The organism is Lacisediminihabitans sp. FW035 (assembly GCF_054880895.1).
The window spans coordinates 2,090,914-2,550,459 of the sequence record NZ_CM142187.1 but is presented as its reverse complement, the minus strand read 5'-3'; the positions used below and the strand labels follow the sequence as shown (position 1 = coordinate 2,550,459).

Below are 459,546 nucleotides of genomic sequence, written 5' to 3'. Positions count from 1 at the left end.
CGGGCGCCGCGGGCATCCCGGCGGAGGGCGAGCAACTCGACCTTCTCGAACCGCTCACGAAGTGGCTCGTGCTGCGAGGACGGCAGGTGTCGGCCCGGGAGCTGTCGAGTGCGCTCGGTGCTCTCGTCGAGTTCGAGCGATCGATCATCCGCCAGTTTCGGCGGTTCGATGCGGTCGTCACCCCGGCGCTCGCGATGACGCCGCGTCCGGTGGGGTGGTACGACGCGGAGGACGCCGAGCGCAACTTCGCCCAGCAGGTGCAGTACACGCCGTTCACGTCGTTCGCGAACGTGACCGGTCTTCCGGCCATCACGCTGCCGGTCGCGCAGACCGCGGAGGGGCTACCCATGGGAGTGCAGCTGGTCGGGCGCCCGGGCGGAGAGCACGTGCTGTTGGCGATCGGGGCACAGCTCGAGCGTCGGTTGCAGTGGCAGCGGCGGCATCCGCCCCAGTGGTGACGGATGCGCCGCGACACCGGTCAGGCGGACTGCGCGTTTCTTGCCCGGGACCCGCGACTTCCCTATCGTTGGCGCATCACGGAGAACCCAGCCGGCGCACCCAGAGGGCCCGATCCGGCACAGATCGCCAGAGAGCAGCTCGAGGCGGGGCATCCGGGGACAGGCAACGACCATGAGAGTTTCACTTCGTACTGCCGCCGCCGCGGCGCTGGCGGTCACCGCCGTCATCCTCGGCGCCGGTCTGGCCCACTCCGCACAGGCGGCGACGGTGGCCCTTCCGCCGGTCAACGGCCAGTTCGACTACCAGATCGGTGGCTCCTACACGCCGTCGTCATCCGTGTCGATCGTCGACCGCGACCGCGGTGCGAGCCCGGTGACCGGCAAGTACAACATCTGTTACGTCAACGCGTTCCAGACCCAACCCGATGAGGCCTCGTTCTGGACCTCGAACCACAGCAACCTGCTCGTGAAGCGTGCCAACGGCACCAACCTGACGGATCCGGACTGGCCGGGCGAGTTCATCCTCGACACCTCGACCGCCGCGAAGCGCTCGAGCATCGCGACGATCGTCAACGGCTGGATAGACGGCTGCAAGACGAAGGGGTTCCAGGCCGTCGAGCCGGACAACCTCGACTCGTGGACGCGGTCGTTGAACAAGCTGACCAAGGCGAACAACGTGGCCTATGCGACGCTGCTCGCCACCCATGCCCATTCCATCGGTCTTGCCATCGCACAGAAGAACACGTCAGAGCTCGGGTCGACGGGCAAGACGTCCATCGGCTTCGATTTCGCGATCGCCGAGGAATGCCAGGTCTACTCCGAGTGCGGAAGCTACACGGGTCCGTACGGCAACAACGTCATCGAGATCGAGTACACGGACAATGCCCGCAGCGCCTACACGAAGGCCTGCGCGACGCAGGGTAAATCCATCTCGGTGATCCTGCGCGACCGCGACGTTGTGGCGAAGGGGCAGTCGGCCTACCGCTACGAGTACTGCTAGCGCGCGATTCCCGTGGGCGCCCCGCGACGGGTGCCAAGGGGCATCCGGGCGATGGTCCGGGATCAGGCGAAGAGCTCCAGGTCGGTCTCGAGCAACGCGTACCTCCATCGGCCAGGGGAGAACGCGTAGACCGGCTTGTAGAGGTCGTCGTTCGGGTCGGTGAACTGCTCTCCGCCGCCGGGAAGGGGGGAGGCGATCCAGCCGAGCTCGACGAGCGCCGCCTTCTCCACGGCCGCCTGGGCGTCGGTGATCGGTGAGGAGGCCAAGTCGTACACCACATCGGAATTCGGATGCCCCCATTCGCAGGCGATACCGCCCAGCTCGATGAAGCGGTAGAGGTCGCTTCCCGGCGCGCGCATCCGTTTCGTGAACTCGGGCACGAACTCGTTGGGGGCCGTGGTGAGACGGGTGAGTGCTGCAGGGGTGACGATGTTCTCGCAGGTGTCGGCCGGGCGCGCGGCAGGCGTCATGCTCGCAGAATTCGTCGGCCAGGGGGTCGGCGGGGTCGTGCGTGCGGGGCGGGTGTTGCCGTTCGTGGTGCAGCCCGCGACCAGCAACACACCGACGACGAGGAGCGAGACTCGAGCGAGTGGAAGCATTTCTTCACCCTATTGGGCCGCGATTCGAGACAAGGTCACATTATGGGAACGGCGGCCCGGCGCGAAAGGTGCTCAGGACGGCAGCCCGACCATCGTGGCACTCCGCTCCCACAGCTGCCGACAGAGCTCGGCGTCGGAGGCGGCCTTCCGCTGCCGACCGTCCGGCTTGAGCCCGTCGAAGTAAGTGCCGCTCGGTGGCACGATGTCCCGGTCGGCGGCGAGGTGGATGAGAGGGGCGGCGCCCTGTTCCGGGCTGATTCCGAGGGACCCGCGACTGACGAACTGCCCCAGTTTGAGCAGGGCGGAGTCGGCTCCGAAACCGGTCGCGACGAAACCCGGGTGGAAGGAGAACGCGTCGACCCCGGTCCCGGCCGTGCGCCGAGCGAGCTCTCGGATGAACATGATCGTCTCGAGCTTGCTCGTGCCGTAGGGCAGCCAGCCGCCGGCATAGGCACGGCTCTTCCAGTCGAGGTCGTCGAGGTCAAGCCGCGAGAACATGTTGGCGCCGCTCGCCGTGGAGATCACCCGGCCCGCGCTCTGGGTGAGCCGCTCGAGCAGCAGGTTCGTGAGCAGGAAGGGCGCCAGGTGGTTGTGCTGGAAGGTGCGCTCGTGGCCATCGGCCGATTCACCGCGGGCGCTCACGAGCCCTCCCGCATTGTTAGCAAGCACATCGATGCGCGGATAGCTCGCCAGCAGTTCCTCGGAGAGAGCGCGCACCGCGGCGAGACTGTCGAAATCCGCGATGAAGGGGAACCCGCCGACCTGATCGGCGACGGCCCGCGTGCGTGCGGGGTTGCGGCCGACCACGGCGACCGTTGCGCCGCGGGTCGTGAGTGCGATCGCGGCGGCCCGACCGAGCCCCGAACTCGCTCCGGTGATGACGATGACCCGTCCGCTCAATTCTGCGCTGGCTCCGCTCATCGGTAGCCCCCTTTCTCTAGTCCTGCTTCTACTTCGAACCGGTTGAGTTCTGCGACGGGTCCCGCGGCGACATAGAGCGGGATGAAGGAGAGACCGTAGTGCTTCCACTGGGCGCGGTGCACCGCCTCGTGCTGCAGGACCGCCGGTGAATCGTTGTCGGCGGTGAGGTAGACCGCCCCGATCGTGGTGCCGCCGCGACCGAAGGCCCAGCGCGGGCAGTGCCGCGCGACGATAAGGCCACCCCTCCGTCGGAGCCGGCCCCGACTGAGGATGCCGCCCCACGCCAATCCGGAGAGGCTCGCGAACCAATAGCCCGGGCGCGCGATCACGGGGCTCAGCATCACGGGGCGTAAGCCGGGCATCGCCCGGCCCACTCTGACCACGACGATCATGGCGCGCTGCAGCGCGGTGGTCGTGGTGGGCATGTGTAGTTTCTACACCGTCTCACCCAGCGGTCGCGCGGCCAACGCCCCTACAGTGTCACTATGACGGGCACACCGAACCGGGTCGCGCTCGTGTCGATGCATACGTCTCCCGCAGCGCTCGCCGGCAGTGGGGACTCCGGCGGCATGAACGTCTCGCTCCTGGCCACTGCCACCGAGCTGGCGCTGAGGGGCGTCGAGGTGGACCTCATCACCCGGGCGACCGGGGATGCCGCGGTCACTGCGCTCGCCGAGGGAGTGGAACTCCACGAGCTCGCGGCCGGCCCGCGCGGAATCCTCCCCAAGGAGCACCTCGGGGAGGTAGCCGATGAGTTCGGCGAAGCCGTCGCGCAGCTCACCGGGCGCCAGGCGGCGCGCTACGACGTCATCCACGCCCATTACTGGCTGAGCGGACTCGCCACCCTTCCGGTCGCCCTGGAACTCGGACTGCCGTTCGTGCAGAGCTTCCACACCCTCGCCGCGATGAAGAACGCTGCCCTTGCCCCGGGGCAGGAGCCGGAGCCCGAGAGACGGCTGCGCACCGAGATGTATCTCGCCAACCAGGCGAGCGCGGTCGTCGCCGGTTCGTCCGCCGAAGTGACGAGCCTCATCGACGACGTGCGGGCGCCTGCCGATCGGGTCTGGGTCATCCCCCCGGGAGTGGATGTAAACCTCTTCACCCCGGCGCGCGCGGGTGCCGCGGATGCCCGCGTCCGAAGCGAGCTCGGGATCGCTCTCGGGCGCCCGATCATCGCGATCGTCGGACGCGTGCAGCCCCTCAAGGACCAGGAGCTCGCGATCCGGGTGCTCGCCGAACTCCATGGGCTGCGGGGGGCGGCGCCGGTACTTGTCGTGGCGGGGGAGGCGACTCCGGGAGAGGACGGCTACGCGTCCTCGCTCCACTCGATCGCCGCCGAACTCGGGGTGCTCGCTGAGGTACGCTTCGCCGGTGCGCTCTCGCGGGAGCGACTCGCCGACCTTCTCGCCATCGCCACGGTGACCCTCGTGCCGTCGCACTCGGAGACCTTCGGCCTTGTGGCACTCGAGTCGGCCGCCAGCGGCACTCCGGTGATCGCTTTCCGCGGCGGAGGGCTGGTGGAGTCGGTCTCGGCCGGGGTATCGGGCCTCCTGGTCGACTCCCGGGATCCCCGGGCGTGGGCGCAGGCCACCGTGTCGCTGCTCGACGACGGCGCCGGGCTGCAACGGTTGTCCGGATTCGCCCGGCACTACGCCGAGGGGTTCACCTGGGCGGCGACGGCGACCGCGCTCATCGGGGTCTACGCGAGCCTCGGCTGAGCGCGCACGACCGGTGCCCGCTCAGGGGCGACCGTAGGTCTCGAGGAGCCGCAACCAGATCTCGTTCAAAGTGGGGTAGGCGGGCACCGCGTGCCACAGGCGATCGAGCGGGACCTCGCCGACGATAGCGGTCGTGGCGGCGTGCAGCAGCTCCGAGACATCCTGCCCCACGAAGGTGACGCCGAGGATGACCTTGCGCTTCTCGTCGACCACCATTCGCGCCTGACCCTCGTAGTCATCGGCCTGCACCGACGCGCCGGCGACCCAGCCGAGGTTGTAGTCGACGACGCGGATGTCGTACCCGGCCTTCTCGGCCGCCGCGGCCGTGAGACCCACCGAGGCGACCTCGGGGTCGCTGAAGGTCACCTGCGGCACCATCTCGTGGTCGGCCGTCGCCGCGTGTTTTCCGAATCGATTGTCGTGCACCCCGGTGCCGAGGGCGCGCGCTGCGATCACGTCGCCGGCTGCCCGCGCCTGGTATTTGCCCTGGTGGGTGAGCAGAGCGCGGTGGTTCACGTCCCCGCAGGCGTAGAGCCAGTCGAAGCCCTTGACCAGCATCGTGTCGTCGACGTCGAGCCAGTCGCCCGGGGTGAGGCCGATGGTCTCGAAACCGATGTCCCCGGTGCGGGGAACCCGCCCGATGGCGACCAGCACCTCGTCGGCCACGACGCTGGAGCCGTCGTCCAGCTGGAGGGTCACTCCGGTGTCGTCACGGCTGACCGAGGTGGTTTCCACGCCGCGAAGCACCGTCACCCCGAATTTCTCGAGCGACGCCGTCACGAGCTCACCCGCGAACGGCTCCTGGGTGCCGAGAAGCCCGGTCCGGGCGATGATCGTGACCTGGGTGCCGAAACTCTGGTACGCGGTTGCCATCTCGACGCCGACGACGCCGCCGCCGATGATCGCCAGCCGTTTCGGCGCCACTTCCGCACTCGTCGCGTCCCGGCTGGTCCAGGGCGAGACACCCGCGAGCCCGGGGATGTCGGGCAGCAGGGGATCCGATCCCACACTCACCGCGACCGCGTGCCGCGCCGTGTAGACGGTGCCATCGACGGTGACCTGCTTCTCGCCCGTGAGACGGGCGTGGCCGCGGACGAGGGCGATGCCTGCCCCCTCGACCCATTTCACCTGGCCGGCGTCGTCCCAGTTGCTCGTGAGCCCGTCGCGGCGGGCGAAGGTGGCGGCGACGTCCAGCTCCCCGGTCAGGGCCTCGCGTGCCCCGCCGACCGCCTTTGCGGCCCGCAGCACGATGCCGCTGCGCAGCAGTGCCTTCGAGGGCATGCACGCCCAGTACGAGCACTCGCCGCCTACCAGTTCGCTCTCGATGAGCAGTGCGGTGAGCCCGTCCTGTACCGCACGGTCGGCGATGTTCTCGCCGACGGCGCCTGCGCCGAGCACGATGAGGTCGTAGGTGGTGGCGATCATGTTGTGCACTCCAAGCGATCGGGTGGTTTTGTCAGGCGGATCCGAGCCAGGCGGCCACTTCGGCCGCATGGTTCTGGGGATCGTCTACCGGGAAGAAGACCTTCTCGATGGTCGACCCGTTCGCGATGATCGTCAAGCGCCTGTAGAAAGTCTGCCCGTCGGCCTCGAAGGTCGGCAGATCGAGCGCTTCGGCGAGCAGAAGCCCGGGATCGGCCAGCATCGCGAAGGGGAGGCGGAGCCGCTCGACGGCCTCGGACTGGTAGTCGGAATCCTGGCTGGACACCCCGAACACCCTGGTGGCTCCCGCCGCGCGGAGCTCCGCGAAGCGATCGCGGAACGAGCAGGCCTCCGGCGTGCAGCCGCGCGCGCCAGGGATCACATCCCAGCCGGCCGGAGAATCGACGCCGGGTCGACCGGTACGCGGGTACAGGTAGAGGACGGTCCGCCCGCTGAGCGCCGCGAGATCGACGTTCGACCCGAAGGTGGCGCGCAGGGTCACGGAGGGGAGGCGGGTGAGCTCCCTCACCGGCCGACGAATTCCGCCGTCGTGCGTGTGACGAACGCCGTCATGCCGATGGCGGCATCCTCGCTCTGCACCAGCCGCACGAGTTCGGGCTGGAGTGCGGCTGCGGCCGCTGCATCCCCCTCGCGGATCGCCAGTCGCGCGTTGGCGAGGGCAGCCTGTACGGCGAGCGGAGCCTGGGCGGCGATGCGGTGCGCAAGCTCCCGACCGCGGTCGTACTGGGTGCCGTCCGGCACGACCTCCTGGACGAGGCCGATACGGTGCGCCTCCGCCGCGTCGAATAGGTCGCCGGTGAGGATCCAGCGCATCGCGTTTCCCCAGCCGACCGCGCGAGGGAAGCGGAAGGTGGCGCCTCCGAACGGCAGGATGCCCCGGGCGACCTCGATCTGCCCGAAACGCGTCGATGCGGCAGCGACCGCGATGTCGCTCGCGAGCATGAGCTCGATGCCGAGGGTGAGGCAGGTGCCCTGCACCGCCATCACGACCGGCTTGCTGAGCTGGGGCCCGGTGACCTGCCAGGGGTCTAGGCCCCCGTCGGGCACGGCGTCTAGGCCGTCCGCTCCGATCCTCGGGGCGACGTCGGCGAGGTCGAGGCCTCCGGTGAAGTGGTCGCCGTGCGCGAAGACGAATCCGGCTCGAAGCTCCGGATCCCGCTCGAGCTCCCCGTAGGCGAGAGCAAGCTCCTGGAGCAACGCGAAGTCTGCGGCGTTGCGCTTGTCCGGCCGGTTGAAGCCGATGAGCAGCACGTGTCCGTCGCGTTCGACCGTGATTCGGGGGGATGTCTCGGCAGTGGTGTCGGTCAACGCTGGCCTTTCGAGTGCCTGGGCGGCTGCAATCGAGCCGTGCGTCAATGCTAGGCGCTGGTGATGCCGGCGATCCCAGCCTGCTGCTCCCTTCCCCCTTCCGTTTTTGCGATCAGCTCCCGGTCTGCACACGGTGGTGGTCGCAAAAACGAGGGGTGGATGCCGCGGGTGGGGCCCGGGTCAGCCGGCGAGCGCCCCGATGATGCGCAGGATGGTGCCGAGATCGTCGGCCGCGCCATCCGGGGAGGCAGGGGCGAACTCGGTGACCGCGGCTCCGGCGAGGGGCAACGCGGCCTTGGCCGCGGCGATCACTGCAAGGAGGGACGCGAGAGTCACGCCGAACGGCTCGGGATAGCCGGTCGAGCCGAACTCGGCGGGGTCGAGCACGTCGAGGTCCACGTGCACGTACACCGAGGTGGCGCCGCTCGTGGCAAGGGCGGCGGTCAGCGAATCGGGAGTGAGCTCATCCGGTGCGAGCGTGCGGATGCCAGCAGTCTCGATATACGCGAGCTCGGCGTCGTCGAGAGCCCGCGTGCCCGCGAGGATGACGCGCCCGGCGGGAAGGGCGTTCGCCACAAGGGACGGTGGACCGTCGCCGAGGAGGGTGCGAAGCACCATCCCGTGGAAGGCGCGCGATGGCGATTCCTCCGGTGTGTTCAGGTCGGCGTGGGCATCGATCCAGACGAGGGCCATGTCATCGTTGTGCGCGGCCGCGTGCTGCACGGAGGCGAGGTCCGCCCCGCAGTCCCCACCGATGGTTATCGTGAGGCCGGGGATGGACTCGAGCGCCGCGGACTGAGCCTCGCGCACCTGGCGGAGCGCGCTCAGCCGCAGCACGTCACTGCCCTCGTCCGTGCCGGCCTCCGACGGCACCTCCACCGAGCGGGTGGCCGAGACGGGCAGGTCGCCCCGGATCGCCTCAGCCCCCTCTGCGAGCCTCATCGCCCGGGACGAGCCCGAGCCTTGCCATTGGGGGACAACGAGAAAAGTGGCGGCCACCTGTCAAGTATGGCCGCCACCGCGGGGTTGTGTGCCGGTCAGGCGGCTCAGACGACTCGCGTGCCCTCCGCGAGCTTCGCTGTGATCTCGGCGACATCGCCCTTTGCGCCGTAAGCGGCCCGGTCGCGATCGACGCGCCAGCTCTCGGAGAGCGGCCCGACGTTCACGGTGTCGAAGCCGAATTCGTCATAGAGCTTTGTCACGAAGGCCGCGGCGTCCTCGAAGTCCGATGCGGTCACGAGCGCCCGACGCCCGGGATCCCCGGCGGGTAGGGAGTCCTCGGTGATGAGCGGGGCCTGGATGGCGTTGAACGCCTTCGCGACGCGCGAGGTGGGCAGGTGCTTCTGCAGCATCCCGGACACGGTGTCCGTGCCCTCGTCGAGTTCGGCGATGTGACCGTCGCGCTCGAAATAGTAGTTGTTGGTGTCGATCACGATCTTGCCGGCGAGAGGCTCGACCGGTACGTCGCGGAAGGCCTTGAACGGCACGGTCACGACGGCGACGTCCGCTGCCTCGGCAGCCTGCACCGCGGTGCCGGCCGTCGCCTTGGGGCCGAGCTCCGCGACGAGGTCCGCGAGGGTCTCCGGTCCGCGTGAGTTGCTGATCACGACGTCGTATCCGGTCTCGACCGCCTTGCGCGCGATCTGGCTGCCGATGTTTCCTGCTCCGATGATTCCGATAGTTGTCATGCGACAAGTAACGGTGATCGTACGGAAATTGTTCCCGATGGATCCGCTCCGGGCGATTGTTCTCTCGCGTAAGGTCTGTGCCCGCGCGACGAGGACCACAGCTGAAGAAAGGGAACAATCCGCCCGAAACGGAGACGACCTACTGCTCGATAGCCGACGGGGTGGGGGTACCGGCCTTCAGCGCGGCGAGACGCGCATCGAGCTCGACGGAATCGTCCGAGGCATCCAGCTGCTCGAACTGCGCATCGAGACTCGAGGCGGCGAGTTCCTGGCGCCCGAGGACGGTCGCCTCCTGGCGGCGGATCTTGTCTTCGAACCGGCTGATCTCACTCGTGGGATCGGTGAGGTCGATCGATTTGACCGCATCCTGCACCTGCGTCTGGGCCTCGACGGTCTTCGAGCGGGCGATGAGCTCGTCGCGCTTCGACGACAGCTGGCTGAGCTTGGTGCGCATAGCGTCGAGACCGCGCTTCAGCTGGTCGACCACTGCAGTCTGCGAGGCGATGGTCGGCTCGGCATCCTTGGCCTCCTTCTCGGAGGCCATCTGGCGACCGAGAGCCACCTTCGCGAGGTTGTCGAACTTGTCGGCATCCGCCGCGTTGCCTGCGGCGCGCAGTTCGTCGCCCTTCTTGCTCGCCGCCAGTGCCTTGCGGCCCCAGTCGGCGGCATTGTCGATGTCTTCGGCGTGGTCCTGCTCGAGCAGGCGGAGGTTGCCGATGGTCTGCGCCACCGCACTCTCGGCTTCGGAGATGCTGCTCGTGTAATCCCGCACCATCTGGTCCAGCATCATCTTCGGGTCTTCGGCCGAGTCGAGGAGCGCGTTGATATTCGCCTTCGCCATCTGCGCGATGCGACCGAGAATTGACTGTTTTGCCATTGTGTTTCCCTTCGTTGTGTCACTGTGAAATACGGATGTCGCGAAAAACTGCCTGCCTCGTTGTGGCGGAACCACTAGAAACGCCCTCCGCTGGAGCGTCCGCCACCGCCACCGCCGCCGAACGAGCCGCCGGAATTGCGGGAACTTCCACCGAACCCGCCGCCGCCGAACCCGCCCCCACCGAAACCGCCGCCGCCGAACATTCCGCCGCCGTTTCCGCGTCCGCCGCCGCTCAGCATGCCGCCGATGAGGCCCCCGAGGATGGCGCCGCCGAGTCCGCTGCCGAAGCTGCCGCCCTGGCCACCGCCGGATCCTCCCATGCCGGCCGAATCGACGTCGTTCTGGGCGAGGGAGAGGGCCTGGGCGGCGAGGGATTGCGCGGCGGTCGCCTCTGCCAGCGCCGTGACGGGGTCGGTGGGCGCGAGTCCGACGGCGGTTTCGAGGTGACGGATGGCTTCGGACACCCGGGTGCGGGCGGTGCTTCCGACCCCGCCGCGGCGGGTGGTGATGAAGTCGTTCGCCGCCGAGATCTGGCTGGATGCCGCGCTCATCGCGGTCGACAGCTGCGCCGTTGCCGACCGCAGCTTCTGCTGCTCATCGCGCACGGTGTCGAGCACGCGGTCGAGCGCGGCATTCGCCGTGCTGAGCGAGGCGAGGCTCGCCAGCGGATCGGCCGGGCCGCCGCCCGTCGTCGCCGCAGTCAGCGCGGCCTGCGCCGCAGCGGCTTCGGTGGCGAGAGCGCCAGATGTGGCGGTGGGGAGCGCGCGGGCAGTCGCGAGGTCCTGCTTGGTATCGGCGACGGCTGCGGCGAGTTTGCTCCGCGCATCCGCGAGCCCCGCGGCCAGGGTGTCGATCGAGTCGAGCAGCTGGGTGGTCTGGCCGATGCTGGCCTGAGCCGCACGCACGTTGATCGCCGCGACACCGGGATCGCCGCTCGCGATCGCGGCCCGGGCGGTCGAGCCGGCCGTGCCGACGAACTCCAGCAGGGTGTCGACCTGATCGGGGTTGCCGGCGATCGCGGAGAGCGCCGCCGGGGAGTACGTCGCCGTCAGGCTCTCGAGGGTGGCGCGCGCGGACGCGAGTCTCGACTTCACTGCTTCGGCATCCGTCACAACGGACGCGAGGGCCTGCGGCGCGTTCTGTTCCAGCTTTCGCAGGTCGTCGAAGGCGTCCGCCTGGGCATCGAGTTCCGTATCGGCGGCCTCGCAGAGCTCGATGATGCGCGTGGTCATCGCGCGCTTCTCCGCTGGAGTCTCCGGCACCGAATCGTCCAGCTTCTGGCGCAGCGTGAAGGCCTCGGCCACCTGCGACTTCGCTGTGGAGAGGGTCGCGCTGAAGGGGGTCGTGACCTCCGACCCGAACTGCGCGACGGCGAATCCGAGCTCTTGTTCGCTGGTCTTCAGCGAGTCGTCGAGCTGCACGAGAAGGCTGCCGGCTCTCTGGTCGAGCTGCTCTTGGGTCGGACCAGAGGGGGTCGGACGGGAGGGCGAGGCCGTGCCGCCGATGCCGCGCCGGCGTCGTGAGCGTACGAAGAACACGATCCCGAGCACGATGAGAGCAAGCAGGACTAGCACGACTACGACCGGTAGCGAAGAGCCACCGCCGGATGCCGCGGGGGTGCCGGGCACGGGCGTCTCCGCCCCGCCCCCGGTGTTGCCGCTGCTGACACCGGCGTAGCCGTCAGCCGCGGCGACGGCCGCCCCGACCCAGTCGCTCTTCTTCAGCGCCGGGACGATGTCATCGGTCTCCACCGGGTCTGTGATGGACGCATCGGGTGCGGACGCGCCGTAGTAGATCGAATAGTTGCGATCCACCGTCGCTACCGCGAGGAGGATGTCGTTGTCGCCGAGCCCGTTCTTCTTCGCGACGCTCGAGGCCCACGCGGTCTTGTCGGAGACTCCGGTGAAACTGTCGACGTAGACCACGAATAGCTGGAGCTTGGTTGCGGAATAGAGGGCATCCGTCGCCGCCGTGATCTCCGATGCCCGTGAGCCGACGGCATTCACGGTATCGACGACGTAGGCGCCGCCGAGATCGACCGGGGATTGGGCTTGGGCGGTCGCCGGTACCGCGACCACCGCAAGAAGGGCAAGCGCCAGCGCGGCGACGAGCCGAGACAATCGAGCCATGACGGTGACGCGAATGACAAGCTCCTTCGACCGGGGGGCTCACCCCGGGAGGACCAAGGGCAGGCGCCTGCGATTCTACTGAATCACCCTCAGCGAGTGGAGGGTGGCTACCGCAAGTTCACCTCGGAGACGGGCCCCGCCACGAGGTCTGTGCTGAGAAACGAGCCATCCGAGTTTTCGCGGCTGAGGTCGATGGCGGCCGAGACCTGGTAGTCACCGGCGGCGACATGGGGCAGGTCATCCCGGAAACTGTCGGCAGTGTCGTCTTCGATCGCGCAGGTCACCGGCTGGAATGAGGCCTGGTAGGTCAGCGAAGCCCCGGGTGCAAGGTCCACGAGCGCGGCCATCGCGATCATCGCCCCATTGCTGTGCCAGAGCACGGTGCCGTCCTTCGAGAGGGTGATGGCGGGCGTGGCCGCCGTGGTTCCCACGATGTGCTCGGAGCCCGTGTTCGTGAGGGTCACCGTGCCCGAGACCCGCTCGGCCGAGGCATCCGCGGTGGGAAAGCTCGTGCTGAGCACTAGCCCGTCCGGGTTCGGGGCGACATCGGCGAGAGTGCCTCCACACAGGTTGATCTTCTCCGCAGGCGCGCGTTTCTGCCCACCGTCGGTGGCCAGGCCGCCGCTCGATGACGTGTCGCCTTTGGTCTCCGGCGCCGCAGCGGTGGAAGCTGCCCCGGTGGTGAACGAGGGGCCGAGGCCGCGGATGCCGGTGAACCCGGCGACACCGATGCCAGCCACGGCGAGCGTCGTGGCACCGCCGACCGCCACCTGCTGAGCGACGCGGCGCCGGGAGCTCCGTCGCAGCACCCGGGAGAGGTCGACCGTGCCGAGCGCGGGGCCGGCCTCGCCGAACATGCGCTTGAGGTCAGATTCTGTGGACATGGATCGCTCCCTGTGGGTCGGTGGTCGGTGAGTTCGGCGATGACGGTTCTTCGGTGAGAGCGACGGCCATCTTGGCGAGACCGTCGCTGAGGTAGCGTTTGACGGCTCCGGAGGAGATCCCGAGCCACTCCGCGATGTCGTCGACCTTGAGGTCCTCGTAGTAGCGCAGCACGATGCAGGCACGCTCTCGCGGCGTGAGTTTCGCAAGCTCCGCCGTGAGGTCGAGTCGACTGTCGGTGGCTGGCGCGCTGGATTCCTGGGCGTCCGGCACGGCCGTCAGATGCGCGATGCGACGCCAGCGCGAGGTGTGACGGCCACCATCGAGCCAGGTGTTGAGGATGGCACGGCGCACGTAGGCCTCCGCGCTGACGACGGTGAACCCGTTGCGCAGTCGGCCGAAGGTCTTGACCAGCGCGTCCTGCACGAGGTCGGCGGCGTCGTCCGCATCGCCGCTGATCAGCCACGCGTAGCGCGTGAGCGCATCGCCGCGCTCTGCGACGAGCGTCGCGACGACTGATTGCCAGCCGCCATAGGCGGTCTGGTCTTGTGGTGCGGCTGCGGCCATCCGGTTCCCCTCGCGCGTCTGGAATGAACGCGTCTTCGTGTAGAAGAGTGTCTACCTTCTGAGACGCACGAGGGGGCCGAAACGTTGGGTCGAGCCTGCAGATCAGTTTTCGATGGACAACTTGAGGCGACGGCGGATGTCGGTGAGCTGGGTCGTGAGGCTAGGCGGCAGCCGATCGCCGAAGGTCGCGAAGAACTGCTCGGTCGCGTCGAGCTCGGCGAACCAGGCCTCCGGATCGACCTCGAAGAGCTGGCTGAGGTCGCTGCGGGTCACGTCGAGCCCGTCGAGATTGAGGCCGCCGTCGACCGGCTTCCAGCCGAGCGGGGTGTCGAGCGCCGGGGCCCGGCCGTCGACGCGCTCGAGGATCCACTCGAGCACCCGGGAGTTCTCGGCGAAGCCGGGCCAGAGGAACGAGCCGTCAGCCCCCTTACGGAACCAGTTGACCGAGAAGATCTTCGGCGCCTTCGCTCCGAGCTTCTGGCCGATCTCGAGCCAGTGCGACCAGTGGTCCGCCATGTTGTAGCCGCAGAACGGCATCATGGCGAAGGGATCGCGGCGCAACTCACCGACGGTGCCCTCGGCCGCTGCGGTGCGCTCAGATGAGACGGTGGCTCCGACGAACACGCCGTGCTCCCAGGTGCGGGCCTCGGTCACCAGCGGCACATTCTTGGCGCGCCGACCTCCGAAGATGATCGCGTCGATGACGACTCCCTCCGGGTCGTCCCAGTCGTCGGCGATCGCGGGGCACTGGGCTGCTGCGACCGTGAAGCGGGAGTTGGGATGGGCGGCGGGGGACCCGGATGCCGGGCTCCAGGCATTGCCCTGCCAGTCGAGCAGGTTCGCGGGGGCCTTGTCGCTCAACCCTTCCCACCACACATCGCCGTCGTCGCGTAACGCGACGTTGGTGAAGATGGTGTTGCCCCAGAGGGTGTCGATGGCGGTCGCGTTGGTGGAGGGACCGGTGCCTGGAGCCACGCCGAAGAATCCGGCTTCGGGGTTGATCGCCCGGAGGCGACCGTCGGCACCGGGACGCAGCCACGCGATGTCGTCTCCGATCGTCTCGACCTTCCAGCCGGGGATCGACGGCCGCAGCATCGCGAGGTTGGTCTTGCCGCACGCGGAAGGGAAGGCGGCGACCACGTGGAAGGCTTTGCCGCGCGGGTTCGTCACCTTGAGGATGAGCATGTGCTCCGCCAGCCAGCCTTCGTCGCGGGCCTGCACCGACGCGATGCGCAGCGCGAAGGACTTCTTGGCGAGGAGCGCGTTGCCCCCGTAGGCCGATCCGAACGACCAGATCTCGCGGGTCTCGGGGAAGTGGGAGATGTATTTCGTCTTGTTGCACGGCCACGGCACGTCCTTCGCCCCGTCGACGAGGGGCGCACCGACGCTGTGCACGGCGGGCACCCACTCGGTGTCCGGGCCGATGAGGGCCAGGGCATCCGCTCCCATGCGCGTCATGATGCGGGTGCTGACCACGACGTAGGGGGAGTCGGTGACCTGCACGCCGAGTTTGGCAAGCGGGCTGCCGAGCGGGCCCATGGAGAAGGGCACGACGTACAGGGTGCGACCACGCATGCTGCCGGCGAACAGGCCCGAGAGCGTCGCGCGCATCTCGGCGGGTTCGCGCCAGTTGTTGGTGGGGCCGGCGGCATCCTCTGATTCGGAGCAGATGAAGGTGCGGGCCTCGACGCGGGCGACATCGCTCGGATCGCTGCGAGCAAGGAAACTGTTGGGGCGGTGCTCGGCGTTGAGGCGCACCAGCGTGCCGGAGTCGACCATCAGGTGGGTGAGGCGGTCGTTCTCGGCGAGGGACCCATCGCACCACTCGACGGCGTCCGGGGTAGTGAGCGCGGCGATCGAGGCCACCCACTCGACGACGCGGGAGTCGGCGTTCAGCGGGGCCGCGCCCGCAGTGACAGGTGCGGGAGAACTGGTGGTCGGTCGGGCTGAGGTGATGGTCATGTCTCGTCCGTTTCATCTGGATCAGGCGGGAGGCTGAGGAAGGGGTGTCGAGCCGCGCGGGCCGCAAATTCCGGCCTTGAATAAAGATTGCGCGCCTTTCTGCGTCATTTCCCAACATCCAGCTGGTAAGAATGGACAATCTTTCACTAGTGTCAATTGCATGACCGATCTCGCGACGCTGGGCCAGCGCATCCGCCACTTCCGCAACGAGGCCGGGCTCACTCTCGACCAGCTCGGTGAGCGCGTCGGCATCGCCGGCAGCCAACTCTCACTGATGGAGAACGGGCGACGGGAGCCGCGCCTGTCGTTGCTGCAGGGAATCGCGGGCACCGTCGGCATCGCGGTGTCGGAACTGCTCGACGATGCTCCGCCGACGCCGCGGGCAGCCCTGGAGATCGAACTGGACCGGATGCAGAAGGCGGCGGTGTACCAGGGACTCGGCCTGCCGGCCATCCGTCCGTCCCGCACGATGCCGGAGGAGACTCTCGAATCGCTCGTCGGCCTGCACCGGGAACTTGCGCGTCGGGCACGAGAGGCGATCGCGACGCCCGAGGAAGCCCGGCGCGCCAACACCGAACTGCGCCAGTACATGCGCACCAAAGACAACTACATGCCGGAGATCGAGGACCTGGCCGAAGAAGCGGTGCGCGGCGTGGGGTACGTCGGCGGCGCACTCACCCACCGGGCGGTGAACCTGATGGCGAAGAAGCTCGGCTTCGAACTCATCTTCGTCAATGACCTTCCCCATTCGACACGGTCGGTGACCGATCTCGAGAACGGGCGCATCTACCTGCCGCCCGCGTCCATCCCGGGCGGCCACGGCCTCCGCTCGATGGCACTACAGGCGCTCGCGCACCGGCTGCTCGAGCACCATGAGCCGGAGAGTTACGCGGAATTCCTGCGACAGAGGCTGGAGATCAACTATTTCGCGGCGGCCTGCCTCATGCCGCTCACGCAGTCCGTGGAGTTCCTCAACCGGGCGAAGTCGGAGCGCAATCTCGCTGTCGAGGACTTCCGCGACGCCTTCGGAGTCACCCACGAAGCGGCGGCGCTCCGCTTCACCAACCTCGCGACCTCGCACCTCGGGATGCCCGTGCACTTCCTCCGGGTCGGCGAGGACGGTGCTCTCTACAAGGGCTACGAGAACGACGGGTTGCAACTGCCGACGGATGTCACCGGCTCGACCGAAGGCCAGCTGGTGTGTCGGCACTGGAGTGCACGCACCGCGTTCTGGCGGCCGAACCGCACGAACGAGTTCTACCAGTACACCGACACCCCCACCGGGACCTACTGGTGTTCGACCCAGACCGGCACCTCGAGCAACGAGGAGTTCTCGATCACCTTCGGGGTCCCCTTCGCCGATGCCAAGTGGTTCCGCGGGCGTGACACGACCAACCGGGTCGCCTCCCGCTGCCCGGATGCGAACTGCTGCCGGCGGCCGACCACCGAGCTGTCGAAGCGCTGGGCTCACAAGGCGTGGCCGAGCGCGAAGCTGCACGCCCACATCCTTGCTCCGCTGCCCTCGGGAACCTTCCCCGGTGTGGACGACACCGAGCTCTACGCCTTCCTCGAGGCGCACTCGGGGGAGTAGGCACGACCGGAGGAGACCGCGGTCGCGGCCGCGGCACCGGCGGCTCGCAGCCAGCGCACCGGATCGGCCATGGCAGCCTCGGCCGAGCCTGCGAGATCGGCGAGCCCGGAGGCCCACAGCGGCGCGCCGTCCGAGCCGAGCGGCGGCACGGCAAGCTGCCCCGCGATCACGGCGACCGGTACCCCGTGCCCGCCCGCGAGCGCGATGAGTGTGCCGACGAGCTTCCCGGTGCCGGATGTCGCGTCGAAGCGTCCCTCGCCGGTGATGAGCAGATCGGCGGTGGCAATGGCGTCCGGCACCCCGGTGAGGGCGCACAGGTAGTCGGCTCCCGGTTCGATTCGCGCGCCCCAGGCCGCCGCGAATCCACAGGCCGCACCGCCGGCCGCGCCGGTGCCGGGCAGGGAGGGGTCGGCACCGAGCAGTCCAGAGAAATGGGCGAGGCCGGCGTCGAGCAGTGCGACCTCCGCGGGCGACGCTCCCTTCTGCGGGCCGAACACCGCGGCGGCGCCGGCGGGTCCGAGCAGGGGGGCCGAGACATCCGTCAGCAGAGTGACACCGCCAGGCGGCGGGGCGAGGAGCCCGGAGCGGTCGAGCGACCCGAGGGCAGCGAGGGATCCTCCGCCCGTGGTGAGAGAACCTTCCGCGCGCAGGCCGAGGGCGGCGAGGGCGCCGGCCGCGCCATCCGTCGAGGCCGAGCCGCCAAGCCCGATGACGAGACGGGAGGCGCCGGAGGCGAGGGCGAGACGGATCACCTCTCCGAGCCCGACCGTCGACGCGCCGAGGGGATCGAGACGGCCCATCAGCGGTATCCCCGCCATCTGGGCGAGTTCGACCACGGCCGTGCCATCAGGCAGCGCGAGCCAGCTTCCGGGGGTCGGCCGCCCGTCGGGACCGGTGACAGGACCGGCGTCGCGCCGAACCGCGCCGGGCACGGAGGCCTCGACGGCGTCGAGGGTGCCCTCGCCACCATCGGCCTGCGGGATGAGCGTGAGTGAATCGCCGTGGCGCACCGAGGCCCAGCCCTCAGCGATCGCCCGCGCCACCTCGAGGGCGCCGAGGGAGCCCTTGAACGAGTCGGGGGCGATGACGATTGTGGAGGGAGGGATGCTCGAAGTCACGCCCCGATGCTAATCGGTGCGCTCCCGCGTCGCTCTCGCGTCACTCGGCGAGCTGGCCGTCCAGCGTCGCGAAGGCCGCCGACAGGGCGGATCGCGCCGACTCCGTGACGGTCGGGTCCGCCCCGGCCGCCTCGAGCGTGAGTAGGGCCGCGCCGACGATAGGGCGATCACGCACGAGGGTGATGCCGGCTCGCGGGCTGCGTCGTCCGAGCTTCTCTTCGATGGAGGCGAGGAACCTCGGGCTGGCGGCGGCGAGCACACCGCCGCCGAGCACCACGGGAAGCGCGGTATCACTGAGGTGCAGCCGGTCGATGGCGGCTCCGGCGAGCGCGACGATCTCCTCGGCCTGCCGATCTATCAGCTCCGTAGCGACGGAGTCTCCTGATTCCGCGGCGGCGAACACCACCGGGGACAGGGTCGCAAGCGCCGAGAAACCGAGGCGTCCGAAGTGCAGCGCCTCGGTGACCGCGGCGACGTGGGGGAGTGAGAAATGGGCGGGAACGAGTTCGGTGAAGGCCGTGGGACGGCCGCGGCCGTCCACGGCGCGCGCGGCGTGCCAGAGCGCCTGCTCGCCGAGCTGGTAGCCGCCTCCCCAGTCGCCGGAGATCGCGCCGAGGGCGGCAAAACGAGCGGTGTCGCCGTCGTGCCGCACCCCGACGCAGTTGATTCCGGTGCCGCAGACGACGGCGACCGCGTCGGGCGCCACGGTGCCGGTTCGAAGCAGCGCGAACATGTCGTTGTCGACGAGGGATGCCCCGGCCGAGGCCCACGGACGGTGCGCGACAGCCTCGCGGAAGGTCTCGATCTCGATCTCGAGGTCGAGGCCGGAGAGGAATACGCCGCTCGCGAGAAGGGGAAGGGCGGCGCTCCCGACGAGCTCCGTCACCAGAGAGTCGACCACCTCGACCGCACGCTCGATGCCCTGGGTCTGGGGGTTGGTCGCGGGCCCACGACGATGGGCGAGGAGGCGCCCGTCGAGGCTCACGGCCACGGCATCCGTCTTCGATCCTCCGCCGTCCACGGCCACGATCATGCCCGTGGGAGCCGAGCCGCTCGCGCTCATCGGGCCCACGCGAGATGCGGACTGTTCTCGGCGATGAGCAGGTCGGTCAGTTTCTCGGCACGGTCGAACTGGCGCACGAGCGGATGGGCGACCATCGCCCGGAGCACGCGGTCGCGGCCGCCGTACAGGGCGGCATCGAGGGCGAGCCGTTCGTAGCCCGCGACGTCCGCGATGAGGCCGGCGAGGTCATCCGGAAGCGGGGCGATCGGGAGGGCCGTGAGCCCTGCGACGCCAATCGTCGCCGGCACTTCGATCACGTGGTCGTCGGGCAGGAAGGGCAGCGCTCCGTCGTTGCGGATGTTCACCACCTGCACGTCGCGCCGGTCCGAGACCAGGGACGCGATGAGGTCTACCGCGGCCTCGGAGTAGTACGCCCCACCCCGTTTCTCGAGGATTGCCGGCTTGGTGTCCACGTGCGGGTCGGCGTAGAGCCGAAGCAGCTCGGCTTCGACCTCCATCACGGCCTGGGCGCGGGTGGGCGAGCCGAGCTGTTCGCGCAGCACCTGGTCGTGGCTGTAGAAGTACCGCAGGTAGTACGAGGGCACCGATCCGAGAAGCGAGAGCAGCTCCGGCGCCAGTTCGACCTCTTCCGCGAGGTCACCGAGGCGGGAGGCGAGCAGCTCCGGCAGGGCATCGCGCCCGTCGACGGTGACCCCGCGCTCCCACGTGAGGTGGTTGAGACCGACGTGGTCGAGCTGCACATCCCGGAAGTCCACGTCGAGCATCGCGGCGAACCGGCGCTGGAATCCGATGGCCACGTTGCAGAGCCCGACGGCCCGATGCCCGGCGCCGACGAGGGCGCGGGTGACGATGCCGACCGGATTGGTGAAGTCGATGATCCAGGCATCCGGCTTCGCGTGAGCGCGAACCTGCTCCGCGATCTCGAGCACGACGGGCACCGTGCGCAGTGCCTTGGCGAACCCTCCCGGCCCGGTGGTCTCCTGGCCGATGACCCCGGCCTCGTGCGGCCAGGTCTCGTCCCCGTGACGGGCGGCCTGGCCGCCGATTCGCAGTTGCAGCAGCACGACATCGGCATCCTGCACCCCGGCGACGACATCCGAGGTCGCGTGGATGATGCCCGGATGCCCCGCGCGGGCGAACATGCGCCGCGATACCCCGGAGACGAGTTCCAGTCGGTGGGCGTCCGGATCCACCAACCACAGTTCCTCGATCGGCAGCACCTCCCGGAGGCGCGCGAATCCGTCGATGAGTTCGGGCGTGTAGGTGGAGCCGCCGCCGATGACAGTGAGTTTCATACCGTGTTCCTTAGCCTTTGACGCCGGTGAGCGTGATGCCCTCGACGAAGATCTTTTGTGCGAAGAAGAAGATGACGACCACCGGCACCATCACGAGGATGGTCATGGTCATCGTGATGCTCCAGTCGGTGCCGTGCACGCTGCGGAAGCTCGCCAGCCCGTAGGCCACCGGCCAGGCCGCGGAGTTTTCCGAGGTGTAGAGCAGTGGTCCGTAGTAGTCGTTCCACGAGTTGAAGAACATGAAGAGCCCGGCCGCGGCGATTCCCGGGCGCGCCATCGGGATGATCACCCGCAGCAGCACGGCCCATTCGCTGCAACCGTCGATGCGCGCGGCATCCGCGTACTCCTTCGGGATCGTCAGGAAGAACTGGCGCAGCAGGAAGATCGAGAACGCGTCCCCGAGCAGGTTCGGCAGGATGAGGGGCCAGAGGGTTCCGGTGAGATGCAGTTGCGACCACATCACGTAGATCGGGATCGCGGTCACCTGGGGCGGTAACAGCATCGCCACGATGATGCAGAGGAAGAGCGCACCGGATCCGCGGAATCGGATGCGCGCGAGCGCGTACGCGGCCGGAACCGAGGAGACCAGCATGAATGCCGTCGCGAGCACGGCGTACAGTGCCGAATTGCCGAACCACTGCACGAGCGGCACCGTCTGGAACACGCGCAGGTAGTTCTCCCAGTGCCAGGTGGTGGGGATGAGCGACGCGGTGAGCGCCTGCTTGTCCGACATCAGCGAGGTCAGGAAGACGAACGCGATCGGGGCAATGAACAGCACGCCGATGGCGACGAGGATGGCGTGCTCGCCGATCCAGCCGAGTACCCGGCGGCGGGCGCGGGGTACGGTGACGACAGTCATGACGCCTCCTCCGGGGTGAACGCCCTCACTCGGCGCAGCAGAACGAGCAGCACGACGCTCGCGACCACGAACAGCACCACGGCCAGCGCGGAGGCGTAGCCGAGCTGGTAATTGCTGAAGCCGCGCACGTAGAGCCACTCCGTGTAGGTGAGCAGCGAGTTGTCGGGATAGCCGATGGTGGCCCCGCCACCTTCGCCGACAGTCGCCCGGCCGGAGGCGACGCTCGACGCGACCGCCGCCTCGGTGAAGTACTGAAGGGCCGCAATGACCCCGGTGACCACGGAGAACACCAGCACCGGCACGATCGCGGGGAGGGTCACGTACCAGCCTTTCTGCCAACTCTTCGCGCCATCCAGCGAGGCCGCCTCGTAGAGCTCCTGCGGCACGTCGAGAAGAGAAGCGAGGAAGATGATCATCACGTCGCCCATCACCCACACGCCGAGAAGCAGCAGCGAGGGTTTGGACCACGCCGGATCGTTGAACCAGAGCGGGCCGTGGATACCGATGGCCTTGAGGATCAGGTTGACCGGCCCGGTGCCCGGGTTGAACAGGAACACGAAAGCCACGACGGCGGCCACCGGTGGCACCAGCGCGGGCAGGTAGAACAGGGTGCGCCAGAAACCGGATGCCCGTTTCGCCCGCACAAGGAGCCAGGCCACCCCGAGGGCGGTCAGGATGCGTACCGGCACCAGGATCCCCACGAACCAGAGCGTGTTCCCGGCCGCCTGCCACACATTCGGGTCCTGGGTGAACAGATAGATGTAGTTGCGCAGGCCTATCCACTGCGGCGGCGACACCAGGTCGAAGCGCGTGAACGAGTAATACACGGAGGCGATGAGCGGGTACACGAAGAAGATGAGCAGCCCGAGGATGGCGGGCGCCAGCATCCCGAGCACGGCCCAGCGGCGCGGGCGCCGGCGTTGGAGCACAGAGCCCGCCGTGGTGGTGGCCGTCACGCTACGGTCCGGTGGTCAGGGCGATGGAGGCGTCGATATCCTTGTCGACCTTGGCGAGCCCCGCGGCCAGGCCAGTGCCCGATCCCGACTGGTACTTGTGCCAGTAGTCCTCGAACGATTGCTGGTAGCCGGCACCGACGGGGCTCGGGGGAGTCGTGCCTGAGTTCTTGTTCGCCACGATGTCGAGGAAGGTCTGGAATTGCGGGGTGACCTCGAGGTCGGGGGAGGAGAGGGCGGCCGTCGTCGTCGGCACGTTCTTGAGGCCGTTGGAGAGCTTCACGATCGCCCCGGTGTCGGTGGTGAGGTACTTGAGCAGCGCCCAGGCGGCTTCGGGGTTCTTCGCGCCCTTGGAGATGCCGGCGATGTTACCGGTGATGTAGCCGCCGCCGTAGAGGTCGGTGTGGTCATCCGCGGTCGGCATCGGCGCCGTGCCGTAGTCCAGGTCTGGAGTCTGGTCGTCGATGAACGCCGTGCGGTACTCGCCGTCGAGGTTCATGGCCACCTGGCCGGTCTGGAACGCGTTGTCGGCCGAGAATTCCTGGCCGAGCCCGGAGGTGAAGGCGTTGACCTTGTCGTACCCGATCGCATCGATGAAGCCCTTCTGCCATTTCATCAGCTCGGTCCAGGCCGGGTCCCCTCCGATCGCCGAGTTGCCGTTCTTCTTCAGCCAGGTCGCTCCGGCGAGCGGGCCGAAGTGGGAGGCGGCGTTCTCGTAGAAACCCATCATCGGGTTGAACCCGAGGGTCTTGATCGAGCCGTCGGCGTTGTAGGTCGTAAGCGCGAGCGCCATCGTCTTGAGCTCGCCGAGGGTCTGGGGCGGCTCGGTGAAGCCCCCAGCCGCGAGCAGCTTCTTGTTGTAGTACAGCCCGTAGTCGTCCGCGAGAACCGGCATGCTGCAGCGGGTGCCCTTGTATTCCGTGTAGCTGCGGACCGTGTCGCTGAACTGGCTGAGATCGACCTTGTCACGGGTGATGTACGGCCCGAGGTCGCGGAAGGCGCCGCTGCTGCAGAAGTTGCCGACGATGTCGGTGGAATAGGAGAGTCCGAGGTCGACGGAGTTGCCGGCTGCGATGGCCTTCTGCAGCTTCTCGTCGTCCTGCCCGCTGTGCACGTCGACCTTCACGCCGGGGTTCGCCTTCTCGAAGTCGTCGACGACCGACTGCACGACCTTCGCCTCCCGGTCGGAGAAGAAGTGCCAGAAGCTCACCGTCCCCGTGAGTTTCGCCGGCGCGGTGGCATCGATCGCGGTGTTCGTCGCGGCGGCGGAACAGCCGGAGGCGACGAGTGTGACGGTCGCCGCAAGGGCGAGGAAGGATGCGACGCGGCGTCGCGGAGATGGACGGTTCATGTTCGTGACCTCACTGTGGGCGGACTCTGTAGCGGGATGGATGGATGGATGGACGGATCAGGGCAGGGTGTTCAATTCTGTGAAAAGGCGTTCTCGCACCTGCTTCACGAGGGTGTGCCGGGCGCCACGCAGTACTGGATCGCCCGAGACCGCGGAGGCGCGGATGCGCGGTCGCCACGGCTGGTCGCGTTCGATCTGAGATCGCACGAGGGTCGCGAGCTGGTCGCCGCCGGCGATGCCGATGGGCCCGCCGATCACGACGACCTCCGGATCGAGGATCGCGAGCACCGGCACGATGCCGAGGGCGATGCGGGGAGCCATCTCGGCGAAGACCGCGCCACGCCGGGGGTGGTCGGTGAGGGCGAGAGCGATGCTGCGGGCATCCGTCCCCTCCACTCCATGTCGCCTCGCGATCTCGATGATCGCCGGCCCACCGATGAGGTCCTGGAGATCAGTGGCGTCGGGATCGATATCGGCGGCCACGCGGGGCACGGGCAGATAGCCGATCTCGCCGGCACCTCCCGCGCTGCCTCGGTGGACAGTGCCGTCGAGGTCGACGGCGAGACCGAGCCCGTCGTCCATCCACAGAAGCGCGAAGCTGGAGGCCCCGGCGCCAGCACCCTCCGACCGTTCGGCGATCGCGGCGAGGTTGACGTCGTTCTCGATGTGCACGGTTCGTCCAAGGAAGGCCTCGAGCTGTCGTCGCACGCCGGTGCGGGGCCAGCCCGGCAGCGTGTCGATGAACGACAGCTCGTCGGTGCGCGGGTTGACCGACCCCTGCACTCCCACGCAGACAAGGCGCACCGTCGAGGTGCTCGTCGCACTGGCGAGACTCGCGGCATCGATCGCGCCGCGGATGTCGGCGACCGCGGACCGGTCGTCATTGCCGGAGAGACGGGTCTCGACCACCGGGTGTTCGGTGCCTTGGGCATCGACCACCGTCGACCGGATGACCGATTCGTTGATATCGATCGCCACGCCGAGTACGCGGTCTGGCCGCACCCCGTAGCTCACGGCGTTCGGTCCCCGTCCGCCGGAGATCTCGCCGACCACCTGGATGAGACCTGCGCTCTCGAGCCGGGAGACGATCTGCGAGGCTGTGGGCTTCGACAGGCCCGAAAGCTGCCCGATGGCGTTGCGAGTGAGAGTCCCGTGCTGCAACAGCAAAGAGAGCGCGGTGCGGTCGTTGGTCTCGCGCAGCCATGCCGGGGTTCCCGGGACGGTTGTCGACATCGGCTCTCCTGAGTTCGACGCGAATCATTGATTCACGAGTGCGCCGAATATATCAGTAAAGTTTCCTAACAGTAAAGAGGGTCCGCGCAATACTGGGGGAATGCGGCTCAGAAATGTGCCTCGCAGCGCCGGACGGCCAGCACGGTCAGCGCCCGGGCCACCGCCACCAGTTCGGTGATGGCCACCTGCTCACGCGGCGCGTGGGCGAACCTGACGTCTCCCGGACCGAAGTGGAGGGTCGGGATTCCGCCGACTCCCGAATACAGCCGCAGGTCGCTTCCGTAGGGGGCGGCGGTGCGCTCCGGAACCCGGCCGGTCAGGCTCGAGATGGCGCCCGACACCTCCCCGATGAACTCGTGGTCGTCATCGATCCGACCACTCGAGAACTGTCCGCCTGGCCAGGTCACGGTCACCGGGTTATCCCGCAGCCAGGGGTCGGCGATGCTCGCGGTCGTGATCGCCTCCTCGAATGCCGCGCGGGCATCGGCCGGCTCCTCGTCGAGGATCACACCGAGTCGGCCCTCGGCGACCAAGAGGTCGGGAACACTCGAGGCCCAATCGCCGGCCCGCACGCGGCCGATGGAGATCGGGTAGGGCAACGTCGTCGTGAGAAATCGCGGGTCGGGCCGCGCATTCCGCTCAGCCTCCAGCGCGCCGATCGCCACGGCGATGGGCAGGAAGGCGTCGAAAGCACTCCTCCCCTCGAGCCGGGTGCTGCCGTGCGCTGCGCGCCCCGGCACGGAGATCGCGAACGTGAGGGCCCCGGCGCAGGCCGTGACGATGCGATTGCTGGTCGGTTCGGTGAGCACGGCCGCGTCGCCGCCGTGGCCGCGCAGCATCGTGCCGAAAGCGCCGACGCCACCGTCTTCCTCGCTGATGACGGAGTGCACCGCCAGTGGGCGTTCGAGCGTTGCCCCGGATGCCCGGATCGCCCGGAGCACGGCGAGGTTCGCCACCACTCCCGCCTTCATGTCGCAGGCACCACGCCCGTGAACTACGCCGGCACTGATCGAGCCGCTGAACGGATCGCCGTCGTGCCATCGGTCGAGATCGCCGGTGGGCACCACGTCCACGTGCCCCTGAAGCACGAGCGCCGGGTATCCGGGACCGGTCATGCCGACGACTCCGTAGCCTTCGGTGCGACCGGTCTCCTCTCCGGGAAATCTCGGGTCGGCGCGCAGGGCCGGCATATCGAACTTCCAGGTATCGACCTCGAGGCCCGCATCGCCGAGTATTTTCGCGTGTGTGTGCTGGAGGTCGGATTCGGCATCCGTCCCGGTGATGCTCGGCACCCGGATGAATGCGACGAGGCTCTTCACGAGCAGCTCTTCGTCGAGGTGCTCGAGTACTCGGGATTCGATGGTGGTGAGGCTCATGCACACACTGTGCCACGGTCGAGAACATCTCCGTTTCCTTTCGAACTTCACGGTCGACGCCGGATAACATCGATGGATGGTTGACGGCGACGGTGGCACTCGCGTCACCGGCACCCTCACCTCGTGGAACGACAATCGCGGATTCGGGTTCCTCACCACGGATGTCGGCGACCGGCGCGTCTTCGTGCACATCTCCGCCTTCCCACGGTCGTCGGTGCGACCGCTGCTCGGCGAACCTGTCAGTTTCGAGATCGAGACGGCTTCCGACGGCCGGTCGGTGGCTCGAAGAGTCACTGTCGAGAGGATGGCGCAGGCTCCGCCACCGGAGGCGGCTCCGCTGCCCCGCACTACCGCCGTGCAACGGATGCTGCGGGGTCGACGCCCGGCATCGTTCGACTATCTGGCGATTGTGGCGTTCTTCATGGTGTACGTATTCGTGAGCGTCGTCTGGCCGATGCCACCCTGGGTACTCGGGGTGTACCTCGTCACGAGCATCCTCTCCTTCGTCGTCTACGCGGTCGACAAGAGGGCGGCCACGAGCGGTGGATGGCGTATTTCCGAAAGTTCACTGCTCGCGCTCGGCATCATCGGCGGGTGGCCTGGGGCGATCATCGGCCAACAGGCATTCCGCCACAAGACGCGCAAAGCCGGGTTCCGGTCGGCTTTCTGGGGCACGGTGCTGCTGAACGTGCTCGCCTTCGTGACCTTCAGCGCAGTGCTCTCCGAGCGTCTTCATGGCGCCAACTGACACCTATTCGCAGGCTCTGGCGAGTATTATTCTGTCGACCACGGAAGATCTCTCCTTTCACTCTTCCGGCTGAGGACGGTTCACGATGACGACCAAAGAAGAAATGCAGGACACCAGCGTCGGCGAAAAGCTGCAAGACGCGGTCGACCGGGCCGGCGAGCTCTACCAGGCTGGTCCCAACACCCTCAATCGCAAGATCAACGAAGTAGACACCGTGCTCGGCGCGGCCGTCGAGGCCATCCAGGAGCTCGACGAGCGCACGTCCTGACCGGCTCTTTTGCAACTCCTTCTCGCGGCCTCGTTCAGGCCGGGAAGTCGACCGAAGAGAGCCCTACCGAATGGCCGACGGGCCACTGAGTGAGCTCCACACGGTAGCCGTCCGGATCGACGGCCCACGATGTTTGCGGACCATGATCCCCGCCGGGGAGCTTGAGCATGGTGAGCGAGCCGTCGATATGTGTCACTCGCACGCCTGGATGAAGGGTTCGCATGCATCTCCACTCGCACCGTGTGGAGGACTCGGATCAGTCGCCTCAGCTCATCGGATGCCGAACACGACCAGTGCGCCGGCGCCCGCCACACACATCATCCCAACGATCGATGCCGCCACAAAGAGCATGCGCTCCTTCATCTTCACTCTGCCTTCTTGTCGTGCCCGAGTGAGGCGGCTCTGGCTGCCCCTTCCGCCACGCTGCACAGGTCAATTTCGAGGAAGGCACAACACGATTGCCGGGTGCTCATGTTGTGCCTTCCCGCGCGAGCATCGGGTCACTCGCGCAGCGAACACCGGCACAGGGCACCCGGGCGCCTTTCGGGGTGCGTCAGGGAAGCGATCTGCGGGTGGACCTTATCCCGTCGAAGGGGTTCGACGGGATGAACCCAACCTAGGTCGAGTCCCCCAAAAAGGGGACCCCTTGACAAAACGGCTAGTCCGCGACATGCCTTTGCCCAAGTCGGGTCGAAGGGCTCTGTTGAGGAATGCGGCCGCGGTGAAGTTGTGTGTTAGGTCCGGGGCTTGCTCGTCAGCATCCGGGGCTCACCGGGCCGATTGAGGCGCGCCGTCAGATCGGCCTTCACGGCGGAGAGACACCACTCCGCGCCCGGAAGGTGCAGTGTGTCCGTAGGCCAGCTCGAAGGGTTGCGCGGCGCGCTTGTCAGCGGCCATTGATGGAGGGCGGCGACGTGAGTCTCCGGTACATCGGGCTATCGCTCTACCAGCCCACCACTGTCTACCGGCCGCACCTCGACTCCGCCGCGGCCGTTCCGCACCGCCGGATTGGTAGCAGCGATTGCCAGCGCGGCATCAAGGTCCGGCGCTTCGATGACATAGAAACCGGCGATGATCTCCTTGGAGTCCACAAACGGACCCTCGGTGATACCACTGGCGCGAATAGACCTCGCCATGATGCGGGGTGTGAGGGCATAGGCCAGGAGCATCGAGCCGGATCCCGCCAGTTGATCGGCATGCTGGTCGTTGTCTTCCCGCTCCATTGACTCTGAGCCCGGCACGTGCGCCGAGTCGGCACCATAAATGAGAACGGCGTAGTGCGCCATTGATTTGTCCCTTCCGCTAGTGCTGTATTCCTACACCTCTACGTCGAACAATGTCAGCAAAATCGACGGCAGTAAGAAACTCTCGTGAGGCGAACGACATGCGTCGGCCCCGGAGGTTCAACCCCCGGTTATTTCGAGGATCGTCTTGATGGCCACCACTCGTCCGTCTCGGATGGTGAGGATATCGAGGCCACGAGCGACTGGTTGATCGGCCGGGCCGAGTGTCCAAGAGAGTGCCGCCGTGTCGCCGCCCAGGTATTTGGGCCCGGCCTCCTGAAACGAGAAGTCGGTGGGAACGCGTGCCAACAGGGATTCGGCGGCTTTCCCGACTGCATCCCACCCTGTCTGTGTTCCCTCGGGATCGGTGAACACGACATCTTCGGCGTAGAAGTTCTCGATAGCCGCCCGTCGCCGATCAGGGTTTCGCTCGTTGAACACGTCGTACAGGTTGGCGTGAAGCAGCTCACTTGGAGTTGGCATCATTTCTCCTTCGTCGGTGGTGTGGCTGATTTATTTGAGGTGAGGATTCAACAGAACTGTCGGCCGTTCTCAGCGATGCTTCCGCCGTGCGCCGCCTGCGCAGTCTCCTTCGTATCAGGAGCAGTGAGCCGATTGCAACGGCGATGACGAGCGTGGTGGAAGCGGGTCGGGTCGGCGGGCATTGGGAACTCGACCACGACAACGCGTCTGAGGAGCGATTCGACGGACAAGTCGGATGATTTTTCTCCTTAAGTAGCGGCCCGAGACCGGGCCGCACTACGTCGGGACGTCAATTCTTGAGGGCATGCACTATGACTCCGAGGTCACTCGTACACCGCGTTAGACCTTCGAGTGTCTGATCCGCGCGGGGCTCACTACTTACGAGATGACCGCCTTGCTTACGGATCCTCTCACGCCATGCCGCGACGATTTCCTAGAGCCGACTGGGCGGGCGCATCCTTCAGGGGTGAAGCGTGCCAGCCGCTCCACCGAGACGAGACCTCGCCGTGAGTCGGACGATCAACGGGCGGTATTTCTCGGCGGCGCAATGGCACGTCCGAGACCACTTTTCGACCGGATCGGCCGCCCGTAAGTGGAACGACCGGTGAAGCGCAGCTCTGCGCGGTCACGCTTATTCACTGCGTTATCCCGGTGCAGTTTTCCTGACCCGCCCGCCACTCTGGAGGCCAAATGGTGCGAGAGGTCAGACGAGGGTGGGCAGTTGCTCCCCGTCGAGACCGTGTTGATCGAAGCGGCCCCTCACGACGAAGACATTGGGCCCCTTCCGTTCACACACTTCACTGCGGCGAGGGTGGCGGTGTCGACTCGGAGGGCAAGGTCTTCCTTACGAACGCCCTGCTCGTGCGGGTGTCGCGGATGGGGTGACCAATCCGGTGGGCGGATGAGTAGCTCTGTGAAGGGGTCATTGCATGGTTTAGCTCTTGGCGAGTCGCTGGGAGTCCGTGTCGGCGGTCGGCGCGCCCGCTTGTGGGTGGGTGGCGAGGGAACCGGCGGCAATGAATGCGACCGCCAGTAGCACCACGACAAGCCAGAACGAGTTGAGGAGGCCAACAGCTTCCGACAGGTTGCCGATGATGGGTGGGCCGGCCAAGTTGGCGAGGTAGCCAATTGAGGCGACTGCGCTGACTCTCGCGGCCCCGTTCGGGCCACTCTCGGCTGCCGCCGACATTCCGAGGGGAAATCCCATGGAGACACCCACCGCCCACAGCACTACCCCGATCAACACCAACCACACAGGGCCGCCAACTATGAAGATCACCAGGCCGGCAACCCCGATGGCTGTCGTCAGCCGAATGGTCGCGACCCGGCCGATTCGATCGACGACAGGACCGCCGGCAACCCGGGCGGCCGTTTCGGAGATCGCGAAGACGGTGAAGAACAATGCTGCGATCGTCTCGGTTTGCCCGTGACCGTCGCTGGCTGAGAGTGACAGCCAACTGTTCGCGGTGCCCTCGCCGAGTTCCGCGCCGAGCATGACGAGGCCGATCAAAAGAAGACGCGGGTCAAGGAGACGCCGCACCGATTGTCTCAGGCGCACCCACCATGAGGTGCCGGCTGAGAGGTCGGTCGGCACCGCCTCTGCAGCAGGGACGTGCAGGTACCGGGTGGCGGCAAGGCCCGCGATGGCAATCAAGGCAGCCTCGGCGAGGAACTGCCACACGAAGTCGATGCCCAGGGCTGCCGAGGCGGCGCCGATCCCGGACCCGACGACTGCTCCAGCGGACCAGGCGGCGTGAAGGAGAGGCATGAGGGTCTTTTCGGCGGCCTTTTCCACCGCAGCACCTTGAACGTTGATCATGACGTCGAAGCTTCCGACGCCAACGCCCACGACGATGAACCCGACGGTAGTGGCAGGCACCGACGCGGCGAATCCCGCACCAGAACCCACGATGGCGATCCCGGTGGCGATGAGAACCGCAGCGCTTCCGATAGCCCTCTTCGGACCCAGACGCGCCAGAGCGTGCGACGACAATCCGACACCAGTGATCGAACCGATCGTGACTCCCGCTAAGGCGAGACCGACGAGGCCGTCCCCGATGCTCAGGGAGTCTCGAATGCTCAGCAGACGAGGTCCCCATGTCGCCAGCGCGACACCGCCCAGGGCGAAGAGCACCATGACCGCATTTCGCCACGAAGGAACGCCTCGAAAGGAGACGGGAGGGTGGTTGGTGTGGTTGCCGTGAACGTTCACGGTTAGGACGTTATCAGAGTGGACAGGGGGCGTCCAGCCGAATGGGGCTCGGACTTAGAGGCGTTTCGCAATCGCTTAGCCGGAGTGCCGCAGAGTGAGCGTAAGAGGAACGGCGCTGAGGGTGGACGACGTTCCTTGAGGAATGTCGTCGTATAGGGCGCTAGCCAGAGCGGTCAGTGCAGACGAGGCGAGAAGCGATTTGTTGATGGAGAGGGTGCTCAGCTCCGGGGTGACGGCACGCCCCATGGCCAACCCGTCGATTCCGATGACGGCGATGTCGCTCGGTACGTTCTTGCCCGCTGCGGCGAGGGCTTTCAGGGCACCTATGGCCATGATGTCGTTATAGACCAGGAGTGCGTCGACGCCGGGCCAGCCTGCCAGCACGTCGCGGGCTGCTCGGGCGCCTCCGTCCAGAGACTCCTCGCCCGCGAACTCGGGTCGGTCAAGGCGTGGAAGCCCCATCGTCTCGACGAGATGGCGATAGAGGTTCAGCCTGTCGCGGGGACCTTCTGTGGAGTTGATGAATGCAATGTTCCTCCGCCCGGTCGCGTGCAGGTGGTGGAGGGCATCGGCCATCGCGGGGGCGAGGTCCAGCACGACACGAGCGTCAATGCGTGGGTGTTCGGGTCCGTCCAGCATGACGATCGGCATTCGAAGCCCGGCGCCCTCTAAAACGTCTTCGGGAAGAAGGGACAGGGTGTCGCTGCGGCACCCGGTGAGTACGACCGCGTCGACTCCCTGCACCATTGAGGCCACTTGTTCGCGGCCCCGAATCGGGTCTGAGCCGACGTCGCAGAGCAGCAAACTCCAGTCCCGCTCAGCGGCCTGGCGAGAAAGGATTGACGCCAGCTCCGCGAAGTAGGGGTTGCTGAGGTCATCGATGATCAGCCCCACGGTCGTCCGGCGTCCCTGGACCAGACTTTGCGCCGCCCGGTTGGGACGGTAGTTCAAGGTTCGGGCGGCCGCGATGACCCGCTCTTTCGTGGAGGGTTTCACGTCGGCGAGATCGTTCAGTGCACGAGTCACCGTCTGGCGAGAGACCCCCGCAAGCTCGGCCACGTCGATGATCGTGGCCCGAGCAGACGAGGAAGACATACGGCGAGGCTAGTTCCCCTTAGAGATCACCGCTCGCTCCACAGCTTTTATCACGACTCCGCAGCGCTACAGCCCACCCCGGCGGGTGATCGTTGGTATCCGAAAGCCAACCTGTAAACCGCCGCGACTGGGATCAGCGTTGCCGGCGCTGATGACACGGTGGGTATCGAGCGGCTAGAGCTTCTTGACCATTTCACATTCGTTCTTGCTGGAGTCGAGGTTGTACGGGACGGTGTGACCCGTGGCCACGAAACCTCGGCGTTCTTAGGCTTTTCCTGCGCGAGAGTTCTCTTCGTGCACATGGAGAGTCGACTGGTCACGCTCGGTGCGTGCCCAATCATCGATGGCCGCGAGCAGTGCATCAGTCAGTCCTGACTCGCTTGCAGGAAAATCGGGGGCTACATTAACGCCCACGAGAAGGGGACCGGTGTCGTGATCTGGTCGAATCCGGCCATGGTCCCACCCAGCGCCCAGATTCGGCGATTGCAGCGATCGCGATGCCATGATCGCTTGCGCCGCGCCGCCCGCGCATCCTCCACTCAGCCTCGTCGTGGCTCAGCGCTTCCTCAAGCGATTCAGCAAATGCCGTCGGGGTATCGCGAATCATTTCCAAGCGCAGATGACGAACCTCACGTCAGTCAGCATTGGTTGTTGATCGGATCGAGAATGGGTGTGTGCTCACCGCAGTGAGCCTAACTCAGGGCGCGGAGCGCGGTCCGAGGAGGAAGCTTTAGAGGGCTGAGTCTCCCGTTGGAACCTCGCGGATACTCGAGTCCGGTGCGCTGGGTTCACGGGCGGGCCACGTCACGAGCAGGAACGCTGCGAACGGACCCAGGAACAGTGTCAGCAGAAACCACGTCCAAGCAGATCGACTGCGCGTGCGAGCGTATCCGCCGGCGAGAATCGCGACGGTCAACCAGACGAGTCCGACGGCAGAATTGTCCCAAGTCATGCGGCGACGCTAGCACGAGGATTCTTCACCGGATTTTGCGAGATATTGCCAGACCGAATGCCCGCAAGCCGGACGATCACCGGACGGGATTTCGCCGGGTTCCTCGAGGCCGATTCCGGGGCGTATTTCGCCATTTTGGGTGCCCGCAAGCGGAACGCTCTACGGACGCCCGGCGATTCTTCGTCAGGAACGCCGAAGCTGGACCTTCCTACGCGCGAATTGCAATGAGAAATACAACGATCCGGATCACCAATTCTCCGAGCAGACCGCCAATGGCTTTGCGTCAAAGGAGGATCCGATGAGCCCGATGAATACGATTCCATTGACCACTGCTGGCCGCCGACTAGTCGATCGGTGAAGGAGCCAACGAACCGACGGCAGAAAGCCCACGACTTTGCGTTCAGCCCTGCGGGTATATCCGTTTGTAGCAGTTGGCCGCGTCGATATGGGCCTGTTGAAGCTGCTCGTACCGAGCTTCTTCCGTTTTCTTCGGTGTGATTCCCTTTTCGTTTAGGCACACGCCGTATGACTTGGCCTGGTTTGATGTGTCTTCTCGGCTAGCCTGCCACACCCCATCCACCCACTGGAACTCTTTCGTGTAACACGAGTCGTTGAGTTTGCCGGCTGCAGCTGGAACACCGTACTGGATGACCTCATTCACAGCGTCGTTTTCCATCACTACGAATCCACCTTTGGCAAGGCAGGCGGAGAATCGGCGGAATGACGCCTGATACTCGTCATTGGTGACGGTGCCGTCTGCGAGCACGCCACGCTGAGCCGATGAGATTGGGGCGTTTTGAGGGACCGTAATTCCCCAGAGTGGCTGCTCCGATCGTGGCAGCGCGGTCGAATTTGCACAACCGGCGAGCGTCATGATCGCGGCGAGCATTATAGGCACCGCTACCCTCTTCACCCAAGTGACGCTAGCACCGCCTAAGGACAAATCATGTCCTCATTAAGGCCGTCTTTCGCACGCAGGATATTCGGAATGGTCTCCGGCTCATATATTCACTAAAAAAGAAAGGGAGACTCAATGAAGCGTCGAACACAGCGGTTGATTGCCATGGCATCGACGGGGATAGTCGGACTGGCGCTCGTCGTCGGGGTGGCGGGACCTGCCAGTGCAGCACTCGTGAGCCAGCAGCACCCTAGTTGCGCAGCCTCGGGTACCTACTATGCGAAGCTGTTTACAGATCACTCGGAATCCGTGCGCGACTCGATAGGCGGATGTGGCACGTACTACGCCGCTATGACCTAACTACTACAACGGGATCAAGTACTGGACCGGATATGCCTCCAGCACCACTGACGCGATTCAGAATCCTCCGTACTCGCCAGGGTCGAACAGTAGGCACAAGACATCGGCGTCGACGGTGGTGATATCGCTTCCCTAGGTACCGTAAACCGGTCCGGTCGCCCAATGAAGTATGCCGTTTCTGCAATCGTGACCGGGCCGTTCGGCGGCGAGCAATATTGAGATCGGATGTCTGTGCGGACCCCAAGGATGCTCGCCGATGTTAGATTTCTGACGCGATGAGGATGTCAAAGGGTGATTCCGCGAGCGGGCGACCGCGGAGTGGGATTGCGTTCGTGCTTCCACTGGTGGCGCTGTGGGTCGTTCCAGTGCTACTTTTCGTTGCCTTAGTGCCATTCTCGCAATCCATGGAGTCCACTGCTCTTGCAGCGCGCGCGCCGGTAACCGTGGCGGTTGGATCCCGACTCGATGCTTCACGACAGGCCGTTGACGTTACCGCGGTAACCTCGGCCTCCTCGCAGGTGAAGTCGGCAATATCGGGTCTTGTAACTGCCGTCAGGGTTGCACCAAATTCGCCGATGGTGAACGGAACTCCACTCATCGATGTCAGTGGCACCACGATCCGCGCGTATATTGAACCGTCCCCGCTGTTCCGGGACCTGAGCGTCGGAGCGAAGGGTGACGACGTAAGCCAGCTCGGGAGTTTCCTTGCGTCGCTGGGTCTACTCCCGGCTGCTTCGGTCTCGTCGACATACGGGCGCTCCCTGGCCGCAGCAGCCTCTGCCTACGCGAAATCCATCGGTGTCACGCCGAACGGGGTCTTCAGCGCGGCCAACGTGGCTTGGGTCCCCGCCGACTCAACTTCGGTCGGAGTTGTGAAGGTGCGAGTTGGCGACACCGTTGGTGCCGGTGATGTCCTTATCGAAAGCGCCGGAGTGCCGACCTCAGTGAAATTCGTCGTGTCCGGAGGAGGTAGCCAAAAACCAACCGTTCCGACGGGCACGCTCAGACTGACGTCTGGCTCCGCTCACGTCGATATCGAGTCTCTATCGCTCACACCGGCAGAGAGCTCCAGTGTGCTGGGCTTGCTTGTGGCGGCCACGACATCAGGCACCGTCAGCGCTACCACCCAGGGCAGTCAAACGATATATTCAGGCGCCGTGCTGTCCGTCGCATCGCCAGCGCGGGTTGGCGTCGTGCCGAGCGGATCGATCTATTTGACCGGTAGCGATGTCGCCTGCGTGTTCGTTGCTGCATCAAAGACCTATCGGAGTATTCGGCTGTCAGCACCGGACCTGATCAGGGGCGAGCTTGGCTCGGTGGCCGTACCAACGACCTTGATCGGATCTCGGGTAGTCCGAGACCCATCGGCCCTGCCGCCGACGGTGCGCGCCACATGCAAGTGATTGTGACCGAGGGCCGACTGTCCTTCGGAGATCGACGCGTGCTTGAGGGAGTAGATGCAACCTTCAACAATGCACGTGTCACCGCGCTGGTTGGGCCGTCGGGCAGCGGCAAGTCGACCCTTCTCGCGGTGATGGCAGGCTATCAACGCCTCGATAGCGGCAACGTTTCTTTTGTGAACGATGACGGCGAATTCACCGCTCCCGACCCTGCCCTGGTTGCCTGGGTGCCTCAGGGAGCAAACGCGCTCGGCACTCGAACAGCGCTGGACAACGTAATGATCGCGCCACTGGCCGAGGGCCGGGGACTCGCCGCCTCCCATGCGATCGCCGAAAGAGCACTGACGGACGTCGGTTTGCTTTCCCGCGCGAACGCGGGGGCACGCGTGCTCTCCGGCGGCGAACTCCAACGGGTAAGTTTCGCGCGAGCACTCGCGACCTCGAAGCCGCTGATCTTCGCGGATGAACCCTCTGCGAGCCTGGATGCAGCGAACACCTATGTACTCGCCGAGCTTCTCATCGGCCTTCGTAGTCGGGCGACAATCATCGTCGCCACGCACGATCCGATACTTATCAATGCTGCGGAGGCAGTAGTGTCACTGCGGTCGGAGCACACCAATGCAGCGTGACCGATGGGCGCCTGGACAGCTCGCTCGCGAGGCGGCCAAGAACGTCTTTTCACTGCAATCGCGCTTGTACGGCGTGCTTGTCTTCGCGACGATCGTCGGGGTAGCGATTCCGCTCTATGCCGCCTGGGAATCGGTGCAGTTACGCGAACAACTCGCCCAGGAAGCACAGTCTGGTCGCGGTGTTTTCGTCCTAGCCGCGGCCGATGAGAATTCCCCGGTCGCCATTGACCGGGCGTCGTGCGAGGCGCTCAGTAAGGACCCGGACGTGCTTTCCTCGGGATTGCTTATCAGCGCTGGTTCCTCCGACTTTGTGCAGGTCGGGACTGACATCCCCGTCATCGAAGCGAGCCATACGCTCTTGCCAACTCTGGATGTCAGTGGCGCAGTGGTAGGCGCGGCGCTGCGAGATACGGGGCAGCGATTCACATTGCGAATGCCGGATGGCACCATCCAGTCCGCGTCGGTGGGCGATAGCCAGCCCGACGTCATCGGCACGAATTCCGCGATCGTCGTCGGTCTGCCACCTGCGATTCGAACCGGCAGTCGCTGCTTCGTGAAGATCAGTGCACTAGCCAGCGAGCCGGCGGTGTCGTCGCGCGTCACCGCTGAACTCCAGTCAACCGGCGGGCCAGTCTCTGCCAGCTACAGATTCTCTGAGCCGCGCGATCCCGTGACAGTTTTCCTCAATCGGCCCGAGCGTTTCCTCCCTCTCATACTTGCGATCGCAGGTGCAATCACCGCCGGAGCCCTTAACCGTCTCCGCACCGGGGAGTGGGCCGCCTACAGAATGTCGGGCACATCCCCCCGCTCGCTCGCCCTCATCCAGCTCATCGAGCAGTTCGCGATTGCGGGTTGCCTCGTTCTCGCAACCGCACTCGCATCGGCGGCGCTCACACCCAGCCTCATCGACCCAGCAGCAACAATACTGATCGGAGTGGCTAGCGGCGCACTATGGACGATGATCGCCACTCTGATCGGAATCGATCTGCCGTTCCGCAAACCTACCGACCTAGCCAAAGACCGCTAACGCAGCTAGGAACCGCTCATGGTTTGGTTGACCGGGGTGACGGGTGTTCTGTCTATGGCGGAATGGAAGCGTTTGGTATACGCAACGCTCACCTTGGGCACATCGCCGCTGCCAAAAGTTTTCGAGTATCGCGGCTGCCCGTAAGACGGACGTCTAGCGCGACAGTTCCGCTGCCCGTAGAGCCACCGTCAACGGGTGGCGATTGTGCGTCACTTTGGAACCGTTGACGGAAATTCATAGGCAGTGCTTGGGAATCGTAGGCCTAGATCGGCCGCGGTGTCCGTATGACCCGCCCGCATGAAATTCGCAGTGGGGTGCGTCAAACGCGACAAGGGGATTTAGTGCTTCGGGATCTCGGAAGCACCCGTAAACCGCGCTGTGCGGTTTAGATGTCAAAATCCGAAATGACCTGTCACGTGACAACAGTGCCCCCAGGCAGATTCGAACTGCCGCCCCTGCCTCCGGAGGGCAGTGCTCTATCCCCTGAGCTATGGGGGCTCAAGTGCAGGTCTACGTTACCAGCCCGCTGCCAGCCGCACTGTCGGCCCGAAACGTAGGCTGCAGCCATGACCGATGCCTCCTGGCGCGACCGCCTGCGCGCGCTGACCGTTTTCAGCGGCCAACTGCCGACCTTCGATACGGATGCCGCCCCGGCAGATCCCACAGCCCTGCTCGAAGAATGGTTGGGGTTCGCCCTCGAGTCGGAAGTGTCGCAGCCCCACGCCATGACCCTCGCCACCGTAAGCGGTGAGGGCGCGCCATCCGCTCGCACACTGCTGCTTAAGGATGTGACTCCCGAGGGCCTGTGGTTCGCCACCCTCTCATCGAGCCCCAAGGGTCGCGATCTGGCTGCGAACCCGCGCGCCGCACTGCTGCTGTATTGGCGGGAACAGGGCCGGCAGATCCGGGTGGTGGGCGATGTGGAGCCGGGGTCCCGCGAGCTCGCCCGCATCGACTTCCTGAAGCGGCATCCCAACGCCCGGGCCATCGCGGCGGGCGGGCAGCAGAGCGAGCCGTTGCCGGCGACGGATGCGGAGTACGACTCCGCTGTGAGTTCGGCGCGTGAGCGGATCGATGCCGATCCGGACTATGTTCCTGACGAATGGCAGGCCTACCTCGTGCGGCCGGTGGAATTCGAATTCTGGCAGGCCGCGCGCGAGCGTGACCAGCTGCGCCTGCGGTATCGGCGGGACGGCGGCCGCTGGGTGCGCGACCTCCTCTGGCCGTAGCTGCCCCTTCCACGGGCGATCGCGGACAAACAGGGTCGGCACGCCGGCCAGGATAGTCCGTGATGGCCCGGAATCGTGCCGGGCGAGCAACCCCGCAACATCCCCACGTCATCAGCCGGTAACACCTGCGTGGCAGGATCGACGCATGCTCCGTAACGTCGCCGCCCGCCTCGAACTCGACATCGCCGGACGCACCGATATGGTGCTCAGTCTCGCGGTTGCGCAGGGCGCCACCCTCACATCCGAGCGCCTCGACATCAGCCTTGACGGGGTCACGCTCCAGCCGAAGGAACTCGTGGACCGCCACGGCTCCCGCCTTCACCAGCTGATCAGCGCCGGAGGTCGCATGACCATCGACTACGCGGCCGAGGTGATCGGGCAGTCGCTCTCGGCGACGGCGGACGACCTCGACACCATCATCTACCTTCGCCCGAGCCGCTACTGTGAGTCCGACACGCTGCTTCCCACCGCGTCATCCGAATTCCGCGGCCTCACCGGGTTCGTGCTGCTCAACGCCGTCAGCAGCTGGGTGCACGACCGCCTCTACTATGTTCCGGGATCGAGCCGGGTCACGGATGGCGCGGTGGGCACGCTGCTCGCCCGCCAGGGGGTCTGCCGCGACTACGCCCACCTCGTGATCGCGCTGCTTCGTGCGATCGACGTGCCCGCCCGAATGGCCGCCGTCTACGCGCCCGGGCTCAGCCCGATGGACTTCCACGCGGTCGCAGAGGCGTTCGTCGACGGCAACTGGCATGTGGTGGATGCCACGGGGCTCGCGCCGCGCCAGAGCCTCCTGCGCATCTCTACCGGTCGCGATGCGGCGGACATCGCCTTCCTCACCAACCATTGGGCCAATCTCACGCTGCTCGACCTGCAGGTGCTCGCGATCGTCGACGAGCTTCCGGCAGACGATTTCCAGCAGCAGGTGCAGCTGCGCTGAGGACTACTTCAGCGCTCCGAGTGCGGAAGTGACGAGATCGTTCGCATCGGCGGCAGACCCGAAATAGACGGATGTCGCGACCAGCCAGTACGCGCCGCTGAAGACATCCACCCGGCCGACCCCGCCGCTCGTCGAGAAGTAGGCCGCATCGCCGAGACCCGACGCCGGGGTTCCCGTCGCAGCCTTCGCCTTCACCGAGGCGAGGTCGGTCGCCGCGGGCCGGGCGACGGCAACGGTGAAGGTGTCGCCGCTCGTCTGATTGAGCCAGTTGCACGCCGTGCCCGTGTAGGCGACGGCAGTCGCTGCGGCGCTGCCGGACTTCGGAGAGAAGGCGCTGTCCAGCCCGAAGTTGGGGTTGAAGTCGTACACCGTCTGCGCGGAGACGAGCGTGTCACAGGGGATCTTCGTGGGAGTGGCAGCCGCAGGAGTAGAGGGGCTGGGTGACGGCGTCGCACTCGCGGAGGGCGAGGCGCTCGACGTCGACGACCTGCTCGGTTTCGGGGTTGCTTGGCTGCCCGGCTCCGGGACGCAGCCGGCGAGCGCGAGTGCCACTGTCGCGGCGAGCGCGACCACGATGACGGTCGACCGCAGTCGAGAGTCGGTGATGGTTGTCATGGTGTGTGATGCCCCCTGGTGTGCGTGCCTCCATCTTCGCCCAGTCACGCCGATCGCACCGCGGGGCGCGCCAGCGGTGAGCCCGCGGCCGCCCGATAGAATCGTTGCTCGTGACTCCCGCCGAACTCTCCGCCCAGCTGCTCGCCATCGTCACCGGCGCGCTCCAGCGACGTGGAGCGGATGCCTCGGGCCTCACTCTCGACGACGTCAAGGTCGATCGCCCCAAGAACCGCGACCACGGGGACTGGGCGTCCAACATCGCCATGAAGCTCGCGAAGCGGGTGGGGGCGAACCCGCGGGAGCTCGCCCTCGAGCTGGCCGAGGGCATCCGCTCGATCGACGGCGTGTCGGCGGTGGATGTCGCGGGCCCCGGTTTCATCAACATCAGCCTCGACGCCGCTGCGGCCGGCGCCCTCGCCAAGGCGATCGTCGATCAAGGGTCGGCCTACGGCAACGGCACCCTCTACCAGGGCGTGACGATCAACCTCGAGTTCGTCTCGGCGAATCCCACCGGCCCCATCCACCTCGGCGGCGTGCGCTGGGCCGCGGTCGGCGACAGCCTCGCCCGCATCTTCACCGCCGAGGGCGGAATCGTCACCCGCGAGTACTACTTCAACGACCACGGTGGCCAGATCGACCGGTTCGCTCGCAGCCTGCTGGCGAGCTATCTCGGCGAGCCGACTCCCGAAGACGGGTACGGGGGGCAGTACATCGCCGACATCGCCGCGCGGGTGGTGGAGATCGCCCCCGCCGACCTCGCCGACCTGCCCCGCGATGACCAACAGGAGACCTTCCGGGCAATCGGCGTCGATCTCATGTTCGGCGACATCAAGAAGAGCCTCCACGACTTCGGAGTCGACTTCGATGTCTACTTCCACGAGAACACCCTTCACGAGAACGGCGACGTCGAGAAGGCAATCGAGCGGCTCGGTGACCTCGGTCACATCTACGAGTCCGAGGGCGCGACCTGGCTGCGCACCACGGAGTTCGGCGACGACAAAGACCGGGTTGTCATCAAGAGCGACGGCGAGGGCGCCTACATCTCTGGGGACCTCGCCTACTACCTCAACAAGCGCGAGCGTGGTTTCGAGCGCAACCTGATCATGCTGGGTGCCGACCATCACGGCTATGTGCAGCGGCTCATGGCGATGACGTCGGCCTTCGGTGACACCCCGCGGGTGAACCTGGAGATCCTCATCGGCCAGATGGTGAACCTGCTGAAGGACGGCACGCCGCAGCGGATGAGCAAGCGCGCCGGCACCGTCGTGGTGCTCGAAGACCTCGTCGAGGCGGTGGGAGTGGATGCCGCGCGCTACGCACTGGTCCGCTCGTCGAGCGACTCGCAACTCGACATCGACCTCGACCTCCTCACGAAGCGCACCAACGACAATCCGGTGTTCTACGTTCAGTACGCCCACGCGCGCACGCAGTCCGTCGCCCGAAATGCGGCCGACAGCGGAGTGGATCGCAGCGCTTTCGATGCCGCGCTGCTCACCCACGAGACCGAGAGCAGCCTGCTCGGGATCCTCGCCGAATTCCCCCGCGTCGTCACGCAGGCGGCGGAGCTGCGCGAACCGCACCGGGTCGCGCGCTACGCCGAGGAACTCGCCGGTGCCTACCACCGCTGGTACGACAACTGCCGCGTCACCCCGCTGGGAGACGACCCGGTGACCGACCTGCACCGGACTCGCCTGTGGCTGAACGACGCCACCGGCACGGTGTTGCGCAACGCCCTCGGCCTCCTCGGCGTCTCGGCGCCGGAGCGGATGTAGGCGTGGCACCGCAGGACGGCGAGCCGTACGACTGGAACCTCGGCCGATCGGGGCGCCAATATCCGGACGACCCCGCCCCGAGAGACCCGGCCCCGAGAGACTCGGAACCCGACCCGTTCCCCTTCGTGGAGACGGAGATCGTCAGGCGCCGGGGTCGCGGCTGGATCGGCCTGGCAGTCTTCCTCGTGATCGTGATCGTGCTCGCCGTCGCCGTCGACAACGGCGCCCGGTGGTATGTCGGCAACGTCATCGAGTCCAAGGCCCGCAGCTCGCTGTCCCTCTCCGATTCGACACCCGTCACCGTGAAGATCGGCGGCACCTCGGTGCTCTACCAGGCGGTGACCGGCAAGTTCCAGCGGGTGGATGTCGCGATCGACAAGCTCGGAGTCGGCGATCTCAGCGGCAAGGCCACCCTCACGGCCACCGGCGTGCCGCTCAGCCAGTCGAAGCCGATCGACGGAGCGAGGGTGGTCTTCGTCGCCGGCGCGGACGAGCTCAAGAAGCTGCTCGCCGGTTTCACGACCCTGCCGGTGACCTCGGTGACGATCGCGTCGGGTGCCGTACAACTCGGAACCACGATCACCGCCCTCGGAGTAACTGTTCCCGTGGCGATCGCCTTCGTGCCCTCTGCCGTCGACGGGCAGTTGGCGCTCACCCCGCGGTCGCTCGTCGTCAATGGTGCCACGGTCACGCCGGCCGGCCTCCGGGCCACGTTCGGCGCTCTCGCCGAACCGGTGCTCGCGACGCAGAAGGTGTGTGTGGCCAAGTACCTCCCGAAACAGCTTCCCCTCGATTCCGTGACGGTGAAAGGTTCTTCCCTCGAACTGGCGGTTTCCGGCAGGTCGGTCACCCTCGACACCGCGCTCCTCACTACCAAGGGCGTGTGCGCGTGACCGCGAATCCGCTGGCTCCCGCCTGGCTCCGCCCGCCCGCCGATGCCAACGCGCTGCCCACGACAGTCTGGTCGCAGAACGCCGGGAGGGCACCGTCGGGAGTGATCGAGGTGGCGGGGGTCTCCGCATCCGCCCTCGCCGCCGAATTCGGTACCCCGCTCTATGTCGTGGACGAAGCGGACGTGCGCGCCCGCGCGGTTGAAGCCCGAGAGTGCTTCGACCTCGAGTTCGCGCGGGTCGGATCAGCCGCAAAGGTGTACTACGCGGGCAAGGCGTTCCTCTCCACGGAGATCGCCCGCTGGGTGACCGAAGCGGGGCTCTACATCGATGTCTGCAGCGGGGGAGAGCTCGCCGTCGCCCTCGCGGCCGGAGTCGATCCGGGCCGGCTCGGCTTCCATGGCAACAACAAGTCCCTCGCCGAGATCGACCGCGCTGTCGCCGTCGGTGTCGGGGTGCTCGTCGTCGACAGCCTGATCGAGATCGAGCGCATCGCGGATGCCGCCGCTCGCCACTCCCGCGTTCAAAATGTTCGGCTGCGTCTCAACAGCGGGGTGCACGCCCATACCCACGAGTACCTCGCCACGGCCCGTGAGGACCAGAAGTTCGGCATCACGCTCCCCGATGCTCCCGACGCGGTCGCTCGCATCCGATCACACGAATCCTTGCGCTTCCTCGGGCTGCACTCGCACATCGGCTCGCAGATCTTCGAGTCCGACGGCTTCGTCGAGTCCGCGAAGAGGCTGCTCGCCCTGCATGCCGAGCTGCTTTCCGGCGGGCCGATCCCCGAGCTGAATCTCGGTGGGGGATTCGGCATCGACTACACCTCGGTCGACACCGCCCTTCCGATGCCCGAGATCGCGGCCCGGTTTGCGGGCATCGTCGCCTCCGAGTGCGCTCGGCTCGACATCCCCGTGCCGCTCGTGGCCGTCGAACCGGGGCGCTCGATCGTCGGGCCATCGACCTTCACCCTCTACGAGGTCGGCACGATCAAGGACGTCGAGGTGACCCTGCCGGAGTCGGGCAGTGCGATCCGCAAGTACGTCAGTGTCGACGGCGGAATGAGCGACAACATCCGCACTGCGCTCTACGCCGCCGACTACTCGGCTCGCCTCGCGAATCGCGCCTCGACGGCCGAACCCGCCCTCGTGCGGGTCGCGGGAAAGCACTGCGAGAGCGGCGACATCGTGGTGCTCGCCGACTACCTGCCGGGGGATGTCACGCCCGGTGACCTGCTCGCGGTGCCGGCCACCGGTGCCTACTGCTGGGCCATGGCCAACAACTACAACTACCTTGCCCGCCCTGCTGTCGTCGCCGTGCGCGACCGAGTCGCCCGCGTGATCGTGCGCGGCGAGACCGAGGCCGACCTGCTGTCGCGCGACGCCGGAATCTCCCCGGTCGTCGTTGCTGAAGCGGGCGGCATCACTGAAGAAGGAGCACCATGATCGAGTACCGCAACCTGCGAGTGGCCCTGCTCGGCGCCGGATCGGTCGGTGCCCAGGTGGCGTCTCTGCTGCTCGAGCACGGCCCGGAGCTCGCCAACCGTGCGGGAGCCGGGCTCGAACTCGTGGGCGTCGCAGTGCGCGACCTCGACGCGACCCGCACCGCCGAGATCCCGAAAGAGCTGCTGACGACGGATGCCGAGTCCCTCATCCTCGGCGCCGACATCGTGATCGAGCTCATGGGTGGTCTCGAGCCGGCCCGCACGCTCATCCTCCAGGCCCTCAATTCCGGCGCGGATGTCATCACGGGCAACAAGGCGCTGCTTGCGACCCACGGGCCCGAACTCTTCGAGGCCGCCGAGCAGGTCGGCGCACAGTTGTACTACGAAGCCGCGGTCGCCGGGGCAATCCCGATCATCCGCCCGCTGCGCGACAGCCTCGCCGGCGACCGCATCAAGCGCATCCTCGGCATCGTGAACGGCACCACCAACTTCATCCTCGATCGCATGGACACCGTGGGGGAGTCCCTCGAGGCGGCCCTTGCGACGGCGACGGAGCTCGGCTACGCCGAGAAGTCGGATCCCTCGGCTGACATCGAGGGCTTCGACGCCGCCCAGAAGACGGCAATCCTCGCGAGCCTGGCCTTCCACACCACGGTTCCGCTCGAATCAGTGCACCGGGAGGGCATCACCGGCGTCACACTCGAGCAGGTGGTGGCCGCGAAGAAGGCCGGCTATGTGGTCAAGCTCCTCGCCATCTGCGAGCGACTGACGGATGCCGACGGCGTCGAGGGCGTCTCCGCTCGCGTCTATCCGGCGCTCGTGCCGCGCGATCATCCGCTCGCAGCCGTCCATGGCGCCAAGAACGCGGTCTTCATCGAGGCCGAGGCTGCGGGGGATCTCATGTTCTACGGCGCGGGTGCCGGCGGAATCGAGACCGCATCGGCCGTACTCGGCGACCTGGTCTCGGCCGCGCGACGCCACGTGATCGGCGGGCCGGGGGTCGCCGAGTCGACCCACGCCAACCTGCCGATCCTGCCGATCTCACGCGTGATCACGCGGTACCAGATCACCCTCAGCGTCGTGGACGCCCCGGGGGTGCTCGCCGCCGTCGCCGCGCTCTTCAGCGAGCACGGGGTCTCGGTCGAGACGCTCACCCAGTCCGTCTACGGTGGCGCGATCACCTCCACGCCCACCGCTACCCTTGTGATAGGCACCCACGAGGCCTCCGAAGCCGATCTCGCGGCGACCGTTCTCGAACTCGAATCGAGCGATGTCGTCGTGCGGGTCACGTCCGTACTGAGAGTAGAAGGTTCATAATGGCCCACCAGTGGCGCGGAGTCCTCCGCGAGTACGCAGACCGTCTGAACATCTCGGACGCCACTCCGATCATCACGCTCGGCGAGGGTGGCACTCCGCTCATCCCGGCTCCCGCACTGTCGGCTCGCACCGGCGCCAACGTGTGGGTGAAGTACGAGGGCATGAACCCCACCGGATCCTTCAAGGACCGCGGAATGACGATGGCTGTCTCGAAGGCCGTCGAAGCCGGTGCCAAGGCCGTCATCTGCGCCTCGACCGGCAACACCTCGGCCTCTGCGGCCGCCTACGCCACCCACGCCGGCATCACAGCAGCGGTGCTCGTTCCCGAGGGAAAGATCGCGATGGGCAAGCTCGCCCAGGCGATCGCCCACAACGCGGAGCTGCTGCAGATCCGCGGCAACTTCGACGACTGCCTCGACATCGCCCGTGACCTCGCGGCGAACTACCCCGTGCACCTCGTCAACTCGGTCAACAACGACCGCATCGAGGGCCAGAAGACCGCTGCCTTCGAGGTCGTGGAGGTGCTCGGCGACGCCCCCGACATCCACATCGTCCCGGTCGGCAACGCCGGCAACTACACCGCCTACTCCCGCGGGTACGGGGAATCCCTCGCGCGGGGCGACTCGACGAAGCACCCGAGAATGTTCGGCTTCCAGGCCGCCGGAAGTGCCCCGATCGTACTCGGCCACGTGGTGAAGAACCCGGACACGATCGCCAGCGCGATCCGCATCGGCAACCCCGCCTCATGGGAGCTCGCCATCACCGCCCGCGACCTGACCAACGGCTACTTCGGCGCGATCTCCGACACGCACATCCTCGAGGCGTACCGCATCCTCTCCGCCGAGGTCGGCATCTTCGTTGAGCCAGCCTCGGCGATCAGCGTCGCCGGTCTCCTCGAGCGTTCGGCCGCGGGGGAGATCCCGCGCGGATCCACCGTGGTGCTCACCGTCACCGGCCACGGCCTCAAGGACCCCCAGTGGGCCCTCAAGACCGCAGACGGAGCGGATGTCACGCCAACGGTCGTCGCGAACGACACCGACGAGGTGGCCGGCGTGCTCGGTCTCGCCAAAGTCAGCGTGTGAACGCACCAGTTTCACTTTCGGCATCGGTCGAGGCCTTCGCCGGGCGGTCGGTGACCGTTCGGGTACCCGCGACCACGGCCAATCTCGGTCCGGGCTTCGACACCCTCGGCCTCGCGCTGTCCCTCTACGACGAGCTCACAGTCACGGTACGGGATGCCCCCGGCGCGACGGTCGAGGTGATCGGCGTTGGCGCTGGCGAGGTGCCCACCGACGAGACCAACCTCGTCGTCACCGCCATCGCGTACACCTTCGCCGCGTACTCCCAGCCGCTGCCGGGTCTCGAACTCGTGGCGCGCAACAACATCCCACACGGGCGTGGGCTCGGGTCATCCGGTGCCGCGATCGTCTCGGGCATCATGGCGGCGAAGGGTCTGCTCGACGGGATCGTCGACCTCGACTCCAGTGCTCTGCTCGCCCTGGCGACGGCCCTCGAGGGTCACCCGGACAACGTGGCTCCCGCGCTCTTCGGAGGTCTCACCATCGCCTGGACGACGGATGCCGGCCCGCAGCACAAGAAGCTCATCGTGCACCGCGGCGTCTCGCCACTCATCGCGGTGCCCGAGTCGACCATGTCGACCGAGCTCGCGCGAAGCCTGCGACCGGCGTCGGTGCCGCACGAGGATGCGATATTCAACGTCTCGCGTTCGGCGCTGCTCATCGCCGCGCTCATCCAGAGCCCCGAGCTCCTTCTGGCCGCGACAGAGGACAAACTCCACCAGCGCTACCGTGCCGCGGCGATGCCCGAGACGGAGTCGCTCATCCTCGAACTGCGTTCGCACGGGCTTCCCGCAGTAGTCTCCGGGGCCGGCCCGTCGATCCTCGTGCTCTGCAGCGACCCCGCCCAGCGGCTGGTGGCGGCCGAGCTCATCGCAGCACGATCCGGCTCGCCGTGGCAGTCGCTCCTGCTGGCCGTGGACTTCAAAGGTGCTACAGTGACAATGCATCCGGTAGAAAATTCGGGCTAACCGAAACCCCCGGACAGCACACTCACAAGCAATCACTTCGTTATTCACCATTGCTTTCCCGCGCAGCTGCGATTCCGTCGCACAGGCGCTACCCGAAGCGAAAGCGCCGAACGTCAAACTCTCCCGCAAGGTTCACTCGCACCTGTCAGGTGCGGAACTTGTTCGGGGAAAGGAACCCTCTTAGTGACTGACCTCACTGTCCGTGCCGCAGGTACGGACTCCATCGCCCTCGCCAAACTCCGCCTCCCCGAGCTCCAGGCTCTCGCGGCGGAACTCGGCCTCAGTGGCTCGTCCAAACTTCGTAAAGGAGAACTCGTGGATGCAATCTCCGAGATCCAGAACACCACCGCCGCGCCAGTAGCCGACGCTCAGGTCGTAGACGCCCCGGTCGCTGACGCACCAGTAGCCGACGCGCCCGTCGCGGACGCACCTGAGGCGGACGCGCCCGCGGCCGACGCCCCGGTCGCCAAGAAGCGTGCGTCGCGCCGTGCCAGCACGTCGATCGTGGATGCCGGTGCCGCCGAAGCCCCCGTCATCGAATCGACCCAGCGCCCCGCCACCACCCGTCGCAGTGCGCCGAAGGCGGTCTCCGGGCACGCCAACGGTGCCGAGAGCGGCATCGACCTCATCCCCGGCCAGGAGGCCGAGCGCGTGGCTCAGGCAGATGCCCGTGCCACCGAGTCGCAGCTTCAGGAAGGCCTCGACCGTATCCCCGGCCAGGAGGCCGAAGCCGAAGCCCTGGCGGACGACGCGCAGCCCACCCGCAACTCGCGCGGCCGCAACCGCAACCGCGGCGACCGCCAGCAGGGTGACGGCGCGGCCCAGAACGGCCAGGCGGCCCAGAACAACCAGGGCGGCCAGTCTGCCCAGAACAACCAGAACAACCAGAACAACCAGAACAACCAGAACAACCAGCAGAACGGCGAGCAGTCCGACGGCCAGCGCTCGAACGGTCGCAACGCGAACAACCGCAACCAGCAGAACCAGGGCGCCCAGCAGAACGGCAACCCCCGCCAGCAGGGCAACGACCGCCAGCAGCAGGGCAACAACAACGACCGCAACGGCAACAACGACCGCAACCAGCAGCAGCTGCTCGAGGACGATGACCGCGGCGGCCGCAACCGCTACCGTGACCGCAAGCGTCGCGGTGCGACCGGCAACGACGACTTCGAGCCCGAGATCACCGAGGATGACGTGCTCATCCCGGTCGCCGGCATCCTCGACGTGCTCGACAACTACGCGTTCGTGCGCACGAGCGGTTACCTGCCCGGCAATAACGACGTCTACGTCTCCCTCGGCCAGGTCAAGAAGTACAACCTGCGCAAGGGTGACGCCGTCGTCGGAGCCATCCGCCAGCCGCGCGAGAACGACAACTCCGGTCGCCAGAAGTACAACGCGATCGTGAAGATCGACTCGATCAACGGCCTGCCGATCGAGCAGGCTGCCGACCGTGTCGAGTTCGGCAAGCTCACGCCGCTCTACCCCTCGGAGCGCCTGCGCCTCGAGACCGAGTCCGGCAAGCTCACCACTCGCATCATCGACCTGGTGTCGCCGATCGGCAAGGGTCAGCGCGGTCTCATCGTTTCGCCCCCCAAGGCGGGCAAGACGCTCGTGCTCCAGGCCATCGCGAACGCCATCGCGAAGAACAACCCAGAGGTCCACCTCATGGTCGTTCTCGTCGACGAGCGTCCGGAAGAAGTCACCGACATGCAGCGCACGGTGAAGGGTGAGGTCATCGCCTCCACCTTCGACCGTCCGGCCGAAGACCACACGACGGTTGCCGAGCTTGCCATCGAGCGCGCGAAGCGTCTTGTGGAGCTCGGTCACGACGTCGTCGTGCTTCTCGACTCGATCACCCGGCTCGGTCGCGCCTACAACCTGGCAGCCCCGGCCTCCGGTCGTATCCTCTCCGGAGGCGTCGACTCGTCGGCCCTCTATCCGCCGAAGCGCTTCTTCGGTGCTGCTCGCAACATCGAGGACGGCGGATCGCTCACGATCCTCGCCACCGCGCTCGTCGAGACCGGGTCCAAGATGGACGAGGTCATCTTCGAGGAGTTCAAGGGCACCGGCAACATGGAACTGCGCCTTTCGCGTCAGCTCGCTGACAAGCGCATCTTCCCGGCCGTGGATGTCAATGCCTCCGGTACCCGCCGCGAGGAGATGCTCATGGGCGTCGACGAGACGAAGATCAACTGGAAGCTCCGACGCGCACTCGCGGGACTCGAGACCCAGCAGGCCCTCGAGCTCGTGCTCACGCAGCTGAAGGACACCTCGTCCAACGTCGAGTTCCTCATGAAGATCCAGAAGTCGCTTCCGGGCGCATCCGGGTCGAAAGAGGACTAATCCCGATGGCAGACTCTGGCGTGTTCGAGTCGGTGAAGACACTGCTGGTCGAGCACGCGGATCTGCAGGAACAGCTCGCCGACCCCGAACTCCACTCCAATCCGGCCAAATCGAAGAAGGTCAACCGGCGCTATGCCGAGTTGAGCCGGATCGTCGACGCCTACAACCGGTGGATTGCCCTGACGGACGATTTCGAGGCTGCTACCGAGATGGCGGCGGACGACGCGTCGTTCGCCGAGGAACTTCCCAACATCAAGGCCGAACTCGACGTGATGGAGGAGCGGCTTCGCCGGCTGCTCATCCCTCGAGACCCGAACGACGGCCGCGACGTGATCATGGAGATCAAGATGGGGGAGGGCGGGGCAGAATCCGCGCTCTTCGCCGGCGATCTTCTGCGCATGTACCTGCATTACGCGGAGTCCAAGAAGTGGAAGACCGAGATCATCGAGCAGACCTCGAGCGACCTCGGAGGCATCAAGGATGTCCAGCTCGCCATCAAGGGCAATTCGAGCGATCCGGCCGAGGGCGTGTGGGCTCACCTCAAGTACGAGGGCGGGGTGCACCGCGTGCAGCGCGTGCCCGCGACCGAGTCGCAGGGACGCATCCACACCTCGGCGGCCGGAGTCCTCGTCTTTCCCGAGGTGGATGAGCCGGAGGAGGTCGAGATCAGCCAGAACGATCTCAAGATCGACGTCTACCGCTCGAGCGGTCCCGGCGGCCAGTCGGTGAACACCACCGACTCCGCCGTGCGCATCACCCATCTCCCCACCGGCATCGTCGTTGCCATGCAGAACGAGAAGTCGCAGCTGCAGAACCGCGAGGCCGGAATGCGCGTGCTCCGCGCCCGGGTGCTCGCGCGCCAGCAGGAGGAGATCGATGCCGCGGCATCCGTCGTGCGCAAGAGCCAGATCCGCACGATGGACCGGTCCGAGCGCATCCGCACCTACAACTTCCCCGAGAACCGCATCGCCGACCATCGCACGGGCTACAAGGCCTACAACCTCGATGCGGTGATGAACGGTGCGCTCGAGCCGGTGATCCAATCCGACATCGAGGCCGACGAAGAAGCACGCCTCGAAGCCCTGGCCGGAGATGCCGACTAGTCTCGCCGCGCTCCACACCATGACTCCACCAGAACCCCTCACCGTAACCTCCGTGCTCGGCCGCGGGACGGAGCTGCTCACCCGCGCCGGCGTGCCGTCGCCCGCTGTCGATGCCGAGCTGCTCATCGGCTTCGTGCTCGGGATGAGCCGGGGTGAGGTGCAGGCGAAGGCCATCACCAGTGCCGCGGTGTCGGCCGACGACGAGTCCACGATCGCCGGTCTCGTCGAGCGTCGGGCGGCTCGGGAACCCCTGCAGCACATCACCGGTCGCGCCCCCTTCCGTTCACTCGAGCTCGCGGTGGGGCCGGGGGTCTTCGTCCCGCGCCCCGAGACGGAGCAGGTCGCCCAGTTCGCCATCGACGCCCTGCGCGCCGCGGCGGGCGCCGAGCCCATCGGCATCGATCTCGGCACCGGCAGTGGAGCGATTGCCCTTGCCCTCGCCACCGAGGTGCCCCATGCCCGCGTCTACGGCGTCGAGAACTCGCCAGAGGCCTTCATCTGGACGAAGCAGAACTTCCGCGAGTCCGGCGCCGACAACGCCAGGGCCGTCTTCATCGACCTCGCCTCCGCCCTTCCCGAGCTCGACGGCACAGTAGCCGTGGTCATCTCGAATCCTCCCTACATTCCGCTCGGTGCGATCCCGCGTGACCCGGAGGTGCGGCTCTTCGACCCCGAGCACGCCCTCTATGGCGGCGAGGACGGGCTGGATGTCGTGCGCCAGGTATCGCAGACCGCCCGGCGCCTCCTGCACCCCGGCGGCACCCTCGTGCTCGAGCACGGCGAGCTGCAGGCAGCCGCGATCGCCGGCATCCTGGCCGCCGACGGGTGGCGCGCGATCGCGAGCCACCCCGACTTCCTCGGGCGGGATCGCGCGACCACCGCTCTGCGCTGAATCCGGCGCGCCGCCGGAGGCGCGCGCCGCCGCCTCTCGAGCAGCAAGCCCACCAATGCGCCCCAGAGTGACACGCGCGCCCGCATTTTTGGGCGCAGGTGTCACGCGCGACCGCGACGGATCGGTCGGAGTCCCAGCGACAGCAGTTTGGCGCGGAGGGCGGCGGGGGATCGAGCTTCACGCCAGTCCCACCGGCTGACTGTCGTGTTCTGCGCGCGAAGTCGATTTTCCCGGTTCTTCTCCGCGATGACGACCTGGGCGGTGGTTCGGCCGTGGGTGTACTCGCTTTTGACGTATTTGCCGACACCGTCGAACTCACCAATTCCCCGGACATCGATCCACCAGAAGTCAACTTCCATGGTCCCCTTCTCATCGGTGAACACGGCCTGGAGATCAGGCGGCGGAAAACCGAGTCGATGGATGTTTACCCGGCTCAATGACTCACCTGCAGACCCTGAACGGCCGTCGGCAAACTCCCTGACGAAGCGTGCGCGGGCATGTCCCGTAGTCGGTGCGCGTTCCTCGAGTTCCTTTTCGAGGGCATCCTTGGTCGTTCGGGCGGCGAGGCGCCCCGCTTCGCCAGACTTGGGCGGCCGCAGGCTGAAATCGGTCATAGCGACTGCCGTCGCGATCGGTTCGGTCCGGGCAATGTCCACAAGGGTTCTCGTGAGGCACGTTATGGCAAAAGTGCCGAAATCGACAAGTGTGTCTGGCAATTCGAGGCCCCGTCTGATGAGAGACCCAGTCGACCGGCCTCCGTTGGCGGCGCCCGCAATGACTTCGGGACGCGGAGGCGGACTGCCGATGAACGGCAGTCTCCAGATGGCCGCCGCGGAGAGCCCGGACAGGATGAGCGGGCCTGGCTCAACAGCTACTGCGGCCGAGAGGCGAGCCAGATATCGATCCTCTGAGTTGAGGTCTCCCCAGACATCGGCGGGAAAGTAGGCGCCGGGCCGCAGCCTGATGAGCGTTCCCCTCTCTGCGCTTCGAAAGAGGGCACGACGTTCGCCAGGGGTGACTGTTTCACGCACAAGCACCAGCTGAAGCAGGAACAGATCGAGCGGCGTCGGAGGATTCATGCCGACACTGTGCGCCCTCGTCAATCGCTGGTCGGTCGCACATCGCACAACAGTTCAGAACGCCCTGCTCATCGACGATGTGAGCGGCTGGACGCAGCCTCCGTGCCGGTGGGTGACACGCGCGCCCGCACGTTCGGCCGCACGTGTCACTCGCGAACGCATGTGCGTGGGTCAATCCGGCGAGTTACTCCTCCGCAGCCTCCAGGGCCGCGGTGCACTCCGCAATAGCCTCGGCCGCCCAGGTGCGCTGGTCGTCCGTGCCCACCAGGTCCGCCCAGCGGGATGCCTCCGCGAAGGATTCAAGCGCGGACGACGGATCCGACGCCTCCAGCCGGTACCAGCCGAGGTTGCTGTGGAGGGAGACGAGCCAGCGTTGGATGCGCGGATCGGGCGACGCCTCGGCGAGATCGACGGCCTGCGCCGTCCAGTCCTCCGCGTCGGCCGGATCCGCGATCGCGAGCATGTGGAGGGCATCCACCTCCAGGAAGAGCAACCCGCCCCTCGCGGCGATGCTCGCAGCCTGGCGGAACAGTCCGATCGCGGCATCCGGATGTCCAGAGCTGTTCATGAGCCGGCCGGACTCGAGCAATACCCGCACCCCGACCACCGGTGCTTGCTCGCCGAGTTCGATGAGCAGTGCGGCGGCTTCGTCGAACCGCCCCTGAAGCCCGATCGCCCGGGCGAGCTGCGTGATGAGTTCGGCGCGCTCGGTGTCGTCCCAGGGCCCGCCCTGCTCGAGTTCCACCCGGAAGCGCTCCTCCGACAGCGCCGGATCGTCGAACACCCAGAGTTCGTCGAGGGCCACCTGTTCGAGCATGCTCAGTCCTTTCGCGCGGCCGCGAACGCCTCGATCGCGGCGAGGAGAGCCGGCGCATCCGTGAAGTGATGGGCGGTGATACCGACGCTCATCGCCCCATCGATATTCTCCCGCATGTCGTCCGCGAAGAAGGCATCGCGGGCGTCTATCCCGTAGCGGGAGAGCACACTGCGGAACACCTCCGGCTCGGGCTTGCGCGCGCCGTAGTCGGAGGAGGTGTAGAGGTGATCGCCGAACACCGACACCAGCTCTGGAGCAAGCTCCCGCAGGTATTTGCCGGTCAGGGGGCCGTTGTTGGTGAGAAGGGTGACCTGGCCGAATTCGGCGGCGCGACGGACGGCCGCGATCGAGTCCCTCCAGGGTTCCATTGCTGCTCCACGGATCCGCACCCAGTCGGCCTCCGCGACCTCGACCCCGATCGCCTCGTTGAAGGCGGCGAGGTAGACCTCGGCGTCTGCGAATCCTCCCGCCTCGGCCGCGATCTCGCCGTCCTCATGCCACCATCGTTCGCGCAACTGTTCGAGGGACAGGCCCGTGAGCTCGGTCATCCCGGCCATGCGACGCTGCCAGTCGTAGCCGTAGAGCACTTCGTCCATATCGAAGATGAAGAGCAGCATCAGGCGTCCCGGGTCGAGAAGCTGATGATCGCGGCATCCAGCGTCTTGTCGAAATCGAAGAGATACAGGTCCACAGGGCTCCCACCGGTCACACAATTGTCTCAGTCATTGGAAGGGCGCTGTGCATCGAGGGGCCTCCTGCACTGTCCGAAGTAAGATGTCTACCGATATGGCGACGATCTACGACTGCTCTGAGCAGGACCAACTTCTCACCGGCATGCGACTCGCACGGGTCGCCCTCGGCCGCGGCGAACTCGTCGTGCTGCCGACCGATACCGTGTACGGCCTCGCGGTAGACGCATTCAACACCTACGGGGTTCAGCGCCTGCTCGATGCGAAGGGGCGCACGAGGCAGTCGCCTCCGCCGGTCTTGATTCCGGGCATCCCCACCCTCGATGCGCTCGCGGAGACCGTGCCGCCGGAGGTCCGCGCCCTCGTTGCCGCCTTCTGGCCCGGGGGACTCACCGTGATCCTGCCCGCCAGCCCCTCCCTCGATTGGGACCTCGGCGAGACCGGGGGCACCGTCGCCCTGCGGATGCCCAACAACCGCATCGCCCTCGAGCTGCTCTCGGAGACGGGACCGCTCGCCGTCTCCTCGGCCAACCTCACCGGCGAGACCGCGGCCCGTACTGCCGCAGAAGCCGAGCGGATGCTGGGCGACAGCGTCGAGGTCTACCTCGACGGCGGAGAGGTCGGCCTCGACTACGAGGCGACCGGCCTCGGATCGACCATCGTGGATGCGACAGGCTTGCTCGAGGGTGGCGAACTGAAGATCGTGCGGCACGGTGTCATCACCGAGGCGCAGATCGAGGCGGTGCTCGAGAAGTTCGCCGCCGAGAACGCTCCCGCGGAGGAGACTGCCGAGCCGGCCGTTCCGGAGGCGCCGAGCGAGCCGACTGAGCCCGCACCGTGAGATTCATCATCTACGTGGCCGCCGGTGGACTCTCCGCGGTGGTCACGTTCGTGCTGGCCACAGCAGTGGCGCGGCTCGGCATGAAATACCGGCTCTACCCCGCCATCCGTGACCGTGACGTGCACAAACGCCCCACCCCCCGCCTCGGCGGCATCGCGATGTTCATCGGCATCCTCACCGCGTTCGGCGTCGCATCGCAGCTGCCGCAGTTCCACCTCATCTTCGCCAAACCGGGTCCGATCTTCGCCATCCTCGGCTCGGCGCTCATCATCGTGCTCATCGGTGTGGCCGACGACATCTGGGACCTCGACTGGGTCACCAAACTCGCGGGTCAGATCATCGCCGCAGGGCTCCTCGCCTGGCAGGGCGTCCAGCTGACCACACTTCCGATCGTCGGCGGCGTGGTCGTGCTCTCCTCCTACACCGGGCTGATCATCACGGTCTTCGCGATCGTGCTCGTGATGAATGCCATCAACTTCATCGACGGACTCGACGGTCTGGTCGCCGGGGTCGCGATCATCGCCAATGGCGCTTTCTTCATCTACAGCTACATCCTCGTCACCCGAAGTGCGGCAGCGGAGTACTTCAACCTCGCGCTGCTCATCTCGGCGGTGCTCATCGGAGCGTGCGTGGGCTTCCTGCCGCTCAACTGGCACCCGGCGAAGCTGTTCATGGGAGACGCCGGGGCCCTGCTTGTCGGCCTGCTCATGGCGACCTCGGCGATCTCGGTCACGGGTCAGGTCGACCTCGCCGCCCTGCAGTTCTCGAAGCAGCTCATCCCCGCCTTCATCCCGATCCTGCTGCCGCTCGCCATCCTGCTGATCCCGCTGCTCGACTTCGCACTCGCGGTCTTCCGACGTCTCCGGGCGGGCAAGTCCCCGTTCAGCGCGGACCGCAAGCACCTGCATCACCGGCTGCTCGACATGGGGCATTCCGACGTCCACGCGGTGCTGATCTTCTACTCGTGGACCGCAGTGGTGTCGATCGGATGCCTCCTGTTCATGTTCTTCGACGCGATCTGGGGCGTGTTGTTCATCATCGTCGGCCTCGTGATCTGCACGGCGGTCACCCTCGCGCCGCTCACCCGGCGCAAGGCCGTCGAGGCCTCTGTGCAGCTCTCCAGCCCCGACAACGAGGCCGAGGCGGCTGCTGCCCGGTTCGACCCCCTCGACGAAGCCGCTTACGATCCAGCCGCCTACGACGCGGCCTCGACCGAGACCCCCACGAAGGAAGCATCATGAGCGCGGTTCCCATCCTCAAGCGGATCCTGGCCTACGGAGGCATCCTCGCCATCGTCATCGCGGTGGTCGGTTCGGTGATCGGCCTCATCTTCGCCGGGGGAGTCGGGCTCGTCAGCGCGCTCGTCGGCACGGTGATGGCCGTCGTCTTCCTCGGTATCACCGCCGCGAGCATCGTGCTCGCGACGAAGGTCGCGAAAGGGGATCTCCTGAGCGTCGCATTCTTCGGGATCGTGATGGGCGCCTGGCTTCTCAAGCTCATCGTCTTCATCGTCATCATCGTGCTCCTGAAGGACCAGCCCTGGATCCAGACGCAGGTGCTCTTCCTCACTGTCGTGGTCGCCGTGGCCGGAACTCTCGTGGTTGATGTGGTCGTGATCGCACGGTCCCGGATGCCCTATGTGAGCGACATCAGCCTCCCTTCCGAGGCCTCCGCGACCCCCGACCGACCGGAGTAGAGGTTCGGATGGTCCCATTCTCTTGATAGAGTTATGACGAACGCCCCCCTTCTTCTCGCCGCGTGATCACACGCCCCGATTCTGGAGTTAGCGCTGCTACCCCACGCACTCAATCTCATCCTCCCCCTCGCCAGCGAAGGCGACAGCGGCGGTGGCTTTGTCGGGCCCAGTATCGGTGAGTTCTTCCCTCCGATCATCGCGTTCGCCGGCACCCCGTTCGAACTCAACCGGGTCATGCTCGTCCGCATCATCACGACCGTCATCATCATCGTGGTCTTCTCGCTGCTGACCAGGTCGCTCAAGGTCGTGCCGACCCGCTGGCAGAGCGTGCTCGAGTTCGGGACCGACTTCGTACGCGTCGGAATCGCCGAAGACCTCCTCGGCAAGAAGGACGGCCGTCGCTTCCTTCCGTTGCTGATGACCTTCTTCTTCATGATCCTGGCGATGAACTTCACCGGTGTCGTGCCCTTCGTCAACATCGCCGGAACCTCGGTGATCGGTGTGCCGCTGTTGCTGGCCGGCATCGCCTACTTCACCTGGATCATCGCGGGCCTCAGAAAGCATCCGGGCAAATTCCTGAGGAACGCGCTGTTCCCGCCCGGGGTTCCGTGGCCGTTGTACATCATCGTGACGCCGATCGAGTTGATCTCGACCTTCATCGTGCGACCGGTCACCCACACCCTCCGACTGCTCATGAACATGATCGTCGGCCACCTTCTGCTCGTGCTGTTCTTCCTCGCCACGTCGTTCTTCTTCTTCGAGGCGAACGGGTTGTACAAGCTCTTCGGCATCGGCACGATCGCCTTCGGCCTCGCCTTCACGGTGCTTGAGCTCCTGGTAATCGTGCTGCAGGCGTACGTCTTCACCATCCTGACCGCCGTCTATCTCCAGCTCGCGCTGGCAGACGAGCACTGACCGAACCAGGCTCTTCACTCCAAAACATCTCGACCTAGCACGACGCGAGTCGGGCAACCGCCCCTCGCACCATCACGGAAGGAAACACACAACGTGGACACCACTACCGTCGCCGCCCTCAGCGGAAACATCGCGACGATCGGCTATGGCCTCGCAGCAATCGGCCCGGCAATCGGAGTCGGAATCGTCGTCGGCAAGACGATCGAGTCCGTCGCGCGCCAGCCTGAACTCCAGGGCCGACTGACCGTGCTGATGTACATCGGTATCGCCTTCACGGAGGCGCTCGCCTTCATCGGTATCGCAACGTACTTCATCTTCACCACCGGACAGTAGTCATGAAACCCCTCCTTCTCGCCGCGGCTGCGGAGGCGGATCACAATCCGCTCCTTCCGAGTCTTCCCGACATCATCTGGTCGGCTCTGTGCTTCATCGTGCTGTTCGTCTTCTTCTGGAAGAAGATCCTGCCGGCGGTGCAGAAGAACCTCGACGAGCGCTCGGCTGCTATCGAAGGCGGAATAAAGAAGGCGGAGATCGCCCAGGCGGAAGCCGCTGCTGCGCTCGACAAGTACACCGAGCAGCTCGCCGAGGCACGCGCCGAAGCGGCGAAGATCCGCGACCAGGCTCGCCAGGACGGCACGAAGATCCTGAACGAGCTCAAGGAGCAGGCCTCCGCCGAGGCGGCCCGCATCACGGTCAACGCCCAGGCGACGATCGAAGCGGAGCGCCAGTCGGCTCTCGTCTCGCTGCGCTCGGAGGTCGGATCGCTCGCGATCGACCTCGCGTCCGGTGTCATCGGCCAGAGCCTGTCCGACGACAAGAATGCGGCGAACCTCGTCGACCAGTTCCTCGCCGACCTCGAGAAGTCCGAGAGTGTCGTCAAGTCAGAACGGGCGGCCAAGCCGGAGTCGGTGAACTGAGTATGGGATCAGCGACCAGGGAAGCTCTCGCCGCCTCACGGGCGGAGTTGTCGTCCGCGGGATCGGCCGACCTGGCCACTGCCGATGAACTGTTCTCGGCCGGCCGGATCATCGGCGGCTCGGCGCAGCTCATCTCCATGCTCTCCGACACCGCGACGGATGCCACGCAGAAGAAGGCGATCCTCTCGGCCGTCTTCGGCACCAACCTCAGCCCGGCGACCCTCGGCCTGCTCGGAACGGTGGTCTCGCACCGCTGGTCCGACACCGACGATCTGCTCGCCGGGATCGAAGAGCTCGGTCTCCGAACGGCTGCAGAGTCCGCACCGGCGACTGTCAACATCGATGCCGAATTGTTCGCCTTCGGCACGGCGGTCTCCTCCGACGCCGAGCTCGAACTCGCGGTGAGCAGCAAGCTCGGCACTCCCGAGGCGAAGGTGGCTCTCGTCGAAACGCTTCTTGCGAAGAAGGTGTCCCCGCAGACCCTCTCGATCGTGCGCCACCTGATGCAGCAGCCCCGGGGCCGTCGCATCGGCGAGTTGCTGCGCACCGCGGCATCCATCGTCGCCGACCAGTCCGGACTCGCGGTCGCCACGATCACGAGTGCAACACCCATCCGCGCCGTTCAGCTCGAGCGGTTGCAGAAGGGGCTCGCCGGCAAGTTCGGGCGAGCGCTCAAGTTCAACCTGGTCGTCGACCCCGCCCTGATCGGCGGTCTCCGCGTGCAGGTCGGCGACACGGTCATCGACGACAGCGTCGCCTCGAAGCTCAAGGATCTCCGCCTCCAGCTCGCCGGCTAGTACCGAACCGCACCTCGGCGACCAGCGCCACCAACACAGACCCCCCGAAGCGAACGGCTTCGCGAAGACAAGGAAACAACGGAAATGGCAGACCTCACGATCAGCCCGGACGAGATCCGCGACGCGCTCAAGGACTTCGTCAAGGCGTACGACCCCGCGTCCGCGTCCACGACGGAGGTCGGCTACGTCATCGACGCCGCCGACGGAATCGCTCACGTGCAGGGTCTTCCCGGCGTGATGGCCAACGAGCTCATCAAGTTCGCCGACGGCACCCTCGGCCTCGCCCAGAACCTGGACGAGAACGAGATCGGCGTGATCGTGCTCGGCGAATTCGCCGGGATCGTGGAGGGCCTCGAGGTCACCCGCACCGGCGAGGTACTCTCCGTACCGGTCGGCGACGGCTACCTCGGTCGCGTCGTCGACCCGCTCGGCGCCCCGATCGACGGTCTCGGCGAGATCGCAAGCGAGAGCCGTCGTGCCCTCGAACTCCAGGCTCCGGGCGTGATGCAGCGCAAGAGCGTTCACGAGCCCATGCAGACCGGGATCAAGGCGATCGACGCCATGATCCCGATCGGTCGCGGCCAGCGCCAGCTGATCATCGGTGACCGCCAGACCGGTAAGACGGCCATCGCGATCGACACGATCATCAACCAGAAGGCCAACTGGGAGTCGGGCGACACCACCAAGCAGGTGCGTTGCATCTACGTCGCCATCGGCCAGAAGGGCTCGACCATCGCTTCGGTGAAGGGCGCGCTCGAGGATGCCGGAGCAATGGAGTACACCACGATCGTGGCGTCCCCGGCCTCCGACCCCGCCGGCTTCAAGTACCTCGCCCCCTACACCGGCTCCGCCATCGGCCAGCACTGGATGTACGGCGGCAAGCACGTCCTGATCATCTTCGACGACCTGTCGAAGCAGGCCGAGGCCTACCGCGCCGTCTCCCTGCTGCTGCGTCGTCCCCCGGGGCGCGAGGCGTACCCGGGTGACGTGTTCTACCTGCACTCCCGTCTGCTCGAGCGTTGCGCCAAGCTCTCCGACGAGCTCGGTGCCGGATCGATGACCGGCCTTCCGATCATCGAGACCAAGGCCAACGACGTGTCGGCCTACATCCCGACCAACGTGATCTCGATCACCGACGGCCAGATCTTCCTCCAGTCCGACCTCTTCAACGCCAACCAGCGTCCAGCGGTCGACGTGGGAATCTCGGTCTCGCGAGTCGGTGGCGACGCGCAGGTCAAGTCGATCAAGAAGGTCTCCGGCACGCTCAAGCTCGAGTTGGCCCAGTATCGCTCGCTCGAGGCGTTCGCGATGTTCGCGTCCGACCTCGACCCGACCAGCCGTCGCCAGCTCGCTCGTGGCGCCCGCCTCACCGAGCTGCTCCGCCAGCCGCAGTACTCGCCATACCCCGTCGAGGAGCAGGTCGTCTCGATCTGGGCCGGAACGAACGGCAAGCTCGACGAGGTCGCTGTCGAAGACGTGCTTCGGTTCGAGCGCGAGCTGCTCGACTACCTGGGTCGCAACACCGAGGTGCTGTCGAAGCTCAAGGCCACGAACGTTCTGGATGACGACACGGTGAAGGCACTGGACGAGGGCGTTGACGCGTTCAAGCTCGAGTTCCAGACCGGTGAGGGCAAGCCGCTCGCCTCGGTCGGCACCGAGCAGTTCGAGGCGATCGAGCCGGAGAACATCGCCCAGGAGCAGATCGTCAAGCAGAAGCGCTAGGGCGGGTCTCGACACGGCGGGTCTCGACATGGCGGGTCTCGACACGGGCTGGTCTCGACACGGGCGCTGAGCGCCCTACTCGACCACCATTTCATCAAACTGAAGTACTACGAACAGAAAGTTAACGCACATGGGAGCGCAACTTCGGGTCTACCGGCAGAAGATCAAGTCTGCCCAGACGACCAAGAAGATCACTCGGGCCATGGAGCTGATCTCGGCCTCGCGCATCCAGAAGGCGCAGGCCAGGGTGGCGGCATCCGGTCCGTACTCGCGCGCGGTCACCCGCGCCGTGTCGGCCGTTGCCTCATTCTCGAACGTCGATCACATCCTCACCACCGAGCCGGAGAAGGTCGAACGCGCCGCCGTCGTGCTCTTCACCTCCGACCGCGGCCTCGCCGGTGCCTTCAGCACAAACGTCGTCCGTGAATCGAGTGAGCTCGTCACGCTGTTGCAGAGCCAGGGCAAAGAGGTCGTCTACTACCTCGTCGGGCGCAAGGCGGCGGCGTACTTCGCGTTCCGCAAGCGTGCCGCCGAGCAGATCTGGACCGGTGGCACCGAGAAGCCCGACTTCGAGACCGCCCAGACGATCGGCGAGACCCTCGTGGCGAAGTTCATCCAGCCGGCGAGCGAGGGTGGGGTCGACGAGATCCACATCGTCTACAACCGCTTCGTCAGCGTCGTCACCCAGGTGCCGGAGGTCGTCAGACTGCTGCCGCTCGAGGTCGTGGAGGGCGTCGAAGCTCCCGATGACAACGAGGTGCTCCCGCTCTACGAGTTCGAGCCCGAGGTGGGTGACGTTCTGGATGCGCTGCTCCCGGTGTATATCGAGAGCCGAATCTTCAACGCGATGTTGCAGTCCGCGGCATCCGAGCACGCTGCGCGCCAGCGGGCGATGAAGTCGGCGAGCGACAATGCCGACAAGCTCATCACCACCTTCACCCGACTGGCGAACAACGCCCGCCAGTCGGAGATCACCCAGCAGATCTCCGAGATCGTCGGCGGCGCCGACGCACTCTCGCCCAAGAAGTAAGCGCTGAAGCGCTCAGAAGAAGCCCAGGAGAATCGAGAAGCACATGACTATCACAGCCCCTGCTGACCAGACCACGGCTCAGCCCGCCGGAATCGGACGCATCGCCCGGGTCACCGGCCCCGTCGTCGACATCGAGTTCCCCCACGATGCCATCCCCGGCATCTACAACGCACTGAAGACCACGGTCACCATCGGTGAGGAGTCCAACGAGATCACCCTCGAGGTCGCCCAGCACCTCGGTGACGACCTCGTGCGTGCCATCGCACTGAAGCCCACCGACGGTCTGGTGCGTGGCCAGGAGGTGCGAGACACCGGTGGACCGATCACCGTTCCCGTCGGCGACGCCACCAAGGGCAAGGTCTTCAACGTCATCGGCGAAGTGCTCAATGGCGAGCCCGGTGAGACCTACGAGTGGGCCGACCGCTGGTCGATCCACCGCGAGCCCCCGCCCTTCGACCAGCTCGAGTCGAAGACAGAGCTCTTCGAGACCGGCATCAAGGTCATCGACCTTCTCACGCCCTATGTGCTCGGTGGCAAGATCGGACTGTTCGGAGGAGCCGGCGTCGGCAAGACGGTGCTCATCCAGGAGATGATCCAGCGCGTGGCGCAGGACCACGGCGGAGTGTCGGTGTTCGCCGGAGTCGGCGAGCGCACCCGTGAGGGCAACGACCTCATCGCCGAGATGGAGGAGGCGGGAGTCTTCGACAAGACCGCCCTCGTCTTCGGCCAGATGGATGAGCCGCCGGGGACGCGTCTTCGCGTCGCCCTCTCGGCGCTGACCATGGCGGAGTACTTCCGCGATGTGCAGAACCAGGACGTGCTGCTCTTCATCGACAACATCTTCCGCTTCACGCAGGCCGGTTCCGAGGTCTCGACGCTGCTCGGCCGCATGCCGTCTGCGGTGGGGTACCAGCCGAACCTCGCCGACGAGATGGGCATCCTCCAGGAGCGCATCACGTCGACCCGTGGGCACTCGATCACCTCGCTCCAGGCCATCTACGTCCCCGCCGACGACTACACCGACCCGGCCCCGGCGACCACCTTCGCGCACCTCGATGCGACGACCGAGCTCAGCCGCGAGATCGCATCGCAGGGTCTCTATCCGGCCGTCGACCCGCTCACCTCCACCAGCCGTATCCTCGACCCCCGCTACCTGGGTGCCGACCACTACCGCGTGGCGACGAACGTGAAGGCGATCCTTCAGAAGAACAAGGAGCTCCAGGAGATCATCGCGATCCTCGGTGTCGACGAGCTCTCCGAGGAAGACAAGATCACCGTCTCCCGCGCCCGTCGCATCCAGCAGTTCCTGTCGCAGAACACCTACATGGCGAAGAAGTTCACCGGTGTCGAGGGCTCGACCGTGCCGCTCAAGGACACGATCGAGTCGTTCGACGCCATCGTCAAGGGTGACTTCGACCACGTCGCCACCCAGGCGTTCTTCAACGTCGGTGGTATCAACGACGTCGAAGAGCAGTGGGCGAAGATCCAGAAGGAGAACGGCTAACAATGGCCGAGTCCGGAGCTCACGAACTCCAGGTGAGTGTCGTGTCGGCCGACCACGAGGTCTGGACCGGCACGGCATCGATGGTGGTCGCGAAGACCACCGAGGGCGAAATCGGCATCCTGCCGGGTCACGAGCCGCTGTTGGCGATCCTGAGCGCCGGAGAGGTGCGGATCACCACCGGGGGGTCCGCATCGGTGCGCGCGAACGCCGAGGACGGTTTCCTGTCGGTCGAACACGACACCGTCACGATCGTCGCTCGCAACGCCTCGCTCGTGCAGGGCTGATCACACTCCCATGTTGATCGCGATGGCGGGTCTCCCGGCCGCGGGCAAGAGCACGCTCGCCGAGATCCTCGGTGCCCGGCTCTCCGCGTCGGTGGTCTCCGTCGATCCGATCGAATCGGCGATCCTCGAGGCCGGGATCGACAGCGACCAACCGACCGGACTCGCCGCCTACCTCGTGGCCGAGACGATCGCCGGTCTGGTGCTCGAATCCGGCCACGATGTCATCGTCGACGCGGTCAACGGGGTGGATCCGGCACGCGAGCAGTGGGTGGAGCTAGCTCACTCCCGCGGCGAGACTCTGCGGTTCATTGAAGTGATCTGCTCCGACTCCGAGCTCCATCGCGAGCGCCTGGAGTCGCGCGGCCGCCGACTCCCGCACCTCAACGAGCCGAGTTGGCATGCCGTCGAGCAGAGCCTCGACGAGTATTCGCCCTGGGCTGGCGCCAGCGCCGCCGTGCCCCGGATCACGCTCGACTCCGCGCGACCGCTCGGCGTGAACGTGGATGCCGCGCTCGCGTTCATCTCGGGCTAGTGCTGCTTCTCCTTCCCCCCTCCGAGACGAAACGCGACGGGGGTGACGCCGACGCGCCCCTCGACCTGACCCGGCTGAGCCACAGCGAACTGACCGCGGCGAGGCGCACCGCGCTGGCGGCCACCCGGGCGCTCTCGCGCAACCGCACGACCGCCGCCGCGGCACTGAAGCTCGGTGCGACCCAGCAGTTCGAGGTCACCCGCAATCGCGAGCTGCGTTCGTCGCCCACCCGGGCGGCTCTCGACCGCTATACCGGCGTGCTCTACGACGCCCTCGACGCGGGCAGCCTGGATGCCGGGGCGCGACAATTCGCCCGGGACCACGTGCTCATCCACTCGGCCCTGTTCGGACTGCTGGGAGCAGACGACCCGATCCCGGCGTATCGCCTCTCCCATGACTCGCGCTTGCCAGAGCTGACGCTACGGAAGCTCTGGCGCGAGCGGATCTCCGCCGTGCTCGCCGCATCCGACGGCGTGGTCCTCGACCTCCGGTCCGAGGCCTACGTCGAGCTCGGCCCGGCGCCAGCGGGTGCGAAGACGGCGTTCGTACGAGTCGTCACCGACTCCGCGGATGGACCCCGGCGAGCCCTCAACCACTTCAACAAGAAGGGCAAGGGCGAATTCGTGCGTGCGCTCTGCCAGGCGGGCATCGACCACCCGACCATCGACTCCGTTCTCCAATGGTCGAGCGATGCCGGTCTCCGCCTCGAGCGTGGAGCAGAGGGTGAGCTCGACCTCGTCGTCTGATCGGCCGACACCGGATCGCCGGTGCCGGATGATGGTTGACTGGCGTCATGAGCGATAACGGAAATGCCGCAGCTTCGGGAAGCCGGACGCCGGGTGGCTGCTGCTCTACATCTTCCTGCCCATCGTCTGGTTGATCATCCTCGCCTTCGGCGATTCCCAGTGGGATGCGCGTCGGATGGAGGTCGCGCCGGTATACGGCCCGAATGTCCCGTACCAGGGCGCGGCGCCGTGTGCCGCGGTCTGAACGAAGGGGCGCGATGCCTGAGGGTGACGGCTCAGGTCGCGCGCCAGCATCCCTCGACGTGATCGTCGACCATGCCCGACGACTGCATGAGTGCGTACATCGTGGTGGGGCCGACGAATCGTAGTCCGATCGACCGGAGCGCCGTGCTCAGTGCTGTCGACTCGGTTGTCACGGCCGGGATATCGCCGAATTTCACGGGGCGCGGACGTGCTCCGCGGGGCGGCGCATAGCTCCACATCAGCCGGTCGAGCGCCCCGGGATCGTCTTGCACCAGCTGGCGGACGATGCCGGCATTGCCGATGGTGGCCACGATCTTCGCGCGATTGCGGATGATGCCCGCATCGAGCATGAGCCGCTCGACATCCGCGTCGGTGAGGTCGGCGACGCGGTCGATGTCGAAGTCGTGGAAGGCCGCTCGGAAGGTCTGCCGTCGCCGCAGGATCGTGATCCACGAGAGCCCGGCCTGGAAGCCCTCGAGGCTCAGCTTCTCGAACAACGGACGATCCCCGCGGAGTTCGACACCCCACTCCTCATCGTGATACCGGCGATACTCGTCGTCGCCGGCGCTCCAGGCGCACCGGTTCCGCCCGTCCTCGCCCAACACCACCGCGGAACGTGGCTCGCTCACTCCGTGTGCCTGATGCCTTCGTGGTCGAGCAGCCAGACTTTGGTCGGGATGCCGTTGCCGCCGCTGTAGCCGGTGATGCGGCTGTTCGCGGCAAGGACGCGATGGCAGGGGATGAGGATGGGCACGGGATTGGCGCCGACAGCTCCGCCGACGGCCCGACCCGCTGTCGGGCGGCCCGTCGACTGACCGAGTTCGCCATAGGAGGTGACCTCACCGAAATCGAGTTCGACGAGACGTGCCCAGACCGACTTCTGGAAATCCGTGCCGTGGAGGGCGACCGGCACGTCGAACGAGGTGCGGGTGCCGGCGAAGTACTCGGAGAGCTGTGTCGCCGCGCGGTCGAGCACCGGATCGCTGTGTTCATCGTCGCCGTCGTGCGGCAGGCGGCCGTCGCGCTCGATGGTGAGCGCGACGACGGCGGCGCCGTCGCCGACGATCTCGATGCGGCCGATGGGGCTGTCGAGGCGGCGAAGCGGCAGCACGCTCGGGAGGGCGGAGGAGACCGGGGGAGCGGTGGTGGTGGTGGAGGTCATGGATCGACTGTAGCTGCGACATCCGTGCACCCACTCGCGCTTTTCGGACATCGGAACGGCGGCCCGTCCAGCCTGCCTGTGGAGGAGAGGACACGCCTAGGCTGGGAACATGGCTGCCATCGACTACCGCGCACTCGGCGATTCCGGGCTCATCGTCTCCACCATCGGCCTCGGCTGCAACAACTTCGGTCGGGTGAATACCGCGAGCGAGTCACAGGAGGGCACGGATGCCGTGATCAACGCGGCGATCGACGCCGGAGTCACCCTGTTCGACACCGCCGACATCTACGGGTCCGAACGAGGACTCAGCGAGACGCGGATGGGACATTCGCTCAAGGGACGCCGCCACGAGATCGTGCTCGCCACGAAGTTCGGCATGGACATGGCCGGCACCAACGGACCGGACTGGGGAGCGCGCGGCTCGCGTCGCTATGTGCGACTCGCGGTCGAGGCATCCCTCCGCCGCCTCCAGACGGACTGGATCGACCTCTACCAACTGCACGTGCCGGATCCGCACACTCCGATCGAGGAGACGCTCTCGGCCCTCGACGACCTCATCACGGAAGGCAAGGTGCGCTATATCGGCCACTCCAACCTCTCCGGCTGGCAGATCGCGGATGCCGAATACCGCGCGATCCTCGGCGGCCATCCGAAGTTCATCTCGGCTCAGAACGAATACTCCCTGCTCGTGAGGGGTGTCGAAGACGAAGTGCTGCCCGCGGTCAACCACTACGGGCTCGGCTTCCTCCCGTTCTTCCCCCTGTACAACGGCCTCTTCACCGGCAAGTTCAGCCGGTCGGGAGGGCCGGCTGACAGTCGGATCGTCACCCTGCGCCCTCACCTGCTCGAGGGCGCCCCCTGGGACACCATGGAGAAGTACGAGGCATTCTGCCGGGAGCGCGGCATCACGATGCTCGCCGCCACCCTCGCCTGGCTGCTCGCCCAGCCGGGGCTCACCAGCGTCATCGCGGGCGCGACGAAGCCCGAGCAGATCATCCAGAACGCGGAGGAGGCCACCTCCTGGACACCCTCTGCCGCCGAGGTCGCCGAGATCTCCGCGATGTTCACCGATCCCAGCTAAGCCAGTTCCGGCGACGACTCCCTGCGGGGGCGCTGCCGCGCCGACGGTGCGGTGACTCCGGGGCGGTGCCGAGGGCGGAAGATCCGGATGCCTGGCGGCGTGTTCCGCCCGACGGGCGGCATGTCGGTGCGGTATCCGCCCTCGGCCGGCGCCCGCACACCCGACGTTGACGCCTCCGCCGACGCACGACGCCGACGCACGACGCCTACGCCCGGCGCCAACGCACGACGCCCACGCACGACGCCCACGCCCGGCGCCCGTACGCCCGACGCTTGTGAGCCGCGTCGCTGACCGGCTCAGGGCAGCGTGAGCACGACCTTGCCGCGCAGGTGGCGGGATTCGAGGAGCTCGTAGGCCGCGCGCACCTCCGCGAGCGGGAAAGTGGCCGCGATAGGCAGCACGATGGTGCCGTCGGCCACGAGTCGAGCGAGGCGGGCGAGATCCGCTGATGTCTTGCCCCCGCCCCCGACGGTGGAGATCCCGTACTTCGCGACGCCCTCGTAGTACACGATGGAGTTGATCCGTTTCGGATCCACCCCGAGCTCGATCGCCGCCTCGATGGTCTCCTGGCCGGCATTGTCGATGACCGCATCGATTCCTTGCGGGCTGGCAGAGCGCAGGCGATCGGCCAGCCCGGGGCCGTACGCAACCGGGATGATCCCCAGGTCGCGAAGGAAATGGTGGTTGCCCTCGCTGGCCGTGCCGATGACGGTAGCCCCGCTGGCGATCGCCAGCTGGGCGGCGAACAAGCCCACACCGCCGGCTGCCGCGCTCACGAGCACCGTCTCCCCGGCGATCGGCGCGACCGCTCGAGTCGCCCGTTCTGCGGTGTTGCCGACAAGTCCGACGCCGCCGGCGGTGGCCCAGTCCAGGCCGGAGGGCTTCTGCGCCACCTGGCTGGCGGGCACTACTACGAAGTCGGCCTGGGCGCTGAAGTTGCTCCAGCCGAGCACCTCGTCACCGACCGCCGCTGCCGTGACGTCCTCGCCGACCTCGTCGATCACCCCGGCGAATTCGGCCCCCTGCCCGCTCGGAAGTGAGCGATTCGGCAGGATCGCGGGGGAGCGGCGCACCTTTGCGTCGAAGTTGTTGAGTCCGGCGGCGCGCACTGCCACTCGCACCTGGCCCTGCCCCGCGTGAGGCTCGTCGACTTCGACGATGTCGAGCACTTCCGGCCCGCCGTAGCGGCTGTACTGAACGATTCGCGACATCCTCCGATTCTATGATCGATATTGTGAGTGAGCACTCACTCCGCTATCCTGAGCCGATGACATCGGTGAAAAGCCTCCGGGCGAGCCCACTCTCTGTCGACGAGCGGCGGGCGATGATCGTGGACGCCGTGATCCCGCTCCTGCTCGAGCACGGCCGGGACGTCACGACCAAGCAGATCGCCGAGAGCGCGGGCATCGCCGAGGGGACCCTGTTCCGGGCCTTCGGTGACAAGGAATCGATCATCTCGGCGGCTGTGGACAAATTCCTCGATCCGGAGCCGCTGCGCCAGATGCTCCGGGGCATCGATCCGGAAGAACCGATCGAGCGGAAGGTGCACGACATCATCTTCAACCTGAGATCCCGGTTTGAAGGGATCCTGGGCATCATGGCTGCCGTGGGCATGACCGGCAAACCTCCGGGTTCGCGATCGCGAGTCGGCAATCCGGAATTGCTCGCCGAGCTGATCGCCGAGAACGCTGATGTACTGCGCATCGAACCACACCGGGTCGCCTCTTTCGTGCGCATGCTCGCCTTCGCGTCATCCCTTCCGCCCCTCCGGGAGTCGGCACCGTTCACCACCGACGAGCTCACCGACCTTGTGCTCCATGGCGTGCTCGGCAGACCGGCCACTCCCGACCTCGAATCCCGCAACGATCAAGGAACCCACCGACAATGTTGATCCGCCTCCTGCGCCGCTATCTCCGGCCGCATTCACGACTGCTCGTGGGGGTCGTGTTCTTCCAGCTGCTTCAGTCGATCGCGTCCCTCTACCTTCCGACGCTCAACGCCGAGATCATCGACAAGGGTGTGGCCACTGGCGACACCGGCTACATCATCGGAACCGGCGCGATGATGCTCGGCATCACCGTGCTCCAGGTGGCCTGCGCAGTCACCGCCGTCTATTTCGGGGCGCGGGTCGCTATGGGCCTCGGGCGGGACATCCGGGCAGCCGTGTTCCACCAGGTCGGTGGCTTTTCCGAGCGCGAGGTGACGACCTTCGGCGCGGCGTCCCTCATCACCCGCTCCACCAACGATGTGCAACAGGTGCAGATGCTGGTGCTGATGACCTGCACGATGCTCGTGTCCGCTCCGATCCTCGCAATCGGCGGCATCGTGCTCGCGCTTCAACAGGACCTAGAGCTCTCCTGGCTGATGGCCGTGAGCATCCCGGTGCTCATAATCGCGATCGGCCTGGTGATTTCCCGCATGGTGCCGCAGTTCCGCCTGATGCAGAAGCGCATCGACACCATCAACCGGGTGCTCCGCGAGCAGCTTGCCGGCATCCGGGTCGTGCGGGCGTTCGTGAGGGAGGATGTCGAGACAGAGCGATTCCGGAAGGCGAACGACGATGTCACCGCGACGGCCTTCCGGGTGGGTCGGCTCACGTCGCTGATGTTCCCCATCGTCATGCTCGTGCTCAATGTCTCGAGCGTGGCCGTCATCTGGTTCGGTGCCTTCCGCATCGAGGACGGATCGATGCAGATCGGCACTCTCACGGCCTTCCTGCAGTACCTGCTTCAGATCCTCATGGCGGTGATGATGGCCACCTTCATGGCGATCATGATCCCGCGGGCCTCGGTGAGCGCCGACCGCATCGGCGAGGTGCTGGGGACAGAGTCGACGGTCGTACCCCCCGCCGACCCGGTGACCGAACTGACGGAGCACGGCACCATCGAGCTCCGGGACGTCGGCTTCGCCTACCCGGGCGCAGAGCAGCCGGTGCTCGTCGACGTCAGCTTCTCGGTTCCTGTCGGGCGCACGACCGCGATCATCGGCAGCACCGGGGCAGGGAAGACGACACTCGTGAACCTGCTTCCGCGCCTGTTCGACGCGACCTCCGGCACCGTGTTCGTCGACGGTGTCGACGTCTCCCGGCTCGATCCCGACCTCCTCTGGAGGCGCATCGGACTGGTGCCCCAGAAGCCCTACCTGTTCTCCGGCAGCGTGGCGAGCAACCTGCGCTACGGCAAGCCGGACGCGACAGACGAGGAGCTGTGGACGGCGCTCGACACCGCCCAGGCGAGCGACTTCGTCCGCGAGATGCCGGACGGCCTCGACTCCACCATCGCCCAAGGCGGGACGAACGTCTCCGGCGGGCAGCGCCAGCGCATCGCGATAGCGAGGGCCCTGGTGAAACGGCCCGAGATCTACGTCTTCGACGATTCCTTTTCCGCCCTAGACCTCGCGACGGATGCCCGGCTGCGTCGGGCGCTCGATCGCTCCCTTCCCGGTGCCACTATGGTGATCGTCGCCCAGCGCATCTCCACCATCATCGATGCCGACCAGATCGTCGTGCTCGAGGACGGCCGGGTCGTGGGCCTCGGCACTCACGAGGAGCTCCTCGAATCCTCTCCGACCTATCTCGAGATCGTGCAGTCACAACTCACCGTGGAGGCCACAGCATGAGCGACTCGAAGGACACCCGCACCCCCAACCGTCCCCCGATGGGCCGCGGTCCCGGTGGCGGCGGACCGTTCGCCGGCGCCGGGATGCCCGTCGAGAAGTCGATGAACTTCGCTCCCTCGGCCAAGCGGCTCATCGGCCGGCTCCGCCCGGAGCTCGTACGCATCGTCATCGTCACGCTGCTCACCGTCGTGAGCGTGTTCCTCACCGTGCTCGGGCCACGGCTGCTCGGTGAGGCGATCAACCTCGTGTTCGACGGCTTCATCTCGGCGAAACTGCCGGCGGGGGCATCCAAGGCGGAAGTGATCGCCGGGTTGCGCGCCTCCGGAAACACGGCTCAGGCGGACCTGCTCAGCGGGATGGATCTCACCCCCGGCGTCGGAATCGATTTCGGCGCGATCAGTCGCATCCTCATGATGCTTCTCGCGTTCTACCTGCTGGCCGCGGTGTTCGGCTACCTCCAGGGGCTCGTGCTCAACGGGGTGGTGCAGCGCACCGTCTACCGGCTGCGCTCCGACGTGGAGGAGAAGATCAACAGCCTGCCGCTTTCCTACTTCGACCGGATGCAGCGGGGCGAGCTGCTCAGCCGCGTCACCAACGACATCGACAACATCTCGCAGACCCTGCAGCAGACCCTCAGCCAGTTGCTCACGTCGCTGCTCACTGTCGTCGGCGTGCTTGTCATGATGTTCCTGATCTCACCGGTGCTCGCGCTAATCGCCCTTGTCACCATCCCCCTCACCCTCATGATCACCAAGGTGATCGCCGGCCGTTCCCAGAAGATGTTCGTCGCGCAGTGGAAGCACACCGGTGAGCTCAATGGCCAGATCGAGGAGACCTTCACCGGGCATTCCCTCGTGAAGGTGTTCGGCCGCCAGCGGGAGGTGGAGCAGCGCTTCGACGAGAAGAACGCACAGTTGTTCGAGGCCAGTTTCGGCGCCCAGTTCGTGAGCGGCATCATCATGCCCGCGATGATGTTCGTCGGCAACCTCGTGTACGTGGCCATCGCGGTCGTCGGTGGCCTGTTCGTGGCATCCGGCAGCCTCGGACTCGGGGACGTGACCGCCTTCATCCAGTACTCGCGCCAGTTCACCCAGCCGCTCACCCAGCTGGGGAGCATGGCCAACCTGTTGCAGTCGGGCGTAGCATCCGCCGAGCGGGTGTTCGAGCTGCTGGATGCCGAGGAGCAGTCGCCAGACCCGGTCGTCGCAAAGACTCCCGGCCCGTCAACGCCCGGCCGGCTCGCCTTCGAGGACGTGTCGTTCCGCTACACGGCGGACACCCCCCTCATCGAACATCTCTCGCTCACGGCCGAACCCGGTCAGACGGTCGCGATCGTCGGACCGACCGGCGCGGGCAAGACCACCCTGGTGAACCTGATGATGCGGTTCTACGAGCTCGACGGCGGACGGATCACCCTCGACGGTGTCGACACCGCGACGATGACCCGCGACGACCTGCGTTCGCGGATGGGGATGGTGCTGCAGGACACCTGGCTGTTCGGCGGCACGATCCGGGACAACATCGCCTACGGCAAGCCGGATGCCACGGAGGAGCAGATCCTCGAGGCCGCCCGCTCCACCTATGTCGACCGCTTCGTGCACTCGCTTCCCGAGGGCTACGACACGGTGCTCGACGATGAGGCGTCGAACGTGAGCGCGGGGGAGAAGCAGCTGCTCACAATCGCCCGCGCGTTCCTCGCCCGGCCGAGCGTGCTCATCCTTGATGAGGCCACCAGCTCCGTCGACACCCGAACGGAGGTGTTGGTGCAGAAGGCGATGAGCGCGCTGCGCACCGATCGCACCAGCTTCGTGATCGCGCATCGCCTCTCCACGATCCGGGACGCTGACCTCATCCTGGTCATGGAGGCGGGACGCATCGTGGAGCAGGGTACGCACGCCGAGCTGCTGGAAAGCGAGGGCGCGTATTTCCGCCTGTACAACTCCCAGTTCGCGGAACCGGCGGTGGAAGAGGCCTAGCCGCCCGCGCCGTCCGCAGGGATGGGCGTCGGGATGGTGGAGCCCGACGGGGCGTTGTTGAGGGCGCTGTTCAGCCCGGCCGCCTGGGCGGCGAGCTCATTGAGGCTGCTGATGTCGGCGTTGTATTGCGCGGTCTTCGCGAGCACATCGGCGTAGCTCGCGTCGAGGGCTTCGCGCCGCGCGTCGAGGGCGCGTTCGGCGAGATCGATCTGGCGATTCGAGGTGAAGTCGGTTCGGGCGTTGAACCGGCGGATGTCGGCATTCAGCGCCGCATATCCGCTCGTGTAGCCCGCGTATTGCGCATCGATCGACGAGCGGAGCACCTCCATGGCCGTCGACAGGGCGGCGGAACGATTCGCAAGGTCGGTGAAGACCGCGTCGGTCTTCACCTGCAGGGCGACGATGGCCTGCCGGTTGCCCAACCACTTCGCATAGTGCGCTTCGAGCTCTGGCGAGATCGACGCGATCTCGGTTCCGATGATCGAATGCAGTTCGTTGTCCCTCTCGCCGGGCTCGTTCTTCGCGTAGTAGTCGAGGCGTGCCTGGAACCCCGCATCCCCCGAGAGCTTCGCGGCCTCGTTCTCCAGGAGCGGCACCAGGTGCTGCTGCTCCACCGAGCTGAGCCGCGCCCAGGCCGCATGCAGCATCTCATGAGCCGCCACGACATCGGAGAGGCCGAGGAGGCGCGGCTCCGTCACGGCGAACAGGTGGATGGTGCGGTCGTTCGGGAGGTAACAACCGAGGATCCCGGTTCCCTCCTTATTGCTTGCGCAACTCGAAGCGAAGGTGGTGGATGTCTCGACCACCGGTTTGCTCGCGAGGAACACGAACCGGCCTTCGTCGGTGAACTGAGACGAGGTCATGAGGGAGGTGATTGCCGGCGAGGGGCGGAAGGTCCACACGGTGTACTGGTCGACGAGCCGGGGAATGCCGAGGAAGGCGAGCACCCCGGTTGCGACGAGTATCAGGGCGACCGCTGTCGGCAGCATCCGGGACAGGCGCGAGCGGGGTCGCGGAGAAAGCGGGACGGAATAGAGATCCTGCTCGAAGAGCGTCATGATCCCCCGATCGTCCGCATGGCTCGGCACCCCCGGCCGGATGCGAAAATCGTATCAGCGCTAGTGCCCGGTGAGGGGTGCCATCAGCCGGGCGGCGATCGAGGCGCGGCCGGTGAGGCGCTCTTCCGCATCCGCGATCTCCATCGCGGTGGTGCCGAGGTTCGCCCCGATGAAGCGAAGGGGTTCCCTCTCCCACTGCGGGGACCGGTGGTCGACCCACGGCAATCGGGAGAGTGCGGTGTCACGTCGGAGGATGAGGTCGGCGAGGGTGCGCCCGGCGAGATTGGTGGTACTGAGACCGTCTCCGACGTAGCCGCCCGCGGTGGCGATCCCGGTGGCGGCGTCGAACGATGCGCTGGCGTGCCAGTCTCGGGGCACACCGAGGGGGCCGCCCCACCGGTGGCTGACCACGGCATCCCGGGCAGCCGGGAAGATGTCGCCGAGCGTGCGGGCGAGATGATCGAAGACCGCTGGAACACGATCGTATTCGGGGTGGATGCTGCTGCCCCAGTGATACCGCGCGCCTCGACCACCGAACGCGAAACGGTTGTCTGCAGTGCGCTGCCCGTAGACCAGCAGGTGGCGGAAGTCGGCGAAGGTCTGCCCGTGTTCGATGCCGATCTCGTTCCAGGTCTCGTCGCTGAGCGGCTCGGTCGCGATCATCAGGGAGTAGAGGGGGAGCACCCGGCGGTGGGTCTGCGGGAGTGCCGCGCCGTATCCTTCGAGGGCGACCACGATGCTCCCCGCGGTCACATCACCGCGGTCGGTGGTCACCCGCCCGGAACGCCAGGACAGCACCTCGGTCTGTTCGTAGATGGTCACCCCGAGCCGCTCCACCGCGCGAGCGAGTCCGCGAACCAGCTTCGCGGGCTGCAGGCGTGCACAGGCGGGATCGAAGGTGGAGCCGAGGGCGCCGGTCGCGCCCCGAGGGCTGTGATCGGCATCCCTCAGCTGCAGGTCGTCGACCCCCCAGCGCTCGGCCTCGGCGACCTCCGCTCGGGCCGCGACCCACTGCGCGGCGCCGCGCGCCAGGCTCACCGTGCCCCCGCGCACGAAGTCGCAGTCGATTCCCTCTGCCGCCGTGACCCGGCCGACCTCGTCGACGGTGTCGATCATCGCCTGCCGCATCGCAACGGCCGCCGCCCGGCCGTGACGGCGGGCGAGGGACGCGGTCGATGCGGGGAACAGCGCGGAGCACCATCCGCCGTTGCGCCCGGAAGCGCCGAACCCGGCGATGTGCTTCTCGAGCACAGCGATGCGCAGGCTCGGTTGAGCCGACACGAGGTAGTACGCGGTCCACAGGCCCGTGAGACCGCCACCGACGATCGCGACGTCAACATCGAGGACGTCGGCTAGCGGAGGGCGGGGCGCCAGATCGTCGACGGCGGGGTCGAGCGAATCGAACCAGAAACTCAGGGTGCTGTAGTCCGTCACCGACTCTCCTTCATTCGCGTGGGGCCCGGCTCACACCTATATCGGTCCGAGCAGTCGCCGCCCGTGATCGAAATGCAGGACTGAGTGTTACTGGTGTTGCAGGAGTAGCACGAATCGCAACTCCTGCAACAGGGAGTCCTGCATTTCGAACGTAGGACAAGCGGGGCCATGGCACTCGGTGGGATCGGGACATGGTGGCGTGGGCGCGGGCGGGCTCGGCGACGCACGGATGTTGCGGATCGATGCTTAGAGCCGCGTCCAGGCCTCGGTGAGCACACCGCGCAGGATCTGCTCGATCTCGTCGAACTCGCTCTGGCCGATGGTGAGGGGCGGTGCGAGCTGGATCACCGGGTCGCCACGGTCATCGGCGCGGCAGTACAGCCCCGCGTCGTAGAGCGCCTTGGACAGGAATCCGCGCAGCAGGCGCTCCGACTCGTCGTCGTCGAAGGTCTCTTTCGTGACCTTGTCCTTGACGAGCTCGATGCCGAAGAAGTAGCCGGCCCCGCGCACGTCGCCGACGATCGGGAGGTCGTTCAGCTTCTCGAGGGTCGCGCGGAATGCGGGCGAGTTGAGACGCACGTTCTCGTTGAGCTTCTCCTCCTCGAAGATGTCGAGGTTCGCAAGCGCAACAGCAGAGGAGACCGGATGACCGCCGAAGGTGTACCCGTGATAGAACGAGGTGTTTCCGTGCTTGAAGGGCTCGTAGATCTTGTCGCTCACGATCGTGGCGCCGATGGGGGAGTATCCGCTCGTCATGCCCTTTGCGCAGGTGATCATGTCGGGCACGTAGTCGTAGGCGTCACAGGCGAAGAACTCGCCGATGCGCCCGAAGGCGCAGATGACCTCGTCGCTCACGAGCAGCACGTCGTACTGGTCGCAGATCTCGCGCACCCGCTTGAAGTAGCCGGGGGGCGGGGGGAAGCATCCGCCCGAGTTCTGCACGGGCTCGAGGAACACCGCGGCCACGGTCTCGGGGCCCTCGAACAGGATCATCTCCTCGATGCGGTTGGCAGCCCAGCGCCCGAAGGTCTCCAGGTCCTCGGTCGGGGCGCCCATCTCGGCGGCTCGGTAGAAGTTGGTGTTCGGCACGCGGAACCCTCCGGGGGTCACCGGCTCGAACATCTCCTTCATGGCCGGGATGCCCGTGATCGCGAGTGCACCCTGCGGTGTGCCGTGGTACGCGACGTTGCGGGAGATCACCTTGTGCTTGGTGGGGCGGCCCTGCAGCTTCCAGTAGTACTTGGCCAGTTTGAACGCCGTCTCGACGGCTTCGCCGCCTCCGGTCGAGAAGAACACTCGGTTGAGATCACCCGGGGCGTAGCTCGCCAGGCGGTCCGCGAGCTCGATGGCGCTCGGGTGTGCATACGACCAGAGCGGGAAGAACGCGAGCTCTTCCGCCTGCTTGGCCGCGACCTCGGCAAGTCGACGACGCCCGTGGCCGGCGTTCACGACGAAGAGTCCGCTGAGGCCGTCGAAGTACTTCTTCCCTGTCGAGTCCCAGATGTGGTGGCCATCGCCCTTGACGATGATCGGCACGCCGGGTCCGTCTTCCATGACGGATTGGCGCGAGAAGTGCATCCAGAGGTGGTCTTTCGCCTTCTGCTGCAGCTCGGCCTCGGTGAATTTCGAGGAGCTGACGGTGGCAGTGTCGGTCAGGTTGTCGATTGTCATTTTCTTATCTCGTTCCCCAGTTGTAGAACTGCTTCTGCAGTCTCAAATACACGAACGTCTCGGTCGACTGCACTCCCGGGATCCCGCGGATCTCCGTGTTGAGCAGTTCGATCAGGTCTTCGTCGTTCTCGCAGACGACCTCCGCGAGGATGTCGAAGCTGCCGGCGGTGAGCACGACGTAGTCGACCGCGGTGATGCGGCCGAGTCGCTCGGCGACCGTAGTGGTGTCGCCGGTCACCCGGATTCCGATCATCGCCTGGCGGTAGAAGCCGAGCTGCATCGGATCGGTGACGGCCACGACCTGCATGACGCCCGAATCGGTGAGCTTTTGCACCCGCTGCCGGACCGCGGCCTCGCTGAGACCGACGGCCTTGCCGATCTCGGCATAGCTCCGCCGGCCGTCGGCCTGCAGCTGCTCGATGATCGCCTTGGAGACCTCGTCGAGATGCATCGGCTTGGGATTCGGGCTCATGCCCTGATTCTGTCAGTGTGGTGGTGTTGTGACAAGTGAATCCGCATCCATCGGCGTGTTTTGCTGCGGAATCGGTAGCGTCACTCCGTGGCGCGGTGCCTGAACGCTCGCTATGTTTGGAGCATGAGCACCCCGGTATTGCGCAATTTCGTGAATGGCGAGTTCGTCGAGGCCAGAGCCGAATCCGCCTTCGACCTCATCGACCCCGCCACGGAAGAGGTCTACGGCTCATCGCCCGTGTCGAGCGCAGCGGACGTCGACTCGGCCTATCGCGCGGCCGCCGCGGCGTTCGAAGAATGGGGCGACACCACCCCGGGGGAGCGCCAGCTCGCCCTCTTCCGCATCGCGGACGCGATGGAGGCGAATGCCGAGAAGTTCGCCGACCTGGAGTCGAAGGACACCGGCAAGCCCCGGGCGACCCTGGTGACCGACGAGATCATGCTGTCCGTCGACCAGATCCGTTTCTTCGCCGGGGAGGCGCGCCACCTCGGCGGAATGGCCTCCGGCGAATACCTGAAAGACCACACCTCGCAGATCCGGCGCGAGCCGATCGGGGTCATCGGGCAGGTGACGCCCTGGAACTATCCCCTCAACATGGCGGTCTGGAAGTTCGCGCCGGCGCTGGCGGCGGGTAATACGACGGTGCTCAAACCCTCGGACACCACGCCGTCGGCCACCCTGTTCCTCGCCGAGATCGCCGCAGAGTTCCTGCCGAAGGGCGTGCTCAACGTCATCACCGGGGATCGCACCACCGGGGGAGCGATGATCGCCCACACGACCCCGCAGATGGTTTCTATCACCGGGTCGGTGCGAGCGGGGATGGAGGTCGCCAAGGCTGCGGCGGTCGATCTCAAGCGCGTCCATCTCGAGCTCGGCGGCAAAGCCCCGGTGATCGTCTTCGACGACGCGGACATCGAATCGGCTGTCGAGGGGATCGCGAGCGCCGGCTATTTCAACGCCGGGCAGGATTGCACCGCGGCGACCCGCGTGCTCGTGCAGGCCGGAATCCACGACGAGTTCGTGGCCGCGCTCGCCGCCTACGCACGGGAGAACGCCCACACCGGCGGGCCGGACGACGCCGGCGTGTTCTTCGGGCCGGTGAACAACGCGAATCAACTCGCGCAGGTGGAGGGATTCATCGACCGCCTTCCGGACAACGCGAACATCGAACTCGGTGGCCACCGGCAGGGGAGCGTCGGCTACTTCCACGAGGCCACCATCGTCTCCGGACTCCGGCAGACCGACGACGCGGTGCAGAACGAGATCTTCGGACCGGTCATCACCGTGCAGAGGTTCACCGACGAACCCCAGGCCCTCGAGTGGGCGAACGGAGTGCAGTACGGGCTCGCGTCGAGCGTCTGGACGCAGAACCACGGCCGGGCGATGCGGTTCGCCAAGCACCTCGACTTCGGCTGCGTGTGGATCAACACCCACATCCCGATCGTGGCGGAGATGCCTCACGGTGGATTCAAGCACTCTGGCTACGGCAAAGACCTGTCGAGCTACGGGTTCGAGGACTACACGCGCATCAAGCACGTCATGAGCTACATCGGAAACTGAGCGTCACGCCGCACTCTCCCTGGCGAGAGAATAGGGACCATGCAATCGGATGACGCGGATCACACGGTCGTCCGACCGCGCTCCGAAACGGTGGACAGCGCCGGCGCCGGCGCCGGAGAGCCCGAGGACCTCGAGGCCGACACCTTCATCCGTGCGACGCCCCCGGCGCAGCCCGCGGCGCCGGTGCCCGAAGACTCTCCGGCCGAACCTTTCACGCTGGTCGAACCGGCGGTCCCGCTCGCGATGCCGGAGGTCGCGGCGGCCCCCCGGGCATCCGCCGAGCCGCACGCCCTCGTGGAACCCCCACCGGGGCATCCGGCGGTGATTGAACGCCCGGTGACTGCGCGAGTGGGGCTTCCGGTCGATCCGGGCGGATTCACCGTGCCGTGGTACCGCATCCGTGTGAACCGCCACGAACCGATCCCGCTCGATGCCCCCGCCCTGATCGGACGCAAACCCGTTTCTCCGCGAATCGTGATCGGCGGGATGCCGCGCCTGGTGCGTGTACCGTCGCCCGGGCGAGAGGTCTCGAGCACGCACGTGGAATTGCGCCAGCAGGGAGCATCCGTCATCGTCACCGACCTGCGCTCCACCAACGGTACGGTGGTCTCGATCCCCGGATCGTCGGCACAAAAACTGCGCCAGGGCGAGTCGCTCGTCGTCTCGGCGGGAACAGTAGTGGATATTGGAGACGGCAACACCGTTGAGATCCTTCCCATCGAGCGCCTGGTCTGACGAGCGGACCTCCCCCAATGACTCGTGAAAGGCTCCCGTGACCGAGATCGGCAGGAGTGTGGCGCGGTTCAGCGTCGACATCCCGGACCATCCGGATGCCCGGCTGGTGCTTGCCTGGGGTGCCGCCACCGATACGGGTCGACGTCGTGCCCACAACGAAGACAGTTTTCTCGCCGAGGCGCCGATCTTCGCCGTCGCGGACGGCATGGGCGGACATTCCGCCGGCGACATCGCCAGCGCCGCGGTCGTCTCCCGGCTCTCTGAGGCGGTGACGGAGTCCTTCACCGACGCCGACACGATCGAACGGGGACTGCGGGCCGCGACCAGAGACATCGGTCTCGCCGCCGACGAGAAAGAACTGGGCGTCGGCACCACCGTCACCGGGGTGGCCCTCTCCCTGCAGGACGACGAGCCCTTCTGGACAGTGTTCAATGTGGGGGACTCCCGGGTCTATCTCTACGAACGCGACACCCTCGTGCAGGTGACGGTCGATCATTCGGTGGTTCAGGAGCTCGTCGACGCGGGAGTGATCCGAGCCGAGGATGCCGAGGCCCACCCGGACAGCAACGTGATCACTCGCGCCGTCGGCTTCAACGTCGAGGCGGTGCCCGACTACTGGGTGGTGCCGGTGCGCTCGGGGAGCAGGCTGCTGCTGTGCTCGGACGGTCTCACCAAGGAGCTGGATGCCGAGGGCATCCGCCTCCGACTCGCCGCCGGTCTCCCCGCGGAGGAGACCGCCCTCGCGCTCGTCGACGCCGCGCTCGAAGGCGGTGGTCGCGACAACATCACGACGATCGTGATCGACGTGCTCGAGAGCTCCGGTCTCGGCGAGTTCGAGAACACCATCCCTCGCACCTCGCCGACCCCGACGCTGTAGGCCTGTCCCCCAAAGGGGGGCCAAAAACAGGCCTGTGACCAGCAGATTTGTCCAACTGGCCCCAAACAAGGCGTGTCTACAATAGGACACCGGGACTTGCCCCGGCCCACAGCACCGACCGGCCTTCAGCCAGAGTCGTCGAAGGAGGAGAGATGGCACGACGATTGCCGTCCCAGCCTCCCGTGCTGCCCGGATTCGCGACGATCCACGTGCTCGGTTCGGGCGGATTCGCCGACGTCTTCCTCTACGAACAGAACATGCCGCGTCGCCAGGTCGCTGTCAAGGTGATGTTGAGCGAGGTGGTCAACGACCAGGTGCGGCAGATGTTCCAGGCCGAGGCCAACCTCATGGCCCAGCTCAGCTCTCACCCCTCGATCCTCACCGTCTACCAGGCCAGCGTGTCCTCCGACGGCCGGCCGTACCTCGTGATGGAGCTCTGCTCATCGTCGCTGAGCGAGCGCTACCGACGCGAGCGGATCCCGGTACCGGAGGTGTTGCGCATAGCCGTGAAGATCGGCAGCGCTATTGAGACCGCGCACCGCGCCGGCGTGCTGCATCGCGATATCAAGCCGTCCAACATCCTGCTCACCGCCTACGGTCACCCGGTGCTCTCGGACTTCGGCATCGCCTCCACGCTCAGCGAAGCGGACACCCACGAGTCCGTCGGGCTCTCGATTCCCTGGTCCGCTCCGGAAGTGCTGATGGACGAGACGCCCGGCAGCATCGCCTCCGAAGTCTGGTCGTTCGCCGCCACCGTCTATTCGCTGCTTGCCGGCCGTTCGCCCTTCGAGATCCCGGGGGAGTCGAACAAGTCGGCCGACCTCATCTCCCGCATCAACCGCGCCCGGCCGCAGCCGATCGGTCGCTCCGATGTGCCGCCGAGCCTCGAGCGGGTGCTCGGCCAGGCGATGGCCCGCAAACCGGAGAACCGCCCGGCCAGCGTGCTCGAGCTGGTGCGTGAGCTGCAGTCGATCGAGACGGAGCTCGGCGTGCCGCAGACGCCGATCGAGGTCGCGATGGACGACTGGGCGCTCGCGACGGTATCCGACCTCGAGGATCGCACCCGCATCCGCGGCATCGGGGGATCGGTTCCGACGGCCCGGGGACGCCGTAGACGCCGTTCCGCCAGCGCGACCTACGCCCCCGTCGGCACGGGCATGCGCCAGACTGCCGGTTCCCAGAACAGTCGCCAGAAGGGGATCCTCCAGAGCAGCGGCACGCGGCCGGTAGAGCGTGGACGGGGAATGCGCGCCCTCGCCTGGGGCCTCATCGTCAGCGCGGTGCTCGTGATCGCGCTCGGGGCGACCGCGACGTTCGTGCTCATCCGGGCCAATTCCGACAGCATCCCGCAGGTGACGGACATCGTGGCAAAGCCCGGGACCGACTCGATCAAATTCAGCTGGGCCGATCCGGGGCTCAAGACCGATGACTCTTACCAGGTGACGACCGGTGACGGGCGTTCCGCGCTGCAGACCTCATCGGACTATTTCGCCCAGAATGCGAAGGCCGGGGACCGGGTCTGCATCACCGTCGCGGTCAACCGCCAGGGGAAGACGGGACCTCCGAGCGCAGAGAAGTGCGTCGACTTCGGGGGGTGACGGCAGCCAGATGACTTTCAGGGAATGGCTCTCGAGCCACCGTTCACTCGTCGCGACAGCGACGAGCGGCTCGGTGATCGCGGCGCTCGTCGCGACCGTCGCCATCGTGTCTACCGGCTACACCGCCCAACGACTCGACCTCAACGACGGGTCGGTCTGGGTGGCCAATGGGAGTTCCCAGGTGATCGGCCGCGCGAACACCCAGGTGTTGGCCCTCAACACCGTCGTCGCCTCGAGCGGTGCGGACATCGAGACCATCCAGCGCGGTGCGACCGTGCTGCTGTTCGATCGCACGGACAGCAAGGTGGACATCGTCGATCCCGCCACGTCGAAGGTGCTCGACAGCGTTCCGCTTCCCCCGCAGGATCCCCAGCTCTCCCTCGCCGGCGACAACCTCGTCATCGCCGCCGGGGGAACGGGCCAGGTCTGGATCGTGCCCCTCGCCCAGCTGCCCACCTTCGACGCCCAGTCGCCGGCCACCCTCAGCCTCGGCGCGAACGCCGTCACGAGTGTGACACCCGACGGCATGCTGTTCGGATATTCCGCCGATACCCGGCAGGTGTACCAGGTGGATGCCGCGCACTCCGACACGGTGGCCGAATCGACCCGCGCCCGCTTCGGGGGCACGCGGCGCGACGTCGCCGTGACCTCCGTCGGCGGTCATTGGGTGCTCTTCGATGCGGTGAGCCGCACCCTCCTCACGGCGAATGGCACGATCGACCTCTCCCGTCAGATCTCCTCCGGTGGCAACGCCGTGCTACAGCAGGCCTCCAGCACGGGCGATTCGGTGCTGATCGCATCCTCGTCCGGGCTTCTCAGGGTGCCGGTCGCCGGGGGGACCCCGGTGCGGCTGACTGACAGCCAGGGAGGGATCCCGGCGGCTCCGCGCGTGATGGGCGGGTGCATTTTCGCCGCCTGGTCGATCGGCTCGGCGTGGAGGCAGTGCGGCAGCGCGGCGGGCGTGACCCTCTCGCTCGACTCCGTGCCGGCATCCGCCTCCGGTCTCACCTTCGTGTCGAATTCCGACCGCCTGGTGCTCAGCGATCCGCGGGGCGGCGGGGTGTGGGCGGTGCAGCAGGACGGCGAGCTCATCGACAACTGGTCCGACCTGATCACCGTGCGCCGAGACCAGCAGCAGGTCGCGCAGAACAACGAGGATGTGCCCCCCGACTTCGAGAAGACCCAGGTGCCGCCTGTCGCTGTCGACGACTCGTTCGGGGCGCGACCCGGGCGCACCAGTGTGCTTCCATTGTTGCTCAACGACTACGACGCCAACGGCGACGTTCTCGTGATCTCCGACGTGACGGCGATCGACGAATCGATCGGCCACCTCGACCTCATCAACGACGGCCAGCAGGTGCAGATCACCCTGAGCCCGTCCGCCAGCGGAACGGTCTCGTTCGGCTACTCGATCAGCGACGGCCGTGGTGGCACGGCGAGCGCGAAAGTGACGGTGGCGGTACGGCTGCCCTCGGAGAACTCCCCGCCCTACCAGGTGAAGCAGACGAAGGCACTGGTCGCGGCCGGCGGTCGAGTGACTCAGGACGTGCTCGGTGATTGGGTCGACCCCGACGGCGATGCCTTCTACCTCACGTCCGCAGCGACGGCGGCCCCCGACACCGTGAGCTACAAGCCCGAGGGCACCGTCGTCTTCACCGACGGCGGGTCGACGGCGGGGTTGCGCTCGGTCGCTCTCGTGGTCTCGGATGGCAAGGCCAGCGGCACCGGCGCACTCTCGGTCACGGTCAAACCCGTGGGGTCGGTGCCGATCATCCCCGATCCCTACGGAAAACTGGCCTACGCCGGGCAGGAGATCACGCTCTCGCCACTCGAGCACGTGCGGGGCGGATCCGGAACGCTGCGGCTCGCCAGCGTGCCCGCGAAGAGCGGTGTCACGATCACTCCGAGCCTCGAGGCCGGCACCTTCCGGTTCCTCAGCGACCAGGTCGGCACCCATTACATCGACTACGTCGTCAACGACGGTGACCAGACGGCGAACGGGATCGTGCGAATCGACGTCGCCGCCGCGCCCGACCCCAATACCAAGCCCATCACCATCCCCAAGAACATCTTCGTGCAGTCTCTGAGCACCCAGACGATCGACGTGGCATCCACCGACCGTGACCCGGCGGGCGGCGTGCTGCTGGTGACCGGTGTGTACAACGTCGCCCCGGGCTCCGGAGTCACCGCCGAAGTGATCGAACAGCGGTCCATCCGGGTCACGCTCACCGCCCCGCTCGAAAACGGTCCGGTCACGTTCAACTACAGGATCACCAACGGACTTGCCGAAGCCGAGGGCGTCGTCAACGTCGTGGAGATTCCGCGACCGAGTCGGCCCCAGCCCCCGATCGCCAACGACGACAACGTCACCGTGCGGGTCGGCGACGCCATCGACATCCCGGTGCTCGACAACGACGTGCAGCCGGATGGGGAAGCGCTCACCCTCAACCCGCTGCTTTCGACCTCGCTCGGCGGCGACTCCGGCCTGCTGTTCGCCTCCGGCAACGTGCTGCGCTACCTCGCACCGCAGAAGACCGGGGACTTCATCGCCGTCTACGAGGTCTCCGATCCCAACGGGCAGGTGGCCCAGGCCCAGGTGAAGATCTCGGTGCGCGAGGCGGTCGAGGCGACCAACAACCCACCGGTGCCGAAGACCGTGATCGCCCGGGTGCTCGCCGGCGAGACGGTGCGCATCTCGATCCCGCTCACCGGCATCGACCCGGACGGGGACTCCGTGCAACTGCTCGGCCAGGCGACGAACCCGACAAAGGGCTCGGTCACCTCGGTCGGCACCGACTACGTCGACTATCTCGCCGGTGACTATTCGGCGGGCACGGATTCCTTCACCTATACCGTGATCGATGCGCTCGGCGCCCGCGCGACCGGGATCGTGCGGGTGGGCATCAGCCCGAAGGTGCAGGGTGCTCGAAACCCCATCGCCGTCTCCGACGAGGTACGGATCCGCCCGGGCGGTACCATCTCGGTGCAGGCGCTCCTCAACGACTCCGATCCGGATGGCGGAACCCTCACCATCACGAAGGTCGAGCCGAACACCAAGGACATCGTCGCCCGCATCGAGGGGGACATCGTGAAGGTGACCCCGCCGACGAAGCCCGGCACCTACGGTCTCGTCTACACGATCGAGAACTCGTTCGGTGGCACGAGTTCGGCATTCATCACCGTCATCGTGAGCACGGATGCCCCGCGCGCCTTCCCTGTGGTGCAGGACACCGTCCTGACCCTGTCCGATGTGCTCGGGCGCGACTCGCTCGACGTGAATGTGCTGAAGAACGTCTTCTTCGCCGACGGCAACGTCTCGACCCTCGCCGTGTCGGTGCTGCCGGGGTACTCCAGTGACGCGCGGGTGACGGCGAACAAGCGCATCCACGTCACCGTGCAGAACAAGAGCCAGATCATCCCCTTCGCCGTAGCGCACCCGGATGACGCGAGCGTGGTCTCCTACGCCTTCGTCTGGGTCCCGGGGCTCGATGACGCCCTCCCGCAGCTCAACCGCAAGGCACCCCCTCTCACGATCGCGAGCGAATCCCCCCTCACGATCGACCTGAACGACTACGTGATCGCCGTCGGGGGCAAGCAGGTGCGCCTCACCGACTCGACCACCGTGCAGGCCACCCACGCCGATGGATCCGGCCTGGTGGTGAATGACCACACCCTGCGCTTCACCTCCGCCGACAAGTACTTCGGGCCGGCGTCGATCTCCTTCGAAGTCACGGACGGCACCTCTGCGACCGATCCGAACGGCCGGAAGGCCACCCTCGTGCTTCCGATCAAGGTGACCCCGCGGCAGAACCAGCCTCCCGCCTTCATCGGGGGCGTCATCGACTTCGAACCGGGCACGTCTAAAGAGCTCGACCTGCTCAAGCTGACGAACTACCCCTATCCGAACGACCTGGCCGAGCTCACCTACTCCGTGCTCAGCCCGTTCCCCGAGGGCTTCACCTACACCCTCACCGGCCAGAAGCTCGTGCTGCGGGCGAACGAGAGCGCGGTGAAGGGGGCGACGACGGCGATACTGCTCGGCGTCCAGGACAACACGACCACCGGTCAGCAGGGCCAGATCCAACTCAACGTCGTGGCGTCCAGCCGTCCGCTCGCCAAGCCGGCACCGGACTCCGTGCTCGCACCGCGCGGCCAGACCACGACCGTCGATGTGCTCGCCAACGACGAGGCCACCAACCCCTTCCCCGGCAAGCCCCTCAAGGTGCTGGCCATCCGCGGGCTCGACGGGGGATCCGTGCCGGCCGGCCTCACCATCTCGCCGAGCGCCGACAACCGTCGCCTGACCATCACCGCGTCATCGGCCGCCCAGCCTGTCGACACCAACCTCCAGTACGAGGTCGCCGATGCGACCGGGGATCCGGACCGCTACGTCTGGGGCTCCATCACGGTCTCGGTGCAGGACAAGCCGGATCCGGTGACTGCTCTCAAGGTGTCCGCCTTCTCCGATCGCGCTCTCACCGTGCGGTGGAGCCCTGGCCTCGCGAACAACTCTCCCATCACGGGCTACGACGTGATCATGACCTCGGCCTCGGGTGCGGCAATCTCCACGACCTCCTGTGCCGTCGCCGTATGTGACGTGACCACGCCGGGCAACGGGCCCGCAAACGGGGTGCGGCTCGCGGTCAGGGCGAACAACGCGATCGGTGCCTCGGATGTCGCGGACCTCGGCAGCACCGTCTGGTCCGATGTCATCCCCCCGGCTCCCACCGGCCTCGCCGCCGGCCCGCTCGACACGGGACTCCACGTCACCTGGAACGCCGTGACGACGCCGTCCGGCGGCAGTGCGGTGAACAACTACCGCCTGATCGTCGGCGGCTCGACCACGGATGTCGACCCGTCTACCGCCTGCAGCGGTGGCTCATGCTCGGCCGATGTGTTCGGCCTGACGAACGGCCAGAATGTCTCGGTTTCGCTGAGTGCCCGCAACTCGGCCCTCGCGACTCTGGCGACCTGGAACTCGGCGAGCTCCAGCGGCACGCCGGCCGGGCCGCCGTTGTCCATCGGCTCCCCGACGGCGACGGCAACCGACACCTCGATCGCCCTGGCCTGGGCGGGCGCCTTCAGCGACAACGGCCGGGTGATCTCGGGGTACCGAGCCATTGCGTACACCGGCACTCGCCCGACCTGCGACGCTCCAAACCCTTCCGGCGCGACTTCGCAATCCGTCGGTACTTCGACCTCGGCGACCTTCACCGGGCTCTCGACCGAGTCGGGTTACTCGCTCGTCGTGCTCGCCGACAACAGCATCGGCTGCGCCTCGAGCCCCGCGGTATCGGCCCACACGAGCCCCGGGGTGGTGACGAACGCGAGTTTCAGCGGACCGAACAAGAACGGCAACGCCTACGACTTCACCCTCGTGGCCGCTTCGATCGGCACTCCGCTCTCGGGCGAATACACCTTCTTCTACCGGCTCAGCGGCACCGGGGTCGACGGCTCGCAGTCGGCAACGGCCGTGCCGTTCGGAAGTTTCCTCACGGCGAACGGTACCCAGTACGGCCGGGATGTCTCGGTGCAGCTGAGAGCCTGCCGCAGTTACGACGGAGCGGCACCGATCTGCCAGTCGAATTGGTCGGCAGCGTTCGCCCTCGGCACGCCGGTCGATCCCCAGATCGGACCGGTCACCTTCACCCCGGTAACCAACCCGGCCAATCCGAATGATCCGAGCGGCACGTTCACCTGGCCGAGCTGGACGTCGGCGAGCTATCCCAGCATCCAGTACTCCTGCGGCAACGGGTCGGGAGACCCGCTGTTCCCCGCCGACACCAGCCAGGGCGGCCAGTGCGTCGCCCTGGTGCCGCCTGGCCAGGACCCCGTCCTCACCATCGTCGTCAGTACCGCCGACGGAAGTTCCTACACGATCCAGTACGACAGGAACGGCAATGTCCGATAACGTGCGGAGACCCCCGCTGAACCGAGAGGCACCCGCATGACGATGACACCCGAGCAGGCCACCTGGTTCTCCGACATCTTCAATCGCCTGGTGGCGAACGTCGACCAGGTGCTTCTCGGCAAGACCTTCGTCATCAAGCTGTCATTCACGGCACTGTTGAGCGAGGGCCACCTGCTGCTCGAGGACTTCCCCGGAACGGGCAAGACCTCCCTCGCCCGCGCCATGGCGCAGAGCGTGAAGGGCTCGACCAACCGCATCCAGTTCACTCCCGACCTGCTTCCCGGCGACATCACCGGGGTCAGCATCTACGACCAGGGTGCGGGGGAGTTCGAGTTCCACCGCGGTCCGATCTTCGCCAACATCGTGCTCGCGGACGAGATCAACCGGGCGAGTCCGAAGACCCAGGCCGCCCTCCTCGAGGTGATGGAGGAGGGCCGGGTCACCGTCGATGGGATCTCACACCCCGTCGGCGCGCCGTTCATGGTGATCGCTACCCAGAACCCCATCGAGCAGGCAGGCACGTACCGGCTTCCGGAGGCCCAGCTCGACCGTTTCATCATGAAGGCGTCGATCGGTTATCCCGACCACGCGTCGACGGTGCGGATCCTCGAGGGCGCCGGCGTGAAGGCGCACGAGACTATCCTGCCGCCGATCGCCACCGACGAGGTGATCGTGGAGATGGGCGCCCTCGCGCGCACGGTGCACGTCGACGCCACGATCAACGATTACGTGTCCCGACTGGTCGAGGCGACGCGTTCGGCGACCGAAGTGCGTCTCGGAGCCAGTGTGCGTGGCGCCCTCGCGCTCATCCGCACCTCGAAGACCCTCGCCGCAGCAAACGGCCGGCACTACGTCATTCCGGATGACGTCAAGGCCCTCGCCGAGCCCGTGCTCGCTCATCGACTCGTGCTCGATCCCGAGGCCGAGTTCGACGGGGTCACGGCCTCGAGCATCGTCAGCCAGCTGCTGATCGAGACCCCGCCGCCGAGCGACCGCCAATCGGTGAACGACAGGCAATCGGTGTGACCAACCGCGAACCGGGTGCGAGCGGAAGGGCGCGGGGGCAATCCGGCCATGCGTCCCGCTCGTCGACATCGTCCGCCCATTTCGACTCCGCCCACGGCACGGAATCGGCCGGCCTCACGAACGCACGCACTCGGATCGTCGGCGATCGCACCGGATTCCTCGCCGACGCGATCATCTCCCTCGTGCGATTCTTCCGCGCGATCGGAGGGATCTTCTCAGCGTGGTTCGGGCGGGTCTCGTCGGTGGTCACCGCTCTCGGCTGGTCGATGCTCCTCATCGTGCCCGCCGCGTTCGTCTTCGGGTACGGCCTTGGCTGGGTGGAACTCGTGGCGGTGGCGTTCGCCGGCACTGTGCTCATCATCGTCGCCGCGATCTATCTCGTCGGGCGCAACGCCTTCGTGATCGAGCTCACCGTGCCGCACAGCCGCGTTGTCGTCGGTGAGCGCGCCACCGGGCTCATCATCGTGACCAATCCGACCCGCCGGCGCCTCATCGGTGTCAAGGTCGAGGTACCGATCGGTCGGGGCCTCGCCGAGATCGCTATGCCCGGACTCGCGCGGGGCGAATCCTTCCGCCACGAATTCCTCGTGCCGACCACCCATCGCGGCGTGCTCTCCATCGGCCCGGTGCGCACCGTGCGCGCCGACCCGGTCGGGCTCGTGCGCCGAGAACTCGTCTGGACGGATGCCAGGGAGCTGTTCATCCACCCGCGCACCATCGGGATCCCCTCCACCAGCACCGGGTTCGTGCGGGACCTCGAGGGCAACCCGACCCGCGACCTGTCGAACAGTGACGTCTCATTCCACGCCCTCCGGGAGTATGTCCCGGGGGACGAACGCCGCTACATCCACTGGAAGAGCACGGCGAAGACGGGCACCTACATGGTGCGCCAGTTCGAGGAGACCCGCCGGAGCCACCTCGTGATCGCCCTGAGTCTCGCGACCGCGAACTACGCCACCGACGAGGAGTTCGAGATGGCGGTGAGCGTGGCGGGCTCGCTCGGCGCGCGGGCGATCCGGGATGCCCGAAACGTGGCCGTCGTCGTGAGCGAGAAGACCCCCGAGTTCGCCAAGCGCAAGGTGCTCGCCGTTCGCCACCTCAACACCCTCACCCGCACCCGCCTTCTCGACGACCTCGCCGTCGTCGAGCCCGCGGAATCCGCGCTCGGCATCATGGATGTCGCGCGCGTCGCCGCCGACGAAGTGACGGGCATCTCCGTGGCATTCCTCGTCTGCGGTTCGCTGGCCACCCCCACCGAACTCCGGGCGGCCTCGACCAAGTTCCCGCCCGGCGTGGAGGTCGTGGCCGTGGTCTGCGACCCCGAGACCGTGCCGGGACTTCGCCGGGTCGCCGGTCTCAGCGTGCTCACCATCGGCTACCTCGAAGACCTGCAGAAGTCACTCGCGAGAGCAGCGGCAGCGTGAGCACCGGCTCCGACAGCGTCCGCCGCATCGACAGCAAGCGTCGGTCGAAGGTCGAGAAACGTCGCTCAGGCAAGCGTCGCAAGAGCGGTCGCGCGCGATTGTCACCCGGCTTCACGGCGACGACCATCCTCATGCTCTGGCTGACCACGCTCATCGCCTCGGCAGCGCTCTGGCCGATCTACCAGTCCGTGCAACTCCTCGCGGTGGTTGGCGCCTCCGTCTTGGTCGGATCGGCGATCGCCTTCTCCGGTGCGCTCTATCGCTGGTCGACCCTCACTGTCACTCTCGTCACAACGGGGGTCTACCTGCTGATCGGGGTGCCTCTCGCCATCCCCGACAAAGCGCTCTACGGCGTGCTGCCGACGCTCGACGGCGAGTTGGAACTTCTGCGGGCGACCGCGCTCAGCTGGAAGCAGCTCCTCACCATCACCCTGCCGGTCGGCTCCTACCAGTCGCTGCTCGTGCCGGCGTTCATCCTGGTACTCGGCACAACGGTCGTCGGGCTCTCGGTCGGCCTTCGCGCCCGGTGGGGGGAGCTCGGTGTGCTCGCGCCGATCGTGCTCTTCATCACCGCGATCATCTTCGGGGCCTCGACCGCGACCTGGCCGCTCGAGCTCTCTCTCGGGCTACTCGCCACGTCGCTCGGCTGGCTGGTCTGGAGACGGTGGTACCGCCGACGGGAGTCGATCCGGCTGCTCGCGGCGCAGGCGCTCGACAGCGATGGTCGACCGCTCGAGACTGCGGGCGACACCAACTTCGCCGGATTCCGCACGGTGATGGGGGCCGGCCTCATCGTGCTGCTCGCCGCAGGTAGTGCGGTGGCCGCGACGATGTACCTGCCGCCGACGGCGCAGCGGCATGTCTTGCGCACGGCCGTCGTGAAGCCGTTCGACCCTCGGGTCTACGCGAGCCCGCTCAGCGGGTTCCGGCACTACGAGGAGACCATCCCGGCGAATACGACGATGCTCACGGTCACGGGTCTCCCGATCGGAGGCCGCATCCGTATCGCGACGCTCGACACCTACGACGGAATCGTCTACTCGGTGGGCAGTTCGCAGGTCTCGAGCGAGTCCGGGTCCTTCACCCGGGTGCCCTCCACTTTCGACCAGTCGGGCACCTCCGGGTCGCCGGTCTCACTGCGTGTCACAGTCGGAGACTATTCAGGCATCTGGCTTCCCACCGTCGGCAAGTTCGAGAGCGTCTCCTTCTCCGGACCGGATGCCTCCCAGCTGCGGGACTCGTTCTTCTACAACAACACCAGCGGAACCGCTGCCGTCGTCCGGCCACTGGCCTCGGGTGACGCCTACGAGCTCGACGCGATAGTGCCGCGCCAGCCCGCCGCCGACCAGCTGGCCGGGCTGCGTCCCGGTACTGCAGAGGTCCCGCGGACCGCAGAGCTTCCCGACCAGCTCTCGTCCACCCTCGACGAATGGACGCGAACGCAGTCCACACCGGGTGCGCGACTCGCAGCGATGATCGCGGCGATGAAGGCGACGGGGTATATCAGCCACGGGGTGGACCCTGAGCTCCCGGCGAGCCGCTCCGGCCACGCCTCCGACCGCATCACTCAGCTGCTCACCGACCAGCGGATGATCGGCGACCAGGAGCAGTACGCCGTGACCGCCGCGCTGATGGCCCGGCAGCTCGGTTTCCCGGCACGGGTCGTATTCGGATTCGTGCCGGAGGTGAACACCCAGGGTGCCACCCAGGTGCTCGGCAAGGACATCTCCGCCTGGATCGAGGTCGACACGGCCCAGTACGGCTGGGTGACGGTGGACCCGACGCCGCCGGTTCGCGAAATCCCTGCGGAGGTGCCGAAGGATCCGACCACGATCGCCCGCCCGCAGTCGCCAGTGCAGCCTCCGATCGAGGATCCCACCCGACCCACCGCCCAGTTGCCGCCGGACAGCAGCCAGGACTCGTCCACCACAGACAACCCCTTCCTGCTCATACTCATCGCTGTGCTCCAGGTGCTCGGCTGGGTCGTGCTCGGGGCGGCGATCGTGCTCGCTCCCTTCATCGCGATCGTCGTGGCGAAGCTGCGGAGACGGATGCTGCGGCGTCGGGCCCCCACCGCCATCCAGCGCATCAGCGGGGGATGGCAGGAGTTCGAGGACGCCGTCGTCGATCACGGTTTCGAACCACCGTCGTCTCCCACGCGCACCGAGGTGGCCGCAACAGTCGGCGGTGTGCAGCCGCTCGTGCTCGCGGCAGTGGCCGACCGGGCGGTCTTCTCTCCCGACCAGTCGAGGGACGACGAGGCCGACCAGGTGTGGCGCGCGGTCAGCGACCTTCGGGAGACACTGAATGGAGGTCTCACCCGCTGGCAGCGCATCAGGGCGGCGATCTCGTTGCGATCGCTCGGTGGATATAGTGTCAAGAGACTGTTCAGGCGATAGTCGAATGGCCGATTCGGGGTGGACGCAGTGGGGGAGGGCCCGAGAGCGATGACGTGCACATACTGCGGCACCGCGCTGCCGGCCGGTGCGCTCTTCTGTGGAGAATGCGGGCGAGCAGTCGTCGGCCCGGCAGCCGTCGCGATCAAGTTGGCCACGGCGCCGCCCCCCTCGATCGAACACCGCCAGGACCTCGACTACCCACCGGCGATGTCGCAGACGGTGCAGAACCCGGTTCCTCCGTTGGTCATTCCGAGGTCCGACGGGGCTGCGACGGTGGTCTGCGAGCAGTGCGGATCGCCCATGTCGGAAGACGATATCTTCTGCGGGGAATGCGGTTTCGTCTCGAGGGCCGCCAGCGAGGATTTCGGGCGGTCCCGCGACACCGCCATCATCGAGCTTGCGCCGCCGCGCGCTGCGGAGGTGCGCCCGCGTCCGGTCCCGGTCGTCGACCGGCTTCCCGACTTCGAACCCGCGGCGAACGTCGAGACGCCTGCTCTCATCGATGATCCGGGCGCCCCGTCCGCTTCCGCGTCGCCGGCCGGGGGCCTGCCGGCGGAGCCCGCGTGGGGCGGTCCGGCCCCCCACCCCGAGACGAGGACGACCGCGCCGTACGACGACTCCGCCGACCTGGAAGCGACCCGGATCTCCCGCGCCGGGAGGGCCGGAGAACGTTTCGTGCTCCAGTTCAGCACCGGCGAGAGCTTCACGGTCTACGGCAGCGGGCTGATCGGCCGCAACCCCCGGTCGGAGCCCGGCGAATACTTCGACCAGCTGGTTCGGGTCCTCGACCCCAGTCGATCGGTCTCGAAGGTGCATCTCGAGTTCGGGCAGGAGGCGGGCCGGTTCTGGATCATGGACCGCTTCTCCGGCAACGGAACGATAGTGCGAGAGCCAGAGTCCGAACCGGTGCGATGCCAGCCCGAGAAGCGCTTCCGTCTCGCCCGAGGCACGCGGGTGGACATCGGCGAGCAGTTCTTCATCGTGAGCTGAGCCCACTACTCCTCGACCGCCCGGGTGCGGCAGTGACTGTCCAGAAATCGGGTCGCGTCGCGTGGCGAACGAGACGACCGCTGGTTTCCTTGCGTGATGCCCGATCCCGCGCCTTCGATTCCCGGCGGGGCTCCCTCGCCGATCGCGAGTGCGACCCCGCCGGGTGATACCCACCCGATCGCGGCGCCTCGGCCACCCGAGGAGTCGCGTCCGAACGGGTTTCCGGTCATCGCGGTGCTCGCGCCGGTCATCGGCTCCGTGCTGATCTGGGCTCTCACCCGGTCGCCTTTCGCCCTTGTCTTCGCGCTTCTCGGGCCCCTCGTCGCGATCGCCAGCGTCGCGGATGCCCGCATCCAGTCCCGGCGCACGGCTCGGCGGGAGTCCGCCCGCTTCGATCGGGAGGTCGCCGCCACGCGGGCGACGATCGACAGGCTCCATACGGAGGAGCGTGGCAACCGGCTGCGGACCGGACCGGGGGCGGTCGGGCTCACGGCCCGCCCGACTCACGACCCCGAGAGATGGCGCTCAGCGGCGAGCGGGGGAGTGCCCGTGCGGCTGGGACTCGGTCGGGCGTCGAGCGCGGTGACCCTCGATGGTCGCTCGGCGCCACCGCCTGTCGGCGAGGATCCGGTGCAGCGCACGCTGGATGAGCTCTCCGCGACGGCGTGGCAGATCGACGGTGTGCCGATCATGGTCGACGCGCGACTCGGGCTCGGCGTCTGCGGGCCGGCGCCCATCGCTCGAGCGGTAGCGCGAGGCATCCTGCTCCAGCTCGCTGACTCGCTCTCACCCGCGTGCACGACCTTCTCCCCCTGCGACCCGGTGTCCGGCGGGTGGATCAGCACTCTGCCGCAGCGCAGCACCGGGCCGGTCGACGGCGCTCCCGCCACCGGAGCCTCTACGCTCGGCTGGAGAAGCGCCGGTGAGAGCGGGGTGGTGGCGGTCGCCGCGCAGGTGGAAGACCTGCCCGTCGAATGCCGGGTGGTGGTGAGGGTGTCGTCCGGGCGAACCGGCCACCTGATCCGCTGCCCGGATGACGCGGGGCTCGGGTCACTCCCGATGACTCTCGAAGTCGAGCTCGTGTCGGCGGAGCAGGCCGACGAGCTCGGGCGGTTCCTCGCGACATCGGCCGACCTCCTTGGAGTGGCGCCGGAAGATGCCGATGCCGAAGCGGAGCCGAGTTTCCACGGACTCCGCCCGCCGAGCATCGCTGCTGGGAGCCGGGGGTCCCTCGCGTGTGTCTTCGCCCGGGCCGTCGACGACGGTGACGGAATGATCGTCGATCTCGTAGCACACGGGCCGCACGCGGTCATCGGTGGCACGACCGGCAGCGGCAAGAGTGAACTCCTGGTCAGTTGGGTGCTCGCGATGGCGCTGGCGCACTCTCCCGCGGCGGTGAACTTCCTGCTCGTGGACTTCAAGGGGGGATCCGCCTTCGCGCCGATCCGCTCGCTTCGGCATGTGGTGGGCGTCGTGACCGACCTCGACGAGAGGACTGCCCACCGCGCCATGCTGAGCCTGCGGGCGGAGCTGCGGTATCGCGAGCGGGTCATCGCCGACGCCGGGGCACGGTCCGTCGACGATCCGGGGGTCGAGCTGCCCCGGCTGGTGATCGTGGTGGACGAGTTCGCCGCCCTGGCGGGCGACTACCCGCAGTTGCATGAGCTCTTCGCCGACCTCGCGGCTCGCGGTCGTTCGCTCGGCCTCCACCTCGTTCTCTGCACCCAGCGCCCGGCCGGCGCCATCCGGGACACGGTGCTCGCCAATGCGACCCTTCGGCTGTCACTGCGGGTCAACAACCGCGCCGACAGCCTCGCGGTGCTCGGTACCTCTCAGGCTGCGGAACTCCGCGGCGACCGGCCCGGCCGGGCCCTGGTCTCCCTCGACGGGGGAGCCGCCCGCCTGGTGCGGGTGGCTCGCGTCACCGAGGCGGACGTTCGCCGGGTCGGCGACCAGACTCCGACGTCGGGGCCGGCCATCCGCCGGCCATGGTGTGACGATCTCGGCACCTCGATACCGCTCAGTGCTCTCGACCGCACCGGAGACGGCATCCCCTTCGGCCTGGTCGACCTGCCCGAGGAGCAGCGGCAGGAGACCGCACTGTGGCAGCCGGCTCGCGCGGGCAACCTGTTGGTGATCGGCGCGCAGGGTTCCGGCAAGTCCGGGCTGTTCGACACCCTGGGCTGTGCGACGGGAGTCGAGGTCCTGCCTGCCGGCACGGATGAGGCGTGGGATGCGGTGGAGGAAGCGCTCGGTCGGGTGCGGGCCGGCGTCGCCGGTGCGCGGGTGCTGCTCGCCGATGACCTCGATGCCCTCGTGGGCCGATTCGCCGAGGAGTACCAGAGGGAATTCGTCGACCGCCTTGTCGAGCTCGCCAGGGGTGGCTCGGCGGTCGGGTTGCAGCTCGGCATATCGGTGCGGCGGGTGCCTCCCGCGCTTCAGACCCTTGCGGCACTCTGTGATGAGCGCATCATCCTGCGCCTGGGGTCCCGCCAGGACCACCTGATGGCCGGGGGCACGACGGCCGGGTTCTCCGCGGATGCCCCACCCGGCGCGGGCGAGTGGCGCGGTTCCCGCATTCAGGTCGCTCTTCGCGCCACATTCCCGGCAGCAGCGCCGGGCGCGCTGGCGACGCCGGCACCACCGATCGGCCGGCACGCGGCGCCCGCTGTCGCGTTCGGCCAAGGAGACCATCGAACGGTGGCAGTGGTGACCACTCGGGTTGCCGAGTTCACCCGACGGTTGCGGGCGATCGATCCGCCGGTCGGGGAGGTGCGCGCATTGGCCACCGGTGCCCGAGCGGGGGCCGACCCGATAGATATCGTCGACGCGTCGTCGCCGACCGTCATCGTGGGCGACCCCGACTGTTGGCAGGCGAACTGGGCCATGCTCGGCGCCGTGCGCACGAGTGGTCTCATCGTGATCGATCGGTGCAGCGTCGCCGAATTCCGCGCGATCAGCGGTCGGCGCAGCCTGCCACCGCCGATCCGCGCCGGTGTGGACCACTGCTGGGCGATGGACCCGGACGGTTCGGTGCGGCGGATGCAGGCACCGCTTGCATGACAGCCGCCGCCCGCCCCGCGTCAGGCCAGTACGCTCGTGAGGCTGCGGAAGTCCAGGCCGTGGGCGGCGGCGACCGGCGGACTGATGATCTCGCCGGCATGGGTGTTGAGCCCGAGGGCGAGGGACGGATCGGCCCGCAACGCGTCGACCCAGCCGCTGTTCGCGATGGCGCGGACATAGGGGAGGGTCGCATTGGTGAGGGCATACGTGGAAGTGTTCGGCACCGCTCCCGGCATGTTCGCGACGCAGTAGAAGAGCGAGCCATGGACAGTGAAGGTGGGGGCGGCGTGGGTGGTCGCGTGGGAGTCGGCGAAGCATCCGCCCTGGTCTACTGCGATGTCGACGAGCACGCTGCCCGGCTTCATGCGGGAGACGAGCTCGTTGCTCACCAGCTTCGGGGCCTTGGCTCCGGGCACGAGCACGGACCCGATCACCAAGTCGGCCGAGACGCAGGCGCGGTCGATCTCGAAGGAGTTGGACGCGATCGTCTTGACGCGGCCGGCGTAGAGGGCGTCGAGTTCGCGCAAACGCTGCAGGTTGGTGTCGAGCACCGTCACCTCGGCGCCGAGGCCCACGGCGACGGAGAGCGCATTGGTGCCGGCGACGCCGCCGCCGAGCACCACGATGCGTGCCGGATGCGTGCCGGGCACGCCGGGCACCAGGAGGCCGGGGCCGCCGTTCGGCTTGAGCATCGCGTTCGCGCCGACGATGGGGGCGAGCCGTCCGGCGACCTCGCTCATCGGCGCGAGCAGGGGGAGCGCACGGGAGGGCAGCTGCACGGTCTCGTACGCGATTCCGGTGACGCGACTGGCCAGAAGTTCGTCGGTGAGGCGCCGTTCCGCAGCGAGGTGCAGGTAAGTGAAGAGCAGGAGGTCGTCGCGGAAGAAGCCGTACTCGCTCTCGACAGGCTCCTTCACCTTGAGCAGCAGGTCGGCCGCGGCCCAAGTGGAGGCGGCGTCCGCGGCGATCGACGCGCCGGCATCGACATACGCTTCGTCCGAGATCGAGGAGCCGAGGCCGGCACCGCTCTGCACGAGCACCTCATGGCCATTTGCGACCAGATCGTGCACGCCGGCCGGCGTGATCGCGACCCGGAACTCGTTGTTCTTGACCTCGGACGGAACGGCGACTCTCATGACACTCCTGGGTGATTGTCGGTGCGATTGTGCCACGTCTCTGTGGCGGGCGCGGGGCCGGATCGACGGATCGCGCACACCCAGCGTAGCGGCGGACGACGCGTGATTCCGCAACGAAATCATGCACAGAGGTACTGATTTCGTGAAGATTGTGTTTCGGGATGGGGGTTTTGCCCCTTTTCGCGTGCGCTCCGGCGGGGTGCTGTGCAAGTATCGAGCAAGGCGGTTCGACCGATGCGGTTCGACCCATGTGGTTCGCCGATGTCCCCGTTTGCTTACGTCGTGAAGGAGTCACATCTCAATGGCCAGGTCAATTCCCACCGATCCGATGGTCCAACGTCTGATCCGCGAGGCGCGCGGAGCCTCCCTCACCCGTCGTAATGTGCTCGCCGGCGCAGGCATCGGGGCCGCAGCTCTCTCGCTCGCCGCCTGTTCGACCGGAGGGGCGACGGCGAAACCCACCGCCGCGGCCGACAAGTCGAGCACCGACAAGAGCATCAAGTGGGACAACTGGGCCGCGTACATCGACGAGGACGCGGATGGCAAAACCCACCCGACTCTCGACGCGTTCGAGAAGCAGTCCGGGATCGCCGTGAAATACGACGTCGCGGTCGACGACAACAACACCTACTACGGCAAGGTCAAGGACCAGCTCGCGCTCGGCCAGGACATCGGCGCAGACCTGGTGTGCCTCACCGACTGGATGGTCAGCCGCCTCATCAACTTCGGCTATGTGCAGAACTTCGACCTCTCGAAAATCCCGAACTCCAAGAACCTGACGCCGTCGCTGCAGGACGTGGACTTCGACCCCGGCCGCAAGAAGTCGCTGCCGTGGCAGGGTGGTTTCGCGGGGATCTGCTGGAACAAAGACAAGGTACCCGGCGGTCTCAAGTCGGTGGAGGACCTCTGGGACAAGTCGCTCAAGGGCCGCGTCGGCGTGCTGTCGGAGATGCGCGACACGATCGGCCTCATCATGATGCAGGCGGGCGTCGACATCTCGAGCAAGTGGGAAGACTCCAAGTTCGACGACGCGATCGACGTCTTCCGCAAGCAGGTGAACGACGGCCAGATCCGGAACATCAAGGGCAACGCCTACCTCGAAGACCTGAAGAGCGAAGACACCCTCGCCGCGATCTGCTGGTCGGGCGACATCACGGTGATCAACGCCGAAGCCGGCGACAAGTGGGAGTTCGCGATCCCCGAAGCAGGCGGAACGCTCTGGAACGACAACTTCGTGATCCCGATCGGGTCGCAGAAGAAGTCCGCCTCGGAGGAGCTCATCAACTACTACTACCAGCCCGAGGTCGCCGCCGAGGTGGCTGCCTGGGTCAACTACATCACCCCTGTCGTCGGCGCGAAGGAAGCGATGCAGGCCATCGACCCGAGCCTCGCCGACAACCAGCTGATCTTCCCCGATGAGAAGACGCTGTCGAACACCAAGGTCTTCCGCACTCTCACCGGCGCCGAAGAGAGCAAGTTCGGCGCGGCGTTCCAGGCCGTCCTCCTGGGCTCCTGATGGCGAGCGGAGCGTTCGCAGAGGCCGGTGCGGACCTCGAACTCGTCGGAATCCAGAAGCGGTTTCCGGGATTCACCGCGATCGAGGAGATGGACCTGGTGATTCCCGCCGGGTCGTTCTTCGCGCTGCTTGGACCGTCCGGGTGCGGCAAGACCACCACCCTGCGTCTTGTTGCCGGTCTCGAGGAGGCGACAGCCGGCCGCATCCTCATCGGAGGCAAGGACGTCACCGACACCAAACCGTTCCAGCGGCCGGTGAACACCGTGTTCCAGAGCTACGCACTCTTCCCCCACATGTCGATCATCGACAACGTGGCGTTCGGGCTTCGGCGGCGCAAGATCGCGGATGCCTCGACCAAGGCCCATGAGGCGTTGCGACTGGTCGAACTCGACCATCTCGCAGCGCGTCGCCCGTCGCAGCTCTCCGGCGGCCAGCAGCAGCGGGTGGCGCTCGCCCGCGCGATCGTCAATCGACCAGCCCTCCTGCTGCTCGATGAGCCCCTCGGGGCACTCGACCTCAAGTTGCGGCGGCAGATGCAGCTCGAACTCAAGTCGATCCAGGAAGAGGTCGGTCTCACCTTCCTCCACGTCACCCACGACCAGGAGGAGGCCATGACCATGGCCGACACCGTCGCGGTGATGAACAAGGGCCGCATCGAGCAGCTCGGTTCTCCCGAGGTGCTCTACGAACTTCCCCGCACCGCGTTCGTGGCGAACTTCCTCGGCCAGTCGAACCTCTTCACCGGGCCCGTAGCCGGCACCACCGCCGACAGCATCTCCGTGGATATCGAGGGATGCAAGATCGTCGTGCCGAAGTCGCGGGCGCAGCGCCACTCCGGCGACGTGACGGTGGGGGTTCGGCCGGAGAAGCTCACGCTCCACCTCACCGAACCCGCCTCGGCCGCCGGCACGAACATCCTCGGCCCCGGGCGGGTGATCGACGTCTCGTTCAGCGGCGTGAGCACCCAGTACATCATCGCGATTCCGGGCCTCGGATCCGTCGTCGTCTTCGTGCAGAACACCGGCGCAGGACCCCTGGTGATCGAAGGCACAGATGCCTGGGTCTCCTGGAGCGTCGAGCACGGGTTCGGCCTCGAAGACGAAGCTCCCGTTGCTCCGCGTTTCGCCGCGGACACCGACACCGCCTCGATCGCCGTGCAGAAGAAGCGGGCGCTCATGTCGGAGCTCGAGGAAGCCTGAGCCGATGGCATTCTCCGCATTCGCCACGGGCACGGCACAGGAACAGGCCCCGCGGCGCAAGAGCCGCATCGCCCTGCTCCTGCTGCTGCCGGGCATCCTCTATCTGGTGCTGTTCTTCCTCGTACCGCTCGTCTCGCTGGTCATCACCTCGCTGCAGGCGCCAGCGGCTCTCGGCGACATCGGCGAATACCAGACGGCTTTCGACTGGCAGAACTACGTCACCTCCATCACGCAGTACGGCGGCCAGATCGTGCGGTCGTTCTTCTACGCGGTGCTCGCGACAGTCTTCGCGCTGCTGTTCAGCTATCCGCTCGCCTACTTCATCGGGGTGAAGGCCCGCCGCTGGCCGTTGCTGCAGAACCTGATGCTCGTGCTCGTGATCGCGCCGTTCTTCATCAGCTTCCTGCTGCGCACCCTGGCCTGGAAGTCGCTGCTCTCAGACGAGTCGGCCTTTGTGACCGGCCTGAAGGCACTTTCCCTCCTCGCTCCGGATGCTCACGTCACCGGTACCCCGGTGGCCGTCGTCTTCGGGCTCACCTACAACTTCATCCCCTTCATGACGCTGCCCCTCTATGCCGCCCTCGAGCGACTGGATACGCGCTATCTCGAAGCGGGAAGCGACCTGTACGCGCATCCCTTCACCGTCTTCCGCACGGTGACGATCCCGCTGTCGATGCCCGGCATCGTCTCCGGGGTGCTGCTCACCTTCATCCCGGCGGCCGGCGACTATGTGAATGCCAGCCGGGAGTTCCTCGGCGGTACCGGAACTTCCATGATCGGAAACGTGATCGAGAGCAACTTCCTCGTGCTGCTCAATTACCCGGCGGCGGCGTCGCTGTCGATCATCCTCATGGTCGTGATCCTCGCGATCGTCACCGTCTATGTGCGCCGGAGTGGAACGGAGGACCTGCTGTGACCGTGCAGGAAGGACTCGCGATCGCGACCGCGGTGGACACTCCGGCCGCTCCCCGCGGACCGCGCCGACGCTTCAGCCTCGGCAGCTGGCTACTGCCGGTCTACACAGCGCTCGCGCTGGTGTTCCTCTTGATCCCGATCGCCTACACGTTCGTCTTCTCGTTCAACGACTCGATCAAGTCGAACATCTCCTGGCGGGGGTTCACTCTCGACAACTGGACCAATGTCTGCGACGCGCAGGATGTCTGCGCGGCCTTCGGCAACAGCATCCTGATCGGCGTCACCGCGACGGTGATCGCCACAACCCTCGGCACGATGATCGCGATCGCGCTTGTGCGCTACCGCTTCCGGTTCCGTTCGGCGATCAGCCTGCTTCTCTTCCTGCCGATGGCGACTCCCGAGGTGGTGCTCGGGGCCGGACTCGCGGCCGAATTCCTCGGAGCGGGAGTGGAAAAAGGGCTGGTCACAATCATCATCGCGCACACCATGTTCTGCATAAGCTTCGTGGTCGTGACCGTGAAGGCGCGCGTGTCGAGCCTGGACCCCGCCCTCGAAGAGGCGGGGCGCGACCTCTACGGTTCACCGGCCCAGGTGTTCTGGCGCATCACGTTCCCGCTGCTGCTCCCGGGCATCGTCGCGGCGGCGCTGCTGTCGTTCGCTCTGAGTTTCGACGACTTCATCATCACCAACTTCAACTCCGGATCCGCCACCACGTTCCCCAAGTTCGTCTACATCGCGGCGGCACGCGGCATCCCGGCGGAGGCCAACGTGATCGCCTCCGCGGTGTTCCTCATCGCCATCGTGCTCGTGGTCTCGCAGCAGGTCAGCGCGGCGGCCCGCCGTAAGCGGCTCGCGCGGGTGGGCTGATGGCGTACGCGGACCGCGCGCGGCTCGCGGGGCTCTGGCAGGCCGAGATCGACCTGTTCCGGGCCGAGCGACCCCGGTCGGCGGAGTTGTTCGCCGAAGCGACACCGCACCTGCCGGACGGCGTCCCGATGCTCTGGATGGCCAAGTGGCCCGGCCCCTGGCCGGTCTATGTGCAGAGCGCCTCCGGCTCGCATTTCGTCGACGTGGACGGCATCGACCACGTGGATCTCTGCCTGGGCGACACCGGGGCGATGTGCGGCCATGCGCCCGCCGCCGCTGTCGCAGCGATCTCGGCGCAACTCAGCAGGGGCTCGACCTTCATGCTCCCGACCGCGGATGCCGCTGCCGCTGCCGAGCTGCTCGCCCAGCGCTTCGGGGTGCCGGCCTGGCAGTTCAGCCTCTCCGCGACCGATGCCAACCGCAGCCTCATCCGCTACGCCCGCCAGGTGACCGGCCGGCCGAAGATCGTCGTTCACGACTACTGCTACCACGGCACCGTCGACGAGGCCTATGCCACCCTCGACGCGTCGGGCGCTGTCGTCGAACGCCGCGGCACGATCGGGGCGCCGGTGCCACCGAGCCTCACAACGGCAGTGGTGCCATTCAACGACATTCCGGCGCTCGAGGCCGCTTTCGCCACCGGCGACATCGCCGCGATGCTCATGGAGCCCGCCCTCACCAATATCGGCATCGTGCTGCCGGATCCGGGGTATCACGCCGCGGTGCGCGATCTCTGCACCCGCTACGGCGTGATCCTCATCATCGACGAGACGCATACGCTCTGCGCGGGACCGGGCGGCATGATCGCGCGGGACGCTCTGGACCCGGACGCGGTGGTCGTGGGCAAGAGCATCGGCGGAGGCATTCCCGCGGCGGCATATGGCATGACGGCATCCTTCGCTGCGTTGGTGCGGGAGTCGCTGGAACTCGAGGATATCGATGTCGGGGGAGTGGGCGGCACCCTCGCCGGTAATGCGCTGTCACTCGCCGGCATCCGCGCCACCCTCTCCGAGGTCCTGACCGCGGACGCCTTCCCGGGCATGATCGATCGTGCCACCGAGTGGACCGTGGGAGTGCAGGCAGTGCTCGACGAATTCTCGGTGCCATGGCAGGTCACCCAGCTCGGTGCCCGTTCGGAGTACAGCTTCCGGGCGACCGCGCCCCACGATGGCGCCGAGGCTGCGGCTGCCGACGACTTCGAACTGCAGCAGTACCTCCACCTGCATGCCCTGAATCGCGGCATCCTGATCACGCCGTTCCACAACATGGCGCTGATGGCGCCGAGCACCACCGCGGCCGACGTCGAGCGGCACACCCTCGCGTTCCGCGAGGCCGTGGTGAGCCTCTACGCCTGATGGACGCGGGCTGAGCGGGCTCGCGCAACCCTCCTTCGAGTTGCACTCTTGTGCGGCCTCTCTGCCCCGTCCACCCACAAAAGAGTGCAACTCGGCGCCAGACGTCAGCGATGCGCGAGCAGCCGACGGATGCGCGCCACCAGCTCGGCCGGATCCTTCAGGTCGTCGGCGTTCAACTCCATCACGCGCCATCCGTTGGCCTCGAGCTTCGACCGGCGGGTCATGTCTGCCCGCCACTGCCCCTTGGTCGTGCGGTGGTAGTCGCCCTGGTACTCGAGCACCAGGCGAAGACCCTCGAAGATGAAATCGGTGCGGGCGACGAACTCTCCGTGGTGGTCGGTCACCTCGCGATTGATGTGCGGCGGCGGGAATCCCGCGTCCTCGAGAATCAGACGAAGCCATGACTCCGGCGGTGACTCGGCGCGTTCGTTGAGGCGCTGGACCGCCCGGGACAGTGCGCGGGAGCCACGCCTACCGCACCGCAGGCGAATCGCTTCCTCGAGAGCGGTCGTGGTGGTGAGAGGTTGTCGCCAGTGGATGAGGAAGTCGCCCGCGGCGACGAGATCCTCGAACGCGAGCTGGTCCGCGAGGTCGGTCCAGGTGCGAGTGACGGATGTCACGCGCAGTCTAGACAGCACGTTGACATCGGTCGGCATCACTGCGAGCCGATGCCCCACCACCCCAATCGCAGACAGGGCCCTCGACGGTGACGGGACGGCGACGTGCAGGTCGCCGGCGTGCTCGCTAGCCCAGGGGAGCGGGATGCCATAGAGCAGCGCGGCGGTCGAATGGGAGAAGAAGGCGCGTTCGGGAATCCTCAATTGCAAGAGTGCGCACCTCCCGCGAAGGTCGGCGGGAGCGTTCATCGCGCGGACACCCCACACGCTGTTGTCGAGGTCTCCGGCGCGCAGCCGGCTAGGCGCAATCCCGAAGTTCCTCGCGGTGCCGACCGTGAATCCGTGCGCAGGAAGACCCGGCGGAAGGGCAGCGGCTCGAGTCATCCATCGAGGGTGCCAGTTTCGCGATCATCCGCGTGCGAATGTTCCACAGGGACACTGAGGTGCCGGCGCCAACGCCGAATTGCACTCTTCTGCGACCTGATGCTGATGCGCACCCACAAAAAGGTGCAACTCGGCGGCGGAAGGACGCACGCGGGCGCCGCGGGCGCCGCGGGCGCCGCGGGCGCAGGCGCCGCGGGCGCAGGCGCCGCGGGCGCGGGCGCGCGTGCTAGGGGCTCGCGCTGGGTGGCCTTCCCGGTGGAGTGCACCGGGCGACCGCGCCGAAAGCACCCGCCGGCCGCGTGCGCCGGGGGTACCCGGCGCGAGGCTAACCGCCGCGGGTGCCCGGCGCGCGCTGACTGCGGGGAGGTACTCTGTGCGCTCCTACCTGCCGCGCGCTAAACGGCGCGCGGCTGACCGCCGCGCACGATTGCAACGCTGAGTTGCACTCTTCTGCGACCTGATGCAGATGTGCACCCACAAAAGGGTGCAACTCGGCGAAGAACGATCGCGTGCGGCGGCAACACCGGACCACACCGGACAGCGCCGAACCGTGTCGGATTGCGCTGCGCGAGCACACCGACCGAGGATGCTGAGCCACCCAACCGAGCCACCCACCGGCCGACCCCGACCCGACCCGACCCCGACCCGGCGCGACCCGGCCGATCCCGGCCCGGACCCGGCCCGGCCGACCTCTACTCGGCCCGGCCGACCCCGGCCATACCCCGACCCGACCCGAAGCCGACGCGCGACGCTAGACGCCGCGCACGACCCCCGACACGCGGATGTCGCCGACGGGCAGCCCGCCGCCGAGCACCTTCTCGGTGGTCAGGGCTCCGACCCGGTCGGCGTCATCCCAGGAGACGGCCCCCACGGAGGCGAGCAGCCCGAGGGCGACGAGCGAGGTCGCGCGGGCGCTGCCGTCCAGCATCTTCAGGGCGACGGCGGTGCCGTCCGGGGCTCCCATCACGATGACGCCCTCGGCGCCACCCTTTGTGAGCAGGCCGAGCTGTTCGATCACAACGGTGTTGGCGCGGCCCGGTCCGTCGATAGCCCAAGGCTCGGCGAGCACCGCTGCGGTGAGCAGGGCGGCGGAGGCATCTCGTCCGGCAGAGACCCGGCCGACCCCGGTCGCGAGTCCACGCAGGGTTGTCGCGAAGACCGGCGCGCCGCAGCCGTCGACACCCACGTGGCCGATCGGCTCGCCGGTGAACTCCTCCACGGTCTCGCGGATGCGCTGCTGTAACGGATGCGCCGGATCGAGATACGTCTCCGTCGGCCAGCCGTTCTCGACGCAGGCCAGCAGGAAGGCAGCATGCTTGCCGGAGCAGTTCATCGTGACGCGGGCGGGAGCGGATGCCGCGGATCGCGATGCGCTGTCGAGGGGCCAGTCGAGCGGGCACTGCAGCGCGTCCTCACCGAGCCCTGCCCGCGCGAGCAGCTCTCGCACGACTCGCACATGAGCGGAGGTTCCGGCGTGACTGGCCGTCGCCAGTACCAATTGCGCGCCGGCCAGCGACACCCCCGATCGGAGCACCGTTATGGCCTGGAAGAACTTGAGCGACGACCGGCCGTAGACGAGGGCATCCGCATCGCCGAGCGCGCGGGCGACAGTGCCGTCGGGGGAGACGACGACCGCGGCTCCCAGATGGCGCGACTCATCGAGTCCCGACCGGGACAGGATAGCCAGTTCGACGATGCCGGTGGGGTCGAGGGGGTGACTCACTCGGGTCGAATTCACAGACTCGCGAGCGCGTCGTCGAGCACCTGGAGCGCCTCGCGCAGCAGGTCGTCCGAGATCGCGAGCGACGGGAGGAAGCGGATGATGTTGCCGTAGGTGCCCGCGCTGAGCAGCAGCACGCCGTTCTGGCCGGCGAAGGCCGTGATGGCGGAGACGGCGGCGGCATTCGGGGTGTGGGTGCCGGGCGTCACCAACTCGATGGCGATCATCGCGCCGATTCCGCGCACGTCGCCGATCACCGGGTAGCGCTCCTGGAGGGCGACAAGGCCCGGCTTCAGCACTGCCTCGATGCGGGCTCCCTCGGCCAGCAGGTCCTTCGACTCGATCTCGTCGAAAACGGCGATGGCGGCGGCTGCGGCGACCGGGTTGCCGGCGAAGGTGCCTCCGAGGCCACCGGGGTGGGAGGCATCCATGATCTCGGCTCGACCGGTGACTCCCGCGATCGGGAGGCCGCCGGCGATGCCCTTCGCGCTCAGGACCATGTCGGGCACGACGCCTGAGTGCTCGATGGCGAAGTACTTTCCGGTGCGGGCCATGCCGCTCTGGATCTCGTCGGCGACGAAGACGATCCCGTGTGCGGTACACCATTCACTGAGGGCCGCGAAATAGCCGTCGGCGGCGACGACGAATCCGCCCTCTCCCTGGATCGGCTCCACGACGAGGCAGGCGAGATCGGTGGCACCCACGGACTTCTCGAGGTACGAGATGGTGCGGGCCGCGGCATCCGCTCCGCTCAGTCCGTCGTGGAACGGATAGGAGTTGGGCGCGTGGTGCACGTCACTGGCGAAGGGCCCGAAGCCCAGTTTGTAGGGCATGGCCTTGAAGGTCATCGCCATCGTCAGGTTGGTGCGACCGTGGTAGGCGTGGTCGAGCACCGCGACACCGGGGCGTCCCGTGTACTTGCGGGCGATCTTCACGGCGTTCTCCACCGCCTCGGCGCCGGAGTTGAGCAGCACGGTCTTCTTCGCGAAGTCGCCGGGAGTGTGCTCGGCCAGCAGCTCGGCGACCCGCACATAGCCTTCATAGGGCGTCACGGTGAACATCACATGGGTGAAGGCGGCGAGCTGGGCGGATGCCGCGGCCACGACCGCCGCGTCGGTGTGGCCGATCGTCATGACGCCGATGCCGGCCCCCAGGTCGATGAACTGGTTGCCATCTACATCCACCACGATCGCGCCGTGGGCGCGCTCGATGAAGACGGGGAGCGCCGAGGCGACACCGACCGGGATCACCGCAAGGCGTCGCTCCTGGAGGGCCAGCGACCGCGGTCCCGGAATGGCCGTGACGATGCGGCGCTCCGGCACGATCTCAGCGGGACTCAAGGTGGGGGCGAGGGTATCGGTCATGCTGCGAATTCTATCGTCGGCGGTCGTGTCAGAGCCGGCGGTCGTGTCAGACAGGGCGGTCGTGTCAGACAGGGCGGTCGTGTCAGAGAGACGGCGTAGCGTTCACAGGGTGAATCACGAACATAATTTCGTCGTCGCGCTCGAATGGACCGGCAACCGCGGCACCGGCACGAGCGGCTACAAGGCCTACGGGCGCGACCATGTTGTGCGTGCGGAGGGCAAGCACGAGATCAGCGGATCTTCTGACCGGGTCTTTCACGGTGACGCCGACCGCTGGAACCCCGAGGAGATGCTGATCGCAGCCCTCAGCCAGTGCCACCTGCTCAGCTACCTGCACGTCGCCGCCAGCAATGGTGTGGTCGTGACCGAGTACACGGATGCGGCCACCGGAGTCATGGAGCAGACGGCGGATGGCGGCGGCCATTTCACCAGCGTGACGCTGCGCCCCATCGTGACGATCTCGGCGGGGGATCCCGAACTCGCCCGATCGCTTCACCACGAGGCGAGACTCAAGTGCTTCATCGCCAATTCGATGAACTTCCCGGTGGAGCACGAGCCACAGGTGGTGCTGCGGACGCAATAGCGGCTCGATTGCGCGACATTCAGGCTTTGGTCAGCTTGATCAGGGGGTCTGCCCCCACACTTGACCGGTGAAGAAAACATTCTCGGTGCAAAAATCGCTGTCGGTCCTGGCCATCGCCGCTCTCGCCTTCTCGCTCGCGGCCTGCAGCTCCTCCACTTCGGCGGACGGCTGCACCCCGACGGCTTCCGGGTCGAACTCGAGCAAGGTCAAGGTCACCGGCAAGTTCGGCGCCGCACCGACGGTCAAATTCACCAAGGGACTCAGTACCAAGAAGACCGAGCGCTCCGTCGTGATCGACGGCAAGGGCGCCGTCGCCAAGTCCAATGGCACCGTCGAGGTCGACTACACCGCCTATGACGGCACCTCCGGCAAGAAGATCGATGCGACCACCTACAAGAAGGGCTCGACGACGGCGTTCCAGCTCAAGGAGTCCAGCATCCTGCCCGGCATGATCAAGGGGCTCAAGTGCTCGCCCGCCGGAAGCCGGGTCGTCGCGGTTATCCCGCCCGCCGACGCGTTCAAGTCCGCCGGTTCGGAGGGCCTCGGGGTCAAGGGCACCGATTCGCTCGTCTTCGTCTTCGATGTCGTCAAGGTCACGGCGCCGGTGAAGGTGCTTCCGAAGGCGAATGGCGCCGTCCAGAAGCCGGTCGCCGGCCTCCCGACGGTCAAACTCGCTGCGAACGGCGAGCCCACCGTCACCGTGCCGAAGGCCGACGCGCCCACTGACCTGAAGATCGCCGATCTCAAGAAGGGCACCGGCACGACCGTCAAGTCGGGCGACACCGTCACCGTGCACTACACCGGGGTCATCTGGGCCACCGGAAAGGTGTTCGACTCCAGCTGGACCCGCGGACAGCCCGCGAGCTTCGCCACCACCGGCGTCATCCCCGGATTCGGCAAGGCTCTCGTCGGCCAGAAGGTCGGATCCCAGGTCATCGCGGTGATCCCGCCGGCGGACGGCTACGGTAGTGCCGGGCAGACGGCAGCGGGGATCAGCGGCACAGACACCCTCGTGTTCGTCGTCGACATCCTCGCCACCTCCTAGCGCCTTTCCCGCGGTTCGAAACGGCTAGCGTAGCCTCATGCGTCGCGTCATCATCCTCGGTTCCACCGGATCGATCGGCGTGCAAGCGCTAGAGGTGATCGCGGCCAATCGCGACCGTTTCGAGGTCGTCGGCCTCGCCGCCGGCACCCAGCGTGCCGTCGTGGAGGCGCAGGCCGCGGCCTTCGACGTAGAACACGTCGCGCTCGGCGAGATCGAGGCCGAGCAGCTCGTGCGCACGGTTCGAGCGGATGTCGTGCTCAACGGCATCACCGGATCCGTCGGACTGGGACCCACTCTCGCCGCCCTCGAGGTCGGAGCGACCCTTGCGCTCGCCAACAAGGAGAGCCTGATCGTCGGGGGCGAACTCGTCATCGGCGCGGCGGCCCCCGGCCAGCTGGTGCCGGTCGACTCGGAGCACTCGGCCATCGCGCAGGCGCTGCGGTCGGGCACTCCGGCCGAGGTGCGTCGACTCGTGCTGACCGCGTCCGGCGGCCCGTTCCGCGGTCGCAGCCGCGAGTCGCTTCGGGGCGTCTCTCCGCGCGAGGCGCTCGCGCATCCGACCTGGGACATGGGGCTCGTGGTCACGACCAACTCGTCGACCCTCGTGAACAAGGGGCTCGAGATCATCGAGGCCCACTACCTGTTCGATGTGCCCTACGACCGCATCGACGTCACGGTGCATCCGCAGTCCATAGTTCATTCGATGGTCGAGTTCGTCGACGGCTCGACCATCGCCCAGTGCTCGCCGCCCGATATGCGGCTGCCGATCTCGCTCGGGCTGGATTGGCCGAATCGCGTTCCCGGGGTCGGGGCACCGCTCGACTGGACATCGGCGAGCTCGTGGACGTTCGAGCCGCTGGACACGCAGGCCTTCCCGGCGGTCGACCTCGCCAAGCGGGTCGGTCGCGAGGGCGGCACCTATCCGGCGGTCTTCAATGCGGCCAACGAACAGGCCGTTCTCGCCTTCCACGCGAGTCGGATCGGCTACCTCGACATCGTCGACACCGTCGCGGCCGTCGTCGACGCACATTCGTCGTCCGGTGCCCTCACCCGCGAGTCACTCGCCGAGGCGGAGCTCTGGGCACGCGCTGACGCCGACCGTCGGATCGCCGGCCACCGGTGATCGGGGCCTAACGGTTCTTGCCGTGGTTGCCGTTGCCGGGCTTGCCGGGCTTCTCGGTCTTTCCGGGCTTCGAGGCGTCCTGCGCGGCGATCGCGGCCTCGAGGTCGGTGCGCACAAGGGCGATGGCCGCCGCGATGCTGTCGAAGCGTGCCGCACTGACCTCGCCTCTCGCCCGGGCATCCGCGAGCATTGTGGCGAGTTCGTCGAGCCGCGCGAGAGCAGCGGTCGGGTCGGCTTCCGCCGAAGAGGTCACCGACAGCACCGCCGACTGGAGCCGGGAGGCGACCTCTCGCGAGTAAGCCGAGGCCGTCGGGGTCGTCGCCGGCGCGGCGGTGCCCGCGCAGCCCGTGAGACCCAGCGCGACTGCCAGGATGCCGGCGACCAGGACTGCTGCGCGCCTCACGGTGCCACGCTCTTCTGAAGTTGGCGAAGGTGCTCGCCGAGAGTTCCCGGTACCTCCGGGTAGACGGCCGAGACGCCCGGCTTCGCCGATGGTGAAGTGGATGTCGCGGGGCCCGTCGAACCCGGGCGCGAGAGTGACACGGCCAGAACGACGACGATGAGCGCCGCCAGGACACCGGCAATTCCGGCGGCGACGCGAGGGAAGCGCCTTCGCGAAGGGGCGGGGGGCTCGTTCGCAGTAGACGCACCGAGGACCATCGTCGGGGGTTCATCGCCCGGCGGGAGGAGCATCGTCGGTGCGAGCTCCTCGTCGGTGGACAACAGCTTCGTCGACTCCAGCCGCTCGGTCGCCACCAGGGGTACCGTCGGATCGTCTGCCGGTGCTCCGACGGCGGACGAGTCCCGGGAAGCTGCACCGAGGAAGCCCGGCTCGGTGAGTGTCGCGGCCACTGTCGCGGCATCCGGTCGATCCGCGGCGTGACGGGCCGTCATGCCGGCTAGCAGAGCCCGCCAGGAGCCGCCGACACCGACTGGGATCTCGGGATCCCGCGTGAGCCGGGAGAGGGCCGATTCGATAGCGGTGCCTGGGAAGGCCCGCTGTCCGGTGAGGGCTTCGAGCAGCACGAGTCCGAGCGAGTAGACGTCGCTTGGAGTGCCGACCGTCGCACCCTGAGCCTGCTCGGGACTCAAGTAGGTGGCGGTGCCGATCACGGTGCCGGTGGCCGTCATCCGCGCGTCGTCCAGGAGTCGGGCGATTCCGAAGTCGGCGAGCTTGGCGAGCGGCGCACCGGGTGTCGAATGGTCGTGGGGGAGCAGGATGTTCCCGGGCTTCACATCGCGATGCACTACGCCCCGGCTGTGGATGTATGAGAGAGCACCAGCGACGTCTGAACCGACCTTCGCGATCAGTGCCCCGTCGGGCGGGCCCTCGAGCAGCCGGGTGCGCAGGTCGACTCCGTCGACGAATTCGAGCACGAGGAACGCTCTGCCGTGGTCACCGACACCACCTTCGGCGACGGCGTCGAACAGGGTCACGAGCGCCGGGGCGTTGAGGGACGCGAGCAGCTGCACCTCGTCCCGCTGGCGGCGCACATCGTCGGCGTCCGCGAGCTCGGAGCGGAAGACTTTGAGCGCCACCGTCCGTCCGAGGGACTCATCGCGAGCCCGGTAGACGGTCGCCATCCCCCCGATACCGACGGTGGATTCGATTCGGAACCGGTCGCCGACGAGGTCGCCGGCGGCGAACTCCGGAGTCGGCCGGTTCCCGACGGTGCTCATCGTCCCATTGTGGGCCATAGCAAATGACAAGCTCTCCCACCGCCGACCTCCAGCCTGGGGCGGATACGCTGTGCAGCGTGGAAACCGTCCTGCTCTACATCTTCGGCATCGTGGTCGTCGTCATCGGCATCGCCCTGTCGATCGGGCTCCACGAGATCGGGCACCTCGTACCCGCGAAGCTCTTCAAGGTGCGTGTCGGCCAGTACATGATCGGTTTCGGACCGACGATCTTCTCGCGCAAGAAGGGCGAGACCGAGTACGGCGTGAAGGCCATCCCCCTCGGCGGCTACATCTCCATGGCCGGCATGTACCCGCCGGCGAAGAAGGGCCAGACCTCGCGCACGTCCGGCACCGACGCATTCCCGCTCGAATCGGAGTACGAGACGGAGTCCGCGGGCCGTACGGCCAGCACCGGCTTCTTCCAGACGATGGTGCAGGATGCCCGCACCCAGAGCGAGGACACGATCGAAGCCGGTCACGAAGACCGGGTCTTCTACAAGCTTCCCGTCTGGAAGCGCATCATCATCATGCTCGGTGGCCCGACGATGAACCTCATCATCGCGATCGTGCTGTTCGCCGTACTGCTGTCGGGCATCGGTACCCAGGGGTACAGCACGACCATCGACTCGGTCAGCGCGTGCGTGGTCCCCGCGGCGAGCACGAGCGGCAAGTGTGCGGCGAGCGACCCTGTCGCTCCCGCCGCGGCAGCCGGGATCAAGCCGGGCGACACGATCGTCTCCATAGACGGGGTCGCCATCACGAGTTGGCAGCAGGAGACCGCGATCATCAAGCGGTCGGCGGGCAAAGAGCTGTCCATCGTCGTCGAGCGAAGCGGCGCGACCACCACTCTCACGGCGACACCGATCGCCTCGGAGCGCTATGTGCTCGATGCGACCGGGAAGCCGATCACCGATTCCGCGGGCAAGCAGGTGACCAAGACCGTCGGCTTCCTGGGAATCGGGCCGAGCTTGACACTCCAGAAGCAGCCGCTGACCGCGGTGCTCCCCGCCGTCGGCTCGACCATCGCCGCCGACGCCCAGCTCATCGCGAACCTGCCGGTGAAGCTCTACGGTGTCGTCCAGGCTCTTGCGGGTACCGAGAAGCGTGATGCGAACGGTCCGATGAGTGTCGTCGGTGCCGGTCGGATCGCCGGGGAGATCGCCTCGACCACCCGGATCCCTTTCGCTGAACGGTTCTCCTACCTGCTGGGGATCCTCGCCTCCCTCAACATCGCCCTCTTCGCGTTCAATCTCATACCCCTGCTTCCCCTCGACGGCGGCCATGTCGCCGGGGCACTCTGGGAGGGCATCCGTCGATTCTTCGCGAAGCTGTTCAAGCGTAAGGATCCGGGCCCCGTCGACATCGCGAAGCTCGTCCCGCTCACCTTCGCCGTCGTGCTCATCCTCGGCGCGATGAGTGTGTTGTTGATCGTCGCCGACATCTTCAAGCCCGTCAGCCTGGGCTGAGGGCAGCACGCGACGACCGGCCGCCCTCGCCCGCGGTGGAACCTCAGGGTGCCGGCATCCAGAAGTCGTCCACCCGGCACGCGTAGAATTCCGAGAGTGCCAGCAATCAATTTGGGTATGCCCCTCGCCCCTCCCGTCTTGGCCCCGCGCCGCAAGACCCGTCAGATCTCCGTCGGCAAGGTGAAGGTCGGCGGTGATGCCCAGGTCAGCGTGCAGTCGATGACCACGACGCAGACCACCAACATCAACGCCACCCTCCAGCAGATCGCCGAGCTCACGGCCACCGGCTGTGACATCGTGCGCGTCGCCGTGCCGCACCAGGACGACGCGGATGTGCTTCACATCATCGCGAGCAAGAGCCAGATCCCGGTGATCGCCGACATCCACTTCCAGCCTCGGTACGTCTTCACGGCCATCGACGCCGGCGTGGGCGCGGTGCGCGTCAACCCCGGCAACATCCGCAAGTTCGACGACCAGGTCGGCAAGATCGCCGCGGCGGCCAAGGCGGCCGGCGTGAGCATCCGCATCGGAGTCAATGCGGGGTCGCTCGAGCCGAGCATCCTGCAGAAGTACGGCAAGGCCACCCCGGAGGCGCTGGTGGAGAGCGCTGTCTGGGAGGCGAGTCTCTTCGAGGAGCACGACTTCCACGACTTCAAGATCTCGGTGAAGCACAACGATCCCGTCGTGATGGTGAAGGCATACCGGCTGCTCGCCGAGCGCGGCGATTGGCCGCTCCACCTCGGCGTCACCGAGGCCGGCCCGGAATTCCAGGGCACGATCAAGTCGGCGACGGCGTTCGGGATCCTGCTCGGAGAGGGCATCGGCGACACCATCCGCGTCTCGCTTTCGGCCCCTCCCGTCACAGAGATCAAGGTGGGACTGCAGATCCTGCAATCCCTCAACCTGCGCGAGCGCAAGCTCGAGATCGTCTCCTGCCCGAGCTGCGGACGCGCCCAGGTGGACGTCTACCAGCTCGCCAACGACGTCACCGCCGGCCTCGAGAAGATGACGGTGCCCCTGCGCGTCGCCGTGATGGGCTGCGTCGTCAACGGACCGGGCGAGGCCCGCGAGGCCGACCTCGGAGTGGCCAGCGGCAATGGCCGCGGGCAGATCTTCGTCAAGGGCGAGGTCATCAAGACCGTGCCGGAGGCGGACATCGTCGCCACCCTCATCGAGGAGGCCAACCGCCTGGCGGCAGAGATGCCGCCCGGTGCCACCGGTTCGCCAGAGGTCGTCACCGTCTGAGTCTGGTTTCCACCCGGATTCATTCGTGGACGTGGACCCCGTTCGGGTCGGGGTCCACGCGCACCATAGTCATCCGGAGCGTTCCGTGCTTTGGTTTGGTCGCAGTCCGAATCTGCGTGACAGGCGCGGCGGCTAAAGTATCCAAGTGCCCACACGACTCTCGCAGCTGTTTGTCCGAACCCTTCGCGAAGATCCCTCCGATGCGGAGGTGACGAGTCACCGCCTGCTCGTGCGGGCGGGCTACATCCGCCGCCAGGGGCCGGGCATCTTCGCCTGGCTGCCGCTGGGACTCCGCGTCAAGCGCCGTATCGAGACGATCATCCGCGAGGAGATGGACGCGATCGGCGCCCAGGAGGTGCACTTCCCCGGGCTGCTGCCCCGTGAGGCTTATGAAGTGACCGGTCGCTGGACCGAATACGGCGACGGAATCTTCCGCCTCAAGGACCGCAAGGGCGCGGATTACCTGCTCGCCCCGACCCACGAGGAGGTCTTCACCCTTCTGGTGAAGGACCTGTACTCCTCGTACAAAGACCTGCCGTTGTCGATCTACCAGATCCAGGACAAATACCGCGACGAGGCTCGCCCCCGTGCCGGACTGCTGCGCGGCCGAGAGTTCACCATGAAAGACGCCTACTCGTTCGACTACACCGACGAGGGGCTGGACACGTCCTACCAGGACCAGCGCGACGCCTACGAGCGTATCTTCGCGCGCCTCGGCCTCGATTACGTGATCGTGCAGGCGGATGCGGGGGCGATGGGCGGATCGCGCAGCGAGGAATTCCTGCACCCCACCCCCGTCGGCGAAGACACCTTCGTGCGCTCGGACGGCGGCTATGCGGCAAACGTCGAGGCCTTCCGCACCGCGGTCCCTGAAGCGCGTTCGTTCGAGAAGCTCACCCCGGCCGAAGTGCTGGATACCCCTGACACTCCGACGATCCAGACCCTGGTGGATGTCGCGAACGACAAGCACCCTCGCCCGGACGGCCGCCCGTGGACGGCCGCCGACACGCTCAAGAACATCGTGCTCGCCCTCACCGCTCTCGACGGCTCCCGCGAACTCGTGGTCGTCGGGTTGCCCGGCGACCGCGAGGTCGATCTCAAGCGTGCAGAGGTCGCGTTCGCTCCCGCCGCCGTCGAAGCCGCGAACGAGGGCGACTTCGCGCGCCATCCGAGCCTCGTGAAGGGTTACATCGGCCCGTGGACGGCAGGCGGCCCAGTGCTCGGTGCCTCCACCGACGAGCGAATGACGGCTACGGGCATCCGCTTCCTCACCGATCCGCGCGTCTCCACCGGCTCGGGTTGGATCACCGGTGCCAATGAGCACGGCAGGCACGTGTTCGGCCTGGTGGCCGGGCGTGACTTCGTGTCGGACGGCACCGTCGAGGTCGCCGAGGTACTCCCGGGAGATCCGGCCCCGGATGGCTCGGGGCCGGTCGAGCTGGCGCGCGGGATGGAGATCGGGCACGTGTTCCAGCTCGGACGCAAGTATGCCGAGGCCCTCGGGCTGAAAGTGCTCGACCCGAACGGCAAGCTCGTCACGGTGACCATGGGGTCCTACGGCATCGGCGTCACCCGCATCCTCGCGGTCATCGCGGAGGCCAACAACGACGGGCGCGGTCTGATCTGGCCGCGCAACGTCGCCCCCTTCGACGTCCATGTCGTGGCTGCCACCAAGGAGATCGAGGTGCTGGAAGCCGCGGTCTCACTCGCCGAAGACTTCGAGAAGCGCGGCTACGACGTGCTGGTCGACGAGCGCCCCAAGGTCTCGCCGGGCGTCAAGTTCGGCGATGCCGAGCTCATCGGCGTGCCGCTGATCGTGATCGTGGGCAAGGGATTCGCCGACGGGATGGTCGAGCTGTGGGATCGCCGCACGGGCGTGAAGACCCCCGTGGCGCTCGCCGACGTGATCGAGGCGGTCGCCGCGCTCGACTGAAGACTGCGGGGGGACTGCGGCTCCTCAAGACCGCGAGTTCCAAAAGACTGCGAGTGGGCGAAAGTGGCGCCAAAACGCGGATTTTGGCGCCACTTTCGCCCACTCGCGGGAATGGTTTCCGGGAATGTCGCGGTTGGGTTGTGGGCTTTCGCGACGCGGGACTGTGCCCTGTGGACAAGTTTCACGCGGGCGGACCTCTCCGACGACGATGGAGCATGCCTCGAACCATCCCGATTGCGCCCCACCTCCTCGGAAATGCCCTTCTCACCGGCGACGGAGCCGCCGATTCCCTCACCAGGGGTCGACTTCGCGGAGCGGACGTTGCGCATCCATTCCACGGGGTGAGTTCTTTCGGTCTCGACCTCGGAACGATCGTCGGGCTGTGTCGCTCCTATGAGCCGCGGCTGAAGCCGGGGGAGTTCTTCAGCCATCTCACCGCTGCCGCGTTGTGGGGAATCCCGCTGCCCCACACGCCACGGGCACAGAGCCTCCACGTCTCGTCGCGCGGTTCGGTATCGCGCCCCCGAACCCGTGCGGTCGTCGGACACCGCCTGACGCTGGCCGATTTCGAGATGATCGGGGGACTTCCCGTGACAGACCCCGAGACGACCTGGTGCCAGCTCGCGGTCTATCTCTCGAAGGAAGACCTCGTCGCGGCCGGCGATTTTCTCGTGTCGGGAACCCGTTTGCCAGGAGGGGCTCGAACTGAGCCGCTCTCGTCGATCCTCCTTCTCGAGGCCGCCGTGAAACGTCGACGGGGGTGCCGAGGGGCGACGAAACTCGCCTGGGCCGTGCCGCGGCTTCGGATCGGCGTCGACTCTCGCCCGGAATCCCTCACGCGATTGGTGCTGGTGGCCGCGGGCATCCCCGAACCGGCGATTAATGCACCGACTCTTGTCGACGAGGGTCGGCGCACCCTTCATGCGGACCTGACCTGGGAAGAATGGAAGGTGGTGCTGGAATACGAGGGCGACGACCATCGCACCAACGCTCGTACCTTTCGCAACGACATCGAGAGACGAGAGCTGTTCGAATCGGCGGGTCGGCGTTACATTCGGGTCACTGCCGATGATCTCTTCCTGCGCCCGGGGATGCTGACCGCGCGAGTGATGCGCATCCTGCGCGATCGCGGCTGGCGGGGCTGACGGCCCTACGCCGAGCGTGGGCTCGGGGCTGTGCGCGAAGATCGGAGTGCGACACGGCCTGACTCTCCCAGCGTCCGGGGACCCCCGGCGTTCGCGGGGCGGCTCTGTCTCCGCGCCCCGGCGTTCGCGGAGCGGTACGGTCTCTGCGGCCCGGCGTTCGCGGGGCGGCTCTGTCTCCGCGCCCCGGCGTTCGCGGAGCCTCCACTGGGCAAAAGTGGCGCTTCTCGCGCCAACTTGGCGCCACTCTTGCCCACTCGCGGGGAAGCACGCCGGGGAGGGACGCGGGGGAGGGACGCGGAGCGGGACGCGGGGACGAGAACGCGGCTGTGACGTCGGGCGGATGCCACTGGCCCGGCTCACCCACCGCACACCCTGCTAACTTAGAGACAGGCTTCGTGCGCGCGACTGCAGTGCACGGGAAGACAATCGAAAATAGTGGAGGCCCTCAGTGGACATCGACCTGAGCGTGCTGCGCCTCTTGGAGCGCGAGCGCGAAATTCCGTTCGACGAACTCGTGGTGATCATAGAGCAGGCCATCCTGACGGCCTACCTCAAGCACACCGAGACGCCGGAGAGCAAGGACGGCAACGCGCATGCGCGGGTGTCGCTCGACCGCAAGTCGGGGCACGTGAGCATCTTCGTGCCCGAGCTCAACGACGAGGGCGAGGTCATCGGTGAAGCCGAGGACGTGCCGGACGACTTCGGGCGCATCGGCGCCTTCGCCGCGAAGCAGGTCATCAACCAACGTCTCCGAGACATCGGCGACGACAAGGTGCTCGGTGAGTTCAAGGGTCGCGAGGGCGACATCATCGCCGGAGTCATCCAGCAGGGTCCCAACCCGCGCATGATCCACGTCGACCTCGGCACCATCGAGGCGATCCTTCCCCCGGAAGAGCAGGTGCCAGGGGAGGTGTACGCGCACGGTTCCCGCATCCGCGTCTACGTCACGAGCGTGAGCAAGGGCCTGAAGGGTCCGCAGATCACTGTTTCTCGCACGCATCCGTCCCTCGTCCGCAAGCTCTTCGCTCTCGAGGTCCCGGAGATCGCCAGCGGCGTCGTGGAGATCGTCTCGCTCGCCCGTGAGGCCGGCCACCGCACCAAGATCGCGGTGAAGGCCAACGAGCCGGGGGTCAATGCCAAGGGCGCCTGCATCGGCGAACTCGGGCAGCGCGTGCGGGCCGTCACCGCCGAGCTCAACAACGAGAAGATCGACATCGTCGACTACAACGAAGATCTCGCGACCTTCGTGGGCAACGCGCTGTCGCCTGCCAAGGTCACCTCGTCGTACGTGATCGACGCGTCCACCAAGGCGGTGCGAGCCCTCGTGCCGGACTACCAGCTGTCGCTCGCAATCGGCAAGGAGGGGCAGAACGCCCGTCTCGCAGCCAAGCTCACGGGCGCGCGCATCGACATCCAGCCCGACTCGATCCTCGACCAGGACTGAGCTCGGTCCGGGGCGGATGCCTTGGAGCGGCCCGGTGGGATGGCGCGCCTCGGCACTCTGTTGCAGAAGGGGATAAGATGAACTCCGTTAGAACCTGTCTCGGCTGCCGCGAACGTGCTGACAGATCCCTCCTCGTGAGGGTAGTTGCGCGTGATGGCGAGGCCGTTGTGGATGTTTCCGCAACACTTCCCGGCCGAGGCGCCTGGGTGCATCCGACAACCCGCTGTGTAGAAACAGCGATCGCTCGCAAGGCGGTCGCCCGTGGTCTTCGAGCGGATGGTGCCCTGGGTACCGCAGGACTTCTGACGGCAGTGGCGACACTGCAATCGCACGACACAGTCGGCGTTCCATCCGGAACGCCCTAACGAACAGGCTGATTGACCAATGGACAACTAATGAGCGGCTCGAAATGAGACCCGTCCACAATTAAGGCCTTCTCCTGATCGGGAGTCGGCCCGACAAGGAGAACACTGTGGCAAAACCACGCGTGCACGAGATCGCAGCAGAACTCGGCATTGACAGCAAGAAAGCCCTTGAGAAACTCAAGGAAATGGGCGAGTTCGTCAAAGGACCGTCTTCCAGCATCGAACCCCCGGTAGCCCGCAAGCTGCGCGCCGCCCTCGAGGCCGATGGCATCAAGGCACCCGAGAAGCCGGCCGCTCCCGCGACCCCGGCCGCTCCGGCGCGCCCCGCGCCCGTCGCCGAGGGCCCAGCGGCCCCGGCTCCCGCAGCCCCCGCGGCTCCGACTCCGGTAGCCGAGACCCCGGCCGCCCCCGCTGCCGCAGCGGCACCGGCCGCCCCGGCGGCCGAGGGATCCAGCATCCCGCGCCCCGGAACGGCCCGCCCCGGCAACAACCCCTTCGCGAGCACCCAGGGCATGCAGCGTCCCGGCGCTCCCCGCCCGGGCAACAACCCCTATGCCTCGACGCAGGGCATGAACACCCGTCCGGCGGCCTCGCCGACCGGTATCCCGCGCCCGTCTGCGCCGCGTCCCGGAGCCCCGCGCCCCGGCGGACCCGGCCAGGCCGCGCAGCGTCCGGGCGGCTTCGGCCAGCGTCCGGCCGGTGCCGGTGGATTCCGCCCCGGCGGAGCTGGTGGGGCACGCCCGGCCGGTGCCGGTGGATTCCGCCCCGGTGGCGCGCCCGCGGGCGCTCCCGGCTCGAACTTCGGCCCGAACCGCCCCGCTGGCGGTGGCGGTCGCGGTCGCGGACCCGGCGGTGGTACCGCAGGTGCCTTCGGTCGCGGTGGCGGCAAGAGCAAGGCGCGCAAGTCGAAGCGCACGAAGAGGGCTGAATTCGAGCTTCGCGAAGCCCCGTCGCTCGGTGGCGTCAGCGTTCCCCGCGGCGATGGGAAGACATCCATCCGCCTTCGTCGTGGCGCTTCGATCACCGACTTCGCCGACAAGATCGACACGAGCCCCGGCAACCTGGTGACCGTACTGTTCCACCTCGGACAGATGGCCACCGCGACCGAGTCGCTCGATGAGGCGACCTTCGACATCCTCGGCGAGGAGCTCGGTTTCAAGATCGAGATGGTCTCGCCAGAGGACGAGGATCGCGAGCTGCTCAGCGGCTTCGACATCGACCTCGACCAGGAGCTGGACGACGAGACCGACGACGACCTCGAGGCACGTCCTCCCGTGGTCACCGTCATGGGTCACGTCGACCATGGAAAGACGCGCCTGCTCGACGCGATCCGCAATGCGAACGTCGTCGCCGGTGAGGCGGGTGGGATCACCCAGCACATCGGTGCCTACCAGGTCATCACGGAGCACGAGGGCATCGAACGCGCCATCACCTTCATCGACACCCCGGGCCACGAGGCGTTCACCGCCATGCGCGCCCGCGGTGCGCAGGTCACCGACATCGCCATCCTCGTGGTGGCGGCGGACGACGGCATCATGCCGCAGACCATCGAAGCGCTCAACCACGCGCAGGCGGCCGGCGTGCCGATCGTCGTCGCGGTCAACAAGATCGACAAGGAGGGGGCAAACCCCGCCAAGGTGCGCCAGCAGCTCACCGAGTTCGGTCTCGTCGCGGAGGAGTATGGCGGGGACACGATGTTCATCGACGTCTCTGCGCTCAACAAGATCGGTATCCCCGAGCTTCTCGAGGCAGTGCTGCTCACCGCGGATGCCGGACTCGACATGCGCGCGAACCCCAACAAGGACGCACGCGGTGTCGCCATCGAGGCCAAGCTCGACAAGGGACGTGGTGCGGTCGCGACCGTGCTCATCCAGTCGGGAACCCTCGAGGTCGGAGACGCGATCGTCGCAGGGACCGCCTATGGCCGAGTTCGTGCGATGTTCGACGAGAACGGCACGGCAGTCGAGTTCGCCACGCCCGCCCGTCCGGTCTCGGTGCTCGGACTCACGTCCGTTCCCCGCGCAGGTGACACGTTCCTCGTCACCGACGATGACCGTACGGCCCGCCAGATCGCCGAGAAGCGCGAAGCAGCAGAGCGCAATGCCCTGCTGGCTCGCAGCCGCAAGCGCATCAGCCTCGAGGACTTCACCAAGGCCCTCGAAGACGGCAAGGTCGAGTCGCTCAACCTCATCATCAAGGGTGACGTCTCCGGTGCCGTCGAGGCGCTCGAGGAGTCGTTGCTCAAGATCGAGGTGGACGACAGCGTGCAGCTGCGCATCATCCACCGCGGTGTGGGTGCGATCACCGAGAGCGACGTCAACCTGGCGACGATCGACAACGCGATCATCATCGGATTCAACGTGCGGCCCGACACGAAGGCGCGCGAGCGTTCGGCTCGTGAGGGTGTGGACGTTCGCTTCTACTCGGTCATCTATGCAGCACTCGAGGATGTGGAGAACGCCCTCAAGGGAATGCTCAAGCCCGAGTTCGAAGAGGTGCAGTCCGGTGTCGCCGAGATCCGCGAGATCTTCCGTTCCTCCAAGTTCGGAAACGTCGCCGGTGTCATCGTGCGCAGTGGAACCATCACTCGCAACGCCAAGGCTCGGGTCATCCGCGACGGCGTCGTGGTCGGGGACAACCTGGCCATCGAGTCGCTGCGTCGCTTCAAGGACGACGTCACCGAGGTGCGAACGGACTTCGAGGCCGGTATCGGTCTCGGCAAGTTCAATGACATCCAGATCGGCGATGAGATCGAGACGATCGAGCTCAAAGAGAAGATCCGCGTCTAACTCGTTATCAGCCTCCGGAGGAGGCAACCAGGACAGAGGCGGAGCTCCGCAAGCTCCGCAAGCCTCTTTACCTGGTCGCCTCCTCCGGCGGCCTCCAGCTATGACGCTCTAAGAAAAGGGAAGAACAATGGCTGACCCGGCTCGCGCCGCCAAGATGGCGGATCGCATCAAGGTGATCATCGCGAAGACTCTTGAGCGGGGCCTCAAGGACCCGAGACTCGGGTTCGTCACGATCACCGACGTCAAGGTGACCGGCGACCTGCAGCACGCCTCGATCTTCTACACCGTCTACGGCACCGATGAGGAGCGTGCAGATTCCGCGATCGCCCTCAAGTCGGCGACCGGCATGCTCCGCAGCGAGGTCGGCAAGAACATCACCGCACGGCTCACGCCGTCGCTCGAGTTCATCGCCGACGCCGTTCCGGAGAATGCCAAGCACATCGAAGCGCTCCTCGCGGAGGCGGCCAGCCGCGACAGCGAGATCGGCGGCCTGCGCAGCACCGCCACCTACGCTGGCGACGAGGATCCCTACGTCAAGCCGCGGGTCATCGCCGACGACGAGGACTGAGCTCCTACTTCAGCAGCCGCGAGAGCACGCGGTCGGCCAACGGCTTGCCGCCGGTCTGGCAGGTCGGGCAGTACTGGAACGTCGAGTCGGCGAAGATCACCTGCCGAACCGTGTCACCGCAGACCGGGCAGGCGAGTCCGGTGCGTCCGTGCACCTGGAGTCCCGACTTCTTCTCCTTCTTCAGTTCCGCCGCCGAGAGGCCGTCGGCACGGGCAATCGCTCCGCGCAGTGTGGCCTGCATCGCATCGAAGAGACGTTCCACGTCTTCCGGTGGCATCGACGCGGGCTTGAACGGCGACATCTTCGCGATGTGCAGGATCTCGTCCGAGTAGGCGTTGCCGATGCCCGCGATCAGGGATTGGCTGCGAAGCACGCCCTTGATCTGAGACCGCCCGGCGCCGGCGAGGATGCCGGCGAACATCTCGAGAGTGAACGACGGGTCGAGCGGATCGGGCCCGAGCCGCGCGATGCCGGCCACTTCGGCGGGATCGCGCACGATCCAGATCGCCAGGCTCTTCTTCGTGCCGAACTCGGTGATGTCGAGGCCCGATCCGTCGTCGAGCACGAGTCGCGCGGCCACCGGCCCCTTGCCGAGTCGGGACGGTGGCGGAGGAGGATCCTCGCGCCAGCGGATCCAGCCGAGGAGCGCGAGATGCATCACGAGGTGGAGTTCACCGATGGCCAGGTCGAGGAACTTACCGTGCCGGTCTACACTCCGCACCACCTGCCCGGACAGGGCGGATGCCGGCGGGTCGAAGGTCTTCATCACCGCGAACGACAGGGGCTGGAAGCGATCGATGGTGCGTCCGTCGAGGCGAGCCGTGAGGTCGGCAACCATCGCGTGGATCTCGGGCAACTCGGGCATGTGACAAGTCAACTCCGTTGCTCCCCGCTCGTCTAGGACGGCAGCTCGTAGCCGACGACGGCGGATCCGACCACCAGGCCGTCGGCGAGCAGACCGGCCAGCGCCCGGGCGCGCTGCGTGGCATCCTCCCAGACGCTGTCGAGCTCGGATGCCTGCACCGGCACATCCGACGCGCGGAGCTCGGCGAGGATCAGCCCACGAACCTGCCGGTCGGAGCCTCCGAATTTCTTCTGGACAGGCTTGCGCGCGCCGAGGTAGGGCGGATACCCAGCGGCCCGCCATGCACAGGCGTCCGCGAGCGGACACTCATCGCAGCGCGGTGCGCGGGCGGTGCAGACGATCGCGCCGAGCTCCATCGCCCCGGCGTTGAAGAGGCGAGCTCCTTCGTCGTCATCGGGCAACAGGGCGTCCATGGCGGCGAGATCCCGCTTGGCAGAAGGTGGCCCGGGTTCGGCGTCGCCGTCGATGGCCCGGGCGATCACGCGTCGCACGTTCGTGTCGACGACGGGATGCCGGTCACCGTAGGCGAACACGGCGACCGCCCGCGCGGTGTAGTCGCCGATGCCCGGGAGGGCGAGCAGTTCGTGCACCGCTCGCGGCACCACTCCGTCGTGCCGTTCGGTGATGGCCACGGCCGCGGCGTGCAGGTAGAGCGCGCGCCGGGGATACCCGAGCCGATTCCAGGCCCGAACAGCCTCACCGGAGGGCACGGCGGCCAGTGACGGCGCGTCGGGCCAGCGCTGCAACCACTCCTCCAGCCGCGGAATCACCCGCACCACCGGCGTCTGCTGCAACATGATCTCGCTCACGAGAGTGCCCCAGGCGCTGAAATCGGGACGGCGCCAGGGGAGGTCGCGCCGGTTGGCCACGAACCACTCGTTGACGGCGTTCGCGATGTTCACCGCTCCACTCTACGAAGCCCGGCGACCCTCGCCGCACAGGCATCGAGCGTAGGCTAGCCCGCATGGCCAGATGGCAGCCCGAAAAGAAGGATGTACTCGACGCTCTCGCCGCCGAGATCGTCGCCCTGTACGCGGGCGGACGGGTCGTCGTCGCGATCGACGGGATGGATGGCGCGGGCAAGACCCATTTCGCCGACGATCTCGCCGCCGCGCTCACGGCGATTGGCCGCTCGGTCTTCCGGGCATCCATCGACGACTTCCACCGCTCCCAGGCCGAGCGTCACTCGCGCGGAGCTGATTCGCCCGAGGGGTACTACCGCGATTCCTTCGACTACTCCACTTTCCGTCGTGTGCTGCTCGAGCCGTTCCGCATGGGGGGCAGCACCGCATTCGTGACGGCGTCGTTCGACCGTGTACGCGACCTTCCCGTGCAGTCGAAGTGGCGCACCGGGCCGAAGGACGCGATCCTCGTGATCGATGGGATCTTCCTTCTCCGTCCCGAGCTCGCCGGGCTCTGGAACTACTCCATCTGGCTCGACGTGCCGCGGGAACTTGCGGAGCAGCGGATGCTGGACCGTGATGGCCCGACGGAGAACGCCGAACGCTACCGTGGAGGCCAGGACCTCTATCTTGCCGAGGCGAAGCCGCGCACCACGGCGTCGAGCATCATCGACAACCGTGACTTCGAGCATCCGAAGCGGGTGTTCGCCGACTCTTGCTGAGTGGCCGCACACCATCCGTGTGTGATCCGTGGCATGGGCGCTCGTCGCGCAACCCGCGTGGCTACCGCCCCAGAGGTCGCTGCATCCGGTCGATGACAGTGGCGACGGGCACGAACTGCCCGGTCTTTTCCACCTCGTGAACGAGCTCGACGAGTTCCGCGCTGACCGGTGTCGGCACTCCCGCAGCGACTCCCCGCTGAACGACCGCCCCGTTGAGATAGTCGATCTCGGTGGGCTGGCCGCGACGGATGCTCTGGAGCGTCGATCCCGGATTCGGCCGCGATCCCATCCGACGTTTCATGAGCAGTGGCAGAAGTTGCCCGGCGGATGCCGGCAGTCGCCCGAGGGCGGACAGGGTGCGGTTGGAGAGCCCCTGCAGCGGGGCGAATTCGATGTCGATCGCGCGCGCCACTCGCACGGCCTCGCGCATCGTCTCGGTCATGATCGCGCGCAGTTGGCGGTCGGAGATGACCTCCTGCACGCTGAGCCCGGTGACCGCGGAGAGGCCGTTGACGTGGTTGACGATCAGCTTGGTCCACTGCGCGCCCTCGAAGTTGTCGGTCAGCTCGACCGGCATCACCGCCCCGAGGATCTTCGAGGCGTAGAGCGCCGGCAGCACGGGGCCGCCGAGGAACGTGGGACCAGTGGTCGTGATGGAGATCGTGCCGGGGGAGAGGTAGGAGGCCGCATACAGCGCGAGGGCGCCAACGATGTCCGACCGGGGTGCGGCACGGCGGGCCGTGGTGATCCCCTCCAGGCCGTTCTGCACGACGACGACGGGTATCCCGACGAGAAGCTCGGCGCTGGCGCGAAGAGCGGTGCGGGCATCCTGGGCTTTCGTGGTGAGGAAGGCGATGTCGGGGGAGATGGTGAGGGCGTCCACCGCGTCGACGCGCACGGTGAAGTCCCCCCAGCCACCGGCGAGCGTGAGGCCGTTGCTCGCCAGCGCCGCGAGCTGCTCGCCGCGCGCGACGACCTGCACCTCATGCCCCGACCGCGCAAGGAGACCGGCGATCGTGCCGCCGATCGCGCCGGCCCCGATCACCGCTACCCTCATGCCCCGATCCTAGCGAGCGGGGCCGGTGCCGATCAGCGAGCCGGACTCGGGAGCGCCGAAGCGCGCCGCGAGGGGAGCAGGAGGGCGATGACGGCCGAGCCGAGCAGCACCGACGCTCCTACCGTGATCGCCGGGATAGCGGCATCCACATAGCCGGTGGGAGTGAGTTGCCCGCCGGCACCGGTGAAGACCGCGGTGAGCACGGCGATTCCGAGGGCCACCCCGATCTCGCGAAGAGTCGAGTTGGTGCCGCTCGCCTTGGCGCGGTCGGGTTCCGCGATTCCCGCGAGCACCGCGGTCGAGGATGGCGCGAAGACGAGTCCCATTCCGATGCCGGCGAAGACGAAGGCGCCGACCATGTCGCTGTAGGCGGCGTCGACGCTCATGGTGCGCGAGAGCCAGAACACGCCGACGGCTTGGAACAAGAGCCCGGTGACGATGAGCACCCGGGTGCCGATCCGGGAGGCAGCGAGCCCGGCCAGGGGCGCGACCACCATCGGTGCAAGTGTCCACGGCATGGTCATCACGCCCGCCTCGAGGGGAGAGTGCCCCTGCACGATCTGAAGGAACTGGATCAGGATGAAGATCGATCCGAACATCCCGAAGCTGAAGGTGAGACCGACGACGTTCGCCACGCTGAAGCTGCGGTTGCGGAAGAGTCGCAGCGGCAGCAGCGGAGCGGATACCCGTGCCTCCCACCAGACGAAGGCGGCGAGCAGCGCGGCTCCTCCCACGAGGGCGACGAGCACCTCCGCGCTGCTCCAGCCGGCGTCGTTGCCACGAATGATGCCGTAGACCAGCCCGAGCACCCCGACTCCCACGAGCAGCAGGCCGACGACATCGGCGCGAACGCGCGCGCCGAAGCTGTTGGGAAGGGCGAGGAGCACGAGGGGCACGCTGATGATGCCGACGGGCACGTTGATCCAGAAGATCGCCTGCCAGTTCCAGCCCTCGACGACGGCTCCGCCGATGAGGGGGCCGAGAGCCACACCGAGGCCGGAGATGCCTCCCCAGATGCCGATGGCGAGTGGTCGCATCCGCTCACTCACCGAGCCGACCAGCAGGGTGAGGGACAGCGGCATCAGGGCCGCGGCGCCGACCCCCTGCACCGCCCGGGTCACGATGAGCATCCACGGTTCGGTACTCACGGCCGAGAGGGCGGACGCGATCGTGAACACGGCGATTCCGGCGACGAAGACCGATCGCCGGCCGAGACGATCGCCGAGGGCGGCCGCCATGAGCATGAAGGTCGCAAAGCTGAGTGTGTAGGCATTGACGAACCACTGCAGTTCATCGATGCCGGCGTGCAGGTCGGTGCGGATCACCGGCAGGGCACTGGTCATCACGAGATTGTCGAGGGTAGCCATGAACATCGGAAGCGAGGCGGCGACGATCGCGAGCCAGATCGGGATGCGGCGCGCCGCACTCCGGACCACCGGGACGGGGGCTTCGGTGATGGTCATTGGTCCTCCGCTTTAAGGTATCGACTGATTACTTAACTGACTTTAGTTATCGACTGATAACCTGTCAAGCGTGACGATCCCTGAGACTGCGAAAGACCTCCCGGCAACCCGCATGCGGGCCGACCGACGCCGCGAGTTGATCCTCGACGCGGCGATGCGGGTCTTCGGCGATCATGGCTACGTTGGCACGACGACCGCGGAAATCGCCCGAGCGGCCGGGGTCAGCCAGCCCTACGTCGTGCGGATGTTCGGCACGAAGGAGAAGCTGTTCATCGAGGTGCTGCACCGGGCGCTCGACGCGCTGCTCGCGGCATTCCGGGGGGCGCTCGCCGAGGAATCGGAAGTGCCGGTCTCCCGCCGGATCGGCCTCGCCTATGTCGGCCTCGCCGCCCACCGCGGACTCCTGCTCTCGCTGATGCATGCCTTCGTGCTCGGGGGTGATCCGGGGGTCGGGCCGGTCGCGCGGGAGGGGTTTCTCTGCGTCTACCGCTTCCTGCGTGAGGAAGCGGGCTTCACCGTCGACGAATCGCAGAACTTCCTCTCGGGTGGCATGCTGATCAATACGATGATCGGACTGCGAATGACGGATGACTTCGACCGCGATCCGAGTGCCCGCGAGCTGCTCACCGCGGCCTTCCCCGAGAAACTCGACCTGATGCGCAGTCTCACCGAGCCGGTGGGCGCGGCTTCCAGCGGTGCGGAGGGGGAAGCGTGACCGAGGCGCTCGGCCGCAGCGGCATCCTGCTCATCGACAAGCCCGCCGGCATCACCAGTCATGACGTCGTGGCGCGCACTCGCAAGCGCGCGGGCACGCGAAAGGTGGGGCACGCCGGCACGCTCGATCCCATGGCCACCGGGCTCCTCGTGCTCGGCATCAACAACTCGACCCGGTTGCTCACTTACCTCGTCGGGCTCGACAAGGAGTATTTCGCCACCATCAGGCTCGGGGCCGCGACGAACACCGACGACGCCGAGGGTGAGACGATCGAGGTCGCTGGGCCTGCACGGGTCGAGGCGCTCAGCGCTGACGAGGTCTCCGCCGCCCTCGTGCCGCTCACCGGTGCCATCAGCCAGGTCCCGAGCAGTGTGAGCGCCATCCGGGTGGATGGCAAGCGCGCCTACACGCTCGTGCGCGAGGGCGAGACCGTGCAACTCGCCGCCCGTTCGGTGACTGTCTCGGAGCTCGAAGTGCTCGCTTCGCGCCGCGTGGACGGCTTCTACGACCTCGATGTGCGGGTGCGCTGCAGCTCCGGCACCTACATCCGGGCGATCGCGAGGGATCTCGGCGCCGCCCTCGGAGTGGGCGGGCACCTGACCGCTCTGCGGCGCAGCATGATCGGACCATTCAGTGTCTCGGATGCCGCAGAGCTCGAGTCGCTCGACGTGGCCGCCGCGCTGCTCTCGCCGGCCGCAGTCGCGACCGCGCTGTTCCCGGTCTTCGCGCTCGCCCCCGACCAGGCCGTGGACCTCGGGCACGGAAAGCGTCTCGTCGCCGAGCGGCCCGCCGGCCCGCCCGGGCCGGTCGCGGCGATCGCTCCCGACGGTCGCCTCGTCGGCCTGCTGGAGTTCGCCGACGGCGTCGGCAAGCCGATCGTGAACTTCGCCCCCGACATCCTCGTGCCGCCGGTAGCAACGGCATGATCGAGTGGTTCACCTGGCTGCAGGTCGGGGTCGCGGTCGTCGCCGGGTTGTTCTGTCTCGTGCTCGGACTCTTCGGCCGCCAGCCGAATGACTACTCGCTTGGGGCGACCCTGCTCGTGGAGCTTCTGCTCGTTGCCCAGCTGGTCGTCGCGATTGTGGCACCCTTCGTCGGCAACCCGCCGCGCGGCAGCCTTCCCGAGTTCTACATCTACCTCATCTCGGCACTCCTGCTTCCGCCCCTGGCCGGATTCTGGGCGCTGCTCGAACGCAATCGCTGGGCCACCGTCATCCTCGGTGTCATCTGTCTCGCCCTCGCGGTGATGGTCTATCGCATGTATCAGATCTGGGTCTTCCAAGTGGCCTAATCTTGAGATGATGGCTGTCAACTCTTCCCCCCGCCCGGCGCGGACCAGGACACTCGGAATCGGACGGGTGCTGGTCGCCGTCTACGGCATCCTCGCCCTCGCTGCGACCGGCCGTTCGGTGTTCCAGATCATCGACAGGTTCTCCGAAGCGCCCCTCGCGTTCTCCCTTTCCGCTCTCTCTGCCGTGGTCTACATCGTCGCGACGATCGCTCTCGTCGCGCCGGGTGCCGCCTGGTATCGAGTCGCTCGGCTCACGATCGGGTTCGAGCTCGTCGGAGTGCTCGTCATCGGCACCATCAGCCTCGCCGCTCCCGGCCTGCTCGGGCTGCACAGCATCAACCCGTTCGGGCGCGAGTCGACGGTCTGGTCCGCCTATGGACTGGGTTACCTCCTCATCCCGCTTGTGCTGCCAGTGCTCGGCCTGCTCTACCTGCGTGCCCGCCGGCCGGTCGCGATCGAGGCGGACGTCACGGCATGAAGTTCTATCCTTCTCTCGACGCGGTGCCGGAGGACTTCGGTCCCTCGGCGGTCACGATCGGCAAGTTCGACGGCGTGCACGCGGGTCATCGCAGCGTCATCGCGCGACTGCGACAGGAGGCCGCGGCGGCCGGGCTGGTGTCGACGGTGCTCACCTTCGACCGTCATCCGCTCGCGCTCCTGAGCCCGGAGAATTGCCCGGAGAGCCTCACGAGCAATGACCAGAAGCGCGCGGTGCTCGAGACGACCGCAATCGACGCGCTGGTGATGATCGAGTTCACGCGCGATTTCAGTCTCGAGGAGCCGGAGGCCTTCGTGACGGATGTTCTCGTCTCCACCCTGCACGCCAAGCTCGTCTTCGTCGGCCCCGACTTCCGGTTCGGCCACCGGGGGCTCGGAACCGTCGATCTCCTCGAACGGCTCGGCCGTACTCATGGCTTCGAGGTGCGGATGATCGAGGCCGTGCGACCGCTCGGCGACCGCGTGATCTCCTCGACCTGGATCCGCGACCTGTTGTCCGAGGGGCGTGTCGCCGAAGCGGCGACCCTGCTCGAGCGCCCCGCGACGGTGCGAGGCATCGTGGTGCCGGGGGAGCGCCGTGGGCGTGAGCTCGGCTATCCCACGGCAAACCTCGCCCGCTCGGTGGAGGGATTCGTACCGGCCGACGGGGTCTACGCGGCCTACGCGACGGTCGATGGCCGCACGATGCCGGCGGCCGTCTCCATCGGCAACAACCCCACCTTTGCCGGCGTGCCCGACAAGCAGATCGAGGCCCACCTGCTCGACGAAGACCTCGACCTCTATGGCAAGACCGTGGAGATAGCCTTCCTGGAGTACATCCGCGGCATGGAGAAGTTCGCGAGTGTCGGCGAGTTGGTGACCCAGATGTCCCTCGACGAGGCTCGGGTGCGGCAATTGCTCGGGATGCCGGCCCGCACGACCCCGATCGGCCCGCGAGCGTAGTCGGTCGCTCGCGCGTTCGCCGGTGGGGTGGCCGGGGGTGCGGATCACCCCTCGGCGCCAGCCATGATGCAGCGCCCGTCAGGGTGCAGCGACGCTCGCGAGACGATCTGCCGCGGGATCGCGAATTCTCAGGCGACGACCTCGGAGCGGTGCACGAGCGCCGCAGCACCGATGAGTGGTCCATCGCTCGAGAGCCCGGACGGCACCACTTTCACCTTGGTGACGAAGCCGAACTGCCACCTCTTGGCGATAGCGGTACGCATGTGGTCGAAGAGCACGGGGGTCACCTGCGAGAAACCTCCGCCGATCGCCACGATCTCGAGATCGACGAGGGATGTCGCGGAGGCGATGACCTGCCCGATCGCGCGACCGGAGCGTTCGACGGCGGCAGCGGCGATCGGATCTCCGGCGCGAAAGCTCGCCCCGAGTTCCTCGCCCGTGGTGCCGGTCCAGCCCTGACGACGGGCCCACGCGACGGTCTTGGGTCCGGACGCGATGGCCTCGACGCATCCGATTCCGCCACACAGACAGGGATCGTCGAAGCCAGCGACCTCGACATGACCGATGTGGCCGGCGTTGCCGGTGGGGCCAGACACGGTGTTGCCGTGCAGTACGAGGCCGCCCCCGATTCCCGTGGAGACGATCATGCCCATCACATTGTCATAGCCGCGACCGGCGCCGATCCAGTGCTCCGCGAGGGCGATGCAGATGCCGTCCATCCGCAGAAGCACGGGGATGTCGGGGAGCGCTGCGGCTACCTGGTCGCGAAGCGGATACTCGCGCCACACCCCGAGGTTGAGCGGTGACACGCGACCCTCTGCCTCGTTCACCGGGCCCGCCGAACCGATGCCGGCGCCGATGAGGGCAGCGCCGAGAGGGAGGGCCGCCGTCGCGAGTCCGACGACCTCGTCGACGGACAGGGCGAGGCCGTCCGAATCGCGCTCCGGCCCGGTGGGCGCACGGAAGCGGCTTCCGGCGAGAACGGCGCCGTCGGGATCGACAAGGGCGGCTTCGACCTTGGTGCCGCCGACATCCACGGCGAGGGCGTATGACGAGCTCATGCCGCGACTCGCGATGCGATGAACAGCACGAGGTAGTAGAAAGCGAACATCGCCACGATGCCGACCAGCGGCCAGTAGAACGCCCAACGACCGCGAACCTCGAAGAAGATGAAGAGGGCGGTGCCGGCAAACCACGAGAGCACGGCGAGGATCTTGGTGAGGATGCCGAAGACCGGCAGGACGAACTGGTCGGCGTAGAAACCGGCGAGCGCGAGCATGAAGATGAGGCCGACGAGGCTGAGGACGATGGCGACCGCGATGTCGAGGATCACGAGCGGCCGTGGCCTGATTCTGCCGGTCACGGCAGAGGGCGGATTAGGCGTCTTCGTCGTCATGGCACCAGCATATGGGACGGGTCGCGGCGTAAAGTTGACCCCGTGCCCGCCGCCGACCTGAACTTTGAGCGCACGATCGACCTGCCGCCGGTCATCGTCTGGGACGCACTGGTCGATCCGGATCTGCTGGCCGGCTGGTTGGGCGAGGTGCGCCGGGATACGGCAGGTTCGACGGGTTTCCACATCCTCTGGCCCGGTGTCGATGCCCGGCAATCGACCGCCGGATCGGTCGCTGAACTCGACGCTCCGCGGCACCTTCGGGTTGTCACCGACAATCGCGGGGTCATCGAGTGCTGGCTCGCGAGCGTTGCCGGCGGCCTGAGGGGCTCGAGCACCGAACTCCATCTGCGGATCGCGTCCGGGATCGAGCCCGCCTTCGCCACGAGGGTGCGCGACGAGTGGGAGACGAGCCTCGATCGCCTCGAGCGGCTCCTTCACGGGCATCCGGTCGACTGGGATCTCGACGAGCGGTCGGAAGGCACCACCGGGGTCGGCGGCACCTTCGATCGGTCGGTCAACTCTCCGCACTGAGGGCCTGCTCAGGTGCGCATCCAGCGCCGAGCCCCTGCTCACATGAGCGAATTGCGCGCAGATGTTGAATCCCGTCCTCCATCGGCATAGCGTGGGGAGCGGGGAATTCAGGGAGGCGCGATGACAACGGCGGCGGAGATGCTCTCGGTGCGCGCCGCCGAGCTCTATTACGAAGAGAACAAGACCCAGGACGAGATCGGGTCGCTGCTCGGGCTCACCCGGTGGAAGGTCGGTCGACTCCTCACCCAGGCCCGCGAGCTCGGTATCGTACGGATCGAGATCGTTCATCCGCGCGCCCGGAAGCTGTCGATGGAGCGGGACCTGTGCGAGCGTTTCTCCCTTTCGGACGCGGTGGTCGTGCCCTCGCCCGCCGACGGATCCAGTGTCGCCGACCGGGTGGCCGAGGCCGCCGCGGACTACCTTCGCGCCCTACGCCCCGTCCCGGCCTCCCTCGGGGTGAGTTGGGGACGCACCCTCGACGCGATCGCCGAGCACCTGCCGGACGGCTGGGCGCACGGCGTCGACGTCGTGCAGATCAATGGGGGAGTGAGCCTCAACCGGCGGGCGGGCACCGCCGCCTCGACCGCGGTCGCGATAGCGCGTTCCGGGGGAGGGCAGGCCACCCTTCTCCCGAGTCCGGCGATCCTCGAACACCGTAAGACCCGGCTCGCGATCGAAGCGGACCGCACCGTCGCGGGCGTGCTCGACAGGGCTGCCGGGGCATCCGCCTACCTCTATAGCGCCGGCGTGGCCGATGAGAGCTCCGTGCTCGTCGACAGCGGCTATCTCAGCCGGGAGGATGTCGCACAGCTGGTAGGCCGCGGCGCCGTCGGCGACGTCGTCGGCCGCTACATCGACGCGGACGGAAACATCGTCGACCACGAGCTCGACGGCCGAACCGTGGGGATCTCCCTCGAGCACCTGCGGTCCGCGGCCGTCGCGATCGGCGTGATCTCCGGTGAAGCGAAGCAGGCGATCGCCCGCGCGGTCGTCGGAAGCGGGCTCTGCTCGGTCTTCATCACCGACGAGACGACGGCGAGAGCCGTGCTCGATCTTCCGCATTCAGGCACCACCCTCCAGGAAAGAAGCTGATCGCATGACCATCGAAGAGGCGACACCGCTCGCCGCACCCGCCAAGGCACGGGAACCCCTCGCCTGGGCAGAGCGGGCCACCCGGCTCATCGGCGGCGACCTCACCGAGAAGAGCCTCCGGCTCCATCTCGAGGGATTGTCGGGAGTCGACGCCGTCGGCCTCGAAGCCCGGGCAGCATCCCTCGGAACGCGCTCGATCAAGACCTCCTCGAAAGCGTGGGCGCTCGACAAGATCATCGAACTCATCGACCTCACAACGCTCGAGGGCTCGGACACGCCCGGCAAGGTGCAGTCGCTCGTCGCGAAGGCGATGATCCCCGACCCCTCGGACCTGACGACGCCGCGCGTCGCCGCAGTCTGCGTGTATGGCGACATGGTGCCCTACGCGCTCGACGCCCTCGGGTCCGCCGGGGGCGAGTCGGGCATCCACGTCGCCGCGGTCGCCACCGCGTTCCCCAGCGGCCGCGCCTCCCTACCGGTGAAGATCGCCGACACGAAGGATGCAGTGCGTTTCGGAGCCGACGAGATCGATATGGTGATCGACCGCGGTGCCTTCCTCTCCGGTCGCTACGGCCTCGTCTTCGACCAGATCGTTGCGGTGAAAGAGGCCTGCCGTCGCGAGGACGGCACGTACGCCCACCTCAAGGTGATCCTGGAGACCGGCGAGCTCACCACCTACGACAACGTGCGCCGGGCATCCTGGCTCGCGATCCTCGCCGGGGGCGACTTCATCAAGACCTCGACCGGCAAGGTCGCGCCGGCCGCAACCCTACCGGTCACCCTGCTCATGCTCCAGGTCGTGAACGACTGGTACCGGCTCACCGGCGGGGCGAACGGCGGCGAGAAGATCGGAGTGAAGCCCGCCGGCGGCATCCGCACCTCCAAGGACGCGATCAAGTACCTCGTGACGGTCGCCGAGACCGTCGGCGAGGAGTGGCTGCAGCCGCACCTCTTTCGGTTCGGGGCCTCGAGCCTGCTCAACGACGTACTTCTGCAGCGCCAGAAACTCACAACCGGCCACTACAGCGGCCCCGACTACGTAACGGTGGACTGACCACGATGACCGAAAACAACCGCTTCCTCGACTACGCTCCCGCTCCGGAATCCACCGCCATCCTCACTCTGCGCGAGTCGTACGGCTTGTTCATCGACGGCGAATTCTCCGACGGCCACGGTGAGTCCTTCTCGACCATCTCGCCGGCCACCGAGAAGAAGATCGCCGAGATCTCCAGCGCGGATGCATCGGACGTCGATCGTGCCGTCGCCGCCGCCCGCCGTGCCTACAGCCGCACCTGGTCGAAGCTCTCCGGGGCGGATCGGGGCAAGTACCTGTTCCGGATCGCGCGACTGGTGCAGGAGCGTGCCCGGGAGCTCGCCGTGGCGGAAAGCCTCGACAACGGCAAGCCGATCAAGGAGTCGCGGGATGTCGACGTGCCCCTGGTGGCCGCGTGGTTCTTCTACTACGCGGGATGGGCCGACAAGCTCGACTACGCCGGCCTCGGACCCAATCCCCGATCGCTCGGAGTCGCCGCCCAGGTGATCCCGTGGAACTTCCCCCTCCTGATGCTCGCCTGGAAGGTCGCTCCGGCTCTCGCCGCGGGCAACACCGTGGTGATCAAGCCCGCCGAGACGACTCCGCTGACGGCACTGATCTTCGCCGAGATCCTCCAACAGGCCGACCTTCCCGCCGGAGTTGTGAACATCATCACCGGCGCCGGGGACACCGGGTCGCTGCTGGTGAATCACCCCGATGTCGACAAGGTGGCGTTCACCGGATCCACCGCGGTCGGTCGTGCCATCGCCCGCTCCACCGCCGGATCCGGGAAGAAGCTCACGCTGGAGCTCGGGGGCAAGGCGGCGAACATCGTGTTCGACGACGCCCCGATGGACCAGGCGATCGAGGGGATCGTCAACGGCATCTTCTTCAACCAGGGCCACGTCTGCTGCGCCGGGTCGCGGCTGCTCGTGCAGGAGAACGTGAAGGACGAGGTGGTCGACCGGCTCAAGGCGCGCCTCTCCACGTTGCGCCTCGGTGACCCGCTCGACAAGAACACCGACATCGGTGCGATCAATTCGCGGGCCCAGCTCGACCGCATCCGCGAGCTGTCCGACATCGGCGAGGCCGAGGGAGCCGAGCGCTGGACGGCGGACTGCGAGATTCCGGCGAACGGATTCTGGTTCGCGCCCACCATCTTCACGAATGTCTCGACAAGCCATCGCATCGCCCGCGAGGAGGTGTTCGGACCGGTGCTCAGCGTGCTGAGCTTCCGCACACCGGCCGAGGCCATCGCGAAGGCCAACAACACTCCGTATGGTCTCTCTGCCGGCATCTGGAGCTCGAACGGCAGCCGAGTGCTGGGTGTCGCGGACAGGCTCCGAGCCGGAGTGGTGTGGATCAACACCTTCAACCAGTTCGACCCGGCCAGCCCGTTCGGCGGCTACAAAGAGAGCGGCTATGGGCGCGAGGGTGGTCGCCACGGCCTCGCCGCCTACCTCGAATCCTCCGGCTGGAGTGCCCCCGGTGGTCGAGTGGCGCCGTCCGCGGCGCGTGTCGAGACCCCGCTCACAAAGAAAGCAGCCTCCAAATGACCCGCCTCGCCGTTCCCAAGACCTACAAGCTCTACATCGGCGGCAAGTTCCCGCGCAGCGAGTCCGGCCGTGTCTACGAGGTCGCGAGCTCGAAGGGGGTGTTCCTGGCCAACGCTGCGAAGGCGTCGCGCAAGGACGCTCGGGATGCCGTGGTCGCCGCCCGCGCCGCGAGCTCCGGCTGGGCCGGCGCAACCGGCTACAACCGCGGCCAGGTGCTCTACCGCATCGCCGAACTGCTCGAAGGGCGTCGCGCCCAGTTCGTCGACGAGCTCCGTCTGAGTGAGGGACTCTCCGAAGGGGCAGCGCAGAAGCAGGTGGACGCCTCCATCGACGTGTGGGTCTGGTACGCCGGCTGGGCGGACAAGTATGTGCAGGTCGCGGGCAACGGCAACCCGGTGAGCGGACCGTACTTCAACATCTCCACCCCGGAACCGACCGGCGTGGTCGCCGTGATCGCCCCGCAGAAGTCGAGCCTTCTCGGACTGGTCAGCGTGATCGCGCCGGTGCTCGTCAGCGGTAACACGGTGGTGGTCGTGGCGAGCGAGAGTTCTCCCCTCGCGGCGATCAGCCTGGCCGAGGTGCTGGCTACCAGCGACGTGCCCGGCGGAGTCGTCAACGTGCTGACAGGGTCCGCAGCCGAGATCGCCCCCTGGCTGGCGAGCCACGCCGATGTGAACGCCCTCGACCTCGCGGGAGCCGGTGACCTTGCCGGTGATCTCAGCTGGGTCGATCTTCAGATCGCCGGGGCGGAGACCCTCAAGCGGGTGCTCCCGCCGGAAACCGGCGTGCCCGCGCCCTCCGTGGAGCGGATCACCTTCTTCACCGAGACGAAGACGGTCTGGCACACGAAGGGCATCATCTAGCCGTACCGCCGGCGTGCCCCCGGTTCGGGGGCGCGCTGAGCGCGCGTGCCCCCGTCTAGGCTGGGCGGATGGTGCATCGGGGGAGGGTCACGGTTCGGCGCGCACGGGCGGCCATTGCGGTCGCGGTGCTCGTGGTCTTCGGGTTGACGTCCGTCGGAGTGACGGGTGCATCGGCATCCGAAGCGGATACGATCGCCGCCCTGGTGAACCAGGCGCGGGCCAGCGCCGGGTTGCCGGGGCTCATCCACAATCCGGCGATGGATGCGGTGGCGCTCCAGTGGGCCAACCAGATGGGTGCGGCCCAGTCCATGACCCACAATCCCAACTACAGCAGCCAGATCCCGTCGGGGTGGAGCCGTGCAGGCGAGAACGTCGCCATGGGCCAGCCGACCCCGTCGGCGATGCACACGGCGTGGATGAACTCCCCGGGCCACCGGGCCAATATCCTCGGAGACTTCACCGACATCGGGATCGCCTTCGTCACGGTGAACGGAACGACCTGGGGGGTCGAGGACTTCGGCAAGTACGCCGGCCACGTCGGGGCTCCCGCGCCGGCCCCAGCCGCCGCGCCGGCCCCAGCCCCCGCGCCGGCTCCAGCCGCGGTGCCCAAAGCGCCGCCCCCCGCGCCGGCTCCGGCACCCAAGCCCGCGGCGCCGGTCGCGGCGGCACCGGCCGTCCCGGCTCCCGTCGCAGCCGCTGCGGTGCCCGCGCCCTCCGCCTCGGCCGCACCGGTCGCAACTCCTGGCCCGACACCGGTCGCGGGTGCCCGGCGGGGTGCCTCCCCGGCCCCGTCCGCCTCGGCATCGGCGGATCCCGGCTCGGAGTCCGTGATCCTCAGCGCCTCAGACTCCGCCCCGCAGAAACCCTTTCCGTTCGGCTACATCATCGGGGGCATCCTCGTCATCCTCGGCATCGCCGGGGGAATCTACGGCCAGCGGATGCGCATAAGGGGCCGTCGCCCACCACGGTCATAGCGCGCAGAGCGGGACGAGTCAACCCGTCCCGTTTTCCTGCGGGTTTCCAGCCGCCGTCCTTACAGTTGTTCCATGGCAGAGGCGACGGGCAAGAGGGTACTGGTCACCGGGGCGACGGGCTACATCGGCGGCCGGCTCGTGCCGAGATTGCTGGATGCGGGCTACCGGGTGCGGGTCTTCGTGCGCAACCCGATCAAGCTCACCGATGTGCCCTGGGCCGACCAGGTGGAGATCGCGACGGGCGACCTCGGTGACGCCTCGGCCGTCGAGTCGGCGGTCGACGGTGTCGATGTTCTGTATTACCTCGTGCACTCGATGGGTGCAACGGGCCAGTTCGAGCAGACCGAGCGCGCGGCCGCGACCACGGTCGCGAAGGCCGCGAAGGCCGCGGGAGTCTCGCGCATCGTCTACCTCGGTGGGCTGCATCCCGATGGTGAGCTCTCGCCTCACCTGAGGTCTCGCGCGGAGGTCGGGCGCATTCTGCTCGACTCCGGAGTGCCGACGGCGGCGCTTCAGGCGGGCGTCGTGATCGGCTCGGGATCGACGTCCTTCGAAATGGTGCGCCACTTGACCGACGTGCTTCCCTACATGCCCGCGCCGCAGTGGGTGCGCAACTTCATCCAGCCGATCGCGATCCGCGACGTGCTCTACTACCTCGTCGCCAGTGCGGAGCTCCCCGACGACGTGAACAGGACCTTCGACATCGGCGGCCCCAACGTGCTCCGCTATGGCCAGATGATGAACGGCTATGCCCTCGAAGCCGGTCTCAAGCAGCGCCCGATCGCTTCCCTTCCGGTGCTCACCCCGTGGCTTGCCTCCCAGTGGGTCAACCTCGTGACGCCCATCCCGCGCGCCCTTGCCGTGCCGATCATCGCCTCGCTGCAGTACGACTGCGTGGTGCACGAACACGACATCGAGGACTTCATCCCCGACCCGGAGGGCGGGCTCACCCCGTACCGCCGGTCGGTTCGGCTCGCCCTCGGCAAGATGCGCGATGGTGCGGTCGAGACCAGCTGGCAGGACTCGGCCGTCAGTGGTGCTCCGAGCGACCGGCTGCCGAGCGATCCAGAATGGACCGGGCACACCGTGTACACCGACCTGCGGGAGCTGCACACGACCGCACCCTCCGACCAGGTGTGGCGGGTGATCGAGGGCATCGGCGGCGATAACGGCTGGTATTCCTTCCCCGTGGCCTGGGCGGTCCGCGGCTGGATGGACAAGGTGGTCGGCGGAGTGGGACTGCGCCGGGGTCGCCGCAACGCGGCCCACCTCAACGCGGGCGATGCCCTGGACTTCTGGCGGGTGGAGGAGCTCGAGCGAGGACGATTCCTGCGCCTCCGGGCGGAGATGAAGGTGCCGGGCGGGGCCTGGCTCGAACTCAGCGTCACGCCCGACGAGGTGAACGGTGGGTCGAATTACCGCCAGCGCGCGGTCTTCTTCCCGCAGGGCCTCGGCGGGCGTCTCTACTGGTTCAGCGTGCTGCCGTTCCATGGCGTGATCTTCGCCGGGATGGCCGGCAAGATCACGCAGACGGCGGAGGCGCAGGTGCTGGCGGACAGCAAGATCGCGCACTGAGGCACCGGAGAGCGGGTCTTCCCTAGCCTTTCCCAGCGCCGCGAGACATGATGGAAGAGCACGCACCGACTCTTTGGTGCGACCTTGGGAGGTCACACAATGACTGCAGACACGGTAGTTTTTCTCGGCGACAGCCTTACGCAGGGGGGCGACTGGCAGGGATGGTTCCCCGACCTCAACGCCATCAACCTCGGCGTCGGGGGCAATACGACCGATGATGTGCTCGCGCGGCTGGAGGAGGTCGTGGCACTCGACCCCGACGAGATCGTGCTGTTGATCGGCACAAACGACCTCGGGATGCGCCGCAATGTCGAGAGCCTGGTGCGCAACATCCAGTCGATCCTCGTCGACCTGCGCCGGGACCTCCCCGGGTCGCGGATGCTCGTGCAATCGGTCATGCCGCGCGGGCGGGAGTTCGCCGATCGCATCCGCGAGGCCAACATCCACCTGCGTCAGTTCTCCGCCACCGTGCACGCGCAATTCCTCGACCTTTGGCCGACAATGGCCCTGGAGGACGGGGAACTCAATCCGGCCTTCTCCGACGACCGCCTTCACCTCAACGAGGCGGGCTATGAGGCGTGGCTGTCGGAGCTGCGCCCGGCCCTCGTTCGCCTGCGTGACCTGCCTCCGATGACCAGTCCGATCCGGGCGATCATGATCGACGACTACGCCCGCCCGACGCCCCCCAACTGAGCAGGAAGCGCAGTCAGAGCCTGCCGACGAGCCGGGTGTAGAACTCCACCCCTCGCAGCAGCGTCGCCACGTGCATCCGTTCGTCGATCGCGTGGAGGGTGCCGCGTTCGTCCGTCGACATCTCGAACGGACTGAAGCGGTAGACGAAGTCGCTGATGCGGGCGAAGTAACGGCTGTCACTCGCCGCCATCATCACGTAGGGCGTGACGATCGTGCCGGGGTAAGTCTCCTCGATGGTGCTGCGCACCAATTGCCAGGCTGGACCGCTGGTCGGTGAGACCGGCGAGGGCTCGTTGGGGTGGAGGATCTCCAGCCGCACCCGGGGATCGCCGATTGAACGGCGCACGTGTTCGACCGCGGCGGTGACGGACGAATCAATCGCCACCCGGATGTTCACGGTGGCGACCGCCCGCTCGGCGAGGGCGTTCGCGGCCTGGCTCCCCTGCAGCATCGTCACGGCCTGCGTGGTGCGGATCATCGCGCTGGTCTCGGGCCCGAGGCGTGCGAACAGCACAAGCAGGAGCGGTTTCGTGAGCCACAGGTTGGTGAAGATCCAGCGAAGGGGAGCGGATGCGTGGCCGCCGAGGGTGCGGATCATCTCCGTCGTCGTGGGAGTGAATCCGGCCCGGAACGGCCGGTTGTTGAGTCGTACGATCGCGGTGGCGAGGCGTGCCGTCGCGGAGAGCCGAGGAGGCGTCGAGGCGTGTCCGCCCTGCTGCTCCACGGTGAGAGTGAGGCTCAGGATGCCCTTCTCGCTCACTCCGACCACCGCGATCGGCCCGGCGACCCCCGGGAAGATGTCTTCCACGACGGCCCCGCCCTCGTCGATCACGAGGGACGGGCGGATGCCGCGGGACTCGAGCAGCTCCACGATGGCGCGGGCTCCGCTGCCCTCGGTCTCCTCGTCGTGGCCGAAGCTCAGGTAGATGTCGTGCTCGGGCTGATGGCCGGCCGTGACCTGCGCCTCCACGGCCTCGAGGATGCAGGTGAGGGACCCCTTGTCGTCGAGAGTTCCGCGCCCCCAGATCAATTGCGCATCGCCTTGCCCGACGAGTTCGGCGGCGAACGGCGGATGCGTCCAGCCCTCGTCTGTAGCGGGCACGACGTCGTAGTGGGCCATGAGCACGGTCGGGGGTCCCGCCGTACGGCCGGCCCAGCGGTACAGCATCGAGTAGCCGCCGACGAGCTCACGGGTGAGCGCGGCGTGGGTCGCCGGATACAGTTCGGGAAGCAGGGCGACGAACTCGTCGAACGGCGCCCAGTCGGTGTCGGCAACCGGGAGTCTCGAGATCGTCGCAAGGCGCACCAGTGCCTGGAGGTGGGCCACGGGATCAGGCATGGGTCCATCCTGCAACACCGCGCGCGTGCCCGGTGGCGCACCTGCGGGAGAATGGACCAATGACTTCGTACCCGACACCCGAGTTCCGGCGCCCGGCCCTTGCCCCGGGCATCCTCGGGGCGATCGTACTGATCGCGGGGCTCGCGCTTCTCGATAACCCCGGCGGGTATCTCTTCATCAAGTTCGGCGTCGCGATCCTCGCGTTGATCATGTGCGTCTTCGCCTGGCAGGCCGGGCAGTGGTGGTGGATCATCGGTCTCGCTGCGATCGCAGTGGCGTGGAATCCGATCTGGCCATTCGCGTTCAGCGGGCAGGTATGGGTCGCTTCGCAGTTCGTGGCCGCGCTCCTCTTCGTGGCGACGGGCCTCCAGGTGAAAGTGGTCAATCCGGAGGACCGAAACCGGCCGAGGGCGGGCGCGCGGCGCTGACCTCCGTCGGGCCGTCCTCAGGGGTCTCATAGGCTCCTGAGGGGTGGTTGGCGGGTCAGTCAGTGGCCGGGCATAGCAGCCAGGGCCACAGTGGGGCATCAGGGTGGGAAAAACCGTCACCCTCCTTCACCCCGTCAGGAGAACGTCATGGTCGACACGACCCCGCTCAACCAGAACCCGCAGGATGACGAGCCGGAGCTCGAGAACGCCGGCGCTCCGGTCGCAGCGGATGAGGCCGCGCCCGATAACACCACGGCCCCGATCGAGACTGCGGAAGCTCCGGCTGCACCAGCGCCGGCACCCGGCACGCCCGCGGTGGCCGCGCCAGTCGCCTCGGCACCCCGGTCGCGGCGCGGACTCGTGCTCGCCGGAAGCATCGTCGCCGCGGTGATCGTGCTTGGCGGCACCTTCGGCGGCGGCGTGCTCGTCGGTACCTCGGTCACCGGCGACCACGGCTTCTCCGATGCGCAGCGCGGACCCGGCGCCCCCGGTATCTCCGGCGGCGATGGAGCGCAGGGTGGCCCAGGGGTGCAGGGCGGTCCAGGCTCCCAGGATGGACCCGGCCGGCCGGGCACGCAGAAGGGCGACACCGGTAGCGGGACGCGCCCCGACGGCGGTCCCCGGGGCGGGACGGGCGCCGGCAACGGCCCCGACAACGGCTCCGGCAGCGGCTCCGACAACGGCTGAGTCCCCAGCGCGACGCGGAACGGCGCGGATGCGGCCGGCTCGCGGCATCCGGCAAGCGAGTCGGGAGATGTTGTGACTCGACCTGCCGCACAGCCGCATTCGCTCCCGACTCGATGGCTCGGATGCCCGTCGCGGTGCTGAGAACGACGGTGCATCGAGCGACGCCGTGCGCCGCAACGCCTGCCCGCAGAGCCGCACAGGGCAACACGCTAAAATGGGGTTGGCTGGAGATCCGCACCTCACGACGGTGACGGATCGGGCTCGAACGATTGGGCTCGAATTGACCGACAACACTGTGAACGACCGGACGGTCACCCCGCCTTCCGCGAACCCGTCGGCGTATCTGGCTCACGAACTCCCGGTGCCGTCGTTGCGCACGGACCTCGTGCTCGCTAAGGGGCGGCTCGCGCTGCTGAACACCGGTGCGACGCCGCTCGAGGCGATGACCGAAGACCTGCTCTTCGTGCGCTCGGTGCTGGATGTCGCGGGCATCGACTTCCTCCTCGTGCGCGGCAATGACAGCCGACCGGTGCTCGCGGTCGACTGGCGGGACCGCAAGGTGCTGCGCACCGCCCTCGCCCGCGCCTGCGTCGACGAGCCCTTCTACTCGAAGCCGGCCGACGGATCCGGTGGCGAAACGGTACTACTCGCCGACGGGCGCCTCGCGCGGGATCCGAAGACGCGGGCCGTGGTGCTCTTCCGCCCCCGGATCACCGCGGAGGGCGCCCTGCGGTACGGAGCGGCGACCGGGGTGCGCCTCGAGCTGTGGAAGTCGACGGCGGACGCCTTCCTCGCCCCGGACGAGAACGCGCTGATGCGCACGACCCTTCCCCGCGAGGAGGCCGTGCGCGCCACCGTGGAGTTGTACGGCCAGGAATGGCCGACGCTCGAAGGGATGTTCGCGCCCCAGGCGAAGGACGTCGATTTCGACATCGACCTCGTCTTCTCATGGGTGGACGGCGCCGCGATCGAGTGGCAGCGCGCCCGGGCCCGGCGCATGAAGGCCTACGTCGTCGGCGAGGGCGACGACTCGCACGCGCGGTTCCGTCAGCTCGACGAGCTGAAATACGCCCTCCGCTCCGTCTATCTCTTCGCCCCCTGGGTGCGCAACATCTACATCGTCACCGATTCGCCGCGCCCGGAGTGGCTTGCGGAGCATCCGCGCGTCACCATCGTGCCGAGCGAAGAGTTCTTCGCTGACCCCTCCGTGTTGCCGACGCACAATTCCCAGGCCGTGGAGAGCCAGCTGCACAACATCCCCGGTCTCAGCGAGCACTTCCTCTATTCGAACGACGACATGTTCTTCGGTCGAGCGGTCTCGCCGGACATGTTCTTCTCACCGGGCGGGGTCACCAAGTTCATCGAGGCGACCACTCGCATCGGAATGGGGGAGTCGAACCTCGCCCGCAGCGGGTTCGAGAATGCCGCAAGGGTCAACCGCCGTCTCATCCAGGAGCGCTTCGGCCGCACGATCACGCGTCATCTCGAGCACACGCCGACCCCGCTGCGCAAGTCGGTCATGCAGCAGCTCGAGGCCGAGTTCCCCGAGGACTTCCGGCGCACGGCGGCAAGCACCTTCCGGTCGGCGACCGATATCTCGGTCACCAACTCGCTCTACCACTACTACGCGTGGGTCACCGGGCGCGCGGTCGCCCAGACGGATGCCACGGTCATGTACGTCGACACGACGATGCGGGCGGGCCTCGCCGAGATGACGACCCTGCTCAAAAAGCGCAACATCGACATGTTCTGCCTCAATGACGGAAGTTTCCCCGAGCTGACGGCCGAAGAGCGTGCGGCGGCCGTGCGGTCGTTCCTCGACTCGTACTACCCGATAGCTGCCCCGTGGGAACGCGCCGTCGACGAGGTCGTACCGGCGGATACCCTCTAAACGACGAGGAGTTCGCGCGTCGGCGGGTGAAGTTCTTCGTCGGTGATCGGCACCTCTGGCGGTGGCGGCAGGGTGCCGCTCGCGGGAAACTCGACGCCGTTCCGTGCGAGGATCAGCGCGGTCTCCGCGGCATCGACGTAGGAGACCGCGGCATCCTGTCCAAGGGGGACCACCGAGTGCAGCACGGTGTTCTCGTAGATGTGCACGAGGTTGAACGCCTGGGCCCCGTCACGCCCGCGCGTGCCTCCGACCGGCACGTTGAGATCCTGCGTGTAGCAAGTGGCCGAAGCCACGGAGACCGGGATGCCGGCGAAAGTGGAGTTGGTGGAGTAGTGGAGATGGCCGGCGATGATGCTGCGCACATCCGAGCCCTGCAGTACCTCGGCGAGGCCGGCCTGCTCGCGCAACTCCACCATCACCGCGAGGTCGAGCACGCTCGGGATGGGTGGGTGGTGCATCGCGAGGATCGTGCCGTGGGGCGCGGGGGAGGCGAGTTCCTCGGCGAGCCAGTCGAGCTGGTCCCCGGTGACTTCACCGTAGTGGTGGCCGGGCACCGTCGAATCGAGGGCGATGACCCGCAGGCCGCCGATCCAATACACCCGGTCGACGGGAGCGGCGGACGGATGCTGGCCGAGGAGCGCAGCACGGAACGATCCGCGATCGTCGTGGTTGCCCATGACCCAGATGACCTGCGCGCCGTAGCGGAGTGCTGCCGGCTCGACTATCGCCTTCAGTTCCTCGTAGGCGACCGGGTCCCCGACATCCGCGAGATCCCCGGTGATGACGATGGCCTCCGGGCGGGCGCCGGACTCATCGAGTTCGGCGAAGAGCTGGCGAAGGTGCGTCTCGCTGTCGACGGTGCCGCCGTAGAGCCCCACACCGCCGGCGACGAAATGGGTGTCGCTCAGGTGGACGATGAAGTGGTCGGGCCGTGGATATTGGGCCGTATAACCGGACATGAGCCAATCCCATCACTCCAAGCTGGCCAGCGGGTGAACAAAGCGCGGCGATCCCTACCCCAAATCGGGGGAGAGTCGTGCACGGATAGCAGGCCGGACCGCCTAAACTGAGTGCAGCACCCGTTCATCCCATGTGTGGCCCCGGCCTTTCGGTACTTGAGACTTCTCGGCACCGGATCGTCTGACTCATTTCTGCCAGACGCCTCGTCGGTCCGATGCCTTACCGATTCACCCGAGTACCGCTTCGACGGGGTACCTCACCCGGACCGCTCCACACACGGATGCTCGGTCACCATTGGCACTTTCTCGTGCGGCCAACCGGTCCCTCCTCCCGAGGGACACCTCCTCGGAGCTCGGTCGGTCGACTCGCAGGCAGCGCTCAGAGACGCAGGAGAAGCATGGCTCGGTCCGGCCAGGGACAGTCCGCCCAGAACCAGGGTGGCCAAGGTAAATCGACGCAGCGCCGGTCATCGACGCGCAAGCCCGCGCAACAGAAGTCCGGGCAGCAGAAGGCCCAGCAGCGCCGGTCGCGCGGCACCGATGACGCCGGGGTCATCCCCGTGCTCGCGCGCGCCGTTCGCGAAGTCGAGGGAGCCGCAGAACGCGGAAAGGTCGGCCCGTCCAACCGCACCAAGTTCCAGGTGATCGCCCTGCTCATGCGTGAAGAGCGCGCTCGGGCGAAAGCCGACCGCGAAGTGACGGATGCCGAGCGCACAGAGGTGCTCAAGAGGCTCGACGGCGTCGCCACGATCCTGGCCAAGACCGCCGCGCGGGACACCTCGCTGATCCAGCTCCTCGCCGAGGAGACCGCCGTCACCGATGCGGCGCGAACGCTACGCCGGGATATGCTCATCGCCGCCGGCGCCGAGCTCTCACCCGACGAGCTGATCATCGTCAAAGAGCCGGACCCGATCGCGCCGGCCGCCGAGCGCCAGGTCGTCCCGCAGTCCGTGATCGCCCGCCAACTCTCCAACCCCTTCCTCGCCCCCGACTTCAGCCAGACGCTGAAGGTCGCTCCGGTCACCCACCGTCTCGCCAACTGGGAGCTGCTCGAGCCGCTCTTCCGCGCGTTCGAGTACGGGTCCGGCGGCCAGGTCGCGAGCATGGACCTTCCCGAGCCGACCGCGGCAGATCGGCGGGTGCCCGCCGGACTCGAACTCTTCCACCACCAGGCCGAATTCATCGCGAGTGCCCGTGAGGGTCACCGCAGCTACCTCCTCGCCGACGAGCCGGGGCTCGGGAAGACCGCGCAGGCGCTTCTCGCCGCCCAGGTCTCGAGCTCCTATCCCCTGCTCGTCGTAGTGCCGAACGTCGTCAAGATGAACTGGGCGCGGGAGGTGGAGCTCTGGACTCCGCAGCGGTCGGGCACGGTCATCCACGGATCCGGAGAGAACCTCGATGCCTTCGCCGACGTCGTGATCGTGAACTACGACGTTCTCGACCGCCACATGGGCTGGCTCGGAACCCTCGGGTTCAAAGGCATGGTCGTCGACGAGGCCCACTTCATCAAGAACCGCGAATCCCAGCGTTCGAAGAACGTCCTCGCCCTGGCGAAGAGCATCCGCGCCCGTTCGCCGCGCGCGCTGATGATCGCGCTCACCGGAACCCCGCTCATCAACACCATCGAGGACTTCCGTGCGATCTGGCAGTTCCTCGGCTGGATCGACGGGGAGAAGCCGACGGCGAAGCTCATGCAGGAGCTCGAGGAGAACGGCCTCACCCCGGCCGATTTCGGGTTCTTCGCCGAGGCTCGCCAGACGGTGATCGACATGGGAATCGTGCGCCGCAAGAAGATCGACGTGGCCGCCGACCTGCCTGCCAAGCGTGTCGCCGACATGCCCGTCGAACTCGATGACGACCTCGGGCGATCGATCCGCCAGGCCGAACGCGAGCTCGGCCTCCGCCTGCTCGCCCGCTACCGGGCACTCCTCAATGCGCGCACCGAGCGCGCCGACATCCCGCATCCCGAGCTGGTGCGGATGGTCGCGAAGGCCGAACTCGAAGAGTCGAAGGCCGCAAAGACCGGCGAGAACGTGTTCACGATGGTGCGCAAGATCGGCCAGGCGAAGGCCGTGCTCGCGGCGGACTACACCGCCCAGCTCGCGCGTTCCGTCGGCAAGGTGGTGTTCTTCGCGAAGCACATCGACGTGATGGATATCGCTGAGGAGACCCTGGCGAAGCGAGGCCTCACGACGGTGTCGATCCGAGGGGACCAGACGGCCGCGTTCCGCCAGAAGCAGGTGGATGCGTTCAACAACGATCCGGATGTCTCGGTGGTCGTCGCCTCCCTCACCGCGGCCGGCGTCGGACTCAACCTGCAGGCCGCGTCCAACGTCGTGCTCGCCGAGTTGAGCTGGACGAGCGCGGAGCAGACCCAGGCGATCGACCGCGTGCATCGCATCGGACAGGTGGAGCCGGTGACCGCCTGGCGGATCATCGCGTCGCAGACCATCGATGCGAAGATCGCGGAACTCATCGACAGCAAGGCGGGGCTCGCCGCGCGCGCCCTCGACGGCGACGATTCGGACGTCACCGGTGAGTCGAGCGTGCAGCTCGACGCCCTCGTGGCCCTGTTGGAAGACGCGATCGCCGCGGCGGACCGCGGCTAGCCGCGCGTTTCCCTAGGCCGTCGCGGACCGCTCGATGAGCCTGGCGATGGCGAGAGTAGGGATGGCGAGCCAACCCGGGCGGTTGCGCGCCTCGTAGACGGCCTCATAGAGCGCCTTGTCGATCTCGAAGGCGTCGAGTACCGCGCGGTGCTCGCGAAGGTCTCTACCGGACCGCTCGATGTACCCGTCGAGGAAGGCGCGGCGGCAGGCGGACGCCCAGGCGGCTGCGGATTCACCGGGGTGCGCGAGCTCGAAGGATCCGGCGACATAATCGAAGGACCGCAGCATTCCCGCGACATCCCGCAGCGGGATGTCGGGAAGCGAGCGCTCGCTCATCGGGCGCATCGGCTCGCCCTCGAAGTCCAGCACGACCCAACCGCGTCCCGGCACCGACAGCACCTGTCCGAGGTGGAAGTCGCCGTGGATGCGCTGAAGAGCCGGCCACGGGCTCGCCGCGGCCTCCTGGTAGACGCCCTCCAGTGCGGGGCGATAGCCGGCAAGCGAGGGAACCTCGGTCGCCGCGAGTTCGAACCGGTATCTCATGCTGGCTACCGTGGTGGCGATGTCGGACGGGGTCGTGGCGCGGGACGGGAGCGCGGAGTGCAGCGTCTCGTGCATCTCTGCGGTGGTGACTCCCAGCGCCCTGGCCCGCTCCGTGAAGTCCTCGGCGACCTCCACGGCCTGCAGCGCGACCCGCCAGGCGTCTTCGACCCCTGGCAGGAACTCCTGTGCGAACGCGAGATGGCCGGTGGCGATCCCCTCCGGCATTCCGCTGTCGGTCCAGAGGCCGGTCACATGCCCGATGGATCGGGGCGCAACAGAGCTGCCTGCCGCACCGAGCGCTTCGGTGAGGATGACATCCGGGTTGTCGCCGTGATGGAGCGCGCGGAAGAGCTTGCAGATTATCGGCGTCGACGGCGCGCCATCGGCTGTCGCTGTCTGGAAGATGATCGAGGTGTTGGACTGCTCCCCGCCGAGCACGCGCGACGAGAGGTACCGCACGGGAGTCGAGTCGGGGGTGTGGTGTCCGCGCGCGACGAGCGGGCCGCCGCTGTTGAGTGCCGCGGGTCCATCGGTCTCGTGGGCCTCGCCGTCGTCGAGGATCATCCGCAGCAGCGCCTCGGCGAAGGCCGGGTCGTGCGGACCGTCGTAGATGTAGCGGCGGCCTGTCTCCACGTCGAATGAGGCGACGAGGGCGTTCTCCCCGCCCGGCAGTGGCGCACTGCGCTCGGTGAGCGGCACCTGGTAGAGCAGCGGATGCTCGGCGTGGTCGAGCACGAGGTACACCCGGATCACGGCGGACCCTTCCGGGTCGGCGAGGCCGAATCCGCCGATGACCTCGAGTCTCGGTGCGCGAGACTTACCGGCGAACCAACGCTGCCGCGTCATCCAAGTCTCGAGATAGTCGGGAACGCCGGTCACGGGCACCTCCAGCGATGGGGGCGCGGGGCGCCGTCAATGGGACTTCTCTTACCCTACGCAGCGCCGGCACACTCGGGCACCCCTTGACACGCTCGACCACACGACAGGATGCGGATTCCCCCTGTTCGGGGGAGCCCCGCTCTGGGGGCAGACACGGGCCTCACCAGCTCATATTCTCTTTATCAGCACCACCGGGGGACACCTGGGCGGCGGCGACTTCGCGAGAGTCATAAGGCGGGATACGGGGGTATGCCCGATCTTCTCCTCTCGCAGAAACGAAGTCGTCGCCCCCATGGACCCGAACTCTGCGCCTGGCTGACATCTCGCCATCCGCCCATTTCGGTGCCCCATAATATGCAGATGATTTCTGCCTCCCTTGCACTCGAACTCCGGCTCGCCGGGGTGCGCTGGCGTCCCTCGTCGGGCGATTCCTTCGTGATCACCAGAGAGGGCTTCGAAAGCGACGTCTTCGTCGTGAGCGACATGACCATCGAATCGCACGAATTCGAGACCGGCACGATCCTCGGATTCAACGGCACCACGGAATGGGCGCTCGACTCCGTCGCCATCGAGGATGCCCTGTGGTTGCCGCGCGAAGACCAGCTTCGGGAGCTTCTCGGCGGCACCTTCGAGTCCCTCACCCGCACCGCGGGCGGCTACACCGTCGCGGTGACCGTCGGCGGCGACCGTTCGGAGTGGGAGGCCGGCCAGCCGGCCGACGCCTATGCGTCCGCACTTCTCCGGCTGGTGCGTTCCACGGTCTGAGGGCTACTCCCGCAGGGCGAGGAGGAAGGCGTTCATCGCGGAGGTCAGCTGCCTGTCGACCGCGAGCGGCGCATCGTCGAGCCGGCGCACGGGGGCGGCGAGACGAACGCTCGACACCAACCAGACCGCATCCGCAGCGGCGAGCTCCGCCGGAGACGGCAGGGCCAGACCGGTCTTCAACCCCCGACTCTCGGCGAAACCGAAGAGGTTCGACTGGGTCGTGCCATCGAGGATGCCGAGCCGCGGTCCCGGGGTGAGGATGCGGTCGCCCACCCGGTACACCACGGTCGACGATGGCCCCTCGAGCATGTATCCGTCGCTGGAGACGAAGATGACGTCGTCTGCACCGCGCCGCGCGGCTTCACGCAGGGCGGCGCGGTTCACGGCGTAGCTCAGCGTCTTCGCCCCGGCGAGGAGCCAGGGCGAGGTCGACTCCACATCGTGGCGATAGCCGCGATCGAGGGTGACAACGGCGATGCCGTCGCCCCGCGCCGCGCTGTAGTCCGCAGTTGCGCTGGCGAAGGCCCACCCGGTGGGACGGTCGTCGCCCTCGATGCCGCGGCTCAGCACGATCTTGACGGAGGCTTCCGCGACGGGATCGATCGCGCCGATCGCGGTCGTGATCGCGGCGCGCCAGCCCGCGGCATCCGGAACGGGCAGGTCGAGGAGTTCGGCCGACCGCGCGAACCGTCGGAGATGATGTTCGAGGGCCTGCGGCGACCCGTGACCGACCCCGATCGTCTCGAAGATGCCGTCGCCGCGGGTGGCGGAGAGGTCGAGCGCGCTGAGCACGGGGGTGCCCGGGTCGACGAGCGCAAGGGCCGGGGCGCCGACGACGTGGGGCGGGGCATCCGCCGACGGCTGGTTGAGCAGGATCAGGGCTGAGGATGGCACAGTGCCAGTCTGCCGGTCAGCGCTCGGGAAGGGTGATCGGCATGCTGGCCGTGTTGCCGTACTCGCGTCCCCGGCGGGGGATGAAAACGGCGATGATCACCCCGGCAAGGGCTACTCCGCTTCCCATCGCGAAGATCAGGCGGAACGCGTCGCTGGTGGGGATGGCGACTCCGCCGGCCATCACGAGGTTGGAGGAGATGATGAGTCCGACGAGGGTCGCTGCGACGGTGGAGCCGAGGGTGCGCATCACGGAGTTGAGCCCGTTCGCGGCCGCGGTCTCGCTCGGAGGCACCACTCGCATGATCAGGGTGGGCATCGCGGCGTAGGCAAAACCCACGCCGAAGCCCACGATCGTGGACACCAGGATGATGTGCCAGACCTCGCTGTGGAGCCAGATGGCGATGGCGAATGCGACCGTGATGATCAGGCCGCCGAGGATCAGGCTGGTGCGCGGCCCGCGCGCATTGGACAGCCGGGCAGCCACCGGGGACATGAAGAACATGACCAGACCGAGCGGCATGAGGCAGAGGCTCGCCACGATGAGCGTCTGGCCGAGACCCACGCCGGTGGTGGTCGGAGCTTCGAGGAGCACCGGGAGCGCCGCCGTCGTGATGAAGAACGCGAATCCGACCGAGATGGAGGCGAGGTTGGTGAGGAGCACGGGGCGACGCGCGGCGACGCGCAGATCGACGAGCGCGTCCGGGGTGCGGAGCTCGATGAAGCCCCAGATCACCAGCACGACGACGCCGCCGATGAGGAGGGCAAGCGTGGTGGGGCTCGTCCAGCCCCATTCGCTTCCCTTCGAGATCCCGAGCAGAATGCCGACGAGCCCGATGGCGAAGCCGATGGCGCCGACGAAGTCGAACCGGCCACCCGCACGAAGGGTCGACACCGGGATGATGGTGCCCACGAGCACGATCGCGAGGATCGCGAGCGCGGTGGCCAGCCAGAAGAGATAGTGGTAGTCGAAGTTCTGGGCTATCACGGCGGCGACCGGCAGCCCGATGGCGCCGCCGACCCCCAACGTCGCACTGACGAGGGCCACCGCACCGCCGAGGTGCTTGGGGTGGATCACGTCGCGCAGGATGCTGATGCCGAGGGCGATCACGCCGAGTCCGACCCCCTGGAACACCCGGCCGACGATCATCGGGATGAGCGTGTTGGAGAGCGCCGAGATGATGGATCCTCCAGCCATCAGCATCAGCAGCACCATCACCACGCGGCGTTTGCCGTACATGTCGCCGAGGCGCCCGCTGATGGGCGTCGAGATCGCCGCGGCGAGAAGGGTGGAGGTGAGCACCCAGGTGGCATCCGCCGTGTTCGTGTCGAGCAATTCGGGGAGTCGCGGGATGATCGGCGTCACGAGAGTCTGCATGAAGGCAGCGATCAGACCGGTGAGGGCCAGCGTCGTGGTGATGGCACGGTCGCTCGGGCGTCGCGTGAGCCTGGCGCGTTCGGCGGCCGAGAGCGGGTTATCCGAGGAGGAGGGCATCAGATCACTCTATGCCCGGTCGCGCACCCGGGCGGGGAAGTCGCTCAGCGGGACAGGGTGTAGACGCCCCAGTCCTCGACGTGCCAGTTGATCCAACCGTTCGACCGTTGCAGCGAGGCGGTCACCGTGAAGGGGTCCTTGTTCGCGCCCGTCGCAACGCAGGTGAAGCTCTGGCCGACGATGACCGGGAGATTCTTGGCGCAGTCGACCGTGATATCCGCTCCGATGATGGAGGCGTCGGAGGCGATTGATTGTTCGGCTTGGGTGGCGAAGACGTGGGGGAGGGCGGAGATGATGAGGCCGGGGACGACGAGGACGGATCCGATTTGGAGGATGCCGAGGGCGGCCCAGACGAGGACGGGGGCGAATCCGAGGGGTCCGACTTTGGCGAGGCTCATGGAGCGGGCGATGAGGTAGATGGGGGCGGTGAGCAGTGCCCAGGCCCAGCTGGCGCGGTGTTCGTAGCCGGCTCGTCCGAGGGCGGCGCGGTCGGTGATGGCGAGGATGACGACGACGATCCAGGACAGGGCCCAGATGGCGGGGGTGACCCACATGTTGAGGCTTGAGCCGAATCCGAGGAGGAGCAGCAGGCTGACCACGAGCAGCAGCAGCGGGACCAGGGCGATGATCCACACCGACGCCGTGTAGATCGGCATCCGCGTCTGGGACCGGAGGCGAGGCGTGAAGGGGAGGTCATCGACGGAGGTGCGGTCGGAGCGCACCCCGGCTGCTGTGGCACCGGCGGCGACCGGCCCGGCGGTCACGGGAGAGCCGAGCACCGATCCGGCCGGATTGACGAATGCTGTGCGAGGCACGTAGTCCTGGGATCCGACCGGCTCGGAGGCGAGAGCCTCGGCGGCCAGTGCTTCGGCGGCCAGTGCCTCGGTCGCTGCCGGGGCGCGGTCGCTGGGATCGATGGCCTCATCGTCGGGATCCACCTCGACGCGGGTCGTCGTCGCGGCGACTGTCACTGTCTCGACGATGGGGACCGCGTCGGACTCCGGCGCCAATTCGGGCACCGCGGCTTCGGCGGCCGGGACCGGGGCGTCGATCTCCCGAAGGGTGACGGTGAGGGGTACAGCCGCCGCGGCTCCGTCCCGCAGCTCACCTTCATCGGTGGCGAGGTCGGCGCCGTGTTCTTCGCGTTCGCGCTGCTCGCGCTGCTGCCTGCGCGTCGGAAGCTCTTCGTCGGCGTACGCCAGTCGGGTGGGGACCTGCATGACGAGGGGAGGACGTGCCTCGGTGGTGAGCTCTGTCCAGGCGTGATTATTCCACCAGCGCAGCTGGGGCAGACCCATGGGGTCCGGGTACCAGCCTGCTGGCACTGTCACATCGTCTTCGAACATCTGCTCTCCCGCAGTCGGCTTTAGGGCCAGATTACTGGGAATCCCCCCTCTCGGGCATTCCTGAATTTGTGGATAATGTCGTGCGCACCGCCGCCGTCACCCGGAAGGCTCCCGCGGCGACCATCAGCGCCTCGAACGGTCGGAGACCGGTCGGTGCGAAATCACGGTCAGGTCGTCGGCGCACCATGCAGGTAGCCCCAGTCGCTGACGTGCCAGTCGATCCAGCCGTTCGTGCGCTGAAGCAGGACGGTGAGGTTGTAGTGGTCTTTGCCGCCGGTCGTCTCGTTGTCTGCGGTCGCGACGCAATCGAAGGTCTGCCCGACGAGCACCGGCAGGTCGGGGGAGCACTTCACCGAGAGCTTCGCTCCGATGATGGAGGCGTCGGAGGCGATTGATTGTTCGGCTTGGGTGGCGAAGACGTGGGGGAGGGCGGAGATGATGAGGCCGGGGACGACGAGGACGGATCCGATTTGGAGGATGCCGAGGGCGGCCCAGACGAGGACGGGGGCGAATCCGAGGGGTCCGACTTTGGCGAGGCTCATGGAGCGGGCGATGAGGTAGATGGGGGCGGTGAGCAGTGCCCAGGCCCAGCTGGCGCGGTGTTCGTAGCCGGCTCGTCCGAGGGCGGCGCGGTCGGTGATGGCGAGGATGACGACGACGATCCAGGACAGGGCCCAGATGGCGGGGGTGACCCACATGTTGAGGCTTGAGCCGAATCCGAGGAGGAGCAGCAGGCTGACCACGAGCAGCAGCAGCGGGATCAGGGCGATGATCCACACCGACGCCGTGTAAATGGTGCGCCCCGAATGCGGGCGCCCATCGAACCCACGCTCGACAGGAGGAGCGGCGAGGCGATCGGCGCTGGCAGCGGAGACAGCAGGTTCAGGGGCCAGGACGGCATCGGGAATGCCGGCGTCGGCAGCAGTCTCGACTGGGCCTTCGACGGTGGGTTCGGCGGCGGCCGGGGAGTCGACGATGGGCACGAAGGCAGGCCGCGGCAGGAACGCCGCGGCGTCGTCGTCGGAGGCGACGGAGTCGTAGTCGATCGTGTCGAGGTTGACAAGGCGGGAGCGGATGTCGTCGACCGGTTCGGCGGACGGCGGCTCGATGAGCGCGACAGGCTCATCCGCGACCGGCTGCTCCCTGACGGACTCCTCCGCCACCGGCTCGTCCTCGATATCACCGGATAGTGGGGCGTCGATCTCCCGAAGCGTGACGGTGAGCGGCGCATGGGCGGCGGCGGCGTCGCGCGCTTCGTTCTCGTCGGTGGCCAGGGTCGCGTATTCCTCGTCGCGCTCGCGCTGCTCGCGCTGTTGGCGACGCGTGGGGAGTTCATCGTCGGCGAATGCAAGGCGGGTGGGGGACTGCACCACGAGCGGTGGGCGAGCCTCGGTGGTGAGCTCCGTCCAGGCATGATTGTTCCACCAGCGCAGCTGGGGCAGTCCCATGGGGTCTGGATACCAGCCGGCCGGAACCGTCACGTCGTCCTCGAACATCTGCCCTCCTGCAGTCGGCTGTCTTCGCCTGATTACTGGGAATACCCCGTACAGGCATTCCTGGGTCTCACTAAATATTCGGGGTACCCATAACCTATCGAACGGAACGTCGTCTGACCGGGGCTTTCCGGCCCAGAACTGGCCCCAGTTGGGGGCGCAGGTGAAGGCACTTCACCGCCCGTTCGCTTCCCGTCCGCCAGTTCGAAAGACTCTTTCGTCTGCCGGTGTCCAGCGGCTGAGTCTGGTGGGATCTGCCTGATCATCCCGGCGTTGCATCGCTAAACTCGATTCGGCGGTGACCCACAATCGACCCGCCGGCGCGACACCCGGCACAGTGCCGGAACGCGCACCGCATCGGACAACGACGCGGTGAAAACCCGCGAGGCAATGGAGCCACAGTGAATGCAGGGAACGTGTTGAGCGACCAATTCGTCGAGCAGGGTGCCGAGAAGACCAGACCGGACGATTCCGTCGCCGACCTGCCCGCGATCCCCGGGATGGATGGTCCAGAGGGTTCGCGTATCCGCACACGGATCGAGAGCGATTCCCTCGGCAGCATGGAGATTCCGGCGGATGCCTATTGGGGCATCCATACGGCTCGGGCGCTCGAGAACTTTCCCATCACCCGCCGGCCGATCTCGGTCTATCGCGACCTGATCCGCGCACTGGCGAGGGTCAAGCAGGCGGCGGCGCGCGCGAACAAGGAACTCGGCGTGCTCGATGCCGACAAGGCAGACCTGATCGAGCGCGTCTGCGAGGAGATCGTGGGCGGTGCACTGCACGACGAGTTCGCGGTCGGGGTGATCCAGGGTGGCGCCGGCACGTCGACCAACATGAACACGAACGAGGTGATCGCCAACCGCGGCCTCGAGATCCTGGGCTACCAGTTCGGCGACTACTCGCATTTCCACCCGATCGACGACGTCAATCGCAGCCAGTCCACCAACGACGTGTATCCCACGGCGATCAAGCTCGCGATGGTCTTCGGCGTGAAGCGCCTGCTCGAGGAGCATCGACTCCTGACCGAATCCTTCGCCCGCAAGGGAGTCGAGTTCGCCGATGTGCTCAAGGTGGGGCGCACCCAGATGCAGGACGCCGTGCCGATGACTCTCGGCCAGGAGTTCAGCGGCTTCGCGCACACCCTCGCGGAGGACTACGACCGCCTCGGCGAGATCATCCCGTGGCTCAACGAGATCAATATGGGAGCGACCGCGATCGGCACGGGCATCACCGCCGATCCCCGCTACGCGGAGGCGGTCTGCCGCCATCTCGTGGAGATCACCGGGATCCCCATGGAGACCGCTGCAGACCTCATCGAGGCCACCTCCGACGCCGGCATCTTCATGACGCTGAGCGGCACGTTGAAGCGCGCAGCAGTGAAACTCTCCAAGATCTGCAACGACCTCCGGCTGCTCTCGAGCGGACCGCAGGCCGGACTCGGCGAGATCAACCTCCCGCCGCGCCAGGCCGGATCATCCATCATGCCCGGCAAGGTGAACCCGGTCATCCCGGAGGTGGTGAACCAGGTCGCCTTCAGCGTGATCGGGGCGGATGCGACGGTGACCGCGGCCGCGGAGGGCGGCCAGTTGCAGCTCAACGCCTTCGAACCGGTGATCGCGCACAGCATCCTGCAATCCCTCGCCTGGATGACCAACGCCTGCTACACGCTGCGGGTGAACTGCGTCGATGGGATCAGCGCCAACATCTCGCGGCTCGCGGCTCAGGTGGAGTCGTCGGTGGGGGTGGTGACCGCGCTCACGCCCTACATCGGCTATGCGGCATCCGCCTCCCTCGCGCACACCGCGCTCACCACGAACGCATCGATCGCCGACCTCGTGGTCTCGGCCGGCCTCATGTCGGCCGACCAGGTGGCGCATGTGCTCTCTCCCGGTCGGCTCAGTGGACTCGTGCCGATGACCGGGGTGATCACCGTGATGCCGCACGGAGAGACCGACACCGAATAGCACGTGGCGCGTCGGATCTCCGTGACCGCGCGGTTCACGATCCGGGGATCCGCGCGTAGCGTGTCGATATGACTTCCGCTCGCAGGTTGACCTCGGCGCTACTCGGTCTGGGGATCGCACTGGTGGCCGTGCTGGGCCTCGGGGGGATTCCCGCGGTTGCCGCGACCCCGCCGATCGGATCATTTCCGGTGTGGACGAAGGCCGCCGCCGGCACCTTCGATGCGACATTCTCGGCGGCATCCGCCTTCCCCTCCGCGCACGTCGTGACGACCGATACCGGGGCGAGTATCGCGTCCGGCAAGTCGGCGTTTCTCGGTGCTACCACCGGATTCGGCCAGACCTTCGGATCGACGCGTCTCCAGCCCTACCTCACGATCGCGAGCCTCGGGGCTTCGACGGCGTCGACGACCACCATCACTTTCGCCTCAGCGACGCCGGTCGGATGGGGATTCGCCGTCGGGGACATCGACGCCGACTATGTGAGCCTCGCGGCGGCCGGGCCGGGCGGGGCGGTGACCTCGGCCCAGTTCGGCGCCCAGAACACCAACAACGTTCCGTTCCTCAACTACTGCCGGAATGCGTCACCGCGTCCCACCCCGTGTCCGGCCTCCGGTGAGCCGTACGCCGATGTGCCGGCCTGGTGTGCGGGAGTAATCCCCGTCGCCCCGTGTCTCGGTAAGCCGGCGGACTCGGTGGTCGGAAACGGGTCGGACACCGCCGGCTCGTACGACTGGTTCATCCCGACGGTGCCCGTGAGCACGCTCACCCTCACCTTCTTGCCGCTGTCCGGCCTGCCCAACTTCCAGCTCTGGCTCGTGGCCCCCGCTCCCGCGGCCGCCGTGACCGGCACTATTTCGCTGCCGGCAAGCCCGACCGCTCCCGTGCCGGCGGGCACTGCCGTCGAGCTGCTGGATGCCGCGGGCACGGCGGTGCCGGATATCCAGGGCGATCCGGTGACCGCGCCCGTTGCGAGCACGGGAGTTTTCTCCCTGGTCGCCGAACTCGGCGACTACCAGCTGCAGGTGATCGTGCCAGCCGGCTTCACGGCCCCGGCGCCGGTGCCGTTCACCGCGGCGGCCGACACCGTGGACCTCGGCACCCTGGCCATTGCGGCGGTCGCTGCCGCGGCGCCCGCTCCGGCTCCCGCGGCGGCCGACCCTGCTCTTGCACCGACGGGCACAGCGCCCGGGCAGGTTCTCGCTGCGGGATTCGGCCTCGTCGGGCTCGGTGCCGCTCTCCTCGGTGGCGCACTCCTGGCAGCGCGCCGCCGTGGGGCCGGCGCCTAGAAGGCCGCGAGAGGGCGCTCCGACTGGTCGCATCACCTCGACGGGCGTTCACGGACTATCGGGGCCGGCACGCCGGCCCCGATAGTCCGTGTTGGCCCGAGAGAGGAGTCCGAGCTCCTCGAGTGCAGAACGCAACTGGGAATGGGGCACCCCCCTGCGCGAATGTTCCTCCCGGAGTGCGGCCCCCGCCGCGCTGTCGCTAGCGACCGGCGGCACCCCAGAGGTGCAGCCCGGCGTAGCTCCGCCATGGCGCCCAGCGCTCTCCGTGAACGGCGAGCGACCGTGCCGACGCCGGAAGGCCCAGACGGGATGCGCTCGCCAGCATCACGAGATCGCTCGAGAGCAGCACATCGGGATTGCCGAGCACCCGCATGGCGAGATAGCCGGCCGTCCACGGGCCGATGCCCGGCAGGGCGGTGAGGCGCGCGGTGAATTCGTCGACGGGCATCCCGAGATCGAGGCGGAGCGATCCCTCGGCGATCGCTCGCGCCGCCCCGAGGATGCTCGCGACCCTGGTTGCGGGGCCGCGCAGCAACCCGGCACCGTGCTGGGCGATCTCGAGCGCCGTCGGAAAGAGGCCGGGTGTCGCCGAGAGCTCGGTGGCGAGTCGTCCGAGCACCGTGCGGGCCGCGGCGACGGAGATCTGCTGGCCGATCATGGTGCGGAAAAGCGTCTCGTCGCTGTCGAGGCTGCCCGGAAGGCGGAGGCCCGGTCGCGCATCCACCAGGGGCGCGAAGGCGGGGTCTGCGGAGAGCGAGTCGTCGATCGCGGCGGAGTCGGCGTCGAGATCGAGCAGTCGCCGGACCCGCGAGACGAGTGTCGAGAGATCGGCTATGTTCTCGAGCCGTGCCGTGCACCGCACCGCGTCGTGCCCATCGAGGTGGATCTCGATGTGACCGACGCCGCCCGGCAGCCGGACGGCGCGGGCGAACGACCGGTCATCCGCCGTCTCCACCCCGGCGATGGCGTGGGCCGAGAAGAAGGCCAGGAGGCCCGCACCGTCGAACGGAGACCTCGCCGGGAGGCGGAGGGAGATCAGGGTGGCGGTGCCGTCGACCTCCGGTGGCGTCGATACGGCCCGAGGTGCGCCGAGCCGGAGAGCGGTCGGAGTGAGCTCGTAGACAGCCTGCACCGTCTCGTTGAACTGGCGGATGCTCGAGAAGCCGGCCGCGAACGCCACGTCCGCGATGGGCAGGTCGGTGCTCACGAGCAGGGTCCGGGCTGTCTGGGCGCGATGCGCGCGAGCGAGCGCGAGCGGACCCGCCCCGAGTTCGTTCACGAGCACTCGTCCGAGGTGGCGCGGCGTGTAGCCGAGCTGTTTCGCGAGGCCGGGCACGCCATCTCGCTCGACCGCCCCGTCGGCGATGAGCCGCATCGCTCGGGAGGCGACATCGTCGTGGATGTTCCACTCGGGCGAGCCGGGCACCGCGTCGGGGAGGCAGCGCTTGCACGCCCGAAGCCCTGCCTCGTGGGCGGCGGCAGCGGTGCGGTAGAAGCTGACATTAGAGGGCTTCGGTGTCATCGCCGGGCAGCTCGGGCGACAGTAGATCCCCGTGGAATGCACCCCGGTGATGAACTGCCCGTCGAAGCGGGCATCCCGTGACGACATGGCGCGATACCGTTCCGCGAATCGCGCATCGGAGCTGGTGATGCGGGCGGGGGAGTGGATGGTCACGGATCAACTCTCGCACCGGCCACCGACCTCGGCTAGCGGAAATCGGACACGGCTCGAAACGTCTACGCTGGCCAGATGAACGGCTGCACCTCATGACCGGAGCGAAGGTCACCCGCGACGGTGTCACGGTCCTCGGCAGTGCGAACCTCGACATAGTCTTCGTGGTGGACCGCATTCCCGGCCCGGGAGAGACGTTGCTCGCCTCTTCCGCCGAGCGCTATCCCGGCGGGAAGGGGCTCAACCAGGCCGTAGCCGCCGCGCGGGCGGGGGCACCCACCTCCTTCATCGGGGCACTGGGCGCCGACGACGCGGGCACCCAGCTCGCCGAGACGATGGCCGAAGCGGGGATCGAGAGCAGCCGCGTTCGCCGAGCACCCCAGGCGACCGGGCAGGCCTTCATCGTGGTCGACCCGGCCGGTGAGAACACCATCATCGTGGCCTCCGGAGCCAACGCCTCGATGACCGCCCTCGAGCCTGCGGATGCCCCGGCGCTCCGCGTGGGCGCCGTGCTGCTGATGCAACTTGAGCTGCCGCTCGAGGTCGTCGCAGAGGCGGCGACCGTCGCCCGGGCATCCGGAGTCCTCGTCATGCTGAACGCCGCACCCGCCCGCCCGCTCCCGCGCGACCTCGTTGCGACCCTCGACGTGCTCATCGTCAACGAGCACGAGGCGTGCATCGTCGGCGGATCCGAGGATCTCGGCGAGGCATCCGCAGTACTTGCCGCTCTCGTGCCTCGCCTCATCGTGACGCTGGGTGCCGCTGGATCCGTGCTCTTCGAGGAGGGGCGTGAGGTCTCGCGAATCGCGGCACCGCGGGTCACCGCCGTCGACACCACTGGAGCGGGCGACACCTTCTGTGGGGCCTTCGCCGCGGCGATCGCCGAAGGGCAGAAATTCGATCGAGCCGCTCGCTTTGCGACCGCCGCCGCCGCGCTGTCGGTGCAGGGTATCGGCGCCGTCCCGTCCGTGCCGCTGCGCGCCCGGATCGAGGCGATGCTGTGATCTTCCTCGACGCGCTCCGCGCTCAACTCGGCGATGCCGTGTCGACGGATGCCTCGGCGCTCGGTGCGCTCACTTCCGACAAGTCCGGACACGACTCCCGTAGCGTGCCCCTCGCGCTCGTCACGGCGCGTTCGATCGACGACGTGCAGGCCACCCTGCGCCTCGCGACCGAGCACGGCGTCGCGGTGGTGCCACGCGGGGCGGGCACCGGGCTCGCCGGCGGCGCGATCGCGACCGCGGGCGAGATCGTGCTCTCGACACTGTCGCTGGACCGGATTCTCGAGGTATCCGTCGCCGACGAGCTCGCCGTCGTGGAGCCGGGAATACTCAACGGCGACCTCAACGCCGCGCTCGCCGGCTACGGGCTGTGGTTCACGCCCGACCCGGCGAGCCGGGCGATCTCCACCGTCGGCGGAAACATCGCGACGAACGCAGGCGGGTTGCTGTGCGCCAAGTACGGCGTCACGAGGGAATCGGTGCTCGCCCTCAAGGTGGTACTCGCCGACGGCCGGCTGCTCCACCTCGGTCATCGAAGCGTCAAGGGAGTCACGGGGCTCGATCTCACGGCCCTGATGATCGGCTCGGAGGGCACTCTCGGTGTCATCGTCGAGGCCACGGTGCGACTGCGCCCGCTGCCGACCGGCCCGGTCGCCACCGTCGGAGCGTGGTTCGGGGACGTGGTCAGTGCCGCTGCAGCGTGTGCGGCGATCACTGCGGCCGGCATCCGTCCTGCCGCTCTCGAGCTGATGGACGCGGCAGCGCTCGTCGCGATCGACGCCTACCTCGGCGAGACGCTGTCTGCAAGGGGTGACACCTTCCTTCTATTGCAGACGGATGGCGCGGCAAGCGCAGACGAAGCCGTCGCCGCGCTCGAGATCATCCGCAGCGGCGGCGGGGACGCCGAGCTCACGACCGACCCGGCGGAGGGAGAGCGGCTGTTCGCGATCCGGCGTGCCTTCCATCCGGCCCTCGAAGCCCAGGGGACCGTGCTGATCGAGGATGTCGCGGTCCCGCGAAGCGCGCTACCCCAGATCTTCGCCGAGATCGCCGCGATCGGTGACCGCTATGGCATCAGCATCCCGACCGTCGCGCATGCCGGCGACGGTAATCTCCACCCCAACTTCGTCTACACGCCGGAGAGGGATGGCTCCGTGCCCGAAGTCGTCTGGACGGCGGCCGGCGAACTCTTCGCCGCAGCCCTGCGCCTCGGCGGCACCCTCACCGGCGAGCACGGAGTCGGCCTTCTGAAGCGAGCCTGGTTGCGGGACGAGCTCGGAGACGACCAGCTCGAGCTCCAGCGCCAGGTGAAGGCCGTGTTCGATCCGATGGGGTTGATGAACCCCGGCAAGGTCTACTAGCGAGGGCGCGCCGGCGATCGTGACGCCGTGTGCCCCTGCTTCCCGCGACATCGGCCGCCGTCTTCTAGGCTGAGCGCATGCATTTCCTGCCGCTCACCCGCGCCGACGACCTCGGCTGGCATGCCCTCCGCGATGAGATCGCTCCCTGGATCGGGGAGCGCGCCGTCACGCTCTTCTCCTATGCGATCTCCGACGAGTACGGGTCTGCGGTGACGACGCGGTACTTCCGCGACATCCTTACCGCGGCGGGGGACGATCCGGATCACCCGCAGGTCACCGAGACGGAGCAGCTCATCATCGACTGGGGCCGGCTGATCGTGTCGAGCCCGCGGGACATCCCGGAGGCTTTCTACACCCGTCTCGAGGGTGCGTTCACGCCGGAGCGTCGCCTGGCGCTGCTCTCCTTCGCCGCGCGGGTCGTGGCGATCAACCTCGTCAACACCGTCGGGCGGGTGCCCGTCGATGACTAGCCCGTACCCCGGGCACCCTCAGGCCGTCGCGCAGAGCGCGGATCCGGTATCGGAACCGGCCGGTCGGCCGGCTGTCACCCGGCCGGTGCGGCGCAGCACCGGCACCATCGTGCTCGCCGCCCTCGGATTCGTCGTGCTCTCGATCGTGATCCTGCTGGTGGCCTGGTATCTCCTGGTGGTGCTCGGTCCCACGGCGCTGCTCGTGGCACTCGTGCTCGCCGCGATCCCGCTCATAGGGGTGCTGCTCTTCATCCGCTGGATCGACCGTTGGGAGCCGGAACCCCGCGGTGCGCTGCTGTTCGCGCTGCTGTGGGGAGCCGGGGCATCCGTGCTGATCGCCCTCATCTTCTCCGGTGTCACGCAGCACTACGAGGCGCTCGCCGGGCTCACCGGATCGGGCGTCGCCGCGTTCTTCGAGACCGTCGTGCAGGCTCCGATCATCGAGGAGTTCGCCAAGGGTTTCGGGATCCTCCTGATCCTGTGGGTGATGCGTCGCACCTTCGACGGCCCGGTGGACGGCGTCGTGTACGCGGCCACCATCGCCATCGGATTCGCCTTCACCGAGAACCTGCAGTACTTCGGTCTCGCGATCAACGAGGACGGCGGATTGGGCGGTGATGTCGCCCACACCTTCCTGCTCCGCGCCATCCTCTCGCCCTTCGCGCACGTGATGTTCACCGCCTGCACCGGGGTGCTGCTCGGCCTCGCCGCCCGCCGCACCGGCCGGCTCGGAGCAATCGGATACTTCGTGCTCGGTCTCATCCCCGCGGTGCTGCTTCACGCCTTCTGGAACAGCGCCGGCTACTGGGCCACCGACTGGTTCCGCTATTACTTCGTCGTGCAGGTCCCGCTCTTCCTGCTCGCGATCGCCGGCATCACCCGGCTCCGGCGACACGAGCAGCGGCTCACCCACGACCGGCTCTCCGAATATGCGGCCGTCGGCTGGTTCACCGGGTCTGAAGTCAACCTGCTGTCAACCGCCGCGGGTCGCCAGCGCGCGACCGGCTGGGCGGCACGGCATGGCCTCGGCCGCCCGTATCGCAGCTTCGTGCGGGATGCCACGAAGCTCGCCTTCACGCGTGAGCGGCTGGTCAACGGCAGGGACGGCATCGGCGCGAGCCTCGACGAGGCCGCACTCCTCGCGTCGATCGTTCAGGATCGCCGGGCTCTCGCGGCGCTGCCGCCGCTGCAATGACGCCTCGGTAAGTTGCCCGCGCGGGGACGCGTAAACTTGAATGCCGCATTTCAGCGCGGCGTTCGAGGGGATTTAGCCAGTGGTCGACCGTGAACTCCAGCGTGAGCAGCAGTACGTAGCAACCCTGTATGCGCGCCTCGACGCGCTGCAGCGCGAGGCCGAACAGCAGCTCGACGCGGTGCGCCTCCTCGACGTCGGGGGCAATCACCAGGGTCGTTCGGAGCGCGACACCTTCGCGCGCATCTACGAGGACCGCATCCTGCAGCTGCGCGAGGTCGACGAGAGACTCGCGTTCGGCCGACTCGAGTTCGAACCCGAAGCGGTTGGCGGCTCGGACGACGGCACGGATGGCTCGGTGTTGCGCTACATCGGCCGCATCGGCCTGCGGGATGAAGAGCTTCAGCCACTGCTGCTCGACTGGCGGGTGCCGCAGGCGAGCGCCTTCTACCAGGCCACGGCCGCGACGCCGCTCGGGGCGCGGGCCCGCCGTCACCTGCTCTCGAAGGGGCGGGGCATCATCCGCATCGAGGACGAGATCTTCGATGCCGAGTTGCTCGAGAGTGCCAATTCGGAGTTGCAAGGCGAGGGCGCGCTGCTCGCCGCACTCACAGCCCAGCGCACCGGACGGATGTCCGACATCGTCGCGACGATCCAGGGCGAGCAAGACAGGATCATCCGCTCCGAGCTCAAGGGGGTGCTCGTCGTTCAGGGGGGTCCCGGCACCGGCAAGACCGCCGTCGCCCTTCACCGGGCGGCCTATCTGCTGTACTCGCACCGAGACAGGTTGCGCAACTCTGGCGTACTCATCGTCGGGCCGTCACGCTCATTCCTGCAGTACATCGAAGCCGTGCTGCCCTCGCTCGGCGAGACGGGGGTCGTGCTCGCGAGCGTCGGCCAGCTCTATCCCGACGTCGAGGCCACGAGGGAGGATGCGCCGGCCACCGCCGCGATCAAGGGGCGTGCCTCCATGGCAGCTCTCATCGCGCGTGCCGTGCGCTCCCGCCAGCGGGTGCCGTCCGCCCCCCAGGATCTCGATGTCAACGGCGACCGGGTGACCCTCGATCCGCGCCTCATCGCGACCGCGATCGGCCGGGCCCGCGACAGCAACAAGACCCACAACGAGGCGCGCGTGGTATTCGTGAAGAACGCCCTGAACGCGCTGTCCCGCCAATGGCTCACCCAGCTGCAGGACGCCGGCAACTCGATGGATGACACGGACCTTCCGATGCTCCGCGAAGACCTCCGCGCCGCCGAAGACGTGCGGGTGGCACTCAATACCGCCTGGCTGCCGCTGACACCGCAGAAGCTCCTTCAGGACCTCTACGCCCGCCCCCAGTGGCTCGCCGAGCTGACACCGGGCTGGAGCGATGCCGATCGCGCCCTACTGCAGCGCGACCGCGATGCCGAATTCACGATCGCCGACATCCCGCTGCTCGACGAGGCCGCGGAGTATCTCGGCGAGTACAGCGTCGCGGATGCCGCCCAGAAGCGCGAGGCGAAGCAGCAGCGCAAACGAGACATCGAGAACGCCGAGCACGCGATCGAGAACATGCAGGTCGGCGGGCTGGTGAACGCGAAGGCCCTCGCCGACAACTTCGCCGAGCTCGGGGATCGGGCAACGACCGCCGAGAAGGCCGCCGCCGATCGCACCTGGACCTACGGCCACGTCGTCGTCGACGAGGCGCAGGAGCTGTCGCCGATGCAGTGGCGGTTGCTCTTGCGGCGGGGTCCGCAACGGTCGTTCACGATCGTCGGCGACATTGCCCAGGCCGCCTCTGCGGCAGCAGCATCCAACTGGAAGGACGCCCTCGCCCCCTTGCTGGCGGACTCGCCGGAGTCCGAGCGCTGGCGACTCGAGGAGCTCACCGTGAACTACCGCACGCCGAGCCAGATCGCGGCCGCGGCGGAGTCCATGGCGATCGCGAACGGCCTGCACGTGACCGAATCCCGCGCGGTACGGTCGAGCGAGTGGCCGGTCACAGTGGTGACAGATGCCGTGGAGGCGGTGCGCATCGATCGCGCTCCCGGCGGCGCGGGCGGTACCCTCGCCGTGATCGTGCTCGAGCCGGGCATCCGCGAACTGACGGATCGACTCGTGGCCGAGTTCGGCGACGCTGTGGGGCTTGGCGCGGTCGGACTCACCCGGGACATCGCGGTGATCACCCCGCAGGAGGCCAAGGGGCTCGAGTTCGACTCGGTCGTGGTGGTGGACCCGGCGGCGATCCTCGCGGCGTCCGAGCGCGGTGCCGGGGCGCTCTATGTCGCGATGACCCGCGCGACCCAGCGGCTCACGCTGGTCGCCGAGGGGGAGCTACCGGCCGGCATCCTGCCCGCCCCGCTGGTCGAGTAGGGCTGCCAGGCGGCGCCCTCTGCCGGTCGAGTAGGAGCGCCAGGCGGCGCCCTGTGCTGGTCGAGTAGGAGCCCAGCGACGTGTCGAGACCCTGTCACCCCGGGTCTCGACACGCGTCCTCCTCCGTCGGGCGCTACTCGACCAGCACACCTCTGCCGGTCGAGTAGGAGCGCAGCGACGTGTCGAGACCCTGTCACCCCAGGTCTCGACACGCGTCCTCCTCCGTCGGACGCTACTCGACCAACACAGCTCTGCCGGTCGAGTAGGAGCTGCTCGCGCCACGCGGCCGGCCGACGCACCACCACTCAGGGAGTCGGTGCGAGCGCGTCGTACCGCAGAAATCCTCGCTGAAGCCGCGTCAGGAACACCAGGAGCACAATGATCGCCAGCCCGCCGAGCAACGGTGGCAGCCAGATCGCCCCGATGGCCGCGACGATGCCGACGTAGATGTCGCCGACCCTCGGGCCCCCGGTCACGACCACGGTGAACACACCCTGCAGCCTCCCGCGCATGTTGTCGGGCACCGCCACCTGCAGCATCGTCTGCCGGAAGATGCTGCTCACGTTGTCGGCCGCGCCGGCCCCGGCGAGCATCACGCAGGCGATAGCGATCGCGGGGATGCTCGCCCTGGTGGGTGACACCACTCCGAACCGTCCGACGGTCATGGCGAGCAGCACCGCGCCAAATCCCGCGATGAACGCGCCGTAGACGACGATCGACGTTCGGATCGCCCGACCGTGCCAGCGCGCCCCTCCAATACGCCCGGAGAACAGGCTGCAGAGCAGGGCCCCGACCGCACCGGCTGCCGTGAGCACGCCGACGGTGACGGCTCCACCGCCGAGCACGAGAGCGCCGACGGCCGGGAACAGCACCCGTGGCTGCCCGAAGGTCATGGCGATGATGTCGACGATGAATGTCATGCGGATGTTCGGCGCCGACTTGAGGAAATCGATGCCGTACTTCAGGGACTCCAGTCCCGGCCGTTGCACCGCCCCCTCGGGTGCGAGCTTCGGCAACGACACGATGCCGGCGAAGGCGCTGAGGAACAGCACGACATCGGTCGTGTAGGTCCAGCCGAATCCGACCGTCGCGACCAGCACGCCGGCGAGGGCGGGGCCGAGCGTCACCATCACGCCGATACTCATGCCGGTGAGGGCGGATGCCGCGGGCATCAACCGCGCCGGCAGCAGACGCGGCAACACCGCCGAACGCACCGTGTTCATCACCGTCGCCGCGACCGCGTTGAGTGTCGTGAGCAGGTAGAACGGCCAGACGATCTCGACTCCGGTCCAGGCGATGAGGGCGAGGGCGATGGTGGATCCCCAGGCAACGATGGCGGCGAGCAGCAGGATCAGCCGTCGGTCGAACGCATCCGCGAGCATCCCGCCGTAGAGCCCGGCGAAGATCATCGGCACGAGAGCGAAGGCTCCGACGAGCGACACCGCGAAGGTGGACTGGGTGATCTGGTAGATGTGCAGGCCCACCGCGACGATCGTCATCTGGCTGCCGATGCCCGAGATCGCGTTGCCGGCCCACAGCTTTCGGAACGCCGCGCTCTCCCTCAGCGGCGACAGGTCGATGAGGTGGGAGCGTCTCACGCTGGCCTCGGGGTCTGTGCTCACTCTCACCATTCTCACCCGTCGGCGGTGCCATGCTTGACGTGTGCCTGTTCCGGATGATCCCGCGCCCCCCGTGCTTGGCGACGATCTGCTCGGCGACGATCTGCTGGGGCGCATCCACGATCGGGCACCGGGATACGACCGCGACAACGTCTTCTTCACTGAGGATCTCGAGGAGCTCGTCGCCGTCGGCTACCTTCGCGCGCTCGTTCCCCGGCAGTTCGGCGGCCTCGGGCTCAGCCTCCAGCAGGTCGCCCACGAGCAGGTGCGGCTCGCGATGGCGGCCCCGGCGACGGCGTTGGCGGTCAATATGCACCTGGTCTGGACCGGCGTCGCCAAGACCCTTCACGACCGGGGAGATGACTCCCTCGACTTTGTGCTCCGAGACGCCGGGGCGGGCGAGATCTTCGCCTTCGCGATCAGCGAGGCCGGCAACGACCTCGTGCTTTTCGACAGCACGACGGATGCCCGCCCACTGCCGGGCGGCGGCTACGAGTTCACCGGCACCAAGATCTTCACCAGCCTGTCTCCGGTGTGGACGCGCCTCGGCCTCTTCGGACTGGACTCTGTGTCGGCGGATGCGCCGAAACTCGTGCACGCCGTCGTCACTCGCGAGGCGCCGGGGATCTCCATCGCCGAGGACTGGAACACGCTCGGGATGCGAGCCAGCCAGAGCAACACGACCCACCTCGACTCGGTGGTGGCGACATCCAACCGCGTGTTCCGCCGTCTCGACCCCGGTCCGAGTCGCGACAGTCTCATCTTCGCGATCTTCGCCAATTTCGAGATCCTCATCTCCTCGGTCTACGTGGGCATCGGGCAGCGCGCGCTGGAGCTCGCGGTCGATTCCGCAAGGGCACGGGGGTCGCGACGAACCGGCCTCAGCCGGGACCAGGATCCGAATGTGCGCTGGAAGATCGCGGATGCCGCTCTCGCGCAGGACGCGCTGCTTCCGCAGCTCGATGCGCTGGCCCTCGACCTCGACACCGAGGTGGACCGCGGCGCCCAGTGGTTCCGCGCGCTGGTGGGTCTCAAATCACGGTCCACTCGAACCGCGCGGTACGTGGTCGACCAGGCTATTGCGATCGCGGGAGGGGCCGCGTTCTCGGCGACGAGCGAACTCTCGCGACTGTATCGGGACGTGCTGGCGGGCGGATTCCACCCGAGCAACGAAGACTCGGTGCACTCGACCGTCGCGACCGCCCTGCTGGGGCCGATCATCGAGGATCCGTCTACCCTGAGACCATGACCTCTTCGCTCGCGATCGATCCCTCTGTCGTCGTCTGGTCCGTTCCGGAAGCATCACGGCAGCAAGAGCTCGCGACGCGCCCGCTGCTGGTCATGATGCACGGTCGCGGATCGCACGAACAGGACCTGTTCTCCCTCGTGCCGCTGCTTCCTCCGCAGTTCGTGGTCGCGGCCCTGAGGGCGCCGCTCGAACTCGCCCCGGGTTCCTACTCGTGGTTTCCGGTGGGGGAGCCCGGCCGCCCGAGCGCGGTGGCGGCGGATGCCGCGGTGCAGGCTCTCTTCGACTGGCTGGAGTCCGTGCCTGCCGTCGTCTCGGTCTCGCTCCTCGGATTCTCGCAGGGCGGGGCGATGACCCTCCACGCGCTGCGGCATGCTCCGCGACGATTCGCCGCGTTCGTGAATCTCGCCGGCTTCGTGATCGGCGGGGATGCTCCCGCCGATCAATCGCTCGAGGAGCTACGCCCGCCGGTCTTCTGGGGCAGCGATCCGGCGGATCCGGTGATCACGGCCGAGGCAATTGCCCGGACTGCCGAGTGGCTGCCCTCGCACTCGACCCTCACCGAGCGCCACTACCCGGGCATCGGGCACTCGATTTCGCGCGAAGAGCTCGACGACGTGAGGCAGTTCCTGAACTCAGTGGTTCAGAACTAGCACCCGCACACAGACTCGTCGCCCGGTGCGGCACTTGGTGCGGCTCTTCCGGGCGACGGGTTGTTCTACTGACAGGATGCTCCTCTCGGGGGGCCGAGCGCAAGACCCCCATCGCCCGAAGATTCGCCCGACACGGGCCGATCAGGTCGGTCGCGCACCCCGGGCCACCCGGAGCGCGCTGTCGAACTCCGTCAGGAACCTGTCGGCGTCGGACAGGCTGAAGCACAGCGGCGGTCGGATCTTGAGGGTGTTCCGTGCGGCTCCGGATGCCCCGACCAGTACGCCTCGGCGGCGAAGCTCGTTCACCACGACGAGGGCGGTCTCCTCGTCGGGGGATCCGCCCCGTACGAGGTCGACTCCGAGGAACAGGCCGGCACCGCGAACCTCGCCGACGGAATCGTGGAAGTCGGCGAGCATCCCGAGCCCGGCAGTGAGGTAGTCACCGACGGCCCGGGCATTCTCGACCAGTCCTTCGTCGCGCAGAATGTCGAGCACCGCCTGCGCTGCGGCGATCGAGACCGCAGTGCCGCCGAAGGTGCTGAAGTAGCGGCCATGGGTGGCGAACTCGTCCACGAGCTCGCGCCGGGCGATGACAGCCGCGATCGGCATGCCGTTGCCCATCGGTTTACCGAGGGTCACGAGGTCGGGCACGACCGCCCCGAGGGGGGTGTCGTGCCGGGTGAAGCCCCACAAGCCGTGACCGAGGCGGCCGAAGCCCGCCTGCACCTCGTCGGCGATGAACAGGCCGTCCGCATCGTGCACGATGTCGCTGACGCGTCCGAGGAAGGCCGCGCTGCCGGGGTGCACGCCGTCGGAGGCGAAGATCGAGTCCACCACGAGGGCGGCGAATCCGTGTTCGCCGGCGCCGAGCTCCGCGGCCGCCTCGCCCACGGCATCCGTGAATGCCGCGCCGTCGCCGGTCGGGGCATCCACCAGGCGCACCCAGGGGGCGACGCTGTCCACCCCACCGAGGGACGGCGAGATCGCCGCGGTCTCCGTTGTGACCCCGTGATAGGCGTTGCGGGTGACGATCACGCCGCGCTTGCCGGTCACGGTGGTCGCAATCCGCAGAGCGAGGTCGTTCGCCTCGGATCCGGTGCAGGTGTACATCACGTTCGCGAGGGCGCGGGGCAGAGTGCCGAGCAGGTCTTCGGAGTAGTCGAGGAGAGGGCGGTCGAGATAGCGGGTGTTCGTGTTCAGAATGGCCGCCTGGCGGGAGATCGCCTCGACGACGCGGGGATGGGAGTGCCCAACGGAGGGCACGTTGTTGTACACGTCGAGGAACTCGGTGCCCGCGGCATCCCAGAGCTTCGAGCCGAGTCCCCGCACGATCTCGACGGGCTCGTCGTAGAACAGGCGATAGGCCGCCCCGAGGCTGCGATTTCGCCGTTCCACCAGCAGTCGGGTCGGCTCGTCCAGTTCGTCGAGACGGTCGTTGCTGAAGTATGTGCTCGGTCCTGGCATGATCCGACCCTACTGGCGCACCCCATCCCGTGGCAGGGGCGATTCTCGAAGGCTCACGAAATGCTGCCAGCTGCTCTCGAGATTGCGGGCGGTGTACTCCGAGTTCTCGGGCCGCTCCGCAGCGAGCCAGGAGGCGAGGAGCAGCCGTTGGGCAAGCCGACCGAGAACGAGTTGCGGCAGCAGCGCGGCCTCGGCGCCTGACAGCCCCACCAGCTCCCGGTACCCGGACGCGAGGGCCAGGGCCGGTTCCCAGGGGTTGCCCGCCGACCCCGGCCCCGTCGACCCCGGCCCCGTCGACCCGAGCCCACCCGACCTGGACCTCAGGGATGGGGGAGTCGCGTACGACATCGCGACGGCCAGGTCCGCGGCGCGATGGCTGAGCACCACATCGCCGAAGTCGAGGATGCCGGTCACGAACTCGGGAGTGCCCGCCCGCACGACGAGGTTGCCGCCATGGAAGTCGTTGTGAACCACCTGCCGCGGGGTGACCCGAAGCGCCGGCAGCGTCTCGGCTGACAGCTGCGCGAGCACTGTGGCGACCGCGCGCCGCCGCCCCGTGTCGGCGATCGCAGGCACCAGCTCTGCCAACTCTGCGAGGCGCGCGAGATCCCAGGCGTGCCACCGATCGGCAGCCGGATGCTCGAAATCGGCCAGGGCGCCGGTGAGGCGCCCGAGCATCCGGCCGACCGCTCGCCATTCGACCAGGGTGGGCTCCCCGTCCCCGAGCAGGCGTCCGGGAAGGTAGTGCAGCATCCTCACGGCTCGGCCGCCGGCTGCCGATGAGGAAGGCGGCGGCGAGGAATGGAGCGGCAGTACGAATCGCTGCAGGGGAAGGCGGGGATCCCGCGCCGCGGCGTGGGCGATGGCAGCCTCCTGGAGGTCGATCTCACCGGCGTCCTCGCCGGGGGGCGAGATCTTGAGCACGAACCCATCGCTGTGACCGCCGACTTCCAACCGGAAGCTGTCGTCTCGCTCGGTGGCCAGTCTGGTGACGGAGGTGGCCGTCATGCCAAAGCATTCTCGCGCGATCGCGCGGGCTTCGGCAGCCGGCGTGCGATCGAACGGGGAGCCGAGCCCCATCTGGAGGCGCCGTACCAGTGGGGTGGTGGGGAGCGCCTCATCCATTGCTCGAGTCTGCTGCATGAACACCGCGGGCGGCAGCCCGTTCGGGCCTCACCTGTTGTGGTCCCACCTGTTCGGGCCTCACCTGTTGTGGGGAGTTCGCCCGCGGACGCCCGGTGGATAGATTCGAGGAACACCACACAGCTCACGGCCGGCAGGGGAGATCACCCCGGGCGCGGCATCAACCGTTGGAGGACGGAATCGTTATCACGGGGGATGATCGCTCGACCGTGTCTGCGGCTCGGGCCGACGCCGAAAACCCGGTCGCGCCAGCGCGCTGGGAGCCGTCGAACCATGCCCTGCAGCACTGTCTCGCCCTGCAGGCGGAGGCCGCTCCGCTCTCGGTGCTCGCTCGCCTTTTCGGCGTCGATCCGCTGGCGCGTGATGCGCGGCGTTTCTATAGCGGGGCGCTCGCCGAGCTCGCTCTTGCCGACTCATTCGCTGCCCTCGGTTCGGAGTGGACGGTCGTGCATTCCGTGCCTGTCGGCACGGCGAGTCCCCGGCGCCATCCCGCCATCGACCATCTCTTGATCGGTCCGGCCGGCATCTTCTCGGTCACCGCTCACAGCCACGCCGGTCAGGCGATCTGGGTGGGGGAACGCACCTTCATGGTGGATGACGAGCGACTCGATCACCTTGCCACGGCAGACGAGGCGGCAGCTGCCGCATCCGGGCTGCTCACCGCTGCCCTCGCACTCCGGGGATCGGCGGCCGAGCTGGTGGTGACCCCCTGCATCGTTGTCGATTCGCCGGCAACCCTGCAGATCCGCCAACGCCCCGGTCGCATCCAAGTGACGACCACCCGTACTTTCACCGCGTGGCTCGCCTCCCTGCCCCGGCTGTTCTCGCCCGTTGTCGTCGACACCCTCTCGGCGGTGGCGCTGCAGTCGTCGACGTGGCCGACGGCCCTCGCGGCGGATAGCGCGGCGGACAACAAGGATGCGCACCGTCGGCGTGACGAGTTCGACCGACTTCGCCTCCACATCGCATCGGCCCGCCTCCGTCGCCTGATCTGGACCGGCCTCGGCGTCGTCGCGAGCTACACCGCGGTCATCCTGAGCCTGACCGGCGAGACCGCGCTGCAACTCGCGTCGGCCCTGGCCGGATAGTTCTGCGGGCCGCGCCCGTTCCCCGGACGCCCTGCCGAAGTTCTGCTGGCCGAAGTCCTGTCTGCCCACGCACTGTCTACCCAAGCCGCTTCTGCCGCAGCACAGCGGGCCCGCGACCCTCCGGGGGCGTCGTCCCGGCCCGGTCTTCGTCCCGCGTTCCGTCATCCGGTTCTCTTTCCGAGGAGTTCGGTGAGTGCGCGGCTGCGGCTGTGCATCCGGACGGGGGTGCGCTGGGAGTCGATGATGGTCGGTGGGATGAGCCAATAGTCGGTGCCCCGGCGATGGATTTCCCCGCCGTTGTTGTGGATGAGGAGGTGGTGATGTCGGCACAGGAGGATGCCGTCGGCGCGGTCCGTGCGGCCGGCGTCGCGTACCCAGTGGGTGATGTGGTGGCATTCGCACCAGGAGGCGGGTCGGTCGCAATCGGGGAACCTGCAACCTCCGTCGCGGGCGGCGAGGGCGATTCGTTGTCGTCGGGTGTACAGGCGGTGTTCGCGGCCGACGTCGAGGGGCGAGCCGGCAGGGTCGAGAGTGATGGTCTGGGTGGTTCCGGCGCAGGCCGATCGTTCGACTGTGGTGATATCGATCGGGTCGGTCTGACCCTCGAGGAAGCCGTGCCCAGTGCCGGTGGTGAGGCTATCGGCGGTGACGAGGATCCGGACGATGGGGGCTCCGCTGCCGAGAAGTTTGCTCGAATCGGCGGCCGCCCCGTGACGGAGGAGTTCGGCGAAGGTGTCGGAGGCGAGTTGTTCGGTGGTGCGGTCGTCGCCGACCAGGCGTTCGGCGGTGGCAGCGTCGTCGCTGTTGGTGTTTGTGCTGGCGATGAATCGAGGTCCACCGCGCCGAGGGGAGGTGGCCCTGTCGTATAGGTCGGTGACGGCAGCGGCGGTCTCGGGGTCCATGATCCAGACCAAGCGGGTCATCCCGTCCGCCTGTGTGACCAGGCGGAGTCTGCGGGCGGCGCGGCGGTGCTGTTCCCGATCGGCGATTCCGGCCTCGTCGATCTGGTCCCGCACCTGTCGGGCGCGGACTGACAGGCGATCCACATCCAGGGTGACCGCCTCGACACACAGCTGCTCCGCGGCATCGGCGACGGCCGAAGCGGGTATTGATTCGGACGGGGAGCCGAGGCCCAGCCGGATGGCGTCGGCTGCGGCGGAAGAAAGAGTGCCCGCACCCACGGCAAGGCCAAGCGATTGCAGCCATGGCTGAGCGGGAGCCGGTGATACTGCATCGGCGACGAGCATCCCGACCCGCACCGAGGCGGCGGCGTCCCGGTAGCTGCTGCCGGTGGTGACGCGGACGAGTTCCTGCGCGGTGCGATGCCCGGTGCGTTGCGCCAAACCGGCGCTGCCGAGGTCGGGGGTGGAGCGGCGGGCGATCTCCCCGGCGGCGAGCGCGCCGGCGGCGTCGACGAGGCGGCGTTCCTCCGCCCCGAACCGGGTGACAGCCAGCAGCTCCTCATCGGACAGGGTGCCAAGGTCGGCGTCCTGCAGCACCCGGGTGAGGGCGGCGATCGAGTCCCCGTGGGACTGCTGAAGGGTGCTGAGCGACATACCCCATTCTCCCATATTCGAACGTATGTTCGAAAGACCGGCGGCCGACTGGGGACAAGAATTTTGGGCCACTGCTTGGGAGGAGGGGAGAGGACTGCGGCGCAAGACCGCCCAAACACCTCACCTCACCGCCCCCGCAATGCCCCCGCCGCGACGATCCGCTTCGGCAGCAATCCCGACAGCAGCACCACGATCTTGTAGCGCAGCGTCGGTATGGACACCGCCCGGCCCTTCGCGACATCCCGCAGCGCCAGCCGCACAAGGGTCGGTGGGTCGAGCCAGAGGAAGGCAGGCACGCCATCCTTCGATACGTTCATCCGGTCGTGGAACTCGGTGTGCACGAAGCCCGGAGCAACAGCCGTCACAGTGACACCCCGTCGTCGATAGGTGAGATTGGCCCAGCGGCTGAAACTCAGCACCCAGGCCTTCGATGCGCCGTAGGTACCGCGAGGGGTGTACCCGGCAACGCTGGCGATGTTCACGATCGTGCCCGATCCGGCCGGCAGCATCTGGCGCAGCGCGGCATGCGAGAGCCGCATCGGTGCGGTAACCAGCAGGTCGAGCAAGCGTTGCTCATCCTCGATCGGGTTCTCGTCGAACGGCTTCAGTAAGCCGAATCCCGCGTTGTTCCCCAGCATCGTCACACGACGACCGGCGGATGCCTCGAGTCTGGTCTCCACCGCGGCGAGGTCCGCCGGGCTCACCAGGTCGGCCGCGAGCACCTCGACAGTCACGCCGAACTCCTCCCGCAACCCCGTGGCCCCCTCCTCCAGCCGCAGGGCATCACGGGCGACGAGCACGAGGTCGACACCACCGGCGGCGAGTTGGCGGGCGAATTCCGCTCCGATCCCGGCTGTTGCTCCGGTGATGAGGGCAAGGGGTGGGTCGGCGATAGTCATCGGTTCACGCTAGCCGGGAACTCACCGTGCTCCCGGTCGAAGCTGGCAGAATCGCCAGATGGCTACCCTCATCTCGCAGACGATCGTGCTGCCCATCCCGTCCGCCACCATCGCTGCCCAGGCCTCCTCGGGTGAGCGCGGCGTCACCGCCACCGAATTCACCGCCTACGTGGTTCACCCCGAGGGATCGCCGAAGGGCGCCCTGGTGCTCATCCACGAGATCTGGGGTCTCGTCGAGCACATCACCGGCATTGCCGACCGTTTCGCTGCGGAGGGCTACCTGGTGATCGCGCCAGACCTGCTCTCGTCGATCGGCATCGAAGCCCAGGTCGGGCTGGAACTCAACGCCATCATGAAGAGCACCGATGAGAAGGTGCGCACCGAGGGGCAGCCGCGTCTGCGGGCAGCCTTCGCCGGCATGAACGTTCCGGAATACGCCGCCTGGGCCGTTGCCGCGCTTGGAGCGAGCGTCGACTATCTCGCCGACCAGCCCGGGGTGGAGGGCTGCATCGCCGTTTCCGGATTCTGCTTCGGCGGCACCTACAGCTTCGCTCTCGCGGCCGCGGATCGTCGCATCCGCGCCGCCGTGCCGTTCTACGGGGCGCCGCCGGAGTCGACGACGGTCTCGAAGATCGCCGGCCCGGTGCTCGCCTTCTACGGCGAGACCGACACCAAACTCATCGACTCGCTCCCCGAGGTGACCGCCGCCATGCAGGCAGGCGGCGTCGATTTCACCGCGAAGGTCTACGAGGACGCGGGCCACGCCTTCTTCAACGACACCAACGAGTTCATGTACCGGGAAGCCCCGGCGACGGATTCCTGGACGCGGACGCTCGCTTTCCTCGACCGGGCACTCAACGACTGACCGGGCACTCAACGACTGACCGGGCACTCAACGACTGACCGGGCACTCAACGGCTGACCGCCGCCGCGGGTCAGCCGCGGGTGCAGTTTCCGGATGACACGGACGCGCTGAGCCCCTGCGCCTGGGCGACGACCGGTGCGAGTTCCTGGGTGGTCATCGCGAATCCGAGATGACTCGTCGTGGCGGAGCGCGCGAAGATGACGCCGGTGACACTGCCGGCAGCATCGATCAGCGGTCCTCCGGAGTTGCCCTCCTGCACATCAGCGGCGAGGTAGTAGACCTCTCGCGGGCGGGGATTGGCACCATAGATGTCGGGGGAGTTGATCGTGGCCACGTTCTGAACGGCGGCCGGACTCGAGAGGAACGGGCCGCCGAGCGGGTAGCCATCGAAGACCGCGGTCGCTCCGGTGGTGAGATCGGCTCCGAGAGGCAGCGGTGCGGTCGGGAGCCCGTTGACGGCGATCACCGCGAGGTCCTGCGCCGCATTGAAGTAGACGACGCGGCCGGTGTAGGTCGCACCCGCGGGAGTGAGGATGACCGGCTGCGTCACTCCGGCCACGACGTGGGCATTCGTGACGACTCGCCCCGACGACGAGACGAAGCCGCTGCCGGACTGGTTCTGGCCGCACTGGTAGGCGTTGCCGGTGATCTTCACCACGGATCGCGCGGACACCTGCTGCGCCGCGGTCTGCCCGGCGGTCGGCACCGGAAGCGGGGTGCCCGTGCCGAGGGCCTCGAACAGGCGGGGGAGTCCGTCGAGCGCAAAGAGAGAGCGCACCCTGGCTTCGAGCGCCTTGACCGGATCGGGCGTGACCCGGTCGATGGTGGACACGACCGTCGACGATCCGATCGCCTGCGAGACCACCGGCACACCCAGCGAACCGAGTCCGAACGCGAGCATCGACACGACGAGGGCCGCTCCGACCAGCGTGATGGCAGCGCCGAACACGCGGTCGATCGCGCGGAGCGGTGACTTGTCGACCCGGCGCCGGATGACCCGACCGAGCGCCGATCCGGCGGCCTGCCCGAGCGCGACCAGCGCGACGACGACCACCAGGATCACTGGAAGGCGGAACTGGCTCGTCGTGACCCATGCGGTGACCAGCGGGATCGCGAAGAACGCAGCGAGCGCCCCCACGACGATCCCCGCGAAGCTGCCGAGACTGAGGATGAATCCGCGGCGGAATCCGAAGACGGCGTAGGCGATGAGCAGCAGGATCAGAAGCAGGTCCAGCACCACGGAGCCGGTCATCGGCCGTCCTTTCCTCGGGGTCGTCGTCCCGTACTGGTGTCAGTGTGCCATGGGCGCCTGTACACCCTTCGCCAGCGGTGTCGAGTGCTGCAGTGAAGTCCGTCGATTGTGACAGGGTGGGGGAATGGATGACTGTGACGCGATCGTCGTCGGCGCGGGACCGAATGGCCTGGCTGCGGCCGTAGTGCTGGCCCGCGCCGGGCTGTCCGTGCGGGTGTACGAGCGTGAGGACACGATCGGTGGGGGAGCCCGCACCGAGGAACTCACCCTTCCGGGTTTCCTTCACGACGTGTGTTCGGCGGTGCACCCGCAGGCCCTCTCTTCGGGATTCTTCCGCGCCTTCGAACTCGAGAAGCGAGTGCGATTCGTCGTGCCGGAGATCTCGTACGCGCACCCGCTGGACGGCGGCCGATCCGGTATCGCCTGGCGCGATCTCGATCGCACGGCCCACGGACTCGGGGTCGACGGCGCGGCCTGGAAGAGCCTTCTCGCACCCCTCGTGAGGCACGCCGACCAGGTTGCCCAGTTCGCCGGCTCCCAGATGCTCCAGCTGCCGCGGCATCCGCTCACGCTCGCTCGTCTCGGTGCGCGCATCCTCGAACAGGGCAGTCTCGGCTGGGATCGCCGCTTCCGGCAGGACCTCGCCCCGGCGATGCTCACCGGGGTGATGGCGCACGCCATCCGCCCGGTGCCGAGCCTGGCGACCGCGGCCGCGGGCCTGGTGCTCGCCACCACCGGTCACGCACGAGGCTGGCCCATCCCGATCGGCGGAAGCCGTTCGATCGTCGACGCCCTCGCAGCCGACCTTGTCGCGCACGGCGGCGAGATCGTCACCGGCGTGGAGATCACCTCGATCGACGAACTGCCGGCGGCGAAGGTCGTGCTCTTCGATGTCACCCCCCGGGCGCTCTCCCGCATCGCCGGCGACAGACTCCCCGACAGGTATCGCCGGGCGCTCGACCGCTTCCGCTACGGCAACGCGGTGGCCAAGGTCGATTTCGCGCTGTCCGGCCCGGTGCCCTGGACGGATGCCCGGCTCGCCGGTGCCGCGACCCTCCATGTCGGCGGCACCCGGCGCGAGATGTCCACCTCCGAAGCGGATGTCGCGGCGGGCCGTCACCCGCACGATCCCTACGTGCTCGTGTCCCAGCCGTCGCCTTTCGATCCGTCCCGGGCTCCTGCCGGAAGCCACGTGCTCTGGGCCTATACGCACGTGCCGCGCGGTTCGACCGAGGATCGGACGGAGGCGATCACGGCGAAGATCGAGCGCTACGCTCCCGGCTTCCGCGACGTCATCCTCGCGTCGGCGAGTCGCACCGCGGTCGAGGTCGAGCGCCATAACCCGAACTATGTCGGCGGGGACATCGCCGGGGGAGACGTGACGATCGCCCAACTGCTTGCGCGCCCGGTGCTCTCGCCGACGCCCTGGCGAACCGCCGCGCGCGGACTGTACCTGTGTTCCTCGTCGACACCACCGGGGCCGGCCGTGCACGGACTCGCCGGCTATTACGCCGCGATGACGGCCCTCCGTGACGAGTTCGGCGTGACCCGGCGGCCGTATCTCGGCCTGGGGTAGCCCCGAGCCCATCCCGCGGACCAAGCCCTGTTAGATCAGGTCGCGGAGCACCCTGTCGGGGGAGACGCCGCGTGTGCGCGCTCGTGCCGAGAGCCGCTCGAACTCGGCGGCGCTGAGGGTGACCGTCACCTCGACGGTGCCCCCTGCTTCCGGTAGATCGAGGTCGAAAAGCGACGCCTGACCCATTGATGCCGTCACGCCGGTCGGCGGCGCGGACGCGAGACGGGTGTCGGTTGGGCGCGCCGTCACCGGGTCTCCGGGCCGCACAAAGCCGGGCCCTTCGGGAATGGCCGCGCCGCGCTGGTAGGCCTCCGAGACCGCGCGGGCGCGGGAGTCCGCCGCCTCGTTGAGCGGATGATTCGCGTGACCCTTCACCCACTCGAAGCGGTAGCGGCGACCGGGCAGCTCGGCGTCGATCTCCTGGAGCAACTCCACGTTCATCACCGGCTTGCCGTCGGCTTTGCGCCAGCCCTTCTTCTTCCAGCCGGGCATCCACTTCGTGACGCAGTTGATCACGTACTGGCTGTCGCAGAGGATGAGCAGGTCGTCGTCGAGGTGCGCCGTGGCGCGGAAGAACTGCAGTACGGCGGTGAGTTCCGCCTGGTTGTTGGTGGCGTGCTTCCAGCCGCCGGCGGCCCAGCACGAGTCATCCACATACCAGGCCCAGCCGGCCGGCCCGGGGTTGCCGAGGGCCGATCCGTCGGCGGCGGCTCGGATCGTCATGGGGGCTCCCGGAGTGTGGCGCGGTGAAGACAGCCGGTTTCGGCGTTCCGAACACCGCGGTCGGACATCGCACACCAGTCTGCCTCACGGGCACAGGTCGAATTTCGTGGATGTTACAGAAAAGTGAACATTGGGACAGGATTTCGACCGCTGGCGGGATCGCTCTCCGGGAGCAGGTACTCTCGAAGTGCATTCCCGATATACCGCGTACGACCTGTCTGTCCCTAGTCCGGATCCGTATCGCGTTCCATGGCATCACCCATAACCCCGGTGAAGCCAGTGTGCCGTCAACGACGCCGTTGCGATTTTCGCCAGCGTCAGAGGCCCTCTCTTTCGCGACCCCGGCGACCATCGCACCGCGACACCGTCGCGCCCGGCCACGCCCGCAGTTACCCAAGCACTGCAGCAGTTCATGAGTTCTCACCCGAGAGAGTGCACGATGACAACGCTCAACTCCCCCCGTCAACGCATCGTCCCGACGACGGACTACGTCGAGCCGGAGCCCATCGAGCGCGCCGTCGAGACGACAAAATCGCAATCGCCGTCCCTCGTCATGCTGGTGCTCATCGCGACGGTCGGCATCCTCGCCTACGCCTGGTTCCTGCTGAACCCCGCCAGCCGGGGCGACTGGCTGCCCTATTCGATGGTGATCCTCGCGGAGTCGATCCTCATCGCCCAAGCGCTTCTGTCGATGTGGACCATCCTCTCCGGATCCCAGGATCCCCGGGACTTCGCGTTCCACAACGCGCGAGCCGTGCTGTTCCACGACGCCGAGCCCACCGGTCGCGGCTCCATGCGCGTCTACGACCGCCGTCGCATGTATCTCGATGGGGAGCGCGTCTCGGTCGACGTCTTCATCACCACCTACGGCGAGCCGCTCGCGGTCATCCGCGAGACCGTCACCGCCGCTCTCGCGATCCGCGGCTCCCACGTCACCTGGGTGCTCGACGACGGCCGCTCCGACGAGGTGCGTGATCTCGCCGAGGAACTCGGCGCACGGTATGTGCGTCGACTCACCTCCGGCGGCGCGAAGGCCGGCAACATCAACCACGCCCTCGCCATCAGCTCCGGCCAGTTCTTCGCCATCTTCGACGCCGATTTCGTCGCGGATCCCGAGTTCCTGGTCGAGACCGTGCCATTCTTCTCCAACGGAAACGTCGCCTTCGTGCAGACCCCGCAGACCTACGGCAACCTGCATAACGTGATCTCGCGGGGTGCCGGCTATATGCAATCCGTGTTCTACCGCTTCATCCAGCCGGGCCGCAACCGCTTCAACGCGGCATTCTGCGTCGGAACCAACGTGATCTTCCGACGCACCGCGATCGACGACGTCGGCGGCATCTACACCGACTCGAAGTCCGAGGATGTCTGGACCTCCCTCATGCTGCACGAGCGCGGCTGGAACACGGTCTTCATTCCGATGACCCTCGCCGTCGGCCACGCTCCCGACACTGTCGAGGCCTACACGAAGCAGCAGCTGCGCTGGGCGACCGGGGGGTTCGAGATCCTGTTCCGCCGCAACCCGCTGGCCCCGAAGCGCAAGCTCACGCTCGACCAGCGCCTGCAGTACCTGGTGACGGCATCCTTCTATCTCACCGGCATCTGCCCGCTTCTGCTTCTGCTCGTGCCGCCGCTCGAGATCTACTTCGACCTGCGGCCGATGAACCTCTCGACGACCGTGTTCACCTGGCTGCTCTACTACAGCGGTTTCTACGTGATGCAGATCGTGCTGGCCTTCTACACCATGGGGTCCTTCCGCTGGGAGACCCTGATGCTCGCGACCGCGTCCTTCCCGATCTACGTCGCTGCGCTGGTGAACGTGCTTGTCGGCAAGGAGCAGAAGTGGAGCGCGACCGGGGACCGCACCAAGGTCAGCTCGCCGTTCAACTTCATGATTCCGCAGGTGCTCTTCTTCGTCTTCATCGCCCTCACCTCGGTCGTGGCGATCTACCGCGATATCGACAACGGCGTCCTCACGCTGGCCACAGCCTGGAACGTGACCAACACCGTGATCCTCGGCAGTTTCGTGATCGCGGCGATGGGCGAGAGCCGGTCATCCCGGGTGGCAGCACGCGCGGCACGTCGCGTGGCGAAGCCGTCCCACTCCACAGTCCGCACCCGGAAGGAGGTCTCGGCATGACCTGGGCCAGTCGTCTCAAACTCCTCACCGGCATCATCGGTGTGCTCATCGTCGCCGCCGGACTCACGCTGGTGTTCAACCAGCGCCAGTCCCAGACCACCAGCACCTCCGCCTCCCTCGAGGCGGAGCGCTATCCCGTGGGCATCGACTACGGCGGCACCGTGATCTCGAGCCTCGTGAAAGACGGCGACCGCGTCACCAAGGGCGAGACGCTCTTCACCCTGCAGAGCCCCTCGCTGCAGGCCGACCTCGCCAAGGGGCTCCTCAAGCCGGAGACCATCACCTACACGGTGACCGACGACGGTGTCATCACCCTCACGGCCGCGGTCGCCGGCACCGTCGCTGATGTCACGACCGAAGCCGGATCCTTCGTACAGGCCGGCCAGGTGCTCGCGACGATCGATCGCGCGGGTTCACTCTTCGTCACCGCCGAATTCGAGCTGTCGGGCCGCGAGTACTCCCGCGTCGAAGACGGCGCGGCGGTGAAGATCCTGCTGCCGAACCAGGTCACGATCGTCGGAAAGGTGGAGTCGATCGACGTCGAGACGGTGCATGGCAGCGCCCAGACCACGGTGAAGGTGTCGAGCGACGGACTCGTTGACGGCGCTTACAACGGGCTGGTGAAGCGGGGAACCCCGGTGACCGCCTCGCTCGCCTTGCGCGATGACGGCATCCTCTCCGGAGTCAGTGACGGCTTCTTCGCCTTCGTCCAGAAGATCGGACTCTGACCGTCCGGTCGGTTGCGGCGATGATGAGGGGAACCCGCAATTCCGGTACGGTCGGATTCGTCGCGGTGCTGTTGCTGGTGGCGGCGCTAGTGAGTGGCTGCACCTCGCCCGAGCCGTCGTCGAGTTCGTCTGCCGTCGCGACCGGCCCGAACTCGAGCGTCTTCCCGACGAAGAGCATCGCTCCGCTGGTTGCGGCCGTTCCAGAGCGCACGGTCAAGGCTCTGCCAGAGGCGCGCCTCGAGCCCGGACTCCTGCCGCCCACCAACCGCTGGTTCAGCGGGCTGGTGTTCGGTACCCCCTCGATGCCGGTCTTCCCTCTTCCGCTCGGCTTCCAGCTCACCACCGCGGGCTTCTCGTTCGGGCTGCCGACCATCTCGACGCAGCCCGCGGTCATCACGGGCGGATTCGCTCCGATCATCAGCGCGGATGTCGGCGCGGACTCTCAGATAGTCACGGCGTACGACACGGCATCCGTCACGATCTCGCAGCGTGACGGCAGCACGGAACTCGGCCACACCGTGATCGCCGAGGGATCGCCGTTCGTGACTTTCACCGCGGACAAGAGCGTCGAGGTCACCCTCGGTGAACCCTTCACCAAGTCGGCGGGCACCGGCGCCTGGACCACCGAGATCGCGGGCGTCACCTACGGGCTGGTCTCCTCCGGCAGCCTCACTGCCGGCGGCACCTCGCTTCGCCTGGCGGACGGCCAGCACGCCACCTGGTTCGTGCTCTCCACCGGAGGATCGTTGGCCGCCTTCGTGGCGGCGGCACGGCATCCCGTCACCGGCACCAGCCTGAACTGGTCGGCGGGGGGCGCGACCGCGAAGACGAGCATCTCTTATTCGACGGTCGGCGATGCACCGACCATCGTGGCCGCGATGCCGCACCAGGCCGCGAAACTCGCGGCGGGCACCTCCTGTGCTGCGGGCAGCTATCCGAGCATCTACGGCACCCTCCGTGCCTGCACCGTTTCGACCCTCGCCTGGTCGACCCCGTCGATCGACCCGGCCGGTTCGCTCGACCTCTCCCAGCTGAGCGCCTCCCAGAAGGCAAGGCTCGCGGCCCAGGTCACGGCCGACCTCGTGACGACCCGCGACGAACCCGCCGACACCTACTACGGCGGCAAGTGGCTCTACCGGCTGGTCAACCTGCTCCAGATCGCCAAACAGGTGGGGGCGGATGACGCGGCCGCCACCATCATGACGAAACTCGTCGACGCGATCGACGACTGGACGGATCCGAAGGGCTGCGCGACGCGCGATTCGCGGTGCTTCGTGTACGACACAGCGGCCAAGGGGATCGTCGGGCTGCAGCCGTCCTTCGGATCGGACGAGTTCAACGACCACCACTTCCACTACGGCTACTTCTTCTACGCGGCAGGTGTGCTCGCGGCCGGCAACCCGGAGTTAGCCACCCGTTGGGCACCCGTGATCAACCTGCTCGCGGCCGACCTCGCCACGACGGCGAAGAGCAGCTACTTCCCCGTGCAGCGGGTGTTCGATGCTTACGCCGGGCACTCCTGGGCGAGCGGGACCTCACCCTTCGGCGACGGCAACAACCAGGAGTCGAGCTCCGAAGCGGTCTCCGCCTGGAACGGACTCGCCCTCTGGGCGGCGGCGAGTTCGCAGCCCGCCCTCGAGTCCGAAGCCAAATGGATGCTGTCAGCCGAGGCGGCATCCTCGAAGGCCTATTGGACCGACTTCCCGCTCGACGCGAGCGTCTACGCGGGATTCGATCACACCGTCACCTCGCTGGTCTGGGGAGGTAAGCGCGACTACGCTACGTTCTTCAGCGCCGACCCGAGCACCAAACTGGGCATCGTTGTGCTTCCGATGAGTCCGGTGGCGGACTACCTCGGCGGTGACCCGGCGCGCATCAGGGCCAACCTCGCGGACTCCGTGCCGGACGGCTACGACGTGGTCTTCGGGGACTTCCTGTTGATGTACAAGGCACTCGAGGGACCGGCAGCCGCGGCATCCGCCCTCGATGCGACGACCTCACTCAACGAAGACCGGATCGACGACGGCAACAGCCGTTCTTACCTGCTCGCCTGGATCATGGTGCACCTGTAGCGGTGCGTCGAGCCTGTTCGCGGCGAAGAGTCCGCTCGGCCTCGGCCGCCGCTGCTTGAGCGGGCGTCGGCGCGGTGCCTCCGAGCGCACGCGGCTGCCACCACTGTGCGGACCCGTCGACCGGATAGTCGGCCTGCAGGCGGTCGACCATTCCCTGCATCCTCAGCTGCAGGTCGTCGGTCACCGCCCGGGGGTCATCGGTCGCCGCGACGTCGATCGGCGCACCGAATGCGAATGCGATCGGCACGCCGAACCGTTCGCGGAACGGCACCGGATGATTCTTGGTCATCAGGCGCTGGCCGCCCCAGACGGCCACCGGGATGATCGGCACGCCGGCCTCTGCCGCCAGTCGCGCGGCTCCGGTCTTCAACTCGCGAACCTGGAACGAGGCGCTCACGCCCGCTTCGGGGAAGACACCGATCAGCTCGCCGGCCCGGAGGGCTGCGACGGCATCGGTGTACGCGGCGGCCCCCTTCTCCATATCGACCGGGATGTGATGCATGCCGCGAAGCAGCCAGCCCACTCCCGGCTTGTCGAAAGCGCGCTTGGTGGCGAGGAAGCGGATGCGACGACGGTTGTGGTTCCAGGTGGCCCACTCGATGAGTGCGAATTCGAGATAACCGAAGTGGGTCATCGAGAGCACCGCACCGCCGACGTCGGGCACGTTCTCCAGTCCGGACTCGATTCGGCGCAGCCGCCAGAATCGGAACAGTCCGGTGCCGAGGCCGATCGCCGCCCGGTAGATGGGCTCCGGACGTGGGCGGTGGGCAGTGGGCATGTGGCAAGCGTAAGACGCGATGCTGCGTATTCGCGGTGCGGCGGAGCGCATGCACGTGGCGGCATACGATGCCCATCGCGCCCCCGGCGATACCCCCGTTCAGGCGTGCCCTTTTTTGGGGACTGTGCACTTCACCGGGCCTCCGCTTAGCTGAACACATCCAAAACTGGGGGAAGCAGTGACAGATCTTGCAGCGCGCAGAGGGGCCGAATCGAGGCGGCACGGTCGCGCGCAGGATGTCACCACCGATTCGGCGCAGCGCGCCGGTTTCCACTTCCGTGGACTGTTCGGGCGCGGGGGCGCTCCGGATACCACGCCAGGATGGCGGAAGGACGCGCCGACCGAGTTCGAACTCGGCCGCCTGCTGACGTCGCTCGATGAGCGATTCACCGTACTTCGCGCCTTCGACGTCTTCGGTGAGCTCGATGCCGATTTCGTCGTCGTCGGACCGGGTGGGATCTTCCTGCTGACCACCCGTACCAAGAGCAATGCCAAAGTCTGGATCGACGAGGACGTGCTCTGGGTCAACGGCCGGCCGACCAACCAGGTCCGCGACGCGCGCAACGCCGCCGACCGGGCATCCGACCGTCTCAGCTCCATCATGGGCCAGTCCGTTCGAGCGACTCCGGTCATCACGCTCATGGACCCGCTCTCACTCACGTTCGGCGGCGATCCCGCCCACCGTATCGTCACGCTTCCTGCCGATCTGGTGACCCAGTGGCTCTCCGAGTGTTCCCGAACGCTCTCGGATAGTGCTGTCGCCTCCCTCGCAATGGTCGCGGAAGATCGCGGCACGTGGGGATCGCTGCCGGGCGGCTCCGGACTTCTCTCGCGGGTGCGCTGAGTTCACCAGCCCGCCCCTGCCACCCTTTGTGGGGCTGCCCGTTTTGGGGCTGCACAGCCCCCCATCGGCCCGTCTAGCCTCGAGGTATCGGAGCTTGGGGGAGCGATGAACGACACTGGTTCGGGCGCAGTACGGAACATGACCACAGCGGTGCAGGCAGGGCCGTCGAGCCTGGTCTCGCCGGCAGAGGACGAGTCTCCGTTCTCGGGTCCGATCACCACCGGGCCGCTGCATCCCGGCCTTGTCCTCACGAGTCCTTTCGACAGCGAACCCTTCGTCGCGGCCGCCCACACCATGGCGCCTGCGCCTGCTGCTGCGGACCGGGTCGACGACGAACTGGTGGCTGCCGGTCGTGCCGGCACCGGCGAAGACGGCGCCCCTCCCGACCACTCGGCACCAGGACCCGCCTGGTCCATCGAACCGAATCTCCGTGCCCGTGGCCCGGCCTACGCGGTGATGCAGGAATGCCTCTCCCGCCAGGAGGCGGCCACGCCCCGAGGTCGTCTCGGGCGAGCGCTCGGCCGCACCCCGCTGCATCCGGATGCGCGAAGCTGGTACAGCGGCGCGCTCGGCGAGATCGTGGTCGCGAATGCACTCTCCCAGCTCTCCGACGAGTGGACCGTGCTGCACGCCGTACCGGTGGGCTCGGGCCACTCCGACATCGATCATGTGATCCTCGGTCCCGGCGGCATCTACACCATCAACACCAAGAACCATTCGGGCCAGAAGATCTGGATCGGTGGGAGCACGTTCCTCGTCAACGGCTATAAGCAGGAGCACATGCGCGAGTCCGCGCACGAGGCCGACCGGGCATCCCGCCTGCTGAGCACCATCACCGGCCGCCCGGTCATCGTCACTCCGCTGATCGTCGTCGTGAACCCCGCATCGATCACCACCGGGCGCAAGAGACCCCGCGTCACCGTACTGTCGAGCAACACCCTCGGGCGCTGGCTGGTGAGGCGCCCGAGGGTGCTGTCCGATCGTGCGGCCGCCCACTTCTCGATGTTCGCCGAGGAGCGCAGCACCTGGCACACCGAACCGGTGACGGTCGACGACACGACCGACCGTCTCGCACGGTTCGAGCAACTGCGGGTCGAGGTGGATGCCGCCCGCCAGCGCGCGCGCCTATGGCTGCTCGCTCTCGGGGTGTGCGCCATCCTGATCACACCGGTCGCCATCGCGCAGATCGTGCGCCTCGTTATGTCGTTCATGGTCGTTCCGGTCTGACCGGGCACCTCCCCGCGCCACACGCGCCTTTCTGCAACTCCTGCAATCTGCGTCGGGCGCCGAGTTTCCCGCGGTAGCGACGGCTCGCCGCACGGCCGGTCTGCAGATTCTGCAGGAGCTATGCCGTGCCGCCCAGCCGCACGGTGGGGCGAGACCGGCGTACCGTTCACCTCATGACCGAGCAACAGCCCTTCGAGATCGAGCGCGCCTTCGACGACTTCGAGCTGAGGCGCTATCCCGACCATGTGCTCGTGCAGGTCACCGTCGATGGCGACTTCCTGCGGGCGGGCAACCTCGGATTCCGTCCGCTCATCGGCTATATCAGCGGCCGCAACGTGAGTGCCACCCGAATCCCGATGACCGCACCGGTGACGCAGGAACCGCTGGGCGACCACACCCACGTGGTGAGCTTCGTGCTGCCGGAGGGCACCGATCCGGCAACTGTGCCGGTCCCCACCGATGCCACAGTCGCAACAATAGCGGTGCCGGCCGGTCTCGTGGCCGCCCGGGGATTCGGCGGCGGCTGGACGGATGCCCGGTTCGCCGAGAATGGCGAGGTACTGCGGGCATCCGTCGAGCGAGCCGGACTGCGTCCGACTGGCAACGTGTACTACGCCCGCTACGACCCGCCCTGGAAGCCGGGCTTCCTCAAGCACAACGAAGCGCTCGTGCGGGTGGAGGAAGACACGGCGCCCACGCGCTAAGTTCGGGAGTCATGGGGGACAACCGACAGAGGAACATCGCGCTTCTCGTCGCCGGCACGTTCTTCATGGAAAACCTCGACGGCACGATCCTCACCACCGCGGCGCCGAGCATCGGGCGCTCACTCGGCGTGCCGTCCGTTGCAGTCGGCGTCACGATCACCGCCTACCTACTCACCCTCGCCGTGCTCATCCCGCTGAGCGGCTGGATCACTCGGCGCCTCGGATCTCGGCGCGTCTTCCTCGCCGCGATAGCGGTCTTCACGCTCGCCTCGGTGCTCTGTGCCCTCAGCACGAGCCTGCCGGAGCTCACGATCATGCGCGTCCTCCAGGGCGTCGGCGGAGCGATGATGGTGCCGGTGGGCCGCCTGGCGGTGCTGCGGGTAACCGATCGGGCCGATCTCATCCGTGCCATCGCCCTGCTCACCTGGCCGGCTCTTGTCGCCCCGGTGGTCGCCCCTCTGGCCGGTGGCATCATCACCACCTACCTCACCTGGCACTGGATCTTCCTTATCAACGTGCCGCTCGGAATCGTCGCGTTCGTCGCTGCGGTGCGGCTGATTCCCGCAGGAGAGCGCGAGACTCCGCCTCCGTTGGACTGGCTCGGACTCGCCCTCACCTGCACCGGTCTCGGCTCGCTTGTCTACCTCGGCTCCCTGCTCGCCGAGCGCGACCCCGGGGTGCCCGCGACGGTCGGCTGGGCGGTGGCCGGGTTCGGGTTGGTGGGACTCGCGATCGCACACCAGCTGCGCACGCGGCATCCGCTGCTCGACCTGCGGGCGCTGCGCATCGAGACCTTCCGGCTCGCTCACGCGGGCGGATCGCTGTTCCGGCTCACGGTGAATGCGGTGCCGTTTCTGCTGCCACTGCTGTTCCAGGACATCTTCGGCTACTCGCCCCTGCTCTCTGGTGCGCTCGTGCTCTTCGTCTTCGTCGGCAATCTCGCGATCAAGCCGGCGACGACGGGGCTGCTTCGACGATTCGGATTCCGCAAGGTGATCGTGGCCGCAAGCGCAGCCGCCGCCCTGTCGATAGCGCTGATGGCGTTACTCACGAGTGCGACGCCGCTGTGGCTAGTGATCGTGCTGCTCACCGCGAGCGGGGTGGCGCGCTCCACCGGCTTCACCGCCTACAACACCATCGCCTTCGCCGATGTCGAGCGCGTCGAGATGACGGATGCCAACACCCTCGCCTCCACGCTGCAGCAGGTCGCCGCGGGCTTCGGCGTCGCCGTCGGGGCGGTGGCCCTGCGGCTGGGGGACGGCTTTTCGACCGGATCCGGTGCCTTCTCATTCGCCTTCGGGGTGCTCGCCGTGCTCACCGCCCTCGCCACCGTCGAGGCCGTGCTGCTGTCGCGCACGGCGGGGGAGAACATCCGGCCGGCGCGGGGATAGCGGGTCAGCTGTGGTGTCCGCGGCACGGAGCGCTCGTCGACATCAGTGGGCATCGAAAACCGTCGAGATACTGCTGTTGAACGACCCGGATGCGAAAAAACCGATGTTGGGGTGGTCAATCGGATGCCTCGACCGCGTTGCCGTCGAGGTGTGGACTCGATCGCCCGCCATTCGCTGTGCGCCTGCGGGTGCTAAACTTGCAAGGTTGCCGTCGAACGGCCGCGGATAAAGAGAGCTCGCACACTCAGTGACGGGCACCGCGCAACGAGTGAGAGGGGCCATCTATGCCATTAGCACCAGATGCCAAGAAGACGATTATCGATGAGTACGCCACCCATCCTGGTGATACCGGTAGCCCCGAGGTGCAGGTCGCAATGCTGACCGCTCGCATCAAGGATCTCACCGAGCACCTGAAAGAGCACAAGCACGACCACCACTCCCGTCGTGGCCTGCTTCTGCTCGTTGGCCAGCGTCGTCGCCTGCTGGGTTACCTGCAGGACATCGACATCTCGCGCTACCGCACGCTCATCGAGCGTCTCGGACTGCGCCGCTAGTTCGTCTTTTGGTCGAAGAGCCCGCCCTGTTCGCAGGGCGGGCTTTTTGCTGCCCGAAGGCCGGTGCGGACCCCGGGCGCCACAGCGGATGCGTCCGTCGACACGCCGCTCGCCACCATCGACTCGCCGCACTCTGACCGGGATCTCCGCTCTCGGCCGTGCCCGGTGGAGCGAAACCGCACCGAGCGGCAAAACCGACCCCCGCTGTCAGTTAGCTGTGAAGCGGCTAGAAGGAATCATCCGATGCCTTTTTGCGTTTACTACTTGAGTACCCGTACAGAAAGGTTGTCCATGGGAAGAGTGAACGAAGAAGTAGAGGCAGAGAACGGCATCGTTCTCAAGTACCAGCATCACGCGAACGGGCGGGGATTCGTCTCACCCAAGGCTCGTGTGCAGCCGAGCACCTTTGTGGCGGCCACGGCCTACATCGAGGCGGATGCCCGCATCGGCGACAACGGAACGATCGGGTCCGGCAGCTGGATCGACCAGGGGGTCATCCTCGGTGAGCGTGTGTTCATCGGGCAGAACGTCCACATCGGCCGCGACACCGTCGTGGGCAACGATGTGAGACTCGGAAGCCACTCGCGCATCGGCGCGAACGTTCGCATCGCCGGTGGCATGCGTATCGACGCCGACGCCCAGGTGGCGGATGCCTCGGTCATCGGTTCCCCGCGCGACTCCGCCCTGCCGGTCAAGCGCCCGGCCAGCCGGGCCAGCAGCTACGTGTCGGACCGCGCCGCGTAGTCCGAATCCGTGCAAAAGGGGCCGACCCCGGCGGGTCGACCCCTTTTTTGCGCTGGAATCAGCGGGATTTCACCGACTCGCGCTCCGGCCCCTCGACGATCACCGTGATCGCCGCGGTCGTCGGCACGGAGTCCCCGTCGTGGCCGTCGGTTCCGGCCAGCATCGACTCCTGGTAGGGGCGCTCACCTGAAAGGACGGCACGCACCTGGGCGACGTCGACCTGGCGGGTCCAGCGACCGATCAACAGGGTGGCCACGGCGTTACCGGTGAAATTGGTCACCGCACGGGCCTCAGACATGAAGCGGTCGATGCCCACGATTACTCCTACACCGTTCACCAGGTCGGGCCGATAGGTCTGCAGCCCGCCGGCGAGGGTCGCGAGGCCGGCACCGGTGACGCCGGCGGCACCCTTCGAGGCGATGATCATGAAGGCGAGGAGCCCGATCTGCGCGCCGATCTCGAGCGGCTTGCCCATCGCGTTGGCGATGAAGAGGGAGGCCATGGTGAGGTAGATAGCGGTGCCGTCGAGGTTGAAGGAGTAGCCGGTGGGCACGGTGATGCCCACGACCGACTTCGAGACACCGAGGTGCTCCATCTTGGAGATGAGCCGGGGCAGGGCCGCCTCCGATGAAGAGGTTCCCACGATGAGAAGGTACTCCCGGCCGAGGTACTTCATCAGGCTGAAGATGTTCACCCCGGTGACGACCCGGAGCAGCGTGCCGAGGATCACGATGATGAACACGGCACAGGTGATGTAGAAGCCAACGAGCAGTGTCGCGAGACTCAGCAGTGCGCCGGCGCCGGTGTTGCCGACCACGGCGGCGATCGCTCCGAAGGCGCCGAGAGGCGCGAGCCAGAGCACCATGCTCAGGATGCGGAACACCAGCGCCTGCAGTTTCTTCACCGCATCGAGGATTCCCGCGCCCTTCTCGCCGAGCCCCTGCAGAGCGAAGCCCACAAGCAGGGCGACGAGGAGCACCTGCAGGATGCTGCCGGAGGTGAACGACGAGAACAGCGTCGCCGGAATGATGCCGAGGATGAAGTCGGTGCTGCTCACCGGCTCGCCGACGGCCTCATAGGTCGAGGTGGCGATGTTGAGCCCGGTACCGGGGTGCAGCAGGTTGCCCACTACCAGCCCGATCCCGAGCGCGAAGGTCGACATCACGAGGAAGTAGCCGATCGCGAGGCCACCGATCTTGCCGACGGTCGCCGCCTTCGCGATCGAGCCGACGCCGATCACGATGGTGCAGAAGATCACCGGCGCAATCATCATCTTGATCAGCGCGACGAATCCCTTGCCGACGGGGTCCAGGGTCTTGGCGAACTCGGGGGCGGCGAGGCCGACGATCGCGCCGGCAGCCACCGCCACGATCACGGCGATGTAGAGGTAGTGGTTGCGGTCGATGCGGCGAAGCATCCCGCGCTTTGCAGTGCTCGGCGTCTCTGCCATGGGGAATCCTGTCTCTCGGAACGTCTTTGTGCCCGACCCCTGATGAGGTGTGCCAGCAGCCTGACCGATCGCGCGCCCGTGCCCTACTTGTGGTCATATTGATCACGGCAGGGTCCACTACGGCAGCGGAGCAGGAGGCGAACGGCATGGCGCGAGCCGAGGGACGATGGAGCATCGCGAGCCGGGTGTTCGCCGTGCAACTCGTCGCCGTCATCGTGCTGAGCGGATGCCTCACCCTCGCCCTCTGGATCGTGTCGCGCCAGTCCGCCGACGACACCGCCGCGCGCCTCAGCCTGGGCATCTCGACGACTCTCGCGCACGATCCCTTCGTGGTCGAAGGGGTGCAGGCCCCGGACCCCACGGCGGCGCTCGAGCCCTACGCACTCGGAATCGTGAAAAACGCCGGGGTCGATTTCGTGACGATCATGGATACCGACGGCATCCGTTACACGCACCCCGACCGCTCGCAGATCGGCGGCCGGTTCCTCGGCACCATCGACGAGGCCCTCAAGGGCAAGAGCCTCACCGAGACCTATACCGGCACGCTCGGGCCGTCGGTGCGGGCCGTGGTGCCCGTGATGCAGGACGGCCGGGTGATCGCGATCGTCTCGGCGGGCGTCACCGTCGAGCGGGTGCTCGCCTCTCTCGCGCCGCGCATCCCCCTGGTGATCGGAGCCGCGGTGGTGCTGGTCGCGCTCGGCACAGCGGGGGCGATCGTCGCGCGGCGTTCCCTGAGCCGCGTGACCGGCTCACTTCGGCCGGCCGAGCTCTCGCGCATGGTCGGGTACTACGAGTCCGTGCTGCACTCGGTGCGGGAGGGACTCATTCTCACCGATGACCGGGGTCGCGTAGTGCTCTACAACGACGAGGCGGCCGACCTGCTCGGACTCGAACCGGCGGCGGGCGACCGGCCCCCCTCCACTGTGGCGCAACTGGGACTGCCCGCGTCGATTGCCGCCCTCATCGAGAGCCGGGCGCGCATCGTGGAGGAGTCGCACCTCGCAGGGGACCGCGTGCTGCTCGTCAACCAGGAACCCGCCAGCCCCACCGGCGTCCGTCGCGGGTCGGGTCTAGGCAGCCTCACGACCCTCCGCGATCTCACCGAGGTGCAACGGCTGTCGGGTGAGCTCGAATCCGTGCGCACCCTGAGTGACGCCCTGCGCTCGCAGACTCATGAGTACGCCAACCGCCTGCACACCGTGGTGTCTCTGCTCGAGCTCGGGCGCACGCGCGAGGCGATCGAGCTGATCGCCCAGGAGACCGAGACCAGCCAGTCGCTCGCGGATGACCTCGTCGGTGCCTCCTCGGAACCGGCGCTCGCCGCGCTGCTGCTCGGCAAGGTGGCACAGGCCGGCGAGCGCGGAGTGCAGCTGCGTCTCGGTGTGGAGGACGAGCTCGGGGCCTCCGCTCTCCCCACCTCGGAGCTCGTCTCGGTGGTGGGCAACCTCGTCGACAACGCGATCGATGCCGCTGCCGTCGGCGCCTCGCCTGCCGTGGTGACCCTGCGCCTCGCCTCCGATCGCAGCGCCGGCGTCGCGGTGCTCACGGTGTCCGACAGCGGGGGCGGTATCGATCCGTCCGACACCCGGCACATCTTCGAGCGCGGCTTCTCGACCAAACCCGCGGATGCCACGGGCCGCGGCTTCGGCCTGGCAGTGGTGCGCGACATCCTGGCGCGGCGCGGGGGAGTCGTCGAAGTGGACTCCTCGGGTGCGGATGGCACGCGATTCGTCGCCCGCTGGCCGCTCGCGGACGGGGATCCGTCGTGATCCGCACCCTGGTGGTCGAAGACGATGCGCTCACCGCCGAGGCGCACGCCGACTACCTCGATCGCCTCGACGGCTTCGAGCTTGCCGGAATCGCGCGCACCGCGGCGGCGGCACAGGCGGCGATCGGCGCCTCGGTCACCGGTACGCCCATCGACCTCGTGCTGCTCGACATGAACCTCCCCGACGGCCATGGTCTCGAGCTCGCCCGGCGTATCCGATCCTCCGGGATCGCCGTCGACATCATCGCGATCACCGCCGTGCGCGAGACCGATGTGGTGCGCACGGCCATCTCCGCCGGGGTCGTGCACTACCTGATCAAGCCGTTCTCCTTCGCCGTCTTCCGCGACCGGCTCGAGGCCTACCTCGACTACCGGCACCGGCTCGAGTCCTCCGGCACCGCGACGACCCAGGCGGACATCGATGGGATGCTCGCCTCCCTGCGGCCATCGACGCCCACGACCTTGCCAAAGGGGCTCTCGACGCCGACTCTCGCGGTGGTCGTCGCCTACCTCCGGGCCGCCCCGGCACCGGTGTCCGCCGTCGAGGCCGCGCAGGCGCTCGACCTCTCCCGGGTCACCGCTCGTCGCTACCTCGAGCATCTCGCCGACGATGCCCGGGCCCGTCGCACGCCGCGCTACGGCACACCGGGCCGACCCGAATTCGAGTATCACTGGGTGGTCTGACACTGCGCTCACGTGCCTACTACTGGGTGTCCGCCGCCGCGCGGCCGAACGCTAGCCTGAACCGGGGCATCCGCGCCGCAGGATGCAGTTCTAGGGGGATCATGAAGAAGACCAGCTTCGGCGAGAAGTTCCGGTACCGGTTCGATAACGTGATGTCACGCGGCACGATCGCCCTCATCGGCCTCCTCGCCCTCGCCACCTTCGTCTTCATCGCCGTGATCGCCGCAGTGGTCTCGCTCTTCCACCTCGGCCCGACGGGCGATGCCAACATCGGATTCGCCGAAGCGATGTGGGGCAGCCTGATGCGCACGCTCGACAGCGGCACCATGGGCGGCGATGTCGGCGTCGGCTTCCGCATCGCCATGCTCATCGTCACCATCGGTGGTGTCATCGTGGTGGCCAGCCTCATCGGCGTCATTTCCAGCGCCTTCGATGCCAAAGTCGAGTCCCTCCGCAAAGGGCGCTCCAAGGTGCTCGAGAGCGATCACACCCTGATCCTCGGCTGGAGCACCAAGGTGTTCCCGATCGTGAGCGAGATCTGCATCGCCAACGAGTCCCGCGGCCGCTCGGTCATCGTGGTGCTCGCCGACCGCGACAAGGTCGAGATGGAAGACGAGATCCGCGCCCTCGTCCCGAAGACCGGAAAGACCCGGGTGATCGTGCGCAGCGGCGACCCGATGAACCTCACCGACCTCGAGCTCGCGAACCCGCACGGGGCCCGCAGTATCGTCATCCTCGCGCCGGAGGAGAGCAGCGATCCCGACTCCGTCGTGATCAAGACCGCCCTCGCACTCACGAACAATCCCCGTCGTAAGGCCCAGAAGTATCACATCGTCGGGGAGATCCAGGATCCCGGCAACCTCGAGGCCGCCACCCTGGTCGGCCGCGATGAGGCGCACTGGGTCCTCGCGAGCGACCTGATCAGCCGCGTGACCGTGCAGACCTCCCGCCAGAGTGGGCTCAGCGTTGTCTACACCGAGCTCCTCGATTTCGACGGCGACGAGATCTACTTCACCGAGCAGCCGGATCTGGTCGGCCGCACCTATTTCGACGCCCAGCTCGCTTTCGCCGAGTCCTCGGTGATGGGCCTGGTCAAGGGTGGAGCGGTGTACATCAACCCCGCCGCCGACACCGTGTACGAGTCCGGTGACCAGCTGATCGTGATCGCCGAAGACGACAGCACGATCGCGCTTGCGACTCCCGGCGCTCCGGATGACACGGCAATCGGCTCGTCGACCCCCGTTGCCGCGCTCCCGGAGCGTACCCTCGTGCTCGGCTACAACGCCGGTCTCCACGCAATGCTCGCCGAGTTGAGCAACTACGTCGCCGCCGGTTCGAGTGTGACCGTCGTGGCGGAGATCGACCCGCCGGAGTTCGCGACGTTCGACAACATGTCCGTCGAATTCCGCCGGGGAGACAGCACGAGCCGGGCGGTGCTCGAGGCGATCCCGGTCGTGGACTTCACCCACATCATCGTGCTGGCCTACAAGGACATCCTCGATCCCCAGCGCTCGGACGCGAAGACGCTCATCACCCTTCTGCACCTGCGCGACATGGCGGATCGCAGTCAGGTCGACCTCAGCGTCGTCAGCGAGATGCTCGATGACCGCAATCGCGAGCTCGCCGAGGTCACCCGCGCAGACGACTTCATCGTCAGCGACAAACTCATCAGCCTGATGCTCTCCCAGGTCTCCGAGAACCAGCAGCTGACCCAGGTGTTCAGCACGCTGTTCTCGAGCGAGGGAAGCGAGATCTACCTGCGTCCCGCCGACCTCTACATCAAGGCAGGGGAGAGCGTGGACTTCTACACCGTGCTCGAAGCGGCCCGTCGCCGCGGCGAGACCGCCATCGGCTACCGGATCGCGGAGCACTCCCGCTCGAGCGAGCACTTCTACGGGGTATCGGTCAACCCGAAGAAGGCGCAGAAGAACAGCTTCGTCGCGGGTGACAAGATCATCGTTCTCGCCGAAAACTGACGGGTCGGGCCCGGTCTCTCGCGCAATCCGACCGTCGGCCCAGTCGGTAGCATTCACGCATGGCTTTCTGGAATCGCGCGCCCATCGACACCTCGCTGCCCAAGGACGACCGCGGCAGCGGCTCGTTCGACGACTACAAGTACAGCCTGCTGCCCAACAATGCGCGCACGACACTGAGGCTCGCGAACAGCACGCCGCACCAGGAGGAGCTCCAGCGCATCGTCGACAGCGGAGAGGCCGAGCTCGAGACCGCGATCGCGCGGCGCAGCATCGAGGAAGAACGCACGGATGCCCCGATGGAGATCCGCCTGTTCTCCGGGTCCCGAGTCACCGGGGTGGTCGGCACGATCCCGCGCGGACTCGAGCCGGTGATCGACGAAGCCCTCAGCCGGTTGGAGAGCAATGGCAAGAAGACCCGGATCCCGGCTTCGGTCGCGAAGACCAGGAGTGGATGGCGCGTCGACTTGCTCGTCGGCCAAACCCGTTAGTTCAGACCCGGTAGTTCAGATCCGGTAGGCCACCGCACGGAACGAAGGCCGGATCAGGTCCCACCCCGTCCGGCCTTCGATATCCCCCTGCCACACAGAATCGCGACTAGCAGAAATGATCCCCCGATGATTTCTGTGCCTTCTGTCCTCTGTACTACCAACGATTCGTCACCCTCGTATTTTTGGATTGCCCCGGTGCCAGAATGAGCCATGGCGATCTCTTCGAGACGCGTTCGAGCATCGACGCTCCGCCGTGCCGGCGCGCCCGGCGCTGTCCTCCGTGGGTTCTCGATACTGGTCGCCATCGCTCTTCTTGCCGGATGTTCGTCGATCGACCCCGCGGCCGGACTAACGTCGGCGGAACGAGCGACGATCAGATCCGAGATCCAGGCCGCCCACTGGAGGGCCGTGACCACTCGTTTTCCGGATGCCCGCCGACCGGGCGTCATCGTGGTCCGCACCGTTCATGACGGCGACTGGCAGGCACTGATCATCGCCTGCCTGCGGTCCGAGGGTTTCACAGTCTTCGTCGACGGTCGCTATTTCCAATTCGGAACGACCCCGGACCGCAGCCCGGAGGACTTCGCCATCGTCACCTATCAGTGCCTTTCGCGATATCCCACCGCCGACGAGGTCATGCACTACCTCGACCGCGACCGTCTCTATGCGCTCTACCGGTATTACGCCAGCACGGTCAGGCCCTGCCTACTGGTCGCCGGAGCTGACTCCGCGCGCCCGCCGACGCGCTTCGCCTTCGTGTTGAGTGCGCTGTCCCGGAACAGCTGGAATCCCTACCGCCTGGCCTGGGACAGCGCGATGCCCGCTGCCCGGCTCGCGTTCCTGGAGCAGCTCTGCCCGCCGATTCCCGGGTGGCTCGATCTCGCTCAATGACGCCTCCTCCGCTGTCTTCCCGTTCCCGCTCGGCGAGCATTCGACCAATCACCAGAATCCACTGGCACACTCTGGCCATGGTCCGACTCCGGGGAGTGGCTGCCGCCGCCGCGCTGCTGATTGCGGCCCTGTTGCTCGCCGGCTGCGCCCCGACGATACCCGCGGCAGAAGCCAGCCCCCTCAGCGCACTGCAGCGGGCGATCATCCGCAACTCGATCCTCGATTCGAAATGGGCGCAGGTCGCGTCGGAGTACCCAGAGGCGATCCGGCCGGCGGTCACCATGTCGCCGACGGTGGCAGATCACGATTGGCCGTCCGCCATGGTCGAGTGCCTGAAATCGGCGGGGATCGTGGCCTACATCGTGAACGGCGAGCCGGTCTACGGCAGCGCCGGGCAGACTCCACTCGAGGTGGCGGTGCGGTACTACGCCTGTGAGGCGGGGCATCCATCCGAGTCGCAGGTGGCTTCGCACCTCAGCCGTGCGCAGGCTGCCGCGCTCTATGACTATTACCTGCTCGTAGTTCGACCGTGCCTCTTGACCGCCGGGGCGCCGACTCCCGCCTCCCCGGACCGCGCCGCGGCCGAAGGACTCGCGGGCCTGGCCGGCTGGAACCCGTATCAGGTCATCTGGACCAGCAGCATGCCGGCCACGACCCAGGCGTATCTCGAACAGCGTTGCCCCCCGACCCCGGCGTGGCTCGACTTGGAGCCCTGAGGATGCCCGGGCGGAGGGCACTCTCGGCGGTCGCGATCGCCGCGAGCATGCTCATGCTCGCCGGTTGCGCCGGGGCCTCGGACCTCGATCCCCTCGGGCCGGAGCGGCGCGCGCAGATCCGCCAGGCAATCCTCGACGCCCACTGGGCGGGTGTCGTGCGGGACTACCCGGATGGCTTGCGACCGACGGTCCCGACCGTGCGGCCGGTCACCGACCACGACCAGCCCGCCGTGTTCTTCGCCTGTATGCGGGCGAGCGGGGTGCCGGCATCGCCCACGGACAACGGCTTCCGCTACAACTCGAGCCTGGGCCAGTCCCTGCTCGAGTTCGAGGCTGTGCGCTACGTCTGCGAGGCGAGTTCCCCGAGCGAGTCGGAGGTCGTCTCCTACCTCAGTGGCACCTCCCGAGCCGCGCTGTTCGACTACCAGACCAAGGTCGTGCGGCCCTGCCTGCTCTCGGCCGGTGCGAAGTCGCCGGCCCCGCCCGATGGCGGACCGTCCTACTACCTGTCCGCGGCCCTTGCCGCGTGGAATCCGTACATGGACATTCTCGCCGCCAAACCGCGGTCGAGTGCCGTGTCTTACCTCGAGCAGCGGTGCCCTCCCATCCCCGCGTGGCTCGACCTCTCGACTGAGGGAATATCCGGCGCCTCCCCACGTTGATGTCTATGCAAACGCATACAACGAATGAGGGAATCATGCAGTTCGGAATCTTCACCGTCGGAGACGTGACGACGGACCCCACCACCGGAAAAACGCCGTCGGAGCACCAACGGATCGCCGACATCCTCACCATCGCCAAGAAGGTGGAGGAGGTCGGCCTCGAGGTGTTCGCGCTCGGCGAGCACCACAACCCGCCCTTCATCCCGTCGAGCCCCACCACGATGCTCGGCTACATCGCCGCCACGACCGAGAAGCTCATCCTCTCGACGGCGACGACGCTCATCACCACCAACGACCCGGTGAAGATCGCCGAGGACTACGCCATGCTCCAGCATGTGGCCGAGGGTCGCGTCGATCTCATGATGGGTCGTGGCAACACCGGTCCCGTATACCCCTGGTTCGGCAAGGACATCCGCCAGGGCATCCCGCTCGCTGTCGAGAACTACGCGCTGTTGCGCCGCCTCTGGACCGAGGATGTCGTGGACTGGCAGGGCGAGTTCCGCACTCCTCTCCAGGGCTTCACCTCCACCCCGCGCCCGCTCGACGGCGTGCCGCCGTTCGTCTGGCACGGCAGCATCCGCTCTCCCGAGATCGCGGAGCAAGCCGCCTTCTACGGTGACGGATTCTTCGCGAACAACATCTTCTGGCCGAAGGAGCACTATATGCAGCTCATCGGCTACTACCGGGCGCGATTCGAACACTACGGGCACGGCAGCGCCGACCAGGCGATCGTCGGGCTCGGCGGTCAGGCATTCATGGCGAAGAAGTCGCAGGATGCGGTGCGTCGCTTCCGCCCGTACTTCGACAGCGCGCCGGTGTACGGACACGGCCCCAGTCTCGAGGAATTCACCGAGCAGACCCCTCTCACGGTGGGGAGCCCGCAACAGGTGATCGACCGGTATGCCGGCATGCGGGAGCACTTCGGCGACTATCAGCGCCAGCTGTTCCTCATGGATCACGCCGGGCTGCCGCTCTCCACGGTGCTCGAGCAGATCGAGATCCTCGGCACCGAAGTGGTGCCGGTGCTGCGCCGCGAATTCGCGACCGATCGCCCGGCACACGTGCCGGACGGCCCGACCCACGCCGCTCGGGTCGCCAGCCGCAACGAGGCTGAGGCCCAGGTCCTCGCGGAGGTGACGAAGTGAGCGCCCGACGCATCACCGTCGTCTCGGCGGGTATCGGGCAACCGTCGTCCACCCGTCTTCTTGCCGACAGACTCGCCGCCGCCACGGTTCGCCGCCTCGCGGACGAGGGCATCGACACAACGGTGGACGTCGTCGAGCTTCGTGATGTCGCCCACGACATCACGAACAACCTGCTCGCCGGATTCGCCAGTCCCGCTCTCGAGACCGCGATCGCCGCGGTCACGGGCGCAGACGGTGTCATCGCGGTGACGCCCGTCTACACGACGAGTTACAGCGGCCTGTTCAAGTCGTTCATCGACATCCTCAACCCTCAGGCACTGTCGGAGATGCCGGTCCTGCTCGGCGCGACCGGGGGCACGGAGCGGCACTCGCTCGCCCTCGACTACGCCATGCGGCCGCTGTTCGCGTACCTGCACGCCGTCACGGTGCCGACGGCGGTCTACGCGGCATCCGCGGACTGGGGAGCGGGGGAGGATGCCTCGGTCGCGAGCCTCCCGCAGCGCATCGAGCGCGCGGCGGGGGAGTTCGCTGTGCTGGTGCGCGCCTCGGACCGTTCGAGCCGCATCGTCGATCCCTTCGAGCTGCCCGCCGGATTCGATCCGAGCGGCTCCGGCTCACGTGGGCTGAGCACCGTCGGGGCATTCGGGGCAGAGTAGTGACGAAAACATCGAGGACGCATGCGGCGTGTCCGACGCGGTGTGTGACAGTTGGTGTCGCTGTAGAGTGCCTTAGTGACTGAAGATCATGATCAAGCCGACAGTGCCAGGGCGGATGACCCGGACGCAGGTTCAGCGTTCGGGCTCGCCCGGCTGTCCTTCGATCTCGCGTCGTATGTTCCGGTGGACCCGGGTCCGCGGCCATCGGGGATCACGAAGGTCGACGCCGTCCCGCCCCGCCCTCGCGTAATCAAAGGCACCAGCTTCAAAGCACGAGAGCCGGCTATCGATTCGCCTGAGTTTGCTGCTCTTCTCTCGGGCCCACTGCCGGTGAGGGCTCGCAAGCGCAAGTCGCGCCGCGCCTTGGTCGTTACTTCTGGAGTAGTCCTGCTGTGTCTTGTCGCCGGAGGAGTGGCATTCGCCTCGACCGGACCCGGAAGCGCGCCACGGCTCGGGACTCGGCCAGTGTCCGAAGACGGCCCGACTTCATCGCCGTCCCCGTCGACCGCAAGTACCGTTCCACCGGAGCAGTCACCAGCGGTCGTCCCCGCACCGGGCAACGACGCTTCTGAGGAGGCGGCAGCGACGGCTGCGGCTAAGAAGGCGGCAGCGGCCGCCGCGGCCAGAAAAGCGGCGGCACAGGCTGCGGCAGCCCGGGCGACGACCAAGCCGGTCGCAACGTCAACCCCGGCACCGTCCAAGAGCGCTTCGCCTGTTCCGAGCGCCAGCGCAGTGCCTTCGCCAGGACCCACCGTCATTCGGCCACCGTCCCCGTCCCCGTCCCCGTCACCGTCTCCGTCCGCGGTCCCGACCAGCTCTCCGGATCCGATTCCGGCGCCCTAATCGCGAATCGACCGCTCCCAGCGGTCGGTGCGAGAATTCCGGACATGCACAGGATGTCGGCATCCGCCCGGGCCATCATCGTCGCTGTGTGCTGCGCGCTCGCCCTCCTCCTCACGTCGTGCTCCTCCGTAGCGGTGGTGCCTCTCACGGCATCGGAGCGTGTCCAGCGGCTGGAGCAGGGATTCGACCGCTATTGGCAGACCATCGCGGATCGGTATCCGGATGCCGTGCGCCCTTCCGTCTCGATAGTGCAGATCCAGCAGGCCGGCAACCTCGCCGCGTTGCTCCGCGCCTGCCTCCGGCGCGAAGGGGCGACGGGCGTGTCCGTTTCGTCCGACGGCACGATCGGCGTCGATCGGTCGGCGACGGTCTCCACCCCGGCGCAGCTCGAGAGCCAGGACATCGCCCTCTACACCTGCTCTGTCGAGTACCCGAGGCGTGACCTCTACGACTCCTTCCTCAGCGACTCCCAACTCGGTGCCCTCTGGGACTACTACGTCGGCTTCCTTCAGCCGTGCCTCACGCTGTCCGGGCACGAGGTGTCCGCGCCCCCGACCCGCGCCAAGTTCATCGCGGGCTATTACAGCGAGACGCGCTGGAATCCGTACCGCGGCATCTCCTATTCCCCGCCCCGCCCGGGTGACCGCGACATCCTGAAGCGCTGCCCGTCCAATCCGCCCTGGATGAGTCGATGAGCGGAGCACCCTCCAACGCTCAGGATGACCGGGCATGATGAAACCATGTTCCGCCGGCATCCCTTCCTTAGCCTCGCGACCCTGGTGTACCTCGCGGTCGTGGGCTGGATCACGCTCGGTCCGCAGCCCATCAACACCGGAAACGGGTACTGGCTTTGGAGAGCGCTGCGTTTCTTCTCCACCCACGAGACCACCCGTTGGCTCACCTATGACCGGGTGGAATTCCTGGCCAATGTCGCGATGTTCGTGCCGATCGGCATCTTCTTCGTGCTGTTGTTCGGTCGTCGACTGTGGTTCGTGAGCGTGATCAGCGGAGTGCTGCTCACGGTCGCGATCGAGGTCGCGCAGCGGTTCATCCCCGGGCGAGTCTCCGACGTGCGGGATCTCGTGGCCAACAGTCTCGGAACCGTTGTCGGAGTGCTCGTCGCCCTCGTGCTGACGCAGGCGAAGGCTCGGCGGCTGCGCACACAGCGCGCCTGATCGGCGGCACTCCGCCGGCACTGCGTCCGCTATTTGCCAGGCCCGTTGCGCACGAGGTCGAGTGCGTACTTCTCCCACCACACCCCGGCTTTCGGTCCACCGTTGCAGCTGCCGTCGCTGTCACCCGGATGCTTCACCCACAGCAGAGCGTCCAGGCTCGTCGTGCCGGCGCTCACGTGGGGCGGCTGGCCGAGAGCCGCACCCGAGGGGTTGCACCAGGTACCCTTCCAGCCGTTGCCGTTGCGCGAGACATCCACGACGAAATGCTTTCCACCGACCAGCGTCGCAAGTTTCTCCCCGTACTCGCGCTCCTGGTCGACGCGGTAGAAGTTCGAGACGTTGGTGAAGAAACCCCGGGTGTCCGCCACGCCCGCGGCGTCGAGGAGGCCCGCCATCGTCTCGGCCTTCACCCAGTGGGAATTGCCGCCGTCGAGGTAGACCGTCAGGCCCGCGTTCACGAGGTCATGCACCGCGCCGCGGATCACCGCCGGGCGGGAGTGCACCTCGGCCGCACACTTCTTCTCGGTGAGCATTGCCAGCGAGTCCGGTTCCACGAGCACTACCGCGTCCGATCCGCGAAGGGCGGTGGCGATGGCTCGATTCCAGGTGCCGTAGCGCGCGGCGGAGAGGCCTCCCGCCGAGAGTCCACCACAGTCGCGGTTCGGAATCGCGTAGGTCACGAAGACCAGGGTGCGGGAGGCGGCTTTGGCCTCGGCGACGTACCGGGCGAGCAACGGACCGAGCTGCGCTGCGGTGTACTGGTCGCCGAGCCAGACCGCGGTGGGCTGCGAGCTGATCTTCGCGATCGCCGCGGCATCCGCATCCCCCGCCGCCTTCAGCCGCGTCGCCGCCGTGCTCGCGTGATTGTGCGGGTCGACGTAGAGCCCACCGGAGAAGACCTCGTCGCTGGAGAGCGAACTCCGGGCGTCCCGGATGCCCGGGTCGGCGGAGGTGACCGACGGGGAGGGGAGCGGGGGAGCGGTGGGGGCACACCCGGCCAATGCGAGCATCAGTATGGCGCTCACCAGAAGACCGCTGGCGCGTCGCCCCGAGGTGTGCACCGGAGTCGCCCCTGTGCGTCGTTCGCGATTGTCTCGCACGAATATGGCCCCCGCCCTGTCGTTCCTCTAGTTTCGCACGCCGCGCCGGGGGCGGGTCGTAGCCTAGGTGTGAACAGGGGTGACTGGTAAGGTATACGAGGTTGTCTGGATAGGTCTGTCGCATGCGGCGGTCGCCCGGCAACTACCGGAGCAGGCTGGCACGAAGCTGGTCAGTAGTGGTGAACTCCTGAGTCGCACGAGATTCAGTGCTTTTCTACTGTTGACCAGAGCTCTTGTGTTGTGACAACACCATCGCCAAAGCGCCGCAATCATGTTGCGCGCCCCTTTCTGCCAAGACTCCTGCTCCTTGACGAGTCGCGACCCACACGGGGTCACGACGTAAAACAAAGGAGATAACCCCCCTATGGAGGGTCCAGAAATCAAATTCGCCGAAACCGTTCTCGATAACGGCAAGTTCGGCACGCGCACGGTCCGTTTCGAGACCGGTCGCCTCGCGCAGCAGGCACAGGGTGCCGTCGCTGCGTACCTCGATGAAGAAACAATGATCCTGTCCGCCACCTCGGCGGGCAAGCACCCCCGTGACGGCTTCGACTTCTTCCCCCTCACGGTGGATGTCGAAGAGCGTTCCTACGCCGCCGGCAAGATCCCCGGCTCGTTCTTCCGCCGTGAAGGACGCCCGTCCACCGAGGCCATCCTCGTCTGCCGCCTGATCGACCGCCCGCTGCGCCCGACCTTCGTCGAAGGCCTGCGCAACGAGGTGCAGATCGTCATCACCGTGCTCGCGATCGCGCCGGACGAGTTCTATGACGCGCTGGCGATCAACGCGGCATCCGCCTCGACGCAGATCTCGGGCCTGCCGTTCTACGGCCCGGTTGGTGGCATCCGTCTCGCCTTGATCGGTGACCAGTGGGTCGCCTTCCCGAAGTACAGCCAGCTGGAAGAGGCCGTCTTCGACCTCACCGTCGCCGGCCGTCTCACCACGGACAACGACGGTAACGAAGACGTCGCGATCATGATGGTCGAAGCCGAAGCGACCGAAGGCAGCTGGGACCTCATCAAGGGTGGGGCCACGAAGCCCGACGAGTCCGTCGTCGCCCAGGGTCTCGAGGCATCCAAGCCGTTCCTCAAGCAGCTCATCAAGGCGCAGCTCGAGCTGGCCGCACAGGCTGCGAAGCCGATCGCGGACTACCCGGTCTTCCCGCCCTACGACCAGGCCACCTACGACGCCGTCGCCGGATTCACCTACGACGAGCTCAAGGGCATCTACCAGATCGCCGACAAGGTCGAGCGCCAGAACGCGGATGACGCCCTCAAGGACCGCGCCAAGGGTCACGTCGACGGCCTCATCGAGTCCGGCAACCTTCCCGAGTCCGCTCGCGGTCAGGTCGGAGCCGCCTACAAGTCGGTCACCAAGAAGATCGTCCGCGGGCGCATCCTCACCGACGGCGTACGCATCGACGGTCGTGGTCTCTCGGACATCCGTGCCCTCGACGCCGAAGTGCAGGTCATCCCGCGCGTTCACGGTTCCGCGATCTTCCAGCGCGGAGAGACCCAGATCCTGGGTGTCACCACGCTGAACATGCTCAAGATGGAGCAGCAGATCGACTCCCTCGCCCCGGTGAAGAAGAAGCGTTACCTGCACCACTACAACTTCCCGCCCTACTCGACCGGTGAGACCGGCCGTGTCGGGTCGCCGAAGCGTCGCGAGATCGGGCACGGCTTCCTCGCCGAGCGCGCCCTCGTACCGGTGCTGCCGCCCCGCGAAGAGTTCCCCTACGCGATCCGCCAGGTCTCTGAGGCGCTGTCGTCCAACGGGTCCACTTCCATGGGTTCCGTCTGCGCCTCGACCCTGTCGCTGCTGAACGCCGGAGTGCCGCTGCGCGCCCCGGTCGCCGGCATTGCGATGGGCCTCGTCTCCGACGAGGTCGACGGCCAGACCCGCTACGCGGCCCTCACCGACATCCTCGGTGCGGAAGACGCGCTCGGTGACATGGACTTCAAGGTCGCCGGCACCAGCGAGTTCATCACCGCGATCCAGCTCGACACCAAGCTCGCCGGACTCCCGTCCTCGGTGCTCGATGGCGCGCTCAAGCAGGCCAAGGAGGCTCGCACCGCGATCCTCGCTGTCTTGAACGCAGCGATCGATGCTCCGGACGAGATGGCCCCGACCGCGCCTCGCGTGATCTCGGTGCAGATCCCGATCGACAAGATCGGCGAGCTGATCGGCCCGAAGGGCAAGACGATCAACCAGATCCAGGATGACACTGGAGCGGACATCTCGATCGAGGATGACGGCACCGTGTACATCGGCGCCGTCGACGGTCCGTCGGCAGAAGCGGCTCGCGCGGCGGTCAACGCCATCGCGAACCCGCTGAACCCCGAGGTCGGCGAGCGGTTCCTCGGAACCGTCGTCAAGATCGCAACCTTCGGTGCGTTCGTCTCGCTCACCCCTGGTAAGGACGGACTGCTGCACATCAGCGAGGTCCGCAAGCTCGCCGGTGGAAAGCGCGTCGAGAACGTCGAGGACGTGCTCGCTGTCGGCCAGAAGATCCAGGTGGAGATCACCAAGATCGATGACCGCGGAAAGCTCTCGCTTGCCCCGGTCGAGGCCGACGAAGCCGATGCCGCCGACACCCAGGGCAGCGATGCCGGAGCTGAGAACGTCGACACCTCTTCCGAGGGCGGCTCGACCGAGGTCTAGCCTTTCCGGTCGAGTAGGTCGCTCCAGCGACCGAGACCGATCCAGACACGAAAAGCCCGCCCCCACGATCGCGGGGGCGGGCTTTTCGTGCGATCGCCTGTATGAGAGGCGGCGGGCCAAACCTGCCGCTAGTCCGCCGGCGTCTCCGTCGTCCCCATGATCTGCGCGCGGCCGATGATGTGCCCGCGAAGCATGAAGCCGAGCACGGCCGGGGTCGCACCGGCGGGGATGTCGAGACTCTCGACATCCAGAGCGCTCACGGTGAAGAAGTAGCGGTGCGATCCGTGGCCGGGCGGGGGAGCCGCGCCGGTGAACTCCTCTGCGCCGAGCTCGTTCGCCATCGTGACGGCCTCAGGGGGCAGCGCCTCGCCGGCGCCTAGTCCGGTGGTCGTGGCCGGGATGTCGCGCACCGCCCAGTGCCAGAACCCGCTGCCGGTCGGTGCATCGGGGTCGTACACCGTGAGAGTGAAGCTCTTCGTGCCCTCCGGGGCTCCGCTCCAGCGAAGACCGGGCGCGCGGTTGCCTCCATCGGCCCGTACCCACCCGGGCAGAGGCTCGCCGTCTGAGAAATCGGGGCTTTCCAGGGTGAAGGCGGGAACCTCGGGAAGTCGCCAGTTGGGATGGTTGGTCATCTCGTCGTCCTTTCAATTGGCGAAGGGCCGCCCGCCGACTCTGACGGCGGCTGCGGCCCTTCTGTCGCCCGATTAGAGTCCTGGCGCGACTGTGTCGGCACCATCGCACGCTGTGGACGGTGGTCCCTCAGGAGTGATTGCTCCTGCACGCTTCGAATGTAGACAGCGCACCTCTGTGCCACCAGTGGGGGCGCCGACAATCAGGTGACCATCGAGCGAATTCACAGTCTCGCGCACACGGTCTCGAGCAGATAACAATTCGGGCGGCGCGGGCCGGATTTAACACGAGCGACCTCGATTTGTCATTATCGGCCTCTATTGTCGAAAACACGGGGGCGTCGTTCGAATCCCGTTCGATGCTTCCCACGTCGAACCGAGACGAACACACAGCGAGAGAGAGTTTTGGGGATGGTCATGGCGCAGGTAGTGCCGCCGAAGCCCGTCGTCACCGCGACCGGGCCAGTGCCTTCGGTCGAGCTTCCGACACTCGAGGTCTCCCTTCCGATCCGTCGGCCCCTCGGACAGTCCGCCCTGCGCGTCTTCCCGCTGGCGATAGGGGGCAACGTCTTCGGCTGGACTGCGGATGGCGGCGCGACCAACGACATCCTCGACACCTATTTCGAGCACGGCGGCAACTTCATCGACACCGCGGACTCCTACGCTGCGGGCCGAAGCGAGATCATGATCGGCAACTGGATGCGCGACCGCCGGCTACGGGCCGGCATCGTCGTCGCCACCAAGGTCGGTAAGAGCGCCGACAACCCGGGAGTCACGGCCAAGGCGATCAGCCGGTCGGTGAACGCGTCGCTCGAGCGGCTCAAGACCGACTACATCGACCTGCTCTACCTGCACATCGACGATCCCAACGTGCCGTTCGAAGAGACCCTCCTCGCCGTAGACGACCTCATCAGGGCGGGAAAGGTTCGTCACTTCGGCGCCTCCGACCACTCGAGCAACCGACTCGTCGAAGCGCGGGTCATCGCCGCTCAACTCGGGGTCGCTCCGATGCTCGCCGTGCAGAACCACTACAACCTGATGCACCGAAGCGGCTATGAGGGAGACCTGGCGAGGGTCGCGTCCCAGCAGCGACTCGCTGTCATGCCGCGATTCGCCCTCGCGAGCGGATTCCTCACCGGCAAATACCGCACCAAGGCCGATCTGGGCCGGAATAATCGCGGCACCGAGCTGGCCAACCACCTCTCCAAGCGCGGGCAACGGGTGCTCGCGATGCTCGATCAGGTGGCGCGGGAACAGCAAGCTAGCGTCGCCACGATCGCCCTCGCGTGGTTGCTGTCGAAGCCGGGAATCGTCGCGCCGGTCGCCAGCGCGAGCCGGCCGGATCAGGTGAAAGAGCTCGTCGCCGCGGCGAAGATCCAGCTCGGTCGACACCAGGTGGCAGAGCTCGATCGCGTCTCCGCCCCGTAGGTGCTCCCGGCTGCCGGTTACTTCGTGATGCTGTCCAGCACGCGGCCGACCACGCGAACGTAGGCCGTCGTTGCGGCGATCGGGTCTCCCGCGTAACCGCCGGTCATCACGCCGTCACGGGCAAGCATGAGTTCGTCGCCACCGTCACCGGGTAGCGGGTGGCCGAGCTCCTTCAGCAGGTCGCTGAGAGTCTCGACGTACCACTCGCGGTGATCGGAGACGATCTGCCGCACGGCATGCCGGGAGTCGGTGAATTCTGTCGCGGCGTTGATGAACGCGCAGCCGCGGAAACCGGGGGAGACGACATCCGCCACCGTCTGATCGATCAGCGCCTGAAGGGCGATCTTCGGTTCGCTCGTGTCTCGGATCACCGCGTCGACCGACTCCCTGGCCAGGCTGTGGCGCTGGGAGATGTACTCCACGATGAGGCGGTCCTTCGATCCGTAGTGCTTGTAGAAGGTGGCCTTCGTGACTCCGGATTCGCTGATCAGACGATCGATTCCGACGGAGCGGATTCCCTCGTCGTAGAAGAGTCGATTGGCCGTCTCGAGAATGCGGCGCTTTGCCGGGGCCACCGAGGTGTGGTGGCTGCCGGCAGCCCACGGGGCACGCTGGCCGATCGGATGGGTATCAACAATCGGCACAGCGTGGCTCCCTTGGGCTAGTCGGCTAGGTGTCCTCGAAGCCGTTCGGCAGCTAACCGGACTTTGGGGGGATTGTCCGGTGTTGTTGCCCCGCAAATTTCGGGTTTGCGGTATTACAGTGATCAGTTCGGTCACTCCGCTCGGGAGCAGAGGTTCGAGCAACCTTCGGGTGGTTGGCTCGACGTGAAAACAGTAACACGGGATTGAGGACAGACAGCTCTGTTTGTCCTCTTTCTTCTCCGCGTTCTATCCCCCAGTACGGGGGGCACCCCCACTTGCAGCTCGTTGACGCTCCCGTGACGTAGGCTCGGTCCAATGAACGGTGCAGTCCCGCTTCCCCTCGACCTCGCTGAACTCAGCATCACTTCCTCGGGAGACTCCCTCGTACGGCGCAGCGTATTGCCGAGTGGCATCCGCATCCTCAGCGAACAGGTGCCTGGCGCCCGCAGCGCAACGGTGGGCTACTGGGTGGCCGTCGGCTCAAGAGACGAGCTGCCCGAGACCTTCGGCAGCACGCATTTCCTCGAGCACCTGCTCTTCAAGGGCACCGCGACCCGCACAGCCCTCGACATCGCGGTGAGCTTCGACGCCGTCGGGGGTGAGCACAACGCCATGACGGCGAAGGAATACACCTGCTATTACGCGAAGGTGCAGGATCGCGATCTCCCCATGGCCGTCGATGTGCTCTCGGACATGGTCACCTCGTCCCTCATCGACGCCGAGGAGTTCGAGACCGAGCGCGATGTCATCCTCGAAGAGCTGGCGATGGCCGACGACGATCCCTCGGATGTCACGAGCGAGCGATTCTTCGAGGCGGTGTTGGGCGACCATCCGCTCGGACGGCCCATTGGGGGTAGCCCGGAGACCATCCGCGCCGCCACCCGCGATTCGGTAGTGACCCACTATCGGGACAACTACCGCGCCCGCGACCTCGTCATCACGGTGGCCGGCGCGGTCGATCACGACCAGCTCGTCGCGGGAGTCCAGCGCGCATTGACTGCCGCCGGCTGGGACCTCGCGTCCGAGTCGAGCCCCGTCCAGCGCCGGGATGCCACGCTCGGGGTGATTCAGCGGGGCACCCCTCTCGTGGTCGTTCAGCGGCCCATCGAGCAGGCGAATATCCTCATGGGCGTCTCGGGCATCCCCGCCTCCGACGATCGCCGCTCGACGATGGCCGTCCTCAACTCGATTCTGGGCGGCGGCATGTCATCCCGGCTCTTCCAGGAGATCCGCGAGAAGCGCGGCCTCGCCTACTCGGTGTACTCCTTCTCCCCGAGCTATTCGGACGCCGGCCTTTTCGGCCTGTATGCGGGGTGTTCCCCGGCAAAGGCGGGCCAGGTCGCCGAGCTGCTGCTCGGCGAGTTCCGCCGCCTCGGCACCGGTGGCGTCACCGACGATGAGATGCGTCGTTCTGTCGGCCAGCTGAGCGGGGCATCCGCTCTCGCCCTCGAGGACTCCGACACTCGGATGTCACGGCTCGGGCGATCCGAGATCACCCTCGGCGAATACGCCGACCTCGATGAGGCGCTTCGCCGTCTCGCCCTGGTGACTCCCGACGACGTGCGTGATCTCGCCGCGGAGCTCGCGTCCCGGCCGCTGTCCATCGCGGCTGTCGGCACCGTCGAGGCCTCGGTCTTCGACGGTCTCGTGGATCAGCCCGTCTCCGCCTGACCCTCACTCTCCACCCCGACCTACCGGCAAGAGGAACAACGATGTCCCACTTCATCTATCTCGTGCGCCATGGCGAGCAGCAGGATGCCGAACACGGCATGCCTGACGGACCGCTTTCCGGGCGCGGCACCCGTCAGGCGAAACTCGTCGCGGACCGGCTGAGCGGGGTGCCATTCACCGGCGCCTGGCATTCGCCCCTCCAGCGCGCGGAAGAGACAGCCAACATCATGACGGCGAGCATGCCGAGCCTCGACTCCCAGCCCTCGGCACTGCTCTTCGACTGCATCCCGTCCGGCCCGACTCCCGATATGCCGCACGCGTTCGAGCCGTTCTTCGGATCCATCACCCGCGACCAGATCGAGGCGGGCCAGGCCCAGATGGCGGATGCCGTGAGCGAGTGGCTCACGCCGGCACGGGGAGACCGCCACGACCTGCTCATCACCCACAACTTCGTGATCGCCTGGTTCGTCCGCGAAGTGTTCGATGCTCCGTCCTGGCGTTGGATGGGCCTCAACCAGGCGAACTGCGGGCTCACCATCATCCGGGTGCGATCTGCGAAGCCGCATGTGCTCATCACCCACAACGACCTCGGGCATCTCCCGGCCGAGCTGCGCACCGGACTGCCGGAAGGCCAGCCCTTCTGACGCCGTTCAGAGCGCCTTGCGATACCAGTTCGTTGCGTTCGGATTGTCGTTGTAGGCGGGGATGTCACTGAACCCGCTGGAGAGGTAGAGGCCACTGGCCGCTTCGAGACTCGCGTTCGTGTCGAGCACGAGCTCGGACGCACCGAATGCCCGCGCCCGCGCCTCAAGCTCGGCGAGTATGGCGCGACCAAGACCGCGGCCACGCGCGACCGGGCGCAGGTAGAGGTGCTTCACCTCGAAGCGCGCGCCGTCGGATCCGAGCCGTCGGACTCCGCCGCATCCGAGAGCTGATCCCTGCTCGTCCAACGCGACGAGGAATACGCCCCGGGGAGCCACGAAGTCTTCGGGTGTCGGGAAGGTCGTTCGATAGATGCCCTGCTGCGCGGGGAATCCGGCGGCACGGTCATCGAAGTACTCGGTGAGTAACGCGTGGGCGGTCGGGTCGTCGACCCGGGATTCCCTCCAGCGCAGCATCCGACCAGCTTAGGCGGGCCGGCTTGGTAGATTTGGGGCATGACAACAACCGTCGCCGTCGTCGGCGCGACCGGGCGCATGGGGTTGCTCATCTCCCGCCTGATCGACGAGTCCCACGATTTCGAGCTCGTGGCCAGCCTCGATTCGCGCGCGCCCCTCGACGCCATGCTGTCGGCCGATGTGGTGGTGGATGTCACGGTGCCGGCCGTCAGCCAGGGCATCGTCGACTTCGCGGTAGGCCACGGCAAGAGCGTGCTCGTCGGCACGAGCGGCTGGTCGGCCACCCGCATCACCTCTCTGACCAACCGCCTGGTCGCCGAGGGCACCGGCGCCGGCGTGATCATCATCCCCAACTTCTCCGTCGGCTCGGTGCTCGCCACCTCCTTCGCCGCGATGGCGGCCCGGTTCTACGACTCGATCGAGATCATCGAGGCGCACCACGCCACCAAGGTCGATTCGCCGTCGGGCACCGCGGTGCGAACCGCCGAACTGATCGGCAATGCGCGGGCCACCCTCGGTCCCGTGATCGCGCCCCATGCCGACCAGCGTGCGCGCGGCCAGCAGGTGTCGAGCGTTCCGATCCACTCGCTGCGAATGCAGGGCATCGTCGCAAAGCAGGACGTGATCTTCGGCGGAACGGGCGAGACACTCACCCTCAGCCACGAGACTCTCGACCCGAGTGCGTATGAGGCGGGGATCATGCTCGCCCTCCGCGCCCTCACTTCGACCAGCGGTGTGGTGGTGGGGCTCGATCGCCTGATCAAGCTTGGACCGGCCGATCCGGAGCCGCCCACCGGCATCCCCGGCGACCTCGAATGACGGGCGACGTCCCGTGAAGGGCCGTATTGCGGCGATTCTGATGTCCGCACTCTTGGTGCTCTATCTCGTGCTCGTATTCCAGCTCGCCCTCCGCCTGATCGCTGTCGACAACGGCATCTCGAAGACCCTCGGGATCGCCCTCCTCGTTCTGCCGCTACTCGGGGCGTGGGCGCTCGTCGCGGAGATCCTCTTCGGCATCCGCACCCAGCGCCTCGTGCGGGAGCTGGATGCCGCGGGCGAACTGCCCGTCGAATCGCTGCCGAGGCGCACCAGCGGTCGACCGGAACGGGCCGCAGCGGACGCGGAGTTCCCGCGGTACAAGGCCGAGGTCGAAGCGGATCCCGGCAGCTGGAAAGCATGGTTCCGGCTCGGGCTGTCCTATGACGCGAGCGGGGACCGCAGCCGTGCCCGCCGTTCGCTGCGGCGCGCGATCGCTCTCGAGCGCGCGGCCCGCTGACCTTTCGGACTCTTCAGGGAAGGAAGGCGTCGATCGCCTGCTCGACGGTCACGTCACGGAAGGCGAACCCGTCGGCGATCAGCTTCGACGGCAGGATCTGTTGGCTGCTGAGCAGAAGTGCGGGGCCGGCATCCTGCAGGGCGAGGTCGATCGCCCAAGACGGCGCGACGAAGGGATACCAGCGATGCATCCGCTTCGCGACGTGGCGGGTGATGCGGTCGGACGTCGCCGGCGTCGGCCCGACGAGGTTTACGGGGCCCGTGAGCTTCGAGGTGAGCAGGTGACGGATTGCAGCCGCCTCGTCGTAGAGGCTGATCCACGGCCAGATGTCGCCTCCGGTGCCGAGGCGGGTGCCTAGTCCGAGCCGGGTGAGGGCCATCACAGGCACGAGGGATCCGCCCTTGCCGATCACGACCCCGGTGCGAAAAGTCACGAGTCGCGTCTTCGCCGGTCGCAGTTGCGCGGCCTGTTCCCAGGCTTCGACGACATCGCCGAGGAATCCTGGTCCGCGCTTCGAGTCCTCGGTGAGGCGCTCGCCCGGGCGGTCGCCGTAGATTCCGACCGCTGACCCGCTGAGGAAGACCTTCGGCGGAGTCGTCGCTCGCGCCATCGCCTCGACGAGGGTGCGCGTGGCCTGCACCCGCGAGTCGAGGATCTGTTTCTTGTAGCCGGGAGTCCACGGCAGTCGGCCGATCGACGCGCCCGAGAGATTGATCACGGCGTCGACGTCGTCCATCACGCTCGAGTCGAGCATGTGAGCGCTCGGCGCCCAGTTGATCTCGTTCGGCCCCTTCGGCTGGCGACGCACGAGAGACAGTACCTCGTGCCCGTCCTCCTCAAGCTGGCGGGTGAGCTCACGCCCGATGAATCCGCTTGCGCCGGAAATGAGGACTCTCATCGGCTTTCTCACCGGCGGACGAGGAGCCCTCCGCCGGGGAGCGGGAGCGGGGGCCGCGGGAAGGTCTGTGGCTGGCACGTCTTTAGAGGGCACTATGCGAGGTTAGCTTCGAGCGTGATCGGGATGCCCGCCAACGCGCGCGAAACCGGGCAAGTCTCCTTGGCTTCGACGGCGATCCGCTCGAAATCCTGCTCGCTGATGCCCGCGACTTTCGCGCTGACCAGCAGGTGGCTTCCGGTGATGCCCTCGGCCGGATCGAAGGTGACGGCGGCGGTGACCTGGAGACTCTGCGGGGGAGTTCCGAAGCCGGCGAGGGCGTTTGCGAAGGCCATCGAGTAGCAGGCGGAGTGGGCTGCTCCGAGCAGCTCTTCCGGGTTGGTTTTGCCAGCCTCGCCCTGGGAACGCGCCGCCCAGCTCACCGGGAACTCCGCTGCAGCGGAGGAGTCCAGTGTCGTGGTGCCCGCGCCGCTCCCCAGGTCGCCATTCCAGAGGGTCGTCGCTTCGCTGGTCACTGACATGGCACCAGACTACGCGCGGGTGTCGACCTTCACGCGGATCAGCCCGGCCCTCGCCAGCAGCAGGTAGATCTGGCATCCGAAGCAGTAGTCGAAGGCCGAGTTCAGGAACGCCGCGATGAAGGCCGCCGCGGCGAAGATCACCAAGCCGAAGGGCACACCGGAGAGGTGGAGCACGACTCCGATCAGGGTCACGACCAGGCCGACGCCCTGCGAGAACGTCGGCGGTTTCGCGTCTTCCAGGTGGGTCGGTGCACCGAGGCGAGGGCGCACGAGCGTGCGGTACAGCCAGCCGTACGGGTGGCGAGACACCCCGGCGAAGGCGCCCCACGCGAAGAGCGCGGTGATGACCGCGAAGAGGACGAAGGCGGGTTGGCCGGCGCGGCCACCGGCCGTCGCCGCGGGAACGGCGGACGTGCCGAGGGCGAGGCCGATGACGACGAGCAGGAGCACGGCAGTGATACCAGCGCTGAAGCGCGGTCCGCGGGGGTCGATGCCCGTGGTGCCTGGCTTCGCAACCAGGGCCCGCTTCGATGCGGGAAGTGGTTTCGTGGTGCTCATGACACCCTTTCGATCGGGAGTTTTCGCTCAGGCGGCTTCGAGGATCCGGCCGAGTTCGGCGCGCACGTCCGCAATGCGGGGTGCACCACCGATCCGGGCGCGAACCGCTCCGCTCGCATCGAGGATGAAGGTGGTCGGGGACTGGAGCAGGTTGAAGCGGTCGGCGAGATCCGGGCGCGTGGTTACATCGACATCCACATGGGTGATGCCGGGCAGCTCTGCCGCCAGCGCTCCGAGCAGTGAGGTGGTGGCGCGACACGGCGAGCAGAACTCGGTGGAGAACTGCAGCAGCGTTGCTCCCGAGCCCGCCACGGCATCCGCGGAGAGCTCTGACACGCGGATGCGCTCATCGCTCTGAGCGACTCCGCGGACGCGTCCGGTGGTCGAGCGCCACACCAGTCCGACCACGGTCGAACCCGCAACGAGGCCGACAAGGACGGCGGCGATTCCGAGTGGATTCATGGTGCGTTCCACGCTATCCGCGCGGCCAGTGCGGTGGTGCAGTGTGACGCGGCGTTACTCCGGGGTGGTCTTCTGCAGGATCGTGGTTCTACAGGACAGTGCCGCCAGGGACCGGTATCCCGCCGGAAGCATTCACGTTGTTCAGGACGAAGTCATGCAGAACCCCGGCCACAGTCGCGAGATCAGGTGACCAGGCGACCGTGTGATGGTCGCGCAGGTGCACGGTTCGATGCAGGTTCATGGGTCGCAGTGTGCTCGAGTCACTCCTTGCGTTCTGCAGGACATCGTCCTGAGAATCGTGAGTCTCCGGGGCCCGGTGTGCCGATTTGGGGGCCGGAAGCCAAGCGAGCCAACAGCCCACCAGCCCACCAGCCGATCAGACACAAGGGCGGAAGACCAACCGCACTGTGACTCGACTCCTCCACAGCCTCACCTTCGCCTCCGCTATCAACGGAGTCGACATCCGAGAGGATGCGGGCCCCGCACATCGCCACGATTGGGTCATGAGCAGCGTGGAGCTACGGATCAGGGAACTGGGAGGCATCGCCACCACAGGCGAGCTCAGCGCACGAGGCTACGACCCGCGACACCTGCTTGTGCTCGCGGAGTTCGGGCGCATCGTGCGGATCCGAAAGGGGTGGTACGCCAACAACGATGTCGACGAGACTGTGATCCTTGCCCGGCGGGTCGGCGGGGTGCTCGCGTGCATGAGCGCGCTGGCACATTATGGCTGGTGCGAACCCGAGCAGGGCGTGCTCCATGTGAGTGTTCAGCGTTCCGCTTCACGACTCAGACCTCCCCACGACCTCCGCCGCCCACGAGCGGATGCGAGGTCGACACGAGTCATCGTCCACTGGAGTCGTCGTCCTCCTACCGGTGATCGGCAGGCCGTCTCCCTCGGCGAAGCCATCGCGCAGGCCCACAGCTGCACCCGTGAGCGCGATACCCTGTAACACGTGTCCACGTCTCACAATCCCTTCGGCCAGGTGCTCGTCGCGCTGGTGACCCCTTTCACCGCCGACGGCGAGGTCGACTGGGCCGGCGTGGAGAAGCACATCGACGACGTGATCAACGCCGGGGCGGATGGCATCGTCGTCACGGGTACGACGGGGGAGACATCCACCCTCACCGACCCGGAGAAGCTCAAGCTCGTCGAGGTGGGTAAGTCTGTCGCGGCAGGCCGCGCGAAGATCATCACCGGGGGCGGCTCTAATGAGACCGCCCACGCGATCGAGCTCTACAAGCACAGCGAGAAGGCCGGCGCCGACGCCGTCATGATCGTCACTCCCTACTACAACAAGCCGACGCAGGCGGGCGTGCTCACCCACTTCCGCATGATCGCGGATGCCACCGACCTCCCGGTGATCCTGTACGACATCCCCGGGCGCACCGGCATCCCGATCCGCTACGAGACGATTCTGCGGGCGGCGAAACACCCGAACATCAAAGCGATCAAGGATGCGAAAGGCGACTTCAGCGAGGTCAGCCGCGTTCTCAACCAGACCGACCTTCTCTACTTCTCCGGCGATGACGCCAACGTGCTTCCCCACCTCGCGATCGGAGCGACCGGGCTCATCGGTGTGACGGCCAACATCGCCGCCGCGCCGTACCGTGTGATCGTCGATGCCGTCAACGCGGGCGACCTCGCTGCCGCCACCGCCGCGCACCGCCAGCTCGAGCCTCTGGTGCGCGCGGTGATGACGCATGTGCCCGGCACAGTCGCCGCGAAGTACATCCTGCACGGCCTCGGTCGCATCGACAGCCCTCGCGTGCGGCTGCCCCTCGTCGGGCCGGAGGACTTCGAGGCAGCGCAGATCGAGGACGAGATCGCTCTCGTCGGTGAGATCCCCGGTGTCGACCTTTCCAACTTCCGCCCCGACCGCAACGCGGCCGCGGGTGGCGCGCTGCCCAAAGTCGCCGGGACCACGCGCTAGCAGCTTCAACTAGGGGGTGAAAGACCCCGAAGATCATCGAACACTTTGGACCCCATGAACTCACCGGTATACGAACCACGTCCCCTCGCGCCCGCCACCCTGCGCGTCATCCCGATCGGCGGTCTGGGCGAGATCGGCCGCAACATGACCTCGTACGAGATCGACGGCAAGATCCTCATCGTCGACTGCGGCGTGCTCTTCCCCGAGGAGAACCAGCCCGGAGTCGACCTGATCCTGCCGGACTTCAGTCCGATCCGCGATCGACTCGATGACGTGCTCGGCGTGGTGCTCACGCACGGCCACGAAGACCACATCGGAGCGGTGCCCTACCTGCTCAAGCTGCGCCAGGACATCCCGCTGATCGGCTCCACGCTCACGCTCGCGCTTATCGAGGCGAAGCTCAAGGAACACCGGATCACGCCATACACCCTCACCGTGGCCGAGGGGCAGAGCGAGAAGATCGGTCCTTTCGACCTTGAATTCATCGCGGTGAATCACTCGATCCCGGATGCCCTGGCCGTCGCGATCAAGACTGTCGCCGGAGTCGTGCTCCACACCGGTGACTTCAAGATGGACCAGCTTCCCCTCGACGACCGCATCACCGACCTGCGCGCCTTCGCCCGCCTTGGTGAGATCGGTGTCGACCTCTTCCTCCCCGATTCCACCAACGCGGATGTGCCGGGCTTCACCGCCCCGGAGCGCGACATCGGGCCCGTGCTCGAGTCCGTCATCTCGAAGGCGCCCCGTCGCGTGATCGTGGCCAGCTTCTCCAGCCACGTCCATCGCGTGCAGCAGGTGCTGGATGCCGCCCACGCCAACGGCCGCCGCGTCGCGTTCATGGGGCGGTCGATGGTGCGCAACATGACGATCGCCGCCGATCTCGGCTACCTCAAGGTGCCGGCCGGCGTGCTCATCGACGCCAAGAAGGCCGCCGACCTGCCCGATAACAAGATCGTCTACATGTCCACCGGGTCGCAGGGCGAGCCGATGGCGGTGCTCGCCCGCATGGCCAACCTCGAACATCAGATCGAGGTGGGCAAGGGCGACACGATCATCCTCGCCTCGAGCCTCATCCCCGGCAACGAGAACGCCGTCTACCGCGTGATCAACGGTCTGACCAAGCTCGGCGCGAATGTGGTGCACAAGGGCAATGCAAAGGTGCACGTCTCCGGGCATGCGTCCGCGGGTGAGCTGCTCTACGTCTACAACATCCTCAAGCCGAAGAACGTGCTGCCTGTGCACGGCGAATACCGCCACCTGGTCTCCAACCAGCAGCTGGCGATCGCCACCGGCATTCCCGAGGCGAACACGATCATCGGTGAGGACGGCATCGTCATCGACCTCAAGGACGGCGTGGCGACGGTCGTCGGGCAGCTGGACCTCGGTTTCGTGTACGTCGACGGCTCTTCGGTGGGCGAGATCACGGATGCCGACCTCAAAGACCGCCGCATCCTGGCCGAAGAGGGCTTCGTCTCGATCTTCGTGGCGATCGATGCCCAGACCGGCCGGGTCATCGTCGGGCCAGAGATCCAGGCGCGAGGTTTCGCCGAGGATGAAGCCGTCTTCGACGCCGTGAAGCCGCTCATCGTCAAGGCGCTCTCCGACGCCGCCGCGAACGGCACGCGCGACACCCACGCCTTCAGCCAGGTGATCCGCCGCACGGTGGGTCGTTGGGTGAACTCGTCGCACCGTCGCCGTCCGATGATCGTGCCCGTGGTGATCGAGGCCTGACGCCCTGCCGGTTGCCGGTCGAGTAGCGAGCGCCAGCGAGCGTGTCGAGACCAGCTACGGGTCTCGACACGGCCGCGGGCGGCCTACTCGACCAGCACACCATTGCCGGTCGAGTAGCGAGCGCCAGCGAGCGTGTCGAGACCTCATCCTCAAGAGTGATCTTTGCTCACCCCGTTCCCACTAGGGTGAGGGTGAAACGGTCGGTCGAACACTGGGGTTGCTGTGGGAATTGCGCGCAAATGGGTCTTCCCGATCATTCGGATCATCATCTTCCTCGCCATCGCGGCGGCCCTCGTGAAGATGGCGTTCTTCTCCGGGGCGATCACCGCGACGGATCCCACAGTGCCGACCGCGCAGATCGAAGAGCCGATCGCCACGGTCGAGATCGGCACGATCACCAATGACGTCACCCTGCCGGCGACTGTGTCGGCGGATGCCGCAGTGCCAGTGAAGGCGACGCTGGCCGGCGAGGTGAAGAAGGTGCTCGTCGCGCCGGGTCAGGCCGTCGTCGCCGCGACCCCGTTGCTCACCATCCGCTCCGAAGTTCCGTCCGCCGACGGCACGTCAGTGGCGATCAAGACCGTGACCATCACGGCAGGGTCGGTCGGCATCCTCTCCTCGTTTCCCGTCATCGTCGGCCAGGTCGTCGCCGTCGGAGACGTGGTCGGGCAGGTGGCGCCACCTACCTTCAGCGTGAGCGGATCGCTGTCTCCCGAGCAGCAGTACCGCCTGCTCAACCGTCCGACGGAGGCCACCGTGGCGATCACGGGTGGCCCCGCCCCCTTCACCTGTACCGGTCTCACCATCACGTCAGCCCTCGCCGGAGCGTCGGCCGACTCCTCATCGACGAGCGATGCCGGATCGGGGGGATCCTCGTCGTCGGGCACGACCATCCGGTGTGCCGTACCCGCCGGAGTCACCGTCTTCAGCGGCCTCGCCGCAAAACTCACCATCTCGGGAGGGGTGGCGAAAGACGTGCTGGTGGTGCCGATCACGGCCGTCGAAGGCAGCGCCCAGACCGGCGTGGTCTACACCCAGAAAGCGGATGGCTCGACCGAGAAGCATCCGGTCACGATCGGATTGACCGACGGCACGAACGTAGAGATCACCGGCGGGCTCGCCAAGGGCGACCTCATCCTGCAGTTCGTTCCCGGTGCCACGGCGAAACCGGACTGCGCCAATCCCCGCTTCGCCGGCACGCCGGAGTGCCAGGGAGTGGGCGGGTGAGCCTCCTGCGGCTCGATGCAGTGACGCGTTCGGTGCAGCTTCCGGATGACGAGACGCTCGAGATCCTCAAGGGCGTCACTCTCGAGGTGGCGGTCGGCGATCACGTGTCGATCGTGGGGCGAAGCGGATCGGGTAAGTCGACCCTCCTCAACCTGCTCGGCCTTCTCGACACTCCGACCTCGGGCAGCATCTGGTTCGATGATCGGCTCACGAGCGAGCTGTCGGGTAATGCGCGCGACCGGGCTCGTGGGGCCGACATCGGCTTCATCTTCCAACAGTTCAACCTCCTTGGTGGCCGCACGGCACTCGAGAACGTGATGACGCCGATGCTCTACGCGAGCGGAAGGCAGTTCTGGCGCCGACGCCAGTTCGCGACCGAGATGCTCGAGAGAGTCGGCCTCGGCAGCCGTCTGAACTCGATGCCGGAGAAGCTCTCTGGCGGGGAGCAGCAGCGCGTGGCGATTGCCCGGGCGTTGATCCGGCGTCCGAGACTGATCCTCGCCGACGAACCGACCGGAGCCCTCGACATCGAGACCGGAGCGAGCATCATGGGTCTCCTGGACGAGGTCGCCGAAGTCTCCGGCGCCGCCCTGATCACCATCACCCACGACGTGAATGTCGCGGCACTCGCGCGACGGCACTATCGACTCGATCGCGGAGTGCTGTCGCCGATCGACGTGGCGAGGGTTCTCTCGCTCTCGGTGCCCGAGGTCGCACTGTGAGCGGGTCGAACCGCCAGTCGCCCTTTGCCGCGCTGGTCGGATCGTTCTCCGAGGCGTGGGCGGAGGTGCGGATCCATCGCACCCGGGTGCTCCTCAGCCTCATCGGGGTCGCGGTCGCCGTCGCCGCGATCACGTCGGTCGCCGGTCTCGGCGCCATCGTGGAACAGTCGGTGCAGGAGTCGAACGAGCGCGGTGGCGGACGCCCGGCGACGATCGGCATCTCGGCCTATTCCCAGAGCGGTGCCTCCTTCGACTCGACCACCTTCGAGACGGCACTGGACTCGGCGATCGATCGCTACAAGATCCGCTATCACACCAGCATCCTGTACGGGCAGTTGTCCGTCCAGTTCGTCGGGGGAGCAGGTATCGTCGACACGACCGCGATCGACCCCGACTACGGGGTCATGCATCGCGTGGAGGTGAGCGAGGGCAGCTGGTTCGCCGACAGCGACCTCGACCGGCTGGCTCCCGCAATAGTGGTGAACCCGGCGTTCTGGAAGCAGATGGGCTCACCCGACCTGCGCACCCATCCCACGGTGCGCATCCTCGGCTCCCACCCGATCACCGCCGTGATCATCGGTGTGCGCGCCGTGCAAGACGGTGACTCCCCGAACATGATGATGCTGACGGATGCCTTCCGCGCCGCCGCCGATCCCGCGAGCTATTCGGGACAGTCACAATTCGAGGCCTGGGTGCCGCCCTCGCTGTCGAAGAAGGTGTCCTCCCGCCTCACGGCGGAACTCTCGGCCACGGTCCCCTCCGGGGTGAGCACGCAGGTCAATCGCCAGGACTACGCCGCCTATGGCGACGATCCGCTCGCGTCGCTGCGGATCGCAGTCGGGGCAGTAGCCGGACTCGTGCTGTTCCTCGGTGCACTCGGCCTCGTGAACATCTCTCTCGTGACTGTGCGCCAGAGAATCCGCGAAATCGGCATCCGTCGAAGTTTCGGCGCGACGGCCGGGCGGGTGTTCTTCGCCGTGATGATGGAGAGCGTGGTGGCGACCGCCGCCGCAGGTGTGGTCGGCGTGGGAGTGGCTGTAGCGATCGTCGAGAACCCGTGGGTGCAGGAGAAGCTGTCACAGGGTGTCACCGACCTCCCCTCGTTCCCGGTGGAAGCCGCGCTGTTCGGTCTGGCTTCGGCCACGGTGGTCGGGGCCCTCGCCGGCCTGCTGCCCGCGATCGCGGCCGTGCGCTTCAAAGTGATCGACGCCATCCGCTACTGACCGCACGTTGGTCGAGTAGCGAGCGCCAGCGAGCGTGTCGAGACCCGGCTTTCGCGACCCCGGCCTTACCTTGGAACCATGGCTACGAGCACCAGGTCGACCCCGCGCGCGCGAACCACTCCGCGCGCGACGACTCGCCCGACGGGCAAGGGCACCACGCGCAAACTGCCGGTGATGAAGGCCGCCCCGACAGACCAGCCCGGGCTCCTCTCCTCGGCCTGGCTCGGACTCGCCCATGCGGTGGGCGGCGCCGCCCGGGTTCTCGGCCGGGAGACCCTCGCCAAGGACGAACGCCGTGACGGTGTGCCGCTTTTCGTGTTCCTGCTCGCGGTGGCCGGCGCGGTCGTCGAGTGGTTCAATCCCTCGGACCCGATCGCGATCGCCCTCGATTCCTACACCTTCGGTGGACTCTTCGGTCGGGTGGCTTTCGCGCTTCCGGTGATCATGCTCCTCTTCGCGGTCTGGCTGTTCCGGCATCCGTCGTCGGTGCACGACAACGGCCGCATCGGAATCGGTCTCGCGGTACTGCTCACCTCGATCAGCGCCCTCTGTCACATCTCGGGTGGCGCACCACAGCCCTCCGGGGGGATCGAGCCGCTTGCGCGAGCCGGCGGCGTTGTCGGGTGGGTGCTCGCCGGCCCGCTCCTCGCGGTGGGCACGGCGTGGCTCGCGGTGCCGCTGGTCTCTCTTCTCCTGCTGCTCTCGCTCTTCATCATCACCAAGACCCCGCCGAACCGCACTGGTGCGCGACTCCGGGAGCTCTACAGCTACCTGTTCGGCGCGCAGGTCGCGGAGCCCACCCCCACCAAGGTGCTCCAAAAGGGCCTCACGGCGGACACCGGGGACTTCGGATCGCTCGGCGACCTCGACCTCGACGGTGAGGACTCCGGATCCCTTCCGTGGTGGCGCCGAAACAAGAAACGAGAAGACGACCCGGCGTTCGACAGCCCGGTCGTCTCGAAGGACGGCAGCGCAAAGGACCAGGCCACCGAGGTGATCGACCGCACCCGTCGTGACGAGGAATTCGGCACAGAGCTGCTCGACGAGCTTGTCGAAGCCGAGGCCGCTGTCAAGCGGTTCACCGGCGAGGTTGCCCCGGTCACAGGCATCCGCGACGACGGTCCGCTGGTGGCTGACCTGCTTCCCGGATTCGCGGCGACGGCGTCGGCGAAGGGCGATCTCGGCGAGTTCGCGGCCCCGCGGCCCAGCGCCCCGACCGCTCCCTACCGCCTTCCCGCGGCATCCAGCCTCGTGCCCGGCACGCCGCCGAAGTCACGCTCCGAAGCGAACGACGTGATCGTGGCCTCGATCACCGAAGTGCTCAAGCAGTTCCAGGTGGATGCCCGCGTCACCGGTTTCAGCCGCGGGCCGACGGTCACCCGCTATGAGATCGAGCTCGGCCCGGGGGTCAAGGTGGAGCGGGTCACGGCCCTCACCAAGAACCTTTCCTACGCGGTCGCGAGCAATGAGGTGCGCATCCTCTCGCCGATTCCGGGCAAGAGCGCGATCGGGGTAGAGATCCCGAACGCCGACCGGGAGATCGTGTCGCTCGGCGACGTCCTGCGCTCCAAGGCGAGTACCTCGAGCGTGCATCCCATGACGATTGGGCTCGGAAAGGATGTCGAGGGCGGCTTCGTCGTCGCCAACCTCGCGAAGATGCCCCACCTGCTCGTGGCTGGCTCCACCGGTTCCGGAAAGTCGAGTTTCGTCAACTCGATGATCACCTCGCTCCTCATGCGCGCGACACCCGCCCAGGTGCGCATGGTGCTGATCGACCCAAAGCGCGTCGAGCTCGCTCCGTATGCCGGAATCCCACACCTCATCACGCCCATCATCACGAATCCCAAGAAGGCCGCGGAAGCGCTGGCCTGGGTCGTGAAGGAGATGGACATGCGCTATGACGACCTCGCCAGCTTCGGCTTCCGCCACATCGACGACTTCAACGCCGCGGTGATCGCCGACGAGATCGTGCTCCCCGCCGGCAGCGAGCGTTCCCTCAAGCCCTACCCCTACCTTCTTGTCGTCGTCGACGAGCTGGCCGACCTCATGATGGTGGCGCCGCGGGATGTCGAGGACTCGATCGTGCGCATCACCCAGCTCGCGCGGGCATCCGGAATCCATCTCGTGCTGGCCACCCAGCGACCGTCCGTCGACGTGGTCACGGGACTCATCAAGGCAAATGTGCCCTCGAGACTCGCCTTCGCCGTGTCGAGCATGACTGATTCGCGGGTGATCCTCGACCAGCCCGGCGCGGACAAGCTGATCGGCCAGGGCGACGCACTGTTCCTGCCGATGGGAGCCTCGAAGGCCATCCGGGTGCAGGGCGCATGGGTGACCGAGAGCGAGGTCAACGCCGTCGTGCAGCACGTGACCCGCCAGGCACGACCCGACTATCGCAATGACGTCGCGGTGTCGGCGGAGAAGAAGCAGATCGACGGCGACATCGGCGACGACCTCGAAGTTCTCCTCGCCGCAGCCGAACTCGTGGTGAGCACCCAGTTCGGCTCGACCTCGATGCTGCAGCGCAAACTCCGGGTCGGATTCGCGAAGGCCGGTCGGCTCATGGACCTGTTGGAATCCCGGGAGATCGTCGGGCCGTCGGAGGGATCGAAAGCCCGCGACGTGCTCGTCGCTCCTGAGCAACTGCCGGGAGTTCTCGCGAAGCTGCGCGGGGAAGACGGGCCGGCGGCCACAGCGACCGACGACCGGTACTCGGCCGATCCGGTGGGGGACTCGACCAGCGGTTACGATGAATCCCACGCGAGCGCGGACGAAGACGCCTGGAATCTGACCGGCAGGGAGTGAGAGTCATGGCATCGCCAGAACCCCTGAGTCCCGAACCTGCAGTGCCCGCCAAGCGTCCCAATCCGATGCGCGGGCGTGTGGCCCGCGCCGGAGACACCCCGGCGAGCACGGGCAATGTCGCCAACATCATCACTGTCGTGCGCATCTTCATGGCGCCGGTGTTCATCTGGCTGCTCCTCGCGGATGGCGGCGACCTCGGTTATCTCCGGTACATCGCCGCGGGCCTCTTCGTGCTCGCGATCGTCACGGACACCGTCGACGGCATCCTCGCCCGCCGCCTGAACCTGGTCACCGACTTCGGCAAGATCCTCGATCCGATCGCCGACAAGGTGCTGATCGGCGGGGCACTCGTGGCGTTGTCGATCCTCGGCGAACTGTGGTGGTGGGTCACGATAGTGATCCTGATCCGTGAGTTCGGCATCACCATCTTCCGGTTCGCGGTGATCCGCACCAGGGTGATCCCGGCGGTGGCGAGCGGCAAGCTAAAGACTGTGCTGCAGGCGGTGGGCATCTCGCTGTTGCTCTTCCCGTTCTGGACGATCGTGGGGGAGTGGGAACACTGGGTCGGCTGGGTCGTCATGGCCGTCGCCCTCGTGCTCACCGTGGTCTCCGGCGTCGACTTCGTGGTGAAGTACCGCCAGCAGAACCGTGTCGCAACAGCCTGAGGCCGCTACCTCGAACGCGGGAGCGGATGTCGCTGCCGAGGTCGTGGCGATCCTGATCGCGCGCGGGCTCACGATCGCCGTCGCCGAGTCGCTCACCGGGGGACTCCTCGTGGCCGAGCTGGTCGGAGTGCCCGGGGCATCGGCCACCGTCCTGGGGGGTGTCGTCGCCTACAACACCTCGCTCAAGCACAGTCTGCTCGGCGTCGACGCCCAGCTGCTCGCACGGCACGGACCGGTGCATCCGGAGGTGGCGCGCCAGATGGCGGACCGCGTGAGAGCGGCACTGGCGGTGGACGGTGCACCGGCCGACATCGGATTATCGACGACAGGCGTCGCCGGTCCGGGACCGCAGGACGGGCATCCGGCGGGCACCGTCTACCTCGGATTCGCGATCGGCGATGATGTGAGTTCGCTGAGACTCGAACTGGGGGGAGACCGCGGAGCTATCCGGGAGAAGACTGTCTCCGAATCACTTTCACGGTTGAGGATCGTCCTCGAATCCCGGTGAACGACCGCCGGGAATCTTTCTCGTTTCGATCTCGTTACATCACAGTGATTCACAAGCGTCATACAGATGCCGCTGGCTAGAGTTTTACATATCGGTGGTTTAGTGTTACTGATCCGCCGGGCAGGAATTACCCAGCAGTGTCCGCAGTTGTTGTTCGTGTAGTCGTTTTTTTACGACACAGTCGTATTAGAGGAGGAGGGTCCAATGGTTCTAGTCCGTCAAGAAATCGGTGACGTGCTCCGGGACTTCCGCCTGCAGAAGGGCCGTACCCTTCGACAGGTCGCGAGCAAAGCAAGTGTTGCTCTCGGCTACCTCAGCGAGGTGGAGCGTGGCCAGAAAGAGGCCAGTTCCGAGATCCTCGCTTCGGTCGCGGATGCACTGGAGACGCCGATCTCAGTGATCATGCGTGAGGTGGGCGACCGCCTCGCAGTAATCGAGGGAATCAACATCATTCCCGACACCGTCCCCGACGACCTCGTCGCGGACTTCGATGCGGGACTCGTCACGCGCTAAGACTTATCGATCCGAGGCGGTGTGCCCGGATCGCAGAGGGAATGCCCGGCTCGACAGAGCCGGGCATTCCCGTCTCTGCCCGACCCCGCTGGTCGAGTAGGTCGCTCAGCGACCGTGTCGAGACCTGCCGGGGTGACTTCTGCTGGTCGAGTAGGTCGCTCAGCGACCGTGTCGAGACCCTGCCGGGGTGACTTCTGCTGGTCGAGTAGGTCGCTCAGCGACCGTGTCGAGACCCTGCCGGGGTGACTTCTGCTGGTCGAGTAGGTCGCTCAGCGACCGTGTCGAGACCCTGCCGGGGTGGCTTCTGCTGGTCGAGTAGGTCGCTCAGCGACCGTGTCGAGACCCTGCCGGGGTGGCTTCTGCTGGTCGAGTAGGTCGCTCAGCGACCGTGTCGAGACCCTGCGCGGCGACCGTTCCTCTCGGGAGCGAGTCCCGGATACGCTTGACCGATGCGCCTCAGCCAGTTCTGGACCGCCGTCGCCGACGAGTTCGGGCCGGCACTCGGTCGCACCCTCGTGCACGACCTGGTGCTCGGCGAACTCGGCGATCTCACGGCGGAGCAGGCGTTGGCCAAAGGGTTGGACATCCGCGGCACTTGGCTGGCGCTCTGCCGCGCTACTGACGTGCCGGAGAGTCGTCGACACGGTGTCGGCCAGCGGGAACCGAAGACGAAAGGCTAGCCGCAGCGCTGCGGCATCCGGGGTCTTCGGCCCACGATCTGTCCATTCGACATCAGATTTTGACCAGGGTGGGCTTTCGACAGCAGATTTTCGGCGCTATCCGCCGACGATGAATGTCGACGCGCCCGGGTCGGTCGGTGGCAACTAGCCTCCAGATCTCAGCGCCAGTGAGCGGATGCTTCCCACCATCGCCCACACGGCGAGTCCGATGCCGATCCCGAGGGCGGTGCCGCCGAGGGTGTCGGTGAGCCAGTGCACGTTGAGGTACAGGCGGCTGTAGCCCATCGCGACCACGTAGAGCACTCCGAGAATCGTGAACCAGCGGTGCCGCACCAACAGTGCGAGCACGACGATGAGGGACGCTGCCACCGCAGAATGACCCGACGGATAGGCCGAGAGGGAGACGGCGATCTCCCGGTGCGGGGGACGCGGCCTGTCGAATACCCCTTTGAGGTATTCGACGGCCCACTGGGTCACGGGGCGGAGCGGCAGTACGGCGAGAGCCGCCCAGACACCGCGGGTGAACAACAGTGCGACTGCGGCGATCGCGGGGACGACGAAGAGGGCGATGTTTCCGCCACCGAGCTGGTTGAGCACAAGTGACGGGGTCTCGAGCCAGGGCGCGCGGAAACCGGAGATCGCCCGGTAGAGCGTTTCGTCGACGGTGGTCGGTCGACCGGAGAGCGTGGTGTTGATCGCCGCACCTCCGATCAGGCAGAGGGCGAGGGCGGCAGGGGCGACGGCGACCGCGAGACCGCGCTGCCGCCCGCCACCCCAGGCGCGCGCGATCCGGGAGCGGCGAGTCGAGTCATTGAATCGAGCGGCTTCGGGCATGGGAGCAATTCTCCCTCCCACTGCGCCGTGCGGTGCGTTCGTAGAAGTGGTTCGAATCGACGCGACACGCCGATACCCAACATTCGAACATGTCTTCGGTGTGGCGTAGTCTCCTTCACAGCGGTAGTCGCCACCGAATTACACACCGAACGCCCGTCGCAGACAGCAATGTCTGGGGCGAAGCGTACTGTCGGATTCGTTGGAAGAAGCCGCCAACACCAGCCTTGTCGCAGGCCGGAATCACCTTGCAGGATCGGTGGAACCGGCGAAACGGCAGCCTATAGGCGCACCACCTCGACGCTAGAAGGAGCACCACAATGCCATCAGTTGCAGATCGCGAAAAGTCCCTCGAGACCGCCCTCGCCCAGATCGACCGCCAGTTCGGCAAGGGCTCCGTCATGCGCCTGGGCAGCGACGAACGCGCTCCCGTCGCGGTGATCCCGACCGGATCGATCGCCCTGGATGTCGCGCTCGGTATCGGGGGGCTCCCTCGCGGCCGCATCGTGGAGATCTACGGCCCGGAGTCCTCGGGTAAGACCACCCTCACTCTTCACGCCATCGCGAACGCGCAGAAGGGTGGCGGAATCGCCGCGTTCATCGACGCCGAGCACGCCCTCGATCCTGAGTATGCCAAAGCCCTTGGCGTCGACATCGACGCGCTTCTCGTGTCCCAGCCCGACACGGGGGAGCAGGCCCTCGAGATCGCCGACATGCTGGTGCGAAGCGGGTCCATCGACCTCGTTGTGATCGACTCCGTCGCCGCCCTCGTGCCTCGCGCGGAGATCGAAGGCGAGATGGGTGACTCCCACGTCGGCCTCCAGGCCCGACTCATGTCACAGGCGCTGCGCAAGCTCACCGGCGGACTCAGCCAGACCAACACCACGATGATCTTCATCAACCAGCTACGCGAGAAGATCGGCGTATTCTTCGGCTCGCCCGAGACCACCGCAGGGGGCAAGGCGCTCAAGTTCTACGCCTCTGTGCGCCTCGACATCCGACGCATCGAGACTTTGAAGGAGGGAACGGATGCCGTCGGCAACCGCACCCGCGTCAAGGTCGTGAAGAACAAGATGGCTCCGCCCTTCAAGCAGGCGGAGTTCGACATCCTGTACGGCACCGGCATCTCCCGCGAGGGCAGCCTCATCGACTTCGGTGTCGAGCACGAGATCGTGCGCAAGTCCGGCGCCTGGTACACCTACGATGGCGACCAGCTCGGGCAGGGCAAGGAGAACTCCCGCAAGTACCTGATCGAGCACACCGCGACCGCCGACGAGATCGAGCAGAAGATCAAGGACAAGCTCGGCATCATCGCCCATGCGAAGTCCGAGGCCGCCGCTGCAACGCGAGCGCGAGCCGACGCGAACGCTGAACTTGCCTCGGCGAAGTCCGCGGGCACTCTCGGCCCAGCTCCGACCGTGACCAAGGCGTCTCGGGCCACGGCGGCCGAGGCCCGCGCGGCCGAAGCGAAGGCGGCAGCAGGATCCGGCATCGCGGCTCTCGACAGCCCGGCACTCGGCAGCCGCACCGCGATCGGAGCGTGATCCGTGGCCTCCGGTGATGGCGTGAAGCTGGCCAGAGTCTCCTACCTGCCCGGTGTCACACCCCCTCCGTCACCGGAGGCCTCTGCTGCCGCATCGACCGAGGACGTGACCGAGACGAGCCCCCTTCCCGACTTCGGCACGTTCTTTGGCGGGTCCGCCGAAGAAGCAGGGCACGATCGGTCATCCGACGATGACACCGGCACGCCCGACGGTGGCTCTTCTGCCGACGAGCGTGAGGCTCCCGCCTCCCGACGCCGAGAGGTGCGGGCCGAGAACGTCAGCCTGCACGCGCTCACGCGGCGTGGGATGTCGCGGTGGGAGTTGGAGAAGATCCTGCTGTCGCGCGAGTTGGACGAAGTTGTCGTTGAAGCCGAACTGGATCGTCTCGAAGGGGTCGGCCTACTCGATGATGCCGCCCTCGCGGAGACCTTCGTGCGCACGCAGCACGATCGCAAGGGCCTCGGGCGCGGCGCAATCACTGCGGAGCTCCGACGTCGCCACATCGACCAGGAGCACATCGATGCGGCCCTCGAGCAGGTGGACGACGATGACGAGCAGACGCGCGCGACGGAACTCGCGGTGAAACGTGCGGGGCAGCTGAGCTCCTACGATCTCGAGACGGCAAAGCGGCGACTGCACGGCTTCCTCTCCCGCAAGGGCTACTCGTCCGCGATCGTGCGTACGGCGATCGATGAGGCACTCTCGGCGCGGTCGAGCGGCGTGCGCTTCCGCTGAGCCCCCGCGCTCTTCGGCGGAGTCGACGGCGGTTAAGATTGGGGCACCATGACGCTCACCGCTTCGCCCATCGTCGGCACCCCGACGGACGCTGCTCCTCGCACCTACGAGGTGCGCACCTTCGGCTGCCAGATGAACGTGCACGACTCCGAGCGGCTGAGTGGTTCGCTCGAGGCTGCAGGCTATGTTCGCGCCGAGACCGGCACCGCGGATGTCGTGGTCATCAACACCTGCGCGGTGCGGGAGAACGCCGACAACAAGCTCTACGGCAACCTCGGCTACCTCGCCTCTGTGAAGCAGAAGCACGAGGGCATGCAGATCGCGGTCGGCGGATGCCTCGCCCAGAAGGACAAGAACGTCATCCTCGAGAAGGCACCCTGGGTGGACGTGGTCTTCGGCACTCACAACATGGGATCCCTGCCGACGCTGCTCGAGCGCGCCCGGCACAACGGTGAAGCGCAGCTCGAGATCCTCGAGTCCCTCGAGGTCTTCCCGTCGACGCTTCCGACCCGGCGAGAGTCCACCTACTCCGGCTGGGTGTCGATCTCCGTCGGATGCAACAACACCTGTACGTTCTGCATCGTGCCCGCGCTGCGGGGCAAGGAGAAGGATCGTCGCCCTGGCGACATCCTCGCCGAGATCCAGGCACTCGTCGACGACGGGGCGATCGAGGTGACCCTCCTCGGCCAGAACGTCAATTCCTACGGTGTCGAGTTCGGCGACCGACAGGCGTTCAGCAAGCTGCTGCGGGCGGCGGGCGAGATCCGCGGGCTCGAGCGCATCCGCTTCACCAGCCCGCATCCGGCCGCGTTCACCGACGACGTGATCGACGCCATGGCCGAGACGGACTCGGTCATGCCGCAGCTGCACATGCCGCTCCAGTCTGGGTCCGACCGCACTCTCAAGGCGATGCGGCGCAGCTACCGGTCGGAGAAGTTCCTCGGCATCCTCGAACGGGTTCGCGCCCGCATCCCGAATGCCGCGATCTCCACCGACATCATCGTCGGCTTCCCCGGTGAGACCGAGGAGGATTTCCAGGAGACACTGCGTGTCGTCGAGCTCGCACGGTTTGCCACGGCGTTCACCTTCCAGTATTCCGTGCGTGAGGGAACTCCGGCGGCGACGATGGAGGAGCAGGTACCGAAGGCGGTCGTCCAAGAGCGTTACGAGCGCCTCGTCGCACTGCAGGACCGCATCTCCTGGGAAGAGAACCTGAAGCTCGTCGGCACCGAGGTGCGGGTGCTGGTCGGTGCCGAAGGATCGAAGGACGCCGACACGCATCGCCTGTCCGGGCGTGCGGAAGACAGCAGGCTCGTGCACTTCGAGGTGCCGCCGCACAGTGAGTTGCCCCGGCCGGGCGACGTTGTCACGGTGCGCATCTCTGAGGCGAAGCCCTTCTACCTGCTCGCGGACTCCGCGGACGGGGCACCGCTCCGGATCCGGCGCACCACTGCCGGGGATGCCTGGGATCGTGCCGAGGCGGACTCGTGCGCCGTCCCGACTCCGGTGGGCGGCTCCGTTCCTGCCCGCGTCTCCCTCGGGCTCCCGACGCTTCGAATCGCGACGTCACCGATCTACGACCTGGACGACGGGCAGCGCTAGCGGCGATGCTCATCGTCATCGTCGGGGCCACGGGAACCGGCAAGTCCGGCCTGTCGCTAGACCTCGCCGATCTACTCCGTGCCGAGGGTCGCGCGGTGGAGATCGTGAACGCGGATGCGATGCAGCTCTATCGCGGCATGGACATCGGCACCGCCAAACTGCCGCTGGATGAACGGCGGGGCATCCCGCACCACCTCCTCGATGTGCTCGAACCGCGGGAGGAGGCGAGCGTGTCCGCCTACCAGGCCGAGGCACGGGCCGCGATCAGCGGCATCCTCGATCGCGATGCGGTGCCGATCCTTGTCGGGGGATCGGGCCTGTACGTCTCGTCGGTGGTCTATGACTTCCAGTTCCCGGGCACCGACCCGGCGATCCGTGCCCGGATCGAGCAGGAGTTGCTCGACCGCGGCCCCGGACTGTTGCATCGTGACCTGGTCGCGATTGATCCGGCTGCAGCGGCGGCGATCGGACCGCACAACGGTCGTCGGCTCGTGCGGGCCCTCGAGGTGGTCGAGCTGACCGGGGCACCGTTCGGTTCGGGCCTTCCCGCCGAATCGGACTACTGGATGCCCGCGACGACCATCGGGCTCAGCACTCCCCGGGAGCTACTGGTCGAGCGCCTCGACGCTCGGGTCGCCCGCATGTGGTCCGACGGCCTGGTGGACGAGGCTCGACGCCTGGAGGGAGCCGGTCTCGGCGTGACGGCCTCGAGGGCGATCGGTTATGCGCAGGCGATTGCGCAAGTGCACGGGGCGATCACCGAGCCGGATGCGATCGAGCAGACCCGGGTGCTCACCCGCAAATACGCCCGGCGGCAGGTCGGGTGGTTCCGGCGCTACCCGCACACGAAGTGGCTCGACTCGGACGACCCGGGCCGGGTCGCGGCCGCCCGCCGGATACTCTTGGACCATGCCTGACCTGCATTTCACCAAGGGCCACGGAACCGGCAACGATTTCGTGTTCTTCGCCGATCCCGACGGCCTCATCGTCCTCTCCGCGGCACAGATCGCGGCCATCGCCGATCGCCACTTCGGCGTGGGCGGCGATGGTGTGATCCGGGCGGTACGCTCCAAGAACCTGCCGGCGGGTGCCGCAGCCCTCGCCGAGGACGAGGCGGCGGAGTGGTTCATGGACTACCACAACGCCGACGGCTCGGTGTCGGAGATGTGCGGCAACGGCATCCGTGTGTTCGCCAGGTTCCTGGTGCAGAACGGGCTCGCGTCGCTCGGTCAGGGGGAGACCCTGCCCATCGGCACGCGCAGCGGCGTGCGGGACCTCCAGCGCAACTCCTCCGGGTTCCAGGTAGACCTCGGCCGCTGGTCGCTCGAGGGGGGTGAGCCGCTTGTTCGGGCCAAGAACCTGTCCGTGGCGCGCCCCGGCCTCGGAATCAATGTCGGCAACCCCCACGTCGTCGTCGCCCTGTCCAGCGACGAAGAGCTCGAGAGCGCCGACCTGACCTTCATCCCCGTGCTCGAACCCGAGGCGACGGATGGCGCGAACGTGGAGTTCGTCGTGCCGATGGATCCGCTGGTCAAGGACGGCGTAGGGCGCATCCGCATGCGAGTGCACGAGCGCGGCAGTGGCGAGACCCTTTCCTGCGGCACTGGCGCGGCGGCGGCTGCTCTCGCGACCCGGCACTGGGCGGGTGCCGGGGCTCCGAACCAGTGGCGCGTCGAGGTGCCGGGAGGAACCCTCGGGGTGCGGATGTGGGCCGCTGAGGACGGCGAGCACGTCTCGCTGAGCGGACCGGCCGAGCTGGTCTTCGAAGGCGATCTCACCTACTGAAATCGACCGGCCCGACGCTGGTCGAGTAGGGCGCTCCGCGCCCGACGCTGGTCGAGTAGGGCGCTCCGCGCCCTTGGCCCACGCGACGTAGTCCGAACGAACCCGTTTTTGGATCGGGCGGCGGCTTGGTGGGGAGCGAGACCGAGTCAGTCCGAGCTACCGCCGCCGCACCTTCAGCACGCGATAGCCCTTGTTCGTGGCCGCGCGCGACACCGCGAAGTCGACGGGAAGCCAGCCTTCGAGCCAGCGGTGAAGGGAGTCCGAGCCGAGATTGCGCTGCACGACGAGCCAGGCCTCGGACTCCGGCTCGAGGCGGGGCAGCCAGAACTCGAGCATCCCGTGCAGCTCGTTCTTGCCGACCCGGATGGGCGGGTTGGACCGGATCGTCATGAAGCCCACGTCGGCGGGAACATCTTCGGGGGTCACCGCGTTGATGTTGGTAATACCCAGCGAGTCGGCGTTGCGCCGCACCAGCTCGAGGGCGCGGGTGTTCACATCGACCGCCCACACGGTCGCGTGCGGCGACTGGAGGGCGAGGGTGAGGGCGATCGGTCCCCATCCGCAGCCGAGGTCGAGCAGGTTGCCACCGGGTGGAGCCGGGGGAGTGTTGGCGAGCAGAACCTGGGTTCCGGCGTCTATCCGTTCCGGACTGAAGATGCCGTTCGACGTCGTCAGCGCAAAGGGCTGGCCACCGAGCTCGACGTTGATCTGGCGGTACTTGAGCTCACTCTCGGGCAATTCAGAGAAGTAATGCTCAGTGGCCATGCAGAGAAACCTATCGAAATACGAGGAGCTAGGGTTAACCAGATGATTGAACCTGAAACAGCAGCACACGAGGATGACGATGCCGTCAGCCGCGTGCTGGCGAGAGCCGCGAGCAAGTCGGCCGGGTACACGCTGTTCGGCAGCGGAAACGCGATGAACGGCAGTGCGCAGGCTCTTCAGAGCCGCGGGGTGGAGTCGAATTCCGACGGCGACCAGTTCGACCGAGAAGACCGCCAGGCGCTGAGACGCGTCGCCGGGCTCTCGACCGAGCTCGAGGATGTCACCGAGGTCGAGTATCGGCAGCTGCGCATCGAGCGCGTCGTGCTGATCGGCATCTACAGCCAGGGAAACACCGAAGAGGCCGAGAATTCGATGCGCGAACTGTTCGCGCTGGCAGAGACGGCCGGGGCGACGGTGCTCGACGGCCTTCTGCAGCGTCGGGCCACACCGGACCCCAGCACCTTCTTCGGCAAGGGCAAGGCCATCGAGCTGCGGGATGTCGTCGCCAGCGTCGGTGCGGACACCGTGATCGTCGACAGCGAGCTCGCCCCCAGCCAGAGGCGCGCGCTCGAGGATGTCGTGAAGGTCAAGGTCATCGACCGCACCGCCGTGATCCTCGACATCTTCAGCCAGCATGCCAAGAGCCGCGAGGGCAAGGCCCAGGTCGAACTCGCGCAACTCGAATACCTTCTTCCCCGCCTCCGCGGCTGGGGTGAATCGATGTCTCGCCAGGCCGGTGGCCAGGTGGGCGCCGGAAACGGCATGGGCAGCCGTGGCCCGGGTGAGACGAAGATCGAGCTCGATCGCCGCCGCATCCACACCCGCATGTCCCGGCTCAAGAAGCAGATCCTGGCCTTCAAGCCCGCTCGTGAGGCAAAGCGCGCGAACCGCAACCGCAACTCCGTGCCCTCCGTCGCCATCGCGGGGTACACCAACGCCGGCAAGTCGTCGCTGCTCAACCGCATCACCCGTGCCGGGGCTCTCGTGGAAAACGCGCTGTTCGCGACCCTCGACACCGCTGTGCGTAAGAACGAGACAGAGGAGGGCCAGGCCTACACGCTCACCGACACCGTCGGTTTCGTGCGAAACCTGCCCCACCAGCTGGTCGAGGCGTTCCGCTCGACATTCGAGGAGATCGCCGACTCGGATGTCATCCTCCATGTCGTCGACGGATCCCACCCCGACCCGGCGAGCCAGCTCGCCACCGTTCGAGACGTGATCGGCGAGGTCGAGGCCCGGCATATCCCGGAGATCGTGGTCTTCAACAAGAGCGACCTCCTCGATGACAGCCAGCGACTCGTGCTTCGTGGGCTCGAGCCGAAGGCGATCTTCGCATCGGCGCGTACCGGTGAGGGCATCGAGGACATCCTCGCCGCGATCGCCCGCACGCTGCCCGCACCGTCGATCGAACTCGACCTTCTCGTGCCCTACGACCGGGGAGAGGTGATCTCCTCTCTCCATGACCATGCGCGAATCGTGTCGACGGACTATGTCGAAGGGGGCACCCGGATCTCGGTACTCGTCACGGAGGAACACGCGGCGGCGCTGCGTCCCTTCGTGGTCGCCGAGCCCGCGGCCATCGTCTGACGGCGTAACACTTCTTCTCGCAGCGGGTCGGGTTGCTAGGCTGAAAACACGTCGAACGGTGAATTCATCCCTGAATCCGGTCGATGGAGCGACAGCCGAGCCCGGCATCCGCCCACAGGAGCCGATCGGCTTCGCATCCGTGCGATACGGCGGTGCAGTGGGCCCTCGGGCCACTCTCCCGCCGTTGTGAACCCTCGAGGACCAGACTGTGCCCGCTCCCGACAGCTCCGGCGAGAGCACTGTTGCGAGCGCTCGCATCCCGTTCTCATTCGAGCTGTTCCCGCCGCGTAACGAGGCTGCGGCGCACACGCTCTGGGACACGATCCAACAGCTCGCGTCCGTTGGCCCGGACTTCATGTCGGTCACCTATGGGGCCAACGGATCGTCTCGCGAGAGTTCACTCGAGGTGTTGCGCTACATCCTCGAACAGACCTCCGTGCATCCGCTCGCCCACCTCACTTGCGTCGGCTCCTCCCACTTCGAGGCGAATCGCCTTGTGCGGGAGTTCCTCGACGCGGGCATCACCAGTTTCCTCGCTCTCCGTGGCGACCCTCCACGCGGTGCCGTCGAGGGGGACCACTTCCTCGGCGACCTCGGGAGTGCGTCCGAGCTCGTTCAGCTCATCCACCGGGTGCAGACCGAACGGGCCCAGTATGCGACGCTTCCGTCGCGCAGCGCCTCCGGGGGTGGATCCATCCCCTCGACCCGCCAGAAGGTGCGGGTGGCCGTCGCGGCCTTCCCGAATGGGCATCCGCGCTCGAAACGTTCGAACCAGGACATCGACACCCTGCTCGCCAAGCAGGTCTCCGGCGCCACGGTTGCCATCACCCAGCTCTTCTTCCACGCGGAGGACTACCTCGGATTCGTCGACGAGGCGCGAGCGGCCGGAGTCACGATCCCGATCCTGCCCGGGCTGATGCCCGCCACCACGCCGACGCGGCTCGAACGCATCCTCGAACTCACCGGCGAGCGCCGGCCGGAGGAGCTCTCCCGCCGCCTTCACGCCTCGGACTCGGCCGACGAGCAGAGGGACATCGGAGTTGAGCATGCCGTGTCGCTCTCCCTCGAGATCCTCGCCGGGGGCGCGCCGGGCCTCCACCTCTACACTTTCAACCAGCACCGGGCCGTACTGTCCGTTCTCGACGGAGTCGGTCTCATCGCCGGGCTGACCTCACCAGAATCACCCAACCTCAAGGAATCCGTATGACGACCCCCTCATTCCCCACCGGCAGCATCTTGGGCTACCCCCGGATCGGCCGTCGCCGCGAGCTCAAGAAGGCCGTCGAGTCGTTCTGGGCGGGCAAGACCACCGCCGAGGAGCTCGAGGCGACCGCAGCCGAGTTGCGCCGCGTCACGCGCGAGCGCCTGGTCTCCCTCGGTCTGGGCGCGACCGATTCGTCGATCCCCGAGGCCTTCTCGTTCTACGACCAGATGCTGGATGCCGCGGTCACCGTCGGTGCCGTTCCCACCCGTTTCGCCTCCCTCGTCGCCGCCGACGGCACCGTCGACCTCGCCGGCTACTTCACGATCGCCCGGGGTGAGGGCAACAACACCCCCGCCGAGATGACCAAGTGGTTCGACTCGAACTACCACTACCTCGTGCCGGAGATCGGCCCGGAGACCGACTTCCACCTCGCATCCGACCGCCTCGTGCGCGAGGTCGCCGAAGCCACCACCAGCGGATTCCGCACGCGCCCGGTGATCGTGGGCCCGGTGACCTTCCTGCTGCTCAGCAAAGCGAGCGAAACCTCTCCGGAGGGCTACCAGCCGCTCGATCGGCTCGACGACGTGTTGCCGGTCTACGCCGAGCTACTCGCCGCGCTCACCGCCGTCGGAGCGGAGTGGGTACAGCTCGACGAACCCGCTCTCGTGAGCGAGTCGATCGAGGTCCCGCGCGACCAGGTGCTCGCGGCCACCAAGCGAGCCTACGACGCGCTCGGTGGCGTCGCGGTCCGCCCGCAGATCTTCGTGGCCGCTCCCTACGGCAGCCTCGACGACGCGTTGCCGGTGCTCGACTCGACGCCGATCGAAGCGATCGGCCTCGACCTCGTCAAGGGTTCCCTCCCGGAGGGATTCCACACCGAGAAGACCCTGGTCGGTGGCGTCATCGACGGGCACAACATCTGGCGCGGGGACCTCGCCGCAGCCTTCGGCACCCTCGAGGCGCTGAAGGCGCTGTCGCCGAGTGTCGCCGTCACCTCATCGACGAGCCTGTTCCACACTCCGCACGACGTGGCGGACGAGCCCTTCCTCGACGACCGCCTCAAGAGCTGGCTGGCTTTCGCCGACCAGAAGGTCGCGCAGATCGCCACCCTCGCGCAGGGACTCACCCACGGGGCATCCGCGATCCAGGGAGAGCTCGACGCGGCATCCGCAGCCCTCGCCGACCGCCGGGTCGCACCTGGTGTGCGCGACGGCGACGTCCGTGCCCGCGCCGCCGCCCTCACCGAGGCCGACTTCGGTCGCGGCGACTACGCCGAGCGGCTCGCAGCCCAGGATGCCGCGCTCAACCTGCCGTTCCTGCCGACGACGACCATCGGTTCATTTCCGCAGACCGGTGACATCCGCAAAGCCCGCGCGGCCAACGCGAAGGGGGAGATCAGCGAGAACGAGTACATCGACTTCCTCAAGGCGGAGATCCGCAGTGTGGTCGAACTCCAGGAGGAGATCGGCATCGATGTGATCGTGCACGGCGAGCCCGAGCGCAACGACATGGTGCAATACTTCGCGGAGCACCTCGACGGATTCGCCGTGACGCAGAACGGCTGGGTGCAGTCCTACGGCAGCCGCTGTACGCGCCCGTCTATTCTGTGGGGCGATGTCGCGCGCGAGGCACCGATCACGGTCGAGTGGTCCGCCTACACGCAGAGCCTCACCGAGAAGCCGGTCAAGGGCATGCTCACCGGGCCGGTCACCATCCTGGCCTGGAGCTTCGTGCGCGACGACCAGCCGCTGGGGGAGACCGCCAACCAGGTCGCCCTCGCCCTCCGGGACGAGATCGAGGACCTCGAGGCTGCAGGCATCGGCATCATCCAGGTCGATGAGCCGGCGCTGCGCGAGCTGCTGCCGCTGAAGAAGGCCGACCAGCCGGCCTACCTCGACTGGTCGGTGCGGTCGTTCCGTCTCGCGACGGCGGGTGTCGAGCCGAAGACGCAGATCCACACCCACCTGTGTTACTCCGAGTTCGGCGTGGTCATCGACGCCATCGACAACCTGGATGCGGACGTCACGTCCATCGAGGCTGCCCGGTCGAAGATGGAGGTCGTTCCCGACATCCAGCGCAGTGGCTTCGGTCGCGGGATCGGCCCGGGCGTCTACGACATCCACTCCCCGCGGGTGCCGTCGGTCGAGGAGGTCACCGACCTCATCGAGATCGCGCTCGGTTCGATTCCGAACCGCCAGGTGTGGGTGAACCCGGACTGTGGCCTCAAGACCCGCGGATACGACGAGACTGTCGCGTCGCTCACGAACGTCGTCGCTGCGACGCGTGCCGTGCGCGAACGGGTGCACGCGCACTAGCGGAGCGGCTTCCTCCGCGCTTCTTCTTTTCTTCGTAACCGGGGCCATCGCGGACACTCCGGGCCGGCACGCCGGCCCGGTTGGTCCGCGATGGCCCCGCTTCGGTGGGGGAGTGCAGCCGCGCCGAGTCGCCTTCCGGTCGCTCGCGGAGGAGCACGGGCGTCGTGGCGGGAGTTGCGTCTCCCGCCGCGAGGTGTTCAAGCCCCCGGGAGAAGATCCGCGAGGGTCTCGAAGGGCAAACTGCCTGCCGAAGATCCCCGCGACGACTCGACCTTGCGGTTCGGTAGGTCCGGCTGCGGGCTGCGTCGGATGTGCGATCGGTCGGGCCCGGCGTCGATGTGAACCGAACCAGGGCACTCTCGGACACTCCGGGCGGGCGCGCCGACCCGCCTGGTCCGTTTAAGCCCGGTTTCGGGGCGGGAGTCTGCGCCCCGGACCGAGCTGCCTCAGACGGAGCGCAGCACCGCGACTACCTTGCCGAGCAGCTCGGCGTAGTCGCCGAGGATCGGCGCGAACGCGGTGTTGCGCGGCAGCAGCCAGGTGTGGCCATCACGCTGCTGGAACACCTTGACCGTCGCCTCCTCGTCGAGCATCGCCGCGACGATGTCGCCGTTCTCCGCGTTCTTCTGCTGGCGCACGACGATCCAGTCGCCATCGCAGATCGCCGCGTCGATCATCGAATCCCCGACGACCTTGAGCATGAAGAGTTCACCCTTGCCCACGAGCTGGCGGGGGAGAGGGAACACTTCGTCCACCATCTCTTCGGCCGTGATCGGGATGCCGGCGGCGATCCGACCGACGAGAGGCACCATGGCTGCGTCACCGATCGGAGTCGGGTTGTCGGAGACGACCGCGCCCTCCTCCTGCTGGATGTCGATGAGCACCTCGAGCGCACGCGGCCGGTTGGGGTCGCGTCGCAGGTACCCGCTGAGCTCGAGCTGGTTGAGCTGATGGGTCACGCTCGACAGTGACGAGAGCCCGACGGCATCCCCGATCTCACGCATGCTCGGCGGGTAGCCGCGGGTGGCGACAGCGCGCTGGATGAAGTCGAGGATGGCGAGCTGCTTGTCACTCAGGCTTTTTCGGCGGCGTGTGCCGGGCTTCTCCTGCAGGGGCCCGGCTTCGCGCGCACCTCGTGCCGGCGTGCTGGCCTCGCCTGAATCCATCTCGCTCATCTCACTCCTGCTTTCGGGGAACCGACTATCTGGAACCGCACTTCGCCGAGCTGCTTCGACCGCCATTGCGGCAATGTCGGTGGCTGCTGGTTGTCTGATCTCCAGACAATCGAAACTGTATCCACGTTTCAGGCTCGAAACAAACACCTGTTCGAGTGTGTTGCGGATCCATTCCCGAGAAAGTCGAAGACGGAGCTTGAATTCCCACTACTTCGAAGGTATGTTCGGAACAAAGCTTCGTATCCGGCACTCCCGGCCGAGTGTCGGATACGAAAACCCTGTAGGTGCAGAGCACGACACGGAAGGCAGCACGATGAGTACAGCAGTCATGAGCACGGCGCGTTTCAGCACCCCCGCCCGGATCAGTGCCACGCGCTCCGAGGTCACCCCGCGCCTCGACTCCGCTCGTCCCTCGCATTTGCGCATCACTCGCCGCGGGTATGCGCTTCTCACGTTGGTCGTGGCTGCCCCCCTCGTGATCGCTGCTGTCGGATTCGCCGTGAACGGTGGTGGAGCAGCGGCCGGCGCGGATGCTTCGTCGGTCGTATTCGAACACGTGACGGTGCAGCCGGGCGAGAGCCTGTGGCAGCTAGCCGGGGAGATCGCGCCATCATCCGACCCGCGGGATGTCGTGTCCGACATCGTGCAGCTCAACCAGCTGAACAGCGCCGAAGTGCAGCCGGGCCAGAGTCTGGCAGTACCGCTCAAGTATTCCCACTGAGAGATGCCGAACGGCCCGCTGACGACGAGCAGGGCCACTCCTCACCCGCACCCCTAAAATTGACGAGTGGTTTCCCTCGACGATCTGCCCATCCGTGACGACCTGCGCGGCCTCACCCCCTACGGTGCACCGCAGGAGCAGGTGCGGATCCGCCTGAACGTCAACGAGAACACCCATCCGATCCCCGAAGCGGTGGCCACGGACATCGTGACGGCCCTCGCCGCCGCCGTGCTCGGGGTGAACCGCTACCCGGACCGCGAGTTCACGGAGCTCCGTGACAGCCTCGCCGGCTACCTCGGGTGCGGGCTCACCCGGGACAACATCTGGGCGGCGAACGGCTCAAACGAGGTGCTCCAGCAGATCCTCCAGGCCTTCGGAGGTCCGGGCCGGAGCGTCCTCGGCTTCCCGCCCACCTACTCGATGCACTCGATCATCGCGTCCGGCACTGGCACGACCTGGATTGCCGGCGAAAGGGATGACGCTTTCGAGATCTCCCCGCAGACGGCGGTCGAATGGATCCGGAAGACAACTCCTGACATCGTGTTCTTCTGCTCTCCCAACAACCCCACCGGTACGCCGCTGTCGCTCGAGACGATCGTCGCGGCCTACGACGCGACCGACGGCATCGTCGTGGTGGACGAGGCCTACGCGGAATTCGCGCCGGCGGAATTGCCCACCGCACTCAGCCTGCTCGAGGGCCGGGAGCGACTGATCGTCTCCCGCACCATGAGCAAGGCGTTCGCGTTCGCCGGGGCTCGCCTTGGCTATCTCGCGGCCGATCCCGCGATCGCCGACGCGCTCCGCCTCGTGCGCCTGCCCTACCACCTCTCCGCCCTCACCCAGGCGGCGGCGATCGCCGCGCTCGCCCACAGCGACGAGATGCTGGCGATGGTCGACGACATCAAGGCCCAGCGCGACCGCCTGCTCGAGGAGCTTCCGCGGCTGGGGTACCCGGTCTGGCGCAGTTGGGCAAACTTCGTCTTGTTCGGGGGAGTGGACGACCCGCACGCAGTCTTCGAGGCCCTACTCGAACAGGACATCATCATCCGCGATATCGGGATCCCCCACCACCTGCGTGTCACGGCGGGCACGGCGGCGGAGACCTCCGCCTTCCTCGCTGCCCTCGGATCCCTCGGCGATCCCGGTGCGGTCACAGGGGGTAACGGCACGGATGACGGCGCAGACGCTCTCGGTAGGATTGGCGCATGAGCCCCCAGCGCGTCGCACACCTCCAGCGTGAGACGAGCGAGTCGAGCATCGACCTGTCGCTCGACCTCGACGGCACGGGTGTGTCCGACATCCAGACCTCGGTGCCGTTCTACGATCACCTGCTCACCGCGTTCTCGAAGCACTCGCTCATCGACCTCACCGTGCGGGCCAGCGGCGACACCGAGATAGACGTGCACCACACCGTCGAAGACATCGGGATCGTGCTCGGCAAGGCCATCAAGGACGCGCTCGGCGACAAGGCAGGGATCGCCCGCTACGGTGACGCGCTCGTGCCCCTCGACGAGGCCCTGGTGCAGGCAGTGGTGGATGTCTCGGGCCGACCGTACCTCGTGCACAGCGGCGAGCCCGCGGGCTTCGAGTTCCACCTCATCGGCGGCCACTTCACCGGATCGATGGTGCGCCACGTCTTCGAAGCCATCAGCTTCAACGCGGGACTCACCGTGCACATCACGGTGCTGAGTGGCCGTGATCCGCACCACATCGCCGAGGCAGAGTTCAAGGCTTTCGCGCGCGCCCTGCGCACCGCCGTCGAGCCGGATGCCCGGGTCACGGGCATCCCGTCCACCAAGGGCGCGCTCTGACCATGAGTCGCCCTTCCGTCGTCGTGCTCGACTACGGCAGCGGCAACGTGCACTCGGCCGCGAAAGCACTCGAGGCTGCGGGAGCCGATGTCGAACTCACCGCCGATCGCTCTCGGGTTCTTGCGGCGGACGGCCTGCTCGTGCCGGGTGTCGGTGCATTCTCCGCGGTGATGTCGGCGCTGGAGTCGGTTCACGGCGGAGAACTCGTCGACCGCCGGCTGGCCGGGGGCAAGCCGGTGCTCGGTATCTGCGTGGGCATGCAGGTGCTCTTCGGCCGCGGTGTCGAGCGGGGAGTGGAGACCGAGGGTCTCGACCAGTGGCCCGGGGTCATCACCGAGCTCGACGCGCCGATCCTTCCCCACATGGGGTGGAACACCCTCGAGGCCCCGGCGGACTCGGTACTGTTCGACGGCATCGCCGATGAACGTTTCTATTTCGTGCACTCCTACGCCGCCACCGAGTGGACCCTCGACGTGATGCCGCCCTTCCCCGAGCCCAGGCTCACCTGGGCCGAGCACGGTAGCCGGTTCCTTGCGGCGGTAGAGAACGGGCCGCTGAGCGCCACCCAGTTCCACCCGGAGAAGTCGGGGGGGCCGGGTATCCGGTTGCTCTCCAACTGGCTCGAATCCCTGTAATCCTCCCGTCCCCCACCAGAAATGACCCGATGAGCGACCTCGCCTCCACTCCAAAACTCGTGCTGCTGCCGGCGATCGATGTCGCCGACGGCCAGGCCGTGCGACTGACCAAGGGGGAGGCCGGCAGCGAGACGAGCTACGGCGACCCGGTGGATGCCGCGGCCGATTGGACCTCGCAGGGCGCGGAGTGGATCCACCTCGTCGACCTCGACGCCGCGTTCGGCCGGGGCAACAACCACGAGGCGATCCGCTCGGTGATCAAGCGAGTCGGAGGCGACGCGCTCATCGAACTGTCCGGTGGCATCCGTGACGACGCGAGCCTCGAAGCGGCCCTCGAGACCGGTGCGAAGCGCATCAACCTCGGCACCGCGGCGCTGGAGAACCCAGACTGGGCTGCCCAGGCGATCGCGAAGTTCGGGGAGCTCATCGCGGTGGGTCTCGACGTGCGCGGCACGACCCTCGCCGCCCGCGGCTGGACAAAGGACGGCGGGGATCTCTTCGAGGTGCTCGATCGCCTCGAGGCCGCCGGCTGCGCGCGGTATGTCGTGACGGATGTCACCAAGGACGGCACTTTGCAGGGTCCGAATCTCGAGCTGTTGCGGTCGGTCGCCGAGCGCACCGACCGGCCGGTCGTCGCCTCGGGTGGCATCTCCAATCTCGACGATATCGCCGCGCTTCGCGACCTCGTGCCGCTCGGAATCGAGGGCGCCATCGTGGGTAAGGCGCTGTACGCCAAAGCCTTCACCCTCGCCGAAGCGCTCTCGGTCGCGTCCGACTGAGCGCATCGAGCATCACCGTGTCCGATTCCGCCGGTGTGCCCTGGGAGGGGCGCAGTTTCGGCCACGGCCCCGCGTCGAATGACGACGGGTCGATGCCCGCCGCGCTGGCGCGTGCTCTCGGCCGATTCCTTCAGCGGGAGGTCGGAGAGGCCGCAGTGGTCGACGCTCTGCGCGAATCGCGCCTGCTGATCCCGCTCGTAGCGCACCTCGGCGAATCCGGCGCCGGAGCACACGGCCACACCGTCGACAAGAGCGCCGAACTGTCCATCGTGACCGTCGCTGGGCCCGACGGTCGCAATGTGATGCCCGTCTTCAGCTCGGTCGAGGCCATGAGCCGCTGGAAGCCGCTGGCTCGACCGGTGCCGGCCGATGCCGTGCGGGTCGCCCTCGCCGCCGCGAGTGAGGGCACGGAGCTCGTGGTGCTCGACCCGACCTCGGCGACCGAGTTCGTGATCCGCCGGCCGGCGCTGTGGGCGATCGCGCAGTCGCAACCGTGGATTCCGAGCTACCTCGACTCCGGGCTGCTCGAGCAATTCCAGGCAGCCATCGCCGGGGAATCCGCCGTCACCTCCGTCCGCCTCGAACCCGGGGACCCGGATGCCCGGCTCGCCGGTCCCGAACTCGTGGTGCACCTCGCCCTGCTGCCCGGTCTCGACCGGGTCGAGCTGGATGCCGTGCTTGCGCGCCTGCAGTCGCGCTGGGCGGCGAGCGAGGCGATCGCCGCCGGGGTCGACTCCCTCGCGGTGCGACTCGGTACCGCCGGGGCGTAGAAGTGCAGGGGCGTGATATTGATCGAACTGGGGCGAGCTCCGGGCCGTTTTCGACGCTGAGCCACTGATAAGCTGTAACCCCGTGGTGAACAAACAAAACGCGGACACAACCAAGCACATCTTCGTCACTGGTGGGGTCGTTTCGAGTCTCGGTAAGGGACTCACGGCAGCCAGTCTCGGAAACCTCCTCACGGCCCGCGGACTCCGCGTCGTCATGCAGAAGCTCGACCCGTATCTCAACGTGGATCCGGGCACGATGAACCCGTTCCAGCACGGCGAGGTCTTCGTGACCGACGACGGGGCCGAGACCGACCTCGACATCGGCCACTACGAGCGCTTCCTCGACATCAACCTCAATCAGGCCGCGAACGTCACCACCGGCCAGATCTACTCCACCGTGATCGCGAAGGAGCGCCGCGGCGAGTACCTCGGCGACACGGTGCAGGTCATCCCGCACATCACCGACGAGATCAAGCGCCGGATGCGGCTGCAGGCCAGCGAGACCGGCTATATGGGCACGGGCAAGCCCGACGTCATCATCACCGAGGTCGGCGGCACCGTCGGCGACATCGAGTCCCAGCCGTTCATCGAGGCCGCCCGCCAGGTGCGCCACGAGCTCGGCCGAAGCAACGTCTTCTTCGTACACGTGTCACTCGTGCCCTACCTCGGTGCGTCCGGGGAGCAGAAGACCAAGCCCACCCAGCACTCCGTCGCGGCCCTTCGCTCCATCGGTATCCAGCCGGATGCCCTGGTGCTGCGGTCCGACCGGCCGGTCTCCGAGTCCAACAAGCGCAAGATCGCGCTCATGTGCGACGTGGACGAGCAGGCCGTCGTCAACGCGATCGACGTGCCGTCGATCTACGACATCCCCACGATGCTCCACGACCAGGGGCTCGACGCCTACATCATCGACCATTTCGGGCTCGAGGCCGACGAGGTGGACTGGTCGGGCTGGAAGGACCTCCTCACCGCGGTGCACCAGCCGAAGCACGAGGTGACCATAGGTCTCGTCGGCAAGTACATCGACCTCCCCGACGCCTATCTCTCCGTGACCGAGGCGCTTCGTGCCGGCGGCTTCGCCCAGCAGACGAAAGTGCTCATCCGCTGGATCCCGTCGGACGAATGCGAGACTCCGGAGGGCGCGGCGCGCCTGCTCTCGGACGTCGACGGCATCTGCGTGCCGGGAGGATTCGGCGTGCGCGGCATCGAGGGCAAGCTCGGGGCGCTCAAGTTCGCGCGCGAGAACGGCATCCCGGTGCTCGGACTCTGCCTGGGGCTCCAGTGCATGGTGATCGAGTACGCGCGCAACGTGGTCGGGCTCAGCGGGGCATCCTCCTCGGAATTCGACCCGGAGACCGAGTTCCCGGTGATCGCGACGATGGCGGAGCAGGTGGAGATCATCGCCGGGGGAGACCTCGGCGGCACGATGCGCCTCGGTCTCTACCCCGCGGACCTCGCCGAGGGGTCGATCGTCGCGGGCGTCTACGGATCCGCTCGCGTCGAAGAGCGCCACCGTCACCGCTACGAGGTCAACAACGCCTACCGCGCGCAGATCGCGGCGGCCGGACTCGACTTCTCCGGAGTCTCCCCCGACCGTCATCTCGTGGAGTTCGTCGAGCTCCCGCGCGACGTGCACCCCTACTACGTCGGCACGCAGGCGCACCCGGAACTTCGCTCGCGACCCAACCGCGCGCATCCGCTCTTCCAGGGGCTCGTCGCCGCCGCCCTCGAGCGCCAGGAGGCCACCCGCCTGTTCACCGTCCAGGACGCGTGACCATGGCAGAGCCGCTCGCCGACGAGGTCTACCCCGTCACCGTGGTATCGAGTGAGATCGTCTATCCCGGCATCGTATGGAATATCCGGCGCGACGTTTTCGAATACGGTGACGCGGTGCCGGTCGAGACCATCACCCGCGAATACGTCGATCACACCGGCGCGGTGGCCATCCTCGCCCTGGACGACCAGGACCGAGTGCTGCTCATTCGCCAGTACCGTCACGCCATCGGAACGCGTGAATGGGAGATTCCCGCCGGACTGCTCGACATCGACGGTGAGCCGCCAGTCGTCGGCGCGATGCGCGAACTCGCCGAAGAGGCGGATGTCGTGGCCGGTGAATGGCACCTGCTGAGCGACTTCTACTCCACGCCCGGCGGCAGCAACGAGGCCATCCGCATCTATCTCGCTCGCGGCCTGAGTGCGTCCGGCGAGACCTTCGAACGCACCGACGAGGAGTCGGACATCGAGAAGCGCTGGGCTCCGCTCGACGACGTCGTCGCCGCGGTGCTCGGCCGCACTGTCGGCAACTCGATCCTCTCCATCGCCGTGCTCACGGCGTTCGCCTCGCGGGCCGGCGGCTGGGCGAGCCTCGGAGCCGCCGACGCCCCCTGGCCGCGCCATCCGAAGCTCCGCAGCCGTGACTGAGAGCACCCCGCTCGAACGGTCGATCGACCGCTACCTGCGGCACGTGTCGATCGAGCGCGGGTTGTCGAAGAACACGGTCTCGGCCTATCGGCGGGACCTCGCGGCCTACGTTAAGTTGCTCAAGAAGCGCGAGGTCACGACTCCGGAGGGCATCTCTCTCGCCGATGTCTCGGCCTTCGCGCAGCACCTGCGCACCCGCGGCGAGAAGCCGCTGACGGCATCCTCCCTGGCGCGAATGCTGTCGTCGGTGCGCAGTCTGCACCGCTTCCTGCTCGACGAGGGACTGGTGGCGACGGATGTCGCGGCCGAGGTGACCCCGCCGAAGCTCGCGAGCCGCCTTCCGAAGGCCATCACCATCGAGCAGATGACCGCCGTGCTGGACGCCGCGTCCGGGGACGACCTGCAGTCCCTGCGCGACCGCGCGCTGCTCGAGCTGCTGTACGCCACCGGTGCCCGCATCTCCGAGGCCGTCGACCTCAATGTGGACGACGTGATCGGCACGGAGGGTGCGAGCGTCGATGTGGTGCGCCTGTTCGGCAAGGGCGGGAAGCAACGCATCGTGCCGCTCGGTTCCTATGCCCGAGCCGCCATCGATGCCTACCTCGTGCGGGCGCGGCCGCTGCTCTCCACCAGGGGCACGTCGACCCCCGCGCTCTTTCTCGGCATCCGAGGGCAGCGGGTGTCGCGGCAGAACGCCTGGCTGATCATCCGCGCGCGGGCGGAGCAGGCGAAGCTCGGTTTCGAGATCTCGCCTCACACGTTCCGCCACTCGTTCGCGACGCATCTGCTCGCCGGCGGCGCCGATGTGCGCGTCGTGCAGGAGTTGCTCGGGCACTCCTCAGTCGCCACGACGCAGATCTACACCCTGGTGACGGCCGACACCCTGCGCGACATGTACACGACGGCTCATCCGCGCGCCCGCTGACGCCGGGGGAGCGCGGCGCCGCCGGGGGGCCGCGCGGCCGGCGCGGGGCGGCGGGGCGGAGCGGCCCGTTGCCACGTCACCCGTCACAAGCGGCTGCCCTGGCGCCGCCGGGGAGCAGTTTGCGACGGATCACCGGGTGCCGCCGAGCGGCCGCCGGGCGACACTCGTCCGGTCCGGCATCCATCCGGCATCCATCCGCCACACACTGCTGCCGTGGGCCAGCGAGGGAGCAGTTTGCGACGGATCACCGGGTGCCGCCGAGCGGCCGCCGGGCGACACTCGTCCGGTCCGGCATCCATCCGGCATCCATCCGCCACAAACTGCTGCCGTGGGCCAGCGAGGGAGCCGTTTGCGACGGATCACCGGGTGCGGCCGAGCGGGTGATACGCCGACACCCGCGTGCCGCATACAGCCGTCCCGCGTGCCGCACACAGCCGTCCCGCGTGCCGCACACACCCGTCCCGCCACCGGCGGGCGCGCCACCGCGCGCGCCGGACGTGGCGAGTCTGACCGGGCGAGTCTGACCGGGCGAGGCACGCGCCATCGATAGAATCGTCAGCATCGGCAGCGGCCGGTGACATAAGGGTAAGGAATGTCGGGATGACAGCGAAGCGGGACAAATCGGCTGAGGAACTCCCCGGTTTCGACCGGGTCGTGAATGGCCCGACCGGTCGCCCGCTCACCGCATTTCCCGAGCCGCCGGTGCTGGCATCCAACGGACCCGCCCGCATCATCGCCCTCTGCAACCAGAAGGGCGGCGTCGGCAAGACCACGACCGCGATCAGCCTCGGTGCCTCGCTCGCCGGCTACGGCCGCCGGGTGCTCGCCGTCGACTTCGACCCGCAGGGCGCCCTGTCTGCCGGGCTCGGCGTGCCGAGCCACGAGGGCTCGAACATCTACGACCTCATGCTCGGCACCGTGAAGGATGCCCACCAGGCGATCCGCACGACCTCGACTCCCGGTCTCGACGTGATCCCCGCAAACATCGACCTCTCTGCCGCCGAAGTGCACCTGGTCAACGAGGTGGCCCGCGAGCAGATCCTCGCGCGAGTGCTCCGCCAGGTCAGCGGCGAGTACGACGTGATCCTCATCGACTGCCAGCCCTCCCTCGGCCTTCTCACCGTCAACGCCCTCACGGCCGCCCACGGGGTGCTCATTCCGCTCGAGTGCGAGTTCTTCGCGCTTCGCGGGGTCGCCCTGCTCGTGGAGACCATCGACAAGGTGAAGGATCGCCTCAACCCGGCCCTGCAGCTCGACGGCATCCTCGCCACGATGTACGACTCCCGCACCCTGCACTCCCGCGAGGTGCTCGAGCGGGTTGTCGAGACCTTCGGCGACCGCGTCTTCGAGACCGTGATCGGGCGCACCGTGAAGTTCCCGGATGCGAGCGTCTCCGGCACCCCGATCACCCAGTTCGCCCCCGATCACGCGGCTGCCGGGGCCTACCGCCAGCTGGCAAGAGAGTTGATCGCCCGTGGCGCGGTCGCCTGAGAAAGCCAGGTCGCCTGAGAAAGCGGTCGCCGCAGAGGCATCAGATGCCTCCGGCTTCTCGGTGAGCCTGAGCAACTTCAGCGGACCGTTCGACCTTCTGCTCTCCCTCATCGGCAAGCACGAACTCGACATCACCGAGATCTCGCTCAGCATCGTCACCGGCGAGTTCATCGCCTACCTCAAGCAGCTCGACACCGACACGGAGCTCGATCAGGCGAGCGAGTTCCTTGTCGTCGCGGCGACCCTCCTCGACCTCAAGGTCGCCGGTCTTCTTCCCCAGGGCGAGCTGGTGGATGCCGAGGATGTCGCGCTGCTCGAGGCGCGCGACCTGCTCTTCGCTCGCCTGCTGCAGTATCGGGCGTTCAAGGAGGTGACGACCTGGTTCTCGGCCCAGTTCGACGCGGAGTCCACCCGACACGTGCGCACCGTGCGGCTGGAGGAGAAGTTCCGCAAGCAGACGCCGGAGCTCGTCTGGACCCTGAGCCTCGAGGACTTCGCGGCCCTCGCCGCTCTGGCCTTCGCGCCGCGCGAGCTTCCCACCGTCGGGCTCGATCACCTGCATGCGCCGCTGGTCAGCATCCGGGAGCAGGCTGCTCACGTCGTCGCACTCCTGCGCCGCGGTGAGCCGATGACTTTTCGCCAGCTCATCGCCGGCGTCGAGCAGAAGGGCGTGATCGTGGCGCGATTCCTCGCGATTCTCGAGCTCTACCGCGGCGCATCCCTCGCCTTCGAACAGCTCGAGCCGCTCGGCGAACTCACCGTGCGCTGGACGGCCGAACACTGGTCGGAAGACAACCTCGCGAGCCTGGGATCAGACTATGGAAATTGACATGCTGGACGAAACACCGGTCACCGCGACCGCCCCCGTGGATGTGGAACGGGGCATCGAGGCGATCCTGATGATCGCGGACGAACCGCAAACCCTCGTCTCGCTCGCGACCGCGCTGGGCGTGCCCGTCGCGGCAGTGCGGCAGTCCATCGAGCGGCTCGTCGCCGACTACGACGGGCATGAGGGGGCGAGCATCCGTCGCGGCTTCGAGCTGCGTGAGGTCGGCGGCGGATGGCGCATCTATGTGCGCGGCGAGTATGACGACGTCGTGCGCGACTTCGTTCTCACCCAGAACCCCACGCGTCTGTCGCAGGCCGCACTGGAGACTCTCGCCGTGATCGCCTACAAGCAGCCGATCAGCCGCGGTGCGATCGCCTCCATCCGCGCCGTCAACGTGGATTCGGTCGTGCGCACACTTCTCGGCCGCGGTCTCATCACCGAGGCCTTCACCGACAGCGAGACCGGCGCAATCCACTACGCCACCACCGACCTCACCCTCGCCCAGCTGGGCATCAACTCGATCGACGAGCTTCCGGCGATCTCGCCGCTGCTCTCCGACGGATCGGACGGTTTCGCCGATGTCCTCTGACGAACACGAGTCCTCTGAGAACGCCGCCGAAGCGTCGCCGGCCTCCGACGACGGCGTGCGCCTGCAGAAGCTCATGGCGGCTGCGGGGGTCGCCTCCCGTCGTGTCTCGGAGAACATGATCGAGGCCGGGCGCGTCGAAGTGAACGGCGAGGTCGTCACCGAGCTCGGGCGCCGCGTGCTGCCGACGGATCTCGTCTGGGTCGACGGGGTCGCCATCCAACTCGACACCTCGCGCCGCTACCTCATGCTCAACAAGCCGGTGGGAATCGTCTCCTCGCTTCAGGATGACCGCGGCCGTCCGGATCTGCAGCGCTTCGTCTCCCGCTTCGATGAGCGCCTCTTCAACGTCGGGAGGCTCGACGCCCAGACCTCCGGCCTGCTCATCCTCACCAACGACGGCGAGCTCGCGCACGTGCTCGCGCATCCGTCGTTCGGCGTGATGAAGACCTACATCGCCAAGGTGGAGGGCAGGGTCTCTCCCCAGACCATCGCCGCGCTCACCAGCGGTATCGACCTCGAGGACGGCCCGATCGCGGCCGACAAGGCACGCATCGTCGGCCAGGCCGGCGCTCGCGAGACCATCGTCGAGATCACCCTGCACTCCGGGCGCAACCGCATCGTGCGGCGGATGCTCGAGGAGGTCGGCCATCCGGTGATCGATCTCGTGCGTCGGCAGTTCGGTCCGCTGCATCTCGGATCCCTCGCCGCCGGCGACATCCGCGACCTCACGAAGGCCGAGCTCGGCGCGCTGCTGACGATCTCGCGCGACGCGACATCCGCTCCCGTCGAGGCCGACTCCGAGGGGGCGGACTGATGGCGGTTCGGGCGATCCGCGGGGCGATCCAGCTCGACAAGGACGACCGCACAGAGGTGATGCACGCCACCGCCGAACTGCTGTCGAAGACCCTTCACGCGAACGAGATCGACACCGAGGCGCTGATCTCGGTGATGTTCACCGCCACTCCCGACATCACCAGCGAATTCCCGGCCCTCGCGGCACGCGAGCTCGGTCTCGGTGACGTGCCGCTGATGTGCGCGGTGGAGATGGATGTCGCGGGATCGATGCCGCGCGTCATCCGCCTGATGGCACTGGTGGAGTCGGACACTCCCCGCAAGTACATCGTGCACACCTACCTGCGCGGCGCGGTCGCGCTGCGGCTCGATCTCGCCCAGTAAGCAATGACGACAGCTACGGAAACCACAACATGAACGGAAGCCGCATGATCGGCGAGGTGCGCGTCGTCGGCACGGGCCTGCTCGGCGCGAGCGTCGGCCTCGGACTCCGCGCCCTCGGCGTGGACGTGATCGTGCACGACTCCTCGCCGGCCAACCTGAGTCTCGCCATCGACTACGGCGCCGGCCGTGCCGCTCGTGACACCGACAATCCTCGCCTCGTGGTCGTCGCCGTGCCCCCGGATGTCACTGCTCGTGTCATCGCCGAGGAGCTCACCGCCTTCCCCGATGCCCTGGTGACGGATGTCTCGAGCGTGAAGGTCGCCGTGCTGGCCGGGGTGCGCGCGGCGGGAGTCGATGTCGACCGCTACGTCGGCTCGCATCCTCTCGCCGGTCGGGAGCGCGGCGGACCGATCTCGGCCCGCGGCGACCTCTTCCTCGGGCGGCCCTGGGTGATCACACCGCATGACGGGATGCCCGCGGCGCAGGTCGGCGTCATCGAAGACCTCGTGCTCGATCTCGGCGCGGTCCCCGTGATCATGACCGCCGAGCAGCACGACACCAGCGTCGCGCTCGTCTCGCATGTGCCGCAGGTGATCGCCTCGCTGCTGGCCCGGCGACTCAGCGGGGGCACCGAATCCGCGCTCTCGCTCTCCGGGCAGGGACTGCGCGACACCACCCGAATCGCCTCGAGCGACGCCGAGCTGTGGGTGCAGATCCTCGGGGCGAACGCCGCAGCGGTCACCGCGGTGCTGCGCGACTACCGCGCCGACCTCGACCGTGCCATCGACACCCTCGACGCACCGCAGCTGCCGGGGGCCCGGCGCGCTCTCGCCGAGCTGCTGGCTGGCGGCAACACGGGAGTGGCACGCATCCCGGGCAAGCACGGCCAGGATCGACGCTTCAACCAGATCATCGTGATGGTCGACGACAAGCCCGGGGAGCTGGCACGCCTGCTCACCGAGATCGGGCACATCGGAGTGAACATGGAAGACCTCAGACTCGAACATTCGCCTGGCCAGCAGATCGGTCTCGCCGAGATCTCTGTGGTGCCCGAGGCCGAAGCGGGGTTGGTCGCCGACCTCGAGGCTCGCGGCTGGCGCATCGCGCAGGTGGGCGCGTGAGCGCGGCACCGCAGACGCGTGAACCTCGTGTCGTGGTGGCCATCGACGGTCCGGCCGGAAGCGGCAAGTCCAGCGTGAGCCGGGCATCCGCTCGCGCGCTCGGCTTCGACTACCAGGACAGCGGCGCGGCCTATCGGGCGCTCGCCTGGTTCGCGCTCGAAAACAACGTCGATACCGAGGATGCCGGGGCCGTGATCGCGGCGCTCCCGGCGTTCGACTATGAGATCGGCACCGACCCGGACCACTATTTCGTGCGGGTCGGGGGAGTGGATGTCACGGAGGCGATCCGCGACCCGCGGGTGACGGCGGTGGTGAGCGCCGTTGCGCGCGTTCCGGTGGTGCGGGCCTACCTCGTCGACCTCTTCCGCGAGGTCATCGATCGCAGCGAACAACCCGGCATCATCACCGAGGGCAGGGACATCACGACCGTCGTCTGCCCTGAGGCCGAGGTGCGGATACTGCTCACGGCATCCGAAGAAGCTAGAATGGCGAGGCGTTCCGCTGAGTTACCGTCGGAGTCGGCTGCGGCCGTTGCCGAAAAGCTCAGTTCTCGAGATGCCCAGGACTCCCGGGTCGTCGACTTCATGAACGCCGCCGAGGGTGTGACCACCCTCGATTCAACAGATCTCGACTTCGACCAGACCGTGCAGGCGGTAGTAGCCCTGGTGGCTCCGCTGGTCGAGTAGGGCGCTGAGCGCCCGTGTCGAGACCCTCAACAGGAAAAATTCCCCCATGCCAGACAACAACGACCAAGAGCACGACGAATACGGCGATCTCGATCCCAAGCTGAGCGAGAAGCTCGCCGTGCTCGACGAGTCCGATGCGCTCATGCGCGCCAACGCGCTTCGTGCGGGCCTCGAAGACTACGACCTCGACGAGGAAGACCGCGACCTCCTCGACTCCGCAACGGATGATCCGGATGCCGTCACCTACCTCCCGGCCCTTCCGGTGCTCGCGATCGTCGGCCGCCCCAACGTGGGCAAGTCGGCGCTCGTCAACCGCATCCTCGGGCGTCGTGAAGCCGTTGTGCAGGACACACCCGGCGTCACCCGCGACCGCGTCACCTACAAGGGCGAGTGGGCCGGACGCAATTTCACCCTCGTCGACACCGGTGGGTGGGAGCCCGACGCCAAGGGCATCAATGCCTCCGTCGCAGCCCAGGCCGAGATCGCAATCGACCTCGCCGATGCCGTGCTCTTCGTGGTCGACGCCACCGTCGGGGCCACCAGCACCGACGAACACGTCGTGCGCATGCTGCGTTCCACCAGCAAGCCCGTGATCCTCGCCGCCAACAAGGTGGACGACGCGCGCCAGGAGCCGGAGGCCGCCGGCCTCTGGAGCCTCGGCCTCGGCGAACCGTGGCCGGTCTCGGCCCTTCACGGTCGTGGGGTCGCCGACCTGCTCGACCACGTGCTCACCATCCTTCCCGAGGTCTCGGCCGTCGCGAAGGAAGAGGTCGGCGGACCCCGCCGCGTCGCCATCCTCGGCCGCCCGAACGTCGGCAAGTCGAGCCTGCTCAATAAGGCCGTCGGCGAAGAGCGCGTCGTCGTCAACGAACTCGCCGGAACCACACGCGACCCGGTCGACGAGCAGGTCGAGCTCGGCGGAAAGGTGTGGCGCTTCGTCGACACAGCGGGCATCCGTCGTCGCATGAATCTCGCCCAGGGTGCCGACTTCTACGCCTCGCTGCGCACAAGCGCCGCCCTCGAGAAGGCGGAAGTCGCCGTCGTCGTGCTCGACGTGAGCGACGTGATCAGCGAGCAGGACGTGCGCATCATCGACCTCGTGCTCGAATCCGGGCGCGCCCTCGTGTTGGCTTTCAACAAGTGGGACCTGATGGATGACGACCGTCGTCGGTACCTCGAGCGCGAGATCGAGCAGGACCTCGCGCACGTGGCCTGGGCTCCGCGCGTCAACATCTCCGCGAAGACCGGTCGTCACCTCGAGAAGCTGGTTCCCGCCCTCGAGCTCGCGCTCGCTTCGTGGGACACCCGAATCCCCACCGGCAAGTTCAACGCTCTCGTCGCCGAGCTCGCGGCCGAGCATCCGCACCCGGTGCGTGGCGGAAAGCAGCCGCGAATCCTGTTCGGAACCCAGGCCGCGACCCGTCCGCCGACGTTCGTGCTGTTCACGACCGGATTCCTCGACCCGGGCTACCGTCGCTTCATCACGCGCCGCCTGCGCGAGATCTTCGGTTTCGAAGGCAGCCCGATCAACGTGAACATGCGAGTGCGCGAGCGCCGCAAGCGCACCTAGCCCCGCCGCCGCGCCGGTCGAGTAGGAGCGCCCCCTTGCTGGTCGAGTAGGAGCGCCGCCTTGCTGGTCGAGTAGGAGCGCCGCCTTGCTGGTCGAGTAGGAGCGCTAGCGACGTGTCGAGACCCGCACGACGCAATCCGAACGATCCCGCCTTTGAATCGAGCGGCGGCATCGTGCTGAGCGAGACCCGCTGCCGCTCCAACCCCACCCCGGCTACCCCCGAGGAACCACCACGACCGGCACTCTCGCAGCCTTGAGCAGTCGCGACGACACCCCGCCGAGCAGCACTCGGCGTGCCGGTCCGTACCCGCGCGAGCCGCACACCAGCAGGTCGACGTCTTCCGGGCGGAGGTCAGCGAGCGCGTCGACCACGGATCCCTCCAGCAGCAGCGGAGTCGCGTCGATCCGCTTCGCAGCGTTCTCGAGTGAACGAGAGAACTGGGCTCTCTGCTCTGCGGCGAAGCTGGTCGGCTCGCCGAGGCTCGGCCGCACGAGGGTGTCAGGAAGCACACTCACGAGTTGCAGCGTCGCGCCTACTTCGGTCGCGAGTTCACCCGCGGTGGTGAGGGCGGCTCGCCCATCGGCCGTATCGATGAATGCGACCGCGACGCGCCTCATTGATGACGTGACGAATTCCTCGTAGGCCCAGGGAACGATGACGACCGGCCCTGGCGCACCCTGGAGCACTCTCTCGGCGGTGCTCCCCGGGGCAGTGCGACGGGTACCGCGGGTCTTGTGCGACCCCAGCACGAGGAGTGCGCCGGATCCGGCCGTTTCGAGGGCGTCGCTCAGCCCGTGCGACGCGGAGTCTGCGGCAATCGCTCGGTAACGGGCATCCGTTCCGGTGAGGATCGCGCGCGCGCCGCTCAAGAGGATCTCCGCCTGCTCGCGGTTGTAGGCAACCCACTCACTGTCGACCCGCCCCATGCCGATCGGCGCGGAACTCGGGTAGACGGTGATCACGGTGAGCGGACGCCCACTCGCTCGGCTCCAGGCGGCGGCGAACGCGAGCACGTCGGCGCCGGCATCTCCCTTGTAGGCCGCGAGGATGGGCGCGGCACCCGGCTGTTCGGCCATCAGGCTGAGGGTTCCGACGGCAGCTGCGCCGCCTCTCCGGTGCGCACGCGGGAGTGCTTTCGCGAGTAGGCGAAATAGATGATGAGTCCGATGACGAGCCAGACGACGAAGCGCAGCCAGGTCTCCCACGGCAATTGGGCGATCAGATAGCCGCAGAGGAGGATGCCGATGATGGGGAACACGGGGGAGAACGGCACCCGGAACGGACGCTTCATCTCGGGCTTCGTGCGTCGGAGGATGATGACTCCCACGTTGACGAGCACGAAGGCGAAGAGCGTGCCGATGTTGACGAGCTTCACGATCTCATCGAGCGGTACGAGGGCGGCGAGGATAGCGATCAGCACGCCGAATCCGAGGGTGAGCCGCGCCGGAGTCCCAAAGCGAGGGTGCACCTTTGCGAGGCGGCGGGGAAGCAGCCCGTCGCGGCACATGGCGAAGAAGATGCGGGTCTGGCCGTACATGATCACTAGCACGACGCTCGTGATCGCGATGAGCGCACCGGCGGCGAGCAGTCCTCCCGCCCAGGGGATTCCGGCTCCCTGGCGAAGGGCGGCAGCCAGTGGTGCATCGCTTCCCGACAGCAGCTTGACCGGGGCGACCCCGACGGCCGCGATTGCAACGAGCACGTAGAGAATCGTCGAGATGACGAGGGATCCGATGATGGCGATCGGAAGATCCCGTCCCGGATTCTTTGATTCCTCCGATGCCGTCGACACGGCATCGAACCCGATGTAGGCGAAGAAGATCACGCCGGAAGCCGAAGCGATTCCCCCGAACCCGTCCGGTGCGAAAGGGGAGAAGTGGTTGGAGTTGTAGGCGGTGAACGCCACGACGATGAAGAAGATCAAGATGATGATCTTTATCACCACCATGACGGCGTTGAATGTCGTGCTCTCCCGGGTGCCCAGAGTGAGCATGACGCTGATCACCAGCACGATGAACACCGCCGGGATGTTGAACACACCACCCTCGGACGGTGAGGTCGAGATCGCCGCCGGCAGCTCGAATCCGAAGGCGGCTCGCAGGAATTCGTTGACGTTTCCGCCCCAGCCGACCGCGACCGCAGCGACGGAGACTCCGTATTCGAGCACGAGGTCCCAGCCGATGATGAACGCCACCAGCTCGCCGAGCGTGGCATAGGAGAAGGTGTAGGCGCTGCCGGAGACCGGAACGCTCGACGCGAGCTCGGCGTAGGAGAGCGCGGAGAAACCGCAGGTGATCGCGGCGAGGATGAAGGAGATGAACAGGCTCGGACCGGCGAGCTTCGCTCCTTCCCCGATGACGACGAAGATGCCGGTGCCGATGATCGCGCCGACACCGAGGGCGGTCAGCGCGAACGGGCCGATCGTTTTCTTCAGCCCCTCCTCGCCCTCGGCCTCCTTTACGAGGTCGGCCACGGAGCGAGTGATGAAGAGGTCTTTCATTGCCATGGGATACCCCCGAACTCGGCCTCTTCTGAAGAGGCGATCGAAGCGACCAATGTGCCACAGAACCCGAATTGATGACACGGGTTGACGGGGGTAGACCGCGCGGTTACTTTTGGTCGCAGTGAGCTCGCCGCCGCTGGCTGCCGCTGGCCGCCGCTGGTCGAGTAGGAGCGCCAGCCACGTGGGCCGACACGACGCAGTCCGAACGATCCCGCTCTTGGATCGGGCGGCGGCTTCGTGGGGAGCGAGACCGCTTTGCTGGTCGAGTAGGAGCGCCAGCGACGTGTCGAGACCCGCCGTAGTGCAGACTTAACCAGTGTCCGACCGACCCCCGCCCCTCCCGCCGGGCTACATCCGCGATCCCGGCGATGCCTGGGTCTACGGTCCCGACGGCGCGAAATTCTGGGGACGTTTCGGCGCCGCCGGACTCCTGGTGTGGCATCCGTCCCTCGGAATCCTGCTGCAGCACCGCGTCGGCTGGAGCCACTTCGGCGGCACCTGGGGCCTCCCGGGCGGCGCCCGCAAGCAGGGCGAGAGTGCGGTCGACGGCGCGCTGCGCGAGGCCGCCGAGGAGGCGACCGTGCCGCCCGAGCTTTTGCGCATCATCCACACTTCGGTGCTCGACCTCGGCTTCTGGTCCTATACGACGGTTGTCGCCGAGGCGCTAGAGGAGTTCGAGCCGGTGATCGCGGATGCCGAGAGCGCCGAGCTGCGCTGGGTGCCGGTGATCGAGGTGGACGACCTGCCCCTCCACCCGGGCTTCGGTGCCGCCTGGTCTGACCTCCGCCAACTGCTGGTCGAGTAGGTCGCTCAGCGACCGTGTCGAGACCCACCACCCTGCCGGTCGAGTAGGTCGCCCAGCGACCGTGCGCCCACGCCGCCGGTTCCGAACGATTCGCCAGAATCGGGCGGCCGTGCCGGTGGGGAGCGAGACCCCCGCCGATAAACTCCTTTCATGCCGACCCTCCTAGCCGCCTGCGTAGTCAGCGCCCTCCGCCCAGACCCCGGCGCTATAGGCATCACCGCCATCGACAAGCGCCCCGCGACCGGCCCGATCAGGGTCGGCCGCCTCGGCCTCTACGCCGACGTGCAGGCCGATCGCAAGAACCACGGCGGTCTCGACAAGGCCGTCTACGCCTACGCCCAGGAGGATGCCGACTTCTGGACCACGGAGCTTGGCCGCGACCTCCCGCCCGGCTGGTTCGGCGAGAACCTGCGTGTCACCGGACTCGACGTCTCGAACGCCCGCGTCGGCGAACGCTGGCGCATCGGCAATACCGTCGAACTCGAGGTCACCATGCCGCGCTCGCCCTGTGCCACCTTCGCCCGCTGGGTCGGGGGAGCGGACGAGCGGGGCTGGGTCAAGCGCTTCGCCATCGAGGGTCGCCTCGGGGCGTACCTGCGTGTCATCCGCACCGGTCCGATTGCCGCGGGGGACGAGATCGAGCTCCTCGCCGCGCCGGTCGACGCCCCGACCATCCTCGAAGTCTTCCGCTTCTGAGTCGCTGACCGTTCGAGCGGCCACCTCGGTCGCGCTAGTATGGATAGGTTGTCTTCGACGGGTTCGCCTTCGATCGACATCGGGCTGTAGCGCAGCTTGGTAGCGCACCTGACTGGGGGTCAGGGGGTCGCAGGTTCAAATCCTGTCAGCCCGACTAAAGGGTCGTACTAAAAACCGTCCCAAGAACTAACCACGAAATCCCTCCCAGTCAGAAGCGGGAGGGATTTCGTCGTTTCCGGGCTCGTGCGATCGCACGTTTCCAGCCCGGGCGGCTTCGCGGAGGGCCCGGAGCTGCTTAACGACGAAACGCGCCCGTTTCGGGGCGCGTCGAATTGATCTGTCATGCGGTGGGAAGTGTTGGGTGACGCTGGGGAGGGGCTAGGTTCTCAGCGGGGAAGCCAGCATGCCTTGGTGGTACTGAACGAGGATGGGGTCTTTTGGCAACGTGCCGGTGTAGCTGTTCACGCTCACTCGGTCTCGTCGACGCCCCATGACTTCCTTCTGAGGGTCGCGTGGTTTCCCGATCTGTTCCGCGGTCTTCTCCTTCTTGATGAAGGAGGTGATGGTTCGGAGGTTGAAGGTTGTCAGCAGAACGGCCATGAAGACGGCCGCAGCAGCAAATCCGCGAACGCGACGGCGCGACGTCGAGTCGATACTTTCCTGACCGCCATCTTTGGCATTGCCGTTTAGTCCTTCGATGCTGTTCCGGGCGTGCTTGTGAAACTCGACCCACTCCTTGCTCTTGTACTGGAAGCCCTGGCTTGTCCGCAGGTCGTCCTCTTTCTGAAGCGAGACAGAGTGTTGGCGGCAGATCTTCGGGAGGAAGTCGAGGTTAGGGGCGTCCTCTTCCTCGACTCGTGGACGCTCTTTGTCAGCGACGGTCGGAAGTGTTTTCCTGTCGCGCTCCATGAGCAGTTCGAAGATCGGGCACGTGACCGTGGGGCTATTGCCGCGTGCGGGGCAGCTGACGGGTTGACGGCCCTTCTCGTCGGGTCGTTCCTTCGCATGGACCTTAAAGGCCAGTCGCGCGTCAATTCTGATTTTGTAGACAGCGTCATCGACGCCGTTCTGCTGCTTCTCGTGATCAACGGACGCCATTTGGAGTGCGGTGGGTGTTCCTGGGCAGTACCGAGATCCCTCGATGAAGATGACTCCGTCTTTTGATCCGAGTTGCTTGTCTTTGCCCTGGGGGCCGAGTCGGTCGATTCTGTAGTCGGTCGATGGGGTCCATCCGAGCGCGTGTGCTGGCTGGTGAAGTCGCGCCACGGTAGCGTTCGCCCAGTACTGTTTGTCAGCGTCAGCGAGACCTGGGCTCAGGCCCGTAGCGAGGGCCAGGCGCATGAGCTCGACTGCTTCTTCGGATACTCCGATATTCGGCATGCTGAGGGTGGCGGCGACAGCGAGTTGGGGAAATCGGGCGTCTTTCGGGGACTCCGAATGGGTCTGCTGCACGGATTGGGGACAGTTTCTAGTCACGCAGCCAGTGCGGCTGGCGTGTTCATGATGGCCTCGAATTCGATCGGGGTCAAACGTCCCAGGCGGGGCTGCCGCCGGCGTCGGTGGTAGGTGCGTTCGATCCAGGTCACGATCGCGATGCGCAGCTCCTCCTGCGTTGCCCAGGAGCGACGGTTGAGGACGTTTTTCTGCAGCAGGCTGAAGAACGATTCCATTGCGGCGTTATCACCACAAGAGGCGACCCTGCCCATGGATCCGACCATGCGGTGAGCGGCCAAAGCGCGGAGGAATTTCCTGCTTCGAAATTGGCCGTATTCAACTGGTCGCTGTGAATCACGCACCCGGCGACGTTCCCGCGCATCGCGACGGCATTGTTGAGAGCGTTCACGGCCAGACTCGATTTCATCCTGGAGTCGATCGAGCACCCCACGATCCGGTTCGAGAACACGTCTTTGACCGCGCAGAGGTAAAGCTTGCCCTCCGTGGTGGTCCGGTGTTCGGTGATGTCCGTCAGCCAGAGCTGGTTCGGGCGCTCGGCGGTGAACTCATGACGGACGCGCCCGTCGCCGTCGGTGACGGGTCTGCTGCACGGTTCGGTGACAACCAAACCCTGGGCAGACCCCTCACTTACGAATCTTTGGTCTAGCGGTCGACCATGGACCGGATTTTGGCAGTCTTTTCTCGGTGCCGACGCATCGACAACTGCGCAATGCGGGGTGGGATCAAGATGGCGTATATGAGGGCCAAGCTGAGTATCCCTAAGATCGCCAGCGGAGCGAGGGCGTTTAACTCGGCAGTCTGATTATCGGTGTCCGGCGCCAGGAATAGAAGGGCAAAGACAGGGATCACACTGATGACAGATATGACGACCAGCCACGCTAGGACAGTCCAATAGCTGTCTTTCGGTATTGGTGTGCGACGAATTAAGACCCATTTTGTGAAGTTTCCAAGCTCCACGCCGCCCGATCCGATTGAGTGGAGGACCATCGTGCTCACCACCGCGACGAGGATCCCGGCCAGAATCAGCAGAACGTACGCTCCGATGAGGCTCAACCCGCCCGCCCGAATGCCGAATAGAGACAAGGCGATACCTCCTGGGCCAACCAATAGAGTGACGAGCACAGCCCTTCGCTGGATGCCTTGCCGCTCTAGCTCAATCTGTCGGTCTCGGGGCTTCGGCAGCTGTAGCGCCAGAACGACGTAGAGGCCGAGGAAGACAGAAAGAATCGCGGAGCACGTCTCGGTGTCGAGGTAGCGTAGCCCGGCGACATTTACCAGTGCGTTCAGTATTTTTGTAAATCCCTCAAGCAGATCACTCGTTGAGACCGCCTTAAGATCGAGCACAATCGGTGCACGGGTGCGCCTCGACGGCGCTTTGTAACTCTCATCACGTTCATACGCGTCCGCGTCGGCTGGCTGGCTGCACCGGCTCGTCTCGGCGATCTGGCCGCATGTGGCAATGGTGACATGTCAGTAGTGTCGGGGCAAGACGAATGAACGCCGCCGCCATGCCCCAAATCAATGAGCGCTCAAATGCTTGAAACGTCGGCCTCGCTCCCTTCAGTCGGCTCAGGTCCCGCTAATCGAGGTGGCTTTGCGTGATTGGCCGACCACTACCGATTTGCCAGGTCCCCACTACTGGTTGGAGGGCGTTCTGCCCTCTCCGGTTCCTTTGCAAGACTGCCCACGGCGCCCAGCACTATCGGTTCATAGGCAGAATGGGGACGGTCATCGTGTGTGCGCGACTCAGGGCAGCGGTACGGTCATCTCGCCATCTCGCTCTTGAGACGGGATGCGATTTCAGCTAGGACGGACTCCACAGAGTCATCACCTTCACCAATTCGAACCATGTGCCCACTGTCATCTGTCCACACGCCGTCCGGAGACACGACGTACCAGAAGCCAAAGTTGCCCTCGTAGACTACGAAGAAGGTGTAACTGCCGTCGGTTTCCAAACGAGGAACGACATCCTCGACACTGAGACGGTCTCGGACTACTACTGCGACCTTTTCAACGACTTCTGCCGTTTGCCGAGTGGGCCCATCGAATCCAGAGTCCCTGCGCCACTTCGCTGGAAGCGTTTCCCCAATCTGGGACAACAATTCCGGCATCGGTCCGACGGGTACCCCGTCGAGCAACGTTTTTCTAATGGAGTTGATCCCCTCCAACATCGCCTGGTCTGGATGTTCGGGATTGGAATCCTGGCCCTCGAGTGGGGATGTGTACTCGCTCATTACTGCCCACAGGACGGACTTAACGAGAGTTCGAGGAGTGAGCTCCTCGCCATCATCGAGCTCGACATCGTATGGGTCATCGTCGTACGTGCACTCGCTCCAGACACCCTGGTTGTTCGGAAAGTACTTGAGCGTTCGGCCGCGGACCTCAACTTCCAAGGCGTACCCATCGCGTGAATTCGACTGAGGACAAATGCTCATCGGAGTCGACGGAATGAAGTAGTTCAGATCTGCCTGGAGTTCGGCCGCAGCTGAACTGGCCACGCGCTCGTCACTTGCCTGGGCCGCTCGGGTTCGTTCGACGTTGTGTCGGTCAATTGATTCGGCGAGTGGGACGAGCAGTCGACGGGCCAATTCGTCGGCATCGTCGCTGGAGCGAATCTCGGCGTTCGCTAGCGCGACTAGAAACTCATACGCTTCGATGACGCGTCCCTGAATGATCACATCATCCTCAGTGTCATAGATGTCGTCCCCCGGTCGATCGGTGGACGTGGGGAAGAGATGCGGCTGAAAGTGGCGAACTACCGTCGCTGCAATGACAGCTGTAACCGCCTGCAACCCTGAATTTGCGCGTGACGGAGTATTTTCAAACGCTGCACCGTTGGTTGACGCTACCCACCAGCCACCCTGTTCCGCAATATCCACAACATGTGCGGGCCCGATGTGGACCCTGATGCCCTGAGTGCCGAGTGGGGCCGGAAACCTGGCTTTTTCCGTTGGGATGGTTGGCAAGTACTTGTCGAGGGCGGCCCGCACAAGGTCTAGATTCGTCTTACCAAACATCTTCGGAGGCTACAGCCTCGCTTCGAGGCCAGGCAACGCCCAATGTGGCGGTGCCTTTCGTGGGGTGCTTCTCGATACGCAGGAGCATCCAACGCGAAGAGCTCGGTGTTGCATGATCGTGGCCGGATTTCAACCGTCGCTTGCGGGAACTCCACGCAAAAAGAGGAAAATCCGGAGGGGTGTGGAGGAAAACGCCTTTCAGCCCCTGAAGTATGCCCCGTGTTTCTGGGGCGTACTGAGTTCTTAGTACAGCCCACTAAATGCAAAATGACTGCCGCGCTTTTTTGGCAGTCATTTCGCATTTATGGCGTGCTTACAGCGGGGTCCCCGACGCGCCGGTTCCAGCGCATCGCCCCTGGGCAGCATTGGCATGCGCAGGCCGCGATGTGACGGCCGTGCCGGTGGGGCGCAGCCCGACAGGTGACCTCGGACTCTCGGGTTCCCGAGATTCTTTGATGGTGAGATTCCTGAAGTTCACCGACTCCGATATGCGGGCCCACGGAACCTCCGGACACCTCGTCAGCCACAGGCTGGGGACATCTACCTGGAGAGTCAAACGTCTCGAACAACCCGCTGTGCCGCGGCAACTCCACGCGCGATCGTCCCAGCCTTCGGGCCAAGGTCGGCCGGGTTGCGAACTCGACCCTGTTAGGTTGGCGGGATGGTCGACCAGTCAGTTCGCGATGAGATCGCGGCGTTCGTTGCCGAGCGGGATTGGGCGCAGTTTCACAGCCCCGAGAACCTGGCGAAGAGCATCGCGATTGAAGCGGGGGAGTTGCTCGAGTGCTTCCAGTGGAATGCGGATGCTGACGAGGCTCGAGTGCGCGAGGAACTAGCCGACGTGCTCACGTACTGCTTGCTGCTCGCGGAGCGAATTGGCGCGGATCCGGAGCAGATCGTCCTCGACAAGCTGGCCTCCACACGAGCGAAGTATCCGGTGGACAAGGCGCGGGGGCGCAGCGCCAAATATGACGCCCTTTGAGATCGGGCGGCTCGACTTCACCCCGAATGCCGTCAAGACCTGGGCGTCGCTCGATCACCGCAACACCAACTGGCCGGTTGTCTACGTCTTGGACGACGCCAAGCGCGACCGAGAGGTCGCCACAAAGGTTCGTCTCAACGACGTCTATGTGGGGGAGTCCCGCAACGCCGCGGCACGGATGCGGCAGCACTTCGACTCACCAGAAAAGAAGCACCTTCGCACCATCCGCGTAATCGTCGATGAGACCTTCAACAAGTCGGTCTGTCTCGACCTGGAGTCGTACCTGATTCGGATGCTGGCTGGCGACGGCTCGTACCGGGTGCTGAACAGGAACGACGGGATCACTGAGGCCGACTACTACGATCGCGAGCAGTACCGCGAGTCCTTCCTCGAGGTGTTCGATCAGCTGAAGCGGGACGGCGTCTTCACCCGAACCATTCCTGAGATCGAGAACAGCGACCTTTTCAAGCTCTCACCGTTCAAGGCATTGATGCCGGACCAGGCGATCGCGGTTGAGGACATCCTCGAGGGCCTCTTTGAGGACCTAAAGTCAGGCGAGAAGAGCACGACCGTCATTCAGGGCGAGCCGGGTACAGGCAAGACTGTCCTCGCCATCTACATGCTCAAGTTGCTCGTGGACATCGCGGCCACCGCCCCTGCGGAATACCTCGATAGCGACACTCTCTTCTCCGAGTTCTTCGTCGAGGGCTATCAAGACCTACTCACAGACATTCGGATCGGCCTCGTCGTGCCGCAGCAGTCGTTGCGCGAATCGATCAAGAAGGTGTTCAAGAAGACCCCGGGATTGCATCCGTCGATGGTGATGACCGCCTTCGACGTCGGCTTCTCTAATCAGCACTTCGACCTGCTCATCGTCGACGAAGCGCACCGCCTCAACCAACGCGCGAATCAACCGTCAGGGGTGCAGAACAAGAACTTTCGGCTCATCACCGAGAAGCTCTTCGGAAACGACGACACAACGAAGACCCAGCTCGACTGGATCCGGGCGAAGAGTACGCACCAGATCTTCTTGCTCGACGCGGCCCAAAGCGTTCGGCCGGCCGACGTGCCTCTAGAGACGCTCGCTCTACTCGTGCGGGAGGCCAAGGCCGCGAATCGCAACTATCCGCTGCTCTCCCAGATGCGGGTTCAAGCCGGGTCGGACTACGTCTCCTACATCAGACGCATCCTCGGTTCGGGTGAACCGGTGGCTCCGGAGAACTTCGACGGCTACGGGCTTCGATTCTTCGACGACCTTGCTGAAATGCGCGAGGAGATCCGGCACAAGGATGCCGAGGTCGGGCTCTCTCGACTGCTCGCCGGGTACGCCTGGCCATGGAAGACCAAGAGCGACAAGACGGCATTCGACATCGAACTGGACGGCGTGCAGCTTCGCTGGAACAGCAAGCAGGTCGACTGGATCGCCTCGCCAAACGCCGTAGACGAAGTCGGCTCCATCCATACCGTCCAGGGATACGACCTCAACTACGCCGGTGTGATCATCGGTCCGGATCTTCGCTACGACCCTGTCAACGGCAGGCTGATCGTCGATCGAGACTCGTACTTCGACACTAAGGGCAAAGAGAACAACGATGTCCTGGGGAAGAAGTACACGGACGAGGACCTCCTGCGGTTCATCAGCAATATCTATGCGGTGCTTCTGACCCGCGGCATCCTGGGCACATACGTCTATGTGTGCGACCCGGAGCTTCGCGAGCACCTGCGGCAGTTCATCCCAAGCTCCTAGCGTCGACGGTTCGGCCTACCCCGCACTGGGGGGTTCTTTGCAGAGTTTCCCTCGATACGGTCGGACTCGGGGGAAACATGACGTCGACAGAAGACACGGCCCAGCACACCGACTTTGCCGGCATCCAGGCACTGTCCTCTCGGGCTGCGGGGTATTCAGTCGCGCGCAAGTGCCTCGAGGTTCAGTCGCAGGCGGAATCCCGAGATCCCTCGCTTCGGACTCCCGCGCGGGTAGCCCTCCATGACGATGCCTGGCCGTGGTACCAGGGCGCACTAGGTGAGATGGAGGTGGGCCGGCTGCTCTCCGACCTCGGCCCGGAATGGTTCGTCAGGCACGCCGTGCCGATCGGTGCTGGTACCAAGGATGTCGACCATCTGGTCATCGGGCCCGGAGGGGTTTTCGCGATCAACACCAAGCATCACGCCGGAGCAAAGGTCTGGGTGGTTGACTACATGCTCGGCGTCAACAACAGCAAGACTCGCCATCTCTCGGACGGTCGTCGCGACGCCATCGACGTGGCAACGAGACTCTCGGCGAAGGCAGAGTTTCCCGTCGAAGTGAGGCCGGTGATCGCCCTCGTCGACCCGGTGTCAGTGATTGATCGACGTGCCCCGCTCAACCGTCCCGTGGCGGTTCTCGATGCTCGCAAGCTCGTCGCATGGCTGAGGTCCCAGCCGCGGCAGCTGAGCGACACGAAGCTTTCGTTGCTCAAGCTTGCTGCGGAAGAGCCGGAAACCTGGCACATCGATCGCGAGGCAGCGAACACCCTTCGGGTGATGCCGCGTTTCGAGCGACTCATCGCGGATGTCGGAACTCCGAGCAGACCGAGGACGGCAACTCCCCGGTCCCGGACGACGCTCACACCCCGCCGCAGTCGCCCGGCTAGGACCAGCCGTCCGACACGCACGACACCGGCGGCACGAAAAGGTACGCGTGGACCATCGGCGGTCGACCTTGTGAAGCTCTGGTTCGCCGTGGCGTTCATCGTCATCGGCATCTTTACTTTTCGCTCGATTGCCAATCAGCCGTGCGTCCCTGCCGTCAGCTGCCTCATCCCGCCCCTCTACCTCGGAGTGAAACCCCTACTCATGCTGGCGGGAGCCGCCGCGATCGGCTTTGGCGGGCTCGCAACAGTGCGATGGCTTGTACGCACCGTAGGTCGGTGAGTCAGAAGTCCCGACTGAGATCGTTGCAGGTCAGGATGACTCAGACTGATTCAGAGCATGAGGGGGGCATCACAGTCGCAGGATCAGTCACCGATCGAGGCGTTCGCGCCGTATTCCTTCTAGAGGAAAACCGCTCTAGTAGTTATAGTGGAATATCTCGCTAAGAAGAATATGGGAAGGCAATGCCACCTTCGACGATATCGGAGTCTGACGCAGTTGACCTGCTCGTCGCTGCCGGCTTCGACGTGTCAGCGCGTCCCGATCAGCGTCGGGGCGTCGAACTTCTCGTGAGCCGCGCCGGCGAAACCGCCGTAGTGCAAGTCAAGGTGCGGCAAAAGACGATATACGAGTGGGATGCTCTACAACTGCTCGAGAATGCCCACGAGCGTGTCTTGGTCGTCGTGCCAATCGCGAGCCGCGGCCTCATCGACGCCGCGAAGCGTAATCGGCGGTTGGGCGTCGTGTCACTCAGGAATCGACTCCTTATCTGGAACCGCGAGGAGATTCACTCACCCGACGCGGTCGCGGAAACCCATGCGTCAATGACTGTGCCTGGCCGTCGACGCAAGCCGTGGGGTCGCTGGGCAATCATGCGTGCGTACCTCCTCGACGGGGAGCCTCGATCCCAGGTCGAGTTGGCGAAAGAAACCGGCGTGACGCAGTCCGCGGTGTCCAAGTCAAACAGCGCACTCGATGGCCTTATCGTCAGATCGGCCTCTGGTTGGAGGGCGACAGATCGCATAGCGCTCTGGGATATGTTCATGGCTGAGTACGCGGGTCCGGGCGGGATCACCACGCACTGGTACGGGCTGGACGCTGTCACTTACCAGTCGAATTCGGTTGTGGCCGCCGGTGCATCCGCTGGCTTACAAGTATTGAGCTCTGGAGATTCCGCAGCTGACAAATTGGCACCCTGGCGAGTTCCTGCGCGTGCTGTCGTCTACGCCACGTCGGGGATCGCCCTAGGCAAGCTTGGCTTTGCGCAGACCACTAATGAGCGCGCCACACTCACATTCACCGTTCCAGCCGACCAAACCATCTGGGCAACCGCAGCCTCATGGTCGCAACGAACCAACACGCCGACCGTCGATCCGGTCATCGCGGCATGGGATGTTAGGCGAACGGGTGGCCCGGACGCGGACGAGGCAGTTCAACGGATCCGTGATCTGGTGCTCGGGAGTGGAGGATCTTGAAGATCCGACGCTCGGTGGAGACGGTCGCGACCTCCAATGCTGACGACGCCGCCTACCTGGCGTTGGAAGACGTGGCCCGCATAACCGAGCACCTCGACGATGTCCGTGTCGGCGGCGGCCATATGGCCCGCTAGCTGCTAACCGCATTCCCGGTCGCCAAAGCCATCATCCGGCGCACGGCCGACGCGGACGCCGCCATATCGACATCGATCGCCGCCACTGGGCAAATCCACCGTGCACTGACGGATGCGGGATACGTTACCGCGAGCGGCAACCACTATGCCAAGGGACCCCTCGAGATCGACCTACTCGTGCCGTCCAGCACAAGTAAGTTTGTGTAGGCAGAACACGGAGGCCGCGGCTTCGACGCCGCACCTGGCCTCCTGCGTGCGTTCGCGATGGAGCCCATCCTTCTCGATGTCGGCGCCATGCTTACCGATGGGAGCCGCCACGAGTTCGTAGTCCGGGTGCCATCGGTCGAGCTCGCGGTCAGCCTCAAGGCCTACGCAACCATCTCACGAGCGGCACCGAAGGACCTCACAGACCTCTACAACCTGCTTAGCGTCGCGAACTCGTACGACGCAGGCCAAATCGGCGCATGGACATTGAACGGTCACCTTCGGGGCACCCGTCTCGACACCGGCCGCATCCTCCACAACATCGCGGACAACGCTCGACCAAGTGCTCTGGTCCTCGAGGCGGGGATCCCGCAGGAGCGACTCGTCGCCCTGATCCGAAAGCTCGTCACCGACCCACGATAGCGACCGAAAGAGGGGCAATTTAATCGAGCAGAACCCCTGCTTCAGTGAGTGCTGCCACCATAGCGTTCTCGGTTCGAGTCGTTTTGGGTGCCCATTACTTTCCCATCGAAATGAACCGAGAACGACCTGTCTTGTCCGCGTACAACCGTGAGAAGCGGACCGCCCGGTTCCCTGCAAACGCGAGGAAACCCGCGAGTTCCCGAGGCATTGGGCAACGACCAGATTGGGCCTTAGCCTGCAGGTGGTCGCAGGTTCAAATCCTGTCAGCCCGACAAAAAAGTCCCGGTGAATCGCTAGATTTGCCGGGACTTTCATGCGTTTGGTTTGATTGACCCCGTCACATTGAGCGGTGGTCTCCTTCAAGTTCGCCAACGGGACGGCTTTGCCCTGGTCCGGCCCGACACTATGGGCCGTTTTGTAATGCCTAGGAAGTCCAACGAGAGCGACTGATCGGGAAGAGGAACACTCGGCAGGCGTGCACGAGCGCCTAGAACACCCACTTCTCGGCCGTGTTCTTGACCGACTGGCTCACCGCCTACCCGGCCGCGATGTTCGTCACGGGCAGGGTTGAACAGAACTCGCCCGACGCGTTCCCGCCGTCGTGGCCGATCAGGTCGATCTCCACGAAACCGGGGACCGCGTCGTCCCAATCGGCCCAGGTGCGGATCGGGATCTGCGACTTCAGCAGCGTCCCGGGCTTGGTATGCGACCGACCCCGCGAGACCAGTTTCGCGCGCCCTGTGGCCAGTCGACGGTCGATGGTGGCCGCGCTCATCCGTACCAACAGGGCCGCTTCCGCGTCGGTGAGCAGTCTTTCCGCGGCCATCCGAGTTCTTGGTGCAGCTCGGGGCATAGCCATCCGGTGTCTCTCCATGCGCCGATCAGTAGGTCGTCCGGGAAGGGCACGGTCGACTCAGCTCCTAGCGCCATCCTCGTCGATGCCGGGCGGCGGCGTCGAAGTCTGGCGGACGATGGAATTGGCCCGGGGAATGAGGATAATGACGGAAATGAGTTCACCCGGAATGTGGATGACGGACGGCGGCCTCGAGACTGCGCTGATCTTTGGCGACGGCTTTGATTTGAAGCACTTCGCGGCATTCCCTCTCTTGTACGAGGAAGCGGGCCGAGCCGCATTACGTCGGTACTTCGAGAGCTTTCTCACCATGTCGGACGACACAGGGATGGCTTTCGTCTTCGGCACTCCCACGTGGCGTGCGAATCGGGACTGGGGCGCCAAGCTGGGGTACTCGCGGTCAGATCTCGTGAAGGCCAACGCGGACTCGGTGACGTTCGCGCGCGCTCATTGCTCAACGATCATCTGTCCTGATAGAGGGTGTGATCGGGCCGCGGGGTGACGGATACGTGGTGACCGATCGGATGGGCGCCGACGAAGCGGCGGACTACCATCGCGAGCAGGTCTCCGCTTTTCAGGAAGCGGGCGCGAACCGGGTGGCGGCTTTAACGCTCACCTACCCTGAGGAGGCTATCGGCGTGGTGCGCGCGGCGCAGGCGTGCGCTATTGCGGTGGTGCCCTCGTTCACCGTGGAAACGGACGGTCGGTTGCCTGACGGCACGCACCTCGGCGACGCCATCGCTCAGGTCGACGATGCGACCGGCGGCGGGGCGTTATTCTTCATGGTGAATTGCGCCCACCCTCGCCACGTTGCCCAGGCTCTTGGGGGCTCGGTGACACGAGGTCGAGTGGGTGGGCTGCGAGTCAACGCCTCTCTACTCAGCCACGCCGAGCTGGACGAGGCCGAGGAACTCGACGAGGGCGATCCAGTGACGCTCGGAAGAGACAATGCCGAACTGCGGGAGATGCTTCCCCACATCCAACTGCTCGGCGGCTGCTGCGGCACGGACGTGCGCCACGTTCGCGAGATCATCACATCCTGGTGATCTCGATCGCCGGAATAGTGCTGTGACGCCCACCGATTCGTAGTCAGAGGCGGATCGAGTTGAGGGAGGCGTCGATGGGTCCAGTCCATTGGCTGAGGGCGACGGTAAAGCCCTGAATCAGGCGGTCGAAGCTGCGGTTGATGTCGGCCTTGAGGGCGAACCCCCCCGACGTTTCGAGAGAGATGAATCCGTGGAGTACCGAGCGGAAGGCGCGGATGGCGTCCACCGAGTCGTCGCCATCCAACTCGTAAGCGGTGAGCACGTCGGCGATGACTTGGATGGAGGCCTTCATGGTGGTCTCATCCTCGATGTCCCCGGGGGCAGGCGGAGTCTGCGATACCTCGTACCGGCCGGGATAGAGGATCGCCCAGTTGCGATAGGCGTGTGACATCGCAAAGATCGCGGCGGCACCGGAGCGGCCCACCGCTGCCCGCGAAACCGCTTCCCCAAGTTGCCGTTTGGCAAGGAGCGAGACGCTCCGGTGAAGGCCGGCGAGCGAGTCGATGTGCTTGTACAGCGACGGTTGCTTGACGCCCAGGCGCGCCGCCAGCGCGGCAAGAGTGAGGGAGTTGAGCCCGATTTCATCGGCCATAATCGCTGCGGCCTCGACGACGCTGTCGCGGGTCAGCCCAGCCTTAGGCACGGGGAGCGACCGTTGCGAGGAAGCTCAGCACCGCGGGCGTCGTGATCTCGGGCTGCTGGGACTGAGGGTAGTGGCCAGCCTCGGGAACCATGACAACCCGGGCATTCAGCTTCTTGCCGATCCAATTTGCTTCCCCTGCGGGGTCCTTGAAGTCGGGGTCGCGCTCGCCCATGATGACGATCGCCGGTGCCGTGACATCACCAAGGCGGGCCTCGGCCGGGTCGTGCGTTGTCTGGCTGGTGGTGAGCGAGAACGCCTTGCCGTAGCCGGGACGCTTGAGGCTGGCGATGACTGCAGAACGGTATTCCTCGAAATCGGCCGGCTTCTTGCCCTTGTAGAGGGTCGGCATATACGCCTTCCACATCGACGCAACCCAGAGCGGCGCCATCATCGCGCGGAAGATCCACGCCTCAAACGCCGACGATGGAGGGTTGCGGACGAAAGGACCAAACAAAACAAGACCAGAAACCTTCGTGGGATGTTCCGCTGCGACGATGACGGCGGCACCGGCAGCGAGCGAGTTTCCGCCGATCACCGCTTTCCCGCCGAGTTCATCGATGAGGGCTTCGATGTCGCTCGCGGTCTCTGTGTCGCCGTAGGACGAGAACGTGGTGTCGCTCTCGCCGTGCCCGCGAAGATCCGTAGCAGCTACGGTGTAGCCGGCATCAACCAGCAGAGGAGCCAAGTAGCGATATCCGGCACGGAGATCGCCCATACCGGGAACTAGCACCACAAGGGGTCCCGCGCCCTGCACGTCGTAGGCGATGCGGCCTTCGGGGCGTTGGATGTACAAAGTCGGCGGTGTCTGGGCTGAGAGGGCTGATGTCATATAGCTAGTGTTCATTGCCGTTTAGCTATTGTCAATAGCCAATGACGGACAGGCTCTAGAGATCGTGTCGTAATTCCGCCGGATCGCGCACAACGTGGCTTGTGGCGAGAGCCGAAGGGGGGAATTCGAGGTAGATCTTGGCAGGGCGAAGCGCCACGCTCGCACTCCTTTTTCGTCGGCAGGCTCCGGCACGACGCGGGTATACTTTCGGCGAACGTGACACGATCCGAGGAGGTGAGCCCGATGCACACACTGTCCATATGGGCGCTCCTGACGGGGTCACGATCGCGCGACTGATGTAGCCGTCGCGGAGGAGCGCTGCACGCACTCTCAGAAAGCTACGACGATGAACTCTTCACACCTGATGCCCGACCTCTCGCCACAACACTCGCGCACCGCACTGGTCCTCGGTGGGGGCGGATCCACCGGCAACGCCTGGCTGATCGGCGTGATCGCAGGCCTGTTCGAGTCGGGGTTGGACGTGACGACCGCAGACCTCACCGTCGGCACATCGGCCGGCTCGACCGCCGCGGCCCAGCTTGCCGGCGCGGATCCGAGCGAGCTGTTCGCGGCCATCCTCGCCGCGGCGCCCCCGCAGCGCCCCGCTGGACTAGGTCCGACGCGTGCGGTATCCGATCACCTCCAGCAGCTCACCGCGATCATCGCGTCTTCGGGGGATGCGGCCGAGATGCGCCGAAAAATGGGCGCTGCCGCCCTCGAGCGAGAGGCGGCGTCGGATGGTTCGTGGCAGACCCAATGGCGCGCTACAGTCGCCTCTCGGCTGCCGGATGCGCGTTGGTCGGAGCGAAGGGTGATCATCACGGCAGTCGATGCCGAGACCGGCGAATCGGTTCTGTTCGACCGTACAAGCGGAGTCGAACTGGTGGACGCGGTGGCAGCCAGCTGCTCCAGTGGCCTTCCGTACCGGATTGGCAGCACCCTCTACATCGACGGTGGCTACCGTGCTAATGCGGAGAATGCGGATCTGGCGGCAGGGTCCGAGAGGGTGCTCGTGTTGTCACCCTTCGGCGGCCGGTCTCTGCATCCGCTGGCCTGGGGCACGCATCTTTCAACGCAGGTCGACGGCCTCCGCGCACAGGGCAGCAGGGTTGAGACGATCTTCCCAGACGCGAGTTCCGAGCATATGTTCGGAGCCAATGGGATGGATCTGTCGTTGCGCGCGCCCGCTGCTCGCGCAGGCTACGACCAGGGTCGCGACCTCGCCGGGCACCTCACCGAGTTCTGGCGCTGATGGCAGGAGACGGGAGGCCAGCGAACGGGCCGGCGCAGCGATTCAGCCAGACGGAGTTGCAGGCATTCCGCGGCCAGACGTTGCCCGACCTGATTCCGCAGCCCCTGAGACTGCTTCTGGTCGGCATCAACCCGGGCTTGCTCACCGTCGCCGTGCAGGCTCATTTCGCACGCCGCGGGAACCGGTTCTATCCCGCCCTGTTCCGGGCGGGCATCACGGACCGGCTCATCGACGCGTCATCCGGATTGCGTCCGGACGACGAACGACATCTCGCCGACCGAGGGATCGGGATCACGTCCATCGTTCCCCGAGCCACCGCGCGAGCATCCGAACTCACGGACACTGAATTGCGGGAGGGCGGGGTGGCCCTGCGAGCGCGCGTCGAGCCCTGGCAACCGGTAGTCGTCGCGTTCCTCGGTATCAGCGCCTATCGGGTCGCATTCGACGCGCCGAAGGCACTGGTGGGGAAGCAGCCGGAGCGGTGGGGTGGGGCACAGGTCTGGGTCGTGCCCAATCCGAGTGGGCTGAATGCCCACTCGTCGTTGGCCGACCTCGCCGCGGCCTATCGGCAGGTTGCGATCGCCGCCGGCATCGCGGTTTACGACGTCTGATCGATCAGCTACAGCACGTGCTCGCGCAGGAAACTGCCTATTCGTGCTGTCGCCTCCGCAGCCTCCGGAGTGCCCACCATCAACTGGTAGACGTGGGGCAGGCCCTCGCCGACCTCGAGTCGACCGCGAGGCGGCCACGGGGTCACTTGCAGTACGCATCCTTGAAAGCAGCAACGGCAACGGCAAAGGCCGCTTTCTGCTCCTCGGTGGGATTCGTACTGCTGAGGTAGGTCGACAGGGTCTTCGCATCCTGGTTCAGGGAATACGCATTATTCATTCCCGCCGTATTTTCAGCGAGTTTGAGGAAGAGGCTTTCGGTCGTTTCGGGCTTTCCATCGAGAACCGTATCGATGGTTGTGCCGCAGACCGGGTCGGTCCGAGAGAGTTTCTGGGTACCGGCGATGGCGGCTTTCGCATCGGCCCATTGCTGACTCGACAGGTACCGTGCGAGATTCGTTTTGAGTTCCGCTCGAGGCAGACTCGCATGCGGATGCGCTTCCGAGACATCCCGGATTACCGCCGCGCCTATCCGAGAAAAGTCATCGCTCAGCGCAGCGATTCTCGAACAGCCGGCGAATGAGAACACGACCAAACCGGCCACCGAGACAGCGGCGAGCATGCGGGAGTGGGAGGAGATCATGGGTCCTCGATCCGCGGGTCGGGTACCCGCATCTGCGCATCAGTATCCACCGGAACACATCGAGGGTCAACGCTCGGTCTTGGCCGACCGCCATTCGCTCACCCACGGCGATCCGCGTCTAGAGCGCGTCGTGCACCGCCTGCACGAGCTTCACCCGCTTGTCGATGGTGAAGTCGTCGGGGTAGCCGCCGTGCGCGCCGTCGACGACCGCGATCACCTGGTCTCCGAAGCGAGCCACGAGATCGTGACCGCTACTCTGCGCGCTGTCGCCGACACCCGACAGCGGCGTCGGCGAAGTGCCGCCACCGAACTTGTTCTGGTACGAGGTCACCGCGGCCGCTCCCCCGGACGGGTAGACGAAGACCGACATCACCAGGAGCGAGGCCAAGTCTTCTCCTGCACCCTGGTAGGCGCAGACATCGATGGGAATTCCGTCCTGCACCGATGTGCCGGCCGAGGCCGTGGCGAAGGTGCGCCCGGTCGCCGTGATCACGGTCTCCAGAGGCAGCGCAGCGCACACATCGATGTTCTCGACTTTCTGCTCTCTCTTGGCCCGGGGCTGTTCCGGGGGGCTCGGCGCCACGGACGTAGCGGATTCGGCATCCGACGTATTTCGAGGAGTGGTACCGCCTGCCGAGCACGAGCTCAGCAGGAACGCCGCGGTTGCGGCGGAGGCGATGATGGCGACGGATCTGGCGTTCACGGGGCAATCCCTCTCGCGATCGGGAGCGCCGAGGCTGTGAGGGTCCGGCACGAGCCTCAGCGAGGCTTCACACGACAAGAGGGCGGAAGGCCGGGATTGATACACGATCCGGCCACCGCACGGGCGTTTAGGACTCCCCGCGCAGCGTGGCCACGGTCTTCGCGACACGACGGGCACGAGTGTCTTCGGCCTTGGCCTCCGAGATCGACCGGGCATGTTCTTTTCGCTGGCTGTACGGGAGCTTCTCCCAGGCAGCGTTAGCCGTCGCATCCGTCGCCAACACGAGGGCGAGCGCGTCCGGCACCTCGACCTCTCGAGGCGCCTCGTCGCGCACGATCGTGACCTCGACTGTGTCGCCACCGCCAAATCCGGATGCCGCGCGATGCTCGGCATTCAGGCCCACCAGATTCAGCCCGCCCATGACCGCCGTCGTGTTGCGATAGCTGTAGCCGCCGTTCAGGGTGATGACCACTGGGACACGTTTGCCGCCGAGTTCGGCGACCGCCGCATCCGGAATCACGATGCCGACGTTGTTGCCGCTCTGCATCAACTCGGTGGTGAAAGTGGGCATCGGGTGACCCTCTCCGTGGGTAAGTATGTGAAGGGATTCTAGAGCGCGTCGAGGCGCTCAGCGACACCTGCCGGGAATCCGCCCGTGGCGATGGGACTTCAGCCAGTGGGCATGATGCGGATCAGCTAGGTGGAGATCACGATCCGCCCCTCGGAGTCGACCCGCCGGCGACGGGCGAGATCTGCGGTCGATCATCGGTGCGGGTGGTGGCGAGCAGATGTATCTGACCAACCAGGGCGGACTCCTACAGAGTGACGCGACATCGTGTCGCGATGGAAGAGGGCATTCGATGAGGTATGACGTTGCTGACGGTGCGCGGGGTGAACTGCCGCTCACAATCGATGAAGAACTCGAGCTCGGCGACCAGGTCGGCGAGCCGGACTGGTTTGATCTGAATCGCCTGCGCAATCCGGCAGAGGACCGGATCGAAGCGGCCGGCTGCGTGGCGCTGGAGACGCGGCTGTTGAAGGAGGTGCGAATCCACAGCGTTGAGGAATGGACACCGGAAAACGCGGAAGTGATCGTGGGAGGACCGCGTTCGCTGGGGCGCCCCCGACCGTCGATGCTGCGACGATTCAATGGATCTCCGGTCGAACCGGCGAACTTCACCCAGATCTACGATGGTGAGAGTCGCCAGGTGTACCGGTCGACCAGCGCGCCACTCGTGCGTGTCGGTCAGCTGAACACCAGCCTCGGCGGGAGCGGATCGGCCGCCCTGATCGGCACGTCCACGATTCTGACCGCGTCCCACGTGGTGAAGAAATCATGGTCGCCAGGGGGACCGGTACTGGGGGCAGTCACCTTCACTCCGGGCATGTTCGACGGATCGTCGGTGCTCGGCGCCACCTGGACGGCCAACGTGATCGGCATCGCGGCATGGGAGCAGTTCGTGGGACAGGACGGCTATGACATGGCCGTCTGCCAACTCGATCAGCCCTTTGGCAAGTGGCTCGGCTATTTCGGCTATCGCGCCTATGACGACGACTGGGAGGATCTTCGGGTGTGGTCACACGCGGGGTACCCCTTTGACCTCAGCCCCTCTGGCAATCGTCCGTGCTACGAACTGGGAATCTCCGTGCATGACGACGACAGCGACAGTTACGACACCCTCGAATTGGAAACGAGAGCCGATATCGCCAGCGGCCAGTCGGGCGGACCGTTGTGGGCACGCTGGACGAACGGTGGTCGCCAGATCATCGGAACGTTGAGCGGTCGTGAAGACAACTTCGCGGAAGAGAAGAACAGCCTCTTCGCCGGCGGCAACGGTTTAGTGCGACTGTGCCAGTGGGGACGCGACAACTGGGGCTGATGGTCGGGGTTCGCGCCCGCCTCAGAACTCGAACACGAGACGGGCGGGCACCTTGCTGGACAGCACCTCTGCCATCGCCTCGTTCACCTGGTCGAGGCGGCGGCTCTCGGCGATGACCGTCGTGCGGCCGGCCGCATGGAGGGCGAACACCTCGGCGAGATCCTGCCGCGTTCCCACGATCGAGCCGATGATCGAGATGCCCTTGAGTACCGTCTCGAAGATCGGGATGCTCATGGTGCCCTCGGCGGGCAGCGCGACGCAGATGAGCCGGCCGCCGCGCCGCAACGAGGCGAAGGCCTGCTCGAATACCCGCGGGGAGGCGGCGAGAACCAGCGCGACATCCACACCTCCGAGCGCCTGGATGGCTTCGACCGGGTCGACCTCTGCCGCGTTCACGACGAATTCGGCGCCGAGTGAGACGGCGAGATCGAGTTTCTCCTTCTCGATGTCGACGGCAACGACGCTTCCGCCCATGATTCGGGCGTACTGCACGGCAAGGTGACCGAGGCCACCGATGCCGAAGATGGCCACGCGCTCGGTCGGCACGATCGAAGCCACCTTGAGCGCCTTGTACGTGGTCACTCCCGCGCAGCTGAGGGGGGCCGCATCCATGGGTGTTATGCCCTCGGGCACCCGCGTCGCGAAGCGGGCGGAGACGACGGCGTACTCGGCGAACCCTCCGTCGATCGAATAGCCGCTGTCGAGTTGCTGCTCGCAGAGGGTCTCCCGGCCGTCGATGCAATAGCGGCACTCACCGCAGGCGAATCCGAGCCAGGCGATCGCGACGCGGTCGCCGAGCTGCGGGCTGGTGACGCCTTCCCCGAGCTTCTCCACGATTCCGACCCCTTCGTGGCCGGGCACGATGGGCAGCGTCGGCTTGACCGGCCAGTCGCCGTGGGCGGCGTGGATGTCGGTGTGGCAGAGACCGCACGCCTCGAGACGCACCAGTACCTGTCCGACACCCGGTTCGGGAATCTCACGATCTTCGATCGTGAGCGCTTCGCTGAATGTGGTGACGACGGCGGCCTTCATGGGGTGTCCTCTGATCGTGATAGGTGGGAGTAATCTCACCCTCGCCCACTCTCAGGTCGGGGATCGGGCCAAAGGTCCCGAGGTTCCGCCCCGGGTATGGGGTTCAGGAGTCGCCCGCTATTCCGATCCCCGACACCACCCGCCGCAACGCCATCCCGTACTGCTCCTCGCTGCCGTATTGGCTGAGGTGTTCAGCAACCGAGATCGTGAGCGGGAATCGGTCCGGCGGCAGGCGTGCGAGGTCGGCTGCCAGCGTGGCTTCGGGATCGATCTGCGCACGCCTCGCGTCGCGGGCGACGCTGAAGGCGAACCATCCATAGTTCAGCGCGAGGATTGTGCTGAATCCGGCCACGGCAGCGGCCCCCCGCACCCCGCCACGGGCAAAGATGCCCAGTGCGTGTTCCCCGAGGATTGAGCCGTTGATGCCTGGGTTGGAGTGGGTGAAGAGCGGAACGATAGCCCAGGGGTGGCGCGCCATCACGTGGCGATGGTCGAACGCGAAGTGGGTCAGGTCGGCGAGCCAGTCCTCTGTCGGAGGCCGGAGCGTCACTCGCCCGAGTACTCGGTCCAGCATGGCGTCGATGAGTTCGTCCTTCGTTGCGAAGTAGCGATACAGCGCCATTGGGGATGCTTCCATTCGCAGGGCGACGGCACGCATCGTGAGCGCGTCGAAGCCTGCGAGCGCCACCTCTTCCGCAGCGAGGAGTATCTCGTCAGCGCTGACCGAACTGCGCGATCGCCGGGATCGAGCTGTGGAGCGGTTCTCTGACATTGCTTGACACCCTTTCGCGTACGTTGTACGTTACTCATCACGTACACCGTACACTAACCCTCAGGAGGAACACGATGAGCTCGACACTCCCACCCCGAGAAAGTTCACCCGGCCTTCGCCGCGTCACCGGCACGCTGTTTGCCGTCGGTGCGATCGCGTTCGGCATTTCTGCGTCGGTCCTCGCCGCGACCTTTGACTGGCCGGACATCCTGCGAGAGAGCGCGGATATCGTGCTGCCGGCATTCGCGGCCGGAGGAGACACCCTCGTCTGGACCTGGTTCGCCACGTCTTGGACCTACGCGATTCTCGCGGGGCCGCTCCTGCTGCTCCCCGTCGTTCTCGGGCGCGCCAATGACCCCGTGCTGAGGGCCGCGACTTCGATCGGCGCGGCATCAGTGGCTTTCTCGTTCATCGGGTTCCTGCGCTGGGTCTTCGTCGTGCCCGCGCTCGCCCGGAGTTGGATGTCCGGGGACGCGACGACCAGGTCCGCGGTCGAAGCCGCCTGGCTGGCCCAGCACCAGTTCGGGGGTGCGCTGCTCGGAGAGCACCTCGGCCAGCTCCTCGCGATCGTGTGGTCGCTGACCGTCAGCGTGATAATCCTGCGCAGCCGGGTGCTTCCGCGCTGGCTTGGTGTGGCAGGAATCGCGACCAGCGTGCTGTACCTCCTCAACCAGGGAGACGTGATGAACACCGCACTGCCCACCTTCCCGGTCCTTGATCTCGCGGGCCTGGTGGGAAGCACGGGTTGGGGACTGTGGGTTGCGGCGCTCGGTGTCACCCTCATCGTGCGGCCGGTCGCGGTGTCCGAGCGGCGGGAAACTCTGGTCGCGAGCAACGCGTGACGCTCTCACTCGAGCGGGTAGGCTCCCCACGCGGACCACTCCCGCCGAAAGAGGAACACATCCCCATGAGCCTGCGTTTCGAGGAGCTGGACTTCCAGCCGACACCGATGGGTGATCTCACCCTGCGCCGCCGCGTCGAGCCGACGCTCGGCGTGGACGTGTTCGAGGTGAAACTGGGGGAGGAGTTCCTCATGTCCAGCCTGTTCACCGTGGCAGAGGAGGAGCTCGCGACCCTCGGGCTCGCCGCCGTCGACGGCACGGATCTCACTGTCATGGTCGGCGGTCTCGGCCTCGGGTACACCGCTGTCGCAGCCCTCGCCGACAGTCGGGTGCGTGCGATGACGGTGATCGACACCCTTCCCGCCGTGATCGACTGGCATCGGCGTGGCCTGCTCCCGGTCTCGGCGACCCTCACCGACGACCCGAGAACTGAGCTGGTTCTCGATGACTTCTTCGCGCTGATGCGACGAGAGCCCGCCGCATCCGCACGCTACGACGCGATCCTGCTGGATGTCGACCACTCGCCACGCCACCAGCTCGACCCGAGTCACGCCGATCTCTATACGATCGACGGGATGCGTGCGCTGGCGCGACACCTCGAGCCCGAGGGCATCTTCGCCCTGTGGTCGGACGATCCCCCCGACGAGGAATTCGTGGCTCAGGCATCCGCCGTGTTCGAGACCGTTGTGGCGCACGTGGTCGACTTCGACAACCCGCTCACGGCGGGCGTCTCCTCGAATACGGTCTACGTGGCAACCCAGCACTCCCGGCCTGTCATCCATCCGTAAGGATTGCGGCGGGTCCACCTGCGATCTCCACGCGTAGCATCGCCGCATGACAAGCGAAAACGGTGTGGACTACACCGCCCTCAGGGCCCTCTACGTCAACTGCACCCTGAAGAGGAGTCCGGAGCTCAGCCACACCCAGGGGCTGATCGATCGCAGCGTCGCGCTGATGCGCGCCCAGGGGGCGACCGTCGACACCATCCGCTTCATCGATCACGATGTCGCCACCGGCATCTATCCCGACATGCGCGAGCATGGTTGGCCGGCGGACGCCTGGCTCGAAGAGATCTGGCCCCTGGTGGAGGCCGCGGACATCCTCGTGATCGGCGGCCCGCTGTGGCTCGGGGACAACGCCTCCATCACCCGCAAGTTCATCGAGCGGCTCTATGCGATGAGTGGCATGTTCAATGAGCGCGGCCAGTACGTCTTCTATGGCAAGACGGCGGGAGCCCTCATCACCGGCAATGAGGACGGAGTGAAACACGCGGCGATGTCGATCCTCTACAGCCTTCAGCACATCGGCTACGTCATCCCGCCCGCAGCGGATGCCGGCTGGATCGGCGAGGTCGGCCCAGGGCCGAGCTATCTCGACCCCGGATCGGGCGGGCCGCAGAACGACTTCACCAACCGCAACACGACGTTCATGACCTGGAACCTGTTGCACCTCGCGCGGATGCTGAAGGATGCTGGCGGCATCCCGGCGTTCGGCAATCTGCGCGAGGCGTGGAACGCGGGAGAGCACTTCGGGTTCGACGAGAATCCGGAATACCGCTAGGGGCTTTTCCGGTCGCGGGACCTTGGACCCTGATTCCGAAGTGTGGCAGGCGTTGACTCGTCCTACACGACAGGAAGGTCACCCCATGAAAGCGCTCGTCTACAAAGGCCCCGGCCAGAAGAGCTGGGAGGATGTGCCGGATCCGGTGATCCTCGCTCCGACCGATGTGATCGTGAAAATGGTGGCGACCACGATCTGCGGCACCGACCTCCACATCCTCAAGGGGGACGTGCCTGAGGTGGAGGTCGGCCGCATCCTCGGCCACGAAGGCATCGGAGTGATCACCGAGATCGGCGGCAGTGTGAGCCAGCTTGCGGTGGGCGACCGGGTGATCCTCGCCTGCGTCAGTTCCTGCGGACAGTGCTCCAACTGCCGAAAGGGCCTTTACAGCCACTGCCTCAACCCGGAGGGCATCGCCGGAATCGGCTGGATCTTCGGCTACATGATCGACGGAACCCAGGCCGAGTACGTGCGCGTGCCGTTCGCCGAGAATTCCGTCTACAAGGTGCCGGAAGGCGTGACCGACGCGGAGGGCATCCTGCTTTCGGACATCCTCCCCACCGGGTTCGAGATCGGCGTGCAGTACGGCAAGGTCACGCCGGGCGACGTCGTCGCCGTGATCGGGGCCGGTCCTGTCGGACTCTCCTCCGTGATGACGGCCCGCCTCTACGGTCCGTCGAAGATCATCGCCATCGACCTCGACAACGCCCGGCTCGCGCGCGCCACGGACTTCGGAGCCACCGACACCGTCAACTCCGGCGACGCCGACTGGAAGGAGCAGGTGCTCGCTCTCACCGACGGACTGGGGGTGGATGTCGCGATCGAGGCCGTCGGTGTGCCCGACACCTTCACCATGGCCACCGTCATCGTGCGTCCCGGAGGACACGTCGCCAACATCGGGGTGCACGGCAAATCCGTAGACCTCGCGCTCAATGAACTCTGGATCAAGAACATCGACATCTCGATGGGACTCGTGAACACCAACACACTCGGGATGCTGCTGAAGCTCGTGGCGGAGCACAAGCTCCCCGCCGACAAGTTCGTGACCCACGAGTTCGGGTTCGACCAGGTGCTCGAGGCGTACGACGTCTTCGGTCACGCCGCCGAGCACGATGCGCTGAAGGTGCTGATCCACTAGCACCCGATGAACGAAAGCGGGCGGGGCCCTCACCTAGGTGAGGTCCCCGCCATTTTTCGTGGGGTGCACCCCGGCTGTTCTTTTAGTTGTAGCGTCAAGCAAACGGGTAGACTCGTGGCATGGACGATCCCCGCTGGTTGACACCCGAGCAACTCCACGCCTGGATTCGACTCGTCTCGGTGGTCGAACTGCTGCCCGGCACGCTGGATTCCCAGTTGCAGCGCGATGCGGAGCTCACGCACTTCGAGTACTTCACCCTCGCGATGCTGTCTGAGGCGCCCGAGCGCACCCTGCGCATGACCGCTCTGTCCGCCGTCACCAACTCCACCCTCGCCCGGCTCTCCCACGTGATCGCGCGGCTGGAGAAGCGCGGGTTCGTCGCTCGCACGCCCTGCGCAGAAGACCGCCGTGCCACCAACGCGTCACTTACCGAACAGGGGTGGCAGAAGGTCGTTGCGACTGCGCCCGGTCATGTCGCGACCGTGCAGGACTCCGTGATCGATGCCTTGGATGCCGAGGACGTCGCCGATCTCGACCGCATCATGGGCCGCATCCTCACGAAGCTCGACCCCAACAACCGCTTGCGCAGGTGGGATAGCGACTAAGGGTCCGCGAAGCGGGGGATGCCGAAGAACGAAACCGAGGCCGGTGGCGTACCTGATCAAACGGCACCGGCCTCGTCCGTTGAGGATCACGACCACCCGAAGATCGAGCTCCTCTGCCCTGGTCTGCCAAGGTGACCCGCCTAAGAGGGGATCGGATCGGTGACCCGGGGCGCTCGCACGTGCGCATTGTGCGAGAAACATGCCGCCAGGGTCTGGGGGAGCTGGCCCCCAGTGTAGACCTTTTGCCCCTCCACCAACAGGTCTGTCGACACATTCGTGTCCCCCGATTAGCACACCCGATAGCGCGCTGTGACCTGCCGGCAGCCCCTTGCAATCGCAGGATGCCCGGTCCACCATGCACCATGGACCCGTGCTCGTAGTGAAGGAGACCCCATGGCAGACAGCTCTCAGGCAGGACCCACGGTATTCGTGCTGTTCGGGGCCACCGGCGATCTCGCGAAGCGCATGGTGATACCGGCGTTCTACCAATTGGCGATGCACGACCTCCTGCCGCAGAAGTGGCTCCTCGTGGGCAATGGCCGCGGCGAGGCCTCCCATGAGGACTTCCGGCAGCATGTGAGCGAGGTTCTCGCCGAGTTCGGGCCGAAACCCGAAGAAGGGCCCTGGAGGGACTTCAGCGCCAATCTCCGCTTCGCCGGCGGCGGATTCGAGAAGTCCGATCCGGGATCGCTCCTCGATGTGCTTGCTGAAGCGAAAGCCGAGCTGGGGGACGAGGCACAGTTCATCCACTATCTCGCCATCCCGCCGACCGCCTTCCTGAAGGTCACCGAGGGACTCGGCGAGCACGACCTCGCCACCGGATCGCGGGTCGTCTACGAGAAGCCCTTCGGCACTTCCCCTGAGAACTTCCGTGAGCTGGACGATGCGGTGCACCGGGTACTCGAGGAACACCAGGTCTTCCGAATCGACCACTTCCTCGGCAAGGAGGGCACGCAGAACCTGCATGCCCTTCGCTTCGGCAACGGGCTCTTCGATGGCGCCTGGGACCGCGAGCACATCCGGGCGGTGCAGATAGACGTACCGGAGACACTCGACATCGACGACCGGGCGGAGTTCTATGACGCGACGGGTGCCTTCCTCGACATGATCGTGACCCATCTGTTCCAGGTGGCCGCCGAGATCGCGATGGAGCCTCCGCTGTCCATGAAGGCCGACGACCTGCAGTCGGCGAGAGAATCCGTGATCGCAGCGTTCCGGCCTCTGTCGCGTGAGGAGGTCGTCTTCGGGCAATTCGAGGGTTACACCGATACCGAGGGAGTCTCGGCGGACTCTTCTACAGACACCTTCGTGGCCGCGCGCCTTTGGATCGACACCGACCGGTGGCGGGGTGTGCCGTTCCTCCTGCGCACGGGCAAGCAGCTCGCCGAGGGAGCTCAGCAGGTGAGCATCATCTTCCGCAAGCCAGCCGACGGACCGCTCAGCCACGACACTCCGACGGTCGGCAACGTACTCACCGTTACCCTCGAGGGATCGGGTGCGATCGACCTCCGCGTCGTCGTGAAGGAACCCGGCCCGGAGTTCGAGCTCGCCACCGGCACCACCGCCCTCCCGTTGGCCGACGTGGAGCATGCGGACCCGCTTCCGCCCTACGTGAAGCTGATCAACGACGTGGTTCTCGGAGACCGCTCGCTCTACACGCGCCCGGATGGCCTCGGTCACGCCTGGGACGTGGTCGCGCCCATCCTCGCCGATCCGCCCGCCGTGCTCCCTTACGCCCGCGGATCGTGGGGACCGGATGCCGCGGCGAAGCTGGCGGAACCGGACGGCTGGCTACTCGGCCAATAGCGCGAAGGGCCAGTAGCGCGAGGGGCTAGTCGCCGCGCGAGATGGTGCCGGCGATGACCTGGAGTTCGGCCTCGTCCACGGCAATCCCCGCGTCGAAGAGTCGGAGCCGCAGATCGGTGATCAGGTCTCCCTGCGGACGGAGGGCGAGATCCGCTGCCACCTGACGGGCGAGGCCCGCTATCTTCTGCTCGCGGGTCGCGTCGTCGCTTCCGTCTTGCACGGGCTCGCTCAGTTCACCGGCGTCAGTCATGCGGTCCACTTCCTCTGGGGTCTCCTCCAGCGTATCGGCAGCGGATGTGGTCACGATCCGCCCAGGGCTACGCTGGTGCGCACAACCGCGGCCACTATTCGTGACGAAGGAGTCCCGACGCCGAAGATCAGTCCGTTCCTCTGGCAGAAGCTGACCGCCGATGGGGGAGAACCGAGTCGGTGAGGCTGGCTCACAGACCGCTTCGGGCTGACCTGGCAGGTCGTGCCAGAGACGCTCGGCGACCTGATCAGCGGTCCGGACCCCGAGGGGGCGTCGCGTGCCATGCAGGCGATGATGGGCATGTCCAAGCTCGATATCGCCGTGCTGCAGGCCGCCTATGACGGGTGAGGGACGACGCGCACCGGAATTCCTCATCCTGCTCGAAGCTGATGCCCTACCCCTGCATAGCTGACGCATAGGCGGCAGGACTGTGCTGTTGTCAGCCCGACGAACGAGTCGGTCGAAGGGACGCCAGCCATCATGAGCATCAACGAATCCGAACCGTATCCTCTGGTCGAGCCCGAGCAGAGCCCGCCGTCCGGCGAGCCGCCGGTGAGTGCCGTCGCCGCTCCGCGCCGCAAGTGGCGGCCCCGTTCGGTCGTGATCGCGGCCTCCGTTGGCGCGTTGGTGATCGCGTGCGGGGCCACCGGCATCGCCGCGACCGCCCGGGTCATCTCACTGCAGGGGGAGGCCTCTTCGTCGTCGAGCTCCCCGGGGACGAACGCGACGCTGTTGCCCCAGCGCGGGTCATCCGGAGCCATGTCTCGTGCCACCGAGACCACGAGCGCGACGCCGGCCACCGCGGCCCAGTCGGTGGGAATCGTCGTGATCGACACCGTGCTCAAGTACGAGGGCGCCGAAGCGGCGGGCACGGGAATCGTCCTCACCTCGGGCGGCGAGATCCTCACCAACAACCACGTGATCGACGGCGCCACCAGCATCTCGGTCACGGTCATCAGCACCGGCAAGACGTACACCGCGGATGTCGTCGGTACCGATGCGACGAGCGACATCGCGGTGCTGAAGCTCGAGGGAGCGACGGGCCTCACAACCGCAACCCTCGACAGCAATTCCGCGGTAGCCGTCTCGGACGCCGTCACTGCCGTCGGCAACGCGGGAGGTACCGGATCGCTCGTTGCGGCCGCCGGCACCGTCACTGCGGTCGACCAGACCATCACCGCCGCGGGGGAGTCGGGGAGCGACGCCGAGACCCTCAACGGCCTCATCGAGACCGATGCGGATGTCGTGTCAGGGGATTCCGGTGGCCCGCTCTACGACGCCGACGGCGAGGTCGTCGGCATCGATACCGCGGCGTCGAGCGGCTCGGCCAGGGTCACCGGCTACGCCATCCCGATCGCCACGGCACTCGCAGTCGCCACGCAGATCGAGGCCGGGGTCGAAACCGACCAGATCACCATCGGCTACCCGGCCTTCCTCGGGGTCGCGATCGCGCAGGCCACGGGTACCGCTGCCGGTGCCACGATCTCGGGGGTCGTCGCGGGAACGCCCGCGGAGTCCGCCGGGCTCGTCGCCGGTGACACCATCACCACCGTGAACGGCGCCGCGATCACCTCGGGATCCCAACTCAGCTCTCTGCTCGGCAGTCACGAGCCCGGCGACACGGTCACCCTCGGCTGGACGGATGCTGCGGGAGCCGCGCACACCGCCACTGTCACCCTCATCGAAGGGGCGGCGGACTGACCCGCGACCGACCGGCACGCAGATCGGCCGGCCCCGGCAACGAGGGCTGGCCGTTCTGCCCAAGTGGTGGCGGCGGCTACAGCGGATCGGTGAGGGACAGCTCCCAGACCGCGAGACCGTGCAGGTTGCGACTGAGGGCGAGGGCTCGGCGCTCCGAGAGCGAGCGGGAGTCGGACCACCAGACGACAGTGTCATCCGGAAGAGTCGCCGTCCACTCCGCTTCGGTCGGGTCCCAGCGGGCGAGGTCGCCGGCGAGGGTGCGGGAGTCGTCGTCGCTCAACTGTTTGCCATCCGTGCCGTTTCCCGGCCACGAGTACCCGTAGCCCGCTACACCGAGGTCGATATGGGCAGAGGGCACACCTGCCGCGATGAGCGCGTCGAGAGAGGTGGTGGCCCAGGGGAGCCCGCCGACCGGCCCTGGCTTCGAGAACGAGGAACCGTGCTGGTCGTAGGCCATCAGAACGACCCGGGAGAGCAGCGGCGTCAACTGCGCGAAATCGTAACCCGCACTGCGATAGCGGCCGGGGGAACTCTCCGCCATCACGGCCATCGAGACGGACTTCGGGGCGCCGAGCGAGTCGTGCAGCTGGGTCGTGAATGCCGCGAGTCCGGCCGAGTGATCCTCCGACAGCGATTCCAGGTCGATCTGCACCCCATCGAAACCGGCGGTCGTCACCAGCGCGACGAGCTCGGTGATCACCGAGTTGCGGTGGTCGGAGTTCCCCAGCAGTGCGGTCGCGATCTTCGCCGAGAAGTCGTCGGTCGCAGAGTCGTAGTTGCTGACGAGCAGTTCAGCGGTCAACCCGCGAGCGTGGGCGGCCGTCACCAGCGCCGCGGCGCTCTCGGGCAGTTTCGACACGTGGTCGCCGGCAGCGGAGAGCACCACACCGTCGATTCCGATCGTCGTGAGGGCGTGGGCGTCCCGGTCGAGCGCGTTCGCATTGGCCGTGTCCGGCACCACGTACAGCTCGGTGGGGATGGCTGGTGTGGTGGCCGTGGCGGTCGGAGTCGTGTCTGGTGTTGCCGCTTCGGCGGCGCATCCGCTCAACAGGAACAGCGACGCGACGAGTGCGACCGAGGAGAGGATCCGACTGTTCACACCCACTCCGTTCGCTCGCGATCGACCCCTGCGGCCTCGATCCAGAGTAGACGGGTGACCCGACGGGAGCGAACCGGCCCGCCGTGCGAGCCTCTGCGGTGCGTCCGGGTTCTCAGCTCCGCGACGGAAGCTGCTGGATCGACCAGGTATTGCCATCCGGATCGGAGAAGTAGACGAAACGGCCCCATTCGAGATCGATCACCGGTGCCACCTCGACACCGCGTTCGACCAACTGGTCATGGGCCGCATCGGCATCTGCGACGACCATCTGCAGGCCGCGCTGTGCTCCGGGGGTCATGTCGGTGAGGCCGGTGCCGAGATAGACCGAGCAGGCCGATCCGGGCGGGGTCAGTTGCACGAACCGCAGCGTATCGTTCACCTGCCGGTCGAAGTCGGCGACGAATCCGACCTTGTCGACATAGAAAGCCTTCGCGCGATCGACATCGGTGACCGGGATGGTGACGAGCTCGATCTTCCAGTCCATTTCAGTACCTTTCCCTCGAGGCGTTTCCTACGGAACGACTTCAGGCTAGGAGCACCCACCGACTCATTCCTCGCCGATGTCCTCGTTCCAGAGAGCAGGATGCTCGAGGGTGAACGCCGTCATCATCGCGATGAGGCCCGGGTCGTTGATCACGCTCAGCTGCACGCCGTTCTCGGCGAGCCAATCCTGTCCGCCGAGGAAGGTCTGGTCGTCGCCGACCACGACCCGGCCGATTCCGAACTGGCGCACGAGACCCGAGCAATACCAGCACGGAGACAGCGTGGTGACCATGACGGTGTCGCGGTAGCCGCGTTGCCGCCCGGCATTGTGGAACGCGTTGGTCTCGGCATGCATCGCGGCATCGTCATCCTGCACCCGGCGGTTGTGTCCGCTGCCGAGCAGCGTTCCATCGGCGGAGAAGAGGGCCGCGCCGATCGGGATGCCGCCTTCCGACGCTCCGAGCGCGGCCTCCGCCGTGGCGACCTCGAGCTTCTCGGCATCCGTCGCGTAGATCTGCCCGACAATCCCCGCGCTCATGCGGTGGGGCCTGACGCTTCCGCCGTGGATACCACGGCGGCAGCGTCTTCGCCGGGCGCGCCGACCGTGGGCTTCAGCACGCGGAACAGCACCAAGTACGACGCCGCTGCAATGACGAGCCCGACGATCGCCGTGTAGTCGCCGATGCCGTTGAAGTCGGTCGCGGTCAGAGACTGAGCCACGAAGAGGCCGTGGAAGAACGACTGGTTCGAGAACAGAAGCACCGAGATGACGAGGCCGAGGAGGAAAGCGATCACGCCGGCCGCGTTGCGGTAGCGCGTGCTGTCCGCGACGATCGAGCGGATCTCTGTGCCGCGCCGCAGGTAGCGGTCGACGAGCACGACTCCGAGCCACGGGGCGATCCAGTAGGCGATGACGAGCAGGAAGTTCTCATAGTCCACACTGAGCGTCGCATTGAGCACAGCGCTCAGGGCGATGAAGAACCCGATCACGCCGAAGCCCAACGCGATGATCGCGCGCCGGAGAGCGAACCGGATCTTGATACCGGCCGCGAGGAAAGACATCGCGCCGGAGTAGATGTTCAGTGCGTTCGCGGCGATGGCCCCGATCGTGATGGCGACGAGGGTGAGGTCGCGGATGACGGTCGGCATGCTCGCCGTGAATGAATCCGTCGGGCTTCCCGGGTTGAACCCGGCAATCGTCGCCGCTGCCGCACCCGCCGCCATGAGCACGATGCACGAGATGAAGTTGCCGAGGCCCGCGGCCCACGCGATGGTCGAGCGCCTGGTCGCTGCCGGGAGGTAACGGCTGTAGTCGGAGGCGTAGGGATTCCAGCCGGCCGCGTAGCCGAACGCAGCGCCGGCGGCGAGAGTGAATCCCGCGATGCTGAAGTTGCCTCCCTTCTGCACCACACCGAAGTCCGCGTGCAGGAAGATCGTGACCGTCGCCACGATGAATATCGCCCCGAGCACGTAGCTCGAGTAGCGCTCGAACAGCTGCACCAGGTCGTGCCCGATGAAGGCCACCGCCACCTCGATCACGACCACGATCACCAGAGCGAGGGCGACGGGCATGCCGGTGAGCGTCGCCAGCGCGAATGCGCCGCTCACGGAGTTGACCGCGAACCAGCCCAGTCCGGCCATGATGGTGTTGATGGCGGCGGGCAGGATGTTGCCCCGGTATCCGAACGCCGTTCGACTCAGCACCATCTGTGCCAGTCCCTCCCGCGGCCCCCAGGTGGAGAGGATGCCCTGGGTCACGGCTCCCGCAGCCGTTCCGAGCACCAGAGCGAGCATCGCCTGCCAGAAGCCGAGGCCGAAGAATGCCACGGCGATCACGCCGACGAAAATCGTGGCGAATTCGAGGTTGGGTGCGGTCCAGGTGGTGAAGAGCTGCCAAGGGGACCCGTGGCGACGTTCGGCGGTGATCGCTTCGATGCCGCCGGGTTCGATGGAGGTGCCGCGCACGGGGGTCGGCGACATGGGCATCGCAGTCTCTGTCATGCCCGAATACTAAAGACGTCCGGTTGTCGCGCGCTGGCGTCCCGGAAGAATGTCACACGCTGTTAACACGGCGTGAGTTCATTCCTCCACACCACGCCCGCGCAACTTCTCCAGGTCTCGTCGCTCACGTTTGGTGGGTCGCCCCGCCCCGCGGTCCCGCTTCACCGTGACCGCCACCTCCTCCCTCGGCGGAGGTGGGGGAGTCAGGTCGACGAGGCATTCCGCGGCGATGACGGCACCGACGCGCTTGGCTACGAGGCGGGCGACCCGCACGGTGCGTTCGAGATCGGTGGTGCGTAGCCGCACCTCATCACCGATGCGTACGGGCTGCGCGGCCTTCGCCCGTTCACCGTTCACCTGCACATGGCCGGCACGACAGGCCGCCGTCGCCGCCGAGCGGGTTTTCGCCAGACGCACCGCCCAGATCCAGCTGTCGACACGCGTGCTCGACGGGGCATCCATCGTCCGACTCTAGGCCTTGGGAATGAGGGGCTCAGGCGTCGGCAAGGGCACCCTTCCAGCTGACGAGGCCGCGCACGGTCTCGCTGGGGTCATCCGCCAGTCGTGCCATCACGTCGGCTGGCACGAAGAAGTTGACCGCGAGGAAACCGCGCACCCTCTCGGACGGGTCGTCGGCGAGCGATCGAAGCACGTCGCAGGGCGCGGTCTCGTTGCGGGCGACGCACGCGCGCACCCCCTCGTCACTGTCACCGGCGAGTGCCACGAAGAGGTCTTCCGGGGTGTTGTAACTGCTGGCTGCGCTCTCGCGGATCTTGGGGTTGGCATCCGCCGCGAGCAGGCGAAGCCGTCGGATCTTGCTCTCGGTCACCGGGGGAGCCGGGTGAAGGGCTGCGGCTTCCTCGCTCGTGAGCATCACCGGTCGGTGGTCACGCATGGCCTGGCGCTGGGCGGGGGTATTGAAGCGGATGCACGACATGACCGACACGTTACCGACAGCCCCCGTTTGACACGCCGGAACACCCCGCAGATCATCGAACACCCAGTGCTGCTCAGCTGACGGCCCGTTCAAGACGCCGGCGGGGAAACCACGGGATGCTCGGGGAGGTGGTGCGCTGGTATTCGGCGTATTCCGGATATTTGGCGAGGCTGAGGCTCTCGGTGAAGATCGTCGAGCCGACGAAGAGCGCCGTAAGCAGCACGGTGCCGAGCACCGTCCACTGCAGCACCGAACCCGCTGCGACCGCCCCGAAGAAGAAGAGCGTCCACCACTGCGCCTGTTCGAAGAAGAAATTCGGATGCCGCGAGTACCGGAACAGTCCGCTCTGCAGGAATCGCGGCCGGGGTTCGCGTCCCGCTGCCACCTCGGCTTTCTTCCCCTGGTGGAAGTTCCACTGCTGCTGGTCTGCGACCGTCTCGCCCGCCAGGAAGGCAAGGAAGAGGATGCCGAGAGCCACGTCGACCGCGCCGAACCGGGCGCCGCGATTGTCGAACGCAGTGAGCGCGGGAAGGGTGATGGCCACCAGCAGGAGGTTCTGGTAGATCACGATGAAGAATAGGTTGAAGAGGGCGAACCTTCGGGTCGACATCCGGGATCGCAGCACCGCCCAGCGATAGTCCTCTCCGCCCGTGTAGCCGCCCTTCCGGGCGAAATTCGCGGTGAGCCTCGCGCCCCACAGGGTCACGAGTACAGCCATGAGGTCGAGCCGGGGGTCCTGCAGCCCGGCCGCTCCGGCGAAGATCCAGAGGTAGATCACCGGCAGCACCGACCAGAGGCGGTCGACCCAGGAGTTGTCTCCCGTGAGCATCGAGGCGACCTGCGCGAACACGCAGGCTGCGACGAACACGAGGGCGACGAGAACCAACGGTGCCATGGTGGGAATCCTAACCTCGCCCCGCCCGCGGTTAGACTTTGGCGCGTGGAACCCCAGCAGAGTCACCCGGTGAGTTCCCGGATCGTCACGATCCCGAACGTGCTGAGCTTCGTCCGCTTGCTTCTCGTGCCGGTGTTCCTCGTGCTCATCGTGCGCGGAGAAGACGGGCTCGCCCTGCTCGTGCTCGTGATCTCGAGCATCACAGACTTCCTCGACGGCGTCATCGCCCGCAAACTCAACCAGGTCACTCGACTCGGCCAGCTGCTCGACCCTGCAGCGGATCGACTCTTCATCTTCACCGCCCTCATCGGGCTCGCGGTACGCGGGGTCATCCCGTGGTGGCTCGTCATCGTGATCGTCGGCCGCGACGTCATGCTCGCGATTCTCGGCGTCACTCTCGCGAATTTCGGATACGGCCCGCTGCCCGTGCATCACCTCGGAAAGGTGGCCACGTTCTGCCTGTTCTACGCGCTTCCGATCCTGATGATCGGTCAGGCGTTCCCTGTCGTCGCCTGGATCACCGTGCCGTTCGGCTGGGCATTCGCGCTCTGGGGGGCATTCCTGTATTGGTGGGCTGGCATCATTTATCTGCGTGAGACCGTGCGCGTCACAAGAATCCCGCGACCCGGCGAGGTCATCGAATCGGATACGCTGGGTCGCTAGCAAGGGTCGTCCCTCGATGACGACCGACACACGCCGCTCGTGAGAGCTCGGCGAATATTGGAGGTGCGAGATGGTCGACCCGGGCAACCAGGATGACGCTGCAGAGGATCGGCCACGGGACACCGACACCACCCTCCACCTGACCACGGACTTCGAGGCGCAGCTCGCTGCGCTCGAAGGTGAGGTCTCACCGGAGGAGAAGTCGGCCATCGCCGCCCTTCCCTCCGGCTCCGCGCTGCTCGTCGTGCGCCGCGGCCCCAACACGGGTGCCCGCTTCCTTCTCGACGCCGATGTCACGACCGCAGGACGGCATCCGGATGCGGACATCCTCCTCGACGACGTGACCGTCTCGAGACGCCACACCGAGTTCCTCCGCCACGGCACCGCGTTCGAGATCAAGGATCTCGGCTCGCTCAACGGCACCTATTTCGACGGCGTGCGTATCGACACCGCGCTGCTTCGCGACGGGGCGGAGGTGCAGGTCGGAAAGTTCCGCCTCACCTTCTACGCCTCCCGACTGGATCTCGCGCACCAGGCGAGCAAGTAGTGCCCCGCGCGTCCGCCCAGGCCCGCGTGCCTGGCGCTGCTCCGCTGCTCAGTATCGGCCAGGTGCTCGCGCGCCTCACCGCGGAGTTCCCCGATCTCACGCCCTCGAAACTCCGCTTCCTCGAGGAACGGCAGCTCATCTCTCCGGCCCGCACCGAATCCGGGTACCGCAAGTTCTCGCCGAGCGACCTCGACCGCCTGCGGTTCGTGCTCACGATGCAGCGCGACCACTACCTCCCGCTCAAGGTGATCCGCGGCTACCTCGACGAACTGGATGCCGGCCGGCCGCCCGCACTGCCCGGCGGTTCCACGTTCGCCTCGCCTTCCATCCTCTCGGCGGAGCGACGGATGCCGCGAGACGAGCTCATCCGTGAGGCCGGGGCAACCCCGCAGCTGCTTAACGACGCCGTGTCCTCCTCTCTGGTCGCTCCTGCCGACCTGTACGGCGAGGAGGCCCTCGCCGTACTCACCTCCCTCGTGGAGTTGCAGCGCTCGGGCATCGAGCCGCGACACCTGCGTGGATTCCGTGCGGCCGCCGAACGTGAGCTCGGTCTCATCGAGAGCGCCCTGATCCCGGTGGCGCGACGAAAAGACGCGTCGAGCCGGGCCAAGGCGGGCGAACTCGCGCGCGAGATCGCCGGGCAGCTCGAGATCGTGCGGTCGAGCCTGATTCGCTCGGCGCTCTCGCGCCTCGACCCCTAAGCTGAAGACCCCGATCTTCGACGTCGAGAGTGCAATCTCACCGACACGCCGACACCTCGGATCGCTAATTCGGCCCAACCGGGTGGTCCTCTCGGTAACGTGGGTCGAGACAGAAGTATCAACCACTCCTTGAGAGTTGAGGGTGGTCGACAACAGGTGGAAGGCAGTCAGATGAGTGAGCTCAGTACCCGTAACGAGGATTCTCGTTACGACCTCGGACTGCTCTTCACCGACGGCCTTCCCGACCTCGACGACACCGCCGGCTATCGCGGGGCGGTCGCCGCGCGCGCTGCGGGCATCAGCTACCGTCAGCTGGACTACTGGGCCCGTACCGAGCTCGTCGAGCCGACCGTACGCGGTGCCGCCGGATCCGGCTCGCAGCGCCTCTACGGCTTCCGCGACATCCTCGTCCTCAAGCTCGTCAAGCGCCTCCTCGACACCGGGATCTCACTGCAGCAGATCCGCACTGCGGTCAACCAGCTGCGCGAGGCGGGAGTGAGCGACCTCGCCCAGACCACGCTGATGAGCGACGGCGCGAGCGTCTACCTGTGTACCTCCAACGACGAGGTCATCGACCTGGTCAGCCGCGGGCAGGGTGTCTTCGGAATCGCCGTCGGCAAGGTACTTCGCGAGGTGGAGAACAGTCTGGTCGAGCTCGACTCCGACCGCCCGGATGTCGCGGACGAGCTCGCCGCCCGTCGCGCGACCCGCGCCTCCTAGGCCGAGAGCCTTCGGAGCTCAACCCGCATCATCGCGGTCAATCCGCGCGTCGTCAGCCGTGCGCGCGCCGTCCCGTGTCTGAGCGAAATCTGCCCAATCCCTGAGCTCGACGGTTGCAAATGCAGGACTGAGTGTGACGCCAGTGGCGGATGAGGCTCACTGGCAACATCCGTCACAGGAAATCCTGCATTTCGCGCCGGGGTGACTGCATTTCGCGCCGGGGTGACGGCATCTCGCGCCCGAGGGCATCTCGCGCCGGGGGGAGTTTATTTCGCACGGGGCGAGGGCATTTCGCGCAGGGAAAGGGCTGTGCTGAAACCCGACGCCGACCGGGATGGATGTCGCGTAGCCGGTGCGACCCGGATCGCGGATCGCCGTGCGGGCTACGCCGTGACCGCGTACTCGCCGATCTTGGCGGTGCGAAGAACCCGGTCAAGCAGCAGGTCGAAGTTGTGAGCCATCTCTTGAGCGCTCTCGCCCGGCCACACGTGCAGGGGCTTCGCTGCTCCCTGCGCCTGCTGGAGGGAGGTACGTTCGGGCAGCTGGGGGCTGAGCACCAGCGGGCCGAACATGTCGCGGAGCTCCTTGATACGGAACTGGTGCTCGAGGGACTGCACCCGTGCACGGTTGACGATGATTCCGAGGGGCTGCAGCCGGGGGGAGAGGCCACGACGAATCTCCTCGATCGCCCGGAGGGCACGGTCGGCAGCGGCGACGGAGAACAGGCCCGGTTCGGTCACGACGGTCACGCGATCCGACGCCGCCCAGGCGGTGCGGGTGAGCGCGTTCAGCGAGGGGGCGCAATCGATGAGCACGAGGTCATAGTCCGCCTCGACATTGGAGAGTGCCTCTTCGAGCTTCCAGATGTCTTTAATGCTCGGGTGCGGGCCATCGAAGTTGATCGCGGCCGGGCTGCCGATCATCACGTCGATTTTGCCGGGGCGCCCCTTGGTCCAACCGCTCGGAGCGATCGCGGCCCGCACGATCTTCTCCTTCGGCGATGCGAGAACATCGGCCACGTTGAGGTGACCGGCGACATTGATGTCCATTCCGGTCGAGACATCGGACTGGGGATCGAGGTCCACGACTAAGGTTCGCAACCCCTTCGAGAAGGCCGCAGAGGCCAGCCCGAGCGTCACTGTAGTCTTTCCGACCCCACCCTTGAGAGAGCTGACGCTGAGTACATGCACGAGGGACCACGATACCTTCACTAGTCTTAAAGAACCTAAATCTTGGCTGCCCGCACAGCGCCTTGACGGGGAATCGACCGCATCCCTCGGCCCTAAGCTGGCCGGAGATTCGAAAGGACCAGATGTTCACCAAGATCCTCGTGGCCAATCGTGGCGAAATCGCCATCCGTGCCTTTCGCGCCGCCTATGAGCTCGGCGCCCAGACCGTCGCAGTCTTCCCCTACGAAGACCGCAATTCGATGCATCGGCTGAAAGCAGACGAGGCCTACCAGATCGGGGAGCCCGGCCACCCGGTGCGCGCGTACCTGGATGTGTCGGAGATCATCCGGGTCGCTCTCGAGTGCGGCGCCGACGCGATCTATCCGGGCTATGGCTTCCTCTCGGAGAACCCTGAGCTCGCCGAGGCTGCTGCTGCCGCCGGCATCACGTTCATCGGTCCGGGCCAGAGCGTGCTCGAGATGGCCGGCAACAAGGTGACGGCAAAGGAGCACGCGGTCGCCGCGGGAGTGCCGGTCCTCGCGTCCACCCCGGCCTCGAAGGACGTCGACGAGCTGCTCGCCGGGGCCGATGCGATCGGCTTCCCCATCTTCGCCAAGGCCGTCGCCGGCGGCGGCGGGAGAGGGATGCGGCGGGTCGAGAAGAAGGAAGACCTGCGCGCGGCTCTCCTCGAGGCCATGCGTGAGGCCGACAGCGCTTTCGGCGACCCGACCATGTTCCTCGAGCAGGCCGTGGTGCGCCCGCGTCACATCGAGGTGCAGATCCTGGCGGATGCCACGGGGGAGACCGTGCACCTGTTCGAGCGCGACTGCTCGGTGCAGCGTCGACACCAGAAGGTGATCGAGATCGCTCCGGCCCCGAACCTCGACGAGGTGACCCGCCAGGCGATGTACCGGGACGCGATCGCGTTCGCCAAGTCGATCGGCTATGTCAACGCGGGAACGGTCGAGTTCCTGCTCGACACCGCGGGCGAACGCAAGGGAAAGCACGTGTTCATCGAGATGAACCCGCGCATCCAGGTGGAGCACACCGTGACCGAGGAGGTCACCGATATCGACCTCGTGCAGTCCCAGATGCGCATCGCGTTCGGCCAGACCCTCGCCGAGCTCGGACTGCACCAGGAAGACATCCGCCTGCGAGGCGCCGCGCTGCAGTGCCGCATCACGACGGAAGATCCCGCGGCGGGATTCCGACCCGACACCGGCAAGATCACCACCTACCGCTCGCCGGGTGGTGGCGGCATCCGTCTCGACGGCGGCACCATCGACCCCGGCACCCAGATCAGCCCCCACTTCGACTCGATGCTCGTGAAGATGACCTGCCGCGGGCGGGACTTCCCCGCGGCGGTCGCCCGGGCCAAGCGCGGACTCGCCGAGTTCCGCATCCGCGGTGTCTCCACCAATATCCCGTTCTTGCAGGCCGTACTCGACGATCCGTCGTTCCAGGCCGGGGATCTCAGCACTTCCTTCATCGAGGAGCGTCCGGAGCTGTTCGACACCCACCAGTCGAAGGACCGCGGCACCAAGATCCTCAACTGGCTTGCGGATGTCACGGTGAACCGCCCGAACGGCGATGGAGCCGGCATCCTGAACCCGGCGCTGAAGCTGCCGGAAATCGACGTCAATCAGCCCGCTCCCGCCGGATCGCGCCAGCGCCTGCTCGAGCTCGGCCCCGTCGGATTCGCCTCGGCGCTGCGCGCGCAGACCGCCCTCGCCGTCACCGAGACCACGTTCCGCGATGCGCACCAGTCGCTGCTTGCGACGCGGGTACGCACGAAGGACCTCGTGGCCGTTGCACCCTACGTGGCCCGGATGACCCCGCAGCTGCTCTCGGTCGAGGCCTGGGGCGGCGCGACCTACGACGTCGCCCTCCGTTTCCTCGGAGAGAACCCGTGGGACCGGCTCGCCGCCCTGCGCGAGAGCCTCCCGAACATCGCGATCCAGATGCTGCTCCGTGGACGCAACACTGTGGGCTACACGCCATACCCCACCGAGGTGACGGATGCCTTCGTGCGCGAGGCGGCATCCACCGGCGTCGACATCTTCCGAATCTTCGACGCGCTCAACGATGTGTCCCAGATGCGTCCGGCCATCGACTCGGTGCTCGAGACTGGCACCGCCGTCGCGGAGGTGGCACTCTGCTACACCGGTGACTTGCTCGACCCGTCCGAAGATCTCTACACCCTCGACTACTACCTGAAGCTCGCCGAGCAGATCGTGGATGCCGGCGCCCACATCATCGCCATCAAGGACATGGCGGGATTGCTGCGTGCCAGCGCGGCCGAGAAGCTCGTGACGGCCCTTCGGGACCGGTTCGAGCTCCCCGTGCACGTGCACACCCATGACACCGCCGGCGGGCAGCTGGCCACCCTGCTCGCCGCCAGCCGTGCCGGAGCGGACGCGGTGGATGTCGCGAGCGCGCCGATGGCGGGCACGACCAGCCAGCCCTCGGCGTCGGCCCTCGTCGCCGCGCTCGCCCACACCGAGCGCGACACGGGCCTCTCGCTGCAGGCGGTCTCCGACCTCGAGCCCTACTGGGAGGCGGTGCGCCACGCCTACAAGCCCTTCGAGTCCGGGCTGCCGGGACCGACGGGCCGGGTCTACCACCATGAGATCCCCGGAGGCCAGCTGTCGAACCTTCGCCAGCAGGCCATCGCCCTCGGTCTCGCCGACCAGTTCGAGAAGATCGAAGACCTCTACGCGGCGGCCAACAAGATGCTCGGTCGCCCGCCGAAGGTTACCCCCTCGTCGAAGGTCGTCGGCGACCTCGCACTCGCCCTCGCGGCGGCGAACGCGGATCCGGCCGACTTCGAGCAGAACCCCGATCGCTACGACATCCCCGACTCCGTGGTCGGCTTCATGGCCGGCGAACTCGGAGACCTGCCCGGCGGATGGCCCGAGCCGTTCCGCTCCAAGGTGCTCGCCGGGCGCACCGTGAAGATCGGCGTCGAGGAGATCACGGATGCCGATCGTGCAGGGCTCGCCGGCGACGCCGAGTCGCGCCGGTCCACCCTCAATCGCCTGCTGTTCGCCGCGCCGACAAAGGCATTCGAAGCCGTGCGGGAGCAGTACGGCGACCTGTCCGTCATCGACACCGTCGACTACCTCTACGGCCTGCGTCAGGGCCAGGAGCACGTCATCGACATCGAGAAGGGCGTGAGTCTCTACATCGGGCTCGAGGCCATCGGTGACGCCGACGACAAGGGGATGCGCACAGTGATGACGGTGATCAACGGCCAGATGCGGCCCGTCTTCGCGCGGGATCGCGGCATCACTGTCGACAGCAAGGCGGCAGAGAAGGCGGATACCACCGTCGCCGGTCAGGTCGCAGCGCCCTTCTCCGGTGTGGTCACACTCCAGGTCGTGGAGGGAGACACCGTGACGATCGGCCAGAACGTCGCGTCGATCGAAGCCATGAAGATGGAGGCCGCGATCACCGCATCCGTCGCCGGTATCGTTCGGCGGCTCGCCATCCCGCGCACCCAGCAGGTGGATGCCGGTGACCTGCTCGTCGTGATCGAACCGGCCTGATCGAACCGGCCTGATCGAACCGGCCCGATCGGATCGGCCCGATCGGATCGGGCAGATCGCGCGTACAGTCGGCCCTGACCGGCGCCATTCGCCCCTCGCGGTAGAGTAGGGGGTTCTTATTGCGCTAATTTCAGCACAACGAAGGGTTACCGGCATGTCGACCAGAAGCAGGGAATCGGAGAGCCGCGATCCGCTCTCCGAATCTGAAGCGGGCTACGACTTCGCCGACGGCGCGACGGATGACCTCGCCGCGAGCCTTCCGCAGAGCCTCTCGATCGAGGTGAGCCTTCCCACGACGATCCACGCCGCGCCGGAGGACGAACTCGCCGTATCGATCGTCGAGGTACCGGTGAATCCGGGCTCGGTGGAGGTGGTGCAGCCGTCAACGATGTCCATTCCCGTCGTCGCACCGGCACCCCGGCCGGAGCCGGCCCCAGCGCCGGTCCCGATCCCGGAGCTCCCGACCAACGACGATCGGGCGCTCAACCGTCGCGATGTCAACCGCCGTGATCTCGGTCGACGCGAGCGCACTCGCGGCGAAGTCTCCAACACGCCGGAACCGGCCAACATGCTCACGGCGGACCGGCTGATCGACGCCCGCAAGAAGAAGCGCGTCAAGCCGGAGGGCGGACTCAACGCCTTCCTCTACACCGCCACCCTTCACATCGTCAATCGTGGGGACTCGCCGAAGGTGCTCGCCCGGAAGGCCATCGAAGCCCGGGTCGACAAGAGGTTCGAGGGCGGCGCGCGCTTCATCCCGGTGCTCACGCGCAAGGGCGGTGTCGGCAAGACCACGATCACGGCCCTGCTCGGGATGGCGCTCAGCGATATCCGCGAGGACCGCATCATCGCGATCGACGCCAATCCGGACCGCGGCACGCTGTCTGAGCGTGTCAACAAGCAGACACGCTCCACCGTGAGGGACGTCGTGACGCTGGCCCCGAGCATCAACAGCTTCAACGATTTCACCACGATGGTTTCCCGGGATGAGACGCGGCTCGACATCCTCGCGTCCGACACCGATCCCTTGCTCTCCGAAGCGTTCGACGAGAACGACTACAACGTGGTTGCGGATCTCGCGGCCCGGTTTTACTCGATCGTGCTCACCGACTGCGGCACAGGGATCGTGCACTCGGTGATGCGGGCCACCCTGCAGCGGGCCGACTCGGTGGTGATCGTTTCCGGAGGCAGCGTCGACGAGGCGCGCCTCGCATCCGAGACGCTCACCTGGCTCGAGGCGAATGGCTACCAGGACCTGGTGAAGAACGCGGTGGTCGCCCTGAACACCGCCACCCAGGGAACCAACCTCGTGAAACTCGAAGAGATCGAGGCGCACTTCAAGTCCAGGGTGCGGGAGATCGTGCGCATCCCCTACGACCCGCAGCTCGCCGCCGGCTCCGTGATCAACTACCGCGATCTCAAGCCGCTCACGAAGGCGTCTGCCCGCGAGCTGGCTGCACTGGTCGTCGATGGTCTTCCCGCCCGGCAGGGTGCCTGAGCAACCACCGTCGATCGCGCGCCCCCGCGATGCCGTCTCCCCTTTCGAAAGCGAGCAATTCTGCATGACCGAGCGACAGATCCGTATCTTCGGCGATCCGGTGCTGAAGACCGTGTCAGACCCGATCCGCCCGACCGATGACGTCACCGGGCTCATCGAGGACCTGATCGACACCGTCAAGGTGCCCGGGCGCGCGGGGGTCGCGGCCCCGCAGATCGGCGTCAACCAGCGGGCTTTCAGCTACAACGTCGACGGGCAGATCGGGTACATCATCAACCCGGTACTCGTAGAGGTCTCGGGGGAGCCGGAGCTCGTCGACGAGGGATGCCTCTCGGTTCCCGGCTTCTATTTCGAGCGTCTGCGGTATCCGTTCGCCCGCGTCACGGGAGTCGATCTCGCCGGCGATGCAATCGAGCTGAGCGGCGAGGGCGTCATGGCCCAGGCGCTGCAGCACGAGACAGATCACCTCGACGGCAAGCTCTACATCGAAGGGCTCGAGAAGGGCCTGCGCCGCGAAGCGATGGAGGCCATCCGTAACAGCGACTGGTTCTGAACCCGCCCATTCCTCCTGGTCGAGTAGGAGCGCAGGGAGTTCTGCGGGTCGAGTAGGAGCGCAGCGACGTGTCGAGACCGCTGTGCTGGTCGACTAGGAGCGCAGCGAGTTCTGCTGGTCGAGTAGGAGCGCAGGGACGTGTCGAGACCGCTGTGCTGGTCGACTAGGAGCGCAGGGAGTTCTGCGGGTCGAGTAGGAGCGCAGCGACGTGTCGAGACCTGGGCCGGCCGGGACCAACTCCCCTCCTACACCGAATCCACAATCGACCTCGATTTCACGCCACCCCTTCTCGAGCTTGACCAAAGCCGGCTGCACGCGCCAGCCTGCCGGAATGCCCCACATGTATATCCTGAAGTGCGCCGATGGCAGTTTCTACGTCGGCAGTACGCGCGACCTCGACCGCCGGATGTTCGAACACGGAACAGGAGTGGGCGCCGCGTATACGCGCAAGCGGCTTCCCGTCGAGCTCGTGTTCGCGGAGGAGTATGCGTTCGTTCATGAAGCCTATGAGCGCGAGAAGCAGGTGCAGGGATGGAGCCGTCGCAAGCGCGAGGCCCTGATCGCTGGTCATTATGACCTGCTTCCGAACGCCTCACGTGGTCGGTTTGGGCGGGAGTCGCGCGGCTGAGGGTCTCGACACGTCGCTGGAGCTCCTACTCGACCAGCAGAGGTGTGTTGGTCGAGTAGCGCCCGACGGAGGAGGACGCGTGTCGAGACCTGGGGTGACGGGGTCTCGACACGTCGCTGGCGCTCCTACTCGACCGGCGGAGAGGTGTGCTGGTCGAGTAGTGCCCGACGGAGGAGGACGCGTGTCGAGACCTGGGGTGACGGGGTCTCGACACGTCGCTGGCGCTCCTACTCGACCGGCAGAGGCGCTAGATCGAGATGCCCTCCGTGGCGGGGGCGCCCTGATACATGCCCTCGATGTCCGCGGAGAAGTCCTTGAGGATCACATTGCGCTTGATGCTCATCTTCGGTGTGAGGTGCCCGCTGGCCTCGGTGAGCTCGCGCGTGAGAATCACGAACTTGCGGATCGACTCGGCCCGGGAGACCGTCGCGTTCGCGGCATCCACCGCCTTCTGGATCTCGGCGACCACCTTAGGGAGCCTGGCGGCTTCCTCGATCGGCATGTTGGCATCCTCGCCGTTGTTGTTGAGCCATACCGGAAGCATCTCGTCGTCGAGAGTGACCAGAGCCGCGATGAACGGCTTCTGCTCGCCCACCACGATCACCTGGTCCACGATCGGATTGGCGCGAATCGGGTCCTCGAGTAGGGCCGGCGATACGTTCTTACCCCCGGCGGTGACGATGATCTCCTTCTTGCGGCCGGTGATCGAGAGGTAGCCGTCTTCGTCGAACTCGCCGATGTCTCCGGTCTTGAACCACTCACCGTCGAAGACCTTCGCGGTCTCCTCCGGGTTCTGCCAGTAGCCATCGAAGATGTTGATGCCCTTTGCCTGGATCTCGCCATCGTCCGCGATGCGCACCGAGACGCCGGGAAGTGGCGGTCCCACCTTGCCGATCTTGAAGTTCGACGGGCGGTTCACCGAGATCGGCGCCGTGGTCTCCGTGAGGCCATAGCCCTCGAGGATCGTGATGCCGAGGCTGCGGTAGAAGTGCCCGAGCCGCAGCCCGAGAGGGGCGGATCCGGAGACCGCGAATTTCACATTGCCTCCCATCGCCGCACGGATCTTCGAGAGCACGAGCCGGTCGAGCACCGCGAACTGCAGCTTGAGCGAGAGCGGAACGGTGCCGGCATCCAGGGCTTTCGAGTGCTCGATAGCGACCGCAGCGGCCCGCCGGAAGATCTTGCCCTTCCCGCCACCTTCAGCCTTCTGCTCCGAAGAGTTGTAGACCTTCTCGAATACCCGCGGCACCGCGAGAAGGAAGGTCGGCTTGAATGAGGCCATGGCCGGGAGGAGCTGCTTGGTGTCGGCTTGGTGCCCCACCTGCACCCCGCCATGGATGCTCAGGACCGCGATGAAGCGGGCGAAGATGTGGGCGGTGGTGATGAACAACAGCGTCTTCGACTGGGTGTTGACCACCTCGGGAATCGCCAGCGCGGCATTGCGCGAGAGTTCCACGAAGTTGGAGTGGGTGAGGATGCAGCCCTTCGGCCGCCCGGTGGTTCCGGCCGTATAGATGAGCGTGGCGAGGTCGGATCCCTTGGCGATGACACGGCGACGCTCGATCTCCTCGTCGGTCACCTCGGCGCCGCTCGCAGCGAGTTTGTCGAGGTCGCCGAGGTTGATCTTCCAGGCGTTGCGGATGAGCGGCAGGTCCGCGTAGACCTCGTCGAAGCGGGCGAAATGGTCGGGGGTCTCGGTGATCATGGCGATCGCACCGGAGTCGGTAAGGTTCCATTGCACCTGGCTGGGGGAGGACGTCTCGTAGATCGGCACGAGCACGGCTCCGGCGAACCACGTGGCGAAGTCGATCAGCGTCCACTCGTAGCGCGTCTTGCACATGAGACCGATCTTGTCCCCGGGTTGGATTCCGGCGGCGACCAGGCCCTTCGCGAGCGCGATCACCTGGGCGAGGAACTCGGATGCCGAGACATCCGTCCACCCTCCCGCTGCGGTGGGGAGCGCGAAGAGCGCGAGGTCCGGTGTGGCTTTCACACGGTCGACAAGCAGATCCGTCGCATTCGCGTCGGGATCGGCTGCGACGAGAGCGGGTACGTCGTATTCCTGCACGGCTACTCCTTCGGGGCCGGCACGGGCTCCACGTCGGAGCCGTTTCGTGCACTATCGGGGCGAGGGGGCCAAATAGCAGAAGCCACCCCCGTTGCCTAAACTCTAGGTGGTGCGTCTGGGAAGCCCCACACCACTTGTACGTCTCCCACAAGTCTTTTCGGAACAAAGGTCACCGCTCGTGCATGCAATCGGAATCGATATCGGCGGCACCAAGATCGCGGGAGCCCTCGTCTCCGAACTCGGCGAGATCATCGTCGAAGACCGGCTGCCCACCCCGACGACCGGTTCGGAGCAGATCGTCGACGCCGTCGTCTCGATGATCGAGCGCCTGCGCGACGGCCACGAGGTCGAGGCCGCCGGCGTCGCGGCGCCCGGTTTCATCGATGCGGCACAGTCCACGGTGTACTACACGCCGAACATCAGCTGGCGCCACGAACCGCTCCGCCAGCGGCTCACCGACCGGCTCGACCTCGATATCACCATCGACAACGATGCGAACGCGGCGGGTTGGGCCGAATTCCGGTTCGGCTCCGGTCGCCTGTACAGCGATATGACGATGCTCACCATCGGCACAGGCGTCGGGGGAGCGATCGTCACTCAGGATCGACTGTTCCGCGGCGGATTCGGAGCCGGCGCCGAGCTCGGCCACATGCGCATCGTGCCGGACGGCCTGCCCTGCGGATGCGGCGCCCGGGGCTGCATCGAGCAGTACGGATCAGGCCGCGCGTTGTTGCGCATGGCCAATGCGATCGCGGATGTCGGCGGTATCGGCCTCGGGCTCGCGGCGGTGCGCGAGCAACGCGGCACCCTCGGAGGACCGGATGTCGCGGAGCTCATCGTCGCCGGGGATCCTGGCGCGCTTCAGGCCCTGCGCGAACTCGGCACCTGGCTCGGTCAGGCCTGCGCCTCGCTCAGCGCGGTGCTCGATCCCCAGGTCTTCGTCTTCGGGGGCGGTGTCGCGGTGGCGGGCGACCTGCTGCTCGACCCGATCCGGGAGGCGTACCTCTCACATCTGCCGGCTCGCGGATTCCATCCCGAACCCGTCTTCGTGATCGCAGAGCTGGTGAACGACGCGGGCGTCGTCGGTGCGGCGGACCTCGCCAGACTGCATGCCGCGAACCGGTAGCGGCCCGCGTAGCCGTTAGAGTGGGTCAATCTCTGAAGGCGCAGGTTTCAAATGTTCTACTGGTTCATGAAGAACCTGGTCGCAGGTCCGCTGCTGAAGACCGCCTTCCGGCCCTGGGTCACCGGGCATGAGAACATCCCGAAGTCGGGCGGCGTGATCATGGCCTCCAACCACCTGTCGTTCATCGACTCGGTATTCCTGCCGCTCGTGATGGACCGTCGCATCAGCTTTCTCGCCAAGAGCGACTACTACACGGGCCGCGGCACGAAATCGTGGCTCATCAAGAACTTCCTCAAGGCCACCGGGATGATCCCGATCGACCGTTCCGGGGGCAAGGCCTCCGAGGCATCCCTCCAGACCGGTCTCGGCGTGCTCGCGCGCGGCGAAGTGCTCGGCATCTATCCGGAGGGAACGCGCAGCCCCGATGGTCGTCTCTATCGTGGACGCACGGGCGTCGCCCGCATGATCCTCGAGGGCGGGGTCCCGGTGGTGCCGGTCGCGATGATCGACACCGAGAAGGTGATGCCCATCGGGTCCCGCCTTCCCAAGGTGCGGCGCATCGGAATCGTCATCGGGAAGCCTCTGGACTTCTCCCGGTTCGAGGGCATGGAGGGGGACCGCTTCATCCTGCGCTCCATCACCGACGAGATCATGTACGAGCTCGACCGCCTCAGCGGCCAGGAGTACGTAGACGTCTACGCCTCCTCCGTCAAGGAGAAGCAGGCTTCGCTCAGCCGGTAGGCTGGGAAGTCGGGCCAGTCGCCCCCTTTATCAGCCCGATCCCCCCAGCGCATTGAGGAACCACCCCCTGTGTTTGCCAGCAATGATGACCCGGTCGTACTCGCAGATCCATCGGTGATCGCCGGGCTGGATCATTGGCGCACACTTCCGATCAAGCAGCAGCCACAGTGGCCGGATGCCTCGGCCGTGCAGGCCGCCTCTGACGAGATCGCTTCGTTGCCGCCCCTGATCTTCGCCGGTGAGGTCGACGTGCTGCGTGAGCGGCTCGCGGCCGCCGCTCGCGGCCAGTCATTCCTCCTCCAGGGAGGCGACTGCGCCGAGACCTTCGCCGGAGCCACCGCGGACGCCATCCGCAACCGGGTCAAGACCGTGCTGCAGATGGCCGTGGTGCTCACCTACGGCGCCTCGACGCCGGTGATCAAGATGGGGCGGATGGCCGGGCAGTTCGCCAAGCCCCGCTCCAGCGACACCGAGACCCGGGGAGATGTGACGCTTCCGGCCTACCGGGGAGACATCGTCAATGGTTTCGACTTCACTCCGGAGTCGCGCGAGGCCGATCCCCGCCGTCTCGTGCAGGGCTACCACACCTCGGCATCCACCATCAATCTCGTGCGTGCCTTCACCCAGGGTGGCTTCGCCGACCTGCGCGAGGTGCACCGGTGGAACCAGGGTTTCGCCCGCAATCCCGCGAACGTGCGCTACGAGCAGATGGCGCACGACATCGACAAGGCCATCAAGTTCATGGAGGCGGCCGGCGCCGACTTCGACGAACTCAAGCGCGTGGAGTTCTACACCAGCCACGAGAGCCTGCTGATGGACTACGAGCGTCCGATGACCCGGATCGACTCGCGCAACGGCACGCCCATCAACACCTCGGCGCACTTTCTCTGGATCGGGGAGCGCACCCGCGACCTCGACGGAGCCCATGTGGACTACATGTCCCGGGTGCGCAACCCGATCGGGGTGAAGCTCGGCCCGACCACCAAGATCGACGACATGCTGCGGCTGATCGACAGGCTCGACCCCGACCGCGAACCGGGGCGCCTCACCTTCATCACGCGCATGGGCGCCGGCAAGGTGCGGGATGCCCTCCCGCCGCTGCTGGAAGCGATCAAGCAGGTGGACGCCAATCCGCTCTGGGTCACAGATCCGATGCACGGCAACGGCCTGACGACGCCCAACGGCTACAAGACCCGGCGTTTCGACGACGTGGTCGACGAGGTGAAGGGCTTCTTCGAGGCCCACCGCGCCGCGGGGACCTACCCGGGCGGCATACACATCGAGCTCACCGGTGACGACGTCACCGAGTGTCTCGGGGGCTCCGAGCAGATCGACGAGGCCACGCTCGCCACGCGCTACGAGTCCCTGTGCGACCCGCGCCTCAACCACATGCAGTCGCTCGAGCTGGCGTTCCTCGTCGCCGAGGAGCTCAGCGCGCGCTGAGCGTTTCGCCGGATGCTCGGCATGCAGCCACCAGTGCGGCCGCGCGGTGTGGCGTGCAGTGCGCTGCGACTCGTTCGCGGATCAGGAACAATGGGGCGGATGCGGCGTGTCGCAGCCCTGCGCCTCGGCGTGTCTCGCACGACTCCTGATCCGCGAACACGGAGACGGAGCGTGCGCCGGACCATACGCCAGACCACACGCCGGACCACGCGCCCGACGGTGCGCCGCCATGTCAGACTGCGGCGATGCGTTCGACAGCGTGGTTGACGAACTGGCGCGAGATCGTGCTGGGATGTTGACGTACCGAGGCGCTAGAGGCCGTTGAAGTTGACCTTCACTGTCGAGCCCTTGTCGACGGTCGTTCCTGCCGAGGGGTTGGTTCTCGCTACAGTGAAAGACGAGGGCGCGATATCGGCCACCTTGTTGTAGCTCGGCACGAAACCGGCGTCGGCGAGTGCCTTCTTGGCCTTATCCCACGAGAGTCCCACGACATCCGGCACCGCGATCTGCTCCTTGCCCTTGGAGATCGTCAGCGAAATCGGATCCCCGGGACGGACGACCGCACCGGTGGCCAGGTCGATGCCGATCACGTTGCCCTTCGGCACGGTGTCGCTGTAGTCTTGCCGGCCCGGTGTCGCGGTGAGGTCAACCTCGCTGAGGGTGGTGGTGGCGTCCTCGACGGTCTTGCCCGCGACATCCGGAATCGCACCCACGGAGACGACGAGCGATATCGGCTGATTCTGGCCGTAGGTCGTGACCGACGTGAGGTCGAGCGCGTCGGTGCCGAATGCGGCGATCACAGTGTCCTTCGACACCTTTGCGTCGAACTGCTTCGATGACGCTTTCGAGTCGTAGCGGAATCCGGCGTCCTTGATCTTCTGGATCGCGGCGTTCTGAGCCTCTCCCACGAGCGTAGGAACTGCGATGTTCTTGGGACCGCTGGAGACGAGGAGGGTCACCTGGCTGTCTTTGGGCACCCGGGTTCCGATGGCCGGGGTGGTCTCGGCGACGGCGCCCTTCGGCACCTTCAAGGAAGGCGTTTCCCCGGGAGTCGGGTTGACGGTGAGCCCCAGCCCCGAGAGGGTCGCGGATGCTGCGGACGGCGATTGCCCGGCGAGGTCGGGGATCGCGACCTGCGCCCCCGGTCCGGCGCCGAAGTACCACCCGGTGCCGCCCGCGAGCGCGGCGATGAGGATGACGAGGGCGAACAGCCAGAACCCCTTGCGTCGTCGCCGATCGCTCTTCACCGCGAGGGTGTTCGCCGTTTCGGTGAGGATCGGCCCCGTGCGATGCCGGGCCTTCGGTGTGAGGATCTGCGTATCGCCGGTGCTGGACAGCGCCGCCACCGCGGAGGGCATGATCATCGTGCGCTGGGTGGACGTGGATGCCGTGGTCGGCTCCTCCAGGCGCAGCAGGGCTTCCGTCTCGTGGAGCTGGTCGAGCATCGCCTTGGCGTCCCGAGGGCGCTGGTCGGGATCCCGCGCCGTCGCCCACAGCACCAGCTCGTCGAGTTCGGCGGGCACACGCGGGTTCTTGGTGCTCGGGGTCGGCACGGTGTCGTTGGCGTGCTGGTGCGCGATCTGGAATGCCTGCTCGCCTTTGAACGGCTGCTCGCCGGCGAGCATCTCGTAGAGCATGATGCCAACGGCATAGATGTCGCTGCGGGTGTCGGCGACCCCGCGGGTCACCAGCTCGGGGGAGAGGTAGGCGATCGTGCCGAGCAGCGCATTGCCGGTGGCGGTATTTGCGGACGCGGCGCGCGCGAGCCCGAAGTCACCGATCTTGATCCGGCCGTCGTCGGCGAGCAGCACGTTCTCCGGCTTGAGATCGCGGTGGACTATGCCGTTCTTGTGGGCGGCGGCGAGCCCGGCGAGGATCGCCTCCATGATGTCCATCGCCTGCATGGTCGTGAGCACCTTGTGCTCCATCAGCAGGTCGCGCAGCGTGATGCCCGGCAGGTATTCCATCACCAGGTAGGCGGTCTCGCCGTCCTGGCCCTGGTCGTAGACGTTCACGACGTTCGGATGCGCAAGCCGAGCCGCCGAGCGTGCCTCCTGGATGAAGCGGGCCTTGTATTGCGAATCGTCGGCGAGGTGCCCGTGCATGACCTTGATCGCGACGCGCCGCTCGAGCCGCAGGTCGGTGGCGAGATACACCGTCGCCATGCCCCCGCGAGCGATGCGCGATCGCACCTGGTAACGGCCGTCGATGAGACGTCCGATCAGGGGATCGCTGCTGCTGGTGGTCACTGATCGAGTCTAAGGATCGACTGCCGGATCATCCGGCTAAAACACCGAGGTACCGCCGGTCGAATCGGGCGTCTTGCCGCAATCGTTATGTTGGCGGCGCCGCTACCGGATCGCCGCGAGCCAGGAGCGGGCGGAGGACTCCCATTTCGCATAGGCGGTCGGGAAGCCGGAGAGTTGCACAGCCTGGGCCGCATCCGTCACCGACTTGGCCTGCCAGCCTGGGATGTCGAGAAGGCCGCGGGTGTTGGCGGCATTGGGGTTCTTCGGCCCGCCGAAGAACAACCGGGCCGCGTAGGTGGGCTGGAGGATCTGCGCCGGCGTGCCCCAGCCCGTGCTCGGACGCTGCTGGAAGATACCGATCGAGTCGCGGTCCCCATAGGTCAGATTGCGCAGTCCGGACTCCTGCGCGGCTGCGGCGAGAGCCACGACGAGGCCGTATTCCGGCACGCCGAGAGAGCGGCCTACGGAGACGATGGTGCGCGCGTTGGCGGCCATCTCGCTCGTGAGCGCGACGACGGCCGCGGGTGAGGCCGGCACGACGGACGCAGCGGTCGGGATGGCCAGCGTGTGGCCGCCGTAGATGATGCTCGACCAGGTGAGGTTGTTGGCCGCGAGGATGGCCTGCGAGGTGACTCCGAACTTCGCGGCGATCTTGGCGATCGTGTCGCCGCTCGCGATCGTATAAGTGACCGGTGTGCCCGGCGCCGCGACGGACGGAGCTTCGACGATGCGCACTTGGCTGGCGGGGGCGACGGCTGCCACACTGGTCGATCCCGGGATCGCGATGGTCTGTCCGGGGTAGATGATGCTCGTCCAGGCCAAGCCGTTGGCGCTCAGCAGAGTCTGTGTTGCGAGCCCGAACTTGGCGGCGATTCCCCCGATCGAGTCGCCCTTCTGGATCGTGTATCGGCTCGTCGGGGTGGCGGCGACGGGCGTGACAGCCGCCACTGCACCGCTGCTGCTGAGCTTCAGGGTCTGGCCGGCGAAGATCACGGACTTCCAGCTGAGGCCGTTGAGGGCGAGAACGGATGCGGTGGCCAAGCCGTACCGGCCGGCGATACTGGAGACGGTGTCACCGGCGACCACCCGATAGGTGGCGGGCGCGGAGGCGGCGACGGAGGTGGAGGCCTCGGTCACCGGGGCTGCAACGGGGTTGCTCGCCGCGCGGGCGGCGGCGGTGAACGCGTCGCGGATGCTCTTGCCGAGCTCTGAGGGAGTGGACCGCGGCTTGTCTCGGCGCAGGTCGGCGGCCTGCACCGGCCCGGTCACATTGAGTGTCATCGCAATGGTTCCTGCGAGCACGATCGGGATCGTGTTGAAGAGACCGCGGGCGAGCTTGCCCTGGTCGGCTCGGCTGCCCTGCCGACGGCGTGAGCTGTCGTCGTGCTCGAATGTCTTCGTCATGCTGAAACCTCGTCTATCTCTCGCCCCCGAGATATGCCCCGCACCCAGGAACGGGCATCACGTCATCCATGAACGCTGACACAGATCTATAACAGTGTCAATTAGTGGGGCGCATGTTGTTCGAGTTAACGCGTTCGAAACATAGGCCTGAAGTTTGCTCCAGCGCGTGCGTCTGGCAGCATTGCACTCGTGACTACTGCTTCGGACACCCGCTGGCTGACCCTCCCCGAACTCGTCGACATCCTCGGTATCGGCGTGAGCAAGGTGCGTCGGCTCATCGAAGACCACAGCCTGCTGGCGTCCAAGATCGACGGGGTGTGGAAGGTGCCGGAGTCATTCATCCGCGACTCCGAGCCGCTTCCTGAACTGCGAGGGACCCTCCTCGTGCTTCACGACAGCGGCTACAGCGACGAAGAGGCCATGCACTGGCTGCTCACCGCTGAAGAAAGCATCGGCATCCCCCCGATCGACGCCCTGCGTGCCGGCCGCAAGGCCGAGGTGCGCCGCGTGGCCCAGGCGCTCGGGTTCTAGCCCCGCCCCTCGGCGCCCGTATCGAGACCGCATTAGAACGGTGAGGTCTCGACACGCGCCGCAGACGGCGCTACTCGACCAGCGGGATCCGCAAACGGCGCTACTCGACCAGCGGGGTTCTCAGGCCGAGCGTTTGATCACGGTGTCGGCGAGCTGAACGAGCTGTTGCTTCGAGGCGCCGCTGAGCGGGGCATCCTCGATCGCGGCGATCGCAAGCGCGACGTTGTGGTCGATGATGCGTTCGACGTGCTCGACCGCTCCGCTGTCGCGGATGGATGCCTGGAGCATCGCCACCTGCTGCGGCGAGAGCTCGGGGTCGCCGAGCAGTTCATCGAGGAGGCTGGTGGAGTTGGACGGGAGCTTGGTGCGGGCCAGGGCGATGAGCACAGTGCGCTTGCCCTCTCGCAGGTCGTCTCCCGACGGCTTTCCCGTGGTCTCCGGGTCGCCGAAGACCCCGAGCAGGTCGTCCCGCAACTGGTAGGCGATGCCCAGCGGGAGGCCGAATTCGCGCAGGGCGTTGACCTGCTCGAGCGATCCGCCGGCGAGGGCCGCGCCGATCGTGAGCGGCGCTTCGATGCTGTACTTGGCCGATTTATAGACGATCACGCGATGGGCGCGGGTCAGGAGTTCGGGTTCGGGGTAGTTTCTCCAGCTTCGCTCCTCGAGGATGTCGAGATACTGGCCGACAGTGACCTCCGTGCGCATGAGGTTGAACTCCCGACGCGCCGCGGTGCGGGCGGCGGGCGTGCTGAGTTCCTGGAGGCCGGAGTCGAAGAGTTCATCGCTCCAGCTCAGGAGCAGGTCGCCGAGCAGCAGGGCGGCGGACTGGCCGAATCCCCGCGCGCTGCCGGTCCATCGCCCATCGGCGTGTAGCGCCTCGAATCGCTTGTGGGCACTGGGCATTCCCCGCCGGGTATCGGAATTGTCCATGATGTCGTCGTGCACCAATGCCGCCGCGTGGAAGAACTCGAGGGCGCTCGCTGCCCGCACGACCGCATCCAGGTCGCTCGGGGCATCCCGATCGGGCATCACATCGAAGCTCGTGGTGTGCCCGCTCACGGACTGCCAGCCCCAGTAGCAGAACAGGGCACGGAAACGCTTGCCGCCCCGCAGGAGGTCGCGGGAGAAGTCGATGAACGGGGCGAGATCCGATCCGATCGAGGCGAGCAACGGCTCCCTGCCATCCAAAAAGACATCGATCTCGCTCTGGACAAGGTCAACTAACCGCTTACTCTCAGGCACGGTCATAGCCTAGCTAGGTGCGAGAGCCTACAATTGGGACTTAGCGTCACCGTGCCGCCGACCTGAAGGGAGTCACCATGCCGCTGTCAGAACATGAACAGCGTCTCCTGGACGAGATGGAACGCAGTCTGTATCACAACGACGCAGACTTCGTTACGACCGTCGGCTCGGGCCGGGGGCGCCCCACCTACCGGGCGATCGTGATCGGCGTGCTTGTAGGACTCGTCGGCGTGGCCGTGATCGTCGCTGGCGTCATGCTGCAGCTGGCCATTCTCGGAGTCGCCGGATTCGTCGTGATGTTCGTGGGTGTCTTGCTGGCGATCTCGTCGCCGAGGCGGGTCGTTGAAGAAGCACCGCGACCGACGGAATCCCGCTCGAAGGCCACGTTCATGGATCGCATGAACGAGCGCTGGGACAAACGCCAGGATGGGCGCGAACAGTAGTCGAAATTCACAACTAACGGCCGATCGAGAGATCGGCCTTTTTTGTGCCATTTTTCGCTCCGGATCACGCCATCCTGCTCCATTTCCCTCCACCCGTCAGATCCCTGATATTTCGGGAGCATTTACCCCATTTCGGGGCGATTTGGCGCGCGCATCTAGGTTTTGTGGTTGAGAGTGGAGTAAAGTGGAGTACACCTGAATCCAGGCCGGAGAATGAGGGGGAGTGACCGATGTTCCTTGGCACGCACACCCCCAAGCTCGACGACAAGGGCCGCATTATCCTTCCGGCCAAGTTCTGGTCCGAGCTCGAGTCCGGCATCGTGATCACCCGCGGCCAGGAACGCTGCCTCTACGTCTTCTCCACCCGCGAGTTCGAGGAGCTGCACGATCGCATCCGGCAGGCTCCGGTCACGAGCAAGCAGGCTCGCGACTACCTGCGCCTCTTCCTCTCCGGTGCGAACGCCGAAGTGCCCGACGCCCAGCACCGCGTCACGATCCCCGCCGGTCTTCGCGCCTACGCCGGGCTCGGACGCGACCTCACGGTGATCGGCGCGGGCAACCGCGCGGAGATCTGGGACACCGCCGCATGGGAGACCTACTACTCCGAGCAGGAGAGTGCCTTCGCCGACACCACGGAGGAGGTGATCCCCGGGCTCTTCTAGCGTCCTTGTTCCTGACTCCCAGCCGTCGACTCGCCCTGACATCACTTCCCCGGTGACAGGTCGGACGGATGGGGATCAGGAACAAGGAACTAGGCCACCGGTAACCATGGCCGACAACCAGATCCACACCCCCGTGATGCTCGAGCGCACGATCGAGCTGCTCGCGCCCGCGATCTCGCAGCCCGGAGCCGTCCTTGTGGACGCCACGCTCGGCATGGCCGGGCACGCCGAGGCGTTGCTGCAGCGGTTCCCGGAGCTCGTGCTCGTCGGACTCGACCGTGATACGGACGCCCTCGCCATCGCGGGGGAGCGGCTCGCCCCCTTCTCGGACCGCGTGCACCTCGTGCACACCGTGTACGACCGGTTCGAGGAGTCCCTCGACGAGCTCGGCATCCCCGAGGTCTCGGGCATCCTCTTCGACCTCGGTGTGTCATCCCTTCAGCTCGACCGGGTGGAGCGCGGGTTCTCCTACTCGAAGGATGCCCCGCTCGACATGCGTATGGACGCGACGTCGCCGCTCACTGCCGAGCGCATCCTCGCCGACTACAGCGAAACCGAATTGCGCCGCATCTTCTGGGAGTTCGGCGAAGAGCGTCTCGCTCAGCGCTATGCGAAGAAGATCGTGGAGAGCCGGGAGAAGAAGCCGCTGGTGCGCTCCGCCGAGCTCGTCGAACTGATCACCGCGGCGACCCCGGTGGCGATCCAGCGCAACGGGCACCCCGCCAAGCGGGTGTTCCAGGCGCTGCGCATCGAGGTGAACCAGGAGCTCTCGGTGCTCGAACGGGCGATCCCGGCCGCGATCCGCTCTCTTGCCGTGGACGGTCGCATCGTCGTGCTCGCCTACCAGTCGCTCGAAGACCGCATCGTGAAGCGGGCCCTTGCCGCGGCATCCTCGTCCACCGCTCCAGCGGGACTCCCCATCGAACTGCCCGAACACCGGGCAGAACTGAAGCTGCTCGTGCGCGGTGCGGAACTCGCATCCGACGACGAGAAGGCCGCGAACCCGCGGTCGACCCCTGTGCGGCTTCGCGCCGCGACACGCATCCGGAGGGCCGCATGAGCAACACCCTGGCGATCGATCTGCCGGCATACGTGCCGGCGGAGGTCGAGGTCGCGCCCCGCCACATCGAGATCGTCTCGACCCGCAGCCAGAAGCGTGCTCGCCCCCGCGTCGTCTACGCTCTGGTCGCGGTCGCCGGCCTGTTCGTCATCCTGATGGCCCAGCTGCTGCTGAGCATCTGGCTGTCGGATGGCGCCTACCAGATCTCCGCGCTCCAGCAGAGCCAGCGTGACCTGTCCCGCGACCAGCAGGCCCTCGCGGAATCTCTCAACGTGCTTCAGTCTCCGCAAAACCTCGCCGGGCAGGCCTCGGCCCTCGGAATGGTGCTGAACACGGGCAGCCAGGGCTTCCTCAGCCTCGCAGGCGGAGTGACACGGGCGCCGACCCCGGCAACCGCGGACACGACCCTCGCCGCGGATGCCGCGAACTACGCCCCCAACGCGCTCATCACCCCGGAGATATCGGCACTCGGCGCCGCAGCGGCGGCAACCGCGGCCGGTACGGGCGCGCCTGCCGCGTCGGGAGGCACCGGTTCTGTAGCGTCCAGCCCGGGGGCCCCTGCGCAGACCGTACTTCCCTCGCCGATCACCCACTAGACCATCCGCATCCGAACCATCCGGTTCCCCGACCTTCGTGAGGACTCGCCCGTGCCGAACCCGCGCCGCAGCCGCCGTCGCCTCGCCCTCGCGATAGTGATGGTCTTCGCGGTCGTCGGCGTCTTCGCCGTGCGCCTTGTCGACATCCAGTTGGTGCGGGCGGACCAGCTCACCTCCGACTCTCTCAACAAGCGCGCCGTGAAGACCCCCACCTACGCGGCACGGGGTGAGATCGTCGACACCAACGGTGTGGTGCTCGCGGACAGCGTGAACCGGTTCGATCTGACGGTGTCGCCGGCGAACATCGCTCTGATCGATCCCGCGGGGTTCCTCCGGGTGGCGAAGGACGGCACCAAATCTCGGGTCACTGTGATGCAGGCAGCCACGGAGATCGCGACCCTGACCAAGCAGGATCCGGCCACGGTCTACTCATCGCTGACCAAGAATCCGGCCTCGAACTATGCGCTCGTCACCAAGTCCGTCGACCTCGCGACCAAGCGTGCCATCGAGAAGCTCAAGATCCCCGGGGTCATCTTCCAGCTACATCCCCAGCGCACGTACCCGAACGGTGCGGTCGCCGGCAACCTTACCGGCTACCTGAGCACCGACGGCCCGGGCGGAGGCCTCGAGCTCGGCGACAATTCGTGCCTGGCGAGCAAGAACGGAACCACCACCTACGAGCAGGGAGCGGATGGGGTGCAGATCCCCGGGAGTGAGGTCACCGATACGGCGTCGAAGCCCGGCGGCACGCTCAAGCTCTCCATCGACAGCGACCTGCAGTGGTTCTCTACCCAGGCGATCGCCGAGCAGGGCACCGCGATCGGCGCCCAGTCCGCCACGGCTGTCGTGCTGCGCATCAAGGACTTCCACCTGATGACTGTGGCGGACTGGCCCGCCGTCGACCCCAACAATGTGGACGGCTCAGAGCGTGCCAACTACGGATCGCTCGCCTTCGCCGCGCAGTACGAACCCGGCTCGGTCTTCAAGGCGATGTCCGCCTCGATGCTCATCGACACGGGAATCGGTTCCCCGACGATGCAGGCCGTGGTGCCGTCGCACTGGGTAACGCCGGAGGGTGCCGTCATCAACGACGCCGCACCGCACCCGGAGCAGCACCTCACTCTGACCGGGGTGCTACAGAACTCCTCGAACGTGGGGATCTCCAAGCTCGGATCTCAGGTGCCCGAGAAGACCCGGCTCGAGTACATGAAGAAGTTCGGACTCGGCGAGGCGACCGCCGTCGACTTCCCCGGTGAAGCGAAGGGCCTCATCAACAAGCTGCCCTGGGACGACCAGACCCACTACAACGTGCTGTACGGGCAGGGCGTTTCGGCCACGGCGCTGCAGGTCGCCCAGATCTTCGGCACCCTCGGAAACGGTGGCCTGAGACTGCCGACGACGCTCGTCGAGAGCTGCACGAAGGCCGACGGTACCGTCACCGACCTGCCCTCGACCACAGGGATCCGGGTGGTGTCGGAAAGCACTGCGAAGACGGTGGTCAACATGCTCGAGAGCGTCGTGCAGGGCGGCGAGCTCTCCAAGGCCGTCAAGATCCCGGGCTACCGCGTAGCGGGCAAGAGCGGTACGGCCGAGATGGCGTCCAACGGGCGTTACACCGGTGACCGCGTCGTGTCGTTCGCCGGCATCGCCCCGGCCGAGGACCCGCAGTACGTGGTTGTCGTCACCTACACGAAGCCAGCTACCATGAAGAGTTCGGCCGCCGCGGCGCCGACCTTCAAGAAGATCATGTCCCAGGTGCTCACAAAGTACCGGGTGCCCCCGTCGACAACGCCATCCACCTATCCGGCGACGACCTGGTAAGAAAGTAGACGCTGTGACTGCACGGATCCCCCCGGTTCTTCGACCGGAGCATCCGCTGGCCAGGCCTCTCGCCGGACTCGTCTCCGAGTTCGGGCTCGACTCGGTCGGCTCGCTCGACGGCGTCGAGATCACCGGCGTCACGCTGCGCTCCACCGAGGTGGAGGATGGCGACCTGTACGTCGGCATCCAGGGTCTCAACAGCCACGGCGCCCAGTACGCCGTCCAGGCCGCCGAGAGCGGTGCGGTCGCCGTGCTGACCGACCTGGCCGGAGCCGAGCTCGCCGCCGGCAGCGGCCTCCCCATCGTGATCGTCGAGTCACCGCGGCTGGCCCTCGGCGACGTGTCGGCCTGGGTCTACCGCACCAACGAGCATCCGCCCCTCATGCTCGGCATCACGGGCACCAACGGCAAGACCTCCACCGCTTACATCCTCGAGGCGATCCTCAAGCAGCTCGGCCTCGTCACCGGGCTCTCCTCCACCGCCGAGCGCCACATCGGCGACGTCAGTGTCGTCTCGCGTCTCACCACTCCCGAGGCAAGCGAGATGCATGCCCTCCTCGCCCGGATGCGTGAGAGCGAAGTTCGAGCCGTCGCGGTCGAGGTGAGTGCCCAAGCCCTGACGAAGAACCGGGTGGACGGGCTCATGTTCGATGTGGTTGCCTTCACCAATCTGAGCCACGATCACCTCGACGACTACGCCGACATGGAGGAGTACTTCGAGGCCAAGCTCGGCTTCTTCGACCCGGAGCGCGGAAAGCGCGGAGTCGTCTCCCTCGACACCGCGTGGGGGCAGAAGGTCGTCGACCGCTCCCGCATCCCGGTCACCACGATCTCCGCGACCGCCGGCGTGGTCGGGGAGTGGAACGTAGAGATCCTCGACGAGCGGGCGTCCGGGGTCGAATTCACGCTCACCGGCCCGGAGGGTCGTTCGATCACGACCCACGTGCCGCTGATCGGCTGGCACATGGCCGCCAACGCAGGCCTCGCGATCGTGATGCTCGTCGAGGCGGGCTTCGAGCTCGAAGCCATCGGGCAGGCCGTCGAGGACGGGATCGACGCCTACCTCCCCGGTCGCACCGAGCGGGTTTCCGGCGACCGCGGGCCGAGCGTCTACGTCGACTTCGGCCACAGTCCGGATGCCTTCCTCAACACCCTCGGCGCGGTGAGCAAGTTCACTACCGGGCGCGTGATCATGGTGTTCGGCGCCGACGGCGACCGGGATGCCACCAAGCGCCACGAGATGGGCCGGGTTGCCTCCGAGGGCTCAGACATCCTCGTGATCACCGACCACCATCCGCGCTTCGAGGATCCGGAGTCGATTCGCGCGACCCTCATCGAGGGTGCGAACCTCGCTGAGCACCAGGCGGAGCTTCATGAGGTCAGTCCGCCGGAGAAGGCGATCCGCGTGGCCGTCGCGCTCGCGCAGGAAGGCGACTCGATCCTCTGGGCCGGTCCCGGTCACCAGGATTACCGCGACATCCGGGGTGTGCGCACACCGTATTCCGCCCGCGCAGAGGCCCGCGAGGCACTGCGAGAGGCGGGCTGGGCCTAAGTGATCTCGCTCACGCTTGCCGAGCTGTCGGCGGCCGTCGGTGGAACCCTGCGACTCGCGCCCGGGGCCCATGACTTCGATGACATCGCCGGGTCCGTCCAGACGGATTCCCGACTCGTCACTGCCGGCTCGATCTTCATCGCGCTGCCCGGGGAAGTGTCGGACGGCCACCTGTTCGCGGAGGCCGCGATCGACAACGGCGCGGTTCTGCTGCTTGTCGATCACGCCCTCGAGCTCCCGGTGACCCAGGTCGTGGTCGAAGACACCCTCACAGCCCTTGCCGATCTCGCCCGGTTCGTCGTCGCCCGGGTGCGTGCTGAGGGAGCGCTCAGGGTGATCGGGATCACCGGGTCCAATGGCAAGACCACCACCAAGAACATGCTGCGCGCGGTACTCGAGACTGCCGGCGCCACGATCGCCCCACCCGGCTCATTCAACAACCAGGTCGGGGCGCCCCTGTCCATGCTGTCCGTCGACCTCGACACACGCTTCCTCGTAATCGAGATGGGGGCATCCGGCATCGGGGACATCGCCCGCACCGTGGGTATCGCCGTTCCGGACATCTCTGTTGTGCTCAAGGTGGGACTCGCCCATGCCGGGGAATTCGGCGGGATCGAGCAGACCCAGAAGGCGAAGTCCGAAATCGTCACCGCGCTGCCGGCCGACGCCGTCGCGGTGCTCAACATCGATGACGAGCGCGTCGCTGCCATGGCCTCTGTCACGAAAGCCCGACCCGTATGGTTCGGATTGGATGCTGCGGCCGACGTTCGCGGCGACGACCTCCGTGCCACGGCTTCGGGCACCGCGTTCACGGTGATGGTCGGCGACTTCCACCGGCCGGTGCTGCTGCGGATCCTCGGTGAGCACCACGTCATGAACGCCCTCGCGACCCTCGCGGTCGCCCGCGAGCTCGGACTGGACCTCGACACCGCCATCACCGCGCTCGAATCGGTGCCGCGGGCCGAGCGCTGGCGCATGGAGGTGCTCACGCGGGCCGACGGAATCGTCGTGATCAACGACGCGTACAACGCCAGTCCCGACTCGATGGCGGCAGCGCTGAAGACGCTCGCTCAGGTGATCGAACCGGGCCAGCGATCCATCGCGATCCTCGGGGAGATGACGGCGCTGGGGGAGTATTCCGACGAGGAGCACGACCGCATCGGTCGTCTCGTCGTGCGTCTCAACATCCAGAAGCTCATCGTCGTCGGCCACGGCGCCCGTCACATCCACAATGCCGCGGGGCTCGAAGGTTCCTGGGATGGGGAGTCGATACTCGTCGCGAACGCCGAGGAAGCCTACGATCGGCTCCGTGACGACCTTCGCGCGGGCGATGTGGTGCTGGTGAAATCGTCGAAGTCCGCCAACCTCCGCTTTCTCGGCGACCGCCTCGGTGAGGTGCCGGAGTGATCGCGCTGCTCACTGCCGGGGGCGTCAGCATGATCTTCACCCTGCTGCTGACCCCGCTGTTCGCGAAGACCTTCCGACAACTCAAGCTCGGCCAGTTCTATCGCGCCGACACCCCCACCGCTCACGTGATGAAGCGCGGCACCCCCTCCATGGGTGGGATCGTCTTCATCACGGCGGCGATCGTGGGGTATTTCGTCGGCCATCTCGTCGGCGGGGACTCCGTTGCGGGCACGGGGATCCTGGTGCTCGCGATGATGGCCGGCCTCGGCCTCATCGGCTTCATCGACGACTACCTCAAGGTCAAGCGCCAGAACAGCGTTGGACTCGCCGGCCGCTACAAGATCGTCGGCACGGTGATCGTGGCCATCGTCTTCGGCATCATCGCAATCGTGTACCGGGACGCCAACAACCGCACACCGGCCTCGACGTCGATCTCCTTCGTGCGCGATCTCAACTTCAACTTCGTCGTCGTCTTCGGTGCCACCTTCGGGATCATCCTGTTCATCGCCTGGATCGTGCTGATCACCACGGCCACCACTAACGCCGTGAACCTCGCCGATGGTCTCGACGGCCTCGCCGCCGGGTCGTCGATCTTCGCCATCGGCTCGTACATCATCATCGGGTTCTGGCAGTCGAACCAGTCGTGTTTCAGCTCGACGATCGCCGAGAGCGGCAACCTCTTCAAGTGCTACACCGTCTCCCGACCTCTCGATATCGCGGTGGTGGCTGCAGCGATCGTCGGCTCGCTCATCGGCTTCCTCTGGTGGAACACCTCGCCCGCCCAGATCCACATGGGCGACACCGGGTCGTTCGGACTCGGCGGGGCTCTTGCGGCTCTCGCGATCCTCTCCCGCACCGAACTGCTCCTCGTGCTGATCGGCGGCCTGTTCCTCATCATCACCGGCCAGGTGATCGTGCAGCGCATCTACTTCAAGGTCACCCGCGGCAAACGTATCTGGCGGGCGAGTCCGCTCCATCATCATTTCGAGATGAAAGGCTGGGCCGAAGTCACCATCGTCGTTCGTTTCTGGATCATCTCCGGTCTCTTCGTGGCTGCCGGCGTCGGCACCTTCTATCTCGAGTGGCTGTCGCGGGTTCCCTGATGACACGAACTGCGGATGAGGTTGCCGCCCTCACGGGCTGGAACGCCGACTGGGCGGGCCTCAGGGTGGCCGTACTCGGCCTCGGCCTGACCGGGTTCTCCGTCGCTGACACGCTGGCGGAGCTCGGAGCGGAGCTCGTCGTCCTTGCGAACCGCGCTGACGACGAGACCGCCGACCTCCTGAGTGTGATCGGGGTGCGCCTTGCGCTCAGCGACCTGGAGGCCGAGCTCGAAGCCTTCGCGCCGGAGCTCGTGGTGGTGTCGCCCGGCTTCTCCCCGACGCATCCGCTCGTCGCGTGGTCCGTAGCCGCGGGGATTCCGGTCTGGGGCGACGTCGAGCTGGCCTGGCGCCTTCGGGACCGTTCCGGGACCGTCGCCGAATGGATCGCGATCACCGGCACCAACGGCAAGACCACCACCACCCAGCTCACGACCGCGATGCTGGTCGCCGGCGGCATCCGGGCCATCGCCTGCGGCAACGTGGGAATCCCCGTGCTCGACGCCGTGCGCGATCCTGTCGGGTTCGGTGCGCTCGTCGTCGAGCTCTCGAGCTTCCAGCTGCACTACCTCCACTCGATGTCGGCCTTCTCGAGCGCCTGCTTGAACGTCGCGGACGACCACCTGGACTGGCACGGTTCGGCCGCCGCCTACCGGGCCGCCAAAGGCAGGGTCTACGAACGCACCCGCATCGCCTGCGTCTACAACCTCGAGGACGACACCACCCGCGAGCTTGTCGAAGAGGCCGAGGTGGTCGAGGGATGCCGCGCGATCGGCTTCGGTCGCGGACTGCCCGGCCCGAGCGACGTCGGCCTCGTCGATGAGATCGTGGTGGATCGGGCGTTCCTCGCCGACCGCTGGCGCGCCGCGATCGAGATCACCACTGTCGACGAGCTCGAGACCGTCGGCCTTGGATCGCCGCACATGATCGCCAACGTGCTCGCGGCATCCGCCCTCGCCCGCTCGTTCGGAGTCTCAGCCGGCGACATCCGCTCCGCTCTTCGCGCGTTCCGTATGGACCACCACCGGACGGAGACGATCCTCGAGCGCGGGGGAGTGCGCTGGGTGAACGACTCGAAGGCCACCAACCCGCACGCGGCCCAGGCGGCTCTCGAGTCGTTCGATTCCGTGGTGTGGGTCGTCGGCGGCCTTCTCAAGGGCGTGGACGTCAACGAACTGGTCTCGACGAACCGCGACCGCCTCCGAGCGGCGGTGCTGATCGGCGAGGACCGAGCGGCGTTGCGGGAGGCGTTCGCGCGACACGCGCCGGAACTGCCGGTTTTCGAGGTCGACACCGCTGACACTAAAGAGGTGATGCCGACGGTCGTGAGACTGGCGGCTGCGGCAGCCCGACCCGGGGACACTGTATTGCTCGCACCGGCAGCCGCTTCGATGGACCAGTTCACCGACTATGCCGACCGGGGCACCCGGTTCGCAGACGCCGCACGAGAGATGAAGGGGGAGGGCGCAGATGACGACCAGCCCTCCACGTCCCCGCTCGAGGACTAAGCCGACACCGCGCCCGAATCCCCCCGTCGACTCTCGCGGCCCCGCCGCTGTCGTCGCGGTCAAGCGACTGTTCGCGGCCGAGACCGGAAGCTATTTCCTCCTGCTCGGCACGACCCTCTTCCTCGTGGTGTTCGGCCTGATCATGGTGCTGTCGTCGTCGGCCGTCGAATCGTTCAAAGCGAGTGGCGACTTCTTCAACGGCTTCGTGCGCCAAGTGCTCTTCGCGGCCATCGGAGTGCCGCTGATGCTGATCGCGGCCCGGCTGCCCGCCTTCTTCTGGAAGAAATGGGCCGGACGGTTCCTCGTGATCGCGATCGGCCTGCAACTCCTGGTCTTCGTGCCGCACATCGGCGTCGACATCAACGGAAACCGCAACTGGATCAACATCGGGGGCTTCACCGCACAGCCCTCCGAACTGATCAAGGTCGCGCTCGTCCTCTGGCTCGGCAAGTCGCTCGCCGGCATGCAGGATCGCCTCGACGACTGGAGGGAGCTGCTGAAGCCCCTCATCCCGGCCGGCATCGCGATCGGACTTGTTGTGCTCGGCGGCGATATCGGCACGGCGATCATCCTTCTCGCCATCGTCTTCGCGGCTCTCTTCTTCGCGGGAGTGAACCTCCGTGTGCTCGCGATGCCGCTCATCGCCCTGGGTATTGCCGGCGCCGCCATCGCCCTCGGGTCCGGTTCCCGTGCTTCGCGCATCGCCACGGTGGTGAACGGGTGCCAGACCGACACCGACCACAACGGTCTCTGCTGGCAGACGGTGCACGGTTGGTGGGCGCTCGCCTCCGGCGGTATCTTCGGCGTCGGTCTCGGCAATTCCAAGCTCAAATGGTCCTGGCTTCCGGAAGCCGACAACGATTTCATCTTCGCCATCGTCGGGGAGGAACTCGGACTCATCGGGGCCATCCTCGTGCTCGTACTCCTCCTCGTGCTCGCGGTGACCTTCGTGCGGATCATCCGCGGCCGCCCGACCACCGACGCCTTCGCCCGGGTCGCGGTGAGTGCGGTCCTCGTCTGGATCATCGGCCAGGCCTTCGTGAACATCGCCGTGGTGCTCGGTCTGTTACCGGTGCTCGGAGTGCCGCTCCCGTTGATCTCTGCCGGAGGCTCCGCCCTGGTCACCACGCTCCTCGGCATCGGGATCGTGCTCTCGTTCGCGCGCCTCGCGCCCGCTGCCGTTCCCGCGCCCGGCGGTCGCCTGAGGTGACGCGGTATCTCCTCGCCGGCGGGGGAACCGCCGGCCACGTCAACCCCCTGCTCGCGGTCGCCGACCGCATCGTCGCCCGGGAACCGGATGCCGTCATCCGCGTTCTCGGAACCTCCGAGGGTCTCGAGGCCCGGCTTGTGCCCGCTCGCGGGTATGAGCTGCTGGTGGTTCCCCGTCTGCCTTTCCCCCGCCGGCCGAACGGGGCCGCCCTCCGTTTCCCCGGGCGATTCGCCCGGCTGGTGTCGCAGATCCGCGAGCTGATTCGCGAGCATCGGATCGACGTTGTCGTCGGATTCGGTGGCTACGTCTCGGCCCCCGCCTATCTGGCGGCGCGGCGAGAGAGGGTGGCGATCGCCATCCACGAGGCCAATGCCCGGCCAGGGATCGCCAATCGCCTCGGTGCCCGGCTGACTCTGTTCGTCGGCACAGCCTTCCACTCGGCTCGACTACCTCATGCCCGCTTCGTCGGGATGCCGCTCCGGCGGGAGATCGAGGCCCTCGACCGGCCGGCCCGGCGCCGCGAGGCCCTCGACTTCTTCGGTCTCTCCCCGGCGCGCCCGACCCTGCTCGTGACCGGTGGGTCCCAGGGCGCGAAACACATCAACGAGACCATCGACGCCGCTGCGGCGACGATCATCGGGGCCGGCTGGCAGATCCTGCACATCACCGGCGAGCGGTCGACACTCGCGCCCTCCGCCTTGGCGCACTACCTCGTGATTCCCTACTGCGACCGGATGGAGCTCGCTCTCGCAGCGGCGGATCTCGCGGTCGCGCGGGCCGGGGCGGCAACGGTAAGCGAGTTCAGCGCGCTCGGAGTGCCCGCGCTGTATGTGCCGCTGGCCATCGGCAACGGCGAGCAGCGGCTCAACGCCCGGGATGTCGTCGACGCCGGAGGAGCGCTTCTCGTAGAGAACGCGCAGTTCACGCCCGGGTGGGTGCTCGAGCACCTCGTTCCCGTGCTCGAAGACCGGGCGCAGATCGCCGCGATGGCGGCCCGGTCGCTGTCGGTCGGTGTGCTCGACGGCGCCGATCGCATGGTCGATCTCGTTGGGGACGCCCGCGCTTCCACCGTAGGTTTGACCCCGTGATCAAGTCGGATTTCTCCCAGACCGTGCCCGATGACCTCGGCCGGGTGCACTTCGTCGGCATCGGCGGTGCCGGGATGAGCGGCATCGCCCGCCTCTTCGTCGAGGCCGGCCTCCCGGTCACCGGGTCGGACATCCGCGCGACGGAGACCGTCGAGGCGCTGCGCGCGAGCGGAGTGCCGGTGACGATCGGTCACGCCGCCGCCAACATCGAGGCAGCGGACACCCTCATCGTCACCGGGGCCATCGCCGAGGACAACCCCGAATTCCTCGCTGCCCGCGAGCGGGGCCTTCCGATCATCCACCGCGCGAAGGCGCTGGCCTGGCTCACCCGCAACCACCGCGTCGTCGCCGTGGCCGGTGCGCACGGCAAGACCACCTCGACGGCGATGATCGTGACCGCCATGCTCGCGCTCGAAGCGGATCCGAGCTTCGTCAACGGGGGAGTGATCCGCTCCCTCGGGGTGAGCGCAGCGAGCGGCTCTGGTGAGGTATTCGTGGTGGAGGCGGACGAATCCGACGGTTCCTTCCTGCTCTACGACACCGCGATCTCCCTCATCACCAATGTCGACCCGGATCATCTCGACCACTACGGCTCGGAGGAGGCCTTCGAAGAGGCCTTCGTGACCTTCGCGCGCACGGCGAGCGAGCGGGTTGTGATCTCGAGCGACGACCCGCGGGCGATCTCGGTGACCGCCCGCCTTGGGGACCGCAGCGTGCTCACCTTCGGGCAGCATGCGGATGCCGATATCCGGCTGCATTCGATCGAGAGCACCGGGACCGTCGCCTTCGTCCTGCGCTACCGGGGCGTCGACTACGGAACCCGCCTCCGAGTGGCGGGGCTCCACAACGCGATCAACGCCGCCGGGGCATTCGGGGTGCTCGTCTCGCTCGGTTTCGCCCCGCAGGCCGCGCTCGATTCGATCGCCCTGTTCGACGGGACCGAGCGGCGATTCGAGCTGCGCGGCACGGTACGCGGGGTCAGCGTCTACGACGACTTCGCGCATCATCCGACCGAGATCAGAGCCGCGCTCTCGGGGGCGCGCGGCGTGGTGGGCGCCGGTCGGCTCATCCCGATCTTCCAGCCGCACCTCTACTCCCGCACCAAGCAGATGGCAGCCGAGTTCGCGCAGGTCTTCGAGACCCTTGCCGACATCACGATCGTCGTGCCGATCTATGGTGCACGCCAGGATCCCGAGCCCGGGGTGACCGGCGAGTTGATCACCCGGCTCTTCCGCGATCCGTCCCGCGTGCGGTATTTCGACGAGTGGCAGGATGCCGCGGACTACGCCGCCTCGATCGCCCGCGAAGGCGACTTCGTCATCCCGATGGGTGGCGGCGACATCTACCGGGTGATTCCGCAACTACTGGAGACACTCGGTTCGCCGGTGGGCGGGCTCTCGGATGAGGCGTCATGACGGGGCGCGAATGACGAGGCCAGAATGACGGGGCCGAGGTGAAGCGGCCAGAGGGCTTCGACAGCACGCCGGACTCGCCGACGGGGGCGACGCCTCCCCGAAAGGCCGCGCCGCGAAAGGCAGGCTCCCCGGCAGTCGAGCCCCCATCGGCCGGGCGACGAAAAGCAGAGCCGCCGAAGACTCCGACTCGTCCTCGCTCTCCGAAGCCGCTGCCGGATGCAAGGCACTCCGACGCGGTCGCCTCACCGTCCACCACGGAAGTGCCGCGGCGTCGTCCCGGACGCGTGCGATCCCCGAAGGCTGGACCGGCATCCGAACGACCCCTGGATGCGGCCGCACGGCACGAACTCAAGCGCGCAGAGAGGGCGCGCCGCGCCTACGAGCGCGGGGAGGCCCGCCGCTTCACCCGGCGGTCCCGTCGTCGCCGCATCACCTGGCTGGTCAGCGGACTATCCCTATTGCTCGTGATCGGGTTCGTCACCGGAGCGGTCTACTCGCCGTTGCTCTCGCTCAAGACGATCCGGGTCGAGGGGGCTTCCCGGGTGAGCGCGGCGAGCGTGCGCGCCGCCGTCGATGGGCAGCTCGGGCGTCCGCTCGCGCTCGTCGATTTCGCAGCGATCACGAAGGCGCTCGGCAAATTCCCCCTCATCCGCAGCTTCGTGACCGAGACGGTGCCGCCGGACACCCTGGTGATCCGCATCGCCGAACGCGCGCCGATCGCCACCCTCGCGACCTCGAGCGGCTTCGACATCGTCGACCCGGCCGGGATCGTTATCGACAGTGGCGCGGAGCGCCAGCCGGGTCTCCCGCTGATCGAGCTCGGTGCGGCAACGAAGAGCAGCCCGGCCTTCGTCGCCGCAGTGGACGTACTGCTCGCTCTGCCGTCCGACCTGCTCAAGCGCGTCGACACGGTCACCGCGCAGACCTCGGACGATGTCACGCTGACCCTCACCAGCGGCCAATCGGTCGTCTGGGGCAGTGCTGAGCAGTCCGCCCTCAAGGCGAAGGTGCTCGCCGCGGTCATCTCGGTCGGTGGAACAACCACGAAGTACGACGTGTCGGCCCCGACGCATCCGGTGCTCGGCGGCAACTGACGGCATCCTCCAGAGCCAATCTGGACGACGATGTGGCGACACGCTGGACGACCTCTCGGCGGCACGGTGCCCGGCCCCTTAACTTCGAGACAAGAAACCTATACCGGGCATAACTTTAACGCTCAGGTAGAGGTTGAAAGTTTCTACCGGAGGCCGGACGTGACAACGAACCAGAACTACCTAGCCGTGATCAAGGTCGTCGGCATAGGCGGCGGCGGAGTCAATGCCGTCAACCGAATGATCGAACTCGGCCTTCGTGGCGTGGAGTTCATCGCCATCAACACGGATGCTCAGGCCCTGCTGATGAGCGATGCGGACGTCAAGCTCGACGTCGGTCGCGAGCTCACGCGCGGTCTCGGCGCCGGCGCCGACCCCGAGGTGGGTCGTCGTGCCGCCGAGGATCACGCGGAGGAGATCGAAGAAGCCCTTGCCGGCGCCGACATGGTCTTCGTCACCGCCGGAGAGGGTGGAGGCACCGGCACCGGAGGCGCCCCCGTCGTCGCCCGCATCGCCAAGTCGATCGGCGCCCTCACCATCGGTGTCGTCACGCGTCCGTTCGGATTCGAGGGCAAGAGGCGTGCGGCGCAGGCCGACGTCGGAGTCGCGGCTCTCAAGCAAGAGGTCGACACTCTCATCGTGGTGCCCAACGACCGCCTGCTCGAGATCAGCGATCGCGGCATCTCGTTCCTCGAGGCCTTCGCTACCGCCGACCAGGTGCTCCTCGCGGGCGTTCAGGGCATCACCGACCTCATCACGACCCCGGGGCTGATCAACCTCGACTTCGCCGACGTCAAGTCGGTGATGCAGGGTGCCGGATCCGCGCTCATGGGTATCGGCTCGAGCCGCGGGGCGGACCGTGCCATCAAGGCGGCGGAACTGGCCGTTGCGAGCCCGCTGCTCGAAGCATCCATCGACGGCGCCCACGGAGTGCTTCTGTCCATCCAGGGCGGATCCAACCTCGGTATCTTCGAGATCAACGACGCCGCCCGTCTTGTGCAAGAGGCAGTTCACCCCGAGGCCAACATCATCTTCGGAGCCGTCATCGACGACACCCTCGGCGACGAGGTGCGGGTCACCGTGATCGCCGCCGGATTCGATGGCGGAGAGCCGGTCGTCAAGAAGGAAGAACGGCGCGGAAGCACCGGCGAGGTCACTGCGCCGGCGGCCGCGTTCGCTGCGACGACTTCCGCCACCGGCACCGTCGAGCCGGAGACGAGCAGCGTACCGAACTGGGCCGCAGAGTCCGAGGTGCCGACCGCGCCGAAGGACCCGGTGTTCGACGACGGCGACGACGACCTGGATGTCCCCGATTTCCTCAAGTAGCCCTACCCTCGCCGAACGCCTCGACGAGGTCCGGGCGGGCGTCTCGGCGGCGGCAGCCGAGGCCGGGCGCGGGGTGGAAGAGATCACGACCATCGTCGTGACCAAATTCCACCCGGCATCCCTCGTGCGTGAGCTCTACGAACTCGGCGTGCGCGAGGTGGGTGAGAACCGCCACCAGGAGGCTCAGGCCAAGGCCGCGGAGCTCGCCGACCTCGACCTGCGCTGGAACTTCATCGGGCAGCTGCAGAGTAAGAAAGCCAGGCAGGTGCGCGCGTACGCCCACTCCGTCCACTCGCTCGACCGGGCATCCGTCATCGAGGCTCTCGGCACCACCGACGGTTCGTCGATCGACTGTTTCGTGCAGCTGAACCTCACCGATGACCCGGGCCGCGGGGGAGTGCACGCCGACGACCTCGAGCGCATCACGGAGCTTGTTCTCGCGACGCCGGGGCTCGAACTCCTCGGAGTGATGGCGGTCGCCCCTGTCGGCGAGGAGCCGCGGCCGGCCTTCGTGCGGGTGCGCGAGGCATCCGAGAGGATGCAACGACTCGCGCCCGGTGCGCACTTCATCTCCGCCGGAATGTCGGGCGACTACCGCGAGGCGATCCTCGAGGGCGCGACACACCTGCGGATTGGTTCCGCAATCACGGGAAACCGCCCGACCCCCGGTTAATCTGAACTCATCAGTTCCACCACAGGAGGCACGTAATGGCTAACCCACTTCGCAAGACCATGGTCTACCTTGGCCTCGCCGATGAGGAGTTCGACTACGAGGAGACCGCTCCCGCGGCTCCGGCACCTGTCTCCCGGGAGGTTCGAGAGTCCCATCAGGCTCCACAGTCCACCGGCACCCGAGCCCCTGTCACCCCGCTCCGCCGTGCACCATCGCAGAAGAATGCCTCCCACTCAGACATGAACGAGATCCTCACCGTCCACCCTCGCCAGTACAAGGACGCCCAGGCCATCGCCGAGGCCTTCCGGGATGGCATCCCCGTGATCATCAACCTGTCGCAGATGAGCGAGCCGGAGGCGCGTCGTCTGGTCGACTTCGCCAGCGGACTCTCGCAGGGGCTTTACGGCAAGATCGAGCGAGTGACGAGCAAGGTCTTCCTGCTTTCGCCGGCCCACGTTGCTGTCAGTGGCGACCAGGCGTCGGTGGATTCCGACGTCGACGCCTCGTTCTTCGCCCAGTCCTGAGCTGTCCAGCGCCCCGAGCGGTAATCTCCCAGCCGCTCTCGCCTTAGTCTGACAACGTGACTTCCGCCCTCGCCGTCCCGGCCAGCATCGCGTACTACCTTCTGCTGCTGTATTTCTTCGTGCTGTGGGGTCGGTTCATCCTCGATCTGGTGCGCAATTTCTCGCGGGGATGGCGCCCGCACGGATTCGGGCTCGTGGTCTCGGAGTTCGTCTTCGCCCTGACCGATCCGCCGATCAAGCTCGTGCGCCGGGTTATCCCGACCATCCGCATCGGGGGATTCGCCCTCGACTTCGCGTGGAGCATCGTCATGATCGTGACCCTCGTGCTGCTGTCGATCGCCTCCGCCCTCAGCGTCTGATCGCCCGGTCGACCGGGGTACGGCGCGCCGTAGCCCCGGATGCACAGGCCGCCCTGTGTACTCTGGGAGCGTGGTCGAACACCACGCGGTCTCACGACCCGATGAGGCCGCCAGTTTGCTAGCGTTAGCTGACTGTTATTAGCGCTGTACCAGATGAGTTTTTTGAGGTGGCACCCATGGCACTTACGCCTGAAGATGTAGTCAACAAGCGATTCCAGCCGACCAAGTTCCGCGAGGGGTACGACCAGGACGAGGTCGATGACTTCCTGGACGAGGTCGTCGTGGAGCTCCGTCGTCTCAACCAGGAGAACGAGGAGCTTCGCCAGCGTCTCGTCGCCGGCGAGTCCCGCATCAGCGAGCTCCAGCGCAGTGCCGCGCAGCCCGCCGCCCTCTCCGAGGCGCCGCAGCCTCAGGCTCCAGCAGAACAGGGCCAGCTCGCCGCGCAGGCGTTGCCGCGATTCGGTGAGACCCCGGTCGCCGCTCCTGTCGAGCCCGTGCCTGCTCCCGTGCCGGCTCCGATCGCCTACCCGTCGCCAGACCAGAACGCGATCGACTCGGGCAACACGAACAACCTCCTCCAGCTGGCGCGCAAGCTCCACGAGGAGCACGTTCGTGAGGGCATCGAGAAGCGTGACGCGCTCATCGCAGAGGGGCACGCCACGGCCGCTCGCGTCGTGAGCGAGGCCGAAGCGGCCCAGCGCGCGCAGATCTCGCAGCTCGACAGCGAGAAGGCTGCCCTCGAACAGCAGAAGTCGACGATCGAGCACCAGATCGAAGACCTCCGTACCTTCGAGCGCGAGTACCGCCAGAAGCTCAAGGGCTACATCGAGGGACAGCTGAAGGAGCTCGATGCCTCCGAGCCCACTCCGGCCGCCCCCGAGACGCCAGCGCCTGTCGCTGCGTCGGATTTCTCGGCTCCGACCCCCGCCAGCGCGTTCGAGAGCGTGCCGGCAACCAGTGGATCGTACGACCTCGGGTCTTCCGAGAACGTCCAGACCCCGCCGCCGGCCAGCTTCCAGGGCTTTGGCGGCAACTGAGCCGCAGGCGAAAGCCCCCGCGTCGAAAGGCAGCGGCTCGACGGTGAGCGTCAGGGCGCTAATCGCGCTGGCTCTCGTCGCGGTCGTCGCCTACGTTCTCGATCAGGTCACCAAATTCCTCATCGTCAGTAACCTGACGGAGGGGGAGCAGGTGAGAGCTATCGGCGAACTGCTCCAGTTCCATTTCGTTAAGAATTCGGGAGCGGCCTTCTCGATCGCGAGCGGGTCCACCTGGATCTTCTCGATCGCGGCGTCCGCGGTCACGATCTTCATCATCGGGTTCGCCCGCCGCATCCGCTCGGTGGGTTGGGCTGTGCTGTTCGGGATGCTGCTGGGCGGCACCACCGGAAACCTCACGGACCGGCTGTTCCGGGAGCCGGGCTTCGGGGTCGGGCATGTCATCGACTTCATCCAGGTGCAGGGTTTCCCTGCAATCTTCAACATCGCGGACTCGTTCATCGTGGCCAGCATGGGTCTGTTCATCCTGCTGACCATCCGCGGGATCGGGCTCGACGGGCGCCGGTCATCCGACCGTCACGTCGCGACCGAAGTCGATGCGCCCGCGGACATCGGTGGTACCGACATCCGCAGCACCGATATCCGCAGCACCGACCCCAAGTAGGCACTTCAATGGAATCGCGCAGCCTCCCGGTACCGGATGGGCTCGCCGGGGAACGCGTCGACGCGGCCCTCGCGAAGCTCATGGGCTTCTCCCGCAGTTTCGCCGCCGAGGTGGCCGAGGCCGGGGGAGTGGTGGTCGACGGCGTGACCCTCGGTAAGTCCGACCGGCTGCGTGCCGAGAGCTGGCTCGAGGTGACCTGGCAGCCCAAGGTCGCCCCCTCGATCGAGCCGGTGATCGTGCCCGACCTCGGCATCGTGTACGACGATGACGACATCGTGGTGGTCGACAAGCCGGTGGGAGTGGCCGCGCACCCCTCCGTGGGCTGGAGCGGACCGACGGTGCTCGGTGCCCTCGCTGGCGCCGGCTTCCGCATCTCGACCTCCGGGGCGGCGGAGCGCGCAGGTATCGTGCACCGCCTCGATGCCGGCACGAGCGGCCTGATGGTCGTGGCCAAGAGTGAGCGGGCCTACACGGAGCTCAAGCGCCAGTTCCACGATCGCGAGGTCGACAAGATCTACCACGCGGTGGTGCAGGGACACCCGGATCCGTCCTCCGGCACGATCGACGCTCCGATCGGGCGTCATCCTTCGTCCAGCTGGAAATTCGCGGTCACCTCCGACGGCAAGAACTCTGTTACGCACTACGAGACACTCGAAGCATTCCCGAGCGCATCGCTTCTCGAAGTGCACCTTGAGACCGGCCGCACGCACCAGATCCGGGTGCACATGGCGGCCCAGCGGCACCCCTGCGTCGGCGACGCGATGTACGGCGCAGACCCGACCATCTCGGCGAGGCTCGGCCTCACCCGCCAGTGGTTGCACGCCAAACAGCTCGGGTTCACGCATCCCGGCACGCGCGAACGCGTGCTCTTCACGAGCGAGTATCCCGCCGACCTGCAACACGCGCTCGACGTGCTCCGCGGGGACTGACCGAGGCTTAAGCTGGATGCCCACCCCGTGACATAGAGGGACGAATTGCCGGACAGCAACGACTCATTCGTGCACCTGCACGTGCACAGCGAATACTCGATGCTCGATGGCGCCGCCCGGATCGGGCCACTGATGAAGGCGGCCTCCGAGCAGGAGATGCCGGCGATCGCGATGACCGACCACGGCAATATGTTCGGCGCGTACGACTTCTGGAAGCAGGCGACGGCCAATGGGGTGAAGCCGATCATCGGCACCGAGGCCTACATCACCCCCGGCACCGCGCGACAGGATCGCACAAGGGTCAAATGGGGCGCGAACCACCAGAATCAGGATGACGTCGGAGGTTCGGGGTCCTACACCCACATGACCCTGCTCTCGGAGAACAACGAGGGCATGCACAACCTGTTCCGTCTCTCGTCGCTCGCCTCGATCGAGGGGTATTACTTCAAACCCCGCATGGACCGTGAGCTGCTCAGCCGCTACGGAAAGGGCATCATCGGCACGACCGGATGCGTGGGTGGCGAGGTGCAGACCCGCCTCCGTCTCGGCCAGTATGAAGAGGCGCGAAAGGCCGCCGCCGACTTTCGCGACATCTTCGGCGAGGGCAACTTCTTCGCCGAAGTGATGGACCACGGCATCGACATCGAGCGCAGAACCATGGAAGACCTTCTGCGCCTCGCCAAAGACCTGAAGCTTCCGCTCGTCGCCACGAATGACCTGCATTACACGCACGCCCACGACTCGACGGCTCACGCCGCGCTCCTCTGCGTGCAATCCGCTTCGACCCTCGACGACCCCAATCGGTTCAAGTTCGACTCGAACGAGTTCTACCTCAAGTCGGCCGCCGAGATGCGACACCTCTTCCGCGATCATCCCGAGGCGTGCGACAACACGCTGCTGATCGCCGAGCGCTGCGACGTGTCGTTCGAGCACCGAAACCTCATGCCGCGGTTCCCGGTGCCGGAGGGTGAGACCGAGGCCACCTGGTTCGAGAAGGAGGTGAACGCCGGCATGCTGCGGCGCTTTCACAACGCTCCCTCGGAGGCGCACCTCGCGCAGGCCAAGTACGAGGTCGACGTCATCAAGCAGATGGGTTTCCCCGGCTACTTCCTCGTCGTCGCGGACTTCATCACCTGGGCGAAAGCGCAGGGTATCCGGGTCGGGCCGGGGCGAGGATCCGCTGCCGGCTCCATGGCCTCCTACGCCATGGGCATCACCGAGCTCGATCCTCTTGCGCACGGCCTGATCTTCGAGCGGTTCCTCAACCCCGAGCGTGTGTCGATGCCCGACGTCGACGTCGACTTCGACGATCGACGACGCGGCGAGGTCATCCGTTATGTCACCGACAAGTACGGCGACGATCGGGTGGCGCAGATCGTGACCTACGGCACAATCAAGGCCAAGCAGGCTCTGAAGGACTCCGCGCGAGTGCTCGGGATGCCCTACTCGGTGGGCGAGAAGCTCACTAAGGCGATGCCCCCGGCCATCATGGGCAAGGACATCACACTGAGCGAGGTGCTCGACAAGGCGGCCCCGCGCTGGAAGGAGGCTTCCGACTTCCGGGCGGTGCTCGAGACGGACCGGGATGCGGCGACGGTCTTCGAGACCGCCCAGGGTATCGAGAACCTCAAGAGGCAGTGGGGGGTGCACGCCGCCGGCGTGATCCTCTCCGCCGAGCCGCTCATCGACGTGCTTCCGATCATGAAGCGCGAAGATGACGGCGCGATCATCACCCAGTTCGACCAACCGCCGCTCGAGTCCCTCGGACTCATCAAGATGGACTTCCTCGGGCTGCGCAACCTCACGGTGATCGAAGACGCGCTGCGGATGATCGAGAAGAACACCGGCTCGAAGCTCGTGATCGAGGACCTCGACCTCGACGCCGACCAGAAGACCTACGACCTGCTTGCCCGGGGCGACACGCTCGGCGTGTTCCAGTTGGACGGCGGGCCGATGCGCTCGCTGCTCAAGCAGCTCAAACCCACCAACTTCGAAGACATCTCGGCGGTCATCGCGCTGTACCGCCCCGGCCCAATGGGCATGAACTCCCACACGAACTACGCCCTGCGCAAGAACGGCCTCCAGACGATCGACGCGATCCATCCGGAGCTCGCGGAGCCGCTCCGCGAGAGCCTCGGCATCACCTACGGCCTCATCGTCTACCAGGAGCAGGTGATGTCGGTCGCCCAGAAGGTAGCCGGGTTCACTCTCGGCCAGGCCGACGTCCTTCGGCGCGCGATGGGTAAGAAGAAGAAGTCCGAGCTCGACAAGCAGTACGCCGACTTCGAGGCGGGCATGACCGGCAACGGCTACAGCGCGCAGGCGGTGAAGGTGCTCTGGGACACGCTGATGCCGTTCGCCGACTACGCCTTCAACAAGGCCCACAGCGCCGGCTACGGCGTGCTGAGCTACTGGACGGCCTACCTCAAGGCGAATCATCCGGCCGAGTACATGGCGGCGCTCCTGACGAGCGTCGGCGACTCGAAAGACAAGCTCGGGATGTATCTGAGCGAGTGCCGCCGCATGGGCATCCGGGTGCTGGCTCCGGATGTGAACGAGTCGAGCGGGGACTTCACCGCGGTGCCGAGTGAGACCGGCGGCATCGGCGACATCCGCTTCGGTCTTGGCGCGATCCGCAACGTCGGCACCAACGTCGTCGAGGCGATCGCGAAGTCACGGGAAGAGAAGGGCAGATTCGAGTCTTTCCACGACTTCCTGCGCAAGGTTCCGATCCAGGTCGCCAATAAGCGCACCGTCGAGTCGCTCATCAAGTCAGGCGCGTTCGACTCGACCCGTGCGACCCGACGGGCGCTCCTGGAGATCCACGAGGATGCCATCGACTCGGCTGTGAGTGACAAGCGCGCCGAGGCAAACGGCCAGGTCGGGTTCGACTTCGACAGCCTCTGGGACGAGCCGCAGGCCGTCAACCAGGTGCCCGACCGCCCGGAGTGGTCAAAGCGTGACAAGCTCGCTTTCGAACGGGAGATGCTCGGACTCTATGTCTCCGATCATCCGCTCGCCGGTCTCGAATTACAGCTCGCCAAGCTCGCCGGTTCGACGATCACCGACGTTCTCGCAGGGGAGGTCGCCGGCGACGGCGAACACGTGACCGTCGCCGGCCTCATCACTTCGGTGCAGCACCGCACCGCCCGAAATTCTGGCAACCAGTACGGGCTCATCACCGTGGAGGACTTCGCGGGGGAGATCACGGTGATGTTCCTCGGCAAGGCCTACCAGGAGTTCTCTCCCGCCCTCACTAACGATGCCATCGTGGTGGTGCGCGGCCGGGTGAGCATGCGGGACGACGGCATGAACCTGCACGCCTCGAGCATGTTCACCCCCGACCTGGGCCAGAGCCTCGGCTCCGGCCCCCTGACGATCTCGATGCCGGAGTTCCGGGCGACGACGGATGTGGTCACGCAACTGAACGACGTGCTGATCCGGCATTCCGGCGACACCGAGGTTCGGCTCAAGCTCGTCAAGGGCGAGACCGCGCGTGTGTTCGAGATCCCCTTCCCGGTCTCGGTCAATGCCGACCTCTATGGAGAGCTCAAGTCACTCCTCGGTCCCAACTGCGTGGTCTGACCTCAGGGCTGAAGCACGATCGGCGGGTAGCTGATGCGGGTGGAATACCAGTTCCAGCGGGCGCCGGCGGTCTGTTCGATATACGCGTAGACCGGCTGGTTCGCGGGGAGGCTCGAATAGACCACCGAGATCGACGCGGTGCCGTTCACCACCCTCGAACCGAGTCCGGACACGCCCGGCAGGAACGACATGCCCTGCACGTTGAAGGTCACCGGGCCGAATGTCTCCACCGCGAAGGAGATGACGTAGGTCGCGGGGGTGGTGTTGCCGTAGGCGGCTGGCTCGAAATGCGCTTGGGCCACGGGGTTGCGGCTCGGGGTGGCCGTGCGGTCGAAGCCCGCGTACGGCGTTGCGGCATCCGTCTGAACGATCGTGGGCATGATCAGCGTGGTGTTGGTGCGCCCGAGCCCGACGGTCTTGGTGGGGCTGAGCACCTCGATAGTGCGGAACCAGACGTGGGACGGGATGAAACGGTCCGACGGGTCGTAGCGCCGCGCGATGTCTCGCAGGTCGAGGGTGTCAGGGAACGACATCACGTCGGCCGCTGTCTTGTCGAAGGCCGTGTGCTCGAGCTCCCGCGTCTGCGTCGTGGAATCGATTGTGGTCATGGAATCCTCCTGTGGGTGGGGATGGAATCATCCCGCTACCCCTAGGAGCGCCGAGCCGTCCGCCAGATACGTGGGGCGCTCGATCCTCAGACCGCCACTTCGTACGGCCCCGCCCCGCTTCTTCCCGAGCGAAATGCAGGATTGAGTGTGACTGCTGTTGCAGATGAGGCTCATCCGTCACTCCTGTCACACGTATTCCTGCATTTTGTGCGGCGGGACGACAGGATACTGGCGAGCGAAGTGGAACCGGATGCCCCGGGCAACCTGCCGATCGTCAGACCGGGTCGCCCGGTTTCAGGTAGGTGCGCTCGTGGTACAGGAGGGCCGCATCGGGCTCACCGAGTGCTCCCTCCTCGATCTGCACGACGATCACGGCGTTGTTCGCGACCGGGAATCGTTCGACGATGCGCCCCACCATCCAGGAGGTGACCCCCTCGAGGATCGGCAGCCCGTGCGGGCCCGGCGCCCAGTGGTCTCCCTCGAAGCGCAGGTCGTGGTCTCCCGACATCCGTTCTGCGAGGTGACGGGTGCGAGCGCCCATGGTCTGGATGGCCACCCAGTCGGTGCCGGCGATGGCGGGCCACGCACTGGCGACCTTCGCCATGTTGAACGTCGCGAGCGGCGGTACGGCGGCGAGGGAGGCGAGGGAGGTCGCAGTGAACCCCACTGGCTTGCCCTCAGGGGTGAGAGCGGTGATCACGACGACGCCAGCGGCATGCCGGCGGAAGGCGTGCTTGAACGCGGCGATGCCGTCCGGTTGCTCCGGGGCGGCCACGGGCGCTGTCTCATCCATACGGGTGTATCAATTCCCTGCCGACGATTGTTATTCCTCCGCCATCACAGGAGGGCTCCCAGTGAGGCTCCCCTAGAATTGGCTCGCCATGATCCAGACGATTGACCTCCGGGGCCTCAAGCCTAGCCGCGCCGAACTCCTCGCCCTCGTTCCCCGGTCGCTCACCGATGTCTCGGCCGCGACCGCCATCGCGCAGGACCTGATCGCGGACGTGCGAGAGCGCGGCGAGGCCGCGCTTATCGACCAGGCCGAGCGGCTCGACGGCGTGCGTCCGCCCCGCGTGCGGCTGGATGTCGCGGACGTGTCGACCGCCGTCCGCGGCCTCAGCGTGCCGGTGCGCGATGCCCTCGAAGAGGCCATCGTGCGGGTGCGCGCGGCGTCCGAAGCGCAGTTGCCCACGCCGCGGGTCACGACGCTCGGCCCCGGCGCAGAGGTGATCCAACGCTGGAGCCCGGTGGCACGCGTCGGTTTCTATGTGCCCGGTGGCAAGGCCGTCTACCCCTCCAGCGTCGTCATGAACGTCGTGCCCGCGCAGGTGGCGGGAGTCTCGTCGGTGGCGCTGGCCTCCCCGGCCCAGCGGCAGTTCGGGGGAAGCATCCACCCCACGATCCTCGGCGCGGCCGGTCTCCTCGGCATCGACGAGATCTACGCCATGGGCGGTGCCGGAGCGATCGGCGCGTTCGCCTGGGGAGTCCCCGGGCTGAGCCTCGATCCCGTGCAGGTGATCACCGGGCCCGGCAACGTCTACGTCGCCGCGGCCAAACGCCTCGTACGCGGGCAGGTCGGTATCGATGCCGAAGCCGGCCCCACCGAGATCCTGGTGATCGCGGATGCCTCGGCGGACCCGTTCCTCGTCGCCACCGACCTGGTCAGCCAGGCCGAGCACGACGAACTCGCCGCGGCGGTACTCGTCACCGACTCCGTCGACCTGGCCGACAGCGTGCAGGCCGAACTCGCCCGGCTCGCCGTTCTCACCCCGCACAGCACTCGCGTCGACATCTCGCTGCGCGGCATCCAGTCGGCCGTCGTACTCGTCGACGACATGGTCGCCGCGGCGGCCTTCAGCAACGTCTACGGCCCGGAGCACCTCGAGATCCAGACCGCCGATCCGGGGGAGGTGCTCGACCTGATCGAGAGCGCCGGGGCGATCTTCCTCGGCCCACACTCGCCCGTGAGCCTCGGAGACTATCTCGCGGGCTCGAATCACGTCTTGCCCACCGGGGGGCAGGCGCGATTCACGCCCGGCCTCGGTGCGTATACCTTCCTCCGGCCCCAGCAGGTGATCCGCTACGACCGGGAGGCGCTCAAGACCGTCGAAGACAAGGTCGTCGCGCTGGCCACCGCCGAGGACCTCCCCGCGCACGCGGCGGCGATCACCGCTCGCTTCTCGCGACCCTAGCCCCCGCCCGACCGGCTGCACGCGGTATCCTGTCAGCACCATGTTCTGCCCCTTCTGCAGGTATCCCGACAGCCGCGTCATCGACTCACGGACGAGCGACGACGGCATGTCCATCCGTCGCCGTCGCCAGTGCCCCGACTGCGGGCGACGCTTCTCCACCACCGAGACTGCCAGCCTCAATGTCGTGAAGCGCAGCGGCGTCGTGCAGCCGTTCAGCCGCGAGAAGATCGTCTCCGGTGTACGTAAGGCCTGTCAGGGGCGCCCGGTCACCGACACCGACCTTGCGATGCTCGCCCAGCGGGTGGAGGAGACGATCCGAGCTACCGGCGCATCCCAGGTCGATGCCAACGACATCGGTCTCGCAATCCTGCCTCCGCTGCGCGAGCTCGACGAGGTGGCCTACCTTCGTTTCGCCAGCGTCTATCAGGGCTTCGACTCCCTCGAGGATTTCGAGGCGGCCATCACCCTCCTCCGCGTCGAACACGACGCGGCCGCCGAGGTCACCGAGAGCTGACGGTGCCGACGGGCCACTAGCCTGAACATGGCATGTATCGACTACTCTTCAGGCTCGTCCTCACCCGGCTCGACCCGGAGACGGCGCACCATCTCGCATTCGATGTGATCCGTTGGCTGCCTCGCATCGGGATCGGCGCGATCCTGCGCCGGCTCAGTCGGCCGGCACCGTCCCTCGCGGTCGACACCCTCGGCCTGAGATTCGCCTCGCCGTTCGGTGTCGCGGCAGGATTCGACAAGGACGGCCGCGCCATCCGGGGGCTGGGACAGCTCGGGTTCGGCCATGTCGAGGTGGGCACCATCACCGCGATCGCGCAGCCCGGCAACGACCGTCCGCGACTGTTCCGCCTCGTCGCCGATCATGCGGTCATCAACCGAATGGGCTTCAACAATCGGGGAGCGGCGGATGCTGCCCCGCGGTTCGCCCGAGAGCTCGCCCGCGGCATCCGTCCCGTCATCGGCGCGAACATCGGCAAGAGCCGCGTGGTGGAGGTGGATGACGCGATCGCCGACTACCTCGTGAGTGCACGACTGCTCGCCCCGGTGAGCGACTATCTCGCGGTGAACGTGAGCTCCCCGAACACCCCCGGCCTTCGCGGTCTGCAGGAGCTCGACAGGCTCACACCCCTGCTCACCGCGGTGAATGACGCGGCGGGGCTCACTCCCGTTCTGGTCAAGATCGCGCCGGATCTCACCGACGAGCAGGTGCGCCGCATCGCCGAACTCGCGGTGGAACTCGGCCTCGCGGGCATCATCGCCACCAACACCACCCTCTCCCGCGAGGGCCTGGTGACGGATGCCCGGATCGTGGAGGCTGCCGGTGCGGGCGGCCTCTCTGGCGCTCCGCTCGCGGCGAGGTCGCTCGCGATCCTGCGCATCATCCGCACGGCGGTGCCCGAAGACTTCTGCGTGATTTCGGTCGGGGGAGTGGACACTGCGGCCGACGTCGCCGAGCGCCTGGCGGCCGGAGCCACCCTTGTACAGGGCTACACCGCATTCCTCTACCGTGGACCGCTGTGGGCGCGCACGGTCAACCGCGGGCTGGCGAAGCTCCGCCGCTGAGGGTTGCCGATCCGCACGTCTTCGGTTCGGTTTTCGCCGCGGCGGGGGATCTGTCACTTCGCGGCGGCGTCATGACATTGCGGAGGGAGACATAACTCCCGCCGCGAGGTCTCAGTCACTCCGCAAGCTCCGACGGAGGGCCGCAGCGCACCGATGGCCGCGACCTCAGGCCGGGTAGGCCCCGCGCTTCACCTGCGGCTTGGGCAGGCGCATCGGGCGCAACTGCAGCGCCCGCATCGCGGTGTACCAGCGGTTGCCCTTCTGCACCTTTTCTGCGCCGAACTTCGCGGTGAACCGGCGCTGGATGAGCACTCCGGCGACGATGCAGTCGATGACGGCAATGAGGAAGAAGCCCCAGAGAGCGAAAATCGCGATGGACTGGATTACGGCATTGTTGATGAAGGTGAGGATGATCACCAGGAACATCACCGGGATGATGAGCTCGCCGACACTCCACCGGGCGTCGACGTAGTCGCGGATGTAGCGACGCTGCACACCCTTGTCCTTCATCGGCAGGTACTTCTCTTCGCCGTTCGCCATACCGATACGCGCCTTCTCGCGCGCCTCGTTCATTTTGGCGCGGGATGCCTTGTTGCCGGCCTTGCGGTCGCTCGACACCAGCGGGCGCAGGTTCGCGGCCTCGCGCTCCTTGCGCGTCGGGGTGGCGTGACCCTTACCGGCGGAGACGCTGTCGGTGTTGAGGTCGTACCCGTCCGCCGGGTCGGTCTTGCTCGAGCTGTTTGGCTTGGCCACTTAGGATTCCTAGCGATAGATGTCTGCTTAAGATTACCTTCATGTCTTCTTCCGCGCCCACACGTCCAGAACTCCTGCAGGCTCTCCGCGACTCCGTCGCCGGCGGATTCCCCGTGGCCGTCGCCGACCTCTCGAAACTGGTGCGCATCCCGTCGGTCTCCTGGGCCGCCTTCGACCCTCAACACGTCAGCGACAGCGCGGATGCCGTGTCCGCGCTCGTGACCGACCTCGGCGTCTTCGACTCGGTGCAGGTCGCCCGGGCTCCGATCGGCAGCGGCCCGGATGCCGCGCTCGGCCAGCCCGCCGTGCTCGCGACGCGCGCTGCCCGCAACGGCCGGCCCACCATCCTGCTCTATGCGCACCACGACGTGCAGCCGCCCGGCAGCGACGAGGACTGGGAGTCGTCGCCCTTCGAGCCGACGGTGCGCGGAGATCGCCTGTATGGCCGCGGCGCCGCGGACGACAAGGCCGGGGTGCTGGCCCACGTCGCCGCCATCCGGGCCTTCGTGGAGACCGTCGGAGAGGACTTCGACCTCGGACTCGCGCTCTTCATCGAGGGCGAGGAGGAGTTCGGTTCACGCTCATTCACCAATTTCCTCACCGCTCACCAGAAGCAGCTCTCGGCCGATGTGATCGTCGTCGCCGACTCCGACAACTGGAACATCGACACCCCGGCCCTCACGGTCGGGCTCCGGGGCAATGTCACCTTCCGCCTCACCGTCTCGACCCTTCAGCATGCCTCGCACTCTGGCATGTTCGGCGGGGCGGTCCCGGATGCGATGCTCGCAGCCATCCGCCTTCTCGCCACCCTGCACAGCGACGACGGCTCCGTGGCCGTTGAAGGGCTCAGTTCGCGCGAGGCCGACACCCCCGACTACCCGGAGGAGCAGCTTCGCCACGAGGCCGCCCTCCTCGACGGGGTCTCCCCGATCGGATCCGGCACCATCCTCAGTCGGCTCTGGTCGAAGCCGGCCATCACCGTCACCGGAATCGATGCGCCGACCGTCGCGAATGCGTCGAACACGCTGAGCCCATCGGTCAGCGTCAAGATCAGCGCACGCATTGCACCCGGTCAGCAGGGAACGGAGGCCTTCGCCGCCCTCGAAGCACACCTGCGGGCGAACGCTCCTTTCGGTGCGCACATCGAGATCGACGACGTCGACACCGGCAACGGGTTCCTCGTCGACACGAGCGGCTGGGCCGTGACCGAGGCGAAGACCGCGATGACGGATGCCTGGGGAGTGGAGGCTGTCGAGACCGGCATCGGCGGATCCATCCCCTTCATCGCCGACCTGGTCGAGATGTTCCCGGCAGCGCAAATCCTCGTGACCGGTGTGGAGGATCCCGATTCCCGCGCCCACAGCCCCAATGAGTCACTGCACCTCGGCGTCTTCCAGCGCGCAATTCTGACCGAGGCCGTGCTGCTCGCGCGTCTCAACGAACGCGACTGAACGAAGTCGGCTGTCGCGGGAACAATCCCCAGCCCGCCGTGCTTAGACTTGTCAGTAGTAATCCGTCGACCCCAAGGAGTTGCCATGACCGACACCGCGCTAACCGGCACAACGGTCGCCGAGCCGTCGACCGAGACCTCGGCCGCTCATGGCGTCGGTCTCACCGACACCGCCGCCACCAAGGTGCGCAGCCTCTACGAGCAGGAGGGTCGCGACGACCTGCGCCTGCGGGTTGCCGTGCAGCCGGGCGGATGCTCCGGACTCATCTACCAGCTGTACTTCGACGAGCGCCTGCTCGACGGCGACGCGACAGTCGACTTCGACGGTGTCGAGGTCGTCGTCGACAAGATGAGCGTGCCGTACCTCGATGGGGCGACCATCGACTTCGAGGACACCATCCAGAAGCAGGGCTTCACCATCGACAACCCGAACGCGTCGGGAAGCTGCGCCTGCGGGGACAGCTTCCACTAGAGCGCGGCCGCCCTCGGAGCTCTCGCTAACAGCGCGCTCCCACGCGGCATCCAGAGAAGGGAACCGCCACCGGCGGTTCCCTTTTTTGATGCCCGATTTCAGGGAATTTGCCGGTTCGGGTGCCCATTCCGGTCGGGGAGCGCGCGTCCTGCGGAGTAGGCTTGGACCACCAAATAGACTGGGATTCGTCCCAGTAGTTGTCCTGTAAGTCCGTGTCATCCGAGAGGTTCCAGGTGCGCTCCAACCGCCGTCTTCGATGGGCAGCAGCTCCGATTGCGCTCACGCTCGTCGTCATTCTGGCCGGCTGCAGCCAGCAGCAGCTCCGGGGATTCCTCCCGGAGGGCTCCCAAGGAGCCACAAACCACACCGACGGCATCACCGGCCTCTGGGTGACCTCCTGGATCGTGCTCCTCGCGGTGGGAATCCTCACCTGGGGCCTGATCATCTGGGCCGCGATCGTCTACCGTCGCCGCAAGGGCCAGACCGGCCTGCCGGTGCAGCTGCGCTACAACCTGCCGATCGAGATCTTCTACACGATCGTGCCGCTCATCCTCGTGCTCGGTTTCTTCGCCTTCACGGCAAAGGAACAGAACTCCATCGAACACGTCGTGAAGAACCCCGACGTCAAGGTCGAGGTCTACGGCAAGCGCTGGGCCTGGGACTTCAACTACCCAGGCGTCGGCCCCGGTGGGAACGGTGTGAACTCGCCGGGAATCCAGGCCCAGGAGCTCGAGAACGCCGATGGCAGCATCGACCGCTCCAAGATCCCGACCCTGTATCTGCCGGTCAACAAGAGCATCCAGATCAAGATCGAGAGCCGGGATGTCGCCCACTCCTTCTGGGTCATCGACTTCCTGTACAAGAAAGACAACATCCCCGGCAAGGACAACTACGAGTACGTGACTCCCACGAAGCTCGGCACCTTCGAGGGCAAATGCGCGGAGCTGTGTGGCGACTACCACTCGCTCATGCTCTTCCAGGTGAAGGTCGTCACGCAGTCCGAGTTCGACGACTACATCCAGAGCCTCGCCGACAAGGGCCAGACCGGCATCCTCGGCCCGGAGTACAACACGAACACGAACCAGCCAGACAACAAAGCACCGTCGGCCGAGAAGTAGGGCGATCACCATGAGCACAGCGACAGTACCCGCACCCACCTCGACGACCACGGGCTCGAGCCAGTTCACGACCTCCCGTGTCGGCCCGAAGGGCAACATCCTGGTCAGCTGGATCACCACCACCGACCACAAGAAGATCGGGTACCTCTACCTGATCACCTCGTTCCTGTACTTCCTGCTCGGCGGTGTGATGGCGTTGGTCATCCGTGCGCAGCTCTTCGAGCCCGGCCTGCAGATCGTCGCGACGAAGGAGCAGTACAACCAGCTCTTCACGATGCACGGCACGATCATGCTGCTGATGTTCGCGACGCCGCTCTTCGCCGGCTTCGTGAACTTCCTGATGCCGATCCAGATCGGCGCCCCGGATGTCGCGTTCCCGCGTCTGAACGCCTATGCCTACTGGCTCTACAGCTTCGGTTCGCTCATCGCGGTCGCCGGATTCCTCACCCCGCAGGGCGCCGCATCCTTCGGGTGGTTCGCTTATGTGCCGCTGTCGACCACGACCTTCTCGCCGTCGCTCGGAGGCAATCTCTGGGTCTTTGGGCTCGCCCTGAGCGGGTTCGGCACGATCCTTGGAGCGGTGAACTTCATCACCACGATCGTGACGATGCGTGCCCCGGGTATGACCATGTTCCGCATGCCGATCTTCGTCTGGAACGCCCTGGTCACCTCCATCCTCGTGCTGATGGCCTTCCCGGTGCTGGCTGCGGCACTCTTCGCGCTCGGTTCGGACCGCGTGTTCGGGTCGCATCTCTATAACGTGGAGGCCGGTGGTGCGATCCTTTGGCAGCACCTGTTCTGGTTCTTCGGGCACCCAGAGGTCTACATCATCGCGCTGCCGTTCTTCGGCATCATCTCGGAGGTGCTCCCGGTCTTCAGCCGCAAGCCGATCTTCGGATACAAGACCCTGGTCTACGCCACGATCTCGATCGCCGCGCTTTCCGTGACGGTGTGGGCTCACCACATGTACGTCACCGGATCAGTGCTCCTGCCGTTCTTCTCGCTCATGACGATGCTCATCGCGGTGCCCACCGGCGTGAAGATCTTCAACTGGGTCGGCACGATGTGGAGGGGTTCCGTCACCTTCGAGACGCCGATGCTCTGGGCGATCGGCTTCCTGATCACGTTCACCTTCGGTGGCCTCACCGGCGTGATCCTGGCATCCCCGCCGCTCGACTTCCACGTGTCGGACACCTACTTCGTCGTGGCCCACTTCCACTACGTGGTCTTCGGCACCGTCGTCTTCGCCATGTTCAGCGGGTTCTACTTCTGGTGGCCCAAGTGGACAGGCAAGATGCTCAACGAACGACTCGGCAAGATCCACTTCTGGCTGCTGTTCATCGGTTTCCACACCACCTTCCTCGTGCAGCACTGGCTGGGTGTGATGGGCATGCCCCGTCGTTACGCGACCTACCAGCCACAGGACGGCTTCACCTGGATGAACCAGCTCTCGACCGTCGGCGCGATGATCCTCGGCGTCTCGATGCTGCCGTTCATCTTCAACGTCTACATCACGGCTCGCACCGCGCCGAAAGTGACCGTTAATGACCCGTGGGGCTACGGCCGCTCGCTGGAGTGGGCCACCTCCTGCCCGCCGCCGCGACACAACTTCACGTCGATTCCGCGCATCCGGTCCGAGTCCCCGGCGTTCGACCTCAACCACCCCGAAGCCGGCATTCCGGTCGGGATCGGGGGAGTCGGTCCGTTCAAGGACGCTCCGGAAGCTGCCACATACGACGTCGCCGACGGACAGGTGAAATAACTGCCATGAACGCCCAAGCGAAAATGTTCTGGATCCTCTGCGCCTTCTTTATCGCAGCGGACATCACCTACGTGATCTGGAGCATCATCCAGCACAACGCCGGGTATGTCACCCAGCTCGCCGGCACCGAAGGCGGAGGCGTGGGATCACCCGTCGACTGGGTGGGGACTGTCGGTATCGGCCTCGCCGCCATCCTCTCGGCCTTCATCGCGTTCTACCTCGGTCGCACCAACAAATCGGTCGGTGGGCTCCTGCCAGAAGACCGGCTCGACGCCAACATCGATGACGGTGACCCCGAGCAGGGATTCTTCAGCCCCTGGAGCTGGTGGCCCATCATGCTCGCCGCCGGAGGCGCGCTGTTGTTCATGGGAATCGCGATCGGGGTCTGGATCGCCTTCATCGGTGCCGCCATCACGCTGATCAGTCTCGTAGGGTGGGTCTATGAGTACTACCGCGGAAACTTCGCCCGTTAGTCCCACGAACGTTCGACTGGCGGCTCCCGCCGATGTGGATGCCGTGTTCACGCTCGTGGAGCAGCTCGGCATCGGTGAGAAGCCGATTCGCGAGTCCTTCACCGAGGCATTCGCCCACGCGGTAGAGCCCAGCAGGGATCATTTGTTGCTCGTTGCCGAGCTCGATGGGGTGGTCTCCGCCTACGCGTACACGACCATCGAGCGTCTGCTGTACACGAATGGCGACTCCGCCCAATTGCAGGAGCTCGCCGTCAACACGCCCGCGCGCGATCGGGGGCTCGGCAGCCTGCTGGTATCCGCCATCGAGGAGGAGTGCCGCTCACGCGGCGTACGCCAGCTCACGGTCGCCAGCAGCCATGCGGCACGGTTCTATGAGCGCCTCGACTACCGGTCGACCTCCGACTTCCTGAAGAAGAGCTTCATCAGCGACTGACCGTCGTGCCCTGATTGCAGGCAGCACAGAAGCCCCGACCGATCATGCTGGCCGGGGCTTCCGTCTAGTGCGGACTAGTGGTGGCCGGAGGAACGCTCCACATCGGTCTTCGTGGCCGGCGCGATGCGGTCTTCGAAGAACCAGCGGGAGAGAGCAGCCCGGGTGCGTTGCGCTCCCGAGATGCGGCCGTTGGCATCCGGACGGATCATCAGCGGGGTGTACTCGTTGAAGCTCACCAGGCGCCAGCGCTCGTAGTCGTCGAGCTGCTCGTGCACCTCGATGTACTCGCCGCCGGGCAACCGCACGATTCGGCCGGACTCGAAGCCGTGGAGGGCGATCTCGCGATCCTTCTTCTGGAGTCCGAGGCACACGCGCTTCGTGATGAAGAACGCGAGCACCGGGCCGAGGAAGAAGAGCACCTGGAGCACATGGATGACTCCCTCGATGGTGATCTTGAAGTGGGTCGCCATGAGGTCGGAGCTCGCCGCCGCCCAAAGCACCGCGTAGAACGTGACACCGGCCGCGCCGATTGCAGTGCGGGTGGGCGCGTTGCGCGGTCGCTCGGCGATGTGGTGCTCCCGCTTGTCGCCGGTGATCCAGCCCTCGATGAAGGGATAGGTCGCGACGATCCCCAAGAAGGCGATCAGGATCACCGTGATCACGATGATGTTGAAGGAGTAGGTGTGGTTGAACCACACGACCTCCCACCCCGGCGGGATCAGCCGCAGCATCCCGTCCGCGAATCCGATGTACCAGTCGGGCTGGGTTCCGGCGGAGACGGGGGAGGGGTCGTATGGCCCGTAAGTCCAGATCGGGTTGATCGTGAAGAACGAGGCGATCAGCACGATCACACCGAAGACGACGAAGAAGAAACCGCCGGCCTTGGCCGCGAAGATCGGCATGATCGGTACACCGACGACGTTGTCGTTGGTGCGGCCGGGTCCGGCGAACTGGGTGTGCTTGTTGACGATCATCAGCAACAGGTGCGCACCGAGAGCGGCGACCAGGATGGCCGGTAGCAGCAAAATGTGGATCGAGTAGAACATCGCCACGAGTTTGGTGCCCGGGAACTCACCGCCGAACAGGAGGTACGAGGTCCAGGTGCCGATCACCGGGATGCCCTTGATGATGCCGTCGATGATGCGGAGGCCGTTGCCCGAGAGGAGGTCGTCAGGAAGCGAGTATCCCGTGAAGCCCTCCGCCATCGCCAGCACGAAAAGCACGAAGCCGATGAACCAGTTGATCTCGCGCGGCTTGCGGAATGCGCCCGTGAAGAACACACGCAGCATGTGCAGCCCGATGGAAGCCACGAAGAGCAGTGCCGCCCAGTGATGGATCTGACGGAACAGGAGTCCGCCACGCACATCAAATGAGATGTCGAGCGATGATGCGTACGCGGCCGACATCTGGATGCCCTTAAGAGGCACGTAGGAACCCTGGTATGTCACCTCCGCCATCGACGGCTGGAAGAAGAAGGTGAGGAAGGTACCCGAGAGCAGGATGACGACGAAGCTGTAGAGGGCGACCTCACCGAGCATGAACGACCAGTGGTCCGGGAAGATCTTGCGCCCGAGTTCCTTGACCAGCCCGGAGATGCTCGTGCGCTCGTCGATGTAGTTTGCTGCGGCTCCGGTGAACCGGGCTCCGCGACTCGGCGCTGCTGCCGTCGGCGTCTCTGTGACTGTCGGGGCGGCAGCGGGCTTGGTTTCAGTGACTGTCATGCTCGCTCCCAGAAACTCGGTCCGACGGGCTCATGGAAGTCGCTCTGCGCGATGAGATAGCCGTCGGAGTCGATCGCGATGGGCAGCTGCGGCAGCGGGCGTGCGGCCGGGCCGAAGATGACCTCGCATTCATTGGTGACGTCGAAGGTCGACGAGTGGCACGGGCACAGCAGATGGTGCGTCTGCTGCTCGTAGAGTGCCACCGGACATCCAACGTGGGTGCAGATCTTGGAGTAGGCGACGATGCCGTCGTAGTTCCAGGATTCGCGGCCGGCGGAGATGTTGAGATCCTCCGGCTTGAGGCGCATCAGCAGGACTGCAGCCTTTGCTTTTTCTTCGAGCCGGTCTTCCTTGTCATTGAGCCCCTCGGGGATGACGTGGAAGACCGATCCGATTGTGACGTCGGCGGCCTTGATGGGCGTGCCGGACGGGTCGCGGGTGAGCCGGGTTCCCTCGGCCCACATGGTGTGCTCGAGTTGCGGCACTGGGTCGGCAGCGGGAGCGAGGTCGCGGAAGAGCACGACTGCGGGCAGCGGGAACGCTACCAGGGCCCCGATCAAGCTGTTGCGGATGAGCGTGCGGCGCCCGAATCCGGACTCCTGGTTTCCCAGCTTGAAGATCTCCACCGCCTTTTCGCGGGTGGCCTCGGTGCCCCGGGTGAGGTGGCGGGATTCCGTCATCTCGTCGCCGCGCATGAGGTTCTTCGACCAGTAGATGGCACCGATGCCGATGGCGAGGAGACCGAGCGAGATGCCGAGTCCGAGGAAGACGGTGTTCAGTCGCACCGAGTTGGTGTTGCCCGGAATGATCGGGAATGCCACATAGGCGGCTACGGCGAAGACGCTGCCGACGATCGAGAGGAAGAAGAGCGTGTAGACGCGACGCTCGGCGATCCGATCCTTCTGGGGGTCGAGATCGGTCGCTCGCAGGCGGTGGGGCGGAAGTCCCGGGTTCTCAAAGGCGTCGGAAGCGACGACCGCCGTGCCGGTCTGGGCAACGGGGGGTTCGCTTCGGACTACGGCCGACCCGGCAGCGGCGTGTGTGCCACCGTCGTCGTGCTGTGCCATTGTGGATCCTTTCGGTGGTGCAGGCTTTCAAGTGGTGCGTGCTGTGGTGCTGTCGTGCAGGGTGGTTCTAGTTCGCCTTCGCCGCGATCCAGATGGTGACGGCCACGATCGCACCGAGTCCGAAGATCCAGATGAAGAGTCCTTCGGAGACCGGCCCGAGACCGCCGAGGTCGAATCCGCCCGGAGAGGGATTCTTGTCCAGGTACTTCAGGTACGTGATGATGTCGGCCTTCTGCGTGGGCGTCAGGTTCGTGTCGTTGAACACCGGCATGCTCTGCGGGCCGGTGACCATGGCCTCGTAGACGTGCACGGGAAGCACTCCGGAGAGAGCCGGGGCGAACTTGCCCTCCGTGAGCGCGCCACCGGCGCCGGCGACGTTGTGGCACATGGCGCAGTTGATGCGGAAGAGCTCTGCTCCGGTCGAGGCGTTGCCGTCGCCCTTCAAGTACTTCGCGGACGGGATCGCCGGCCCCGGTGAGAGCGATGCGACGTACTCCGCGAGCGAAGAGACCTGGCTGTCGGTGAACTGCACCGGCTTCTGCTCGGCCTGCGGGCCCTGGTTGGCGAGCGGCATACGGCCGGTACCCACCTGGAAGCTGACCGAGGCGGCACCGACGCCGTAGAGGCTCGGCCCCACTCCGTCCACGCCCTCGGCGTTCAGGCCGTGGCAGGTCGCGCAGTTGGAGGCGAAGAGTTTCTTACCCTCATCCGCCGAGGCCTGGGTACGCACCGGAGCGGTATCGGCCGACGCGGTGCTGCTGAACAATGCATAGGCACCGCCCGTGGACATCAGTCCGATGACGATCAGCGCGATCGTGGCAAGTGGATGACGCCGACCACGACGGCCCGTGGTGCCGACGCCCGTGGTCTTGCTGTTCTTCGCCATGCTGTGGTGTATCCCTGGTTCCTCTGGATGGATGCGAACTATTTCAGGACGTAGATGACCAGGAACAACCCGATCCACACCACGTCGACGAAGTGCCAGTAGTAGGAGACGACGATGGTCGATGTCGCTTCCTTATGGCCGAAGTTTTTCACGCTGTAGGCACGACCGATGATCAGCAGCATTGCTATCAGGCCACCCGTTACGTGAAGGGCATGGAATCCAGTGGTGATGTAGAAGGCCGAACCGTAGGGATTCGAAGCGAGGGAGATGTTTTCGCTGACCAGGTTCGCGTACTCGAAGACCTGGCCGGTGACGAAGATCGCCCCGAGCGCGTAGCTCGCGAAGAACCACTCGACCATTCCCCATTTGACCGGGCTCCGGCCGGTGCGGCGCTTCTGCAGCCGCTCGGCGGCGAAGACGCCGAACTGGGCGGTGAAGGACGAGGCCACGAGGATGATCGTGTTGGTGAGGGCGTAGGGGACGTTGAGCTTCGGGGTCTCGAAGGCCCAGAGCTCTGGCGAGGTGGAGCGAAGGGTGAAGTAGATCGCGAACAGACCCGCGAAGAACATGACCTCACTGCCGAGCCACACGATCGTGCCGACGGCGACCACGCTCGGTCGATTGACAACGGGCGCGCTGAGGCCGGGGGAGAACGAGGTGCTGGTCACCTGTCTATTATGGCTGATCAGCGTGAGTTCATTTCTCATTCCCAGCGGTAGTTCGGCCAAATTATCAGCCTCGCCAAGGCGGATCGCTATGATCGCAGTCATGCCTTCCGACCTGACCTGGCCTGCCCTTCTCAGCGCTCTCTTGGACGGCGAAGACCTCGCTATCAGCGAAGCATCATGGGCCATGCAGCAGGTGATGAACGGAGACGCGACTCCCGCCCAGCTTGCAGGCTTCCTGATCGCTCTGCGGGCGAAGGGGGAGACCGTCGACGAGGTTGTCGGCTTCCGCGATGCCATCCTCGAGAACGCGCTGCCGCTGTCGGTGGACCCGATGGCTCTCGACATCGTAGGCACGGGCGGCGATCGTTTCGGCACGGTGAACGTGTCGACGATGGCCTCTGTCGTGGCCGCGGCATCCGGCGTTCCCGTGGTCAAGCACGGCAACCGGGCAGCGAGTTCGGCATCCGGATCGTCGGATGTGCTTGCTGCGCTCGGGCTCAACCTCGACCTCGATCCGCTCGGCGTGGCGCGGGTGCTCGGTGAGACAGGAATCACGTTCGCCTACGCGGCACTGTTCCACCCCGGATTCCGACATGCCGGTCCGGTTCGCCGTGAACTCGGCATTCCCACCGCCTTCAACTTCCTTGGCCCGCTGGTCAACCCCGCCCGCTGCGAAGCGAATGCGGTCGGCGTGGCCAACCTCGAGAAGGTGCCACTCGTCGTCGGCGTGTTCCGCACCCGTGGTGCCACGGCGCTGGTATTCCGGGGAGACGACGGCCTCGACGAACTCACGACGACCGGTCACAGTCATATCTGGGAGGTATCGCGCGGTTCGGTGACGGAGCATGACCTCGACCCGGCCGAGCTCGGGATCCCGCGTGCCCGGATCGCGGACCTCCTGGGGGGTGACGGTGAGCACAATGCCGCTGTCGCGCGGGCGACGCTTGCAGGGGAGAGCGGCGCAGTGCGGGACATCGTGCTTCTCAACGCGGCCGCCGGACTCGTGGCCTTCGACCTCGCACGGGATCCTGGGCAGTTGCAGCTCGGCATCCTCGAGCGTTTCCGCGCGAAGATCGCGATCGCAGCGGAGGCGATCGACTCTGGCGCTGCGACGAAGAAGCTCGACGACTGGGTCGCCGCGACGAACGCCTGAGGGGTGAACGGGGTCGAGCCTGCCAGCCGCCCCTGCCCGTGTGGGTGGGGGTTCTGACAGGCTCGACCTGGTCGTGCAGGTGGTGCGTGGTGGTTATTTGACGTCGTCGTCGACCCAGTCGAAGGTTTTCGTGACGGCTTTTTTCCAGAGACGCATTTGGCGGTCGCGTTCTCCGGCGTCGAGGTTGGGGGTCCACCGTTTGTCTTCCTGCCAGTTCGCGCGCAGTTCGTCGAGGTTGGCCCAGAACCCGACCGCGAGTCCCGCTGCGTACGCGGCACCGAGGGCGGTGGTTTCCGCAACGACCGGGCGGACCACGGGGACGTTGAGGATGTCGGCCTGGAACTGCATCAACGCGTCGTTGGCGACCATTCCGCCGTCGACTTTCAACTCGGTCAGATCGACGCCGGAGTCGGCGTTGACCGCGTCCAACACTTCGCGGGTTTGGAACGCTGTGGCCTCCAACGCAGCCCGGGCGATGTGACCCTTGTTGACATAGCGGGTCAGGCCGACGATCGCCCCGCGGGCGTCGGAACGCCAGTACGGGGCGAACAGGCCGGAGAACGCCGGGACGATATACACCCCACCGTTGTCGTCGACGGTTTTGGCCAGGGTCTCGATCTCCGGTGCGGAGCTGATCAGCCCCAGGTTGTCCCGCAGCCACTGGATCAGCGACCCGGTGACCGCGATCGATCCCTCCAACGCGTAATGCGGTTTGTTGTCACCCAACTTGTAGCCGAGGGTGGTGAGCAGTCCGTTCTTGGAGTGGACGATCTCTTCCCCGGTGTTGAAGATGAGGAAGTTGCCGGTGCCGTAGGTGTTCTTCGACTCCCCGGTATCAAACGCGGCCTGCCCGAACGTGGCGGCCTGCTGGTCGCCCAGGATCCCCGCGACCGGCACCTCGCGCAGCAGCGACGATTCGGAGACCATCCCGTACACCTCCGAGGAGGACCGGATCTCCGGCAGCATCGACACCGGCACTCCGAAGTCGGCCAGGATGCCCTCATCCCAGGCCAGGGTCTCCAAATCCATGAACAGGGTGCGGGACGCGTTGGTGACATCGGTGGCGTGCACGCCACCCTCGATACCGCCGGTCAAATTCCACAACACCCACGAGTCCGTGGTGCCGAACAGCAGCTCGCCGGCGTCGGCCTTCTCCCGTGCGCCCTCGACGTTCTCCAAAATCCACACGATCTTCGTGCCGGAGAAATAGGTCGCCAACGGCAGACCCACCTTGGCCTTATACCGTTCGACATCCCCGTTCGCCAACCGGTCGACGATCGGCTGGGTGCGGGTGTCCTGCCACACGATCGCGTTATATACCGGAAGCCCGGTGGTCTTGTCCCACACCACCGCGGTCTCCCGCTGGTTCGTGATCCCCACCGCCTTGATGTTGTGCCGGGTGATGTTCGCCTTCGACAGAGCCTGCCCGATCACCTCACGGGTGTTATTCCAAATCTCGATCGGATCATGCTCCACCCACCCCGCCTTCGGGAAAATCTGCTCATGCTCCAACTGGCCGGACGAAACGATCGACCCCGAATGGTCGAAAATAATCGCACGAGTAGACGTCGTGCCCTGGTCAATCGACAAAATGTAATCAGTCATGAGTTACCTCCATGTAACTGGTGAAAAAAACGGTTGATTTGGGGTTGTGATACTGGGGTTGTGATACTCGGGCAGGCTCGAACGAGTCTGAGCCTGCCCGGTGCGAAACGACCGGGTGAAACCCAGCGTTCCTCGAAGCGGTCCGGTCGGGTGATGCGCTTTCTCTGATGGGGAGCTGCTACTTGCTTGCGAGCAGGGGAAGGAGCGGATGTGCGAGGAGGCCCGCGAGCGCACCGCCGATGAGCGGGCCGACGATCGGTACCCACGCGTAGGACCAGTCACTTCCGCCCTTGCCCTTGATGGGGAGGATGGCATGAGCGATGCGGGGACCGAGATCTCGGGCGGGGTTGATGGCATACCCGGTCGGACCACCGAGCGAGGCACCGATACCGACGACGAGAAACGCGACAGGCAGCGCACCGAGGGCGGCCAGTCCGGCGGGGGTGTTGGTCGCGGCATCTCCGCCGCGGCCGAAGGCGATCACCACGAACACGAGCACGAAGGTACCGATGATCTCGGTCACGAGGTTCCAGCCGTAACTGCGGATGGCAGGTCCCGTTGAGAACACGCCGAGCTTGTTGGCTGGGTCCGGCTCGTCATCGAAGTGCTGCTTGTACGCGAGCCAGACGCCGATGGCACCGAGGAATGCACCGATCAGCTGGCCGGCCAGATAGACCAGCACCGTGCCGATCGGCCATTTGCCTGGGTCGTTGACAGCGAGGCCGATGGTCACGGCAGGGTTGAGGTGGGCTCCAGAGTAGTAGGCGGCCGTGACGCCGGCGAAGACCGCGAGGCCCCAGCCGAAGGTGACCATGAGAAATCCACCGTTGAAACCCTTGGTTTTGGCGAGGGCGACGTTGGCGACGACTCCACCACCGAGCAGGAGCAGGAGAAATGTTCCGACTATCTCCGAGAGGAATTTTAGACCGAGACTGTCCACGTTGACCTTCCTATCTGACGAACGGGCCACCAGCTGGGCGTTGACGGCCGGATGCGCTCTTCGTCCACCATATCCGCTCTTTCCCTCGACATAACGGCCCCGTTACAATTGATCTCGAGGTTTCTTCCGGTGGCGATCGATACGATTCAATCCGGCACTCGGCGTGCCTGAAAGGCCGTTCTACCGGCCAGAAATGGACCTCGTCATGACGGTGCAGCTCTCCTCACACGAGAGGGCGCGACTGGGTGCCGAAGTGCGTGCGGAACGAGCCGACCTGGAGCGCGACATCGACCGCACCCGGTCGGAACTCGCCGGCGTGCGCGACGCCCGCGCCGATTCCTCGGCCGACGACGAGCACGATCCCGAGGGGTCGACGCTCTCATCGGATTGGTCCCGCATCGAGGGGATCCGGAGTGGCCTCGTCGCCCGCCTTGGTGAGAACGAGAACGCCCTCGCCCGGCTCGCGTCTGGTACCTACGGCACCTGTACGCGGTGCTCCCGAACCATCGGCGTCGCACGACTCGAAGCCCGGCCGAGCGCGGCACTCTGCATCGACTGCGCCCGGGAGCTTCAGGGGTGACCACGGCACCGGCGGTGCTGCCTCAGAAGGCTGCGAGGGCCGGGGGAGTGCGGATGCCCCGCCTCCAGACTGCGGCCGTCAGCGGCACCCCCGGGCGATAGGCCAGATGCACCACCGATGGCGCGTCGAGCACCTGCAGGTCGGCGCGACCACCGACCCGGATCGAGCCGACGGCATCCGACCCCGTGTCCCGACCGAGCGCCCGGGCGCCTCCCCGAGTGGCTGCCCAGACCGCTTCGTCGATGGTGAGCCCCATCTGGAGTACCGCCACTGCGATGCAGAAGGGCATCGACGTGGTGAATGAACTGCCCGGGTTACAGTTGCTCGCCAGTGCGATCGCGACCCCGGCATCCAGAAGCCGTCGAGCGGGGGCGAGCGGCTCGCGCGTGGAGAGATCGCACGCCGGCAGGAGGGTGGCGATGGTCGACGAGGATGCCAGCGCGTCGATGTCGCTGTCTGCAAGGTGGTTGCAGTGGTCGACGCTTGCACAGCCGAGTTCGACGGCGAGCCGCACTCCGCCGCTCCGGCCCAGCTGGTTGCCGTGAAGTCGCAGGCCGAGACCCGCGGCCGCACCGGCGTCCAGCACTTCGCGGCACTCCTCCACATCGAACGCCCCCACCTCGCAGAATGCGTCGATCCACTGCACGTTCGGTGCGACCGCCGCGAGCATCGGTCCGGTCACCAGGTCGAGGTAGTCGCGACGGTCGATCCCGGCAGGCACGACGTGCGCGCCGAGAAAGCTGACGGTGTCGGCGACGGAGGCGGCGACCCGTGCAGAGCGGGCCTCGCTTTCGAGGTCCAGACCATAGCCGGTCTTGGTCTCGAGAAAGGTGGTGCCCTGGAGCTCTGCCTCGTGCCGCAGGGTCGTCGCTGTTCGGAGGAGCGTTTGCTCCGTGGCCGCGCGTGTCGCGGCGACCGTCGTCGCGATTCCACCAGCCTCATAGCGCCGACCGGCCATTCGGGCCTCGAATTCCGCATCCCGGGAGCCGGCGAAGACGAGGTGGCTGTGCGAGTCCACCCAGCCCGGAATCACCGCGCGTCCCGCGACCGAGGTGCGGCTGTCGGCGGCCGGGGCGTTCGCGGCCGGGCCGATCCAGGCGACTCTGCCGTCATCGATCACCAGGGCGGAATCGTGCTGCCGAGGGCGATCGTCGGACTGGGTGGTGAGTTCCCCGATGTCGGTGATGAGCTCGGACATCAGTCGTTCCCGAGGGCGGCGAGGGCTTCGGCGAAGAGGTCTTCCGCACGGGCGGCGCCGGCAAGTCGACCGCGATCGGCGACAATCCCCCCGCCGACGACGACCCGAAGCACGTCAGACGCGGTCGCGGTCAGTAGCAGTTGATCGGTTGCCGAGCCGATCGTGCGGACGGATGAAGCATCGACTTCCACGAGGTCGCAGGGATCGCCGATCTCAAGCACACTGCGACTGATGCCGAGGCTGGCGTACCCAGCGGACGTACCGGTCGCCAGCAGGGCGGCGGGGGAGAATCGGCCACGTCGACCGGAGGCGAGGCGTTCGCCGGCTTCGAGGCCGCGCAGTTCGAGGAAGGGATCGATGACGGCATTCTGATCGGAGCCGATCGCGATCGGGGTTCCTTCCACCGAGAGGTCGAGTGCCGGGCCGATGCCGTCGCCAAGGTCGGCTTCCGTAGTCGGACACATCACGACGGTGCAGCCGGAGGCGCTGACGAGGGCGCGGTCTGAGGGGGTGAGGTGGGTGGCGTGCACGATGCTCAATCGTGGCTGCAGCATCCCGAGCCCGGCGAGCACCCCGACCGGCGTGTCACCGTAAGCGGCCATACAGTCGGCGTTCTCCTTCGGCTGCTCCGAGACGTGGATGTGCAGCGGGATCTCGGGACCGAGCGCGTCGAGGATCTGCACCATAGCCGTGGGTGACACCGCCCGCACCGAGTGGATGGCGGCACCGAGCGTCACCCGGTCGCTTTCGATCACGGGGCCAAGCTCACGCCAGCGCCAGATCCAGCGCTCCGCTGAGCCATCACCGAAACGGCGCTGCCGGGGAGAGAGCGGCTGACCGATAGCTCCGTCGAGGTAGCAGGTGTCGAGAAGCACCAGTCGGATGCCCACCTCGCGGGCCGCTTCGGCGATGGCCAGCTCCATCGCGTGGGCGGGGGCGTAGGACGACCCATCGACCCGGTGGTGGAGATAGTGGAATTCGCCCACCGCGGTGTAGCCGCTGACCAGCATCTCGGCGAAGACGGCTCGGGCCACCAGGAAGAGTCGTGGGGGATCGAGCTGTGCGGCAGCCCGGTACATCGAGTCGCGCCACTGCCAGAAGTCGCCGCCGCCCGAATGCGTGGTGCCGCGCAGGAGCCGGTGGAACGCGTGCGAGTGAGCATTGGCGAAACCCGGCAGAACGGTTCCGAGCCGCAGGTCACCGGCGCCCGGCAGGACCCCGGAGCGGACGTCGGCGACGCGGCCCGCGGCATCCGTCTCGATGCGCACGTCCCGCTCGATCGAGCCGGGGCGCACGAGCACGGCGCAGTGCATCACCGCCACTCAGTACTCCCAGAGCGGCACACGCAGGCCGCGTTCGCGGGCCACCTCGGCGGCCCGGTCGTAGCCGGCGTCGACGTGCCGCATGACGCCGGTACCCGGGTCGTTCACCAGCACCCGCGCGATCTTCTCGGCGGCGAGATCGGTGCCATCAGCGACGATCACCTGGCCCGCATGGATGCTCCGGCCGATGCCCACCCCACCGCCGTGGTGGATCGAGACCCAGGTGGCTCCGGAGGCGGTGTTGAGCAGCGCATTCAACAGCGGCCAGTCGGCGATGGCGTCCGAGCCATCCGCCATTCCCTCGGTCTCGCGGTAGGGCGACGCGACGGAGCCGGAGTCGAGATGGTCCCGCCCGATGACGACGGGCGCGCTCAGCTCGCCCGAGGCGACCATCTCGTTGAATTTCAGGCCGGCACGGTGACGTTCCTGGTAGCCGAGCCAGCAGATGCGCGCGGGGAGGCCCTCGAAATGCACCTTTTTCCCCGCCTCGGTGATCCAGCGGTGGAGTTTCTTGTCGTTCGGGAACAGTTCGAGGATGGCACGGTCCGTCGCCGCGATGTCTGCCGGGTCGCCGGACAGGGCCACCCAGCGGAACGGCCCTTTGCCCTCGGCGAAGAGGGGGCGGATGTAAGCGGGCACGAACCCCGGGAAGTCGAAGGCGCGCTCATAGCCGCCGAGTTTCGCCTCGGCCCGGAGGGAGTTTCCGTAGTCGAAGACCTCGGCTCCGACATCCTGGAATCCGACCATGGCACGCACCTGCTTCGCCATGCTCGCGCGGGACAGCTCGGTGAAAGCCTGCGGATCATCGGCGGAGCGCTGCTTCCAATCTTCGACCGGGATGCCTTCGGGAAGATAGGCGAGCGGGTCGTGGGCCGAGGTCTGGTCGGTGACGATGTCGATGGGCGCACGTCGCTCGAGCAGCTCGGTGAACACCGTCGCGGCGTTGCCGACGAGCCCGACCGACACGGGGATGCGCAATTCCTTGGCCGCGATCACCCGGCGAAGGGCATCCTCGAGGTCGTGGGCGATCTCGTCGAGGTAGCCGCGTGCTTTCCGTCGTTCGAGCCGGCTGCGGTCGACATCGACGATCAGTACGACGCCGTGGTTCATCGTGACGGCGAGCGGCTGGGCGCCGCCCATGCCGCCGGCCCCGCCGGTGAGGGTGATGGTGCCGGCGAGCGTGCCCCCGAACCTCTTGTCGGCGACAGCGGCGAAGGTCTCGTAAGTGCCCTGGAGGATTCCCTGCGTGCCGATGTAGATCCAGGACCCCGCGGTCATCTGGCCATACATGGTGAGGCCGAGCTGCTCGAGCCGACGGAACTCCGGCCACGTTGCCCAGTCGCCGACGAGGTTGGAGTTGGCGATCAGCACGCGGGGCGCCCACTCGTGCGTGCGGAACACCCCCACCGGCTTGCCTGACTGCACCAGGAGGGTCTCGTCGCTGTCGAGAGTCTCGAGGGTGCGGACGATCGCGTCGTAACACTCCCAATTGCGCGCGGCTTTACCAGTGCCGCCGTAGACGACGAGGTCGTCGGGATGCTCGGCGACCTCGGGGTCGAGGTTGTTCATCAGCATTCGAAGGGGACCTTCGGTCTGCCAGCTCTTCGCCGTGAGGGGCGATCCCCGGGCGGCGCGAACCGGTCGCGGGCCCGAGGTCGGCGGCTTCTGGGCGGTCGAGGTCTGGGTCGAGGCATTCTCAGCGGTCATGCGAGGTCTCCGATCACGGTGCGGACGGCGGCAAGGATCCGGCCAGAGGCGACGGCCTCGACGACGGACTCGATTTCGGGGGAGAGGTAGCGGTCCGGGCCGGGGCCCGGGACATCCCGGCGCACCTCGCTGACGGCGGATCCGGTGCCGCGGCCGGGGAGCAGGGGAGCGCGAAGGTCGAGTGCGCGGGAGGCGGTGAGGATCTCGATCGCCAACACCCGGGTGAGGCCGTCGATGGCGCTGCGTAGTTTGCGAGCCGAGGCCCAGCCCATGGACACGTGGTCCTCCTGCATAGCCGACGAGGGGATCGAATCGACGGATGCCGGGGCGGCGAGGCGCTTGAGCTCCGACACGATGCCGGCCGAGGTGTACTGAGCGATCATGAGCCCGGAGTCGACTCCCACCTCGTGCGCGAGGAATGCGGGCAGGCCCTGGCTTCGGGAGGGATCGAGCATGCGATCGGTGCGGCGCTCGGACATGCTCGCGACATCCGCGATCACGATTGCGAGGAAATCGAGCACGTAGGCGACGGGAGCGCCATGGAAATTGCCGTTCGACTCGACCCGGCCGTCGAGGGTGACCACCGGATTGTCGACGGCGGAGGCGAGCTCGCGACCGGCGACCATCCTCGCGTGGTCGGCCGTGTCACGGGCGGCGCCGTGCACCTGGGGCGCGCAACGCAGCGAGTAGGCGTCCTGCACGCGGGTGCACTCCGGACCCTTGTGGCTCTGCACGATCGGGGAGCCGGCGAGCAGCTTACGGAGGTTCGCTGCCGAGACCTGTTGGCCGGACTGGGGGCGGAGGGAGGCGAGATCCCCCGCGAACACGGCGTCGGTGCCGAGCAATGCCTCCACCGACATCGCGGCCGACAGGTCGGCGGTAGAGAGCAGCCGCCCGAGATCGTCGAGGGCGAGCACGAGCTGGCCGAGCATCCCATCCGTACCGTTGATGAGGGCGAGTCCCTCCTTCTCGGCCAGCACGACGGGACGGAGGCCGGCCGCTGCAAGCGCGTCGGCGGCCGGCATCAGGATGCCGTCATGGTCGCGGACCGTGCCTTCGCCCAGGAGGGCGAGGGCGCAGTGCGCGAGGGGCGCTAGGTCGCCAGAGCAACCCAGCGAGCCGAATTCGCGCACCACCGGGGTGATGCCGGCATTCAGGATGCCCGCATAGGCCTCGGCCGTCTCGAGCCGGATACCGGTGCGTCCGGTGAGCAGGGTGGACAGTCGCAGGGCCATCAGGGCGCGCACGGTCTCGCGTTCCACCTCTGGTCCGGATCCCGCTGCATGGGATCGAACGAGGCTGCGCTGAAGCTGGCGACGACGATCCTCGGCGATGAAAGTGGTGGCGAGTGCACCGAAGCCGGTGGAGATGCCGTAGTGGGGCTCGATGTCGCTCGCGAGCTGTTCGATAGTCTGCCGGCTCGCGCTCACCGCGACTCGAGCCGCGGCGTCGATCTCGATCGGAGCGTCGTGGCGCGCGATGGCCACCACCTGGGCGGGGCTGAGCGCGCCGATCCCGATGATGACCGGGCGGACGGCGACCGGATGTGGAGTCGTAGAAAGCGTCATGCCCCCATCAGACTCCCTCGGTGAGCCCGACCGCCACGCCATTAGGCTGTCCACCGTCCCAGATACGGGACAGTTGGCGGGAGGAGCAGATGGAAGACCGTGCGAGCCATCCGTCACCGGCGGCACACCACACTCTCCGCATCCTCGGGCTGCTGTCGGCGCAGCGCGGTCCAGTAGCCGCCTCGACCATCGCGAATGCGCTCGACCTTCCTCGCTCCACGGTCTACCGCTTGCTCGGTGTGCTCGAGGAACACGGCTTCGTATTGCACTTTCCCGAGGCCCGGCGTTATGGGATCGGCATCGCCGCGTTCGAGTTGAGCTCGGGATTCATGCGGCAGGAGCCGCTCACCCGACTGGGCCGCCCGATTCTCTCCGCTCTCGTCGATCGCCTCGGTGAGAGCGCCCATCTGGCCGTGCTCCACGGGCGCGACGTCGTCTACCTCATCGAGGAGCGCGCTCCCCGACGCCCTCACCTTGTCACGGATGTCGGGGTGCGGCTGCCGAGCCAGGTCACCGCGAGCGGGCGGGCGCTGCTTGCGACCCTGCCCAAGTCGCAGCTGCGGGCGCTCTTCCCCACCAGCGCGAGTTTTGTGCACCACTCGGAGTCCGGGCCGTCGAGCTATGCGGAGCTCACCCGCCTGCTCGACGGGGTACGCGAACGCGGTTTCGCCGCCGAGGACGGGGATGTCACGGAGGGCATCGCGTCCGTCGCGGTGGCCGTGCGGGACCACGCCGGCTGGCCGGCGGCGGGCATCGCGGTGTCGTTCCCGCGCGACGCCATCCCGGTCGATCGCTGGCCAGAGCTCGCGGCGCAGATCGGCGGTGTCGCCGCCGAACTCTCACGCCGTATCAGCGGCCGCTGAAGAGGCTGCGCGCGGCTCAGGCTTCGCCTAGGTAGGCCCAGCGGCCCTCGGCTCGACCGAATCGACTGTTCTCGGACTGCACGCCGGCCGTGCCATCCGCCGCCCGCCAGTAGGCCCGGAAGTCGACGGTGCCCGTGGTGTCGAGCAGCCCACCGGCGGTGCGCCCGACGACGTCGAGACGGTACCAGCGCACCTCCGGGTCGAGCTCGAGGGTCGGGGGGCGGAAATCCGGATGCCAGCTGGCGAGCAGGTAATCCCGGTCACCGACAGCGAATGCCGAATAGCGCGACCGCATGAGGCGTTCGGCCGTTGCAGGCCAGGAATCTCCGCGATGGAAGGGTGCGCAGCAGGCGTCGAAGCTGTCGCCGCTGAGACAGGGGCAGCGCAGGGGAGACAGCTGCCCCCTTTCGGCGCTCATGTCGGCAACGTTCCGACTGCGAAATTGACGAGTGCGATCCCGAAACAGAAAGTACCTACAACCACTCCGATTCCGGCACAGGGAATCCACCAGATGACTCTCGCTCTGCCGTATCTCTTTACGATCAGGACAATCGTGGCGAATAGAACGATGATTGCGACGATCGGAAGGGTGTACCAGGCGACGGCACCCAGCGTGTAATTGCAGTCGAGGCGCGGGTCGCTGCAGGCGTCGAACGCGAAGCCGAGGAACAAATTCATGAAGATCAGGAACCCGCTCGTGGCGATCAACCCCACTGTTAGGACTATGGCGAGGACAAGGTCGATCGTCTGTCCTCGAGAACTCGCGAAGGGCCGATGCCGGGGAGACCGCGCCCACCAGGCGCCTCGGAGCGGCTGACCGAACGGTTCGTCGAGCGAATCGGACATCGCATTCAGCCTGTGGGATTCATCCATCGGGCGAACATATCTCATGAACAGCCAATTGTCGGCCCGCTTATGCGCGTGTGGCTCTCGGACAATCACGCAGCCAACTGTCGGTATCGCGGAGTACCTTTGCGCTATGTCACGCACCTGGTTGAAGTGGATGCCCGCCGTCGCGGTGCCCGTACTGATCGCGTCCGCCGCCGTCGCGGTTCCGCTCTCCGCCAATGCCGCGGTGAACCTGCCGGCCAAGACCCCCGCCCAGGTGCTCGCCCTCGCTGCGGGTGAGAAGGTCAGCGCGCTGACCGGCACCATCACCCAGACCTCGAACCTCGGGCTTCCGTCGCTGCCCACGACGGGAGCGGATGCCTCGGCGGGATCCGCCCTCGAGTTGCTCACCGGTTCGCACGATGCCCGCATCTTCGTGGACGGATCGACGAAACAGCGGGTGCAGGTTCTCGACAACATGGCCGAGCGCGACCTGGTGCGCAACGGATCTGAGGTGTGGCTGTACGACTCGAAGAAGAAGACCGCGGTGCACTCGAGTCTCACGGCTCAGGCCGCGAAGACGCCCACAGAGGGCATGGTCACCACTCCGGACCAGCTCGCCGCTAAGTTCCTCTCCTCCGTCGATTCCACGACCACCGTGTCCCTCGGCTCAGATCTCCGGGTCGCCGGCCGCACCGCCTACGACCTTGTGTTGACCCCGAAGACCACCGACACCCTGGTCGGTTCGGTCTCCATCGCCGTCGACTCCGTCACCGGCCTGCCGCTCTCGGTCGACGTCTTCGCGCGCGCCCAGAAGGCCCCCGCTTTCAGCGTCGGGTTCTCGAAGCTCGACCTCGCTACCCCCGATGCCGCACTCTTCGCCTTCACCCCGCCCGCCGGAGCGAAGGTCACCGAGAAGGCGCCGACTGCCGATTCGGCTCGTCCGGCTCCGTCGAAGACCGATGCGGCGAAGCCGACGGTCTCGGGAACGGGCTGGGATACGATCGTCTCCCTCTCGGCAGGCAAGGGTGCCCCGAGCGCAACCTCCTCTCCACTGTTCGGCAAGCTCACCACCCCGGTGAGTGGGGGCCGCCTGTTCCACACGAGTCTCGTCAACGTCCTGCTGACGGATGACGGACGCATCTTCGCCGGTTCGGTGCCGGTGGCGAAACTCCAGGCTGCTTCCGCGACGAAGTGACCCTGCCGGTGAGCGAATTCGCGATCCGCACCGACGGCCTCACCAAACGATTCGGGGCGCAGCTCGCCGTGAACGAGGTGGACCTTCGGGTGCCGGCCGGCTCGGTGTTCGGGTTCCTCGGTCCCAACGGGTCGGGCAAGACCACGACCATCCGTCTCCTGCTCGGCCTCGCGTCGGCGACGACCGGTGAGATCGAGGTACTCGGCCGTTCGATGCCCGACGAGCTGCGGAACGTGCTCCCCGAGGTCGGTGCACTCGTCGAGGGCCCTGGTTTCTATCCCTACCTCTCCGGAGCCGCCAACCTCCACCGGCTCGATACCGCCGACGGCCACGCGACATCCGCAACCCGACACTCCCGGGTGGAGGCCGCCCTCGAGCGGGTAGGGCTGTCGCATGCCGCCGGCAAGAAGGTGAAGGCGTACTCGCTCGGCATGAAGCAGCGACTGGGTATCGCCAACGCGCTGCTCACCCCCCGGCGGCTTCTCGTGCTGGACGAACCCACGAACGGGCTCGATCCCCAGGGCACCCGCGAGGTGCGCAGCCTCATCCGGTCCCTCGCAGCGGAGGGAACGACGGTGTTCGTCTCGAGTCACCTGCTCGCCGAGATCGAGCAGATCTGCACCGATGCCGCCGTGATGAGCGTCGGCCGCCTTGTGGCGCAGGGCACCATTTCCGAGCTGCGAGGGGTCGGGGGAGCGCGTCTCAAGCTGGAGAGCCCGGACCGGGTTGCCGCGACCGCAGTGCTCGAGCGGTTCGGGATGACCGTCGCCGCCGGACCCACCGGCGCCGAAGTGCTCGCCGCGTTCGGCACAATCGAGCCCGAACCGGATGCCGTGGTGGCGGCCCTCGTGGAGGCAGGGGTGCGGGTGCGGTCATTCACCATCGATCGGCCGAGCCTCGAGCAGCGGTTCGTCGATCTCACCGGGGAGGGATTCGATGTCGCAGGCTGATTCTCTCGCCGCACGGTCCCGTCCCAGCCTCGGTCTTCCCCTGCTGGGTTCAGAGATCTCGGTGCTCTTCCGACGCCGTCGTACCTGGGCGATGCTCGCCTCCCTCGCTCTGATCCCGGTGCTGATCGCGTTGGCGGTGCGGCTGACCTCCTCCGGCCAGTCGTCCGGGCGCGGGCCCGCTTTCCTCGACCAGGTGAGCCAGAACGGCCTGTTCGTGAGTTTCGTCGGGCTGCTCGTCTCGGTGCCTCTCTTCCTGCCCCTCACGGTTGGAGTCGTTGCCGGTGACACGATCGCGGGTGAGGCGAGTGCGGGCACCCTCCGCTACCTGCTGGTCGCTCCGGCGGGTCGAGTGAGGCTGCTCATCGTGAAGTACCTCGCGACGGCCGTCTTCTGTCTTGCCGCGACGCTCGCGGTGGCGATCGCCGGTGCGCTGATCGGCATCGCCCTGTTCCCGATCGGCCCGGTCACCCTGCTCTCCGGCGACACGATCGCGGTCGGCGAGTCGGTCGTGCGCTCACTGCTGATCGCGGCCTACATCACCGTTTCGCTGCTCGGCCTCTCGGCGATCGGCCTGTTCATCTCGACGATGACCGACGTGCCGGTCGGTGCCATGGCCACCACGATCGTCTTGTCCGTCGTCTCCCAGGTGCTCGATTCGCTTCCGCAACTCGACTGGTTGCACCCGTGGCTGTTCAGCCACTACTGGCTCGGTTTCGCCGACCTTCTTCGGCAGCCGATCTCCTGGGACTCCTTCGGCAGCAACCTGATCCTGCAGGGCGGCTACATCCTGATCTTCGGCGCGCTCGCTTTCGGGCGCTTCACCACGAAGGACATCCTCTCCTAGTGTCGGGCATCCTTTCCTAGTGTCGGATGGATCGGGCATCCTGGGGCCATGGCAGAACCGGTGGGCACTTGGTGGGCGAGACGCCAGTGGTCGAAGGGCACCGACGTCCCCTATCCGGTCGGTCGCTACCGTGGCGATTGGGAGCGATATCCGGTGCTGGTTCGTCAGTACCACCCCGATCTGAACTCGGGGATCACGCTGACCCAGGTGCCCCCGGCCGCCGAGGTCTACCTCGTCTGGCAGTGCGACGTCGGGCACCGTTTCGTGGCGACCCCCGACGAGCAGCGACAGCGCCCGGGGCAATCGCGACGCCGGTCGACCTGGTGTCCCGAATGCGCCGCGGGGGCGACGAGAAAGCGGGCACCGGTCCCGTCCCGTGCCCTGTCACCGGTGCGACCCCGGGCGAAGCGCACAGCCGTGCGGCGCACGCCCGTGACCGTCGAAGACGTCGTCGTCGGTGAGGCTTTTTACAGCCTGCGAGCACCCAAACCGACCTCTGCGGCGGAGGGCGACTTGCGGCATCGTCTCGCCGGGCGACTCGCCGTGGATTTCGGGGTCAATGCGGTACGGGTACCCCGGCCGTTCTTCTCTCACCTCGAAGTGTGGCCGGACATCGTCATCGACGAGCTGAAGGTGGCCATCGAGTACGACACGACGGGGCGCGACGGTCTCGAGCACGTCGGTCGCCGCGAACAGGCAGACCGACAGAAGGACCGGCTGTTGCGGGCGGCCGGATGGGAGGTCATCCGCATCCGCTGCGGAAAGCTGAAGCCGATCGGGGCGTGGGACATCGTGGCGACCGGCGTCTCCGCGAAGACTGTCGACCGCGTCATCGAGAGGCTGGGGGAGATCCGCGGGGAGCTGATCGTCGAGTGCTACCGACGAATTCCGTGACGTCGGTCCGCCACGGCGATATCGGGCAGCCTGAAGCCGCAGAGGGGCCGGTCACGGTGTTCGTGGAGGTCGCGCCTAGGGGAGAATTCCAGCCCGCCGGGCGGCGACGACAGCCTCATACCGGCTCCCGGCCTCGAGCTTGCGCATGGCCGTCGACAGGTAGCTCTTCACGGTGCTCTCCGTGAGCCCGAGTTGGCGTGCGACCGTCGCATTCTGTTTGCCGAGGGCGATCTGGGCGAGCACATCGAGCTCTCGTGGAGACAGGGTCGGTGCGTTCGCCGAGACGGGCGCGTCCCGGGGAGCGAGACCCTGGGATGCGCGCTCGAGACGCCGCGCCAGGCCGGGGTCGTCGATTTCACGCCCGATCTCGCGGAGTTCCGCGAACAGCGCGCGTCGGTCCTGGCGTTCGGCCTGATCGCCCGACCGATGTCCGGCCAGACCGCCCTCGCTCTCCAGGGCAGCGAGCCGACGCTCCACTTCGTCGTGCACCGAGTACTCCCAGGCCAGGTCTCGCGCCACACCGAGGGCGCCCTTGAGCACCGTGTCGCCGAATTGGGTCGGTCGGCGATGGCCGGCGTAGATCACCGCCCTCACCGCACCGTCCACCACGATCGGCACCGCGAGCAGCGACACGATCCCTTCGGCTGACACCTCGCGGTCGTAGCGATGGGTGATCGAGGTCGCCTGCCGGTAATGGGTCGCGGTGACGGGCTTGCGCTCGGCGAGCGCGCGACCGCCGAGGCCCTGGGTCGGTTCGATCACCAGGCCGTGGATGCTCTGCCCCAGCGTTCCGACGAAGGAGGTCAGCGGAGCCCCGTCACGGGTGGCGAGCCCGCCGAAAGTGACCGGGAGGTCGATGCGTGACGCGAGCGCGCGAAGGCTCTTCTGAAGCAGATCGAGGTCGTGAGAAGGCCCGGATCCCGGAGTCGCAACGGTCATTCAGCTACCTCCTTAAGGCGGTAGTCGGGCACTTCGATGTTCCCTTAGCCTGCATCGTAACAGGCCGGGAACACCGACTCCCGACCCGTTCTCGATGACCATTTCATAGGAGAAATGCCATGCCGCTGACGTCACAGCCCCTCGATTCGGCAAACGACTCGCCGCTGACTCCGCTGCGCTTCCTCAAGCGGTCAGCGGAGGTCTTCCCTGCGAAGACCGCCATCGTCTACGGGGCGAGGACCTACACCTATGCGCAGTTCGCCACGGCGGCCGAGGCGCTCGCCCGTGCCATCCGCTCCCGCATCATTCCGGGCGACCGTGTGGTGTTCCTGTCGCCCAATACTCCGGAGATGCTCATCGCGCAGTTCGCAGTGCCATTGGCCGGGGGCGTCCTGATCTCGCTCAATCCCCGTCTCGCCCCGGCCGAGGTTCGCTACGTGCTCGAGCACTCCGAGGCGAGCCTGCTCTTCTTCGACGCCGAATTCGCGTCGGCCGTCGGAGACTCCCTCCGAGTGTGCCCGGCCCTGCGAGCGATCGTGGAGATCCCCGACGCGGAATTCGGATGTGCAGAGAGCGTGGTGAACATCGGCCAGGAGTCCTATCTGGCCTTCGGATCCGCCACGGCACCGGATTCGACGCCGGTGCGCTGGGAGATCGATGACGAGCGGGCGGTCATCTCGATCAACTACACCTCCGGCACCACCGGCAAACCGAAGGGGGTGATGTACAGCCACCGCGGCGCCTATCTCAACGCGATGGGAGAGGTGTTCCACAATGGCCTCGACAACAAATCGGTGTATCTGTGGACCCTTCCCCTCTTCCACTGCAACGGCTGGTGCACCCCCTGGGCCGTCACCGCGGCGAGCGGGACGCACGTCTGCCTTCGCGCCGTGCGACCGGCATCCGTCTGGGCAGCCATCGACAGGCTCGGGGTGACCAACCTGTGCGGGGCCCCGACGGTCTGCAGCGTCATCGCCGACTCAGACGACGCTCACCCGCTGGAGCGCCCGCTGCGCATCACGACGGCGGGTGCGCCCCCGTCGCCCACGATCATCGAGCGCCTCGAACGACTCGGGGCGACTGTGGTTCACGTCTACGGGCTCACAGAGGCCTATGGGCCGTTCACCATCTGCGAATACCAGGAGTCGTGGGACGAGCTGGCTCCCGCCGCGCGAGCGACGATGATCGCCCGTCAGGGTGTTTCGATGGTGCAGGCGGAGGCTCCGCGCGTGGTTGATGCCGGCATGGGGGATGTGCCACGGGATGGCACGACCATCGGCGAGATCGTCCTGCGCGGCAACAACGTCATGATCGGCTATTACAGGGATGCCGACGCCACTGCGGCTGCATTCGCCGGCGGCTGGTTCCACACCGGCGACCTCGGGGTGATGCATCCCGATGGCTACGTCGAGGTGAAGGATCGCGCGAAAGACATCATCATCTCCGGCGGTGAGAACATCTCGTCGATCGAGGTGGAGAACTCGATCGCATCCCACCCGAGCGTCGCGGATGTCGCGGTGGTCGGTTTTGCCCACGAGACCTGGGGCGAGCGCCCCGAGGCCTACGTGCTTCTGCACGAGGGTCATTTCGCCACCGCCGAGGAGATCTCCACCCATGCCCGATTGACCCTCGCCCGTTTCAAGGTTCCGGACTCCGTGGTCTTCGTCGACGCACTTCCGCGAACGGCCACCGGCAAGATCGTGAAGGCGCTCCTGCGCGCACGCTCGACGCGCCCCGATCCCGTGTCGACGCACTAACCCCCAGTCCACCGGATCGGCACCCGCCGGCCCGGTCCGCACGCCGCCCACCACACGAAGGAGTGTTACATGAGCACCATCACCGACCACCTGTCATCCCGCTCGCGGGAATTCGATCTCACCGAGGTCGCCCCGGCCCTCTCCCAGCCGCGGATCATCGCGGATCCGGCCGCCCTCGGCCTGGGAGCATTCGCCCTCACGACCTTCGTGTTGAGCCTCGCCAATTCCGGAATCGTCGGGGGAGCGGGAGCCGCGGTTCTCGGTATCGCATTGTTCTACGGGGGGCTCGCCCAGCTCGCCGCCGGAATGTGGGAGTTCGTGAAAGGAAACACCTTCGGGGCGACGGCCTTCACCTCCTACGGCGCGTTCTGGCTCGCCTTCTGGTGGCTGCTGACCAACCCCGAGGTCGAGAAGGCCGCGGGAGCTGCCGGGGTCGGAGCGTTCCTGCTCGCCTGGACGGTCTTCTCCGCGCTGATGACAGTGGCATCGGCGAAGACCAACGCGGTGCTGTTCGCGACCTTCGTCGCGGTGACGCTCACGTTCATCGCCCTCACCATCGGAGCCTTCTCGGGAGTGGTCGGTATCACCCGATTGGGCGGATGGCTCGGACTCATCGCCGCCGTGCTCGCCTGGTACGGATCCTTCGCCGTCGTGACCAACGCCACCTGGAAGCGCGTGGTGCTGCCCGTCTGGCCGACCGCCTGATCAATCACACGATGACGGCCAGGGGTCGGATGTCGTCGGATCGGCCTAACGTGTCTCCTGGAGAGGGAATTCCACCCCTCGAGAGGAGACACTCATGACCTCACTTTCGGATCGTCCCCAGACCGCGCTCGTGGTGATCGACGTGCAGAACGGCGTCGTCGCGGAGGCCTATCAGCGCGACGCGGTCGTCGCCAACATCAACACCCTCGTCGGCCGGGCCCGCGACGAGGGTGTTGCCATCGTGTGGGTGCAGCATTCCGACGACGGCCTGGAGCGGGGGAGCGAGGAGTGGCAGTATGTGCCGCAACTTCTTCGCCTCGACTCCGAGCCGCTCGTGCACAAGCACTTCGGAGACTCCTTCGAGGCGACCGACTTCGAGCAGGTGCTCGCGAGCCTCGGAGTGGGACGCCTGGTCGTGGCGGGCGCGGAGACGGATGCGTGCATCCGCTCCACGATCCACGGCGCGTTCGCGCGTGGCTACGACGTCACCCTCGTCGGCGATGCGCACACCACCAACGACCAGAGCGAGTGGGGCGCGCCGCCGCCGCCGCAGGTGATCGCCCACACGAACCTCTACTGGCAGTTCCAGGGAGCTCCGGGCCGTACTGCCGCCGTCGCGAGCACCGAAGAGGTGTCCTTCACCGTTTGATCGAGACCGCTTAGCCAGAGGGGCTCACTCTGATTCGATGAGCTCTCCCGCCTCCGCTCCGGTGGCGGCGCGGGCCAGCAGCACGATCATCGGCCCGCACGGCCTAATCCACTCGCTGCGGGGGTCGTTCGACTCGGATGCCGCACGGCCGATGCTGGCACCGAAGTCGCGCTCGGACTGCCAGACCTCCGCTTCGCGCCGGTGAATTGCGGTCGGTCACTGATCACGCGGGTGTCAGGATTCACGGGGCGTGATGGTGATGATGCTCCGATAGGCCGCTGACTCTGGTGCGTCGATCGTCCGGTCCGGCGTGACCGGCGGTGCCCCGTGCGGGACGACCTCGAGCGCTCGGTACCCGTAGCCGTCCTGGGCAAACGATTCGTATTCGAACTCGACGACGGCGCCGGGTGCCAACGCCCGGAAGCCCGACATCCGCAGGCTGGAGAAGTGCGTCCAGCATCCGCCCGCGGTGTCGGCCGAGGCGATAACGCCCCAACCCTGCTCGGGAAACCAGCTCAGCACGGTGCCGGTCGAGGTCATGCATCCAGTATCGCAAACGGCCGTATCCATGTGGCTTGCGCCGGCATAAGCGAGCCCGTCTGCGTTCCCGGATCAGGAGTTGTGGCTCGGATGCGGCGTGTCACGGGTCTTGTCCGCGGCGTGTCGTCCGCGACTCCTGATCCGCGAACAGGGGAACTCGCACCGGGGAAGTTGAGCCGGGGGGACCGCACCGGGGAGCTTGAGCAGGGAGGACCGCACCGGGCGAGAAGGCGCCAGGGAGAGGACCCCCGCCGCTAAGTGCAACTAAATGATTGCGCTCACGCCAATTTTGTGCAACTCTAGGGTTGCATCAACCGACAGAAAGGAACAGGATCATGACTATGACCGAAAACGAACGCTCCGTCGTCGACAGCGACGAGTTCACCGTCCGACGCACGATCAGCATCGCGGCCCCCATCGAAAAGGTCTGGGCTGCCGTGACCCAGGCCGACCTCATCTCGCGCTGGTTCGGCGATCGCACGATCCTCGACCGGGTCGAGGTCGGGGCACAGGGAACCTTCGCGTGGGACGGCTACGGCGACTTCCCGGTTCGAATCGAAGAGTTGGATCCGCCCCACACGATCGCCTATCGCTGGGGCAACGACAACACCGCGGCGACTTCGCTCGACCCGGACAACTCGACCGTCTTCCGCTTCACTCTCGAGGCGATCGCTGGCGGAACGCAGCTCACCGTCGTCGAGTCCGGCTTCGACAAGCTCGTCGATCCGGCCGCAAGCATGGAGAGCAACCGCGGCGGCTGGGACAGCGAACTCGACGAGCTCGTCGCCTACCTCGAAGGCGGATCGTGACCTCGATCACTCTTGTACCGGTGTTCGCCGCGCTGGGAGATGAGACGCGCTGGAGCATCCTCGTGGCTCTCGGCGAGGGGGATGCGTCGGCGTCAGCTCTCGCCGAGAAGCTTCCGGTCAGCCGCCAGGCGATCGCCAAGCATCTCGCTCTGCTGCAGAAGGTGGGTCTCGTCGAGTCCGTGCGCGTTGGCCGAGAGCTGCGTTTCCGCGTGCTCGGCGCGAACCTGAGCGACACCGCTCGACGCCTGGAGCGCATCGGTGCCGACTGGGATCGCCGGCTCGCGGCCATCAAGGTCATCGCGGAGGGGCTGTAGGCACGCGGATTGCGCCCCGAGACGACCGTCTGCATGATGGGACGATGGTGAACGATCTTCATCCCGAGCTGCGCGCCTGGCTCCTGGACACCGACGTCGCACTGCGGTGGCAGGTCGAGCGCGACCTGCTCGAGTTGCCACCGGGGGAGTGGGAGTCGACGAGGGCGCGGGTGACCACCGAAGGCTTCGGCGCCGAGCTGCTCGCGCGGCAGGATCCAGACGGCCAATGGGCCGGAGGAGCGTTCTTCCCCAGGGACTTCGATTTCGCCGGGCCGGAAGCGGCGGACGGGTCGGGCCAGCCCTGGACGGCGACGACCTGGTCACTCAACGCGCTCCGCGAGTGGGGAGTGGATGCCTCGGCCCTCGACGGCACCGCAGCGAAGCTCGCCGTCAACAGTCACTGGGAATACAACGACGGGCCGTACTGGGACGGCGAGGTGGACTGCTGCATCAACGCCTGGACTCTCGCCAACGGCGCCTGGCTCGGGGCGGATGTCTCGGCGCTCGTGGAGTGGTTCCCGCAGCATCGTCTGGAGGACGGCGGCTGGAACTGCGAGTGGGTCGAGGGATCCACCCGCTCGTCCTTCGACTCGACGCTCAACAGCCTGAAGGGCATCCTGGCGTGGGAGATGACGACCGGCGGGACCGACGCGATGCGGGCGGCGCGTCATGGGGGAGAGGGGTATCTGCTCAATCGCCGGCTGCTCTATTCCCTCTCCACGGGCGAGATCCTCGGCCCGCGGGTGACGCGGCTCGCGTATCCGTTCCGCTCGTTCTACACCGCCCTGAACGCGGCGGACTACTTCCGGACGGCGTCCTTGGTCGATCGCACTCCACCCGATCCGCGTCTGTCCGATGCCGTCGAATCGATCCGACGCGCCCGCCAGCCCGACGGTTCCTGGCTCCAAGAGCGAAGGTACCCGGGGAGGGTCTGGTTCGACGTCGACGTCGACGTCGGCGCTCCCTCACCGTGGCTCACGTTCTACGCCGCGAGAGTGCTGGCCTGGTGGGATGCCCGGTGACGGCTGTCAGCGGATCAGCCGCCGTTGCACGATAGGGGAGATCAGCGCATGCGCTGCCGCGTCGACCAGCAGCACCGCGACCAGCAGCCACGACGGCCATCCCGCTCCGAACAGCAGGAGAACGGCTGCGGCCAGCAGCCCGACAACGCCGAGTAGCGCGAGCGTCACCGGCTGGATTCCGTATCGCCAGGCGATCTCGACGTGGGCAACGTGGTACAGCCCGATACCGACTGCCAGCGCCGCAACGGTGCCATAGGGCAGATGCGACTCGTCCGCGTGTTCGATCGCGGCTCCCAGTCCCGCAGCCAGGCCGCTCAGGCCGAGCACGATGAAGAAGTGGGCCACGACGATCACGTCGCGAAGCACCACCCCGACCCGTGCCTCAGGATCCGCTCGGCCAGTGGCGTGCCCGACTGGTAGTAGCGCCACCAGATCGCGCAGATCAGTATGAACGTGACGGCGGAGACCACCCAGGCGAGTGCCGACTGGTGCATGTTCACCGCGAAGATCAGTTCGACGACCGACTCCCCGAGCACGATCATGATGAACAGCCCGACGCGCTCGACTAGGTGGGATGCGGTGAAACGAACGCGCACGACTCCCGGTGCGGTGAAAGCCAGCTCCGCCACGAGGAGTCCCAGCCAGACCCACGGGCGCCCGAGCTCCGGCACGAGGATGGAGGCGAGCCAGAGCAGGGCGAAGCCTGGGCCGTAAATCACCGCCTGGAGCGGGCCGCGCTCGGTGCCGCGGTTGACCTTCGTCCACAGCGGCCACAGCGCGATGCGGGCAACCGAATAACCGATTACGAACAGCAGGGCACCACTTCCCGTTGCCTCCGGGATCGAGATGGCGACCAGCGCCACACCGGCCATCGACACCAGCACCGGGATGCGGCGGTCCAGCGAACGGTCACCGCTGAGATTCACGAAAGTGGTGACATTCAGCCACGCCAACCACACCAGCGCGAAGAGCAGGACCACTTTGGCGAAGTCGCCGGGACCGGGCTGGCCGCGCAGCACATCCGTCAGCTGTTTGATGATGACGACGAACATGAGGTCGAAGAAGAGCTCGAGCCAGTCGACACGCCACACAGGCGTGGCCTCGGTGTCGGTCATGCCACGGAGGTACCGCTGCGAGCCCGGCTGGCTCACGGTGTGCCGTCCGCAATTTTATATCGCTTGACAGTGATATCAGTCTGTGATGATATAAGCGCATGCATGTGCTGGATATTCTCGGGGACCCGGTTCGACGGCGCCTTGTCGAACTGCTCGGAGACGGCGAGCGTTCGTCGGGGGAGTTGACCACCCGAATCCGCGACGAGTTCTCGATTGGACAGCCGGCGGTCTCCAATCAGCTGCGGGTTCTCCGGGAGAGTGGCTTCGCGCGCAGCACAGCCAGCGGCGCGCGGAGGATCTACAGTCTCGAGCGGGAGCGTCTCGACGAACTCGAGGACTGGCTGCGGGACCGCCGAAGATTCTGGGCCGATCAGCTGACCGCTCTGGACGAATCGTTCGCACCAGTCCAGGGGGACCGCGAATGAGAGACATCGACACCGGGGCGGGCCGCGAGCTGAGGATGCGACACACCATCGCCGCGCCCAGAGAGCAGGTCTGGGTGGCGTGGACCACCACTGCAGGTCTCGCGCGTTGGTGGTGGAACCACTGGCCGGACGTGGAGATCGAGGCCGACGTGAGGGTGGGTGGGTCATATCGGTTCGTCGCCCCTGCCGCGGGGATCGTCGTCAGCGGAATCTATCTCGCGGTCGATGCGCCATCACGTCTCGTCATCACCTGGGTCTGGAGTGATCCCGACGGGGTGCAGGGGGAGGAGGCGGTGGAGGTGCGATTCAGCGACTCCGACGCCTCGACCGCGGTCTCGATCGTCCATCGGGGGCCCTGGGACGATGACACCGCCGCAACCGCCTATCGAGAGGGCTGGACGTTCGTTCTCCTCGCCCTCGAACGCGAGCTGCTTTCCGCCGTGCGGGAGCTTAAAGCGAAGACGGACACACGGGGCCCGACAGGTAGTCAAATCATCTGCTGGTGAGGACCGTTGCCGTTGTCACACCGAAGGGCGCAGCCTCAGCTGATCCGGTGGGACAAGTGGACCGTGTCGTCGTCGCCGTCGGTCTTCCCGATGGATTTGCGGATGGCGGCGGTCACGCGCAGCTTGTGTGTTCCGTCGTCCAGTGCCATGAAGGCGCCGCGGAAAGGCTCGCCATCGATAGTTCCTTCGACTTTGACGAGGTAGCGGGTGCGCAGAATCGTTGCCGACGGCTCCGCACCAGCGGGATACTCGATCAGCTCACCCGACCCAGGCCGCCCAACTGTCACCTGCGTCTCGATTCAGCGCCTTCAGATAGACGCTGATTTTGCCGTAGAAGATATAGACCGCTTCCCGATAGATCTCGTGCTGAATGAATGGAGAGGCGATGAAGCCGCCCCCGCGGTCGATTCGGTCGATGTGCAGCTCGTCGTCCGTGAACCGATCCATCACGGTCTTCAAAGCATCGTCCTGCCCATCGAACCAGGATCGAAGGGTCGAGATTGTCACCGAGTCCGGAGTAGGAAGCTCTCGGTGTGCCCAGTCGAGTTCGAAGGTCCGGAAGGAATGGGTGTAGACACCCTGAAGGGTGCCCATCTCAATCAGCAGATCGGCCAGGCGGGGGTTCGCGCCGGGAAGCTTGTAGTCCAGGTCGTTGTCGGAGAAGACAGTCAGAACATGATCGCGCATGCTGTGGTGGCCACGAATTTCCTCGTCGTACAGATTATTCACGCTGGTCTCTTCCTTCGTACGGCTGTGGAGCCGGAGGGCCCGATGCCGTCGATTCTCCTAGCCACAGTCGGGAAAGGGTACGCGTTTCAGCTCCCGCTCCGACTGGACAAGAGTTTCAATCCGAATACTTCTGCTGGCGAAGCCAGTGATCCGTTTTCACTCTGTTGGTCGAACCGGATGTTGACACAATGGCAGCATGAGGGAGTCGCGGACAATCTCCACGAGCGCAGGGTGGGTGGAAATCGCGCTGTTGCCGGGTCCTCGCCCGCCGGTGCTGTTCTTCCCCGGCGGTCACTGCTCGGCTATCTGCGATTGTGGATGGGAGCCCTATACCGCGATCGGCCATGGCCTCATCTCGTTCTCGCGTCCGGGCTATGGCGGCACGAGGGTCGGTCTACTCAGCCCGGAGGCGTTCGTGTCGCAGGTCGGTGAAGTGTGCGAGCAACTCGACATCTCCACAATCGCCGCCGCAGTCGGAGTGTCGTTCGGAGGCATGCAAGCTGTGCACGTTGCCGCAGAGAAGGCTCTCGGAGTGCCCCGCCTGATTCTGCACAGCTGCGCTCCGTCTGCGCTGCCTTATCCAGATACCCGTGCGGAGGCGATCGGAGGCGGGGTACTGTTCTCGCCAGCGCTGCACGGGCTCGTGTGGAAACTCGTGCGGCGACTGGTTCGCACAGACGCGGGACTGAGACGCGTGATTGCCCGGCTCTCGAAACTTCCCGTAGACGATTGGTGGAAGGATTTCGACGCGACGGACAGGTCGGAGTTGCGAGCACTGTTCCGCAGCATGAATTCGGATTCTGGGTTCACCAATGATCTCCGTCGCGGGCTCGCCAGAGACGCCGCAGCACGGCGCGAGGTGATGTCTCGAGTCGAGTGTCCGACCTTGGTGACAGGCTCACCGCACGACCGGGGAGTTTCTTTCGCACACGCGCAGGATTTTGCGGCGAATATGCCCAACGCCGTTCTGGTCGAGCTCGATTCACCGAGCCACATCTTCTGGGTCGGTCCAGGCAGAGACCGACTGGAATCAGTGATCAGGTCGTTCATGGACCAGTGATCTCACAACGCGTTGGCCAGGTGGAGACCGTCATCCCTGTTCGCACGAAGAGGTGCCCGGGGGAGCGGTACCCGGCCTCTGGCACCTGCCGGCGTCAGTTCACGCCCCCCGCGGGCAGAATGAAAAGCCCCGCGATCGTCCGGTCGTCGCGGAAAGAGACACGGGCAGTGAAGTCACCAGCTTCGAAAGCGAGCGGCGTGTTGGTGACAGTGATGTCGGCGGCACGGGTTGCTTCAGGTTCTCCCCGCCGGTGATAGGTTCCGGCGAGTCCGATGATGTGGGCCCACGCTGCTGCGAGGGCCTCGTCGGTTAGTCGGTCACGCATCTGGGCGTCGAACTGTGCGACGACGGCATCCCAGTCCCCGAGGGAGAGAGCGTCGACGACGGCTCCTGCCAGGGTGGCCGCCTCCGGCAACGGTGTGGTGTTCATGGTTTCTCCTGTTCGTGGATCGACTGCTTTGCCGTATCTCTGAAAGGCCGCCTGGCGTGTGACGCCGAGGAGATCTCCGATCTCCTGCCACGTGGAGCCCGCCGCCCGCGCGCTTTCGACAGTTGCGGCCAGCAGTGCGGCAGCCAAGGCCTGCACGTGGATCGCCGCGCCCACCGACTCCAGCGGCGTGCGTTCGGAGCTGGTGACAGGCGACGCGAGGATGCCGCCGACCTCGCGGTGGAGCCGACGGGCTACCTCAGCAACAGAATCCATCTGTAAAGCATACCTTGACATTCACGGTAATGTGTAAAACACTGTTGACATCTATTCGAAAGGTATTGGTGCCACGTGGCGATGTTCACGGTTCACGGAGACGAGTTGATCCTGGAGCTCACCGGCGCCGAGAAGATTGAGGCGATTCACGAAGACATTCGGGTGCCTCTGTCCTCGGTGCGGGAGGTCGAGATCCTCGAGGATGCGCTCGATGCGTTCCACGGTATCCGAACAGGAACAGGGATACCTGGCGTACTCGTCGTGGGAACCATTCGCTGGAAGAGCGCCAGGGCTTTCGTGGTGGTTCATCATGGCCATCCACGCGGTGTCCGGGTGCGTCTGGAGAAAAGCGACTATGACCAACTGATTGTCGGATGCGACGACCCAGAGGGCGTCGCGGCTACCATACCGGTCACGCCGTGACGACCCGGATCGGCTGCTTCTCGTTATGACCCTCGGCGCCACCAACCGTGACTTCCACTGGTGAAGACCGTAAGCCGTTTTCACTCCGATTTCGAGATCAGGGCTGTCTCCGATGCCTTACCCACGGCGGAGGCACCAGAGGTCGGCGCTGCCAGTCGTCGCGCGGCCTCGACCACGAACACACGGCGACGCGCTCGCTCATAGTCGTCGTCTGATGCGGCTCCGGTGATCATTTCTGCGAGTTGCGGCACGGTCTGCCACCAGGCGGCGAGGGCGATGAGGGCAAATACGAGGTGGGCCGGGTTGAGCGCGGGATCAAGGAGTCCGTCTCTCTGGGCGGCAGCGAAACGATCCACCTTCTCGCGATAGTGCCTTGCGCGTCCGATGGAGTCGGCGGGCGGACCGTCTTGCAGGCCTTCCCACTGCAGCAGGCGACCGAGCTCAGGGTGCGCGGCGTGATAGTCGAAAGTCGCGCCAGCGAATTCGCCGATGTCGTCCAACCCTGCGCCCGTCAGACGCACCGAGGAGGCAAGGCGCTCAAGCTCGGTGGCGAGCACCAGGTCCCACAGTGCGCGCTTGTCGCCGAAGTAGCTGTATAGCCGCTCCTTGTTGACCCCGGCACGTGCCGCGATTGCCCCGATTGTGGTGCCGGCGAATCCTTCGGCTGCGAATTCGACGAGGGCCGCGTCCCGCAATTTGCGCCGTGTGCCCTCCGTATCCCACGCCATACTCCCAATCTACCAACGTTCGAGTTGGATATGAGATCGATCGGGTCTAGCATTCCAACCATATCGTTGGAGTTAGGAGATTTCATGGCAGGCGAAGTGGAGCGGCTTCCCGAGGGTGCGAGTCCATTTGCGACAGGAGGCGTTGCGCTGGTGACCGGTGCAAACAGCGGCATCGGATTCGCCATCGCGAAGCAGTTGCTTGGAGACGGCTTCACTGTGCGGGTCGGCGCGCGCAACCTGGAGAGGGGACACCGGGCCGCTGAGGCACTCGGTGAAGGTGCGCATGCGGTGCAGCTCGATGTGACCGATGCGAGCTCGATCGCCGCAGCAGCGGAGCACATCGACGAACTCGACATCCTCATCAACAACGCCGGCATCAATCCGGGTGGCGAAGACATTGTCGGCACCCCGCTCGAGCAGTTGCGCCGCGCCTACGAGACGAACGTCTTCGGACTCATCGCTGTGACCCAGACGTTCCTTCCCGTCCTGCGCAGATCCGCGCACCCCAGAATCGTCAACATTTCCAGTGGTACGGGATCTCTTGAGTGGAGCGGCGGCCCCAACCCGCAATTCGATTGGGCACGAGTGCGAGGGGGAGGGCTCGCCTACCGAAGCTCGAAGACCGCTGTCAACGCCGTCACTCTCCTCACCGCTCAGGCGCTAGGGGACCATTTCAAAGTCAATGCCCTGGCGCCAGGACTCCGCGCGACCAACCTCATTGCGGGAATGACCGTCGGCGGGGACCCAGGTGAGGCCGCGGTCGGCGCGATCCGCCTCGCGCTCCTGCCCGACGAAGCCCCGACCGGTGGCCTCTGGTCCTGGGACGGCACGCGCGTGCCCTGGTAGCCCGCCCGCCAAGAGCGCGCGGTCGGTTGTGCAGCGAGGCGTCACCGAAACGGGTGGTCTGTGAAGTTGTGGCTTTGGACTGCCACCCCGGCCGGAGCGGCTTCTCAGACGCGTATTGCTTCGTGGAGGCTAACGATGCGACCGGATGTGCTCATTACCCGGGCGGTTGTTGGGGGACGTCGTGTTTCCCTGGTGAGGATGCGGGCCGTTTGCCACTCGAAGGATCGGCGAGCCTTCTTTTCCCGATGACTTTGCTTCTGAGGAACACGCCCGCGGCGGCAGTTCCCGACAGGGTGTTGACATCGATCTCGACGTCGAATTGAAGCACCCTTGGAGCATCTTCTGCTGGTGAAGACCGTCATCCGTTTTCACACTTACGGTGCCCGGCCACCCGTCAGGCGCTTCCCGCCTCAGCGATCGACCCGCGCCTCCAGCAGGCGCCGCTCGGCGTCGTTCGCCGTGAGTTCCAGGGCGCACAGGTCCTCGGCCATCGCTTCGTCCCGGCGCCCGAGGTGCCGGAGCATCCGCGCGCGCACGGCGTGCCAGAGGTGGTATCCCGTGAGTGCGCGTCGCAGCGAATCCACCTCATCCAGTGCCGCCTGCGGTCCGTCGACTTCAGCGAGCGCCACAGCGCGGTTCAGCCGCACGACCGGCGAGCGGTCGTACGCCAGCAGCATGCCGTAGAGCGTGAGCACCTGTAGCCAGTCGGTGTCGCTGCCGTCGCGCGTGTCGGAGTGGCATGCGGCGATCGCCGCGTGCAGCTGCCAGCGGCCCGGGCTTCGGAGCATCGCCGCCTTCTCGAGCACGGCCTGCGCCTCGGCGATCAGTCGGTGATCCCAGCGCGCCCGGTCCTGATCGGCGAGAAGGATGAGCTCTCCATCGACGGCGCGTGCCCTCTCGCGTGCTCGGTGGAACAGCAGCAATGCGAGCAGCCCCTGCGCCTCCGCCTCGCGCGGCAGTTCGTGTGCGACGACGCGCGCGAGCCACAGGGCGTCGTCGGCGAGGTCGCGGTCCGCGGCCGCGTCTCCGCCTGCGACCAGGTGGGCCTCGCTGTACATCACGGAGATGACGGTCAGGACGATATCCAGACGCGCGGCCCGCTCGGATCCCTCGGGGATCCGCAGGGGGATGCCGGCGGCACCGATCTTTCGCTTGGCCCGCACGATCCGCTGCGCGACCGTTGATTCCGGGGCCAGGGTGGCACGCGCGATCTGCGCGGTCGTGAGGCCGCAGATCGCTCGGAGCGTCAGAGCGAGCTGCGCGTCCGGCGAGACAGCGGGGTGACAGCAGCCGAACAGGAGCGGCAGACGCTCGTCGGGCTCGCCGGTGCCGGTGCGTGGTGCGGCTTCGGTCGGCTCGGTGAGCAAAGCCAGCTTCTCGCGGTACCGCTTCTCGCGCCGCAGGCGGTCGAGGGCGTTGTGGCGGGCCGCCTGCGTCAGCCATGCGCCGGGATTGGGAGGCACCCCGCGGGTGCGCCACTGGCGTACGGCCTCCTCGATCGCCTCGGCTACCGACTCCTCTGCAAGGTCGAGGCTCCCAATCCAGCCTGTGAGCGCCGCGACGATCCGCGCGGACTCCTCGCGGATCACCCTCGCGAGGAGTAGATCGGATGCCGCGGCGTGTGCGCGGCCTGACTCCGCTGCCGCGGCATCCGTTTCGTTCACGGCTCGATGTTGCTTTAGTAGACGATGATCGGGCGGATCTCGACCGCAACGCCGGGCAGCTCGAGCAGCGGCCAGGTCTTTACGACGGCAATCGCCGCGTCGAGGTCGGGCACGTCGATCACCTGGAATCCGCCGATGACCTCCTTCGCCTCCGAGAACGGCCCGTCGGCCACCACCGGTGCGTCGCCGCCGTGGCTGACCGTGGTCGCAGTGGTGACCGGCTGCAGCTGGGCGCCAGACTCGGTCATCACCTCGCTGTGCGCGCCGAACCAGTCGTAGGTGCGGCCATAGACCTGCTCGGCGTGCTCAGGCGACACCGCTGCGTCGAGTTCGGGCGTGGTTGTGAACATGATGACGTACTTCACGGTCGTGTCCTTTCGTTATGAGAACCGTTTCATCCCTACAGCGAACGGGCAAGCCCGAATTCGACACGAACCGCGGAATCCGAGTCAGAAGAGCGAGAGCGTGTTGAAGATGGCTGCCCGGGTGAGGATGGCTGAGAGCGATCAGAACGGATTCGTCACCGTCGGGTCCACCAGCGCGCGAACCTCGACACCGCCGCCAGTGGCCGGGCACAGCGTGGCGATCTCGACGGCGTGGTCGAGGTCGCGCGCCTCGATGGTGTAGTACCCGAGCAAGGCTTCATTGCTCGGGACGAACGGACCGTCCGTCACCGTGCCTTCTGTGATTGTGGTCGCCGTCCTCACGGGCGCGAGCGCGCCCCCGCCCGTCAAGGTCCCACCGAGCTCGGAGACCTTCGCGGTGAAGGTGTTGTGGGCCTCGACCACCGCGCCCCACCCCTCGGGCGGCATGGTCTCGTAATAGGCCGGGTCTTCGTAGATGAGGATCGCATACTGGGTCATGGAAGTGCCTCCTGCGCTGGGTCGCGGGCCGGACTGTCCGGCTCCGTCATAGTGACAGCGAACACCTCGCCTCCAAATCGACGGCCAGGCCCAGATTTCTTCAGAATCTTTCCAGCGCCGCCGCCGTCATGCGTGGCGGAGTCGCTGAAGGGTTACCGCCCAGGGAACTCGACCGAGGTAAGCCAGGACCGCCAGATCGGGATGAGGAGATTCGCTACGCAAGCCGGCACTCAGATTCGTTGAGAATTCCGCCCTCACATAGTTGGCAAGACCGTTATCCGTCTTCACTCTGGGCCCCCCGCCACCGGCTGACCGTGAACGCGTGCTACGCTGTGCTACATGGAAATGGTAACGCACCGTGAAATGCGAAATCGCAGCGGCGAGATCCTGCGGCGAGTCGCTGCGGGGGAGTCGGTGCAGGTGAGCAACAACGGGCGTCCCACCGCGATCATCGTCCCGCTGGGGGGCAACGCGTTGGATGGACTTATCGCCCGTGGGGAGGCGCGTCCGGCTCACACGAGCTTGGCAGCGCTGTCGTCGATCAAGCGTGTGGTCTCGCCGATGACCTCCGGTGAGCTGGTCGATGACAGCAGGGGCCCATGGTGAGGACTGCCTACTTGGACACTTCAGCAGCGATGAAGCTGCTTGTTGAGGAGCCTGAGTCTGAAGCACTGCTGCGCGAGCTCACTGGCTCGGACCGCCGGCTCGCAGCATCCTGGCTCCTGCATACAGAACTACATTGCGCCACTGGCAGGAACCCGGCCGTCATTACGATCGAGGCCGTCACCACGGTGTTAGATGCAATAGATTTGGTGGATCTCACGAGGGGCGACCTAATGGCAGCGGGCACGCATGCGCCGCTGCGGTCGAACGACGCGATCCACCTGGCGACAGCACTTCGGCTGGGTGTGGACGAGATGGTCAGCTATGACAATGAGCTGAGCCAGGCTGCAGCCGCGGCCGGCGTGCGCGTGATCGCGCCGGCTTAGCGGAGAGGAAGTCGCAGCCAGTTCTTCGCCCCGGTCGAAGCAAGCGCGCTTGGCGCAACTTCTACTGGTGAAGACCGTTATCCGTTTTCACACCGAAAGTGCCGAATCAAGGTCGATAGCCGGCGATGAAGAGGTCCACGGCTGCTGAGAGCGTGCGGTGATCGACGGGTGGGGACGATTCGCCGGTGAGTAGCTGGGCGTTCACTTGCTCGACTGGGTGGTGAAGCTCATCGTCATCGGAGTAGCAACCGGCCTCTTCCTGTGACACACACGCGCTCCAAGAAAGGAAACGACTGTGACCGCTGAACCGACCCCTCTAGATATCACCTTCACCGCGACCCTCGGCAAAGTGCGCGAGGGAGACTCCTGGACGTGCGTTCAACTTCCTGACTCGGCATTGATCTTCGGCACCCGAGGCCTCGTCAAAGTGACCGGCACCATCGACGGCGAACCATTTCGAGGATCGTTCATGGCACTCGGCGACGGAACCCACAAGCTTCCCGTCACGGCCAAGATCCGAGAGAAGATCGGCAAGACAGACGGCCAGTCGATCGTCGTGAATCTTACCCAGCGACTGAACTGACAGTCGGCGGTCACATCGGGGGGAGCGGGTGTGCCCCATCAGTTCACACTACGACCGAAGACCGCGCGTGGCGCGTTGTCCTGTTGACATAATGTACATTATCAGCAACCGCGGAACAGTCGAAGAGGGGTCAGCAGGCACCGATCGTTCAGCCGACGTACGCCGCGAGATGCACGCCGGTGAGTGTCGAGCGAGCAGCGACGACGTCGGCCGGCGTGCCCTCGAAGACGACGCGGCCGCCGTCGTGACCGGCTCCGGGTCCCAGGTCGATGATCCAATCGGCGTGCGCCATGACCGCCTGGTGATGCTCGACGACGATCACCGACTTGCCGGAATCGACCAGGCGATCGAGGAGGCCGAGCAATTGCTCGACGTCAGCGAGATGGAGGCCGGTGGTCGGCTCGTCGAGGATGTAGACCTCGCCTTTCTCTGCCATGTGGATGGCGAGTTTGAGCCGTTGGCGCTCGCCCCCGGACAACGTGGTGAGCGGCTGGCCCAGGCTGAGATATCCGAGCCCGACGTCGACGAGCCGTCGCAGGATGGCGTGGGCGGCCGGCGTGCTCGCCGCTCCGGAGGCGAAGAACTGTTCGGCGGCGGCGACCGACAGCGCGAGAACCTCGCTGATGTCGAGGCCGCCGAGGTGATAGTCCAGCACGGAGGCGTCGAACCGCTTGCCCTCACACACCTCACAGGTGGTGGTGACGCCCGCCATCATGCCCAGGTCGGTGAAGATGACTCCCGCGCCGTTGCAATTGGGGCAGGCGCCCTCGGAGTTGGCGCTGAACAGGGCCGGTTTCACGCCGTTCGCCTTCGCGAATGCCGCGCGGATCGGGTCGAGCAGCCCGGTGTAGGTGGCCGGATTGCTGCGTCGGGAGCCACGGATCGCGCCCTGGTCGACCGACACCACGCCGGCTCCGGCGGGCAGCGAGCCGTGCACCAGCGAGCTCTTGCCGGAACCGGCCACCCCGGTGATGACGACGAGTACGCCGAGCGGGATGTCGACATCCACGCCCTGCAGGTTGTGGGACGTCGCCCCGCGGATCTGGAGGGCGCCCGTGGGAACACGCACCGTGTCCTTGACTGTGCGCCGGTCGTCGAGATGACGGCCGGTGAGCGTGCCGCTTGCCCGCAGTCCCTCGACGGTGCCTTCGAAGCAGATCGTGCCCCCGGCCGTGCCTGCCCCGGGGCCGATGTCGACGACGTGATCGGCGATCGCGATCATCTCCGGCTTGTGTTCCACCACGAGGACAGTGTTCCCCTTGTCACGCAACTGCAGCAGTAGTGCGTTCATGTGCTCGATGTCGTGGGGATGGAGCCCGATCGAGGGTTCGTCGAAGACGTAGGTGACGTCGGTGAGAGACGACCCGAGGTGCCGGATCATCTTGGTGCGCTGCGCCTCTCCCCCGGACAGCGTGCCCGCCGGCCGGTCGAGCGAGAGATAGCCGAGCCCGATCTCCACGAAGGAGTCGAGGGTCTGAGAAAGCCCGGCCAGCAGCGGCGCCACCGATGGCTCCGTGATGCCGCGCACCCATCCGGCGAGGTCGCTGATCTGCATCGCGCAGGCCTCGGCGATGTTGAGCCCGGCGACCCGCGAGGAGCGGGCGCCCTCGTTGAGTCGGGTTCCGCCACATTCCGGGCAGGTCGCGAAGGTGACGGCCCGGTCGACGAAGGCCCGGATGTGGGGCTGCATCGCCTCGCGGTCCTTGGAGAGGAAGGACTTCTGCACCTTGGGGATGAGCCCCTCGTAGGTCATGTTGATGTCCCCGACCTTGACCTTGGTCGGTTCGTGGTGAAGGAAGTCGTTCAGCTCCTTCTTCGTGTAGTCGCGGATCGCCTTGTCGGGATCGAGGAAACCGGACCCGGTGAAGATGCGCACCCCCCAGCCATCCGCCGTGTACCCGGGGATCGTCATCGCTCCCCCGGCCAGCGACTTGGAGTCGTCGTACAACTGCGTCAGGTCGATATCGCTCACCGAACCCATGCCCTCACAACGTGGGCACATGCCGCCGGTCACCGTGAAGCTCCGCCGCTCTTTGACCGAGCGGCCTCCACGTTCGATGGTGACCGCTCCCGCTCCGCTGACGGACGGCACGTTGAACGCGAAGGCCTGAGGCGAGCCGATGTGCGGCTGCCCGAGCCGACTGAAGACGATCCGGAGCATCGCATTGGCATCGGTGGCGGTGCCCACCGTCGACCGGGAGTTGGCGCCCATGCGCTCCTGGTCCACGATGATCGCCGTGGTCAGGCCCTCCATCAGATCGACCTCCGGCCGGGCGAGCGTCGGCATGAATCCCTGGAGGAATGCGCTGTAGGTCTCATTGATCATGCGCTGCGACTCTGCGGCGATGGTGCCGAACACCAGGGAGCTCTTTCCGGATCCCGACACGCCGGTGAACACCGTGAGCCGGCGCTTCGGGATCTCGACGCTCACGTCCCTGAGGTTGTTCACGCGTGCCCCGTGCACGCGGATCAGATCGTGGCTGTCGGCACCGTGCGCCTCGGCCGACCGGTCATTCGGGCTGGTGGCCAGGGCCATCGTGTCGTCCTCTGTCATCGTGTCGTGGGGCGGCGGATCGCTATCGAGGGTCTGCTCAGCGCACCTCGTTGATGCGGATCAGGTTACCGGCGGGATCGCGGAACGCACAGTCGCGGATGCCGTAGCTCTGTTCGGTCAGCTCCTGCACGACCTCCGCGCCGCTCGCCTGCAGCCGATCGAAGACGCCGTCGAGGTCGTCCGTCGCCAACACGAGGCGCACATAGGTGCCCTTGGCCATCATCTCGGTGATCATGCGCCGCTCCCCCTCGGTGATCCCCGGATCGGCGGCCGGTGGCTCCAACACGATGGAGGTTTCCGGCTGGCCGACCGGACCGACCGTGATCCAGCGCATGCCTCCATAACCGACGTCGTTGCGCACCTCGAAGCCGAGCGCGTCGCGGTAGAACGCGAGTGAGGCATCCGGATCGGTGTGAGGCAGGAACGTCCAGTGGATGGTGATGTTCATGGGCGTCACTCTAGCTTTGCGTCCCAGACCCGCGCTTCTCGATTCCTGATCGGTCGAGTCACCTGTTTGACCACGCACGACGGCATTCCGGCGGCTTCCCGCGCCGCGTCCCTGCGGTAGATGCTCGGAGGGATCCCCACCAACTCGGTGAAACGAGTGCTGAAGGTGCCGAGCGACGAACATCCGACCGCGAAGCAGACCTCGGTGACGCTGAGGTCGCCCCGACGCAGAAGGCCCATCGCACGTTCGATCCGCCGGGTCATCAGATAGCTGTACGGAGATTCGCCGTAGGCGAGCCGGAATTCGCGGCTCAGGTGACCGGGCGACAGGTGCGCGTCCCGGGCGAGCGCCTCGACATCCAGCGGCAGCGCGTATTCGCGGTCCATTCGATCGCGGACGCGACGGAGCCGGCGGAGGGTGTCAAGGCGCTGAGCGCTGGCGATCTCGCCGAGGGAGGGAGGGGTGTCCTGCACCCGTCCAGTTTCCGCGCCGGTACCGGGGAGAGTCAACGACGCGCCCGGATCGGGGTCAATGGCCCGTGGTGGCGGCCCGTCACATCCAGCCGGATCAGGGATACTGGAACCATGTCATCGTTCTTCTCGCTGGTCCTGTACGCCGGTATTGCGATTCTGGCCATCATGGCCGCGCTCGTGGTCGTAGTGGCGGTCATCGGCATCGTCGTCGCCTTCTCGCCGACCCTCATCCCGGGGTTCCTGCAGAGCTGACACTGTCGATCGAGGGCGTGAGAACGCCCGACGGCTACTGCTGAGTCTCGAGCCCCAGGAACCGCTCGATGGCCTCGACCACGAGCCGGTGATCCGCGAGCTGCGCGAGCCCCGACACCGTGACGGTGCCGATGAGGCCGGAGTCGCGGATGTTGACGGGGAACGATCCACCGTGCGCGGCGAAGAGGAAGGTGTCGTTCCACTCGCGGGCCTCGAAGGGAGTGCCGGTGGCGCGATGACGCAGCCCGACGAGGAACGAGCTGTTGCCGAACCTGCGCACCGTGCGCACCTTCCGCTCGATCCACTGGTCGTTGTCGGTCGCGGTGCCGGCAAGCGCCGCATGGAAGAGCTGCTGGTCGCCGCGGCGGATGTCGATGGTGATGGGATGGTTCCGTTCCGTGCCGAGCTCGACAAGGAGGCATCCGAGTTCCCAGGCGTCGGCATTGCTGAACCGGGTGAAGACGAGGCGCTCTTCCTGCGCTTCGATCTCGGCGATCAGGCCGGCGGTGTCTTCGGTCATGGTGAGCCTTTCAGTCGAATGTGAGCGTCGGGGGCGAGCTGGCGGCGGATGAGGTCGATCAGTTCGGGAGGACGGAACGGCTCGGTCGTGGAGGCGAGCTCGTCGAGCGTCCACCAGCGGGTCTCGAGCACGTCGAGGCGCTCCTCGGCCGTCCAATTCTCTCGCGACGGCTCGAAGGTGGAGGTACGCACCACGTAGTACTCGGCGTGACCGGTGTCGTGGTCTCCCCCGGCGTAGTCCGGCACGAAGTCCTGCCCCCACACTGGCTCGCCGAGGTCGGGGATGTCGAGCCCGGTCTCTTCGAAGAGCTCACGACGTGCCCCCTCGGCATGGGTCTCCCCCGGCTCCACTCCCCCACCGGGGGTGATCCACCGGGTCTGCTCGGCAGGCACCGATCCGACGGTGTAGTACAGCAGGAAACGGTCCTGCTCGTCGAAGACCAGGACTCGAGAAGTGAGGCGATGTCGATTCTGCATCTAGACCCGCAGGTTCACCGCGGATGGCAGGTGCCGTGCCCACCAGTCCAGCACGGCCTCGAAGCGCTCGAGACGATGACGCGGGCGTCCGCTCCGACTCAGTTCGTGGTTCTCGCCGGGGAAGATGAGCAACTCCGTCTCGACACCATTGCGTTTCAGCGCCGCGTAGTAGCGCTCCCCCTGTGAAAGCGGGCAGCGAAGGTCGTCCTCCGAGTGGATCACGAGGGTGGGGGTCGTCACCTGGCCGACCAGTGCCTGGGGGCTCTGCTCGCGCATCCGCTGTGGATCGGTGCCGGTGTACTCGTCGCTGAAGAAGGAGCCGATGTCGGAAGTACCGACGAAGCCCTCGGGGTCGAGGTAGCCGCGCTCCACGATCGCCCCGGCGAACCGGTGGTCGTTGGCGATGGTCCAGGCGGTGAGGTAGCCGCCGTAGGAACCACCCATCACCCCCACTCGGTTCCGGTCGAACATCGGATGCCGGGCGAGGGCGCCCTCGAGGAAGTCGATCACGTCGGTGAAATCCACCGTGCCCATCCGGTGACGGATGGCGCGCCCGTGCGCCTCCCCGTAGCCGGCCGAGCCGCGCGGGTTGCACATCACCACCGCGTAGCCCGCCTCGACATAGACCTGCGCCTCGTCGAAGAACGAGACGCCCCACTGGGTGAAGGGGCCACCATGGATCACCAGCAGCACCGGATGCGGTTCTTCCTGGTCGACCGGCGTGAGCACCCACCCGTGCACCTCTTCGCCGTCACGGGTGGGGACCGTCAGCTCCTCGAGCGGGGTGACTCCGGCGCCTCGAAGCGCGGCCGAGAAGTCTGTGAGGGGCTCGAGACCCTGAGCCGTGACGAGGCCGATTTCTCCCATCGTGGCGGGGGCCGTGTAGCCGACGACCGTCGTTCCACCGAGAGAGTCCGTGCTGTGGATTTCGACATCCCCGGTGATGAGGGGCACCGCGGAGCCGTCGAGGCCGATTCGCAGCAGGTGCACCCGTCCGCGGTCGAGTGCGTGCACGAGGGCTCCGTCCCCGGTGACGGTGAGCTCGCCGTCGAGGTCGACGGTGAGGGAATCCGTGAGCAGCCGCGCCGCCTCGCCCGTGGCGTCCTGCACCCAGAGTTGGTCTCCGCGGCCGACGAAATCGACGCCGTCCTCGCCGAGGTCTCCGCCCACGAACCAGAGTTCTCCGCCCGGTCCGTACTCGATATTCGAGATGCCGTAACGACGGTGGTGGCCGGTGACCTGCACCGCCTCGGGCATCCCGTCGGTGGTGAGGTCGAGCTCGAACACGTTGTTGGCCAGGTCGAGATCGCGTTCCGGATGACGCGCGGAGACCACGGCTATCGTGGAGCCGTCGGGCGAGAAGGCGAGGTCCCCGTGGTCGAAGTCGCCCTCCGTCAGTCGCCTCGGCTCCGGCACGGTGACGGATGTCTCCGGCTTCGGGTCCTTCGCCGAGGGAGCCGTCGCGTAGCGGGGCTCGTCATCCACCCCCGGCACCTCGATGATGAACACGTGGCGGCGCCGATCCGTCGTGTAGCCGAACCCGTTGGAGCGGTACTTGAGGGTCGTGATGCGCCGCGGCGGTTCGGCTCCCGGGCCGAGATTCGCGACGGTGCCGTAACGCCCGTCATCGGCGACCGCGGCAGTGAAGGCGATCGACCGGGAGTCCGGTGACCACCGCCAGGTCGCGACTCCGAGTTTCTGGTCGGTGAGTTGAAGGGCCTCGCCGCCGTCGGCGGCCATGATGTGCAACTGGCCGGGCCCGTCACCGGGCGATCGCTCGAAGGCGAGCAGAGAGCCGTCCGGCGAGAATCGGGGGGCGGAATCGCTCACCCCCCGCGAGATCCGCCGGGCACCGGAGCCGTCGAGCATCACGCTCCACAGCTGGCCGACGACGCGGTCCGCGTCGAGATCCGGCCGGGAGACGGCGGTGACGGCACGCGTGCCATCCGGATGGATCGTGGGGCGGGAGACGCTGGACAGCAGGGGAAGATCTGAGGGCTTCATCACCTCCCATGCTATCCACCGCGGCCGCGAGCGGCACCGCAGGAGTCAGGCGGTGCCGAAGTCGCTGACGTCCCCGACGAGCCGGGTGTGATCCTCGGGGATCGGTTCCACCGCGGCGGCGGCGATCTCCGCTGCGAACTCGCTCACGTTGTAGAGGCGGCCCGCGGAATCCTTGCGCGCGCTTATCGCGCCGGGGTTCGCCCGTTCGAGAAGAGTCGCCGTGATGGTGCCCTCGATCATGTCGCCGGAGACGACGACGAAGCCGATGCCCGCGGCATCCAGGATCGGGATCATCTCGAGCAGCGCATCCTCGCCGGCTCGCTTACTGAGCGCAACGGGCAGGTATTCGGGCATTGTCGGAGTCGAGTGAATGAAGTGGGCCTGGTGACTGGTCACGAAGACCACGCGGGACCCCGGCGCGAGCAGAGGAAGCGCGGTGTTCAACAGCGTCACCTGGGCGTCGCGGTTGAGCTGCATGGCGTAGTCCTCCGCCATGCCCGACTCCATGCCGCCGGAGGCGTTCATCACGAGGATGTCGAGGCCGCCCCATTCGCGCTCGATCGTGTCGAACATTCCGGCGACGGAGGCGGGGTCGGTGAGGTCCGCACCGATAGCGATGGCGGATCCGCCGGCCGCGACGATCTTGTCGACGAGTTTTGTGGCGCGGGCTTCCTTGTTGCGGAAGTTGATCACGACACTCGCACCGGCCTCGGCGAGGTAGGTCGCAGTGTCCGCACCGATGCCGCGGGAAGACCCGGTGACGAGGGCGCGGAGCCCATCGAGAGAGCCGATGGCGAGGGGGTTTGTCACGGGGATGCTCCTGGATTCTCCGGGCGGGCGCGGTGCGTCGCCACGGGTCACGAGAATAGCAAGATCAGGCGGATTCCCGGGTGCTGGTGCTAGTTTCGAAGCACACGAGTCGCAAAGGATGCAGCCGGATGATCGCTGATTTTCTCACGATGTACGCCTGGATCTTCTGGGTGGGCCTTCTGCTCCTATTCGTGATCGTCGAGGTGCTCACCGTCGATTTCACGTTCCTGATGCTCGCCGGCGGATGTGTCGGCGGCCTGGCCACGGACTTGGTCGGTGGGCCGTTCTGGGCACAGATCCTGGTGGCAGGAGTGCTCGCCCTCCTCCTCTTGTTCGTCCTGCGCCCCGCGATAAAACGTTCGCTCGGCCGGGGAGCCGACCAGACCCCCACCAACGTCGCAGCCCTGCTCGGCACCGGAGGAACGGTGACGACTCCGTTCGTCGACGGCCAGGGCCACGTGAAGCTCGCGAACGGCGAGACCTGGACGGCCCGCCTCTCCCAGGCCGCCACTGATCGACCGGTCGATACCGGGGAACGTGTCGTCGTAACGGCGATCGAAGGGGCGACCGCGATAGTGGTCCCCGCAGAAGGGACAGCACTGTGACCACCGCGCTATTCGGCCAGATCATCCTGGTGATCGTGATCATCATCGTCGCGATCTTCGTCTTGACCATCCTGTTCCGGGCGGTGAAGATCATCCCCCAGGCCCGTGCCGGCGTCGTCGAGCGCCTCGGTAAGTACCATAAGACGCTCATGCCTGGCCTCAACATCCTGGTGCCGTTCATCGACCGGGTGCGGCCGCTCATCGACATGCGTGAGCAGGTCGTGTCGTTTCCGCCCCAGCCGGTGATCACCGAAGACAACCTCGTGGTCTCCATCGACACCGTCGTCTACTTCCAGGTGACGGATGCCCGCGCCGCGACCTACGAGATCGCCAACTATCTCGGTGCCGTCGAGCAGCTGACCACCACCACCCTGCGTAACGTCGTCGGTAGCCTCAACCTCGAGGAAGCCCTGACCAGCCGCGACAACATCAACGGTCAGCTGCGCATCGTGCTCGACGAGGCCACCGGCAAGTGGGGCGTGCGCGTCGGACGGGTCGAGCTCAAGGCGATCGACCCGCCGCTCTCCATCCAGGACTCGATGGAGAAGCAGATGCGCGCCGAGCGAGACCGTCGCGCGCAGATCCTCACCGCGGAGGGCACCAAGCAAGCCGCGATCCTGCAGGCCGAAGGCTCCCGGCAGGCCGCGATCCTCGAGGCGGAGGGCTGGGCCAAGGCACAGGTGCTGCGAGCCGAGGGTGAAGGGCAGGCCATCACCACTGTCTTCGGAGCCATCCACGCAGGAGACCCCGACAGCAAACTTCTGGCGTACCAGTATCTGCAGATGCTGCCCAAGATCGCCGAGGGAGACTCGAACAAGCTCTGGATCATCCCGTCGGAGCTCACCGAGGCGATCAAGAGCATCACGGCTGGCTTCGGTTCCAACCTCGGCAGCTACACCCCAGGGCATGCCGCAACGACGCCGCCTGCCGCTCCGGCGGCCCCGGCCGTGCCGAGTACAGCACCCACCCCGCCGGCTTCCGCCACTCCGCCCGCTTCCTGAGAAACCCGTTCACGAGCAGATACCGCGAGTTGCACTGTTTTGCGGGTGTCGCAGGTTGCGATGCCACACAAGAGTGCAAGTCGTGGGGCTGGGGCATGCCACCGGTCGGGAGATGAGGGCGCCATGGCTGATCTGAGGGAGACCGGGGCCGGCGAGGGTTTCTTCGCGGGCCCTCTCCCCCGCATCCTCGCGCACCGGGGCCTGGCGACGGATGCCCCGGAGAACACCCTGCTCGCATTTCTCGCCGCACTCGCGATCGGCGTGACCCACCTCGAGACCGACGTGCACGCATCGGCGGACGGCGTCGCGGTGATCAGCCACGATGCCGACCTCGCTCGCACGGCGGGAATCACGGCTCGCGTCGACGAGCTCGACTTCGACGAGCTTCGCACGATCGACCTCGGGCACGGCCAGACCTACGCGAGCCTCGAAGAGGCGCTGCAGGCCTTTCCCGAGGCGCGATTCAACATCGACCTGAAGTCAGACGCCGTCGTCGCGCCGGCCGTTGACGCGATCCTCCGGGCAGAGGCGGTCGGCAGGGTCCTCGTGACCTCCTTCGACAATCGACGCCGCTTGCGTGCGGTCGGCGCGCTGCCGGGGGTGGCGACCTCGGCATCCGCTGTGCCCTTCGCCGCAGCCCTGTTCGCGGTGAAGCTCGGGCTCGTGCCGCTCGCACGTCGCGTGCTCCGTGACGTCCAGGCGGTGCAGGTGCCCGAACGGCTACGGGGGGTGCGCGTGATCTCCCGCCGCTCGGTGCGGCTCCTCAAGCGCGCGGGAGTCGAGGTGCACGTCTGGACGGTGAACGATCCCGACGACATGCGCCGCCTCCTCGACCTCGGCGTCGACGGACTGGTCACCGACCGGGCGGACCTCGCAATCGGGGTCGTGGAAGCAAGCATGCGCAGCAGGGAGTAGCCTGTGAGTTCGCTGGAATCGCCGCGTGACGGAAAGGTTACGTCCAGCTTGTGGGTTTATAACTGGTGATTGCATCGCGAGAGAGGACCACACAATGGCGGATCGCAGTTTGCGCGGAATGAGACTCGGATCCCAGAGTCTCCAGAGTGAAGAAGGCGTCACCTTCTCCCCGCGGAAGAAGAGTACTTACCAGGCCGCCGACGGCTCCACTTTCGAGGTCACCTTCTCGTCCGACGCGGAGATCCCCACGGTGTGGGAGTCCCCCAAGAGCGGCCAGGAGGGTCGACTCCTCGGTGAGGACGGCGTGCAGGTCGAGCCGGAGCCTTCCGACGCGAAGATTCCGCGCACCCACTGGGACATGCTCCTGGAGCGTCGCACACGCGCCGAGCTCGAAGAACTCCTGCAGGAGCGCCTCGACTTCCTTCGTGCCCGCAAGGGACAGCACAAGATCGGCGCTTAGAGCCCGATAACCGAGACCTAGCCGGTCGCCGCTCGCGCGGTGATCGGCTATTTTTCTGGGTCGCGTCACCGTCACTCCCCTCTCCCCGCGGTAAAGCGTGCCCCGCGTCCTGTTCACGGATCAGGAGTGGCGCGGATGCGGCGGCGTGTCGCAGCGGGACACGCCGGAGGTTCGTCGAAGGTCCTGATTCGCGAACGGGCCGGAGGCCGACCCTCGCGGCTCGGCCGATCGAGTGGCGTCCGGGCGTCGTGATTCGCTTCACGGTTGCTCGACCCGCCCTGCCTTGACCCGCGCTGCCTCGACCTGCGCTGCCTTGACCCGCTCTAGTCGGTCGGGGATGCCGAAGGCGTGGCCTGCGGAGTCGGCAGCCCGAAGATCCCCCAGCGGGTCACCCGCAGCAAAGCCTCGACGACGATGCCTAAGTGCATCTTCGACCGGCCGGCAGCCCGCTCGATGAAGACGATCGGATGCTCGACCACGCGCATCCCGGCCCGCTCGAGCCTCCAGGCCAACTCGACCTGGAAACAGTACCCCTGGGACGACACGGCGGTGAGGTCGAGCGAACGCAGTGCCTCTGTTCGATACACCCGGAAACCCGCCGTGATGTCGTGGATGCCCGACCGCAACATCGCGCGGGAGTAGGCATTGCCGGCGCGCGAGATCGCCTGGCGGATCCAGGGCCAGTTGCGCACCGAACCCCCGCGCACCCAGCGAGACCCGATGACGAGGTCCGCTCCCCCGGCCGCGAGGCCGAGCATCGCCGGCAGTTCCGAGGGATCGTGCGACCCGTCGGCGTCGATCTCCACGACGTACCGGTAACCCTGCTCGAGCGCCCGCCCGAATCCGGCGAGATAGGCGCGACCGAGGCCGTCCTTCGCCGGACGATGAAGAACGGCGATTCCGGGATCAGCGGCCGCGAGCCGGTCGGCGAGCGCACCCGTACCATCCGGACTCGAGTCGTCCACGATCAGGACATCGGCCTGGGGCACGCTTTGCCGGATGCGGCCGAGTACAGACTCGAGGCTCTCGATCTCGTTGTAGGTCGGAAGCACGATGAGGGTCTCAGCCACGTGGCCCCCGGCCCCTTCCGCCCCGTCGCGGGGCGAGCAGCAGACCCACGAGCAGGCTCGCGAGCCCGAACCCCGCGAGGATCCACTCGATCTGGCGTCCGGCGAACATCGCGGGGGTGATCGTCGTGCTGAGCGGGATGGTCTCGACCATCGCCCCCCTGGTGAAGGTGGGCAGCTTCGCGATCACGCTGCCGTCGGGGGCGAACATGGCGCTCACCCCCACGGTCGAGTCGTTGACGAGACTGCGACCCGTCTCGATCGCGCGCAACCGAGCGATGGCGACCTGCTGCACACTCTCGTCGGAGTGCCCGAAGTCGGCGTTGTTGGTGGGCGCGAGGATGAACTGCGCTCCCCCGTCGATCATCTGGTGGATGATGCCATCGTCCACGATATCGAAGCAGATGGCGAGCCCCGCCATGGCCCCGTTGATGTCGAAGACATTCGAGCGCGTGCCGAAGGTGTAATCGCGGGGCACCATGTCGAAGAGCTTCGGCGCCAGCGGGTACCAGAACGACCGGTCGGGCAGGTATTCGGCGAACGGCACCGGGTGGATCTTGTCGTACTGGGCGACCGATCCCTTGCCGTTCTCCCAGAGCAGCAGACTGTTGAAGGTCTGGCCCTTCGAGTTCTCGGTGATGGTGCCCGTGACGAGCGGGGCCCCCATCTTCTCGGACACGAAGTCGAGGGTCTGGGCCGCCTGTTCGTTCGTGAGTGGGTCGATGTCGGAGGCGTTCTCCGGCCAGACGATCACGTCCACCTTCTTGCCGAGGATCGGCACGGTGGCCTGCAGGTGGTCGTCGAGGCTGTCACCCGGCTGGATCTGGGCGAACAGTCCCGAGTTCGAGTTTCCTTGCACCGCCGCGACCCGGATACTCCCAGAGGTCAGCACCGGCCAGGCCGGGAACAGCGCGGCGATGAGGAAGGCTGTGGCCGCGAGCATCCCGCGGGTGGTCCAGCGGACGCGGACCGTGCGCACGGCCTGCAACAGCATGGCGCTGAGGAAGGCGATGACGAAGCTGACCCCGGAGATGCCGAGCCAGGCCACCAGCGGGGCGAAGGTGCTGTCGGACTGGGAGAAGGCCAGGCGGCCCCAGGAGAAGCCGCCGTAGGGCCAGACGCTGGTGATCGCCTCACGCAGCAGCCACAGCCCGGCCAGCACGGCGGGGAGGCCGATCAGCTGGGCCCCTGGCCCCGACCACACCCGCGGCACGTGCCGCCAGGCCAGCGCCATCAGCACGCAGCCGAGGGCGAAGAACACGGATTCGAGTCCGGCGAGGGCGAGCCACGGCACCGGCCCGAGATACACGGTGAGCCAGACGATGTGATTGCCGAAGAACGCGAATCCGCCGACGAATCCCACCAGCAGCGCCGACCCCGGCCGGCGGCCGTACAACGACCAGAACATCAGGGCCGTGCCGATGAAGATGAGTGGCCACCAGCCGAGGGCGGGGAACGCCGCGGCGTTCGCGAAGCCGGAGAGTGCCGCGACGAGTATGGCGGCGGTGAGCGGAAGCGGGCGCGAGAGCCAGCCGGGGACGACCCCCGGGCGGGGCGGGAGGCTCGGACGCACCCGACAAGCCTAAATGGAGCCGGCTATGTCGATGGCCACCAGGGCCGGGGCCGAAATCACGCGACCGAGGAGTAGGCGACGATCCCGCGGCGGATGGATTCGAGTGCCTGCCGCGCCGTGCGCCCGACTGCCCCGTCCGCCACCACCGAGAGCTGGTCGAGCAGGTCGATGGTCTGCTTCGTCATGCGCACGAAGTCTCCGGCCGCGAGTTCCGATTCGAGCAGGACAGAGTCGAGGGAGACACCCTGTGCCCAGCGGTTCATGGCGAGCGACAGTCCGGTGGAGAGCGGATTGCTCCCGGGAAGCTTGTGCTCGCGCTCGATGTCGTCGAGCTTGGACCACAGGTCGGTCGTCTTCTCGAACGCGGGGCGGAAGGCGCCCTTCGGCAGGTAACGATCCGAGGTCTGGCCCTCGTCCCGCCGCGGCTCGTAGACCAGCGCAGCCGCCATGGCGGCGAGGCCGGCCGGGTCGAGGTCGTTCCAGACCCCGCGCCTCAGGCACTCGGCCACGAGCAGGTCGCGCTCCCCGTAGATGCGACGAAGCGTGCGCCCGTGAACGGATGCCGTCACCTCACCGTTCTCGGCCCGCAGCAGGTACCCGAGCTCGAGCAGCACGTCGGTGACGCGATCGAAGATCCTCGCGACCGCGCCGGTACGGGTGCGGATCTGGCGACTCAGCTCATCCGTCTGCTTCTTCAGCTTCCACCACCGCTCGGCCCAGCGCGCGTGCACCTCCCGGTCGTTGCAGGTGTGGCAGGGATGCTGCTTCAGCCGCTTGCGCAGGGTCGCGAGCTGGTTCTGGCGCTTGTCGCGCTCGCCACGGCTCTGCAGGTCGGCTCGGATCGATCCCTTGCGTTCGAGGTCGGTGAGCTCGCGACGGATGCCGGAATACTCGCGGAAGTCTCCGAGATGGCACTTCATCGCGTCTTCGTACCCGCGAAGCGACTCTTCCTGAGAGCGCACCTTGCGCGCGAGATCCACGACGGCGCGGTCGGCCTGGAACTGCGCGAACGACGACTCGAGGATGTCGCGGGCGCGTTCCCGGCTGAACTGTTCGATGAGGTTCACCGCCATGTTGTAGGTGGGCGAGAAGCTGGAATTGAGCGGGTACGTTCGGCGGGACGCGAGCGAGGCGACCGCCTGCGGGTCGAGCCCCTCCTGCCACTGGATCACCGAATGGCCCTCGACATCGATGCCTCGCCGCCCTGCGCGCCCGGTGAGCTGGGTGTACTCCCCCGGCGTGATCGGCACGCGGGCTTCGCCGTTGAACTTCTCGAGCTTCTCGAGCACGACTGTGCGGGCGGGCATGTTGATGCCGAGCGCGAGGGTCTCGGTGGCGAAGACCGCTTTCACGAGCTTCTTCTGGAACAACTCCTCGACGACTTCCTTGAAGGCGGGGAGCATACCGGCATGATGGGCGGCGACGCCGCGCTGGAGGCCGTCCAGCCATTCGTAGTAGCCCAGAACGGCGAGGTCTTCGTCGAGGATGGTGCGGCAGCGTTCTTCGACGATGTCGGCGATCTCCTCGCGCTCGAGCTGGGTGGTGAGGCGCACGCCGGCCCGCAGTACCTGCTTCACGGCCTGGTCGCAGCCCACCCGGCTGAAGATGAAGAAGATGGCGGGCAGCAGGTTGCGCTCCCCGAGCATCTTCACGACCGCGGCGCGATCCATCTTGAGATCGTCGGGGCGTCCGCCGCGAGAGTGTCGCCGACCGACATCCTGCATCTGGCGCGAGCTGATGGTGCGTCCGCCGTACCGGGCCATCTGCACGAGCTCGGGGTTCACCCGGTGGGTCGGCGTGCCGGGAGGGTCCCCCGGCCCGGCCTTGGTGGTCGCGAAGAGGTCGATGAGTTTGGTGCGCATGATCACGTGCTGATCGAGCGGCACGGGTCGTTCTTCCGACACGATGACCGCGGTCTCACCCCGCACCGCCTGCAGCCAGTCCCCGAACTCCTCGGCATTAGAGACGGTGGCGCTGAGCGACACCAGTCGCACGGTCTGCGGGAGGTGGATGATGACCTCCTCCCAGACTGCCCCGCGGAACCGGTCGGCGAGGTAGTGAACCTCATCCATCACGACGAAGGAGAGATCCTTCAGCAGGTCGGAGTCGGCGTAGAGCATATTGCGCAGCACCTCCGTGGTCATCACCACGATGCGGGCGCCGGAGTTGATGTTGGTATCGCCGGTGAGCAGACCCACCTGGTCGGCGCCATACTCGGCGACGAATTCCTGGAACTTCTGGTTCGAGAGCGCCTTCATGGGCGCCGTGTAGAACACCTTGGCGCGCGGCTGCTGCATGGCAAGGAAGACGGCGAATTCCGCGACGATGGTCTTGCCGGCGCCGGTCGGGGCTGCGACGAGCACGCTGTCTCCGCGTTCGAGTGCTACACAGGACGCGAGCTGGAACGGATCGAGGTCGAACGACTGGTTGCCTCGGAACATCTCGACCCGTGGGGTTCCCTGCCGGGCACGGGACGCGGCGAAACGTTCGGCCGGGCTCAGGTCGCCAGTGGAGCGATCATCGGCACGCGAGCCGCGGGTCATGCGGCGGCCGCGCCGCCGAGGTCGTCGGCCAGGCTGTCCGCGCGCTTGGCGAGGATGCGGTCACGCCACCACGCGATCGTCGCGGCGATCAGGTAGAGCAGGATCATCGGCCCCGACAGCAGGAACATCGAGGCGACATCGGCCGACGGGGTCGCGAGCGCACAGAAGACGAAGATCGCCAGGATCGCCCAGCGCCAGCTGCGGAAGATGCTGACCCCGGATACGATGCCGAGGAAGTTGAGGAGCACGAGGAACACCGGAAGCACGAAGGCGATCCCGACGGCGAGGATGAGCTTGGTGACGAAGCCGAGATAGTCCTTCGCCTCGGTGATGGCGGCATCCTGGCTGGGCACGAAGGAGTTCAGCACGTCGACGATGTGCGGGAACACCCACCAGCCGGCGGCACAGCCGGCGAAGAAGAGTGGCACTGCGGAGAAGAAGAAGCCGAAGGTGTAGCGCTTCTCCTTCTTGGTGAGCCCGGGCACGATGAACGCGAAGACCTGGTACAGCCAGACGGGACTCGATGCGATGACGCCGACGGTGACCGCGATCTGGATGTGGACGTCGAAAGCCGCGCCGATGGTCGAGTAGTTGAGGGTCGTGTTGCCGTGGGTCTTCGCGATCAGCTCGATGGGCTGACGGATCGCCTTGAGTACCCAGTCGGCGACGACGAACCCGCCGATGGAGAACACGACGATCGCGATGGCCGAGATGAACAGGCGCTTGCGGAGCTCGACAAGGTGCTGGCCGAGGGACATCCGGCCTTCACTGCCCGCGCCCCGCTTCTTGCGGGAAGGCATGGTTTCGGTAACGAGCGCCTGCTACGGCTTGGCGGAGGGGTTCGTCGAATCCGTCTGCGCGCGCACGTCGGCGGAAGTCTCGTTGAGGTGAACGCCATCGGCCGGCGGCGTTGCCGTGCCCTGCGTCTTGGTGTCCTCCGACTTGACCTCGTTCTTGAAGATCTTCATCGACTGTCCGACGCTCTTGGCGAGCCCGGGAAGCTTGGTGGCGCCGAACAACAGCACGACGATGACCAGCAATACCAGGGCGTGCCAGCCGGTGAATCCACTTAACATGGGCGAAATCCTTTGGAGTCGAAATATCCGAGTTGGATGAGTTTACCGCCTATCCGGGCTGCGGGGCTGTCATTCGGCTTGGAACCACCGACGAGAATTCGCGTCAAACCTGGTGAGGGCTCGCCCGCGCGCGAGTCGCGTGTCGTGTCGTGCCTCACGCCGGGCCGTCGCGGCCTCACGAACCCGCCGACGCCGTGCCTGGACATCGGAGAGTTTCTGCAGGATGGCGAGCTCGGCCCGCTGCTCGTCGAACTCCGTCACCGCCGCATCCAACAGCTCGGACTTCTCGGCGAGAGCGCCGAGTTCGTCGAAGACGGACACCGCTTTCCGGAACAGTCGCCACGCCGAGACGACGAGCACGGCCAGCAGGGCGAGCACGAGGCAGGTCCAGATGATGAGCCACGACCACCAGGGCATCACGGTGTTGCCCCCGTCCCCGGGTCGGTCTCATTCTCGTAGCGGGCGGCCCCGGCCGCCGCCCAGTCTGCGACGGCGCGTCGTGCCTCGATCGGTTCGACGACGGTGACCATGCCGGGGAGCCCCCCGACCAGCCGCTTGAGCCCGTGATAGTGCGAGACTCTCAACGCGGTGCGGTTGCGGCCGTCCACCACTGTGGCACCCGTGCCGTCGGTGAGATAGTCGGCAAGGAGCGGTGCGGCCGACGGCGCGACATCGATCGTCACCACCAGGTCGTCCGCCGATCCCTCGAACAGGGTATCGGGCAGGTGCACGTCGGAAGCGTGGGTCGTGATCGGCTCGGAGGTGACGGTGGGGTTGCCGATGCGGTCGATGCGGAAGGTGCGCACCGCCTCGCGAAGGTGGCACCAGCCCCGCAGGTACCAGTCCGCATCCATCGATTCGATGCGAAGCGGATCGACCCGCCGGCGTTCCCTCTCGCCACGGGAGTTGATGTAGTCGAACTCGACCTGCACCCCCGACGCGACGGAATCACGGATGAGGGCGAGGGTCTCGTCGGATTCCGACCCCTCGACCGCGAACTGGCTGGGAAGACCGGATGCCCCGCGGGCGAGCTTGGCCATGAGGGTGGCGATGGCGGTGCGGTCCGCATTCTCGGGAAGGGCCGAGAGGTACTGCAGCCCCGCGATGAGCGCCGCCGCCTCCCTGCCGGAAAACCGTGGGGAATCATCGATGGCGACGAGGTTGGTGAGCACGATCTGGTCGTTCTCTTCGAAGTCGTCCCAGGCGAGGTCGAAGAGGTCGCCGTGCTGGTACTGCCCGGTCTCCCCCGGGATTCCGGAGACCGCGATCAGCTGCACCGCCTCACGCACCTGCTGCGCTTTGACGCCGAAGTGGTGCGCGGCATCCTGCACGCTGATGCGCTCGTGCTCCATGAGGAAGGGTACGAGAGAGAGCAGGAACGCGAGTTTGTCCTGCGCCTGCAACGCGGACTGCCGCTCAGCCATTCTGGGTTCCCCCCTCTGCCATGTCGGAGTGCTCGGCGACGGTCCGAAGCAGTCGGGTGTGTACCGCTTCCCGCAGCACCGGCGGAGAGAGCACGAGGGCTTCCGGCCCGTAGCCGGCCAGCTCGTCGGCGAAGATGTTGGCGTCAGAGTAGTGCAGGCGGAGTGCCCCGGAGGGCAGGCGGGTGGTGCCGCGTCGTTTCAACAGCCGGGTCGCGGCGTCCGAGCCGGACACGACCTCGACATCCGCGGTGTGCGATTCCCAGACCTCGTCGAGTTCGTCGAGAGCCCGCGCCGTCTGGTCACCACTCGGGGCGGGGAAGGTCGTGCCGGTCGTGGTCACCTGGCTCACGATGCGCCGAAGCAGGAATGTCTTGGTGATGTCGGTGCCCGGTTCGAGAGCGTGAAGATGCCAGCGGCCCTGGTGCTGCACGAGCGCGAGGGGGGCGAGCTCTCGGACCCGGGCCTCGGCCTCGCCGGGCTTCAGGTAGGCGAAGCGCACGATGGCATTGCGTTCGAGGGCCGCACGCAGGGGCTCGAATGCGGCATCCCGCACCCTGATGCGCGGCGCGTAGCCCAGTACCGGCTCGTCCGAGACGAGGCCGAGTCCCTTCAGCTTGATGACCGCGCGGCGTGATTCGCCCGAGAGTGAACCCTCACGCCAGACCATCGCGGCGAGGTTGAGCAGCGTCGTCTCCTCCGCTGAGAAAGTGATGTCGCCCGGCAGCTCGTAGCTTCCCCGGGGGATGCGGTAACGCAGGTTCTGGTTGTTGCCGGCCTGGCCCGGTGAGTCCACGGTCTCCAGCGGGACACCGAGGTCGCGGATGTCGTCTTTGTCACGTTCGAACTGGCGCTCGAGGTTGGCGTTGTCACCCCCTGCGCGGTAGCGCTGGCGGTAGCCCTGCACGGTGGAGAGCACTTCGTTCTTGGTGAGGCCGGTCTCGGTCGCGAGGAGAGCGAGGACAAGACTGAACAGCCGCTCCTCAACGGGGATTCTGGAGACGCTTGCAGCTGGCACGGGCAATCCTGGTCTGGAATGAACTCGGAAGACACTCGGCCTGTGTCCGGATGGGACCGGCGCACCGGTCGGGTGGTAACTTACCCGGCGATGCCGAGGATGTCCACGACGTAGACGGCCGCGTCGTCGGCAGGAGCCTTGCCGGAGCCGTCTGCGACTGCGGCGGCCTTGGGTGGTAGCACCGCGAGAATCTGCGAACCGACCCGCTGGCCGATCAATGCCTTGCTCAGGCCGGTCGAGACGGTGGCCGAGCCGACCTGGAGAACCGATGCCTGGTGATCGGTCCAGGTGGAATCGAAGACGGTCTTGGAATTCCAGCCGATGCCGGTGTACTTGACCACCAGGAACTGATCGCTCTTCACCTTCGCGCCCGAGCCCTGCTTCAGCACGTTGACGGTGGAGCTCTTCGGCGGGGTGCGGTCGGGAACGCTGATGCCCGGGGTGCCGTCGGCGGTGAGGACGACCGCGGGCATGCCATTGACTGGGATCTGGTCGGCACCGTTCGCCTTGGGCAGGTAGGCACCCTTCACATCGACGACATAGACGAATGAGTCGTCCTTGCCGATGTTGTTGGCGGAGTCGGCGGCGCCGTTATGACTGTCCTTCGCCGAGCCGACGATCGCGATGCGGGATCCCACCTGCGCGCACTCGAGGCCCTCGCTGATGGCCGGGAAGCTGGACTTTCCCGCCGTGATGATGCTCCCGCCGGTGGCGGCGTAACTAGTCTTCTGCAGGGGCGCGGCATCCGCACCGTTCAGGATCGTCACATCGAGGATCACCGGCTGGCCGGCCGTGATCGGTGCGCCCTTGCCCGCGATCAGAGTTGAGGCCTCGCTGGTCTTCGTGTAGAGCGGGGTGGGGAAGTCCACCTTCGGAGCCGACCCCAGTTTGCCCGGTGCCGTGACGACGGCCGAGGCGGTTCCCGGCGTGATGGCCGGATCGCACCCGGCGACGCTCGATGCCGTGCCGGAGCACGCCGTCAGGCCGCCGAGAAGGGCGATGGCAGCAATCAGCGCTGTGGACTTACGCACGAATCCTCATTTCGATCGAGCTCGTGGAACGATGACAATTCTAGAGTGAGTCGACGGACGGCTCGTCCGCCCCAGGGCTTCTCGGCGCTGTTTCGACCGGCGCTGTCTCGACCGGCGCTGTTTCCGGCGGTGCTGTTGCAGCTGCCCTGGCGTGACCCGCCGTCGTCTGAGCGGCGCGGGCGGTCTTGCGCAGCCGCTTGTCGGTGACCGAACGCTCGCCGAGCGCACCCGGGGTCCAGGCCTCGACGTCCTCGTCGGTGTAGTCGGACTTCGACAGCCGACGCTTGAGCTGCGGCAGGACGGTGTCCGGTGCAAGCCTGCGGGCAGTGAGCAGGAATCCGGTGTGGGCGACCATCCGATGATCGGGACGCACCGCGAGGCCCTCGACGTGCCAGCCGCGCACGATGGTCTCGGAGGAGTCCGGATCGGTGAACAGTCCCGTGCCGCGCACGGCTTCGGCGACCCGGGAGAGCTGGGTGACCGTGGCGATGTAGCAGAGCAGCAGCCCACCGGGCGCGAGTGCGTCGGCAACGACACCCAGGCACTCCCAGGGCGCGAGCATATCGAGTACGACGCGGTCGACGGACCCGTTCTCGACAGCGCCGGGGAGGGACTCGACGAGGTCGCCGACGGCGACGGTCCAGTTCTCCGGTTCGGCGCCGAGGAAGGAGACGACATTGCCGCGAGCCACGTCGGCGAATTCCTCACGACGTTCGAACGAGGTGAGCGTGCCGGTCGGCCCGATCGCACGCAGCAGCCAGAGGCTGAGGGCACCCGATCCGACCCCGGCTTCGACGACTGTCGCCCCCGGGAAGACGTCGCCGAGACTCAAGATCTGAGCGGCATCCTTCGGATAGATGATGGCCGCACCCCGGGGCATCGACATGACGAAATCGCCGAGAAGCGGCCGCAGCGCGAGGTACTCGTCGCCGTTGGTCGCGGTGACGACCGAGGCATCCGGCAGCCCGATCAGCGCGTCGTGGTCGACCATTCCGCGGTGGGTGTGGAAGACCTTGCCGGCCTCGAGGGTGATCGTGTTGAGGCGGCCCTTCGGCCCGGTGAGCTGCACGCGGTCTCCCGCGCGGAATGGGCCGCTTTGGCGGCGAACGGCGGTCATGCGGCGTCCGTTCGGTGGGAATGGAGAAGTTCGGAGATGTCGGTGACGTTCCGCCCGGCGAGGGTGGGCCAGATCGTGTAGCCACGACCGTGTTCGAGGGGTGAGTGGAGCGGCACGCCGATGGCGACGGTGCCGGCTGCGAGGGCCGATGCGAGTCCGGTGGTGGAGTCCTCGATCGCCACACAGTCGATGGCGTCCACCCCGAGCAGCTCCGCACCTCGGAGGTAGGGCTCGGGATGGGGCTTGCTGTGGGTGACGGAGTCGCCGGCGACTATCTGGTCGAATCCGGCGAAAGGCAGGAAGGAGGAGACGTGGTCGGCCATCCGGCGAATCGACATGGTGACCAGGGCGGTCGGGATGCCCGCGTTCCGCAGGTCGGAGAGCAACTCGAGCGCGCCCGGACGCCAGGGGACCCCGCTTTCGATCTGCTCCATCACCCGGTCGGTGAGGCGCTGCACGATCTCGTCCTCTGTGAGGTCGACCCCCCGGTGCTGGAGCACGCTGGCGGTGCGCCAGAGCCCCGAGCCGACGAGGGTGAGCCCGTCTTCCTGAGTCCAGTTGCCGCCGAAGGATTCGACGAGTTCCGCCTCGGCGGTGAGCCAGTACGGCTCGGTGTCGACGAGTGTGCCATCCATGTCCCAGAGGACGGCGGCGGGGAGGAGATCGGTCACGGGACTCAAGTTTAGAGGGACGGGGGTTCTATCCTTGACGAAAGGAAGTCGCGTAGGCCACAGCCGGCCGTCCACCGAAACGCGACACCAGAGGGTAACGAGTGTCAAACGCGGGAATGTTGAATGGGCGACTGCTTGTCGTCGCGTTCGAAGGCTGGAACGACGCCGGGGAGGCCGCGAGCGGAGCAGTCTCGACGCTCAAAGACCTGCTCGACCTGTACCCGATCGCCGAGATCGACGCGGAGCGGTACTTCGACTACCAGTTCAATCGCCCGACCGTCACCCAGGACGACGACGGCATCCGCCTGCTGGTGTGGCCGACCGTGGTCACTTACGGCCCGACCGGAGTGCTCGCCCAGCGGTCGCCGGAGTCTGCCGATGTCACAATCGGGGAGAACGCCTCCAACATCTACCTGCTGCTCGGCACGGAACCCTCCCGCAACTGGAAGAGCTTCACCGCCGAGGTCATGGCGACGATCACCGAGAACAGCATCACCGGCGTCGTCTTCCTCGGTGCGATGCTCGCCGACGTGCCGCACACCCGCCCGATCTCGGTGTTCGTGAGCAGTGAGAACGAGCAGCTGCGCCGTGAGCTCTCGGTGGAGAAGAGCTCCTACGAGGGCCCGGTGGGCATCCTGTCGGTGCTGGGAGAAGCGGCCGAGAAGGCCGGCATCCCGACGGTCTCGATCTGGGCGTCCGTGCCGCACTACGTGCACAACGCGCCATCACCCAAGGCGACCCTCGCGATCATCGACAAGCTCGAAGAACTGATCGACGTGGTGATCCCGCGGGGAGAACTCGTGGACGAATCCGCTGCCTGGGAGAGCGGGATCGACGTGCTCGCGAGCGAGGACGACGAGATGGCGACCTACATCGCCCAGTTGGAGCAGGCCAGGGACACCGTGGACTCCCCCGAAGCGAGCGGCGAGGCCATCGCCCAGGAGTTCGAGAAGTACCTCCGTCGCCGGGATGGCAAGGCGGACGGCCGCGGCACCGCCGGCCCCGGTGGACCCGGCCTTCCGCCGGACGACCGCGGCCCGCGCGAGTAGCTGACCCGCGGTTTCACGCGTTCCTTCCGAGAGCGTGCTCTCTTGGAAGAAGTTGGTACGGCTGCCGTCGCGGCGGGGGTTGCGCGGCCGGTCTTCTCGCGGCGGGGCTGTGACCGCTCGCGGAGGTGGTGAGGTCTCTCGGCGGGAGAAACGCCTCCCGCCGCGAGGGCGTATTCCCACCGCGACAGGTGTGCTCGCGCGATCCCGACGATTTGGAGGCGCCTCGACGACCAGGAAAGCGGATCACCCGGCCGGTCAGGCCGTCAGGGAGTCGGGCCATCAGTCCGTCAGGGCGTCCAACCGGTCAGGGCGCGAGCCGGATGCCGAGCAGCGCGTCGATCGCATCGATCGCCGTCATCGTGGCAGCGGCCCCACCGCAGATGCGGGCATCGATCACCGCGATCGCCCCGGCGGTATCCAGGTCGTCGGCGAGCCGTTCGCGCAGTTCGGCGAGGAAGTCGTCGTCGGCGTCACCGGTCGGTGCTGCCGCCCACGCCCCCCACGATGCCAGCCGTTCGTCGGCGATGCGGAGGTGGGCATCCGTCCACTCCCAGTCGCTGCGATAGCGCTCGGAGAGCAGGGCGAGCCGGATCGCCCGCGGATCTGCCCCACCCTCCACGAGGCGGGAGACCAGCACGAGATTGCCGAGGGACTTGCTCATCTTCTCGCCCTCGTAGGCCACCATTCCCGCGTGCGCATAGATGCCGGCGAGCGGATGGCCGGTGAGGGCTGCGGCATGTCCGGCACTGAACTCGTGATGAGGGAAGATCAGGTCGCGGCCTCCCCCATTGACGGTGAGCGGCGTCGGGAGGTGTTCGAGCGCGATCACCGAGCACTCCACATGCCAGCCTGGTCGACCGCGACCCACCGAAGAATCCCAGGCAGGCTCGCCTTCTCGCTCCGAGCGCCAGAGGAGCGGATCGAGCGGATCGCGCTTGCCGGGGCGTTGGGGGTCTCCCCCGCGTTCCGCACTCAGTTCGAGCATCGTCGGTCGGTCGAGCGTGCTCTCCTGGCCGAGGTGCCAGGCCGGTACGACGAAACCGCTGTCGAAGTAGACGTCGTCGGCGGCGTCAGGGCTCGGCACTGTGTAAGCGGAGCCATTGTGCAGGAGGATCTTCACGGCATCCGCGACATCGGCTATCACCTCGGTGACAGCGACGTACTCATCGGGGGGGATGATTCCGAGCTTCTCCATGTCGCCGCGGAACAGCTCGATCTGGGAGGCCGCGAGGTCTCTCCAGTCGACGCCATCGCGTGTGGCCCGCTCGAGCAGAGGGTCATCGATGTCAGTGGTGTTCTGCACATATCGCACCTCGAAGCCGGCATCGATCCACACCCGGATGAGGGTGTCGAAGGCGAGGTAGGTGGCGGCGTGGCCGAGGTGGGTGGCGTCATACGGCGTGATGCCGCAGACGTAGATGCTCGCCAGCGTTGGCGTGGAAGGGTGCGGGCGAGCCTCGACGAGACCCTGGGTCGAGGCATCGAAGATGCGGGGAACGGCTCCCGTTCCGGGCAGAAGGGGCACGGTCGGGCGGTTCCAGGATTGCACCGTTCAAGCCTAAGCGAGGGACTGCACGGCGGGGACCGGGAGCTAGCCGAACTCCCCGGACGAGGCCCACTCCTGGTCATCAATAAGATCCTGCGGAGAGAACGGGCGCGCGTGGGAGATCGGGAGGGCGGATGGCCCGGTCGGGCGGTCTGCTTCGCCACCGTCGGGACGGTGCGCGACGGTCGGTTCGGCCCGGGTGATGTCGGTCGTGGCCGCCGGAACCGATCCGTGGCTCTCGTCGAAGTGCCCGTGCACGCTCCACCTCCATCGGGGAATGGTCGTCCACGGGTGCGGAGGCCGGGTCACCGGGGTCGAGTCACCGGGACCGCGTTTTCGATGAGCGGCGGCGACGGGTGCCACGGTAGACCTGTCTCCCGCCGATTCATAGACCCGGATCGACTTAGAGGGAGAGAGTCTTGTGCACCACGCCGTCCGCAACGTCGCGCAGCGTGAGGTTATTGCTCCGCGCGAACTGGCGAAGGGTGTTGAAGGCAATGTCCATGTCGACGCCATGGATCTGGGCGATGACGCCTTTCGCCTGCTCGATCACCACCCGGCTGTTCAGGGCGGACTGCAGTTGCTGTTGCGTGAGCTGGCTCTCACGGGCGGCACGCCCCTGCAGGATGCCGATGGTCGCGACATCCGCGAGTCCCTGGGCCACAGAGGCATCGTCAGGCGTGAGCGAACCGGTGTGGTCGAGGAAGAGGTTGAGGGTGCCGAGGATGTCACCGCGAAGGCGCAGCGGCACCGCGTGCACCGCGCGAAACCCCTGCTCGGTCGCCTCGAGATAGAACTCCGGCCAGGTCTCTTTCACCGCCTCGACATCGGGGAGCACGTAGACAGTTCCCGTGGTGAATGACTCGACGCACGGACCGTTGCCCGAGCTCAGTTGCATGAGTTCGACCAGCCGGCTCTTCTCGCTCGTGGATGCGACGAGGGCGAGCTGCCCGGAAGAGTCAGCGAGCATTATGCCCGCGGCCGAGGCGGAGAGCAGGTTCGCGCAGGCCTCGACGAGGGTGTGGAGAAGGTCGACGACGTCGTAGCCCACCACAAGGGTGTCGGCGAGGGTGACGAAGGTGTCCACCAGTCGGCCTTCTCGAGTCTCGGCCATCATGCCCTCACTTTAGCGCTCCGGGAGGGGTGTTACCGGAGTCTTTTTGCGGGCGGAATGAGAGCCGCCGTTCCACGATCTCCGCGGCGATCTCGCGAACCGACAGGCTGCGCGAGAAGGCGTGTGCGCGCAGTAGCAGCAGGGCATCCTCCGCGGTCACATCGAGCTGCGCGATCACCATCCCCGTGGCCTGGTGGACCTCACGGCGGGAGTAGATCGACCCCTCATCGCTCGTGTCCTCCTGGTCGGTGAGCACTCGCCGCAACACCTGCCAGGCTGCGAGCGACGCGAGGCTGGAGGCATCCGCTATCGCCTCGGTGCTCATCGCTCCGGCGGCGGCGGTGTAAAGATCGACGGCTCCGATCTCGAGCGAGGAGACCAGGAGGGGAAACGCGAACATGGCTCCCACCGGCCGACCCTTGATCGCGCGGGCGAATTCGGGCCAGGTCGGCTCGTCTTCATCCTGGATGTGAGAGTGGAGCGCGGGCAGGTGGGATCTCATGGCCTCCCAGCAAGGTCCTTCTCCGAGGTCGAACTGCAACTCGTCGAGGTGTGCTGCGGTCTCGTCACTCGCGCAGATGGTGGAATGCGCTGTGGAGGCGCCGAGGAACGAGATGGATGCCCCGGTGGCCCGCGTGATCGCGAGGAACGGTGTGCAGAGGCTGGTGCCGCGTTCGAAGGAGAAGGCGATCTCCCGGCGGGCGGCATCGAGCGCCGGACGTGACGTCATCTGCGACCCCGCAAGTGCATTCACCCTCGATCGTTGTCGTGCCCTGTACGGATGCGATCGCGACGGAGACCGAGTCGGGGCCGGCTCAGGCCGCCTGCAATACCCCCGTGGCCAGAAGCACCACGAGGGTTCCGCCGAGAAGGAGACGGTAGATGACGAAGGGCAGGAACGATCGCTTCGAAATGTAGTTCATGAAGAAGACGATCACTCCGAGACCTACGACGAAGGCGACCACTGTCGACACGGCGGTCTCCCCCGCCGTGAAGACCTCGGATCCCGGTGACTTGATCGTCTTGTAGAGCTCGAACAGACCGCTGCCGAAGACCGCGGGGATGGCGAGGAGGAAGGAATAGCGCGCGGCGGCGGCACGCTCGTAGCCGAGGAACAGGCCCGCAGTGATGGTGCCGCCGGAACGGGATACCCCGGGGATGAGTGCGAGCGCCTGGGCCCCGCCGTAGATCGCGGCGTGCGGCACCGTGAGGTCGCGAAGGCGACGCTTCTTTGCTCCGACGTAGTCGGCGATGCCGAGCAGGATACCGAACACGATGAAGGAGATCGCGATGACCCAGAGGGAGCGGAGCGTGGTCTCGATGGTCTTCTGGAAGAGCAGGCCGAGCACGACGATCGGCACCGATCCGAGGATGATGAACCACCCGAGCTTCGCATCCGGATCGTTGCGCGGAATCCGCTTGAACAGAGACTGGAACCAGTGCGAGATGATGCGCCACAGGTCTGCTCCGAAGTAGACGACGACGGCGAGTTCGGTGCCCAGCTGGATGATCGCGGTATACGCCGCGCCCGGGTCCTTGCCGTCCAGGAGGAAAAGACCTACGAGGCGGAGGTGAGCGTTCGAGGAGATCGGCAGGAACTCGGTGAGACCCTGGACGATGCCAAGGATGATGGCGTTGAGCAAGCCCACGGACGGGTCCAATCAGTAGTCGAGAAGCAGGTCCCCGAGGACACGCCTGCCAAACACTAACGCGTCGAGCGGCACGCGCTCGTCAACGCCATGGAACATGGCGGGAAAGTCCAGCTCAGGTGGTAGCTTCAGCGGCGCGAATCCGTAGCCCTTGATGCCAAGCAGAGACAGAGCTTTGTTGTCTGTGCCACCGGAGAGCATGTACGGCAGCACCGGAGCGCCGGGGTCATGGGTGCCGAGAGCCGAAGTCATCGCCTCGACGAGCGGTCCGGAGAAGGCTGTTTCGAGGCCGATGTCGCGGTGAAGCACCACGATCTCGATGTCGGGACCGACAAGCTCCGCGAGCTCGGCGAGCACGGCGTCCTCCTCGCCCGGGAGCGTGCGGATGTCGATGAGTGCCTCGGCGGTGTCCGGGATCACGTTGTGCTTGTAGCCGGCGGTGAGGGCGGTGGGATTGGTCGTGGTGCGCAACGAGGCCTGGATGAACCGGCTCGTCGTGCCTGTAGCCAGGGCGATCTCATCCGGGCCCACCTTCTGCGGATCGACACCGAGGATGCGGGCAAGCTCGCCGAGCAGTTCGGTAGTGGTGTCGGTCAGACGCACCGGCCACTCGCGACGACCGACAGTCGCCACGGCCTCGGCGAGTTTGGTGACAGCGTTGTCGCGCATCACATGCGACCCGTGCGAGGCGGTGCCCCGCGCGATGAGCTTCACCCAGACCAGCGCTTTCTCGCCGGTCTGAAGGAGGTAGGCACGAGTGCCGTTCAGCGTCACCGAGTAGCCACCGACCTCGCTGATGGCTTCGGTTGCTCCGGCGAAGAGCTCTGGATGATTCTTGACGAGGTAGCCCGAACCCAGCACTCCCCCGGCCTCTTCGTCGGCGAAGAAGGCGATCACGAGGTCGCGAGACGGCTGCTTGCCGGCCCCGAGGATGTCCTCGAGGGCGGTGAGCATCATCGCGTCCATGTTTTTCATGTCGACCGCGCCCCGGCCCCAGAGCATTCCGTCTTTGATGACGCCGCCGAAGGGATCGACCGACCAGTTATCCGGCTGGGCGGGTACCACGTCCGTGTGGCCGTGCACTACGAGGGCCGGTTTCGAGCTGTCGGATCCCTCGACGCGGGCGACCACGCTCACCCGCCCGGGCTCGGACTCGAACATCTCGGGGCTGAGTCCGAGACCCGTCAGGTAGGCGGAAACGTACTCCGCGGCATCCGTCTCGCCATTGGATCTGCCGCCGCCGTAGTTCGTCGTATCGAAGCGGATCAGATCGCGGGCGATGCGCGCGGTCGCGTCGAGCTCTTCGTCGGGGCCGTGAGTATCCATGCCTCAACGGTATCGTCTCGGGGCTCCGCGCCCGCGTTCGAAAGCGACTCCACGCGCGTGCTAGTGTCATACCTCGGTGCTTCTGAAAAGAAGAACTGAGAGCGCGCGGATGGCGGAAATGGTAGACGCGCCAGCTTGAGGTGCTGGTGCCCGTTAGGGCGTGGGGGTTCAAGTCCCCCTTCGCGCACAGCGAGTGATTCAGGCTTTGGCCGAATTGCGATCAGAGAATGGCCCGAACGATCGGTTTACGATCGTGCGGGCCATTCTTGTTGGTGCTTCTCAAGCGAAATCGATACGTAGCGATCGCGTTATTCTCTTGAACTTCGCTCTAGAAACGGAAAATGGCGCGTCCGCGGGAATGCGGGCGCGCCATATTGTTCGGTCATGCTGTTCGGTCATGCGGTGGCAGATGATGTGTGACGAGCGGGTCAGGCGGCGTCGGGTGGGGCTAGTCGATGGCCCGGTCCGTCCTCCGTCGATGAGAAGTAGATCGACGGATGGTTCTTGTTCTTTGATGTGACGGGCTTCGTCGCGATTTCGTCTCTGAAGAAGTCAATGATTGAACGGAGGTTCTCGCTCATTGTTGCGATGGCAGAGATCAAGTAGGTGAAGGTGTTGCCTCGCACTTGGCGATTGTCGGCGTTGCCGAGGTCTTCGTATTGGCTTCGCTTGATGCTTCGGTTCGCGGATTCGACTGCGTTGCGTAGCCCGTAGATTTTCGTCCACTGTTCGCTCGCCCAAACGAGATGTTGCTCTCGTTTCAAACCTCCCCGATTGGCGTCGGCAAGGGCGTTCTTGTCCATGAAGTCGGAGAGGTGGAGAGTGATAGTCGTTCCCTCAGGTGCTCCGAATTGTGCCCTCCACTTTGCGAAGCCTGGGGCGCTAAGCGGCAGCAGGTATCGACGGTCGCCATTGGCGGCCATGAGTCCCTTCAGTTTTAGACGGTACTTATCGCGTTGCGTGAGCTGCTTTCTGTAGAGCTCGGACTCCATGTCGAACTCGGCGCGCAGCGCCTTCTTCTCCGCGGGCATGGCCCTTTCCCTCGCTTTGCGATAGGCGTCTCGCACAGCGAGGTAGTTCTTGTCAGCGCTACGAAGAGCCGCCGGCAGCGAGTCGATGTACCAAGATCCGCCGACCTGCACGAGGCCTTTTGCCGTGAACGTTTGCACGTCGAGCTCGGTGGTCTTGTAGTCGAAAACGAGTTTCACGCGGCTGTTCATGCGGAGGGGCAGGGCGAACTCGTCGATAAGTCCGTTCGGGTAGGCGCGGTCGATGATCAAGTAGTTGACCTTGTCACCGCGAGTTTGGATCGCTTCGACCAGACGGGCTGCTTCCCGCTTGATCTCGCTTGGGCGGTGGAAGCTGACTGCGACTGTCAGCAGCGGAAATGATTCTGACTCGGCAGCGTTCGACGCCATTCGGGCGACTTCGAGTTCGATGCCCCATTTTCGTTGCCCTTTGGGAGTGGCCTTCACTGTCTTCCCATCCGGGCCTTTCACTTTCGCCGTCACGTCATCGTGCACGTACGCGCCGTGGGCGCCTTCGGGCCGATAGAAGCCTCCGTCGTAGTTGCACGACCACCGATTCGATCTCAGGTTGTCGGCATTCGGATTTCCTCTCTTGCCCCCAAGTGCGATGTAGGTTGCGTCTACCGCGACGTTCCCATCCCATCTGGCTCGGACTTCTGGGGGAAGCATGAGTAGCGTCGCGCCAATGAGTGCGTTGGCGAGTTCGAACATGCGGTCATGTTTCACGCCGCAGTTCTGGGACTTGCGGAAGAGGAGAACGTCTCGGTAGTCGGTGGCGGTGAGAAGGTATTTTCGCGGGCCTGGGTACTGGTCTACTACTTTGATGAGTCGCTGAACGGCGGCCCAGATCCGGTCATAGAGGAATTCATCTTCGTCCGGGCTGTGTGTGATTCCGAGGACGGCCAGTTGGCGGGGGCTGAGCTCGGTAAGGGTCGTTTGAATCTCGGTGAGCAGCGTGGGGCGACCGAGGAGCTTTTGCAAGATCAACAACGCGAAAACGCTGGTCGCTGTGATTTTCGCTTTCGCGCCAGCCGGCGATTTTTGGTCTTCCGCTGCCCAGTCCCGAAGCAGTGCGGGTGCTTTGGAGAGTTTCATGATCCGGTCTACGTCAACAACTGCGGTGCTGATGCGCCCGTAGCCGGTGGCGCGGACGTGGTCGCGCATGGAGCGGCCGAATGCCTCTTGCATCCATTCTTCGGCTCTTGCTTGCTTGCTGGCCAGTGTGGGGCGCGCCATCAGATGCCTCGCAGCTGCGCGATGCGGTCCGCATCGCTGATGTCGGGAACGAACAAGGCGAGTCGGGAGATGGACTCCAGCGATTCGAGCCCGGCGGCTCGCATGAGAGTGGATACGTCGACGCGGTTTGTCAGGTGGTTGACGAGCCACGTGTTGCGTAACCGTCGGACAGTGACCGAAGGTGTCCCTGGCGGGACAGCCAATTTCGAGGTGAAAGCGCTGACGACGTCGTTGACGGTGCGGGTGCGGTCTGTCAGGAAGACCATGCGGTTGCCGTCAAGAGGCGATACAAGCTCTGCAAGCTGGCTGTCGAATGGGCTGGCGACGATGACACTGCGTTTGAAATCGCCGTCGATATGGACATGGACTTCGACGGCGCCATCAGGATGCAGCTCGACCCAGTCACGGCGTAGATGCGCAATTTCGATAGCGCTGAGTCCTGCGCCTGCTCCAAGCGCAATCAGAGTCTGGGCGCCATTGCGGCGGTACTGGGTGGACTGCCCCTCGCTCCACCGACGCAGGATCACCATGTCGTCAGCGGTATAGGGCGGCTCCATCCCCCGACCATTCAGAGGCTTACTGCGAATGGGATTACGGTCGGGGTTGACCACTTCGGCAACACGGATGATCCAGGCACGGTAGTTACGACGTGTACCGTCCGTCTTTCCGTCGATTGCCTCATCGATGTACGCCTGGACAGTCTCGGGTTCGAAAATCTCCCGCGTCGGTTCATGCCCGAGGACGAAGACGCACCAGTAGACGAAGTGCATGACGGGACGCATCAACGTTTCGGCCGAGTACTTGGTGAGTGGTTGCGCGAGCGTCACTGCGTCTTCGACGAACTGACGAATGACCGCCACCTTCGCCTTCGGTAGTTGCGGCGTGTAAGAGCGGACCTTGTCGGCCGGCCCCTCCCCCAGTCCGATACGCAGCTGTTCCATTGCGTCGCGGGCGCGTTCGGGCTGCAGCTCACTCATGTCGAACACGTCCCGGGCGCGATGGAGATCGGGATTGCCGGGATTGCCGAAGCGAAGGATCTCTGCGTTGTCGAGAACGAGAGGGGAAGGCGGAAAGTAGGAAGTTATGGTCACATCGATACTTGTGTGCGGCCACTCGCAGGGCCGCCCAGTCGTATTTCTGACGAATAGGTGTAATTCGGTGCAATGCACCGCATAAGGGCATATCTGGACGAGTCAGCGGCTGTTTGTGGTGAGTTTTGCTTAGACTCGCCGTGTGCCCAGATCTCCAAAACCCGGCGGAGCAGTCATCGAGCCTCGTTCTTTCGCGACAGTCGCCGGCAAGTTCGGCAAGACCACCACACTTCTCGGCGACGGACCGATCGATTCCGCGCAGCGTGCGTCCGCCGAGCTCCAGCACGCGATCTCTAACCACATTCGTGAGTTTCTGATTGATCAGGCCACGACCCTGCGAAGCTTCTGCGGCGCAACCGACATGCCATCGGGGGTGACCTATGAGCGGCTCTACCGCATCACCACCGGTGTGAGCATGCTCACCATGACGGATCTGGCATTTTGGAATGCGCACGTGACAGATATGCCGGAGTTCGTTGCCGAAGCGATGCGACGGCTGCGACGGTCGTAGCTTCACGTCCTCTCCCATCCTCAGCAGAGTAGGAGTTCCAATGCGCGATTCGTTCCCGTTTCGGAAGACAACTTCACGGGCACGGCGCGCCACGACCGACGGCGTTACAAGATTCGGAAGGGTGCGCGACGAAGTGCGGCTTCTCTCTGCGCGGGGAGGGAGCCAAGGCGACGCAGGTGGCGCATCTTGTAGACCCACGCCGCGAGGCGCTTCTCGGCGGCGAAGGCGGAACGATAGCGAGGCATTCTGTCGTTATCAGTGACGAATTGAATGAGTTCGTGGAGTGAGCGGCGCCAAGAGTCGTGGTGTGGAGTCCAAGTCATACCGGGGATTGACGAGGCGAGAAGGTCCGCTTGCCACGGGGGCATAATTCCCCGCTCGAAGCGTCGTCGTTGATAGCGGACCCAAGACCCCAGGACCCGTTCTTGCCGAAAGTCCGAATCGGTGTTGGTGAGGTTCTCTCGCGGCAGCCGCGACTGTTTCGCGAGGAAGGTGATCAGAGTCGTGTAAGTGTCAAGCCAGGCTCGTTCGATCGCCCCGAGGTCTTCCGGATTGGACATGGCGCCGCTTTCCGGGACGACAGCACGGGCCGTCCCGGAATCGCTATGCGCGGCAGCGAGCTATGCGGCGTAACGGAGGAAGCGATCCAATGCGCTGAGCGACTCCACACCGCTCGCAATACGCAGGTCGATCGGGGATACCCCTGCCCGTAACTGATCCACGATCCATGTCGCGCGCAGTCGACGGGAATTGATTGCCACTGACTCGCACGGGTTGTGCGCCACGAATCCCGATACCAAGTTCTTGCCGGCCACACGACGGTGCGGTGAGAAGATCCACTCGTCAGGACCGCGGCCCTTCACGGCGCGTTTGACCAGGGCACGATAACGGCGGTCTACGATTACCGTGCGCGACCGTCCCTGACGAACAGTCACCGAGGACCCATCATCGGCCACATCGCTGACCTTCATCGCGGTTAGCTCGCCAGCGGAGATCCCGGCGCCTGCTCCGAGGCCGACGAGCGCGGCCGCACTCGTGCGCCGTGAGAGTTTCTGCGCTGAGGCCCATGCGCGCACCGTTGCGGATTCGTCCGCCGTGAATGGTTCGCTCGCCGAAGACGGTCCAATGGGTAATTGGCGGATTCGTGCAGCCTTCTCCCCCAGCAAAGCCTCTGACATCCTCAGCAGGATCGACCGCACGTTCGACCGTGATGCCCAGATGTAGTTGGGCAGTCCCTCGATGATGTGACGCTCGATCAACGAAGGTTGAAAGAGCGACACATCGATTGGCAGGGCCTCGTCAGTCGCCCACCGGCACAGGCGCCCTGTGACCGTTCGAAGTGTCGCTTCGTCATAGGGCGAGGTCGGGAGAACTTTCGTCACCGCGTCGCGAACGAATTGTTCGATCAACAGTGCGGATGTCTCCGTGGACGTTGTGGGCGTTGTGTTGGTGGGCATGACCTGATCCGTTCCGAGGAGGGAGTCGAGATTTCAACTCCTCATCGATCAGGTGCGCGGCGAGGTGGCCCCTACCCGTAATTTGATCGACCCCAGTTCGAGGGACAAAGAGGCAGCGTCGGTCGACGCTCGCGGGATCGGTGAGCGAACGTGTGGTTGATTCGCGGCATCGCTGGACATGAACGCGATTTCCGCGGTGCTGCAGGCACTGCCATCAAGTGGGACGGGGATCTCGTTACAGGAGCGGCTCAGCTCTATGGCGGAGGGGTGGGCTCGGGCCTTCCGGAGTTTGGACCATCGTTATCGGTGATGCCTAGGTGCATCACCACGCGAGACTGGGTTGGCTATCAGCGATCCGACGCTGACGGAATCTGCGTCCCGGATTCCGAGGGCGGACCCTCCGCGAGGATCGCGGTGCGCCCGGGAATCGGTCACAAGGATTCGACTAGCGCGGGCCGACGCCCGGAATACCGCGGAGCGGCGATGGAAACGATCTGGGGCATGCGCGAAATGATCAGTCAACTAGCTCTGTAAGGTTCTGGAGGACGGCTGTCAGTCACTAAACGTGGGGCAGTCGTCCCCTGCATTGCCCGCATGTGGTTCAGGGACGATTATCGGAGTATTGCTCGAATAAGGGGGGGGTGTTCGGCCCTTGAATGTTCGCGCTGCGGCGAGATGGCCCCTTCGGGCATAAGAAAGCGAGTAATGGCCGAGTGACTATTCGCTGATTCACGTCCTTCCGGGACTGTGACCAGCCGTCGTCGAAACGATGGTTGTCGAGTGTGAAGTGTGAAAAATTGTCGCGGCTACTAAAGTCCAATTGAGCGCATCGGGACAGGACCTTTCGGCCGCTTTCGCATCGCAGTTGCTGTGTATAGATTGAGGAGTTAGAAATGCCCGAAGAGCGGACGCGCAGCGAAGCGTTAAACCGAGCAATCGATGATTGGCTTCACCGGATCAATAGCGGCCAGCTACGCCTTCCGAGCTTCCAGCGTGGCGTGGCATGGGACCGATCCCGCACCGCGTCTATGCTCACGACCATCATCCAGGACCTTCCGCTTGGCATCACTCTCGTCTTGGACGTGGGCAACGAAGAGAAGTTTCATTCGCGTCCGCTCGAATCCGCGCCTACAACAGACGCGAGTGTCACGGAACACCTGCTAGATGGTCAGCAGAGACTGACAGCGCTGTGGCGCGCTTTGAAAGACAATTCCGACGTGACGTTTTTCGTTCACGTGCCAGAAATAGACGAGGACCCCGGCAACGATGACGAGAGTGTGTCGGTTGTTGGGCAGCCGCGGTGGCATCGGGGTGGGGCAAGATTCCCGCTCTGGGCCGACAAGCCCGAAGAGTGTAGAAGGCGCGGATTGATTCCTGTTCGCCTCCTCGATCCGGACGTGGAAGACATCGATGAGTGGGTCGGTGCTGCCTACCCGACTCCCGTTATCGACGAGACAGCTAGTCCAGAAGTCCAACTAGACGCCATGAGAGCCGATCGCGCCTCTTCGCGTCGACGAGACAACCTAAAGAAGGTTATCGGACCGCTGCGAGAGCGTGTTCGGCACTACAACCTCCCGTATCTTCGCCTCCCGGCCAGCACTAGGAAGGACGTCGCATTGAGGGTCTTCATCAATATGAACACCAACGCGAAGCCCCTGCGTGCATACGACATCGTGGTCGCTGAGTTAGAGAACGCGACAGATGTGCGTCTCCGTGACAAGCTCGAGGGGCTTATCGCCTCACAGCCGGAAACGCGACGCTATTTTGACGACCTCGGCGAAGCTGTACTCCGGGTTTCGGCGCTCTTGCAAGGTCGGCAACCCAACGAAAAGGGTTATTTCGAGCTTGACTATACGAAGTTCGTGGCCGACTGGCCGACTATGGCGGGCGGCTTGCAGCGCTTAAGCGAGCTTCTGGCCGCCGAGGGAATTTTCGATAGCCAGCGTGTCCCTACAGGTCCCGCGCTCCCGGTAGCCGCAGCCCTACTCGCTGGCGCTGATGAGCACGGCGACGGGCGTGCACGGGTGGATCAACTGGTTCGTCGCTACCTGTGGTCGTCGTTTTTCACCTCGCGTTATCAAGGTGCCGCCGCCACTAGAGCCGCGGCAGACTACGCGCCGCTGAGGGCATATCTCGACGGCGTGGGATCTGTAGAAGAGGTCCCGGTATTCAACCGGGACGACTACCCTCTGCCCACCCATCGCGAACTTCTTGCAGCCGGATGGTCGAAAAAGGCCGACCGCCTTGGTCGAGCGGTCCTAGCTGCTTCAACTTACTTTGGGGCTCGCGATTTCGCGGACGACACGAAACTTTCGGCCGTCAATGTCGGCAAACGGGAGTACCACCACCTGTTTCCTGATGCTCTACTTCGAGACGCGGGCATCGAGTCGTTTTTGGCCCTAAATTGCGCGTTGATCACTTGGAAGACCAACCGGACGATTGGGCGCCTTGACCCGATCCAGTACTTAGAGGATCGGGCGCAAAATGCGCTGGACCCTCGCGATGTGCAAGGTCGGCTCGAATCGCATTTGGTTCCCTACGCCGAAATCGCAAACGCGGGACCCTACCCCGCGGACCTTAGTGGACAGGATCTGGCCGCCACGGTTGGACCTGACTTCGCAGGCTTCTTGGAGGCTCGCGCGAGTCTGGTCTCTGCGGTAGTTGGCGAGTTGACAGCTGGCAAGCGCCCACAGCTGGGGGAAGTCTTGGAGCTGGCTAAGCAGGAGAGCCTGAGCTTGCCCACAAACGGTGGGCTTTCATAGCCCGTGCCGATGGGCAGCTCACCGAGACGGTGCGCATACGGTGTCTTCGGGCTGGAGGTGCTCCAACGCCTCCCGAACCCAGTCGCTAGCCTGCAAGCAAGCGTCGATCAGTTTCGTGTCTGAGCGAGCCCGCATGACGACTTTAACTGCTCTTGCGGTGGTCATCGCTGTTGGATCATCCAACGAAGGCAGGCGCAAAGAACCTCGACCTGAGTCGGTGACCAAGTGAAATGACCTGCGGCTCAGTTGGGAGCCTGCCCACCCTTCGTCATCCATGCGAGGTCGTCGTACGCGGATTCCGTCGCGTGGTCGTGGGTGCACACGAAGTGGTTGGCGCGGATGTCGTCGGCGACAGCATCGACCTTCGCCTTGATAGCGGCGACGAGTGCAGGGTTCACGGGATCGTTGGTGCTTTTGCCCTGGTCGTCGAGGTTGAGGATTTGGATACGGTCGGCACTGTCGCCGGTCAGCTGCTCGTAACCCAACGCGTAGATCGAGAGCTGGTCTTTCGTGACCTTCTCGGCTTGGGCTGCGTCTGTCGACTTGAAGTCCACGATCGCGGTCTCGCCAGTCTCGAGGGATTTGATGAGGTCGATGCGGCCGTTCACTGTGACACCGGGGGAGATCTCGACCTCGATCACCTTCTCGGAGTGGATCGTGCGGGTGAGGTCGTCGCCGTGCCGGTCGAAGTACCGGTCGATCGCCTTGATGGCGGACTCCCGCAGAGTCGCACGCAACGCGGGGTACGCAAAGGGGGTGTGTAGGTGCCTGTCCACTAGAGAGTCGATCTCGGCCTTTGTGGGCACGTCCCTCGCGAGGGCGCGCTTGTGCATTTCGGCGAGCACGTCGTGCAGACCCTTCCCGTAGCCGAGGGCTTCGTGGATGGGCGGGTTGAAGCCGTACATGAAGCGCAGCTTGAACTGGTACGGGCACTCGATGAGGTACTTCAATTCGCTGAACGAGATAGCGATGTTGGGCGTCTCGAGCTTTGGCGTCGGCGTGAGCCGGGAGACCGGGGGCAGTCCCTCGTCTGTCGTCGACATCCATGTTGATGCGGTGCAATGCAAGTAGAAGTCGGACGGCTTTTTATACAACTTCGACTCGCCGGGCGCGTACGACACGTACAGGAATTTCTGGGCGCGGGTGACTGCGACGTAGAACAGCCGCGTCTCGTCCGACCTGTTGACCTTATACCGAGCGCCGTTCGGGACAGCGACCTCCGGGACCAGGTGCGGGATCGTCTGCGTGCCGCCCGGGGACTTGATGGGGAACCGGTTCGCGCGCAGGAACGGCACGAACACTGCCGGCCACTGCAGACCCTTGGCTCGGTGCACCGTCGAGATGACGACCGCGTCGGGTGCAACGTAGCCGGCGTCGTCGTCCGCTTCCTCGTAGACTCCGGGTGCTTGGAATGTGAGGAATCCGACGAAGGCTTCGTACTTCGCCTTCGGGCTTGATGCGAAGTGGATCGTCTCGAAGTCGGAGATAACCTGCGAGAACTTGCCGAGCTGGTACATGACAAGCTCGCCGCGGCGTTTCTCGCCGGGGATGGTGTCTTCGCGCAGGTCGAGTGCTTCCAGTACTCGGAGGAACAGGCGTTGGATGTTGTAAACGCCCCAACGTGTGCTCGCGGTGAAGTCGGCGCCCTCGTCGAGTGCGCGCACGGCAGCGGCCCACTTCGTCTGGTCTGGGATCAGCTTCGCATCGACCCACCGTTCCCATAAGTCATCACGCGTGATTTCGCCGAGCATGTATCGGAACAGGCCAACGCACGCTTGGATCTCGGTTGCGTCAAAGAGGTGGGCGAGACCTTTCACAATGAACGGGATCTCACGGCGCTTCAGCTCGTCGACCAAGTCGTCGGCGTCCTTGACGGATCGGAACAGGACAGCGCAGTCCGACCAAGAGAGTCCGCGCGGGTCCGCGCCGGGTCGGTCGACGAATGGGATCCCCTGCAGGTCGACGATGCGCTCGACGATCCATTGGGCTTCTTCGGTCGGAGTTTCGAACTGGAGGGTGAGCATGTCGCCGCGCTCCCAGGTTTGGTGACCGGCGGCGATCATCTTCTTCGGGAGTCGCTCCACGGAGTCCAGCCGCTCCGCAACCGAACGGCCGAGCTCGACGATGCCCTTGGATGAGCGGAAGTTCTCCTCGAGCCGAATAGCGCGAACACGCGCGTAGCGGTGGTCGAAGGTGAGGATGTTCTGCACGTCCGAGCCGCGCCACTGGTAGATGGTTTGGTCGTCGTCTCCGACGACGCAGAGGTTGGCGCCGAAGTGGACGAGGCGGGCGACGAGTCGCTCCTGGATCGGGTTCACGTCCTGGTATTCGTCGACGATGACGAACTTGACGTCGTGCTCAACGTGGTCGCGTAGCGACTGCTCGGCGGTATCGAGGATCGTGGCGGTCTGGGACCTTTCGAGGAAGCCGACGGCTTCGACCATCATCGAGGTGTAGTCGAAGTACCTCTTGTCGGCGAGGAAGCCCTTGTACTTCGCCAGGCTCTCCGTTGTCGCAGTCGGCACGAGTCCGAAGTCGACAGCGTCCTCTTGCAACACCGAAAGTGCACCCTTGAAGACTCGGGTGTCGACGTAACGCCTCAGGTTCGCCTCGACGCCCTGGACGGTCTTCACCGCGGTGTTGAAGCCGGACTTGTTCGTCTCGCGGTCGATGAGGAGCTGCTGCGTGATGTCGGTAAGCACCCCGTATTTGAACGTTTCCGGGATGTAGGTCTGCAGCAGGTCGAGGCAGTAGCCGTGCATCGTGCCGATGTACATCTCTGCCAGCCCGACTATTCCGGGGAGCTTCGCGTTGACGGTACGGTGGACTCGCTCTTTGAGCTCCGCGGCCGCCTTCTCCGTGAAGGTGAACGCGATCACGTTCGCCGGTTTGATGCCGGGCTGCGAAAGGATGTTGGCGATCCGCTGCGCGAGAACCTCCGTTTTCCCGGAGCCGGCGCACGCGATCAACTGCAGCGGCTGGGATAGCTCGTCGATAGCGGCCTGCTGATTCGGCGTGAACCCGAGCGACGTCGTCATGCGTACTTCTCCGCCGCGGATCCCGCGAACAGTTCGGCTGCCGACTGTTTACTGTTGAGCACAGCGTCGCGAACGGATTCCTTCTTCATGTCGAGCACCCGCAGTTCGCCCCCTGCCCCGCTCGCGATCGAGTCGATGCGGTGGAAAACGTCACCGAACTCGATTGCGAAACGCGCGAGGCCCTGCAGCTTCGTGAGCGCGTCCGCGAGGTGCGTGCCATGCGGGTCAACTATCGACGGCACGACGTTTCCGTCGACTTCGCTGAACACGACGAAGTCCGGGTGCATCGCGCGCCAGTTCGCGGTGGCGCTATCGCGGTAGGTGATGCCGAGCGAGTCGGCCGACGACACCGACGGGTTACGGTACCAGCCGACACAGTTCAGTCGTCCCGCCTCCTTGTGGACAACGAGCCTCTCCCAGTCGTTCAGGCCCGAAATCGGGTACCAACCATCGTCGTCCGACATCAGGTGCTTCTCGACAAGCTCGGCGACACGCTCCTGCTCGCCGACGAGCTCCTTGAAGTCCGCCATCCGCGTGCGCGGGCGCTGCAACGGTCGCAGCTGCGGCTCGACGGCCTGCGCTCGTATCTCGTCATACGCTTCCCGCCGTTCGTCGGATAGCGCCTTCACCGCTACTCGATGGTCGGCGAACCACTCGTCAACGATGTCCTTCGCGGCCGCGTCCATCTTGTCCCGCACCGGCCCAACAGTCGCCAGCGCCGCCGCCTGCACGTAAGCGGCGCGCAGCCCGTCGTCGTCCGCGTTCGGGTCATCCTCGCCAGCCAGGTGGCCAACGTATGACTGCGCGATGTCGGCCCCAAACGCGCGCTTCGCATCATCGAATGCGACCCTAATCGCCCTGTCGTCCGCGCGGAGCGCAAAGTCGGTGTAGGTCAGCTTCGTGCCTCCAAACCGGCCCGCGATTGACATGCCGCGCACCGTTCGCACCTCGATCTCGGCCGTGCGCAGCTGCCCGTCGTAGCGCGACGCGAGCCCGTCCAGCGTCGCGTGCATCTGAGTCTCAGCCGACGCGAGTGCGCCGGTTTTCAGCCCATCTGCGGAGAGCGCCTGCGCGAGAGAGACGAGCTGCTTGACCGGCCTGGCGCCACGCTGCGGTACCACCAGGCTAGGGAGAGCATCGAAGCTCTCCCACACGGCGTCAGGGACCATGGGGTTTGCCCCGAGCTCGCGCCCGTCGAGAAGAATCTGGACCGTCGCACCGCCAGGCATCTCCCCGATGAGGCCGGTGAGGAACCTTGCCACATTCCCTGCCGTGGTGCGGTCAAAGTGGGGCAGGATGCAGTCGACCGAGTTGAGTCGTTCGTCGCCCGGAACTCGTCTGGCGAGCGGGGTTCGCACCATGCGGCCTAACAACTGCGTGATGTGCGTGTGATCGCGTGCCGGCCGAAAGGACAGCAGCACCTCGGCGCGTGGACAGTCCCACCCTGTTGAGATAGCATCCTTCGCGATCAGGATCCGGACGTCCTTTGTCTCCTGGACGCGCTGAGGTTCGATCCAGTCGATCTCCCATGAACCGAAGCTCTGCGACGAGTGGTCTCCCAACACGTGCCGGACATGGTTAGACGACAGATCGCCGAGCTCGGCCTGAAGGGTGTCCAGCCACAGGCCAACCTCGTCCGAGTCCTCTGTGTTCGGGATCTGCACAATTAGGAGAGGAACGACCCCTTCTGGCGACTTCTCGCCCGGCAGCTTCGCCTGCTCGGCGAGGTACTTCCCCCACCTTCGTGCTGATTCCTTGAGCTTCTGCGCCGCATGCGTGGCGAGGGCCGTCTCGAGGTTGCCGGACTCGGCAGGAATATCGAGAACGATCTTGTCCTTGATGAGCCCGGACGCCTGCACGCGGGCCGGATCGACGGTGACAGCAGGGAGAGCCTCACGCCCGCGCGAGTCGACCTGCGCCTGAGTCATGGCCTCAGTGAAATGGTCGATGGTTGCCGAGATGCCCCAAACAACCGGCATCGCCAGACCGGTCTCGACGCCGTCAACGAGATCCTTAACGATTGTCGACTTGTCGCGCGTTGCCTTCGAATTGAACCCGCGATGTGCTTCGTCGATGACGAGATAGACGGTGAGACTCTGGTCGTCGATCGTATTCGCGAGGGTCTCCCAAATTGTCCACGCCATGTCATCCGCGGCGATAAACGCTCCCTGACCAGTCGCTTCAACTGCCCTAGCTCGAGCTGCCTTCATCGTGAGCCGCGACGTAGCTGTGAGCTTCTGCGTGTTGAGGAAGTAGACCTTGCCGGCGTCGAGTTGGGGAACCGAGAACGGGTACTCGATCGTTACTAGCCGATCCAGCGTTAGCTTCTCAGAGGCCTGCCAAAGCCGCGTACGGGTCTGATCGTTGAGGTTCGGGTCATCTGAAAACCAAATGACTACAGCACCCGGATCCAGGTCGAAGTCGAGCTCGTCGTTCCCGTAGAAAAGCGCCTCGATGGCTGCGGCCGCCATGACGGTCTTACCGGCGCCTGTGGTTGCTGTGAGAGTAAACGACGTCTCTCGACTGTCGTCGTGGTACTTCTTCCGAGCGCGTTCGAGGTTGTCGAGTACCTGGATCACGGCGTCGCGCTGGTAATCCTTCAGGGTGAACTTCATCGCACGCTCCGCATTGCGTCGATCTCGAAGTTTCTCAGGTACGACTCGTACAGGCGCACAGGCTCAACGTTCGCGGGTAGCTCTCGCACTACTGCTTGGAAGAGCCGGTCCTCGTCGGTCACGATGAACGCGACCTGAACACCAGGGCTTTTGGCAACCGCTTCCAGGAAGATGTCGGTTTGATCCAGATCTGCAAGCACGCAGTATGAGTCGGCGACGTCCCATCCTTCTGAGTGCGACTCGATGCGGCGGCCACGTGACCCGGCCCGGAGCCATAGGAACGGCGCGATCCGCGTGAATTCTCGATTGGACTGCACCCGCATCGGGGCCTCATAGGTCAGAGTAAAGAATTCGACGTTTTCCTCGAGGCCGTTAGCCATCGGGAAGATGTCGGTGAACTTATAGTCGCCCTTGATCGGTTCGCCCGCCGGGGTTTTGCCAGTTACAACCGCCTCGATGCGCGGTTTTGTGATGTAGTCGCAGATCCCAAACTGCTCCCACTCCGGGTCGCCGGGCCGGAGACCTTCATTGGCGAAGCGCGCTTGATCCGCAGCTCCAACCTCGTTATTCGTGACTGAAATAGAGACGCGACGCCCGCCATCTTGCTTGTTCAAACGCATGACCCCGTGCGCGGTCGTACCAGAGCCGGAGAAGAAGTCGACAATCGTCGCATCAGGCTTGTCGGCAACAAAGAAGCGAAGGGCGTCCTCTACCGCGTAGAGGGATTTGGGGAACGGAAATCTTCTGCCGGGCAAAATCCGGGACAACATCGCCGATCCGAACGAACTTGAATCGTGGGAAGGGACATCCCACTGCGTGCCAGGCACGAGCGAGGTTCGATAGTCACTGTCGTCGACGATCACGGAGTTGTCGGGTCGGCGGCCGAGTACCGGAAAGGTGCCGTCGAGCACCTTTGCCTGCTCTCCTGCCGCAAGGTGGTAGATCGCCATACCTCGTTGCGTGAACCCGCCGATTCGGACGAACCCGTTGGAGATCGCGGAGCGGAGAGACGCCGGATTTCGCCCCCACGTCCCGTGGGACCCATCTTGGCGAATGGGCCAGATGGCAACTGTACCCGGCGGAATTGTTACGGAGTCAATCGAATCTGTCGAACCGATTGCCTCCCCGACCGACGAAATCGCGCTCCCGTCTGCGAAAACGAAGACGGGGTAGAACAGGTTCGGCCGAGCCGAACGACGCCCGTTGTCACCGCGGCGAGAAAGCTCCTGCCAGCGAATCTTGTTCTTACGCTTTCCCGAGGTCTGTCCGAACCACGCAGGGTCCAGTTCTAACGGTGATGGAGCAGCTGAGCCGAAGTAGGCGAAGAACAGGTACTCGTTACTCCGGCCGAACTCCCCTTTCCGTGCCGAACTCGCTGGGTTGATGACGGACGAAACCATTTGGATTCTCGCCTCTGGCAGAGTTTGCTCGAGGAGCAGCCCTAGTCGCAGGTATTCCTTCTCATCGATTGTCACGATGAGGACCGCGTCGTCCTTTTTGAGCAGCTCTTTCGCGACGAGAATTCGCCGTTCCATGAAGGCAAGCCATTTGGAGTGCCGGTATAGATCGTCGCTCTCGACGTAGTCGTTGTTGTACTTCCAGTCCTTTGCACCGGTGTTATAGGGCGGATCGATGTAGATGGCGTCGACTGTGCCCCGGTGCGTGAACAGCAGCGCTTGCAACGCGTGGAAGTTCTCTGCATTGATCACGGCATGAAACGGCTTGTCGCCGCCCCGCTCGACCTTCCCAGTCGATACGAGGCCCGGGTAGATCGGGTCGCGAAACTCGGCTACGACGACGAGATCGTCGACATCTGCGGACCGAGAGCTCGGGCTAGTTTCGACGCTGTCCGATTCGTTGGTGAGCCCCGCGAGAGTTGCCAGCCGTCCGACGCCCTGCTGGTCGCGCTCGATCGCCCCGACTCGGTACAACACCCGGTGAGCAGCCGTGGGCAATTCGCCTCTCGGAGGTTGCACCCGAACCTTGTCGCCCGATCGGACCTTACGCCCCGGCAGCTCGACTGCCTCGGGCGTGTGACGCTCGAAGTTCAGTCCGAACGCACGCCGGTCGGCAAGTACATCGACCTCACGCTCGATGTCAGACGCCAACGCTGGCGCTGCTGCCCGCAGCTGCGCCAGCAACTCGTGAATGCGCGCCATGGCTTCCTCCGGGCTAGTTTTTGCGACCCGAATCTAGCGACCTGGGTGAGATTCGCGCACGAGCGGGAAATTGTGTCGGCGCACTTAGGAATTCTAGCCAAGCTCGAGTCTGATCCATTGGACAAACGACCCGCAGCGTTTCCCACCCGAAAACGACGGTTTTCGGGGCGGCGCCGGGATCCCGGCGCCCGGTCGCGACACGCCGTGCGATCTTGCACCGAAACTCTCCACCGAAAGCTTGGTGCGGTGAAACGGCTTGTCGACCGTTATCGGTTACGGCGTCAGCCCCAGAAGATTGGATCGCCGCTATCCGCGACGACAGCCGGCAATGCCTGTACCTGTCGCGACGGTGGTGTTAGGTCGTAGCGGTGGAACCGGAGGTGCCGGTCCCGCCAGTAGAGGGTCCACTCACCCGTCGTGGCGGTGTACCGCAGTCGCGCGATGTGAAATCTTGTCCACTCCCCCGTCGGGTCATCCCATGGCGGCCGCGTTTCCACGATGGTGACCGCCGTCGCCGTGAAGTCGGCTTCCACGCGGAGCTGATCGGCATGCAGTGGCGATGTCTCCTGAGTGCACCACTTCCTGATGCGTCGCAGGTCGATTTCAGGAACTGGCACGAGAGGCTTCCCGAGCGCGGCGGTAAAACGTGGACCGGGTCAGCCCCAGATCCCTGAGGACCTGCGCCGTCGACTCGCCCCCTCGATCAGATGCAGCGCGTTACGGATCTGCCTGTCGGACACTGTCTTGGGCCGGCCGCCGAGATCCTCACCAGCTGTGCGCCGTTTGGCCACCGAGTTGGTGATGCGCTCCCTCTTGATGTCGAGCTCCATCTGCGCCAGAGCCGACGTCACCGTGAACACCATCGCCCCCATCGGGGTCGACGTGTCCACGTCTCCCCCGCCCAGGTTCAACACCCGAAGGCCCGCCGACCGCGACCTCAGCCCATCCGCGAAAGAGAGCATGTTCTGCGTCGAGCGACCAAGGCGGTCGAGCGTCGTTACGACCAGAGTGTCTCCGTCCTGGATCGCGTCGAGAGCACGATCGAACTCAGGCCGCGACGCCCGAGCACCCGATATCCCGTGGTCGACGTAAAGATCGTCCCGGCGCACGCCGGACGCCACAAGGTCGGCCTCCTGCCGGTCAGTGGCCTGCTGCTTGGTCGAGATGCGCGCGTACCCGATCAACTTGCCCGACAGTGCCTCCAGGTGTCCCAAAACCGTTAATGACTACCTCGATTCAATCAGAACCTATTGGTACATAGTTATGGGAATCGAGGTGTGCCGAACAGCCGGGCAAACGGTCTCGCCAACTCAGCCGCCTGTGGGACATCCCATATCCCTAGGGTTGCAAGACACCGAGAGGGTGGGGCATACCAAGAAGATCTATTAAGACTTAGATGTCACCTACCCGTGCAGTAGACCCGAGCCAGAACGAGCTCCGCAGCGACTTCCGTCCAACTAGGTTTGCGAGGGCCGAGCCGTGCAGATTTGCGACCTAGTGTCGGTTGACCGAGAATTGCCGAACTCAGATTTAGCCAGGGGCTCGTCAACGGAATGCTGAGCCGTTCAGAGTCGAGACGTAAATTCAGGGGCCGAGGCACTTGCTCCGTGGGATAACGCAATCGAAAAAGACAGAGGCGCCGATGACGATCTCCTCCGCAGGTCAGCCAGTTGTCTCGCCTCATGTGGTAGCCAAACACCGCATTCTCGTCTGGGCCCAGACGAGCGCCGGACGGCCACTCGCAGCCGCGGCGGACGAGATCGACTATCTGCGGCAGCTCGCGAAGGACTACCCCATCAAACTCCTCGTCGAAGTCGTCGAGAACGGCTATTGGGCGGACCTTCCAGGGCACATCAGTCGCTTCAGGCCGACCGTTCTGCATTACATCGGACACGGGAGACGGGGATCCCTGCTTGTACTCGATCGCGACAGTGCGGGCTTCCCAGGTGAGGTGTCGATCGGCCCAGATGATTTCGCAGACATTCTCCGAGGGGCCACCAATTCGCTTCGTGGAGTATTTCTCAATGGTTGCGAAACGGCGCACTGGGCACCGCATCTCATCCCGCCAGACGGATGGATCGTCGGCATGAACCATAAGATCGACGACCATCTCGCTTCGGAGTTCTCCGGCAACTTTTACTCGGCACTGCTAGATCGGGGCTCATCCGATCTCGCCTTTGAAGCCGTGCTCCGCGGCATACAAGACCACCCTCAATTCACAGAGGGCACAATTGTTCGATGGACTGAGGATCCCCTCCCTAACGACTTTCTTCACAAAGTGTTCAGTCGGCAAGCATTCTTGACGTCGGCGCTAGAAGAGGGATCGCTTCTCGACCTGTGTGACGCACTCAAAGGCGTGCGCCAGGCGCTAAAAACGCGTGGCCTGGCCCTTCGAAACGATCTAGGACTGAGCGGTCAGATCTCGTGCCGCACTCCATTGGGCAAGGACATAGTGACGCCCCTGCTTGCCCGACTAAAAGTTGCTGAAGGGGACCTGCGGCAGCTGCGCCAACAATTTCCTCTCGTGGTGAAATGCAGCGACGGCTGGATGAACGTGGAATCGGAAGAGATTGAAGCCCTTCTCGACCTTGCTGATCGCCTCGACCGCTCACGCAATGAGCTGTTGAGAATCGTGAACCAGAGTTTGCCGACCTACAAACGATTGCCAATGATCACGCTCACATCCACGACTAGCCGCTGGAACGTCAGACCGTAGTCATGTTCAGTCTCTTGCAAATGAGAGGCTGCCCATTTCTCGGGGAGAAATATCCCCACGCGGTGCTGAGGCAAACCTCACCAGTCGCCGCGAAGGAGATGAGGGATACCGCCCCAGCGTGGTCCGTGTCGAAGGATCTTGTGGGCGGGATCAGTCAAGTTCAAGTGACGGTCCATCAGCCAGTCGCTGGGATTGGCGCGCGGGTGGCCCAGCTGGCTCAGGCTTGCTTCGACATGGCGGGCCTTAGATCCGCTCTGGGTTTCGTTCCGCTCTTTCCTTTTGGAGGATTGAACGAGGTCGAACCCCTATCCCGCCGAGTTTCGTGACCGTGCTCTTCGGATGCTTGCTGAAGCATGACCTGATCACGCGTCGGATTTCGCTGCCGCCAACCATGTCGCGGCTCGTCTCGGGGTGAATCCTTACACGCTGCGATTGTGGAAGTAGCGCGCCGATATCGATGCCGGCCAAGGCCCAGCACGACGTCCGAGGCGTAGGGCGAGATCAAACGGTTGAAGAAACAGATCGTCGAGCTGGAGAATGCGAACGAGATTTTGCGCTCAGAGAGCGTGATTTTCGCCACCGAGCTCGGCCGCCCCTCGTCGAGATGATCCGCTCAATCGACAAGATGAAGGATCGTTTCGCCGGTCGTGCTCGTCTGCCGCACCATGTGGGCAGCTGAGGTGGGATTCGTCAGCGTCCGCGTCTATCGGGCTGCGAAAAGCCGTCCCGTAGCGGCCAGAATACTGGCGGATCAGCTCATCGGCGGTGAAATACGCCGCCTGCATGCGGAGAACCACGGCGTCTACGGCGTCGGGAAAATGCACCGACTGCTGGGACGACAAGGTCGGGAGATCGGGAGGGATCAGACTGGGCGGATCATGCGATCCCTCGGGCTGCGCGGAGGCAAGCGCTCGAAACGAGCGTTCACCACCAAGTCGGATCCCGCAGGCCAGCGCCCGACGGATCTCGTGTAACGGCACTTCCGCGCCGACGCACCCCGCCGGCTCTGGGTCGTCGACGTCACCTGTGTTCGCACTTGGCAGGGCTTCGCCTATGTGGCATTCGTCACCGACGTCTTCTCCCACCGTCTTGTCGGCTGGAATGTCGCAGCCACGCTGAAAGCCGACATCCTGCCCCTGCAAGCACTGGACATGTCCGCGTTCGACGCGGGCGGTGATCTGACCGGTCTGACGCATCACTCGGACCACGGGTCGAACTAAATGTCGTTGGTGGACACGGATCGGATCATGGAACTCGGTGCGATCCCCTCAACAGGGACCGTCGGCGATTCTTACGATAACGCGATGGCCGAGGCCCTCAACGCGCCTTACAAATCGGAGCTGAACCGTGCTCGCGGGCCCTGGCGAACCGTCGAGCACGTCGAGCTTGCAAGCCTGGAATACGCGTGGTGGTGGAACGACCAGAGGCTCCACTCCGAACTCGGCTACCGCACCCCCATCGAAGCCGAAACCGAGTAATACGCTGAAACCAAATCAGCCTTGACAGCGACCGCTTCCCAAGAAGACAACTAGGAATAAAACCCAGGGGCGATTCAATTTCTGGTCATGAACGTGCCGTACAGTCAGGGCTCCAAGAATCTTTGCAAGATCTAGTCTGGCGAGAATCCGCTCGATACCAGAGAATGCAGCTGTGTCAAATGGGACCGGAAAGGGAACGTCTGAGCTGAAGCCACAGCGCTACGGTGCGGACAAGCTCGCCGTGCTATGCGCTGAACGGCCAGCATTGTTCGTTTTGGTCAGAGTGTGGGCGAGCGCGTCGGTTCTCTTGGCTGCTTCCTTTGTAGTGGACGGGCTCTTTTTCTTGATTGCACTGGTAGCTTCAAACAAGTTTCTGCTCCTCCTTGCAAGTGGAGACTTGAAGAGTGATGAGGATCGGGCCATGCTCACCGGTGCAGCCGCCGGCCTTCCCTTCGATCTGGCCCGCCTGTGTGCGCTCGTCTTCGCTTCCTCGGTGCTGATTGTTACTGAGCTGTTCGGAACCCGTGGGCTCCCATCAGGCGAGCTTGCGATGAGAGAGAGCATCACTAACGGGCTTCCGTGGCCGGGACGATGGCGGCAATGCGCCAATGTAGCTCGCCGCCTGAGGCCCTTTGCGCTCGTCATCGTCGGGGTTGCGTGCACCTGCTGGATCGTCTTCTACTCCGTTTTTCCGCTCTCGGTTGGCAGCCTCATTGTCAGCCCGTTGCTCCTCCTTCTCACCATTGGTGGGGCATGGTGCGTTTTTCATCTGGCGCGCGTCGGCGGACGCACATTGACAAACATGCTTCCCTCGAACATAGGCGTGACTTCGAACTCGACAACCGACGCGGAAAGAGCCGTCCAGGAGTCAGATTTCGAAGAGGCGGGTCAAAGGCGGCCCGCTTATCCACCGCTCCGTTTGCAGAGCGCAGTTCGAGTCTTCCAAAGTCCTCCGCTTCCGACACGGCGCACGGACCGCATACGCCGGGCGTGGTGGTCAGATTCCCAAACGTCAATCGAATCGTTCGCAACGGAGCTCGTATTTCAAGCGATGATCGAGGCGCGAGATAGAGGGCTACTGGTGGTATCAGATTTGCACTTGCGAAACCCGCATGCCGTCGCTGCGCTCCCGGAATTCAGGCAGCCCGTCGGATTGGGAGCCCTGGTGGCTGGCTACCATCGCGAAGGGCGAACTGAGGGACGGGTAGTCGACGGACGCCTCTCAGACATGCTCAGCACGGTGTACGACGTCGATCCGTATGCACACGTGATCGGAATCGCCCTCGATGATCTACGTTTTGCCGGCATCGCCGTAGAAGACGCGGAAGTCTGGAGACTTTCGAGTGATCGCCTCGCGGAAGTTGTCCTCGTGGATTCCGAAACCGCGGCTACAACGCAGACAATTCCCGAGCTATCACGGGACGATGCAGTCAGACTTCGTCAGAATATTGCGCGCATTCTTCGACATCGACGAATTACCGACGCCCAGTCAGGGACTCTCCTTTTGATGCTCGACGGGGTTTTCAGAATGGCAGTGGAGACGCGACGGCGACGTCGATACGATCTCCCCCAGCCTGAAGTGAATGCTCAGGGAGCGTCGAGCGGGCTCGATTTTGGTGGCTAAGTCAAATGGCACCTGTGAAGACTGTCGCGATCAGACGCTCGCGCGAAATCGACTGAAGTCAGGCCGCTCCCACCCGAGGGGTCCATCTGGCCGAGTCCTTCGGCCAATCCAAACTCGGGCGCAATTGAAGAGCCGACTCGACCGTTGTCATCCTGCTTAAAGTTCGAACACCGCGTCGGGGTCGTCCATTGCTCGTCGCAACTCGGAGAGGTTGCCTAAATCGGCCAGTGGGGATGTGCGGGCGACCTCCACGATTCCACCTACCACTGTCTGCATCGCCGCAACATCTCCAGAGGCCAGTGCGGTGTCGAGACTATCGAAAAGCCGCTTATGGATGTCGCGGCGTTCACCAAAGATTCGATCGAAGTAGTCGCGAAGCGTTCGCTCGGAAGCTCGGATCCGTTCGACTTCAATGTCTCGATGTGCCTGGGCCTGCTCACGCTTCGTGCTCTCGGTCTCGTGAATCTCGATCGACGCACGCGCCGCCGCCACAATCTGGTTCAAGGCATTTAGAGCATTCAGCGCATCCGTTGGCGTGGCGTTGCCCACCATCGTGCGAATCCACTCCGCTGGCTTCGCTGAGAGGTTTTTAGAATCAGTCAATGGAGTCCTCCGTCATTGTGCTGCGGTACTTGAAAATAAGGTGCGTTGTCTGTTCGTCCAAGTGCCCTTCCTCGTCAGCAACGGGCGCAGTGGCGACATCGCGCACGGACTTGACCAAGATGAATGCCGCCTGGAGCCGCTCAGCGTGTACCGTCACATCGAACGGCTCAGATTCGAGGAAATTTAGCGCACTAGCCGCCTGCGCCACCAGTTTGTCGAGGATGCTGTCTAACTCTCGGGCGCGTTCGTCCACACCACGAAGGAGTTGGTCACGGCCATCAAGGGTTGCTATCGCGATCGCGATTTCGCCCTCGTGCTTCGCGGCTTCGGTCCTCGCCTTGGTGCCTCGATTTTTCACAGTAAGTCCCACGATGAGTACTCCGGGCCCTATGGTGGCGACGTTCAACATGGTGGCGCCTAACGCAACGCCGCCGCCTCCCGCTGCGAGTGCTCCTCCGCCGAGAAAGGCAAGCGTTGCACTCTCCGCCGCGGCCCCGCTCAGGGCCGCGATAGCTGTACCGGTTCCGGCGGCGGCGAGCTTGACAACCCCGCCTCGCACCATCTGAGGGACAACGGCTCCGGCGATTGTTGCACCGACGACGCCCCGGGCCCAGCCTGCGACGTCGGGAGCTAGCTTTACCGAACCAGCGATGCGTGCGTGCGTCCCATCCACTCCATCGAAAATTAGGTGCTCATTCGCACGGACCTGCTTCTCATTGCGCAGCAAGAAGTCGCGCATTCTGAAAATGACTTCGTCGCGGGCTCTCTCCTGCGTGCTGCCGAGCCCCTGCAAGATCCGATTGGACTCCTCGACCTTCTCAAGGTGTTCCTTGTGCCGGGTCTCATAGCGAGAGGCGTTGAGCTTGATGCTTTGCCGGGCACGCTTGATCTGTACTCCACCGAAGCTGCCGAATACGGCGCCGCTTCCGCCGGTGGCGACTGTACCAATAACGATGATCAGGGGCACAAGAGGCAGAACCATGATCCCCTCCCCCGTGTAGCAATAACCGACCCTTTGATGAGACTGTATCGGTTGTGGACCTCAATATTGACGGCCGCCAGAGTCAAGATTGTGTTTGCCTGAACTGATGAGGCCTGGAAATCGATCATCATCACCCTGTTGATACCGGACAGGTGCCGGACTGCAGGCCCTAGCCGTCTAGATCGAAGGCTTTCGCGACCGAGTCGATAGTGAACTGGCTCCTCAACCTGCAGGCGGAATTCTGATTGGCGAACATTCCAGTGATCCAGAGGCCTTCGCTGCGCGGAACTGTATGGTCCCATTCGATCGCGACAACGTACTCACGTATGTCCTCAGTGTTTTGGTCTGTGGACGTTCGGAGGTAGTTTCCTTCCAGAGGAAGGTCGGTGAAGTTCATTGGCTCGCCCTGGACAGTGAGAATCGCGTCGGTCGCCGGGGCTGCCGCGCTCGTTACTTTGCCCACTCCGACATATCCTCGCGGGCTGCCCGGAATGAACACGAACACGCGTGCCCCGATAGGCAGGCTTCGCAGGGTGCGGGAGTACCAGTCCCCGCCGCCGGCGGAGACGAAGCCGAACTTTCGAGCGTCGTTCCAAGCACGTCCGTCCGGTTCTTCACCAAAAGAGACGTACCAGTCGACGCCGTTCCATTCTGTGGTGGCAGCCCGGGTCGGTTTCGCTTTTGTTGCGGCGCCAGTCGATCCAGTGTCGTCGATGAGCCAGGTACGGGCGAGATATGAGCGGTCTCCGTCGATGAAGTACCGAAAGAAAACAGCGTTGATTGGTACGGCATAGGTGGCATTGAGATAGGTGACGATGCGCTCGGTGCTGGTGTCTAAGCCAGAGGCGATGATCGTGAGCACGTGAGAAGCATTGATTTGGTCGGGTGGCGCGACTCCAAACCTCTCACCGAATTGAATGTCGAAAACTAGCGCTGGATTGTTTGCCTGCCAAATTGCGCGTATTTCTGCATTCGAGAGATCTTGAACCCATGATGCGTAGTCAAGTAGCTGGGCAACTACTTCTCGCGGAGTCCGATCACGCTTCAACTCCAGAATGTGAACTACCCCATCGACATCCACGCCGAGCAGATCAATGAACTTCCCAAAGGCTGTGGGCACCTGGCGCCCGATGATGAGGAGGTCGTTGCCGAGAAGTGAATCATCTTGTTCGATCAGGGATTCAAGTTGAGACTCCAGCGGTAGAAGCGAAGGCTGCAGCTTCATCGGGCTTCCATCGACGCGCCAAATACCGACTTCGAGCCCCATCTGCCTACCTTCCGGTCTGGTCGAAGCGTATCGGTTGGAATCGAATCCCTATGCACGCCCGGGGCTGAGACGACGACTTTCGCGCTCAGCGGTCAGACTGCTCCGGCGTTGCCCGAGACTTGAATAATGGCACCGAACACACCTCGATACCTTTCCCCCGAAGAAGTATGCGAAATGATCCCCGGACTCACGAAGGCCAGTCTCGCCCAACGACGATATCGAGGGTTGGCGCCCCTTTTCCTGAAGCCCACACCGAAGCTAGTCCTTTATCGTGAGATCGATGTGCGCGCCTGGATTGAAGGCTCCGAGCAAACCCAAACTGGTCGGAATTCGTAAGCCCCGCGAATCACTGCCCGGAAGTTATTTCATCGCGCACGCGCAAGTGTCTCAATCTGCTGCCAAGGAATCACGCGACGGATGGCTGCGCATTGCGATGCAGGACGGCCCCTACCGTTGGCTGCCAGCGCGGCTCGCTTAATGGTTTCGAGATCCACTCCGAGCGCTTCGGCTATCCAGAGAAGGCCCGGGGCGCATTGAAAGTGGGTGTATGCGTGTTTCGCACCGAGACCCCGGGTGATTCGTTCGTATGCGCCCGGCCCGTCGATTTCGTCGAGCCATGCTGTGACGTGCTCGCGCTGGCTTGTCCACCAGTGCTTGCCAGGCAAATGGTCACGTTCGTACTCATCAGAGATCGAAAAATGGGCGGGCGCGGATCGAAGGATTCTCGCAAACGCCGCGCCGCTTAGATCTGCTTTGCCCCGTGTTTCCAAACCCCGGCCTCTCTCGTGATGAATAACACTCGCACGAGGAGAGCGTCGGTATTGCAGCGACAAGCCGAGCGCGCTGCCCATTTCGACAGCCAAGGTGGTGCGTGCCTGCGCGAATGACCTGCAAGCACTCTCACCCCATGAGCAGTTGCTGGTGCTCGGGGCCGCCCCGGATCGGAGGCTTCATGTCAGAGAGCGATCCTAGAATCAGATCTGCAGCGGCCGGCTGCTCTTATGGAGGGAGCCGGTTGGGCACGAACAAGCGCTACGCAGCATCAATCGACCGACGTCAGCAGGAACGCCACGTCGAAGCCGGAATGCTCGGGACACAGCCCTCCACTCTCACCGGTGATGAGTTGGAGTTGGATCGGCTGCCGCTCACTCGCACGCCGAAGCCGCAAACCGTAAAAGTGTGGGTTCACTACGGGGAGACAGCCGTGCGCGTTGAGGCAGAGCTAGTGGCCTGGACACCGCGCGCTTGCGCTGTGCGCTGGAAAACAGTCCACGGCGAATCGCACCGTGCCTGGGTGTGGGCGTCGGCCGTGGAGCACCTGAGCTGAGCATCCAGACGTTCTCGCTTTCCCCGTCTTGGGGCGACGCGATCATGAGAACTGTAGTGTTCGACGCATGCCAGTTGGGGACTGCGAGAGAGCATTTGCTTCGGCCGCTGCGGCGGACGGAATCGTTCTCTCGCGCGCGAGCGTGCCGTGACTGAACCAACGTGGGCACTTGGGGCTTCCGCCCGAGCTGTCTGACGTGCGCGACGTGCTTGGCGACGTCTTTCGATCATTGGACGGACGACTCGATCAGCAGGCCGGCAAGCGCCTTACGAGTCTGCCCGGCGACTTTTATCACGCGCCCACCGGAACGTTCATTGAAGTGGACGAGTCCCAACACTTCACCACCTTTCGACTGCTCACCCTCGACCAGTACCCCGCCGATACCAGCCTGGGCTTTGACCTTGGTACCTATCGGGAATTGTGCAAGGAATTGGCACCCCATTCGGACAATTTCCGGAGATCCAAGGCCGCCGTAGGTTTCGGCGAGGGTGGCCGGCAACGGCAACGTGCCTATCACGATGCGCTGCGGGATCTGGTTGTCCCGGCCATGGGGCACCCGCCAGTGGTCCGTGTTGCAGCACCTGATCGAGACGGAGCAGCCGCATACGCTCGCGTCCATGACCAACTGGTCCCGCTAATCCCATAGCCGGACTACGACATCAGTGATTGGGCTGACTCTCGCGACGAATCAGAGGGCCCATCTGAGGTAGCTCAGCGTTTTGGTGGAGTGCCCCAAGTCCAGAATTCGAGCCGTTCGAGAGACGATATCCGGGTCGGCACAAGCGTTCTCCGTCGATATGCGAGTCTCTGCTTCGCCGCGAACGCGGCGAGACGCCGCTCTCCTGGATCATCGCTTCGAATCGCTGGAGCGCGGCGATAATCGGTGACAAACATTTGAAGGACCAGGACGTTCTTATCCCAGCGCTCATCAAGGGGACGCTGCTGAAAGCCGGGAACGCATTCCAGGCGCCGCAGTTGGTATTCGCAAAGCGCCTCGTCGTTTGCTGTCGCGCGTTGGGTGCGGACCCACACCGCGAGTCGTCGCTCCTCTTCGCTGATCGCGTTTCTCTCCAACCGGTTGTTCTCGCGCGGCCATCTGCCTTCCCTGGCAAGGAACACCTCAAGGTCGGCCAGTGCGCGTAGCCACTGAACGGTTCGAGCGGGCGTGAGAGGAGGAACCTTGACGCCGGCGACGAGAGCAGCTTCCGTCAGGTAGAACGTCACGGAGCGGCGCTGATCGATAGACATGCTGTTCGGGGGTCGGCGGGTGAGTGCCGCGAAGTCCTCGCGTAGCTGATCGAGAGGGGTGAGGTGGGGCACGGGTTTCCTGTCCGACCCGCGCTGATGCGCGGTGTCAGAGCTCCTGTGCGCGGCACCCCGGCCCGAGCGGGTGTCCATCGAAAAATGCATTCCTGCACGAGGCCAACAGGGGGCCGCTCCTCAGTACCGTCGTCTCACTGGGTCGCTGACTCGGTTGCCCACACGATCGCCAACCACTCCGGGCGCGCATCGTCAGCGGATTCGGAACAGCCGAAACGAGAAGGGAGACGCCCGTGGAAGACAGAACTGCCGGGCCGCCGAAAGTGTTGGTCGGGATCGAGGAGGATCCCGATGGGCAGGCCGGTGGTTCCGCTTCACGAGCTGGCAGCGACACATCTGCACAAACCACGGTCCGTGAGCTGATGGGTTCGGAGGGCGGACTGTGGTGTGTAGTGACGGAAGGGAGCTGTCACTACTTCGACCTGGATCGCGGGACAGTGGTGCGGGTCCCCGGTCCTGGGGCACCCCCGCTACTAGGCGACCGAGTGCGTCTCCTCCGAGGAATCGAAAGTTGCCGGGTGGACAGCAGTGGATGCTGGACCTTGGAGGCAGACCCGTGGGATGAGGTGAACGACTACTTCCTTCACACCTCGTCCGTCATCCAGGAAATACGACAGATTAGCTCTGCTGGGCAGGAGCGCGAGCGAATTTGCGCGATCGACCCTGCCGCGCCGGTCGTGAATCGCCCGACCGCAACAACTTACGGGGAGCCCTCGGTGGAAGATCGGCTACCGCGTCGCCAGTCCGCGCCTGACGTAGGGGAATTTTGATGTGCGAACCGTCATGCGCTACTCCCCCTACGACATTCCGGACCTCGGCAACGAGAATGTCTTGGGTGTCTTCGCTCCGGGTGACGAAGGTTTTTTGGGCCTGGAGCGAACCCTTGATCTGTTCCGCTCAGAAGGCGTCTCGTTGGTGATTCAGCTCGGGGAAGCTCTCCTGCCACGCGGGACTGCCCGAAGCTCAGATGTCGATTACCTCCGCCGGCGTTTGGGCGAGCGTCAGCAAGCGCTGCTCGTGTGCAGTGATGACCTCGGGCGCGCTGAAAACCTTCGGCGATCCGGTGTGCGGGGCACCGACCCACGGATGGTCCGCCACAACATCACCCATCTGGACCCCGGATTCCGCACTCAACTGGTGAACGGAGTTTCTTTCCTAGTCATCCCTAACGATCCGAGCGCCGACAGGTTAGTCGCCGAGGAGTCGTTCAACGCGCCGAAGGCGCACCAAGAGACTGACAGCCGTGGCGGGATTGCCCTGGCGGCCCTTGGTAACCACCTAGACCCCAAAGAAGGCACTCGCCAGCTTCCCCCCAGTTTGTCGATCAGCGCAGGGTTCGGTGAGTTCCGGGACGATCCGCCGCGCCGCCAGGGTCCGCAGGACGGAGCGAGTGACACGAGAGTGATCATCTTCGGCCAGCGAGCGGGGCAGTACATCAATCACGCAATCGTCCACCTGCCCCTCGGAACCGTGACCCTGCTCCCCGAGTCGTCACCTCGGTCACGAGGTCGCGCCGACTATCCCGAACAGCTGGAGAGTTCATGACAAGACAGCGACGTCCGAAGGATTCAACGCCTCGCTGGCTGGAGGCGATCCATGAGTGACCATGCCGGATCCGGCCGTGCGATCCCAGAGACGGCGATGGAACTGACCGGACGGGAGGAGGGCATTTGGAATGTCATCACCCGGGACAGCATCCACCAATTCAACTTCACCGACCGCACGGTGAGACGAATCCCAGGACCCACAGCCCGGCCGGGAATCAACGATGTGGCCCGTACGCTGCGGCAACTCACGGAGTGTCGGGTGAATCAGCGCGGATATTGGACCATGCGCTCCGACCGCTTCGACGTGGACCTGTATTGGCAGGTCACCAGTGTTATTTCCCGGATCGAACGGGCCGATCATCCGCTCCCCGCTCCGCCGGCGGGGCCTGGCGAAGAAGGCGAAGGCTGACTTGGACAGGCTCACACCCGAGACTCGGGGCTACTGGTCGGTCGAGACCGTGTCCGGAACCATCTACTTGCTAGATCTGGACAACCGGGTCTTACAGCGCCTAGCAACACCTGCGAAAGGCGAGGGCTCGTTCCGGCGGGATGGAGATCCAATCTAGTTGCTCCGACCACATCACTGCGAGGTCGGCGATGACATGATCCTCTTTCTCGACCTCGGGATTCCGGGTATCGATTTCACTACAAGGATCTCGACGACAGTTCTTCGAATTGAACGAATCCCCGCGCGCTTCAGCGAGACCATCGAGGCACCGCCAGCCGAGTACGACCCATAAGCCGCTACTCGTATGCGACACCCAAACGGTCGCTAGGTCGAGCATGAAAAGGCACCCCGGTCCGTGCGTCTGGCTCCGACTCTCTCGGGCCCACAGCGCCGGCCTCTTCCCAGTACCTACTCACCGCCTCGCCACACCCTTGGTCTGATCGTGCAGCCAGGGCGGGTGACGTCCGAGGCGCCGACCCCGACAGCAGCATGGGAGGCTCGCGCTCGGGCAAGCTGATTCACCGAGTCGGCCCTCCAACGCACAGCAGAATGTCAGCTCTAGTCGTGAACACCTGTTGTGTGCACAGCCGAGAGGACGCTTCCCAAACTGACGTCAGGGTGGGAGCTCAGGTCGTAATCTCGTGCGTCCGCCTCACTGGCAAACCACTCGACTACACGCCACTTGCTGAGGGCATCCGAGCGAAACCCTAATCGCTCTTCTTCCCTGGCTTGCCTGATGGCATCATTGGTCGACTCGATCTTGGAATTCAGAAAGAATCGCATTGACTCTTCAGCAGGAAGTCGTGACTCGAAGCTGCCTTGGCGGTCCTCCCCGTTTGCGAGGTTAGTGTCCACGATCAGCTCGCCCGAATCTGAAATAGCCGAATGGTACTCCCCGGGGAATTCCATGTTCAGAATCCGCTGAATGCGAGGGTCGTACGCGCTGCCAACGCCGCGCATATTCGAAATTCTGTCGCGGTAGCTCTTCAGCGACAGGACCAACTCGTTCATACCGCCAATGTTTGCTCTCTCGGAGTAGTGGACGAGTTGGGCATCAGCCGGCGACGCGATGATGGCCCACGCGAACGCGACTTCGTGCTCCACTGCGACCGTGGTGCCATCTACAAATCCAATTGATGTGACTGTCATGGTCAGACTCCCCCGATGTGACGACTGTGCCAGAAGAAATCCGTCCACCTTCTGTTTCGTTCAGACCATGGAGATTCTTCGTTGGCCGTCACGACGAACCTAAGCCCATTTCGTCGAGGCAATTGGACGAGCGCGGAGGAATGCCGAGCTCAATCGGCTGCCCCAAAGCTCCTCAAATTCAGGGGAAAAGTTCGCAATTTGGCTCCTCTATCGCGGCGATCATGCGAGTGGCTTGAGCGGTTCATCGCCCTTCTGGCGGGCGACCCGCGCAAGTTCGATGCGCAACGCGTTCGGTCGGCGATGATCCCTCAAAAACTACCTAGATTCGCGCCGGCCACTCCGGAAATAGAACATCGAACTATCCGGCGCTCACCGGCGTGTCGGCGGTCCACATCGACACGTCCAAGCGCGAATGGGATTCGAATCGAACTACAACCGCCTTGATCATGACTGCTTTTGCACCGCGCAGTCGCGGCTGCAACACCAGACTTCGAACCAACACCGGAACCAGCTGCGTGGCACGTCCATAACCTGACGGGCATATCAGGCCAGCCATAGGTCGACAGAGACCACCGGGAATCGAGAGAATGTCACAGGGAGCACGTAGCGTGCGGACTTGCTACCCGATATCCGAAAGGTCTCAAGGATGAAGACTCAAGAGGAGTTTGATGACGCTGAGTCTCGGTGGCGGGCACAGCTCACCGGCAGGTCTCTTGTCATCGAGGCATCGGCGGACCCGGCAGAGTCGGAGGACGCCCTCCGAATCCTCGGTTTCAACTACCGACGTGCAGGAGGGCGCGAGAAGAAAGCAAATTTCCTGTTCAAGTACCGAGCTGCGTTCTTGGTCGGTGTCTGTTCGGCGGCTTTCCGATACGACGTTCACGGTATGTGGCCGTACCTGGAAGAGACATTTGGCCCGCTACCGCCGATTGATCAGCAGATCCTGTCTGAGGCATTCCGCAGTTCGCTCGACGATTTTGGTCTGTCTCGATTCACTTTCCCGCGACGGAACGTCGATGAGATTCTCATGCACGCTGGGATTCCGGGTCAGCGCATGGACGAGTTCATCGAACTGCTCGCTAGACGTGACGCTCTCTCCGATGGTCTCGACGGTCGTTCGTTCTGTCAGTGGATCGGCGGATTAAGCCGAGCGACGGCGTTTACGACGCACAAGCTGGACGCACCCACTTATCGGTTTCTCGCGGAGGGGCGTGAGATCGCAGAAGATCTGGTCGACAGATGCTTGAGCCTCTTGGATACCTGGGCTAAGTCGGGGGTCACCGATGCCGACGTCGCCTCGTTTCCAGGGGTGATGCAAAAGGACCTGCTTCGCGCGCTGAGTGAGCTTGGTGACAAACGTGTTGCGCCCCGATCAAAAGCACGCACCCGCCAGCTCGACCTCGTTCCGAGGTTGCTGTTCGACCCTTCGAGTGGACTGCGCGTTCGACTTCCGCCACTCGAAACTGTCACGGACGCACGAGTGGAATGGGTTATATCGGCGGAAGGATCCACATCACGCTTCACTGCCGATCCGCCATGGCCGGGCGATCCAATCAAGACGGGGTACTTCTCGGTGGCTCGGCCCGCCAAGCAGGTTGCGCTAACGGCGATCCCAGGTGACCAAACTTGGCTCGTCAATGTAGTCGATCCGGACGACCCGCTTCTAGCGTTCGATAGCTCCACGGGAGAGTGGATCCCGTTGCGAAACACGTTGCCGAAGACCAGCGTCTGGATCGCTGTGCCGAACCCGGACGACCAAACCTTCGATGAGCTAATCGAAGTGGACGGAACCGTCGACGCGAAGGCGTTGGACGAACCAATGGGATGGTCGGGATGGCTTTTCGCTGAACTTTCGCTGGCATCGGTTTCGAAATTGCGACGTGCTGGGGCGGACCTATGGCGATATGTCTCGACAACGGCGCGTCCCACCATCGAGGCGCAAGAGGTGCTCGAATGGGCGCGCGCTCTTGACGGTGCATCGATAAGCGCGGAACTGCCGAAGATCACACTTCCGCCGGTGATCGACCGAACCGGCAGTGGCTCCGCGATCGAATGGACCGTGACCATGACTCGATCCAACGGCGAACAAGTCCGCGAGGTAAAAGCTCTGGGCGGCGACGCGGCAAAGATCGTTGATCTCGCCGGCTCGGATATCCCATCAACGGGAACGTTCGACTTCACGGTGAAGGGGCCACTGGGCCGGGGAACCTCGCGACGCATCACCCTGGTCCGCGGACTAGAAATCGTTCCGGAGACCCGATTTCGCCCAATGTCCGCCCTAGGTAACGGCCTGGTGCCCGCGACGGTACACGTTCGCTCGCTCGGCTCTGCAACAACCGACCGCGCGATGCTTTCAGCAAGCGAGGCTTCGAAAGTTGTCACCATCGCGGGAAAAGCGGATATTCGGGTAGTCATTGAGATCCCGGCAATGTCCGTCACCACGCTGTCAAACAACTGCCCGATCACTACGAGCCATTCACCGATAGCAATCGACCTCGAAGAGCTCGCGAACACCCAGTTGCGAGTAACTTGCGGCACGCCCGGCCGAGCCGTGCTCGTAGCAATCAAGGCCGAGAAGCTACTTCAGACGGTGACCGCCTCGGCGCTCGGCGGTCACGGCATTGCGACGTTCAACCTCGCACAACTCGGAGAGACGCTCATAGCCAGTTCGGGGGCGTCGCTATTCGTCGTCGCCGACGGTGAACGCATCCCCGTCGGGCGTGTCCGCCCTCGTCAACTTGTCGAATCCGTTGCCCTCGATCCCGAAGACCCTCAACGGATGCTGCTTGTCGGTGCGCACACGGACCAACCGTTGGAGATAGCGTTCTATCCCCGCTACGCCCCGTGGAGTGGCCCGCAGGTCACAAAATCCTCGGGAGGCTTAGTTCCGCTGCCCGTAGAACTCAGCGGAGAGGGCGAAGTTCGCGTGGTCCTCCGCGTCGAAGACCCATGGGTGCCATTTGAGTGGCCCCGCGACTACCCCACCCGTACGTTCAACACCTTCGATGTCACTTTAGGCTCCCTCACTGATTCTCGCGGCGGGAGCGAACAGGGATTCCGGTCGTGGTTGCAGCGATCGGCACCTTGCGCGGTGGAACTGTCAAGTCTGCCCCTCGCTATCAGCCTGTACGCCAGCGACCACGTGACCAAATTTCGTGTTCATGCCGACGTGCTTCGCGACGAGCTCGCGCGCGCGATCTCGGTCCACCGTGAACATTTACCTGGCGCTTACTCTCAAGCGGTAGTGCAAGCCGCCCCAATCGACCTTTTCGTCGCGGCTGACGTAACGACGTTGCCGCCTTCCGCTTATGTGCATGGCGCCCCACTCTGGGAGTCCTCTCCCCTGCTCGCCGTACTAGCGAACACAAACTCACTCGAATCCGTCTCGGACGATCTCGATCGTGTGCTCGGCGAGTCAGCGAACCAAATACTTGATGCGGGAATTGACCCGTTTGGACCGCAAGGTCGCTTCGGTCCAAATGAAGAAGTAATAGCTAGGTGGCCGGCAGATCGAATCGAATCCGTCTGGAAATCAGTGAACCCAGTCCCCGGCCGCCTTCTTGACCCCGAAACGCGCGTTATCGCCGCAAAGCAGATCTTCGATCAACGCGCGCGCATACCCTTTGATATCAGGGCCGCCTCCAACCTCCTGGCGGCAGTGAAGTCAGTCGTCGAAAAGGAATACGGCGATGCGGCCAGCTCTCCAATAACCGCGCGGTCTGGCGCTCCGGGATGGGCGTCCTTACCCACTTTGACGATCGCCTTCGCTCTCATAGAACGCTCGACCGGTCGAGAAGTCGAGGGTGCCAAGGCACTCCACAAGCTCACGAAGCCCTACCTGGTTGCGATGGCACGAATGTCGCCGAAGCTGGTGGAGCAGGATCTCATACTCGCCGAACTATGGATAACCCGATGGAGTTCTCAATGACCTCGATGGACCCCCTCGCTGTTAGCGCTGCGATCGCGGAGACCTACCGCCGGTATCTTGGCTCGTTGATAACCCCGTCGGATCCCTCCCTGAGTCGAGCACTTTCGGAAGCCGTCGACAACGCTGCAAAAGACGGCCTCACGCGGGGTCCATACCTGCACGTCCAACCCCCCTATAGCAAGGGGGCAAGCTCACAAGACCTCATCGCCGAGGGCATTCTTGGGAAACGATTCGAACGTTTCGGCGCTGGCCTCCCGCTAGATCGACCACTTCACAGTCATCAAGAGCAATCGATTCGAAAAGTCGCAGCGGGTCGCAACGTCGTGGTGGCAACGGGAACTGGCTCCGGCAAGACCGAGAGCTTCCTGCTACCCATCCTCGACGCGATCCAGCGTGAGGCGACCGATGGAAAAGTCTCCCCCGGCGTCCGTGCGCTCCTCCTTTACCCAATGAACGCTCTTGCAAACGATCAGCTAAAACGGCTGCGAACCATTCTCGCTACGACACCTGAGATCACGTTCGGACGCTATACCGGCGACACTCGCAACAGCGAGGGTGACGCCGCGGCGGCATTTGAGAGGCAGTTTCCCGGGGAGACTCGTTTGCCGAATGAGTTGCTCAGCCGAGAGGCGATGAGAGCGAATCCGCCCCACCTACTGCTGACGAACTACGCCATGTTGGAATACCTGCTGTTGCGTCCTGCTGACCTTGATCTCTTCCAGTCGCCGGGCAGTGAACAGACTTGGCGCTTCATCGTGGTGGATGAAGCCCATGTTTACGACGGAGCAACCGGAGCGGAGGTCGGCTTTCTGCTCAGGCGCTTACGCGAACGAGTTGGAGGAAGTCGACCTATTCAGTGCATCGCTACCAGCGCAACGGTCGGATCGGACCACAAAAAAGCCGCAAAGTTCGCGAGCGATCTCTTTGGTGTTCCATTCGACTACACCGACGACACCGCCAGTCAAGATGTCATCACGGCGTCACGGCTTCCCGTCGAGCAGAATGGCTGGGGCTCCCTCACCGAATCCGATCTGGACAGCGACGATCTAGTCCCCGCGGCTGTAGCTGCAGGCGGCTCCGCGATCAACAACTTCGACGTCCTCTCCCGTGACTCAAACGTCCTCGCAATCAAGCGGTTCGCGGCAGAAAAGCCGAGAACTCTGAGTGAGCTTTCCCGTCTCGCCAGCGAATCATCAGCGACCCCTCAACTCCTCGGGCGCCTGATCGAGGCGGCTGCGGCACAGACCGACGCCAACGGGGAGCCCGCTTTGGCCGCAAAGTACCACCTGTTCGCGCGTGCAACAGAAGGTGCTTTCACCTGTCTCAGTGAGTCAGGGCCACACGTTTCGCTCGCTCGTCGAGAACGTTGCGACCAATGCGACGCTGCGTCCTTCGAATTTGCTGCCTGCCGGAACTGCGGCGCCTCCTATCTGTGTGGTTCAGAAGCCCAGACCCCGGACGGACGGTTCTTCTCCCCGAAGAACGCGGATAGATCGAAACTGGTTTGGCTCGCACTGGAGACCTCCGATCCTGAAGACTTCGACGAAGACGACGCCATCCTCGATGCCGCCGACGCAGCCGAACAGGCCACAAAACTTGCCCGCCTTTGCCCCATCTGCGGATCCATCGCCTTGGGTGATAGCGCTCGATGCCAGACGCCGGGATGCCACTCTGCCGGCACCATCGCTGTCGAACGCGTAGTCGCGTCCGAGATTCGCAAATGCCGACAGTGTGGGACGAACCGCAGTGGAGTCATCCGACGATTCGAAAGCGGGAATGACGCCGCCGTGGGAGTCCTGTCAACAGCACTGTACGAATCGCTATCTGTCGCGCCGTCCGTCGAGCAGGCCGAGCTACCCGGTGGCGGACGCAAACTCCTGGTATTCAGCGACAGCCGACAACAAGCCGCATTCTTCGCCCCCTACCTCGAAGACACCCATGCACGTCTGCTCCGTCGCCGCATTCTGCTCGAAGCGGCTGCATCAGCCTCCTTCGAGGGAGATCCTGCCGCAGCCACCGATATCGCCGCTGAAGCAAGAAAGATCGCCTCAGCTCGGGACATATTCCACCCAGCCACAACTAACGTGGAACGCCAAACTCGCGCCGAGACCTGGCTTCAAGCGGAGATGCTCAGCCTCGACGATCGCAACTCTCTCGAAGGCACAGGGTTGCTGGCGTGGCAAATGCGTGAAAACGGTCTCACCGCGCCGGCGGCATTGACATCGCTCGGACTCAGTGACCGCGAAGCGCTCGACCTCCTTCAGGTCCTTTTCCGGAGCCTCAGGCTTCAAGGTGCCGTCGGCGCGTTGCCACGCGTGGATATGAAGGACGCGATCTTCGAACCGAGGCTCGGTCCAATCTATGTTCGACAAAACGGCGCCGATTCCGCGCGAAAAGTTCTCAGCTGGACTCCAACCCGCGGCAACAATCGCCGATCTGCGTTTCTTCGCAAAGTGCTCACCACACTCAATAAGGATGAAGATGTCGAAAGCCTGCTGAGCGGCATTTGGCGGATGCTCTCAACGCCATTGGACAGAGCGTTCAGCTGGTTTCGCACTGACTCCGTGGGCGCTCTCGGCATAGTGAGCCAAGTCGAACCTTCGATGATCGAAGCGAAGCTCTTCGATGCCGAGTCAGCCTTGTGGCGATGCGATACCTGCAGAAGGGTATCTGCCTTCAACGTGCGGTCGGTCTGCGAAACGTACCGTTGCGAAGGCAAGTTGACTGCGTGGTCGCTCCCTTCCACAGCATCGGACGCAGATCACTACCGATCGCTATATCGGCAATCTCACGTCGTGCCACTCACAGCGATGGAGCACACCGCCCAGTGGACAAACGAACGAGCGGCAGAGATACAACAGGACTTTATCGCCGGGCGAACCAACGTCCTGTCTTGCTCCACAACCTTCGAACTAGGTGTCGACGTCGGCGAACTGCAGTCGGTCGTGCTTCGCAACGTCCCGCCGACAGTATCTAGCTACGTTCAGCGCGCCGGCCGCGCCGGCCGCCGGGTCGACAGTCCCGCCCTTGTACTCACTTACGCCCAGCGTCGACCTCACGACCTCTCGATGTTTGCCAACCCCCGCCAACTCATCTCCGGCGCCGTGCGTCCGCCCGTCGTGCCGATCGCGAACGAACGAATCGCGGAACGACACATCTACTCAATAGCCATCTCAGCATTCTTTAGAGCTCAACTCGAAGCGCGTGGTCGCGTTTATCGACGAGTCGGCGACTTCTTCAACATCGAAGAAGGGGAATCCGGTGCAACACGCTTGCGCGATTGGACAACCAACCTCCCCGCGACAGTTATCGAATCGATTGATGCCGTCCTAGCCGGTGCAGTATCAACCGAACTTTTGCCGACGTCGCTATGGGTAGAGCACTTGCACGAGCTGCTCCAGAAAGTCATCGATGAGCAGGTCGAGGAGGTCGAGTATTACGAGAAAACTCGTGATCAGGCCTATCTTGACAAGAAAGGCAGCTATGGAGACAAACTTGCCAGAATCCTTCGGACGCTGCAGGAACGGGAACTTCTCGGATTCCTCGCTAATCGCAATCTGCTGCCCAAATACGGTTTTCCAGTTGACACTGTAGAAATGCGAACCCCCTACGGGGAGGCCGCTTCAGCTTCTCATCTCGAACTATCTCGGGACCTCTCTCAAGCCATTTTTGAGTACGCGCCAGGATCAACCATCGTCGCCGGCGGAAACCTGTGGACATCCGCCGGGCTGGGACGCAAACCAGGCAAAGAACTGCCCCCCGTCTACTTCCGCATCTGCAAGACCTGTGACCTCTACACGGAATCTCACGAGCGCGACGACGGCCCGTGCACGAGGTGCGGCACACCACCCGACGGGATGCCACGGAAGTATTACGAGCCGCGCTTCGGATTCATCGCTGAAGGAGGCAAAGATCGGCCGGGCGAACGCGCCCCACGCATCAGCTGGCGAGGCGAGACTCGGATAGCAGGCGACGGGACAACAGTCACAACCGTTCAACACAAACTCGCGACCGCAACCATTACCTCAGCGCTGTCTGAGCGCACAAAAATGGTCCGAATCAACGTGGGCCCGGCTGATCTCGGATACTCAGTCTGCGACTTCTGTGGACGCGGCAATCCAGCAATGGAATCCTGGCCAAAAGAACATACGGACCCGCTGACAGATCGACCCTGCAAAGGTGGCTACACGCAGTACTCATTGGCACACAAATACGAGACCGACGTTGTGAGCGCTAGTCTCAGCCGCCCCTGGACGGGCGCGGATGCGAACGTCACAGCCAAGTCTGTCCTCTATGCCGTCCTCCAAGCCGCAGCACAGGAGCTACAGATCTCCAGAGACAACATCGACGGAATCGCCGACGGATACGCCGCATTCGATGCCTCATTCACCGTTATCGATACGGTGCCCGGTGGCGCGGGCT

Annotated in this window: 424 protein-coding genes, 3 tRNA genes and 6 pseudogenes (2 of these 433 cut by a window edge); 262 read left to right on the top strand and 171 right to left on the bottom strand. The window is 66.1% G+C overall.

Translation table 11 applies throughout. The annotated features are described in order from the left end of the window. Both ACVXZ4_RS12170 and ACVXZ4_RS12165 read left to right on the top strand, forming a co-directional pair. A protein-coding gene (locus ACVXZ4_RS12170; RefSeq protein ID WP_461795104.1) for an amidase crosses the window boundary here: on the top strand, positions 1–458 show its end. The gene continues 958 nt to the left of window position 1, outside the view; 458 of the gene's 1,416 nt are visible here — the last part of the coding sequence; its start codon lies beyond the left edge, outside the window; its stop codon occupies positions 456–458. Between the two features lie 172 nt (positions 459–630). Next, on the top strand, positions 631–1,458 hold the full coding sequence (locus ACVXZ4_RS12165; RefSeq protein ID WP_461795103.1) for an endo alpha-1,4 polygalactosaminidase: 828 nt from the start codon (positions 631–633) through the stop codon (positions 1,456–1,458). Between the two features lie 62 nt (positions 1,459–1,520). On the opposite strand, the gene ACVXZ4_RS12160 is transcribed toward ACVXZ4_RS12165, so the two are convergent. The 3 genes from ACVXZ4_RS12160 to ACVXZ4_RS12150 form a co-directional block, all read right to left on the bottom strand. Then, a complete protein-coding gene (locus ACVXZ4_RS12160; protein WP_461795102.1) occupies positions 1,521–2,057 on the bottom strand; it encodes a hypothetical protein in 537 nt (178 codons plus the stop codon). Positions 2,058–2,129: 72 nt separating this feature from the next. After that, positions 2,130–2,978, bottom strand: coding sequence for an SDR family NAD(P)-dependent oxidoreductase (locus tag ACVXZ4_RS12155; protein ID WP_461795101.1), 849 nt, complete (start codon positions 2,976–2,978; stop codon positions 2,130–2,132). Beyond that, a complete protein-coding gene (locus tag ACVXZ4_RS12150; RefSeq protein ID WP_461795100.1) occupies positions 2,975–3,403 on the bottom strand; it encodes a hypothetical protein in 429 nt (142 codons plus the stop codon). The genes ACVXZ4_RS12155 and ACVXZ4_RS12150 overlap by 4 nt, the downstream gene beginning before the upstream one ends. A 60-nt stretch (positions 3,404–3,463) precedes the next feature. On the opposite strand from ACVXZ4_RS12150, the gene ACVXZ4_RS12145 reads away from it, so the two are divergent. After that, entirely contained in the window at positions 3,464–4,696 is a 1,233-nt protein-coding gene (locus ACVXZ4_RS12145; RefSeq protein ID WP_461795099.1) for a glycosyltransferase, read from the top strand. Positions 4,697–4,717: 21 nt separating this feature from the next. Here the strand turns inward: ACVXZ4_RS12145 and ACVXZ4_RS12140 are convergent, their stop codons facing one another. From ACVXZ4_RS12140 to ACVXZ4_RS12095, 10 genes are all read right to left on the bottom strand, one after another. After that, positions 4,718–6,121, bottom strand: a complete 1,404-nt coding sequence (locus ACVXZ4_RS12140; RefSeq protein ID WP_461795098.1) for a dihydrolipoyl dehydrogenase family protein — start codon at positions 6,119–6,121, stop codon at positions 4,718–4,720. A gap of 31 nt (positions 6,122–6,152) precedes the next feature. After that, positions 6,153–6,647, bottom strand: coding sequence for a peroxiredoxin (locus tag ACVXZ4_RS12135; RefSeq protein ID WP_461795097.1), 495 nt, complete (start codon positions 6,645–6,647; stop codon positions 6,153–6,155). Then, positions 6,644–7,447, bottom strand: a complete 804-nt coding sequence (locus tag ACVXZ4_RS12130) for a crotonase/enoyl-CoA hydratase family protein (RefSeq protein WP_461795096.1) — start codon at positions 7,445–7,447, stop codon at positions 6,644–6,646. The genes ACVXZ4_RS12135 and ACVXZ4_RS12130 overlap by 4 nt, the downstream gene beginning before the upstream one ends. 180 nt (positions 7,448–7,627) lie before the next feature. Continuing rightward, positions 7,628–8,389 (bottom strand): arginase family protein, encoded by a 762-nt coding sequence (locus tag ACVXZ4_RS12125; RefSeq protein WP_461795095.1) that lies wholly within the window; start codon positions 8,387–8,389, stop codon positions 7,628–7,630. A gap of 104 nt (positions 8,390–8,493) precedes the next feature. Next, on the bottom strand, positions 8,494–9,135 hold the full coding sequence (locus ACVXZ4_RS12120; protein ID WP_461795094.1) for an NADPH-dependent F420 reductase: 642 nt from the start codon (positions 9,133–9,135) through the stop codon (positions 8,494–8,496). A gap of 139 nt (positions 9,136–9,274) precedes the next feature. Then, positions 9,275–10,012 (bottom strand): PspA/IM30 family protein, encoded by a 738-nt coding sequence (locus ACVXZ4_RS12115; protein WP_461795093.1) that lies wholly within the window; start codon positions 10,010–10,012, stop codon positions 9,275–9,277. A 74-nt stretch (positions 10,013–10,086) separates the two neighbouring features. Beyond that, on the bottom strand, positions 10,087–12,141 hold the full coding sequence (locus ACVXZ4_RS12110; RefSeq protein WP_461795092.1) for a TPM domain-containing protein: 2,055 nt from the start codon (positions 12,139–12,141) through the stop codon (positions 10,087–10,089). 107 nt (positions 12,142–12,248) lie between these two features. Continuing rightward, complete coding sequence (locus ACVXZ4_RS12105; protein WP_461795091.1) at positions 12,249–13,025, bottom strand: hypothetical protein; 777 nt, start codon at positions 13,023–13,025, stop codon at positions 12,249–12,251. Further along, positions 13,009–13,590 carry a SigE family RNA polymerase sigma factor gene (locus ACVXZ4_RS12100; RefSeq protein WP_461795090.1) on the bottom strand — a complete coding sequence of 194 codons (582 nt, stop codon included), beginning with the start codon at positions 13,588–13,590 and terminating at the stop codon, positions 13,009–13,011. The genes ACVXZ4_RS12105 and ACVXZ4_RS12100 overlap by 17 nt, the downstream gene beginning before the upstream one ends. A 102-nt stretch (positions 13,591–13,692) precedes the next feature. Then, complete coding sequence (locus ACVXZ4_RS12095; RefSeq protein WP_461795089.1) at positions 13,693–15,552, bottom strand: phosphoenolpyruvate carboxykinase (GTP); 1,860 nt, start codon at positions 15,550–15,552, stop codon at positions 13,693–13,695. Between the two features lie 160 nt (positions 15,553–15,712). Between ACVXZ4_RS12095 and ACVXZ4_RS12090 the strand changes: the two genes are divergently transcribed. Beyond that, on the top strand, positions 15,713–17,143 hold the full coding sequence (locus ACVXZ4_RS12090; protein ID WP_461795088.1) for a helix-turn-helix domain-containing protein: 1,431 nt from the start codon (positions 15,713–15,715) through the stop codon (positions 17,141–17,143). Here the strand turns inward: ACVXZ4_RS12090 and ACVXZ4_RS12085 are convergent. From ACVXZ4_RS12085 to ACVXZ4_RS12050, 8 genes are all read right to left on the bottom strand, one after another. Continuing rightward, positions 17,110–18,261, bottom strand: a complete 1,152-nt coding sequence (locus ACVXZ4_RS12085; protein ID WP_461795087.1) for a glycerate kinase — start codon at positions 18,259–18,261, stop codon at positions 17,110–17,112. The two genes, ACVXZ4_RS12090 and ACVXZ4_RS12085, sit on opposite strands and share 34 nt — an antisense overlap. A 40-nt stretch (positions 18,262–18,301) precedes the next feature. Beyond that, positions 18,302–19,324 carry an N-acetylglucosamine kinase gene (locus ACVXZ4_RS12080; RefSeq protein WP_461795086.1) on the bottom strand — a complete coding sequence of 341 codons (1,023 nt, stop codon included), beginning with the start codon at positions 19,322–19,324 and terminating at the stop codon, positions 18,302–18,304. Then, a complete protein-coding gene (locus ACVXZ4_RS12075) occupies positions 19,321–20,580 on the bottom strand; it encodes a 6-phospho-beta-glucosidase (RefSeq protein WP_461795085.1) in 1,260 nt (419 codons plus the stop codon). The genes ACVXZ4_RS12080 and ACVXZ4_RS12075 overlap by 4 nt, the downstream gene beginning before the upstream one ends. Before the next feature lie 10 nt (positions 20,581–20,590). Further along, positions 20,591–21,439, bottom strand: coding sequence for a carbohydrate ABC transporter permease (locus ACVXZ4_RS12070; protein WP_461795084.1), 849 nt, complete (start codon positions 21,437–21,439; stop codon positions 20,591–20,593). After that, a complete protein-coding gene (locus ACVXZ4_RS12065; RefSeq protein ID WP_461795083.1) occupies positions 21,436–22,395 on the bottom strand; it encodes a carbohydrate ABC transporter permease in 960 nt (319 codons plus the stop codon). The genes ACVXZ4_RS12070 and ACVXZ4_RS12065 overlap by 4 nt, the downstream gene beginning before the upstream one ends. A 1-nt stretch (position 22,396) precedes the next feature. Further along, positions 22,397–23,743, bottom strand: coding sequence for an extracellular solute-binding protein (locus ACVXZ4_RS12060; protein WP_461795082.1), 1,347 nt, complete (start codon positions 23,741–23,743; stop codon positions 22,397–22,399). 57 nt (positions 23,744–23,800) lie between these two features. Next, positions 23,801–24,976 carry an ROK family transcriptional regulator gene (locus ACVXZ4_RS12055; RefSeq protein WP_461795081.1) on the bottom strand — a complete coding sequence of 392 codons (1,176 nt, stop codon included), beginning with the start codon at positions 24,974–24,976 and terminating at the stop codon, positions 23,801–23,803. Positions 24,977–25,083: 107 nt separating this feature from the next. Next, positions 25,084–26,352: an ArgE/DapE family deacylase gene (locus tag ACVXZ4_RS12050; RefSeq protein ID WP_461795080.1), complete on the bottom strand. Its 1,269-nt coding sequence runs from the start codon at positions 26,350–26,352 to the stop codon at positions 25,084–25,086. Between the two features lie 76 nt (positions 26,353–26,428). On the opposite strand from ACVXZ4_RS12050, the gene ACVXZ4_RS12045 reads away from it, so the two are divergent. Both ACVXZ4_RS12045 and ACVXZ4_RS12040 read left to right on the top strand, forming a co-directional pair. Beyond that, positions 26,429–27,100, top strand: a complete 672-nt coding sequence (locus tag ACVXZ4_RS12045; RefSeq protein WP_461795079.1) for a DUF1294 domain-containing protein — start codon at positions 26,429–26,431, stop codon at positions 27,098–27,100. 85 nt (positions 27,101–27,185) lie between these two features. Then, on the top strand, positions 27,186–27,368 hold the full coding sequence (locus ACVXZ4_RS12040) for a hypothetical protein (protein WP_461795078.1): 183 nt from the start codon (positions 27,186–27,188) through the stop codon (positions 27,366–27,368). A gap of 34 nt (positions 27,369–27,402) precedes the next feature. Here the strand turns inward: ACVXZ4_RS12040 and ACVXZ4_RS12035 are convergent, their stop codons facing one another. From ACVXZ4_RS12035 to ACVXZ4_RS12010, 6 genes are all read right to left on the bottom strand, one after another. Then, positions 27,403–27,564 (bottom strand): hypothetical protein, encoded by a 162-nt coding sequence (locus tag ACVXZ4_RS12035; RefSeq protein ID WP_461795077.1) that lies wholly within the window; start codon positions 27,562–27,564, stop codon positions 27,403–27,405. Between the two features lie 739 nt (positions 27,565–28,303). Beyond that, on the bottom strand, positions 28,304–28,654 hold the full coding sequence (locus ACVXZ4_RS12030; protein ID WP_461795076.1) for a YciI family protein: 351 nt from the start codon (positions 28,652–28,654) through the stop codon (positions 28,304–28,306). Between the two features lie 117 nt (positions 28,655–28,771). Beyond that, positions 28,772–29,134: a nuclear transport factor 2 family protein gene (locus ACVXZ4_RS12025; protein WP_461795075.1), complete on the bottom strand. Its 363-nt coding sequence runs from the start codon at positions 29,132–29,134 to the stop codon at positions 28,772–28,774. 934 nt (positions 29,135–30,068) lie between these two features. Continuing rightward, complete coding sequence (locus ACVXZ4_RS12020) at positions 30,069–31,271, bottom strand: MFS transporter (protein ID WP_461795074.1); 1,203 nt, start codon at positions 31,269–31,271, stop codon at positions 30,069–30,071. A gap of 150 nt (positions 31,272–31,421) precedes the next feature. Beyond that, positions 31,422–32,441 (bottom strand): LacI family DNA-binding transcriptional regulator, encoded by a 1,020-nt coding sequence (locus tag ACVXZ4_RS12015; protein WP_461795073.1) that lies wholly within the window; start codon positions 32,439–32,441, stop codon positions 31,422–31,424. Positions 32,442–33,793: 1,352 nt separating this feature from the next. Continuing rightward, positions 33,794–34,282, bottom strand: coding sequence for a hypothetical protein (locus ACVXZ4_RS12010; protein WP_461795072.1), 489 nt, complete (start codon positions 34,280–34,282; stop codon positions 33,794–33,796). A gap of 944 nt (positions 34,283–35,226) precedes the next feature. Between ACVXZ4_RS12010 and ACVXZ4_RS12005 the strand changes: the two genes are divergently transcribed. From ACVXZ4_RS12005 to ACVXZ4_RS11995, 3 genes are read left to right on the top strand one after another with little or no spacing between them, the layout of a single operon-like run. After that, a complete protein-coding gene (locus ACVXZ4_RS12005) occupies positions 35,227–36,054 on the top strand; it encodes a hypothetical protein (RefSeq protein ID WP_461795071.1) in 828 nt (275 codons plus the stop codon). Positions 36,055–36,092: 38 nt separating this feature from the next. Further along, positions 36,093–36,680, top strand: a complete 588-nt coding sequence (locus ACVXZ4_RS12000; RefSeq protein ID WP_461795070.1) for an ATP-binding cassette domain-containing protein — start codon at positions 36,093–36,095, stop codon at positions 36,678–36,680. Beyond that, complete coding sequence (locus ACVXZ4_RS11995) at positions 36,670–37,707, top strand: hypothetical protein (RefSeq protein WP_461795069.1); 1,038 nt, start codon at positions 36,670–36,672, stop codon at positions 37,705–37,707. The genes ACVXZ4_RS12000 and ACVXZ4_RS11995 overlap by 11 nt, the downstream gene beginning before the upstream one ends. A gap of 426 nt (positions 37,708–38,133) precedes the next feature. On the opposite strand, the gene ACVXZ4_RS11990 is transcribed toward ACVXZ4_RS11995, so the two are convergent. Then, positions 38,134–38,205 (bottom strand) — tRNA-Arg (locus tag ACVXZ4_RS11990). 68 nt (positions 38,206–38,273) lie between these two features. Between ACVXZ4_RS11990 and ACVXZ4_RS11985 the strand changes: the two genes are divergently transcribed. Then, positions 38,274–38,936 carry a pyridoxine/pyridoxamine 5'-phosphate oxidase gene (locus ACVXZ4_RS11985; protein WP_461795068.1) on the top strand — a complete coding sequence of 221 codons (663 nt, stop codon included), beginning with the start codon at positions 38,274–38,276 and terminating at the stop codon, positions 38,934–38,936. 145 nt (positions 38,937–39,081) lie between these two features. Further along, positions 39,082–39,876: a transglutaminase-like domain-containing protein gene (locus tag ACVXZ4_RS11980; RefSeq protein ID WP_461795067.1), complete on the top strand. Its 795-nt coding sequence runs from the start codon at positions 39,082–39,084 to the stop codon at positions 39,874–39,876. A gap of 3 nt (positions 39,877–39,879) precedes the next feature. On the opposite strand, the gene ACVXZ4_RS11975 is transcribed toward ACVXZ4_RS11980, so the two are convergent. Beyond that, positions 39,880–40,491, bottom strand: a complete 612-nt coding sequence (locus tag ACVXZ4_RS11975) for an arginyl-tRNA synthetase (RefSeq protein WP_461795066.1) — start codon at positions 40,489–40,491, stop codon at positions 39,880–39,882. Between the two features lie 110 nt (positions 40,492–40,601). Between ACVXZ4_RS11975 and argS the strand changes: the two genes are divergently transcribed. The 9 genes from argS (at position 40,602) to prmC (ending at position 52,299) form a co-directional block, all read left to right on the top strand. After that, the gene (gene argS / locus ACVXZ4_RS11970; RefSeq protein WP_461795065.1) at positions 40,602–42,263 is read left to right on the top strand and encodes an arginine--tRNA ligase; all 1,662 of its coding nucleotides are present in this window, start codon (positions 40,602–40,604) and stop codon (positions 42,261–42,263) included. A gap of 2 nt (positions 42,264–42,265) precedes the next feature. Further along, a complete protein-coding gene (locus ACVXZ4_RS11965; RefSeq protein WP_461795064.1) occupies positions 42,266–43,156 on the top strand; it encodes an LmeA family phospholipid-binding protein in 891 nt (296 codons plus the stop codon). Then, positions 43,153–44,598, top strand: coding sequence for a diaminopimelate decarboxylase (lysA, locus tag ACVXZ4_RS11960; protein WP_461795063.1), 1,446 nt, complete (start codon positions 43,153–43,155; stop codon positions 44,596–44,598). The genes ACVXZ4_RS11965 and lysA overlap by 4 nt, the downstream gene beginning before the upstream one ends. Beyond that, positions 44,595–45,914 (top strand): homoserine dehydrogenase, encoded by a 1,320-nt coding sequence (locus ACVXZ4_RS11955; RefSeq protein WP_461795062.1) that lies wholly within the window; start codon positions 44,595–44,597, stop codon positions 45,912–45,914. Before lysA ends, ACVXZ4_RS11955 begins: the two co-directional genes overlap by 4 nt. Further along, a complete protein-coding gene (gene thrC / locus ACVXZ4_RS11950) occupies positions 45,914–46,996 on the top strand; it encodes a threonine synthase (protein ID WP_461795061.1) in 1,083 nt (360 codons plus the stop codon). The genes ACVXZ4_RS11955 and thrC overlap by 1 nt, the downstream gene beginning before the upstream one ends. Continuing rightward, positions 46,993–47,961: a homoserine kinase gene (gene thrB, locus ACVXZ4_RS11945; protein WP_461795060.1), complete on the top strand. Its 969-nt coding sequence runs from the start codon at positions 46,993–46,995 to the stop codon at positions 47,959–47,961. Before thrC ends, thrB begins: the two co-directional genes overlap by 4 nt. 183 nt (positions 47,962–48,144) lie before the next feature. Further along, on the top strand, positions 48,145–50,304 hold the full coding sequence (gene rho, locus ACVXZ4_RS11940; RefSeq protein WP_461795059.1) for a transcription termination factor Rho: 2,160 nt from the start codon (positions 48,145–48,147) through the stop codon (positions 50,302–50,304). A gap of 20 nt (positions 50,305–50,324) precedes the next feature. Beyond that, positions 50,325–51,407 (top strand): peptide chain release factor 1, encoded by a 1,083-nt coding sequence (gene prfA, locus ACVXZ4_RS11935; protein ID WP_461797975.1) that lies wholly within the window; start codon positions 50,325–50,327, stop codon positions 51,405–51,407. Between the two features lie 19 nt (positions 51,408–51,426). Further along, positions 51,427–52,299 (top strand): peptide chain release factor N(5)-glutamine methyltransferase, encoded by an 873-nt coding sequence (gene prmC, locus ACVXZ4_RS11930; protein ID WP_461795058.1) that lies wholly within the window; start codon positions 51,427–51,429, stop codon positions 52,297–52,299. Positions 52,300–52,400: 101 nt separating this feature from the next. Here prmC and ACVXZ4_RS11925 read toward each other — a convergent pair whose 3' ends face one another. From ACVXZ4_RS11925 to ACVXZ4_RS11915, 3 genes are all read right to left on the bottom strand, one after another. Then, positions 52,401–53,378 (bottom strand): hypothetical protein, encoded by a 978-nt coding sequence (locus tag ACVXZ4_RS11925; RefSeq protein ID WP_461795057.1) that lies wholly within the window; start codon positions 53,376–53,378, stop codon positions 52,401–52,403. A 184-nt stretch (positions 53,379–53,562) separates the two neighbouring features. Beyond that, a complete protein-coding gene (locus tag ACVXZ4_RS11920; RefSeq protein WP_461795056.1) occupies positions 53,563–54,195 on the bottom strand; it encodes a hypothetical protein in 633 nt (210 codons plus the stop codon). Positions 54,196–54,197: 2 nt separating this feature from the next. Beyond that, positions 54,198–54,812 carry an HAD-IA family hydrolase gene (locus ACVXZ4_RS11915; RefSeq protein ID WP_461795055.1) on the bottom strand — a complete coding sequence of 205 codons (615 nt, stop codon included), beginning with the start codon at positions 54,810–54,812 and terminating at the stop codon, positions 54,198–54,200. A 169-nt stretch (positions 54,813–54,981) separates the two neighbouring features. Here ACVXZ4_RS11915 and ACVXZ4_RS11910 point away from each other — a divergent pair, with 169 nt between their 5' ends. From ACVXZ4_RS11910 to ACVXZ4_RS11850, 13 genes are all read left to right on the top strand, one after another. After that, entirely contained in the window at positions 54,982–55,725 is a 744-nt protein-coding gene (locus ACVXZ4_RS11910; RefSeq protein WP_461797974.1) for an L-threonylcarbamoyladenylate synthase, read from the top strand. Continuing rightward, positions 55,722–56,966 (top strand): MraY family glycosyltransferase, encoded by a 1,245-nt coding sequence (locus ACVXZ4_RS11905; RefSeq protein ID WP_461795054.1) that lies wholly within the window; start codon positions 55,722–55,724, stop codon positions 56,964–56,966. The genes ACVXZ4_RS11910 and ACVXZ4_RS11905 overlap by 4 nt, the downstream gene beginning before the upstream one ends. Beyond that, positions 56,963–57,421, top strand: a complete 459-nt coding sequence (locus ACVXZ4_RS11900) for a hypothetical protein (protein ID WP_461795053.1) — start codon at positions 56,963–56,965, stop codon at positions 57,419–57,421. The genes ACVXZ4_RS11905 and ACVXZ4_RS11900 overlap by 4 nt, the downstream gene beginning before the upstream one ends. Before the next feature lie 81 nt (positions 57,422–57,502). Next, positions 57,503–58,336 (top strand): F0F1 ATP synthase subunit A, encoded by an 834-nt coding sequence (atpB, locus tag ACVXZ4_RS11895; protein WP_461797973.1) that lies wholly within the window; start codon positions 57,503–57,505, stop codon positions 58,334–58,336. 93 nt (positions 58,337–58,429) lie between these two features. Beyond that, a complete protein-coding gene (atpE, locus tag ACVXZ4_RS11890; RefSeq protein ID WP_147784898.1) occupies positions 58,430–58,669 on the top strand; it encodes an ATP synthase F0 subunit C in 240 nt (79 codons plus the stop codon). Between the two features lie 2 nt (positions 58,670–58,671). Continuing rightward, a complete protein-coding gene (locus ACVXZ4_RS11885; RefSeq protein ID WP_461795052.1) occupies positions 58,672–59,253 on the top strand; it encodes a F0F1 ATP synthase subunit B in 582 nt (193 codons plus the stop codon). A gap of 2 nt (positions 59,254–59,255) precedes the next feature. Then, positions 59,256–60,050, top strand: a complete 795-nt coding sequence (locus ACVXZ4_RS11880) for a F0F1 ATP synthase subunit delta (protein ID WP_461795051.1) — start codon at positions 59,256–59,258, stop codon at positions 60,048–60,050. A gap of 84 nt (positions 60,051–60,134) precedes the next feature. After that, positions 60,135–61,772: a F0F1 ATP synthase subunit alpha gene (gene atpA / locus ACVXZ4_RS11875; RefSeq protein ID WP_461795050.1), complete on the top strand. Its 1,638-nt coding sequence runs from the start codon at positions 60,135–60,137 to the stop codon at positions 61,770–61,772. 130 nt (positions 61,773–61,902) lie between these two features. After that, entirely contained in the window at positions 61,903–62,802 is a 900-nt protein-coding gene (locus tag ACVXZ4_RS11870) for a F0F1 ATP synthase subunit gamma (protein ID WP_461795049.1), read from the top strand. A gap of 43 nt (positions 62,803–62,845) precedes the next feature. After that, on the top strand, positions 62,846–64,306 hold the full coding sequence (gene atpD / locus ACVXZ4_RS11865; RefSeq protein ID WP_461795048.1) for a F0F1 ATP synthase subunit beta: 1,461 nt from the start codon (positions 62,846–62,848) through the stop codon (positions 64,304–64,306). 2 nt (positions 64,307–64,308) lie between these two features. Continuing rightward, positions 64,309–64,590 (top strand): F0F1 ATP synthase subunit epsilon, encoded by a 282-nt coding sequence (locus ACVXZ4_RS11860; RefSeq protein ID WP_461795047.1) that lies wholly within the window; start codon positions 64,309–64,311, stop codon positions 64,588–64,590. Between the two features lie 10 nt (positions 64,591–64,600). Continuing rightward, positions 64,601–65,122 (top strand): AAA family ATPase, encoded by a 522-nt coding sequence (locus ACVXZ4_RS11855; protein WP_461795046.1) that lies wholly within the window; start codon positions 64,601–64,603, stop codon positions 65,120–65,122. Further along, entirely contained in the window at positions 65,122–65,868 is a 747-nt protein-coding gene (locus tag ACVXZ4_RS11850; protein ID WP_461795045.1) for a YaaA family protein, read from the top strand. The genes ACVXZ4_RS11855 and ACVXZ4_RS11850 overlap by 1 nt, the downstream gene beginning before the upstream one ends. Positions 65,869–66,143: 275 nt before the next feature. On the opposite strand, the gene ACVXZ4_RS11845 is transcribed toward ACVXZ4_RS11850, so the two are convergent. Together ACVXZ4_RS11845 and ACVXZ4_RS11840 are read right to left on the bottom strand one after the other, a co-directional pair. Continuing rightward, positions 66,144–66,740 carry a DNA-3-methyladenine glycosylase I gene (locus ACVXZ4_RS11845; protein WP_461795044.1) on the bottom strand — a complete coding sequence of 199 codons (597 nt, stop codon included), beginning with the start codon at positions 66,738–66,740 and terminating at the stop codon, positions 66,144–66,146. After that, positions 66,737–67,273: a methylated-DNA--[protein]-cysteine S-methyltransferase gene (locus ACVXZ4_RS11840; protein WP_461795043.1), complete on the bottom strand. Its 537-nt coding sequence runs from the start codon at positions 67,271–67,273 to the stop codon at positions 66,737–66,739. The genes ACVXZ4_RS11845 and ACVXZ4_RS11840 overlap by 4 nt, the downstream gene beginning before the upstream one ends. Positions 67,274–67,382: 109 nt before the next feature. On the opposite strand from ACVXZ4_RS11840, the gene ACVXZ4_RS11835 reads away from it, so the two are divergent. Beyond that, the gene (locus ACVXZ4_RS11835) at positions 67,383–68,354 is read left to right on the top strand and encodes an aldo/keto reductase (protein WP_461795042.1); all 972 of its coding nucleotides are present in this window, start codon (positions 67,383–67,385) and stop codon (positions 68,352–68,354) included. 296 nt (positions 68,355–68,650) lie between these two features. Here ACVXZ4_RS11835 and ACVXZ4_RS11830 read toward each other — a convergent pair whose 3' ends face one another. Further along, the gene (locus tag ACVXZ4_RS11830; protein WP_461795041.1) at positions 68,651–69,565 is read right to left on the bottom strand and encodes an NADP-dependent oxidoreductase; all 915 of its coding nucleotides are present in this window, start codon (positions 69,563–69,565) and stop codon (positions 68,651–68,653) included. Between the two features lie 56 nt (positions 69,566–69,621). On the opposite strand from ACVXZ4_RS11830, the gene ACVXZ4_RS11825 reads away from it, so the two are divergent. The 3 genes from ACVXZ4_RS11825 to ACVXZ4_RS11815 are packed head-to-tail and all read left to right on the top strand — an operon-like array spanning position 69,622 to position 73,948. Then, positions 69,622–70,245 carry a TetR/AcrR family transcriptional regulator gene (locus tag ACVXZ4_RS11825; protein WP_461795040.1) on the top strand — a complete coding sequence of 208 codons (624 nt, stop codon included), beginning with the start codon at positions 69,622–69,624 and terminating at the stop codon, positions 70,243–70,245. Beyond that, a complete protein-coding gene (locus ACVXZ4_RS11820; RefSeq protein ID WP_461795039.1) occupies positions 70,239–71,972 on the top strand; it encodes an ABC transporter ATP-binding protein in 1,734 nt (577 codons plus the stop codon). The genes ACVXZ4_RS11825 and ACVXZ4_RS11820 overlap by 7 nt, the downstream gene beginning before the upstream one ends. Continuing rightward, positions 71,969–73,948: an ABC transporter ATP-binding protein gene (locus ACVXZ4_RS11815; protein ID WP_461795038.1), complete on the top strand. Its 1,980-nt coding sequence runs from the start codon at positions 71,969–71,971 to the stop codon at positions 73,946–73,948. Before ACVXZ4_RS11820 ends, ACVXZ4_RS11815 begins: the two co-directional genes overlap by 4 nt. Here the strand turns inward: ACVXZ4_RS11815 and ACVXZ4_RS11810 are convergent. The 4 genes from ACVXZ4_RS11810 to ACVXZ4_RS11795 form a co-directional block, all read right to left on the bottom strand. Further along, on the bottom strand, positions 73,945–75,006 hold the full coding sequence (locus ACVXZ4_RS11810) for a hypothetical protein (RefSeq protein WP_461795037.1): 1,062 nt from the start codon (positions 75,004–75,006) through the stop codon (positions 73,945–73,947). The two genes, ACVXZ4_RS11815 and ACVXZ4_RS11810, sit on opposite strands and share 4 nt — an antisense overlap. Positions 75,007–75,066: 60 nt before the next feature. Then, a complete protein-coding gene (locus tag ACVXZ4_RS11805) occupies positions 75,067–76,440 on the bottom strand; it encodes an NAD(P)/FAD-dependent oxidoreductase (RefSeq protein WP_461795036.1) in 1,374 nt (457 codons plus the stop codon). Positions 76,441–76,686: 246 nt separating this feature from the next. After that, positions 76,687–78,111 carry an aspartate aminotransferase family protein gene (locus ACVXZ4_RS11800; protein ID WP_461795035.1) on the bottom strand — a complete coding sequence of 475 codons (1,425 nt, stop codon included), beginning with the start codon at positions 78,109–78,111 and terminating at the stop codon, positions 76,687–76,689. Between the two features lie 4 nt (positions 78,112–78,115). Continuing rightward, a complete protein-coding gene (locus ACVXZ4_RS11795; protein ID WP_461795034.1) occupies positions 78,116–78,583 on the bottom strand; it encodes an Lrp/AsnC family transcriptional regulator in 468 nt (155 codons plus the stop codon). A gap of 123 nt (positions 78,584–78,706) precedes the next feature. Here ACVXZ4_RS11795 and ACVXZ4_RS11790 point away from each other — a divergent pair, with 123 nt between their 5' ends. From ACVXZ4_RS11790 to ACVXZ4_RS11740, 11 genes and pseudogenes are all read left to right on the top strand, one after another. Continuing rightward, a complete protein-coding gene (locus ACVXZ4_RS11790; RefSeq protein ID WP_461795033.1) occupies positions 78,707–80,143 on the top strand; it encodes a gamma-aminobutyraldehyde dehydrogenase in 1,437 nt (478 codons plus the stop codon). A gap of 39 nt (positions 80,144–80,182) precedes the next feature. Then, a complete protein-coding gene (locus tag ACVXZ4_RS11785) occupies positions 80,183–80,878 on the top strand; it encodes an FHA domain-containing protein (RefSeq protein ID WP_461795032.1) in 696 nt (231 codons plus the stop codon). 37 nt (positions 80,879–80,915) lie between these two features. Beyond that, positions 80,916–81,755 carry a PP2C family protein-serine/threonine phosphatase gene (locus ACVXZ4_RS11780; protein ID WP_461795031.1) on the top strand — a complete coding sequence of 280 codons (840 nt, stop codon included), beginning with the start codon at positions 80,916–80,918 and terminating at the stop codon, positions 81,753–81,755. A 152-nt stretch (positions 81,756–81,907) separates the two neighbouring features. Continuing rightward, positions 81,908–83,353 carry a serine/threonine-protein kinase gene (locus ACVXZ4_RS11775; protein WP_461795030.1) on the top strand — a complete coding sequence of 482 codons (1,446 nt, stop codon included), beginning with the start codon at positions 81,908–81,910 and terminating at the stop codon, positions 83,351–83,353. Positions 83,354–83,363: 10 nt separating this feature from the next. Then, positions 83,364–89,264, top strand: a complete 5,901-nt coding sequence (locus ACVXZ4_RS11770) for an Ig-like domain-containing protein (protein WP_461795029.1) — start codon at positions 83,364–83,366, stop codon at positions 89,262–89,264. Positions 89,265–89,300: 36 nt separating this feature from the next. Beyond that, positions 89,301–90,290: an AAA family ATPase gene (locus tag ACVXZ4_RS11765; RefSeq protein ID WP_461795028.1), complete on the top strand. Its 990-nt coding sequence runs from the start codon at positions 89,301–89,303 to the stop codon at positions 90,288–90,290. After that, positions 90,287–91,714, top strand: coding sequence for a DUF58 domain-containing protein (locus tag ACVXZ4_RS11760; RefSeq protein WP_461795027.1), 1,428 nt, complete (start codon positions 90,287–90,289; stop codon positions 91,712–91,714). Before ACVXZ4_RS11765 ends, ACVXZ4_RS11760 begins: the two co-directional genes overlap by 4 nt. Next, on the top strand, positions 91,711–94,113 hold the full coding sequence (locus ACVXZ4_RS11755; RefSeq protein ID WP_461795026.1) for a transglutaminase-like domain-containing protein: 2,403 nt from the start codon (positions 91,711–91,713) through the stop codon (positions 94,111–94,113). The genes ACVXZ4_RS11760 and ACVXZ4_RS11755 overlap by 4 nt, the downstream gene beginning before the upstream one ends. A gap of 48 nt (positions 94,114–94,161) precedes the next feature. Continuing rightward, positions 94,162–94,389 (top strand): annotated as a pseudogene (locus ACVXZ4_RS11750) (zinc ribbon domain-containing protein); the annotation flags it as partial. A gap of 24 nt (positions 94,390–94,413) precedes the next feature. Beyond that, positions 94,414–95,103, top strand: a complete 690-nt coding sequence (locus ACVXZ4_RS11745; RefSeq protein ID WP_461797972.1) for an FHA domain-containing protein — start codon at positions 94,414–94,416, stop codon at positions 95,101–95,103. A gap of 96 nt (positions 95,104–95,199) precedes the next feature. Beyond that, a complete protein-coding gene (locus tag ACVXZ4_RS11740; RefSeq protein ID WP_461795025.1) occupies positions 95,200–98,166 on the top strand; it encodes an FtsK/SpoIIIE domain-containing protein in 2,967 nt (988 codons plus the stop codon). A gap of 20 nt (positions 98,167–98,186) precedes the next feature. Here ACVXZ4_RS11740 and ald read toward each other — a convergent pair whose 3' ends face one another. Further along, complete coding sequence (gene ald, locus ACVXZ4_RS11735) at positions 98,187–99,302, bottom strand: alanine dehydrogenase (protein WP_461795024.1); 1,116 nt, start codon at positions 99,300–99,302, stop codon at positions 98,187–98,189. Positions 99,303–99,603: 301 nt separating this feature from the next. Here ald and ACVXZ4_RS11730 point away from each other — a divergent pair, with 301 nt between their 5' ends. The 5 genes from ACVXZ4_RS11730 to ACVXZ4_RS11710 are packed head-to-tail and all read left to right on the top strand — an operon-like array spanning position 99,604 to position 105,154. Then, positions 99,604–100,818, top strand: coding sequence for an ABC transporter substrate-binding protein (locus ACVXZ4_RS11730; protein ID WP_461795023.1), 1,215 nt, complete (start codon positions 99,604–99,606; stop codon positions 100,816–100,818). After that, positions 100,818–102,017, top strand: coding sequence for an ABC transporter ATP-binding protein (locus ACVXZ4_RS11725; RefSeq protein ID WP_461795022.1), 1,200 nt, complete (start codon positions 100,818–100,820; stop codon positions 102,015–102,017). Before ACVXZ4_RS11730 ends, ACVXZ4_RS11725 begins: the two co-directional genes overlap by 1 nt. Positions 102,018–102,021: 4 nt before the next feature. Continuing rightward, on the top strand, positions 102,022–102,933 hold the full coding sequence (locus tag ACVXZ4_RS11720) for an ABC transporter permease (protein WP_461795021.1): 912 nt from the start codon (positions 102,022–102,024) through the stop codon (positions 102,931–102,933). A 32-nt stretch (positions 102,934–102,965) separates the two neighbouring features. Continuing rightward, on the top strand, positions 102,966–103,799 hold the full coding sequence (locus tag ACVXZ4_RS11715) for an ABC transporter permease (protein ID WP_461797971.1): 834 nt from the start codon (positions 102,966–102,968) through the stop codon (positions 103,797–103,799). Beyond that, on the top strand, positions 103,799–105,154 hold the full coding sequence (locus ACVXZ4_RS11710) for a transaminase (RefSeq protein ID WP_461795020.1): 1,356 nt from the start codon (positions 103,799–103,801) through the stop codon (positions 105,152–105,154). The genes ACVXZ4_RS11715 and ACVXZ4_RS11710 overlap by 1 nt, the downstream gene beginning before the upstream one ends. A gap of 104 nt (positions 105,155–105,258) precedes the next feature. On the opposite strand, the gene ACVXZ4_RS11705 is transcribed toward ACVXZ4_RS11710, so the two are convergent. The 3 genes from ACVXZ4_RS11705 to gabT all read right to left on the bottom strand — a co-directional run bounded on the left by ACVXZ4_RS11705 (position 105,259) and on the right by gabT (position 109,239). Next, a complete protein-coding gene (locus ACVXZ4_RS11705) occupies positions 105,259–106,155 on the bottom strand; it encodes an endonuclease domain-containing protein (RefSeq protein WP_461795019.1) in 897 nt (298 codons plus the stop codon). Positions 106,156–106,906: 751 nt separating this feature from the next. Then, on the bottom strand, positions 106,907–107,878 hold the full coding sequence (locus tag ACVXZ4_RS11700) for an asparaginase (protein ID WP_461795018.1): 972 nt from the start codon (positions 107,876–107,878) through the stop codon (positions 106,907–106,909). 11 nt (positions 107,879–107,889) lie between these two features. Beyond that, positions 107,890–109,239 carry a 4-aminobutyrate--2-oxoglutarate transaminase gene (gabT, locus tag ACVXZ4_RS11695; RefSeq protein ID WP_461795017.1) on the bottom strand — a complete coding sequence of 450 codons (1,350 nt, stop codon included), beginning with the start codon at positions 109,237–109,239 and terminating at the stop codon, positions 107,890–107,892. A 109-nt stretch (positions 109,240–109,348) separates the two neighbouring features. Between gabT and ACVXZ4_RS11690 the strand changes: the two genes are divergently transcribed. From ACVXZ4_RS11690 to ACVXZ4_RS11680, 3 genes are all read left to right on the top strand, one after another. After that, positions 109,349–109,822: an OsmC family protein gene (locus tag ACVXZ4_RS11690; RefSeq protein ID WP_461795016.1), complete on the top strand. Its 474-nt coding sequence runs from the start codon at positions 109,349–109,351 to the stop codon at positions 109,820–109,822. A 67-nt stretch (positions 109,823–109,889) separates the two neighbouring features. Then, positions 109,890–110,867: an FKBP-type peptidyl-prolyl cis-trans isomerase gene (locus ACVXZ4_RS11685; protein ID WP_461795015.1), complete on the top strand. Its 978-nt coding sequence runs from the start codon at positions 109,890–109,892 to the stop codon at positions 110,865–110,867. Positions 110,868–110,904: 37 nt separating this feature from the next. Beyond that, entirely contained in the window at positions 110,905–111,990 is a 1,086-nt protein-coding gene (locus ACVXZ4_RS11680) for a 1-deoxy-D-xylulose-5-phosphate reductoisomerase (protein WP_461795014.1), read from the top strand. A 7-nt stretch (positions 111,991–111,997) separates the two neighbouring features. Here the strand turns inward: ACVXZ4_RS11680 and ACVXZ4_RS11675 are convergent, their stop codons facing one another. Together ACVXZ4_RS11675 and ACVXZ4_RS11670 are read right to left on the bottom strand one after the other, a co-directional pair. Continuing rightward, on the bottom strand, positions 111,998–112,393 hold the full coding sequence (locus ACVXZ4_RS11675; RefSeq protein WP_461795013.1) for a hypothetical protein: 396 nt from the start codon (positions 112,391–112,393) through the stop codon (positions 111,998–112,000). After that, positions 112,390–113,670: a serine/threonine-protein kinase gene (locus ACVXZ4_RS11670; RefSeq protein WP_461795012.1), complete on the bottom strand. Its 1,281-nt coding sequence runs from the start codon at positions 113,668–113,670 to the stop codon at positions 112,390–112,392. Before ACVXZ4_RS11670 ends, ACVXZ4_RS11675 begins: the two co-directional genes overlap by 4 nt. 77 nt (positions 113,671–113,747) lie before the next feature. Here ACVXZ4_RS11670 and ACVXZ4_RS11665 point away from each other — a divergent pair, with 77 nt between their 5' ends. The 8 genes from ACVXZ4_RS11665 (at position 113,748) to rbfA (ending at position 124,625) form a co-directional block, all read left to right on the top strand. After that, a complete protein-coding gene (locus ACVXZ4_RS11665) occupies positions 113,748–115,136 on the top strand; it encodes a M50 family metallopeptidase (RefSeq protein WP_461795011.1) in 1,389 nt (462 codons plus the stop codon). 96 nt (positions 115,137–115,232) lie between these two features. After that, a complete protein-coding gene (ispG, locus tag ACVXZ4_RS11660; RefSeq protein ID WP_461795010.1) occupies positions 115,233–116,381 on the top strand; it encodes a flavodoxin-dependent (E)-4-hydroxy-3-methylbut-2-enyl-diphosphate synthase in 1,149 nt (382 codons plus the stop codon). A 145-nt stretch (positions 116,382–116,526) separates the two neighbouring features. Continuing rightward, positions 116,527–118,314, top strand: coding sequence for a proline--tRNA ligase (locus ACVXZ4_RS11655; protein ID WP_461795009.1), 1,788 nt, complete (start codon positions 116,527–116,529; stop codon positions 118,312–118,314). A 215-nt stretch (positions 118,315–118,529) separates the two neighbouring features. Then, positions 118,530–119,459 (top strand): hypothetical protein, encoded by a 930-nt coding sequence (locus ACVXZ4_RS11650; RefSeq protein WP_461795008.1) that lies wholly within the window; start codon positions 118,530–118,532, stop codon positions 119,457–119,459. Positions 119,460–119,907: 448 nt separating this feature from the next. Beyond that, positions 119,908–120,903: a transcription termination factor NusA gene (nusA, locus tag ACVXZ4_RS11645; RefSeq protein ID WP_461795007.1), complete on the top strand. Its 996-nt coding sequence runs from the start codon at positions 119,908–119,910 to the stop codon at positions 120,901–120,903. 77 nt (positions 120,904–120,980) lie between these two features. Next, complete coding sequence (locus ACVXZ4_RS11640) at positions 120,981–121,268, top strand: YlxR family protein (RefSeq protein WP_461795006.1); 288 nt, start codon at positions 120,981–120,983, stop codon at positions 121,266–121,268. 107 nt (positions 121,269–121,375) lie between these two features. After that, on the top strand, positions 121,376–124,057 hold the full coding sequence (infB, locus tag ACVXZ4_RS11635; protein ID WP_461795005.1) for a translation initiation factor IF-2: 2,682 nt from the start codon (positions 121,376–121,378) through the stop codon (positions 124,055–124,057). Between the two features lie 127 nt (positions 124,058–124,184). Then, positions 124,185–124,625: a 30S ribosome-binding factor RbfA gene (rbfA, locus tag ACVXZ4_RS11630; RefSeq protein WP_461795004.1), complete on the top strand. Its 441-nt coding sequence runs from the start codon at positions 124,185–124,187 to the stop codon at positions 124,623–124,625. A gap of 4 nt (positions 124,626–124,629) precedes the next feature. On the opposite strand, the gene ACVXZ4_RS11625 is transcribed toward rbfA, so the two are convergent. Both ACVXZ4_RS11625 and ACVXZ4_RS11620 read right to left on the bottom strand, forming a co-directional pair. Continuing rightward, complete coding sequence (locus ACVXZ4_RS11625) at positions 124,630–125,490, bottom strand: Fpg/Nei family DNA glycosylase (RefSeq protein ID WP_461795003.1); 861 nt, start codon at positions 125,488–125,490, stop codon at positions 124,630–124,632. A 32-nt stretch (positions 125,491–125,522) separates the two neighbouring features. Continuing rightward, positions 125,523–126,392 carry an HhH-GPD family protein gene (locus ACVXZ4_RS11620; RefSeq protein WP_461795002.1) on the bottom strand — a complete coding sequence of 290 codons (870 nt, stop codon included), beginning with the start codon at positions 126,390–126,392 and terminating at the stop codon, positions 125,523–125,525. Positions 126,393–126,454: 62 nt separating this feature from the next. Between ACVXZ4_RS11620 and ACVXZ4_RS11615 the strand changes: the two genes are divergently transcribed. Continuing rightward, on the top strand, positions 126,455–127,114 hold the full coding sequence (locus ACVXZ4_RS11615; protein WP_461795001.1) for a nucleoside/nucleotide kinase family protein: 660 nt from the start codon (positions 126,455–126,457) through the stop codon (positions 127,112–127,114). 61 nt (positions 127,115–127,175) lie between these two features. Here ACVXZ4_RS11615 and ACVXZ4_RS11610 read toward each other — a convergent pair whose 3' ends face one another. Both ACVXZ4_RS11610 and ACVXZ4_RS11605 read right to left on the bottom strand, forming a co-directional pair. Next, positions 127,176–128,171, bottom strand: coding sequence for a ketopantoate reductase family protein (locus ACVXZ4_RS11610; protein ID WP_461795000.1), 996 nt, complete (start codon positions 128,169–128,171; stop codon positions 127,176–127,178). 32 nt (positions 128,172–128,203) lie between these two features. Further along, the gene (locus ACVXZ4_RS11605; RefSeq protein ID WP_461794999.1) at positions 128,204–129,634 is read right to left on the bottom strand and encodes an MFS transporter; all 1,431 of its coding nucleotides are present in this window, start codon (positions 129,632–129,634) and stop codon (positions 128,204–128,206) included. A 70-nt stretch (positions 129,635–129,704) separates the two neighbouring features. Between ACVXZ4_RS11605 and ACVXZ4_RS11600 the strand changes: the two genes are divergently transcribed. Genes ACVXZ4_RS11600 through ACVXZ4_RS11580 form a run of 5 tightly spaced genes read left to right on the top strand, consistent with a single transcriptional unit; the run spans position 129,705 to position 133,080 of the window. Further along, positions 129,705–130,349 carry a TetR/AcrR family transcriptional regulator gene (locus ACVXZ4_RS11600; RefSeq protein ID WP_461794998.1) on the top strand — a complete coding sequence of 215 codons (645 nt, stop codon included), beginning with the start codon at positions 129,705–129,707 and terminating at the stop codon, positions 130,347–130,349. Further along, on the top strand, positions 130,346–131,275 hold the full coding sequence (truB, locus tag ACVXZ4_RS11595) for a tRNA pseudouridine(55) synthase TruB (RefSeq protein WP_461794997.1): 930 nt from the start codon (positions 130,346–130,348) through the stop codon (positions 131,273–131,275). Before ACVXZ4_RS11600 ends, truB begins: the two co-directional genes overlap by 4 nt. Continuing rightward, positions 131,272–131,640 (top strand): hypothetical protein, encoded by a 369-nt coding sequence (locus ACVXZ4_RS11590; RefSeq protein WP_461794996.1) that lies wholly within the window; start codon positions 131,272–131,274, stop codon positions 131,638–131,640. The genes truB and ACVXZ4_RS11590 overlap by 4 nt, the downstream gene beginning before the upstream one ends. 10 nt (positions 131,641–131,650) lie before the next feature. Beyond that, positions 131,651–132,118, top strand: a complete 468-nt coding sequence (locus tag ACVXZ4_RS11585) for a hypothetical protein (protein WP_461794995.1) — start codon at positions 131,651–131,653, stop codon at positions 132,116–132,118. Continuing rightward, positions 132,115–133,080, top strand: coding sequence for a bifunctional riboflavin kinase/FAD synthetase (locus tag ACVXZ4_RS11580; RefSeq protein ID WP_461794994.1), 966 nt, complete (start codon positions 132,115–132,117; stop codon positions 133,078–133,080). The genes ACVXZ4_RS11585 and ACVXZ4_RS11580 overlap by 4 nt, the downstream gene beginning before the upstream one ends. A gap of 128 nt (positions 133,081–133,208) precedes the next feature. Here the strand turns inward: ACVXZ4_RS11580 and ACVXZ4_RS11575 are convergent, their stop codons facing one another. Together ACVXZ4_RS11575 and ACVXZ4_RS11570 are read right to left on the bottom strand one after the other, a co-directional pair. Further along, on the bottom strand, positions 133,209–134,141 hold the full coding sequence (locus ACVXZ4_RS11575) for an ROK family protein (RefSeq protein ID WP_461794993.1): 933 nt from the start codon (positions 134,139–134,141) through the stop codon (positions 133,209–133,211). Beyond that, entirely contained in the window at positions 134,138–134,476 is a 339-nt protein-coding gene (locus tag ACVXZ4_RS11570; protein ID WP_461794992.1) for a hypothetical protein, read from the bottom strand. The genes ACVXZ4_RS11575 and ACVXZ4_RS11570 overlap by 4 nt, the downstream gene beginning before the upstream one ends. Positions 134,477–134,518: 42 nt before the next feature. Here ACVXZ4_RS11570 and ACVXZ4_RS11565 point away from each other — a divergent pair, with 42 nt between their 5' ends. The 8 genes from ACVXZ4_RS11565 (at position 134,519) to ACVXZ4_RS11530 (ending at position 142,793) form a co-directional block, all read left to right on the top strand. Continuing rightward, positions 134,519–135,007 (top strand): SRPBCC domain-containing protein, encoded by a 489-nt coding sequence (locus ACVXZ4_RS11565; RefSeq protein WP_461794991.1) that lies wholly within the window; start codon positions 134,519–134,521, stop codon positions 135,005–135,007. A 120-nt stretch (positions 135,008–135,127) separates the two neighbouring features. Next, entirely contained in the window at positions 135,128–136,099 is a 972-nt protein-coding gene (locus ACVXZ4_RS11560) for a sugar-binding transcriptional regulator (protein WP_461794990.1), read from the top strand. Positions 136,100–136,103: 4 nt separating this feature from the next. Beyond that, positions 136,104–137,153, top strand: coding sequence for a deoxyribose-phosphate aldolase (gene deoC, locus ACVXZ4_RS11555; protein ID WP_461794989.1), 1,050 nt, complete (start codon positions 136,104–136,106; stop codon positions 137,151–137,153). Positions 137,154–137,158: 5 nt separating this feature from the next. After that, positions 137,159–138,688, top strand: coding sequence for an aldehyde dehydrogenase family protein (locus tag ACVXZ4_RS11550; protein WP_461794988.1), 1,530 nt, complete (start codon positions 137,159–137,161; stop codon positions 138,686–138,688). Continuing rightward, positions 138,685–139,551, top strand: coding sequence for an aldehyde dehydrogenase family protein (locus ACVXZ4_RS11545; protein ID WP_461794987.1), 867 nt, complete (start codon positions 138,685–138,687; stop codon positions 139,549–139,551). Before ACVXZ4_RS11550 ends, ACVXZ4_RS11545 begins: the two co-directional genes overlap by 4 nt. Positions 139,552–139,619: 68 nt before the next feature. Next, entirely contained in the window at positions 139,620–140,525 is a 906-nt protein-coding gene (locus tag ACVXZ4_RS11540; RefSeq protein WP_461794986.1) for a CAP domain-containing protein, read from the top strand. A gap of 72 nt (positions 140,526–140,597) precedes the next feature. Next, positions 140,598–142,100, top strand: a complete 1,503-nt coding sequence (locus ACVXZ4_RS11535; RefSeq protein WP_461794985.1) for an SDR family oxidoreductase — start codon at positions 140,598–140,600, stop codon at positions 142,098–142,100. A 99-nt stretch (positions 142,101–142,199) separates the two neighbouring features. Further along, on the top strand, positions 142,200–142,793 hold the full coding sequence (locus ACVXZ4_RS11530; protein ID WP_461794984.1) for a GDSL-type esterase/lipase family protein: 594 nt from the start codon (positions 142,200–142,202) through the stop codon (positions 142,791–142,793). A gap of 13 nt (positions 142,794–142,806) precedes the next feature. On the opposite strand, the gene ACVXZ4_RS11525 is transcribed toward ACVXZ4_RS11530, so the two are convergent. Continuing rightward, complete coding sequence (locus tag ACVXZ4_RS11525) at positions 142,807–144,132, bottom strand: M20/M25/M40 family metallo-hydrolase (RefSeq protein ID WP_461794983.1); 1,326 nt, start codon at positions 144,130–144,132, stop codon at positions 142,807–142,809. A 59-nt stretch (positions 144,133–144,191) separates the two neighbouring features. Between ACVXZ4_RS11525 and ACVXZ4_RS11520 the strand changes: the two genes are divergently transcribed. The 3 genes from ACVXZ4_RS11520 to ACVXZ4_RS11510 all read left to right on the top strand — a co-directional run bounded on the left by ACVXZ4_RS11520 (position 144,192) and on the right by ACVXZ4_RS11510 (position 147,138). Further along, the gene (locus tag ACVXZ4_RS11520) at positions 144,192–144,560 is read left to right on the top strand and encodes a DUF6804 family protein (protein WP_461794982.1); all 369 of its coding nucleotides are present in this window, start codon (positions 144,192–144,194) and stop codon (positions 144,558–144,560) included. A gap of 147 nt (positions 144,561–144,707) precedes the next feature. Then, positions 144,708–145,247 (top strand): hypothetical protein, encoded by a 540-nt coding sequence (locus tag ACVXZ4_RS11515; protein WP_461794981.1) that lies wholly within the window; start codon positions 144,708–144,710, stop codon positions 145,245–145,247. 361 nt (positions 145,248–145,608) lie between these two features. Next, positions 145,609–147,138 carry a stealth family protein gene (locus ACVXZ4_RS11510; RefSeq protein ID WP_461797970.1) on the top strand — a complete coding sequence of 510 codons (1,530 nt, stop codon included), beginning with the start codon at positions 145,609–145,611 and terminating at the stop codon, positions 147,136–147,138. Here ACVXZ4_RS11510 and ACVXZ4_RS11505 read toward each other — a convergent pair. Further along, a complete protein-coding gene (locus tag ACVXZ4_RS11505; protein WP_461794980.1) occupies positions 147,135–148,097 on the bottom strand; it encodes a phosphodiesterase in 963 nt (320 codons plus the stop codon). The genes ACVXZ4_RS11510 and ACVXZ4_RS11505 overlap by 4 nt on opposite strands. A 398-nt stretch (positions 148,098–148,495) precedes the next feature. Here ACVXZ4_RS11505 and ACVXZ4_RS11500 point away from each other — a divergent pair, with 398 nt between their 5' ends. Continuing rightward, a complete protein-coding gene (locus ACVXZ4_RS11500; protein WP_461794979.1) occupies positions 148,496–150,706 on the top strand; it encodes a DEAD/DEAH box helicase in 2,211 nt (736 codons plus the stop codon). A 12-nt stretch (positions 150,707–150,718) separates the two neighbouring features. On the opposite strand, the gene ACVXZ4_RS11495 is transcribed toward ACVXZ4_RS11500, so the two are convergent. Further along, entirely contained in the window at positions 150,719–152,128 is a 1,410-nt protein-coding gene (locus ACVXZ4_RS11495) for a maltokinase N-terminal cap-like domain-containing protein (protein WP_461794978.1), read from the bottom strand. A 360-nt stretch (positions 152,129–152,488) separates the two neighbouring features. Between ACVXZ4_RS11495 and ACVXZ4_RS11490 the strand changes: the two genes are divergently transcribed. After that, a complete protein-coding gene (locus ACVXZ4_RS11490; RefSeq protein WP_461794977.1) occupies positions 152,489–152,893 on the top strand; it encodes a hypothetical protein in 405 nt (134 codons plus the stop codon). Positions 152,894–152,896: 3 nt separating this feature from the next. On the opposite strand, the gene ACVXZ4_RS11485 is transcribed toward ACVXZ4_RS11490, so the two are convergent. The 4 genes from ACVXZ4_RS11485 to ACVXZ4_RS11470 all read right to left on the bottom strand — a co-directional run bounded on the left by ACVXZ4_RS11485 (position 152,897) and on the right by ACVXZ4_RS11470 (position 158,121). Beyond that, complete coding sequence (locus ACVXZ4_RS11485; RefSeq protein ID WP_461794976.1) at positions 152,897–153,787, bottom strand: aminodeoxychorismate lyase; 891 nt, start codon at positions 153,785–153,787, stop codon at positions 152,897–152,899. Positions 153,788–153,803: 16 nt separating this feature from the next. Continuing rightward, positions 153,804–155,279 carry an MFS transporter gene (locus ACVXZ4_RS11480; RefSeq protein ID WP_461794975.1) on the bottom strand — a complete coding sequence of 492 codons (1,476 nt, stop codon included), beginning with the start codon at positions 155,277–155,279 and terminating at the stop codon, positions 153,804–153,806. 44 nt (positions 155,280–155,323) lie between these two features. Continuing rightward, positions 155,324–156,625 carry a DUF2510 domain-containing protein gene (locus ACVXZ4_RS11475; protein ID WP_461794974.1) on the bottom strand — a complete coding sequence of 434 codons (1,302 nt, stop codon included), beginning with the start codon at positions 156,623–156,625 and terminating at the stop codon, positions 155,324–155,326. Between the two features lie 167 nt (positions 156,626–156,792). Then, the gene (locus ACVXZ4_RS11470; protein WP_461794973.1) at positions 156,793–158,121 is read right to left on the bottom strand and encodes a DUF2510 domain-containing protein; all 1,329 of its coding nucleotides are present in this window, start codon (positions 158,119–158,121) and stop codon (positions 156,793–156,795) included. A gap of 497 nt (positions 158,122–158,618) precedes the next feature. Here ACVXZ4_RS11470 and ACVXZ4_RS11465 point away from each other — a divergent pair, with 497 nt between their 5' ends. Next, positions 158,619–160,085, top strand: a complete 1,467-nt coding sequence (locus tag ACVXZ4_RS11465; protein WP_461797969.1) for an aspartate ammonia-lyase — start codon at positions 158,619–158,621, stop codon at positions 160,083–160,085. A gap of 68 nt (positions 160,086–160,153) precedes the next feature. Then, positions 160,154–161,371, top strand: coding sequence for a hypothetical protein (locus ACVXZ4_RS11460; RefSeq protein ID WP_461794972.1), 1,218 nt, complete (start codon positions 160,154–160,156; stop codon positions 161,369–161,371). 199 nt (positions 161,372–161,570) lie between these two features. Here ACVXZ4_RS11460 and ACVXZ4_RS11455 read toward each other — a convergent pair whose 3' ends face one another. Then, on the bottom strand, positions 161,571–162,980 hold the full coding sequence (locus tag ACVXZ4_RS11455; protein WP_461797968.1) for an AlkA N-terminal domain-containing protein: 1,410 nt from the start codon (positions 162,978–162,980) through the stop codon (positions 161,571–161,573). A gap of 158 nt (positions 162,981–163,138) precedes the next feature. Here ACVXZ4_RS11455 and ACVXZ4_RS11450 point away from each other — a divergent pair, with 158 nt between their 5' ends. The 5 genes from ACVXZ4_RS11450 to ACVXZ4_RS11430 all read left to right on the top strand — a co-directional run bounded on the left by ACVXZ4_RS11450 (position 163,139) and on the right by ACVXZ4_RS11430 (position 169,420). Further along, positions 163,139–164,047: a ribokinase gene (locus ACVXZ4_RS11450; protein WP_461794971.1), complete on the top strand. Its 909-nt coding sequence runs from the start codon at positions 163,139–163,141 to the stop codon at positions 164,045–164,047. Next, positions 164,044–165,405 (top strand): FAD-binding oxidoreductase, encoded by a 1,362-nt coding sequence (locus ACVXZ4_RS11445; protein WP_461794970.1) that lies wholly within the window; start codon positions 164,044–164,046, stop codon positions 165,403–165,405. The genes ACVXZ4_RS11450 and ACVXZ4_RS11445 overlap by 4 nt, the downstream gene beginning before the upstream one ends. 77 nt (positions 165,406–165,482) lie before the next feature. After that, positions 165,483–165,875 (top strand): hypothetical protein, encoded by a 393-nt coding sequence (locus ACVXZ4_RS11440; RefSeq protein WP_461794969.1) that lies wholly within the window; start codon positions 165,483–165,485, stop codon positions 165,873–165,875. Next, complete coding sequence (locus tag ACVXZ4_RS11435) at positions 165,868–167,070, top strand: PrsW family intramembrane metalloprotease (protein ID WP_461794968.1); 1,203 nt, start codon at positions 165,868–165,870, stop codon at positions 167,068–167,070. The genes ACVXZ4_RS11440 and ACVXZ4_RS11435 overlap by 8 nt, the downstream gene beginning before the upstream one ends. A gap of 79 nt (positions 167,071–167,149) precedes the next feature. Beyond that, the gene (locus ACVXZ4_RS11430; protein WP_461794967.1) at positions 167,150–169,420 is read left to right on the top strand and encodes a HelD family protein; all 2,271 of its coding nucleotides are present in this window, start codon (positions 167,150–167,152) and stop codon (positions 169,418–169,420) included. A 305-nt stretch (positions 169,421–169,725) separates the two neighbouring features. Here ACVXZ4_RS11430 and ACVXZ4_RS11425 read toward each other — a convergent pair whose 3' ends face one another. After that, positions 169,726–171,051 (bottom strand): MFS transporter, encoded by a 1,326-nt coding sequence (locus ACVXZ4_RS11425; protein ID WP_461794966.1) that lies wholly within the window; start codon positions 171,049–171,051, stop codon positions 169,726–169,728. A 31-nt stretch (positions 171,052–171,082) separates the two neighbouring features. On the opposite strand from ACVXZ4_RS11425, the gene ACVXZ4_RS11420 reads away from it, so the two are divergent. After that, positions 171,083–172,288: an acyl-CoA dehydrogenase family protein gene (locus ACVXZ4_RS11420; RefSeq protein ID WP_461794965.1), complete on the top strand. Its 1,206-nt coding sequence runs from the start codon at positions 171,083–171,085 to the stop codon at positions 172,286–172,288. Then, positions 172,285–172,938 carry an alpha/beta hydrolase gene (locus ACVXZ4_RS11415; protein WP_461794964.1) on the top strand — a complete coding sequence of 218 codons (654 nt, stop codon included), beginning with the start codon at positions 172,285–172,287 and terminating at the stop codon, positions 172,936–172,938. Before ACVXZ4_RS11420 ends, ACVXZ4_RS11415 begins: the two co-directional genes overlap by 4 nt. A 141-nt stretch (positions 172,939–173,079) precedes the next feature. On the opposite strand, the gene ACVXZ4_RS11410 is transcribed toward ACVXZ4_RS11415, so the two are convergent. Further along, positions 173,080–174,402: an aspartate aminotransferase family protein gene (locus tag ACVXZ4_RS11410; protein ID WP_461794963.1), complete on the bottom strand. Its 1,323-nt coding sequence runs from the start codon at positions 174,400–174,402 to the stop codon at positions 173,080–173,082. A 9-nt stretch (positions 174,403–174,411) separates the two neighbouring features. Further along, the gene (locus ACVXZ4_RS11405; protein ID WP_461794962.1) at positions 174,412–175,527 is read right to left on the bottom strand and encodes a phosphotransferase; all 1,116 of its coding nucleotides are present in this window, start codon (positions 175,525–175,527) and stop codon (positions 174,412–174,414) included. Between the two features lie 227 nt (positions 175,528–175,754). On the opposite strand from ACVXZ4_RS11405, the gene ACVXZ4_RS11400 reads away from it, so the two are divergent. Continuing rightward, a complete protein-coding gene (locus ACVXZ4_RS11400; protein ID WP_461794961.1) occupies positions 175,755–176,633 on the top strand; it encodes a nuclease-related domain-containing protein in 879 nt (292 codons plus the stop codon). A gap of 161 nt (positions 176,634–176,794) precedes the next feature. Here the strand turns inward: ACVXZ4_RS11400 and ACVXZ4_RS11395 are convergent, their stop codons facing one another. Both ACVXZ4_RS11395 and ACVXZ4_RS11390 read right to left on the bottom strand, forming a co-directional pair. Next, positions 176,795–178,189 carry an HNH endonuclease signature motif containing protein gene (locus tag ACVXZ4_RS11395; RefSeq protein WP_461794960.1) on the bottom strand — a complete coding sequence of 465 codons (1,395 nt, stop codon included), beginning with the start codon at positions 178,187–178,189 and terminating at the stop codon, positions 176,795–176,797. 125 nt (positions 178,190–178,314) lie between these two features. Further along, entirely contained in the window at positions 178,315–179,088 is a 774-nt protein-coding gene (locus ACVXZ4_RS11390; RefSeq protein ID WP_461794959.1) for an SDR family NAD(P)-dependent oxidoreductase, read from the bottom strand. A 58-nt stretch (positions 179,089–179,146) separates the two neighbouring features. Between ACVXZ4_RS11390 and ACVXZ4_RS11385 the strand changes: the two genes are divergently transcribed. Further along, positions 179,147–179,953 (top strand): dienelactone hydrolase family protein, encoded by an 807-nt coding sequence (locus tag ACVXZ4_RS11385; RefSeq protein ID WP_461794958.1) that lies wholly within the window; start codon positions 179,147–179,149, stop codon positions 179,951–179,953. A 70-nt stretch (positions 179,954–180,023) separates the two neighbouring features. Here ACVXZ4_RS11385 and ACVXZ4_RS11380 read toward each other — a convergent pair whose 3' ends face one another. Then, the gene (locus tag ACVXZ4_RS11380; RefSeq protein ID WP_461794957.1) at positions 180,024–181,205 is read right to left on the bottom strand and encodes a MarP family serine protease; all 1,182 of its coding nucleotides are present in this window, start codon (positions 181,203–181,205) and stop codon (positions 180,024–180,026) included. Positions 181,206–181,329: 124 nt separating this feature from the next. Here ACVXZ4_RS11380 and ACVXZ4_RS11375 point away from each other — a divergent pair, with 124 nt between their 5' ends. Further along, positions 181,330–182,781: a phytoene desaturase family protein gene (locus tag ACVXZ4_RS11375; RefSeq protein ID WP_461794956.1), complete on the top strand. Its 1,452-nt coding sequence runs from the start codon at positions 181,330–181,332 to the stop codon at positions 182,779–182,781. Positions 182,782–183,044: 263 nt separating this feature from the next. Here the strand turns inward: ACVXZ4_RS11375 and ACVXZ4_RS11370 are convergent. Beyond that, positions 183,045–183,504: pseudogene (locus ACVXZ4_RS11370) on the bottom strand (RNase H family protein); the annotation flags it as partial. 439 nt (positions 183,505–183,943) lie between these two features. On the opposite strand from ACVXZ4_RS11370, the gene ACVXZ4_RS11365 reads away from it, so the two are divergent. From ACVXZ4_RS11365 to ACVXZ4_RS11355, 3 genes are read left to right on the top strand one after another with little or no spacing between them, the layout of a single operon-like run. Next, positions 183,944–185,644, top strand: a complete 1,701-nt coding sequence (locus tag ACVXZ4_RS11365; RefSeq protein WP_461794955.1) for a glycosyltransferase family 2 protein — start codon at positions 183,944–183,946, stop codon at positions 185,642–185,644. Further along, positions 185,641–186,372 (top strand): HlyD family efflux transporter periplasmic adaptor subunit, encoded by a 732-nt coding sequence (locus ACVXZ4_RS11360; RefSeq protein WP_461794954.1) that lies wholly within the window; start codon positions 185,641–185,643, stop codon positions 186,370–186,372. The genes ACVXZ4_RS11365 and ACVXZ4_RS11360 overlap by 4 nt, the downstream gene beginning before the upstream one ends. Before the next feature lie 20 nt (positions 186,373–186,392). Continuing rightward, positions 186,393–188,444 (top strand): glycosyl hydrolase, encoded by a 2,052-nt coding sequence (locus ACVXZ4_RS11355; RefSeq protein ID WP_461794953.1) that lies wholly within the window; start codon positions 186,393–186,395, stop codon positions 188,442–188,444. Here ACVXZ4_RS11355 and ACVXZ4_RS11350 read toward each other — a convergent pair. Continuing rightward, positions 188,428–189,222 (bottom strand): lysophospholipid acyltransferase family protein, encoded by a 795-nt coding sequence (locus ACVXZ4_RS11350; RefSeq protein ID WP_461794952.1) that lies wholly within the window; start codon positions 189,220–189,222, stop codon positions 188,428–188,430. The two genes, ACVXZ4_RS11355 and ACVXZ4_RS11350, sit on opposite strands and share 17 nt — an antisense overlap. Before the next feature lie 178 nt (positions 189,223–189,400). Between ACVXZ4_RS11350 and ACVXZ4_RS11345 the strand changes: the two genes are divergently transcribed. The 6 genes from ACVXZ4_RS11345 (at position 189,401) to ACVXZ4_RS11320 (ending at position 194,686) form a co-directional block, all read left to right on the top strand. Beyond that, positions 189,401–190,066, top strand: a complete 666-nt coding sequence (locus ACVXZ4_RS11345) for a hypothetical protein (RefSeq protein WP_461794951.1) — start codon at positions 189,401–189,403, stop codon at positions 190,064–190,066. Between the two features lie 138 nt (positions 190,067–190,204). Then, on the top strand, positions 190,205–191,293 hold the full coding sequence (locus ACVXZ4_RS11340) for a nuclease-related domain-containing protein (RefSeq protein WP_461794950.1): 1,089 nt from the start codon (positions 190,205–190,207) through the stop codon (positions 191,291–191,293). A 173-nt stretch (positions 191,294–191,466) separates the two neighbouring features. Beyond that, the gene (locus ACVXZ4_RS11335) at positions 191,467–191,997 is read left to right on the top strand and encodes an SOUL family heme-binding protein (protein WP_461794949.1); all 531 of its coding nucleotides are present in this window, start codon (positions 191,467–191,469) and stop codon (positions 191,995–191,997) included. Between the two features lie 11 nt (positions 191,998–192,008). After that, positions 192,009–193,388 carry an MFS transporter gene (locus ACVXZ4_RS11330; protein WP_461794948.1) on the top strand — a complete coding sequence of 460 codons (1,380 nt, stop codon included), beginning with the start codon at positions 192,009–192,011 and terminating at the stop codon, positions 193,386–193,388. 284 nt (positions 193,389–193,672) lie between these two features. Continuing rightward, entirely contained in the window at positions 193,673–193,942 is a 270-nt protein-coding gene (gene rpsO, locus ACVXZ4_RS11325; protein ID WP_147783080.1) for a 30S ribosomal protein S15, read from the top strand. Between the two features lie 291 nt (positions 193,943–194,233). Continuing rightward, positions 194,234–194,686: a DapH/DapD/GlmU-related protein gene (locus tag ACVXZ4_RS11320; protein ID WP_461794947.1), complete on the top strand. Its 453-nt coding sequence runs from the start codon at positions 194,234–194,236 to the stop codon at positions 194,684–194,686. A 58-nt stretch (positions 194,687–194,744) separates the two neighbouring features. Here ACVXZ4_RS11320 and ACVXZ4_RS11315 read toward each other — a convergent pair whose 3' ends face one another. Then, the gene (locus tag ACVXZ4_RS11315; RefSeq protein ID WP_461794946.1) at positions 194,745–196,136 is read right to left on the bottom strand and encodes a cation:dicarboxylate symporter family transporter; all 1,392 of its coding nucleotides are present in this window, start codon (positions 196,134–196,136) and stop codon (positions 194,745–194,747) included. A 146-nt stretch (positions 196,137–196,282) separates the two neighbouring features. On the opposite strand from ACVXZ4_RS11315, the gene ACVXZ4_RS11310 reads away from it, so the two are divergent. The 11 genes from ACVXZ4_RS11310 to ACVXZ4_RS11260 all read left to right on the top strand — a co-directional run bounded on the left by ACVXZ4_RS11310 (position 196,283) and on the right by ACVXZ4_RS11260 (position 207,140). After that, positions 196,283–197,905 (top strand): sensor histidine kinase, encoded by a 1,623-nt coding sequence (locus tag ACVXZ4_RS11310; RefSeq protein WP_461794945.1) that lies wholly within the window; start codon positions 196,283–196,285, stop codon positions 197,903–197,905. Continuing rightward, the gene (locus ACVXZ4_RS11305; protein WP_461794944.1) at positions 197,902–198,588 is read left to right on the top strand and encodes a response regulator; all 687 of its coding nucleotides are present in this window, start codon (positions 197,902–197,904) and stop codon (positions 198,586–198,588) included. Before ACVXZ4_RS11310 ends, ACVXZ4_RS11305 begins: the two co-directional genes overlap by 4 nt. A gap of 101 nt (positions 198,589–198,689) precedes the next feature. Beyond that, complete coding sequence (locus ACVXZ4_RS11300; protein WP_461794943.1) at positions 198,690–200,564, top strand: CASTOR/POLLUX-related putative ion channel; 1,875 nt, start codon at positions 198,690–198,692, stop codon at positions 200,562–200,564. A 59-nt stretch (positions 200,565–200,623) separates the two neighbouring features. Next, positions 200,624–201,052 (top strand): hypothetical protein, encoded by a 429-nt coding sequence (locus tag ACVXZ4_RS11295; protein WP_461794942.1) that lies wholly within the window; start codon positions 200,624–200,626, stop codon positions 201,050–201,052. A gap of 408 nt (positions 201,053–201,460) precedes the next feature. Next, complete coding sequence (locus ACVXZ4_RS11290; protein ID WP_461794941.1) at positions 201,461–201,943, top strand: hypothetical protein; 483 nt, start codon at positions 201,461–201,463, stop codon at positions 201,941–201,943. 77 nt (positions 201,944–202,020) lie between these two features. Next, the gene (locus ACVXZ4_RS11285; protein ID WP_461794940.1) at positions 202,021–202,659 is read left to right on the top strand and encodes a hypothetical protein; all 639 of its coding nucleotides are present in this window, start codon (positions 202,021–202,023) and stop codon (positions 202,657–202,659) included. 2 nt (positions 202,660–202,661) lie between these two features. Further along, complete coding sequence (locus ACVXZ4_RS11280; RefSeq protein ID WP_461794939.1) at positions 202,662–203,321, top strand: hypothetical protein; 660 nt, start codon at positions 202,662–202,664, stop codon at positions 203,319–203,321. Positions 203,322–203,356: 35 nt separating this feature from the next. Beyond that, entirely contained in the window at positions 203,357–204,466 is a 1,110-nt protein-coding gene (locus ACVXZ4_RS11275; protein ID WP_461794938.1) for an LLM class flavin-dependent oxidoreductase, read from the top strand. Further along, positions 204,463–205,122: an FMN reductase gene (locus ACVXZ4_RS11270; RefSeq protein ID WP_461794937.1), complete on the top strand. Its 660-nt coding sequence runs from the start codon at positions 204,463–204,465 to the stop codon at positions 205,120–205,122. Before ACVXZ4_RS11275 ends, ACVXZ4_RS11270 begins: the two co-directional genes overlap by 4 nt. Before the next feature lie 887 nt (positions 205,123–206,009). Then, positions 206,010–206,660 (top strand): hypothetical protein, encoded by a 651-nt coding sequence (locus ACVXZ4_RS11265; RefSeq protein WP_461794936.1) that lies wholly within the window; start codon positions 206,010–206,012, stop codon positions 206,658–206,660. A 24-nt stretch (positions 206,661–206,684) separates the two neighbouring features. Then, positions 206,685–207,140: a VanZ family protein gene (locus tag ACVXZ4_RS11260; protein ID WP_461794935.1), complete on the top strand. Its 456-nt coding sequence runs from the start codon at positions 206,685–206,687 to the stop codon at positions 207,138–207,140. A gap of 29 nt (positions 207,141–207,169) precedes the next feature. On the opposite strand, the gene ACVXZ4_RS11255 is transcribed toward ACVXZ4_RS11260, so the two are convergent. Further along, on the bottom strand, positions 207,170–208,165 hold the full coding sequence (locus ACVXZ4_RS11255; RefSeq protein ID WP_461794934.1) for a glycoside hydrolase family 6 protein: 996 nt from the start codon (positions 208,163–208,165) through the stop codon (positions 207,170–207,172). Positions 208,166–208,604: 439 nt separating this feature from the next. Between ACVXZ4_RS11255 and ACVXZ4_RS11250 the strand changes: the two genes are divergently transcribed. Beyond that, positions 208,605–210,902 carry a polyribonucleotide nucleotidyltransferase gene (locus tag ACVXZ4_RS11250; RefSeq protein ID WP_461794933.1) on the top strand — a complete coding sequence of 766 codons (2,298 nt, stop codon included), beginning with the start codon at positions 208,605–208,607 and terminating at the stop codon, positions 210,900–210,902. Between the two features lie 128 nt (positions 210,903–211,030). Here ACVXZ4_RS11250 and ACVXZ4_RS11245 read toward each other — a convergent pair whose 3' ends face one another. Beyond that, positions 211,031–211,534: a YbhB/YbcL family Raf kinase inhibitor-like protein gene (locus ACVXZ4_RS11245; RefSeq protein ID WP_461794932.1), complete on the bottom strand. Its 504-nt coding sequence runs from the start codon at positions 211,532–211,534 to the stop codon at positions 211,031–211,033. Positions 211,535–211,942: 408 nt separating this feature from the next. Between ACVXZ4_RS11245 and ACVXZ4_RS11240 the strand changes: the two genes are divergently transcribed. Then, entirely contained in the window at positions 211,943–212,959 is a 1,017-nt protein-coding gene (locus tag ACVXZ4_RS11240; RefSeq protein WP_461794931.1) for an aldo/keto reductase, read from the top strand. A 17-nt stretch (positions 212,960–212,976) separates the two neighbouring features. Here ACVXZ4_RS11240 and ACVXZ4_RS11235 read toward each other — a convergent pair whose 3' ends face one another. Further along, a complete protein-coding gene (locus ACVXZ4_RS11235; RefSeq protein ID WP_461794930.1) occupies positions 212,977–213,603 on the bottom strand; it encodes a TetR/AcrR family transcriptional regulator in 627 nt (208 codons plus the stop codon). A 315-nt stretch (positions 213,604–213,918) separates the two neighbouring features. Between ACVXZ4_RS11235 and ACVXZ4_RS11230 the strand changes: the two genes are divergently transcribed. Next, positions 213,919–215,274: a M16 family metallopeptidase gene (locus tag ACVXZ4_RS11230; RefSeq protein ID WP_461794929.1), complete on the top strand. Its 1,356-nt coding sequence runs from the start codon at positions 213,919–213,921 to the stop codon at positions 215,272–215,274. Between the two features lie 41 nt (positions 215,275–215,315). Next, entirely contained in the window at positions 215,316–215,918 is a 603-nt protein-coding gene (locus tag ACVXZ4_RS11225; RefSeq protein ID WP_461794928.1) for a histidine phosphatase family protein, read from the top strand. Between the two features lie 6 nt (positions 215,919–215,924). Here ACVXZ4_RS11225 and ACVXZ4_RS11220 read toward each other — a convergent pair whose 3' ends face one another. Further along, entirely contained in the window at positions 215,925–216,392 is a 468-nt protein-coding gene (locus ACVXZ4_RS11220) for a GNAT family N-acetyltransferase (protein ID WP_461794927.1), read from the bottom strand. Between the two features lie 39 nt (positions 216,393–216,431). Here ACVXZ4_RS11220 and dapB point away from each other — a divergent pair, with 39 nt between their 5' ends. Further along, entirely contained in the window at positions 216,432–217,211 is a 780-nt protein-coding gene (gene dapB, locus ACVXZ4_RS11215; protein WP_461794926.1) for a 4-hydroxy-tetrahydrodipicolinate reductase, read from the top strand. A gap of 40 nt (positions 217,212–217,251) precedes the next feature. Next, positions 217,252–217,668: a hypothetical protein gene (locus ACVXZ4_RS11210; RefSeq protein ID WP_461794925.1), complete on the top strand. Its 417-nt coding sequence runs from the start codon at positions 217,252–217,254 to the stop codon at positions 217,666–217,668. A gap of 13 nt (positions 217,669–217,681) precedes the next feature. On the opposite strand, the gene ACVXZ4_RS11205 is transcribed toward ACVXZ4_RS11210, so the two are convergent. The 5 genes from ACVXZ4_RS11205 to ACVXZ4_RS11185 form a co-directional block, all read right to left on the bottom strand. After that, on the bottom strand, positions 217,682–218,566 hold the full coding sequence (locus tag ACVXZ4_RS11205) for a TIGR01777 family oxidoreductase (protein ID WP_461794924.1): 885 nt from the start codon (positions 218,564–218,566) through the stop codon (positions 217,682–217,684). A 92-nt stretch (positions 218,567–218,658) separates the two neighbouring features. Further along, positions 218,659–219,084, bottom strand: a complete 426-nt coding sequence (locus ACVXZ4_RS11200) for an OsmC family peroxiredoxin (RefSeq protein ID WP_461794923.1) — start codon at positions 219,082–219,084, stop codon at positions 218,659–218,661. A gap of 9 nt (positions 219,085–219,093) precedes the next feature. After that, positions 219,094–219,642 carry a DUF4395 domain-containing protein gene (locus ACVXZ4_RS11195; RefSeq protein ID WP_461794922.1) on the bottom strand — a complete coding sequence of 183 codons (549 nt, stop codon included), beginning with the start codon at positions 219,640–219,642 and terminating at the stop codon, positions 219,094–219,096. A gap of 27 nt (positions 219,643–219,669) precedes the next feature. Next, the gene (locus tag ACVXZ4_RS11190; RefSeq protein ID WP_461794921.1) at positions 219,670–220,104 is read right to left on the bottom strand and encodes a TlpA family protein disulfide reductase; all 435 of its coding nucleotides are present in this window, start codon (positions 220,102–220,104) and stop codon (positions 219,670–219,672) included. 88 nt (positions 220,105–220,192) lie between these two features. Further along, positions 220,193–220,345: a hypothetical protein gene (locus ACVXZ4_RS11185; RefSeq protein ID WP_461794920.1), complete on the bottom strand. Its 153-nt coding sequence runs from the start codon at positions 220,343–220,345 to the stop codon at positions 220,193–220,195. A gap of 166 nt (positions 220,346–220,511) precedes the next feature. Here ACVXZ4_RS11185 and ACVXZ4_RS11180 point away from each other — a divergent pair, with 166 nt between their 5' ends. From ACVXZ4_RS11180 to ACVXZ4_RS11130, 11 genes are all read left to right on the top strand, one after another. After that, the gene (locus tag ACVXZ4_RS11180; RefSeq protein ID WP_461794919.1) at positions 220,512–221,057 is read left to right on the top strand and encodes a type IV toxin-antitoxin system AbiEi family antitoxin domain-containing protein; all 546 of its coding nucleotides are present in this window, start codon (positions 220,512–220,514) and stop codon (positions 221,055–221,057) included. Between the two features lie 3 nt (positions 221,058–221,060). Beyond that, positions 221,061–222,038: a 4-hydroxy-tetrahydrodipicolinate synthase gene (gene dapA / locus ACVXZ4_RS11175; protein ID WP_461794918.1), complete on the top strand. Its 978-nt coding sequence runs from the start codon at positions 221,061–221,063 to the stop codon at positions 222,036–222,038. A gap of 54 nt (positions 222,039–222,092) precedes the next feature. After that, entirely contained in the window at positions 222,093–223,769 is a 1,677-nt protein-coding gene (locus ACVXZ4_RS11170) for a ribonuclease J (RefSeq protein WP_461794917.1), read from the top strand. A gap of 222 nt (positions 223,770–223,991) precedes the next feature. Then, a complete protein-coding gene (locus ACVXZ4_RS11165) occupies positions 223,992–224,996 on the top strand; it encodes an efflux RND transporter periplasmic adaptor subunit (protein ID WP_461794916.1) in 1,005 nt (334 codons plus the stop codon). Beyond that, positions 224,993–225,718, top strand: a complete 726-nt coding sequence (locus ACVXZ4_RS11160; RefSeq protein WP_461794915.1) for an ABC transporter ATP-binding protein — start codon at positions 224,993–224,995, stop codon at positions 225,716–225,718. The genes ACVXZ4_RS11165 and ACVXZ4_RS11160 overlap by 4 nt, the downstream gene beginning before the upstream one ends. Next, positions 225,715–226,941: an ABC transporter permease gene (locus ACVXZ4_RS11155; protein ID WP_461794914.1), complete on the top strand. Its 1,227-nt coding sequence runs from the start codon at positions 225,715–225,717 to the stop codon at positions 226,939–226,941. Before ACVXZ4_RS11160 ends, ACVXZ4_RS11155 begins: the two co-directional genes overlap by 4 nt. 78 nt (positions 226,942–227,019) lie before the next feature. Continuing rightward, positions 227,020–229,746: an FtsK/SpoIIIE family DNA translocase gene (locus tag ACVXZ4_RS11150; RefSeq protein ID WP_461794913.1), complete on the top strand. Its 2,727-nt coding sequence runs from the start codon at positions 227,020–227,022 to the stop codon at positions 229,744–229,746. Positions 229,747–229,751: 5 nt separating this feature from the next. Continuing rightward, positions 229,752–230,411, top strand: coding sequence for a CDP-diacylglycerol--glycerol-3-phosphate 3-phosphatidyltransferase (gene pgsA / locus ACVXZ4_RS11145; protein WP_461794912.1), 660 nt, complete (start codon positions 229,752–229,754; stop codon positions 230,409–230,411). Further along, positions 230,395–230,919 (top strand): CinA family protein, encoded by a 525-nt coding sequence (locus tag ACVXZ4_RS11140; protein WP_461794911.1) that lies wholly within the window; start codon positions 230,395–230,397, stop codon positions 230,917–230,919. The genes pgsA and ACVXZ4_RS11140 overlap by 17 nt, the downstream gene beginning before the upstream one ends. 204 nt (positions 230,920–231,123) lie before the next feature. After that, positions 231,124–231,432, top strand: coding sequence for a helix-turn-helix domain-containing protein (locus ACVXZ4_RS11135; RefSeq protein ID WP_185203510.1), 309 nt, complete (start codon positions 231,124–231,126; stop codon positions 231,430–231,432). A 449-nt stretch (positions 231,433–231,881) separates the two neighbouring features. Continuing rightward, complete coding sequence (locus ACVXZ4_RS11130; protein ID WP_461794910.1) at positions 231,882–232,112, top strand: DUF3046 domain-containing protein; 231 nt, start codon at positions 231,882–231,884, stop codon at positions 232,110–232,112. Between the two features lie 144 nt (positions 232,113–232,256). On the opposite strand, the gene ACVXZ4_RS11125 is transcribed toward ACVXZ4_RS11130, so the two are convergent. Continuing rightward, the gene (locus tag ACVXZ4_RS11125) at positions 232,257–232,946 is read right to left on the bottom strand and encodes a phosphatase PAP2 family protein (protein ID WP_461794909.1); all 690 of its coding nucleotides are present in this window, start codon (positions 232,944–232,946) and stop codon (positions 232,257–232,259) included. Positions 232,947–233,263: 317 nt separating this feature from the next. Here ACVXZ4_RS11125 and recA point away from each other — a divergent pair, with 317 nt between their 5' ends. Genes recA through dapF form a run of 5 tightly spaced genes read left to right on the top strand, consistent with a single transcriptional unit; the run spans position 233,264 to position 238,609 of the window. Beyond that, complete coding sequence (gene recA, locus ACVXZ4_RS11120; RefSeq protein ID WP_461794908.1) at positions 233,264–234,487, top strand: recombinase RecA; 1,224 nt, start codon at positions 233,264–233,266, stop codon at positions 234,485–234,487. A gap of 3 nt (positions 234,488–234,490) precedes the next feature. Next, positions 234,491–235,222: a regulatory protein RecX gene (locus tag ACVXZ4_RS11115; RefSeq protein WP_461794907.1), complete on the top strand. Its 732-nt coding sequence runs from the start codon at positions 234,491–234,493 to the stop codon at positions 235,220–235,222. 48 nt (positions 235,223–235,270) lie between these two features. Further along, positions 235,271–236,824 (top strand): tRNA (N6-isopentenyl adenosine(37)-C2)-methylthiotransferase MiaB, encoded by a 1,554-nt coding sequence (gene miaB, locus ACVXZ4_RS11110; protein ID WP_461794906.1) that lies wholly within the window; start codon positions 235,271–235,273, stop codon positions 236,822–236,824. A gap of 5 nt (positions 236,825–236,829) precedes the next feature. Further along, the gene (gene miaA / locus ACVXZ4_RS11105; RefSeq protein WP_461794905.1) at positions 236,830–237,741 is read left to right on the top strand and encodes a tRNA (adenosine(37)-N6)-dimethylallyltransferase MiaA; all 912 of its coding nucleotides are present in this window, start codon (positions 236,830–236,832) and stop codon (positions 237,739–237,741) included. Beyond that, positions 237,734–238,609 carry a diaminopimelate epimerase gene (gene dapF / locus ACVXZ4_RS11100; RefSeq protein ID WP_461794904.1) on the top strand — a complete coding sequence of 292 codons (876 nt, stop codon included), beginning with the start codon at positions 237,734–237,736 and terminating at the stop codon, positions 238,607–238,609. The genes miaA and dapF overlap by 8 nt, the downstream gene beginning before the upstream one ends. 156 nt (positions 238,610–238,765) lie before the next feature. On the opposite strand, the gene ACVXZ4_RS11095 is transcribed toward dapF, so the two are convergent. Further along, entirely contained in the window at positions 238,766–239,374 is a 609-nt protein-coding gene (locus tag ACVXZ4_RS11095; RefSeq protein ID WP_461794903.1) for a class I SAM-dependent methyltransferase, read from the bottom strand. Positions 239,375–239,416: 42 nt separating this feature from the next. Between ACVXZ4_RS11095 and hflX the strand changes: the two genes are divergently transcribed. From hflX to metE, 3 genes are all read left to right on the top strand, one after another. Next, on the top strand, positions 239,417–240,961 hold the full coding sequence (hflX, locus tag ACVXZ4_RS11090; RefSeq protein WP_461794902.1) for a GTPase HflX: 1,545 nt from the start codon (positions 239,417–239,419) through the stop codon (positions 240,959–240,961). Positions 240,962–241,169: 208 nt separating this feature from the next. After that, entirely contained in the window at positions 241,170–242,168 is a 999-nt protein-coding gene (locus ACVXZ4_RS11085; RefSeq protein ID WP_461794901.1) for a methylenetetrahydrofolate reductase, read from the top strand. Then, positions 242,165–244,480, top strand: coding sequence for a 5-methyltetrahydropteroyltriglutamate--homocysteine S-methyltransferase (gene metE, locus ACVXZ4_RS11080; RefSeq protein ID WP_461794900.1), 2,316 nt, complete (start codon positions 242,165–242,167; stop codon positions 244,478–244,480). Before ACVXZ4_RS11085 ends, metE begins: the two co-directional genes overlap by 4 nt. Before the next feature lie 446 nt (positions 244,481–244,926). Here metE and lexA read toward each other — a convergent pair whose 3' ends face one another. Continuing rightward, positions 244,927–245,646, bottom strand: a complete 720-nt coding sequence (gene lexA, locus ACVXZ4_RS11075; protein ID WP_461797967.1) for a transcriptional repressor LexA — start codon at positions 245,644–245,646, stop codon at positions 244,927–244,929. Positions 245,647–245,968: 322 nt separating this feature from the next. Here lexA and ACVXZ4_RS11070 point away from each other — a divergent pair, with 322 nt between their 5' ends. The 17 genes from ACVXZ4_RS11070 (at position 245,969) to der (ending at position 261,179) form a co-directional block, all read left to right on the top strand. Beyond that, a complete protein-coding gene (locus ACVXZ4_RS11070; protein ID WP_461794899.1) occupies positions 245,969–246,376 on the top strand; it encodes a LysM peptidoglycan-binding domain-containing protein in 408 nt (135 codons plus the stop codon). A 66-nt stretch (positions 246,377–246,442) separates the two neighbouring features. Next, positions 246,443–247,585 (top strand): histidinol-phosphate transaminase, encoded by a 1,143-nt coding sequence (locus ACVXZ4_RS11065; protein WP_461794898.1) that lies wholly within the window; start codon positions 246,443–246,445, stop codon positions 247,583–247,585. Then, the gene (gene hisB / locus ACVXZ4_RS11060) at positions 247,582–248,187 is read left to right on the top strand and encodes an imidazoleglycerol-phosphate dehydratase HisB (protein WP_461794897.1); all 606 of its coding nucleotides are present in this window, start codon (positions 247,582–247,584) and stop codon (positions 248,185–248,187) included. Before ACVXZ4_RS11065 ends, hisB begins: the two co-directional genes overlap by 4 nt. Positions 248,188–248,189: 2 nt before the next feature. After that, the gene (gene hisH / locus ACVXZ4_RS11055) at positions 248,190–248,822 is read left to right on the top strand and encodes an imidazole glycerol phosphate synthase subunit HisH (protein WP_461794896.1); all 633 of its coding nucleotides are present in this window, start codon (positions 248,190–248,192) and stop codon (positions 248,820–248,822) included. 29 nt (positions 248,823–248,851) lie between these two features. After that, positions 248,852–249,601, top strand: coding sequence for a bifunctional 1-(5-phosphoribosyl)-5-((5-phosphoribosylamino)methylideneamino)imidazole-4-carboxamide isomerase/phosphoribosylanthranilate isomerase PriA (gene priA, locus ACVXZ4_RS11050; RefSeq protein ID WP_461794895.1), 750 nt, complete (start codon positions 248,852–248,854; stop codon positions 249,599–249,601). An 11-nt stretch (positions 249,602–249,612) separates the two neighbouring features. Further along, positions 249,613–250,371: an SseB family protein gene (locus tag ACVXZ4_RS11045; protein WP_461797966.1), complete on the top strand. Its 759-nt coding sequence runs from the start codon at positions 249,613–249,615 to the stop codon at positions 250,369–250,371. Positions 250,372–250,435: 64 nt separating this feature from the next. Next, positions 250,436–252,145, top strand: coding sequence for a CTP synthase (locus tag ACVXZ4_RS11040; protein ID WP_461797965.1), 1,710 nt, complete (start codon positions 250,436–250,438; stop codon positions 252,143–252,145). Positions 252,146–252,147: 2 nt separating this feature from the next. After that, positions 252,148–252,792 carry an NUDIX domain-containing protein gene (locus ACVXZ4_RS11035; RefSeq protein WP_461797964.1) on the top strand — a complete coding sequence of 215 codons (645 nt, stop codon included), beginning with the start codon at positions 252,148–252,150 and terminating at the stop codon, positions 252,790–252,792. Beyond that, positions 252,767–253,717: a site-specific tyrosine recombinase XerD gene (xerD, locus tag ACVXZ4_RS11030; protein ID WP_461797963.1), complete on the top strand. Its 951-nt coding sequence runs from the start codon at positions 252,767–252,769 to the stop codon at positions 253,715–253,717. The genes ACVXZ4_RS11035 and xerD overlap by 26 nt, the downstream gene beginning before the upstream one ends. Positions 253,718–254,317: 600 nt before the next feature. Further along, on the top strand, positions 254,318–255,208 hold the full coding sequence (locus ACVXZ4_RS11025) for a ParA family protein (protein WP_461794894.1): 891 nt from the start codon (positions 254,318–254,320) through the stop codon (positions 255,206–255,208). Then, positions 255,192–256,037: a segregation and condensation protein A gene (locus ACVXZ4_RS11020; protein WP_461794893.1), complete on the top strand. Its 846-nt coding sequence runs from the start codon at positions 255,192–255,194 to the stop codon at positions 256,035–256,037. Before ACVXZ4_RS11025 ends, ACVXZ4_RS11020 begins: the two co-directional genes overlap by 17 nt. A 1-nt stretch (position 256,038) precedes the next feature. Continuing rightward, complete coding sequence (gene scpB, locus ACVXZ4_RS11015) at positions 256,039–256,626, top strand: SMC-Scp complex subunit ScpB (protein ID WP_461794892.1); 588 nt, start codon at positions 256,039–256,041, stop codon at positions 256,624–256,626. Further along, positions 256,616–257,440, top strand: coding sequence for a pseudouridine synthase (locus tag ACVXZ4_RS11010; protein WP_461794891.1), 825 nt, complete (start codon positions 256,616–256,618; stop codon positions 257,438–257,440). The genes scpB and ACVXZ4_RS11010 overlap by 11 nt, the downstream gene beginning before the upstream one ends. Continuing rightward, positions 257,440–257,802 (top strand): chorismate mutase, encoded by a 363-nt coding sequence (gene aroH / locus ACVXZ4_RS11005; protein ID WP_461794890.1) that lies wholly within the window; start codon positions 257,440–257,442, stop codon positions 257,800–257,802. The genes ACVXZ4_RS11010 and aroH overlap by 1 nt, the downstream gene beginning before the upstream one ends. Positions 257,803–257,831: 29 nt before the next feature. Beyond that, positions 257,832–258,923, top strand: coding sequence for a prephenate dehydrogenase (locus tag ACVXZ4_RS11000; RefSeq protein ID WP_461794889.1), 1,092 nt, complete (start codon positions 257,832–257,834; stop codon positions 258,921–258,923). Then, positions 258,920–259,609: a (d)CMP kinase gene (gene cmk / locus ACVXZ4_RS10995; RefSeq protein WP_461794888.1), complete on the top strand. Its 690-nt coding sequence runs from the start codon at positions 258,920–258,922 to the stop codon at positions 259,607–259,609. The genes ACVXZ4_RS11000 and cmk overlap by 4 nt, the downstream gene beginning before the upstream one ends. 46 nt (positions 259,610–259,655) lie before the next feature. Further along, complete coding sequence (gene der, locus ACVXZ4_RS10990) at positions 259,656–261,179, top strand: ribosome biogenesis GTPase Der (RefSeq protein WP_461794887.1); 1,524 nt, start codon at positions 259,656–259,658, stop codon at positions 261,177–261,179. Positions 261,180–261,392: 213 nt separating this feature from the next. Here the strand turns inward: der and ACVXZ4_RS10985 are convergent, their stop codons facing one another. After that, positions 261,393–262,256, bottom strand: a complete 864-nt coding sequence (locus ACVXZ4_RS10985; protein WP_461794886.1) for a universal stress protein — start codon at positions 262,254–262,256, stop codon at positions 261,393–261,395. Continuing rightward, positions 262,256–263,686: an amino acid permease gene (locus ACVXZ4_RS10980; protein ID WP_461794885.1), complete on the bottom strand. Its 1,431-nt coding sequence runs from the start codon at positions 263,684–263,686 to the stop codon at positions 262,256–262,258. Before ACVXZ4_RS10980 ends, ACVXZ4_RS10985 begins: the two co-directional genes overlap by 1 nt. Before the next feature lie 313 nt (positions 263,687–263,999). On the opposite strand from ACVXZ4_RS10980, the gene ACVXZ4_RS10975 reads away from it, so the two are divergent. The 3 genes from ACVXZ4_RS10975 to ACVXZ4_RS10965 all read left to right on the top strand — a co-directional run bounded on the left by ACVXZ4_RS10975 (position 264,000) and on the right by ACVXZ4_RS10965 (position 265,338). Next, positions 264,000–264,488, top strand: a complete 489-nt coding sequence (locus ACVXZ4_RS10975; protein ID WP_461794884.1) for an NUDIX hydrolase — start codon at positions 264,000–264,002, stop codon at positions 264,486–264,488. A gap of 150 nt (positions 264,489–264,638) precedes the next feature. Next, the gene (locus tag ACVXZ4_RS10970) at positions 264,639–265,184 is read left to right on the top strand and encodes an MOSC domain-containing protein (protein WP_461794883.1); all 546 of its coding nucleotides are present in this window, start codon (positions 264,639–264,641) and stop codon (positions 265,182–265,184) included. Positions 265,185–265,264: 80 nt separating this feature from the next. Further along, a tRNA-Pro gene (locus ACVXZ4_RS10965) sits at positions 265,265–265,338 on the top strand. A 224-nt stretch (positions 265,339–265,562) separates the two neighbouring features. On the opposite strand, the gene ACVXZ4_RS10960 is transcribed toward ACVXZ4_RS10965, so the two are convergent. The 4 genes and pseudogenes from ACVXZ4_RS10960 to ACVXZ4_RS10945 all read right to left on the bottom strand — a co-directional run bounded on the left by ACVXZ4_RS10960 (position 265,563) and on the right by ACVXZ4_RS10945 (position 269,656). Further along, a complete protein-coding gene (locus tag ACVXZ4_RS10960; protein WP_461794882.1) occupies positions 265,563–266,636 on the bottom strand; it encodes a hypothetical protein in 1,074 nt (357 codons plus the stop codon). Between the two features lie 20 nt (positions 266,637–266,656). Further along, a pseudogene (locus ACVXZ4_RS10955) lies at positions 266,657–267,204 on the bottom strand (IS3 family transposase); the annotation flags it as partial. Positions 267,205–267,281: 77 nt separating this feature from the next. Then, the gene (locus tag ACVXZ4_RS10950; RefSeq protein ID WP_461794881.1) at positions 267,282–267,983 is read right to left on the bottom strand and encodes a hypothetical protein; all 702 of its coding nucleotides are present in this window, start codon (positions 267,981–267,983) and stop codon (positions 267,282–267,284) included. A 419-nt stretch (positions 267,984–268,402) separates the two neighbouring features. Next, positions 268,403–269,656 carry a hypothetical protein gene (locus ACVXZ4_RS10945; protein WP_461794880.1) on the bottom strand — a complete coding sequence of 418 codons (1,254 nt, stop codon included), beginning with the start codon at positions 269,654–269,656 and terminating at the stop codon, positions 268,403–268,405. Positions 269,657–270,317: 661 nt separating this feature from the next. Here ACVXZ4_RS10945 and ACVXZ4_RS10940 point away from each other — a divergent pair. The 6 genes from ACVXZ4_RS10940 to ACVXZ4_RS10915 all read left to right on the top strand — a co-directional run bounded on the left by ACVXZ4_RS10940 (position 270,318) and on the right by ACVXZ4_RS10915 (position 275,505). Then, positions 270,318–270,638 carry a nucleotide pyrophosphohydrolase gene (locus tag ACVXZ4_RS10940; RefSeq protein WP_461794879.1) on the top strand — a complete coding sequence of 107 codons (321 nt, stop codon included), beginning with the start codon at positions 270,318–270,320 and terminating at the stop codon, positions 270,636–270,638. Continuing rightward, positions 270,625–272,385: a DNA/RNA helicase domain-containing protein gene (locus ACVXZ4_RS10935; protein ID WP_461794878.1), complete on the top strand. Its 1,761-nt coding sequence runs from the start codon at positions 270,625–270,627 to the stop codon at positions 272,383–272,385. The genes ACVXZ4_RS10940 and ACVXZ4_RS10935 overlap by 14 nt, the downstream gene beginning before the upstream one ends. Before the next feature lie 77 nt (positions 272,386–272,462). Then, positions 272,463–273,551: a nuclease-related domain-containing protein gene (locus tag ACVXZ4_RS10930; protein ID WP_461794877.1), complete on the top strand. Its 1,089-nt coding sequence runs from the start codon at positions 272,463–272,465 to the stop codon at positions 273,549–273,551. Positions 273,552–273,733: 182 nt separating this feature from the next. Next, positions 273,734–274,744, top strand: a complete 1,011-nt coding sequence (locus ACVXZ4_RS10925; RefSeq protein WP_461794876.1) for a hypothetical protein — start codon at positions 273,734–273,736, stop codon at positions 274,742–274,744. Beyond that, a complete protein-coding gene (locus ACVXZ4_RS10920; protein WP_461794875.1) occupies positions 274,741–274,878 on the top strand; it encodes a hypothetical protein in 138 nt (45 codons plus the stop codon). Before ACVXZ4_RS10925 ends, ACVXZ4_RS10920 begins: the two co-directional genes overlap by 4 nt. A gap of 264 nt (positions 274,879–275,142) precedes the next feature. Next, positions 275,143–275,505 (top strand): hypothetical protein, encoded by a 363-nt coding sequence (locus tag ACVXZ4_RS10915; RefSeq protein WP_461794874.1) that lies wholly within the window; start codon positions 275,143–275,145, stop codon positions 275,503–275,505. A gap of 535 nt (positions 275,506–276,040) precedes the next feature. Here the strand turns inward: ACVXZ4_RS10915 and ACVXZ4_RS10910 are convergent. Further along, positions 276,041–276,331 (bottom strand): hypothetical protein, encoded by a 291-nt coding sequence (locus tag ACVXZ4_RS10910; protein WP_461794873.1) that lies wholly within the window; start codon positions 276,329–276,331, stop codon positions 276,041–276,043. 172 nt (positions 276,332–276,503) lie between these two features. Here ACVXZ4_RS10910 and ACVXZ4_RS10905 point away from each other — a divergent pair, with 172 nt between their 5' ends. Both ACVXZ4_RS10905 and ACVXZ4_RS10900 read left to right on the top strand, forming a co-directional pair. Further along, the gene (locus tag ACVXZ4_RS10905; RefSeq protein ID WP_461794872.1) at positions 276,504–276,860 is read left to right on the top strand and encodes a hypothetical protein; all 357 of its coding nucleotides are present in this window, start codon (positions 276,504–276,506) and stop codon (positions 276,858–276,860) included. Between the two features lie 10 nt (positions 276,861–276,870). Next, positions 276,871–277,404: a homocysteine S-methyltransferase family protein gene (locus tag ACVXZ4_RS10900; RefSeq protein WP_461794871.1), complete on the top strand. Its 534-nt coding sequence runs from the start codon at positions 276,871–276,873 to the stop codon at positions 277,402–277,404. A gap of 43 nt (positions 277,405–277,447) precedes the next feature. Here ACVXZ4_RS10900 and ACVXZ4_RS10895 read toward each other — a convergent pair whose 3' ends face one another. Together ACVXZ4_RS10895 and ACVXZ4_RS10890 are read right to left on the bottom strand one after the other, a co-directional pair. Then, positions 277,448–278,047 carry a TetR/AcrR family transcriptional regulator gene (locus ACVXZ4_RS10895; RefSeq protein WP_461794870.1) on the bottom strand — a complete coding sequence of 200 codons (600 nt, stop codon included), beginning with the start codon at positions 278,045–278,047 and terminating at the stop codon, positions 277,448–277,450. Beyond that, entirely contained in the window at positions 278,040–278,876 is an 837-nt protein-coding gene (locus ACVXZ4_RS10890) for an alpha/beta fold hydrolase (protein WP_461794869.1), read from the bottom strand. The genes ACVXZ4_RS10895 and ACVXZ4_RS10890 overlap by 8 nt, the downstream gene beginning before the upstream one ends. Before the next feature lie 346 nt (positions 278,877–279,222). Here ACVXZ4_RS10890 and ACVXZ4_RS10885 point away from each other — a divergent pair, with 346 nt between their 5' ends. Further along, positions 279,223–280,128 (top strand): patatin-like phospholipase family protein, encoded by a 906-nt coding sequence (locus tag ACVXZ4_RS10885; RefSeq protein WP_461794868.1) that lies wholly within the window; start codon positions 279,223–279,225, stop codon positions 280,126–280,128. Further along, positions 280,128–280,739: a mismatch-specific DNA-glycosylase gene (locus ACVXZ4_RS10880; RefSeq protein ID WP_461794867.1), complete on the top strand. Its 612-nt coding sequence runs from the start codon at positions 280,128–280,130 to the stop codon at positions 280,737–280,739. The genes ACVXZ4_RS10885 and ACVXZ4_RS10880 overlap by 1 nt, the downstream gene beginning before the upstream one ends. Positions 280,740–280,747: 8 nt before the next feature. Here the strand turns inward: ACVXZ4_RS10880 and ACVXZ4_RS10875 are convergent, their stop codons facing one another. The 4 genes from ACVXZ4_RS10875 to ACVXZ4_RS10860 all read right to left on the bottom strand — a co-directional run bounded on the left by ACVXZ4_RS10875 (position 280,748) and on the right by ACVXZ4_RS10860 (position 282,653). Continuing rightward, a complete protein-coding gene (locus ACVXZ4_RS10875; RefSeq protein WP_461794866.1) occupies positions 280,748–280,885 on the bottom strand; it encodes a hypothetical protein in 138 nt (45 codons plus the stop codon). Continuing rightward, positions 280,882–281,379, bottom strand: coding sequence for a hypothetical protein (locus ACVXZ4_RS10870; RefSeq protein ID WP_461794865.1), 498 nt, complete (start codon positions 281,377–281,379; stop codon positions 280,882–280,884). Before ACVXZ4_RS10870 ends, ACVXZ4_RS10875 begins: the two co-directional genes overlap by 4 nt. A 118-nt stretch (positions 281,380–281,497) precedes the next feature. Continuing rightward, complete coding sequence (locus ACVXZ4_RS10865; protein ID WP_461794864.1) at positions 281,498–282,082, bottom strand: hypothetical protein; 585 nt, start codon at positions 282,080–282,082, stop codon at positions 281,498–281,500. A gap of 127 nt (positions 282,083–282,209) precedes the next feature. Continuing rightward, positions 282,210–282,653: a YdeI/OmpD-associated family protein gene (locus ACVXZ4_RS10860; RefSeq protein ID WP_461794863.1), complete on the bottom strand. Its 444-nt coding sequence runs from the start codon at positions 282,651–282,653 to the stop codon at positions 282,210–282,212. A 289-nt stretch (positions 282,654–282,942) separates the two neighbouring features. On the opposite strand from ACVXZ4_RS10860, the gene ACVXZ4_RS10855 reads away from it, so the two are divergent. Further along, complete coding sequence (locus tag ACVXZ4_RS10855; RefSeq protein WP_461794862.1) at positions 282,943–283,962, top strand: trypsin-like serine peptidase; 1,020 nt, start codon at positions 282,943–282,945, stop codon at positions 283,960–283,962. Positions 283,963–283,983: 21 nt separating this feature from the next. Here the strand turns inward: ACVXZ4_RS10855 and adhP are convergent, their stop codons facing one another. Then, entirely contained in the window at positions 283,984–284,994 is a 1,011-nt protein-coding gene (gene adhP / locus ACVXZ4_RS10850) for an alcohol dehydrogenase AdhP (RefSeq protein ID WP_461794861.1), read from the bottom strand. Positions 284,995–285,097: 103 nt separating this feature from the next. After that, on the bottom strand, positions 285,098–285,766 hold the full coding sequence (locus tag ACVXZ4_RS10845; RefSeq protein WP_461794860.1) for a TetR/AcrR family transcriptional regulator: 669 nt from the start codon (positions 285,764–285,766) through the stop codon (positions 285,098–285,100). A gap of 74 nt (positions 285,767–285,840) precedes the next feature. Here ACVXZ4_RS10845 and ACVXZ4_RS10840 point away from each other — a divergent pair, with 74 nt between their 5' ends. From ACVXZ4_RS10840 to ACVXZ4_RS10815, 6 genes are all read left to right on the top strand, one after another. Continuing rightward, complete coding sequence (locus ACVXZ4_RS10840) at positions 285,841–286,608, top strand: DUF4386 domain-containing protein (protein ID WP_461794859.1); 768 nt, start codon at positions 285,841–285,843, stop codon at positions 286,606–286,608. 65 nt (positions 286,609–286,673) lie between these two features. Further along, positions 286,674–287,396, top strand: a complete 723-nt coding sequence (locus tag ACVXZ4_RS10835; protein ID WP_461794858.1) for a spermine/spermidine synthase domain-containing protein — start codon at positions 286,674–286,676, stop codon at positions 287,394–287,396. Between the two features lie 46 nt (positions 287,397–287,442). Continuing rightward, the gene (locus tag ACVXZ4_RS10830; protein WP_461794857.1) at positions 287,443–288,168 is read left to right on the top strand and encodes a flavodoxin family protein; all 726 of its coding nucleotides are present in this window, start codon (positions 287,443–287,445) and stop codon (positions 288,166–288,168) included. A gap of 85 nt (positions 288,169–288,253) precedes the next feature. Continuing rightward, positions 288,254–289,306 (top strand): zinc-dependent alcohol dehydrogenase family protein, encoded by a 1,053-nt coding sequence (locus tag ACVXZ4_RS10825; RefSeq protein ID WP_461794856.1) that lies wholly within the window; start codon positions 288,254–288,256, stop codon positions 289,304–289,306. Between the two features lie 119 nt (positions 289,307–289,425). Then, positions 289,426–289,911 (top strand): MarR family winged helix-turn-helix transcriptional regulator, encoded by a 486-nt coding sequence (locus ACVXZ4_RS10820; RefSeq protein WP_461794855.1) that lies wholly within the window; start codon positions 289,426–289,428, stop codon positions 289,909–289,911. Between the two features lie 393 nt (positions 289,912–290,304). Then, complete coding sequence (locus ACVXZ4_RS10815; protein ID WP_461794854.1) at positions 290,305–291,717, top strand: glucose-6-phosphate dehydrogenase; 1,413 nt, start codon at positions 290,305–290,307, stop codon at positions 291,715–291,717. A gap of 25 nt (positions 291,718–291,742) precedes the next feature. On the opposite strand, the gene ACVXZ4_RS10810 is transcribed toward ACVXZ4_RS10815, so the two are convergent. Then, on the bottom strand, positions 291,743–291,967 hold the full coding sequence (locus ACVXZ4_RS10810) for a hypothetical protein (RefSeq protein WP_461794853.1): 225 nt from the start codon (positions 291,965–291,967) through the stop codon (positions 291,743–291,745). Between the two features lie 222 nt (positions 291,968–292,189). On the opposite strand from ACVXZ4_RS10810, the gene ACVXZ4_RS10805 reads away from it, so the two are divergent. Both ACVXZ4_RS10805 and ACVXZ4_RS10800 read left to right on the top strand, forming a co-directional pair. Next, the gene (locus tag ACVXZ4_RS10805) at positions 292,190–292,315 is read left to right on the top strand and encodes a hypothetical protein (protein ID WP_461794852.1); all 126 of its coding nucleotides are present in this window, start codon (positions 292,190–292,192) and stop codon (positions 292,313–292,315) included. Between the two features lie 132 nt (positions 292,316–292,447). Next, positions 292,448–293,668, top strand: a complete 1,221-nt coding sequence (locus tag ACVXZ4_RS10800) for a S1C family serine protease (RefSeq protein WP_461794851.1) — start codon at positions 292,448–292,450, stop codon at positions 293,666–293,668. 76 nt (positions 293,669–293,744) lie between these two features. On the opposite strand, the gene ACVXZ4_RS10795 is transcribed toward ACVXZ4_RS10800, so the two are convergent. The 7 genes from ACVXZ4_RS10795 to ACVXZ4_RS10765 form a co-directional block, all read right to left on the bottom strand. After that, positions 293,745–294,767, bottom strand: a complete 1,023-nt coding sequence (locus tag ACVXZ4_RS10795) for a glycosyl hydrolase family 18 protein (RefSeq protein WP_461794850.1) — start codon at positions 294,765–294,767, stop codon at positions 293,745–293,747. A 112-nt stretch (positions 294,768–294,879) separates the two neighbouring features. Then, positions 294,880–295,251 (bottom strand): glyoxalase superfamily protein, encoded by a 372-nt coding sequence (locus ACVXZ4_RS10790; protein WP_461794849.1) that lies wholly within the window; start codon positions 295,249–295,251, stop codon positions 294,880–294,882. A 63-nt stretch (positions 295,252–295,314) separates the two neighbouring features. Continuing rightward, positions 295,315–295,788, bottom strand: a complete 474-nt coding sequence (locus ACVXZ4_RS10785) for a nucleoside deaminase (RefSeq protein WP_461794848.1) — start codon at positions 295,786–295,788, stop codon at positions 295,315–295,317. After that, positions 295,785–297,251: a purine-cytosine permease family protein gene (locus ACVXZ4_RS10780; RefSeq protein ID WP_461794847.1), complete on the bottom strand. Its 1,467-nt coding sequence runs from the start codon at positions 297,249–297,251 to the stop codon at positions 295,785–295,787. The genes ACVXZ4_RS10785 and ACVXZ4_RS10780 overlap by 4 nt, the downstream gene beginning before the upstream one ends. 78 nt (positions 297,252–297,329) lie before the next feature. Continuing rightward, the gene (locus ACVXZ4_RS10775) at positions 297,330–297,713 is read right to left on the bottom strand and encodes an RNA-binding S4 domain-containing protein (protein WP_461794846.1); all 384 of its coding nucleotides are present in this window, start codon (positions 297,711–297,713) and stop codon (positions 297,330–297,332) included. Positions 297,714–297,744: 31 nt separating this feature from the next. Continuing rightward, positions 297,745–298,188: a hypothetical protein gene (locus tag ACVXZ4_RS10770; protein ID WP_461794845.1), complete on the bottom strand. Its 444-nt coding sequence runs from the start codon at positions 298,186–298,188 to the stop codon at positions 297,745–297,747. Between the two features lie 73 nt (positions 298,189–298,261). After that, positions 298,262–299,083, bottom strand: coding sequence for a DUF1295 domain-containing protein (locus ACVXZ4_RS10765; protein WP_461794844.1), 822 nt, complete (start codon positions 299,081–299,083; stop codon positions 298,262–298,264). Positions 299,084–299,128: 45 nt separating this feature from the next. Here ACVXZ4_RS10765 and ACVXZ4_RS10760 point away from each other — a divergent pair, with 45 nt between their 5' ends. The 4 genes from ACVXZ4_RS10760 (at position 299,129) to ACVXZ4_RS10745 (ending at position 301,714) form a co-directional block, all read left to right on the top strand. Beyond that, entirely contained in the window at positions 299,129–299,746 is a 618-nt protein-coding gene (locus tag ACVXZ4_RS10760) for a CDP-alcohol phosphatidyltransferase family protein (RefSeq protein WP_461794843.1), read from the top strand. A 70-nt stretch (positions 299,747–299,816) separates the two neighbouring features. Continuing rightward, positions 299,817–300,293, top strand: a complete 477-nt coding sequence (locus ACVXZ4_RS10755; protein WP_461794842.1) for an FHA domain-containing protein — start codon at positions 299,817–299,819, stop codon at positions 300,291–300,293. After that, entirely contained in the window at positions 300,293–300,994 is a 702-nt protein-coding gene (ftsR, locus tag ACVXZ4_RS10750) for a transcriptional regulator FtsR (protein WP_461794841.1), read from the top strand. The genes ACVXZ4_RS10755 and ftsR overlap by 1 nt, the downstream gene beginning before the upstream one ends. Before the next feature lie 171 nt (positions 300,995–301,165). Beyond that, positions 301,166–301,714 carry a MerR family transcriptional regulator gene (locus ACVXZ4_RS10745; RefSeq protein WP_461794840.1) on the top strand — a complete coding sequence of 183 codons (549 nt, stop codon included), beginning with the start codon at positions 301,166–301,168 and terminating at the stop codon, positions 301,712–301,714. A gap of 383 nt (positions 301,715–302,097) precedes the next feature. Here the strand turns inward: ACVXZ4_RS10745 and ACVXZ4_RS10740 are convergent, their stop codons facing one another. Then, complete coding sequence (locus ACVXZ4_RS10740; protein WP_461797962.1) at positions 302,098–302,904, bottom strand: ParA family protein; 807 nt, start codon at positions 302,902–302,904, stop codon at positions 302,098–302,100. 122 nt (positions 302,905–303,026) lie between these two features. Between ACVXZ4_RS10740 and ACVXZ4_RS10735 the strand changes: the two genes are divergently transcribed. From ACVXZ4_RS10735 to ACVXZ4_RS10720, 4 genes are all read left to right on the top strand, one after another. Next, a complete protein-coding gene (locus ACVXZ4_RS10735) occupies positions 303,027–306,431 on the top strand; it encodes a pyruvate carboxylase (RefSeq protein WP_461794839.1) in 3,405 nt (1,134 codons plus the stop codon). A gap of 154 nt (positions 306,432–306,585) precedes the next feature. Continuing rightward, positions 306,586–307,929 carry a MinD/ParA family ATP-binding protein gene (locus tag ACVXZ4_RS10730; RefSeq protein ID WP_461794838.1) on the top strand — a complete coding sequence of 448 codons (1,344 nt, stop codon included), beginning with the start codon at positions 306,586–306,588 and terminating at the stop codon, positions 307,927–307,929. 64 nt (positions 307,930–307,993) lie between these two features. Continuing rightward, positions 307,994–308,482, top strand: a complete 489-nt coding sequence (locus ACVXZ4_RS10725) for a peptide deformylase (RefSeq protein ID WP_461794837.1) — start codon at positions 307,994–307,996, stop codon at positions 308,480–308,482. A 340-nt stretch (positions 308,483–308,822) separates the two neighbouring features. After that, positions 308,823–309,110 carry a GIY-YIG nuclease family protein gene (locus tag ACVXZ4_RS10720; RefSeq protein WP_461794836.1) on the top strand — a complete coding sequence of 96 codons (288 nt, stop codon included), beginning with the start codon at positions 308,823–308,825 and terminating at the stop codon, positions 309,108–309,110. Between the two features lie 247 nt (positions 309,111–309,357). On the opposite strand, the gene ACVXZ4_RS10715 is transcribed toward ACVXZ4_RS10720, so the two are convergent. Beyond that, a complete protein-coding gene (locus tag ACVXZ4_RS10715; RefSeq protein ID WP_461794835.1) occupies positions 309,358–311,178 on the bottom strand; it encodes an AMP-dependent synthetase/ligase in 1,821 nt (606 codons plus the stop codon). A 178-nt stretch (positions 311,179–311,356) separates the two neighbouring features. Here ACVXZ4_RS10715 and ACVXZ4_RS10710 point away from each other — a divergent pair, with 178 nt between their 5' ends. From ACVXZ4_RS10710 to ACVXZ4_RS10700, 3 genes are all read left to right on the top strand, one after another. After that, positions 311,357–312,304 (top strand): ROK family glucokinase, encoded by a 948-nt coding sequence (locus ACVXZ4_RS10710; RefSeq protein ID WP_461794834.1) that lies wholly within the window; start codon positions 311,357–311,359, stop codon positions 312,302–312,304. Between the two features lie 51 nt (positions 312,305–312,355). Next, positions 312,356–313,045, top strand: a complete 690-nt coding sequence (locus ACVXZ4_RS10705; RefSeq protein ID WP_461794833.1) for a lysophospholipid acyltransferase family protein — start codon at positions 312,356–312,358, stop codon at positions 313,043–313,045. Between the two features lie 114 nt (positions 313,046–313,159). Next, a complete protein-coding gene (locus tag ACVXZ4_RS10700) occupies positions 313,160–314,488 on the top strand; it encodes a class II 3-deoxy-7-phosphoheptulonate synthase (protein WP_461797961.1) in 1,329 nt (442 codons plus the stop codon). Positions 314,489–314,799: 311 nt separating this feature from the next. On the opposite strand, the gene pknB is transcribed toward ACVXZ4_RS10700, so the two are convergent. Both pknB and ACVXZ4_RS10690 read right to left on the bottom strand, forming a co-directional pair. Continuing rightward, positions 314,800–316,737, bottom strand: a complete 1,938-nt coding sequence (gene pknB, locus ACVXZ4_RS10695; RefSeq protein ID WP_461794832.1) for a Stk1 family PASTA domain-containing Ser/Thr kinase — start codon at positions 316,735–316,737, stop codon at positions 314,800–314,802. Between the two features lie 102 nt (positions 316,738–316,839). After that, the gene (locus ACVXZ4_RS10690) at positions 316,840–318,141 is read right to left on the bottom strand and encodes a LysM peptidoglycan-binding domain-containing protein (RefSeq protein ID WP_461794831.1); all 1,302 of its coding nucleotides are present in this window, start codon (positions 318,139–318,141) and stop codon (positions 316,840–316,842) included. Positions 318,142–318,330: 189 nt separating this feature from the next. Between ACVXZ4_RS10690 and ACVXZ4_RS10685 the strand changes: the two genes are divergently transcribed. After that, a complete protein-coding gene (locus ACVXZ4_RS10685; protein WP_461794830.1) occupies positions 318,331–318,672 on the top strand; it encodes an Rv2175c family DNA-binding protein in 342 nt (113 codons plus the stop codon). A gap of 120 nt (positions 318,673–318,792) precedes the next feature. Here the strand turns inward: ACVXZ4_RS10685 and ACVXZ4_RS10680 are convergent, their stop codons facing one another. Further along, a complete protein-coding gene (locus ACVXZ4_RS10680) occupies positions 318,793–319,914 on the bottom strand; it encodes a polyprenyl synthetase family protein (RefSeq protein ID WP_461794829.1) in 1,122 nt (373 codons plus the stop codon). A 77-nt stretch (positions 319,915–319,991) separates the two neighbouring features. Between ACVXZ4_RS10680 and ACVXZ4_RS10675 the strand changes: the two genes are divergently transcribed. From ACVXZ4_RS10675 to dnaE, 21 genes are all read left to right on the top strand, one after another. Continuing rightward, entirely contained in the window at positions 319,992–320,357 is a 366-nt protein-coding gene (locus tag ACVXZ4_RS10675; protein WP_461794828.1) for a DUF3040 domain-containing protein, read from the top strand. A gap of 230 nt (positions 320,358–320,587) precedes the next feature. Next, on the top strand, positions 320,588–321,019 hold the full coding sequence (mraZ, locus tag ACVXZ4_RS10670; protein ID WP_409157955.1) for a division/cell wall cluster transcriptional repressor MraZ: 432 nt from the start codon (positions 320,588–320,590) through the stop codon (positions 321,017–321,019). Between the two features lie 106 nt (positions 321,020–321,125). Beyond that, positions 321,126–322,079, top strand: coding sequence for a 16S rRNA (cytosine(1402)-N(4))-methyltransferase RsmH (gene rsmH, locus ACVXZ4_RS10665; RefSeq protein ID WP_461794827.1), 954 nt, complete (start codon positions 321,126–321,128; stop codon positions 322,077–322,079). Next, entirely contained in the window at positions 322,076–322,675 is a 600-nt protein-coding gene (locus tag ACVXZ4_RS10660) for a hypothetical protein (protein WP_461794826.1), read from the top strand. The genes rsmH and ACVXZ4_RS10660 overlap by 4 nt, the downstream gene beginning before the upstream one ends. Positions 322,676–322,726: 51 nt before the next feature. Then, entirely contained in the window at positions 322,727–324,496 is a 1,770-nt protein-coding gene (locus tag ACVXZ4_RS10655) for a peptidoglycan D,D-transpeptidase FtsI family protein (protein WP_461794825.1), read from the top strand. Between the two features lie 13 nt (positions 324,497–324,509). Next, complete coding sequence (locus tag ACVXZ4_RS10650; RefSeq protein WP_461794824.1) at positions 324,510–326,048, top strand: Mur ligase family protein; 1,539 nt, start codon at positions 324,510–324,512, stop codon at positions 326,046–326,048. Beyond that, the gene (locus ACVXZ4_RS10645; protein WP_461794823.1) at positions 326,049–327,455 is read left to right on the top strand and encodes a UDP-N-acetylmuramoyl-tripeptide--D-alanyl-D-alanine ligase; all 1,407 of its coding nucleotides are present in this window, start codon (positions 326,049–326,051) and stop codon (positions 327,453–327,455) included. It begins immediately after the preceding gene. Further along, the gene (gene mraY, locus ACVXZ4_RS10640) at positions 327,452–328,558 is read left to right on the top strand and encodes a phospho-N-acetylmuramoyl-pentapeptide-transferase (RefSeq protein ID WP_461794822.1); all 1,107 of its coding nucleotides are present in this window, start codon (positions 327,452–327,454) and stop codon (positions 328,556–328,558) included. Before ACVXZ4_RS10645 ends, mraY begins: the two co-directional genes overlap by 4 nt. Next, on the top strand, positions 328,558–330,063 hold the full coding sequence (gene murD, locus ACVXZ4_RS10635) for a UDP-N-acetylmuramoyl-L-alanine--D-glutamate ligase (RefSeq protein ID WP_461794821.1): 1,506 nt from the start codon (positions 328,558–328,560) through the stop codon (positions 330,061–330,063). The genes mraY and murD overlap by 1 nt, the downstream gene beginning before the upstream one ends. Further along, the gene (gene ftsW, locus ACVXZ4_RS10630) at positions 330,026–331,273 is read left to right on the top strand and encodes a putative lipid II flippase FtsW (RefSeq protein ID WP_461794820.1); all 1,248 of its coding nucleotides are present in this window, start codon (positions 330,026–330,028) and stop codon (positions 331,271–331,273) included. The genes murD and ftsW overlap by 38 nt, the downstream gene beginning before the upstream one ends. Beyond that, on the top strand, positions 331,270–332,361 hold the full coding sequence (locus tag ACVXZ4_RS10625; protein ID WP_461794819.1) for a UDP-N-acetylglucosamine--N-acetylmuramyl-(pentapeptide) pyrophosphoryl-undecaprenol N-acetylglucosamine transferase: 1,092 nt from the start codon (positions 331,270–331,272) through the stop codon (positions 332,359–332,361). The genes ftsW and ACVXZ4_RS10625 overlap by 4 nt, the downstream gene beginning before the upstream one ends. Beyond that, entirely contained in the window at positions 332,358–333,776 is a 1,419-nt protein-coding gene (murC, locus tag ACVXZ4_RS10620; protein WP_461794818.1) for a UDP-N-acetylmuramate--L-alanine ligase, read from the top strand. Before ACVXZ4_RS10625 ends, murC begins: the two co-directional genes overlap by 4 nt. A 284-nt stretch (positions 333,777–334,060) precedes the next feature. Further along, positions 334,061–334,870 (top strand): cell division protein FtsQ/DivIB, encoded by an 810-nt coding sequence (locus ACVXZ4_RS10615; protein ID WP_461794817.1) that lies wholly within the window; start codon positions 334,061–334,063, stop codon positions 334,868–334,870. 159 nt (positions 334,871–335,029) lie between these two features. Next, positions 335,030–336,193: a cell division protein FtsZ gene (gene ftsZ / locus ACVXZ4_RS10610; RefSeq protein WP_461794816.1), complete on the top strand. Its 1,164-nt coding sequence runs from the start codon at positions 335,030–335,032 to the stop codon at positions 336,191–336,193. After that, entirely contained in the window at positions 336,171–336,866 is a 696-nt protein-coding gene (locus tag ACVXZ4_RS10605) for a YggS family pyridoxal phosphate-dependent enzyme (RefSeq protein WP_461794815.1), read from the top strand. Before ftsZ ends, ACVXZ4_RS10605 begins: the two co-directional genes overlap by 23 nt. A gap of 35 nt (positions 336,867–336,901) precedes the next feature. Then, positions 336,902–337,390, top strand: coding sequence for a cell division protein SepF (locus tag ACVXZ4_RS10600; protein WP_461794814.1), 489 nt, complete (start codon positions 336,902–336,904; stop codon positions 337,388–337,390). A 56-nt stretch (positions 337,391–337,446) separates the two neighbouring features. Next, positions 337,447–337,749 (top strand): YggT family protein, encoded by a 303-nt coding sequence (locus ACVXZ4_RS10595; protein WP_461794813.1) that lies wholly within the window; start codon positions 337,447–337,449, stop codon positions 337,747–337,749. Positions 337,750–337,925: 176 nt separating this feature from the next. Next, on the top strand, positions 337,926–338,786 hold the full coding sequence (locus ACVXZ4_RS10590; protein WP_461794812.1) for a DivIVA domain-containing protein: 861 nt from the start codon (positions 337,926–337,928) through the stop codon (positions 338,784–338,786). A 43-nt stretch (positions 338,787–338,829) separates the two neighbouring features. Further along, a complete protein-coding gene (gene lspA / locus ACVXZ4_RS10585) occupies positions 338,830–339,408 on the top strand; it encodes a signal peptidase II (protein ID WP_461794811.1) in 579 nt (192 codons plus the stop codon). A gap of 8 nt (positions 339,409–339,416) precedes the next feature. Further along, on the top strand, positions 339,417–340,337 hold the full coding sequence (locus tag ACVXZ4_RS10580; protein ID WP_461794810.1) for an RluA family pseudouridine synthase: 921 nt from the start codon (positions 339,417–339,419) through the stop codon (positions 340,335–340,337). Positions 340,338–340,436: 99 nt separating this feature from the next. Then, entirely contained in the window at positions 340,437–343,922 is a 3,486-nt protein-coding gene (gene dnaE / locus ACVXZ4_RS10575; RefSeq protein ID WP_461797960.1) for a DNA polymerase III subunit alpha, read from the top strand. Positions 343,923–343,924: 2 nt separating this feature from the next. Here the strand turns inward: dnaE and ACVXZ4_RS10570 are convergent, their stop codons facing one another. After that, positions 343,925–344,530: a hypothetical protein gene (locus ACVXZ4_RS10570; protein WP_461794809.1), complete on the bottom strand. Its 606-nt coding sequence runs from the start codon at positions 344,528–344,530 to the stop codon at positions 343,925–343,927. Positions 344,531–344,804: 274 nt separating this feature from the next. Beyond that, a complete protein-coding gene (locus ACVXZ4_RS10565) occupies positions 344,805–345,323 on the bottom strand; it encodes a flavin reductase family protein (RefSeq protein ID WP_461794808.1) in 519 nt (172 codons plus the stop codon). Positions 345,324–345,411: 88 nt separating this feature from the next. On the opposite strand from ACVXZ4_RS10565, the gene hisD reads away from it, so the two are divergent. From hisD to ACVXZ4_RS10550, 3 genes are read left to right on the top strand one after another with little or no spacing between them, the layout of a single operon-like run. Beyond that, positions 345,412–346,722: a histidinol dehydrogenase gene (hisD, locus tag ACVXZ4_RS10560; protein WP_461794807.1), complete on the top strand. Its 1,311-nt coding sequence runs from the start codon at positions 345,412–345,414 to the stop codon at positions 346,720–346,722. Positions 346,723–346,762: 40 nt separating this feature from the next. Continuing rightward, complete coding sequence (gene nrdR / locus ACVXZ4_RS10555) at positions 346,763–347,236, top strand: transcriptional regulator NrdR (RefSeq protein ID WP_461794806.1); 474 nt, start codon at positions 346,763–346,765, stop codon at positions 347,234–347,236. A 32-nt stretch (positions 347,237–347,268) separates the two neighbouring features. After that, positions 347,269–348,297, top strand: a complete 1,029-nt coding sequence (locus tag ACVXZ4_RS10550; RefSeq protein WP_461794805.1) for a quinone-dependent dihydroorotate dehydrogenase — start codon at positions 347,269–347,271, stop codon at positions 348,295–348,297. Between the two features lie 165 nt (positions 348,298–348,462). Here the strand turns inward: ACVXZ4_RS10550 and ACVXZ4_RS10545 are convergent, their stop codons facing one another. Further along, a complete protein-coding gene (locus ACVXZ4_RS10545; RefSeq protein ID WP_461794804.1) occupies positions 348,463–349,050 on the bottom strand; it encodes a DUF3043 domain-containing protein in 588 nt (195 codons plus the stop codon). 41 nt (positions 349,051–349,091) lie between these two features. Between ACVXZ4_RS10545 and ACVXZ4_RS10540 the strand changes: the two genes are divergently transcribed. The 6 genes from ACVXZ4_RS10540 (at position 349,092) to ACVXZ4_RS10515 (ending at position 354,758) form a co-directional block, all read left to right on the top strand. After that, positions 349,092–350,501 (top strand): M20/M25/M40 family metallo-hydrolase, encoded by a 1,410-nt coding sequence (locus tag ACVXZ4_RS10540; RefSeq protein WP_461794803.1) that lies wholly within the window; start codon positions 349,092–349,094, stop codon positions 350,499–350,501. An 84-nt stretch (positions 350,502–350,585) separates the two neighbouring features. Next, entirely contained in the window at positions 350,586–350,972 is a 387-nt protein-coding gene (gene erpA / locus ACVXZ4_RS10535; RefSeq protein ID WP_461794802.1) for an iron-sulfur cluster insertion protein ErpA, read from the top strand. 233 nt (positions 350,973–351,205) lie between these two features. Further along, positions 351,206–352,090 (top strand): aa3-type cytochrome oxidase subunit II, encoded by an 885-nt coding sequence (gene ctaC, locus ACVXZ4_RS10530; RefSeq protein ID WP_461797959.1) that lies wholly within the window; start codon positions 351,206–351,208, stop codon positions 352,088–352,090. Between the two features lie 10 nt (positions 352,091–352,100). Then, a complete protein-coding gene (gene ctaD / locus ACVXZ4_RS10525; protein WP_461794801.1) occupies positions 352,101–353,852 on the top strand; it encodes an aa3-type cytochrome oxidase subunit I in 1,752 nt (583 codons plus the stop codon). 5 nt (positions 353,853–353,857) lie between these two features. Continuing rightward, on the top strand, positions 353,858–354,325 hold the full coding sequence (locus tag ACVXZ4_RS10520) for a cytochrome c oxidase subunit 4 (RefSeq protein WP_461794800.1): 468 nt from the start codon (positions 353,858–353,860) through the stop codon (positions 354,323–354,325). After that, positions 354,294–354,758 (top strand): GNAT family N-acetyltransferase, encoded by a 465-nt coding sequence (locus tag ACVXZ4_RS10515; RefSeq protein WP_461794799.1) that lies wholly within the window; start codon positions 354,294–354,296, stop codon positions 354,756–354,758. Before ACVXZ4_RS10520 ends, ACVXZ4_RS10515 begins: the two co-directional genes overlap by 32 nt. A 74-nt stretch (positions 354,759–354,832) precedes the next feature. On the opposite strand, the gene qcrB is transcribed toward ACVXZ4_RS10515, so the two are convergent. The 4 genes from qcrB to ctaE form a co-directional block, all read right to left on the bottom strand. Then, positions 354,833–356,479: a cytochrome bc1 complex cytochrome b subunit gene (gene qcrB / locus ACVXZ4_RS10510; RefSeq protein ID WP_461794798.1), complete on the bottom strand. Its 1,647-nt coding sequence runs from the start codon at positions 356,477–356,479 to the stop codon at positions 354,833–354,835. After that, the gene (qcrA, locus tag ACVXZ4_RS10505; protein WP_461794797.1) at positions 356,476–357,546 is read right to left on the bottom strand and encodes a cytochrome bc1 complex Rieske iron-sulfur subunit; all 1,071 of its coding nucleotides are present in this window, start codon (positions 357,544–357,546) and stop codon (positions 356,476–356,478) included. The genes qcrB and qcrA overlap by 4 nt, the downstream gene beginning before the upstream one ends. Positions 357,547–357,613: 67 nt before the next feature. Further along, a complete protein-coding gene (gene qcrC / locus ACVXZ4_RS10500; protein ID WP_461794796.1) occupies positions 357,614–358,432 on the bottom strand; it encodes a cytochrome bc1 complex diheme cytochrome c subunit in 819 nt (272 codons plus the stop codon). A 38-nt stretch (positions 358,433–358,470) separates the two neighbouring features. Then, positions 358,471–359,100, bottom strand: a complete 630-nt coding sequence (ctaE, locus tag ACVXZ4_RS10495) for an aa3-type cytochrome oxidase subunit III (RefSeq protein WP_461794795.1) — start codon at positions 359,098–359,100, stop codon at positions 358,471–358,473. A 100-nt stretch (positions 359,101–359,200) separates the two neighbouring features. Between ctaE and trpD the strand changes: the two genes are divergently transcribed. Then, on the top strand, positions 359,201–360,253 hold the full coding sequence (gene trpD / locus ACVXZ4_RS10490; RefSeq protein WP_461794794.1) for an anthranilate phosphoribosyltransferase: 1,053 nt from the start codon (positions 359,201–359,203) through the stop codon (positions 360,251–360,253). A gap of 93 nt (positions 360,254–360,346) precedes the next feature. Here the strand turns inward: trpD and glpK are convergent, their stop codons facing one another. After that, entirely contained in the window at positions 360,347–361,858 is a 1,512-nt protein-coding gene (gene glpK, locus ACVXZ4_RS10485) for a glycerol kinase GlpK (RefSeq protein ID WP_461794793.1), read from the bottom strand. A gap of 178 nt (positions 361,859–362,036) precedes the next feature. After that, positions 362,037–362,798 carry an MIP/aquaporin family protein gene (locus ACVXZ4_RS10480; RefSeq protein ID WP_461794792.1) on the bottom strand — a complete coding sequence of 254 codons (762 nt, stop codon included), beginning with the start codon at positions 362,796–362,798 and terminating at the stop codon, positions 362,037–362,039. 193 nt (positions 362,799–362,991) lie between these two features. Between ACVXZ4_RS10480 and ACVXZ4_RS10475 the strand changes: the two genes are divergently transcribed. Continuing rightward, positions 362,992–363,378 (top strand): TraR/DksA family transcriptional regulator, encoded by a 387-nt coding sequence (locus ACVXZ4_RS10475; RefSeq protein ID WP_461794791.1) that lies wholly within the window; start codon positions 362,992–362,994, stop codon positions 363,376–363,378. Positions 363,379–363,400: 22 nt separating this feature from the next. Here the strand turns inward: ACVXZ4_RS10475 and hutI are convergent, their stop codons facing one another. From hutI to hutH, 4 genes are read right to left on the bottom strand one after another with little or no spacing between them, the layout of a single operon-like run. Next, positions 363,401–364,576, bottom strand: coding sequence for an imidazolonepropionase (gene hutI / locus ACVXZ4_RS10470; protein ID WP_461794790.1), 1,176 nt, complete (start codon positions 364,574–364,576; stop codon positions 363,401–363,403). Further along, entirely contained in the window at positions 364,576–365,889 is a 1,314-nt protein-coding gene (locus ACVXZ4_RS10465; RefSeq protein ID WP_461797958.1) for a formimidoylglutamate deiminase, read from the bottom strand. Before ACVXZ4_RS10465 ends, hutI begins: the two co-directional genes overlap by 1 nt. A 9-nt stretch (positions 365,890–365,898) precedes the next feature. Beyond that, a complete protein-coding gene (gene hutU, locus ACVXZ4_RS10460) occupies positions 365,899–367,605 on the bottom strand; it encodes a urocanate hydratase (protein WP_461794789.1) in 1,707 nt (568 codons plus the stop codon). Next, a complete protein-coding gene (hutH, locus tag ACVXZ4_RS10455; protein ID WP_461794788.1) occupies positions 367,602–369,173 on the bottom strand; it encodes a histidine ammonia-lyase in 1,572 nt (523 codons plus the stop codon). The genes hutU and hutH overlap by 4 nt, the downstream gene beginning before the upstream one ends. Before the next feature lie 89 nt (positions 369,174–369,262). Between hutH and ACVXZ4_RS10450 the strand changes: the two genes are divergently transcribed. Next, a complete protein-coding gene (locus ACVXZ4_RS10450; RefSeq protein ID WP_461794787.1) occupies positions 369,263–370,036 on the top strand; it encodes an IclR family transcriptional regulator in 774 nt (257 codons plus the stop codon). 16 nt (positions 370,037–370,052) lie between these two features. Here the strand turns inward: ACVXZ4_RS10450 and ACVXZ4_RS10445 are convergent, their stop codons facing one another. Further along, on the bottom strand, positions 370,053–370,454 hold the full coding sequence (locus tag ACVXZ4_RS10445; RefSeq protein WP_461794786.1) for a YchJ family protein: 402 nt from the start codon (positions 370,452–370,454) through the stop codon (positions 370,053–370,055). Next, positions 370,451–370,909: a hypothetical protein gene (locus ACVXZ4_RS10440; protein WP_461794785.1), complete on the bottom strand. Its 459-nt coding sequence runs from the start codon at positions 370,907–370,909 to the stop codon at positions 370,451–370,453. Before ACVXZ4_RS10440 ends, ACVXZ4_RS10445 begins: the two co-directional genes overlap by 4 nt. 106 nt (positions 370,910–371,015) lie before the next feature. On the opposite strand from ACVXZ4_RS10440, the gene ACVXZ4_RS10435 reads away from it, so the two are divergent. The 4 genes from ACVXZ4_RS10435 to ACVXZ4_RS10420 are packed head-to-tail and all read left to right on the top strand — an operon-like array spanning position 371,016 to position 374,750. After that, positions 371,016–372,062: a LolA family protein gene (locus ACVXZ4_RS10435; RefSeq protein ID WP_461794784.1), complete on the top strand. Its 1,047-nt coding sequence runs from the start codon at positions 371,016–371,018 to the stop codon at positions 372,060–372,062. An 8-nt stretch (positions 372,063–372,070) separates the two neighbouring features. Further along, a complete protein-coding gene (locus ACVXZ4_RS10430; RefSeq protein ID WP_461794783.1) occupies positions 372,071–373,012 on the top strand; it encodes an ABC transporter ATP-binding protein in 942 nt (313 codons plus the stop codon). Then, entirely contained in the window at positions 372,999–373,856 is an 858-nt protein-coding gene (locus ACVXZ4_RS10425; RefSeq protein WP_461794782.1) for an ABC transporter permease, read from the top strand. Before ACVXZ4_RS10430 ends, ACVXZ4_RS10425 begins: the two co-directional genes overlap by 14 nt. A 48-nt stretch (positions 373,857–373,904) precedes the next feature. Further along, positions 373,905–374,750, top strand: coding sequence for a zinc-ribbon domain-containing protein (locus tag ACVXZ4_RS10420; protein ID WP_461794781.1), 846 nt, complete (start codon positions 373,905–373,907; stop codon positions 374,748–374,750). A 75-nt stretch (positions 374,751–374,825) separates the two neighbouring features. Here ACVXZ4_RS10420 and ACVXZ4_RS10415 read toward each other — a convergent pair whose 3' ends face one another. Beyond that, positions 374,826–375,689, bottom strand: a complete 864-nt coding sequence (locus ACVXZ4_RS10415; protein ID WP_461794780.1) for a helix-turn-helix transcriptional regulator — start codon at positions 375,687–375,689, stop codon at positions 374,826–374,828. A gap of 119 nt (positions 375,690–375,808) precedes the next feature. Between ACVXZ4_RS10415 and ACVXZ4_RS10410 the strand changes: the two genes are divergently transcribed. The 4 genes from ACVXZ4_RS10410 (at position 375,809) to ACVXZ4_RS10395 (ending at position 379,005) form a co-directional block, all read left to right on the top strand. Beyond that, positions 375,809–377,446: an AMP-binding protein gene (locus ACVXZ4_RS10410; protein ID WP_461794779.1), complete on the top strand. Its 1,638-nt coding sequence runs from the start codon at positions 375,809–375,811 to the stop codon at positions 377,444–377,446. A 69-nt stretch (positions 377,447–377,515) separates the two neighbouring features. After that, positions 377,516–378,151 carry an acetate uptake transporter gene (locus tag ACVXZ4_RS10405; protein WP_461794778.1) on the top strand — a complete coding sequence of 212 codons (636 nt, stop codon included), beginning with the start codon at positions 377,516–377,518 and terminating at the stop codon, positions 378,149–378,151. A 94-nt stretch (positions 378,152–378,245) separates the two neighbouring features. Then, on the top strand, positions 378,246–378,800 hold the full coding sequence (locus ACVXZ4_RS10400; RefSeq protein WP_461794777.1) for an isochorismatase family protein: 555 nt from the start codon (positions 378,246–378,248) through the stop codon (positions 378,798–378,800). A gap of 37 nt (positions 378,801–378,837) precedes the next feature. Then, entirely contained in the window at positions 378,838–379,005 is a 168-nt protein-coding gene (locus ACVXZ4_RS10395; RefSeq protein ID WP_461794776.1) for a hypothetical protein, read from the top strand. Between the two features lie 29 nt (positions 379,006–379,034). Here ACVXZ4_RS10395 and ACVXZ4_RS10390 read toward each other — a convergent pair whose 3' ends face one another. Beyond that, positions 379,035–379,340, bottom strand: coding sequence for a cold-shock protein (locus ACVXZ4_RS10390; protein WP_461794775.1), 306 nt, complete (start codon positions 379,338–379,340; stop codon positions 379,035–379,037). A 335-nt stretch (positions 379,341–379,675) separates the two neighbouring features. Between ACVXZ4_RS10390 and ACVXZ4_RS10385 the strand changes: the two genes are divergently transcribed. From ACVXZ4_RS10385 to ACVXZ4_RS10375, 3 genes are read left to right on the top strand one after another with little or no spacing between them, the layout of a single operon-like run. Further along, complete coding sequence (locus ACVXZ4_RS10385; protein WP_461794774.1) at positions 379,676–380,149, top strand: SRPBCC family protein; 474 nt, start codon at positions 379,676–379,678, stop codon at positions 380,147–380,149. Continuing rightward, the gene (locus ACVXZ4_RS10380; protein ID WP_461794773.1) at positions 380,146–380,463 is read left to right on the top strand and encodes an ArsR/SmtB family transcription factor; all 318 of its coding nucleotides are present in this window, start codon (positions 380,146–380,148) and stop codon (positions 380,461–380,463) included. Before ACVXZ4_RS10385 ends, ACVXZ4_RS10380 begins: the two co-directional genes overlap by 4 nt. A gap of 44 nt (positions 380,464–380,507) precedes the next feature. Further along, complete coding sequence (locus ACVXZ4_RS10375; RefSeq protein WP_461794772.1) at positions 380,508–381,485, top strand: squalene cyclase; 978 nt, start codon at positions 380,508–380,510, stop codon at positions 381,483–381,485. A 6-nt stretch (positions 381,486–381,491) separates the two neighbouring features. Here ACVXZ4_RS10375 and ACVXZ4_RS10370 read toward each other — a convergent pair whose 3' ends face one another. Together ACVXZ4_RS10370 and ACVXZ4_RS10365 are read right to left on the bottom strand one after the other, a co-directional pair. Continuing rightward, entirely contained in the window at positions 381,492–381,851 is a 360-nt protein-coding gene (locus tag ACVXZ4_RS10370; RefSeq protein ID WP_461794771.1) for a hypothetical protein, read from the bottom strand. Continuing rightward, entirely contained in the window at positions 381,836–382,600 is a 765-nt protein-coding gene (locus ACVXZ4_RS10365) for a low temperature requirement protein A (protein ID WP_461794770.1), read from the bottom strand. Before ACVXZ4_RS10365 ends, ACVXZ4_RS10370 begins: the two co-directional genes overlap by 16 nt. Before the next feature lie 98 nt (positions 382,601–382,698). Between ACVXZ4_RS10365 and ACVXZ4_RS10360 the strand changes: the two genes are divergently transcribed. Both ACVXZ4_RS10360 and ACVXZ4_RS10355 read left to right on the top strand, forming a co-directional pair. Continuing rightward, entirely contained in the window at positions 382,699–383,025 is a 327-nt protein-coding gene (locus ACVXZ4_RS10360; RefSeq protein WP_461794769.1) for an ArsR/SmtB family transcription factor, read from the top strand. Then, positions 383,022–383,531 carry an SRPBCC family protein gene (locus tag ACVXZ4_RS10355; RefSeq protein ID WP_461794768.1) on the top strand — a complete coding sequence of 170 codons (510 nt, stop codon included), beginning with the start codon at positions 383,022–383,024 and terminating at the stop codon, positions 383,529–383,531. Before ACVXZ4_RS10360 ends, ACVXZ4_RS10355 begins: the two co-directional genes overlap by 4 nt. 35 nt (positions 383,532–383,566) lie before the next feature. On the opposite strand, the gene ACVXZ4_RS10350 is transcribed toward ACVXZ4_RS10355, so the two are convergent. Both ACVXZ4_RS10350 and ACVXZ4_RS10345 read right to left on the bottom strand, forming a co-directional pair. Further along, positions 383,567–383,818 carry a DUF1905 domain-containing protein gene (locus ACVXZ4_RS10350; RefSeq protein ID WP_461794767.1) on the bottom strand — a complete coding sequence of 84 codons (252 nt, stop codon included), beginning with the start codon at positions 383,816–383,818 and terminating at the stop codon, positions 383,567–383,569. Further along, positions 383,790–384,260: a hypothetical protein gene (locus ACVXZ4_RS10345; protein WP_461794766.1), complete on the bottom strand. Its 471-nt coding sequence runs from the start codon at positions 384,258–384,260 to the stop codon at positions 383,790–383,792. Before ACVXZ4_RS10345 ends, ACVXZ4_RS10350 begins: the two co-directional genes overlap by 29 nt. 235 nt (positions 384,261–384,495) lie before the next feature. Here ACVXZ4_RS10345 and ACVXZ4_RS10340 point away from each other — a divergent pair, with 235 nt between their 5' ends. Next, a complete protein-coding gene (locus ACVXZ4_RS10340) occupies positions 384,496–385,320 on the top strand; it encodes an alpha/beta fold hydrolase (protein ID WP_461794765.1) in 825 nt (274 codons plus the stop codon). A 94-nt stretch (positions 385,321–385,414) separates the two neighbouring features. Here the strand turns inward: ACVXZ4_RS10340 and ACVXZ4_RS10335 are convergent, their stop codons facing one another. Beyond that, positions 385,415–386,023, bottom strand: a complete 609-nt coding sequence (locus ACVXZ4_RS10335) for a DUF3887 domain-containing protein (protein ID WP_461794764.1) — start codon at positions 386,021–386,023, stop codon at positions 385,415–385,417. A gap of 75 nt (positions 386,024–386,098) precedes the next feature. Between ACVXZ4_RS10335 and ACVXZ4_RS10330 the strand changes: the two genes are divergently transcribed. Further along, positions 386,099–386,446, top strand: coding sequence for a hypothetical protein (locus ACVXZ4_RS10330; protein WP_461794763.1), 348 nt, complete (start codon positions 386,099–386,101; stop codon positions 386,444–386,446). Between the two features lie 80 nt (positions 386,447–386,526). Here the strand turns inward: ACVXZ4_RS10330 and ACVXZ4_RS10325 are convergent, their stop codons facing one another. Then, positions 386,527–387,174, bottom strand: a complete 648-nt coding sequence (locus tag ACVXZ4_RS10325) for a TetR family transcriptional regulator (protein ID WP_461794762.1) — start codon at positions 387,172–387,174, stop codon at positions 386,527–386,529. A gap of 84 nt (positions 387,175–387,258) precedes the next feature. Between ACVXZ4_RS10325 and ACVXZ4_RS10320 the strand changes: the two genes are divergently transcribed. Next, positions 387,259–388,020 carry an SDR family NAD(P)-dependent oxidoreductase gene (locus tag ACVXZ4_RS10320; RefSeq protein WP_461794761.1) on the top strand — a complete coding sequence of 254 codons (762 nt, stop codon included), beginning with the start codon at positions 387,259–387,261 and terminating at the stop codon, positions 388,018–388,020. Between the two features lie 410 nt (positions 388,021–388,430). Here the strand turns inward: ACVXZ4_RS10320 and ACVXZ4_RS10315 are convergent, their stop codons facing one another. The 3 genes from ACVXZ4_RS10315 to ACVXZ4_RS10305 form a co-directional block, all read right to left on the bottom strand. Next, positions 388,431–389,684: an RNA polymerase sigma factor gene (locus ACVXZ4_RS10315; RefSeq protein WP_461794760.1), complete on the bottom strand. Its 1,254-nt coding sequence runs from the start codon at positions 389,682–389,684 to the stop codon at positions 388,431–388,433. A 14-nt stretch (positions 389,685–389,698) separates the two neighbouring features. After that, positions 389,699–390,049, bottom strand: a complete 351-nt coding sequence (locus tag ACVXZ4_RS10310; protein WP_461794759.1) for a YciI family protein — start codon at positions 390,047–390,049, stop codon at positions 389,699–389,701. Positions 390,050–390,190: 141 nt separating this feature from the next. Then, complete coding sequence (locus ACVXZ4_RS10305) at positions 390,191–390,547, bottom strand: YciI family protein (protein WP_461794758.1); 357 nt, start codon at positions 390,545–390,547, stop codon at positions 390,191–390,193. 339 nt (positions 390,548–390,886) lie between these two features. Between ACVXZ4_RS10305 and ACVXZ4_RS10300 the strand changes: the two genes are divergently transcribed. The 3 genes from ACVXZ4_RS10300 (at position 390,887) to ACVXZ4_RS10290 (ending at position 392,119) form a co-directional block, all read left to right on the top strand. Continuing rightward, on the top strand, positions 390,887–391,153 hold the full coding sequence (locus tag ACVXZ4_RS10300; protein ID WP_461794757.1) for a type II toxin-antitoxin system Phd/YefM family antitoxin: 267 nt from the start codon (positions 390,887–390,889) through the stop codon (positions 391,151–391,153). Between the two features lie 29 nt (positions 391,154–391,182). Further along, positions 391,183–391,536, top strand: a complete 354-nt coding sequence (locus tag ACVXZ4_RS10295) for a type II toxin-antitoxin system VapC family toxin (RefSeq protein ID WP_461794756.1) — start codon at positions 391,183–391,185, stop codon at positions 391,534–391,536. A gap of 295 nt (positions 391,537–391,831) precedes the next feature. Continuing rightward, entirely contained in the window at positions 391,832–392,119 is a 288-nt protein-coding gene (locus tag ACVXZ4_RS10290) for a DUF1905 domain-containing protein (RefSeq protein ID WP_461794755.1), read from the top strand. Between the two features lie 148 nt (positions 392,120–392,267). Here ACVXZ4_RS10290 and ACVXZ4_RS10285 read toward each other — a convergent pair whose 3' ends face one another. Genes ACVXZ4_RS10285 through ACVXZ4_RS10275 form a run of 3 tightly spaced genes read right to left on the bottom strand, consistent with a single transcriptional unit; the run spans position 392,268 to position 395,507 of the window. Continuing rightward, positions 392,268–394,655, bottom strand: a complete 2,388-nt coding sequence (locus ACVXZ4_RS10285) for an ATP-binding cassette domain-containing protein (RefSeq protein WP_461794754.1) — start codon at positions 394,653–394,655, stop codon at positions 392,268–392,270. A 55-nt stretch (positions 394,656–394,710) separates the two neighbouring features. Beyond that, positions 394,711–395,121 carry a VOC family protein gene (locus tag ACVXZ4_RS10280; RefSeq protein WP_461794753.1) on the bottom strand — a complete coding sequence of 137 codons (411 nt, stop codon included), beginning with the start codon at positions 395,119–395,121 and terminating at the stop codon, positions 394,711–394,713. 5 nt (positions 395,122–395,126) lie between these two features. Continuing rightward, on the bottom strand, positions 395,127–395,507 hold the full coding sequence (locus ACVXZ4_RS10275; RefSeq protein ID WP_461797957.1) for a helix-turn-helix transcriptional regulator: 381 nt from the start codon (positions 395,505–395,507) through the stop codon (positions 395,127–395,129). A gap of 198 nt (positions 395,508–395,705) precedes the next feature. On the opposite strand from ACVXZ4_RS10275, the gene ACVXZ4_RS10270 reads away from it, so the two are divergent. Further along, positions 395,706–395,846 carry a hypothetical protein gene (locus tag ACVXZ4_RS10270; RefSeq protein WP_461794752.1) on the top strand — a complete coding sequence of 47 codons (141 nt, stop codon included), beginning with the start codon at positions 395,706–395,708 and terminating at the stop codon, positions 395,844–395,846. Positions 395,847–395,880: 34 nt separating this feature from the next. Here the strand turns inward: ACVXZ4_RS10270 and ACVXZ4_RS10265 are convergent, their stop codons facing one another. Genes ACVXZ4_RS10265 through ACVXZ4_RS10250 form a run of 4 tightly spaced genes read right to left on the bottom strand, consistent with a single transcriptional unit; the run spans position 395,881 to position 399,656 of the window. Beyond that, positions 395,881–396,366, bottom strand: a complete 486-nt coding sequence (locus ACVXZ4_RS10265) for a heme-degrading domain-containing protein (RefSeq protein WP_461794751.1) — start codon at positions 396,364–396,366, stop codon at positions 395,881–395,883. Then, positions 396,363–396,842 carry an NUDIX hydrolase gene (locus tag ACVXZ4_RS10260; protein WP_461794750.1) on the bottom strand — a complete coding sequence of 160 codons (480 nt, stop codon included), beginning with the start codon at positions 396,840–396,842 and terminating at the stop codon, positions 396,363–396,365. The genes ACVXZ4_RS10265 and ACVXZ4_RS10260 overlap by 4 nt, the downstream gene beginning before the upstream one ends. Next, a complete protein-coding gene (locus ACVXZ4_RS10255) occupies positions 396,843–398,846 on the bottom strand; it encodes a S9 family peptidase (RefSeq protein ID WP_461794749.1) in 2,004 nt (667 codons plus the stop codon). It lies immediately after the preceding gene. Positions 398,847–398,891: 45 nt separating this feature from the next. Next, positions 398,892–399,656 carry an SDR family oxidoreductase gene (locus ACVXZ4_RS10250; RefSeq protein WP_461794748.1) on the bottom strand — a complete coding sequence of 255 codons (765 nt, stop codon included), beginning with the start codon at positions 399,654–399,656 and terminating at the stop codon, positions 398,892–398,894. 128 nt (positions 399,657–399,784) lie between these two features. Between ACVXZ4_RS10250 and ACVXZ4_RS10245 the strand changes: the two genes are divergently transcribed. From ACVXZ4_RS10245 to ACVXZ4_RS10230, 4 genes are all read left to right on the top strand, one after another. Further along, positions 399,785–400,261 carry an NfeD family protein gene (locus tag ACVXZ4_RS10245; protein WP_461794747.1) on the top strand — a complete coding sequence of 159 codons (477 nt, stop codon included), beginning with the start codon at positions 399,785–399,787 and terminating at the stop codon, positions 400,259–400,261. Further along, the gene (locus ACVXZ4_RS10240) at positions 400,258–401,262 is read left to right on the top strand and encodes an SPFH domain-containing protein (RefSeq protein WP_461794746.1); all 1,005 of its coding nucleotides are present in this window, start codon (positions 400,258–400,260) and stop codon (positions 401,260–401,262) included. The genes ACVXZ4_RS10245 and ACVXZ4_RS10240 overlap by 4 nt, the downstream gene beginning before the upstream one ends. Before the next feature lie 123 nt (positions 401,263–401,385). Next, positions 401,386–402,177, top strand: a complete 792-nt coding sequence (locus ACVXZ4_RS10235) for a glycerophosphodiester phosphodiesterase family protein (protein WP_461794745.1) — start codon at positions 401,386–401,388, stop codon at positions 402,175–402,177. 94 nt (positions 402,178–402,271) lie between these two features. After that, positions 402,272–402,637: an RNA polymerase-binding protein RbpA gene (locus tag ACVXZ4_RS10230; protein WP_185203708.1), complete on the top strand. Its 366-nt coding sequence runs from the start codon at positions 402,272–402,274 to the stop codon at positions 402,635–402,637. Positions 402,638–402,960: 323 nt separating this feature from the next. Here ACVXZ4_RS10230 and ACVXZ4_RS10225 read toward each other — a convergent pair whose 3' ends face one another. The 11 genes from ACVXZ4_RS10225 to ACVXZ4_RS10175 all read right to left on the bottom strand — a co-directional run bounded on the left by ACVXZ4_RS10225 (position 402,961) and on the right by ACVXZ4_RS10175 (position 414,118). Then, positions 402,961–403,707 (bottom strand): polyprenol monophosphomannose synthase, encoded by a 747-nt coding sequence (locus tag ACVXZ4_RS10225; protein WP_461794744.1) that lies wholly within the window; start codon positions 403,705–403,707, stop codon positions 402,961–402,963. Continuing rightward, entirely contained in the window at positions 403,700–405,277 is a 1,578-nt protein-coding gene (gene lnt / locus ACVXZ4_RS10220; RefSeq protein ID WP_461794743.1) for an apolipoprotein N-acyltransferase, read from the bottom strand. Before lnt ends, ACVXZ4_RS10225 begins: the two co-directional genes overlap by 8 nt. Positions 405,278–405,333: 56 nt before the next feature. Next, positions 405,334–407,820: a DEAD/DEAH box helicase gene (locus tag ACVXZ4_RS10215; RefSeq protein ID WP_461794742.1), complete on the bottom strand. Its 2,487-nt coding sequence runs from the start codon at positions 407,818–407,820 to the stop codon at positions 405,334–405,336. Next, a complete protein-coding gene (tatC, locus tag ACVXZ4_RS10210; RefSeq protein ID WP_461794741.1) occupies positions 407,817–408,620 on the bottom strand; it encodes a twin-arginine translocase subunit TatC in 804 nt (267 codons plus the stop codon). The genes ACVXZ4_RS10215 and tatC overlap by 4 nt, the downstream gene beginning before the upstream one ends. A gap of 21 nt (positions 408,621–408,641) precedes the next feature. Continuing rightward, complete coding sequence (gene tatA / locus ACVXZ4_RS10205; RefSeq protein WP_461794740.1) at positions 408,642–408,896, bottom strand: twin-arginine translocase TatA/TatE family subunit; 255 nt, start codon at positions 408,894–408,896, stop codon at positions 408,642–408,644. A 69-nt stretch (positions 408,897–408,965) separates the two neighbouring features. Next, a complete protein-coding gene (locus ACVXZ4_RS10200; RefSeq protein ID WP_461794739.1) occupies positions 408,966–409,313 on the bottom strand; it encodes a hypothetical protein in 348 nt (115 codons plus the stop codon). After that, positions 409,313–410,320, bottom strand: coding sequence for a helix-turn-helix transcriptional regulator (locus ACVXZ4_RS10195; protein WP_461794738.1), 1,008 nt, complete (start codon positions 410,318–410,320; stop codon positions 409,313–409,315). The genes ACVXZ4_RS10200 and ACVXZ4_RS10195 overlap by 1 nt, the downstream gene beginning before the upstream one ends. Then, entirely contained in the window at positions 410,313–411,341 is a 1,029-nt protein-coding gene (locus tag ACVXZ4_RS10190) for a helix-turn-helix transcriptional regulator (protein WP_461794737.1), read from the bottom strand. The genes ACVXZ4_RS10195 and ACVXZ4_RS10190 overlap by 8 nt, the downstream gene beginning before the upstream one ends. Before the next feature lie 74 nt (positions 411,342–411,415). Further along, the gene (locus tag ACVXZ4_RS10185) at positions 411,416–412,366 is read right to left on the bottom strand and encodes an FKBP-type peptidyl-prolyl cis-trans isomerase (protein WP_461794736.1); all 951 of its coding nucleotides are present in this window, start codon (positions 412,364–412,366) and stop codon (positions 411,416–411,418) included. Between the two features lie 40 nt (positions 412,367–412,406). Beyond that, on the bottom strand, positions 412,407–413,483 hold the full coding sequence (locus ACVXZ4_RS10180) for a tRNA (adenine-N1)-methyltransferase (protein ID WP_461794735.1): 1,077 nt from the start codon (positions 413,481–413,483) through the stop codon (positions 412,407–412,409). Continuing rightward, complete coding sequence (locus tag ACVXZ4_RS10175) at positions 413,480–414,118, bottom strand: HAD family hydrolase (protein ID WP_461797956.1); 639 nt, start codon at positions 414,116–414,118, stop codon at positions 413,480–413,482. Before ACVXZ4_RS10175 ends, ACVXZ4_RS10180 begins: the two co-directional genes overlap by 4 nt. Before the next feature lie 152 nt (positions 414,119–414,270). Here ACVXZ4_RS10175 and ACVXZ4_RS10170 point away from each other — a divergent pair, with 152 nt between their 5' ends. Then, on the top strand, positions 414,271–415,203 hold the full coding sequence (locus ACVXZ4_RS10170; RefSeq protein WP_461797955.1) for a proteasome assembly chaperone family protein: 933 nt from the start codon (positions 414,271–414,273) through the stop codon (positions 415,201–415,203). A 304-nt stretch (positions 415,204–415,507) separates the two neighbouring features. On the opposite strand, the gene mshC is transcribed toward ACVXZ4_RS10170, so the two are convergent. The 6 genes from mshC to ACVXZ4_RS10140 form a co-directional block, all read right to left on the bottom strand. After that, positions 415,508–416,752, bottom strand: a complete 1,245-nt coding sequence (gene mshC, locus ACVXZ4_RS10165; protein ID WP_461794734.1) for a cysteine--1-D-myo-inosityl 2-amino-2-deoxy-alpha-D-glucopyranoside ligase — start codon at positions 416,750–416,752, stop codon at positions 415,508–415,510. Positions 416,753–416,794: 42 nt separating this feature from the next. After that, the gene (locus ACVXZ4_RS10160; RefSeq protein WP_461794733.1) at positions 416,795–417,007 is read right to left on the bottom strand and encodes a hypothetical protein; all 213 of its coding nucleotides are present in this window, start codon (positions 417,005–417,007) and stop codon (positions 416,795–416,797) included. 145 nt (positions 417,008–417,152) lie between these two features. Further along, positions 417,153–417,866, bottom strand: coding sequence for a GAF and ANTAR domain-containing protein (locus ACVXZ4_RS10155; RefSeq protein ID WP_461794732.1), 714 nt, complete (start codon positions 417,864–417,866; stop codon positions 417,153–417,155). A gap of 4 nt (positions 417,867–417,870) precedes the next feature. Then, positions 417,871–418,593 carry a GAF and ANTAR domain-containing protein gene (locus ACVXZ4_RS10150; protein WP_461794731.1) on the bottom strand — a complete coding sequence of 241 codons (723 nt, stop codon included), beginning with the start codon at positions 418,591–418,593 and terminating at the stop codon, positions 417,871–417,873. Positions 418,594–418,678: 85 nt separating this feature from the next. Continuing rightward, positions 418,679–419,512: an undecaprenyl-diphosphate phosphatase gene (locus ACVXZ4_RS10145; protein WP_461794730.1), complete on the bottom strand. Its 834-nt coding sequence runs from the start codon at positions 419,510–419,512 to the stop codon at positions 418,679–418,681. A 12-nt stretch (positions 419,513–419,524) separates the two neighbouring features. Next, positions 419,525–420,838: a M20/M25/M40 family metallo-hydrolase gene (locus ACVXZ4_RS10140; RefSeq protein ID WP_461794729.1), complete on the bottom strand. Its 1,314-nt coding sequence runs from the start codon at positions 420,836–420,838 to the stop codon at positions 419,525–419,527. A gap of 103 nt (positions 420,839–420,941) precedes the next feature. On the opposite strand from ACVXZ4_RS10140, the gene ACVXZ4_RS10135 reads away from it, so the two are divergent. After that, positions 420,942–421,025 (top strand) — tRNA-Leu (locus tag ACVXZ4_RS10135). A gap of 241 nt (positions 421,026–421,266) precedes the next feature. On the opposite strand, the gene ACVXZ4_RS10130 is transcribed toward ACVXZ4_RS10135, so the two are convergent. Together ACVXZ4_RS10130 and ACVXZ4_RS10125 are read right to left on the bottom strand one after the other, a co-directional pair. Then, positions 421,267–423,102: a hypothetical protein gene (locus ACVXZ4_RS10130; protein WP_461794728.1), complete on the bottom strand. Its 1,836-nt coding sequence runs from the start codon at positions 423,100–423,102 to the stop codon at positions 421,267–421,269. After that, positions 423,102–424,193, bottom strand: a complete 1,092-nt coding sequence (locus ACVXZ4_RS10125) for a hypothetical protein (RefSeq protein ID WP_461794727.1) — start codon at positions 424,191–424,193, stop codon at positions 423,102–423,104. Before ACVXZ4_RS10125 ends, ACVXZ4_RS10130 begins: the two co-directional genes overlap by 1 nt. Before the next feature lie 142 nt (positions 424,194–424,335). Between ACVXZ4_RS10125 and ACVXZ4_RS10120 the strand changes: the two genes are divergently transcribed. After that, the gene (locus tag ACVXZ4_RS10120) at positions 424,336–424,704 is read left to right on the top strand and encodes a hypothetical protein (RefSeq protein ID WP_461794726.1); all 369 of its coding nucleotides are present in this window, start codon (positions 424,336–424,338) and stop codon (positions 424,702–424,704) included. A 620-nt stretch (positions 424,705–425,324) separates the two neighbouring features. On the opposite strand, the gene ACVXZ4_RS10115 is transcribed toward ACVXZ4_RS10120, so the two are convergent. Next, positions 425,325–426,161 carry a site-specific integrase gene (locus tag ACVXZ4_RS10115; RefSeq protein WP_461794725.1) on the bottom strand — a complete coding sequence of 279 codons (837 nt, stop codon included), beginning with the start codon at positions 426,159–426,161 and terminating at the stop codon, positions 425,325–425,327. A gap of 893 nt (positions 426,162–427,054) precedes the next feature. On the opposite strand from ACVXZ4_RS10115, the gene ACVXZ4_RS10110 reads away from it, so the two are divergent. Next, on the top strand, positions 427,055–428,923 hold the full coding sequence (locus tag ACVXZ4_RS10110; protein WP_461794724.1) for a GmrSD restriction endonuclease domain-containing protein: 1,869 nt from the start codon (positions 427,055–427,057) through the stop codon (positions 428,921–428,923). 242 nt (positions 428,924–429,165) lie between these two features. On the opposite strand, the gene ACVXZ4_RS10105 is transcribed toward ACVXZ4_RS10110, so the two are convergent. The 5 genes and pseudogenes from ACVXZ4_RS10105 to ACVXZ4_RS10085 form a co-directional block, all read right to left on the bottom strand. Continuing rightward, a complete protein-coding gene (locus ACVXZ4_RS10105) occupies positions 429,166–431,961 on the bottom strand; it encodes an ATP-dependent helicase (protein WP_461794723.1) in 2,796 nt (931 codons plus the stop codon). Next, entirely contained in the window at positions 431,958–434,576 is a 2,619-nt protein-coding gene (locus tag ACVXZ4_RS10100) for a DEAD/DEAH box helicase (RefSeq protein WP_461794722.1), read from the bottom strand. Before ACVXZ4_RS10100 ends, ACVXZ4_RS10105 begins: the two co-directional genes overlap by 4 nt. Further along, entirely contained in the window at positions 434,573–436,735 is a 2,163-nt protein-coding gene (locus ACVXZ4_RS10095) for a site-specific DNA-methyltransferase (RefSeq protein WP_461794721.1), read from the bottom strand. The genes ACVXZ4_RS10100 and ACVXZ4_RS10095 overlap by 4 nt, the downstream gene beginning before the upstream one ends. A gap of 281 nt (positions 436,736–437,016) precedes the next feature. Then, positions 437,017–437,352: a DUF3024 domain-containing protein gene (locus ACVXZ4_RS10090; protein ID WP_461794720.1), complete on the bottom strand. Its 336-nt coding sequence runs from the start codon at positions 437,350–437,352 to the stop codon at positions 437,017–437,019. Continuing rightward, a pseudogene (locus ACVXZ4_RS10085) lies at positions 437,339–437,931 on the bottom strand (recombinase family protein). Before ACVXZ4_RS10085 ends, ACVXZ4_RS10090 begins: the two are co-directional and overlap by 14 nt. Before the next feature lie 446 nt (positions 437,932–438,377). Here ACVXZ4_RS10085 and ACVXZ4_RS10080 point away from each other — a divergent pair. From ACVXZ4_RS10080 to ACVXZ4_RS10060, 5 genes and pseudogenes are all read left to right on the top strand, one after another. Continuing rightward, positions 438,378–439,451, top strand: coding sequence for a CHAT domain-containing protein (locus tag ACVXZ4_RS10080; protein WP_461794719.1), 1,074 nt, complete (start codon positions 438,378–438,380; stop codon positions 439,449–439,451). A 665-nt stretch (positions 439,452–440,116) separates the two neighbouring features. Further along, positions 440,117–440,308: pseudogene (locus ACVXZ4_RS10075) on the top strand (hypothetical protein); the annotation flags it as partial. Between the two features lie 192 nt (positions 440,309–440,500). Continuing rightward, positions 440,501–440,671, top strand: a pseudogene (locus tag ACVXZ4_RS10070) (IS3-like element ISBlo10 family transposase); the annotation flags it as partial. A 27-nt stretch (positions 440,672–440,698) separates the two neighbouring features. Beyond that, positions 440,699–440,929, top strand: coding sequence for an integrase core domain-containing protein (locus ACVXZ4_RS10065; RefSeq protein WP_461794718.1), 231 nt, complete (start codon positions 440,699–440,701; stop codon positions 440,927–440,929). Positions 440,930–441,101: 172 nt separating this feature from the next. Beyond that, positions 441,102–442,553 carry a hypothetical protein gene (locus ACVXZ4_RS10060; protein WP_461794717.1) on the top strand — a complete coding sequence of 484 codons (1,452 nt, stop codon included), beginning with the start codon at positions 441,102–441,104 and terminating at the stop codon, positions 442,551–442,553. Between the two features lie 156 nt (positions 442,554–442,709). On the opposite strand, the gene ACVXZ4_RS10055 is transcribed toward ACVXZ4_RS10060, so the two are convergent. The 3 genes from ACVXZ4_RS10055 to ACVXZ4_RS10045 all read right to left on the bottom strand — a co-directional run bounded on the left by ACVXZ4_RS10055 (position 442,710) and on the right by ACVXZ4_RS10045 (position 445,405). Next, entirely contained in the window at positions 442,710–443,105 is a 396-nt protein-coding gene (locus ACVXZ4_RS10055; protein WP_461794716.1) for a hypothetical protein, read from the bottom strand. A 43-nt stretch (positions 443,106–443,148) separates the two neighbouring features. Then, positions 443,149–444,138, bottom strand: coding sequence for a hypothetical protein (locus tag ACVXZ4_RS10050; protein WP_461794715.1), 990 nt, complete (start codon positions 444,136–444,138; stop codon positions 443,149–443,151). A gap of 169 nt (positions 444,139–444,307) precedes the next feature. Then, complete coding sequence (locus tag ACVXZ4_RS10045) at positions 444,308–445,405, bottom strand: endonuclease NucS domain-containing protein (RefSeq protein ID WP_461794714.1); 1,098 nt, start codon at positions 445,403–445,405, stop codon at positions 444,308–444,310. 1,523 nt (positions 445,406–446,928) lie between these two features. Between ACVXZ4_RS10045 and ACVXZ4_RS10040 the strand changes: the two genes are divergently transcribed. Beyond that, positions 446,929–447,378 carry a DUF7255 family protein gene (locus ACVXZ4_RS10040; protein WP_461797954.1) on the top strand — a complete coding sequence of 150 codons (450 nt, stop codon included), beginning with the start codon at positions 446,929–446,931 and terminating at the stop codon, positions 447,376–447,378. Between the two features lie 65 nt (positions 447,379–447,443). Here ACVXZ4_RS10040 and ACVXZ4_RS10035 read toward each other — a convergent pair whose 3' ends face one another. Beyond that, positions 447,444–448,052, bottom strand: a complete 609-nt coding sequence (locus ACVXZ4_RS10035) for a helicase associated domain-containing protein (RefSeq protein WP_461794713.1) — start codon at positions 448,050–448,052, stop codon at positions 447,444–447,446. Positions 448,053–448,835: 783 nt separating this feature from the next. Between ACVXZ4_RS10035 and ACVXZ4_RS10030 the strand changes: the two genes are divergently transcribed. Continuing rightward, the gene (locus ACVXZ4_RS10030) at positions 448,836–449,597 is read left to right on the top strand and encodes a hypothetical protein (protein ID WP_461794712.1); all 762 of its coding nucleotides are present in this window, start codon (positions 448,836–448,838) and stop codon (positions 449,595–449,597) included. A 96-nt stretch (positions 449,598–449,693) separates the two neighbouring features. Further along, complete coding sequence (locus tag ACVXZ4_RS10025) at positions 449,694–450,008, top strand: hypothetical protein (RefSeq protein ID WP_461794711.1); 315 nt, start codon at positions 449,694–449,696, stop codon at positions 450,006–450,008. A 597-nt stretch (positions 450,009–450,605) separates the two neighbouring features. Here ACVXZ4_RS10025 and ACVXZ4_RS10020 read toward each other — a convergent pair. Continuing rightward, complete coding sequence (locus ACVXZ4_RS10020) at positions 450,606–451,196, bottom strand: hypothetical protein (protein ID WP_461794710.1); 591 nt, start codon at positions 451,194–451,196, stop codon at positions 450,606–450,608. Between the two features lie 646 nt (positions 451,197–451,842). Here ACVXZ4_RS10020 and ACVXZ4_RS10015 point away from each other — a divergent pair. Together ACVXZ4_RS10015 and ACVXZ4_RS10010 are read left to right on the top strand one after the other, a co-directional pair. Then, on the top strand, positions 451,843–455,124 hold the full coding sequence (locus tag ACVXZ4_RS10015; RefSeq protein ID WP_461794709.1) for a hypothetical protein: 3,282 nt from the start codon (positions 451,843–451,845) through the stop codon (positions 455,122–455,124). Then, positions 455,121–459,546, top strand: partial view of a DEAD/DEAH box helicase gene (locus ACVXZ4_RS10010; RefSeq protein ID WP_461794708.1) — the 5' portion only. Its footprint extends 485 nt past the window's final position; only the first 4,426 of its 4,911 coding nucleotides appear in the window; its start codon is at positions 455,121–455,123; the stop codon falls past the right edge of the window. The genes ACVXZ4_RS10015 and ACVXZ4_RS10010 overlap by 4 nt, the downstream gene beginning before the upstream one ends.

Coding starts and splice junctions, on each gene's coding strand:
- ACVXZ4_RS12165 (WP_461795103.1), top strand. CDS start 631: ATGAGAGTTTCACTTCGTACTGCCGCCGCCGCGGCGCTGGCGGTCACC.
- ACVXZ4_RS12160 (WP_461795102.1), bottom strand. CDS start 2,057: ATGCTTCCACTCGCTCGAGTCTCGCTCCTCGTCGTCGGTGTGTTGCTG.
- ACVXZ4_RS12155 (WP_461795101.1), bottom strand. CDS start 2,978: ATGAGCGGAGCCAGCGCAGAATTGAGCGGACGGGTCATCGTCATCACC.
- ACVXZ4_RS12150 (WP_461795100.1), bottom strand. CDS start 3,403: ATGCCCACCACGACCACCGCGCTGCAGCGCGCCATGATCGTCGTGGTC.
- ACVXZ4_RS12145 (WP_461795099.1), top strand. CDS start 3,464: ATGACGGGCACACCGAACCGGGTCGCGCTCGTGTCGATGCATACGTCT.
- ACVXZ4_RS12140 (WP_461795098.1), bottom strand. CDS start 6,121: ATGATCGCCACCACCTACGACCTCATCGTGCTCGGCGCAGGCGCCGTC.
- ACVXZ4_RS12125 (WP_461795095.1), bottom strand. CDS start 8,389: ATGAGGCTCGCAGAGGGGGCTGAGGCGATCCGGGGCGACCTGCCCGTC.
- ACVXZ4_RS12120 (WP_461795094.1), bottom strand. CDS start 9,135: ATGACAACTATCGGAATCATCGGAGCAGGAAACATCGGCAGCCAGATC.
- ACVXZ4_RS12115 (WP_461795093.1), bottom strand. CDS start 10,012: ATGGCAAAACAGTCAATTCTCGGTCGCATCGCGCAGATGGCGAAGGCG.
- ACVXZ4_RS12110 (WP_461795092.1), bottom strand. CDS start 12,141: ATGGCTCGATTGTCTCGGCTCGTCGCCGCGCTGGCGCTTGCCCTTCTT.
- ACVXZ4_RS12105 (WP_461795091.1), bottom strand. CDS start 13,025: ATGTCCACAGAATCTGACCTCAAGCGCATGTTCGGCGAGGCCGGCCCC.
- ACVXZ4_RS12100 (WP_461795090.1), bottom strand. CDS start 13,590: ATGGCCGCAGCCGCACCACAAGACCAGACCGCCTATGGCGGCTGGCAA.
- ACVXZ4_RS12095 (WP_461795089.1), bottom strand. CDS start 15,552: ATGACCATCACCTCAGCCCGACCGACCACCAGTTCTCCCGCACCTGTC.
- ACVXZ4_RS12090 (WP_461795088.1), top strand. CDS start 15,713: ATGACCGATCTCGCGACGCTGGGCCAGCGCATCCGCCACTTCCGCAAC.
- ACVXZ4_RS12080 (WP_461795086.1), bottom strand. CDS start 19,324: ATGAGCGCGAGCGGCTCGGCTCCCACGGGCATGATCGTGGCCGTGGAC.
- ACVXZ4_RS12075 (WP_461795085.1), bottom strand. CDS start 20,580: ATGAAACTCACTGTCATCGGCGGCGGCTCCACCTACACGCCCGAACTC.
- ACVXZ4_RS12070 (WP_461795084.1), bottom strand. CDS start 21,439: ATGACTGTCGTCACCGTACCCCGCGCCCGCCGCCGGGTACTCGGCTGG.
- ACVXZ4_RS12060 (WP_461795082.1), bottom strand. CDS start 23,743: ATGAACCGTCCATCTCCGCGACGCCGCGTCGCATCCTTCCTCGCCCTT.
- ACVXZ4_RS12055 (WP_461795081.1), bottom strand. CDS start 24,976: ATGTCGACAACCGTCCCGGGAACCCCGGCATGGCTGCGCGAGACCAAC.
- ACVXZ4_RS12050 (WP_461795080.1), bottom strand. CDS start 26,352: ATGAGCCTCACCACCATCGAATCCCGAGTACTCGAGCACCTCGACGAA.
- ACVXZ4_RS12045 (WP_461795079.1), top strand. CDS start 26,429: ATGGTTGACGGCGACGGTGGCACTCGCGTCACCGGCACCCTCACCTCG.
- ACVXZ4_RS12040 (WP_461795078.1), top strand. CDS start 27,186: ATGACGACCAAAGAAGAAATGCAGGACACCAGCGTCGGCGAAAAGCTG.
- ACVXZ4_RS12030 (WP_461795076.1), bottom strand. CDS start 28,654: ATGGCGCACTACGCCGTTCTCATTTATGGTGCCGACTCGGCGCACGTG.
- ACVXZ4_RS12025 (WP_461795075.1), bottom strand. CDS start 29,134: ATGCCAACTCCAAGTGAGCTGCTTCACGCCAACCTGTACGACGTGTTC.
- ACVXZ4_RS12020 (WP_461795074.1), bottom strand. CDS start 31,271: ATGGTGCTCTTCGCCCTGGGCGGTGTCGCGCTGGCGACATGGGGACCT.
- ACVXZ4_RS12015 (WP_461795073.1), bottom strand. CDS start 32,441: ATGTCTTCCTCGTCTGCTCGGGCCACGATCATCGACGTGGCCGAGCTT.
- ACVXZ4_RS12010 (WP_461795072.1), bottom strand. CDS start 34,282: ATGCTCGCCGCGATCATGACGCTCGCCGGTTGTGCAAATTCGACCGCG.
- ACVXZ4_RS12005 (WP_461795071.1), top strand. CDS start 35,227: ATGGTGAACGGAACTCCACTCATCGATGTCAGTGGCACCACGATCCGC.
- ACVXZ4_RS11995 (WP_461795069.1), top strand. CDS start 36,670: ATGCAGCGTGACCGATGGGCGCCTGGACAGCTCGCTCGCGAGGCGGCC.
- ACVXZ4_RS11985 (WP_461795068.1), top strand. CDS start 38,274: ATGACCGATGCCTCCTGGCGCGACCGCCTGCGCGCGCTGACCGTTTTC.
- ACVXZ4_RS11980 (WP_461795067.1), top strand. CDS start 39,082: ATGCTCCGTAACGTCGCCGCCCGCCTCGAACTCGACATCGCCGGACGC.
- ACVXZ4_RS11975 (WP_461795066.1), bottom strand. CDS start 40,491: ATGACAACCATCACCGACTCTCGACTGCGGTCGACCGTCATCGTGGTC.
- ACVXZ4_RS11955 (WP_461795062.1), top strand. CDS start 44,595: ATGATCGAGTACCGCAACCTGCGAGTGGCCCTGCTCGGCGCCGGATCG.
- thrC (WP_461795061.1), top strand. CDS start 45,914: ATGGCCCACCAGTGGCGCGGAGTCCTCCGCGAGTACGCAGACCGTCTG.
- prmC (WP_461795058.1), top strand. CDS start 51,427: ATGACTCCACCAGAACCCCTCACCGTAACCTCCGTGCTCGGCCGCGGG.
- ACVXZ4_RS11925 (WP_461795057.1), bottom strand. CDS start 53,378: ATGAATCCTCCGACGCCGCTCGATCTGTTCCTGCTTCAGCTGGTGCTT.
- ACVXZ4_RS11920 (WP_461795056.1), bottom strand. CDS start 54,195: ATGCTCGAACAGGTGGCCCTCGACGAACTCTGGGTGTTCGACGATCCG.
- ACVXZ4_RS11915 (WP_461795055.1), bottom strand. CDS start 54,812: ATGCTGCTCTTCATCTTCGATATGGACGAAGTGCTCTACGGCTACGAC.
- ACVXZ4_RS11910 (WP_461797974.1), top strand. CDS start 54,982: ATGGCGACGATCTACGACTGCTCTGAGCAGGACCAACTTCTCACCGGC.
- ACVXZ4_RS11900 (WP_461795053.1), top strand. CDS start 56,963: ATGAGCGCGGTTCCCATCCTCAAGCGGATCCTGGCCTACGGAGGCATC.
- ACVXZ4_RS11885 (WP_461795052.1), top strand. CDS start 58,672: ATGAAACCCCTCCTTCTCGCCGCGGCTGCGGAGGCGGATCACAATCCG.
- ACVXZ4_RS11880 (WP_461795051.1), top strand. CDS start 59,256: ATGGGATCAGCGACCAGGGAAGCTCTCGCCGCCTCACGGGCGGAGTTG.
- atpA (WP_461795050.1), top strand. CDS start 60,135: ATGGCAGACCTCACGATCAGCCCGGACGAGATCCGCGACGCGCTCAAG.
- ACVXZ4_RS11870 (WP_461795049.1), top strand. CDS start 61,903: ATGGGAGCGCAACTTCGGGTCTACCGGCAGAAGATCAAGTCTGCCCAG.
- atpD (WP_461795048.1), top strand. CDS start 62,846: ATGACTATCACAGCCCCTGCTGACCAGACCACGGCTCAGCCCGCCGGA.
- ACVXZ4_RS11860 (WP_461795047.1), top strand. CDS start 64,309: ATGGCCGAGTCCGGAGCTCACGAACTCCAGGTGAGTGTCGTGTCGGCC.
- ACVXZ4_RS11855 (WP_461795046.1), top strand. CDS start 64,601: ATGTTGATCGCGATGGCGGGTCTCCCGGCCGCGGGCAAGAGCACGCTC.
- ACVXZ4_RS11840 (WP_461795043.1), bottom strand. CDS start 67,273: ATGACCTCCACCACCACCACCGCTCCCCCGGTCTCCTCCGCCCTCCCG.
- ACVXZ4_RS11835 (WP_461795042.1), top strand. CDS start 67,383: ATGGCTGCCATCGACTACCGCGCACTCGGCGATTCCGGGCTCATCGTC.
- ACVXZ4_RS11830 (WP_461795041.1), bottom strand. CDS start 69,565: ATGTCGCGAATCGTTCAGTACAGCCGCTACGGCGGGCCGGAAGTGCTC.
- ACVXZ4_RS11825 (WP_461795040.1), top strand. CDS start 69,622: ATGACATCGGTGAAAAGCCTCCGGGCGAGCCCACTCTCTGTCGACGAG.
- ACVXZ4_RS11820 (WP_461795039.1), top strand. CDS start 70,239: ATGTTGATCCGCCTCCTGCGCCGCTATCTCCGGCCGCATTCACGACTG.
- ACVXZ4_RS11815 (WP_461795038.1), top strand. CDS start 71,969: ATGAGCGACTCGAAGGACACCCGCACCCCCAACCGTCCCCCGATGGGC.
- ACVXZ4_RS11810 (WP_461795037.1), bottom strand. CDS start 75,006: ATGACGCTCTTCGAGCAGGATCTCTATTCCGTCCCGCTTTCTCCGCGA.
- ACVXZ4_RS11800 (WP_461795035.1), bottom strand. CDS start 78,111: ATGACAATCGACAACCTGACCGACACTGCCACCGTCAGCTCCTCGAAA.
- ACVXZ4_RS11795 (WP_461795034.1), bottom strand. CDS start 78,583: ATGAGCCCGAATCCCAAGCCGATGCATCTCGACGAGGTCTCCAAGGCG.
- ACVXZ4_RS11790 (WP_461795033.1), top strand. CDS start 78,707: ATGAGCACCCCGGTATTGCGCAATTTCGTGAATGGCGAGTTCGTCGAG.
- ACVXZ4_RS11785 (WP_461795032.1), top strand. CDS start 80,183: ATGCAATCGGATGACGCGGATCACACGGTCGTCCGACCGCGCTCCGAA.
- ACVXZ4_RS11775 (WP_461795030.1), top strand. CDS start 81,908: ATGGCACGACGATTGCCGTCCCAGCCTCCCGTGCTGCCCGGATTCGCG.
- ACVXZ4_RS11770 (WP_461795029.1), top strand. CDS start 83,364: ATGACTTTCAGGGAATGGCTCTCGAGCCACCGTTCACTCGTCGCGACA.
- ACVXZ4_RS11765 (WP_461795028.1), top strand. CDS start 89,301: ATGACGATGACACCCGAGCAGGCCACCTGGTTCTCCGACATCTTCAAT.
- ACVXZ4_RS11745 (WP_461797972.1), top strand. CDS start 94,414: ATGTCGGAAGACGATATCTTCTGCGGGGAATGCGGTTTCGTCTCGAGG.
- ACVXZ4_RS11740 (WP_461795025.1), top strand. CDS start 95,200: ATGCCCGATCCCGCGCCTTCGATTCCCGGCGGGGCTCCCTCGCCGATC.
- ald (WP_461795024.1), bottom strand. CDS start 99,302: ATGAGAGTCGCCGTTCCGTCCGAGGTCAAGAACAACGAGTTCCGGGTC.
- ACVXZ4_RS11730 (WP_461795023.1), top strand. CDS start 99,604: ATGGCCAGGTCAATTCCCACCGATCCGATGGTCCAACGTCTGATCCGC.
- ACVXZ4_RS11725 (WP_461795022.1), top strand. CDS start 100,818: ATGGCGAGCGGAGCGTTCGCAGAGGCCGGTGCGGACCTCGAACTCGTC.
- ACVXZ4_RS11720 (WP_461795021.1), top strand. CDS start 102,022: ATGGCATTCTCCGCATTCGCCACGGGCACGGCACAGGAACAGGCCCCG.
- ACVXZ4_RS11710 (WP_461795020.1), top strand. CDS start 103,799: ATGGCGTACGCGGACCGCGCGCGGCTCGCGGGGCTCTGGCAGGCCGAG.
- ACVXZ4_RS11705 (WP_461795019.1), bottom strand. CDS start 106,155: ATGACTCGAGCCGCTGCCCTTCCGCCGGGTCTTCCTGCGCACGGATTC.
- gabT (WP_461795017.1), bottom strand. CDS start 109,239: ATGACCGATACCCTCGCCCCCACCTTGAGTCCCGCTGAGATCGTGCCG.
- ACVXZ4_RS11680 (WP_461795014.1), top strand. CDS start 110,905: ATGCGTCGCGTCATCATCCTCGGTTCCACCGGATCGATCGGCGTGCAA.
- ACVXZ4_RS11670 (WP_461795012.1), bottom strand. CDS start 113,670: ATGAGCACCGTCGGGAACCGGCCGACTCCGGAGTTCGCCGCCGGCGAC.
- ACVXZ4_RS11650 (WP_461795008.1), top strand. CDS start 118,530: ATGCCTCGAACCATCCCGATTGCGCCCCACCTCCTCGGAAATGCCCTT.
- ACVXZ4_RS11640 (WP_461795006.1), top strand. CDS start 120,981: ATGAACTCCGTTAGAACCTGTCTCGGCTGCCGCGAACGTGCTGACAGA.
- rbfA (WP_461795004.1), top strand. CDS start 124,185: ATGGCTGACCCGGCTCGCGCCGCCAAGATGGCGGATCGCATCAAGGTG.
- ACVXZ4_RS11625 (WP_461795003.1), bottom strand. CDS start 125,490: ATGCCCGAGTTGCCCGAGATCCACGCGATGGTTGCCGACCTCACGGCT.
- ACVXZ4_RS11615 (WP_461795001.1), top strand. CDS start 126,455: ATGGCCAGATGGCAGCCCGAAAAGAAGGATGTACTCGACGCTCTCGCC.
- ACVXZ4_RS11610 (WP_461795000.1), bottom strand. CDS start 128,171: ATGAGGGTAGCGGTGATCGGGGCCGGCGCGATCGGCGGCACGATCGCC.
- ACVXZ4_RS11605 (WP_461794999.1), bottom strand. CDS start 129,634: ATGACCATCACCGAAGCCCCCGTCCCGGTGGTCCGGAGTGCGGCGCGC.
- ACVXZ4_RS11590 (WP_461794996.1), top strand. CDS start 131,272: ATGATCGAGTGGTTCACCTGGCTGCAGGTCGGGGTCGCGGTCGTCGCC.
- ACVXZ4_RS11585 (WP_461794995.1), top strand. CDS start 131,651: ATGGCTGTCAACTCTTCCCCCCGCCCGGCGCGGACCAGGACACTCGGA.
- ACVXZ4_RS11580 (WP_461794994.1), top strand. CDS start 132,115: ATGAAGTTCTATCCTTCTCTCGACGCGGTGCCGGAGGACTTCGGTCCC.
- ACVXZ4_RS11575 (WP_461794993.1), bottom strand. CDS start 134,141: ATGAGCTCGTCATACGCCCTCGCCGTGGATGTCGGCGGCACCAAGGTC.
- ACVXZ4_RS11570 (WP_461794992.1), bottom strand. CDS start 134,476: ATGACGACGAAGACGCCTAATCCGCCCTCTGCCGTGACCGGCAGAATC.
- ACVXZ4_RS11560 (WP_461794990.1), top strand. CDS start 135,128: ATGACAACGGCGGCGGAGATGCTCTCGGTGCGCGCCGCCGAGCTCTAT.
- deoC (WP_461794989.1), top strand. CDS start 136,104: ATGACCATCGAAGAGGCGACACCGCTCGCCGCACCCGCCAAGGCACGG.
- ACVXZ4_RS11550 (WP_461794988.1), top strand. CDS start 137,159: ATGACCGAAAACAACCGCTTCCTCGACTACGCTCCCGCTCCGGAATCC.
- ACVXZ4_RS11545 (WP_461794987.1), top strand. CDS start 138,685: ATGACCCGCCTCGCCGTTCCCAAGACCTACAAGCTCTACATCGGCGGC.
- ACVXZ4_RS11540 (WP_461794986.1), top strand. CDS start 139,620: ATGGTGCATCGGGGGAGGGTCACGGTTCGGCGCGCACGGGCGGCCATT.
- ACVXZ4_RS11535 (WP_461794985.1), top strand. CDS start 140,598: ATGGCAGAGGCGACGGGCAAGAGGGTACTGGTCACCGGGGCGACGGGC.
- ACVXZ4_RS11530 (WP_461794984.1), top strand. CDS start 142,200: ATGACTGCAGACACGGTAGTTTTTCTCGGCGACAGCCTTACGCAGGGG.
- ACVXZ4_RS11525 (WP_461794983.1), bottom strand. CDS start 144,132: ATGCCTGATCCCGTGGCCCACCTCCAGGCACTGGTGCGCCTTGCGACG.
- ACVXZ4_RS11520 (WP_461794982.1), top strand. CDS start 144,192: ATGACTTCGTACCCGACACCCGAGTTCCGGCGCCCGGCCCTTGCCCCG.
- ACVXZ4_RS11515 (WP_461794981.1), top strand. CDS start 144,708: ATGGTCGACACGACCCCGCTCAACCAGAACCCGCAGGATGACGAGCCG.
- ACVXZ4_RS11505 (WP_461794980.1), bottom strand. CDS start 148,097: ATGTCCGGTTATACGGCCCAATATCCACGGCCCGACCACTTCATCGTC.
- ACVXZ4_RS11500 (WP_461794979.1), top strand. CDS start 148,496: ATGGCTCGGTCCGGCCAGGGACAGTCCGCCCAGAACCAGGGTGGCCAA.
- ACVXZ4_RS11490 (WP_461794977.1), top strand. CDS start 152,489: ATGATTTCTGCCTCCCTTGCACTCGAACTCCGGCTCGCCGGGGTGCGC.
- ACVXZ4_RS11480 (WP_461794975.1), bottom strand. CDS start 155,279: ATGCCCTCCTCCTCGGATAACCCGCTCTCGGCCGCCGAACGCGCCAGG.
- ACVXZ4_RS11475 (WP_461794974.1), bottom strand. CDS start 156,625: ATGTTCGAAGACGATGTGACAGTGCCAGCAGGCTGGTACCCGGACCCC.
- ACVXZ4_RS11470 (WP_461794973.1), bottom strand. CDS start 158,121: ATGTTCGAGGACGACGTGACGGTTCCGGCCGGCTGGTATCCAGACCCC.
- ACVXZ4_RS11465 (WP_461797969.1), top strand. CDS start 158,619: ATGGATGGTCCAGAGGGTTCGCGTATCCGCACACGGATCGAGAGCGAT.
- ACVXZ4_RS11460 (WP_461794972.1), top strand. CDS start 160,154: ATGACTTCCGCTCGCAGGTTGACCTCGGCGCTACTCGGTCTGGGGATC.
- ACVXZ4_RS11455 (WP_461797968.1), bottom strand. CDS start 162,980: ATGTCGTCACGGGATGCCCGCTTCGACGGGCAGTTCATCACCGGGGTG.
- ACVXZ4_RS11450 (WP_461794971.1), top strand. CDS start 163,139: ATGACCGGAGCGAAGGTCACCCGCGACGGTGTCACGGTCCTCGGCAGT.
- ACVXZ4_RS11440 (WP_461794969.1), top strand. CDS start 165,483: ATGCATTTCCTGCCGCTCACCCGCGCCGACGACCTCGGCTGGCATGCC.
- ACVXZ4_RS11435 (WP_461794968.1), top strand. CDS start 165,868: ATGACTAGCCCGTACCCCGGGCACCCTCAGGCCGTCGCGCAGAGCGCG.
- ACVXZ4_RS11425 (WP_461794966.1), bottom strand. CDS start 171,051: ATGGTGAGAGTGAGCACAGACCCCGAGGCCAGCGTGAGACGCTCCCAC.
- ACVXZ4_RS11415 (WP_461794964.1), top strand. CDS start 172,285: ATGACCTCTTCGCTCGCGATCGATCCCTCTGTCGTCGTCTGGTCCGTT.
- ACVXZ4_RS11410 (WP_461794963.1), bottom strand. CDS start 174,402: ATGCCAGGACCGAGCACATACTTCAGCAACGACCGTCTCGACGAACTG.
- ACVXZ4_RS11405 (WP_461794962.1), bottom strand. CDS start 175,527: ATGGATGAGGCGCTCCCCACCACCCCACTGGTACGGCGCCTCCAGATG.
- ACVXZ4_RS11395 (WP_461794960.1), bottom strand. CDS start 178,189: ATGTCGCTCAGCACCCTTCAGCAGTCCCACGGGGACTCGATCGCCGCC.
- ACVXZ4_RS11390 (WP_461794959.1), bottom strand. CDS start 179,088: ATGACTATCGCCGACCCACCCCTTGCCCTCATCACCGGAGCAACAGCC.
- ACVXZ4_RS11385 (WP_461794958.1), top strand. CDS start 179,147: ATGGCTACCCTCATCTCGCAGACGATCGTGCTGCCCATCCCGTCCGCC.
- ACVXZ4_RS11380 (WP_461794957.1), bottom strand. CDS start 181,205: ATGACCGGCTCCGTGGTGCTGGACCTGCTTCTGATCCTGCTGCTCATC.
- ACVXZ4_RS11375 (WP_461794956.1), top strand. CDS start 181,330: ATGGATGACTGTGACGCGATCGTCGTCGGCGCGGGACCGAATGGCCTG.
- ACVXZ4_RS11365 (WP_461794955.1), top strand. CDS start 183,944: ATGACAACGCTCAACTCCCCCCGTCAACGCATCGTCCCGACGACGGAC.
- ACVXZ4_RS11360 (WP_461794954.1), top strand. CDS start 185,641: ATGACCTGGGCCAGTCGTCTCAAACTCCTCACCGGCATCATCGGTGTG.
- ACVXZ4_RS11355 (WP_461794953.1), top strand. CDS start 186,393: ATGATGAGGGGAACCCGCAATTCCGGTACGGTCGGATTCGTCGCGGTG.
- ACVXZ4_RS11350 (WP_461794952.1), bottom strand. CDS start 189,222: ATGCCCACTGCCCACCGCCCACGTCCGGAGCCCATCTACCGGGCGGCG.
- ACVXZ4_RS11340 (WP_461794950.1), top strand. CDS start 190,205: ATGACCACAGCGGTGCAGGCAGGGCCGTCGAGCCTGGTCTCGCCGGCA.
- ACVXZ4_RS11335 (WP_461794949.1), top strand. CDS start 191,467: ATGACCGAGCAACAGCCCTTCGAGATCGAGCGCGCCTTCGACGACTTC.
- ACVXZ4_RS11330 (WP_461794948.1), top strand. CDS start 192,009: ATGGGGGACAACCGACAGAGGAACATCGCGCTTCTCGTCGCCGGCACG.
- rpsO (WP_147783080.1), top strand. CDS start 193,673: ATGCCATTAGCACCAGATGCCAAGAAGACGATTATCGATGAGTACGCC.
- ACVXZ4_RS11320 (WP_461794947.1), top strand. CDS start 194,234: ATGGGAAGAGTGAACGAAGAAGTAGAGGCAGAGAACGGCATCGTTCTC.
- ACVXZ4_RS11315 (WP_461794946.1), bottom strand. CDS start 196,136: ATGGCAGAGACGCCGAGCACTGCAAAGCGCGGGATGCTTCGCCGCATC.
- ACVXZ4_RS11310 (WP_461794945.1), top strand. CDS start 196,283: ATGGCGCGAGCCGAGGGACGATGGAGCATCGCGAGCCGGGTGTTCGCC.
- ACVXZ4_RS11300 (WP_461794943.1), top strand. CDS start 198,690: ATGAAGAAGACCAGCTTCGGCGAGAAGTTCCGGTACCGGTTCGATAAC.
- ACVXZ4_RS11295 (WP_461794942.1), top strand. CDS start 200,624: ATGGCTTTCTGGAATCGCGCGCCCATCGACACCTCGCTGCCCAAGGAC.
- ACVXZ4_RS11285 (WP_461794940.1), top strand. CDS start 202,021: ATGGTCCGACTCCGGGGAGTGGCTGCCGCCGCCGCGCTGCTGATTGCG.
- ACVXZ4_RS11280 (WP_461794939.1), top strand. CDS start 202,662: ATGCCCGGGCGGAGGGCACTCTCGGCGGTCGCGATCGCCGCGAGCATG.
- ACVXZ4_RS11275 (WP_461794938.1), top strand. CDS start 203,357: ATGCAGTTCGGAATCTTCACCGTCGGAGACGTGACGACGGACCCCACC.
- ACVXZ4_RS11265 (WP_461794936.1), top strand. CDS start 206,010: ATGCACAGGATGTCGGCATCCGCCCGGGCCATCATCGTCGCTGTGTGC.
- ACVXZ4_RS11260 (WP_461794935.1), top strand. CDS start 206,685: ATGACCGGGCATGATGAAACCATGTTCCGCCGGCATCCCTTCCTTAGC.
- ACVXZ4_RS11250 (WP_461794933.1), top strand. CDS start 208,605: ATGGAGGGTCCAGAAATCAAATTCGCCGAAACCGTTCTCGATAACGGC.
- ACVXZ4_RS11245 (WP_461794932.1), bottom strand. CDS start 211,534: ATGACCAACCATCCCAACTGGCGACTTCCCGAGGTTCCCGCCTTCACC.
- ACVXZ4_RS11240 (WP_461794931.1), top strand. CDS start 211,943: ATGGTCATGGCGCAGGTAGTGCCGCCGAAGCCCGTCGTCACCGCGACC.
- ACVXZ4_RS11230 (WP_461794929.1), top strand. CDS start 213,919: ATGAACGGTGCAGTCCCGCTTCCCCTCGACCTCGCTGAACTCAGCATC.
- ACVXZ4_RS11225 (WP_461794928.1), top strand. CDS start 215,316: ATGTCCCACTTCATCTATCTCGTGCGCCATGGCGAGCAGCAGGATGCC.
- ACVXZ4_RS11220 (WP_461794927.1), bottom strand. CDS start 216,392: ATGCTGCGCTGGAGGGAATCCCGGGTCGACGACCCGACCGCCCACGCG.
- dapB (WP_461794926.1), top strand. CDS start 216,432: ATGACAACAACCGTCGCCGTCGTCGGCGCGACCGGGCGCATGGGGTTG.
- ACVXZ4_RS11210 (WP_461794925.1), top strand. CDS start 217,252: ATGTCCGCACTCTTGGTGCTCTATCTCGTGCTCGTATTCCAGCTCGCC.
- ACVXZ4_RS11205 (WP_461794924.1), bottom strand. CDS start 218,566: ATGAGAGTCCTCATTTCCGGCGCAAGCGGATTCATCGGGCGTGAGCTC.
- ACVXZ4_RS11200 (WP_461794923.1), bottom strand. CDS start 219,084: ATGTCAGTGACCAGCGAAGCGACGACCCTCTGGAATGGCGACCTGGGG.
- ACVXZ4_RS11195 (WP_461794922.1), bottom strand. CDS start 219,642: ATGAGCACCACGAAACCACTTCCCGCATCGAAGCGGGCCCTGGTTGCG.
- ACVXZ4_RS11190 (WP_461794921.1), bottom strand. CDS start 220,104: ATGAATCCACTCGGAATCGCCGCCGTCCTTGTCGGCCTCGTTGCGGGT.
- ACVXZ4_RS11185 (WP_461794920.1), bottom strand. CDS start 220,345: ATGAACCTGCATCGAACCGTGCACCTGCGCGACCATCACACGGTCGCC.
- ACVXZ4_RS11170 (WP_461794917.1), top strand. CDS start 222,093: ATGAACTCACCGGTATACGAACCACGTCCCCTCGCGCCCGCCACCCTG.
- ACVXZ4_RS11150 (WP_461794913.1), top strand. CDS start 227,020: ATGGCTACGAGCACCAGGTCGACCCCGCGCGCGCGAACCACTCCGCGC.
- pgsA (WP_461794912.1), top strand. CDS start 229,752: ATGGCATCGCCAGAACCCCTGAGTCCCGAACCTGCAGTGCCCGCCAAG.
- ACVXZ4_RS11135 (WP_185203510.1), top strand. CDS start 231,124: ATGGTTCTAGTCCGTCAAGAAATCGGTGACGTGCTCCGGGACTTCCGC.
- ACVXZ4_RS11130 (WP_461794910.1), top strand. CDS start 231,882: ATGCGCCTCAGCCAGTTCTGGACCGCCGTCGCCGACGAGTTCGGGCCG.
- ACVXZ4_RS11125 (WP_461794909.1), bottom strand. CDS start 232,946: ATGCCCGAAGCCGCTCGATTCAATGACTCGACTCGCCGCTCCCGGATC.
- recA (WP_461794908.1), top strand. CDS start 233,264: ATGCCATCAGTTGCAGATCGCGAAAAGTCCCTCGAGACCGCCCTCGCC.
- miaB (WP_461794906.1), top strand. CDS start 235,271: ATGACGCTCACCGCTTCGCCCATCGTCGGCACCCCGACGGACGCTGCT.
- miaA (WP_461794905.1), top strand. CDS start 236,830: ATGCTCATCGTCATCGTCGGGGCCACGGGAACCGGCAAGTCCGGCCTG.
- dapF (WP_461794904.1), top strand. CDS start 237,734: ATGCCTGACCTGCATTTCACCAAGGGCCACGGAACCGGCAACGATTTC.
- ACVXZ4_RS11095 (WP_461794903.1), bottom strand. CDS start 239,374: ATGGCCACTGAGCATTACTTCTCTGAATTGCCCGAGAGTGAGCTCAAG.
- hflX (WP_461794902.1), top strand. CDS start 239,417: ATGATTGAACCTGAAACAGCAGCACACGAGGATGACGATGCCGTCAGC.
- metE (WP_461794900.1), top strand. CDS start 242,165: ATGACGACCCCCTCATTCCCCACCGGCAGCATCTTGGGCTACCCCCGG.
- lexA (WP_461797967.1), bottom strand. CDS start 245,646: ATGGATTCAGGCGAGGCCAGCACGCCGGCACGAGGTGCGCGCGAAGCC.
- ACVXZ4_RS11070 (WP_461794899.1), top strand. CDS start 245,969: ATGAGTACAGCAGTCATGAGCACGGCGCGTTTCAGCACCCCCGCCCGG.
- hisB (WP_461794897.1), top strand. CDS start 247,582: ATGAGCCCCCAGCGCGTCGCACACCTCCAGCGTGAGACGAGCGAGTCG.
- hisH (WP_461794896.1), top strand. CDS start 248,190: ATGAGTCGCCCTTCCGTCGTCGTGCTCGACTACGGCAGCGGCAACGTG.
- priA (WP_461794895.1), top strand. CDS start 248,852: ATGAGCGACCTCGCCTCCACTCCAAAACTCGTGCTGCTGCCGGCGATC.
- ACVXZ4_RS11035 (WP_461797964.1), top strand. CDS start 252,148: ATGGCAGAGCCGCTCGCCGACGAGGTCTACCCCGTCACCGTGGTATCG.
- ACVXZ4_RS11025 (WP_461794894.1), top strand. CDS start 254,318: ATGACAGCGAAGCGGGACAAATCGGCTGAGGAACTCCCCGGTTTCGAC.
- scpB (WP_461794892.1), top strand. CDS start 256,039: ATGCTGGACGAAACACCGGTCACCGCGACCGCCCCCGTGGATGTGGAA.
- ACVXZ4_RS11010 (WP_461794891.1), top strand. CDS start 256,616: ATGTCCTCTGACGAACACGAGTCCTCTGAGAACGCCGCCGAAGCGTCG.
- aroH (WP_461794890.1), top strand. CDS start 257,440: ATGGCGGTTCGGGCGATCCGCGGGGCGATCCAGCTCGACAAGGACGAC.
- ACVXZ4_RS11000 (WP_461794889.1), top strand. CDS start 257,832: ATGAACGGAAGCCGCATGATCGGCGAGGTGCGCGTCGTCGGCACGGGC.
- der (WP_461794887.1), top strand. CDS start 259,656: ATGCCAGACAACAACGACCAAGAGCACGACGAATACGGCGATCTCGAT.
- ACVXZ4_RS10985 (WP_461794886.1), bottom strand. CDS start 262,256: ATGGCCGAACAGCCGGGTGCCGCGCCCATCCTCGCGGCCTACAAGGGA.
- ACVXZ4_RS10980 (WP_461794885.1), bottom strand. CDS start 263,686: ATGGCAATGAAAGACCTCTTCATCACTCGCTCCGTGGCCGACCTCGTA.
- ACVXZ4_RS10970 (WP_461794883.1), top strand. CDS start 264,639: ATGCCGACCCTCCTAGCCGCCTGCGTAGTCAGCGCCCTCCGCCCAGAC.
- ACVXZ4_RS10945 (WP_461794880.1), bottom strand. CDS start 269,656: ATGTTTGGTAAGACGAATCTAGACCTTGTGCGGGCCGCCCTCGACAAG.
- ACVXZ4_RS10940 (WP_461794879.1), top strand. CDS start 270,318: ATGGTCGACCAGTCAGTTCGCGATGAGATCGCGGCGTTCGTTGCCGAG.
- ACVXZ4_RS10935 (WP_461794878.1), top strand. CDS start 270,625: ATGACGCCCTTTGAGATCGGGCGGCTCGACTTCACCCCGAATGCCGTC.
- ACVXZ4_RS10930 (WP_461794877.1), top strand. CDS start 272,463: ATGACGTCGACAGAAGACACGGCCCAGCACACCGACTTTGCCGGCATC.
- ACVXZ4_RS10925 (WP_461794876.1), top strand. CDS start 273,734: ATGCCACCTTCGACGATATCGGAGTCTGACGCAGTTGACCTGCTCGTC.
- ACVXZ4_RS10915 (WP_461794874.1), top strand. CDS start 275,143: ATGGAGCCCATCCTTCTCGATGTCGGCGCCATGCTTACCGATGGGAGC.
- ACVXZ4_RS10910 (WP_461794873.1), bottom strand. CDS start 276,331: ATGGCCGCGGAAAGACTGCTCACCGACGCGGAAGCGGCCCTGTTGGTA.
- ACVXZ4_RS10905 (WP_461794872.1), top strand. CDS start 276,504: ATGACGGAAATGAGTTCACCCGGAATGTGGATGACGGACGGCGGCCTC.
- ACVXZ4_RS10890 (WP_461794869.1), bottom strand. CDS start 278,876: ATGACATCAGCCCTCTCAGCCCAGACACCGCCGACTTTGTACATCCAA.
- ACVXZ4_RS10885 (WP_461794868.1), top strand. CDS start 279,223: ATGAACTCTTCACACCTGATGCCCGACCTCTCGCCACAACACTCGCGC.
- ACVXZ4_RS10880 (WP_461794867.1), top strand. CDS start 280,128: ATGGCAGGAGACGGGAGGCCAGCGAACGGGCCGGCGCAGCGATTCAGC.
- ACVXZ4_RS10870 (WP_461794865.1), bottom strand. CDS start 281,379: ATGATCTCCTCCCACTCCCGCATGCTCGCCGCTGTCTCGGTGGCCGGT.
- ACVXZ4_RS10860 (WP_461794863.1), bottom strand. CDS start 282,653: ATGCCCACTTTCACCACCGAGTTGATGCAGAGCGGCAACAACGTCGGC.
- ACVXZ4_RS10855 (WP_461794862.1), top strand. CDS start 282,943: ATGAGGTATGACGTTGCTGACGGTGCGCGGGGTGAACTGCCGCTCACA.
- adhP (WP_461794861.1), bottom strand. CDS start 284,994: ATGAAGGCCGCCGTCGTCACCACATTCAGCGAAGCGCTCACGATCGAA.
- ACVXZ4_RS10845 (WP_461794860.1), bottom strand. CDS start 285,766: ATGTCAGAGAACCGCTCCACAGCTCGATCCCGGCGATCGCGCAGTTCG.
- ACVXZ4_RS10840 (WP_461794859.1), top strand. CDS start 285,841: ATGAGCTCGACACTCCCACCCCGAGAAAGTTCACCCGGCCTTCGCCGC.
- ACVXZ4_RS10835 (WP_461794858.1), top strand. CDS start 286,674: ATGAGCCTGCGTTTCGAGGAGCTGGACTTCCAGCCGACACCGATGGGT.
- ACVXZ4_RS10830 (WP_461794857.1), top strand. CDS start 287,443: ATGACAAGCGAAAACGGTGTGGACTACACCGCCCTCAGGGCCCTCTAC.
- ACVXZ4_RS10825 (WP_461794856.1), top strand. CDS start 288,254: ATGAAAGCGCTCGTCTACAAAGGCCCCGGCCAGAAGAGCTGGGAGGAT.
- ACVXZ4_RS10820 (WP_461794855.1), top strand. CDS start 289,426: ATGGACGATCCCCGCTGGTTGACACCCGAGCAACTCCACGCCTGGATT.
- ACVXZ4_RS10815 (WP_461794854.1), top strand. CDS start 290,305: ATGGCAGACAGCTCTCAGGCAGGACCCACGGTATTCGTGCTGTTCGGG.
- ACVXZ4_RS10810 (WP_461794853.1), bottom strand. CDS start 291,967: ATGACTGACGCCGGTGAACTGAGCGAGCCCGTGCAAGACGGAAGCGAC.
- ACVXZ4_RS10800 (WP_461794851.1), top strand. CDS start 292,448: ATGAGCATCAACGAATCCGAACCGTATCCTCTGGTCGAGCCCGAGCAG.
- ACVXZ4_RS10790 (WP_461794849.1), bottom strand. CDS start 295,251: ATGGACTGGAAGATCGAGCTCGTCACCATCCCGGTCACCGATGTCGAT.
- ACVXZ4_RS10785 (WP_461794848.1), bottom strand. CDS start 295,788: ATGAGCGCGGGGATTGTCGGGCAGATCTACGCGACGGATGCCGAGAAG.
- ACVXZ4_RS10780 (WP_461794847.1), bottom strand. CDS start 297,251: ATGACAGAGACTGCGATGCCCATGTCGCCGACCCCCGTGCGCGGCACC.
- ACVXZ4_RS10775 (WP_461794846.1), bottom strand. CDS start 297,713: ATGGATGCCCCGTCGAGCACGCGTGTCGACAGCTGGATCTGGGCGGTG.
- ACVXZ4_RS10770 (WP_461794845.1), bottom strand. CDS start 298,188: ATGTCGTGCATCCGCTTCAATACCCCCGCCCAGCGCCAGGCCATGCGT.
- ACVXZ4_RS10765 (WP_461794844.1), bottom strand. CDS start 299,083: ATGGCACCGTTGGTTCTCGTCGCCCTCGTGTTCGTCGCAGCCTGCGTG.
- ACVXZ4_RS10755 (WP_461794842.1), top strand. CDS start 299,817: ATGGTCGACCCGGGCAACCAGGATGACGCTGCAGAGGATCGGCCACGG.
- ACVXZ4_RS10745 (WP_461794840.1), top strand. CDS start 301,166: ATGAGTGAGCTCAGTACCCGTAACGAGGATTCTCGTTACGACCTCGGA.
- ACVXZ4_RS10735 (WP_461794839.1), top strand. CDS start 303,027: ATGTTCACCAAGATCCTCGTGGCCAATCGTGGCGAAATCGCCATCCGT.
- ACVXZ4_RS10730 (WP_461794838.1), top strand. CDS start 306,586: ATGTCGACCAGAAGCAGGGAATCGGAGAGCCGCGATCCGCTCTCCGAA.
- ACVXZ4_RS10725 (WP_461794837.1), top strand. CDS start 307,994: ATGACCGAGCGACAGATCCGTATCTTCGGCGATCCGGTGCTGAAGACC.
- ACVXZ4_RS10720 (WP_461794836.1), top strand. CDS start 308,823: ATGTATATCCTGAAGTGCGCCGATGGCAGTTTCTACGTCGGCAGTACG.
- ACVXZ4_RS10705 (WP_461794833.1), top strand. CDS start 312,356: ATGTTCTACTGGTTCATGAAGAACCTGGTCGCAGGTCCGCTGCTGAAG.
- ACVXZ4_RS10690 (WP_461794831.1), bottom strand. CDS start 318,141: ATGACGAAGACATTCGAGCACGACGACAGCTCACGCCGTCGGCAGGGC.
- ACVXZ4_RS10675 (WP_461794828.1), top strand. CDS start 319,992: ATGCCGCTGTCAGAACATGAACAGCGTCTCCTGGACGAGATGGAACGC.
- mraZ (WP_409157955.1), top strand. CDS start 320,588: ATGTTCCTTGGCACGCACACCCCCAAGCTCGACGACAAGGGCCGCATT.
- rsmH (WP_461794827.1), top strand. CDS start 321,126: ATGGCCGACAACCAGATCCACACCCCCGTGATGCTCGAGCGCACGATC.
- ACVXZ4_RS10660 (WP_461794826.1), top strand. CDS start 322,076: ATGAGCAACACCCTGGCGATCGATCTGCCGGCATACGTGCCGGCGGAG.
- murD (WP_461794821.1), top strand. CDS start 328,558: ATGACACGAACTGCGGATGAGGTTGCCGCCCTCACGGGCTGGAACGCC.
- ftsW (WP_461794820.1), top strand. CDS start 330,026: ATGACGACCAGCCCTCCACGTCCCCGCTCGAGGACTAAGCCGACACCG.
- ACVXZ4_RS10605 (WP_461794815.1), top strand. CDS start 336,171: ATGTCCCCGATTTCCTCAAGTAGCCCTACCCTCGCCGAACGCCTCGAC.
- ACVXZ4_RS10600 (WP_461794814.1), top strand. CDS start 336,902: ATGGCTAACCCACTTCGCAAGACCATGGTCTACCTTGGCCTCGCCGAT.
- ACVXZ4_RS10590 (WP_461794812.1), top strand. CDS start 337,926: ATGGCACTTACGCCTGAAGATGTAGTCAACAAGCGATTCCAGCCGACC.
- ACVXZ4_RS10580 (WP_461794810.1), top strand. CDS start 339,417: ATGGAATCGCGCAGCCTCCCGGTACCGGATGGGCTCGCCGGGGAACGC.
- dnaE (WP_461797960.1), top strand. CDS start 340,437: ATGCTCGATGGCGCCGCCCGGATCGGGCCACTGATGAAGGCGGCCTCC.
- ACVXZ4_RS10570 (WP_461794809.1), bottom strand. CDS start 344,530: ATGACCACAATCGATTCCACGACGCAGACGCGGGAGCTCGAGCACACG.
- ACVXZ4_RS10565 (WP_461794808.1), bottom strand. CDS start 345,323: ATGGATGAGACAGCGCCCGTGGCCGCCCCGGAGCAACCGGACGGCATC.
- hisD (WP_461794807.1), top strand. CDS start 345,412: ATGATCCAGACGATTGACCTCCGGGGCCTCAAGCCTAGCCGCGCCGAA.
- nrdR (WP_461794806.1), top strand. CDS start 346,763: ATGTTCTGCCCCTTCTGCAGGTATCCCGACAGCCGCGTCATCGACTCA.
- ACVXZ4_RS10550 (WP_461794805.1), top strand. CDS start 347,269: ATGTATCGACTACTCTTCAGGCTCGTCCTCACCCGGCTCGACCCGGAG.
- ACVXZ4_RS10540 (WP_461794803.1), top strand. CDS start 349,092: ATGTCTTCTTCCGCGCCCACACGTCCAGAACTCCTGCAGGCTCTCCGC.
- erpA (WP_461794802.1), top strand. CDS start 350,586: ATGACCGACACCGCGCTAACCGGCACAACGGTCGCCGAGCCGTCGACC.
- ctaD (WP_461794801.1), top strand. CDS start 352,101: ATGAGCACAGCGACAGTACCCGCACCCACCTCGACGACCACGGGCTCG.
- ACVXZ4_RS10520 (WP_461794800.1), top strand. CDS start 353,858: ATGAACGCCCAAGCGAAAATGTTCTGGATCCTCTGCGCCTTCTTTATC.
- ACVXZ4_RS10515 (WP_461794799.1), top strand. CDS start 354,294: ATGAGTACTACCGCGGAAACTTCGCCCGTTAGTCCCACGAACGTTCGA.
- qcrB (WP_461794798.1), bottom strand. CDS start 356,479: ATGACAGTCACTGAAACCAAGCCCGCTGCCGCCCCGACAGTCACAGAG.
- qcrA (WP_461794797.1), bottom strand. CDS start 357,546: ATGGCACAGCACGACGACGGTGGCACACACGCCGCTGCCGGGTCGGCC.
- qcrC (WP_461794796.1), bottom strand. CDS start 358,432: ATGGCGAAGAACAGCAAGACCACGGGCGTCGGCACCACGGGCCGTCGT.
- trpD (WP_461794794.1), top strand. CDS start 359,201: ATGCCTTCCGACCTGACCTGGCCTGCCCTTCTCAGCGCTCTCTTGGAC.
- glpK (WP_461794793.1), bottom strand. CDS start 361,858: ATGACTGATTACATTTTGTCGATTGACCAGGGCACGACGTCTACTCGT.
- ACVXZ4_RS10475 (WP_461794791.1), top strand. CDS start 362,992: ATGGACCTCGTCATGACGGTGCAGCTCTCCTCACACGAGAGGGCGCGA.
- hutI (WP_461794790.1), bottom strand. CDS start 364,576: ATGTCCGAGCTCATCACCGACATCGGGGAACTCACCACCCAGTCCGAC.
- ACVXZ4_RS10465 (WP_461797958.1), bottom strand. CDS start 365,889: ATGCACTGCGCCGTGCTCGTGCGCCCCGGCTCGATCGAGCGGGACGTG.
- hutU (WP_461794789.1), bottom strand. CDS start 367,605: ATGACCGCTGAGAATGCCTCGACCCAGACCTCGACCGCCCAGAAGCCG.
- hutH (WP_461794788.1), bottom strand. CDS start 369,173: ATGACGCTTTCTACGACTCCACATCCGGTCGCCGTCCGCCCGGTCATC.
- ACVXZ4_RS10450 (WP_461794787.1), top strand. CDS start 369,263: ATGGAAGACCGTGCGAGCCATCCGTCACCGGCGGCACACCACACTCTC.
- ACVXZ4_RS10445 (WP_461794786.1), bottom strand. CDS start 370,454: ATGAGCGCCGAAAGGGGGCAGCTGTCTCCCCTGCGCTGCCCCTGTCTC.
- ACVXZ4_RS10440 (WP_461794785.1), bottom strand. CDS start 370,909: ATGGATGAATCCCACAGGCTGAATGCGATGTCCGATTCGCTCGACGAA.
- ACVXZ4_RS10435 (WP_461794784.1), top strand. CDS start 371,016: ATGTCACGCACCTGGTTGAAGTGGATGCCCGCCGTCGCGGTGCCCGTA.
- ACVXZ4_RS10425 (WP_461794782.1), top strand. CDS start 372,999: ATGTCGCAGGCTGATTCTCTCGCCGCACGGTCCCGTCCCAGCCTCGGT.
- ACVXZ4_RS10420 (WP_461794781.1), top strand. CDS start 373,905: ATGGCAGAACCGGTGGGCACTTGGTGGGCGAGACGCCAGTGGTCGAAG.
- ACVXZ4_RS10415 (WP_461794780.1), bottom strand. CDS start 375,689: ATGACCGTTGCGACTCCGGGATCCGGGCCTTCTCACGACCTCGATCTG.
- ACVXZ4_RS10410 (WP_461794779.1), top strand. CDS start 375,809: ATGCCGCTGACGTCACAGCCCCTCGATTCGGCAAACGACTCGCCGCTG.
- ACVXZ4_RS10405 (WP_461794778.1), top strand. CDS start 377,516: ATGAGCACCATCACCGACCACCTGTCATCCCGCTCGCGGGAATTCGAT.
- ACVXZ4_RS10400 (WP_461794777.1), top strand. CDS start 378,246: ATGACCTCACTTTCGGATCGTCCCCAGACCGCGCTCGTGGTGATCGAC.
- ACVXZ4_RS10395 (WP_461794776.1), top strand. CDS start 378,838: ATGAGCTCTCCCGCCTCCGCTCCGGTGGCGGCGCGGGCCAGCAGCACG.
- ACVXZ4_RS10390 (WP_461794775.1), bottom strand. CDS start 379,340: ATGACCTCGACCGGCACCGTGCTGAGCTGGTTTCCCGAGCAGGGTTGG.
- ACVXZ4_RS10385 (WP_461794774.1), top strand. CDS start 379,676: ATGACTATGACCGAAAACGAACGCTCCGTCGTCGACAGCGACGAGTTC.
- ACVXZ4_RS10375 (WP_461794772.1), top strand. CDS start 380,508: ATGGTGAACGATCTTCATCCCGAGCTGCGCGCCTGGCTCCTGGACACC.
- ACVXZ4_RS10365 (WP_461794770.1), bottom strand. CDS start 382,600: ATGACCGACACCGAGGCCACGCCTGTGTGGCGTGTCGACTGGCTCGAG.
- ACVXZ4_RS10360 (WP_461794769.1), top strand. CDS start 382,699: ATGCATGTGCTGGATATTCTCGGGGACCCGGTTCGACGGCGCCTTGTC.
- ACVXZ4_RS10355 (WP_461794768.1), top strand. CDS start 383,022: ATGAGAGACATCGACACCGGGGCGGGCCGCGAGCTGAGGATGCGACAC.
- ACVXZ4_RS10335 (WP_461794764.1), bottom strand. CDS start 386,023: ATGGATTCTGTTGCTGAGGTAGCCCGTCGGCTCCACCGCGAGGTCGGC.
- ACVXZ4_RS10325 (WP_461794762.1), bottom strand. CDS start 387,174: ATGGCGTGGGATACGGAGGGCACACGGCGCAAATTGCGGGACGCGGCC.
- ACVXZ4_RS10320 (WP_461794761.1), top strand. CDS start 387,259: ATGGCAGGCGAAGTGGAGCGGCTTCCCGAGGGTGCGAGTCCATTTGCG.
- ACVXZ4_RS10305 (WP_461794758.1), bottom strand. CDS start 390,547: ATGACCCAGTATGCGATCCTCATCTACGAAGACCCGGCCTATTACGAG.
- ACVXZ4_RS10300 (WP_461794757.1), top strand. CDS start 390,887: ATGGAAATGGTAACGCACCGTGAAATGCGAAATCGCAGCGGCGAGATC.
- ACVXZ4_RS10295 (WP_461794756.1), top strand. CDS start 391,183: ATGAAGCTGCTTGTTGAGGAGCCTGAGTCTGAAGCACTGCTGCGCGAG.
- ACVXZ4_RS10285 (WP_461794754.1), bottom strand. CDS start 394,655: ATGGCCCTGGCCACCAGCCCGAATGACCGGTCGGCCGAGGCGCACGGT.
- ACVXZ4_RS10280 (WP_461794753.1), bottom strand. CDS start 395,121: ATGAACATCACCATCCACTGGACGTTCCTGCCTCACACCGATCCGGAT.
- ACVXZ4_RS10275 (WP_461797957.1), bottom strand. CDS start 395,507: ATGGACCGCGAATACGCGCTGCCGCTGGATGTCGAGGCGCTCGCCCGG.
- ACVXZ4_RS10270 (WP_461794752.1), top strand. CDS start 395,706: ATGTCATCGTTCTTCTCGCTGGTCCTGTACGCCGGTATTGCGATTCTG.
- ACVXZ4_RS10265 (WP_461794751.1), bottom strand. CDS start 396,366: ATGACCGAAGACACCGCCGGCCTGATCGCCGAGATCGAAGCGCAGGAA.
- ACVXZ4_RS10260 (WP_461794750.1), bottom strand. CDS start 396,842: ATGCAGAATCGACATCGCCTCACTTCTCGAGTCCTGGTCTTCGACGAG.
- ACVXZ4_RS10255 (WP_461794749.1), bottom strand. CDS start 398,846: ATGAAGCCCTCAGATCTTCCCCTGCTGTCCAGCGTCTCCCGCCCCACG.
- ACVXZ4_RS10245 (WP_461794747.1), top strand. CDS start 399,785: ATGATCGCTGATTTTCTCACGATGTACGCCTGGATCTTCTGGGTGGGC.
- ACVXZ4_RS10235 (WP_461794745.1), top strand. CDS start 401,386: ATGGCTGATCTGAGGGAGACCGGGGCCGGCGAGGGTTTCTTCGCGGGC.
- ACVXZ4_RS10230 (WP_185203708.1), top strand. CDS start 402,272: ATGGCGGATCGCAGTTTGCGCGGAATGAGACTCGGATCCCAGAGTCTC.
- ACVXZ4_RS10215 (WP_461794742.1), bottom strand. CDS start 407,820: ATGACCCGCGGCTCGCGTGCCGATGATCGCTCCACTGGCGACCTGAGC.
- tatC (WP_461794741.1), bottom strand. CDS start 408,620: ATGCCTTCCCGCAAGAAGCGGGGCGCGGGCAGTGAAGGCCGGATGTCC.
- tatA (WP_461794740.1), bottom strand. CDS start 408,896: ATGTTAAGTGGATTCACCGGCTGGCACGCCCTGGTATTGCTGGTCATC.
- ACVXZ4_RS10200 (WP_461794739.1), bottom strand. CDS start 409,313: ATGCCCTGGTGGTCGTGGCTCATCATCTGGACCTGCCTCGTGCTCGCC.
- ACVXZ4_RS10195 (WP_461794738.1), bottom strand. CDS start 410,320: ATGGCTGAGCGGCAGTCCGCGTTGCAGGCGCAGGACAAACTCGCGTTC.
- ACVXZ4_RS10180 (WP_461794735.1), bottom strand. CDS start 413,483: ATGACCGCCGTTCGCCGCCAAAGCGGCCCATTCCGCGCGGGAGACCGC.
- ACVXZ4_RS10175 (WP_461797956.1), bottom strand. CDS start 414,118: ATGGATGGCACACTCGTCGACACCGAGCCGTACTGGCTCACCGCCGAG.
- ACVXZ4_RS10170 (WP_461797955.1), top strand. CDS start 414,271: ATGTTGAATGGGCGACTGCTTGTCGTCGCGTTCGAAGGCTGGAACGAC.
- ACVXZ4_RS10155 (WP_461794732.1), bottom strand. CDS start 417,866: ATGATGGCCGAGACTCGAGAAGGCCGACTGGTGGACACCTTCGTCACC.
- ACVXZ4_RS10150 (WP_461794731.1), bottom strand. CDS start 418,593: ATGACGTCACGTCCGGCGCTCGATGCCGCCCGCCGGGAGATCGCCTTC.
- ACVXZ4_RS10140 (WP_461794729.1), bottom strand. CDS start 420,838: ATGGATACTCACGGCCCCGACGAAGAGCTCGACGCGACCGCGCGCATC.
- ACVXZ4_RS10130 (WP_461794728.1), bottom strand. CDS start 423,102: ATGGCGCGCCCCACACTGGCCAGCAAGCAAGCAAGAGCCGAAGAATGG.
- ACVXZ4_RS10115 (WP_461794725.1), bottom strand. CDS start 426,161: ATGCCCACCAACACAACGCCCACAACGTCCACGGAGACATCCGCACTG.
- ACVXZ4_RS10110 (WP_461794724.1), top strand. CDS start 427,055: ATGCCCGAAGAGCGGACGCGCAGCGAAGCGTTAAACCGAGCAATCGAT.
- ACVXZ4_RS10105 (WP_461794723.1), bottom strand. CDS start 431,961: ATGACGACGTCGCTCGGGTTCACGCCGAATCAGCAGGCCGCTATCGAC.
- ACVXZ4_RS10100 (WP_461794722.1), bottom strand. CDS start 434,576: ATGAAGTTCACCCTGAAGGATTACCAGCGCGACGCCGTGATCCAGGTA.
- ACVXZ4_RS10095 (WP_461794721.1), bottom strand. CDS start 436,735: ATGGCGCGCATTCACGAGTTGCTGGCGCAGCTGCGGGCAGCAGCGCCA.
- ACVXZ4_RS10080 (WP_461794719.1), top strand. CDS start 438,378: ATGACGATCTCCTCCGCAGGTCAGCCAGTTGTCTCGCCTCATGTGGTA.
- ACVXZ4_RS10065 (WP_461794718.1), top strand. CDS start 440,699: ATGGAACTCGGTGCGATCCCCTCAACAGGGACCGTCGGCGATTCTTAC.
- ACVXZ4_RS10055 (WP_461794716.1), bottom strand. CDS start 443,105: ATGGTGGGCAACGCCACGCCAACGGATGCGCTGAATGCTCTAAATGCC.
- ACVXZ4_RS10050 (WP_461794715.1), bottom strand. CDS start 444,138: ATGGTTCTGCCTCTTGTGCCCCTGATCATCGTTATTGGTACAGTCGCC.
- ACVXZ4_RS10045 (WP_461794714.1), bottom strand. CDS start 445,405: ATGGGGCTCGAAGTCGGTATTTGGCGCGTCGATGGAAGCCCGATGAAG.
- ACVXZ4_RS10030 (WP_461794712.1), top strand. CDS start 448,836: ATGCGCTACTCCCCCTACGACATTCCGGACCTCGGCAACGAGAATGTC.
- ACVXZ4_RS10025 (WP_461794711.1), top strand. CDS start 449,694: ATGGAACTGACCGGACGGGAGGAGGGCATTTGGAATGTCATCACCCGG.
- ACVXZ4_RS10020 (WP_461794710.1), bottom strand. CDS start 451,196: ATGACAGTCACATCAATTGGATTTGTAGATGGCACCACGGTCGCAGTG.
- ACVXZ4_RS10015 (WP_461794709.1), top strand. CDS start 451,843: ATGAAGACTCAAGAGGAGTTTGATGACGCTGAGTCTCGGTGGCGGGCA.